The organism is Nonomuraea coxensis DSM 45129 (assembly GCF_019397265.1).
Lineage (GTDB): Bacteria > Actinomycetota > Actinomycetes > Streptosporangiales > Streptosporangiaceae > Nonomuraea > Nonomuraea coxensis.
In genome coordinates this window covers 4,667,455-5,111,794 of record NZ_CP068985.1, presented here as the reverse complement: position 1 = coordinate 5,111,794, position 444,340 = coordinate 4,667,455, and the positions used below count along the sequence as shown (strand labels likewise).

Here is a 444,340-nt window from a genome sequence, read left to right as displayed (position 1 = left end):
CTGACCGGCGGAGAGCGTGGCGGAGCAGCCGCCGCCCCCGCCGCCACCGCCACCGCCGCCGCCCCCGCCTCCGGAGGTGCTGCCGAGCGTGATGTTGGAGTTGCCGCTGCTCTGGTAGCCCTCGGTCGCGAGGATCTGGTAGTCGTGGCTGCCGAGGCTCATGCCGTTGCGGGCCCAGGCGTCGAAGTGGTTGCCCGCGGTGATGGTCCCGCCGGTCCGCTTCGACTGCCGGACGCTCCAGTACTGGTTGAAGGTCCGGGTGCCCTCGATGGAGGGGGCGTTGTAGCGGGTGGTCTGGTAGATGTCGTACGTGCCGCCGTCGCTGGTCACGGTGCCCTTGTACGTCCCGGTGGGCCGGTAGGTGCCCCAGTTGTCGACGATGTAGTACTCGATGAGCGGGTTTCGCGTCCACCCGTACAGGGTCAGGTAGGCGTTGCCGGACGGGTTGAAGCTGCCGGAGTAGGTCACGGTCCTGCGGCCGCCGGTGCTCCAGCCCTTGCCGGCGACGAAGTTGCCGGTGTTGCTCCAGGACGTGCTGTAGTTGCCGCCGGAGCCGAGGTTCATGGAGACGGTGCCCTGACTGTCCGTCCAGAACGAGTAGAAGTAGCCGTTGTTGGTGCCCGTCTGGTTCGAGGTGACGGTCGTGTCGGCGCCGGCGGTGCCGGGGAGGACCAGCGCGGACAGGATCAGCGCGAGGGCTGAGGCGCCGCCGAGGAGCAGCCGGAGGCGGCCACCGCGGCGGGCTCTGTGACGGGTCGGTACGTCGTTCATCGGATCTCCTCCACCGATGTCGCCATCGAAAATATCGGCGATGTGGCGAAAGTATCGGACCGGTCAAGAAGCTTGTCAATGCCTTACTTCATGACGACGAAACCGCCGGAGTGCCCGGTGTATATAGAGCCCCAGATAACGCCTCCTTCTGTGTCTCCATCGTTCCCTGAAAGTTTCGGAGAGTTTCCGAACAAGAAAGAAGGCCGCGCCCACTCCGGGGACGCGGCCTCGATCGAGGGTCAGGCCTTGCCGGCGACCTCCTGCTCGGCGGCCTCGCCGGCCGGCTCGGGCAGGTCCAGGCTGTCGCGCAGCGTGGCGGGCCGCAGGAACGCCGCGGCGATCAGGCCGACCACGCCGATGCCCGCCGAGACGAGGAAGATGTGCCCGGTGGCGTCGCCGTAGGCGGCCCGGACGATCCCCTTGATCGGCTCCGGCAGCGCGGCGATGTTGAGGCTGCGGCCCGCCTGGCTCCCCGTGACCGGGATGCCCGCCTTGGCGAGGCCCTCGCTGATGCTGGTCGCCACCCGGTTGGCCAGGATCGCGCCGAGCACCGACACGCCGACCGTGCCGCCGAGCGAGCGGAAGAAGGTGATCGCGCCGCTGGCCGCGCCGATCTCGCGCAGCGGGACGGTGTTCTGGATGACCAGCACCAGGTTCTGCATCGACATGCCGACGCCGACGCCGACGGCCAGCATGTACAGCGACACCAGCACCAGCGACGTCTGGTGGTCGATGGTCGACAACCCGGCGAAGCCGGCCAGCAGCACGACCAGCCCGACCAGGATGTACGGCTTCGTCTGCCCGCTCCTGGACACCATCCGGCCGCTGATCGTCGAGGAGAACAGCACGCCGACCATCATCGGGATGGTCAGCAGGCCCGCGGCGGTGGGTCCGTAGCCGCGGCCGATCTGGAAGTACTGGCCGAGGAACACCGCGCCGCCGAACATCGCCATGCCGACCGCGAGGCTCGCCAGGATGGCGAGGGCCGGGTCGCGGCGGCGGACGACGTGCAGCGGCACGACCGGCTCGCGCACCCGGGACTCCACCAATGCGGCCAGGGCGAGCAGCACCACGCCGCCGCCGACCATGGCGGCGGTCTGCCAGGACAGCCAGTCGAAGGAGTTGCCCACGAAGGTCACCCAGATGAGCAGGACGCTGACGCCCGCCGCGATGAGGGCGGCGCCCCAGTAGTCGATGCTCACGTCCGTGCGGCGCACGGTGGGCAGGTGCAGGGTCTTGGCCAGCAGCGCGAACGCGGCCACGGTGAACGGCACCGCGATGAAGAAGCACCAGCGCCAGCCGAGCCACGAGGTGTCGGCGATGAAGCCGCCGAGCAGCGGGCCGCCGACGGTGGCCACGGCCATGACCGCGCCGAGGTAGCCGTTGTAGCGGCCGCGCTCCTTCGGGCTGATCATGGCGGCGATGACGACCTGGGCGAGGATCTGCAGCGCGCCCATGCCGAGGCCCTGGAGCGCGCGGAAGGCGATGAGCTGCCCGGTGTTCTGGGCGAAACCGCAGGCCAGCGAGGACACCATGAAGATCACGATGGCGATCTGGAGCAGCAGCTTCTTGTTGAACAGGTCCGCGAGCTTGCCCCAGATCGGGGTCGAGGCGGTCGAGGCCAGCAGGGACGCGGTGACGACCCAGGTGTACTGCGACTGGCTGCCGTTCAGCGCGCCGATGATCTGCGGGAGCGCCACCGAGACGACGGTGCCGCTGATCATCGCGACGAACAGCACGAGAAGCAGGCCACTCAATGCTTCGAGGATCTGCCTTTGGGTCATCGGCTCCGCCGCGGACGGCGCTGCCGGCTGTGCGCTCACGCGCAACCTCCTGAAGGGGAAAGAACGTCGGGGGAAGGTCCCGGATGGCGGGACCCGGATACCTTACATGCACATCGGGAAACTTTGCGCACTGGGCATATATTTCCACCGGGTAGACTTGTTCCCATCATGAGCAGCACGCCAGGGCTGCGCGAGCGCAAGAAGGCCGAGACCCGCCAGGCGGTTCACGAGGCCGCGCTCCGGCTCACCCTCGAACACGGCCTCGACCACGTCACCGTCGAGGCCATCGCCGACGCCGCCAACATCTCCCGCCGCACGTTCAGCAACTACTTCGCCGGCAAGGAGGACGCCCTCCTGTACGGCGACGAGCAGCGCCTCGGCACGCTCGTGCGCCGCGTACGCGACCAGCCGCCCGAGCTGACCGCCTGGCAGGCGCTGCGCAGCGCGCTGGAGACCCTCTACGAGGACGTCGGCGGCGGCGACCGCGACCTGCTCATCCGCACCCGCCTCGCCATGCGCCACCCCTCCCTGCTGGCCCGGCAGCTCACCGTCCGGGTCCGTTTGGAGAACGAGCTCAGCGAGGCGGTGACGGGCCGCGCCCTGCCCGACGGCGTACGACCCGAGGTGATCACCGCCGCGTTCCTGGCCGCCCTGCGCGTCGCCACCCAGTGGTGGTGCGCGGGCAACGACGACCGCGACTTCCGCGAGCTCATCGACCGGGCGCTCGGCCAGGTCGCGAGCCCGTTCCGGTGACCCCGGCCCGCCGGTCTACGCTGGTCGCGTGCTGATCCGCCCGAGAACCCCCGGAGACCTGGAGGCGTGCGTCAGGGCACTCGCCGAGGTGCAGCCCGTCGACCGCTACCCCGTGGACTGGCCGGACGACCCCGGCGGGTGGCTGACGCCACGCGGCCTGGAGCGGGCGTGGGTGGCCGCCGAGGACGGGGCGGTGCTCGGGCACGTGGGCCTGACCGCGGACCTGGCGGTCACCCGGCTGTTCGTCGTCCCGGCCGCGCGGGGGCGGGGGCTCGCCGGGCTGCTCCTCGACGCCGCCCGCGCCGCCGCGGGCGGGCGGCCGGTCACCCTGGAGGTGTCCTCCGAGGGGGAGGCGGCCATCGCCCGCTACGAGCGCTCCGGCTGGCGCCGGACCGGCAGCAGCCGCGCCACCTGGCTGAACGCGGCCGGCGAGCCCGCCCTCCTGCACCACTACGTGAGCCCCCCTCCCCGCTGACCCGCCCCGCCCCCTGCCCCCGCCCGCCGGGTTCCCGGCCGCGCAAAGACCTGGCAAGGTTCGCGTCCTCCGGGTCGGGCCGCCCCGCCGGACGGGGTAGACGTCCCCGGGAAGCGGGACGAAGGCGGAGGCGAAGATGAAGCTCACCGTGGCGGGACCGGTGCCCGCCCCCCGCACGCCCGCGTCCGCCTGATGCCCGGCAGCCCGGCGGGACCGGCCCCGCCGCCCGGGGACGACCACCCGGCAGGAGACGCCGCCCGTCAGCGCGACCCGCGGGCCGGGGGACCCGCCCCTCACGAGGGCGCGCCGGCCGATGGCGGGGGCTGGCTGACCGGGCTGGCCGTCACGCTCACCGTCGGCACCGGGACGCTGGACGTGGCCAGCTTCGCCCGGCTCGGCGGCGTGTTCAGCAGCGTCATGACCGGCAACCTGGTGGTGTCCGGGTTCGCGATCGGCACCGCCGCCTTCGCGCAGCTCCTCACGTCGGTCACGGCCATCGCCGGTTACGTGGCGGGCGTGCTCACCGGCACCCGGCTCGCGAGCCGCTTCCGCACCGGGCGGGAGGCGGCGGGCGGGGCCGGGTGGAGGTGCCCGCTAGGGGTGATCGCGGCGCTGGCGGCGGAGCTGGTGGTGCTCGCCGTGTTCGCCGCCGGCTGGTCGGCCACCGGCGCCAGGCCGGCCGCCGGCCCGCTGCACGGGCTGCTCGCCCTGGCGGCCGGGGCGATGGGCCTGCAGAGCTCGGCGATGCGCGCGCTCGGCGCGGGCCGCGCGGTGTCGACGACGTACCTGACGGGGACGCTCACCGGCGTCGTCGCCGCGCTCATCACGGTCGGCCGCCCGGAGGGGGCGCGGCTGCGCGACCTGACGGTCCTGACCGCGGTCCCGGTCGGCGCCGCCGGGGGAGCGCTGGTCATCGCGCACGCGCCCGCCGTCCTTCCCGTCATCCCCTTGGTGACGGTACTGACCGCCGTGACGGTGGCGGCCGTCCTGCGCCGCCGCCCCGTCCCGGCGGCCCGCTGACCCCGGCCGGATCATGGACCGCGGGCCCATTGTGCTCTACTAAAGGTAGTACTACTTACTGTAGAGGGATGGGTCATGCGCATCGTCATCGTGGGGGCCGGCATCGCCGGGCTGGCGGCGGCCAGAGGGTTACGGACGGCAGGACACGAGGTCACCGTCCTCGAACGCGCGCCGGCCCCGCGCGTGGGCGGCTACGCGATCGTCCTGTGGAGCAACGGCACCACCGTCCTGCGCGACCTCGGCGTCCCCCTGGACGGCCTGGGCAGGCGGCTCGACGCCCTGGAGGTGCGCAGCGCCCGCGGCCGGCCGGTGATGACCGTGGACACCGCCCGGCTGGAACGCGACCTCGGCGCGCCGACGATGGTCATCCCCCGCCGCACCCTGATCGCCCGGCTCGCCGAGGGCCTGCCGGAGGGCACCGTACGGTACGGCGCCCGCGTCACCCGTCTCCACGACGACGGCAGGACCGTACGCGCCGAGACCGAGGACGGCACGGAGCACACCGGCGACCTGCTGGTCGGCGCCGACGGCGTCAACAGCCCGGTACGCGCCGCCCTCTTCGGCGCCGCACCCGGGACCGGCGCCCGCCCGACCGGCGCGGCCACCTGGCAGGGCCTCATCCCCGCCCCCTTCGACCTCGGCTCCCGCTCACAGCTCTTCCTCGGCCGCCACGGCCTCGTCGGCCTGCACCCCGCGGGCGACGGCATGCTCCAATGGCTCATCGACCTGCGGTGGCGTCCCGGCGACCGGACCAGCCCCGAGCGCGCCCTGGCCGCCCTGCGCGAGCGGTACGCCACCTACGGCCCGCCCGTCCCCGACCTGCTGGCGGCGCTGTCGGAGAAGGACCTCGACGTCTTCCCGCACACGCGGCGCCGCGCCACCCTCCCCTGGCGGCGCGGGCGGAGCGTGCTCATCGGGGACGCCGCGCACGCCATGCCGCCCATCCTGGCCCAGGGCGCGGGCCAGGCGCTGGAGGACGTCGCGGCGCTCGCCCGCGCCCTCGCCGGAGCCACCGGCCACGACGCCGCCGCGGCGCTGCCCGCCTACGAGCGCGCCCGCAGGCGGCGGGCCGCCCTGGCCTCGGCGGCCGCCACCAGGGGCGTCGCTACCGCCGGGCCGCGTACGGCGTTCCAGGGCGACGCCGCGCTGCGCGGCGCCGCCGCCCTGCCCGACCGGCTGGCCACCTGGCTGTTCGGCCGGCTCGTCACAGGCGTCAGCACCCGCCTCGGCCGCTGACCCGCGTCCCGGACCGCAAGGATCTTCAAGACCGGGCGGGCCGGTACGCCCGACAGTGAGGGAATGACCACTCTCGTTCCCCCGCGCGGCGCGGCGCTCCGGCCGGGCCGGATGCTGGCCGTGCTGCTCACCGGGCAGGCCATGGCGTCCATGGACGGCTCGATCGTGTCCGTGGCGGCGCAGACCATCCGCGCCGAGCTGCACGCGGACGGCGCCGCGATCCAGCTCGTCGTTTCGGGCTACCTGCTGACCACCGGCGTGCTCCTGGTCACCTGCGCCAGGATCGGCGACCTCATCGGCCACCGGCGGGCGTTCCTGCTCGGGCTCGCCTGGTTCACGGCGGCGTCGCTGCTGTGCGGGCTCGCGCCGGGCCCGGCCGCGCTGGTCGCCGCCCGGGTCGCCCAGGGGATGGGGGCGGCGCTGCTCACGCCGCAGATCTTCTCCCTCATCCAGCTCCACCACGAGGGCGCGGCCCGCCGCCGGGCGATCGGCCTCTACAGCATGGTGCTGGCCCTCGGGGTCGCGCTGGGCCAGGTCGTGGGCGGGCTGGTCGCGGGCGCCGACCTGTTCGGGCTGTCCTGGCGGCCGGTCTTCCTCATCAACGTGCCCGTCGGCGTCGCCGTGCTGCTGGCGGGGCCGCGCGTGCTGCCGCGTACGCGCACCGCCGGCGGAGCCCGCCTCGACCCGGCCGGCGTCGCGGTCCTGACCGTCGCGATGACCGCGCTCACCGTCCCGCTCATCTTCGGCAGGGAGCAGGGCTGGCCCGCCTGGGCGTGGCTCTCGCTCGCCGGCGGGGCGGCACTGCTGGCGGCCTTCGCCCGGTACGAGAGCCGGGCCAGGAACCCGCTGCTGGACCCGGCGGCGCTGCGCCCTGCCGGGGTCAAGCCGGGCCTCGCGGCCTGCTGGATCGTCATGGGCTGCTACACGGTGTTCCTGCTCACGCTGACCCTGCACCTGCAGTCCGCGCTGGGGTACTCGCCGCTGCTCGCCGGGCTGGCGTTCGTCCCGTACGCCGTCGGCTTCGGCACGCTCAGCCTCACCTGGAGCCGCTACCCGCGCCGGCTCCAGGCCGCCCTGCCGGTCGCCGGGCCGGTCGCGTTCGCCGCCGGAGCGGTCCTGCTGGCGCTGCTCCTCCGCGACCGGTGGGAGCCGGTCACGGCCGTCCCGCTGCTGCTCCTCGCCGGAGCCGGGCACGCCGCCGGGTACAGCCCGCTCATCGCCAGGATCACCACGCTGGTCGAGCCGCGGCTCGCGTCCGCCGTCTCCGCGCTGAACGCCACCGGGCCCGTGCTCGCCGGGGTGACCGCCGTCGCCGGGCTCGGCAGCGTCTACTTCGCGGCGCCCGCCTCGGCCGACGGCCTCCTGCGGGTGGTGGCCGCCGTCGCCGCCCTCCTCGCGGTCGGCGCGTCGTGCGCCGCCCGGGTCGCCGTGGCCGCCCGCGCCCGGCGCGCACTTGCGGACGACTGAAGCGCCCGCTTGAGTCCGCCACAAGCGGGCCGTGCCGCAGACCGGGTCCCGGGAGGACGACGATGTCCCCGTACGACCTGATCGCGGACGCCTGGACGCCGCCACGGAGGAGCAGCGGGTGCTCTACCGGCTGCTGATCAGCGTTTCGCCCAGCGCCGCCCCTGCGGCAGGAACAGCGTCACCAGGGCGGCGACGACGGCGAGGGCGAGAGCGAGCAGAAGACGACGCATGGCTTCTCCTATGGGCAAAAGTGGCTGACAGTCCACGAATACCCACAGTAGTCGCCCCATTACACCTGTCGTTCAATGCCGGTCCTGCCGGGGCAGCGTCACCTCGTGCAGGACGAGCTGGATCGCCGCCGCGATCGGGATGGCCAGCAGCGCGCCCACGACCCCGAGCAGCGCCCCGCCGATCAGGGCCGCGATGATGGTGACCGCGGCCGGCACGTCCACGGACGACATCATGACCCGGGGCGCGATCAGGTAGTTCTCGATCTGCTGGTAGACGATGAAGAAGATCAGGCAGGCGATGCCCGTCGGCAGCGACACGAACAACCCGACGAGCGTCCCGATGGCCGCCCCGATCGTGGCGCCGACCAGGGGTATCAGGTCGGTGATGGCCACGATGAGGGAGAGCGCGAGCGCGTAAGGCACGCGGGCGATCGACAGGAAGACGAACGTCGTGACGCCCGCGATCAGCGAGATCAGCAGGTTGCCCGCGACGTAGCCGCCGATCCGCTTGATGACCTCGTCGCCCAGCAGCCGGACGCGCTCGCGGCGGCTGGCGGGCACCAGCCGGTAGCCGAGCGAGGTGATCGAACGCAGCGACGCCAGCAGGTACAACGTCAGGATGAGCACGGTCAGCGCCGAGAACACGGCGCTGACCACCACCCCGGCCGCGCCCAGCAGCCCGCCGAAGATCTGCCGCCCGAGATCGCCGCTGAGCAGGTACTGCTGCAGCCGGTCGAGCAGCTGGTACTGCTGGTCGAGCGCGCGGACCTGGGGATGGTTCCGCAGCTCGCCGATGTAGGTGGGGAGCTGGGTGACGAAGTCGCCGGTCTGGGTCGCCAGCGGGGGCACCACGGCCACGCCGAAGCCGACGAAGAAGACGATCACGCCGGTGAAGACGGCCGTGATGGCCCACTGGCGCGACAGCCCGCGCTCCTCCAGGCGGCGTACGGCGGGGTTGAGCCCGATGGCCAGGAACAGCGAGACCACGATGAGGATCAGCACCGACGCGGACGCGGCCAGCGCCTGCACCAGCAGCCAGGCGCTCAGCACCCCGAGCGCGGCGGTGAAGCCGAACGCGAACGGGTGGCCGGTCAGGGCGCGCCCGGGGCGGCCGAAGTAGGTCTCGGCCTCGCCGCGCCGCGCCCGCGAGGCGGCGGGCTCGCCCCGCACGTCGTCCGCGAGCGAACGGTACGCCTCACCGCCGGCCACGCCGCCGGGCGCGGCACTCAGAGCGCCGCCAGGCGCGGTTCCAGGGTCGCCGGCCTGGCTGTCGGCGGGGCTGGGGTGATCGGCGCCGGGGCCGGTCGGGGGGTGCGGGCGCGTCATCAGGAACCTCCGGGGAGACCCTCGCCTGCGGCCTCCTCTGCGGGGCCCAGCCGGGGGAGAACGGCATGGCTACTTCCCGGCCGCCGCCGGATATTCACCCCGTGATGGAATCGTTGCCGGACGGTCAGGCCACCCCCTGCGGCCCGCTGTCACGTGGCACACTGCGGACATGACCCACATCCACGACGAGGACCCGGCCTGCGAGGTCGCCCACGGCGACGCCCCCGCCGAGGAGACCGCAGGGGAGGCCGGGCGCACCCTGGTCGCCGTCTTCGCCTCCCCGGTGGCCGGCTGCCTGCTGCGCCTCGGCGCCGAGCTGGGCTTCCGGCCGGTCCTGCTGGAGCCCGACCCGGCGCGCGGCCTCGACGGCTTCCCCGCCGTACGCGAGATCGGCGGGCACGTGGACGCCACGGCCGACGTCGTGCTCACCGACCACCACCGCGACGAGATCGGCCCCGTCCTGCGGGACCTGCTCACGTCGCCGGCCCGCTGGATCGGCATCATGGGCAGCCCCCGCCACACGGGCCCGCACGTGCGGGCGCTGGCCGACCTCGGCGTGCCGCCGGAGGAGGTGGCCCGCGTCCGCCGGCCGATCGGGCTCAACATCGGCTCCCGCACCCCGCCGGAGATCGCCGTCGCCACCCTGGCCGGCCTGATCGCCGACCGCAACGGCCGTCCCGGCGGGTTCGCCTTCTGACGGCGGCGCCGGGTGCCTCTCGTTTCCAAGCCGTCCGCAAGCCGGCCCCGGTACCTCTGGGACGTGTGAAGAGACCTCTGCTCATCCGCGCCCTGACCGCCACCGCCACCGCCGCCGTCGCGCTGACCGTGTCCGCGCAGCCCGCCGTCGCCGCCGCGCCCACGAGCTGGAAGTGGGGCGCCATCCACTCCACCGACGGCATGGCCACCGCCTGGGGCAAGGGCGGCCTGCGGACGGTGTGGACGCAGGGCGGCTGACGGTCAGCGGCCGGGGCTCGCGTCCTCCCTCGCGAGCTGCTCGTGCAGGCGGCGGGCCGCGCGGACGAGCCCGCTCGACCCGCCACGCGCGGCGATGCCCGCGACCTCGGGGATCACGCCACGCGCCCCGGCCCAGCCGGCCACGTCGGCGGCGAACTCCAGCATCCGGGTGTGGGCGGAGGTGGCCCGCTCTCCCCGCTCCGGCAGGTGGACCGGCAGCAGGCCGCTCATGATCTGCCAGACCTCCCGGTGGGCGCCGCGCCGCGCGCACTCGTCGAGGGCCCGCACCACGACGGCGGGCCGCACGCGGTCGAGCAGGCGCAGGCAGCGCGCCAGTTGCCGGCCGCACTCGGCGGCGGGCAGGGACCCCGTGGCGACCGCGCGCAGCAGCGGCTCCCTGCAGCGTTCGGCGTCCCAGCCGTCCTCGCCCAGCAGGACGCCCAGCAGCAGCGCCATCCCCTCGCCCGCCGGCCCCTCCTGGTGGCAGAGCCGGGAGATCTCCGGCCGGAGACTGCCGGGCCCCCGCCAGTCGTCGTACAGGTAGGGGATGAAGTGCATGGCCGCGACCTCCCGGTCGGAGGGCAGCACCAGCCACCACATCGACATGTTGTAGCTCATCCAGTGGCGGGGCGGCGGATCGCGGAACAGGGCGTCAACGAACGCGATCCCGGTCGGCTCCCGCCGGACGCGCGGCCGGGGGCCCGGGCCGGGGACGGCGGGCCACTCGACGCCCGTCACGGGCTCGGGCCGGTCGGTCAGCCAGCGCGTCAGCGTGACGCCCGCCTCGGAGGTCAGCCGGCCGGCGCGCGCCACCACGCCGGGGTCCACCGAGCGCGGCAGCCGCAGCAGCGCCTGCCCCAGGTCGTCGGGCAGCGCCCGGACGCCGTCGCGCTCGTACCCTTCGAGCCTGGCCACCAGCTCGGCCGGGTCGACGTGGCCCGAGGTGTGGGTGGGCGTGGCCAGCAGGTACGGCGGCAGCGCCCCCTTCACCAGCGCGGCGTGGACCTCGGCGCAGCGCCGCAGCATCGCCCCGTAGAGCGGCGAGACCCGCCCCGGGCCGGGCAGCCGCCCTTCGGCGGTGAGCGCGACGGCCTCCCCGGCGGCGGCGCGGAGCAGCGCCTCCGTCCACTGCTCCAGAAGCGGCCAGTTGCCCGTCCGGCGCAGCTCCGTCGGCTCGTCCGGCGCCCTCCTGGCGTGCGGGTGCCGGACGAAGCCGTCGAGCCAGCGTTCGAAGGCGAACTCGTGGTGGAGCTGGTTGTAGGTGCGGGCCAGCGTCTCCATCGCGGGGCGGACGGGACGGCGGGCGGGCGCGTCGAACACGGGCGGCTCGCCCGGCTCGAAGACGTCGGCCGGCACGGCCTCCGCCTCGACCGCGCCGTAAGCGGGGGCCAGGCGGGCGGCGAGGTCGGGCGGCAGGACGGCCGCCGCCTCCCGCACCGCCTCCGCACCCACGGCCGTCATGCGCCCCGCGTGCTTGACGGCCCAGCGGACCGCGCGCTCCCGCACCTCGTACGACTCGCACAGGAACGCCGAGGCGAGCGCGGGCGCCAGCTCGTCGAGGTCGCCGGAGGCGTCGCGGGCGGCCCGGTCGAGCAGCGTCAGCCCCGCCCGGACGAGCTTGCTCTCGGGACGGAACAGCAGCGCCGTCACCGCCTCGCCGACCTCCTCGCCGCTCAGCGTGACGCCGGGCCCGCGCAGCATCCGCAGGGCCAGCTCGGCGACCGGGCCGGGGGCGGCCGGCAGCAGCCGCAGGTAGTCACGGACCCGTTCCTGGTCGGGGGCCGGATCGAGCAGGTCGTGCAGCCGTACGAAGAAACGCAGGTCGACGGCCGTGCCGCCGCGCAGGAACCGGCTCAGGCAGCCCTCGACGAGCCGCTCGCGGCCGACCGGAGCCGTCTCCGCGAGCGCGCGCAGCCAGGAGCGGCCCGAAGGGGCGTCGGCCCGGTCGTCGCGCAGCGCCCGGCCCACGCCCTCGGCCTCGAACAGCCGGGGGATCAGGTGCGGGGCGAGCGGGTCGGCGGCGAGGTCGGGCTCGGTGGACACCCAGGCGACGACCAGCGGCTCGTGCTCGGGCGGTGCGCCGCCGGCGCGGCGCAGCAGCTCCAGCGTCAGGCCGGCGGCGCCGTTGTCGAGCTGGGCGCGGGTGCCGCGCAGCCGGGCGGCCAGGCGGGCGGCGAGGTCGGCCCGCCACTCCGCGGGCCGGGCCGCGACGACCCTCAGCAGCGGCTCGATCGGCATCGTCTCGCGCCACTCGGCGAAGTCGCGCCGGAGGAGCCAGTCGGTGACCGCGGCCGGGCCGCCCAGGGTGCCCGCTCCCGCGACGCGGAGGGGCGCGATCCAGGCGTTGCGCATGTTCCAGTCGACGTGGTGCTGGTGCTCCTGGTAGGGCCCCTGCCACCACCAGCTCTGCGCGACCTCCGTGGCCATGCCCTGCGCCACCTGTTCACGGACGAACTCCCGCATGGCCCGCTGCTCCGCCTCCTGCGCCCGCTGCCGGGCCGCGTCGAACCGGGCGTGGGCGGCCGCGCGCGCCTCGCCCACGTACGCGCGCAGCCGTCCGGCGATCTCGCGGCGCTCCTCCGCGCCGAGCCGCAGCACCACGTCGGCCGCCGCCGCCGCGTCACCGGCGGCGACGGCGCGCCGGAGACCGTGCCATCCGCTCGCGCTCGCGGGAATCTCGTCGGGGGGTGGGCAGGCGCGCCCGGGCGCCCGCTGAGCAGTCGTCATGGAGCAGAACACTAGAGATCATCACCGACAGACCGCGCGCGCCGGGACGGCGGAAGGGCATGCGGGAGGTGGGAGCGGGTAGGAACCCGCGCGCCCGGCCTTCCGCCCCGCGTCGGACGGCGGCTGGGACGCATGCCGGACGGACGCCGGGTGGGGAGGGCAGGGGTGGCGCACGAGTTCCGGGTGTGGGCGCCCGAACGCGAACGGGTGGAGCTGGTCCTGGGGGAGCGCAGGCTCCCCATGCGGCCGGCCGCCGGCGGCTGGTGGGAGCGCGCGGTGGAGGAGGCGGGGCCGGGCACCGACTACGCGTACGCGCTGGACGGCGGCCCGCCGTGGCCCGATCCGCGCTCGCCGTACCAGCCGCACGGTCCGCACGGGCCCTCCCGGCTGGTCGGCCACGCCGCCTTCCCCTGGACCGACGCCGCCTGGCGGGGCACCCCGCTGCCCGGCGCGGTCCTGTACGAGCTGCACGTCGGCACCTTCTCGCCCGAGGGCACCTTCGACGGCGTGATCGAGCGCCTGCCGCACCTGGCCGAGCTGGGCGTGGACGCGATCGAGCTGATGCCGGTCGCCGAGTTCTCCGGCCGCCGCGGCTGGGGCTACGACGGCGTCTCGCTGTACGCCCCCCACCACGCCTACGGCGGCCCCGACGGGCTCAAACGCCTGGTGGACGCCTGCCACGCGCACGGCCTCGGCGTCGTCATGGACGTCGTCTACAACCACCTCGGCCCCTCCGGCAACTACCTGCCGCGGTTCGGCCCCTACTTCACCGGCCGCCACAGCACCAACTGGGGCGACGGGGTCAACTTCGACGGCCCCGGCAGCGGCGAGGTACGCGCGTTCGTCATCGACAACGCCCTCATGTGGCTGCGCGACTACCACTGCGACGGCCTGCGCCTCGACGCCGTGCACGCCATCGCCGACGACTCGGCCGCGCACATCCTGGAGCGGCTCGCCGAGGAGGTCGCGGAGCTGGCGGCGCACGTGCGCCGCCCGCTGTTCCTCATCGCCGAGAGCGACCTCAACGACCCCCGCTTCGTCCGCTCCCGCGAGAGCGGCGGCTACGGGCTCGACGCGGCCTGGGCCGACGAGTGGCACCACGCCCTGCACGCGGTGCTGACCGGCGAGCGCGACGGCTACTACGCGGACTTCGGCCCGCTCGGCCTGCTCGTCAAGGCCCTGCGCCAGGCGTGGGTGTACGACGGCACGTGGTCGCCGCACCGCGGCCGGACCCACGGGAGGTCCCCGGCGGGGCTGCCCGGCCACCGGTTCGTCGTGTGCGCGCAGAACCACGACCAGGTCGGCAACCGGGCGCGGGGCGAGCGGTCCGGCGCGCTGATGAGCGAGGGCCGGCTGCGGGTCGCCGCCGCGCTGCTGCTCACCGCCCCCTTCACGCCGATGGTGTTCCAGGGCGAGGAGTGGGGGGCGAGCACCCCGTTCCAGTACTTCACCGACCACGAGGACCCCGAGCTGGGCCGCGCGGTCAGCGAGGGCCGCCGCCGGGAGTTCGCAGCCTTCGGATGGGAGCCCGGACAGGTGCCGGACCCGCAGGACCCGGCCACGTTCGAACGCTCCCGCCTGGACTGGAGCGAGCCCGGCAAGGAGCCGCACGCCCGGCTGCTGGCCTGGCACCGCGAGCTGATCGCGCTGCGGCGGCGGCTGCCGGCGCTCACCGACGGCCGGCTCGGCCGGGTCCGCGCCGGCGGCGACGAGGCGGCCGGGCTGGTGTCCGTCGAGCGGGGGCCGGTCCTGGTCGCGGCCAACCTCGGGGGAGAGGCGCGGGTCGTGCCCGCCCGGGGCCGCACCCGCCTGCTGGCCGCCTCGGACCCCGGGATCACGCTGTCCGGGGACGACCTGACCCTGCCGCCCGACACCGTGGCGATCCTGGGAGGCTGAGCCGATGACCGACGCGTGGGGCATCGACCAGGAGTACGAGGACGCCGCCGGCCGCCGCCGCCGGGTGCCGCCGGAGACCGTCGCCACCCTGCGCGCCGTCATCGGCCTCCCGCCGGAGCCGGAGACCCTGGTGGTGCGGCGCGGCGACCGGGTCGGGGCCGCCGACCTCGTCCTGGAGGACGGCGCCGAGCTGCGCGTCGACGGCGCCCTTCCGCCCGACCTGCCGTACGGCTACCACACGCTGCGCCGCCCCGGCGAGGACACCGTGCACCGGCTCATCGTCAGCCCCGGCCGCTGCCGGCTGCCCGCCCGCCGGGCCTGGGGATGGGCCGTGCAGCTCTACGCGGCGCGCTCCCGTACGAGCTGGGGCGTCGGCGACCTGGCCGACCTGCGCCGGCTCGCGAGCTGGGCGGCACGGCGCGGCGCCGGGTTCCTTCTGGTCAACCCGCTGAACGCGACCGCGCCGGTCGTCCCCGTCCAGCCGAGCCCGTACTATCCGGCCAGCCGCCGCTTCCACAGCCCGCTCTACCTGCGGATCGAGGACGTCCCCGGCGCGGCGGCGGTCCTGGACGAGGAGACCGTGGCCCGGGGGCGCGCGCTCAACGACCGGCCCGAGCTCGACCGCGACGCCTCCTGGCGGCTCAAGCTCGCCGCGCTGGAGAGCGTCCACGCCGCCGCCCCGCCCGGCGCCGAGTTCGAGCGGTGGCGGGCCGCCCGGGGCCGGGCGCTGGAGGAGTTCGCCACGTGGTGCGCCCTCGCCGAGCGGCACGGGCCGAGCCGGCGGGCCTGGCCGGCCGAGTACCGCCGCCCGGACGGCCCCGCCGTGGCCCGCTTCGCCCGCGACCACGCGGACCGGGTCCGCTTCCACGCCTGGCTGCAGTGGCTCACCGAGCGGCAGCTCGCCGCGGCCGCCGCCGAGCTGCCGATCATGCAGGACCTGCCCGTCGGCGTGGACCCGGACGGTGCCGACGCCTGGTCCTGGCAGGACCTGCTCGCCGAGGGCGTCAGCGTCGGCGCGCCCGCCGACGAGTTCAACGCCGCCGGACAGGACTGGGGCCTGCCGCCTTTCGTGCCCTGGAAACTGCGGCGGGCCGGGTACGCGCCGTTCGCGGAGAGCGTCCGCGCCGCCATCGCCGCCTCCGGCGGGCTGCGCATCGACCACGTGATGGGCCTGTTCCGCCAGTGGTGGATCCCGTCCGGCGCGGGCGCGGGCCAGGGCGCCTACGTCCGTTACCCGGCCGGCGACCTGCTCGACATCGTCGCCCTGGAGAGCCACCGCGCCGGCGCGCCCGTGATCGGCGAGGACCTCGGGACGGTCGAGCCCGGCGTGCGCGAGACGCTCGCCGGGCGCGACCTGCTCTCCTACCGCCTGCTCTGGTTCGAGGAGGACGACCCCGCCGCCTGGCCGGAGCGGGCGATGGCCGCCGTCACCACGCACGACCTGCCCACGGTCGCGGGCCTGTGGGACGGCGGCGACCTGGCCGAGCAGCGCCGTCTCGGCCTCGAACCCAACGAGGAGGGCTCGCGCGCCCTGCGCGACGCGCTCGCCGCCCACGGCGGCCTCGAACCCGGCGCCGGCGCCGCCCAGGCCGTCCTCGCCGCCTACCGGCGGCTGGCCGGGGCGCCGTCGCTGCTGCTGACGGCGACTCTCGACGACGCCCTCGCGATGCCGGGCCGCCCCAACATCCCGGGCGCCGACGGCCTGCGCCCCAACTGGCGGCTGCCGCTGCCGGTGCCGCTGGAGGAGCTGGAGCGGCTGCCCCTGCCCCGGGAGCTGGGCGAACTGCTGTCCGCCGCGGTCCACGGCAGCGCGAAAGGGGCTTCCGGGCGGTGAGCGCCCCCGGCGGGCCGGTGGCGCAGCACGGACGGTCACGCTCCGCCACCACGTCGTCGCCGACGGAATATGGTGACGTTCCAAAATGAGGGTTTTGCGCAAAACCGCCGAACGCGGTTCGATCTTGCTCCATCCTGGCCCCTGACAAACGGCAGACGCAGAAGGAGTTCCATGATCAACCGATATCGGGCGCTGCTCTCGGCGGTGACCGCCCTGGTCACGCTGGGGACCGTCGCCGTCGCCCCGGCGGGGGCGTCCGCGGCGGCCGCGCCCGTCAGCGTGACCTTCGCCGCCACGGAGGACGTCTTCGTCAGCCAGGCCGAGCCCGCCAAGAGCTTCGCCACCGCCACCTGGCTCAGCGTGTGCGGCTCCGGCTGCGGCAGCACCACCGCCGGTCAGCGCCTGGGCCTGACCCGCTTCAAGGTCACCGGCATCCCGGCGGACGCCGAGGACGTCAAGGTCACCCTGGACGTCGTCTCCGCCAGGACGACCGCCACCACCGTCTCCGTGCGCGAGGTGACCGGCTCGTGGACCGAGGCCGCCACGACGTGGAACACCCGCCCCGCCGTCGGCACGGGCGTGGTCGGCTCGCACACCGGGTTCACCGCGGGGGCGACGGCCAGGCTGGACGTCTCCTCGGCCGTGGACGGCGACGGCACCTACGACTTCGCGCTCACCGGGACGTCCGACACCACGACCGTGCTGATGTCCTCCCGCGAGACCGGGGACCGCGGGCCGAAGCTCACGGTCACCTACACGCCGGGCTCCGGGGACGAGCAGACCGCCGGGCCGCTGCCGTTCACGCTGCCGGGCACGGCGGCGCTGCGGGCCTCGGGCAAGAAGGTCTTCGCGCACTATTTCACGCCCTACCCGCTCTCGCTTGACAATGCCGCTCCGGAAAACGATTACTACGCGCGCAACTACCTCAAGCCCGAAGGGGAGAGCGGCAAGCACGCCGCCTACGGCGGGCTGCTGCGCGACCGGCCGACCGGCCGCGACCCGATCAGCGGCGACTACGCCCTGGCGGACCTCAAGACCGAGGTCAGGCAGGCCGTCGCGGCCGGCCTGGACGGCTTCACCGTGGACATCCTGTCGGTGACCAGCGCGCACTGGACGCGAGTGCAGAACCTGATCAAGGCCGCCGAGGCCGTCGACCCCGGCTTCAAGATCGTGCTCATGCCCGACACGAACGGCCTGGCCTCGGTCGACAGCGCCACGCTCGCCTCGGCCATGGCCAAGCTGGCCGCCTCGAAGTCGGTCCTCAGGCTCGCCGACAACCGCCTGGTCGTGGCGCCGTTCAAGGCCGAGGGCCGGACCGCCGCATGGTGGGCCGACTGGATGAAGACCATGGAGAGCGCGCACGGCATCAAGGTCGCCCTCGTGCCCTGCTTCCTCGACTTCGGCAAGAACCGCGACGCCTTCGCCCCCATCAGCTACGGCTTCTCCAACTGGGGCGGCCGCAACCCCGCGGCGAACGCCAACCTGACCGCCAACATCACCACCGCCCACGGACTGGGCAAGATCTGGATGCAGCCGGTGTCCGTCCAGGACGAGCGGCCCAACCAGGGCGTCTTCGACGAGGCGGGCAACACCGAGAACCTGCGGGCCACGTGGAAGGGCGCGATCGACGGCAAGGCCGACTGGGTGCAGCTCACCACCTGGAACGACTACTCGGAGAACACGCAGTTCGCGCCCTCCAGGAACGCGGGGTGGACCTACCTGGACATCAACGCCTACTACCTGACCTGCTACAAGCTCGGCTGCCCGAAGATCACCAACGACGTGGCCTACCTCACCCACCGCGTCCAGCCGGTCGCGGCGGCGCCGTCGTACGCGCAGACGAAGCTGATGAAGCTGCGCGGCGGCAGCACCGCGGCCCGTGACACGGTCGAGGTGCTGAGCATGCTCACCGCCGCGGCCAGGGTGTCGGTCACGGTCGGCGGCACGACGCAGACCTACGACGCTCCCGCCGGGGTGTCGGCCAAGACGTTCCCGCTCAGGACGGGCGCCGCCTCGGCGACCGTCTCCAGGAACGCGGCGACGGTGGCGAAGGTCGTCTCGCCGTACGCGATCAGCGCGACGCCGTACGTGCAGGACCTGCACTACCGCGCGGTGTCCAGCGACCGCTGACCGTACCTGATCTACAATGTAAAGGCGGCGCGCTCTGCCGCGGATGACGCCGATCGGCCTGGACGAGGCGCCCGCGGCGCTGGAGGCCATGGGCGCCGGCTCCGGCGGGGGCCGCCGGGTGATCACCTTCGCCTGACGGCCGCCGGACCCGGCGGTGGGCTCGGGGCGACGTCGCCCTCCAGCAGGGCCGTCCCGAGCGGGGTGCGGGTGTGCAGGACGGCCGTGCCGTCGCGGCGGGTGTCGATCAGCCCGGCCTCGCGCAGGACGGTGGCGTGCCTGCTGGCGGTGGCGGGGGAGACGCGCAGCAGGCGGGCGAGCTGGGTCGTGGTGACGTCGCGGTCGAGCGCGTGCAGCACGGCGGAGCGGTTGGCGCCCATGAGCGCGCTCAGGTCGGCGCCGCCGGTCCGCCGGGCGGCCGGCCGCCACCGGTGCCGCTGAGGAATCGGGTAGATCAGCACGGGCGGCAGCCCGGGGTCGGCCATCGACAGCGGCGTGCGCTGGCAGAAGTACGACGGCACCAGCCGCAGCCCGCGCCCGCCCAGCGCCAGGTCCTGGTCCACGACGTAGTCGACCTCCAGGACGGGTGGCGTCCAGCGGATCGGCGGCCCGAGCCCGGCGAGCAGCGCCTCGACGCCGCCGCCGAGCACGACGCCGGCGCGGCTGTCGCGGTCGGCGGCGAAGGCGGCGTCGACGGACGCCTGGAACGGGGCGACGGCGGCGGCGTGGTAGTCGCGCAGGGCGTCGGCGAGCCTGTCGAGCGCGCGGGCGTCGCCCTCGGCGAGTGGCCGGGCCCAGCGGGGCAGCGGCCGGTGCCGGGCGAGCCGGCCCAGCTCGGCGGCCAGCCGCCGCCTGGGGGTGCGGCGCAGCGCCTCCAGCCCGTGGCCGAGGCCGCGGCCCGCCTCGTACGGGGTGAGGAAGTCGGGGAAGTACGGCCCGGCCGGGGCGAGCGCGTCCAGCAGGAGCGCGCCGGGCCGCATGCGGGCGGTCCGCGCCGGTTCGGCGTGCAGGGCCGCGAACCAGTGGCGGAAGGCCAGCGGGCGCAGCCGGTCGCGGAGCCGGAAGCGGGTGAAGACGACCTCCCAGAGGGGGTCGGGCTGGTCGGCGAGGGTGACGCGGGTCAGGTCGTCGGCGGTGAAGTGGATCCTCAGGGTCCCCATGCAGTCCCTCATGCCTTGACTGCGCCTGTCATCCCGTACGACACCACGGAGGCAACGAGCCGTCAACCCGAAAAGCGGCATTTGTCGTGTTTGCGGCCAGGTGTAAAGGCTCTACCGCCCAGCCCCGCCCGCCGGACACCATCGATCGCGTCGAAAGGAGGCGACATCCCTGTGAGGATCCCGCGTTCCGCCCGCCGACTCACGGCCGCCGTGGCCGCCGTGTGCGGGCTCGTCCTGGCCCTGGCTCCCCCGGCGGCCGCCGAGCCCGCCCCCGTCACGGTCGAACCCCTGCCCGTCACCGCCGTCGCGCCGATGGGCGCCAAGGCCGCCGCGCTGACCGCCCGGGCCCGCTCCGGCCGGGCCCGCTCCGCCGCCCCCGCCGGCGCGGCGCGGGGAGAGCCCGCCGGGACGCTGGCCGCCCGCCGCTTCCACGAGCTCCAGCTCAACCTCTGCAACAGCGGGCACGCCGGCTGCTACGCCGACGGCCTGGCGGTCTACGAGGGCGGCGACCTGATCTACTACCTGGCGCCCGACCTGGTGACGCTCAACGAGATCTGCGCCGGTGACCTGCCGGCCTACCTGCAGCCGTCGCTCGCCGAGGCCTGGCCGGACGACTGGACGTACTCGGTCTTCTACCCGGCGCTGAACAAGCAGACCGGCGCCCCGATCACCTGCACGAACGGCGACAGCTTCGGCAACGCCGTCCTCGGCCGGGTCCCCGTCGCGCTGTGGCAGGGCGTCAACGGCTGGGCCGGCGAGTACACCACGCAGGACAGCGGCAACGAGAAGCGCACGTTCGCCTGCGCGTACGCGATCGGCGACCACCTGTCGTGCGCCACCCACCTCAGCGCGGCCAGCGAGCCGATCGCGCTGGCGCAGTGCCAGGCGCTGATGTTCAGCGCGGTGCCGGCGATCCGGTCGGCGGAGGGGATCTCGGGCAAGACCGTCGTCGGCGGCGACTTCAACCTCGAGTACGACACCTCCGACCCGGAGAACGCCCAGAACTGCGTGCCGGGCGGCAACACCCGCAAGGGCGACGGCGACGTACAGCACGTGATCTTCAGCAACGACCTGACGTTCGGGAGCACCAGCAAGTACGGCCTGACCTACACCGACCACGACGGCTTCCTGGTCCGGCTGACGAAGCCCTGACTCGGGGGGCGGGCGTGAGCCCGGGGCGCGCTGCGGGAGCGCGGCCCCGGGCTCCGCTCACGTGCCGCTCTCGGCCAGGGGAACGGCCGGGACCGCGGCCACAGGGGTGGCCGCCGGTACGGGGGCCGGCGCGGGCACGGGGGCCGGCCGGCCGGTGAGCACGGGGTGGAGGGCCCGCCGCTCGGGGCGGCGCGGGCGCGGGATCTGCGGGCGGTGCGCCGGGTGGCGCGGGCGGCGGCGCCGGGCGTGCGGAGCGCTCGCGGGGGAGCCGGGGCGTCCGACGTCCGCGGAAGCCGGGGAGCCGGTTCCGGGGGAGACGCCTTCGGGGGTACGGGGGCCGGATGCCGGGGCGGAGGAGTCCAGCAGTGTCTCCTCCAGCACCTGCATGAGCATCAGGCCGATCAGGGCCAGGATCGGGATGGCCAGTGCCACGACGAGGATGATGTTCACCTCCCACGGGACGTCGCGTCTTCGCCCGCCCTGCCGGCCGGGCGTCGTGCGGCCACTACCTCGGATAATTCCAAATAAACCGGACATCTTGCGGGAATGAGGAGGGCCCGGTCCCGACACACCGGAAGGGGAGCCGACATGGCCGAGCAGCGTGACGTCATCGCGGTGCTGACGCACGACCACCGCGAGGTCGAGCAGATCTTCTCCGAGCTCGAAAGCATGCGGGGCGCGATCGGCGAGCGGCCCAAGCTGCTGGCCGAGAACGCCGTCATCGAGCTCGTCCGCCACTCCGTGGCCGAGGAGCAGTTCCTCTACCCGGCCGTGCGCCGGCACGTGCCGAACGGCGACGAGATCGCCGACGACGAGATCGCCGAGCACGCCGCCGCCGAGCGGACCATGCAGGACCTCGAACACCTGGAGCCCGGCGACGACCGGTTCTGGCCCACGCTGGACCAGCTCATGGCCGAGGTCCGCCACCACCTCAGGGAGGAGGAGGACGAGCTGTTCCCCCGGCTGCGCGCGGCGTGCGGCCAGGAGCGGCTCGAAGAGCTGGGCGCCAAGGTCGAGCGGGCCAAGAAGACGGCCCCGACGCGCCCCCACCCCTCCGCGCCCGACACCCCGCCGGGCAACCGGCTGCTGATGCCCGGGGCCGGGCTGGTGGACCGCATCCGCGACGCCCTGACCGGCCGCGGCCGCGGCCGCTCCTGACCACCGGAGCCGATCAGCGGAGGCTCTCGCTCACCAGCCGCCCGCAGGGGGACCGGTGATCGGCTCCGAAGGGCGGCCGTCCACGCCGACCGGGACCTCGCCGTGCAGCATGACCCGGTGCATGACGCGCGGCTGCCCGAGCCGCCGCGTGTCGGAGGGCGCGAGGTGCATGGTGGCGCGGTTGTCCCAGAAGGCCACGTCGCCGGGCTCCCACCGGAAGCGCACGGTGTACTCCGGGCGGGTCGCCTGCCCCAGCAGCAGCTCCAGCAGCGGCCCGCTCTCCAGCCTGGAGACCTCCGCGACGCGCTCCAGGTAGTAGCCGTTGACGAACAGCACCCGTTCGCCCGTCTCCGGATGCACCCGCACCAGCGGGTGCAGGGTCGCGACCTGGTGGGAGAGCAGGTGCCGGACGTAGGCGTCGCCGTCCGCGCGCGGCTGGTAGCCGACGCCGAGGCGGTGCTCGGCGCGCAGGCCGTCCACGAAGCGGCGCACCGGCTCCGACAGCCCTTCGTACGCGGCCACCAGGTTCGCCCACGTCGTGTCGCCCCCGTACGCGGGCACGCTCTCGGCCCGCAGGATCGTCGCGGCCGGCGGATCGATCCGCGCGCCGTGGTCGCAGTGCCAGCCCCGCAGGTGCGAGTGCCGCCGCCGCTCCAGCCACTCCTCGTGCTCCATGCCGTACCGGCCGGCCAGCTCCAGCCGGTCGGCGGTGGTCTCCACCTCGGGGAACCCCTCGGGCGAGGCCGAACCGCGCCGGCCCGGCACGACCGGCTCGCCGAAGCGGCGGGCCAGGGCGACGTGCCCGGCGTGGTCGAGCCGCTGGCCGCGGAAGAAGACCACCTTCCACCGGTGCAGCGCCTCCCTGATCAGCGCCACGGCCGCGTCGTCCGGCCCGGCCGCCAGGTCGATCCCGTCGATCTCCGCGCCGATGTGCCCCGCCACCGGCCTGACCCGCACGCCCGTCTCCGCCGTCACGCGGCATCTATACCCCGCCGCTTTGCCGGAACATGCACCCGTACGGGCGGGTCGATGGTTTTCCGCCGATCCGCGCCCGGGAACGGGACGATCTGCGACCCACGGACGAGGCGGAGGCGGTGACATGCCGAGCAAGGAGCAGGTGCTGCGGCTGCTGGCCCAGGGACACACCTACGGCGAGATCGCGCGGCGGCTGGACGTCCCCGCCGGGCAGGCGTACCTCGTCGCGACCGGCATCCCGGCCGACGGCGGCGGCACCGTCACCCGCGCCCAGCGGCAGCGGCCCGGGATGCTCCGCGCCCACGCGCAGCGCCTGGTCAACCCGCGCCAGGTCAACCCGGTCGTCCGGGAGGACGTGCACGCCTGGGTCCGCAGGCGGGCCTGGAGCGAGCGGGCCGCGGAAGAGAGCTGAGGATCATGAACCTACCTGGCGGCCTGAGCTCCTGGCCGGTCCTGCGGCAGCTCACCGGGCCCGACCGGTCCGGGCGCGGCGCGGCGGTCCGGTCGGCGCGCACCGACCACCTCACGGCGCGTACGGCCGCCGCCGACCGCGTGGTCAAGTCGGTGTGCCCGTACTGCGCGGTGGGCTGCGCGCAGAACGTCTACGTCAAGGACGAGCGGGTCGTGCACGTCGAAGGCGACCCCGACTCCCCGGTCAGCCGGGGCCGGCTGTGCCCCAAGGGCGCGGCCACGCTCCAGCTCACCACCGGGCAGAGCCGCCTGCACCAGGCGCTCTACCGGCCGCCGGGCGCCGCCGACTGGCAGGAGATCGACCTCGGCACCGCCCTCGACATGATCGCCGACCGGGTGATCGCCACCCGGCGGGAGACCTGGGAGTGGGAGCAGGACGGCAAGCGCACCGCCCGCACGATGGGCATCGCCAGCCTGGGCGGCGCCACGCTGGACAACGAGGAGAACTACCTCATCAAGAAGCTGCTCACGGCGCTCGGCGTGGTGCAGATCGAGAACCAGGCCCGGGTGTGCCACAGCTCCAGCGTCGTCGGGCTCGGCACGTCGTTCGGGCGCGGCGGCGCGACCACGTTCCTCCAGGACCTCCAGCACTCCGACTGCGTGGTCATCCAGGGCTCGAACTTCGCCGAGGCGCACCCGGTCGGCTTCCAGTGGGTGATGGAGGCCAAGGCGCGCGGCGCGGTCGTCATCCACGTGGACCCGCGCTTCACCCGTACCAGCGCGCTGGCCGACCTGCACGTGCCCATCCGGGCCGGCTCCGACGTGGCCTTCCTCGGCGGGATCATCAACCACGTCCTGCAGAACGAGCTGTACTTCCGCGAGTACGTCGTCGCCTACACCAACGCGGCCACGATCCTGCGCGAGGACTACCGCGACACCGAGGACCTCGGCGGCGTCTTCTCCGGCTTCGACCCGGACGGCCGCCACTACTCCAGCGAGAGCTGGCAGTACGAGGGCATGTCCACCGTGGCCGCCTCCGGTCAGCGGGACCAGGCCTACGACAGCGACTACGCCGAGCACGTGGCCGGTGGCTCCGAGACGCGCGGCGCGATCGGCCACTCGATGGAGGGCAGCCCGCGCCGCGACGAGACCCTGACCGACCCGCGCTGCGTCCTCCAGGTGCTGAAGCGCCACTTCGCCCGCTACACGCCGGACATGGTCGAGCGCACCTGCGGGATCTCGCCGGAGCTGTTCGCGAAGGTGTGCCGCCACCTGACGGAGAACTCAGGGCCCGAGCGCACCGCCGAGTTCGTCTACGCGGTCGGCTGGACCCAGCACAGCGACGGCTCCCAGTTCATCCGCGCCGCCTCCATCCTGCAGCTCCTGCTCGGCAACATGGGCCGGCCCGGCGGCGGCATCCAGGCGCTGCGCGGGCACGCCAGCATCCAGGGCTCCAGCGACATCCCGACCCTGTTCAACCTGCTGCCGGGCTACATCCCGATGCCGCACGCCCACCGGCACGAGACGATGAACGCCTTCCTCATGGCCGACGCCCCGCACAAGGGCTACTGGGCCGACATGCCGAACTACCTGGTCAGCCTGCTCAAGGCGTGGTGGGGCCCGGCGGCCCGCGAGGACAACGACTTCCGCTTCGACTGGCTGCCCAGGCTCACCGGCAGCCACAGCACGTACGACACCGTGATGGCCCAGCTCGACGGCTCCTGCAAGGGCTACTTCCTGCTCGGCGAGAACCCCGCCGTCGGCTCGGCCAACGCGAGGATGCAGCGCCTCGGCATGGCCAACCTGGACTGGCTGGTGGTGCGCGACTTCAACCTCATCGAGTCGGCCACCTGGTGGAAGGACGGCCCCGAGATCGAGACCGGCGAGCTGCGCACCGAGGACATCGGCACCGAGGTGTTCTTCCTGCCCGCCGCCGCCCACACCGAGAAGAGCGGCAGCTTCACCAACACCAACCGCATGCTGCAGTGGCACCACCAGGCCGTCGAACCGGCCGGCGACGCCCGCAGCGAGCTGTGGTTCATGTACCACCTGGGCCGCGTCATCCGGGACAAGCTGGCCGGCTCCACCGACCCGATGGACGCGCCGGTGCTCGCCCTCACCTGGGACTACCCGGTCGAGGGCAGCCAGGCCGAGCCGATCGCCGAGGCCGTGCTCGCCGAGATCAACGGCTGGGACGAGCACGGCGAGCCGCTGCCCGGATACGCCGCGCTCAAGGCGGACGGCTCCACCTCGTGCGGCTGCTGGATCTACTGCGGGGTCTACAAGGACGGCGTCAACCAGGCCGCCCGCCGCAAGCCCGCCGAGGAGCAGGACTGGATCGCCGCGGAATGGGCCTGGGCCTGGCCGGACAACCGGCGGCTGCTGTACAACCGGGCCTCGGCCCGCCCCGACGGCAGCCCCTGGAGCGAGCGCAAGAAGCTCGTCTGGTGGGACGCCGGCCAGGGCCGCTGGACCGGCTACGACGTGCCCGACATCGACGCCACCAAGCCGCCCGGCTACCGGCCCGCCCCGGACGCCACCGGCACCGACGCGCTGTCCGGCATCGACCCGTTCATCATGCAGGCCGACGGCAAGGGCTGGCTGTTCGCCCCCGCCGGGGTGGTGGACGGCCCGCTGCCCGTCCACTACGAGCCGCAGGACTCGCCGGTGCGCAACCCGCTCCACCCGGACCAGCAGCGCAACCCGGCCCGCATGATCTTCCCGCACGAGCACAACCGCGCCAACCCCAGCGGCGACGAGCCCGGCGCCGAGCTCTACCCGTACGTCGTCACCACCTACCGGCTGACCGAGCACTTCACCTCCGGCGCGATGAGCCGCACCGTGCCCTACCTGGCCGAGCTGCAGCCGGAGATGTTCTGCGAGGTCTCGCCCGAGCTGGCCGCCGAGCGCGGCCTCGTGCACGGCGACTGGGCCACGATCGTGACCGCCCGCAACGCCATCGAGGCCCGGGTGCTGGTCACCCGCAGGATGCCCGCGCTGCACCTGGACGGCCAGGTCGTGCACCAGATCGGGCTGCCGTTCCACTTCGGGCCCAACGGCCTGGTCACGGGCGACGCCGCCAACGAGCTGTCGGCGATCACCCTCGACCCGAACTCCCACATCCAGGAGGTCAAGGCGTTCTCGGCCGACATCCGGCCGGGCCGCCGCCCGCGTGGCCCCGGGGTGAACGACCTCGTCCGCGACCAGCAGCGGCGTGCGGGCGTCACCGACCGAACCGGCATGGAGGTCTGATGAGCGCCGACCCGGCGACCGCGAGCGGCTACACCGGCCACCCCCGGCGGATGGGCTTCTTCACCGACACCAGCGTCTGCATCGGCTGCAAGGCGTGCGAGGTGGCCTGCAAGGAATGGAACGCCGTCCCGGACGACGGGATGACCTTCACCGGCATGTCCTACGACAACACGATGAGCCTGAGCGCCGACACCTGGCGGCACGTCGCGTTCGTCGAGCAGCCCCGGCCGCTCGGCCACCAGGAGCCCGGATTCGGCGAGATGGACTTCCGCTGGCTCATGGCCTCCGACGTGTGCAAGCACTGCACGCACGCGGCCTGCCTGGACGTCTGCCCCACCGGCTCGCTGTTTCGCACCGAGTTCGGCACCGTCGTCGTCCAGGAGGACGTCTGCAACGGGTGCGGCTACTGCGTGCCCGCCTGCCCGTACGGGGTGATCGGCAAGCGGGAGAGCACCGGCGTCGCCGCCAAGTGCACGCTCTGCTACGACCGGCTCGGCGTCGGCCAGGAGCCGGCCTGCGCCAAGAGCTGCCCCACCGACTCCATCCAGTTCGGCGAGCTGGACGAGCTGCGCGAGCGCGCCGCGCGCCGGCTGGAGCAGGTGCGCGCCGCGGGGGTGGACTCCGCCCGCCTGTACGGCCACGACCCGGACGACGGCGTCGGCGGCACGGGCGCGTTCTTCCTGCTGCTGGACGAGCCCGAGGTGTACGGGCTGCCGCCGGACCCGGTGGTGACGACGAGGGACCTGCCGTCGATGTGGCGGCAGGCGGGCATCGCCGCGGCCGTGCTGCTGGCCGGCATCGCCGCGGTCACATGGGGGAGCCGCAGGTGAGCGAGGACCGATCGCCGGACCAGACCGACGTCCGCATGGACGACGACCCCGCGCTGCGGCCCGAGCGCGAGGCCACCGTGGGCTCGGCGGGCGGGCGCCGCCCGCGCGGCGAGGGGCTGCACGGGGAAGGGCGGGCCGGGGAAGGGCCGCGCGGCGAGGGGCCGCGCGGCGAGGGAGCGCGCGGCGAGGGAGCGCGCGGCGAGGGAGCGCGCGGTCAGCGGCGGCGTGGCGACCGGCGCCGTGGCGACCGCTCGATGGTGCCGGAGGCCGACTTCCGCTCCTACTACGGGCTGCCGGTGCTCAACGAGCCGACGTGGCACGCCCACGACATCGCCGGCTACCTGTTCCTCGGCGGCCTGGCGGGGGCCTCCTCGATCCTGGCGGCGGCGGCCGAGCTGACCGGCCGGCCACGGCTGGCGCGGGCCGGCAAGGTGGGGGCGCTCGGCGCGATCGGCGGCTCGTTCTACGCCCTCATCCACGACCTCGGCAGGCCGGCCAGGTTCGTCAACATGCTGCGGGTGTTCAAGGTGACCTCGCCGATGAGCGTCGGCACCTGGATCCTCAGCGCGTACGGCCCGCAGGCCGGGCTCGCCGCCGTCACCGCCGTCACCGGCCGCTTCCCGCGCCTCGGCCTGGCCGCGAGCGCCGGGGCCGGGCTGACCGGGGCGGCGGTCGCCACGTACACGGCGGTGCTGATCTCCGACACCGCCGTCCCGCTCTGGCACGACGGGCACCGCGAGATGCCGCTGCTGTTCGCCGGGTCGGCCATGGCCGCCGCCGGCGGGCTCGGACTGCTCGCCGCGCCGGCCGAGGAGGCGGGCCCGGCCCGCGCCACGGCCCTGCTCGGCACCGCCTTGGAGGCCGCCGCCGCCCTGCGCATGGAACGCCGCCTCGGCCCGGTCGCCGAGCCGCTCCGGCGGGGCAAGGGCCGCCTGGCCAGGCTCGGGGAGGGGCTGTCGGCGGCGGGGGCGCTGCTCGGCGCGACCGCGGGCCGCCGCAGCCGGGCCGCCGCCGTGGTCGCCGGCGCGGCGCTGCTGGCCGGCTCCGCCTGCACCCGGTTCGGCGTCTTCCACGCCGGGGTCGCCTCCGCCAACGACCCGGCGTACACGGTGGAGCCGCAGCGCGCCCGGCTGGCCGCGCGGGAGCGGCAGGGGAGCGGCGGGCCTGAGTAGGCGTTCCGGGGGCAGGATGCCTCACCATGGACCCCCTCAGCATCCTCGCCCTCGTCGCCCTGTTCGCCGGCGTCCTGGTGGCGCTCTCGCAGAAGGTGTGGCCGGTCGCGCTCCTGTGCTCCGGCCTCTTCCTTGCCGTGCTCTCCGACGCCGGGATCATCGCCGGCTGACCCGCCCGCCGCCCGGCGTCACGGGCGGCGGCGCTCCCGCCGGGCGAACGCGCGCCGCAGGAGGTTGACGACGATCACGCCCAGCAGGAACCGCTCCATGAGCGTGCCGAGCAGCCGCCACGGCCCGCCGGGCGGCGCGTCCGCGTCCCGGCGGGCGGCGCGGCGGGCGGCCCGCTCGTTCGTGTCCCCGGCGTTGTCCATCAGGTCCCCGTTCCCCCTCGTGGCGGACCCCGCCACGTCCTTCCCCCGTCCGGTAGCCTGCCCCGCCGGACCGGCCGCCATGCCCGCCGCCAGGGCGAGTCACCCCGGGGCCCGCCACGCCAGCGTTCTGCGGAAACTTGTCCCTGCTTGCCCGAGACGCGATCATGGAACTGCTTCCCCCGCAGAAAACCGCCCACGGGAGGAAGCCGTGCCTGCGAGCCGAATCGAGCGAACATGACCGCCGCGCTCGGCACCGCCGCCCTCTGGTGCGGGCTGGCGGCCTCGCTGGTCTCCGCCCTCGCCTGGCCGCGCGCCCGTCCCGCCGCCCTCGGCGCACGGGCCGGACGGGTCGCGCTCGGGTGCGCCGTGCTGGCCGTGGCGCTCCAGGCGGCCGGGCTGGTCGGGCACGCCGGGCACTGGGGGCACGGCGTGCCCTTCTCCTACACGGTGACGACCCTGTGGTCCGCGCTCGAGGCGTCGCTGCTGCTCTGGCTGCTCGCCCTCACCGGCGTGGCGGCCGCCGCGGGCCGGCGGCGCCGGCCCGGCGACCGGCTCCAGCCTCTCGCCATGACGGCCGTCATGCTGGTGTGCGCCGCGTTCTTCGCCGTCGGCGCCCTCGCCGGGCCGCCCGCCGTCCCCGCCGCCGCGGACGGGCCGGGCCCCGGCGCGCTGCTGCACCTCGGCTCCGCCGCGCTCGCCGTGCCGTTCGGCCACGGCGTGGCCTGCCTGGTCACCGGCCGCACCGAGACGGGGACCATCCGGCGCTGGACGCTGGCCGCCTGGGTGCCGCTGACCGCCGGGATCGTGCTCGGCGCGTGGTGGTCGTACCGGGTGCTGGGGTGGGGCGGCTCCTGGGAGTGGGACCCGGACGAGAACGGCGCCCTGATGCCGTGGCTGCTGACCACCGCGCTGCTGCACGCCGCGCCGTCGCGGGCGATGCGGCCCTGGGTGGTGCCGCTGGCGCTGGCCGCGTTCCCGCTGGTGCCGCTCGGGATGTTCCTGGCCGCGAGCGTGGGCGCGCTGCCCGTCACCGTGCTGCCGGTGACCGCGCTCGCGGGGGCCGCCCTGCTGGGGGTGCTGGTGGCGGCGCTCGCGGGGGCCCGCGCGCTGCTCGCCCGGCGGGAGCCCCGCCGCCCGGCGCGGCCGGATCCGCTGCTGCTGCTCGGCTGCGCGCTGCTCGCCGTGCTGGCCGGGACGGTGCTGCTCGGCCTCCTGCTCCCGCCGGCCGTGGAACTGCTCCGGGGCGAGCGGGCGGCGGCCGGACCGCCGTACTTCGAGCGGACCCTCGTCCCCGGCCTGCTGGCCCTGCTCGCGCTGACGGGCGCGGCCGCCCGCGTCCGTCACCCGCGCGGCGGGACGGCCACCGGCGTGTGGCGCGGGCTCGCCTGGCCGCTCGCCGTGGGAGCGGGCACCGTGGCCGCTCTGGCGCTGACGGGGCCGCCGCCGGTCATGGCGCTGGCCGCGTTCGGGCTGGCGGCGTTCGTGCTGGCCGCGGTCGCCGGACGGCTGCTCGCCAGGACCGGAGGCGAGCCGATCGGGCTCCGGCGCACGGGGGGCCTCGTGGCGCACGCCGGGATCGCGCTGGCCGCCGTCGCCGTCGCCGCCTCCTCGGGCTACGCCGAGGAGGCCACGGCCCGGGTGTGGACCGGCGGGTCGGTGCCGGCGGGCGGCTACACCGTACGGCTCGAAGCCGTCGAACGCGACGCCCACGCCGCCGCGACGACGACCACCGCCGTGGTCAGCGCCGCCCGCGAGGGCACGATCGTGGACGTCCTGCGCCCGTCGCTGACCTCCTACCCCGCGATCGGCGGCCCGCCGGTCGCCCGCCCGGCCGTCCGCAGCGCGCTCCTCCACGACCTGTACGTCTCCGTGACGGACGTCGGCCAGGACGGGCGGACGGCGGTGCTGCGCGTCGCGGTCAACCCGTTCATGAGCCTGCTCTGGGCGAGCGGCGCGATCATCGCGCTGGGCGGCCTCCTGGCGCTGCTCGGCGGCCGGGGCCGTCCGCGCACGCCGCCTCCGGGCCCGGCCTCGGTGCCGCGCCCGCGGCGGGCGGCGGCGATGTGAGGGAGCGCCGTCAGACGCAGGGGGTCCTGGCCTGGCCCGAGCTGGTCAGCAGCGACGCGGCGGCGGTGGCGACGTCGTCGGCGGTGTGGAAGTGCCTGTCCAGCCCGGTCACGAGCAGGAGCCGCGACAGCCGGGGACGCAGCCCGCTGAGGACCAGCCGGCCGCCCGCCGCCTCCACCGCGTTCGAGGCCCGGATCAGCGCGTTGAGCCCCGAGGAGTCGCAGAACTCCACCGCTGCCATGTCGGCCACGACCAGCGGCGGCGCGGCCTGCGCGATCGCCTCCGACAGCCCGTGCTGGAACTCGTCGGCCGAGGCCAGGTCCAGATCCCCTGTCGCGCTCAGCACGGCGACGCCGTCCTGTTGGGTGACGAACCAGGAGAAACCGGATTCGTCCGCGTCCGTGTGCCTCATGACGCTCCTCCGTCTCTCACCGTTGCCGGCCCGCCGCGCCGGTGCGCGGCGGCCGTCCTCCATCTTTGCACAGTGCAATAAGGTCATCGGGGACGAACGCGAGCGCGTCGCCCCGTCACGGTCTCGCCCTCGCCAGCTCGGCGAGGGCCTGCTCCAGCGTGGCCCGCGTCTCCGCGCCGTCCGGGGGCCGGGCGGCGGCGGGCCAGCCGGCGACGATGAGCCGGCCGCCGCACTCGCGGGCGTGCCGGCCGGCGCCGGCGACGATGAGCGGGACGTCGGGATCGAGCTCGCCCGCCCTGGCGGCGTCGAGGACGACGAACGGGACACTGCGCCGGGCCAGGGCCGTCGTCAGCTCCCGCCGCAGCACCAGCACGTCCGGCCCGGTGACGGGACCGACCAGGTCGAGGACCACGACCGCGCCGCACATCCACGGGCGCACCCGGGAAGGAGTGCCTCTGCCGTGGACGGGATCGGGTGTCATCGTGAGCTTTCTCTGCGGGCACGGCGAAACTACGCCGACCAGACTTCCCGGCTCACCCAAGGCCACCGTAGCAGAGCATTGCCTGGTGCAAGGGTGCGCGACCCCCTGATGATCGTCGCGGTGTTTCCGCTGGTGCCGGTGGGGCAGTCGGAGACCGTGCAGGACGACGTGGTGACGGTGACGCCGTGCGAGGACGGGCCGCTGCTGGTCCGGGGCGCGTTCGTGCTGGTGACTCAGGACGGGGAGCGCATCGACCCGGGGCGGGCCACGGTGGCGCTGTGCCGCTGCGGGGGCTCCTCGACCAAGCCGTTCTGCGACGGCACGCACAAGGCGATCGGCTTCCGCGCCCCGAGCGAGCCCGACCCGCCCCCGGCCGCCTGACGGCGCAGCCGCCGCAGCGGGTGGGCGGCCACCCTGAGCCTGCGCCCGGCGTACGGGACCCCGCCGCGCAGCGCGGCGGCGACGGCGAGCCAGCTGCACGTGCCGCGCTCCAGGATCCACACCGGGGCGAACAGGGACGCCTCCCACGGGAACACCCGCCGGCCGCCCGCGCGCCGCCGCCCCGCCTCGGCCAGCGCGACCGCGACGGCGGCCCCGGCGGCCGGCAGCCCCGGCCGGCGCCGCAGGAACGCGGCGGCGCACACGGGCAGCACCGACAGGGACAGCGCCAGCCGGGCCGGCTGCGCCAGGTCGTCGTACGCCTGGCGGACCCGCTGCCCCCAGAAGCGGGACGCGGCGGGCGGCAGGCGGCGCACGTACAGGCCGGGTGGCGCTGCCTCGACCCCGCCGTGGGCGCGGACGGTCCTGATCAGCTCCAGGTTCTCGAACAGCACGTCGCCGTCGTAGCCGCCCATCCGCTCGAAGAAGGAGCGGCGCACGCCGAACGTCCCCGGGTAGTCCGCGCCCACGGCCCGGTTGAGCAGCGTCCTGGCGGTGTCCCAGCGGGCGTGCCAGGGCAGCGGGGAGAAGTAGTTCTGCGGCCGTACCAGGTCGGCGCGGCCCAGCAGGCGGCGGACCGCGGCGAGCCCGTCCGGGTCGTAGCGGATGTCGTCGTCGGCGATCACCACGTGCTCGGCGCGGGCCAGCCGCATGCCCGTGAGCACCCCGGCGACCTTGCCGTTGGCGCAGGTCAGGCCGGGATCGGGCGGCACGTGGACGGCGAGCCCGCGCCAGCGGCGGGCGTGCCGGGCGAACAGCGCGGGCGGGCTGCCGTCCACGACGACGATCGCGGCGTGCCAGGACAGGCGGCGCAGGTACGCGGTCAGCTCGTCCAGGCCGGCGTCGTCGTCCCAGCGCAGCGGCAGGACGTAGGCGAGGTCGGGCGGGCGGCGGAAGGGCATCGGGCGGCTCCAGGCGGTCGGGTGCGTACGGCGCCGGGCCGCCCCGGGGGGCCGGCGACGCTCCCGCCGTCTGGCGATACGGGCTGCCCCGGCAGGAAACCCCCAAACGGCTATGATCTTCACCATGATCACCCTGCGCCCCCTGGAGGACGCCGACGCCGCCGTGGTCGCCTCCTGGATCGACGACGGCGAGGCGCTCGTCATGTGGTCAGGGAAGGCCGGCTTCACCTGGCCGTTCGACGGCGGGCAGCTGCTCGGCTTCCGCGCCGCCGACCCCGCCCGCCGGCTCCTCGTCGCCCCCGGGCCCGGCGGGCGGCCGGTCGGCCACGTCATGCTCCGCCCCGGCGGCGCGCCCCGTTCGCTCCGCCTCGGCCTGGTCCTCGTCGCCCCCGAGGCGAGGGGCCGCGGCCACGGCGAGGCCCTCGTCCGCGCCGCCCTCGCCGCCGCCTTCTCCGACCCGGACGTCGAGCGCGTCACCCTCGGCGTCTACGCCCACAACCACGGCGCCAGGCGGCTCTACGAGCGGCTCGGCTTCCGCGAGGAGGCGGCCCATCCCGGCTCCGTCCAGGTGGGGGAGACCTGGTGGACGTCCGTCACCATGGCCCTGCCCCGGCCGCCCGCGCTCAGGGGGTGAGCACCTCGAGGTCGCCGGAGTCGCTGGAGACCTTGATCGAGCGCCGCGCCGACGCGTCGGCGGCGGCGGTGATCCGCTTGTCGCCGGAGTCCGTCTCGGCCTCCACCCGGTAGGGCCCCGCCGGCACGCGCACCACCGTACGGCCCGAGTCGTTCTCGGTCGTCACCTGGTCCGGCTGGGCGGTGAAGGCGAGCGTCACGTCCCCCGAGTCGGACGTCGCCGTGACCCGGCCGCCCGCCAGGCCCTCGGCCCGGATCGTCCCCGAGTCCGAGCTGACCCGCACCTCGCCGGACAGCCCCGACAGCGTCAGGTCCCCCGAGTCGGAGCCGACCTCGGCCCGCACGCCCTTCGGCACCTCCACCCGGTAGCTCACCTCGCACTCGCCGCCGATCGCGCCCAGCCCGAACGTGGCCGGGCACCCGTGGACCAGGTCCAGCGTGCCGCCCCGCACCTCGTGGCTGGTCTCCGGCTTGTGCTTGCGCCAGGTCAGCCGCTCGGTCACCCGCACGCCGCGCCGGTCGGCGCCGACCAGCTCCACGGTGCCCGAGTCGACCTCCACCCGCAGGCCCGTCACGTCGCCCGGCACCTCGTAGGAGGACGTGGCCTGCGCGGCGGGGCCCGCGATCCCGCATCCCGCCGCCGTCGCGGCCAGCGCCAGCACGCCTGCGATCAGGGTCGTCCTCTTCATGGTCATGACGCTCGCTTCTGGCTCGACGGACCGTACGTCCACGACTCTAGGGACGGGCCGCCGGGCCCGGCACTGCCGCCGCCACCCCGATGGAAGGTAGGGCCAGCCCTACCACGGGCGCGGCTGGGCGCGCAGCCGGCGCAGCATGCGCGCGTCCTGGAAGCCGACCGCGCGGGCGGCCGCCTCGACCGTGGCGCCCTGGCCGATCAGGTGCTCGGCCCGCTCGCGCCGCAGGAGCTGCTGGTAGGCCAGCGGCGTCAGCCCGGTCGCCCGCGTGAACAGCCGGGTGACCGTGCGCGGGCTGCATCCGGCGGCGGCGGCGAGGCCCGACAGCGGCAGCGGCTCGGTGAAGCGGGCGTCGATGAGGTCCTGGACGCGGTGCACGGCGTCGCTGAGGTGGGCGCGGTGCCTGAGCATGGCGCTGGCCTGCCGCTCGTCGCCGTTGCGGCGGGCGTAGACCACCATGTTCCTGGCCACCCGGGCGGCGGCGCCGGGGCCGTGCCGGGTGGCGACGAGGTGCAGGGCGAGGTCGATGCCGCTGGCGATGCCCGCCGAGGTGACGACCCGGTCGTCCACGACGTAGAGGACGTCGCGGACGACCGACGCCTTCGGGTAGCGGGCGGCCAGCTCGTCCTGCAGCTCGTGGTGGGTGGTGCAGCGCCGCCCGTCGAGCAGCCCGGCGCGGCCCAGCGCGTCGGCCCCCGCGCACACGCTGGCCACCGTGCCCCCGGCCGCGTGGTGCCGGCGCAGGGCGTCCAGCGCGCCCTGGCCGAGCTCGCCCCGGCCGGCCAGGGTGGGCGCCCGCCAGCCCGGCACGACGACCAGGTCGTCGGCGGTCAGCCCGGGCCAGGTCGTCCCCGCCGTCAGCGTGACCCCCTGCGCGGTGGGGACGGACTCGTGCTCGGCGACGTACGCCAGCGCGTAGCCGAGGCCGAGGTCGCCGGCCGTGGAGAAGACCTGGGCGGGACCGGCGAGGTCGAGCAGGTGCAGGCCGGGCACGAGGACGAAGACGACACGGGTCACGATCCGGTCAGTGTACCGGGCTCGGCGCCCCGGCCAGCTCCGCGACCGTCCTGATCGTGGCGAAGCGGCCGGCGAGCGCGTACTCGGTGCGCTCGGCGATCGCCTCCACGCCGAGCGTGCGAGGGTCGGCGAGGATCTCCTCCACCGACGCCCCGGGCGGCGCGTCGCGGTGCGGGATCGGCGTCGTCGCGGTCGCGTCCGTGACGAAGGAGACGCCGAAGCCCAGGTCGGAGCCGATCCTGGCGGTCGTCTCACAGCACTGCTCGGTGCGGATCCCGCACACGACCAGCTCGCCGACGCCGCGCTGGGTGAGGATCTGCTGCAGGTTGGTGGTGGTGAAGCAGTTGTGCGAGGTCTTGGTGATCCGTTCCTCGCCGGGCAGCGGGGTCAGGCCGTCCATGAGCTTGACGTGCCCGAGTGCCGGGTCGAAGACGTCGCCGGTGCCCGGCTCGCTGTGCAGCACCCAGACGACCAGGTCGTCCTCGGCGCGGGCCACGTCCACCAGCCGGGAGACGGGCTCGGTGATGCCGGGGTTGGAGGCGGCCCGCCAGATCGGCCGCCGCAGGAAGGACTGTTGCACGTCGATGACGAGAAGTGCTCTGTTCACGCCCCCAGTCTCGGCCGCTCCGCCCGCCCGCCGTAAGGCAGGATCGGGCCCCGATGCGGACGGATCCGGTCACGGGTGCGAGGCTGTGCGAGGATCATGGACGACCAGGAAGGAGCCCCTTGCCATGCCGACACCCTGGGCCACGCATCTCGACGGCCGACCGGCGACCGCCGAGGACCTCGCCCCGCTCGCCTTCGCCGGCGACGCCCACTTCACCGCCATGCAGGTCCGCGACGGCCGCGTACGCGGCCTCGACCTGCACCTGGCCCGGCTGCGCAGGGCCTCCGCCGAGCTGTTCGGCCGCGACCTGCCCGGCGAACGGGTGACCGCCTGCCTGCGCGCGGCCGTCACGGCCGGCCCGCCCGACCTGTCGCTGCGCGCCACCGTGTACGCCGCCGGCTCCGGCCTGCGGATCCTGGTCCGCACCGGGCCGCCCGCGACCCCTCCTGAGGGCCCGCTCGCGCTCGCGGTCGCCGAGCACGAACGTTTCCTGCCGGCCGTCAAGCAGACCGGCGAGACGGCCAAGGCGTTCCTCCAGCGCCGCGCCGTGGCCGACGGCTACGACGACGCCGCCTTCGTCGACCGCCGGGGCCGCCTCAGCGAGGCCACCATCTGGAACCTCGCGTTCTGGGACGGCTCCGCCGTGGTCTGGCCGGTGGCCGGCCGGCTGGAGGGCGTCACCATGGCGATCCTGCACCGCCGGCTCGCCGCACTCGGCGTCCCACAGGCCGACCGCGAGGTCACCCTCGCCGACCTGCCCGGGCTGTCCGGGGCCGTGGTCATGAACTCCTGGACGCCCGGCGTCCCCGTGCGCCGCGTCGGCGGGACGGACCTGCCCGGGGCGGGGGCGTTCGTGAAGCTGCTGCACCAGGCGTACCTGGAAGAGCCGGCCGTGGGGCTGAAAAGGTGACGTTCCCCCGATGAGTTTTTCTGTCGGTCCTGGTCCATAGGGTGAGAGCGTTCTTAGAGGAGGCAACGATGCGAGACTTCAAGACCCACACCCTCGACGTGCCAGGAGCGGTTCTGCACTACGAGGTGCGCGACGCCGTCGAGCCGTCGGGCGAGCCCGTGCTGCTGCTGGTCGGCTCGCCCATGGGGGCCGAGGGGTTCGCCGCGCTGGCCGAGCGGCTGCCGGAGCGCACGATCGTCACCTACGACCCGCGCGGGGTCGGCGAGAGCCGCAAGACCGGCGAGCCCGGCACGTCCACCCCGGAGCAGCACGCCGACGACCTGCACCGGATCATCGACGCGATCGGCGGCGGGCCGGTCGACCTCTTCGCCAGCAGCGGCGGCGCGGTCAACGCGCTGGAGCTGGTGGCCCGGCACCCCGGGCAGGTGCGCACGCTCGTCGCGCACGAGCCGCCCGCCGTCCAGGTCCTGCCCGACCGCGAGGCCGCGCTGGCCGCCATCAAGGGCATCAGCAGGACCTACGAGCGTCAGGGGTTCGGCCCGGCGATGGCGCAGTTCATCACGATCGTCGGGCTGAAGGGCGAGATCCCGGCCGACTTCGCCGACCAGCCCGCGCCCGACCCGGCCATGTTCGGGCTGCCCGCCGAGGACGACGGCAGCCGCGACGACGCGCTGGTCGGGCAGAACCTCATCTCCTGCACCCACCACGAGCACGACTTCGCCGCGCTGCGGGCCGCCTCCACCCGCATCGTGATCGCCGTCGGCGCCGAGTCGGAGGGGGAGATGGCCTACCGCGGGGGCATCGGGGTCGCCGAGCGCATCGGCGTCGAGCCGGTCACCTTCCCCAGCAACCACGGCGGCTTCCTCGACGACACGTTCGGGATGCCGGGCGACCCCGACGGCTTCGCGGTGAAGCTGCGCGAGGTGCTGGCCGGCTGACGGCCTACCGTCCGGGCCGGAGGACCTTCCGGCCCGGACAGGTCGCGATCACCCGTGGACAGGTGGGCCGGAGCGCCCAGGTTCTCTAGGGTGGGCGTGTTCCGACCATGTACCCCTCTCCAAGGAGACGTTCGCGTGAAGAACAAGCTCTTAGCCCCGCGGACCGGCCTCGTCGCCGCCTTCGCCATGACCGCCGCCCTCGTCACGGCCACCCCGGCCGGTGCCGCCACGGCCGGTGCCGCCACGACGGGCGCCACGGCGAGCGCCGGCGTCGTCACCGTCTCGCAGCAGGCGGCGGCTACGACGACCGCCGCCGCGCGCCCGCGCAACGGCGCCATCCTGTTCGACCGCATCAGCGGCGGCCGGGGCGTGCTCAAGATCAAGAACGGCCTGCGTACCGACGGCGTCGTCATCCTGGTCAGAGGCAAGACCAAGGCCATCAGCATCTACGTCCGCGCCAAGTCGACGGCGAGCATCAAGGACGTGCGCGACGGCACCTACCGGCTCTACTTCACCACCGGCTACGCCTACAGCAAGTCCCGGCACCGCTTCACCCGCTCGGCCAGCTACCAGCGCTTCAACGACCGGCTGCGCTACACCACGACGGCCACGTCCTCGCGCATCTACACGCTGACCCTGCACCCGGTGCGGGGCGGCAACGCCGGCACGAGGCACGTGAACCCGAAGGACTTCCCGGCCTGATAGTACATTTCCCCCATGCTGACCCATGAGCGGGAGATCACCGAGCCCGTGGACCTCTGCCTGCCCGACGGCCGCCTCAACCCGGCGGCCGTCGGCTGGACCCGGCGCCCCCTGCACCGGGCCGACCTGCGCGGGTGGGGCCGCCGCAAGCGCTGGGAATACTGGGGGATCGTGACGCCGGCCCACATCATCGGGCTGGTGGCGTCGTCACTCGACTACGCCGGCGTCCACGGCGTCTACGTGCTCGACCGCGCCTCCCGCGTGGAGGTGAGCCATGACGCCGTGGTGCCGCTGGCCCGCGGCGCGGTGTTCCCGCGGGTCAGCGGGGAGGGATCGGCCAGGGTGGCGGGCGGCGGCGTTCGCGTCGAGATCGACCAGGAGCCCGGCGGCACCCGGCTGCGGGCGTACGCGCCCGAGCTCACGCTCGACCTGGAGATCCCGCTGCCCGAGGGCCACGAGTCGCTGGGCGTCGTGGTCCCGTGGGGGCCGCGGCGCTTCCAGTACACCGTCAAGGACGTCGGCCGGCCGGTGCACGGCCGGCTCGTGCTGGGCGGCGTCGAGCACGAGGTGGGCGAGGGCGCCTTCGCCGTGCTGGACCACGGGCGCGGCAAGTGGCCGTACTCCGTGGTCTGGAACTGGGCGGCGGGTCACGCCCCCGGCCTGTCGGTGCAGCTCGGCGGCAAGTGGACGGACGGCACCGGGTCGACCGAGAACGCGTTGTTCGTCGACGGGCGGCTGCACAAGATCGGCGCGGAGCTGGAGTGGGTCTACGACCGCTCCGACTGGCTCAAGCCGTGGCGCATCGCGGGAGACGGCGTCGAGGTCGAGTTCACCCCGTTCCACGAGAAGATCTCGCGTACGGAGCTGGGCGTCGTCGGCTCCGAGACGCACCAGTGCTTCGGCCACTTCGGCGGCCGGGTCCGGGACGGCGACGGATCCTGGGTGACGCTCGACGGGCTCACCGGCTGGGCGGAGGAGGCCCGCAACCGCTGGTGACCCGCGGGCCGTATGCTCGCGCCAGGGAGCGGCGGGCGTCCGGCCGCGCCCGAGGCAAGCCCGAGGGAAGAAGGAGCGCCGTGACCGACATGCTCGCCGCCCGGCTGCACGTGCCCACCCACGAGCTGCGCATGGAGCGCGTTCCGGTCCCGGAGCCAGGCCCCGGGCAGGTGCGGATCGCGGTGCGCGCCGCCGGGGTCTGCCTGTCCGACGTGCACCTGCTGGACGGCACCCTGCGGCCCGCGTGGCTCGCCGGCGACACGGTCACCCTCGGGCACGAGGTGGCGGGCGTGATCGATGCCCTCGGCGCGGGCGTGGACGCCTGGACGGCCGGGCAGCGGGTGCTGCTCCAGGCCGGCGAGCTGGACCTGCGCGGGACCGTGCTCACCCGTGGCGTCGACTACGACGGCGGCTACGCCGAGTACGCCCTGGCGAGCGCGACCACCGTGGTGCCGATCCCCGACGGGCTGCCGTTCGAGCAGGCGTGCGTCATCCCCGACGCCGTCTCCACGCCGTGGGCCGCCGTGACCACGACCGCGGCCACCCGGCCGGGCGACGCCGCCGCCGTGTGGGGCGCGGGCGGCCTCGGCGCGCACGCCGTGCAGCTCCTGCGCCTGGTCGGCGCCGCCCCGGTGATCGCGATCGACCCGCTGCCCGCCGCCCGCGACCGGGCGCTCGCGCTCGGCGCCGACGCCGTGCTCGACCCGGCCGACCCGAAGTTCCGCGACGCCGTCATGGACCTGACGGACGGGTTCGGGCTGGACGTCGCCCTCGACCTCGCGGGCGTCCCGGCCGTGCGCGAGCAGGCGCTGACGGTGCTCGGCCCGGCCGGCCGGCTCGTCGTCGTGGGCCTCGCCGGGCAGCCCCTCACCATCCCGAACGACGTCGGCCTGGCCTACTTCCGCCAGTCGGTGCGCGGCCACTACGGCTCCGCGCCGCAGGACGTCCAGCGTCTGGTCACGCTGGCCGGACGGGGACGGCTGGACCTCAGCCGGTCCGTCAGCGGCGTGCTGCCGCTGGCCGAGGCCCCGGCCGCGCTCGACCGGCTGGCCCGCAAGGAGGGCGACCCCGTCCGGCTCGTGCTCGTCCCCTGACGCTGCCCGCGGTCAGCCGGCGAGGGCGCGGACGAGCAGGCTCTCCACGTCGAGCAGCATGCCCCGCGCCGTCTCCCGCCCCAGGTACGCCGTGTCCACGATGAGGCTGAGCTGCCCGGTGTCCGGGGCGGTGCCGACGGTGAAGAACGCCTTGAAACGCACGCCCGGCCAGGCGTCGCGCACGTACGTGCGGGACGGCGGCGCCACGGCCGGCAGGTTCGGCCAGCCGCCGGAGCCGCGCCGGTCGTTGAAGAAGGCGTCCAGGTCCGGCTCCCGGCCACGGCGGCGGCCGACCTCCTCCCGCATGTCCCGCATGGCGAACGGGTCGTAGCAGGCGTTGCGGTAGGCGGTCAGCGCGCCGCGGTGGGCGGCTCGGCACAGGGCCGCGAAGTCCGGCTCGCGCAGGTCCAGCACGAACAGCGCGTCCTGGCCCACCGTGGCCACCAGGGAGCGGGTGCGCGGGTCGCGGCGGTTGCTGTGGACGAGCTGCATGACCGCCCGCTCCCTGCCGCTCACCGTCGCGAGGACCGACGCGCAGGCGGCCAGCAGCACGCTCGCGGTGCTGACCGTCCAGCGGCCGGCCAGCTCGGCCGCCGCGGCGGCGAGCGTCACGGACTCCATCCCGACCTCGACGAACCGCGGGTCCTCCGGCTCGCCGGGGGCGTGGTCGAACACCTCCAGCGGCGCCTCCTCCAGCACCCCCCGCCAGTACGCGATCGAGCGCTCCGAGCGGGCCAGGAACGCCGGCGAGCGCTCCAGCTCCACCTGGTCGGCCGGCTGCCAGGCGGGCGGCGGCAGCTTCTCGCCCCGCAGCAGCGCCTTCCACTCGGCGGCGAGCAGGGACAGCGCCTGGTAGTCCACGGCCAGGTGGGAGAAGGCGAGCGCGAGCGCCTTCGGCCGGCCGTCGTTCCGCACGACCGCGCAGCGCAGCGGCAGCTCCCCGGCGGGGTCGAACGGGACGCGGGCGAGGTCGGCGGCGACGCGCTCGGCCGCCTGGAGCGCCCGCTCGCCCGGCTCCGGGCCGGTCAGGGCGACCGCCAGCTCGCCGGTCGCCGCCACCCGCTGCACCGGCCCGTCCGCCGCCTGCGCGAAGGTGGTGCGCAGGCTCTCGTGCCGTTCGAGCAGCACGCGCAGCGCGTCCAGGACGGCGGCGAGGTCGCGCCGGCCGTAGACGGGCAGCACCCACGGGCAGTTGAGGAAGGACCGGCTCTCGCCCATCAGGGACGAGGCCCGCCACATCAGCCGCTGCCCCCACGTCAACGGCCCCTCGCCCACCCGCGGCGGATCGGCCGCGAACGCGACCCGTGCCTCGGCGGCCGGCACGGTCACGGGGCGCGCTCCAGGAGGCGGGCCACGACGGCGGCGAGGTCGGCGACCCGCTCGGCGGTGGCCAGATCCGTGGCCGGGTCGGCAGCCGGGCCGGTGGCCGGGCCAGTGGCCGGGCCGGTGGTCAGACCGGTGGTCAGGCCGGTGTCCGGGGCGGTGTCACTGCCGGGGTCCGGGTCGGCGGCCAGGTCCACGGACACGCCGAAGACGTCCTCGACGGCGTCCACCAGCCGGATGCGGGCCAGCGACGTGAGCCCCAGCGCCGACAGGCTGTGCTCGCCCGCCAGGGCCTCCTCGGCGCCGACCGCGCCCTCGGACACCTCGGCGACCAGCTCCGCCAGCCTGCGCTCCAGCCCGGCGCTCACCGGGCACCGCCCGCCCTGGACGGGACGTTCATGTCGTTTCCTCCGGAGGTCGCGGAGGCGCCGAGCGCGCGCAGGCCGACGAGGTCGTCGGCGACCGCGTCCGGCACCTCCTGGTCGAAGCGGGCCAGCGCGGGCACCCGCGTGGCGGCCAGCGCGAGCACCACGATGGCGAGGCCGGCCAGCACGTACATGAGGCCGATGCCGCGTCCAGGCCCGGTGCCGATGAGCGCGCCCACGGTCGGGGCCAGCGGCCCGCCGTCCAGCAGCAGCGGGTCGAGGACGGCAGCCGCGTACGGGGCGACCAGGCCGTACCCGATCGGCAGCGTGGACCAGGCGATGAGCGTGTTCATCGCGAAGACCCGCCCGTGGAAGCGCTGCGGCACCTTGACCTGCACGATCGTCGTGTAGATGCCGTTGAGCAGGGTCACCCAGGCGGTCATCCCGCACGCCCCGGCCGCGACCACCGCCAGGTCGGCGCGCAGCCCGGTGAACGCGCAGCAGCAGCCGAGCGCCAGCGCGCACAGCAGCACCCCGCGCAGCCGCAGCTTGCGCGGCCCGCCCCACACCGTCATGACCAGCGCCCCGGCCAGCGTCCCCGCCCCCGCGAGGAACGCGACCCGCCCCACCTCGGCCAGCCCGGCGAAGGACAGCACCAGCGGCCCGAACATCAGCAGCAGCGGCGCGAGGAAGACGTTCAGCACGACGAAGAACAGCAGCATGCCGACGAACCCGCGATGCCCGAGCGAGTAGCGCAGCCCGCCCAGGATCTCGTCCTTGACCGGTTCGCGCCGCCGCCACGGCAGCGTACGAGGGAAGCGCACGACCAGCAGCACGGCGATCGCGACCGCGTAGCTGACGACGTCGAGGACGAGGATGCCGCCCAGCCCGATCCCGGCCAGCAGCCCGACGGCGAACAGCGGCACCAGGAGCTGGGCGGTGCCGGTGCTGAGCTGCAGGACCCCGTTGGCGTGCCCGAGGTAGAGCTTGGGCACGAGCTGCGGCACGGCAGAGAAGTACGCGATCCGCTGGAACGTCAGCGCCACCGACAGGCAGCCGAGCAGCGGGTAGATGAGGCCGGGTGACAGGTTCCCCGTCCACAGCAGCACGCCGAACGCGAGCTGGACCGCGAACGCCGCCACGTCGCCGGCCAGCATCACCAGCCGCCGGTCCGCGCGGTCCACGACGGCCCCGGCGATCGGCGCGGCCAGCAGGCCGGGCAGCAGCCCGGCGACGGCCATCAGCGCGAACCGCAGCACCGACCCGGTCTCGGTGTAGACCCACAGCGGCACCGCGAACTCGGTGAGCGCCGACCCGGTGACCGACACGAGCTGGCTCGCGGCCACGGTCAGGAACCGGGCGAGGCCGGGCTTCGGCCCCTCGGGCGCGGGGGCCGTGTCGCCGGCGCGGGACACCTCGTGCAGCCACCAGGTGGCGCCGGGCCGCCGCCCCGTCACGGGGGCGTCGAGCGTGCGGTGGACGGTGGTGACGATCTCCGCCAGCTCCTCCGCCCGATATTTCAGGAAGAAGTGCCCGGCCTCGGCGAGCACGGCCACGGCGGACACCGGGGCCAGGAAGTGCCACTCGCGGTACCGCTCCTGGTAGAAGTCCGTGGCCGGGTCCTCGGTGCCGACGACGCTGATCACGGGGGCGCGCAGCCGCTCCGCGCCGGAGTCGAGCAGCCGCGTGTAGTACTCCTCGGCCTCGCGCGAGTCGCGGCGCATGTTGCCGACGATGCGGCGCGCCTGAGCGGGGTCCAGCTCGCCCATGTCGAGGCCCATGGAGATGAGCCAGTTGACGTACCGCTGGTCGCCGCGCAGCCGCTCGCCGTCCGCCAGCCGGGCCAGGCGTGACAGCAGCGGGCCGCGCGGCCGGGCGAACGGGAAGATCCCGCCGATGCAGAGGGCCGTCAGCTCGCGTCCCGCGGCCTCCAGGCGGCGGGCCAGCTCGACGGCCAGGGCCGAGCCGACGCCGCAGTGCCCGTAGAGCGCGATCGGACCGGCCACCTTCTCCAGGATCTCGGCGGCGCACGCGGCGGCCAGCTCGTCGAACGGCAGCCGCTCCTCCTCCACGCCCACGTCGTGGCCGGGGATCGCCACCGACCACAGCGCGTGGTCCGCCGGCAGGGCGTCGGCGAGCGGCTGGTAGACGACGGCGCTGCCGCCGCCGTAGGGGACGCACACGTACGTGAGCGCCGGCGCGGCGGCGGGAGCCGGGGTGAGCCGGTGCAGCAGGGCGCGCGGCCCGCGCAGTCCCGCCGGGGTGTCGGCGAGCCGTGCCAGCTCGCGGACCGTCCGGTGCTTGAAGACGTCCATGACGCCCACCGCCGCGCCGGTCCGCGCCCGAAGGAGCGCGACCACCCGGGTGGCGAGCAGCGAGTGGCCGCCGAGGTCGAAGAAGTCGTCGTGCGCACCCACCTCGTCCAGGCCCAGCAGCTCGCCCCAGATGCCGGCCAGCGCCCGCTCGGTCGGCGTGGCGGGGGCGACCAGCGCCACCCCGGCGTCGCGGGCGGCCACCGGGGCGGGCAGCCGGCGGCGGTCCAGCTTGCCGCTCGGGCCGAGCGGCAGGGCGTCCAGCGTGACGTAGGCGCCCGGCACCATGTGGTCCGGCAGCGTCCTCTTCAGCCCGGCCCGCAGCCCGGCGTGGTCCGGCGGGCCGTCCCCGCCTGGGGTGACGTAGGCGACCAGGCGGTCCTCGCGGACGACCACCGCCGCGTCGCGGACGGCGGGCAGGGCGCGCAGGGCGGCCTCGATCTCGCCCGGCTCGATGCGCAGGCCCCGCAGCTTGACCTGGTCGTCGAGGCGGCCGAGGAACTCCAGCGTCCCGTCGGGACGCCACCGGGCCAGGTCTCCTGTCCGGTACAGCCGCGAGCCCGGCGGCCCGTACGGGTCGGGCACGAACCGCTCGGCGGTCAGCGCGGGCCGGTTCAAATAGCCGACGGCGAGCCCCGCGCCGCCGATGTGCAGCTCGCCGGGCACCCCGACGGGAGCGGGGGCCAGGGCGGCGTCGAGGACGTACAGGCGGGTGTTGGCGATGGGGCCGCCGATCGGCACCCGGGCCAGGCCGGCGAGCGCGTCCGGGCGGCAGTGCCAGGCGGAGACGTCCACCGCGGCCTCCGTCGGCCCGTACAGGTTGTGCAGCTCGGCGGCGGGCAGCGTGGCCACGCAGCGGCGGGCCAGGTCGGCGGGCAGCTCCTCGCCGGAGCAGATCACCCGCCGCAGCCCCCGGCAGCCCGCCGCCCCCTCCTCCGCCAGGAAGACCGCCAGCATGGACGGAACGAAGTGCGCGGTGGTGACGCCCTCGGCGGCGATCAGGCCGCGCAGGTAGGCGGCGTCCCGGTGGCCGCCCGGCGCGGCCAGCGTCAGGCGGGCTCCGCAGCGCAGGGGCCAGAACAGCTCCCACACCGACACGTCGAAGCTGAGCGGCGTCTTCTGCAGCACGACGTCGCCCGCGTCCAGCCCGAAGCGCTCCTGCATCCAGTCCAGGCGGTTGGCGATGGCGCCGTGCGTGTTCGGCACGCCTTTCGGGCGGCCGGTCGAGCCTGAGGTGTAGATGACGTAGGCGACGTCGCCGGGACGAACCTCAGGCAGCGGGCCGCCGTCCCCGCCCGGCCAGGCGGCCGGATCGTCCAGGTCGAGCACGAGCGCGGCGGACGCGGGCAGCGCCGCGCGCAGCCCGCGCTGGGTGAGCAGCGCCGCGGGAGCAGCGTCGGCCAGCATGAACGCCACCCGCTCCGCCGGGTACTCGGGATCCACCGGCAGGTACGCGGCCCCCGCCTTCAGCACCCCCAGCAGGCCGGGCAGCAGGTCGAGCGAGCGTTCCGCGCACACCGCGACCACCGACCCCGCGCCCACCCCGTGACCGCGCAGCGTGCGGGCGATCCGGTCCGCGGCGGCGTCCAGCTCCGCGTACGTCAGCGAACGCCCCTCGAACCGCACCGCCACGGCGTCCGGCGTGCGCGCGGCCTGGTCCTCGACGCGGCCGTGCAGGGTGGCCGGCCCCGGGAAGGCGGCGGCCGTGTCGTTCCACGTCTCCAGGACCAGGCGGCGCTCCTCGCCGCTCATGAGGCCGATCCGCGACAGCGGCAGGTCCGGCCGGGCGGCGACCCGCTCCAGCAGCGCGCACAGGTGCCCGGTCAGCCGCTCGGCCGTCTCCCTGTCGAACAGGTCCGTGTTGTGGACGAGCAGGCCGCCCCCGCCGTCGCCGGCGTACAGCTCCAGGTCGTAGCGGGTGGCCCAGGACCGTACGGGGAAGTCGGCGGCGCTCAGCCCGGCGGGCGGGTCCAGGGCCGCGCCCCGGTAGTTCTGCATGGCCAGGATCACCCCGAACAGCGGCGGCCTCGACACCTCGCGCGGCAGGTCCAGCTCCGCGACGAGCTGCTCGAACGGCAGGTCCTGGTGGGCGAAGGCGTCCACGGCGAGCGCCCGCACCCGCTCCAGCAGCTCCGCGAACGACGGGTCGCCGGACAGGTCCACCCGCATGGTCAGCATGTTCACGAAGCAGCCGACCACCCCGTCCAGCTCGGGCGACGGGCGGCCGGCCACGGGGGAGCCGATGGCGACGTCGGTCGTGCCGGCGTACCGGCCGAGCAGGGCGGCGAACGCGGCCAGCAGCACCATGTACGGCGTCGCCCGGTGCTCGCGGCCCAGCCGGGCCAGGCCCGCCGCCGTCTCGTCCGGCAGCGCGAAGGAGCAGGCCGCGCCCGCGTAGGTGGGCTCGGGCGGCCGGGGCCGGTCCGCCGGCAGGTCCAGGGGCTCCAGGCCGGCCAGCCGGTCGCGCCAGAACTCCAGGTCACCGGCGGCCGGGGGGCGGGCGCGCTGCCAGGCCGCGTAGTCGGCGTAGGTCACCTCGGGAGGCGGCGGGACGGCCCCGTCGTAGCGGGCGTACACCTCGCGCAGCAGCAGGTCCACCGACCAGCCGTCGGCCGCGATGTGGTGCACCGCGAGCGCCAGCACGTGGTCGCCGGGGTCCAGGCGCACCAGCAGCGCCCGGGCCGGCGGGCCCGCCGCCAGGTCGAACGGGACCGCCAGGAACTCCTCCACCAGGGCGCGGGCGGCCTCCTCGCCGGGCGCGTCGCGCACCGTCAGCGGCAGCTCGCCGTCCTCTGCCACCGTCACGCACGGCCTGCCGTCGCCGGTGGCGGGGAAACGCATGCGCAGGGCGTCGTGGGCGGCGGCGGTCGCGGTGAGCGCGGCGGCCAGCCGGTCGGCGTCGAGGGGGCCGCGCAGCCGGACCCGGACGGGGACGGTGAGCTGCGCGGTGCCCGGCGCGAACTGCTCCAGGAACCACAGCCGCTCCTGGGCGTGCGACAGCGGCGGCGGCTCCCCGCCGGGCCGCGCCGGGATCCCGCGCCGCCCCCCGGCCGGCTCCGTAGCCGCCGCCGCGCCCTGCCGCAGCCGCCGGGCCAGCAGCTCCCGCTTCACCTCCGACAACCCGCCGGCCACGGGCCGGCTTCCCGAGGGGGCGTCGGCGCGGTCGCTCATCGGCGGGGCTCCGCGTCCAGCAGTCGGGCGGCCTCGTCGTCCGACAGGTCCGACAGGTCCTCCATCAGCAGCTCCTCCACCGCCTCCGCGAGGCCCGCCACGGTCGGCCGGTCGAAGACGGCGCGGACGGGCACCTCCACCTCGATCGCGTTCCCCAGCAGCGCCGCCACCCGGGTCGCCAGCAGCGAGTGCCCGCCGAGCGCGAAGAAGTCGTCCAGCGCCCCGACCCGCCCGCCGTCCAGCCCGAGCACCCGCGTCCACACCCCGGCCACCAGCGCCTCGGCGTCCGTCCTGGGAGGTACGTGCTCCGCCGCCCGCTCGGCCCCGGGCGGCGGCAGCGCGGCGGCGTCCACCTTGCCGGCCGTCGTCAGCGGCAGCGCGTCCAGCCGCACCCACGCCGACGGCACCAGATGCGCCGGCAGCGCCGCGGCCAGGGCGCGGCGCAGCTCCTCCGTCGCGGCCTCCCCGGCGACGTAGGCCACGAGGCGCTCCCCGTACGCCGTGACCACCGCCTGCCGCACCCCTGGGCAGGCCAGCAGCGCCGCCTCCACCTCGCCCGGCTCCACCCGGAATCCGCGCACCTTGAGCTGGCCGTCCAGCCGGCCCAGGAACTCCAGCGTCCCGTCGGGACGCCACCGCACCCGGTCCCCTGTCCGGTACAGCCGCGCGCCCGGCGGCCCGTACGGGTCCGGCACGAACCGCTCGGCGGTCAGCGCGGGCCGGTTCAGGTAGCCGTGCGCCAGCCCCGCCCCGCCCAGGCACAGCTCGCCGGGGAACCCGGGCGGCACCGCCTCCCCGCGGGGGCCGAGGACGTACGCCGTCGTGCCCGCGACCGGCCGCCCGATCGGCGGGCGGCGCACCGCGTCGGACGCGCCGAGCGTCGCCGCCGTGGCGATGATCGTGGCCTCGGTCGGCCCGTAGGTGTTGACCAGCCGCACCCGGTCACCGAACCGGTCCCGCCACCGCGCGACCGCCGCCGCGTGCGCCTGCTCGCCGCCGAGGATCACCAGCCGCAGCCGCTCCGGCCAGCGCACGTCGCCGGGCGACTCGGTCAGCCGGTGCCAGTACGCGGTGGGCAGGTCCAGCACGGTGACCTCCCGGCCGGCGGGCGTGCGCAGGACGTCCGGCAGGGTGGCCGCGCCGCCGGGCAGCAGCAGCACCGACGCGCCGGCCGCCAGCGCCGGGTACAGCTCCTCGGCGTGCGCGTCGAAGCCGAGCGAGGCGAACTGCGCCACCCGGTCGCCGGGGCCCAGCCCGTAGGCCGACCGCATCCACGCCACCCGCGCCGCCAGCGCCCCGTGCCCGACCAGCACCCCCTTCGGCCGGCCGGTGGAGCCGGAGGTGTAGATCACGTACGCGGGGTCCTCGGGGCCGGGCGCCGCCCATCCGCCGAGCCACCGGTCGTCGCCGCTGCCCGACCGGTCCGACGGCACCAGCACGGGCGTGCCCGGCGGCAGCCGCAGGGCCGGCTCCGCGTCCGTCACCACCAGCCGGGCGCCGCTGTCGGCGATGAGGAACGCCAGCCGCTCGTCCGGGTGCTCCGGGTCCAGCGGCAGGTACGCGCCCCCCGCCCGCCACACCGCGAGCAGCGCCACGATCGCCTCCACCGACCGGCCCAGGCACACGCCCACGACCGAGCCCTCGGCGACGCCGCGCCGCCTGAGCGCCGCCGCCAGCACCGCCACCCGCCGGTCCAGCTCGCCGTAGCCGATCCGCTCCGCGCCGCACACCAGCGCCGTGGCCGCCGGATCGGCGGCGACGGCCCGCGCGAACAACACCGGCACCGGCTCCGGCTCCATCTCCGGTCCCGGCCCCGTGGCGGCCGTGGGCGTGGCCTCGCCCCAGGTCAGGGCGGCCTCGTCGGCCTCGGTGAGCATCGGCAGCCGCGAGAGCGGCCGGTCCGGGTCGGCCGCCACGCCCTCCAGCAGCACCGCGAACCGCGCCGCCAGCCCCTCGGCGGTGGCCGCCGCGTACCGGGCGGCGTCGTAGCCGAGCACCGCCCGCAGCCCGTGCTCGTCACGCCAGGTCTCCAGCGCCAGGTCGAACTTGGCCTGCCGGTAGTCCGCCTCGAACAGCCGCACCCGCAGCTCGCCCATCCGCTCGGGCGGGGTGCCGTCGCCGGCCTGGCTGTGCAGGATGACCATGGTGGACAGCAGCGGGTTGCGGCGCAGGTCGCGCGGCACGCCCAGCTCGCCGATCAGCCGCTCGAACGGCACCGTACGGTGCGCGTGCGCCTCCAGCACCGACCGCCGGGTGGCGGCGAGCAGGTCGCGGAAGGCGGGGTCGCCGCCCAGGTCGCCGCGCAGCACCAGCGTGTCCGTCAGGTAGCCGATCACCGGCTCCAGCTCGACCCGGTCGCGGGCCGCCCACGGCGTGCCGACCAGCACGTCCCGCTGCCCGGTGTGCCGGGCCAGCAGCACCTGGTACGCCGCCGCCAGCACCATGAACAGCGACGCGCCCTGCTCCTGCGCCAGCCGCTCCAGCCGGGTCACGACCCGCTCGGGGACGCGGAAGGCGTGGAACGCCCCCTCGGCGCGGCCCCCGCCCGGCAGGTCGGGGGGCAGCTCCAGCGCGGGCGGGTCCGCCAGGCGCCGCCGCCAGTACGCCAGCGACTCCTCGGCCTCGGCGCCCGTGTCCCGCTCGCGCTGCCACAGGGCGACGTCGCCGTACTGGACCGGCAGCGGCGGCAGCGCCGCCTCCCGCCCCGCCACCCGCGCCAGGTAGAGGGCGAACAGGTCGTCGAACAGGACGCCGAGCGAGGCCCCGTCGGCGATCACGTGGTGCAGCACGAAGCACAGCACGTGCGTGCCGGGACCGAGGCCGAGCAGGCTGATCCGCAGCGGCGGCGCCTCGGCCAGGTCGAACGGCCTGTTGACCCGCTCGGCCACCAGCCGCCTGGCCTCCTCCTCCGGGTCAGGCACGGAGCCGGCGTCCAGCCGCTCGACCACCACCGGCCCCGGCGGACGGACGACCGCGACCGGCTCGCCGTCCACGTCCCCGAACGACGTGCGCAGGCTCTCGTGCCGCGCCACCACCGCCTCGAGCGCCCCCAGCAGGGCGGCGACGTCGAGCGGCCCGTCCAGGCGCAGCACCAGGTACATGTTGTAGGAGGCGTCGTCCGGGTCGAGCCGCTGCAGGAACCACAGGCGCTCCTGCGCGAACGACAGCGGCGGCGCCGTCCCGGCCGGCCGGGGCCGCGGGCCCTCGCCGGGCTCCTCGCGCGGCGCGTCGCGCAGCCGGGCGATCTCCGCGGCCACGCCCTCGACGGTCGGATCGTCGAAGAAGGCGTCCAGGGTGACCTCGACGCCGAGACGCTCCCTGATCCGCGCGGTGATCTGGGCGATGGTGAGGGAGTGGCCGCCGAGGTCGAACAGGTCCTCGTCCGGGCCGATCTCGTCCTCCTCGTCCAGCTCCAGCACCTCCCGCCAGATCCCGCGCACCTCCTCGGCCAGTCCGGCGGCGGGCACGGGGGCGGGCACGGGAGCCGGCCGGGGCGCGCGCGGGGCGTCGGGGAGGGCGGCGCGGTCGAGCTTGCCGACGGGGTTCAGCGGCAGGGCGTCCACGGTGACGTACGCGGCCGGCACCATCGGCGCGGGCAGCGTACCCGCCAGATGCGCGCTCAGCTCGGCCGGATCCGGCTCCGCCCCCGGGGCCGGGACGACCCAGGCGACGAGACGCCCGCCCCGCAGCGCGACGGCGGCACCGGCCACGCCGGGGTGCTCCGTCAGCCGGGCCTCGATCTCGGCCGGCTCCACGCGGTGCCCGAGCAGCTTGAGCTGGCCGTCCTCGCGGCCCAGGAACTCGAGCGCGCCGTCCGGCCGGTGGCGGGCCAGGTCGCCGGTGCGGTACAGCCGCGACCCCGGCGGCCCGAACGGGTCCGCGACGAACCGCCCGGCCGTCAGCCCGGGAGCGCCCCGGTAGCCGCGCGCCACGCCCGCGCCCCCGACGCACAGCTCGCCCGCCACCCCCTGCGGGACCGGGCGCAGCCGCTCGTCGAGCAGGTGGATCCGGGTGTTGGCGAGCGGCCGGCCGATGGTGACCTCCTCGTCAGCGCCCACCTCCGCGTACGTGCTCCAGATCGTCGTCTCGGTGGGCCCGTACACGTTGACGACCCGCGGGCACCGCCCGCGCAGCTCGGCCGCGAGCGCGGGCGGCAGCGCCTCGCCCCCGGCCAGCGCGGTCACCCCGCCGATGCCGCCGGGCAGCAGCAGCCGCCACACCGACGGCGTGGCCTGGACGTGCGTCACCCCTTCCGCGACGGCGAGCGCGGCGAGCGCGGCGGGCGCGCGCACCGCCCCGGGCGGAGCCACGACCACCCGGCCCCCGAAGGCCAGCGGGAGGTAGAGCTCCAGGGCGGAGATGTCGAACGCGGGCGAGGTCAGCGCCAGCCACACGTCCGCCGGGCCGGCGTCGAGGCGGTCGCGCATGGCCAGCAGCAGGTTCGCCAGGTTGCGGTGCTCCACCTCGACGCCCTTCGGCCGCCCGGTGGAGCCGGAGGTGTAGATGACGTACGCGAGGTCGCCGGGCCGCGGCCCCTCGCCAGGAGGAGGCTCGGGCGCGGCCTCACCGCCGTCCACCGGCACCACAGGAACGGTCAGCCCCTGGGGCAGCACGTCCTCGGACAGCACCAGCCGGGGCCGCGCGTCCTCGGTGATCATGGCGAGCCGTCCGGCCGGATGGTCCGGATCGAGCGGCAGGTACGCGGCCCCCGCCTTGAGCACCGCCAGCAGGCAGACCGGCAGCCGGGTCGAGCGGCGCAGATGCACGGCCACCAGGTCGCCGCGCCCCACACCCGCCGCGCGCAGCCGGCCCGCCAGCCGGTCGGAGGCGGCGTCCAGCTCGGCGTAGGTGAGCGAGCGGCCCTCGCCGGTCACGGCGACCGCGTCCGGCCGGGCGGCCACCTGGGCGGCGAAGAGCGCGGGCAGCGTCGCCTCCGGCGGGTAGGCCGCCGCCGTGTCGTTCCACGCGGTCAGCAGGCGGTGCCGTTCGGCCGGGCCCAGCACGTCCAGGTCGGCGAGGCGGACGCCGGGGTCGCGGGCGGCGTGCCGCAGCAGGGCGCGCAGCCCGCCGGCGAAGCGCTCCACGGCGCCGGCGTCCAGCGCCGCCGGGTCGTGGCGAAGGCACAGGGCGAGCCCGTCCCGGCCGTCCACGAACTGAAGGTGCAGCGGGTTGCGCACGCCGCCGCCGAACATCATCCGGTCCACCGTGACGTCCAGCCCCGGCCAGTACGGCTCAGGACCGTCCGCCCGCCTGCGGTAGCTGACGGTCACGGGCAGGGCGGCGCCGCGCGGCAGGCCGAGCGCCCGCGCGGGCGGCACCTCCCGGAACCGGTACAGCTCCCGCAGCTCGGCCCGTACCTCCCTGACCAGCTCGGCGAACGCCTGCCCGGCCGCCGGGCGCGCGAGGACGGGCAGCTCGTTGACGAACGGGCCGACGTGGTCACGGGTGGCCGCGTCGCGCGTGGTCACGTCGATCCCCACGACGGTCCCCTCCGCCGCCGCCGGGTTCGCGTAACGGGACAGCAGCGCGTGCACAGCCGCGAGCAGCACCTCGAACGTCGTCGCGCCGGCCGCCCGCGCCACCGCGGCCGCGTTCTCGCCCAGCTCCGCCTCGACGCCGCCGCCCGACTGCACGCCGGGTCCGTAGCGGTGGGCGGTCCGCCGCTGGCCGGGCAGCACCAGCTCGGCCGGCTCCGGCCGGCGCCCGGCCCAGAACGCCCGCGCCGCCGGCAGCGCGGCCTCGGCCCGCGCGCGTTCCGCGGCGGCGGCCGGGGCGAACGGCAGCGGCGCGACCGGGCCGCGCGCGCCGGTCGCGTAGAAGCGGGCGAGGTCGCGTACCAGGATGTCCTTGGACATGCCGTCGAAGACCAGGTGGTGGGCGACGAACAGCAGCAGGTGCCGCCCCGGCCCCGCCGGCGCCAGCGTGAACCGGGCCGCCGGCCCGCCGTCCAGGTCGAAGGGCCGGGCCACCTCGTCGCGTACCAGCTTCTCCAGGGCGCCGGGCCCGGACGGGCGCGCGAGCGTCACCGGCGGCTCCTCGGCCGGGGTCAGCCGCGCCCCGCCGCCGTCCCCGGTCACGGTGGTGGCGAGCACCGGATGCCGGGCCACCACGGCCGCGCACGCCGACAGCAGCGCGTCCACGTCGAGGTCGCCGTCGAACCACAGGGCCAGCGGCAGGTGGTAGGCCGTCCCCGCGCCCATGCGCGCGGCGACCCACATCCCCTCCTGGGCGGGCGACGGCGTGAGCGGGGGAGCGGCGCGGTGCCGGAGGTGTCGCGTCACGGGCGTTCTTCCTGGGTGAGCAGGTCGAGCAGGCGGGGTTTGACCACCTTCCCGAGATGGTTGCGCGGCAGCTCCCCGACGAACAACAGCCGGCCGGGCAGCTCGTGCAGGGCCAGCCGGTCCAGCAGGAACTCCCGCAGGTCGGCGGCGCTGAGCGGGCCCCTGGCGACGACGGCGGCCGCGGGCACCCGGCCGAGCACCGGGTGCGGCAGGCCGACCACGGCGGCCTCGGCGACCGCCGGGTGCTCGTACAGGGCGGCCTCCACCTGGAGCGTGGACACCTTGAACGCGCCGGACTTGATCACGTCGTCCTCCCGGTCCGCCAGGTAGAGGTAGCCGTCGCGGTCGAGGTGGCCGACGTCTCCCATGCGCACCCAGCCGTCGCGGAACACCTCGCCGGTCAGCCGGCGGTCGCCGTAGTAGGCGCGCGGTCCGGCGGGGGAGCGGAGCCAGATCTCGCCCTGCTCGCCCGGCGCGGCCGGCGAGCCGTCGGGGCGGACGACCTTGAGCTCGCCCCCGGACGCGGGCCGCCCCACGGAGGCGGGCCGGGCCGGGTCCACGATCATCACGGTCTGCGCCGGGGCGGCCTCGGTCGAGGTGTAGTAGTTGACGATCGCCGCCTTCGGGAACGCCTCGGCCAGGCCCGCGGCCACGGCGGGCGGCAGCCCGGCGGCGGTCGAGCCGAGCAGCCGGACGCAGGTCAGGTCGTGGCGTTCGTGCACGCGGGCGTTGAGCAGCTCGATCGCCATGGCGGGCACCACGAACACGGTCCCCGCCCGGTACGACTCGATGAGCCGGGCGAAGCGGCCCGGCGTGAAGCGGGGGAGGGTGAGCGCGGCCGGGCGGGCGTCGAGGGCGTTGACGAGCATCGTCTGCCCGGCGTTGCTGCCGATCGGGAAGGCGTGCAGGAAGTGCCGCGAATGGGCGAGCTTGCGGCGGCGCGGGCCGGGGTCCACGCCGTGGGCCAGGTTGGCGTGGGTCGCGCCGACGCCCTTGGCCCGCCCGGTCGTGCCGGAGGTGTAGATGATCTGGGCCAGCTCCCCGGGGAGCACCCTGCGCGCCTCACCCGCGACGCCGGGACCGGTGTCCTCCAGGTCGGCGGGTGTGGCCCGCCAGCCGCCCACGTCGGGCGGCTCCAGGCCGGGCGCGTGCACGACGGCCGCGACCGCGCAGTCGGTGAAGGCGTGCCGCACCTCGGCGGGCGCCAGCCGGTCCGACAGCGGCACCGCCACGCAGCCGGAGCGCAGGACGCCGGCCCAGGCCACGGCGTAGCCGATCCAGTCCCGCTCGCCGAACAGCAGCCCGACCCGTTCGCCCGGCGCGACGCCCCGCCGGACCAGCGCCCCCGCGATCCGGCCGGCCCGCTCGTCCCATTCGCCGAACGTGATCGCGCCCACCCCCGCCACCTCGATGGCGGTCCGCCCGGCGTCCTGCCGCGCGCGGAGCGCGAGCAGGCCGGGCAGCGTCAGCGGGACGCTGCCCGTCACCACTGAACGTAACCGAAATGTTTCGACGGCATTGCTCACCTCACCGGCCGCTGCGGGCGTTTGGTGGGAGAAGAATAAGCAATCATGGCGGCTGTGCACCAGAGAAAATTTAAACAAGTGAGCCGAAAGTTTCGGCCCGACACGGCTCAGGAGGCGTCGCCGTCCGCCCGCGTCAGCAGGTCCTGCTCCAGCACCGCGTCGAGCTGGAGCTCGCGGTAGCCCGCCTCCTCGAACAGGACCGTCAGCCGGTCCTCGCCGCGCTGGATCACCTGACCCGGACCCCACGTACGGTGCTGCACCCGCGCGTGCAGCGGGAACGGGCCGCCGCCCGGCCCGGCGGGCCGCGCCGCCGTCCCCGCCCGGCAGGTGTCGCAGTTGCCGCACGGCTCGGGCAGGTGCTCGCCGAAGTAGCCGAGCAGGAAACGGCGGCGGCAGTCCTCGGTCTCGGTGTAGCGGCGCATCATCTCCAGCCGGGTGCGCTCCACCTCGCGCCGCCGCTCGGCCAGCGCCCTGGCCAGCGCCGCCGCCTCCTCCGGCTCCGGCCCGCCGGGGACGGGGTCCGCGCGGCGGGTGCCGAGCCGTACCGCGCCCACCCGTTCCAGCAGGTCGAGCAGGCCCGTCAGGCGGCGCGGGGACAGGCCCGTACGCTCGCGCAGCTCCTTGCGCCCGGCGCCCGGCCCGGCCGCCACGACCGCCGCGGCCACCTCGGCGTGGAAGACGAACCGCACGTCCGGCTTGTCGATGCCCATCCCGAACGCGTTCGTCGCGACCACCACCTCCAGGCCGCCGTCCATGAACCGGTCGTGCCGATCTCCGGCGCCGGGTCGTCCAGCATCCTGCGGACCTCCAGCGAGATGTTCGGCCGGTCGAAGCCCTGCACGAGCTCCACCGGGTCGCGCATGCCCAGCCGTTCGACGATCTCCGCCCGCACCGGCGGGGCGGCGGTCGCGGTGAGCGCCGCGATCACCGGCCGGCCCAGGGCCTCGGCTCGGGCGCGCAGAACAGGAACTCCGTCTCGCGCGCCCGCAGCGCCTCGAACGTGGCCGTACGACAGCGCGGGCACCTGGTAGATCGCCGACTTGCCGCTGCCGGTCGGCATCACCGCGAGCGTGTCGCGGCCCTCCGCCAGCGCCGTCATGGCGGCGAGCCGGCCGGGACGCAGCTCCTCCAGCCCGAGCGCCTCCCGCGCCACCCGCTCGCACTCCGCCGCCGCCTCGCCCATGTGCCGCCACCTCGGATGTTCGCTCGCCCGTCCCTCACCCCTGCCCGCCGCCCGCGCCTCCAGCCCTCCCCGGCGGCCCAGGACGGGAGGCGAGCACGGAGCGGCAGGCGAGGTGCAGCATGAGCCGGTCCATCGTGGCCAGCGGGCCGCCGAGCAGCCGCTCCACCGCGGCGACGCGCTGCGTGACGGTGTTGCGGTGCACGTTCATCCGGCGGGCCGTGTCCGTCGGCGACGAACTGCACGTGAGGTACCCCTCCAGCGTCGCCAGCAGCGTCGAGCCGTCCGGGGCGGCGAGGACCGGCGCGAGCACCCGCCGCGCGTACTCCAGGAACGCCGGCTCGGCGAACCACGCCGCGAGCAGCCGCTCCGGGCCCATGCCGTCGATCCACTCGACCGCGCCCGGCCCGGTCCTGGCGGCGGCCGCCGCCGCCTGCTGGGCCTGCGCCAGTGTGGCGGCGATCGCCCCCGGCCCGGCGGCGGGCCGGCCCACGCCCGCGACCAGCGGCAGGTGGTGGGCGTGGCCCGCGCCCGCCGCGTTGTGGCGGGCCAGCCCGTCGCGCAGCCGGCCCATGGACCGCTCGATGTCGCTCCGCGGCGGCCGGGCGTGGCTCGTCGTCCACAACGACCAGCCGCCCGCCCGGTCGAAGATCGGCACCTCGAAGCCCTCACGGGCGAGGGCCGCCCGCAGGCTCGCGGTGGTCTCCGCGTAGGCGCCCGCCCCGCCGGGGTGCGTGTCGGGCCAGGTGACGTGGATGCCGAGGTGCCAGCCGTCCAGGCTGACGCCCGCGCGGGCGGCCCGCGCGACGACGTGCCCGGGGACCCGGCCGGACGCCTGGTCCACCTGCAGCAGCTCGGCGAGCAGGCCGGCGAGCCTGGCCCGGTCCCGTTCGGCCGCCAGCAGCTCTCTCGCGCTCCACGCCGCGACCGCCGGCGCGGCCACCATGAGGATCGTGCGGGCCGCGTCCTGCCAGGCCGGGCCGCCGTGCTCCGCCTCGCACGCCAGCCACACCTGAGGGTCGGCGCCGCTGACCGGGCACGCGGCCAGCACGTGGCCGGCGTGCCGCTCGGCCACGACGCTCGGGTGGCGTACCACCGTGGCGGGCCGCGCCCTGCCGAGGCCGCCGGCGACGATCCGGCCGTCGGCGCCCACCAGCGCCGCCCGGCCGTTGAGCGTGGCGCCGACGACGGACAGGATCCTGCCGATCGTGTCCGCCGTGGCCAGCCGGGGCGCGGCGGCGGCCAGCGCCCGCGCGTACAGCAGGTCCGGGGTGTGGACGAGCGCGAGGACGCGCGCCGCGACGGCCAGCGCGGAGCCGGGCACCGTGGCGGGCTCGACGGCGACGACGGGCATCGCGAACCGGTCGGCGAGCCGGACGGCGGACATGCTGACGGCTCCGAGCCGCCCGACGACGACGAGCATGCGGCCGCCCCGTCCCTGGAGCCGCCGGCAGAACACCTCCACGAGGTGCTGGCTGCTGACCCCGGCGTGGCCGCCGACGTCGAGGACCGCGACGGCGCCCGCGGGGACGCGGCCGAGGTCCTCGCCGGTGTGGACGAGAGCCGCCCCGCGCACCACCTGGTCGAGCCCCGCCGCGCCGCCGAGGACGGTGTGCCCGGCGAAGACCGGATCGTTCAGCAGGTCGCGGACGGTGATCACGCTCATGCTGGAGGATAAGCCAGGAGCGCGTCGTGGCCGGGGCCGGGCACGCGGAGGCCGAACGCGTCCGGCGTGACGAGCCGCCGGGCGGCTGGGCGCGACCAGGCGGCGGGCGCCGGGAAGCGCACCACGTCCACGTGCCGGCCGGCGGTGACGTGCTCGGCCGCGACAGGCCGCCACGACCGGCCGTCCAGCAGGGCGATGATGTCCGGCACCTGCGCGGTGATCTCGCCGTCGTCGATCGCGAGGAGATACTCGTCGGCGAACTCGACACGGAGCGTGCGGCGCGGGTCGGCGTGGTGCTCGACGGTGAGCGCTCCTCCCGTCCGCGGCCGGGGATGGCCGAGCACTTCCACGATCGTGCCCGTGAACAGCAGCCCGGCCCCGTGGTCGGCGAGCATCCCGGCGCGGGCCCCCGGGTCGCCCTGCGCCTCGCGCAGGCGCCGGCCCAGGGCGACCGCTCCGCTGATCGAGCCGGCGATGCCGCAGCGCGCGGCGTCGGCGGCCCGCATCGGGTAGATCGCGGTCGCGGCCCAGCCGCCCAGCGCGGGCAGCGCGGCGCGCAGCATGCGCTCGGCGTCGGCGTTGTCCCGGGCGCCGCTGATGATCAGCTCGTTGCCCGACGGGTCCGCCAGCGCGGCCGGCGTGGCGCTGAGGCCGCCCGCGTTGAACGTCACCTGGTCGACGCGCGGGTAGGCGCGGCCCATCCCGTCGGCGTCGACCAGCGGCAGCCCGGTCCACACGGCCGCGGCCACGGCGAACAGCGCGTTGGCGCCGCCGCACTCGAAGCCGTGCACGGCCGTCACCGGCCGTCCGACGTGCCGGCCGAGCGACCGGACGGCGTTCACGAACTCCTCGCCCGACGGCAGCCGCTCGATCATGACGGTGATGCCGCCGGTCGCCGCCACCGGCACGACGAGCGCGCCGGGCGGGAGCCCGGCGGCGTCGACCAGCCGGACGGGGCCACTCGCGGCGAGCGCGTGCCGCAGCACGGCCGCCACCATCGCGGTGTCGCCCCCGCCGCCGGAGCCCAGCAGGGTCGCCCCGGCGGCGAGGTCGTCGACGTCGTCCTCCGCGAGGTCCACGACGGTCAGCCCGGCCCGGAGGTCAGCCGCTCGACCGGCACGTACGGCTCGCCCAGCCCGAACGCCTCCGGCCCGAAGCACGCCAGCGCCTCCGGCGTGCGCATGATGCCCGGGGTCGAGATCGCGTACACCGTCAGCCGCTGACCGTAGGCGAGCGCCTCCGTGGTGACGGGCCGCCCGGTCTCGCTGCCGAGGGTGCAGATCAGGTCGGGCACGATCGCGGCGACCCGCCCGCCCCTGCGGGCGACCAGATGCTCGTTCTGGAACGTGATCGTCATCTCGTCGGCCGGGTCGTCGTTCGCCGCCAGGGTCACCGTGCCGCGGGCGAACCCGCCGACCGTGCGCCGGTCGACGTCGATCACCTTCCCGGCGAACAGCACGATGCCGTGGCTGTAGATGGTGCCGGCGAGCGCCTCCGTCAGCCGCTCGAACGGGTCGGCGTGCTCGGCGCGGGCCGCGCGCAGCGCGGCGCCGAGCCGCATCGCCAGCGCGAGGGTGCCCGGGATCGCCGTCCTGCGCACCGTCGCCGCGTCCATCGGGTAGTCGCAGATGTAGGCGGCGCCGCCCATCTCCACCGTCATGGCCCGCGCCAGCCGCTCCATGCGCCGGTTGTCCACGGCCTCGATGATGCCGTGGTCGCCGTGGTCGGAGGCGATCGACATCGGCGAGCCCGGCACCCCGTACACCGCGAACGTCTCCATCTGCAGCTCGGGGAAGGCCCGGCCCATGCCGTCCGCGTCCACCACGGGCAGCCCGGTCTGGGCGCCCAGCAGCAGCGGCATCATGCTGTTGATCCCGCCGCACTCGATCGGCATCGTGGCCGCCGCCGTACGGCCCAGATGGCGTTCCAGCGCCCGCAGCGCCGCCACGTTGCCCGTCCCCGACGGGGCCTTCTCCACGAACACCGTGGGGGCGCCCATCATCGCGCTCGGCAGCACCAGCGCGTCGTCGGGCAGCTCGTCCACGCCGATGACGCGCACCGCGCGGCCGGCCTCGATCTGCCGCTCCACCAGCAACCGGCCGATGTACGGATCGCCGCCGCCGCCCGTGCCCAGCACGGCCGCGCCCTCGGCGAGGTCGCGCAGTCCCTGCCTGGTCAGCTCGTAGCCCACTGCTGCTCCTGTTCGTCGTCGACGGACGCCGCGGACGGCAGGACGAGGTCGCCCACCGCCTTGACCCGCACCCGGACGGCGTTGCCCGGCAGATAGGGCACGTGCACCTCGTTGACGTCCACGATCCGCACGCTGCCGGGCGCGGCCCCGGCCGAGACGGCCCGCTCGATCGCCTCCGCCCGGGCCTGCTCCAGCACCTCCTCGCGGGTCACGGCGGCCGTGATCGCGAACAGCCGGTCGACGTCGCCGCCGACCTGCCCGATCGCCGCGCCGATGGCGTTGGCCACGGCGTGGTGCTCGGGCCGGTGCGTCGAAGGGACACCGGGCAGGTCGGACGGCATCAGCACGCTGCCGCCGCCCACGATGACCACCGGCAGCGGCGCGGCGCTGATCCGCATGCGCTCGACCAGGTCGGCGACCGCGGTCGCCATCCAGGCGACGCCGCGCCGGACCAGGTCACGGTCGAGGCCCCGCACCAGCGACGGGTCGCCGATGTCGGCCAATCCGGCGGCGACGGCCAGGTCGGTCGCGGTCAGCACGTCCCCGCCGAACACCAGCGACTGCTCGGTGAGCTGGAAGCCGACGCTGTCCGGGCCGACCCGCGGCGCGGGCCCGCGGGTGACCCGGCTGCCGCCGCCGAGCCCGATGGACAGCACGTCGGGCATGCGGAAGTTCGTCCGCACGCCGCCGATGTCCACCTCGCCGCTCGCCTGCCGGGGATAGCCGCCGGTGAGCACGCCGACGTCGGTGGTGGTGCCGCCGATGTCCACCACGGCGCAGTCGCTCAGCTCCGACAGGAACGCCGCGCCGCGCATGCTGTTGGTGGGCCCCGAGGCGAACGTCCGTACGGGATAGCGGCGGGTGTGCTCGGAGTCCATGAGCGTGCCGTCGTTCTGCGACAGGAAGAGGGGCGCGTTGACCCCGACCGTCGCCAGCGCCTGGGCGAAGGCGTCCACGATCTCGTCGGCCAGCTCCCGCAGGCAGGCGTTGACGATGGTGGCGTTCTCGCGCTCCAGCAGCCCGATCCGGCCGATCTGGTGGGAGAGGCTGATGTGCAGATGCGGCAGCTCGGCGAGCAGGATGTCCGCCGCCGCCTCCTCCAGCTCGGCGTTGACGGGGGAGAACACCGAGCTGATGGCGACGGTGCCGATCTCCTTCCCGGCCAGGGCGGCGGCCACGCGCTTGAGCTCGTCCGGTCTCAGCGGGGAGATCGGGCGGCCGTCGAACTCGTGGCCGCCGTGGCACAGGAAGGCGCTCGGGCGGATCGCGTCGATGAGCCGGTCCGGCCAGTCCACCAGCGGCGGCAGGGCGGCCGTCGCCGGCAGAGCCAGCCGCACCACCCCGGTGGGCGCCAGCCGGCGGCCGGTCACCAGGGCGTTGGTGAAGTGCGTCGTGCCGATCATGACGGCGTCGATGCTGCGCCGGTCGACAGCGGGCCGGTCGACAGCGGGCCGGTCGACAGCGGGCCGGTCGACGGCGGGCCGGTCGACGGCGCCGGCGAGCAGCCGACGCAGCGCGGCGACGATGCCCCCGGTCACGTCGGCCGTGGTCGGGGCCTTGACCTCGGCCAGCACCGTGGAGCCGGCCATGAGAACGGCATCGGTGTGGGTGCCCCCCACGTCGATCCCAACACGCACGAGATCCTCCCGTCTCCGGTCAGGCAGGGGTGGCGGTGCGGGCGGCCGGGCCGGTGAGCCGCAGCCTGCCCGCGACGGCGTACAGGACGAACGCGACGAGGAGCGCGTTGAGCGCGGGGATGCCCCACGCCAGGAAGTGGCCCACCAGGGAGGACGCGAGCCAGATCACCAGGGCGGCAGGGACCCAGCCGGGCGCGGACGCGGGCAGCTCACCGGCGGCGCGGGAGGCGTCGAGCTCGGCGCGCCAGCGGCGCACCACGTAGTACTCGGCGACCATGATCCCGGCGATCGGGGGGATGGCGACGCCCAGCAGCGTGAAGAAGCCGATGAGGTGGTCGAGGATGCCGGCGGCGGCCAGGCCGGTGCCGACGACGCCGAGCGCGACCGTGACGAGGGCGCGATTGGTCCGCATCCCGAACGCGGTGTGCAAGGCGTTGGTCGTGCCGAGGCTGGCGGCGTACAGGTTCCAGTCGTTGATCTTCAGCGTGGCGGTGACGAGCACGATCGTGCCGGCGACGCCGGAGGTGGTGGTCACGATGGCGATCACGTCGCCGGTGCGCAGCGCGTGCGCCAGCAGCACGCCGACCAGGGCGATCACGTACTCGCCGAGCGTGATGCCGAGGACGGTCTGCTTGACGACGTCGGCGGCGCTGCGGTTCCACCGGGTCATGTCCGGCGAGATGACCGCGCCGACGATGAACCCGCCCGCCACGATGGTCGTCGCCTGAGCGAGGCTCAGGGCCGGGCCGGGCGGCGCGGAGGCCACCAGGGCGCCCAGGTCCTGCCTGCCCAGCTCGACCGCGATGGCCCAGCCGGCCAGGGCGAGGAAGGCGGGAACGGTGATCCACGCGGTCCAGGCCATGCCGGCGAAGCCGTGCACCACGATCGCGGTGATGGCGAGCCCGGCGAGGATCGCCCACGCCCATAACGGGGGGCCGCCGAGGAGCGAGGCGAGCCCCTGCGCGAGGACGGCGGACTGCACGCCGAACCAACCGAGCAGGCACACCGCGATCACCACGCCGATGAGCCCGGAGCCGTAGCGGCCGAATCCCGCCCAGCGGGCGAGGACGGTGGTGGACAGGCCCTCGCGCATGCCGGCGACGCCGATGGCGATGGCCACCACCTCCAGGATGACCGCGCCGAGGGTGATGGCGAGCACGGCGTCCCAGAAGCGCATGCCCATGCCCAGGGTGGCGCCGAGCAGGAACTGCGACAGCGCCGACAACATGCCGAACCGCTGGACCGCCACGGTGAGCCAGCCGTAGCGGGCCTGTTGCGGGACCCGTCCCAGGGCGTAGTCGTCGCGCGCCAGCCCGTCGTCGGACGGCGCGCCGTCTCGCGTCGCCGTACCCGTCATGTCGGTCATCTCCTCCCCTTTCCGTCTGCCTGGTACGGGAGAAGACGCTAAATTCCCTCGACCGTCACGGGAATAGGCGGAACGCCTGATGATCCCGGCGCTTCAGTGCGATCCGCACGGTCCCGTCCGCGGGGACGCGCCCGGCGCGGCGGGGCGGATGCGAGGATCGTGGGGTGCGCGTTTCGGAGGTGCGGTGATGCCCGGTTGGCTGGAGGCGGGACTCTGGGGTGCCCTCGCCGGAGGCGCGCTGCTCATCGGGGCCGCGATCGCCTGGTTCCGCCGCATCCCGCCGCGCGCGATCGCCACGATCATGGCCTTCGGCGCCGGCGTGCTCATCGCCGCGCTGTCGTTCGAGCTGCTGGACGAGGCCGAGCGCACCGGCGGGCTCCTGCCGACCGCGGCCGGCTTCCTCGGCGGCGCGTGCGCGTACGTCGCCGCCAACGCGCTGCTCGCCCGGCACGGCGCCCGCCACCGCAAACGCTCCGGCGGGCAGCAGCCGAGCGAGGCCGACGTCCAGGGCAGCGGCGCGGCGATCGCCGTCGGCGCCCTGCTCGACGGGGTGCCCGAGTCCGTGGTGCTCGGGCTGTCGCTGCTCGGCGGCGGTGACGTCGGTCTCGCCGTGGTCGCCGCCGTCTTCATCTCGAACATCCCGGAGGGCCTGTCCAGCGCCGCCGGCATGAAGCGGGCCGGCCGCGGCCCCGGCTACGTCTTCGGCATCTGGGGCGGTATCGCCCTCGCCGGCGGCCTGGCCGCGCTGCTCGGCAACCTCGCGCTGGAGTCGGCCTCCCCGGCCGCCGTCGCCGTCATCATGGGCGTGGCGGCCGGGGCCATCCTCGCGATGGTCGCCGACACGATGATCCCCGAGGCGTTCGAGGACGCTCATCTCCTGACCGGCCTCATCACCACCGTGGGGTTCCTCACGGCCTTCGCCGTCGAACGGCTGGCCGCCTGACCCCCGTCAGGGGGACATGAACATCGGGTTGTCGTGGCAGGTCCCGTCCGGGCGGCGGCGCACGGACGAGATGGTGTCGCCGAACTGCCACTGCTGCTCGTGCAGGTCGTAGAGACTCTGGCCGGGCAGGATGCAGTACGCCCTGCCGCGGTAGGTGTCGTGTTGGTACACGACCCACGCGTTGACGTCCTGGTTGACGATGGCGCTCACCCGGTCGCCCCCGGCGCCCGAGATGTTGCCGTTGGTCGCCGTGAACGACCAGGACGTGCCGCCGAAGCCGCTGTCCTGGAACAGCACGAGCGGCCCGGCCGCCTGAGCCGGGACGCTCGCCGCCGAGACGGCGACCAGCGCCGCCGCCGAGATCGCCGCGGCGATGCGGATGTTCCTGTGCATGGTGGTGCCCCCGTCGCGTAGTGGTTCCTCTCGCTACTCAACGGGGGCGTTCCAGCGTGTTCCATCCCGTTCCAGGACGGGCGAGGGGTCAGCGGACCGCTGCGGTACGCGGGCTGTCCATTGGGGGGTCCTTCGATGCGGAAAGGACCCCTGCGCCTGCCCCGCCCGGCCAGGCCCACTCGCCCGCGCGGAACCTGCTATGATCTCCGAAGACGTCAAGCCTTTCCGGCCGGAGCCAAATCCGCAGCCCGGGGAGGCTTTTTTCATGTCCACTCCACTGAACACCGCCGGAAGATGGCGGCTCGGCGGCGAGCTGCCCGTCAACCGGATCGGGTTCGGCGCGATGCGCCTGACCGGCCGCGCCGCCTTCGGCCCCGACGCGAGCACGACGGCGGCGGCCCGCCGCGAACGCTCGATCGCCGTGCTGCGCCGCGCGGTCGAGCTCGGCGTCGACCACCTCGACACCGCCGCCTTCTACTTCTCGCCCCTCCTCTCGGCCAACGAGCTGATCAACCGGGCGCTCGCCCCCTACCCGGACGGCCTGGTGATCGCCACAAAGGTCTGGCCGGGCCGCGACCCGTCCGGCGAGTGGTGGTGGGCCCGGCCCGAGCAGCTCCGCGGCCAGGTCGAGGAGAACCTGCGCCAGCTCGGCCGCGACCACCTCGACCTGGTGAACCTGCGCGTCCCGCCGAGCCGGAGGGACGCGCCGCTCGCCGAGCACTTCGGCGCGCTCGCCGAGCTGCGCGAGGCCGGGCTCGTCCGGCACCTCGGGCTCTCCAACGCCACCGCGGCGCACCTGGCCGAGGCCCGCGCCGTCGCGCCCGTCGCCTGCGTCCAGAACGCCTTCGGCATCGGCGCCCCGGCCGCCGAGCGGGAGCTGCTGCGCGCGTGCGGCGAGCAGGGCGTCGCGTACGTGCCGTTCTTCGCCATCGCGGGCGAGGGCCGGGAGGAGGGCGCGCGGGCGGCCGAGGACGAGCGGGTGCTCGCCGTCGCCCGGACCCACGGGGCGACGCCGGCGCAGGTCCGGCTCGCCTGGACGCTCGCGCAGGGCCCGCACGTCCTCGCCATCCCGGGCACCGGCGACCCCGGCCACCTCGCCGAGAACGTCGCCGCCGGAGCGCTCCGGCTGTCCGCCGAGGAGCTCGCCTTCCTCGGCTGAACCCGGCGCCGCCCGCTCACCGGACGCCGAACGTCTCCTCCAGGTAGGCCATCGCGCCGACCGGCTCCTCGGCGAAGAACATCAGCTCGGTGAGCGGGCGCGGCAGGAAGCCCTCGTCCTCCATGCGCTGGAACTGCAGCTTCAGCCCGTCGTAGAAGCCGGCCGTGTTCAGCAGCACGACCGGCTTGTCGGTGTGGCCGTGCTTCTTCAGCTCCAGGATCTCGGTCGCCTCGTCCAGCGTCCCGGTGCCGCCCACGCCCGGCGTCCGGCCCGTCAGGGGCTGGGAGCGCGGGTCAGGGGCCGTCCTCGATGCGGGTGCCGGTGACCAGCTCGGGATGGATCCGGACGACCACGCCGATCTCCTCGCCCGGCCACGGCCGCAGCAGGCGCAGGGCGCGGGCGATCTCCTCGTCGTTCTCCACCAGCCCGGCGCGGCCGGTCAGCACGATGCTCCACCCGTGGCGGGTCGCCGTGTCCAGCACGTCCGCCTCGTAGACGACCGGCGTGACCTGGGAGAGCAGCGAGACGACCGCGCAGTCCTCAGGGAGGCCGACGAGCACGTCCTCGCCGTCCATGACGTGGCTGACCAGCCGGATGCCCGGCAGGGCCCGGCTGATGAACACGATCCTGCCGAAGGTCACGTTGCCGAGCAGGCGCAGGCCCTCCGGCCGGGACAGTGGGCGGCTGACAGGTCTGGGCTGGGTGGATCGGTACGGCACACCGTCACCTTGCTGCAGCCGCCCCCGCCGCCGGTAGGGACCAAAGTCCCTTGTTGGCGCGTCCCCGCACGGCCCGCCTGGCCGGCGCCGGGCCGGCCGCGCCCGGCTACCGCGCCGCGCTCGCCGCCGGCCGGCCATCGGGAGCGTTCCCCTCCGCCGCCTCCGCCGGGGCGGGGCGGCGCAGGACGGTCACCGCCACCGCCAGGCCCGCCACCAGCAGCCCGGCCGCGATGCCGAACGCGAGCCGGTAGCCGCCGGTCAACGCCGCCGCCTGCGAGGCCCCGGAGGCCAGCAGTTCGCCGGTGCGCCCGGCCGCCATCGTGGACAGCACCGCGACGCCGGCCGCCATGCCCACCTGCTGCGTGGTGTTGAACAGCCCGGAGGCGAGCCCCGCGTCGCTCTCGCGCGCCCCGGACATGCCGAGCGTGGCCAGCGCGGGCAGCACCAGCCCGCCGCCCGAGACCAGCAGCATGGGCGGCAGCAGGTGGACGGCGTACGTGGCGTCCACCGGCGTCCTGGACAGCAGCGCCATGGCCGCCACCAGCATCGCCAGCCCGGTCACCAGGACGGCGCGGGCCCCGAACCTGGCGGCCAGCCGGGCCGAGGCGAACAGCGAGATCGAGCCGATGCCGACCGCGGCCGGCAGCATCGCCAGCCCGGTCTCCAGCGCCCCGTAGCCGAGCACCCGCTGCATGTAGAGGGCGACGAGGACCTGGAAGGCGAACATCCCGGACAGGGCCAGCATCTGCGTCAGGTTGGCGCCGACGACGTTGCGCGAGCGCAGGATCCGCAGCGGCATGAGCGGCGTGCGGGCCGTGGCCTGCCGCGCCGTGAACGCGCCGAGCAGGCCCAGCGAGAGCGCGCCGAGGCCGAGCGTGTGGGCCGACAGCCAGCCGTGCTCCTCCACCTTGACCACCGCGTAGATGCCCAGCATCAGGCCGCTGGTGACCAGCGCCGCGCCGAGGACGTCCGCGCCGGCCCGCAGCCCCGCCCCCCGGTCGGCGGGCAGGGCGCGCAGCGCGAGCGCCATGGTGGCCACGCCGATCGGCACGTTGACGAGGAAGATCCAAGGCCAGCTCAGGCCGTCGGTGAGCACCCCGCCCAGGACCTGCCCGATGGACGCGCCGGCCGCCCCGGTGAAGCTGAAGATCGCGATCGCCTTGCCCCGTTCGGCCGGCGCGGCGAACAACGTCACCAGGATGCCCAGCACCACGGCGCTCGCCAGCGCGCTGCCCACGCCCTGCAGGAAGCGGGCGGCGATGAGCATGCCGGGGCCGGTGGCCAGGCCCGCCAGCAGGGAGGCGGCGGTGAAGATCGCGTTCCCGGCCAGGAACATCGCCCGCCGCCCGATCAGGTCGCCGAGCCGCCCGGCCAGCAGCAGCAGCCCTCCGAAGGGGATCAGGTAGGCGTTGACCATCCAGCTCAGACCGGCGGGCGAGAAGCCCAGGTCCTGCTGGATGGCCGGCATCGCGACCGTCACGATGCTGCCGTCAAGGATGGTCATCAGTCCCGTCGCGGACAGCACTCCGAGGGCTGTCCAGCGCGAGTCGCGTACATGCGGCACAGGTCTCTCCCGTCTCGTCGACAGGTGAGACCGTAGCAGATAGTTTTGTTGTAGACGATCCTCTTCGGACCTACTTTGCGCGCTCCCGTGCCCTGCGGGTCTGCCCCGGGCCCTCGACGGGCGTGGCCAGATGGCCGGTTACCAGGCGGTTCAGGGCGCGGACCAGCACCTCGCGCTCGTCGTCCGGCAGCGTCCGCAGGGCGTCGCGGTGCACGTCGTCCACGACCTCCTGGCTGCGCCGGGCGACGGCCTCGCCCTTCTCGGTGACCGCGATGATGCGCGCCCGCCGGTCGGTGCTCGACGGGCGGCGCTCGGCGTACCCGGCCTTCTCCAGCGCGTCCACGGTCACCACCATCGTGGTCTTGTCCATGTCGCCCAGCTCGGCGAGCTGGATCTGGGTGCGCTCCTTCTCCAGCGCGTGCACCAGCACGCAGTGCATGCGCGGCGTCAGGCCGATCTCGGCCAGCGCCGCCGCCATCCGGGAGCGCAGCACGTGGCTGGTGTGGTCGAGCAGGAACGACAGGTCGGTCTCCGTACGGGCCGGCGCCATGGCGGTCATGCCCCCAGGGTACCGAAGCCGTCCCGCTGCGGATTATCCGTGACCGGACGATGCGCTGGTGGAGACGCCGGTCGCGGGGGAGCGGAGGGCGGCCTCGGCGATGCGCAGCGCCTCCTCCGCGCCGAGGCCGAGGGCGGCGACCGTGGCCGCGTAGTCGGCGGCGGCCCGGCGGGCGCGTTCCCGCGTCTCCTCGCCGGCCGCCGTCACGAAGGACCCGGCCCGCCCCCGGGTCTCGATCAGCCCCGCCTCCTCCAGCTCCCGGTAGGCCCGGCCGACCGTGTTCACGGCCAGCCCCAGGTCGGCCGCGAGCCGCCGGATGGTCGGCAGCCGCGCCCCCACGGCCAGCGTCCGGTCGTGGATCTGCCCGGCGAGCTGGGCCCGCAGCTGCTCGAACGGCGGCACCGGCGAGCCCGCGTCGATGACGATCATCCGAGGCTCACGATCCGCCGGGCCATCGCCGCGCTGCCGGGCGTACGGGCCTGGACCGCGACGAGGGCGGCCAGCCCCAGGAGCACCAGGCCCAGCGCGGCGGCGCTCCACCAGACGGGCGCCGTGCCGAACAGCATCACCATCGGCAGCGCCCAGACCGTGCCCGGCGCGGTGCTCTCGCGCGCGTCCTCGATCCGCATGATCACGTCGGCGGTCAGCGAGGCCTCGTCCTCGGCCACGACGGGCCGCGCCAGCAGGTCGCGTACCTGCAGGACGGCGATCGCGCCGACGCCGGCCAGGGCGACCAGCAGGACGAGCGCCGCGTTCCGGACGGCGGCGTCGTCGACCGTGAGCGCGCCGCAGGCCAGCGCCAGCGCCGCCACGTGGGTGGCCGCGGCGCAGACCGCGTACGGGCGGCCGAGCAGCGCCCGCCAGCCGGGCTGCACCGGATGGGCGGCCCGCCGGGCCAGGGCCGCCCCGGCCCGCCGGTCGACGCGGCGTACCCATGCCTCCAGCAGGGTCCGCGCCGCCAGCCGCGCGGCGAGCAGCGGCGTCGGTGGCGTCCCGCCCAGGCCGTGCCGGGCCAGCCAGTCCCCGGCCTGGCGCACGTCCGCCGGCCGTACGCGCACCCCTTGCCCGTCCGTTCGCTCGTCCGTCATGACCCGCTCCTTTTGTCGCACCCTTTGTCTCAATATAGTGAGACAAAGGGTGCGACAAAGTCAACCGTGGGAGAAGGGTCCGCCATGCGAAGATCATCGCTAGATTGCGGGGATGGCGTTCCCCCTCCGGCGTTCCGGCGCGACGATCCTCGCCGCCGCCTCCGCCGTCACGCTCACCGCGACCACCCCCGCCCTCGCCTCCGTGCCCGCCTCCGCCGCTGCCGACCGGGTCCTGCGGGTCTACAACGACAACATCGAGAACCTCGTGCGCAACAACGCCGACGGCACCTGCACCCGCGTCTCAGGCCCCGACCACCTCACCTCGATGCTGGTCGACGACGACGGAAGGACCGGCACCGGCGGCGTCCGTCCGCCCGACCTGCTGATCGTCCAGCAGGTACGCGGCACCGGCCAGGCCACCGCCTACGCCGACCAGCTCTCGGCCAAGTTCGGCTACCCCGCGGGCACGTACAAGGCGATCGTGGCCTGGGACGACCCCGAGCCGTGGGGCGGCAGCCACAAGTGCAGCGTCCAGGCGCTCGGCGACCTGAAGAAGAAGCAGACCAACGGCATCCTCTACAACACCCGCACGCTCAGCCTCGCCGCCGGAGACGTGTCGAAGTACTGGAGCGCGGGCTGGCTGAAGCCGGGCACCGCCTACGACGGCGGCGCCGGCTGCACGCTCTACAAGCCGCCGAGCAACGACGACGGCAGCGCCTACACCCACAAGTGGAAGCGCACCAGCGCCATCGCGGCCCGCTTCACGATCAGGGCGACGGGGACGGCGGTCTTCGCCGCCACCATGCACCTGCCGGAGCAGAACGGCGCGAACGCCTGCGCGGGCCCCGGCTCCACCGGCATCGGCGGCACCGGCATCCACGTCGGCGCGGACGCCACGAGCCTGATGAACGCCTCGGCCGTCCGCGTGCTCGGCGTCGACGCCAACCGCACCGGCATCGCCCGCACCGCCCTGTCCGGCCTCGGCATGACCGGCTACGGCGCGAAGCCGACCATGGGGTCCAGGAAGATCGACTACCTGTTCGTCAAGGGCGCCGTGCGGCCGTCCGGCGTCGACCACACCGTGAGCGGCACCAAGTCGAACCACCTGGCCCTGTACGCGTTCATCGACTACTGATCACGTGCCCGTCGGCGCTCCCGAGACCGGCCGCCAGCAGGGCGGCGGGTCCTCGCCGGTCACCCCGTCCACCGCCTCGCGCAGCAGGTCGGCGTGGCCGGTGTGCCGCCCGTACTCCTCGATCAGGTCGCAGATCAGCCGGCGCAGGCTGAGCCGGCGCCCGTCCGGCCAGGCGAGGTGGACGAGCAGGCCGGGCCCGCCGGCGGCCAGCGCCTCGCCGACCCGCGCCCGCGAGCGCTCGACGGCGGCGTCGTAGAGCGCGTACAGATCCTCGGGGCGGTCGGCGGCGGCCGAGGTGAAGTCCCAGCCGGGGTCGGCCGCCCAGTCGGCGGCGTCCCAGGGCGGGCCCAGCGTCGCGCCGCTCAGCCGGGGGCCGGACATGTGGTCCTCGACGAACGCGAGATGCTTGAGCAGGCCGCCCAGCGTCAGGGACGAGGCGCCGGCGCGGGCTCGCAGCCCGGCGGCGTCGAGGCCGTCGGCCTTCCACCGGAAGGTCGCGCGCAGGCGGTCGAGCGCGCCGACGAGGTGTTCGGCCTCGGTGCCGGCGACCGGCGGCTCCCACCAGGGGTCGTCGTGAGTCATGCCGTCACCGTAGAGGCCGTTCCCGACATTCCGCTCCCGGTAAAAGTCGTGTCGCCGACACACCTCGAAACTTGAACTACTCCAGTTTAGGGGGCTATGTTGTGCGCATGGCGTCCGACTTCGAGGCACAGCTCCGAGCGGCCTCGCTGCGCGTGACCCGGCCGCGGCTGGCAGTGCTCGGGGCGCTGCGCGACCATGCTCACGTCGACACCGACACGGTGATCTCCCTGGTGCGGGCCGAGCTCCCCAGGGTCTCCCACCAGGCGGTCTACGACGTGCTCCGCGCACTCACCACGGCCGGCCTGGTGCGGCGCATCGAACCCGCCGGCGCGGCGGCCCGCTACGAGCTGCGGGTGGGGGACAACCACCACCACCTCGTGTGCCGCTCCTGCGGCATGATCGCGGACGTCGACTGCGCCGTCGGCGAGGCCCCTTGTCTCACCGCCTCGGACGACCAGGGCTTCGTGATCGACGAGGCGGAGGTCGTCTACTGGGGCACCTGCCCCGACTGTACGAACCAACGCAGTGCCCAGTGATTTGGCAGTTCGGAAGGAAATAGATGAGCGACACGCAGGACAACAGGCCATCGAGCGCGCAGGGCGTGGACCGCAAGGAAGCGGCCGGCTGCCCGGTGGCGCACGACTCGGTGACCTCGCACGGCAGCGAGAGCGAGAACCCGGCGATCGACTCGCCGGACGCGAAGCGGCACGGCCGGCCGCGCACGAACCGCGACTGGTGGCCCAACCAGCTCGACCTCTCGGTGCTGCGCGCGCACTCGTCCAAGAGCAACCCTCTGGGGCAGGACTTCGACTACGCCAAGGAGTTCGAGAAGCTCGACGTCGAGGCGCTCAAGCGCGACATCGCCGAGACGCTCACCACCTCGCAGGACTGGTGGCCGGCCGACTTCGGCCACTACGGCGGTCTGATGATCCGCATGAGCTGGCACGCCGCGGGCACCTACCGCATCCACGACGGCCGCGGCGGCGCCGGTGACGGCGGGCAGCGCTTCGCCCCGCTCAACAGCTGGCCCGACAACGCCAACCTCGACAAGGCCCGCCGCCTGCTGTGGCCGGTCAAGAAGAAGTACGGCCAGAAGATCTCGTGGGCCGACCTGCTCGTGCTCGCCGGCAACGTCGCCCTGGAGTCGATGGGCTTCAAGACCTTCGGCTTCGGCTTCGGCCGCAAGGACGTCTGGGAGCCCGAGGAGATCTTCTGGGGTCCCGAGGACGCCTGGCTCGGCGACGAGCGCTACGTCTCCGAGAGCGAGATGCTGCCGGAGGTCGGGGCCACCGAGATGGGCCTCATCTACGTCAACCCGGAGGGCCCGCGCGGCAACGCCGACCCGGCCGCCGCGGCGCACTTCATCCGCGAGACCTTCGGCCGGATGGCGATGAACGACGAGGAGACCGTCGCCCTCATCGCCGGCGGCCACACCTTCGGCAAGACCCACGGCGCCGGCGTCGCCGACGACCACGTGGGCCCCGAGCCGGAGGGCGCGCCGCTGGAGGCGCAGGGCCTCGGCTGGCTGAGCACGCACGGCAGCGGCAAGGGCGCCGACACGATCACCAGTGGCCTGGAGGTCACCTGGACCGACGTGCCGACCCAGTGGAGCAACCGCTTCTTCGAGATCCTCTTCGGCTACGAGTGGGAGCTCACCACGAGCCCCGGCGGGGCCAAGCAGTGGGTCGCCAAGGACGCCGAGGAGATCATCCCCGACCCCTTCGACCCGGCGAAGAAGCACAAGCCGACGATGCTGACGACCGACCTGTCGCTGCGCGTCGACCCGATCTACCGCGAGATCTCGCTCCGCTTCCTCAACAACCCGGACGAGTTCCAGCTCGCCTTCGCCAAGGCCTGGTACAAGCTGCTGCACCGCGACATGGGCCCGGTCAGCCGCTACCTCGGGCCGTGGGTCGCCGAGCCCCAGCTGTGGCAGGACCCGGTGCCGGCCGTCGACCACGAGCTCGTCAGCGACGCCGACGTGGCCGCGCTCAAGGAGCAGATCCTGGGGTCCGGCCTCACGGTCGCCCAGCTCGTCACCACCGCCTGGGCCTCGGCCGCGAGCTTCCGCTCCACCGACAAGCGCGGCGGCGCCAACGGCGCCCGCATCCGCCTGGAGCCGCAGCGCAACTGGGAGGTCAACCAGCCCGAGCAGCTCGCGACGGTCCTGCCCGTCCTCGAGAACATCCAGCGCAAGTTCAACGAGGCCGGCGGCGCGAAGATCTCGCTGGCCGACCTGATCGTGCTGGGCGGCTCGGCCGCGGTCGAGAAGGCGGCCCAGGACGCCGGCGTGGCCGTGACGGTGCCGTTCCACCCGGGCCGCACCGACGCCTCCCAGGAGCAGACGGACGTCGAGTCCTTCAGCGTCCTGGAGCCGCGCGCCGACGGGTTCCGCAACTACGTGCGGGCCGGCGAGAAGACGCAGCCCGAGGTGCTGCTCGTCGACCGGGCGTACATGCTGGACCTGACCCCGCCGGAGATGACCGTCCTCGTCGGCGGCCTGCGCTCCCTCGGGGCCAACCACGGCGGCGCCCCGCACGGCGTCTTCACCGACCGGCCCGGCGTGCTCACCAACGACTTCTTCGCCAACCTGCTCTCCCCGGGCACCCGGTGGAAGGCGTCGGAGTCGGAGGAGAACGTCTACGAGATCCGCGACGCGGCCACGGACGAGCTGAAGTGGACCGCCACCCCGGTCGACCTCGTCTTCGGCTCCAACTCGCAGCTGCGCGCCCTCGCCGAGGTCTACGCGAGCGACGACGCCCGCGAGAAGTTCGTGACGGACTTCGTCGCGGCCTGGACCAAGGTCATGGAGCTCGACCGCTTCGACCTGGCCTGATCCACACCCACCGGCGAGCCCGGCCGATCACGCTGATCGGCCGGGCTCGGCGCTTCCCAGGGGACGGCCGGGGCGGTCACGCGGCGGTGGGTACGGACGAACGTCACCGAGGGCGACGGCGTAGATCCTGACCGCGCGCCGCTCGTGCGGGGCGAGTTCACCGGTGGGGTCGATGACCGGCGAGGCTGGCCTCCTGAACGGGGCGGCCGCCCTGGCGAGCAGATACCGGGCATAGCGGAGACCGTCGCCGAACAGGTCCTTGCACCGCAGCAGGTCGCGGAGCACGAAGTAGAGGTCGGTCCGCATGGAGATCTGAGCCCGGAGCCGCAGGCACAGCAGCGTGGTCAGCGTGAAGGCCCGGAGCAGCGCCTCGACCGGGCCGGACAGCGGCAGGTACGCGACCGCGAGCGTCATCGTCGCGATGAGGAGGACGTCGGAGGCCATCCCGGCCAGATAGACCCGGTACCGGTGCCGCCGCGGAACCCCCCAGATGGCGGTGACGTCGGTCCGCACGACGAGGTAGTGCAGCCTGGTGCCGAACCCGATCCTGGCCGGCGCGCCGAGCGAACGCGCCGCCGTCAGGTGCATCAGCTCGTCCACGCTCGCGACGACGGAGAAGAAGGCCGTGTTGACCAGCACGAAGAGCCGGGTGTACCCGCTCCAGAAGAAGTCCTCGTCCGGCTCGGTGCTGGTCACGCTGCGCGGTCACGCGCACACCGCCTACAGGAGCGGTGCGCGCTGCGTCAACGAGGCGGTGGACGCGTACCTGCTGGAGGGGCGCCTGCCCGCCGCTGACGTGGAGTGCGGGACGGCGGACGACGGCGGGAGCTAGCGCATCGCCCGCCCGCGCGCCTGCTCCGGCGGCATGCGTCAGACCTCGTGGCGGAGTGGGCTGAGCCAGATCGGTGTCCAGCTGAGCGCCATGATCGCCGCGCCCGCCCACATCGCCGTCCCGATGCCCCAGACCTCGCCGAGAAGGCCCGCCAGCAGACCGCCGACGCCGACCGCGCCCATGAGGATCAGGCGCATGGTGGCGTTCATCCTGCCGAGCATCGGGTCGGGCGTGACCTTCTGCCTGAAGCTGACGAGCAGCACGTTGTTCACCCCCGTCCGGAAGCACACGACGCTCCACGCGGCCGCCGAGATCCAGACGCTCCAGCCGGCGAACGGCACCAGAAGCGCGAACGGCGCGGTGGCCAGGCCGGCGATCCACACGGCACGCCCGTGGCCGAACCGGCGGCCGATCAGGTGAGCCGTCGAGGAACCGGCCAGCACACCGAGCCCGCCGGCGGCGAGGTAGGCCCCGAGCACCCAGGCGGGATGCCCGAGCTCGTCGACGAGCAGCACGGGCAGCAGCGCCGAGCAGAGCGGGAAGGCGAGGTTCGTCATGCCGCCTTGCGCCGCGATGGCGGTGAGGACCCGGTTGCCGAAGAGGAACCGCACCCCCTCGCCGATCCGCCGCCCGAGCCGCTCGCCGGGTACGGGGGCGGGCGCGGGTTCCGGCTTGCTGATCCGGCACAGCCACACGGCCGACCACAGGTAGGTGAGCGCGTCGAGCAGGATCGCCACCGGCGCACCCGCGAGAGCCACCAGCACTCCGGCGGAGCTTCTGCCGCCCACGTCCATCGCCGCGTTCGTGCCGACGAGCACCGAGTTCGCGGCGGTGAGCCGGTCCCGGCCGACCAGGTGCGGGACCGTGCTCTGCGAGGCGACGTCGAAGAAGAGCGTGCCGGCTCCGGTCGCGACGGCGACGCCGTACAGCTGGGTCATCGTGAGAGCGTCCAGCCACCACGTGACCGTCACCGACGCCAGAAGCGCGGCGCGGACCAGGTCCGCCGCGACCATCACCGGGCGGCGCCTGACCCGGTCCACCCATGCTCCGGCGGGCAGGCCCAGCACGAGCACGGTGATGGTGGTGAGGGCGCTGAGCAGTCCCACTTCACCGGGCCCCGCGTCGAGGGCGAGCACCGCGAGCAGGGGCATCGCCACGTAGCCGACCTGGGTACCGAACTGGCTGACCGCCGACGCCAGGTAGAGGTTTCTGAAGGACGGGTCACGCAGGAGCGGGGGCTGGGCAGCGGTTGTCATGCCACCTAGATGATGGAAGCGTCGGCCTGGCCGCTATTGATTAAGCAGAGGACGAATCGGATGGGCCTTGAGCTGACGTTCACCGCACAGGACGCGGCCAATGTCCGTTTCGCGGTTTCTCCTCTGTGGGAGGTCGTCGCCAGCGTGCGGGTGGTGAAGAACCCGGCCGCGCACGCCGTGCTCAAGCCCTGGGCCGAACGCGTGCGGCGGCGGCTCGCCGACGCCGACTGGCGGTTGCTGTCCGACCTGGTGCCGGTGCCGACGACCTCCATCGTCGGCTTCGTCTGTCCGCCGCCCTCGACCTCCGTGCCCGACCTGGAGGTCGAGCTGGCCGGAATGGCGGCGATGGCACCCCTGGTTCAGGAGGGTTTCGACGTCTGGGACGGTCCGCGCACCCGGGCGCTCCAAGAGCTGTACGCCGACCCCGTGGGCGGCCTCGAACGGCTGGCCGAGGAGATCCGCGGCTACTGGGAAGCGGCCATCGCGCCCTACTGGCCGCGCGTACGGGCCCTGCTCGAAGGCGATGTGCTCTACCGCGCCAGGTTGCTGGCCGAGGGCGGCCTGCGGCGCATGCTCAGCGACCTCGACCCCGCCGTGACATGGGAGGGAGAGACGCTGCGCCTGCCCAAGACGGTCTGCGAAGGGGTGCGCCCGCTGGGCGGCCTGGGACTGTTGCTCGTGCCGTCGGTGTTCACCTGGCCGCGCGTCTTCTCCATCACGGCCCCGCCCTGGCAGCCCACGATCCGTTACCCCCCGCGCGGCGTCGCGACGCTCTGGGAGCGCCGCGAGAGCGACCCGCCACAGGCGCTGGCCGCCGTGCTCGGCCGGACCCGTACCCGGCTGCTGGCCGAACTCGACCAGCCCGCCTCGACCAAGGAACTGGCCGCCCGCCTCGACCTGTCGGAACCGGGCGCGAACCAGCACCTCACCGCTCTCCGCAGAGCCGGGCTGGCCAGCGCGCACCGCACGGGGAGATACGTGCTCTACGCCCGTACGGCCGTCGCCGAGACGCTGCTCGCCGGCGAGTAAGGACGTGTGTCTGGATGCGGCGGCCCAGGTCTCAGCCGCCGGGGCCTCTGCGCTGGACGGGGGCGCCGTCACCGTTCCTGGGCATGTCGCCGCGCTTGACCGGGCCGGGCGGTGGCGAAGGGGGCGGCGGCGAAGAGGGCGACGGCGGAGCGGGCGGCCTGCGGCCGACCGCCGGCCTGGCGCCCTCCGCCGCCTTCTTCAGCACGGCCCGGTCCACCTGCCCGGCCGGACAGATCAGCCGGACGTGATGCTCAGCGCGCACCGCGACGTACTCCTGACGGCCCTCGTGCTCGGCATACCAGCCGTCGCCGTCCGGCTCGAACGCGCCGGCACCCGTGTAGGCCCCCCGATCGACCCGCATCTCCACCTGCCTGCCGCCCCGCGCGAAGTAGCAGGCACCGAACCCTTCGTCGTTGATCACGCCCACCGACTGCTCGGCCGGCCGGTATCCGGGCAGGTTCACCACGTAGATCAACTCAGGAGCCGTGCCCTGCCGGACGGCGCGGTCGATCACGGCCTGGCTCAACCTTCTGGCGGAGCGGCGGCGGGACCACGCCATCAGCGCCGTCAGCGCGAGCAGGGCCAGGAACACGAGCAGCGCGATCAGCAGAGGTAACGGCATCCACCCAGTCTCGCTCTCGCAGGCGTCGTCCGGGTCACGGACGGGGATTCAGCCGGCTTGAGCCGGAGAACGTCACCACCGATGGGACGCGGCTGAGACCGCCATCGTCAGGAAGCCGGGCACCCCCTGCGCCGTACTGGCATCGGCAAGCGCGTCAGGCGACGGGCGGGACTTAAGGGGGTTACCTCTTGACGCAACAAATGAACGCTCTTTTAATTCGCACATGGGTCGTATCGCCGGCGTGAGCGCCGCGGAAACCCGCGAGAGGCTGCTGCTCGCCGCCGCGGAGGTGTTCGCCGAGCGCGGTTACGACGGCACGCGGGTCGCCGACATCGCCGCCGCCGCGGGCGTCAGCAACGGGGCCTTGTACGCCCACTTCGGCTCGAAGGCCGAGCTGATCGTGGCGGCGCTGCGCACCCACGGGCGGCAGACGCTGGCCAGGCTGGTCGCCGCCGACCCCGACCGTACGGCCACCGAACTGCTGCTGGTCCTCGGCCGCAACCTGCCGCGCCGCCGGGACGCGCCCGGTTACCTCATCGTGGAGGCCCTCACCGCCGCCCGCCGCGACGAGGACATGGCCAGCCCGATGCGCGACTACGTCGGCGAGCGCGCCGAATGGCTCGCCGGGCTGGTCCGAGCCGCCCAGGACGACGGCGAGCTCGACCCCGCCCTGCCGGCGGGCGCGCTGGCCCACTTCTGCCTGCTCCTGGCCATGGGCAGCGCGCTGATCACCCCCGACCTGCACGCCGTCGACGACGAGGAGTGGACGGCGCTGCTCACCCGTGTCGTCCGGGCGTTCGCCCCCGGCGGCACCCCATCAGAGAGCGGAGCACCCGAGTGAAAGTCAAGATCGACCCGGAACGCTGCCAGGGGCACGGCCGCTGCTACGACCTGGCTCCCGCGCTGTTCGCCGAGGACGACGAGGGCTACGGCCAGGTCGTCGGCGACGGCGCCGTGCCGGACGGCGAGGAGCGCACCGCGCGCCTGGCGGTGGCCAACTGCCCCGAGCGGGCGATCGAGATCCTCTAGGAGGGCGTGGCATGACCGTTGACGACCGCTTCACCCAAGGCTTCCGTGAGACGCGCGAGGACGAGCCGCTCGGCACGCGCAACGAGGTCATCACCGGCCCCGTCTCCGACTGGGCGACCGATTTCTCCCACTTGGAGCCGGAGTGGGTCGAGGACCCGTACCCGATCCAGGACGACCTGCGCCGGCGCTGCCCCATCGCGCACACGGAACGGTTCGGCGGCGGCTGGCTGCCCACCCGCTACGAGGACGTCGCGGCCATCGCCTACGACACCGAGCGTTTCTCGTCCCGGTCGATCATCATGAGCAACTTCCGCCCGCCACGGGAGCTGGCCCCGGTGGGCGGCACGCCGCCGATCTCCTCCGACCCGCCCTTCCACCACGACGCCCGCAAGCTGCTGCTGCCCGCCTTCACCAAGACCGCCGTCTCCCGGCGCGAGGAGCCCACCCGGGCCTTCTGCCACCAGCTCATCGACGCCTTCGAGGGCCGCGACGTCGTGGACGCCGCCCGCGACTACGCCCAGCACATCCCGGTCCGCGTCATCGCCGACATGCTCGGCTTCCCGCAGGAGGACGGGCCCCGCTTCCGCGAGTTCATCGAGAGCTCGCTCGAAGGCGTCAACCTGCCGCCGGAGGAGCGGATCGAGCGGATGGACGAGCTGTTCGACTACCTGCTCGCCCAGATCCGCGACCACCTCGACCATCCGCGCGACGACCTGACGACGTACCTCATCGAGGCCGAGCTGTACGGCCGCAAGCTCGACCCGTCCCACGTGGCCGGCACCATGGCGCTGCTGCTCATCGCGGGCATCGACACGACCTGGAGCGCGATCGGCGCGTCGCTGTGGCACCTGGCGAAGACGCCCGCCGACCGCGAGCGGCTGGTCGCCGAGCCCGGTCTGCTGCCGACCGCGATGGAGGAGTTCCTGCGGGTGTACGCCCCGGTGACGATGGCCCGGCTGGTCAAGGAGGACATGCACTGGAACGGCGTGGACATGAAGGCCGACGACTGGGTGCTGCTGTCGTTCCCCGCGGCCAACCGTGACCCCGATCAGTTCGAGCAGGCGGGCGAGGTCGTCCTCGACCGCAAGGTCAACCGGCACGTGGCCTTCGGCCTCGGCATCCACCGGTGCGTGGGCTCCCACCTGGCCAGGATGGAGCTGCGGGTGGCGCTGGAGGTGTGGCTGGAGCGGATGCCGGTGTTCGAGCTCGCCGACCCGGCCGGGGTGACGTGGGCCGCCGGCCAGGTACGCGGCCCGCGCAGCCTGCCCCTCCGCCTCGGCCGGTCGTAGGACGCCGCGTCAGGCGGGCGCGGGAAGGAGGAGACAAGACCGGGGCGGGCCGGCCGGATGGCGTGGAACGCGGGTGACGGGGCACATCACAGCGGGGCCGTCCGGTTCCCCGGGATCGACCAGCGGTGAGGTGAGGCAAGGACATGCCGTCCGTCGTACTGATCGGCACCCTCGACACCAAGGGCGAGGAGTACGCGTGGCTGCGCAACCGGCTCGTCGAGCTGGGCAGCGACGTCGTCGTCATCGACGTGGGCGTGGGGGAGCACGGCGAAGCCCTGCTCGCCGACGTCCTCGCCGCCCGGGTCGCCGAGGCGGCGGGCGCCGACCTGCGGGCGCTGCGGGAGGCCGGCGACCGGGGCGCGGCCGTCGCCGCGATGGGGGAGGGCGCGGCCGCGGTCCTCGACGAGCTGCAGGCCGACGGCCGCGTGGACGCCGTGCTGGCGGTGGGCGGCAGCGGCGGCTCGTCGATCGCCGCGCGGGCGGTCCGCGACCTGCCGATCGGGCTGCCCAAGCTCATCGTCTCGACGATGGCGGCCGGGGACGTCTCGCCGTACGTCGGGGCGAAGGACGTCACGATGATGTACAGCGTCGTCGACATCGCCGGGATCAACCGGCTCTCGCGGGCCATCCTCGGCAACGCGGCCGCCGCCGCCTCCGGCATGGCACGGGCCCGCCAGCTCGCCAAGGCCGTGCAGACCGCCGGGCTGCCGGACCGGCCGCTGGTGGGGGCGTCGATGTTCGGGGTCACCACCCCGGCCGTGGACGCCGCCCGCGATCGGCTCGCCGAGCTCGGCTACGAGGTGCTGGTCTTCCACGCCACCGGCGCCGGCGGCCGGGCGCTGGAGGGCCTGGCCGCGAGCGGCATGCTGGCCGGGGTGCTCGACCTGACCACCACCGAGCTGGCCGACGACCTGGTGGGCGGCGTGCTGTCGGCCGGGCCCGACCGGCTGACCGCCGCCGGACGGCACGGCGTGCCGCAGGTGGTCGCCCCCGGCGCGCTCGACATGGTGAACTTCGGCCCGCGCGACAGCGTGCCCCCCGAGTTCGCCGGCCGCCTGCTGTACGCGCACAACCCGGCCGTGACGCTGATGCGCACCACGCCCGAGGAGATGCGCGAACTCGGCCGCCGCGTGGCCGCCAAGCTGCGCCGGGCGCGCGGCCCCGCCGCGCTGTTCCTGCCCCGGCGCGGGGTGTCCGCGCTCGACGCGCCCGGCGGCGCGTTCGCCGGCCCCGAGGCCGACGCGGCCTGCTTCGAGGCCCTTGAGGAGGGCCTGCGCGGCTCCGCCGTCGCCGTCGAGGACCTGGACCTGCACGTCAACGACCCCGCCTTCGGCCGCGCCATGGCCGACCGGCTGCACGAGCTGATCACCGGAGGTGCCTCATGAACCGGCAGGACGTCCTCGGCCGGCTGCGCGCGACGGCCGCCGCCGGCCGCGCCGTGATCGGCGCGGGCGCCGGCACCGGGCTGTCGGCCAAGTGCGCCGAGGCCGGCGGCGTCGACCTGATCATCATCTACAACTCCGGCCGCTACCGCATGGCGGGGCGGGGCTCGCTGGCCGGGCTGCTGCCGTACGGCGACGCGAACCAGATCGTCGTGGAGATGGCCGCCGAGGTGCTGCCGGTGGTCCGGGACACGCCGGTGCTGGCCGGGGTGTGCGGAACCGACCCGTTCCGGGTCATGCCGTACTTCCTCGACCAGCTCAAGGCCATGGGCTTCACCGGCGTGCAGAACTTCCCGACCGTCGGCCTGTACGACGGCACCTTCCGGCAGAACCTGGAGGAGACCGGCATGGGCTTCGGCCTGGAGGTCGAGCTGATCCGGCTGGCCCGCGAGCGCGACCTGCTCACCGCCCCCTACGTCTTCGACGAGGAGCAGGCGCGGGCCATGACCGAGGCCGGGGCCGACGTGCTGGTGCCGCACGTCGGGCTGACCACCAAGGGCAGCATCGGCGCCGGCACCGCGCTGAGCCTGGACGAGGCCGCCGAGCGGGTGCAGGCCATGCGGGACGCCGCCGTCGCGGTCCGCCCCGACGTGCTGGTGCTCTGCCACGGCGGGCCCATCGCCGAGCCGGAGGACGCCGCGTACGTGCTGGCGCGTACCGAGGGGGTGGCCGGCTTCTTCGGGGCCTCGTCGGTGGAGCGGCTGCCGACCGAGCGCGCCATCACCGAGCAGGTCCGCGCCTTCACGTCGCTGCGCCCGGGAGGCTGAGGAGAGAGCCTGCTCCTCCAGCATGGAACGGGATGGAACGCCCTCCCCCCGGAAGATCTCGCACCACACCGGGAAGGAAACTTATGGGGACGACACCGCACCCGACCGCCGGCAACGCACTGGCCGAAGTGAAGGAACGCCAGCGGCTCGCCTGGGAGTCCGGCGACTACGCCCGCGTCGGCGTGACCCTGCAGCCGATGGCCGAACGGCTCGTGGAGGCGGCGGGCGTACGCGCCGGGCAGCGCGTGCTCGACGTGGCCTGCGGGCAGGGCAACGCCGCCCTCGCCGGAGCCCGGCGCTTCGCCGAGGCGACCGGCGTGGACTACGTGCCCGCCCTGCTGGAGCAGGGGCGCAAGCGGGCCGCGGCCGAGCGGCTGGAGGTGGTGTTCGCCGAAGGGGACGCCGAGGCGCTGCCGTTCCCCGACGCCGCCTTCGACGTCTCGCTCAGCACCGTAGGCGTGATGTTCGCGCCCGACCAGGAGCGGGCCGCCGCCGAGCTGCTGCGCGTGACCCGTCCTGGCGGCACGGTCGCGCTGGCGTCCTGGACGCCCGACGGGCTGGTGGGCGAGATGTTCCGGACGATCGGCAAGTACGCCCCGCCCCCGCCGCAGGTCCGCTCGCCCATGCTGTGGGGCACGCCGGAGCGGCTGCGTGAGCTGTTCGGCGGCGGGATCGAATGGACCGCGCTCACCGTCCGCACGTTCGAGTTCGCCTTCCACTCGCCCGAGCACTTCGCCGACTGGTTCATCGCCTACTACGGGCCGATCCACCGGATGGCGGGCACGCTCGACGAGGACACCCGGCGCAGTTTCGCCGCCGAGCTGGCCGGGGTGCCGGTCGCCTTCAACCGGTCCGGCGACGGGACGCTGCTGGCGGCCGGCGACTACCTGGAGGCCGTCGGCGTCCGCCGCTGACCCCGGCGCCCGGCGGCGGCGCTCCGTCAGCCCGCCGCCGGGGCTCCGGCGCGGAGCCGGCTGCGCAGCTCCACGGCACGGTGCAGGTAGTGGGCGGCCAGCATGGGCCGGCCGGCCGCCCGGTACAGCTCGCCGAGCGCCTGGAAGGCGTCCGCCTCGCCGCTGCGGTCGCCGAGCTGCTGGAAGATCTCCAGCGAGCGTTGCAGCTCGGCCGTGCCGTGCGAGCGGTCGCCGCGCGCCGCGTGCAGCCCGCCGAGGCCGCGCAGCGCGTACGCGCCGCAGTGCCGGTCGCCCAGCGTCTCGAAGATGTCCAGCGCCCGCCCCTGGAACCGCATCGCCTCGTCGGGTTCGGCGGTGAGCGTGTGCAGGCGGCCGAGCTGCACGGACACGCACCCCTCACGATGGTCGTCGCCCAGCTCGCCGGCCAGCCGCAGCGCCTCGCCGAGCCAGCGGGACGCCTGCCCGAGGTCCTGCAGCGACAGGTGGACCCGGCCGATCGCCTGCCGCGCGTACGCCTCCCCGTCCGCGTCGCCCTCGGCCAGGAACATGGCCAGCGCGTGCCGGAACCAGCCGAGCGCCCGCCGGTGCCGGCCGGAGAACTCGTCGGCGGCGCCGAGCCCGCAGATCGAGATCGCCTCGCCGCGGGCGTCGCCCAGCTCGCGGAAGATCACCCGGGCGCGGCGCAGCATGCCGGCCGCCTCGGCGTAGCGGTCCTGGTAGAGGCTGACCTGGGCGAGGCCGCGCAGCATCGCGGCCTCGCCGCGCCGGTCTCCCGCGGCGGCGGCGCTGTCCAGCGCGATCCGGTGGGTGAGCCGCCACTCCTCCAGCCGGCAGTGCAGGTCGAAGTAGGGGACGAGGGTCGCGGCCAGCCCCCACGCGGCCTGCGCGTGGCCGTGGGCCGCGGCCAGGCGTACGGCCTCGACCAGCGCCTCCCGCTCGGCGTCGAACCAGGTCAGCGGGTCGGCGGTGAGGCGGCCCAGCAGCTCGTCGTCCGGCCGCCACCGGGGAGCGGCTCCGGCAGGCACGCTGAACAGGGTGGTCGGCAGGCGGGCCGCGGCGTGCTCGGCGGCGCTCGTCCAGCCGCCCAGCACCCGCGTCAGGGCCTGGCGCTCGGCCTCGCCGTCCGCGCGCTCCCTGGCGGTGCAGCGCACCAGGTCGGGCAGCCGGTAGCGGGGCTGGCCCAGGGGATCGGTGCCGGCCAGGCGGAGCAGGCTGACGTCCACGAGCGTGTCCACGACGGCGTCGCCGCCGTGCCGGCCGAGCACGGCGCCGGCCACCCAGCCCGGCACGGTCCCCGGCCCGAGCAGGCCGAGCGCCCGCAGCGCCAGGGCGGCCTCGCCGGGCAGGCGGCGGTAGCTGAGCTCGACGCAGGCGCGTACCTCCAGGTCGCCGGCGCGCAGCTCGTCCAGCCGGGTGCTCTCGTCGTCGAGCCGCCGCCGCAGCTCCCGCAGCGGCCGGCCGGGACGGGCGGCCAGCCGCGCCCCGGCGACGCGGAGCGCCAGCGGCAGCCCGCCGCAGGCGGCGACGATCGCCCGCGCCTCCTCCGGCTCGGCCGCCACCCGGCCGGCCCCGGCGATCCTGGCCAGCAGCTCGCCGCCCTCGGCGGGGGTGAGCGCGTCCAGCTCCAGCAGGACGGCGCCGGGCAGCTCGGTGATGCGGCGGCGGCTGGTCACCAGCACGGCGCAGCCGCTGCCGGGTAACAGGGGGCGCACCTGGGCCGCGTCGGCGGCGTCGTCCAGGAGGACCAGTACGGGGCGGCCGGCGAGCAGGGAACGGTAGAGCGTGGCCCGCTCGTGCGCGGAGGCGGGCAGCGCGCTCTCCGCCACGCCCAGCGAGCGCAGCGCCTCGGCCAGCAGGTCGGCGGGGGCGGCCGGGGTCTCGGCCGTGCCGCCCAGCGACAGGTGGAGCCGGCCCTCGGGGTAGGCGTCGCGGACGGCGTGCGCGCAGTGCACGGCGAGCGCCGTCTTGCCGACCCCCGGCGGCCCGGTGACCACAGCCACCACCGGCGGCCGATCCCCGCCCGGCCGGGCCGGGGGGCCGGTGAGGAGACGGGTCAGGGTGGTGGCGTCGGCGCCGCGGCCGGTGAAGTCGGGCACGTCGGCGGGGAGCTGCTGCGGCACGGGCGGCCGGTAGCCGAGCCGGCCCGGCCTCTCGTCGGCGAGCACGGCGGCGTGGGCGGCGCGCAGGTCCGGCCCCGGCTCGATGCCGAGGTCGTCCACGAGCTGCCGCCGGATCTCGGCGTAGGCGTGCAGCGCCTCGGCCCGCCGCCCGCCGCGGTGCAGCGCGACGATGAGCCGCTGCCACAGATCCTCCCGGTACGGATGCTCGCCGATCAGCTCCCGCAGGTCGTCCACGGCCGCCGCGTACTCCTCGCGGGCCAGTTTCGCCTCCGCCAGCTCCTCGACGGCGGCGAGCCGGGCCTGCGCCAGGGCGCGCAGCCGCCCGTCCCACACCGGGCTGGCGGGCAGGTCGGACAGCGGCGCGCCGCGCCACAGCGCCAGCGCGTCGCGCAGGTGCCCGGCCGCCTCCCCGGCGTGCCCGGCCGCCCGCGCCCGCCCGGCGAGCTCCTCGAACAGCAGCATGTCGAGCTGCCCGGCGGCCGGCTCCACCGCGTACCCGGAGGGGTGGGTGACGATCCGGCCGCCGGCCGCGGCGACGGGGCCGCGCAGGGCGCTGACGTACGTCCGCAGGTTCGCCACCGCCGACGACGGCGCCCGCGCCGGCCACAGCACCTCGATGAGCGCGTCCGAGCCGACGATCTGGTTGGCCTCCAGCAGCAGCGAGGCCAGCAGCAGCCGGGGCTTGCGACCCGCGACGCGCAGCGGCTGGTCCCCGCTGCGGACCAGCAGGGGCCCCAGGACGCCGAAGTTCGGCTGGTCAACCACTACGAACGCACCTGCTCCTCCGGTGGCGCCGGAGCGCCTGTACGTCGGGTCGTCGTTCATGCCGGTTCGGTCTTTATACCGATTTTGGAGGTTCTCTGTATGCCGGACCCGCAATCTTGGTCGCCAGCAGAAGCGCAGCACCAGCTGATCCAGAAAGGATCCGTATGAGACCCACGCGGGTACTTACGGTGGGCTTTGTCCTGCTTGCCGGGCTCATCGGCGGCCAGACCGCCTCGGCCGCGCCGACCCCGGCGGCGAGCACGAGCCCCTCCGCGACCCCCTCCAAGGCCCCGGACCCGAACGACCCGCCCAACCAGGTGAAGGTCCCCGAGGTGTCCACCCTGGCCGCGCCGAGCTTCCAGCTTCCGTTCCCCTGCGGCCAGACGTGGACCGGCAACTCCAGCAACAGCAGCGCCCACCGCTCGTACGAGATCGACTTCAACCGCGGCGGCACCGCGGACGCCGACCTCGGCGACACCGTCGTGGCCGCCGCCGCGGGCACCGTCGTGATCTCGGCCCACCAGGGCTCCACCAACGGCTACGGCAACCTGGTCAAGATCGACCACGGCGGTGGCTGGACGACGTACTACGCCCACCTGAACGTGCGCTCGGTCAGCGCCGGCGCGCAGGTGAAGCAGGGCCAGAAGGTCGGCACGGTGGGCAACACCAGCAAGCCGGGCAACAACATCAGCCCCCACCTCCACTACGAGGTCCGCGAGGGCGAGGGCTACCCCGGCAACATCCGCAAGGCCGTCTTCGGCGGGACCACCTTCGGCTACCCGACCGCGACCGTGACCTCCAAGAACGGTTGCTCCAGCAGCAACCCGCACACCCCCGAGGAGGTCTGCGGCGCCGGTTACAAGGTGATCGACTCGGCGGCGCTCGGCACGGCGGGCACCGTCCATCTGCTCTACAACTCGGGCAACGGTTACAACTGCGTGGCCACGCTGAAGAAGACCTCGCTCGGCACCGCGACCGCGACCAGCGCCTACCTGGAGGTGCAGGGCAAGACGCGGGTGACCGACAGCGGCGACTTCGCCTACTACGCCGGCCCGGTCCGGGCCGCCGCGGCGGGCAAGTGCGTCAAGTGGGGCGGCAAGGCCGGCTCGTCCGCCTACGACAGCCCGTTCGAGCACTGCGGCTGAGCACCGGCCCGGGCGGGGTCACGCCAGTCGTCCGTTGATCGCCTCGCTCACCATGGTCACGGCCTCCGCGCTGCCGGGCAGCACGTTGACCAGGGTGAAGAAGGCGTGCATCTGACCCTCGAAGCGCCGCGACTCCACCGGCACCCCGGCCGCCCGCAGCCGCTCGGCGTACGCCTCGCCCTCGTCGCGCAGCACGTCGTGCTCGGCGGTCAGCACGACCGCGGGCGGCAGCCCGGACAGGTCGGCGGCGCGCAGCGGCGAGGCGTCCGGGTTGACGCGGTCGGCGGGGTCGGGCGCGTAGTGGTCCCAGAACCACACCATCGAGTCACGGCTCAGCATGAGCTGGTTGGCCGGGTCGGTGTAGGAGGCGTTGTCCAGGTCGCAGTCCGTCACCGGGTAGACCAGCACCTGCAGCAGGATCTCCGGCCCGCCCTCGTCGCGGGCGCGCCGGGCGGCCACCGCGGCGAGGTTGCCGCCCGCGCTGTCGCCCGCCACCATGATCGGCAGACCGGGGTACGTGGCGGCGGTCCAGGTCAGGGCGGCGTAGGCGTCGCGGGCGGCCGTGGGGTAGCGGTGCTCGGGGGCGAGCCGGTAGTCCACCAGCGCGACGGTGCAGCCGGTGCGGGCGGCGAGCTGCCGGCCCAGGGTGTCGAACTCGTCGAGGCCGCCGATCACCCAGCCGCCGCCGTGGTAGTAGACGAGCACGCCGCGCGGCGTCGCCGACGGGACCAGGACGCGCGCGCCGAACGAGCCGCCGTCCTCGCCGCCTATCACGGCCTCCTCGACGCGCAGCATCTCCGGGCCGGGCCCGTAGAGGTCGCGGAGCGCGGCGAACGTCAGCCGTGCCTCGCCGGGCGTCATCTCGTGGAGCGGCTTGACGCCGGTGTCGCCCATCTGCAGAAGGAACTGGGTCGTCGCCTCGTCAAGGGCCATGGACGCACCTCACTGCGGGAGCCGGGAGGGGTGGGAGATCAACCGTGGTGCCTCCTCAACGTAAGGTCCGGGCCCCACCGCGTCAACGGACGGTGCCCGTCCGATTTCTTGGCCTCCGGGGTCGGGATCCGGACGGCAAGTTGTCACGGAGCCGACCGGTCGCTGTTTCCGGAAACTTTCCGGCAAATTGCCGTCATCGGCGATCCCTATTGGCGCTGTGACCCGCGTGAACGCCAACAACTCGGGCCGCAACCCGGTAGCCCTCCGCCCTCTTGACACACGTCAAACCGGCCCCCTAAGTTGCCGCAATATTAACGGATCACCGCGAAAGTTTCGGTTGATTGAAGGATGGCATGAGGGGTCAGGAACCATTCGACGACACCGGGCCGTCTCCGGTGCTGGTCCAGAAGCCTGGGACCGGCTTTCCCGACCCCGTTGGGAAAACGCTTCCCAAAGATCGGGAAACCCGCCCCGGGCCCGGCCCCTGGCGGCGCGCCCTGGGCCGTGACTGGCAGCTCTACACGCTGGCGCTGCTGCCCCTGGCCTTCTTCGTGATCTTCCGGTACGTGCCGATGCTCGGCAACGTCATCGCCTTCCGCAAGTACGAGCCCGGCGGCAGCCTGTTCGGCGAGACCTGGGTGGGCCTCCGCTACGTGAAGATGTTCCTCGCCGACCCCTCGTTCTGGAACGTCTTCACCAACACCCTCATCCTCGGCGCGCTCACCCTGCTGTTCTGCTTCCCGCTGCCGATCGTGCTGGCGCTGCTGCTCAACGAGGTGCGCAACCGCAGGATCAAGCGCTTCCTGCAGTCGGTGTCGTACCTGCCGCACTTCCTGTCCGTGGTGATCGTGGCCGGCCTGGTCATGCAGCTCGTCGCCGTGGACGGGCCGGTCAACCAGCTCGTCAAGGCCCTCGGCGGCGAGCCGACCGCGTTCATCCAGAAACCGGAGTGGTTCCGCACGATCTTCGTCTCGTCGGAGGTCTGGCAGACGGTCGGCTGGGGGACCATCCTCTACCTGGCCGCGCTGACCACCATCGACGAGCAGCTCTACGAGGCCGCCCGCATGGACGGCGCCGGCCGGTGGCGGCAGATCTGGCACGTCACCCTGCCCGGCATCCGGCCCACGGCCGTCACGCTGCTGATCCTCAACATCGGCACCTTCATGACCATCGGCTTCGAGAAGGTGCTGCTGCTGTACAACCCGCTGACGTACCCGACGGCCGACGTCATCACCACGTTCCTGTACCGGATGGGCGTGGAGTCCAGCAACCTCAGCTACGCCGCGGCGATCGGCCTGTTCGAGGCGCTGGTCGGCGTGGTGCTGATCGTGTCGGCGAACCTGATCTCCCGCCGAGCAGTAGGGACGAGCCTGTGGTGACCATGGACCGCACCCGCGGCTACCGCGTCTTCCAGGGGATCAACGCCGTCATCCTGACCGGCGTGGTGATCGTGACGCTGTACCCGTTCGTCAACATCGTGGCGCGCTCGTTCAGCGAGGAGCGCTACATCGTCGGGGGCCAGGTCAACCTCGTCCCGCGCGGGTTCAACATCGAGACGTACAAGCTGGTCGTGTCGGACCCGATGTTCTGGACGAACTACCGCAACACGGTGGTCTACACGGTCGTGGCGACCGCGATCGCGATGGTCCTCACGACCTGCTACGCGTACGTGCTGTCGAAGAAGCACCTGAAGGGCCGCACCTTCCTCATCTGGGTCGCGGTCTTCACCATGATCTTCTCCGGCGGTCTGATCCCGAACTACGTGCTGGTCAACAGTCTCGGCCTGACCGACACGATCTGGTCCGTCGTCCTGCCGAACGCCATCAGCGTCTTCAACCTCCTGGTCATGAAGACGTTCTTCGAGGGCCTGCCACGGGACCTGGAGGAGGCCGCCGCCATCGACGGCCTCAACACCTACGGCGTCCTGTGGCGGATCGTGCTGCCGCTGTCCAAGGCGGTCATCGCGACCATGGTGCTGTTCTACGCGGTCTCGTTCTGGAACTCCTGGTTCACGGCGTTCCTCTACCTGAACGACGGCGACCTGTTCCCGGTGACCATCTACCTGCGCAACCTCATCGCCGGCGCGACCGGCGCGGAGGCCGCGGGCGCGGGGATCGCCGAGGCGTCGGCCGCCGCCGCCAACATCCAGGCCGTGACGATCATGCTCACCGTGCTGCCGATCCTGGCGGTCTACCCCTTCGTCCAGAGGTACTTCGTCTCCGGCGTCATGCTCGGCGCCGTCAAGGGCTGAGCTCCTCCGTAACGTCCCTCCGTCACCAAAGGAATCTCCCCCCATGCGCGACATCTCACGGCGTCAGGCGATCATCGGACTGGGCGCGTTCACGCTCGTGCTCGCCGGCTGCGGCGAGGACGAGGCACCGAAGAAGGCCGCCGACGTGTCAGGCAACAGGGCCGCCGCGATGGCCAACTACGGCGTGAACCAGCAGTTCAAGGCGACCGAGCCGATCTCGTTCGACGTGCTCTACAACAACCACTCGTTCTACCCGAACAAGAACGACTGGCTGCTCTGGCAGGAGCTCACCAAGCGCACGAACGTGACGCTGAAGCCGGTGGAGGTGCCGCTCAGCGACTACGAGAAGAAGCGCGGCCTGCTCGTGGGCTCCGGCCAGGCCCCGCTCATCATCCCGAAGACCTACCACCCGCAGGAGGAGGCGTTCGTCGCCTCGGGCGCGATCCTGCCGGTCAGCGACTACTTCGATCTCATGCCCAACCTCAAGGACAAGATCGCCAAGTGGAACATGGCCCCCGACCTGGACACCCTGCGCCAGGCCGACGGCCGCATCTACCTGCTGCCGGGCCTGCACGAGGAGGTCTGGGTCGACTACACGCTGGCCGTCAGGACCGACATCCTGGAGAAGCTGAAGCTGGAGGTCCCCAAGACCTGGGACGACCTCTACACCGTGCTGAAGGCGATGAAGGCGGAGTATCCCGACCTCTATCCGATGACCGACCGCTGGGGCGTGCCGACGCCGGGCGGCAACCTGCTCAAGCTCGTCGCCCAGGCGTACGGCACCAAGGGCGGCTGGGAGTACCAGCACGCGACCTTCGACACCGCGAGCGGCAAGTTCGTCTACACCGGCGCGATGCCGCAGTACAAGCAGATGATCGAGTACCTCGCCAAGCTGGTGAAGGAGAAGCTGCTCGACCCGGAGAGCTTCACCCAGCAGGACGAGCAGGCCAAGCAGAAGTTCAACTCCGGCAAGTCGTTCGTCATCAGCGCCAACGCCCAGACGATCATCAACGACCACCGGCCGACGCTGACCAAGCTCGTCCCCGAGGCCAAGATGGCCAAGATTCCGGTCCCGATGGGCCCCGTCGGCGAGTACAAGATCGGCACCCGCCTGGAGAACGGCGTGATGATCTCCAAGAAGGCGCTGGAGAACAAGAACTTCGTCGCCATGATGCAGTTCGTCGACTGGCTCTGGTACTCCGACCAGGGCCAGGAGTTCGCCAAGTGGGGCGTCGAGGGCGTCACCTACACGAAGGACGGCTCCGGCGCGTACCAGCTCGCCAAGGACGTCGACTTCGTCGGGCTCAACGCCGGCGCGCCCAAGCACCTGCAGAAGGACTTCGGCTTCTCCAACGGCGTGTTCGCCTACGGCGGCACCACGGCGCTGCTCAACTCCACCTTCTCGGCGGAGGAGCTGGAGTTCCAGAAGGTGATGAACGCCCGCAAGGCGTGGCCCATCGAGCCGCCGCACCCGTTCAACGAGGAGGAGCGCGAGCAGGCGACGCTCTGGGAGACCCCGCTGAAGGACTACGTCACCCAGCAGACGCTCAAGTTCATCCTCGGCGAGCGCGACCTCGGCGAGTGGGACGCCTACGTCAAGGAGCTGGAGGGCAAGAACATGACCTCCTACGTGAACCTGGTCAACACCGCCTACGACCGGTTCAAGAAGGAGCACGGCTGAGCGCCATGAGCACCCGGCCGGGCGGAGCGGCGGCCGGATCGCGCTTCGGAGAGGGGCCGCTCTCCCGCGCCGCCGCGCTCATCTACACCCTGATGGTCGTCGAGGCCATGTTCCTGCTCGCCGTCGCGCCGGGCCTGGCCGCGCTGACCCTGCTCGGCGGCGACGCCGGAAACGTGCCGCTGGCGGCGCTCTGCGCGCTGCCGCTCGGCCCCGCGCTGTCGGCCGCCCTGTACGCGCTGCGCCGGCGCGGCCGGGACCTCGCCGACCTGCGCCCGGCGGCGGCGTTCTGGCGCGGCTACCGGGCCAACGCCGCCGGGGCGCTCAAGATCTGGGCGCCCTGGCTGGCCGGCCTGGCGGTCGTCGGCACCACCCTGGCCAACTTCGCCGCCGCCGGGGTGCCCCGCTGGTGGGCGGGACTGCTGGTGCTCGTCGCACTCGGCGGCCTGCTCTGGGCCGGCAACGCGCTGGTGATCACCTCGCTGTTCGCCTTCCGCGCGGTGGACGTGGCCCGCCTCGCCTCCTACTTCCTGCTGCGCCATCCCAAGGCGGCGCTCGCGAACACGTCCCTGCTGGTCGTGGCCGCCGGCGTCACCATGGTCGGCACCGAGCTGCTGACGGCGCTGCTGGCCTCGGCGTTCGCCGCCGCGCTGCTCAGGAACAGCCGGCCGGTGACCGCCGAGGTCGAGGAGCGGTTCACCGCCTGAACCTCAGTGGATGCGCCGGCCGTGCGCGTCCGGCACGCCCGACTTGCGGAAGAAGTAGGTGTTGACCTGGTCGCGCCACTCCTCGGCGGAGCGCTGCTGCTCGGCCAGCAGCTCCGCGACGCGGGCGTGGTACGCCGGGTCCACCAGGCCCGAGCCGTCCAGCTTGTCCCAGTGCGCCCGCATCGCCGACACCTCCTCGACCCCCGCGAAGTGCGTGTCGTAGATGTGCTGGATCACCGTCGAGCCGCCACGCAGCACGTGCCCGTACGGGACGCGGTGGAAGAAGAGCAGCAGCTCGTCCGGGCACCGCTCCAGTGACTCGTAGACGTCGGCCCACGGCCGCGGGTACTGGCCGGTGAAGCCGGTGCCCGTGGCCCGCGTGCGGTCCACGCCGACGCCGTCGCGGTCGGCGAAGTGGTAGGTGCCCCACGGGGTGTACTCGTAGCCGTCCACGTCCGGGCCGTAGTGGTGGCCGGGGCGGACCATGAAGCCGACGCCCAGCGGGGCCGTGTACCGCTCGTACGTCCGCCACGACCCGTCCATGATCGCGTGCAGCGTGCCGCGCAGCCCTGCCGCCGTCCCGGGGAACGTCAGGTCCGCCCACTCGTCGAGGATCGCCGCCGGGTCCAGGCGGGGGTCCCAGGCGAGCCGGCCGAAGGCGTACAGGTTGGCCTGGGCCAGGGGATGGCCGGTCCAGTAGGGGTCACCGCCCGCGTTCGAGACGGCGACCAGCCCGCCCCCGCCGGCCGCCACGTCGGCGACGGTCCGCCCTCCGTCACCCCAGGGGCGGAAGGCCAGCAGCTCGCTCCACATCGGCGCCAGGTAGCACACGTGCCGCTGCTGGCCGGTGTACTCCTGCGTCACCTGGAGCTCCACCGCCAGCTTCGTGGCCGGCATGGCGGCGATCACCGGCGACACCGGTTCGCGCGGCTGGAAGTCCATCGGGCCGTGCTTCACCTGGAGGATCACGTTCTGCGCGAACCGCCCGTCGAGCGGGGCGAAGTGGTCGCAGGCGGCGCGGGCGCGGTCGGTGGAGCGGTCACGCCAGTCCTGACGGTGGTCGTAGACGAACGCCCGCCAGTGCACCACCCCGCCGTACGGGGCCAGCGCGGCGGCGAGGACGCCCGCGCCGTCGGCGTGGCTGCGCCCGTACGCGAACGGCCCCGGCTGCCCCTCGGAGTCCGCCTTGACCACGAACCCGCCGAAGTCCGGCACCGCCGCGTACACCCGCCCGGCGGCGGCCGCCCACCAGCGGCGCACCTCCTCGTCCAGCGGGTCGGCGGTGGGCAGGCCGCCGAGGACGACGGGAGAGGCGAAGCTCACCGACACGTGCGCCCGGATCCCGTACGGGCGCAGCTCGGCGGCGACGGCGGCCACCTCGCCGAGGCGGTCGGTGAGCAGGCGGGCCTCGGTGGCGTGCACGTTGACGTTGTTGATCGCGACGGCGTTGATCCCGGCGGCGGCCAGCAGCCGGGCGTAGGCCCGCACCCGCGTCAGGTCCTCGCGCAGCTCCCCGTCCCGCCAGAAGAGCGAGCCGCCCGCGTACCCGCGCTCGACCTGGCCCATCACGGGGTGCACGGCGATGTTGTCCCAGTGGTCGAGCATGCGCCGGGCCGCGGCGGGCGCGTGCCGCTCGACCGGCCGCTCCCCGGCCGCGAAGGCCGCCTCGCCCAGGCGCACCAGGTGGAACAGCCCGTACAACAGCCCGGCGGGGGCGTCGGCGACGACGACGGTGACACCGTCGCGGCGGGCCAGGGCATACCCCTCCGCGCCGGTGGACCCGGCCTCGGCCGCGACCGCCCGCGCCACCTCCGGCAGGCCCTCCGCACCGGCCAGGGCGAGCACACAGCCGACCCGCCCGCCGCCGTGGCGGGCCTGGGCCGCCGCGACCTCCTCGCGGACCGTGTCCACCAGCGCGCCCTCGCCCAGCACGAGGACCTGCCGAGAGCCGATCGCCAGGAACGCCTCCGGCGGCAGCCACGCCGGATGCACGCCGGTCAGCTGAGGAACGGTCACGGGATCCCTCCGGATGACGAACACGTTGATCGGTTCGAACCTACCGAAAGGGGATCATCATGGCACCAGCCGGCCGGCCCGGACGACGGGCGACGGCGGGGGAGGGCCAGGCGGATCGGGCCCGCCGCCGTCCGCCCGCGCGCTCGCCGGGACCGAGGCCACCCGCGGACCAAGGGGGGCCGGGCTTGAGGGTCACCGTCATCGGCGGCGGCGGGTTCCCCGGCGGCGAGCTCGTCCGGCAGGCCGCGGCTGCCGGTCACCAGGTGGCCGCCACCTGCTTCAGCCGTCCCGGCGAGGGGGCCCGCCTGGTCCACGTGTCGAGCGACGCCGTCTTCTCGGGCCGCGCGGTCACCTACGCCGAGGACGCCGAGCCCGACCCGATCTCCCCGTACGGCGCGGCCAAGGCGGCGGCCGAGGTGGCCGTGCGGGCCATCCACCCGGCGGCGGCGGTCGTCCGCACGTCCCTGATCATCGGCGACGGCGGCTCGCCCCAGGAGGCCCTGGTGCACGCGCTGGCCACGGGCCGGGCGGCCGGGGTGCTGTTCACCGACGACGTACGCTGCCCCGTGCACGTCCGCGACCTCGCCGCGGCCCTGCTGGAGCTGGCCGCGTCCACCCTCGCCGGCGTCCACCACGTGGCCGGCGCCGACGCGGTGAGCCGCCACGAGCTGGGCCGCCTGATCGCCCGGCGCGACGGGCTCGACCCGGCCCGGCTGCCGGCCGGCCTGCGCGCCGGGTCGACCGAGCCGGACCGCCGGAGGGCTCAGCCGGTGACGAGCGCGTTCACGACCAGGGTCTCCTCGCCCGCCGCGCCGTTGACCCGCAGCGACACCTCCCACGTGCCGCTCATCAGGAACAGCTCGCCCTCGGCGACGAAGCGGCCCGGCGCCGTCGCGCGGGCGGGCAGCTCCGACGTGGCGTGACCCATGCCGGTCATGACCGCCGACACCGCCACCGTGTAGGCGTCGCCGGAGGTCACCCCGATCTCGACGGTGATCGGGCCGGTCGTGGGCCGGTCGATGACGACGGCGGCGGCGTAGCGGTCGCCGGCGACCGACGCGCGCAGCGGCTCGGCCGCCATGCCGCGGCCCACGACGAAGATCGCCACGGCGGCCACGACGAGGACGGCGGCGATCAGGGCCCGCCGCCTCATCGCGCGTTCTCCTGCGCGGTCACCTCGACCGTGAACGGCACGGTCACGATGCGGCCGGCCAGCGCGTACTGGACCCAGGCCAGGTAGCTCCCCGCGGCCGGGAAGCTGAAGGTGAAACGCAGCCGGGAGTCCGGGGAGCCCATCTCGTGCACGTGGCCGAGGAAGCCGCCGTCGCGGTCGCGGACGATCAGGTGCCCGGCCATCCCCAGCCACGGCCGCACCGGCCCGGCCGCGTCCATCTCGATCGTCGCCGGCCGCCCGGCGACCGGCACGACGGGCGTCAGCACCGGCCCGGCCACGCCCGTCCTCACCCCGCCGCCCGTGCCGTCGCCCGTGCCGCCCGTGCCGTCGCCCGTGCCGCCTGTGCCGTCGCCCGTGCTGGCGTTCGCGTCGCTGCCCGTGCCGTCGCCGGCGTCGTCCGCGTCGCCGGTGGCGCGCTGGGGGCCGGGGGCGTGCACGGCGAAGGCCGACGTCAGGAGCTGGCCGCCGGAGTCCTCGCGTTCCAGCTCGGTGTGCGCGAGGTAGCGGCCGGAGCGGTCGGCGCGCAGCCGGACCTCCAGCCGCCCGGGACCGGTGCGCAGTGGGTGGACGTGACGGAAATAGCTCCCGTCCTCGCTGGTGACGACCAGGTGGGCGAGCGCCTCGTGGTGGACGGTCAGGTCGTCCACGGGCCGCCCGGTGGAGCCGTCCACCAGATCCACCCGCAAGGTGAACTCCTCTCCCGCGACCGGCCGCGCCGGCTCCGTCGTCACCCGTTCCTGCACGTACGGCCGCCCCCCGCCGGCCAGGGCGGTGACCGACGGCGCGGCCCCGTCGGGCGGCCCCGCCGGCACCATCGGCTCGAACACGACGGCCATCGCCGCCACCGTCACCCCCGCCGCGGCCCCGGCCGCGACCGCCATCGCCGGTCCGGGCCGGGCGAGCGCCCCGAAGAGGAGCCCGCCCACGAGCAGCACCCCGGCCACGAAGAACCCGCCGTAGATCAGCAGCTCCGCCCCCGACCCCCGCTCCACCAGGACCCGGAACGGCACCACGGCGCTCTCCCCGCCCGCGCGCAACGTGAGCACGTGCGGCCCGGTCCGCTCCACCCGCAGCTCCGTGTACCGCGGATCGGCCGACGCCAGAGCCTGGCCCGTCACCGTGCGCCCGTCCTCGGCCGAGCGCACCTCCAGGGCGACCGGCAGGGCGGTGACCGGCTGGTAGGCGGTGATCCCGATCCGCAGCGGGCCGGGCACCCGCGAGGTGCCCTTGACGACGACGGTGAGCTCCGTGCCCGCGATCGTCTGCGCGATCCGCAGGTCCGCCCTGGCCGAGACGTTGTGCGCCGCGGCCGGGGACGCGCCCACCGGCAACAGGACCGGCAGCAGGGCGAGGAGCGCGGCGAGCGCGAGCAGCCGGGCGAGCCTCATGCCTTCTCGACGCCGGCGCCCGCGTCCAGGTCAGGGGAGGGGGCGGTTGCGTTCGGCAGGAACAGCACGCCGAGCGCCAGCCCGATCAGCCCGGCCACGATCGGCGCGCCGGTCCACAGCTCCGGCACGGCCGGGATGCCGCCGCCCGCCGCCGAGGCGGCGCCGATGTACAGCGCCCACGTGGCGAAGCCCGACAGCCCCGCGAACGTCCAGTATTCCCGGCGCCGCGCCGCCGACGGCCGCAGCCACCGGATCAGCAGGTCGCCCGCGAGCCCTCCGCCCACCACGGCCAGCAGGATCGGCAGGTTCGCGAACTCGGTCTGCGCGCCGGACATCAGGACCGCCACCGCGTACATGAGGGTCATCGCGCCGAAGGGCAGCTCCCAGCGGCGCAGGAGCAGCAGCACCGGAGCCAGCAGGATGACGTTGCTGATGACCATCGCGGTCGCGAGCCGCTCGGCCCCGCCGTCGTCCATGACGGAGAACGCCTCGACGATGCGCATCGGCCGCCACTGCATGGCGTCGCCGTACGACAGGAACAGCGACACCAGCGTGGTCGCGAACGCGAGCCCGACCAGCGCGGGCAGCAGCCGCCCGAGGGACGGGCGCGGGCCCACGTCGGGGGCGTTCCAGGCGGAGCGGAGCGGCGTGGTGATGATGAGCAGCATCGTCGTGATCAGCCCCAGGTGCGACGGGCTGAACAGGATGTCCACGGTCGTCTCGATGCCGAGCAGCGTGTGCCACATCATGTCGGCGAAGCCGAACGCGGCGAATGCCGGAATCGCCACCAGCCCCGCCAGATATCCGCGCGGCACCGCGGCGAGGCCCTGCCGGCCCGCGCGGACGTTGCGCCACGCCTGCCAGATCATCCACCCCGACACCGCCGCGAATCCCGAATAGAAAACGGCGTGCCAAGGGGTGAAGAACGTCTCCAGCTCGCCGGAGAGATTGGTGTGCGCCCAGGCGTCGATCATCAGTCCTATGCCGAACCACACGCCCAGCAGCGCCGTGACGAGATCCGTCCGTGGCGTCACCCAGTCCCGGGGCTCGCCCGTGTCCACGAGCAGGCGTCGTAAGCCGACATTCACCAATGCCATCTCGAAATTCTCCCTTCGCCTGCGTTCGATCCTTCCAGACGCGGCCGAAAGCCGGGCGGTCTGATTTCACGGCACGAGTGACATCGCGTCATCCCGGAATTGCTTTGCGTGGAATTGACGCGATGTGTTTTCGGCGGATGACGGAATGTCGATTTCCGGACCGTTCCCACCGTGACGGATGTGACGCATGTCACCTCGGCGGACGGTCACGTCCGCGCGTCCCTGGTCGTCCAACCGGTGGCTCCCGACGGGGGGCGAGCTGAAGGAGTGATGAGGAATGACGCACACCGAGTTGCGCGCGGTCGCCGAGGGCCGGGTTCTGCTGCCCGGCGACGACGGGTTCGAGCAGGCGTCCAGGCCGTGGAACCTGTCGGTGGAGCAGCGGGTGGCCGCCGTGGTCGAGGCGGCGGGCGCGGCCGACGTGGCCGCGACGGTCGCGTACGCGCGCCGCGCGGGGATCGCCGTGGCCGCCCAGCCGAGCGGCCACGGCGCCTCCGGCGCCGCTGACGGCGTGATCCTGCTGCGCACCGGCGCGCTGGACGAGGTCAGCGTGGACCCGGAGGCGCGCACCGCCCGTGTGGGCGCGGGCGCGAAATGGGGTCAGGTGCTGGCGGCGGCCGGCCCGCACGGCCTCACCGGCCTGGCCGGCAGCAGCCCCGTGGTCAGCGTGACCGGCTACACCCTCGGCGGCGGCCTGAGCTGGTTCGGCCGCCGGCACGGCTTCGCGGCCGACAGCGTGCGCGCCTTCGACGTGGTCACGGCGGACGGCGAGCGGGCCCGGGTCACCGCGGCCTCCGACCCCGACCTGTTCTGGGCGCTGCGCGGCGGCGGCGGCGACTTCGCGCTGGTCACGGCCGTCGAGTTCGAGCTGTACCCGGCGCCCGCCCTGTACGGCGGCCGCATGATGTGGCCGGGCCACCGCGCCCGCGAGGTGTTCGACGCCTTCCTGGAGATCACCGCCGGGGCGCCGGACGAGCTGTCCGTCTGGTTCGGCCGGGTGAGCTTCCCGCAGGCCCCGCCCATGGTCGGGATCGACACCGCCTTCCTCGGCGAGGAAGGCGAGGGACGCGGGCTGCTGGCCCGCCTCGACCGGATCGGCGACCTGGTCGTGGACAGGCGGGGGCCGGTCGCGGTGGCCGATCTGGGCGGCATCGCCGAGGACCCCACCGACCCCTCGCCCGGCCGCTCGCGCACCGAGCTGCTCACCAGCGTGGACGAGGTGACCGCCAAGGTGCTGGCCGAGGAGCCGGTCGAGCCGATGTTCGGGCTGCAGGTCAGGCACCTCGGGGGCGCGCTGGCCGCCGGGCGTCCCGGCGCGGGGCCGAGCGGGCCGGTCATGGAGCCGTACCTGGTCTACATGTTCGGGCCGGCGGCCGAGCCGGGGCAGGCGGCGGCGGTCGGCGACCGGCAGGCCGCGTTCGCCGAGGAGCTGGGCGAGGCGGTCAGCGGGCGCAAGCCGTACACGATGCTGGCCCGCGGCGAGCGGGCCGGGCAGGCGTTCCCCGAGGCGACGCTCGCCCGGCTGCGGGAGATCAAGCGCGCCCGCGACCCGCACGGCGTGCTGCGCGCGAACTACCCCGTCCTCGGGTAGCGGGCGAAACCCGTCCGCGGGGTCAGACCGCCGATCCCTCGATCTCGGCGCTCGACACCCCGCGGACGCCCTCGACCTCGACCAGCTCCGCGATGAGCGGGCCGATCGGCGCCGAGCCCTGAACGACCAGCCAGATCGAGATCAGGTGCGGGTCCCGGCCCTCGCGGTGGCGTTCCAGGCTCAGCTTCGCGATGACGAACCCCCGCTCGGTGCAGATGGACAGCACCTGCCGCAGCGCGCCCCGCTGGTCCAGGTACGTCACGCGCAGCCGTGCCCGGCTGTACCGCGAGCGCGCCATCCGGGCCTCCAGCGGCCGGAAGCCGAACGTCACGAGGAAGTGGCCGGCGGTCACCACGACGGCCAGCAGCCACAGGCCGGCTCCGGCGGCCATGCCCACCGCGCAGGTCAGCCAGACCACCGCGGCCGTGGTCAGCCCCCGCACCGCGTCCCGCCGGACGAAGATCAGGCCGCCGCCGATGAACCCGATCCCGGACACGATCTGGGCGGCCACCCGCGAGGGGTCCAGCGCGACGTTCTCGCCGAGGACGTCGGAGAAGCCGTACTTGGACACGATCACGATCAGCGCGGAGGCGAAGCCGACCAGCGTGTGCGTCCGCAGCCCGGCGCTCTTCTGCCGCGACTCCCGCTCCAGCCCGATCAGCGCGGACAGCAGCAGGGCCAGGGCCAGCTCGCCCAGTTGGACCCAGCCCTGCCCGGCGAACCATTCCGCGGCGCCGGCCGCCCCCATGCCGACCACTCCCATCCGGGCAGATCTCCCCGCGACACGCCCCGCTCACACACCCGGCGGGCACCCGCCGGGCGCGGCGCTGCGCAGGAGCAGCAGAGCGCTGTCGTCCGTGCGCCGGTCCTCCTCGCCGGCCGCCGCGATGAGGTCGTCCGCCAGGTCGTCCAGGGGCCGGCCGGGGGCGGGCGTGAACCGGGCGGCGAGGGCGGCGATCCCGTCGCTCAGGTCACCGCCGGGCTTCTCCACGAGGCCGTCGGTGTAGAGGGCGAGGGTCGCGCCCGGCGGCACGTTCACGGTCGTGGTGACGTACTCGGCGTCCGGGTCGATGCCGAGCAGCAGGCCGGAGGAGGGGTCGATGACCTCGGCCGGCGCGCCGAGCAGGCCGAGCACCGGCGGCAGATGCCCGGCGCTGGCCAGGAGCGCGACGCGGCGGCGCAGGTCGAAGGCGACGTACAGGCAGCTCGTGAAGCGGTCGGGCGTCTGCGCGGTGAGCAGCTGGTTGGTGCGCGACAGCACCTCTCCCGGGCTCGCCCCGGCGGCGGCGTGGGCGCGGATGGCGGTGCGGGCCTGGCCCATCAGCGCGGCGGCCGTCATGTCGTGGCCCTGGACGTCGCCGATGACCGCCGCCGCCAGGCAGTCGTCGAGCCGGATCAGGTCGTAGAAGTCGCCGCCGATGTCCATGCCGGGGGTCAGCGGGACGTAGCGGGCCGCCACCTCCAGGCCGGGGAACTCGGGGAGGTCCTTCGGCAGCAGGCTCGACTGCAGGGACTGGGCGAGCTGGTGCTTGTGGTCGTACAGCCAGGCCCGCTCGAACGCCTGGGTGACCAGCCCGCCGATCGCGCTCAGCATGGCGCGCTGCCCCTCGCCGAACTCGTGCGGGCGGTCCCACGCCAGCAGGCACGTGCCGATCGAGCGGCCGAGCGCCACGAGGGGCAGCATCGTCCAGGCGTTCATGCCGCCGGTGGGCCCGGTGTCGGGGTAGGCCGCGCGGAGCTCGTCCGGGCTCCCGTAGAAGGCGGGCGTGCCCTCGTCGCCGTCGTGCCCCTCGTCCGTCGCCTGGCCGATCGGCCGCCCGTGGAACGACTCCAGCGCCTCCGCGCCGTAGCCGCGCGCGGCCACCACCCGGATCCGGCCGCTGTCCCAGGTGAGGATGGCCATCGCCTGCGCCTCGCAGGCCGGCAGGACCCGGTCGGCCACCAGGTCGGCCACGTCCCGCGCGGTGGTCGCCCGGGCGAGGGCGGTGGCGAGGTGCAGCACGTCGTGCAGGCCGGTCACGCCGGCCCGGCCGCCCGCGTCCTCGCCGGCGGTTCCGGGGGCGTCGGCGGGCGTGATCCGCAGGGTGACGCCGGGCACGCTGGGATAGCAGCGGAACGACAGCAGCCGCCCGTCGGGCCGGCGGGCGGTGAACGCCGTGGGCCGATGGCTGAGGACGGCCGCCCGGTACCGGTCCTCGTGAACGGGGTCGTCCAGCCAGGGCAGAGCCCTGCTGAAGCGCTTGCCGACCAGCTCCGACGGCCGGCAGGCGAGCAGCTCGGCCGCCGCCGCCGTCACGAGCGTCACCTGGCCGCGCCCGTCCAGGTGGCAGTAGCCCTCCGGCAGGCTGCTGAGGCAGCTCAGCGCGGTCAGCCCGGCGTACGGTCCGGGCGCATGTGCCCGGACCGGGTTCAGCAGGCGGGGCAGCGGATGCGGGACGACCGGCTGGCCACGCGCGTGCGCCTGCCTGAGCAGGCGTCCCATCCTGGCGCCGACGTCGTCCATCACGTCGAGCGGACGCCGGGGGAGCTCGCTCTCGCCGCCGGTGGGCCAGCCCAGGACGAGAGCGCCCCAGACGGCCCCGCCGGCGCACAGCGGGACGGCGGCCACGCCGAAGTGGTACGGCAGCGCCAGCGCCGCCGCCGGAAAGGCGCGCGCCATGGCGACCCGGTCGCCGAGCCAGACCAGCCGCCGCTCCCGCACGGCGAGCGTGACGGGCGCGGGGTCGCTCAGCCGGAGCCTCGCCCAGACCCTGGCGGTGTCGGCCGGGGCCCCGATCGAGACCTCCATGGCCAGCAGCTCGTCGCCGGGATCCAGGACGTAGACGGCGCCCAGGTGGGCGCCGACGCTGAACACGGCCTCGATCAGCAGGTCGTCCAGGCGGGACGACGCGATCGCCGCGCCCGGTATCGAACCGCTGTCACCCGGCCGCGCCACGGCTCGTCCGGCTCCATGTCATAAGGCCAGCTTACGAGGGTCCGGGTATCCGGCTCGTCAAGCCCGCCCCAGGCCCGCTCCGGCGGGACGTCACCTGGCGGGAGCGGCCGTGCTCTCGCGGACGACCAGCTCGGTGGCGAGCTCGATGCGGCTCTGCGGCAGCGGCTCGCCCTGCGCGAGCGTCAGCAGCATGGTGGTGGCCGCCGCGGCCATGCCGGCGAGCGGCTGGCGGATCGTGGTGAGCGGCGGAAGGGCCCAGCGCACGGACGGCAGGTCGTCGAAGCCGACCACGCTCAGGTCGTCGGGGACGCGCAGGCCGAGCCGGTGGGCCGCGTGGTAGACGCCGATCGCCTGGCCGTCGTTGGTGGCGAAGATGGCCGTGGGCGGATCGGGCAGCCGCAGCAGCCGCTGCGCCGCCGCCAGGCCGCCCTCGATGAGGAAGCTGCCGCAGGCGACGAGGTCGGGATCGACGGGGACGCCCGCCATGTCCAGGGCGGTGCGGTAGCCGTCCAGCCGGGCCCGGCCGGACAGCGCGTAGCCGGGGCCGGTGATGACGCCGATCCGGCGGTGCCCCAGCTCCAGCAGGTGGCGGGTGGCCGCCAGCCCGCCGTTCCAGTTGCCCGCGCTCACCGACGGGATCCCCCTGCCGGGGTCGTCGGCGGGATCGAGCAGGACGAGGGGGATCTCGCGCCGGGCGAGCCGCTCCCGCTGCGTCTCGTCGAGGCTGGAGAACACCGCGATCACGCCGACCCCGGTCGGGCGGCGGCGTAACACGCCCTCCAGCCAGCCCTGCTCCGCGGGGTCGCGGCGGTGCAGCTCCGACACCGCCACCGTGAGCTGGTGCTCGCGCGCCACCTGCTCGACGCCCTTGATGATCTCGACGGGGTAGTCGCCCTCCAGCGCGTGGAAGACCACCTCGACCACGGCGGCCGGCGCGGGCCGCCGGCGCTGCCTGCGGTAGCCGTGCCGCCGGATGAGCGCCTCGACGGCGGCCCGCGTCTCCGGCGAGACCTCGGCGCGGCCGTTGACGACCTTGGAGACCGTGGCGGTCGAGACCCCCGCCAGCTCGGCGAGCTGCGCGAGGGTGAGGGGGGTCGACTCTGCGGTCATGACCGCAGTTTAGTCGCGGGGTCGCGGCGCGGGACGTCATCCGCCAGGCCATGGGCAGGCGCCCTGACGCTCACCGCGTCCGCGGGCGCCGGCCCCGGACCGGCCGCGACGTCACTCGCTCAGGGGTTCTTCCCCATCGCCTGCCGGATGACGTCGCGGACCCGGTCCATCATGGCGGCCGGAGTTCCCATGAGGAGGTTCTTCGTCGCCGACTCCACGCCGGGGTGCGGATGGGTGGGCGCCATCGCCTCGGCGGCCTTGACGCCCGCGGCCATGGCGCGCCGCTCGGCCTTGGTGGTGTGGGCGTACAGCTTGGTGAACTCGTAGCGCTCCTCGCTGCGCGCGTGCGCCTCGACCGCCGCGCGCAGCATGATCAGGTTCGGCATGAAGTCGGGCGCGTCCGCCCCGGCCTCGTCCATCCGCTGCAGCAGCTCCTTGGCCTCGCGCTCCTCGGCGAGCCGGTCGTCCACGATGCCGTCGCCGCCCTCGAACGCGTGCCGCGCGCGCGGGTGCACGATCTCCTCCTCGGCCGTCTCGTGCACGGCCAGCAGCCGCACGAGCCGGGTGAACGCCTCCGGCCGCCGCTCCGCGGACGCCTGCTCGACCTCGTCGAACAGGTCCCTGATCATGCCGTGCTGGGCCTGCAGCAGGTCGATGACGTCCCCCTCGGACATCCTCTCCGGCGCGGTCTGCTGTGCTGTCACGATCGTCCTCCCTCGGTCACGATCCGTGACTACCCCTGCCTCCGGCTGCCACGCGGGGCATTACCGATTCCATCCCAGCGGCAAAAGGTGGCATCGGTGGCGTTACCGTCGTGCTCTGACGGGCAACCGCCATGCATGCTGCGCAACGTGATGAAGGGCGCCCTGGGCGGCACGGCCGCCACCGCCACGATGAGTGTGGTCATGCTCGCGGGGAGCCGCCTGGGACTCATGCCGGACCAGCCACCCAAGCGCATCGCCCGGGCGATGCTGCCGGGCCACCGGCACCGGCCCAAGCCGGGGGAGGGCGTGGCGGGGGCGCTGGCCCACCTTGGTTTCGGCGCCGCCGCCGGCTCCCTGTACGGGCTGCTGACCCGGGGCCGGCACACGCCCGCGCCGCTCGGCGCCGGCTACGCGCTGGCGATCTGGCTCTCCAGCTACCAGGGCTGGGTCCCGCGGCTCGGCATCCTGCCACCGGCCGTCCGCGACCGGCGTGGCCGCCAGGCGGTCATGGTCGCCGGACACCTGGTGTACGGCACGACGCTGGCGCTCACGCTCAACCGGCTCAACGCCCGCACCCCCGGCTCCGGGCAGTCCTGACCGTACGTCAGCCCAAGGACTGGACGCGGTACACCGCGTGCCCTCGGGCGCCGCTCGGATCCTCCACGGCGGTGACCAGGCCGAGCGGGCCCATGAGCTCGTCGAGGGCGCGTGAGGCGCGTTCCCGGTCGAGCCCCGCCCGGCGGGCGATCTCCTCCAGGTCGCCCGGCCCGGCGGGGCCGCTCTCCAGGTAGGAGACGGCCTGGAAGACGGCGGCCTGGTCGCCGTTCAGATCGGCGATGCCGTGATCGAGCTCGCTCATGGCTCTCTCCCTTCGCGTGCAGGCGCCGACGCTGCGCCCCTGCCCGGCGGCCCGGGACTGAACCCTCCGCACCCCTCCGCCCGCCCGGCGGGAGTTTTGGCAGGGTTTGCCGGCACATTGAGGTAGGGCGTGGAGGCACCGGGCAGGCACCCGGGGTGCGCGGAGCCCGTGGCGCGGCGGGAGTCCAGGATCCCGGCGCGCGGCTTCCGGAGAAAGGATCCCGCGATGACCACTGTGACGGCCGACGCTTCCGGCCGCTTCGAGATCGACGGCGCCCTCGGCGTCAACCGCCTCGGCTACGGGACGATGCAGCTCACCGGCCGGGGCGTGTGGGGGCCGCCGGCCGACCCGGACAACGCCGTACGGGTCCTGCGCAGGGCGGCGGAGCTCGGCGTGACCCTCTTCGACACCGCCGACTCCTACGGCCCGATGGTCGCCGAGCCGCTGCTGCGCCGCGCCCTCGCCCCGTACGACGAGGACATCGTCATCGCCACCAAGGCGGGGCTCACCCGGCAGGGCCCGGACCAGTGGACACCCGTCGGCAGGCCGGCCTACCTGCGCCAGCAGTGCGAGATGAGCCTGCGCATCCTCGGCGTCGAACGCATCGCGCTGCTCCAGCTCCACCGCGTCGACCCCCAGGTGCCCCTTGAGGATCAGGTCGGCGAGCTGAAAGCGCTCAAGGACGAAGGGAAGGTCGCGCACATCGGCCTGTCGGAGGTGACCGTCCACCAGATCGAGCAGGCCCGCGCCATCACCCCGATCGCCTCCGTCCAGAACCTGTACAACCTGGCCAACCGCTCCGCCGAGGACGTGCTCGACCACTGCGAACGCCACCGGATCGCCTTCATCCCCTGGTTCCCGCTGGCCACCGGCAGCCTGGCGAAGGCGGGCGGGCCGCTCGCGGACCTCGCCTCCCGGATGTCGGCCACGCCCTCGCAGCTCGCGCTCGCCTGGCTGCTCCGCCGCTCGCCCGTCATGCTGCCCATCCCCGGCACGTCGTCGGTCGAGCACCTGGAGCAGAACGTCGCCGCCGCGGGCCTCCGGCTCAGCGATGACGACGTCGCCGAGCTGACCTCGGCCGTCGCCTAGCCCGCCGGCTGGCCCGCCGGCTGGCCCGCCGGCTGGCCCGCCGTCCGGCCCGCCGCCCTGCCCGGCTCAGGGGACGCGCAGCGCCAGCATGGCCACGTCGTCGTCGTTGTCGGCCGGCCGCACGTCGTCGAGCAGCAGGTCGCAGAGGGCGTCCAGCGGGAGGCCGGCCAGGCCGGCGGCGCGCCGGCACAGCCGGCCCAGGCCCTCGTCGAGGTTGTGCGCCCGGGACTCGACGAGCCCGTCGGTGTAGAGCAGCAGGGCCGAGCCGGGCGGCAGCTCGATCACGGCGTCGGCGCGGGCGGGACGCAGCCCGGTGCCCAGCAGCGGGCCGTGCCCCGCCTCCAGGAACCGGGCCCGCCCGTCCTGCTCGACGAGGAGCGGCGGGGGATGGCCGGCGTTGGCCCAGCGCAGCAGCCAGCCCTCGTCGCCCGCGCGCTCCAGGTGGGCGAGGACGACGGTGGCCATCGTGGTCTGCGCCATCCGGGTCACCGCCAGGTCCAGCCGGTCCAGGACCGTGCGGGGCGACTCCCGCTGCGCTCCGGCGTAGGCGCGCAGCATGTTGCAGATCTGCGCCATGCCGGCGGCGGCGTCGAGGTCGTGGCCGACCACGTCGCCGATCACCAGCGCGGTGCCGCCGCCCGGCAGGTGGAAGGCGTCGTACCAGTCGCCGCCGACCTGCGAGGCGCGGGGCGCGGGAACGTACCGGGCGCTCATCCGCACGCCCGGCACGACCGGCAGTTGCGGCAGCAGGTGGCGCTGCATGGTCTCGGCCACGCGGCGCTGCCGCTCGTACAGGCGGGCGTTGTCCAGGGCCAGCCCGGCGCGGCGGGCGATGTCCTCGACCAGGAGCAGGTCGGTCGTGGTGAACGCGCCCGGCTGGTCGGCCCGCCCGAGGGTCAGCGCCCCCACCACCTCGCGCACCCCGCGGATGGGGACGATGCACGCCGAGTGCATGCCCGTGGCCTGGAACAGCTTCCGCTGGGCGACCGCGATGTGCGAGTCGGGCGTCCCCCGGTAGGTCTCGGGGCCGGCCAGCGTCGCGGTGACGCCGCGCAGCGCCCGCGACAGCGGCATCGGCGACTCCTCCGGCACCGGCGGCATCGGCCCCTGGAGGTCCTCCCGGTGGATCACGCCGCCGTTCTCGTGGTGCGCCACCACGGCGCGTGACACGCCGTGGTCCTCGGTGAGCAGGTCCACCACCGCCCAGTCCGCCAGCAGCGGCACCGTGAGCCGGACGAGCTGGCGCAGCGTCTCCGCCACCTCCAGGCTGGCCGTGAGGATCGTGGTCGTCTCCGCGAGCAGGGCCAGCCGGTCGAGCTCCGACATCGAGGCCGAGGCGCTCTCCGGCTCCCGCCGGGCGGGCTCGGCAATCCCGGACTCGTAGAAGATCACCAGCGAGCCGGTGCGCCCTCCGCCGAGGCCGCACGGCGTGAGCAGCCAGGAGACCGGCAGCAGGGTGCCGTCCCCGCGCTCGAACCACTCCAGCTCCCCCTGCCCGCTGCGCCCGGCGATGAGGGGCTGCCGCATCGCGCACCGGCTGCGGGGCAGGCTCTCGCCGTAGCGGCCGCGATGCAGCACGTCGTGGGCGTCCCGCCCGAGCAGCTCGTCGGCCGTGCGCCCGAGCAGGCGCAGCGCCTGGGCGCTGACCTCGATGATCCGGCCGCGGTCGTCCACCAGGTAGGTGCCGGCCTGGCGGAGCTCGCTCAGCTCGGCCGGCGCGGCGGGCCGTCCGGCCGCTGCCGCCCGGCACCGCCGCTCGTCGCCGTCGGGCGCCTCCATGGAAGCCCTTCCTTTCCTGCCGGTCTCGGCCGGTCCCGGCGGGGACGATCAAGCACGGCTCTGTACGCTCGTACACATGATGCCTGATGGGAACCCGGTCCTCCCCGGCACGAACGATTCCCGGACCCGCCGCCGGGCCCGATGACGCCCGAACGGATCCGTCCCGCCGCCCTTCCCTCCGCGCCCGGCCGCCAGGCGCGGCTGGCCCGCGCCGCCGTCGCGGCGCTGTTCCTCACCAACGGCGCCGTGTTCTTCAACGTGGTCCCGCGCTATCCGCAGATCAAGGCCGACCTCGGCGTGAGCAACGCCGTCTTCGGCGGCGCGGTGGCCGCCTTCTCGGTCGGCGCGCTGCTGGCCGGGCTGCTCGCCGGGGTGTTCGTCCGCCGTTTCGGCTCGGCCCGGGTGGCGGTGTCCGGCACCGTCGCCACCACGCTCGCGATCCTGGCGATCCCGTTCGCGCCGAACTGGGTCGCCTTCGGCGGCGTGCTGTTCGTCGTGGGCGCGCTCGACGCCGTGGTGGACGTCGCGCAGAACGCCCACGGCCTGCGCGTGCAACGGCTCTACCAGCGGTCCATACTCAACTCGCTGCACGGGGTGTGGAGCATCGGCGCGGTGCTGGGCGGCCTGATGGGCGCGGCCGCCGCCGGGCTCCGCCTGCCCCTGGCGGTCCATCTGGGGATCTCCGCCGCGCTGATCAGCGCCGTCGCCGTCGCCGCCTACCGGTTCCTGCTGCCCGGCCCGGAGAACGCCGAACGCGCCCCCCGGCCCCCAGCCTCCGCCGACGGCCATCCCGCTCCTGCCACCGCCCATCCCGCCCCTGCCCCGAACGCAGCCCCTCCGGCCCCTGCCCCGAACGCCGCCCGTCCCGCTTCCGGAGACGGCGGAGCGGCCACCGGCGGCGATCCGGCGGCTTCCGGCGGGCGGCCGGGGCGGCGTTCGTCCGGGGGGCCGGCGGTGGGGATGCTCGCCGCGCTCGGCCTGCTGGCCGCGTGCGGCGCGCTCGTCGAGGACGCCGGCGCGTCCTGGGGCGCCCTCTACCTCACCGGCCTGCGCGCCGACGCCGCCACCGCCGGCCTCGCGGTCGTGGCCTTCCAGACCGCCATGACCGTCGGCCGCCTGTCCGGCGACCGCGTCGTGGACCGCTTCGGCCACCGGACGGTGACCAGGGCGGGCGGCCTCCTGGCCGCCGCCGGGATGGGCGCCGCGCTGGCCGTGCCGTCCGTCCCGTCGGCGCTGGCCGGGTTCGTCCTGGCCGGGCTCGGCACGGCCACCCTCGTCCCCGCCGCCATGCACACCGCCGACGAGCTGCCCGGCCTGCCCCCCGGCACCGGGCTGACCGTCGTGAGCTGGCTGCTGCGCGGCGGGTTCCTGCTGTCGCCGCTGCTCGTCGGGTTCGTCGCCGACCTCGTCAGCCTGCGCGCCGGCCTGCTGTCGGTGGTCCTCGCCGGGCTCGTCGCCTTCGTCCTGGCGCGCGTCCTGGTCGACGACGCCGGACGCTAGGACGCGGTCAGTTTGGCGAAGTCGGGGGCGTAGACCGTCATCCAGTGCGGACGCAGCCGGTAGTACACCACCTCGGTGTCCCAGTCGAAGGCGCCGGCGCCGTAGAAGTCCTTGAAGTAGGCGAGCAGGTCCGGCCAGTCAGGGGCCGGCTCGCCGTCCAGGGGATTGAGGATCTCCACGGTGCCGTGCGTGAACACGCCCAGGTCCTCCCCGCGCATGTGGGCGGCGCTGGCGGCGGGACGGGCCGCGAGGTGGCGGGCCTTGGCGGCCTCGCGGGCCGTGCCGAAGTGCCACATGCCGTGCAGGAAGTGCCCGTCCGCGCCGCTGATCCGCGGCTCGCCCTTCGCCGTCACGGTCGACAGGGCGAGGGTGCACATGCCGGTCAGGACCTCGGTGAGCTGCTCCGCCCGGAGGGTGCGCGCGGTGACGATCGAGCGGAGGTGCGCGGTCGAGCGGGAGAGCGAGGCGTCGAGAAGGGACTGGAGCCGCTTCAGCTCTTCTGGTGTCTCGTGCAAGGAAGGTCCTTCGTTCTCAGGTATCCGGAAGGAACCACCTTCCTCCTGAAACCCGACACCTGATGTCATGTTTTCCGCCGGTCGCGTGCGGTGGAGTGATCATCGAAAGGACATTCCGGAAGAAAGGACCATATGGCCGAGCGAGGCCCGGGCGGCACCTTCTTCCGGGCGCGAGATCGGGTCTAGGCGACCTCCCCGTGTGCCATTACGTTCCTTACAGCACCATCGCGGGGGAATTATCTCGTCCCGTCAGATCCCCAGAGGAATGGCATGAGATCACGTCTGCTCGCCGTACTCACCACCGTGACCCTGGCCCTGGCCGGCGCCCTCACCGGCGCGCCGGCGCCGGCCTCGGCGGCGCTCGCCGCGCCCGACATCCCGCTGGCGGCGGTCAAAGCGCACCTGACCCAGTTACAGAGCATCGCCACCGCCAACGGCGGCAACCGCGCCCACGGCCGGCCCGGCTACCTCGCCTCAGCCAACTACGTCAAAGGCCGCCTCGACGCCGCCGGGTACACGACCACCCTGCAGTCGTTCACCTACAACGGCGCCACCGGCTACAACGTGATCGCCGACTGGCCCGGCGGCAACCCCGACGACATCCTCATGATCGGCGCCCACCTCGACAGCGTGACGGCCGGCCCCGGCATCAACGACAACGGCTCCGGCAGCGCCGCGATCCTGGAGACCGCGCTCGAGGTCTCCCGGCAGGCGCTCCAGCCCACCAAGCACCTGCGCTTCGCCTGGTGGGGCGCCGAGGAGCTGGGGCTGCGCGGCTCGCAGTTCTACGTCACCAACCTGGCCGCCGCCGAACGCGCCAAGATCAAGGGGTACCTCAACTTCGACATGGTCGGCTCGCCCAACGCCGGCTACTTCATCTACGACGGCGACAACTCCGACGGGGTCGGCTCCGGCCCCGGCCCCGCCGGCTCCGCCGACCTCGAACGGGTCCTCCAGGACTACTTCGCCTCGATCGGCGTGCCCACGCGCGGCACCGACTTCGACGGCCGCTCGGACTACGGCCCGTTCATCTCCCAGGGCATCCCGGCCGGCGGCACCTTCACCGGCGCCGAGGGCGTCAAGTCCAGCGCCCAGGCGCAGCTGTGGGGCGGCACGGCGGGGCAGGCCTTCGACCCGTGCTACCACCGCTCCTGCGACACGACGGCCAACATCAGCGACACCGCGCTCGACCGCAACGCCGACGCGGTCGCGTACGCGGTCTGGACCATCGGCACCGCCGTGCCGCCCACCGTGGTCTGGGCGGACGACTTCGAGACCGACCGGGGCTGGACGCCCGTGGCCGGCACCGCCACGAGCGGCCTGTGGGAGCGCGGAGACCCCGAGGCCACCACCTCCAGCGGCGCCAAGCAGCTCGGCACCACGGTCAGCGGCGTCAACGACCTGGTCACCGGCCGGTCGGCCGGATCGTCCGCCGGCGCCAACGACGTCGACGGGGGAGTGACCTCGATCCAGTCGCCGCCGATCACGCTGCCCGCCGGGGCGCCGAAGCTGTCGTTCTCCTGGTACCTCGCGCACGGCAGCAACTCCTCCAGCGCCGACTACCTGCGGGTCAAGGTGGCCGGAAGCACGACGAGCACCGTGTTCCAGCAGCTCGGCGCGGCCACCGACCGCGACGGCGCCTGGGCGGTCGCGACGGTCGACGTGTCAGCGTTCGCGGGCCAGAGCGTCCGCGTGGTGGTCGAGGCGGCCGACGCCTCGACCGCGAGCCTGGTGGAGGCCGCCGTGGACGACGTCAAGATCCTGCAGTAGGGAGGCCGGACGCGGCGGTCCGCCGGACGGGCGGACCGCCGCGGGGTTGCGTTACATATAGCCATTCGGCAATATGTATGCCATGAGCGCCTACGCAGCCTTGGCGGAGCCGCACCGCAGGCGGATCCTCGACCTGCTCCGCACCGGTGAGCGGCCCGCCGGTGAGCTGGTGAAACACCTCGACCTCAGCCAGCCCGGCGTGTCCAAGCACCTCAAGGTGCTCCGCGAGGCCGGGCTCGTCGCCGTGCGCACGCACGGCAAGCAGCGCGTCTACTCGCTGCGCCCCGAACCGCTCGCCGAGGTCGCGGAGTGGCTGGAGCCCTACCGGATGCTCTGGTCCCAGCGTCTCGACGCCCTCGAACGACACCTGGAGGACAACCCATGACCGACGGAACCCTGGAGACCATCGACGGCCGCCCGGCGCTGCGCTTCGAACGCGTGCTCGCCTTCCCCGTCGAGCGCGTGTGGCGGGCCGTGAGCGTGCCCGACGAGCTGAGGGCCTGGTTCCCCGCCGCCGTCGACTGGACGCCGGCGGTCGGCGAGATCCTCGACGCCGGCGGCGCGAGCGTCGAGGTGACCGAGGTCGACCCGCCCCGCCGCCTGGCCTGGACGTACGCCGGCCAGCCGTACAGCTTCGACCTGACCCCCGACGGCGACGGCTGCCGGCTCGTCTTCGTGCACGTCATCGACGACCACGGCCTCGCGGCGCAGACCGCCGCCGGGTGGGACGTCTACCTGTCGCGGCTGGAGCCGTACCTGTCCGGCCGGGCCGTCACCGAGGAGGAGGCGCACGAGCACTGGGGGGAGACGCACGAGCGCTACGCCGCGCGCTTCGGGGCCGACCCGGAGCCGGGCCGCCGCTTCGCCGCCGCGCTGCGCGGGAACGGGGACGGGAACGGCGCCGCGTAGTGGGCCTGTGCCCGCGCGCGGGAAGCGGGCATGCTGAAGTGCCGGACGGAGCGTCCGGCACCGACGCGGCACTGGCGGTGGCATGAGCAACTTCCTTCCCGAGCCCGAACTCGGCGACGCGGCCCAGCGGCTCTACGACGAGGACCTGGCCGACCACGGGTACGTGATGAACCTGTCCCGGCTGTGGGCGTACCAGCCGGAGGCGCAGGGCGAGCTGTTCGGCCTGATCGGCGGCGTGGCCGCGGCCGGCGGGCTGACGCTGCGGCAACGCGCCGTGCTGGTCACCGCGTGCGCCTCCACGATCGGCGACTCCTACTGCTCGCTGGCCTGGGGGACCAGGCTCGCGGAGGTCGCAGGGGCCGAGGCGGCGGGCGGGCTGCTGCGCGGCGACGACGCCGGGCTGGAGGAGCCCGAGCGGGCGATGGCCGCGTGGGCGCGGAAGGTGGCCCGCGACCCCAGCGCCACCCGGCCCGAGGACGTGGAGGAGCTGCGGGCGGCGGGGTTCGGCGACGGGCAGATCTTCGCGATGACGGCGTTCGTCGCGTTACGGCTGGCGTTCTCGACCGTGAACGACGCGCTCGGGGCGCGGCCCGACGCCGCCCTGCACGCGGCGGCGCCCGCGCCGGTACGCCGTTCCGTCACCTACGGCAGGCCCGCCGAGACCGCCCAGGAAGTGCCGTAAGGGGGCAGCCCCCGCGGCCACACGGCCGCCACGGACGGGGGCCAGGACTCGCCCGCCCGATGAGTTCGGACGCCGCCGCGGGTCTCCACCGGCATGACGACTTTCGCACTCATCCACGGCGGCGGCGGGAGCGCCTTCGACTGGCACCTGGTCGAGGCGGAGCTGCGTGACCGCGGCCACGACACGGTCGCGGTGGACCTGCCGATGTCCGACCCGCGGTCGGGGCTCTGGGACTACGCCGACGCCGTCGTCCGGGCGGCCGGCGGGCGCCGGCCTCTCGTGGTGGTGGCCCACTCCTGGGGCGGCTTCGTCGCCCCGCTCGTCTGCGCCCGCGCGCCGGCCGCCGCGCTCGTCCTGGTGACCGCCATGATCCCGGCCCCGGGCGAGCCGCCGGACGACTGGTGGGAGCGCAGCGGGCGGCCCCCGTCCGGCATCGACGACGAGCACGAGCTCTACTTCCACGACGTCCCCCGCGACCTGGCCCGGCGGGTGGCGGACCACGACGGCGCGCTCGCCGCGACCGTGAGCGTGGACCGGGCGGGCCGCGAGCCGTGGCCCCTGCCCGCCTGGCCGGACGTGCCGACGAGATACCTGCTCTGCCGCGACGACCGGTTCTTCACCCCCGGCTTCGTCCGCCGGCACGTCGGGGAACGGCTCGGCATCACCCCCGACGAGATGCCCGGCGGCCACATGGTGATGCTGTCGCGACCCGCGGAACTGGCCGCCTACCTGGCGGGAGTCCTGCCGGCCGCCCCCTGATCCCGTGACGGCCGCCGGCGTCAGGGCCGGGCGAAGCGGGACAGGAGCTCGTCCACCGCCGCGAACCCGGCCACCACCTCGGCGGCCGGGCGCTCGTGCCGCACCAGGCCGACCGCCTGCCCGGCGTACACGTACGCGGTGTCGTAGTCGCCGTCCCGCCGGGCGGCCGTCAGCTCGGCGCGCGCCCCCTCGTCCTCGCCCAGCTCCTCCTCCCTGCCGTGCCACCGGTCGAAGAAGGCGTTGCGCAGGGCCCGCCCTCCGTACTCCGGCGGCCAGGCCAGGCGCTGGGCCACGTCGAAGACCCGCCCGTAGGCGGTGCCGGTCTCGCCGGCGGCGAGCAGCCGCGCCCGGGCCGGCCCGGCGAGGGTCGTCTCGGCGCAGCCGAGGAACGCCGTCCCCGCCCATCCGCCCTCGGCCCCGGCCGCCAGCACGGCGGCGAGGCCGCGCGCCGTCGCGACGCCGCCCGCCGCGAGCACCGGGACGTTCACCGCGTCCAGGACGCTCTGCAGCAACGGCAGGGTCGCGACCTCGTCGCGCCCGTGCCCGCCGCCCTCGCCGCCCCGCGCCACGACGACGTCCACGCCTGCGCGTTCGGCGGCCAGCGCCTCCTCCGTGGTGCCCGCCTGGGCGGCGACGGTGATGCCCGCGCCGCGCAGCGGCTCCACGTACGGGGCGAGGTCGCCGTAGCTGACGGAGACGAGGGCGGGCCGGGCGGCGAGCACCGCGTCGAGCTGCCCGGGGCTGTCCGGCAGCGCCCACGCCATCAGCCCGATCCCGTACGGCCGCCCGCTCCCGGCCGCGACGGCGGCCTGCTCGGCCACCCACGAGCCTGGCGCGTTCGCCGGCACGCCGAACATGCCCAGCGCGCCCGCCGCGGACACGGCCGCCGCCAGCCTCCCGTCGCCGACCCCCGCCATCGGCGCCCCCACCAGCGGCACGTCCAGCCCGAACCGATCGGTCAACCAGGTACGCGGCATCGCCCTGCTCCTTCGCCTCACCACCCCGACACCGCTCATGGTGCCAACCCTCGCGGAACCTGTCGTACGCGAGGTCGTCTCCGGCGGCGCCGCGGCGCTACGGCCGGGTCCACGGCACGAGGAGCCCGCTCACGGCCGACAGGATCCCCCGGGTGAACGGCGACACGCTCGCCGGCCCGTGGAACGGCGGCGTCCCGCCCCCGGTCACCCCTTCCAGCGTGCCCAGATCGGCCCCGGGGTGGCAGGCGATGCCGGGCCCGGGCAGGTCGGCCAGCAGGAACTCACCGTCGTCGCAGCGTGCCTGCGCCGGATGCGCGGCCCGCCGCACCCAGCGCGCCCGCCCGTCCCGGCCGAGCCGGTAGACGCCGGAGCCCTGCCCGCCCGCCATCCGGACCGGCGGCCCCTCGGCCAGGCGCAGCCGCACCGCGAACGGCCCGCCCTGCTGGGTGGCGCGCAGCAGCGTGAGCTGGTTGAACTCCGCCGGGTCGCCGAGCCAGCCCACCGGCCGGCCGAGCATCACCGCGAGCTGCCCCAGCACGAACGGCGGCAGCCCCACCGCCTGCTGGTTGACCGCCTCCACCTCGTCGCGCCGCTGCCGCCGCCACCGCAGGGCGGTCAGGCGGACCCGCTCGTCCGGCGTGAGGAGCGCGTCCACGCCGAACATCCCGGCGGCCCCGTACCTCCGCCAGGCCCAGAGCGCCACCCGTTCGGCGCACTCGACGAGCAGCGCGGCGGCGGGCGCGGGCCAGGGCCGCGACCAGTCGGCACCGGCGGCGCTCACGGGGCCGGCGGACGGCTCGGTGACGCCGGTCGTGAGGTGCGCGGGCCGGTCGGCGTACACGTGGACGCCGCCCTTGCCGTCCGGCACGCTGAGCACGGTGATCGCGACCGGCCAGCCGTCCACGTACGCGGCCACCCGGTACGGCCCGAGCAGCCGCGCCGCGCGGCCCATGTCCGCCTCCCCGGACACGATCACCGTGCCGCTCCCGCCGGGCCCGCCCGCCTGCACCACCACGCGCTCGGCCCCGACGGCCCGCCGCAGCTCGGCCGGCGACGGCAGCCGGTCCACGTGCATGCTGCGGACCCGCGCCACGGCGGGCACCCCGGCGGCGCGCAGGAGGTCGTCGAGCAGCGGCTTGGACTCCAGCGTGAACCGTACGCCGGGATCGATCGCGGCGGGCGTGCCGCCGGGGCCGGCCAGCTCGCCGAGCCGGACGTCCGCGCCGCCGGTGACGACGACCGGCGGGCGGTCGAGCTTGAGCAGGTGCCGGGCGGCCTCGTGGCGTACCCGGCGGGGCCAGCCGTGGCGCTCGGCCACGGAGCGGACGCGGGTGCGGTCCTCGGCCGCGACGACCAGGTCCGCCTGGGCGGGGTCCCAGGCGGCGTAGCAGCCGATGGCGAGCGCCGGCCGCAGCGCCCCCACGGCGGACGGGCCGGTGTAGCCGGTGCGCAGCGCGCTCGTGCACCGGTCCACGACGACCAGAGGCCGGCCGGCCAGCACCTCCTCCCGCACGGCCTCGGCGTCCCACCGCGCCGCCCAGGGGTCCCGGGCGCTGGAGGCCCGGTCGCCGGAGGCCCAGGCGCCGGAGCCCCGGTCGCCGGGGGCCCGGTCGTAGGTGGCCCGGTCGCCGGGCGTCCGGTCACTGGCGGCGACCGCGCCGCTGTGGCGGGGCGTTCGTTTCTCCTGCTGTCCGTTCATGTCGCTGCCCCCCGACATAAATCATCCTTCGGAACGCTGTGTCACGGTCCGCACTATTGACGGTGCTCTGCGTGGAGCGCAGAGTCGAGGGCACCAGGATGTGAAGCGATGTGAAGATGCGATGCCGCCCCGCCGCACCCACCCCGTCGCCAACCGGGCCCTGGCCGCGCTGATCGAGCAGGCCGCCTGGACGCACGCCGCCCTCGCCCGCCACGTCAACGCCGCCGCCGCCGCGAACGGCGACCGCCTCCACTACGACCGCTCGGCCGTCGGGCACTGGCTGACCGGCACCGTCCCGCGTCCGGAGGCGGTGGCCGCGGTGGTGGAGGCGTTCCGGCGGCGGCTGGGCCGGACCGACCTGACCGCCGCGCACCTCGGCTGGCCGGACCCGGGGGTCGTGCAGCCCGACGACCCCTGGCGGGGCGACCCCTGGCGCGGCGACCCGGTGGCCCGCCTGGCCACGCTGGGGGAGGACGACCTGCTGAACCGGCGCACGGTGCTCACGGCGGGCACGTTCACGCTGGCCGCGCTCTCGGGCCTGGCGGCCGGCGCGCGCGTCCCGGCCGCCGCGGAGGTCGCGGCGGAGGTCGCTGCGGGGGTCGCCGCGGGGGCCGCCGCGCTGATCGCGTCCGGCGGCCGGGCCCCGGCCAGGGCGGGCGCGGCCGACGTCACCAGGATCCGCGCCGCGACCGCCGGCTTCGCCGACCTCGACGACCAGTACGGCGGCGGCCACGCCCGCGCCGCCGTGGCCGCCTACCTGGCGCGGGAGGTCACGCCGCTGCTGCACGGCACGACCGGCCGCCGCCGCCCCGACCTGTTCGGTGCCGCCGCCGAGCTGAGCTACCTGGCCGCTTACATGGCGATGGACGCCGGCGCGAACGCCCTGGCCCAGCGCTACTACATCAGCGCCGTCCGGCTCGCCGACGAGGCCGGCGACCTCGTCCTGCGCGCGACCGCGCTGCGGAGCATGGCCGTGCAGGCCGCCGAGCTGGGCCACGACGAGGAGGCGCTGGCCCTCGCCGAGGCGGCGGCCTCCGCGCTCGGCGGGCACGGACCGCCGCGTACGCAGGCGTGGGTCACCGGCATGCGCGCCGAGGCGCACGCCGCCGCCGGCACCCGCCACGACGCGCTGAGCCTGCTGCACCGCACCGAGACCCAGCTCGAACGCGCCGACTCCCGCCCCGAGTCGGAGTGGACGGGCAACTACCGGCGCGAGTCACTGGAGCACCAGATCGGGCTGACCCTGACCAGGCTCGGCGACCACGCCGGGGCGGCCCGCCACTTCGCCGCCTCCATGGACGCCCGCCGCCCCGTCGAGCGGCGCACCCGCACGCTCATCGGGCTGCGCGCGGCGCACGCCTTCCTGCGCGCCGGGGACGTCGAGCGGGCCGCGGTGACCGTGCTCGGGCTGAGCGAGGACGTCCGGCTGGTGGCCTCGGCCCGCGTCCGGGGCGAGCTGCGCGAGCTGCGGACGGCCTGGCAGCCGTACCGCGGCGCGGCCCTCGTGGCGGAGGCCGACCGCGCGCTCCGGGGCGCGTGACCGGTCAGATGTCGTGGGTCCAGAGGGTGAGCAGCTCCTCGGCCGCGGCGGTGCGGGGGGTGACGCTCCGCTCCTCGTGGTCCACCTCGATCTCGACCGGACGCAGGTCCGGGACGAGACCGCTGACGAGCGCCTGCTCCTCCGGCAGGTCCTCGTGCGCGCCCGGCCGCCACCAGTAGACCTGCGGGGTGAGCGGGTGCTCGCCCTGCTCGGCATGCGTACGGCTGAGCGACTGCATCGTCTCCATCGCCGCGACCAGGTGCACGTCGCCGATGATGTGCACCAGCACGTACTCGGGGACGGGGAACGACACCAGTGCGCCGAGCCCGGCCTGCCGCAGATGCCGCTTGAGCACGTGCGCGTGGGCGCCGATGTAGCGGTGGGTCTGCCCGATGTGGGTGATCGGCACGCCCCAGAGCTGATGGGTCTCGACGTAGTGCGGCTCCCGGTGGAGGGAGGCGCGCAGCGCGGCGCCGAACACCTCGTTCTCGCCGCGGTGACCGAGATCGGCGCGGTTGAGCGGGACGATGGAGTCGGGCAGATCCATGACCACCGTCTCGACCAGGCCAGGCGCGAGCGGGCGGGTCACCAGCGACTCCAGGAGGCCGGGCGGGTCGGCGAGCGTCTGCTCGGTGTAGAGGCGGATCCGCAGCGACTCCTCGGCCAGCAGCCGGTCGATGTCGACCGCGGACGCCTGGGCGGCCTGGGCCCGGCTGTGGTGGCGGCGGACTCCCTGGACGAATCCGCGGGCGAACTCGGCGGCGAACCCGGGGATCTCGGACGGGGGCAGGAGGTCGGCGTGCTCGGTGTAGACCGTCACGTCGGCGGGGATGTCGCCGATCTCCGGCAGGCTGAGGCTGACGGTCGTCGGGCCGACGAACCTGGCCTCGACGTTCTCGCCCGCGAAGGCGCTGATCAGAGCGTGGACGGCGACGTCCTGGACCATCGTTCGTTCTCCTTGGGCCGGTGGCAGCCCTCCGATCGTAGAGGCGGGCGGCCGTCAGCGGGTCGAGGTTCGCGACCAGGAGGCCACGTCCGCCGCGATGACCAGCGGACGGTCCTCCGGCGTGTGGTGCCCGGCCACCTCGTCGTGCTCGCGGACCTCCAGCGAGGCCATGGTGGCGGCGCACCACTTCACGGTCTCCGGCGTCCACATCGATCCCGGGCCCGGCCGGAAGCCGATCAGCAGCTTCGGCACCTCCGGGCTGTCCGCCGCCCACCGTCCGAACGCCTCCATCCTCGCCACCACGTCCGCGGGCTCGCCGCCGAGCGGCATCGAGCGCGGCCACCGCAGCAGCGGCAGCCGGCTCTCCCTCGTCGGGTACGGCCGCAGGTAGACCTCCAGGTCCTCCTCGGCCAGCGGGGTGGCCATGGTGGCGGGCAGGCCGCGCAGGAAGGCGTTGTCGTCGAGGATCATCGCCTCGCCCACGCCCTCGGTCCTGATCGCCCGGAACAGCTCCCGGCCGCCCTCGGGGAACTCCTCCCAGCTCATGGGCTTGACGACGGCTTCGGTGAAGGCGATGCCGCGCACCCGGCCCGGGTGGCGGGCGGCCCAGTCGAAGGCCAGCGCGCCGCCCCAGTCGTGGCCCACGAGCAGTACGTCGTCGAGCTCCAGGGCGTCGAACCAGGCGTCGAGGTAGCGGGCGTGGTCGGCAAAGGTGTAGTCGACGGGCGGCCTGCCCGACTCGCCCATGCCGATGAGGTCGGGGGCCAGGTGGCGGCCGGGCCCGGCGGCGGGCATGACGTTGCGCCACAGGTGGGAGCTGGTGGGGTTGCCGTGCAGGAAGACGGTGGGCGCGCCGGAGCCCAGCTCGCGGTAGGACATGGTGGAGCCGAGGACGTTCAGTACGGGCATGAGGAGTTCCGTTCAGAGGTTGAGGGTCAGGACGCGGCTCACCGCGATCTCGACGACGACCCGGCCGGGAGGGGCGGGGGGCGGCGAGCCGTAGCGGTGGGTGTAGCGGCGGACGGCCTCCGCCACCCGCCCGCGATCGGCGGACACCGTGGCGGTGCCCTCCAGCGTGGCCCAGCGGAAGCCGTCCACCTGGCAGAGGGCGGCGTGCGGGGCGGCCGCGAGGTTGCGGGTCTTGCGGGCGCCGGCGACGGTCAGCACACGGGCCAGGGACGCGCCGGGATCCCAGGTGAAGCGGACGGCCGTGACGTGCGGGGTGCCGTCGGGGCGCAGCGTGGTCAGGGTGGCGACGTCCGGCCCGGCGAGGAAGCGGAGCAGCGGCCGGGACGCGCGGGGCGAGGTCATCCGCGCGGCCGGCGGGGAAGGCGGCGTCCGCCTTGGTCGTGCGGCAGTGTCATGGTTCCTCCCAGGAGAGTTAGTTAGCTGACTGACTCAGGGCGAGACCATAGCGTGCCGCCGGAGCGGTTGTCTATAGTGAGTGAGGTGACTGACTCAATGAGGGCGGGCAAGCGCGAGCGGCTCGCCGCGGCGGCCGCCCGGGTCCTCCACGAGCAGGGCGTCGAGAAGACCACGCTCGCCGACATCGCCCGCGCCGCCGACGTCCCCGTCGGCAACGTCTACTACTACTTCAAGACCAAGGACCAGCTCATCGGGGCCGCCATCGACACCCACGGCCGCGAGCTGGAAGCCCTGATCCACCGCCTCGACCGGCTTCCCGCCCCGCAGGACCGGCTCAAGGCCCTCGTCGGCGGCTGGGTCGGGCAGAGCGACGTCACCGCCCGCTTCGGCTGCCCCACCGGCACCCTCGCCTCCGAGCTGGACAAGCGCGACGACGGCCTCGACCGGGCCGTCGCCACCGTCATGGGCGCGCTGCTCGACTGGATGGAACGGCAGTTCGCCGCCATGGGACGCGACGACGCGCGGGAGCTCGCGGTCGCCCTGCTGGCCGCGTACCAGGGCGTGTCGCTGCTCACCAACACCTTCCGCGATCCCGCTCTCATGCGGACGGAAGGGCGGCGGCTGGAGCGCTGGATCGACTCCCTCGCCTGAGGGCGGCCGCCGGCGGGGCGCGGCTCAGCCGGTGACCTGGCGGAACACGACGGTCGCGCGGTACTCGCCGCCGTCGTCCACCTTCTCCACGTCGGCGCTGAGCACGGTCACGCCCGCGTGCTCGGCCCGTCCGCCGTAGAAGAGGCGGGCCTCGTCGAGCGCGCGGGCGCGCAGGTCGGCCGGCGTCCGGCCGACGACGGTGACGCGCAGGTCCATGGAGAACGTGCTGTCGTCATCGCCGAACCAGACATGCGTCCCTAAGGGCGGCATGCTCATATGACAGTCCCTTCAATGGGATTCGTCCGGGATGGAAAGTCCCTTCCCGCCGCTCGCCTCGCATAACGTCCCCGTTCCGGCGATCATCGCGACGGCGGCGGCGTACGCGGACGCTTGACAAGATCCTCAAGGGCGCGTGTAATGGCCGTCGCGTCGCGTGACGCCGGCCGGTGTGCACGGCGGCGGCATGGAGGCGCCTGATCAAAGGGGATGACGCCGTGGACACTCACTCGTTCGGTCGTGCCTGACCACCGGATCCCCGCGCGTCACCCCATGCCACGGACGGTGTAGTCGGCCCGTCCCGCTCTCTGACGGCATGCCGTGCGGGTTCACCCATGCCCGCCGACTCCTCACGCATCCCCTCACGGAGTGACGAACACGCATGCCCATGGACTTCAACCAGCAGATCATCGACGAGTTCCGCGCCAACGGCGGCCGGGTCGGCGGCCCCTTCGAGGGCGCCAGGCTGCTCCTGCTGACCACCACCGGCGCCCGTAGCGGCGCGCCGCACACCGTACCGGTCGCGTGCCTGCCCGACGGCGACCGCGTCCTCGTCATCGCCTCGGCGGGCGGCTCGCCCCGCCACCCCGCCTGGTACCACAACCTGCGCGCCGACCCGCGCGTCACCGTCGAGGACGGGACGTTCACCTACCAGGCCGAGGCGGTCGTGCTCACGGGCGAGGAACGCGACCGGCTGTTCGCCCGCGCCGTCGAGCAGAGCCCCGGATGGGCCGACTACGAGACCAGGTCCGGGCGGGTCCTGCCGGTGGTCGCGCTCGTCGCCGCCGATCCCGGGCCGCCCGCCGGCCCCATGGGGGACGCGCTCAAGAGCCTGCACGACGCCTTCCGCCGGGAGCTGGCCCTCATCCGCGCCGAGGTCGCCGCCTCGGGCCCGCGCGTGGCCGCCCAGCTCAAGGTCAACTGCCTGACCCTCTGCCAGGGGCTGCACGTGCACCACGCGCGCGAGGACGACTACATGTTCCCCGCGATGGAGGGACGCCATCCGGAGCTGGGGCCGGCGCTGGAGCGGCTGCGGGCCGAGCACGCCGTCGTGGCGCGGCTGCTGGAGGAGCTGCGTACGCTGCTGGCGGCCGACGACGTGGCCCAGGACACGCTGCTGGCCGAGGTCGAGCGGCTGACGGCGGAGCTGGAGGCGCACCTCGACTACGAGGAGGAGCAGCTCGTCCCGCTGCTCAACGCCGGCTAGCCCCATGGTGCGCCGTGTGTCTCACATCTGGGATATCATCCCGGATGTGAGAAGCGCGGAGGAGCTGGACGTCCGGCTCGCGGAACGGCTGGCGGAGCTGCGCGTCGAGCGCGGATGGCCGCTCGACGAGCTGGCCGCCCGCACCGGCGTCAGCCGTTCCACCCTGTCCCGGCTCGAACGGGCGGAGATCAGCCCCACCGCCGCCCTGCTCAACAAGCTCTGCGCCGTCTACGAGCGGACCCTGTCGCGCCTGCTGGCCGAGGTCGAGTCGGAGCCGCCGCTGCTCGTGCGCGCGGCGGAGCAGCGGGTGTGGCGGGACGAGGAGTCCGGCTTCGCCCGCCGGTCGGTCTCGCCGCCGCATCCCGGCCTGCGCGGGGAGGTCGTGGAGGGAACGCTGCGGCCCGGCGCGGACATCGCCTACGACGTGCCGCCCGTACCCGGCCTGGAACAGCACATCTGGGTGCTGGAGGGCACGGTCGAGATCGCCGCGAACGGCCGCGCGCACACCCTCACCGCCGGTGACTGCCTGCGCTTCGTGCTGTGGGGCGCCTCCCGGTTCCACTGTCCCGGCCCCGGGCCGGCCCGCTACGTCATCCTCGTCGTCCTGCCCTGACCCCCTCTGTAGCGCTCGCTGGAAGGATCCCGCGCATGTACGCCATCGACCCGCTGCCGGCCGAGGAGTTCGACTCCGCGATCAAGGACCTGGCCGCTCTGCTCGTCGACGCCGTGGACGACGGCGCGTCCGTCGGCTTCCTGTCGCCGTTCGGGCTGGAGGAGGCCGCCGCCTGGTGGCGGGCCCAGGCCCCGGCCGTGGCCTCGGGCACCCTCCGGGTCTGGGTGGCCCGTGACGCCTCCGGCGTCGCCGGCACGATCAGCCTCGTCATGGCAGGCAAGCCCAACTCCCGCTACCGCGGCGAGATCATCAAGCTGATGGTGCACCGGGACGCCCGGGGCCGCGGCCTGTCCCGCGCGCTGCTCGCCACCGCCGAGCGGGCCGCGCTCGCCTCCGGCGTCCACCTGCTCATGCTCGACACCGAGACCGACAGCACCGCCGAGCGCGTCTACCTCACCGGCGGCTGGACCCGCTACGGCATCGTGCCCGGCTACGCCGCCTCCCCGGACGGCACCCCGGCCGCCTGCAGCTTCTTCTACAAGGACCTCCGGTGAGGTTATCGGATCGCGATCAACCTTGACCGGGGGCGCCAGGTCCAACCCCGTATGAAGATCCTTCGTGCGGCGCTCGCCGGCTGCGCGGTCGTCCTGGCCGTCCCGGGGAGCGCGAGCGGAGCCGTCTCCACGGGTGGGACGCCCGCGCCGATCCGGTACGTCGCCGTCTCCGACTGTGCCAAGGACCCGCGGAACGCCGCCTGGTGCGGCTCCTGGTGGTACCGGACGACCGGCGGCGAGCGGCATCCGCTGCCCGGGGTGGGCCGGTGGGAGGGCGCGGTCGCGGTCAGCGGCGACGGGCGCCGCCTCGCGTACGTCAGGGCCAAGGACGCCCGGCTCGTCATCCGCGACCTCGGCGGCGGGACGCGGGTGTCGAAGGCCAGGGCGTGGCCCTCCGGGATCGAGCTCGACGGCACCCGGGTGACGATGTCGTACGACGGCTCCCTCGTCGCGGTGTCCTGCTGCTGGGCCGGCAACACCATGAGCCCCGCGCGGGTGTACGACGCCGGCACCGGAGCCCTCCTCGGCAAGGTGCCGGACGTGGCGGTGAGGGACGACGTCGTGAGCTTCAGTGGCGACGGCGACCAGATCCTGGCCAGGTCGTACGACGAGCAGCCCGGCAGGCTCCGCGTCCACGACCTGGACGGCAGGCGCACCGCCGAGGTGGTCCCGCCCCGGCTGGTCGGCGAGAACGGCGCCACCGCCGCGCTCGACGCCGCAGGCCGCACCGTCGCCGTCTACGCCACCGGCCGCAGGCCCGCGATCGCCCTGTACGACCTGGAGACGCGCGAGGTCACCGCCACGATCCCGGTGCCGGCGTCCGGCCAGAAGGTGGGGCGGGACCCCGTCGAGAAGAGGCTCATGGAGGTGGACACGGACGTCAGGCTCGACTGGACGGGCGGCTCCACCCTGCGCATGATCAGGAAGCTCGGCTTCAAGCGGACGCGGGTGCAGGTGTACGCCATCGACACCGGCACCGGGACGGTCCGTCAGGAGCGCGGTTACGCCGTGGACGGGACCGTCCACGAGGCGGTCAGCGGGCTGTGACGCCGGGGCGACGGCACGGGGGACCCGGCGGGCGTGCCGCATGCCCTATCTGGTGAAACTACCTTAAGTAGCCATACCGCTACGTTATGCCATCGTGACCATGGGCACGAATGTCTACACAAAGCCGACGAGGCGGCCGATAGGGCGATTCGCCCTGTCCTGGCGCTGACGCCCGATCGGCGAACCTCCCACCCAGGGACGACCGGTCGAGGCCCTGGCCAGGACCCTGTCCATCGCGAAGGCCGCCCGCAGCGGCGGCACCGTCACCTCCTACCGGATCCGCCTGCGCTACCCGGACGCCGAGGACCTCGTCCCGGACCTCATCACCATGACGATGACGGCGTCCGCCGGGGACGGGCCCGAGGAGCTCGGCTTCGCCGTCCCCAACGAGACGCTGCCCGCCCGCGACGTCGAGGCCAGGGAGTCCAGGATCGACGAGCGGTTCCAGGCCACCGGCTGCCGGAAGGTATCGTCGGATCGCAGATGAACGGCCGGAAAGTTGTGGGAACCCTCCATGACCGGAGCATGCCGTTCTGGTGTGAGATCGACTTCATGAAGAAAGCAGGCAAGTGGCGCCGGTTCCCCACCGGAGACCTCGCGAGGGTGGCGGTGTTCGCCGCGCTCATCGCCGTGCTCGGGCTGCCGGGCTCGGTCAACGTCTTCGGCAACCTGGTCCCGATCACCCTCCAGACCATGGGTGTGATGCTGGCCGGGGTGATCCTCGGCGCGTGGCGGGCCGCGCTGGCCGTCGCCGTGCTGCTGGCGCTGGTGGCGACCGGGCTGCCGCTGCTCGCGGGCGGGCGCGGCGGGCTGGGCGCGTTCATCGGGCCCTCGGCCGGGTTCCTCATCGGCTGGCTGCCCGGCGCGGCCGTGACCGGCTGGCTCACCGAACGAGCCGGCCGCAGCCCGAGCCTGCTCCAGCTCGTCGTGGCCTGCCTGGCCGGCGGCATCGGCGTGATCTACCTGTTCGGCATTCCGGTGCAGGCGCTGGTCACGGGCGCGTCGCTGCCGGCGGCCGCGGCGCTCAGCGCCGCCTTCCTGCCCGGCGACGTGATCAAGGCGGTGCTGGCCTCGGTCGTGGCCCGTGGCGTCCAGCGGGCCTATCCGGACGCGGTGCCCGCCGTGCACCGCGAGCGGCTCCGGTCCGGCTGGGGGCGTTGAGCGGTTCATGCCGGTAGCAGCACACGTCCTGCGGCACGCCGCCGCCCGGCCCGGCGTCGTCGCGCTGCGCGGGCCGCGCCGCGAGCTCACGTACGCCGGGCTCGCCGGCGACGTCCAGGGCGCCGCGCGGCATCTGCTCGGCCGGGGCGCACGGCCGGGCTCGCTCGTCGCGATCGGGCTGGCCGACCCGGTCGCGCTGCTGACCGCCGTGCTGGCGGCCGACCTGGCCGGGGCCACCCCGCTCGTCGGCGACCCCGCCTGGGACCGGCGGCGCTGGGCGCGCATGCTCGCCTCCGCGCCCCCGGACCTGCTGCTCGACGAGCCGCCGCCGGCCGCGCCCGGCCCCGCGATCGTCCCCGCTCCCGCGCCCGGCGACCTCGCCTGGGCCTGCTTCACCTCCGGCAGCACCGGCCGCCCCCGCGCGATCGTCCGCACCCGCGCCTCCTGGACGGGCTCGTTCGGGCACCTCGCGGACCTGGCCGGCATGAGCGCCGGCGACGTGGTGCTGGTGCCGGGACCGCTGTGGTCCTCCCTGTACGCCTTCGCCGCCGTGCACGCCCTGGCGACCGGCGCGACCGCGCTCGTCCCCGGCCGCTGGCCCGCCGGCCGCGGCCCCGAGGGCCTGGCCGCGCACCTCGGCCGGGCCACGGTCGTGCACCTGGTGCCGCACCTGCTGCCCGCCGTGCTCGCCGCCCCCGGGTCGGTGCGCTCCGCCGTGGCGGGCGGGGCCGCGCTCGCCCCCCACGTACGGGCCGCCGCCGGGCGGGCCGGGATCCGGGTGGTGGCCTACTACGGGGCGAGCGAGCTGTCGTTCGTCGCCGCCGACGCCGACGGTGCGGGGCTGCGCCCGTTCCCCGGGACCGAGATCGAGGTCCGGCCGCGCGCGGACGGCCTGGGGGAGGTGTGGGCGCGCTCGCCCTGGCTGGCCGAGGGCTACCTGCGCGGCGCGAGCGGCCCGCTGCGCCGCGACGGCGACGGCTGGATGACCGTCGGCGACGTCGCCCGTCCCTACCGGCCGGGGGAGCCGCTGCGGCTGCGCGGGCGCGGCGACGGCGCGATCCAGACCGGCGGGGCCACCGTCGTGCCCGAGGACGTCGAGGAGGTGCTGCGCAAGGTGCCCGGCGTGGGCGACCTCGTGGTGATCGGCTCGCCGCACCCGTCCCTGGGCTCGGTGGTGACCGCGGTCGTCGAGGGCGACGGCGGCTCGCCGCCGCCCCGGGCGCTGCTGGAGGCGGTGGCGAGGAGCGGGCTGGACGCGGCGCAGCGGCCCCGCCGCTGGTACGCGGTGCCCAGCCTGCCCCGCACCGGCGCGGGCAAGCCGGCCCGCGCGCTCGTCGCGTCCCGGCTGGCCGACGGCGACCCCGGCATCAGGAGGCTGACGTGACCGATCCCGCCGCGCCCGTCGTCGTGGCGGCCCGCCGTACGCCGATCGGCACCGCCGGGCACGCCTACAAGGACCTCACCGTCGAGCTGCTGGCCGCGCCGGTCGTCGCCGCCGTCGCCCGCGACGCGCGGCTCGGCGGGTCTCCCGTCGATGACGTCGTGCTCGGCAACTGCATGGGCCCCGGCGGCAACGTGGCCAGGGTGGCGGCGCTGGCGGCCGGGCTCGGGCACGAGGTGCCCGGCCTCACCGTCGACCGGCAGTGCGGCAGCGGCCTGGCCGCGATCCTGGTGGCGGCGCAGGCCGTACGCGCGGGGGAGGCGGAGCTGGTGATCGCGGGCGGGGCCGAGAGCGCCTCGACCGCGCCGCTGCGCACCCGCAGGGGGGAGAGCGAGCCCTACCGGCGGGCGGCGTTCGCGCCGGCCGGCCATCCGGACCCCGACATGGGGCCCGCCGCCGAGGCGCTGGCCGCCGCCCGCGGCGTCACCCGCGCCCGCCAGGACGCCTACGCCGCCCGCAGCCACGCCGCCGCCCTCGCCGCCCGCGACACGGGCGCGTTCGCCGAGGAGATCGTCCCGATCGGCGGCCGGCACGACGACCAGCGCCCGCGCCCGCTGCGCGTGGCGTCCCTGGCCCGCCTCCCGGCCGCGTTCACCACCCCGCCCACGGCGACGGCCGCACTAGCGACGCCGGTGGCGGCCGGTACAGTGACGGCCGGTAACTCCTCCCCGGTCAGTGACGGCGCGGCGGCCGTGGCCGTGGTGCCGGAACGGCTGCGCGCCGGACGGCCGGGGCTGCGGCTGGTGGCCGGGGGCGTGACCGGCTGCGACCCCGCGCTGCCGGGCTGGGGGCCGGTGGCCGCCGTGCGGCGGGTGCTGGCGCGTGCCGGGGCCGGCATGGACGAGGTGGCGGCGGTGGAGCTCGTGGAGGCGTTCGCCGCCCAGGTGCTGGCCGTCACCGACGCGCTCGGGCTCGACCCGCTCGGCGCCGACGCCGGCCGCGTCTGCTCCGGCGGCGGCGCGCTGGCGCTCGGCCATCCGTGGGGAGCGACCGGCGCGGTCGTGGTGACCCGGCTGTTCACCCGGCTGGTCCGCGGCGGCGCCCCGCCGGGCACGCTCGGCCTGGCCGCGGCGGCCGTCGGCGGTGGCATGGGCGTGGCGGCCCTGTTCGAGGTGGTGTGAGATGAGGCAAGCGTGATCGAGTTCGCGGACGTGCGGGTCCGGCTCGGCGAGCGGGACGTGCTGCGGGGCGTCACCGCGTCGCTCGGCGAGCGGCGGATCGGCGTGGTCGGGGCCAACGGCTCCGGCAAGAGCACGCTCGCGCGCCTGATCAACGGCCTGGCGCTGCCGACGTCCGGCGCCGTCACCGTGCTCGGCCTGGACACCCGCCGCCACGCGGCGCGGATCAGGCGGGCCGTCGGCTTCCTGTTCACCGACCCCGACGCCCAGATCGTCATGCCGACGGTGGCCGAGGACGTCGCGTTCTCGCTGCGCCGCCACCGGCTGCCCCGCGAGGAGGCCGACCGGCGGGTCGCCGAGGTCCTCGCCCGTTACGGCCTGGCCGGGCACGCCGACCATCCGGCCCATCACCTGTCCGGCGGGCAGAAGCAGCTCCTCGCGCTGTGCTCGGTGATGGTGCTGGAGCCGGAGGTGATCGTCATGGACGAGCCCACCACGCTGCTCGACCTGCGCCACTCGCGCCAGGTGGCCGAGCTGCTGCGCGAGCTGCCGCAGCAGGTGGTGGTGGTCACCCACGACCTGCCGCTGCTGGCCGGCTTCGACCGGGTGCTCGTGCTCGACGAGGGGCGCGTGGTCGCCGACGGCACGCCGGAGGAGGCCATCGGCCACTACAGGAAGCTCATGACGTGAACGGCAGGACCGCCGGCGCCTACGTCCCCGGCGCCTCACCGCTGCACCGGCTGCCCGCCGGGGCCAAGCTGGCCGGGCTCGCCGTCGTCTGCACGGCCCTGGTGCTGCTGCGCTCGCCGCTCGCGATGGGGGGCGCGGCGGTGGTCACGGCGGCCCTGTACGCGCTGTCCCGCGTGGGCGTGGCGGCGGCCTGGGCGCAGGTGCGGCCGGTGCGCTGGTTCGCGGTGGCGCTGTTCGCCCTGCAGTGGGCGTTCGTGGGCGTCGAGGGGGCGGCCGTCACGACCCTGCGGGTGGTGCTCGCCGTGGCGCTGGCCGGGCTGGTCACGGTCACCACGCGCACCTCGGAGATGATGGCCGTGCTGGAGCGGCTGATGGCCCCGGCGCGGCTGGTCGGGCTGGACCCGTTCCGGGTGTCGCTGCTGCTGTCGCTGACGATCAGGACGGTGCCGGTGCTGGCGGACCTGGCGGGCCGCGTCCGGGACGCGCAGCGGGCCCGGGGGGTCGAGCGCAGCCTGCGGGCCTTCGCGGTGCCGCTGGTGGTCGGCGCGTTGCGGCACGCGGACGCCCTGGGGGAGGCGCTGAGCGCCCGCGGCCTGGACGACTGACCGACTATCCCAGGATTGACTTATATAAGCATGCCCTGAAATACTCGGGGAGTGCACGCATTCGACGTCCTCGGCGATCCGGTACGACGCCGGATCCTGGAGCTCCTCGCCGGCGGTGAGCGAAGCTCCGGAGAGGTCACCGCCGTCATCCAGCAGGAGTTCGGCATCTCGCAGCCGGCCGTCTCGCAGCACCTGCGGGTGCTGCGAGACAACGGGTTCGCCAGCGTGCGGGCCGAGGGCACCCGGCGGCTCTACGCCGTCGAGGCCGGGCCGCTGCGCGAGGTCGACCTCTGGCTGGAGCGCTTCCGCGGCTTCTGGGACCAGCGCCTCGACGCCCTGGCCACCGAACTGGCTCGCGGCGGGCGCGAACGCCGACAGACAACCGAGAAGAAGGAAACCTCTGATGAACATGGTTGACGAGATCACCCGGGCGCACCGGGAACTGTTCGACGGCGAGCGCAAGGACCTGGTCATCCGCCGCCGCTACGACGCCGAGATCGAGGACGTCTGGGACGCCTGCACCGACGCCGACCGCCTCAAGCGCTGGTTCCTGCCGGTGAGCGGCGAGCTGCGGCTCGGCGGCCGATACCAGTTCGAGGGCAACGCCGGCGGCGAGGTCCTGGAGTGCGAGCCGCCCCGGCGGTTCAAGGTGAGCTGGGTGATGGGGGAGGCCCCTGGCCTGTCGGAGGTCGAGGTCAAGCTGACGGCCGAGGACGGCGCCACCGTTCTCGAGCTGCGGCACGTCGCCGAGGTCCCGCCGGAGATGTGGGAGGGGTTCGGCTGCGGCGGGGTCGGCGTCGGCTGGGACCTCGGGCTGCTCGGCCTGGCCCTGCACCTCTCCGGCGGCGAGAAGGTGGGTGAGGACACCTTCCACCTGACCCCGGAGGGGCGGCAGGTCATCACCGCCTCGGCGCGGGCATGGGGCCAGGCGGAGGAGGCGGCCGGCATCCCGGCCGAGAAGGCGGCCGCCCATGTCGCCGCAGTCACCGCCTTCTACGCGCCGGAGTCCGGCGCGTAGACCGGGCCGGCCGGGCGGGCGGCAGGGCGCGGGCGTAGAGTGGTGAGTAAACGCTCACTAACCCTCCGAGAAAGGGGACGCCTCATGAGGCTGGCCGTCTTCGGAGCGACCGGCGGCATCGGGCTCGAACTGGTCCGCCAGGGCCTCGACCGGGGCCATGAGATCACCGCCGTCGTACGCGCCGCCGCCCGGATGCCCGCCCGGCTCCGCGACCACGTCGAGGTCGTCGAGGCCGACGTGATGGACCCCGCCGCGATCGCCCCCGGCGTCGAGGGCCGCGACGCCGTGCTCAGCGCCATGGGCAGCCGCGAGCGCGGCCCCACCACCGTCCACTCCGGCAGCGTCGCCGCCATCACCGAGGCCATGCGCCGCGCCGGCGTGCGCCGCGTGCTCACCGTCGGCGCGGCCGGCATGGTGGCCGACGCCGGCGACGGCCCGTTCACCCGGTACGTGCTCAAGCCGCTCGTCGTGCAGCCGCTGCTCCGCCACGGCTACGCCGACCTGGCCGCGTCGGAGGAGCTGCTGCGCCGCGCCGGCCTCGACTGGACCGTCGTCCGCCCCGGCCGGCTGCGCGACGCCCCGCCGACCGGCCGCTACCGCACCTCCTGGGACCGCGCGGTCAGGGACGGCCACAGCACCGTCCGCGCCGACACGGCCGACTGCATGCTCTCCCTCCTGGACGACCCGGCGAGCGCCGGCCACGTCGTGTACGTGGCCTCCTGACGGGGGACGCCGGTCAGGAGGCCGGCGGCGCCGGGCGAAAAGCGCTCACCCCCTGAGCGCTTTTCCTGCCAGGATGAACGCATGCGCGCGGACCGCCTGGTCGCCGCCCTCCTCCTGCTCCAGGGGCGCGGCCGCCTGACCGCCTCGGAGCTGGCCACGGAGCTGGAGATCTCCGTCGCCACCGCCCGCCGCGACCTGGAGGCGCTGTCGGCCGCGGGCATCCCCGTCTACCCGCAGCCGGGACGCGGGGGCGGCTGGTCACTGGTCGGCGGGGCGCGTACCGACCTGACCGGGCTCACCGCCGCCGAGGCGCGGGCGCTGTTCCTGCTCCTCGGCCCGGCCACGACCGCCGCGCCGGCGCTCACCACGGCCCTGCGCAAGCTCGTACGGGCGCTGCCCGCCACCTTCCGCGCCGACGCCGAGGCCGCCGCCCGCGCCGTCGTGTCGGACCCGGCCCGCTGGGGCGAGGCGGGGCGGGAGCCGCCCGCCCTGGTCCGGACGCTGCAGGACGCGGTCGTCGCCGGGCGCAAGGTGCGCCTCACCTACGCCGGCAAGGGCGGCGAGCCCGCCGAGCGGCTGGTGGACCCCCTCGGCCTGGTGGACAAGGACGGCCTCTGGTATCTCGTGGCGGGCACGGAGGCGGGGCGGCGGACGTACCGGGTGGACCGCGTCACCGCCGCCGCGCCCACCGGGCTGCCCGCCGAGCGGCCGGACGGCTTCGACCTGGCGGCGGAGTGGGAGCGCGTCGTCGGCGAGGTCGAACGCCGCCGCTCCCTCGTCACGGCGGTGGTGCTCGTCGCCGACCGGCACGCCGGCATCCTGCGCGACCGCTTCGGACGCCACTGCGAGGTGCTCGGGCACGAGCCGGACGGCCGGGCGCGGGTGCGGGTCGCCGCCCCCATGGCCCTGTCGATCGCCGAGCAGCTCGCCGGCTGGGGCGCCCAGGTGGAGGTGGTCGAGCCGGAGGCGGTACGCGCCGAGCTGGCCAGGATCGGCGCCGAACTGGTGGCCCGCTACGCGCCTGAGGCTGCCGTGACCCGCGAGGGGTGAGGTTTACCGCAGGTTTACCCGGGCAGCAGCCTCATTCCGTACTTATTTGATCATTTCTAGCCTTGAGGCTTATGACTGACTGGCTTATCGGACTGATGGAGATGCTCGGGGCCCCGGGGGCGGGCCTCGCGATCGCCTTGGAGAACCTCTTCCCGCCCCTGCCCAGCGAGGTGATCCTGCCCATGGCCGGCTTCACCGCCAGCCAGGGGGAGATGGACCTCCTCGACGTCGTGGTGTGGACCACCCTCGGCTCCGTCGTCGGCGCGCTGGCGCTGTACTGGGTGGGCGCGATGCTGGGGCGCGACCGCGTGCTCGCCCTGGTGGACCGGATGCCCCTGCTGAAGGCGTCCGACGTCGAGAAGACCGAGGCGTTCTTCCAGCGGCACGGCCGCAAGACGGTCTTCTTCGGCCGGATGATCCCCGTCTTCCGCAGCCTCATCTCCATCCCGGCGGGAGTGGAGCGCATGCCGCTGCCCATGTTCCTGCTCCTCACCACCGGGGGCAGCCTGATCTGGAACGTCATCTTCGTGTACGCCGGCTACCTCCTCGGGGAGCAGTGGCATCTCGTGGAGACGTACGTGGGCATCGGCACCAACGTGGTGATCGGGCTCGTCGTGGCCGCCGTCCTGGTGTTCGTCGGCGTACGGGTGGCCGAGCGGCGCAAGGGGAAGCACGCGGCGCGCCGCTGACCCCGGAGGGCCCCGGCGCTCAGGCCGCGCGGCCCGTGGGCGGGCGCCAGTCCGAGCGCCGGGGCCTGATCGCGCCGCGCAGCAGCAGCCCCCGGGCCACCCGGCGGGCGAGGAGGTCGAGCTGGGCGTCCAGGAGGGGGACGGGCGCCGCGGCCAGCTCCGCGCGGACGAGCCGCACGAGGTGGTCGGGCAGCGGCAGCCCCTCCGGGTCGGCGGGCGGCTCGGGCGCGATCTCGTCCCGGTGCAGGCCGGGGCGGCGCGGGTCCGGTTCGCTGCCGCAGACGCGGCACTCCTCGGCGGCGTCCGGATCGGCCGGGTCGGTCCAGGGCACGTAGCGGTGCGGCAGCACGGGTGGCTCGAACATGGGCGAATCACCTCATGTTCAGGGTAAGCTCCGGACCGCTTCCCGTCAGTGGCCGCCGCCGGCCAGGTTGAGGCCGACGACGCCGCACAGGATGAGCCCGATCGAGGCGAGCTTCAGCAGGGACGTGTCCTCGCCCAGCGCGATCATGCCGAGGACGGCGGTGCCGACGGCGCCGATGCCGGTCCACACCGCGTACGCGGTGCCGACCTCCAGGTTCTTCAGCGCCAGCGCGAGCAGCCCGAACGACAGCACCGCGGAGACGCCGAAGACGACGCTCGGCCAGAGCGCGGAGAACCCGTTGCTCAGCTTGAGCGAGTAGGCCATGACGACCTCGAACAGACCAGCCGCGATGATCATCAACCAGGCCATGACGGCTCCTTCCCAGGAGCGTCGTCTTTGCAGGCCGGGTACGGCGCGTCTCGTCCGGGCGGGACCCCGAGCGAGCCCCGCAGCCACGACAACGGCCTGTCCGCCGCTCCTATTCCGGTCTGCCCGATCACAACCGTTCAAGACCGGCGCCCGCTCCCTCCGCTACAACGGAGGCCGCGAACAGGCAGGCGGGAGGTGGGGTGGATGACGGCAGGGTTCGCCGGGCTGGGCCTCATGGGGCAGCCCATGGCGCTCAACCTGGCCAGGGCGGGCACGCCGCTCGTGGTGTGGAACCGGACCCCGTCCAGGACCGAGGCCCTGCGGGCGGCCGGGGCGCGGGTGGCGGCGGACCCCGGCGAGCTGTTCCTGCGGGCGCGGGTGGTGCTGCTCATGCTGGCCGACGAGGCCGCCACGGACGCCGTGCTGGGCCGCGGCACCCCCGCCTTCGAGGCACGCGTGTCCGGGCGGACCGTCGTGCACATGGGGACGACCGCGCCCGCGTACTCCGCGGCGCTGGCCGCCGACGTGCTCGCGGCGGCGGGCCGCTACGTGGAGGCCCCGGTGTCGGGCTCGCGCGGCCCCGCCGAGGCCGGCCGGCTCGTCGCGATGCTGGCGGGCGAGCCGGACGCCGTCGAGGAGGTCCGGCCGCTGCTGGCCCCGATGTGCTCCGGGACGGTCCCGTGCGGGCCGGTCCCCGGCGCGCTGCTGATGAAGCTGGCGGTGAACCTGTTCCTCATCACCATGGTGAGCGGGCTGGCCGAGGCGGCCCACTTCGCCGCCGGGCACGGGCTGGACCTGGAGACCTTCGCGCGGGTGCTCGACACCGGGCCGATGGCCAGCGACGTCTCCCGGGTCAAGGCGCGCAAACTGGTCGGGGGCGACTTCGCCGCCCAGGCGGCCGTCGCCGACGTGCTGAAGAACAACCGGCTCATCGCCGAGGCGGCGCGGGAGCGCGGCGTGGCCGCGCCGCTGCTGGACGTCTGCCACGCGCTGTTCGCCGAGACGCTGCGGCTGGGGCACGGCGGGCTCGACATGGTGGCGGTGGTCCGCGCGATCGAGGCCAGGACGGAGAAGGGACAGGCATGGTGATCATCGTCACGGGGGGCTCCCGGGGGATCGGCGCCGCCGTCGTGGAACGGCTGGCCGCGGACGGCGCGGCGTTGGCAGGGACGGCCGCCGGGCGGAAACGGCATCGTCACGATCTCGTCGGTCGCGGCCCGCACCGGCTCGCCCGGCGAGTACGTCGCCTACGCCGCCACCAAGGCCGCCGTGGAGACCATGACGATCGGACGAGGCGTCGTACGTCACCGGCGCCGTCCTGAGCGTCGCCGGCGGCCTGTGAGCAGCCGCCGGGAGCCAGGCGGAGCCGTCAAGGGCGTAGCGCGGCCAGCCAGCGGCCCGGCGTGAGGCCGTAGGCGCGCTTGAACATGCGCGTCATGTGGGCCTGGTCCGCGAAGCCCGCCTCCAGGGCCGCATCGAGCAGCGGCGTGCCGTGCCGCAGGGCCCGCCGTACGACGTCGAGCCGGCGCATCGTGCGGAACCGGGTCGGGCTGGTGCCGAAGGCGGCGCGGAACTGGCGGGCCAGCGTCCACCGGTCGAGCCCCGACACCCGTTCCAGCTCCGCCACCGTCCGCCGCGCGGCCGGGTCGGCGGCGATCAGCTCGCGCACCCGCGTCAGCGCCGCCACCGCCAGGGGCCCGGGCCCGTCCGGCGTGGGGCCGCCCGCGTGCCGCCGCAGCGCGTCGGCCACCAGCAGCGCCACGTCCAGCCGGGCGAGCTCGCCCAGAGGCTCGTCCATCCGGCGCAGGCAGGCCAGCAGTGACGGGTCCATCCCGGACGGCGGCACGATCGGATCGGTCACGAACGGCAGCGGCCCGCCGCCCAGCGCCTCCCGCACCAGGAACGGGTCCACGTACAGAATGCGGTAGCCGAACCCCTCGTCGGTGCCGGCCGCGCCGTCGTGCGGCTCGTCGGGATGCAGGACGTGCCACTCGCCCGGCAGGCAGTGCCGCCGCTCGCCCCGGTAGCGGAACGTCTGCACGCCGGACAGCGTCACGCCGATGGCGTAGGTGTCGTGGCGGTGGGTGGCGAACGCCTCGCCGACGAGGCTCGCCTCCAGGCGTTCGATGCCCTCGGCGCCGCGGCCGAAGCGCAGCCGCTGCCCGGGGACCGGCCGTAGCTGCCCGCCCAGGTCGTTCATTCCGGACGGGACTCTAGCACCGGGCGGGCGGGGTAGGGGGAGCGGGAGAGACAGGAGGCGACGTGGCCAGAGCCGTGTACGTCGGCGCCGCCGTCGAGGTGGCGGCGCCGCCCGAGCAGGTGTTCGCGCTGCTCACCGACTGGGCCAGGCAGCGGGAGTGGATGTTCCTGACCAGCACCAGGCAGGTGGCCCCGGACGTCGTCGAGGCGTACTCCGGGGTGCGGCCGGTCGGGTTCCTGGACACGATGACGATCACCCGGTGGGAGCCGCCGGAACTGGTGGTGATGGAGCACACCGGGCGGGTGGTGCGCGGCCGGGGCGCCTTCCGGGTGCGCGCGCTCGGGAGCGGCAGCCGGGTGATCTGGACGGAGGAGCTGCTGGTGCCGTTCGGGGCGCTGGGGCGGGCCGGGTGGCCGCTGGTGCGGCCGGCGGCGAAGGCGGTGTTCCGCCACAGTCTGCGCCGGTTCGCCGCCCTGGCGGAAGGGCGGCGCGGCCGTCCGGCCTAGGCGGGGGCGGAGACTTTCTCCGCGCCGATCCGCCGCATGCGTTCGGCGCCCCAGTCCCCCAGAGGGGCGAGGGCCGCGTTGAGCGAGACGCCGTGCTCGGTCAGGGAGTACTCCACCTTCGGCGGCACCTCGCGGTAGACCTCGCGATGCACGAGCCCATCCTCCTCCATCTCGCGCAGATGCTGGATCAGCATCTTCTCGCTGACGCCCGGCAGGCCGCGGCGCAGCTCGGCGAATCGGCGGGTGCCGTGGTGGTGCAGCTCCCACAGGATCAGTGACTTCCACTTGCCGGTGACGACGTCCATCGCCGCGTCGATGCCGCAGAAATAGGGACCCCGCCGTGCCGATGCCGCCATCCGCTCTCTCCCCGCCGTACTTACTCACAGGTGAGTACCTGACTAATTAGTCCGTACTGGTGCACCTTACCGGTGGTGGACAGGATGGGGCCATGACACACGACGACGACATTCAGGTGAGCGTGCTCGGACTGGGCGAGATGGGCGGCGCGCTCGCGGCCGCCCTGGTGGCGGCGGGGCACCGGGTGACGGTATGGAACCGGTCGCCGGGCAGGGCGGACCGCCTGGTGGCACAGGGAGCGCGGGCCGCCGCCACGGCCGGTGACGCGGTCCGGGCCGGCGGGCCGGTGATCGTCTGCCTGCTGGACCACGCCTCGGTCCGCGAGGTGCTCGATCCGCTCGCGGCCGAGCTGGCCGGACGGACCCTGGTCAACGTCACCACGACGACCCCGGCCCAGGCGCGGGAGACGGCGGCGTGGGCGGCCGGCGCCGGGGCCGCGTACCTGGACGGCGGCATCATGGCCGTGCCGCGGATGATCGGCCGGCCGGGGGCGTCGGTCCTCTACAGCGGGTCGGCGGACGTCTTCCACGAGCACCGGCGCCTGTTCGACCTGTGGGGGACCAGCACCTACTTCGGCGAGGACGCCGGAATGGCGTCCCTGTACGACCTCGCCCTCCTCGCCGGCATGTACGTCATGTTCGCCGGGTTCGCGCACGGCGCCGCCATGGTCGCCCCCGCCGGTGTCACAGCGGGTGAGTTCGCCGCCATGGCCGCCCCGTGGCTGACCGCCATGACCGGCGCCTTCGCCGGGTTCGCCGAGGTGATCGACGGCGGCGACTACACCGTCCCCGGGCAGCAGAGCCTGGAGTTCTCCGACCTCACGTACCTCGTGGCCGCCAGCGCCGACCAGGGCGTCAGCACCGAGGTCGTCGCCATGGTCCAGCGGCTCGTCCGGCGCCAGGTCGACGCGGGCCACGGGAAGGAGGGCTTCGCCAGGATCATCGAGAGCATCAGGCGGCCGGGCTGACGGCGCGGACGGAAAAGCGGTGGCAGCGCGCCGGCCGGCGCGGGTAGCGTCCCGGCCGTGGATGATCCCGAGGACGGTTTCTTCGGCGAGAGCGTCGCCGCCCGCTACGACGACTTCTCCGCCGCCATGTTCGCCCCCGAGGCGGTCGAGCCCGCCGTGGACCTGCTGGCCGAGCTGGCCGGCGAGGGCCGCGCCCTGGAGCTCGGCGTCGGCACCGGCCGCCTCGCGCTGCCGCTCGCCCGCCGCGGCGTGCCCGTGCACGGCATCGACCTGTCGCGGGCGATGGTCGAGCGGCTGCGCGCCAAGCCGGGCGGCGCGGACGTCGAGGTGACGATCGGCGACTTCGCCACCGCCAAGGCGCCGGGGACGTTCACGGTCGCCTACCTCGTCTACAACACGATCAACAACCTCACCACCCAGGACGCCCAGGTCGACTGCTTCCGCAACGCCGCCGCCCACCTGGCGCCCGGCGGCTGCTTCGTCGTCGAGGTCGGCGTCCCCGACCTGCGCCGGCTGCCGCCCGGCCAGACGGTCGTGCCGTTCCACGTCGGCGACGGCTCGTGGGCCTACGACGTCTACGACGTGGCCACCCAGGCCATGAGCTCCAACTACGTCGACGTCGCCGGGGACCGGGGCCGGTTCCGCTCGATCCCGTTCCGCTACGTCTGGCCGGCCGAGCTCGACCTCATGGCCCGGCTCGCCGGGATGCGGCTGCGCGAGCGCTGGGAGAGCTGGACGCGCGAGCCGTTCACCGGCGAGAGCACCCGGCACGTGTCGGTCTGGGAGAAGCCCTGACTCAGGCAGGCAGCTCCGCCGCGCGGCGGGCCACGGCGGCGGCGAACGCCGAGATCACCGGATGCGCCCGGCCGTCCCGTTCGGCCAGCTCCGGCTGGAACAGCGTGGCCAGGAAGAACGGATGGCCGGGCAGCTCGGCCACGCGGGCGGCGCCGTCGTCGGCGGCGTGGCCGGAGAACACCAGCCCGCCCGCGGTCAGGGCGTCCCGGTAGGACTCGTTGAGCCCGTACGAGCAGATGTAGGACTCCAGCGTCTCCCGCGCGGCCACGATCCGGGCGACGAGGGTGCCGGGCGTGAGCCGGACCAGGCTCTCGTGGCCGGCCAGCGAGCAGGCCAGCGGCGTGAGCAGGAAGTCACGGCCGGCCGGGTCGTTCTCGGCGTGCGCCACGTCCAGCCCGCACACGTGGCGGGCGTACTCCAGGAGCATGTGCTGGAAGCCGGCGCAGGTGCCGAGGAACGGCAGGCCGCCCTCCCTGGCCACGCGTACGGCCTCGACCGCGCCCGCCTCGTCCCGGTACGGGCTGCCGGGCAGCAGCCAGACGCCGTCGAAGCCGTCCAGCCCGGCGGCGACGTCCGTGGTGGGGATCCAGTAGGGGTCGAGGGCGATGCCGTCGTGCTCCCGCAGCGCCTCCATGACCCAGGGGACGCGGGTGTGCGAGCGGACACTGGGGGAGCGGTCCCCGACAAGGGCGATTCTCATGCCAACCATCGTGACGGCTCCTACCGGTGAAGCGCCAACGATGATTCCTGCACCTGATATAAGGGTTGCTGATGGACCCTCATCTGCTGACGACGTTCGTGACCGTGGCCCGCTGCGGCTCCTTCTCGGCCGCCGCCGCCGAGCTGGGCTACACCCAGTCGGCGATCTCCCAGCAGGTCGCCGCGCTGGAGGCCGACCTCGGCCTGCCGCTGCTGAGCCGGCGTCCCGTGGAGCCGACCCCGGCGGGGCGGCGGCTGCTGGAGCACGCCGAGCCGCTGCTGCTGCGCCTGCGCGCGGCTCGCGCCGACGTGCTGCGGGCCGCCGCCACGCCCCGCCACCGCATCCGCCTGGCCGCCACCCCGCTCGGCTTCACCTCCGGGCTCGCCGACCGGCTGGCGCGGGCCCGCGCCACGTTCCCCCGGCTGGAGGTGACCGTGGTGACGTGCGGGCCCGAGCGGGTCGCCGCGCTGGTGGCCGAGGGGGACGCGGACCTCGGGCTGGCCGACGGCCTCGCCGCGCCCAGCGACCCGCTCCGGCCGCCCGACGCCGGGCCGATGACGATCGCCGGCGTCGGCGAGGAGGACGTGGTCGTGGCGCTCCCCGCCGGCCATCCCCTGGCCGGGCGGGCGGCGCTGCGGCTGGCCGACCTGGTGGACGCGCGCTGGCTGGCGACGCCGCTCTGCCCGCTGCCCCGGCTGCGCGCCCTCGCCGGCGACGGGTTCCCCGTGGCGCTGGAGCACCGGGGCGACGACGTGCGCACGGTGCTCGCCCTCGTGGCCGCCGGGCACGGCCTGACCCTGCTGCCCGCCTCCGCCCTGCCCGCCCCGCCCCTGCGCGGCGAGGCGGGGGCGGTGGGGGTGCCGGTGGGGGTGCCGGTGGGGGTGCCGGTGTCCGCGCCGCGCCTCGTCCACCGCGTCGAACTCCTGCACGGCGCGCTGCCGCCAGGACCGGCCGCCGACCTGGCCCGCGCCCTCACCGGATGACCCCGCTGTCAGCCTGCGCCGGGGGCTGACAGCGTTCTGTGCGGGAAACGGCAGCGCCGCGCCCCACGATGGCCCCCATGTACGCCTTCGAAGCCGAGGGCCTGGTCAAACGCTTCGGCGAGACCACCGCCCTGAACGGCATCTCCTTGTCCGCCCCGCCCGGCACCGTGCTCGCGGTCCTCGGACCCAACGGCGCCGGCAAGACCACCGCCGTGCGCGTCCTGGCCACGCTCCTGCGCCCCGACGCGGGCCGCGCGGCCGTCGCCGGCGTGGACGTCGTGCGCCACCCCGCCCGCGTCCGCCGCCTCATCGGCCTGACCGGCCAGTACGCCTCCGTCGACGAGGACCTGACCGGCGCCGAGAACCTCGTCCTCATCGGCCGCCTGCTCGACCTCCGCTCCCGCGAGGCCAGGTCCCGCGCCGCCCGCCTGCTGGCGGACTTCGGCCTGGCCGAGGCCGCCGACCGGCGCGCCGGCACCTACTCGGGCGGCATGCGGCGCCGCCTCGACCTGGCCGCGAGCCTCGTCGGCCGGCCCGACGTGATCTTCCTGGACGAGCCGACGACCGGCCTCGACCCGGCCAAGCGCGAGGACGTGTGGGCGATCGTCCGCCGCCTCGTCGCCGACGGCGTCACCGTCCTGCTCACCACCCAGTACCTGGAGGAGGCCGACGCCCTGGCCGACGCGATCTCGGTCGTCGACCACGGCCGGGTGATCGCGCACGGCACCGCCGCCGAGCTGAAGCGCGTCGCCGGCGGCCAGACCGTGCTGGTGCGCCCCGCCGACCCTGACCGCCTGGCCGAGGCGGCGGCCATCGCCGCGGCGGTCGCCGGCCGGCCCGCCGAGTCGCCCGGCCGCGACGTGACGACCGTGCCGGTGGACGACGCCGCCGCGTTCACCGAGATCGTCCGCCGTCTGGACGCGGCCGGCCTCGCCGTCACCGAGCTGTCGCTCCGCCTCCCCAGCCTGGACGAGGTCTTCTTCACCCTCACCGGCCACCGCACCGGCCGGTCCGGCGGACGGGAGAGCGCGGCGTGACCACCACCGAGACCGCGGCCCCTTCGCGGGCCGCCGCCCGCCGCGAGGAGGGGCGGCGCGCGTTCAGGCTCGCCCGGCACAGCCTCGCCCTGGCCGGCCGGAGCGTCCGCAAGACCCTGCGCACCCCCGAGCAACTGCTCGACGTCACCCTGCAGCCGGTCGTGTTCGTCGTCGTCTACGTGTTCCTGCTCGGCGGCGCGGTCGCCGGCTCGACCGGCGATTACCTGCAGTTCCTGCTCCCGGCGATCATGGTGCAGACCGTGCTGTTCGGCGGGATGGCGACCGGCGTCAACCTCACCACCGACATCAAGAAGGGGATCTTCGACCGGTTCCGCAGCCTGCCGATCGGCCGCTCCGCGCCGCTCATCGGCTCGGTGCTGGGCGACCTGATCCGGTACGTGCTCGCGGAGGCGGTGCTGCTCGGCTTCGGCTACGCGCTGGGCTTCCGCGCCCGCACGGGGATCGGGCCCGTGCTGGCGGCGTGCCTGCTCGCGGTGTTCCTGGCGTTCTGCGTGAGCTGGGCGTTCGTGCTGCTCGGGATGGTGATGCGGGAGCCGGGCGGGGTGCAGGGGACGGCGTTCGTCGTGCTGTTCCCGCTGACGTTCGGCACCAGCATGGTCACCCCGGAGGACACGCTGCCGGGCTGGCTGCGGGCCTGGGTCTCGGTCAACCCGGTCAACCACGCCATGGAGGCCGCCCGCGGGCTGATGCTGGGCGGGCCGGTCGCCACCGGCGTGGCGTGGACGCTGGTCACGGGCGTGGTGATGCTGGCGGTGCTCGTCCCGCTCGCCGTCGCCGCCTACCGCCGCCGCGCCTGACCGGGCCCGCCCTCCGGCGGTTCAGCCGCCGTCGCGTGCCTCCGCCGTCGCCGCGCCGACCAGCGCCACGGCCTCGGCGGGGGACAGGGCCAGGCCGCGGGCGTGCGCGGCGGCGTAGCCGGCCGCGCCCAGGCGGGCGCGCAGCAGGGAGACCAGGCGGGCCACGTCGGGCAGCGCCGCGTCCGGAGCGCCGCGGAGCCGTTCCGCCGCGCCGGCGAGGGCCGCCGCCCGCTCGGGCGCGCCCTGCGCGGCCCGCAGCGCGGCGACGGCGACCGCGGACCTCGCCAGCACCGGCATGTCCCGCACCGGCAACGTCAGCTCGACCGCCTCGGCCACGTGGCCGGCCGCCTCCTTCAGCGTCCCGCGCGCCACCGCCAGCTGGGCCTGCCCGACCAGGACCAGCGCCCGCAGCTGCGGCACGGCCGGGACGGACCGCTCCAGCAGCTCCGTGGCCCGCTCGTACGAACGCTCCGCGGCCTCGAACTCACCCTCCACGCGGGCCAGGTCGCCCAGCCCGAGATGCGCGAAGGCGAGATCGTGCTCCGTCGGCTCGCTCCCGTCCGGCTCCAGCATCGCGCGCAGCTCCGCGCGGGCCCGCTCGACGTCGCCCTGCCGGACGCGGATCTGCGCCCGCCAGCCCTGCTGGTGCCGCAGGCCCGCCTCCGGATCGAGCTCCCGCAGCAGCGTCATGGCCTCCGCCATGGCCGCCAGCGCCGCGTCGAACGCGCCGAACACCGCGTGCGTCTCCGCGAGCGAGGTCAGCGCCATCGACAGGCCCCACCGCTCGCCGGACACCCGCAGGTGCTCGCACCCCGACAGCAGGTCCTCCCGCGAGCCGGCCATGTCGCCGTCGTTCTCCTTCAGCGCGGCCCGCGCGACGTACAGCATGCCGCGCGTCCACGGGTCAGGATGGGACAGCCGCCGCCCGATCACCTCCATGCCGAGCGCCGAGTCGTCGGTGAACAGGGCCAGCGCCGGCTCCAGCATCGCCAGCACCGGATGCTCGGGCTCCGGATCCATCTCCCCGACGGCCAGGCGCAGCTCGCGCAGCGCCGGCTCCGCCCGGACGTTCCCGCCGGCCAGCGCGGCGTTGATCAGGCAGACGGCGGAGGCGACGAGGCGGGCCTGCCGCGGGGCGGGTCCGGGCAGCGCGAGCGCGCGTTCGATCCAGGCGGCGGAGTCCGCGCTGAAGCCCCGGATGACCCAGAACATGCCCATCGCCGCCGCCAGCCGCAGCGCCGTGTCGGCGTCGCCGGTGCCGGCCGCGTGGCGGAGCGCGGTCAGGATGTTGTCGTGGTCGGCCAGCAGCCGCCCGATCCAGGCGAGCTGGTCGGGGCCGCGCAGCCGCGGTTCCGCCCGTTCGGCCAGGTCGCGGTAGTGGGCGGCGTGGCGGGCGCGGGCCTCGGCCAGGCGGCCGGCGTCGGCCAGCCGCTCCAGCCCGTACTCCCTGATCGTCTCCAGCATGCGGTGGCGGCCGGGCCCGGCGGCCTGGACGAGGGACTTGTCGACCAGGGCGGCGAGCTGGTCGAGCGTGCCGCCCGCGCCTTCCACGGCGGCCAGGTCGAAGCCGCCCGCGAAGACGGCGAGCCGTTCGGCGAGGCCCCGCTCGCCGTCGTCGAGCAGGTCCCAGCTCCAGGCGACGACGGCCCGCAGCGTCCGGTGGCGGGGCAGCGCGGTACGGCTGCCGCCGGTCAGCAGCAGGAACCGGTCGCCGAGCCGGTCGGCGAGCTCGCGCGGCGTCAGGGCGCGCAGCCGGGCCGCGGCCAGCTCGATGGCGAGTGGCAGCCCGTCCAGCCTGCGGCAGATCTCGCCGGCGACGTCCGCGTCGAGGACGAGCGCGGGGTCGATGGCCGCGGCGCGGTCGGCGAGCAGCCGCACGGCTGGCTCGGGCGGCAGCGGCGGCACGGGGCTGAGGGTCTCGCCCAGGATGCTCAGCGGCTCGCGGCTGGTGGCCAGCACCCGGAGGCGGGGGCAGCGGCCGAGCAGCTCCTCCGCCAGGCGGGCGGCCGCGTCGGCCACGTGCTCGCAGTTGTCCAGCACCAGCAGGACGCGGCCCGGCGACAGCGCCTCGGCCAGGACCTCCACCGTGCCGGTCACGCCGGGATGGCGGCTCGCCTGGTCGCCGAGCACGGACAGCACGGCCCGCGGCACGTCGTCGGGGTCGGTGACGGCGGCCAGCTCCACCAGCCACGTCGCGGTGTGCTCGGCCAGCAGGGCGGCGGCGGCCGTGGTGGCCAGCCGGGTCTTGCCCGCGCCGCCGGGGCCGACCAGCGTGACCAGGCGGCCGGCGCGGAGCTGGTCGCGGACCCGCGCGAGCTCGGCGTCGCGGCCGACGAAACTGGTCAGCGGGGCGCGCAGGTTCGTCCGCCGGGGGCGGGGCGGCTCGGCCCGCAGCACCTCCAGATGGGCCTCGCGCAGCTCGGGCCCAGGGCCGGTGCCCAGCTCGGCGGCCAGGGCGCGGCGGCACTCCTCGTACGCGGCCAGGGCCTCCGCCCGCCGTCCGGCGGCATGCAGGGCCCGGACCCGGAGCGCGTGCAGCCGCTCCCGCAGCGGATGCCGGCCGGCCAGCTCACCCAGCTCCCCGGCCAGCTCCCCCAGGACCTCCGAGGCGAACCCGGCGGCGGAAAGGCCGGCGGCAGGCGGCTCAGAGGCGCGCAGGCCGGGGGCGGGGCGTCCGGGGGGCGGGCGGCCTGCCGTGGTGCCGTGCAGGGCCAGGCGCGCCTCCGCGCGGTCCTCGACGGCGGCCAGGCGCGCCTCCTCCAGCCGTACGGCGTGGCCGGCCGCGAACGGCAGCGCCGCCAGCTCGCCCAGAGCCGGCCCCCGCCACAGCGCCAGCGCCTCGGTCAGCAGCCGGTCCCGCACGGCCGGATCCGCCCGGCGGCGGGCCTCGGCGGCGAGCCGGTCGAACGCCTCTGCGTCGGTCCCGGCGTCCAGCCGGTAGCCGCCGGGCACCGACACCAGCGCCCCGGCCCGGGGCAGCGCCCGCCGCAGGCGGGAGACCAGCGACTGCAGCGCGTTGCCGGGGTCGGCGGGCGGGTCGTCCGGCCACAGGCACCCGGCCAGCTCCTCCGCCGTGACGGCCCGCCCGCCCGCCAGCGCCAGCCGGGCGAGGAGCAGGCGCAGCCGGGCGCCCCCGACGGCGGCCGACTCGACCTCGATCGGCCCCAGAATCCCCACGCGCACATGACCATGCTGCCACCGCCGCCGAGCGGCGACGCGGGGACGCCGGGGAGCGGTCAGGCGTGCCAGCCGGCGACGCCGCCGGGGACCGGCGCGCCCGGGTCGTACGGCTCCCGCGTGAAGACGAACGTGTTGAGGTCGAGGTGGTCAGGGGAGACGCGCAGCGTCTCACCCGCGTAGTAGCCGTCGAGCCCCAGCCACGTCCCGTCGTCCTGCGGCACGAACCGTGACGCGCGCCCGCCGCCGTTGAGCGGCTCCAGGGACAGGCCGCGCCCGGGCAGCAGCCGCAGCGCGTACGGCTTCGGCCCCCAGTGCCACAGCCCCGTCAGGGCCAGCAGGCCGGGGTCGGCGGCGACCGGACGCCACTCGTCGGGCAGCCGCGGCTCGTGCTCGTCGAGGATGTCGAGCAGGTCCGTGAGCAGCCTCCCGCTGAGCCCGGAGGTGGTGTTGGCCATGAACAGCACCCCCACGCCCTCGGCCGGCTCGGCCCACACGGTGGCGAGGAAGCCCGGCATCGAACCGGAGTGGCCCGACAGGCGGCGCCCGCCGGAGCGGGCGAGCTGCAGGCCGAGCCCGAACCCGGCGGTCCAGGCATCGCCGTCGTCGACGCCGATGGGCTCGCGCATCTCGGCCAGCGTGCCGGGGCACAGCACCCCGCCCGTGTCGCCGCCCAGGAACGCCGCCCACCGCGCGAGGTCGTGCGGCGTGGACCAGAGCTGCCCCGCCGGGCCCATCGCGTCGGCGTCGTGCTCGGGCTCCGGCAGCACCACGTCGGCCCAGGGGTGCACGGCGTAGCCGGTGGCGTGCGGGGCGCGGGGGCGCGGCGTGGTGCCGTCCATGCCGAGCGGGGTCAGCACCTCCTCGCGCACCGCGTCCCACCAGGTGCCGCCGCGCAGCCTCCCCACGAGCTCGCCGAGCAGCGCGAACCCGACGTTCGAGTAGTGGAAACGACGGCCGGGCCGGTGCTTGGCCTCACCCGGGCCGAGGCGCTTGAACAGGTCGTCCACCGGGATGCCGGGGGTGCGCTCCCACCAGGCGGTGGGCGGCTCGGCGGTCAGCCCGGAGGTGTGCGAGAGCAACTGGGCGATGGTGAAATGGCCGTGCGGCGCGTCCGGCAGGTGGGCGTCCAGACGGTCGTTGAGCTCCAGCGCGCCCTCGTCGCGCAGCCGCATCACCACCACCGCCACCATCGACTTGGTGATCGAGCCGAGCCGGTACTGCGTGGCGGCGGTAGGCGGCCCGTCGCCCACCCGGCCACGCCCCCCGAACCACGCCGTCCGCCCGTCGCGGACGATCGCCGCCGTCAGCGAAGGAACCCGGCATTCGGCCTGCTCGACGGCGAGCCGGCGCAGCAGGGCGCGGGCCGTCACCTGTCCAACCTGAGTCATGAGCGACAAGGGTAGCCGCCGGCCCTGTCAGTCGGGGGCCTTGACGGTGGCGATGCCGAGCGTGCTGGTCATCGGCAGCAGCCCCGCCTCGAAGACCGGGCCGAGGAGCGGCCCGCAGAGCTGGGCGAGCCGGTCGGCGCGCTCCTGCCCGAGCCGCCGCCACGGCCCGGCGGCCAGCTCGTCGGTCATCCGCTCGACCTGGTCGCGCAGCGCGCGCCCGCGTTCGGTGGCCTGGCCGCCGGCGTCCACCAGGCCGCGGGCGGCCAGCCGCTCGCGGGCCGCCGCCCACTCGGCCGCGCTCCAGCCGCGCCCGGCGAACGCCTCCACCGGCGCGGCCCCGATCGCCGCGAACGACACCAGCGCCTCGCATCCGTCCAGCTCCGCGGCCAGCAACGCCGCCAGGTGGCCGTCGCCGCGGTGCTCGCGCAGCACCGTCGCCGCCTGCCACAGCACCAGGTGCGGCGCGTCGGCCCACGGCAGGTCCAGGTTCGCGGCGGTGAGCGCCCGGCCTTCCGTGCCCGCGCCCTCGGCCGCCCGCCTGGCCAGCTCCGCGGCCTCCCGGAGCTCGGGCCCGGCGAGCAGGTCGCCGCCGAACAGGCTCCGGTACGTACGGTCGACCGCCGTCAGCCGCGCCTCCAGCACGCGCTCCGGTGCGGCGACCGCCCACACGGCGGGCACGTGCTTCGCCACCGTCGCCGGGCTGAAGCTGTAGCAGGCCGCCGTGGCGAGCCGCGCCCCTGCGCGGCCGAGCGGGGCGGTGCGGTAGGCGAAGTAGCCCGGCCAGCGTGACTCCACGTCGTAGCCGAGGGCGGCGGACTCCTCGGCCGCCTCGGGGGAGAAGTAGAGCACGGCGTGCAGCGGTTCGAGCTGGTGCCACATGCGGCGGGCCAGCCGCGCCATCTCATCCATGGCAATTCCTCACTGTCTAGATAAGCTATGCCAGTGACGATAGACGCATGGCGCATCACTGGTCAATCCCAAATAGACAGTTATGTCGGGCGATGGGCGGAGCTGGCCGTCCTCCTGGTGAACGAGCTGGCCGTGACCCGCGTGCGCGGACGCGAGGTCGAGCTCCCGGCCGATCCCGGGCCGGCCCTGGAGGGGGCGCTCGCCCGCGCCGGCTGGAGCCCGTCGCCCGGCGCGGCCGGACCCGTACGGCTGAGCGGCGAGGACGCGGCCCGCCTGGCCGAGGCCGCCGCCGAGCTGCGCCCGATCCTCGGCGGCGGCCCGGACGCGGTGGCCGCGCTCAACCGCGTCCTGATCCGGCACCGCGCGGTCCCCAGCCTCCACGGCGACCCGCCGGTCCTGGCCTTCCACGCCCCGGACGCCACCCTCGCCGACGCCTGGGCCGCGAACGCCGCCACGGCCCTCGCCATGGTCATCGGCGTGGGCCAGGGCGTCCGGCTGCGGAGCTGCGAGGCGGACGGCTGCGAGCTGGTCTTCTTCGACGTCACCAGGAACGCCTCCCGCCGCTTTTGCGGCCTGTCCTGCCAGAACCGCGCCAAGGCCACCGCGTACCGCGCCCGCCGCCGCAACCCCTAGCGTCCGTTTTGTGTGATTTGTCCGCTCTTTGCCCCTGCCCTGGCACGGTGAAGTATGGCCACATCGGGAGAGGACAGGTGGCTGAGCGCGCTGCGCGACCACGCCGCCCGGCTCGCGTTCCCCGACTGGACACCACAACCCGGGGACTGGGCGCACCTCTACACCGGCTTCGACGACGACGGCGCCCCCTACACCGAGGTGGCCGTCTACCGCTGCGTCCGGGACGGCGGCCATGAGCGCATCCGCCACACCCGTTACCGGAGCGGCGAGCTGACCGCCTTCTGGTCGAGGCTGGTCAACGAGATCACCGAATAGGCCGGGCGCCCGGCGCGCGCTCCCTGCCCTGTTACAGGTGAGATCTGCGGTTTTGATGGGTCCTTGGGGTTTGGAGGGATAAAAGAGAACATCCGCATGGGTACGTCTGTTTCCGTCTGAGCGCGCGCCGAAGTGCGAGTGCCGGATTTTCGGAAGACATCTCCACGAAACGGAAACGAGAGCACGTGAATATGAAGACTCGGCAATCGTGGGCGCCGCGCCGTGGGCGCTTCGCGGCGCTGGCTCTGACCGGCGCAGCCGCCAGCATCATGATTCTTCCCGTGGGCCTCGGGGTCGCCTGCGCGAGCGTCGTCGTCCCCACCGTCGAGGCCGGGGGAGCCCCGCCGCAGCCGGTGAAGCACGTGACGAAGACGCGCTACGTCCCGAGGGAGAAGCCGGTGCTGCGCGGGCCGCGCTGGCGTCCCCCGCGGATCGACGTCATCGTCGACAACGACAACTTCTCCCGTAACCACACCCCGCGGCCCAGGCACCACCACGAGGAGTTCAAGCACGACTTCAAGCACGAGGACATCAAGAAGGTCGATCCGGTCAAGGAAGACAAGCCGGAGCGCGAGTACGACGAGAACGACGAGTACGACCAGACCGGGTTCGACTTCGGCAGAGAAAACTGGTGGTGGCCCGGCAACAGGTTCAACAACGGGAACTGACCGTCACCGGGTGTGATCCGGCCGCCAGGACGCGAGGACTCGCGCCGGGCGGCCGGATCGGCGTGCGCGCCCTCAGCGGACGTAGATGTCCGGCCGGGGCGGCGTGGGCATGCGGTCGCCGAGGAAGAAGCCCGTGTGCGGCGGCTGGTTGTAGGCGGTGTTCTGCCAGGCGACCGAGACCCGGTAGAGCGGGTCGTGCATGAGCGTGTAGAGGCGGCGGTCCGTCGGGATCGTGGTGGAGTAGATCCGCAGGGCCCGGTTGTCGGAGGTGGGCCAGACGACCTCCTCTCGCCAGTCGCCGAACAGGTCCGCCGACAGCGACGGCGTGGCCTTGGTGCCGTTGTTGGAGTGGACGCCGGAGGCGGTCAGGAGACGGGTGTCGCCGTCGGTGCCGTACTTGTCGATGCGCGTCTGGTCGAGCAGCTCGCGCACGGGGTCGCCGTCCCACCAGACGAGGAAGTTGGCCGAGGACGGCTTGCGGCCGGCGTTGTTGCCGGTGACGCTGCGCAGGTTGCCGTCCGCGGCGGACCAGAACTCCGAGGCGACCCGGACGGTCGAGATGTCCCCGGCCACCCCCCGGCCGTTGTCGGAGCCGGAGGCCGTCTGCCAGAGGATCTGGCCGGTGCGCGGGTCGATGTAGAGCGAGCCGGGCTGGCTGGTGCTCTCGCTGACCTTGAAGTACTCCAGGCCGGCGCGGGCCGGGTCGAGGTCGCCGAGGTGCTGGGCGTCACCGTGACCGGTGCGGGTGGACCACATGCCGGTGCCGTTGTCGTTGACGGCCATGGCGCCGTAGACGATCTCGTCGCGGCCGTCGGCGTCCACGTCGCCGACGGACAGGCTGTGGCTGCCCTGGCCCGCGTACTGCGAGCCGGCCGAGTTGCTGTCGAACGTCCACCGCTTGGTGAGCGTGCCGTTGCGGAAGTCCCAGGCGGCGATGACGCTGCGGGTGTAGTAGCCGCGGGCCATGATCAGGCTGGGCCGCTCGCCGTCCAGGTACGCCGTCCCGGCGAGGAACCGGTCCACCCGGTTGCCGTAGCTGTCGCCCCAGGAGGAGACGGTGCCGCGCGGCGGGTCGTAGTTCACCGTGGACATGGCGGCGCCGGTCAGGCCGTTGAACATGGTCAGGTACTCGGGGCCGGACAGCACGTAGCCGCTGGAGTTGCGGTGGTCGGCGCCGGAGTTGCCGATGACGGCGCCGGCGCCGTCCCTGGTGCCGTCCGCGGTCTTCATGGCGACCTCGGCGCGGCCGTCGCCGTCGTAGTCGTAGACCTGGAACTGTGTGTAGTGCGCGCCGGCGCGGATGTTGCGGCCGAGGTCGACCCGCCACAGGCGGGCGCCGTTGAGGCGGTAGGCGTCCACGAACACGTTGCCGGTGTAGCCGGACTGGGAGTTGTCCTTGGCGTTGGACGGGTCCCACTTCAGGACGATCTCGTACTGGCCGTCGCCGTCCAGGTCGCCCACGCTCGCGTCGTTGGCGCTGTAGGTGTAGGAGACGCCGTCGGGGGTGGTGCCGCCGGACGGGGGCTGGATCGGCACGTCGAGGTACGCGCCGCCGGTGAAGCGCAGCGAGGCGGGGGAGGGGCCCTGCTCGGTTCCACCGGTCACGGCCCGGACGGTGTAGGAGGCGTCGGCGGCGGCGCCGTTGTCGAGGTAGCTGGTGGCGGCGGTCAGGCCGGAGACGATCCTGGTGGAGCCGCGGTAGAGGTTGAAGGAGACGCCGTCGGGGTCGGTGCCGAGCAGCCGCCAGGAGACGAGGTTGCCCGAGCCGGAGCGTACGCTGATCAGCCCGCGGTCCAGGTCCTCCATCTGCTTGGTCGGCGGGGCGGCCTGGGCGGGGCCGCCGGTCGTCGCGACGGCGCAGGTCGCCGCCGTCGCGAGCGCCGTCGCGAGGGCGAGGGTGGCCTTGCGTAACCGCATCACGGGATCCTTCCTGCAGAGGTAAGCGCTTTCCCGATCTCGGCGTATTAAAGCCCCCGCCCGGCCGGGCGGCAAGCGGGCGTGAAACTTTCGGCTTGCCATGACGCCGGTGTCAGGGTCCTAGCCTGCGACGGTGAAGTTCGGAACCAGCTACAACACCGCCCACTTCGGCCCCGACCCGGAGCACCTCGTGGCGTTCGCCCGCCAGGCCGAGGCGTGCGGGTTCGAGTCCCTGTGCGTGCCGGAGCACGTCGTCCTGTACCGGGGCGCGCGGATCGGGCCGTTCGAACTGCCGCCGTCGCTGCCGTACCTGGACCCGCTCGACTGCCTGGCCTTCGTCGCCGGCGCGACCCGGCGCATCCTGCTCGGCACCGCCGTGCTGCTGATCCCGTACCACCATCCGGTGATCCTCGCCAAGCGGCTGGCCACCGTGGACGTGCTGTCCGGCGGCCGGATGCGGCTGCTCACCGTGGGGATCGGCGCGCTGGCCGGCGAGGCGCGGGCGGCCGGGGTGGACTTCGCGACCCGGGGCCGGCGCGCCGACGAGGCCATCGACGTGCTGCGGCTGCTGTGGGCGGGCGGCGAGGACGGCGTCGGCCACCAGGGGGAGTTCCACGCCTTCGACGGCCTGTGCAGTTACCCCAAGCCCCTCGGCGGAGCCGGCCTGCCGGTGCACGTCGGCGGGTCGAGCCGGGCCGCCGCGCGCCGGGCCGGGCTGCGGGGCGACGGCTACTTCCCCGGCGGGCGGCTCGACGCGCGGGAGCGGGCCGGGCAGTGGGAACTGGCGAGGGCGACGGCGGCCGGGGCGGGACGGGACCCCGGCGCCCTGGAGTACACCCGCTGGGGAGCCGTCGACCTGACCGAGGACGACGTCGAGGCGCTGGCCGCGCAGGGCGTGACGCGGATCGTCGTCAGCCCTGGCGCCGCCGGCCCGGAGGAGCGGCTGGACGAACTGGCGGCGTTCGCGGCACGTTTCGGCCTGTCCTCCTGATCTACTTTGTAAAGGCCACACCTTGGTGTCCCTGCCGTCCGGCCGGCCTGGCTTGTGACCTTGGGCACTGTTCGAGGCGCGCCAAGTCGCCGACAGTGAGGACATGGACCTGCTGAAGGTGGACTTCGACGAGGGCTCGCTGGTACGCGCCCGCCGCGCGGTCCTGGCCTGCGCCCGCGGCCAGGGAGTGACCGGCGAGCGGCTGGGCGATCTGCTGTCGGCGGTCAACGAGTGCCTGGTCAACGCGATCGAGCACGGCGGCGGGCGGGGCCGGCTGCGCCTGTGGCGCGAGACCGGCCCCGGGGGCGGCAGACTGGTCTGCGAGGTCGCCGACGACGGGGACGGCATCCCGGTCGAGGTCCTGAAGCGCGAGTCGCTGCCGGCGGCCTCCGCCCCGGGCGGGCGCGGCATCTGGCTGACGCGCCGCCTGTCCGACGAGGTGGTCTTCCTCACCGGGCCCGCCGGCACCACCGTCCGCCTGGTGCTGGAGCTGGCCGCGCCGGTCAGGGCGGCCCGCGCCCCGGTGACGGGTTCCTGCACGGAGTGATGGGGTACACGTACGATCTCCGTCGATCCCCGTTCGAGCGAAAGGCGTCGGTGCGCGGATGTTCGCAAAGCTGGTGGAGCTGGGCGGTTTCGGGGTGGAGGCGGCGGTCACGCTGACCCGCAACGGGCTGCTGGGGCCGGTGCCGCCCGCCGCGCTCGCCCGCGTGGTGGAGGCGTACCGGCATTTCCACGTCACCCCGGCGGCCGGGGTGGCGATCGCGGCGGCGCGCTGGCCGGACCGCACGGCGGTGGTGGACGAGGCGGGCTCGCTGACGTTCGGCGAGCTGGACGCGCGGGCCGCCGGCCTCGCGGCCGAGCTGCGGCGGCGGTACGCGGTGGGGCCGGGGCGCACGGTCGCGGTCATGTGGCCCAACGACCGGGGCTTCCCGCTGGCGATCGCGGCGGTGTCGCGGCTCGGCGCGGACCTGCTGCTGCTCAACACCGGGCTCGCCGGGCCGCGGCTGCGCGAGCTGCTGACGCGGGAGGGCGTGGACGTGCTCATCGCCGCGCCGGACCTGCCGCCGGTCGACTTCGCCGGGCCGCGGGTGAGCGATCTCGACGCGCTCGCCGCCGCCGGCCTGGCCACCGGCTCCGCCGCCGAGCCGCCGCGCCGGCCGGGGCGGCTGGTGCTGCTGACGTCCGGCACCACCGGAACGCCCAAGGGCGCTCCGCGGCGCCTGTCGCTGGCCGAGCTGGCCGAGCCGTTCGTGTCGATGCTGAGCACGGTGCCGCTGCGCGGCGGCGAGCCGATGCTCATCGCGCCGCCGCTGTTCCACGGCCTCGGGCTGCTCTGGTACGGGGCCGCGCTGGTGCTGGGCTGCCCGGTCGTGCTGCTGCGCCGCTTCGACGCCGACGCCGTGCTGGACGCGCTGGCCGTCGAGCGGGCCGCGGCGCTGGTGGCCGTGCCCGTCATGCTGCGCCGGCTGCTGGACCGGCCGCCGCGCCGCCTGCCGGAGCTGCGGGTGGTGGTCTCGGGCGGCTCGGCGCTGCCGCCCGGCCTGGCCGCCGCGTTCATGGACGCGTACGGCGAGGTCGTCTACAACCTGTACGGCTCCACGGAGGCCGGCTGGGCGGCCCTGGCCACGCCCGCCGAGCTGCGCGCCGCGCCCGGCACCGTGGGCCGCCCGCCGCGGGGCGCGACCGTCCGCGTGGCGGGCCCGGACGGCGCGGAGCAGCCGCCCGGCGAGGTGGGCCGGGTGCTGGTGTCGGGCGGGCTGACGTTCACGGGCGCGGCCGACGGCCTGCTGCCGACCGGCGACCTCGGCCACCGGGGCCCGGACGGGCTGCTGTTCATCGACGGCCGCGACGACGACATGATCGTCTCCGGTGGCGAGAACGTCTTCCCGCAGGAGGTCGAGAACCTGCTGGCCGGACGGCCGGGCGTGGCCGACGTGGCGGTGCTGGGCGTGCCCGACGAGGAGTACGGGCAGCGGCTGGCCGCGTACGTGGTGCCCGACCCGGACGCGCCGCCGACGGCCGACGACCTGCGGAAGGCGGTCAAGACGGAGCTGGCGGCGTACAAGGTGCCGCGCGACGTGGTGTTCGTCGAGGCGCTGCCGCGCAACCAGACGGGCAAGGTCGACCGGACCAGGCTCCTGGAGCAGGTCACGGGCTGAGCGGCCGCGTGCCGGGCTGCCGCAGCGGCTCGTCTCAGCCGCTCGGAATCTACTTTGTAAAGGCGGCGGCTCTGGTGTAACGATCACCCAGACGCGCAAAAGCCTCCCTCAACGACGACGGGCCGACGACCTCGATGTCGGCGTCGAACCGGCCGAGAGCGGCGGCCAGGCCGTGCCACGACCAGGAGCCGAGGACGAGCCGGCAGCGGCCGGCGCCGAGTTCCTCGACGACGCCGTCGTGGAGGTAGGGGGCCACGTCGGCGGCGGGCTGGTGGAGGATGACCTCGCCCTGGCAGGGCCACTCGGCGGTGCCGCCGGCGGGGTCGGAGCCCCGGAAGCGGGCGGCGATGAAGGTGGCCACGTCGCCGGTGGGCGGTTCGCGGGGGGTGAAGCGGGGGCCGGTCGGGATCTTCGGGGTGATGCGGTCGGCGCGGAAGGTGCGCCAGTCGTGGCGGTCGAGGTCCCAGGCGAGGAGGTACCAGCGTCCGCGCCAGGTGAGGAGGTGGTGGGGCTCGGTCCGGCGGGGCGGGGCGTCGTCCTCGTGGCCGGAGGCGTAGTCGAAGCGGAGGATCTCGCGGGCGTGGACGGCCGCGCTGATGGCCATGAGGACGGCGCTGTCCGCTCGCGCGCGGGGCCGGGTGGCGGGGGGTTCGACGGCGGTGACGTGGAGGGCGTCGACGCGGTGGCGCAGGCGGGCGGGCATGACCTGGCGGACGGTGGCGAGGGCGCGGGCGGCGGCTTCGGCGATGTCGGCGCCGGTGGTGGCGGCCTGGTGGAGGGCGATGGCGAGGGCGACGGCCTGGTCGTCGTCGAAGAGGAGCGGGGGCAGGTCGGCGCCGGGGGCGAGGCGGTAGCCGCCGTCGGGTCCTTTGACGGCGGTGATGGGGTAGCCGAGTTCGCGCAGGCGGTCGACGTCGCGGCGGACGGTGCGGGGGCTGACGTCGAGGCGTTCGGCGAGCAGCGCTCCCGGCCAGTCGCGGCGGGTCTGGAGCAGGCTGAGCAGGGAGAGCAGGCGCGCGGACGTCTTCGGCATGGGGTTCATTGTGGGGGGAGTGGCGGTCACTTCCTGTCCGCTTCCCTTGGTCCGCCGGCGGCGGGAGCGGGAGCTGGCCGGGCTGCTGGGGGAGTTGCTGCTCATGTTGGAGGGGCGGCTCGGCGGCGTGCTCGGCTGAGGTCGGCGCGGACGGTGCCCGGACGCGGGCGGTGGCCCGCGTCCGGGCGGTGGTTCAGGCGGTGCCCGTCATGACGGCGTGCAGCCGCAGGTACGGCGCCGCCTCCTGGGGCCGGCTGCGCCGTTCGAGCGTCCGGCCGAGCAGCAGGTACGCGTACGCCTCGGCCGGGTCGCGCTCGATGACCTGCCGCAGCTCGGCCTCGGCCCGCCCGAGCTGGGCGGAGTGGTAGTAGGCGCGGGCCAGCAGCAGCCGGGCGGCGACGTCGCCGGGCGCTTCGGCGACGACGGCGGCGAGGTGGCGGGCGGCTTCGATGTAGTCCTTGAGCTGGAAGAACATGCGCCCGCGGGCGTAGGTGTCGGCGAGCATGGTCACTCCTTCCCTGGGCCGGTGTGGGGGAGGCGGGCGGCGGGGACGACGCCGAGGCGGCCGGCCCGGTAGTCCTCCATGGCCTGGTGGATCTCGGCGCGGGTGTTCATGACGAACGGCCCGTAGTGGACGACGGGTTCGCGGATGGGCTGCCCGCCGAGGAGCAGCACCTCCAGGTTTGGTTCGGCGTGGGGCTGGGTGGGGGCGGCGTCGAGGGTGAGCGAGCCGCCCGCGCCGAAGACGGCCAGTTGTCCCTTGGCGACGGGGCGTCGTCCGGGGCCGGCGGTGCCGTGTCCGGCGAGCACGTACGCCAGGGCGTTGAAGCCGGGGTTCCACGGCAGGTCGAGCCGGGCGCCGGGGCTGAGGGTGGCGTGCACCATCGTGATGGGGGTGAAGGTGACGCCGGGTCCGGGGTGGCCGTCCAGGTCTCCGGCGATGACGCGCAGCAGCGTGCCGCCGTCGGCGGAGGCGAGCAGCGCGGACTGCCGGCCGCGGATGTCCTGGTAGCGGGGTGCGTGGAACTTGTGGGCGCGGGGCAGGTTGACCCAGAGCTGGACGCCGTGGAACAGCCCGCCGGAGACGACCAGGTGCTCGGGCGGCTTCTCGATGTGGAGCAGGCCGCTGCCGGCGGTCATCCATTGGGTGTCGCCGTCGGTGATCGTGCCGCCGCCGCCGGCGGAGTCCTGGTGCTCGAAGACGCCGTCGATGATGTAGGTGACGGTCTCGAAGCCGCGGTGCGGGTGCCAGGGGGTGCCTTTGGGCTCGCCGGGGGCGTACTCGACCTCGCCCATCTGGTCCATGTGGATGAAGGGGTCGAGCAGCGACTGGGGGATTCCGGCGAAGGCGCGCCGGACGGGGAAGCCCTCGCCCTCGTAGCCGCTGGGGGCGGTCGTCACCGAGCGCACGGGGCGCGGCGTGGCGGTGGCCGGGTCGGGGGCTGCGACGCGGGGCAGCGTCAGGGTGTCTGCGGTGACGGCGGGCATGACACACCTTCCAGGTTGAAGTTTCAACTTCTTAGGCCGTGCAACCGCCGGGGGCCCGCCGGCATTCCCGGGCGGCTGGATGTCGGATTCCGCCGCCCGCGGGGCCGCCGATGTCGGATGCCGGCGACGCGGGAGGAGCCGGCTGGCGGCCGGGGTTGTGACCGGGGCAAGGTGACGGGCCGGGCGACCGCGCCGCCCGCCGCGGTGCTGCTGCGCCGCCGTCCCGCCGCCGCTCGGCCGCCGTCCCGCACCGGCGCGCGCGAATCCGGGCGGGCTCCGCGGCGCCGGCCGGCCGGGCGCGTACGACGACCTGACCGCCGCTCCGGCCACCTTCCGCCGCCCGTGCCCGCCCGCCAGGAGAACCGTGGCGCACCAGACGCTCGACCTGCTCGACCTGAAGCTGCTGCAAGCGCTCGAACTCGACGGACGTGCCTCCTTCAGCCGCATCGGGAAGGTGCTGGGCGTCTCCGACCAGACCGTCGCCCGCCGCGTCCGGCGGCTGCGGCACACCGTACGGCTGCGCGTGACCGGCATGAGTGACGACAGCAGGCTGGGGCGTGAGAGCTGGATCGTCCGGCTGGCGTGCACCCCGAACGTGGCCGAGCAACTGGCCGCCGCGCTCGCCCGCCGCCCCGCCACCCGGTACGTCGACCTGCTGTCCGGCGGCACCGAGGTGATGTGCTGGAGGCCGCGACCGGCCAGTCCTCGGCCGCGACCAGGCGGCGGCTGGAGCGGCTGCGGGGGTGGGGGCGGGGGTGCTCTACTCCGCCGTCGAGTACGACCGCGAGCCGCTCGGCCAGGGCGTCGAGGCGATGTGCTGGCTGACCGTCGCCCCGTACGCGCTCGCCGAGGCCGGGCAGGCGGTGGCGGGGCACGGCGAGGTGCGGTTCGCGGCCGCCGTCACGGGCCGGGCCAACCTCGCCGTCCTGGTGCTCTGCCGTGCCACCGCCGACCTCTACGCCTATCTCAGTGACCGGCTCGGCGGGCTGACCGGCGTGCGGAGCGTGGAGACGACCCTCACCCTGCGCCGCGTCCAGGCCCTCACCTACGCCCCCTGACCGGGTCAGGTGGTGAGCATCGCCTCGCTGCGCTCCCACAGCAGCCGCGCCGTCTCCGGGTCGCCGGCCAGGCGGTGGGTGGGCGCGGGCCGGCGTCTGGCGTAGTGGCCGCCGGGCTCCCAGCCCTCGCCGGGCGGCGTGGTGGCCAGCCAGACGAGGGTGTCGGCGCCCTGCTCGGGCGTGAGCATCAGCCGCTTGAGCGGCGTGCGGTAGACGAGCCTGGCCAGGCTGTCGGTGCCGTCGGCGAAGTTCGTCGCGACCGCTCCGGGATGGAAGGAGGCCGCGGCGAGACCGGCGGCGCCGTGGCGGCGCTGCAGCTCGCGGGTGAACAGGATGTTGGCCAGCTTGGAGTTGGAGTAGGCGCGGGTGCCGGAGTAGCGGCGTTCGGCGTCGAGGTCGTCGAGGTCGAGGCGGGCGCCGCGGTTGAGCTCGCTGGAGGTGTTGATCACGGTGGCGCGGCTCTCCGTCAGGCGCGGCAGGAGCAGCGTGGTGAGCAGGAACGGCGCCAGGTGGTTGACCTGGAAGGTGCTCTCGTGGCCGTCGGCCGTCACGCGGCGCGAGCCCATGATGCCGCCGGCGTTGTTGGCCAGCACGTCGATGACCGGGTGGCGCTCCAGCAGCGTCCGCGCCAGCGCCCGCACCTCGTCCAGCCGGGCGAAGTCGGCCACGTGGAAGTCGGCCCCGAGCTCCTTGCCGAGGGCCTCGGTCTTGCCCGGCGAACGCCCGACGAGCACGACCCGCTCGCCGCGCCCGTGCAGGATGCGTGCGGCCGCGCGGCCGATGCCGTCGCTGGCCCCGGTAAGGATCATGGTCCTGGCCGCCATCGCAGCGTCCCTCCGCCGGAGGTCTCCCACCCTAACCCGCCCGTCACCCGGATGCCCGCCGGACGAGCGGCGTGAGCGCGGCCAGGTGGTCGGCGACCGGCCCCAGGGTGAGCAGGCCGCTGCCCGCGCCCGCCAGCTCACCGGCCGCGGGGGCCAGCGCGTCACGGGCCCGCCGCGCCGCCTCCCGGTGGCCTGCCGCGACCGCCGCCCGCGCCACCAGGCACCACATGGCCTCCAGCAGCAGGTCGCGCGGCGGGTCAGGCACCTCGTCCAGCGCCGCCGCGGCCTCCTCCTCCCGGGACTGGGCGGCCAGCGTCAACGGGCGGATCCACGGCTCGTACGGCCCCCAGTGCCCCTCCGCGTCCTGCACCTGTGGGGGCGGCAGGCCGCGGCGGACCCGCGCGCACAGCAGCGCCAGTGCCGGCAGCCCTCGTTCCAGCCCGGGCATCCCTGACCCGTCCAGCAGCCCGGCCGCCTCACGGTAAGCGGCCTCCACGCGGGCGAACGCGCCGGCCGCCGGGGAGCTCGTCCAGTCCAGGCGCAGGGCCCGGTACCAGCCCGTGAACACCTCCACCAGCGGCCGTTCGTGCCGCTCGGCGAGCCGTTCCGCCGCGGCGGCGTGCCCGCCGGCCCCCGCGAAGTCGCCCACGGCGCAGCGTGACTGCAGCCGTACGAGGTGGCCGAGCACCTCGAAGGTGACCAGCCCGTGCCGCTGCGACAGCGTGATCAGCTCGGCCCCGACGGCGTCCCGGCGCCCGGACAGCCCCGCGCGTCCGAAGCTCTGCATGAACACGGCGTTGAGCGCGAAGGCCAGCAGCGCCGGATCGTCCAGGTCGCGGGCCAGCCGCTCGGCCAGCCGGGCCGCCTCCGGGCCGCGCGGCCCGTGCCCGCCGCGCGTCTCCAGCCCGATCGCCGCCAGCAGCCGCGCCCGCGTCGCCTTGCGCGCCCGCGTCCCGTCCGGGGGCAGCGCGGCGAGGGCGCGCTCGGCCGCCGCGACCACCAGCGCTGCCTGGGCAGGGTCGTCGGACCGGGTCCAGATCGCCGGTACGTCGAACGCCCCGATCACCCGCGCCGTCAGCTCGGCGTCGCCCAGTTCCTCGGCCGCCGCGACGGCCGCCACCCGGTGCCGACCGGCCGCCTCCAGCCCCGCGCCGCCCGTGACGGCCAGGTCGCGCATGAGGGTGACCGTCGACTCCAGCCGCGCCCGCGCCCCCGGCGGCGCGCTGCGGTCGTAGGCGGCGGCCGCCCGCGCCCACACCGTGTCCGCCGTGCCGGAGGCGGCGGGGTCGAGATGCGGCGCCTGGCGCAGGATGTCCGACTCCAGCCGGCGCAGTGCCGGCCCCGGATCCACGCCCAGTTCCTTGACCAGCAGCGCCCGCGCCCGCCGCAGCACCGCCAGCGCGTCCCCTTGCCGCCCCGCCCGGTACAGCGCCAGCGCCAGCAGCCGCCAGCCGTCCTCCCGCCACGGGTGCTCGGCCACGTGGGCGTCCAGGTCGGGCACCGCCTCGGCCGCCGGGCGTACGGCGAGGCGCGCCTCGGCCCGCCGTTCGACGGCCTGCAGCCGCAGCTCCGCCAGCCGTGAACGCTCGGCCCGCGCCCAGTCCTGCCCGGCGAACTCGGCGTACGCCGGACCCCGCCACCAGCCCAGCGCCTCCTCCAGCCGGGCGAGCGCCTCCCGGGGCGGGAGCGTGCCGGAGTCCGCCACCGCCCGCTCGAACCGCCAGGCGTCGACCGCGTCGGCCTCGGCGCGCAGCGCGTATCCGGGGCCTTCGGTGACCAGCAGCCGCGGCGCGGCGCGTGGCGGCCGCTCCGGTTCCAGGGCGCGGCGCAGCGCCGCCACGAACGTCCGCACCGCGCCCACCGCGCCGCCCGGCGGGTCGTCCTCCCACAGGTCGGCCACCAGCAGCTCCACGGGGACGACGCGGCGGCGGGCGACGATCAGCCTGGCCAGCACCGCCCGGTGCCGCGGCCCCTTGACGTCGATCGTGTCGCCGGCGTCGTCCCAGGCCGTCACCGGCCCCAGCACCCCGAACCGCACCCCCACCCTGTCGACCGTAGCGTGCTCATCGGATGCTCATCGCCGCCCGGCAGGCTGGGAGCCGACCCCGACGAGAGGAAACCCCATGCGGATCCCAGGCTTCGACTACCGCCGCGTCCCGGTCGCCGGCGGCGTGGTGCTGAACGCGGCCGTCGCCGGCTCCGGCAGCCCCGTCGTGCTGCTGCACGGCTTCCCGCAGACCCATCTGATGTGGCGGCACGTGGCCGCCCGCCTCGCCACCGCCCACACGGTGATCTGCCCCGACCTGCGCGGGTACGGCGCCAGCGACAAACCCGCCGAGACCGGGCCCGGCACCTACAGCAAGCGCACCATGGCCGCCGACGTCGTCGCGCTGGCCCGCGCCCTCGGGCACGAGCGCTTCGCGCTGGCCGGCCACGACCGCGGCGCCCTGGTCGCCTTCCGCGCCGGGCTCGACCGCCCGGCCGCGATCACCCATCTCGCCTGCCTCGACGTCCTGCCCACGCTCGACATGTGGGACGTGATGCGCGGCGCGGACGCGGCCGTCGGCTTCCACCTGTACCTGATGGCGCAGCCGCCCGGTCTGCCCGAGACGATGATCGCGGCGAGCGCGGACGCTTTCTTCGGCCACTTCCTCGACCTGTGGACCGGCGACGCGGGGGCGATCCCGCCCGGCGTCCGGGCCGCCTATCTGGACGCCTGCCGCGCGGCCGTGCCCTCGATCGTGGCCGACTACCGCGCCTCGGCCGGCGTGGACGCCGAGCACGACCGGGCCGACCGGGCGGCGGGCAGGCGCCTCGCCATGCCGGTCACCGTGCTCCAGCAGGACTGGGGCGCGGCGCTCGGCTACGACGCGGCGGCTCTGTGGCGGGCCTGGGCCGGCGATCTGGACCACCGGACCGTCGCTTTCGGCCACTTCATGGCCGAGGAGGCCCCCGCCGAGGTCGCCGAGGCCCTGCGCGACCTGCTCGCCCGGTGAGACGCGGTCAGGCCGCCTCGGTGAGGATCCTCACCAGGTCGTGCGGGGCGTCGCGCATGAGGTTGTGCCCGCCGTCCAGGGCGATCGCCCGCCACGCCGGGTCCTCGCGCAGCCGCTCGTACGTGGTGGTGAAGGGGGAAGGGCCGTCCCAGCCGGTCGCGTACACGTACGTGCGCCGGCGCACCCGCTCCAGCCCGCCGGTCAGGCGCAGCGGCTGGAGCAGCGAGGCGAGCGGGTGCGGCGTGGCGCGCGGGTCGAAGAACGGCAGGGGGCGCGTGGCGCAGCCGTCGGCGGTCACGTCCAGGTACCAGCGCCGTTCGTTCTCCGAGGCCAGGTCCCAGCAGGAGTCGCCGTCGCCAGGGACCATCGCGTCCAGGTACGGGGGCGAGGAACCGGCGGACAGCCGTTGGCGCTGAGAACGATCAAGAAGCATTGAAGGCTGAAACATCCTCACCTGTAACGCGTTAATCACTATGAGTTGATCGCGCCCGATATGGCCCTACCGTGCGGGCTATGCCTGCGGAATTTCTGTCTGCCGAGCAGAGGGCCGCCTACGTCTCGTTCATCGAGGTGCCATCGCTGTCAGACCTGGAGAAGTTCTTCTTCCTGGACAGCTTCGACCGGCATGTGATCGCGCAGTCGAGGGCCGATTCTCACCGGCTGGGCGTTGCCGTTCAGATCGGGACCGTTCGGTACAAGGGGTTGTTCCTGGAGGATCCGCTGGCGGTGCCCTGGCCGGTGGTGGACTACCTGGCCGAGCAGCTGGGGATCGGTGACACGTCGCAGGTCAAGAAGTATGCCGAGCGGCTCAAGACGACGTACGAGCACGCGTGGATGATCCGGGACGCCTACGGTTACCACACCTTTGATGACACCAGCAGCTGGAGCGAGCGGCAGCTGACGCGCCAGTTCCGGACCTTCCTGCATGGCCGGGCGTGGACACACGCCGAGGGGCCGGTGGCGCTGTTCGAGCAGTCGGTGGCGTGGCTGCGGCGGCATCGGGTGCTGCTGCCCGGGGTGACCGTGCTGGAACGCCTGGTGGGCAGCGTGCGGGAACGGGCCGACGTCCGCATGTACACCGTGGTGACCAAACAGGTGCACCGTGCCGATCCGAACCTGCCCGCCGCGTTGTCGGGTCTGCTGGTGGTGCCGGAGGGCTCGCGCATCTCGGAGTTGGAGAAGCTGCGGCAGGCACCCAAGCGCACGTCAGGGACGGAGATGGTGAAGGCGCTGCAGCGGGTGGACAACCTGGCCGGCTTCGGACTGGGCCGGGTGGCGGTGTCGAAGGTGCCGGTGCGGCGGATGAAGACTCTGGCCAAGTACGGGGCGGGCAGCAAAGCGCCGGCCCTGGACCGGCTGGTCGAGCCGCGCCGGACCGCGACGCTGCTGGCGGTCACCCGGAGCCTGGAGGCCGAGGCGATCGACGACGCCCTCGATCTGTTCGCACTGCTGATGGCCACCAGACTGATCAGCCCGGCCCGCCGCAAGTCCGCCGACGAACGGCTGCGGATGCTGCCCCGGCTGGAGCGGGCCTCCAAGCTGGTGGCCAAGGCCGGACGCGTCCTGGTCGACCAGCTCGACCTGATCGACCACGAAGGCGCCGACCTCGACGTGGCAGCGATGTGGACCGCAGTGGCCGAGATCGCCGGCACCAGCAAGGAACAGGTCCGCGCGGCGCTGGACGTGGTGGAGGACCTGGTCCCCGAGGACGACGGCGCGGCCGAGGCGGCGATGCGCGCCGCGCTGGTCGAGAAGTACCACACCGTACGCCCGTTCCTACGGCTGCTGGGCGAGTCGAAGGCGCTGTCGGCTGCACCGGGCGGGCGCCGGGTGCTGGCCGCGGTGCGCCGGCTGCCGGAGCTGTCGCGACGGCAGGTCAGCAAGAAGCCGCTGCTGCCCAAGGAGATCGACGCCGCTTTGGTGACCGCGTCGTGGAAGCGGGCGGTGTATGCCAACCCGGACCTGCCGCAGGGTGCGGTGGATCGGGACGCGTACGTGGTGTGCGTGCTGGAGCACCTGCTGCGGGCTCTGACGATCAGGGATGTGTTCGCCTCGCCGTCGCTGCGCTGGGCCGACCCGCGCGCGCATCTGCTGGCCGGGGCGCAGTGGGAGGCGATCGCCGAGGACGTGCTGGCCTCCCTGTCGCTCACCGACCCGGTCCAGAAGCATCTGAACGACAAGGTCGTGGCACTGGACGCGGCCTGGAAGCAGACGGCCGCCCGGCTGGAGGAGGCGGGCGAGGACGCGCTGGTCTCGGTGGTGACCCCGGCTGGCGGCGGGCGGGCCCGGCTGTCGGTGGAGAAACTCGGCGCGCTCGGCGAGAGCGAGTCGCTGGCCTGGCTACGGGCCGCCTGCCAGGCCATGCTGCCCCGCATCGACCTGCCCGAGCTGCTGCTGGAGGTGCACGCATGGACCGGTTTCCTGGCCGCCTACGTGCACCTGGCCGATGTCTCCACCCGCATGAACGACCTGCCGAGATCGCTGGTAGCACTACTGATCAGCGAGGCGTGCAACGTCGGAATAACGCCGGTGATCAAGGCCGGGGATGAGGCGCTGACCCGTGGCCGGCTTTCGCACGTGGACCAGAACTATGTGCGCGCTGAGACGCACGCCGCGGCCAACGCGATCCTGATTGAGCACCAGGGCCGGGTGCCAATCGTTGCGGAGTGGGGCGGTGGCTTGCTGGCGTCGGTGGACGGGCTGCGGTTCGTTGTCCCGGTTAAGACGATCAATGCCGGGCCCTCACCTAAGTACTACGGTTACAAAAGGGGTCTGACGTGGCTCAACGCAGTCAATGATCAAGTTGCGGGGATCGGGCAGATGGTGGTGCCGGGCACTCCCCGCGATTCCCTGTACATCCTGGACTGCTTGATCAACCTGGATGCCGGGCCAAAACCCGAGGTGGTCACGACGGACCATGCCAGCGACAGTGACATGGTGTTCGGGATCTTCTCCATGCTCGGCTACCGGTTCGCGCCCCGCTTCGCCGACCTGGGGGACCAGCGGTTCTGGCGCACCGAGCTGCCCGACCGCAGCACCGGCGACTACGGAGTGCTGGAGGCGATCGCCCGGAACAAGCTGAACCCCAAGAAGGTGACCACCCAGTGGCCGGACATGCTCCGCGTCGCCGGATCGCTGGTGACCAACCAGGTGCGCGCCTATGACCTGCTGCGCATGTTCGCCCGCCAGGGCAACCCGACTCCGCTGGGGCAGGCCTTCGCCGAGTACGGCCGCATCGACAAGACGATGCACCTGCTCAGCATGCTGGACCCGATGGATTCCAGCTACCGCCGCAGCCTGGGCAAGCAGTTGTCGGTCCAGGAGTCCCGGCACCGCCTGGCCCGCAAGATCTGCCACGGCAACGCCGGCCGGATCCGGCAGGCATATCGGGAAGGCCAGGAGGATCAACTCGCGGCTCTGGGACTTGTTGTCAATGCCGTCGTTTTGTGGAACTCACGGTATCTGTCGGCGATCGTGGACCAGCTGCGCGCCCAGGGTGTGCCGGTCAAGGACGAGGACGTGGCGCGGCTGTCCCCGCTGGGCCACGCCCACCTCAACTGCCTGGGCCGCTACGCGATCGCTTCCTCGGCCCCGGACAAGGGCCTGCGACCGCTCGGCACGGCGGCGCTGCCCGAGGTCAGTGCCGCCAGCACCACTATCGTGGACGATGACGGTGTCTGAACCCCTGACCGATGACCGTCTGAATGACGCCCAGCTCATGGAAGAATGCCACCTATGGCACGGTTTATCGGTTTCGGCAATGTAGTCCTGCCCGTGCGGGATCTGCCCGCCAGCATCGCGGCCTGGACCGCGTTGCTGGGCGGACCACCCGCGTTCCAGAGCGACGATTTCGCGGCGTTCTCCGGTGATGGCGTGGAGATCGGGCTCACCGCGGCGCCCTGGGTGGATCATCCGCTGGTCTTTTGGGCGGTCGAGGATATCGAACAGGAGCATCGCGCACTGGTCGCCGCCGGGGCGACGGCGATGACCGAGATCTCCGACGGATCGCTCGCCGAGGTCGGTACCGCCGAGGCCGCCGCGGGGGACAACATCGACCCGGCAACCGGCATCGTGGACATGCCCGGAGCCCGGCTGGCCGTCCTGAAGGCGGCCGACGGCAACCTGATCGCCATCACTCAAGAGGTACCGATGGACTGGTCGGCCGACCAGTCGTGAGATCGGGCGTACCCGAGCTGTCCCGGAGGGTACTGAACCGGACACTCCTGGAGCGGCAACTGCTGGCCCGGCGCGTTCCTCGTACTCCGCTGGAGGCGATCGAGCACCTCGTGGCGATGCAGGCACAAATGCCCAACGGACCTTATGTGGGGCTGTGGGCGCGGTTGGAGAACTTCCGGCACGATGACCTGACGGCCCTGCTCGAGAGCCGCGACGTGGTGCACGCCACTATGCTGCGCTGTACCCAACACCTGGCCAGCGGCGAGGACTTCCGTTGGCTGTGGCCGACGGTCGCGCCCGCTGTGCGGAAAGCCTTGACCGACGCGTACTACGCCACGCAGATCGAGGGGATGGATCTCGACGAGCTCGCCCGCGTCAGCCGACAGCTACTGACCGGAAAGACGCTCACCCGCCGGGATCTCGGCCAGTTGCTCACCGACCGATTCCCCGGCCGCGCCCCTGGCCGGCTGGCCGAGGCCATCGAGCTGCTGGAGGCGTTGGTGCATCCACCACCCCACTCCACCTGGGGCCGGTGGGGGCATCGGCGTGGGACACCGGTCACCCTGGCTGACGAATGGCTCGGCCGCCCGCTGACCGACGCGCCACAACCGGAGGCGATGGTCCTGCGCTACCTCGCCGCGTTCGGTCCAGCCAGTGTCATGGACATCCAGGCCTGGTCGGGATCGACCCGGCTCCGCAAGGTCGTCGAAGGGTTGCGGCCGAAACTGCGCGCCTTCCGGGACGAGCAGGGAGGCGAACTGCTCGACCTGCCCGACGCACCGCTGGGCGAACCGGACCGACCAGCGCCGGTCCGGTTCCTGCCCGCCTTCGACAACGCCGTCCTCGGGTACCGGGACCGGACCCGCGTGATCAGCGAGGAGAATCGCCGGCGGATCGCGCCCAGGGCCTCCGGGGGCGTGCCATTGTTCCTCGTCGACGGCTTTGCGGAAGGCAGCTGGACGCTCACGAACGGCCACCTGCACATCGCACCGTTCCGGCCACTGTCGGGATCCGAAAAAGCAGCGGTACGAGACGAGGCCGCCCGCCTGCTCGCGTTCGTCGCCCCGGACAACACCGAACCGTCGTTCACACTGGAGTAAGCCCGATCGGGACTCGGGCCAGGGCGAACCGGTCGAGGTTCATCACCTCGCCCCGCGCCGCGACGAAGTCGCGAACGGGCCCGCGAGGAGGATCGGAACGGGATTGTCGTCGACCGACTTGCCCTCCAGGTAGATGACGGTGGCCAGCAACGTGGCCAGCTGACGTGAGGGGCCGTGCCGGCGCAGCGTGGTCGCCGTGGCGGTCATCCCGTACCGGGCCAGGTCCACCATCCGCCGGTGCGGCACCCCCGGCGGCAGCTCCATCGCACCCAGGCCGACGCTGAGGATCTCCCCGGCGCGCTCCAGCGCCTTTCCATGTTCCGGCCCGAGGGCACCGACGGGCCCTTGCACCAGCGCTCCAGATCCGACGATCGCGCCCCTCCTGCACCTCCAGCAACCGGGCCAGGATCGCCTGTTGCCGCGGCGACAAGATCCCGTACAGCGTGTCGTGCAGCCGCTCGGTCGCCTCATCGCGCACCCGGGCGATCAGCCGGGTCAGCGTGGTCCCCCCGGCAGCAGCACCTTGTTGGAGCGCAGCCAGCTCACGCCGTCGATGAAGATGCTCTTCTTGCCGTCCCCGGTGTTCCACGCCCGCGCATCCACCCACGCGGTGAACTCCGCCTCGACCGCGGAGAACTCCCGCAGCCCGTACGCCTTCTTGATCTCGTCCTGGTGGCCGAACTGCGTCTGGCGCCGCTCGGTGTACTGTTTGATTGCGAGACGTCCGCCACGCCGAGCTGGTCGGCCAGGTAGTCGATCACCTCGGCCGGGACCTCCAGCGGGTCCGGCAGGAACCGGCCCACGTACCGGGCCGTGGTGAGTTGCAGGGCGAACCCGAGCCGGTGCTGATCGCCGCGGCGGCGCCCGATCAGCTTCCGGTCCGCGTCGTCGAGGAAGAACATCTTCTCCAGCTCGGCCCGCGTCGGTGCCCCTACGTAGCGGCCGTACGCGGCCGCCTCTTCATCGCTCAAGAACTCAACTGGCATGAGCCCCGAAGGTAGGACTCATCCATCAGCGCGGGCCAGGTGCAAAATCGAACTGTTACGGGGAAACGGCTTCGACGACCCTCTGAGCAGCACGATGGCCTTGCGGTGCGAATCAGCAGGATGGAGATCAATGGTTACGGGATAGCTGTTGTTATCTGGCAAGATGGCCGCTGCGGGCCGGGCCCGAGCTGGGCAACCGTCGTCCGGCGCGGATGCTTCGTTTCCCGGTTATCTGGCAACCTGGGGGATGGTGGAGGTCGGCACGGTGGATCCGGTCATCGCCGAGCAGCTCGGCCGCTCCCACCCGCTCGCCCGGCATCTGGACGACTTCCTCACCGACCTGGCCAACGCCGGGAAGTCGGCGCACACCCGGCGCGCCTACCGCGGCGACCTGATCGCGTTCGCCGCCCACCACGGCGAAGAACTCGCCGAGTTGACCGCCGCGCCGGTCCGCGCGTTCCTGGCCGAGCTCGCCGAGCTGTCGCCGGCCAGCCGCAAGCGCAAGCGCGCCGCCGTCGCCTCCTTCACCAAGTGGGCCGTCCGCCACGACCTCCTGGACGCCAACCCGATGGACCGCATCGACACCGTCAAAGTGCCCAAGAACCTGCCCCGCCCGGCCGCGGCCGCCGACGTGGCCAAGCTGCTGGCGGTGATCTGCTCGCGGCGGCCGCGCAAGGACCTGCCGCTGGACCGGCTACGCGACCGGGTACTGTTCGAGACCGTCTACGTCTGCGGCACCCGAGCCTCGGAAGTCTGCGGTCTCTATGTGGAGGATCTCGATCTGCGCCTAGACGACGAACACGTGCGCATCCACGGCAAGGGCGGCAGCGTCCGCACCGTCCTGCTCGACGACCGCGGCTACGTCACCCTGCTCAAGCTCTACCTCGCCCGCGCCGGCTACAGCGCCGGGCCGCTGTTTCGCGCCTCTATCAACGGCCGCGGCGGACCTCTGTCCTACGACGCCGCCCACCACCGCTGGCAGAACTACTGCCAAGCGGCCGGGGTGGAGATCGACATCCACCAGCTGCGCCACGCCCACGCCACCGAGCTCATCAACGCCGGCGTCTCCATCGAGGCCGTCCGCCGCCGCCTCGGACACGCCTCCACCGAGACGACCCAGTTGTACGCGCTGCTCGACGACAAGGTCGCCGACGCCGAGATCCGCGCCGCCCGCCGCCGCCGGGACCAGGCAACACGTTAGGGAAGCTTCGCAACCAAGAACAGCCTCAGCTCCCTGCAGTCAAGATCGTTCTCAGCGCCAACGGCTGTCCACCGGTTCCTCAACCCCGAGGTAGACCAGGGAGGCCACCCGCTCCGGCGTCCGGTCGGCGGCGCCGGTGACGACCATGCCGCCGTAGCTGTGCCCGGCCAGCACCGCGTCGCGTACGTCCTCGGCGGCCAGCAGGGCGGTCAGGTCCTCGACGTGGGTGTCGAGGTTGACGGTGCCGTGGAGCAGGTGGGCCCGCTCGGCGACGCCGGTGAGGGTGACCGGCAGGACGCGGTGGCCCTGCCGGCGCAGCTCCGCGCCGATGTCGGCGTAGCACCAGCCGCCGTGGCACATGCCGGGGACGAGGACGATGTCGGCCACTGTCGCTCCTGAAGTAGATCGAACTGATCGGTACGGTCCGGCGATCGTAACAGCCATCGCACCGACCGGTACCATCTGAGCCATGCCGGTACCCAAAGGCTCGACCATCGACCCCGCGCGCACCCACGCCGCCATCCTCCAGGCGGCCACCGCCCTGCTGTACGAACGCGGCCTCGACGGCATCGGCGTCGCCGAGCTGTGCACCCGCCTCGGCGTGTCCAAGGAGACCCTCTACCGGCACTTCGGCACCAAGGACGGCCTGGTGGAGGCCGTGCTGGAAGCGCGCAGCGACCGGGTGATCGCCTGGGTGGAGGCGGCCGTCGCGGCGGCCGGCGACGATCCGGCCGCCCAGCTCGCCGCCGTGTTCGACGCCCTGCGGCACTGGTACGAGGAGCCCGCCTTCCGCGGCTGCGCCCTCGTCAACGCCGCCGCCCAGCACCACGTCCCACGCGTGCGCGCCATCACCGCCCGCCACCTGGGCCGCCACCTCGCCCTGCTGACGCGGATCGCCGAACGCGCGGGAGCCACCGAACCCGGCCTCCTGGGCCGCCAGCTCCTCATGCTGGTCGAGGGGGCCACCGTCGTCGCCGCCCACCGCGACGAGCACGACCCCGGCGCCGAGGCCCGCGCCGCCGCCCTCACCCTCCTGTCCGCCGCCTGCGAACGCTGAGTACCGGCCGGGAGCGCGGCACATCGTGAGGTAGGCTAAGGAAACCGAGGACTTTCCGAGCGTCGGCACCCAGGTCGCGTCGCCCCCGGCGAACCACGACTCCAGGCCCGTTCACGGCGGCCTGAACAGGTCAGGCGACCATGACACCGAAGCCCCTCCCTCCCCCCGAGTCGCCGACGACGACCTCCTCACTCCGGCCGGCCAGCCCGCCGATCCGCGCCCCCCACGGGAACGGTCCCGCCCCCGGCCCCGAAGGCGGCCTCCCAGGTAGCGAAGGTGCCCTCCCCGGCGCCGAAGACGGCCTTCCTGGCGCCGGAGGCGACCTCCTCGGACCCTTGACCGTCGGCGCCCGCTTGACCGCCGACGCCCGCTTGACCGCTGGCATCCGCTTGACCGCTGGTGCCCGCTTGACCGCCGACGCTCCCCGGACCTTCGGCGTCCCCCGGAATCTTCGGCGTTCCTCGGATCTTCGGCGTTCCCGTGACCGGCGGCGTTACCCGGACCCGCCTGCCGGCCGGATCGAGCAGCCCAGGAGCCGCCCATGCCGGCGGCCCGGCCGCTCTCCGGCCGGCAGGCTTCCCACATCCCTTTGGCTTCCCCAAGCGAGGAGACTTCCATGACCGTCATAGACACCGCCCCGCTCGGCGCGGGCAGCCGTCCGGCGCCCACCTTCGTACACCTGACCGGTGAGATCGACATCTTCACGACGGCGCGGCTGCGCCAGCGGCTGATCGGCCTCCTCTCCCACAGCCCCGGCCGGCTCGTCCTGGACCTGTCCCAGGTCACCTTCTGCGGCACCGGTGGGCTCGCCGTGCTGCTCGGGGTACAGAAGCGGGCCCGTTCGCTGGGCATCCCGCTGGCGCTGACCGGCGTCCCACCGCGCATCGCCCGCCTGCTGCACGTCACCGGCCTGGAGAACCGCTTCCCACCCCTCTGACCGCCCGATCCCTGCCGACGAGGCTGCCGGAGGCTCTCGGCTGCCCGTCGCCGCCCCTGCGGAGGCTTCTCCCCGGCGGCTCGCTCGCAGGCGTGACGCTTCCACTCCACCTGATCACGGCGTCGAGTCGGGAAGGGCGTCAGCGCGGTCACATACCGGGAGTGGGCTGCGCGATGAGCCCTGGTCCTGTCGGTAGTCCCGGGCATGATGACGGCATGGCGTCATGGCAGGAGTTCGAGCAGCAGGCCCCGGAGCTGGGCAAGGTCGCCCGCAGGCTGGTGGAGGCCTACCGGCACAAGGTGCTGGCCACCTTGCGTAAGGACGGCTCGCCGCGGGTGAGCGGCATCGAGACGACATTGAAGAACGGCGAGCTGTGGATCGGGTCGATGGGAGGCGCGGTCAAGGCCCTCGACCTGCGGCGCGATCCGCGCATGGCCATCCACGTGACCTCACTCGCCCCCGAGGGCGACGACCCGTCGTCCTGGGAGGGCGACGTCAAGCTGGCCGGGCGGGCGGTGGAGACCACCGGCGGCGCGGACGCGCCGGAGACGCCCGAGGACGACGGATCGCACCTGTTCCGGATCGAGCTGACCGAGGTGGTCTGGACCCGGGTCGAGGGCGACGAACTGGTCATCGACTCCTGGAGGGAGGGGTCGGGCCCGCGCCAGGTCCGCCGCCGCTGACCAAGCCACACCACTCAAGGGATCGTGGCAGCCAGCAGTCCGCGCCAATGAGCAGGGCCGGTCCGGTTGGCAGGAGCCCTTCCGTTCGACGATATCCGGGCCGATGGGCAGAATCCGTGCCGCTCGATAGGTGTCCTGTGACAGCGAACGCTGATCATTGTCACCAAAGGTCCGCTTCACCCTCATCCCCACTCACGCCTTCCCTGACGGCGCCGAGTGGAAAGGGCTGATCGCCATCCTGGAGCAGACCCTGCTCCTGCACGAACACCGACCAGGCAGCCTCGTCACGCTGGACCGCTATCTCCACACTCGAAGTGGCGGCATGATCGGCGCCTTGTCACATCACATTCGCGGGGCCGGGATCGACGCCATCCTCACCGGCACCGAAAGATCACCAAGAAGAGCCTCGACGCCGTGCCTCTGGACTACGCAGCACACAAGACAGCGCGTATCTGATGGACGCCGATGGCCTGTTTCCTTACGGCTTTGTCGCGCTTCCTATCCCCGTCCGCCCTGAGAACCGCTGAGCCACCACCCAGCCAAGTGATCCGCCGCCGCCCCTCCTCAGGCCATCAAGCCCTTCAGCGCGTTGGTCGCCCCCATGCTCGCATCTTCGTCCACATGATGGCGTTGATCAACTACGCCACTGCCTACGGACTTCGCCGTGATCGACGATCAGCCATCGCAGTGCGGGGAGCGTGATCCCGTCCTCTGCGACGATCGCTGCGAGGACCTCGGCAAGCAGTGTGGCTGTGAGCGATAGTCGGCGGAGCCGACGACGCCAGGCAGCCCGCAACCTGAGCCCGCCGGCGCGGCTGACAGAATCGTGACCCGTGATCGACGATCTCGCGAAAGACAACCTGCACGAGAGACTGCGGCGGGACCGTAAGACGCTGCTCTGGAAACTCGACGGCTTGTCTGAATACGACGCCCGCCGACCTTTGACAGCGACCGGGACCAACCTCCTCGGCCTGGTCAAACACGTGGCCATCGTCGAGGCCAGGTACTTCGGCGAGGTCTTCGGCCGCCCTTCCCCGGAACCGCTGCCCCGATGGCAGGACTCCAGCAGCAGCGATCTGTGGGCGACCGAGGACGAGACCCGCGATCAGATCATCGGGTTCTACCGGCGCACGTGGGAACACTCGGACGCGACGATCAACGAGCTTCCTCTGGACGCCCCCGGCCACGTGCCGTGGTGGCCAGAGTCAACGCCTGCCTGGCACACGAACCTGTTCGCCATCATGGTCCATGTCCTCGGCGAGTCCACCCGGCATGCCGGGCACGCCGATATCCTGCGCGAGGGCCTCGACGGCCGAACCGGGTTGCGCGCCGAACACGAGAAGCAGATCGACGAGGAAGCCCGTGCAGCCTACTGCGCGAAGATCGAACAGGCCGCCAGGGCGGCCCGCACCGATTAAGGCTTAACCACAATCGCGCCACCGTGGCCGCGCCCTTGGTGGGGGCCACGGTTCACCTCCGCACCCACCAGCAAGATCACTCCAAACGCCACATGTCGGAGTGCTGCCACGCGCCCTTGACGACATCGAGGCGCTCTCCGCACGCTCGGCTCTTCTTGGGTCCGGGCTCTGCTGGAAGGATCCTCCAACCCAGATAACGATGACACTTGCTCCCGTGAGCTGATCCGCCTGCTGCTGTCTCGCTCGCTTCGTCACTCAAACGTCGATGGCACCCGCTCAACCTTCGCTGTCACAGGACAATAGGACCCGCGCCGTTCACCGGGCCGCGCCACGTTCCCGCAGGATGCGTGCCGAGGTCTCGTCGGCGGGCAGGAACGCCTCCAGCCGCAGCTCGGCCAGCGTCACGTCCACAGCCGTCGCGAACGACGTCAGCGTGGTGATGAGCCGCAGCTCCCCCTCCGGCACGCGCAACCGCAGCGGCACGGCGAAGCCGAGGTGCTCGGCGGGCGCCTCGAACCCCGGGAGATAACCGTCCAGTTCGGCGACGAACGCCTCCAGCTCCGGATCAGGGCCGCGGCCGAGTTGATCACGCAGGCTGCCGGTGATGTGCCGGCCCCACTCGGCCAGGTTCGCCACCCGGCCTGCCATCCCGTCGGGGTGCAACGCCAGACGCAGTACGTTGACCGGAGGCTTCAGCAGCTCTGGCGCCGCGCCCTCGCACAGCACCCCGAAGGCCGCGTTGGCGGCGACCAGGAGGCCGTGCGGCCGGACGACGACCGCGGGACAGGGCAGGTGGCCGTCGAGGATGCGGTCCAGCGCCTCGCGCACCGGGCCGAGCTGGGGTGCGTCCAGCGACGACTCGGCGTAAACAGGCGCGTACCCGGCGGCCAGCAGGAACGCGTTCCGCTCCCGCAGCGACAACCCGAGCGACTCGGCCAGCCGCACCACCATGGCCCGCCCCGGCCGCGAACGCCCCTGCTCAAGAAAGCTCAGGTGGCGCTGCGTCGTGTCCGCCCTGATGGCCAGGTCGAGCTGGCTGACACGGCGATGCGTACGCCAGCGGCGCAGCTCACGGGCGAAGTGATTGGGCTCAGCCGACACCGTCATGAACCCATTCATACTGGACGGCGTGCGCCGCGCCATTCCCTGCGGGGAATCGCGACCCCGCACCCGTCCGGCGCACACTTCCGGTCATGAGCAACACCAATGAGATCAAGGAATGGGCCGCCCGCTACGTCGCCCAGTGGAACGAACCCGACCCGGACCGGCGCGCCGCCCTCATCCGGGAGTTGTGGGCGCCCGACGGCGTCCAGGTGCTGGTCGATCCACCGCAGGCGGTGCGCGAGGAGGCAGCGAGACTGGCGTTCCCGGTGCCGCCGCTGGAGGCACATGGCCACGACGGCCTGGACGCCAGGGTACGGCGGGCCTACGAGATGTTCGTCGCGCCGGGGGAGCACGTCTTCGAGGCGGACGGGGAGCCGTTCGCGCTGCTGCCCGGCCTGATCGCCGTGCGCTGGTCGATGGTGTCGGTCAGCACCGGCGAGGCCGTCGGCGACGGCCTCGACCTCCTGGCCCTGGACGACGAGGGCCGCATCCGTACCGACCACCAGTTCATCGGCAGGAGCTGACAGCGCCGCCGCCGCACCCCTGCCGGGCGGATGAGAAGGTACGGCGGCGTCGCGCGCCTGCGCCGCCGAGAGGGCAAGCCCGGCCTCGCCCCGGCGCCGCACCCCGCGACCACCTCTGGGCCCGCTGTGTACCCGCTCCCATCCGGCGGCGAAAAGCGTTAGAAACTTAATTAAGTTCCTCATACACTTCTCCTGTGCCGTCCCCATCGCAGCCCGGCGAGCTCGACGTCGCCCACCTGACCTCCGTGCTGGAGGAGTTCACCCGGATGTTCATCCGCCTGCCCGCCGTGCAGCGGCTGAGCTTCACCACGCTGTCGGTGCTCCACACGCTGGCCGGTCAGGGCCCCAAACGCCTCACCGAGCTGGCCACGAGCGAGCAGGTCACCCAGTCCGCCATCACCCAGATGGTCACCAAGCTGGAACGCGACGGCCTGGTGGAGCGTCGGCCGGACCCGTCGGACCGCCGCGCCGTGCTCGTCGATGTCACCGCGGCCGGTGCCGCGATCGTGCACGGGCGGCGCGCCGATCGCATCGCGCATCTCGCCGAGCTCACCGGCGAGCTCACTCCCGCCGAGCGGGCGACCGTCGCGGCCGCCTTGCCCGCCCTCGCCCGTATGAGCGAGGTGAACCGGCGGCTCGCCGGAGAGCCTGGCGCGCCGCACAGGAGGAGATGACCCATGACCACGACGGAACCTACCGCGAACGGGAACGTCTCCTTCCCCCTGGAACCCACGCCGATCCACGTGCCCGACGATGTCCTGAACGACCTGCGTCGCCGGCTGGAGCTCACCCGCTGGCCCTCCGACGTCGGCAACGAGGACTGGTACTACGGCGTCAACGCCGCCTACCTGCGCGAGCTTGTCGATCACTGGCGCACCGGCTACGACTGGCGCAAGGCCGAGGCCGCGATCAACGCCTACGAGCACTACCGGGTGACCGTCGACGGCGTGCCGGTGCACTTCATGCGCCGCCCCGGCGTGGGCCCCGACCCGACGCCGCTGATCCTCACCCACGGCTGGCCCTGGACGTTCTGGCACTGGTCCAAGGTCGTGGACCCGCTCGCCGACCCAGCCGCACACGGCGGCGACCCGGCCGAGGCGTTCGACGTGATCGTGCCCTCCTTCCCCGGCTTCGGCTTCTCCGGCCCGCTGACCAGCCGGCCGGACATGAACTTCTGGAAGGTCGCCGACCTCTGGCACACGCTCATGACCGCCGTCCTCGGCCACGACCGGTACGCCGCCGCCGGCTGCGACGTCGGCGCGCTGGTGTGCGGGCAGCTCGGTCACAAGTACGCCGCCGAGCTGCACGGGATCCACATCGGTTCTGGCCAGATGCTGACGCTGTTCAACGGCGACCGGGCCTGGGACTTCAGCGGCGGCCGGCCCATCCCTGAAGGACTGCCGGCCGACGTCCACGCCCAGGTGATGGCGCTGGACAGGCGCTTCGCCGTGCACCTGGCCGCGCACATGCTGGCCCCGAGCACGCTGGCGTACGGGCTGTCGGACTCGCCCGCCGGGCTGCTCGCCTGGATTCTCGAACGCTGGATCAAGTGGAGCGACAACGGCGGCGACGTCGAGACCGTCTTCACCAAGGACGACCTCCTCACCCATGCCATGATCTACTGGGTCACGAACTCGATCGGGACGTCCATCCGCACGTACGCCAACAACAACCGTTACCCGTGGACCCCGTCCCACGACCGCCGGCCGCCCGTGGAGGCACCGACCGGCATCATGTTCGTCGGTCATGAGAACCCGCCCGGCGTCACGACCGACGAACGCGTCCAGCACTTCCTCGACAGCGAACGGGGCGCCTGGTACAACCACGTCAACCTCACCGTCCATGATCACGGTGGCCACTTCATCCCCTGGGAAATCCCGGAGGAGTGGGTGGACGACCTGCGCCGGACCTTCCGTGGCCGCCGCTGACCACACGCCTCTTCTCGCGCGGCCCTGGCTGCTCGTTCGCGCGTCTGCAGGTCTGGCTCTCCTGCCTTGCCGCCTGGCCCTGAGCCTGCCTTACCTCTGGTGGCCTGACGTCTGATGGCTTTACGTCTGATGGCTTTACGTCTGGCTGCTTTACGTCTGGCTGCTTTACGTCTGGCTGCTTTACGTCTGGTGGTGGCCTGACGTCTGGCCTCATGTCCGGCGTGATGAGTTCGAGCCGTGGTGACGCGTCCCGGACTCTGACCTCTGGGGCCGGTGCTTGGTTCCCCGGCCTGGGGTAGTGCCCTCACGACTGGGCTTGGGCTTCCTCCGCCTGGACCCGAGGTGCAGGCGGCCGAACCCGTTCGTAGGCATGGAACGCGCCCCAGCACACTGCCAACGCCAGCGCGAACGCCGGTAACCAAGCCAGTCTGGCCAGCACCCAGGACGGTTCGTCGGGCACGGTGTGCAGGCCGATCAACGGGCGGTCGGCGAGCAGCCCGAGCGTGGTGACCGCGATCATCGCCGTCTGATGCCAGAGGAAGATCGTCATGGCGGACAGGTTCGCCAGCGCCACGAACGCCCACACGGTGGGCCGCGCCAGCACGCGCCGCAGCGGATCCCGCAGCAGGAGCGCGGCTCCGCACTGGGCCAGCCCGAACACGGCGGCCACGAGCGTGGGCGGCGACTGGTTCGAGATGTGGGCACCCGGCACCCCCACCATGGAAGCCGGATAACCCGCCCACATGATCAGCAAGGCCGCGACGCCCGCACCGCAGGTCAGCAGCGCCCACCCGGTCGTCCGCTCATTCAACCGGTCACGGGCCCAGGCCGCCCCCAGGCAGTAGGGCACCAGCCACCCCGCCGCCAGATTCACCCATCCCACCCACTCAGGCCCACCCCATCCGAAACGCACCAGGTCAACGAGAGCGACCACGGCGAGCGGCCACGCCGGATGCAACCGCGCGACCAACGGCGTCACCGCCGTCAGCCCCGCATAGACCAGCAGGAACCACAGCGGAGACCACACCAGCTTGGCCAGCGCCTGCACACTCTTGAGATCGGCGCCCAGCGCGAGCATCACCACGGCCACCGCGCTCCACACCGCCACCACGGCCGTGACCGGCCGCAGCAGCCGGGCCATGCGCACCCGCAGCCACCGCACGTAGCCGACGCCGCAGGCGCGCGCGGATGCGTGGCTCCTGGCGGTCACCTGGCCGCCCACCAGGAAGAAGAGCGCCATGGTCTGCAGGACCCACGACACCGGGGCGAGGTACGGCATGTCACGCAGCGGGCTGGCGACGCGGACGCTGCCGCTCTCGACGACCAGCGCGCTCACCAGCCAGTGGCCGAGCACCACACCGCCGATGGCCAGGGCACGCAGGGCATCCACGGCCCGGTCACGCCCGGCCGGCGTCGTCCCTTCGACCTTCCGCACGAGATCACGCACGTCCGCCCACTTCCAGCGGCCTCGATGCGCTTCCGCCCACCTTGGGCAACGGCCTTATGGCATCCACGGCCGGTCCCGGCGTCCCCGCGGAGTGAGCTATCTGTCCCGGCGTCCCCGCGGAGTGAAGGGCTGGTCCCGGCGTGCTTGCGCGGTTGATGCCCGATCCCAGCGTTTCCGCCGGGTGGACGGCCCGTGTCAGCGGCTTCTGGCCGTTCACCGTGGATTCCGTGGCACTCGGGTGCGTCCGCCCTGGGGCGCTGATGGCCTGGCCACCTCTGCCCGGATGCGTCCGCTCGCGCCTGCTGTCGTCCGGTGATTGCGGGACGGGGGCCGGCCTCATCAGGGTCGGTCCCCGGCCTGCCTGAGAGGTCGCGGTGTCTGGTCGGGAGCGGCCGGGGTCGGCCTGGAGGGGATCCTGGCCTGTGATGATTCGTGCGATGTTGTGTAGGGCGAGGGACCCCTCCGTCAGGTAGTCGCTGTGGCCGCCGTCGCCCGCCGCGAAGACGCGCGCGCCGAAGTCAGGAGAGACCGGGTCGGCGCCCAGGCCGAGGGTGACGAAGAACAGGTGGAGACGGGTGTGCGGCACCAGACTGATCCAGTCGTGACTGGCCCGACCCGCCCAGACAGTCGCAGAGGTCCGTAAGGCGCGGGCGTTGTCCGCGCCGACGCCTGGGCTGCCGGTCAGCAGGATGCGGGCGACGTCCAGACCAGGTGCGGCTCGTGCGCACACCACCCCGCCGTACGAATGGCACAGCAGTGACACCCCGCCGCCGCCCTTCGCTGCCGCCAATCGCCGGACGAAGTCGCGCAGTCCGGCGGCGCCCTCGTCCGCCAGGTCCGACGTGAGTGTGTCCAGACTCAGCGTCGCCGGCGTCCGGTAGCCGAGCCAGGCGACGACCGCGTAGCCGTCACCGAGTGTCTGGTGCAGCCGCAGCGCGCCGCCGTGCAGCAGGCCGTACTTCTCGAGGTGGGTGTCGGCGCCGGGGACCAGGACGGCGACGTGCTCCGCCGCCGCCAGATCGCCGAAGATCTCCACGACCCTCCCGCCCTCCCGGCCGTCGAAGGACAGGAACCGGCGGCCAGGAGCGGCCATTGCTCGCAGTGCCGCGGCCCGCCGCAGATCGCCGTGCCGGGCTGCCGCGTCCTCGGCGGCCAGGACGTCGCTCCGGCTGGTGGCGTATCTGTCTGTCAGAGCCCGCGCGGTCAGCTCTGACAGAGGAGCCGCGCTCGCGGGGACGGGCGCGGGCACCGCCGCGGGGCGCGCCGCGCCGATCACCGGCGCCGCCACCGAGGTGGCGACGGACAGGGACAGCAGGGCACGGCGTAGCCGGAGGAGGTTCGACTGGATCACGCGTTCGAGAGTGCCGCAACGGGCCGCCGCGCCGCATCGGACCGTCGTCTGCTCTTTTCGCCGTTGAAGCAGACCACGGTTGTACGACCTGGGTCCGATGTGCGGCCGGGTCGATTACGCATACGATCCGGGCATGCACGTTCCGTATCAGGAGTGGGAAACCCACAACCCGCTTGTGGTTCAGCCTCGGCCCTCGACGCCGGGCAGCAGGTCGAGCACGCGCCACAGCGCCGGATTGGCCGACCCAGGGTTCCAGATGGCATGCAGTTCTACGGGGTGCTCGCCGCCGCCCTCGTCGTTCTCGGCCATGAGTTCGTCGCCGTCGTCCCCGGTGAGGGGATTGCCGCTGCGGTCTTTGGACATGGGAGTGCCGCCTCCGTGGAGGAGGTCCCTGAACACCACGCCCTCGATGCCGAGCGAGCGGGCACTGGCGGGCACGAGTGCCACTCCCCGCCCCGCTGCTACGAGCAGCACCGCGGTGAGGATCTGGTGCACCTGCTGTTCGGCCCTGGGCCGCACGGTGGACAGGAAGCGGACGGTCAGCTCATGGAAGTAGCGCGACTGCACGGGGTGGTAGCTGACCATGGGCAGGCCGGCGAAGTCGTCGGGAGCGAGCGGCCGGTCGAGCGTGGCCAGCATGTGGCCGTCCGGCACCACCGCGCACAGCGGCTCGCGGAAGATCACTCGCGAGTCGATCCCGGTCAGACGGGATGTCGGCTGGGCGAGAGTCATGTCGATCGGTGGGCGGGTCGCTACCGATTCGGACGCTGGGCGGGCCTGGTCAAAGGGTTGGGGGCCCTGGTCGGGAAGTGGGCGGGCTCCGCCAAGGGCTGGGCGGCCCAGGTCGGAGGGAAGACGGCCCAAGTCAGAGGGTGGGCGGGCTCGGCCGAAGGCTGGGCGGCCCTCGTTGGAGGGAAGACGGCCCAAGCCAAAGGGTGGGCGGCCCTGGTCGGGCCGAAGGCGGCCCAGGTCAGAGGATGCGCGAACCTGGTCGAAGGGTGGGCGGGCCAGGCCCAGGTCGAGTTCCCCGCGCAGGATGCCGTCCATCTGCGTGGCGGTCACCCGTTCGTGCAGGATGACGTCGACCTCCGGCAGTCGCTCGGCCAGCAGACGCAGGAGGCTGCCGAGCACGCTGATCGCCGAGACGGCGGTGAAGCCGAGCCGCAACGTGCCGCTGGCGCCGTCGGCGATCCGGCGGGCGCGGTCGCCGGCGGTCTCGACCAGCGTGAGCATGCGGCGGGCGTCCTCGAGGAAGCCGCGCCCGGCCTCGGTGAGGATCACCCGCCGGTTGTCGCGTTCCAGGAGGGTCACGCCGATCGTGCGTTCGAGCTTCTGGATGTGGCGGCTCAGCGGCGGCTGTGTCATACGGAGTCGTTCGGCGGCCCGGCCGAAGTGCAGCTCCTCCGCGACCGCCACGAACGCGCGGATCTGGTCAAGTGTCAGCATCGTCCAGCCTCACCGTTCGGCCCGCAGCTCGGCGGCGACCGCCCGCTCGCGCAACTGCGCCGCCTCCGCCCGAGCCGCCTCCAGTTCCGCCCGAAGCTCCTCGATCCGCGCCCGTTCCATCCGCAACTCGATCCGCGCCTGGTCGAGCTCCTTGGTGACCGTCTCCGCCCGGGTCTTCGCCTCGGCCGCCACTGCCTTGGCCGCGTGGACGGCGGCAAGGTCCCGGCCGGCCTCGTTGGCTGTCCGCTCGGCCACCAGGGCCCGTTCCAGGGCTCGTTCCCGTTCCTGAGCGGCGGCTTCCTCTCGCGCGCGGGCCGCGATCAGCTCGCGTTCGGCCCGATCCTGCTCATGGAGCGCGGCTTTCGCCGCCTCACGGGCCCGGTCTCGTTCCGCCCGGTCCTGTTCGGCTTCTTTCCTGACGCGCTCGATCTCGGCCCTCGCCTCCTCCTGGACGCGGGTCACCTCGGCTCGTGCCTCCTCGACCCGCCGTTCGGCAAGCTCAGCCTGCCGCGCCGCCTCCTTGGCCCGCCGTTCGGCGAGTTCGGCCCGGCGCCCCGCCTTCTCGGCGGTCTGCAGCGCCTGCCGTTCGGTGCTGGATGCCTCACGCAACGCGGCGAGCGCCTGCTCGCGCGCCCGCTCGGCGTCGTTGAGCGCGGTCTCCTTCTCGCTCTCCGCCTCCTCAAGGCGCACGCGCATCTCGGCCGTCTGCCGGCGGGCGTGCTCGGCAGCCTCCCTCGCCAGGCGTACCTGCTCGAACGCCTGCTCCCGCTCCGTACGCGCGATCGCCACCCGCGCGTGGGCCTCGGCCTGCACCGTGCTCAGCTTCGCCTCCACACCGGCGGGGCTCAGCTCCTCGGCCAACGCCCGTGCGAGGGGCTCGATGGCCGCAGCCAGGCCGCTCTCCATCCGGTCGTACAACTGCTCGGCCCTGGCCAGGGCGCCCTCCAGCCCGGGGGTCGCCCGGCGCAGCTCCCGCTCCCTTTTGGCTGCCGCCTGGCAGCCCTTCTCCGGGCAGTACTCCTTCGGCCGGCCTCGGCCTCGACGCTGCTCGATCGGTGCTCCGCAGTGCTTGCAAGGTGTCACGACAGCCGTCTCCGAAGCCACCCGCCGACCTTAGCATTTTTATTTTCCAGAAATTTAAATCCAAAAAAACTGAGGTGGAGGGTGATTGACGTGTTGGTGGGCGGGAGGAGGGCGTGGTGGTGCAGCCTCCGTACGAGGGGTTGCGGCTCTGATGTGATTGATCGGGTGCGGCTGCTTGAGAGGGGCTGGCTCTCTGGTCGCGTGGACTGAGGGGGCGCGTACAACGAGGGGCTGCTCGTTGTACGGCTCGGGGCTGTGGAGTTCGGTCTACATGTCGATCAGTCGGGTGTGGCTGGTCATCGGCTCTGGGACTGAGCTGATGGTGTTGCAGGAGTCCGGTGGTGCGGCGACACGGCGGAGGAGGAACCGCTGAGGGCACGGCGAGAGTGGCCGGCGAGGGTGGCTGGCGAGGGCGGTGGCGACGGGTCGCTGTTGACGAGGTCGTTGGCGACGGCGACCTCGTCGTTGGTGAGTGATCGTTGATGGGGACAGTGACGGTCCGGGGGTTGGCAGGCGCCAAGATCTGGTCATGTCAGGGTGTGTCGGTCGCGGAGGATTTTGACGCCGTCGCCGTCGAGTTCGTCGCAGTATGCCGCGCGGCCGGTCATCGCCATGATCAGGGCCACGGTGCTGCCGGACACCAGCGGTCCTGAGCCGGTGGTGAAAGGGCCGTCGTCTGCGACGAGTCGCAGGCCGACGATGCGTTTCTTGGCGGCGACGACGAGGTCGGAGCCCTGGTAGTACTCGGCTGTGCGGGTGAGGGTTTCGATCGGGTAGTTGTGCCGGATGCCCAGCGGTCGCCGGATGTCCTCGGCGTGCACGATCGTCTCGCCCAGCATGGCCACCACCGGGAGAGGCGGTTTGGTGGTGCTCGTGATGACGCGGCGGAACCTGGCGTGCGTCTCGGCGGCGGTCGCGCCCAACTGCTCGGCCAGCCGCATGGCGACCTGCTTGTCGAAGTCGAACCTGCATCGGATCACGCCCGCCATCCAACGCACGCTGTTGAGGCTCGCCCCTGCGGTGAGGTGGGCCAGCACCTCGCGTACGGTCAAGCCGGCGCACAGCGATGGCGTGGCCCACTGCTCCTCGGTGAGGGCCGCGAGGTCGGCAGCCAGAGCGGCTCGTTCGGCGTGCACCAGCGGCCAGAGGTCGGCCGGGCTGCTGTTCCTTTCGTTCGGCTGCGGATTCGGCATGCCGGATGGCTTCTCGTGGCTGGTCACAGTGGTCCTTATGTCTGTCGGGGTCGGTAAGGGTGATCGAAGGTGAAGACTCCTGCCGCAGGGGGAAGTCGTCGCTCGGTGGAGGAGTTCTGGTGGCGGCTCGTCAACTCGTCGGCGCGGTGGCGTCATGCGGCGGCTTCGTGCGGCGGCTTCGTGCGGCGGCTTCGTGCGGCGGCTGTGAGCGTGCGCGTTGGCGAGGTTGTGCGTGCTGTGTGGGCGGCGCATTGGTGGGTGGCCCAGAGTTGTATGTCCGTCCCTGCGGCCGGCTGTTCCTGGTGATTGAACGTGCGGGGCACGGCAAGCCCATTGTCGGGGAGTGGGATGAACAGGCTTGTCGGAGTGCGGGGGAGAGGTGGCCGAGGGGGTGGGCCGCTCCCGTACGTGATCGTGGACTTCCGAGATGTATGCGTTTCGCATAGAGTTTGGGGGTGGAGTCGGTACTTGAGGCAGCGATCAGCGAGTGGCATGCGAGTGTGAATGACGCCGACCTGCGGCGTGCGGCGCGCGCGGTCGGTGATCCCATCGTCGTCCTGGGCCCGAAGGGCGCGGGGCCGATCACGCCGGAGCAGTTCGCGGAGTGGGTGGAGCGCTCGGGGATCACCCTGCGCCCCCGGTCGTGGCATCCCGTCAGCGAACGGCTCATGGTCGTGGAGGAGGACGCCACCTGGCCCGGAAGCGAAAGCGCGACTCGCGTGGCGACGGTGTTCCGGGTGGCGGACGGGAAGGTGACGGCGGCGCTGCGGCTGCCGGATCTCCGGCAGGCGTTGGAGCTGGCCTACATCTGCCGCGAGATGGCGGCCACCGAGTGAGTACGCCGGGGCCGGGGCAGGTCCTGTTCGGGTTCGTCCGGTACTGGTCGCGCAGGTCGCAGGTGGGCGACCCCGAGGTGGCTGAGCAGGGGCGGCTGGTGCTCGTCGTCGAGGCCGTCCACGCGCTGGCCGGGCGTGGGGTTCCGGCCACGGTCAACGCCGTCGCCCACGAGATCGGCATCGACCAGAGCGGGGCGTCACGGCTGGTCAGGAGCGCGAAAGAGGCCGGCTATCTGGTCATGCGGGCCTCGGAGGCGGATGGGCGCCAGCGTCGGGCGGCGCTCACCCCGTCGGGGCTGGCCCTGCTGGATCATGCCCATGACTGGCAGGAGCAGGTCTTTGACCGGCTGACCGAGGGCTGGAGTGAGCGACGCCGCCGTGACTTCCAGCAGGCGATGACGGAGCTTGTCGAGCGGTCCTGTGTGCTGGACGAGTGATCCCGCGCCTATGGCCGCGGCTCAGGCCGATGGTCTTGGCGGGCTGCCCGGACACGCGGGGCGCCGCTCAGACCGGGAGGCCGGGAACTCGGGCGCAGTTCAGGTCAGGTACTCGGGCGCAGTTCAGGTTGGGCGCTTGGGCGGCGCTCAGGTCGGGAGGCCCGGCACTCGGGTGTGTGTTCAGGCGGGGCACTCGGGTGGAGTTTTGCGTACGGAGAACTCCAGGCGTAGTGAGCCGTCGGCGGGCAGGACCACCGCGCGCGCCCACGGGTCGGTCGCCCAGCAGGCGGGCAGGAGGAAGTACCGCTGGTTGGAGTGGATCAGCAGGCGCAGGCCGGTGTAGCGGTAGCGGTACTCCGCGGTGGTGTCGGGCAAGGGCGTCTCGACGATTCCGCGGCCCTCCAGGTAGAGCCGGCGGGCCGCGTACACCACCGTGCTGGGCATCGCGGCCGGGTCCATCCGGTAGCGGAGGGCGGCCTCGGCGCCGCGTTGCTGCGCGTACAGGGTGACCGCCCACAGCAGCAGGACCAGCAGGAGCGCCACGCAGACCGTGCGCCGCAGGATCTGGTCGGTGGGGGAGCTGGCCGGCCGCGGGTGGATCCGCTGGTGGAGGGAGATGCCGTAGACGAGGACGAAGACGCCGAGCCCCAGGCAGCAGGGCACGACGTAGAACGGCATTCTCCGCCAGCCGGCCATGGCCACGATCCCCACCGCGACGCTCACCGCCCCGAGCACGGCCATGACCGCGATCACCCGCGTCATGGCCTTGGGGTGGCTGGTCGCGGACCGCAGCAGCCACCCGTGCAACGGGGGCGCGATGAGGGCCACCACCAAAAGCAGGATCAGCGGCTCGATCGTCAGGGCGACGCTGCGCAGCACGTAGTCCTGGAACGACAGGCCCAGCATGCTCTGATCGACGCCGAGGCGGGCGTACATGGTGTTCGCGCGGACGGCCCCGATGTACATCATGATGGCCGCGACGAACGTGGTGGGCGTCACGACGTGGGTGATGACGGTCCAGACGCGCGTGAGGTCCTGGCCCGGCGCGGGACCGTCGCCCGCAGGGGTTTCCGCGGGCGGTGGTCCGCTCACGACTCGTCCGGCGCCGGGCCGTCGTCGTGGTCCGGCTCGGCGGGGCCGCCGTCGGGAGGCTCGACGGGTTCCTGGGGGGACGGTTCGGAGGGCCCGCCGGTGCCGGGCCCGGCCGGCTCTTCCGGCCCGCTCGACGACGAGGACGACGGTGAGGACGACGACGAGGACGACGACGAGGACGGTGAGGAGTCGGTACGGGCTGGCGGAAGGGTCGCGCATTCCGGGAGGGCGGCGGGGTCGGCGGCCACCGAGCACGCGTCCCTGAGGAAGTCCGGCGGGAGCCCGCCGAGCCGTTCGAGCGCGGCGCGGGCCCGCCGCAGGGTCTCGAGGTCGCCCTCGGCGGCGGCGGCGACCAGCAGCGTGTGGTTGAGCATCCGCAGGCTCGGCCGGCGCATCGAGGAAGGAAGGGCGGAGCTGAGCCGCTCCGCCTCGTGACCGTCGTCGAGCGCCTCGCCCATCAGCCCCTGGTTCGCCTTCGCGGCCGCCTCGCAGACCTTCGCGACCGCTTTCGTCTCGGGTGAGCTGTCGCTGGAGGACGCCGCGCGGCCCATCCGTTCCGCCGTGCCCCGGAAGTCGTGACTTTTCGACATCTGCTGGCAGTCGAAGCCGACCTGGGCGGTGGCTTCGGGGAGGTCGCCGCTGTCCTCGTCCGGGACGAAGTCCTCGTCGGGGGTGATGACGGGCCGGGCCTGCCGGGGGGCGTCCGGTCCGGCCTCTCCCGAGCCGCCCGTCCCGGTTCCGCCGCCGCAGCCGCCCGTCAGCGCCAGGGCGGTCGCGAACACCGCCACCACGGCCGGCAAGGTCCTCCGCACCGTTCCCCCCGATAGCTCGCCGGTGTCAGGACCAGGTCGTACCGCGCGGGAGCGGGCGCCACTCCGGGCAGGGCGTACCGATCACCGTATGCTGGCGATTCCTTGCCGCTGGTCAGGGGCCCGGCTTCAGGGGCCCGGCTCGACCAGGCGGGTGAGCAGGTCGATCAGGTGTTCGCGGTCGGCGGGGGGCAGCGGGGCGAGGAACTCCTGCTGGGCGGCGGCGATCAGCCGGTCGAGCTCGGCGAGCTGCGTGCGGCCCGCCGGGGTGATGGTGACGACGTTGCGCCGGCGGTCCTCGGGATCGGGCGCGCGGCTGAGGAAGTCCCGTTCGGCGAGGTCGTTGACGACCGCCACCATGTCGCTGCGGTCGATGCCGGTGCGGCGGACGAGGCCGGCCTGGCTGGCCGGTCCATACTCCTCCAGCGTGGCGAGCAGGGCGTAGTGGTAGCGCCGGACGCCGGCCTGGGCGAGCGCCTGGTCCACGATCCGGTTGGCCGTCAGCGCCGCCTGGTTGGCCAGCCGGCTCGGCAGGCCGCGCAACCGCCGCGGCGGCGCCTCCTCGGGGATGTTCACGAGCGCAAATCTAGCAATCGTTGGACGGACCCACGATTATCTGTATTGTTGGCCCAGCCAATGTTGGACCGACCAATGGATTGATGAGGGATCATGAATGACACCCCCACAGGGACGACCCCGACCGGCCGCCCGAGTGACGGCGGCAGAACCACGGTCCGGGCCGCCGGCGCCCTGGCCGTACGGGGCCGCGCGCTCCACCCCGGTGACGAGGGCTTCGAGGCGGCCTGCTCGGGCTGGCTGCTGACCGTGCGGCACCGGCCCGACGTGATCGTGGAGGCCGCCGACGCCGATGACGTGGCCGCGGCCGTCCGGTACGCCGCCGACACCGGGCGGCCGGTCGCCGTCCAGTCGACCGGGCACGGCGTGTCCGTTCCCGCCGACGGGGCCGTGTTCATCGCCACCGGGCGGCTGCGCGAGCTGTCGGTGGACCCGGGCGCCGGCACCGCGCGGACCGGCGCCGGCCTGCGGTGGGGCGAGGTGCTCGCCGCGACGGCCGAGCACGGTCTCGTGCCGCTGTGCGGCTCCTCCGAGCAGGTCGGGGTGATGGGCTACCTGACCGGCGGCGGGCTCCCGCTGGCCTGCCGCACGTACGGCTTCGCCGCCGGCCACGTCCGCTCGCTCGACGTCGTCACCGCCGACGGCCGGCTCCGCACCGTCTCGCCGGAGAGCGAGCCCGACCTGTTCTGGGCGGTGCGGGGCGGCAAGAGCAACTTCGGCGTCGTGGTCGCCGCCGAGATCGAGCTGCTGCCGCTGCGCACGATCTACGCCGGCGACCTCCGCTTCCCTGTCGAGGACGCGGGGCAGGCCGCCCACGTGCTCCGCTCCTACCTGGCGTGGGCCAAGGAGCAGCCGGAGGAGATGTCGTCCTCGGTGACGCTGATGCGCTTCCCCGACGCGCCGCAGCTGCCCGAGGAGTTCCGGGGCCGTTCGCTCGTGCTGGTCCGGGTGGTCTGCATGGGGGACGAGGAGCGGGGCGCGCGGCTGGTGGAGCCGCTGCGCGCGCTCGGGCCCGGCGGCGACACCTGCCGCGCGATGCCGTACACGGAGATCACCGGCGTCTACCAGGACCCCAGGAACCCGGTGATGGTGCACCTGCGCAGCGCTCTGACGTACGAGCTGGACGAGGAGGCCGTGGCGGAGCTGGTGTCGTTCATCGACCCGGCGGCGCCCGGCGGGCCGTTCCCCGGCATCGAGCTCCGCCACCTGGGCGGGGCGCTCGACCGGCCGCCCGTCCGGCCGCACCCGGTCAGCACCCAGGGCGCGGCCTTCCATCTGTGGCTGCGGATCCCCGCCCCGCCCGACAAGGCCGACGAGGCGCGCAGGACCGCCGACGAGGTGCTGCGGCGGCTGCGGCGCTGGGACACCGGCGCCCAGCTCCCGGGGTTCCTGTTCGACCACGACGCGGCCCCGGGCAGGGTCGGCCGCGCCTATACCGAGGAGAACCACCGGCGGCTGACCGCGCTGAAGGCGGCCTACGACCCGGACCACCTCTTCCGGATCAACCACACCATCCCGCCGCGATGATTGCCCGACGCCCAGGGGGTAGCTGCCGACCCGTGGGCGCCGATCCCCGGCGCCGCACCGCGCGACGATTCGGGAGCACCCATGGGACAGCCATTGACCTCACTCACGAGGTCGGGACTGGCCGCGGCCTTCGGCGCGGCGGCCCGCCTGCGGCACGGGCGGCCGCTCCACCCGTCCGGGCTCGTGCTCGACGCGCACCTGCGCCTGCACGGCACGCCGGAGCCGTGGGGGGTGCCCTTCCTCGACCGGCGGATGGACCTGCGGGGCATCGCCCGCCTGTCCCGCTCCGTCGGCGTGCCGCCGCCGCTTCCCGACATCCTCGGACTCGCGCTCCGCTGGCGGCAGGACGACACCACCGCCGACCTGCTGCTGGCCACCACCGGGCGCACCCCGCTCGGCCGGCGGCTGCTGCGGCCGGCGACCCGGTGGACGGGGCTCTACAGCTCGCTGTTCCCGTACGGGGCGGGCGAGCGGCGGGTGCTGCTGGGCGCGTTGCTGCACACGCCGGTGCGGCTGCCCGCCACGGTCGACGCGCTCGCCCAGGTCGTCGAGCACGGCCCCCTCGTCGTGGCGCTCCTCGCGGCCGCGCCGTCGGGGCCGTGGCGGCCGTTCGGTCAGGTGCGCCTGTCCGCGCCGGCGTCGACGGACGCGGAGCACCCGACGCGCTTCAACCCCCTCCGCCACCCGATCCCGGGGCTGCCCCCGGCGAGCTGGCTCAACGAGGTCCGCGACGCGGCCTACGTCTCCGCGCAGCAGGTGCCCGACCACCCCGAGAGGGCTCGCGACCTGAGCGGGGTCGGCTAGCCAGGGCCGGGGGACGATCGCGGCGCTCCTTATGCTCGGCTGACATCCGAATCTCTATAGTGCTAGCAAGCTAGATAAATGGAGATTAGGGTGATCGAGTTCCATCTGGACAGCAGGTCGGGTGTCTCTCCGTACCTGCAGCTCGTCCAGCAAGTACGGCACGCGCTCCGGCTCGGCGTGCTCCGCGAGGGTGACCAGATGCCGACCGTCAAGGAGGTCGTGGCGCAGCTGGCGATCAACGCCAACACCGTCCTGAAGGCCTACCGGGAGCTTGAGCACGAGGGCCTGGTCGCCGCCCGGCCGGGGGTGGGGACGTTCGTGACGGCGACGCTCACCGACGCCTCGCTGGCCGCGCACGGCCCGCTGCGGCTCGAACTGCGGCGCTGGCTGGACAAGGCCCGCCGGGCCGGCCTCGACGACGAGAGCATCGAGGCCCTCTTCATGACCACCTTTCGTACCACCGCTCAGGAGGACATAGCGCGAACGCCGTCCTGCACGCCCAGGGACTGGGCAGGAGATACGGCAGGCGCTGGGCGCTGCGCGAGTGCACCGTCGGCATCCCCGCCGGCCACGTCGTGGGGCTGGTCGGTCCCAACGGCGCCGGCAAGACGACGCTGCTGAAGCTGGCCAGCGGCCAGCTGGAGCCGACGGAGGGCGCCATCACCGTGCTGGGCGGCCGTCCCGCGGCCGGCCCCGCGCAGCTCGCCAGGGTCGGGTTCGTCGCCCAGGACACCCCCGTCTACGCCGGGCTGAGCGTCGCCGACCACCTGCGATTAGGCGAACGGCTCAACCCCCGCTGGGACGCCGCCCTGGCGCGTGACCGGATCGCGCGGCTCGGCCTCGACCCCGCCCACCGGGCGGGCAGGCTGTCGGGCGGCCAGCGGGCCCAGCTCGCCCTCACCCTGGGCCTCGCCAAGCGGCCCGAGCTGCTGATCCTCGACGAACCGGTCGCCTCGCTCGACCCGCTGGCCCGCCGCGAGTTCCTGCAGGGACTGATGGAGGCCACGGTCGAGCACGAGTTCAGCGTCGTGCTCTCCTCCCACCTGGTCTCCGACCTGGAACGGGTGTGCGACTTCCTCATCGTGCTCGTCGACTCCCGCGTCCAGGTCGCCGGGGAGGTCGAGCGGCTGCTGGCCACGCACCACCGGCTCACCGGCCCGCGCCGCGAGCCCGATCGGCTCCCCGGCGACCAGCACGTGGTCAGCGCCCGCCACACCGCGCGGCAGAGCACGTACGTGGTCCGCACCGACGGCCCGATCCACGACCCCGCCTGGACGGTCACCCCGCTCGCCCTGGAGGACCTCGTCCTCGCCTACATGGACAAGCGCACCGAGGACCGGCGGGTCGCCCTGGAGGTGCGGCGATGATCTGGCTGACCTGGCGCCAGTTCCGCGGCTCGGCCGGCATGACGGCCGCCCTGCTCGTCGTCCTCGCCGTCGTCCTGGCCCTGACCGGCCCCGGCCTGGCCTCCGACTACGCCGCCGGGATCGCGGCCTGCACCCAGGACGACTCCTGCGACCGCTTCTACGACCGCTTCTTCGGCGGCCACGAGACCTCCTTCATGGCCCTGACCCTCGTCGTGCTGCTCCTGCCCGCCCTCGTTGGGCTGTTCTGGGGAGCGCCGCTGGTCGCCCGCGAGCTGGAGGCGGGCACGCACCTGATGGTGTGGAACCAGGGCATCACCCGGGGCCGCTGGCTGGCGGTCAAGCTCGGGCTCATGGGCGTGGCCGCCGTGGCCGTCGCCGGGTTGTGCGGCCTCATGGTGACCTGGTGGTCCGGCCCGCTGGACAGGTCAGCCTCCGAGAACCTGGCCCTGATGGCTCCCCTGGTGTTCGGGGCGCGCGGCATCACCCCGATGGGGTACGCGGCCTTCACCTTCGTCCTCGGCGTGACCGTGGGCATGCTGGTGCGCCGCACGCTGCCCGCCATGGCCCTCACGCTGGCCGTCTTCGCCGCGTTCCAGCTCGCCATGCCGCTGCTGGTCCGGCCCCACCTGATGCCCCCGGTCACCGCGGCCTTCGAGCTCGGCCAGACGAACGTGGACGGCATCGGCGTCAACCGGGACCGGGGCGGATACGTGGAGATCCGCCTGAAGTCGGCCGTCCCCGGTCACGCGGGCGCCTGGGTCCTGTCCGCCGACCTGGTCGACGCGGCCGGACGCACGGTCGGCGCCGGCGGCGAAGGCGCCGTCCAGATCTCCACCACGTCGGGCCCCTGCGCGCCGTCGGCGGGCGGAGGGGACGGCTGCATCGCCGAAATCAACCGGCTCGGCTACCGGCAGCAGGCCACCTACCAGCCCCTGGAGCGGTTCTGGCCCTTCCAGTGGATGGAGACCGGGATCTACGCCCTGCTCACCCTCGGCCTGTCGTGGCTCTGCTTCTGGTGGATCCGCAGGCGCCTGTCATGACCCTCGTGAGGACCGCGGCCGCCGTACTCGCCCTCTTCGCGGCGGCGGCCTGCACGGCCCCGGCGCCGCCGCGCGGGGAGGCGAGCACGGCGGATGCCACGGTCTGCGCGGCGCCCCGGGGCGCTCCCGGCGCGGAGACGGCGGCCACGATCGACGTGATCGAGCAGGCCTACTTCTGCGTCCTCGGCAACTACTACAGCGGCGCCACGCTGGACGCCCGCTCGCTGCTGAGCGCGGGATTCGCCGCGCTGACCCAGGAGCTCAACCGCAACGGCCGCGACGTGCCCGAGGCGGGCATGCCGGCGCTGACCGGCGACCGCAGGGCCGACTGGGCCGCCTTCGAGGCCGCCTACCGCAGGACCACCGGCCAGGTGCCCGACCTGCGCGACAAGCTGGCCTCCGTCACCCTCGAAGCCGTCGTGGCCGCGCTCGGCGACAACCACGCCCGCTGGACGCACGGCGTCGGCCGCCCGCCCGGCTTCTACGACGGCGACGGCTACGGCCTGGGCCTTCTGGCGAACGTCAACGGCCCGCAGGTGGACGGCAACCCCGGCGCCGCACTCCCGCCGCTGTTCGTCACCGCCGTGCAGGGCGGCGCGGCGCGGGCGGCCGGGCTGCGGCCCGGCGACGTCATCGAGTCGGTCAACGGATCGGCGCCCTTCATCGACGGGAAGGCCACCGCCGCGATCGCCGCCCTCTACCCGGCCTACCCGGAGGCGCGCCCGGTCCGGTTGCGGCTCCTGCGGCAGAGCACCGGCCGCCGCTGGAGCGTGACGCTCAGGCCCGGACTCCACGAACGGGATCCGGCCACGCTGCGGGTGGTGACCTCGAAGCTGCTGGACGACGACATCGCCTACGTGCGGCTGCGCGGGTTCGCGCCCGACTCCGCGGACCGGGTGCTCAGGGCGATCGCCAGGCTGCGCGCCGGCCGGGCCCTGTCCGGCGTCGTGCTGGACCTGCGCGGCAACGGCGGCGGCAGCCCGGCGGAGGCGACGCGGCTGGTGAGCGCGTTCGGCCACGGCAGGGTCACCGCCTACCAGTGCACCGTGGACGCCGTTTGCGCGGCCATGCGGACCGACGACACCGTCGAGCTGCTCGGCCTGCCGCTGGTGGCGCTCACCGACCGCGGCTGCGCCTCGGCGTGCGAGCACTTCAGCTCCGCGGTCAAGGACCTGCGCCTCGGGGTGCTGGTCGGCACCAGGACCGCCGGCGTGATCTCGGGGCCGGCGCAGCCGTACCTGCTGGCGAACAACACCCTCCTCAGCTTCCCCTCGAAGCACCACCTGGGGCCGGACCGCGAGGTGATCGACCGGGTCGGCGTGCCGCCCGACCACCACGTGCCCCTGACCCCGCGGGACGCGGCCGCCGGCCGCGACCCCGCCCTGGACAAAGCGCTGACCTTGCTGCACGAGTGAAACGGACCTCCCGATGAGACGGATCCTGGCAGCCGCCGCGGGACTGGTCGTCCTGGCCGCGTCCGCCTGCTCCCCGCCGGCGCCGCCCCGGGCCGAGGCCGCGCCGGCCACGCCGGCCGGCCCCGCCACCCTGCCCGCCCCCACCGGCCCCCATCCGGTCGGCACGACCGCCCTGTACCTGAAGGACACCTCCCGCCCCGACCCCTGGAACCTCGACGCCGAGGCCAGGGAGCTCAAGGTCACCCTGTGGTACCCGGCCGCGCGGCGCGGCGGGCAGCGGGCGCCGTACATGACGCCGAAGGAGTCGGAGCTCATGCTGCGGCACCTGGGGGTCGCGGGCGTGCCGGACGACATGCTCAGCAGGACGCGCACCAACGCGGTCAAGGACGCCTCGCCCGCGGGCCGCAACCTGCCGCTGGTGGTGCTCTCGCCGGGCTTCACCAAGCCGGTGAGCACGCTGACCTCCCTGGCCGAGGACCTGGCCAGCCGGGGGTACGTGGTGGCCGGGATCGACCACACCTACGAGAACCACGCCACGACCCTCCCCGGCGGGCGGGTCGCCGAATGCCTCGCCTGCGACAGCGACACCGACCCGGGCTTCGGCACGGGGGTGGTCGCGGGACGGGCGGCCGACGTCTCCTTCGTGCTCGACGAGCTGCCGGCGCGATGGGAGGGCGCCGCCCTGATCGACCGCTCCAGGATCGCGATGGCGGGCCAGTCGATCGGCGGGGCGAGCGCCGTCGCGACCATGGTGAAGGACCCCCGCGTGCGCGCCGGCGTCGACCTGGACGGCACCACCTACGCCCGCATCCCCAAGGGCGGGTTCTCCCGGCCGGTCCTGTTCATCGGCTCGCCCCAGCACGTCCCCGGCGGTCGCGACACCTCGTGGGAACGCGACTGGAAGCTGCTGACCGGGTGGAAACGCTGGCTGGTGCTGTCGGGCGCGGAGCACCAGTCCTTCACCGACGGGCCGCTGCTGGCAGGGGCGCTCGGGATCAGGCCCGCCCCCGGGGTTCTGTCCGCGGCGCGCGCCGCCGAGCTCACCCGGACCTACGTGGCCGCCTTCCTGGACGAGCACCTGAAGTCCGAGCGGCGGGCCCTCCTGGACAAGCCGTCCTCCCGCTACCCCGAGGTCACGTTCTGCCCCGCGGCCTGCTGACGGCGCAGGCGCGGATTGTCGGAGATCATCTCTAGGGTCTCCACCATGACGTGCCCCCCTTCCTGCGCGCGGGTCCGCGACCGCGTGCTCGCCCGCGACGCCCGCGGCCTGGCCGACCTCGTGATCGCCCTGTCCGACGCCGAGCGGGCCGAGGCCGCCCGGCACCTGCCCGGTCTCCGCGACGAGCTGCGCGCCGCCGCCGCGCCGTGGCACTTCGATCCCGACGAGGGCGAGCACGAGGGCGGCGGCGCGGGCAGCTACGGGGAGGTGCTGCGGATCGCGGGAGCGGGGCTGCTGTCCGGCCCCGCCGCCACGGCCGCCTGGCTGACCCGCCGCGAGTTCGCCGACCAGTGGCCGAGGATCGAGGAGGTGACCCGGGTGCTCGCCGCCCGCCCGGCCCGCTGGCACGCCGACGTCGCCGTCCGGCTCGCCAGGAAGATCCGCACCCCCGGCGACCGCGACGCCCCGCTGGCGCTGGCCGCGCTGCGGGCCACCGGGGCCACCCCGCCCGAGCACGACCCGCTCGTGACCGCCTGGCTCCGCACCCGCCCGGCCGACGACGACCCGCTGCTCGGCCCGCTGTTGCCGCGCGTCTTCGAGGCGGAGGGCGCGGGCCGCGAGCTGCGCGAGGAACGCCTCACCCCCGCCCCGACCCCCTGGCTGTCCCTGATCGCGCGGCTGGTGACGGCCGGCCGGGTGCCGCGGGAGGAACTGCTCGACGGCTGCCTGCGCCGCTTCCTGCGCGGCGGCGACGGCGTGAGCCTGCGCTTCTTCGTCCGGCTGCACGAGCTGCTCGACCCGGCGCCGGAGGAGGCCGCCGCCCGCGCCCGTGACTACCTGCGGCTGCTGCCCGTCGCGCCCGGCCTGGTCGCGGAGACGGCCCTCGCCCAGCTCCGCCGCGGCGGCGCGCTGGGTCCCGCCGAGACGGCCGAGGCGGCCGGCGCGCTCACCTTCCGCCCGGAGGCCAAACTGGCCCTCGGCGGTCTGCGCCTCCTCGAACGCGAGATCGGCGGGGCGGCCGGGCACCCGTACGTCGCCGAGCTGGCAGCCGCCCTTGCCACGGCGTTCGGGCACACCTCCTACGAGGTGCAAGGGCGGGCCGCCAGGATCGCGCTCAAGCACGCCGCCGCCCTCGCCCCGGCCGGCCAGGTCCTCACCGACGCCGTGCCGATGCTGCCCGAGGCGCTGGGGGCACGGGTGGCCGGCCGGTTCGGCGGTGAGGTGACGGTGCAGGAGCGGCCGGAGGCGTTCACGCCGCCGCCGCTGCCCGCGCCCGCCGCGCCCGGGCCGTTCCCCGAGCCCACGCTCGACGTGTGGCAGACGGTGTACACGTGGGTGGACGGCGAGCGGTGGCTGGCGGCGTTCGTCCGGCTGGCCGCCCGCGACCGGGAGGGGCTGCGGCGCGCGCTGGCCGGGCAGTCCGGCGGCCTCCACCCGCAGGTCCATCCCCAGGAGCCGTGGGTCGGCGTCAGCGACTGGATCGGCGCCCTGGTCAGGGAGGTGACCGATCCGGAGCAGGCCACGGCCGCCGGTGGCGCGCCGGAGCAGACCATCGGCGGGCTGCTGGAGGCGGCGTGGAACGGGGCCGTCCGGCTGCTCGGCATCCACCCGTCGGCCGTCGTCTGGCCGAGCCCGCCCCCGCAGGCGGGCCGGGCGGCCGTCGTGTGGCCGGACCCCCAGGCCGGGCGGCCGGGCACCCGCACGTCGCCGAGCGTGCCCCCGCCGGACGAGGTCGCGCCGCCCCACCTGTTCCTGCTGCGCCGGCTCGACGAGATCCACCGCGCGCTGCGGGCCGGCACGCTGCCGCCCGTGCTGCTGGCCACCCCGACCCTGACGACCGGCCACCTCGACCCCGCCGTCCTGGTGGAGCGGCTGGGGGAGTGCGCCGCGGCGGGCGCGGAGCCGCTGCCCGCCGACCTCGCGCAGGCGCTGCTGCGGCTGCCCCGCGGGCGCCACCCCGAGGCGGCCGGGCACGCCGCGCGGATCGGCTCGCCGGCCGCCGCGACGGCCGCGCGCTGGCTGGCCGGGGGCGGGCCGCGCGACCCGGAGACGCGCGTGCGGTGGTCCTACCTCGACGGCGCCACCGACCGCTTCTTCGACGAGCACGAGCCGGCGGGCCGGCCCTACCAGATCCGGCTGCGGCCGGAGCTGCGCGCCGAGCCGACCGGCCTCGAAGCCCTCGACGAGCTGCTCGCCCCGCGGGCCCGCTGGAGCTGGTTCCAGTCCCGCGGCGCCATGAACTGGTGGCCGGCGCTCCTGCCCTCGCACCGCGAGATCGTCGCCGCCGACTACCTGCCCGACCTCACCCATCCGGGGGTGGCCGCCCCATGGGTGCGGGAGCTGGCCGACGCCGACGGGCCCGCCGGGGAGGCGATGGCGCTCCTCCTGGCCTTCCAGGTCGCCAGGGCGGATCCGGAGGCGGCGGCGCTGCTGGTGCGCATGGCCGCCAGGGGCGACCTGCCGGCCGAGGACGTGGGCGCGCAGGTGGCGCTGCTGCTCCGGCGCACGCCGCACTACCAGGAGCGGCCGATCGTCGGCGTGCTCGCCGACGCCGCGCGGCAGGGCGCGCACGAAGCCGTCTGGCGGCTGCTCACCCGCCTGCTGCCCGCGCTGCTGCCCGCCCCCGGCGAACGGCCGCGGGTCGCGCACACCGAGGCCGTGACCCTGGCGGCGGACGTGGCCGCCTGGGCGGGAGCCCGCGGCGCGATCCCCGAGGTGTCGGCGTACGTGAAGGCGGGCGGCGGGAGCCGGTTCGCCCGCGCCTGCGCCCGCCTGCACGACCAGCTCGCGGGTGGCGGCGGGCGGCCACGGGAGGACGAGGGAGAATCGGCCGCGTGAACGAGTCACTGCTGCGGGAGCTCGTGCCCGCGGTGATCGGCGTCCTCGTCCGGCGCGGAGCCGACTTCTCCGCGGCCGAGGACGCCGTCCAGGAGGCGTTGATCCGGGCCCTCGACACCTGGCCGGACGACCCGCCCCGCGAGCCGAAGGCGTGGCTCGTCGCGGTGGCCTGGCGCAAGTTCCTCGACGCCGCCCGCGCCGAGGCGTCGCGCCGGGGGCGGGAGCTCGCCTTGGACGCCGAGCCGCCCCCGGCCCCGGCGCCCGCCACCGACGACACGCTGCGGCTCTACTTCCTGTGCGCGCACCCCGTCCTGCCGCAGGGCTCGGCCGTCGCGCTCACGCTGCGCGCGGTCGGCGGCCTGACGACGCGGCAGATCGCGGCGGCGTACCTGGTGCCCGAGGCGACCATGGCGCAGCGCATCAGCCGGGCCAAGCGGCGGCTCGCGGGGCTGCCGCTCGACCGGCCGGGCGATCTCGCGACCGTTCTCCGCGTGCTCTACCTCGTCTTCAACGAGGGGTACGGCGGCGACGTCGACCTGGCGGCCGAGGCGATCCGGCTCACCCGCCAGCTCGCCGCCCTGACCGCCGAGCCCGAGGTGGCGGGGCTGCTCGCGCTCATGCTGCTGCACCACGCGCGGCGGGCGTCCCGCACCGGTCCCGGAGGGCGGCTGGTGCCGCTCGCCGCGCAGGACCGCTCGCTCTGGGACACCCGGCTCATCGCCGAAGGGGTGACGATCCTGCGGGCGGCGCTGGCCCGCGACCAGCTGGGCGAGTACCAGGCGCAGGCCGCGATCGCCGCCCTGCACGCCGACGCCCCCAGCACCGCCGAGACGGACTGGCCGCAGATCGTGGAGTGGTACGACGAGCTGCTGCGCCTGACGGGCAGCCCGGTGGTGCGGCTCAACCGCGCGGTCGCGGTCGGGGAGGCCTACGGGCCGCGGGCCGGGCTGGCGGCGCTCGCCGAGGTGCCCGCCGAGCTGCCCCGTCACACCGCTGCGGCGGCGTACCTGCACGAGCGGGCCGGCGACCTGGAGCGCGCCGCCGACCTGTACGCCGAGGCCGCCCGCGTCGCCACCAGCGTGCCGGAGCGCGACCACCTCACCAGGGAGGCCGCCCGCGTACGCCACCTGCCGCGCCCATGATCCCCGGCCCCCGGCAAACGCGTTGCCCCGGGACGGACGGCTCCGCCATACTCGGGCGGAAGCCGAGCGCCTGCCGGAGGGAGGGTGAGACCGTGACGACGACTGTTCGCGTGCCGTTTTCCGCGTCCCCACACCTTCCCGCCGGGCGTCCGCCGCTGACCTGAACCGATCGGCACCCCGGTGGGCCTCACCTCTGGAGCATTCCCACCGTGCCGAAGCACTCGCAACACCGCCGCCGTGGCAAGCACGCCCTCGACGCCGACGACATCGCCTGGCTGGAGAGCACGCCCGAGACGGCGTCCGACGACGGCCCTCCCGAGGGCGACCGCTGGTCCACCTGGGACCAGAGCACGCCCACGGAGAAGGGCCCGCGCCCGTACCCCGGCTGGCTGGTCACCGAGCTGGCCGCCGTCGACACCGAGCACGGCGTGCTCAAGACCGGCAAGGAGGCCGACGTCCACCTGATCTCGCGGGGCGTGCCCGGCACCGACCGGGTCTGCCTGCTCGCGGCCAAACGCTACCGTTCTGCCGACCACCGGCTGTTCCACCGCGACTCCGGCTACCTGGAGGGCCGCGCGACCCGCGAGAGCCGCACGAACCGCGCCATGGCCAACCGCACCGCCTTCGGCAAGCAGATGATCGCGACGCAGTGGGCGGTGGCGGAGTTCGGGGCGCTGTGCCGGCTGTGGGAGCTGGGGGTGCCGGTGCCGTACCCGGTGCAGATCCTCGGTACGGAGATCCTCCAGGAGTTCGTCGGGACGCCCGGCGGCTACGCGGCGCCGCGCCTGGCCCAGGTCTCCGACGGCCTCGAGGACCTGTGGAAACAGCTCGTCGAGGCGATGGTGACGCTGGCGGGGGAGGGGCTGGCGCACGGCGACCTGTCCCCGTACAACGTGCTGGTCCGCGACGGCAGGCTGGTGATCATCGACCTGCCCCAGATCGTGGACGTGGTCGCGCATCCGGCCGGGCCGTCGTTCCTGGACCGCGACGCGCGCAACATGGCCACCTGGTTCGCCGCCAAGGGCGTCGCAGGGGCCGACCCGGAGGCGCTGGCGGCGCTGCTGCGCCGCGAGGCCCGCATGTGACTCCCATTTGCCCAGGTCCTTCCCCGAATAGGGGTTTCGCGGTGGAAGACTGGAGCTGACGGAAGGAGGCGTCGTGATCGAGGTCAAGAGCATCGAGAAGCCGGACGAGCGCCGTGACTTCCCGAAGGGGCATCTGGAAGTGTGCAACCTGTCCGGGCTGAGCTTCGGCGTTGCCACGTTCGAGCCGGGCTGGCGCTGGTCGGAGTCGGTCAAGCCGATCGCGGGGACCAGCTCCTGCCAGGTCCGGCACCACGGGTTCGTGGTGTCGGGGCGGCTGCGCATGCGCATGGACGACGGGGCGGAGGCCGAGGCCGGGCCGGGCGAGGTCTTCGTCTGCTCGCCCGGGCATGACGCCTGGGTGGTGGGCGACGACCCGGTCGTCATGTACGACTTCGCCGGAGGAGCGGCCGACTACGCCCGCGCGGCCGGCGACTGCTGAGAGGAACGGCTGAGCGGAGGTCAGCCGCGTGATCTGCGGCCCAGGGCGCGGCGCATGCGTCTCGACAGGATGGCGCGCATGCCGCGCTGCTGGGCCCGCTGCCGGTCCCGCTGTGCCGCGTGCAGCTCGCGGCGCAGCGTGCTGATCTCCCTGCGCAGCTCGACGGTGCTCCTGCGCCAGCGCGCCGCTTCGTCACGCCACTTGGCGACCTGGGCGCGCAGCCGTCCGGCCTCGCCGGCCAGCCGGGCCGCCTCCGCCTCGGCCCGCACCCTGGCCTGGTACGCCGCCCGCCGCCCCAGCGGCTCGGCCGGTCCCTCGCCGAACCCGTACGCCTCGCCCGCCACCTGGCGCACGCCGGAGACGTCCGCCACGGCGTCGTCCAGGTCCTCGCCTGGCCGCGCCACGAGCCGGGCGCGGGCGAAGGCGGACACCCGTTCCAGCCGGGCCGTGACGGCGCCCTCGGGCGAGTCCCGCAGCAGCACCCTGACCAGGCCGAGTCCCTCGGCGCGGGCCAGGTCGAGCAGCCGCGCCACGCCGTCCTCGCCCGGCGCCCATCCGGCGGGCAGGCGCAGCACGAACGGGACGGACGGGTCGACCTCCCCGGCGGTCGCCAGGCGTACCCGTGGCTCGTGCTCGTAGTGGCCGTGCACCAGGACCAGGTCCAGGGCGGGGTCCTTGAGCGGGGCGCGGCGGTCGCGGCCGAGGGTGTCCCAGGGGCCGGCCAGCACCACCGACAGGTCCGCGACCGTGGAGGCGAGCAGGGCGTCCACGGTCGTCCGGACGGCCTCGTAACCGGCCGTGCCGTCCAGCACGGCGGTCACGTAGGGAACCTTCCACCGCCGCGCCGGATGCGTGCGCAGCCACTGGTAGGCGGGGATGCGGTCGGCGACGAAGGCGTGGCTGACCCGGTCGACGCGCCGCTGCTCGCGCATGCGCATGGTCGGGCCGAGGTGGTAGGCGCGGGCCCGCGGCTCGGGCACGAACACCGCCCCCGCCTGCGCCAGGCGGTAGCCCATCTCGGTGTCCTGGCCGACGACGAGGTCCTCGTCCATCGGGCCGGCCGCCTCGACCAGGCGGGCGCTGACCGACGTGGCGCCGCCCACGTGCAGGCTGAACGGCCGAGCCGGGTTGGCGGTGAGGCCGTCGGTGCGCTCGACCAGCCCGACGAGCCAGGCGTGCGGCAGGGCGGGCTCGAACGCCGCCTCCAGGTCCTCCGGCAGCGTGTCGGGCAGCGGCGCGGAGGTGAAGCGGATGTACCCGGTCACGGAGAGGTAGGGGGCGGCGTGGTGCCAGCGCATGTGCGCCTCGATCGCGCCCGGGGTGAGCACCACGTCGGAGTCGAGCCAGTGGATGACGTCGCCCTCGGCCTCGGCGAGGCCGGCGTTGCGGGCGGCGGCCCGGCCCGGACGGTCGCAGCCGATCAGCCGGGCGGCCGAGCCCTCGGGCAGGCGCAGCGGCGGCGAGCTGCCGTTGTCCACGACGATGATCTCCGTCAGCTCCGCCGGGTACGTCTGCCGCGCCAGCCCCTGCAGCACCAGGTCCAGCTTGTGCTGCGCGCCGTAGGCGGGGACGATCACGCTCACCCGCAGCTCGGGCACGAAGTCGCCGGGCGGCCGGAGCACCCGGTAGTCGTTGCCGCGCACCCGTCGCACGTCGTCGCCGACAGTGGTTCCGAGAGAAGAGACGGACATGCGCGTGGGTGCTCCTTGGTCGCCGGACGGGACCGGCCTCACCCTAGGACGCCTACCTGGGAGAGAACCCGGCCGTCCGGTCGGTGCCCGGCACGTCTTCGCAGGTCGAAGCTGCCAGGATGCGCACAGCAAACGCGCAGGTCGCCGCTTCACGACCGGAGTGCCGCGACGACCGCCAGCGTGGTGAAGCCCGTGGTGAAGCCGCCTCCGGCCGCGTCCACGGCGGCTCCGACGGCCTCCAGCACCTCGGCCAGCTCGTCCGGCCGGAGCCGGGTGAGGCCGCCGGTGGTGGGCAGCAGGTCGAGCCATTCCGCCCGGGTGTAGTGGCGTTCCTCGTCGAAGCGCCACTGCTCCGGCTCGCCGAACGCGCCCGACCGCCTGATGCCGTCGGCGAACGTCTCGAACATCTGCCGGTAGACGTCCTGGGCGGGCTCCGGCGGGGCGGCGAGGACCGGCGAGCCGGGCAGCACGCGGCGCAGCGCGCCGGCGAACGCCTCGGCGATCGGCGGCGGAGCGTCGTACACGTGGGCGAACGCGGCGAGCAGCCCTCCGGGGCGCAGCACCCGGGCCGCCTTGGCCGGGCCCGCGACGGGGTCCACCCAGTGCCAGGACTGGCCGGCCACGACCGCGTCGAACGTCCGCCCCGCGGCGTCCCAGTCCTCGAACGTCGCCACCTCGACCTCGACGCCGGTGCGGCGGGCGAAGGCGGCCATCCGCGCGTCCGGCTCGACGCCGAGCACCGTGCCGCCGGCCGCGAGGAACTGCCGGGCCTCGATGCCGGTGCCGCAGCCGACGTCGAGGACGCCGGGGCCGGGGCTCGCGGCTATGATCCGCTGGATCAGGGCATCCGGATAGGCGGGGCGGGCGCGGTCGTAGCGTTCGGCGTCCACGCCGAACGACTCGGCCATCCGCCGGGCCCTGTGGGGTGGAGTGGGCATACGCCCACCATAGTGGGCACGTGCCCACTTGCCAAGCGTGCGAGAGGGAGAACAGGCGATGCCGACGGGAGTGGCGCTCCGCGATGTGCGGCAGCAGTTGTTCGACGCCGCGGAGCGGGTCCTGATCAGGGCCGGCGCGACCGGGCTGACCAGCCGCGCCGTCACGGACGAGGCCGGCGTCGCCAAGGGCGTCCTGCACCGGCACTTCGCCGACTTCGACGACTTCCTCGCCGGCCTGGTGCGCGAGCGCGTGCGCCGGGTCGCCGCCGAGGCCGGCGACCTGAGGGCGTCCGCCGGGCACGGCGCCGTCGCGGGCAACCTCGCCGCCGCGCTGATCCACCTGTTCGACCCGGTCGCGGTGTCCATCGTCGGCCTCGTCGTCTTCCGCGACGAGCTGCGCGCCCGCCTGCGCCAGGACCGCCCTGGGGCCGGGATCCCGGTCCTCGCCGAGGCCGCCGCCATGATCGGCGGCTACCTCGGCGAGGAGCGCGCCATGGGGCGGATCGCCGCCGACGCCGACGTGGACGCGCTCGCGCTCTCCCTCGTCGGCGCGGGGCACCTGCTCTTCGCCGACCGCGACAGCGCCCCGCCGGACGCGGAGGCCGTCGAGAAGGTCGTACGGGCCGTCGTCGCCGACGTCGTCCAGCGCCGCCTGCTGTGACGCCGGCCTGGAGGCCCCGGCCGGACGGTCAGCTCGCCTGCCGGGCCTCCAGGTTGGCGGCCATCCGCCGGAGCGCGCGCACCGTGCCGGTGTACTCCTCCTCGGTGAGGCCGGTGAGGAACGCCGACCGGATGCCGTGCACCTTCTCCCGCGCGGCGGCGTGCCCGGCCAGGCCCTCGGGGGTGAGGGTGTGGCGGCCCTCGGCGTCCTCCGTCAGCCAGCCGCGCCGGGCCAGCTCGCCGGTGACGTCCTCCAGCGTGATCGCGCCGGGCTGCCAGAAGGGCCCCAGCGTCTCGCCGAGGCCGTTCGCGGTCCGCGGGGCCTGGTGCAGCGTGTTCAGCACCTGCCAGTGCCGGCGCGTGAGGCCCTCCTCGGCGAGGACCCGCTCGGCCTCGGCCTCGATGAGCCGGTCGAGGTGCTTGAGCCAGTAACCGATGGGACGTTCCATGGCGTATGCCTTCCCGCATATACATGTCTTGTTACAAGTATATGCGGGAGGTGATCAAGGAGTCAGCTGGGCGACGGGGCGGCGGCGAGCCGGCGGGCGGCGGCGATCACCGCCTCGCGGCGGCGGGCCAGCGCGGCCTGGTCGCTCTCCTCGTCCAGCACCAGCCGGCACATCCCGGGCACCGCGAAGTTCCAGGCGATGAGCCCCATGATGGTGAAGAGCAGGTCCTGGGCGGCCCGTACGCGCGCCTGCTCGGGCAGGCCGGGGGCGACGTTGGCGGCGAGGAGGCAGGCCTTCGCCCTGAACCCGGCGCGGCGCTCCTCCTCGCCCTCGCCGGGCCCGTCGCCGCACGTCTCCAGCGCCTCCCACAGCAGCAGCCGGATCAGCTCCGGGTGCTGCTGGTGCCAGTCGAAGATCTGCCCGACGGACTCGGCCAGCGCCTCGGGGTCGAGGGAGATCGCGACGTGGATCTCCTCCAGCTTCGCCCGCAGGACGGCGGCGAAGAGCTTCTCCTTGCCGCCGTAGTAGAGGTAGATGGCCTGCTTGTTGGCCTTGGCGGCGGCGGCGATCCGGTCGACCCTGGCCCCGGCCAGTCCGTGCTCGGCGAACTCGGCGGTGGCGGCCGTGAAGATGCGCCGCTTGGTGTCCTCCGCGTCATAGGCCATGAAGAAATTAAACCATCCGGTTGACTCGCTCCCGTGCGAGCGGCAGTATCGGAGCCGGAAATAAAACAACCAGATGGTTTATTCTCGCCTCGGAAGGCATCCCATGACCACTGCTTCCACGCCCGTCCCCGTGCGCTCCCCGCTGCCCACCGGCCTCGCCGGCGCGACCGCCGTCCTCATCGGCGCCAGCTCCGGCATCGGGCTGGCGGCGGGCGTCCTGCTGCGTTCCGTCGGCGCACGCGTCGTCCTGGTCGGACGCGACCCCGGCCGGCTGGAGGCCGCCGTCGCCCGGGTACGCGAGGCGGGCCAGGAGGACGACCCCGGCGACGCCGTGGTGGGCGTCTCCGGCGACGGCGGCGACCAGCGCACCCTCGACGAGGCGTTCGACCGGGCCGGGCACACCGACCACGTCCTCGTCACCGCGGGCAGCATCTCCGGCGCCGGCCCCGTGAGCGAGGTGTCGCGCGACGGCCTCGGCGCGCTCCTCGGCGACCGCCTCTGGCCCGCCTTCGCCGCCGCCCGCGCGGCGGCGGCCCGCCTGCCCGCTGGAGGCTCGCTCACGTTCAGCTCGGGAACGCTCGTGGTCCGCCCCGTCCCCGGGATGAGCGCCCCGCTGTCGCTCGGCGGCGCCGTCGAGACCCTCACCAGGGCCCTCGCCGTCGAGCTCGCCCCGGCCCGGCAGCGCGTGAACGCCGTACGCTACGGCATGATCGACACGCCGCTCCTGCGCTCGCTGCCGGGCGTCGACTCCGACGAGGGAGTCGCCGCGGCCGGGGCGAACGCGCCGCTCGGCCGCGTCGGCACCGCCGAGGAGGCCGCCGCCTCGGCCCTGTTCCTCATGGCGAACAGCTACGTCACCGGACAGGTCATCACCGTCGACGGCGGCGCCACCCTCACCGGCTGACCGGGACCTCCCGCTCGACGCGCGACAGCTTCTCGGGGTTGCGCACGGCGTAGAGGCCGGTGACGAGGCCGTCGTCGATCCGTACCGTGAGGACGGTGCTGATCGCGCCGCCGGCCCGGAAGATCAGCGCCGGATGGCCGTTGATCTGCGCCGGCTCCAGCGTCGCCGGCGCCTCGGCCGCGCGTATCCTGGCCACCAGCGCGGCCACCTCGCCGGCGCCGACCATGGGCGTCAGCACCGCCTTGACGACCCCGCCGCCGTCGCCGAGCGCGACCACGTCCGGGGCGAGGATGTCGAGCAGCCGCCGCAGGTCGCCGGTCTCGATCGCCCGCCGGAACGCCTCCAGGGCATCCCTGATCTCGCCGGGGGAGGCGCTGCCGCGCGGCCGGCGGGCGGCGACGTGGGCCCGGGCCCGGTGCGCGATCTGGCGCACCGCGACCGGGCTCTTGCCGACGGCCTCGGCGATCTCGTCGTAGTCCAGGGCGAACACCTCGCGCAGCACGAACACCGCCCGCTCGGTCGGCTGCAGCGTCTCCAGCACCAGCAGCATCGCCGTCGAGACGCTGTCGGCCAGCTCGACGTCCTCGGCGACGTCCGGCGAGGTCAGCAGCGGCTCGGGCAGCCAGGGGCCGATGTAGGACTCTCTGCGCCGGCCGAGCGTGCGCAGCCGGCCGAGCGCCTGCCGGGTGGTGATCCGCACCAGGTAGGCGCGCCGGTCCCGTACGGCGCCGAGGTCCACGCCCGCCCACCGCATCCAGGTCTCCTGCAGGACGTCCTCGGCGTCGGCCGCCGAGCCGAGCAGCTCGTAGGCCACGGTGAACAGCAGGTTCCGGTGCGTGACGAACGCCTCCGTCGCCGGGTCCAGCCCGTGCCCGCCGTCCGTGCCGCGTTCGCTCATGGTCGCTCCTGCCCGCTCGCCGTCGAAGTGCCACGCATGTGACACCGCCCGAGGCCCCCGTGTGACATCACGGCGCTGTGACGCCCGTCACCCTCCGCGCCGCCGCGCCCTGGATCACCGGGCAGGTCCTCACCGTGGACGGCGGCCTGGAGCTGACCTGACGACGCGGGCTCAGGGGCTGGTCAGGACGGCGAGGCGCTGGGTCGCCCTGGTCATCGCGACGTAGCGGTCCACCGCCCCTTCGACGCCCCCGCCGAACCGCTCAGGATCGACGAGGACGACCAGGTCGAACTCCAGCCCCTTGGCGAGCTGCGGCGTCAGCGACCGGACGCGGGGCCGCGGCTCGAAGTCCGGGGCGCCGATGACGCAGGCGACCCCCTCGGGGTGCCCGGCGAGCCAGCCGTCCACGATCGCGTCCAGCTCCGCCACCTGCCCGCGCCGCACGGGGACGCCGCCGGCGCGGATGGACACCGGCACGTTGGCGTCGGGGAGCGCGGCCCGGATGACCGGCTCGGCCTCCGCCATGATCTCCTCCGGCGTCCGGTAGTTGACGGTGAGGGAGGCGAGGGTGATCCGGTCCAGCCCGACCCGTTCCAGCCGCTCCCGCCACGACTCGGTGAACCCGTGCCTGGCCTGGGCGCGGTCCCCGACCACGGTGAAGCTCCGCGACGGGCAGCGCAGCAGCAGCATCTGCCACTCCGCGTCGGTCAGCTCCTGGGCCTCGTCCACCACGATGTGCGCGAAGGGACCGGCCAGCCGGTCGGGTTCGGCGGCGGGCAGCGCGCCCTCGTCCACCAGGGCGTCCCTGAGGTCCGCGCCGCGCAGCATCGTCACCGCGCCCTCGCCGTCGTCGTCGGCCTGGAGCAGGTTGTCGACCACGCCCGCCATGCGCTCGCGCTCCGCCGCGGCGGCGGCCTCCTGCCTGCGCCTGCGCCGCGAGGACTCCGGGTCGCCGAGCCGCTGCCTGGCCGCGTCCAGCAGCGGCAGGTCCGACACCGTCCACGCCTGCGGGTCGGCGCGCCGCAGCCGCCGGACCTCCTCCTCGCCGAGCCAGGGAGCGCACAGCCGCAGGTACGCGGGCACCGACCACAGGTCGCCGACGAGGTCGGACGCCTCGATCACCGGCCAGGCGCGGTTGAGGACCGTCAGCAGCTCCCGGTTGCGCAGCAGCGACCTGCGGACCAGGCCGGCGGGGACGTCCTCGTGCCTGCCGGCGATGATCGTGACCAGTTCCTCCCAGATGCGGTCGCGCGCCTCGTTGTGCGGGATCCCGGGCTCCGCCGCCGCGAACGCCTCCTCCCAGTCGTCGGGGCCGAGCCGGACGTCGGCCCATTCCGTGGTGACCGTCATGGCCTGGGTCGGCGGGTTCTCGTAGAACCTGACGGCCGGCTCGATCGCCTTCACCATGTCCGCGGACGCCTTCAGCCGGGCCACTTCGGGATCGCTCTCGGCCGCCGCCGTCGCGCCCTCGGCCACGAGGTCGCGCAGGGTGCAGGTCTGCACGCCCTCCTCGCCGAGGCTGGGCAGGACGTCGGCGACGTACGCCAGGTACGGCTGGTGCGGCCCGACGAACAGCACGCCGCCCCGCTCGTGGCCGAGCCGCGGATCGGCGTAGAGCAGGTACGCCGAGCGGTGCAGCGCGACCACGGTCTTGCCGGTGCCCGGCCCGCCGTCCACGACCAGGGCGCCGCGCGAGCCCGCCCGGATGACGGCGTCCTGGTCGGCCTGGATGGTGGCGAGCACGTCACGCATGCGCGGCGAGCGGCTGCCGCCCAGACTGGCGATGAAGGCCGACTGGTCGTCCAGCGCGGCGTGCCCGTCGAGCCCGTCCGCGGTGAACACCTCGTCCCAGTAGTCGCTGATCCGGCCGCGCGTCCACCGGTAGCGGCGGCGGCTGGACAGGCCCATCGGGTTGGCGTGGGTGGCGCCGAAGAACGGCTCGGCCGCCGGGGACCGCCAGTCCAGCAGCAGCCGGCGGCCCTCCCGGTCGGTCAGCCCCAGCCGCCCGACGTAGACGGGCTCGGCCCCGCCGGCGCTGTCCGCGCCGACCATGCGGCCGAGACACAGGTCGAGGCCGAAGCGGCGCAGCGCGCGCAGGCGGGCGCTCAGCCGGTGGACCTCCAGGTCCCGGTCCAGCGCCGCCCGGCCCGCGCCGCCCGGCGCCCTGCGCGTGGCGTCGAGGCGGTCCGACAGCTCGGTGACCGTCCGCGCCAGGGCCTCGGCGACGGCCGCGAAGTGCCGTTCGTCGCGGGCGATCAGCGCCGGGTCCGTCTTGGCGGAGAGCCGCTCGGGCAGGTCGAACACGCTGGTGGTCGATGGGTGATTCACGTGGTGCGCTCCGGCGTTTTCGCAGGTTCTCGGCCTCGGCCGCCGATTGTCCTGCACGACCGGGGTCTTGCCGCAAGTCCCCGGGTGCGCTATAGGTTGAAAGTGGAAAGGAGCGGATTCTCCCCTTTCCTGTCCTCGACCCCCGTTCCAGCGCGCCTGCTCCTGCGCGCCTCGCGCCCGGCCGGGCGAGACTGATCCGCAAGGCCGCTGGCGTACGGGGAAGAGGGGGTCCCATGGCTGCGACGGATCTGACCATGGGAGTCGAGGAGGGGTTCATGCTTCTGGACCCGGCCACCGCGACGGTGATGCCGGTCGCCGGCGACGTACGCGAGCGCGCCGGCGGCTCCGCCAGGGACCAGGTGACGACGGGGACGACGGCATCCCAGATCGAGACCCGCAGCGGCCCGCACACCGAGCTTGCCGGGCTGCGGGAGGAACTGCTGCGCCTGCGCGCCGCCGTGGTGTCCGCCGCGGACCGGGCGGGCGCCGGGGTGGCGGCGACGGGCACCGCGCTGAGGGGCGGCCTGCCGGGTGAGGCGGGCTGTCACGTGTGGCTCGGCGTGGACGACCGTGAGGAGGCCGTCCAGGTGGTCAACCACCTGCGGCCCTGGCTGCCCGTGCTGCAGGCGCTGACCGTGAACTCGCCGATCGGCGGCGGCACGGACACCGGCTGGGCGAGCGGGCGCGCCAGGGCCAGGGCCAGCCGGCCCGCCGCAGGCCCGCCGCCCTGGTTCCGGTCGGCCGAGCACCACGACTGGCTGGCCGAAGGGCTGCACGGCACCGGTGCGGTCCCCGAGTGGCAGGCCCGGCTCTCCTCCGGCGGGCCGGCGATCGAGGTACGGGTCGCCGACACCTGCCAGACCGTGGCCGAGGTGGTGCTCCTCGCGGGGCTGGTCAGGGCGCTGGCCGCGACGGCCCTCGGCGACGTGCGCGCGGGCCGGCCCGCGCCGGACGTGGACCACACCCTGCTCGCCGCCGCGAGCTGGCGGGCCGCCCGCGACGGGCTGGAGGGGGAGAACGTCGACCAGCTCACCGGCCGCAGGCTGCCCGTCTGGCGGCTGGTGGACACGCTGATCGACCGCGTCGGCCCCGCGCTGCGCGCCCTCGGCGACCTGCCCCTGATGGACGAGGGGCTGGACGTGCTGCACCGGCACGGGTCCGGCGCGGCGCGGCAGCGGGCCGCGTACCGGCGGAGGGGGCTGGTGGCCGACGTGGCCCGCCTGCTGGCCGACCGGTCCCGGCAGGACCTGCCGCGCCTGGCGGGCTGAGCCGGTCAGTTCGTCTCGATCCGCCCCAGCGGGCCGGGCTCCGCCGCGAGCGCCGCGCACGCGGCCGGCCAGGCGGGGTCGGCGGGGTCGAGGGCGCTGCGGAGGTAGGCGGTGGTGAGCCGCTGGATCAGGGCGACGCGGGCCGGGCTCTCGTCCGTGGTCTCCGCGGCGCCGGGGCCGACGATCCCGCCCAGCGAGTGCTCCGCCCCGAACAGGGTGAGCAGGCTCTTGCCGGCCGGGCTCAGGCGGTACGGGTCGGTGAACCAGTCCGGGCCCCGTACCGACAGCGCGGACCGGTCATGGTCGCCCGCGACCACGAGCGCGGGCGTGGTCATCCACGCGAAGCCGGGGTTCATGAAGGGGAAGTGCTCGGCCGCGAACGGCGTCAGGTCGGCCCCGCCCGAGCCGGGCGTCGCGAGCAGCACGCCCGCCTTGACCCGCGGGTCGGTCAGGTCCTCTCCCGGCCGGCCCGCGGCGTCGAGGACGCGCGCGCCGAGCAGCATGCTCGCCGTCTGCCCGCCCCAGGAGTGCCCGGCCACGGCGATCCGGTCGCGGTCGAGGCGTCCGGCGAGGCCGGGAACGGCGGCCTCCACGGCGTCCAGCCGGTCCAGGACGCGCGTCAGGTCCGTCACCCGGAACCGCCAGATGAGCGGGGTACGGGGATCGTCAGGTGGCAGGGCGAGCGTCCGCGAGTCGAGGTGGGTGGGCTGGACGACCACGAACCTGTGCGCCGCCCAGTGGTCGGCCAGCGGCCCGTAGCCGTCCATCGACCAGCCGAAGCCGTGGGAGAGGACGACGACCGGCAGGTCCCGCCCGGTCGCGGGGGCGGACACCCGCACCCGCAGGTCCTCGCCGCGTTCGGGGGCGGGCAGCACCACCGGCTTCACCGAGACGATCGCGGCGGCGGTGTCCCTGGTCGTCGTGTCCGTCATGCTCATGAGAAACGGTCTTCCTTCAGTGGGTGGGGATGAGCTCGTCGGCGACCCACCGGGCGACGCCGGCGGGGTAGGGGGCGGGCAGCCCGAGCACGATGTGCCGGAAGCCGGCCTCGACCGCCGCGCCGATCGCGTCCCTCGTGGGGCCGGGACGGTCGTAGGAGACGGGCAGGCCGATCGAGCGGGTGATCGCGGCCGGGTCGCGGCCGATCTCCGCGCAGTAGCGGTCCAGCAGGGCGCTACGCCCGGCGAGCTCGGCGATGTCGCCGCCGCCGGGGATGTTCCACAGGTCGGCGTGCTCGGCGGCCACGCGCAGCGTCGCCGACGAACGGCCGCCGACGAGGATGGGCGGATGGGGGCGCTGCACCGGCTTGGGGTTGCCGAACGCGCCGGTCAGCCGGTGGTGGACGCCGTCGAAGTCGAACGGCTCGTCCTCCGTCCAGAGGCGGCGGATCACCGTGCACGCCTCGGCCAGGCTGCCCACGGCGTCGGCGGTGTCGTGGAAGGGCAGGCCGTGGGCCTCGTACTCGCGCCGGGCCAGGGGGTGGCCGGGGCGTGAGCCGACGCCGATGCCGAAGTCGAGGCGTCCGCCGGAGACGACGTCGACGGTCGTGGCGATCTTGGCCAGCAGCGCGGGCGGCCGGAACCTGTTGCTGGTCACCAGCAGGCCGAGCCGCAGCCGCCGGGTCTGCGCGGCGAGGGCGGCGAGCAGGGTCCAGCCCTCGTGCACGGGGCCGGTCAGCTCGCCGGCGATGGGCAGGAGGTGGTCGAACAGCCAGGCGTGCTCGATCGCCGGGATCGTGTCCGCCTCGCGCCAGACCTGGAGGACGTCGTGGTAGGCGACCTGCATCGGCGCGGTCATGATCCCGAAGCTGGGCGGGGAGTCGTGGGGCATGAAGGTGCTCCCGGGGTTCGCGGGAATGACGCGAGCGCGCACGTCCGGCGCGCGCTCTGGCATCATGGAAGGGAAAACGGGACGGTGTCCCGGTTCGAAACATACGGGACAGTGTCCCGTTTAGCAAGCCGGGCGGTGCCGGCGGAAGGGAGCGGCGCGGTGAGCGACAGCGAGGAAGGCGCGGGGCGCGAAAGCGAGGAGGGCGCGGGGCGCGCCGCCCCGCGCAAGCGGGCCGACGCGAGGCGCAACGAGAAGACCCTGCTCGACGCCGCCGCCGCGGTCTTCGTCGCCTCGGGCGTCGAGGCGCCCATCCGCGACATCGCGGCCGAGGCCGGCGTCGGCACGGCCACGATCTACCGCCACTTCCCGACCCGGGCCGACCTCATCATCGCCGTCTACCGGCACCAGATCGAGGCCCTGGCCGAGGCCGGGCCGGCCCTGCTGGCGGCCGGCCCGGCCCCCTACGCCGCCCTGGGCGAATGGATCAACCTGTTCATCGACTTCCTGGTCACCAAGCACGGGCTGGCCGGCGTGCTGCGGTCCGACGAGGCCGGGTTCGAGGCGCTGCACACGTACTTCCTCGACCGGCTCGTGCCGGTGTGCGGGAGGCTGCTCGACGCCGCGGCCGCCGCCGGGGAGATCCGCTCCGACATCGCCGCCCTGCAGCTCATGCGCGGCGTCGGCAACCTCTGCATCGGCGCGGAGAACGACCCGCGCTACGACCCCCGCCCCCTGGTCGCGCTGCTCGTCGCGGGACTGCGCCGGACGTGACCGGGGTCAGCGGGGACGGATGTTGTGGTTGCGGGCGAACAGGTTCTCCGGGTCGTAGCGGCGCTTGACCGCGGCGAGCCGGTCGTAGGTCGGCCCCGGGTAGACGGCGGCGACGTCCTCCTCCGCGGCCGAGGACAGGAAGTTGGCGTAGGCGCCGTCCACGTGCGGCGCGAGGTCGCGCCAGAGGGTGTCCAGCGCCGGGCGGGCCGCCGCGAGGATCGCCTCGGGGCCCGCGCTCGTCGTCGCGATCATCAGCGCGGCGTCGCGGTGCGCGTACGCGGTGGCGTCGGCGGGCACGCGGGCCACCGCGCCGCCGACGGCGCGTACGGAGACGAACGGCGCCCCCTCGGCCGCCCCCGCCGCGACGAGCACCCGCAGCACCTCGGGCATCGCCCCCGCCCCGGCGAACCCGCTCCGCGTGACGAGCCGGACGCCGGGCGGCGGGACCATGCCCTCCACCAGCGTGTCCGCGTACGGCTTCAGCGTGACGCCGTCGCCGGTCACCGTGCCGAGCCTGCGGAGCGGGTCGATCGCCCGGGCCGCGAGCCGCGCGTCGTCCCCGTCGAAGGCGACGTGGACCTGCACCGGAGCCCGCGGGCCGCCGGCGAACGGGTTGGCGAAGTCGGCGACGGAGGTCAGCTCCTCGGGCGCGGCGCGCAGGTGCTCCGCCCACCCTTGGAGCACCGTGGCCGCCTCCGCCGCGGGGAAGCTGATCGTGCCGTGGAAGACGTCCGTCGTCGGGTGGGCCGCGAACACGAACGCGGTCACCACCCCGAAGTTGCCGCCGCCGCCGCGCAGCGCCCAGAACAGCTCCGGGTGCTCTTCGGCGCTCGCCGTCACGACCTGCCCGCCGGCGGTGACCACCTCGGCGGCGACCAGGTTGTCGAGGGTCAGTCCGTGCTTGCGCACCTTCCAGCCGATGCCGCCGCCCAGCGTCAGCCCGCCGACGCCGACGCTCCTGGTGTCGCCCGAGGAGATCGCCAGGCCGCGCGGGGCGAGGGCGTCGGCGACCTGGCCCCAGGTGGCGCCGCCGCCGGCCCGTACGAGGTGACGCCGCTCGTCCACGATCTCGACCTGCGCCAGATGGGCCAGGTCGAGCACCACGCCGCCGTCGTTCGTGGCGAAGCCGGCGAACCCGTGCCCGCCGCCGCGCACGGACAGCGGCAGCCCGGTGGCGGCCGCGAAGCGCACGCCCGCCCGCGCGTCGGCGACGGTCTTGGGCCGCAGGACGAGGGCGGGACTGCCCGGCACCAGCAGCGATCCACTGGCGGCGGCGTAGCCGGCGTCGTCCGGGCCGATGACGTCGCCGCCGAAGTCACGGCGCAGGGTTTCCAGCGCTGCGTTCATGATGGTTCCTCCCCATTGCTCGTCGGTCGGACACGAGATGCCGCCCGCCCCGGGCGTGTGACAGGAGGGAGAGGTGACCTGCGCCACACCGGCCCAGGCCCCTGGCTCACATCAGCTCGGCGAGCTCGGCCGCCCGGCCGAGCAGGTAACGCTGTTCGGGCAGGCTCGTGGTGCGGCGGGCCGCCGTGTCCTCGGCCCGCGGCGCCTGGACGTGCAGCGCCGCGATCGCCGCCTGGAGCTGGTACGGGCCGAGCGGCGACCCGGCCATGGCGCCGCCCACCAGCGCCACGCCCTCCTCCACGAGGGCGGCGTCCCCAGCGGGCGCGGTTCTGGTCGGCCAGCGGCACGAGGCCGCCGTCCTGGCCGGTGCGGGCGGCCCGGCGGGCGTCGGTCAGCAGCATCAGCGCCAGCAGCCCGGCCCCGCCCGCTTGCCGACCAGCTCTCCCGACGCGCGCGCGGTGTCCATGAACGGGCCGTGGCCGCTCATCACCTCCTGACGCTCCTCGTCGGTCAGCGCGTCCCAGACCTGCGGGTTGTTGTGCATGATGAGCAGGAACTTCATGGGGTCTCCTCCGGTTGCCGTTCGACGGGGAGCCGGAGCCGGGAACCCATTCTTGCGCCGCTGCCGCCGCGCGACGGGTCAGGAATCGAGAAGCGCCGGGCGCCGCGCTCCGGCTAGCGTGACCGGGCGCCCCGGGGCCGCGCCGCGGTAGATATGGTGCACTGACCCCGAGCCGGGCGATTTTCCCAACGGAGACACGATGAGCATGGACCCCCGAACGGAAACGCAGTCGCCTGCGTCCCACCTCGCCGACAGCCACGACCTGATCCGGGTGCACGGCGCCCGCGAGAACAACCTCAAGGACGTGAGCGTCGCGATCCCGAAGCGCCGGCTGACGGTGTTCACCGGCGTCTCGGGATCGGGCAAGAGCTCCCTGGTCTTCGACACGATCGCGGCGGAGTCGCAGCGGCTGATCAACGAGACCTACAGCGCCTTCGTGCAGGGCTTCATGCCGACCCTGGCCAGGCCCGAGGTGGACGTGCTCGACGGGCTGACCACCGCCATCATCGTCGACCAGCAGCGCATGGGCGCCGATCCGCGCTCCACCGTCGGCACCGCCACCGACGCGAACGCGATGCTGCGCATCCTGTTCAGCCGGCTCGGCCAGCCGCACGTCGGCTCGCCGCAGGCGTTCTCCTTCAACGTCCCGTCCGTACGGGCCAGCGGCGCGATCACCGTCGAACGCGGCGGCGGCAAGACCGTGAAGCAGAGCTTCACCCTCACCGGCGGCATGTGCCCCCGCTGCGAGGGCCGGGGCACGGTCTCCGACATCGACCTCAGCCAGCTCTACGACGACTCCAAGTCGCTCGCCGAGGGCGCGTTCACCATCCCCGGCTGGAAGTCCGACAGCTTCTTCACCGTGCGGGTCTACGCCGAGTCGGGCCTGCTCGACCCGGACAAGCCGATCCGCGAGTACACCGAGCGGGAGATGCGGGACTTCCTCTACCGCGAGCCGACCAAGGTCAAGGTCGAGGGCGTCAACCTCACCTTCGAGGGCCTGATCCCGAAGATCCAGAAGTCGTTCCTGTCCAAGGACCGCGAGGCGATGCAGCCGCACATCCGGGCGTTCGTGGACCGGGCGGTCACCTTCACCACCTGCCCGGAGTGCGACGGCAGCCGGCTGAGCGAGGCCGCCCGCTCCTCGAAGATCCGTGGCGTGAACATCGCCGACGCCTGCGCCATGCAGATCACCGACCTCGCCGCGTGGGTGAGCGGCCTGGACGAGCCGTCCGTCGCGCCGCTGCTGGCCGCGCTGCGGCACACGCTGGACTCGTTCGTGGAGATCGGGCTCGGCTACCTCAGCCTGGACCGCCCCTCGGGCACGCTGTCCGGCGGCGAGGCGCAGCGCACCAAGATGATCAGGCATCTCGGCTCGTCGCTCACCGACGTCACCTACGTCTTCGACGAGCCGTCGATCGGCCTGCACCCGCACGACATCGAGCGCATGAACACGCTGCTGCGGCGGCTGCGCGACAAGGGCAACACCGTGCTGGTCGTCGAGCACAAGCCCGAGATGATCGCCATCGCCGACCACGTCGTCGACCTCGGCCCCGGCGCGGGCACCGCCGGCGGCGAGGTGGTGTACGAGGGCAGCGTCGAAGGGCTGCGCGCCGCCGGCACGCTCACCGGCCGCCACCTGGACGACCGGGCCAAGCTGAAGGCGTCGGTGCGCGAGCCGTCGGGAGCGCTGCAGGTGCGCGGCGCCGGCCTGCACAACCTGCGGGACGTGGACGTCGACATCCCCCTCGGCGTGCTGGTCGTGGTGACCGGCGTCGCCGGGTCGGGCAAGAGCTCGCTCATCCACGGCTCGGTCGCGCCCCTGGACGGCGTGGTGGCGGTCGACCAGACGCCGATCCGCGGCTCGCGGCGGAGCAACCCGGCCACCTACACCGGGCTGCTGGAGCCGATCCGCAAGGCGTTCGCGAAGGCCAACGGCGTGAAGCCGGCGCTGTTCAGCGCCAACTCCGAGGGCGCCTGCCCCGCCTGCAACGGCGCCGGCGTCGTCTACACCGACCTCGGGATGATGGCCGGCGTCAGCACCACGTGCGAGGAGTGCGACGGCAAGCGCTTCCAGGCCGCGGTGCTGGAGCACCGCCTCGGCGGCCGGGACATCAGCGAGGTGCTGGCCATGCCGGTGAACGAGGCCGAGGAGTTCTTCGCGGCGGGCGAGACCCGCCTCCCGGCCGCGCACGCCATCCTGCGCCGCCTCGCCGACGTCGGGCTCGGCTACCTCAGCCTCGGCCAGCCGCTCACCACGCTGTCCGGCGGCGAGCGGCAGCGGCTCAAGCTGGCCACCCACATGGGGGAGAAGGGCGGCGTCTACGTCCTCGACGAGCCCACCACGGGCCTGCACCTCGCCGACGTCGAGCACCTGCTCGGCCTGCTCGACCGGCTCGTCGACAGCGGCAAGTCGGTCATCGTCATCGAGCACCACCAGGCGGTGATGGCGCACGCCGACTGGATCATCGACCTCGGCCCCGGCGCCGGCCACGACGGCGGCCGGATCGTGTTCGAGGGCACGCCGGCCGACCTCGTCGCCGCCCGCCCGACCCTCACCGGCCGGCACCTGGCGGCCTACGTCGGCGCCTGATCACACCCCGTCCGCCGGGGGCAGGTGGACGGGCCGGAGAACGGCTGGGGAGGATGGCATCGTGCAACCGAACCGTTCCGCGCCCGAGGACGCCGCGCGGCAGCAGCGGCTGCGCATGCTCGCGCTGCTGCGCCGCGTCCGCGACCGCATCGACCGCGAGTACGCCCAGCCGCTGGACGTCGACGCGCTCGCCCGCGGCGTGAACATGTCGTCCGGGCACCTCAGCCGCGAGTTCCGGCGCGCCTACGGGGAGTCCCCCTACTCGTACCTGATGACGCGGCGCATCGAGCGCGCGATGGCGCTGCTGCGCCGCGGCGACCTCACCGTCACCGAGGTCTGCTTCGAGGTCGGCTGCTCCTCGCTCGGCACCTTCAGCACCCGCTTCGCCGAGCTGGTCGGCGTGCCGCCCAGCACCTACCGGCGGCTGGCGGCGGAGGCGACGGAGGGCATGCCGTCGTGCGTGGCCAAGCAGGTCACCAGGCCGGTCAGGAATCGAGAAGCACCGGACGCGGGGCCGCCGTTAGCGTGACGGCCATGGACGTCATCATCAACGCGAGTTTCCTGCCGCACGACGACGCCGAGGCCACCCTCGCCTTCTACCGGGACGCCCTCGGCTTCGAGGTCCGCAAGGACGTCGGCCACGGAGGTATGCGCTGGATCACCGTCGGCCCGCCCGCCCAGCCCGAGACCTCGATCGTGCTCTTCCCGCCCGGCGCCGACCCCGGCGTCACCGAGGAGGAGCAGCGCGTCATCACCGAGATGATGGCCAAGGGGACCTACGGCGGCATCCTGCTGGCCACCGACGACGTGGACGCCACCTTCGACCGGCTGCAGGCCACCGGCGCCGAGGTGATGCAGGAGCCGACCGACCAGCCGTACGGGGTGCGCGACTGCGCCTTCCGCGACCCCTCGGGGAACATGGTCCGCATCAGCCGTCGCGAGTGATCCCGGAGGGCGGCCTCGGGCTACGATGTCGCAGGTGACCGCCTACGACGATCTCGACGCGTTCGAGCACCTGAACGCCGCGGCCCTGCCGCCGCGCCAGCAGCGGATCCTCGTGGCGATCCGCGACTGGGTGGTCCGGCACGGCTATCCGCCGAGCACCCGCGAGCTCGGCAGGGCGGTCGGGCTGCGTTCGCCGTCGTCGGTGTCGAAGCATCTGAGGAGCCTGGAGGAGAAGGGGTTCCTCCGCCGGGCCGGCACGATGACCCGCCCGATCGACGTGCGCCTGTTCCTGCGCGAGCCCGCGCGGGAGACGGCGGGCGACCTGGTGAGCGTGCCCGTGGTCGGCGACATCGCCGCGGGCACGCCCATCCTCGCCGACCAGCACGTGGACGACACGCTCACGCTGCCGCGCGACCTGACGGGCCGGGGCACCGTGTTCGCCCTGCGGGTGCGGGGCGACTCGATGATCGACGCCGCGATCTGCGACGGCGACCTCGTCGTGGTCCGCCGCCAGCCCGAGGCGCACTCCGGCCAGATCGTCGCCGCCATGATCGACGGCGAGGCCACCGTCAAGGTGCTCCGCCGCCGCGGCGGCCACGTCCTGCTCGAACCCCGCAACCCGGCCTACGACGTCATCGACGGCGACGAGGCCGTGGTGCTGGGCGTCGTGGTGTCGGTCCTGCGCAACGTGTAGGTCACCGGGCCGCTGACGATCATGCTCGGCGCGGGCGGTAGTTTGGGCGGGAAGCCTTGCCCGCCTGAACGCCTGGGAGACGCGATGAGCAGCGCCGACACGGCCATCGCCGCACTGCGGACCGGACACGACGAGCTGGCCGGGCTGGTGTCCGGACTCACCGACGACGATCTGGCCAGGCCGTCGGCGGCGGCCGAATGGGACGTCTCGCAGGTCCTCAGCCATCTGGGCAGCGGCGCGGAGATCGGGCGGACCGTCCTGGAGGCCGCGATCGACAAGGCTCCCGGCCCCGGCCACGACTTCAACCAGAGCGTCTGGGACCGATGGAACGCCATGACCCGGCGCGAGCGCGCCGACGGCTTCCTCCGGTCCGACGAGGCCCTGACCGCGCTCTACGAGTCCCTGGACGACGCCACCCGCGACGCCCTCCGCGTCGACCTGGGCTTCCTGCCGGCCCCGGTCGACATCGCCACCCTGAGCCGGATGCGGCTCAGCGAGCTCGCCCTGCATTCCTGGGACGTGCGCGTCGCCTTCGACGAGCACGCCACGCTCGCCCCCGACGCGACGGCCGCCCTGCTGCACCAGGGGCCCGACCTGTTCGCCTGGATCGGCAAGGTCGACCGGCTCGACGGCCGCACCCTGGACATCGAGGTCACCACGACCGCCCCCGGCTCCGTCTTCGCGCTGCGGCTGAAGCCGCCGATCAGCGTCGGCTTCGACGTCCCCGAGCAGCCGGACGGCACCCTCGCCCTGCCCGCCGAGTCATGGCTGCGGCTGATCTCCGGCCGCCTCGCGCCGCGCCACACACCGGACGGCGTGACCACGACGGGCGCCGCCGACCTCGACCTGCTCCGCCGGGTGTTCCCCGGCTACTGACCGGAGCCTGCCCGACGTTAATCGTTTGAACGGACCCGCCGGGCGCTGCCACCATCCACAGATGGACGATGAGGAGCTCCGGCAGATCCAGCGGAACGTCGATCTCGCGATCGAGCAGCTCGGCCCGATCAGCGGCCTGGACTTCGGCCTCGACGAGGAGTCCGTCGCGTGGGTGGAGGGCTTCATCGAGCGCCGGCGGGCCCAGCCCGGCTTCGACCCCGACCAGGCGGAGGGCCTGGTGAGCGTGCTCGGGTCCTACCTCGGAGCGTGCGTCGCGGCGGGCGCGGGCGGGCACTGGCAGTGGCACGACGACGGCGGGTGGGGCGTGGCCCTGCCCGACGGCAGCACGGCCTTCCCGTTCACCAAGGTGCGCAAGCAGCTCAGGGACGGCCTGGAAGGCGGCGAGTCGATCGCGAGCTTCTACCGGGTCGCCGTCGAGTTCATCGCCACCGGCAGGATGCGCGAGGCCCGCGACGGCGGATGAGCCGGGGGCTCAGCCGCGGCCGGCGACGTACGAAGTCCTCGGCCGGCGTGGATCACTGATCACGGAAGCAGACGAGGTGGAAGGAGCGCGCTGACGGGGTCCCGTCCGGGGCGAAGGTGCGCACCTCCATCTTGTTCGGGTCGGAGTTCAGCCCGACCGTGACCAGGCCGGGCTCGACGGGCTCCTGCATGGTGCTGCCGATGGTGGCGGCGAAATTGGTCTTGGCCTCGCCCTGCAGCGGCACCTTCCATTTGACGATGTAGGTGTTCGTGCCGTCGAATTCGCAGCTGTCAATCAGATAACCGCGAACGACCGACCCCTTGGCATCGATGACACAGGCCAATCTCTTTTCGAACTCCATCGTCATTCATCCTCTCGCACCGGATTTCCCGGCGGGCATGTACCCGGCGAAAGCGCCGCCGACACGGGCCCAGGTGCAATGGTTCTTTCCCTTTCCTTGCGGGCCACTTGGTCTTTCCGCACGACGGGGTGGGGAGGGTTACCGTCGGACGGAAGACAAGCACCCGAGCCGGAGAAGGGGGAGCTACCCATGTCGAAGGTTCGCTACGAGTCGGTGATGACGGCCGACCGGAATCTGGTCCCCGCGGAACACGAGGAATTCGATTCGCCGTACACGATCCCCAACGATCGCTATGCGGCTCTCACCACCATTCTTCACGACGTCGGCGGCGAGCCCGACTACCCGCAGGCCCTGTACGGGAAGGGTGAGGAGGAGTGGGAGATGAACACCTACCTCACCTGCGAATGCCTCGCCTGGCGCGGGGCGTGGAACGCCGAGATGCGGCGTCGCGCCGAGAACGACCTCGGCAAGACCCAGTACTACGGCTTCCCGTACTACGGCCGCTGGATCACAGGGGCGGCCCGGGTGCTGGTCCACAAAGGGTTGATCACGACGGACGAACTCGGCGACAAGATCGATGAAATCAGAGCCCGGCTGGAGAAGAAGTAATGGCCAAACCGAAGTTCCAGGTCGGCGACACGGTCAGGGTCAAGGACCGTACGACGCTCTTCCACACACGCACCCAGAAGTTCATCCGCAAGCGGGTCGGCACCGTCGTGGCGCACCGCCCGGAATGGGTGATCCCGGAGGACGAGGCATGGGACCGCATGGAGACCGGCCGCAAGGAGCCGTTCTACGTCATCCGGTTCAAGCAGACCGAGCTCTGGCCGGACTACACGGGCCTCGCGCACGACACCTTGGAGACCGAGGCCTCCGAGAGCTGGCTCGAATCGGTAAAGGGTTGAGGGGGGTAAATGGCTAAGCACCACGGTGACGGTCATCACGATGGACACAACGCCTTCGAGGTCTCCTCGAAGGTGAGCGAGTTCGAGATCCTCGAGCTCGCGGTCCGCGAACTGGCCATCGAGAAGGGCATCTTCTCGGCCGAGGACCACCGCAGGTTCGCCGAGTGGGCCGAGGGCGTGGGCCCGCACGGCGGCTCGAAGCTCGTCGCGAAGGCGTGGTCGGACCCGGCCTTCAAACAGCGCCTGCTGGAGAACGGCACCGAGGCGTGCAAGGAGGTAGGGATCGACTGGCTGCAGCCCACGGGGGTGGGCACGCCGAGCGACTACACCTTCTTCTACGTCCTCGAAAACACCCCGCAGGTGCACAACGTGATCGTCTGCACGCTGTGCTCCTGCTACCCGCGGCCCGTTCTGGGCATGTCCCCCGACTGGTACCGCACGCCGAGCTACCGGCGCCGCATGGTCCGCCGCCCGCGCGAGGTGCTCGCCGAGTTCGGCCTGCACCTGCCGGCGGACGTCGAGGTGCGGGTGCACGACTCGAACCAGAAGTCACGGTTCATGGTCATGCCGATGCGCCCCGAGGGCACCGAGGGGTGGAGCGAGGAGCAGCTCGCCCGGATCGTCACCAGGGACACCATGATCGGGGTCGCCCTGCCCAGGGCCGACCGCACCTCGGACGCCGGTTCGCTCGCGGAACAGGTGAGGTGACCGCCGGATGAGCGAGCAGGCCCGTCCGTACGCGGTCCTCATGGAGACGCTGGACGACATCGGCGAGCGGACCGACACCACTCTGCGCTGCATCGAGCACGAGCCGGAGGTCTGGGAGTCCCGGATGCAGACCACCTGCGAGTGCCTGTCGAAGGCAGGCGTGCTCGACAACCTGGAGCGGCGCCACGCGGAGGACCGGCTGGGAGAGTCCATCTACCGGCGCTTTCCCGTCCAGACCAGGTCGGTGCTGACCGTCGCCCACACGTTGATGGACCGCGGCCTGTTCACCGAGCAGGCGTTGCGCGAGAAGATGGGCAGTGTGCGAACGCGCCTCGAAGAGGAGTGATCGGCGATCTGACCACAGCCCCGGGCCGGCCGGCGTCGAGCCGGCCGGCCCGGGGCTGTTCTCGGGTGGTCGCTTCGCTCCCGGCGTGTACGGGCAGTGACCTCACGGAGCGACCTCCGTGAGCTGTGTCTAACCTCCCGTTCCATTGACAGCGCCAGAAAATCCCTTTTACTTTTTGTATGTAACATACGAAGGAGGGTAAGTCATGGCGCAGGCCCCGCCCGTTCGTTCCGCTTCACTACCCGTTCAAATACCGCTGCGGGAGATCTTGCCGTGGGCGGTGTTCGCACTCGTCATCGGCATGCTCCTGTTCTATTTCGTGGGCGTCGAACAGGGGGCGACCTCCCTCTTCGGGGGCAGTTTCATCCACGAGTTCACGCACGACGGCCGTCACCTGCTCGGATTCCCCTGCCATTGACGGAGGATGCCGTAGATGATGCGCGTCCTGCTGATCCGGGGCATGCTCGTCGGACTGGCCTCGGCCGTATTCGCGTACGTGTGCGCCTGGTTTCTCGGCGAGGGCCCGCTCGGGGACGCGATCGCCTTTGAGGACCAGCGATCTCACGCCGCCGGCGGGATACACGAGCACGCAGCCGAGGTCGTTTCGAGGCTGGCCCAGCAGACCGCCGGCCTCGCGGTCGCCCTGGCCGCCGTCGGCGTCGCCGTCGGCGGACTGTTCGCCATCGCGTTCGCGCTCGCCCATCACAGAATCGGACGAATGACCGTCCGTACGACCTCGATGATGGTGGCTTCCGCTGGCTTCGTCGTCATTTCACTGGTCCCTTTCCTGAAATATCCGCCCAATCCACCTGCCGTAGGTGATCCCGACACGATTCAGCAGCGAAGCCTGCTGTATTTCCTGACCATCGTCATCGGGATATTCGCCGCCGTCACCGCCGTCCAGACCGGCCGGCGCCTGACTCCGCGACACGGCGGATGGAACGCCTCCCTGCTCGGCGGCGGGGTGTTCGTCGCCCTGGTGGGCATCGCCTACGTGGTTCTGCCGGGAGGAACCGTCACAGAACCCGGTTTCCCGCCCGATGTCCTGTGGGACTTCAGGATCGCCTCGCTCGCCACCCAGGCCGTCATATGGCTCACCCTGGGGCTCGGGTTCGGAGCGCTCACCGAACGGGACGTCGCCGGGGCCCGGCGAGAACGCGCTCCGGAGATTCATGCGAAGCCCTCGGACGCCTGAGCGCAACGAAAAGGGAGGGCAGACCGGGAAAAGGTCTGCCCTCCCTTTTCGTTCGCCTCGGATTCAGCCGGGCTGCGGAGCCGGATTCTCCTTCGACTCGACCGGTTCGGAGACGATGTCGGTCTCGGATGCTTCGACAGGGACCGCCGCGTGTTTGCAGTCAGGTGTGTGGCACATGTCGTCCATCCTTCTTCTCGATGATTCGACATCGCGATGGTAACAAGATTTTGACGTATTGTAAAGCGTCTTCCGGGCATTAAAGACTGGTGATCGACCAACGGCCTTCCGGTCAAATAGCGGCACGCGCAGAAGAACGATGCACAGTGATTCTCTGTAAAGGATGCTGCTGCGGCAGCCCGGGAAAGCATCCTGATGTCTCCCAGCAGGATCAGCTGGGACGCCTGCGGCTGATCGAAGAAGTCAAGGTGCGCATCAGTGACGATTGTCTGGGCGTGTGCTCATATTCCAACGTGGTCGTCGTCCGGCCCCGCCCCTCGGCTCGGCGCAGAGGGGCGAGACCCGCCTGGCTGGGTTTCGTCCTGGACGACACGGTCGTCGACGCCATCGGCCACTGGGCGTCCCAGGGAGGTCCGGGAACCGCGCCGGTACCGGAAATCCTCACCCTGTACGAGATCCAGCCACCGCGACGCCCTCGCCCGGCGGGCGGGCGCCGCGGCTGAAGGGACCAAATCCGGCGCCTGGGAGGCCCGAGTCCGGTGACCGAGAGACTTGTCCTCATCGCGCACGCGCCCACCTCCGCCACCCATGGGGCGGGTTTCGCCGCCGACGAGTCGCTGACGCCTTCCGGACGCTCATCCGCGGAGGCCGCCCGCGGGAGGCTGCGCCGGATCCGGCAGGCGTTACGCGGCCCGGAGACCCGGTGCGAGGAGACCTGCGCCGCGCTGGGATTGACGGCCGGCGCCGGCGAGGAACTGCGCGACCTGGACGTCGGGAGCTGGCGGGGCAGAAGCCTGGAACAGGTCCAGGCCGAGGATCCCGCGGGCCTTCTGGCCTGGCTGACCGACCCGGGGGCGTCCCCGCACGGCGGCGAGACGATCAACGGGATGCTGGAACGGGTCGCCGGATGGATGGACGCATGGCCGCACGAGCCCGGCAGGGTCGCGGTGATCACTCATCCCGCGGTGATCAGGGCGGTGGTGCTGCGCGTCCTCTGCGCGCCGGCGACGGCCTTCTGGAACCTCGACGTCCCGCCGCTGTCGCAAACCTGGTTGTCGTGGAACGGCGGGAAATGGCGGCTGCGGGAGACGGGCCATCCTCTCGCCGGGGAGGGCGCGGACCTGGCCGATCGGTAGATCTTTACCTGATCTGTCAGCATTTCCCGAACATTGGCCCCGGGCGCACATGCCGCAGAACGTCGGGAGTCGTCCCGCACGACAAACTGAATGTCTCCTTGGATATTCATCGCGCACACAAGGCCCGCGTCACGAAACGGCTTCGCCCCGGGCGGTGAAGGACAGGTTTCGCGAACACATCGAATGCGCATCTCCAAGGTACGCCAAACGACACGGAGGTGCGGAAATGCCGCATGGCCTGAACACCGGCGATTCCGCATGGATGCTCGTCAGTTTCGCCATGGTCCTGCTCATGACGCCCGGACTCGCATTCTTCTATGGCGGCATGGCGCGGGCCAAGAATCTGATCAGCGTCCTCTACATGAGCATCGTCTCCATTCCCGTGGTGAGCATTGTCTGGTTCGTCTACGGCTACGGGGTGGCCTTCGGCCCCGACCTCGGCGGGGTGGGTCTGCTCGGATGGGGCGACTGGCAGTTCTTCGGCGCCATCGCCAGGCTGCTGCACGGGCAGATCCCGCTCTTCGTCTACTCGCTCTTCCAGCTCACCTTCGCCATCATCACGGTCGCGCTGATCAGCGGAGCCGTCGCCAACCGCGTGCGGATCGGGCCGTGGATGGTCTTCGGCGTGGCATGGGTGACCCTGGTCTACCTGCCGATCGCGCACTGGGTCTTCTCCGACGGCGGCTGGATCAAGAGGTGGGGAGTCCTCGACTTCGCTGGCGGCCTGGTCGTCGAGATCAACAGCGGCATCGCGGGCCTGGCCCTCGCGATCGCGCTCGGACCCAGCCTCGGCTTCCGCAAGGAGGGGCCACCGGAGCCGAAGAACGTACCGTTCGTGCTGCTCGGACTCGGGCTGCTGTGGTTCGGCTGGTTCGGGTTCAACGGCGGCTCGGCGCTGACCGACGGCCTGCTCGCGGCGAATGCCGTGGCCAACACCATGATGTGCGGCTGCGCGGCCATGCTCACCTGGATGATCGTCGAGCGGCTGCGCTACGGACGCTTCTCCCGCCTGGGCGGGGCGACCGGCGCCGTCGCCGGCCTGGTCGCCATCACCCCGTCGTGCGGGTTCGTCAACCTGTTCGGCGCCCTGGTCATCGGCGTCGTCGTCGCCATCGCCTGCACCTACGCGGTGGAGATCAAGACGGTCGCCGGCTACGACGACACTCTCGACGTGGTCGGCATCCACGCCGTGGGCGGCATGGTCGGGATCGCCGCCCTGGGATTCTTCGCCACCGGCCGGTTCGGCAGCTCGACCGCCGGCCTGTTCTACGGAGGCTCGGGCGCGCTGCTCGGCAAGCAGATCGTCGCGATCATCGCGGTCTCCTGCTACTGCTTCGTGGTCACCTTCATCCTCGGGAAGATCGTCGACAGGCTGTTGAAGATGCGACCGGCCGCCGCAGGGGAAGTCGCGGGCCTCGACACGGAACTGCGCATCGATTGAGCCGGACGGAACCGCGGGATCGGGGCCGATCCGAGGGACCGCCGGCGAGGATGCTGCTGCTGATCACTGTCAGCAGCGGCATGCTCGGCAGCGTCAGCTACTTCGACCTCGGCAACGTCTTCGTCGCCGCCATGATGGGAAACCTGATCTTCCTGGGGCTCGGCGTGACAGGACTGGGCGAGCTGCTGCCCGCCGCGCTGTCGCTTGTCGAGCTACGCGGTGGGGGCGATCTTCGGCGGACGGCTGGCCTTCTCCCGGATCACGCACCGCGGTCTGCTGCTCCTGGGCACCGCCATCCATGCCGTCATGGTGGGGGTGACGTCACGACCACGCTCACCAGGTTGTTCGGCCGGCCGTCCGGGCGTGACGCGCAGACACGACGGGCGCTCATGATCGCCATGCTGCTGTGCGGCGTCCTGCTCGCCGGCCTGCTGCGGCGGCTGTTCGGTCCGCTGGTCCCGCTGTGGGCGGCAGGGGCCGTTCTCACGATGTGCTCATTGATCATCTACCTCGCCCTCGGACGGCCCGGCGCTCAGGAATGGCATTGCGGCCCATGCGCGCGTAGGGCTGGCCCTACCTGAGGAAGGGGTGACAGCCTGGGTCCGCGCACCCCCTGGTTCTCGCGATGCTGGCAAGCGATCATCATCAGAACGACTTCGCCGGCATCGGAGGCTGACGTGAGTGTTGTGGATCTCGACCGACCGCAGCGGGGCAGTGACTTCGCCCGGCTGTCGCGCCAGATCGCCGAGGCAGGCTTACTGGAGCGGCGGCCCGGCTACTACGCCCTCCGGATCGGGCTGGTCGCGGCCCTGTTCGCGGGAAGCTGGGCGGTGTTCGCCGTCGTCGGCGACTCCTGGTGGCAGATCCCGGTGGCGGTGCTGCTCGCCGTGGCCTTCGCCCAGGTCACGCTGCTGGCCCACGACCTCGCGCACGGGCAGATCTCGCGTTCGCGGCGCACCGGCAGGATCGCGGGGCTGCTGGTCGGCAACCTGGCCGTCGGGCTGAGCTACGGCTGGTGGATGGACAAGCACACCCGCCACCACGCCAACCCCAACCACGAGGACCACGACCCCGACGTCGCGCCCGACGTCCTCATCTGGTCGCGCGGGCAGGCCGAGACGGCGCGCGGCCTGGCCCGGTTTGTCGGGCGGTGGCAGGCGTGGCTGTTCTTCCCGCTGCTCACCCTCGAAGGCATCAACCTGAAGGTGTCCAGCTTCCGCGCGCTGCGCCGTCCCTCGCTGAAGAACCGGGCGGCGGAGGGGCTGCTGCTGGTGGCGCACGTCCTGGTCTACGCGGGCGCGCTGTTCCTGGTCCTGCCGCCCGGCAAGGCGCTGGTGTTCCTGCTCGTCCACCAGGCGTGCTACGGCGTCTACCTGGGGTGCACGTTCGCCCCCAACCACAAGGGCATGCCGGTGCTGACCGCGGAGGACGAGCTGGACTTCCTCCGCCGCCAGGTCCTGACCTCCAGGAACGTCACCGGCGGCCTGCTCCTGGACGTCGCGCTCGGCGGACTGAACCACCAGATCGAGCACCACCTCTTCCCCGGCATGCCGTCGGTGAACCTGCGGCGGGCCCGGCCCATCGTCCGCGACTACTGCCGCTCGCTGGGCGTCGAGTACGCCGAGTGCGGCCTGTTCGCCTCCTGGAGCCAGGCCCTGCGCCACCTCCACGACGTCGGCCGCCCCCTCCGCCGGGCATGATGAGGGCATGGCCCGCTTCGTAGACCCGGACTCCGGGTTCCGTACGTCGTTCCTGGCCGCCATCGCCGAGTTCCGTGCCGACCCCGACTACCCCGTGCCGTGGTTCGTGCAGGACGTGGACGCGGCGGCGCTGGTGGAGCCTGCCGCGTTCGAGGCGTACGTCGGCCGCGTGCTCGGCGAACGGACCCCGGCGGGGGTGCGGGAAGGCTTCGTGCCGATGACCACGCTGTGGTGGGTGGACGGCGACCGCTTCCTCGGCCGGCTCGCCGTCCGCCACCGGCTGACGCCCGCGCTGTCGGAGCTCGGCGGCCACATCGGCTACGACGTACGGCCCGCCGCCCGCCGGCGGGGGCACGCGACGGCGATGCTGCGCGCGGCGCTGCCGATCGCGCGGGCGCTCGGCATCGGCGAGGCGCTGGTGATGTGCGACCTGTCGAACGTCGCCTCACGGCGGGTCATCGAGGCCAACGGCGGGCGGCTGATCGACGTGACCGAGCGGAAGCGGCGCTACCGGGTGCCGACCGCCCCCTCCTGACCGGCCGCGCCACCGATCCGCGCCCCCGGGGGCAGCTTCGTCCTGCCGTCGATCCTGACCCCGGTCAGGTCGGCCCCGGTCAGGTCGGCCCCGGTCAGGTCGGCCCCGGTCAGGTCCGCACTGCTCAGGTCCGCACCGGAAAGGTCCGCGTCCGTCAGGTCCGCGTCCTTGAGGTTCGCCCTCTTCAGGTCCGCGCCGCGCAGGATTGCCGTACGCAGGTCCGCCGCGCGAACGTCGGCCCCGCTCAGGCTCGCCCCGGTGAGGTCCGCGCCGCGCAGGTCGGCGCCGCGCAGGTCCGCGTCGAACAGGTCCACCCCTCGCAGGTCCGCCCGGCGCAGGGCGGCCTTGCCCAGGTCCGTCTGGAACAGGTCCGCGCCGCGCAGGTCGGCGCCGCGCAGGTCCGCCCCGCCGAGGTCCGCCATGAACAGCACCGCGTACGGCAGATCCGCCCCGTCCAGCAGCGCCCCCCGCAGGTCGGCGCGGGTCAGGTCGGCGTGGTCCAGGTTCGTCCCGCTCAGCCGGGCCCCGCGCAGGTCGGCCTGGGCCAGGACGGCGACGCCCAGGTTCAGGCCGCTCAGCTCCGCGCCAGGCACCCGGACGCGCGCCAGGTCGCAGCCGCACACCCAGTCGTGCCCGGCGTCCGGGACGTCGTAGACGCTGCCGAGCACCGTCAGGGCCGTCTGCACGTCGGCGGCCGGCCGCCCGTCCCGCCCCGGCGGGGCCGCGGAGCCGTGCTCACGCACGTACGCGGCCATGACGTCGGCGGTCGTCACCCGGTCCCGCTCCGACTCATGCGCCAGGCGCCGCAGCGTGTGGATCGCGGCCAGGCGGACCTCGGCCTTCTCCGACCCGAGCCGCCGTACGGCCTCGGCGTAGCCGCCGCCGCTCCGCCGCTCCGGCGCGGCCTCGATGGACCGGGCGTCGGCGTAGACCAGGCTGCCGGAGGCCAGCAGCAGCCCGAGGACGACGCCCCCGGTGCTCACCCGCCGCAGCAGCGTCTCGCGTCCGGCGTCGAGGGATTCCTCAGGCCCGGGCGACCGCAGGCCGCCACGGCGGAGCAGCCGGCAGCCGGCGGCGGCCAGGAGGCCGGCCGCCGCGAGGACGGTCATCGCCAGCGGCGGCAGGTCCTCCGCCGGGTAGGGCGGCACCAGGTGGGCCGGCAGCCGCTCCAGCACCGGCCGCCACTCGGCGGGACCGGCCGTCCAGGCGAGCCCGACCACGGCGAACAGGGCCACGGCGAGCACGGCGGCGGCGAGCAGAACCAGGACGAGCAGGGCCGGGTCCCGCCGGAGACGCGCTCGCCATGAGGTCACCTCACCATTCGACCCGAAACCGGACCCGGAAGGTAGCCCTGCCGGAGGATCCGTCACCGGTCCGCGTGGAGGGCGGCGGCGGTGGCCGTGCCCTTGAGCCCGGCCACCGGCCCCTGGTAGAGGACGCGGCCGCCGTGCCGGCCAGGACCGGGACCGAGGTCGATGACCCAGTCGGCGTGCCGGACGACGTCCAGGTTGTGTTCGATCACCACCACCGTGTGCCCCTCGCCGACGAGCTGGTCGAGGACGCCGAGCAGGGTGGCGATGTCCCGCAGGTGCAGGCCCGTGGTGGGCTCGTCCAGGACGTAGAGCGCCGGCTCGGCTGCCTCGCGCAGTTCCCGCGCGATCTTCACCCGCTGGCACTCGCCGCCGGACAGCGTGGTCAGCGGCTGGCCGAGGCGCAGGTAGCCGAGGCCGGCCCGGTCGAGGTGGCGCAGCCCGTCGCGGATGCGCCGGTCGGGCAGCCGGTCGAGCGCGTCGGCGATGGTCAGGTCGTCGAGGTCGGCGATGGACAGGCCGTTCACCCGGTGGCGGAGCACCTCCTCGGTGAAGCGCCGGCCGTGGCAGGTCTCGCAGACGCTTTCCTGGCCGTCCATGAAGGCGAGGTCCGTGTAGATCACGCCGAGCCCCTTGCAGTCGGGGCAGGCGCCGTCGGAGTTGGCGCTGAACATCCCGGCCGGCAGGCCGCTGTGCCGGGCGAACAGTTTCCGCACGGCCCCGGCGATGCCGGTGTAGGTGACGGGGGTGGAGCGGCGGTTGACGCTGACCGGCCGCTGGTCGATGACGATCGCCGAGTGCTGGGCGCCCAGCTCGGCGGCGAGGCTGGACTTGCCCGAGCCGGCGACCCCGGTCAGCGCGGTGAGCACCCCGGCCGGCACGTCCACGGTCAGGTTCCTGAGGTTGTTGCGGGTGGCGCCGGCCACCGTGATCACGCCCTGGGGCGGGCGCGGCGCCGTGGTGAGCGGCGTGCGGGCGGCCAGGGCCGCCGAGGTGGCGGTGCCGGCCGACCGGAGCCCGTCGAAGGAGCCCTGGAACACCAGCCGCCCGCCGCCGGCGCCCGCGTCCGGGCCGATCTCGACGATCTCGTCGGCGATCGCCATGACGGCGGGGTCGTGCTCGACGACCAGCACGGTGTTGCCCTTGTCGCGCAGCCGCCGCAGCAGGGCCGTCATGGAGGCGACGTCGTGCGGGTGCAGCCCGACGGTGGGCTCGTCGAAGACGTACAGCATCTCGACCAGGCTGCTGCCCAGGTGCTTGACGGTCTTGACGCGCTGCGACTCCCCGCCGGACAGCGTGGGGGTGGCGCGGCCGAGGTGCAGGTAGCCGAGCCCGATGGTGATCATGGCGCGCAGCTTGTCGCCGAGGGCCGCCACGACGGGCGCGACGGCCGGGTCCCGCACCTCGTCCACCAGGCCGGCGAGCTCGGTGATCTCCATGCGGGCCAGCTCGCCGATCGTGCGGCCGAGGACGGTGACGGCGCGGGCGGCCTCGTTGAGGCGGTCGCCATGGCAGTCGGGGCAGGTCTGCGACCGGGTGAAACGCTCGATGGTCTCCCGCTTGCGGTCGGACAGGTCGTCGGAGGTGTGCAGGTAGATGCGTTCGAAGCGCTCCACCACGCCCTCGTAGTCCTTCGGCGGCCGGGTGCCGAGCCGGGCGGCGTGCTCGCCGCCGTACAGCAGGGCCGCGCGCTCGTCGGGCGTCCAGTCGCGGAGCGGGGTGCCGGGGTCGAAGGCGCCGATGTCGGCGTACTGGGAGTACCAGTAGCCGCCGTTGCCGAACCCCGGCAGCAGGATCGCCCCTTCGGCGAGGGACCTGTCCAGGTCCAGGAACCGTTCGACGGCGCTCACGACGATCTCGCCGAGCCCGGAGCAGGACGGGCACATGCCGGCGGGGTCGTTGAAGGAGAACCGGTTGGACTCGCCCACGTGCGGAGTGCCGGCCCGGGAGAACAGCAGCCGCAGGTACGTCCAGGTGTCGGTGATGGTGCCGACCGTGGAGCGGGCGTTCCCGCCGATCCTGCGCTGGTCGATCAGCACGACAGGGGAGAGCCCGCCGATCTCGTCGGTCTCGGGACGGGTCCACCGGGGCAGCCGGTTGCGGGTGAACGGCGGGAACGTCTCGTTGAGCTGGTGTCCCGCCTCCGCGGCGATCGTGTCGAACACCAGCGACGACTTGCCCGACCCCGACACCCCGACGAACACGGTCAGCCGGCCGCGCTGGATGTCCACGTCCAGGCTCTTCAGGTTGTTGGTCCGGGCGCCCCGGATGCGGATGAACTTCGGCATGCGGACGACGCTACGAACAGATGTGGCCACATCCTGACCGCGTCCCGGGGAAGACTGGGGGACATGGCGGACGTCACCCAGCGCATCCTCGCCCTGCTGGCCACGTTGCAGACCGGAAGGGCGTTCACCGCCGACGAGCTCGTCGCCCGGCTCGACGTCAGCCCCCGCACCCTGCGCCGCGACGTCGACCGCCTGCGCGCCTACGGCTACCCGGTGCGGACCCGCCCCGGCCCCGGCGGCCACTACCGGCTCGTCGCGGGCGGCGCGCTGCCGCCGCTCGTGCTCGACGACGACGAGGCGATCGCCACCCTCCTCGGGCTCGCCACCCTCGCCGCGACGGGCCGCGCCGCCGGGGGCAGCGTGGACGAGGCCGCCACCCGCGCCTACGGCAAGGTCGACCAGTACCTGCCGAAGCGGCTGCGGCACCGGGCCTCCCACCTGCGGGCGAGCCTCGAGACGAGCGCCACGCGGGCTCCGAGCGTCAGCGCCGACGTCCTGGCCGAGCTGGCCGAGGCGATCCAGCGCCGGCTCGTCGTCGCCTTCGACTACACCGGCAAGGACGGCGCGGTCACCTCCCGCCGGGCGGAGCCCTACCGGCACGTGCACCACAACCTGCGCTGGTACCTGCTCGCGTGGGACACCGCCAAGGACGACTGGCGGGTCTTCCGCCTCGACCGCGTCACCGGCCTGCGCGTCTCCACCAGCACGTACGAGCCCCGCCCCCTGCCCGCCGGCACCGCGCTCGACTACCTGCGCCAGGGCCTCGGCAAGGACCGCGAGCGCGTCGTCCTCACCGTCGAGGCGCCCCTGGCCGACGTCGCCGACGCGTTCGCCTACCAGGACGCCGACCTGGAGGCACTGGGGGAGCGGCGGACCAGGGCCGTGCTGGCGCTCGACACCTGGCAGTGGCTGCTGCTCAGCCTCGCGTTCCTGGACGCCCCCTTCACCGTCGAGGAGCCGGCCCGTTTCCGCGCCGCGCTCCGGTCCTTCGGCGCGCGGCTGACCGGCGGGGGCGGCCCCCCGCAGCCGGGCGCGTAGAACGACAAATCGGCCACGGCGTTCCGCGAGCGGTTCAAGGCCGTGGCCGGCGTCACGCCGCAGTCCTACCGCGCCTCGTTCCGGACGCCTTCCGGACGGGCGCGCGCTGACCGGGGGTCACGCGGCCACCTTGTCCAGGAAGGCGTCCAGGTTTCGCCGGGTGCGGGCGAGCTTGTCGTCCAGGGTGAGGGACTCGTCCACGACGCCGCCGCCCGCGGCCTCCTTCCGGCCGCGCAGGTAGAGGGAGCAGGCGAGGTCGGCGTGACGGTCTCGGCGCTCGCCCGCCGCTTCGGGGTCAAGCCCGCCGCGCTGTACTCCCACGTCAGGGACGTCCAGGAGCTGCGCGTACGGGTGGCCGTCCTGGGGCTGGCCGAGCTCGCCGAGCGGGCCGCCGCCGCCCTCGCCGGCCGCGCCGGCAAGGACGCCCTGGTGGCCTTCGCCGACGCCTACCGCGGCTACGCCAAGGAACACCCCGGCAGGTACGCCGCCGCGCAGATCCAACTCGACGACGAGACCGCCCACGCCAGCGCCGCCCGCAGGCACGCCGAGATGACCCGGGCCATCCTGCGCGGCTACGACCTGCCCGAGCCCGCCCAGACCGACGCCGTGCGCATGCTGCACAGCACCTTCCACGGCTTCGTCAGCCTGGAGACGCAGGGCGGCTTCAGCCGCACCGCGCGCGAGGCGGACGTGTCCTGGGCGAGAACCCTCGACGCCCTCGACTCCGTGCTGCGCAACTGGCCGCCCGAGGAGTGAGCCCGAGGATCGAGGAGGGTCAGGCGGCGTAGTTCGGGTAGCCGTAGCCGGCGACCTGCGAGGTCGGGCGGACCCGCTCCTCGACCTTGCCATTGCCCGTGTTGCCCTCGATCGTGGAGATCGTGCCGTCGCCGTTGTCCTTGACGACGAAACCGACGTGGTCGATGGCGCTCAGGCTCTTGCTGCCGCTCCAGGAGAAGAACACGACGGCGCCGGGCCTGGCCTCGCTGCCCCAGCGGTCGTTGGCGGCGAACCACTTGGCGTGGGCGACGGTGTAGGCGTCCCAGCCGACCTGCGAGCGGGCGCCGCTCTCCTCGCCGACCCAGGAGACGAACATCGAGCACCAGGGGGCGTTCAGGTAGGCGTTCCTGTTGCCGCCGTCGCGCACGACGGTCTCGCCGGCGCGGGCCGAGTCGGCGTACCAGCGCTGGAACTTGGTGCCGCCGCCGGCGGTGTTCTCGGACGTGCCCACCTGGGCGCGGGCGAGGTCAAGGACCTGCTGGGCGGTGACGTTCACGCGCGCGTCGCGGTTGCTGACGCCCTGCTGGGCGGCGGCGGCGGCCGCGGGCCGCGCGGGAGCACTGTCGGCGGCCGCGGTCACGGCGGCGGTGGCGCCCAGGGCGGAGACGGCGAGGGCGCCGCTCAGCGCCAGCTTGGCGGCGTTCAGCTTCGGGGCACGGATGAAACGGCTGATGGCCATGAAGGGACTGCTCCTTTGCGCTTCCATGCCGCTTACCGGGTTAGCTGACGGGTTCGGGCGTGCGGAAGCTGCCCTACGGCACGCGGACGTGCCGATTCACCCCGGTGGAGAACGGGTCCCCGGTTCCGCCAGTGGCGGATTCAGCGGCCACGGGCATCGGACGCCCGCGGTGGGAGTGGGATCGAACGCGGCGCCCGCGATGCGGACGCAGGTGAGCGCGGCCCTCTGGTCACTCGCTCCAAGGCTGAGGTCTGGGCCTGCCCACGGAACTGTACAACACCCCTCTGACCTGCGTAATTCCCCGGTCACGAAATCCTCATGACGGGCGGCGAAGGTAACGTGCCGGTGTGCTCTCAGCCGCGTTCCGGTCCGAGCGCGGCGGCCACGGCCCGCCCGCATCGTGCCGATGGCGAGATGGGCCAGAGCCGGCGCATCAGCGTGACCTGCTCCTCGATCCGCCTGCCGAGCGCCTTGGGCAGGTGAGAACATCGTTCATGACCAAGCCCCTCACCCAGATGAGCGAGCGCGAGTACTTCGCCACCATCAGACGCCGCCTAGGGATGTTCGTCATCGGCGGTCGACTGGCAGGCCTGGAGGCATTCCTTGAAGGCTATGACCAGCACGCCAAGCGCCACGGCGGCCCTGGCCTGCGGGGGTGGACGGAATGGCTCATCGCCCGTCGCGGCGAGACCTGCAGTCACCACTGGTCAGGACAGGTACGCCACATCGCTCTCGCCACCTGGGACCACTGGGAGCTCTCCGCCGATCAGGAAGAACTCGTCATCGACACCCTGTTCACCCTCCTCGACGAGTACCTCGCCGAACGCGAAGCGGCTTCCACTCCCTGATCGCAATCCCAGCCGGGGGCAGGCCACATGTCAGGTGATCGGAGATTCCACCAGCTGCGACAGCGACTGGTTGGAGGCCGAGTGCACTGATCAGCGGTAGCCCGCCGATCGCGAACCGCAGGCGGCGTCGGGCTCAATCGCCTGATCGACCGCCGAGATCCGCGGACAGTGCCGCGTAGATGTACTCGCTGCCCCAGCGATCCCCGTCGAGGTCGTTCTCGACCAGGTGCGCCTCCCGGCGCATCCCGAGGCGTTCGCAGACCCGCACGGACCCGGTGTTCTCCACATCCAGCCGTGCGTAGAGCCGGTGCACGCCCAGCTTGTCGAAGGCGAGCCTGGCCAGCGCCGCGGCTGCCTCGGTCGCGTAGCCGTGCCCCTGGTGACGTGGGTCGAGAGTCCAGCCGATCTCGGCCTGGGCGGCGCGGGCATCGGCCAGTTTGAGACTCACTTCGCCAAGGAGGCCGGGCTCACCGGGCCGGCAGACGGCAAGCGCGAACTTGTCCCCGTCGGCGCGCCAGGCCGTCTGCGCCGCACGCTCTGCGGCAACCTCCTCGCTGCGCTCGCGCGTGTGCGGCGGCCGGTACAGGTAGCGTGCCACGCTCGGAAGGCTTTGGTAGGCGTACAGGTCGTCGGCGTCGCCGGGAGTGAACAGACGCAGCGACAGCCGGGGCGTGGTTATCGGCAGCAGCGAGGCGATGTCCATGTGGACCTCCGGAGACGCGCATGTGGATCAAGTCGCGCGACTGATGATCGCATCAGGACTGCTGGGCAGCCACTCCTTTTCCAAGCGGCGCTCGACACGGCCATATGAGAGATAAGGCGTGGGTTGAGCCTGTCCGTCGTGCGAGATCGATCTTCCCTCCCATCGTCCGGGCCGGCAGCGCCTGGCCCGGGATCGCCGCGCCGGTCGGGGCTCGCGGTTTGGGCCTCAGGGCCCCGGGCAGCAGGAGTCGTGATTCATGGGGATCACCAGGGGGTGCGGTGCCGACGTCGTCCGAGCTTGTCATCCGTCGCGGGGGAGGAGCCTGATGCGCCTGCCCGCCGCCCGCGGCCCCGTCACCGGGGAGCTCTTCGAGCGCCTCGCCGGGCCGCCGGGCGACCTGGAGCCGCCGCTGGTGACGCCGCGGCCCTGCGCCGCGGCCCTGGAGGACGGCGACCTGCAGCTCGCCCTGTTCGCCTGCTACGAGCTGCACTACCGCGGCTTCGACGACGTGGACGACCGCTGGGAGTGGCAGCCGTCGCTCCTGGGGTTCCGGCGCGAGCTCGAACGCTGCCTGGAGGGCGCGCTCGCGGACGCCGTCCCGAGGCCCGCGCCGCCGCCGCCCCAGCACGTCCGCCGGGCGCTGAAGGAACTGGTCGCCCACGACGAGCAGCAGGGGCCGGGCCTGGCGGCGTATCTGCAGCGCGAGGCCGGGCTCGACCGGTTCAGGGAGTTCGTCGTCCACCGCTCGATCTACCACCTGAAAGAGGCCGACCCGCACACCTGGGGCATCCCGCGCCTGCACGGCGGGCCCAAGGCCGCGCTGGTCGAGGTCCAGATCGACGAGTACGGCGGCGGCAGCGCCGGGCGCATGCACGCCGAGCTGTTCAGCACCACCATGACCGCCCTGGGCCTGGACGCCTCCTACGGCGCCTACCTGGGGCGGGTGCCGGGGATCACGCTGGCGATCTCCAACGTCATGTCGCTGTTCGGGCTGCACCGACGGTTGCGCGGCGCGCTGGCCGGGCACCTCGCCGCGCTGGAGATGACCTCGTCGCTGCCCAACCGCCGCTACGCCACGGCCCTGCGTCGCCTCGGCGGGGACGCCGAGGCGACGCGTTTCTACGACGAGCACGTCCAGGCCGACGCCGTGCACGAGCAGATCGCCGCGCACGACCTGTGCACCGGCCTCGCCACGCAGGAGCCGTCGCTGACCGGCGACATCCTGTACGGCGCGGCGTGCGCGCTGGCCGTCGAGCGGCTGTGGGCGGAGCACGTGCTGGGCCGCTGGCGGCAGGGCGCGACCTCGCTGGAGGACGAGACGGTCGCCGCCTGACGTCCCGTACGCCGGTGGCCGGCTTCGCCCTCCGGGGCCGGAGAAGGCCGCGGAGGGCTGTTTCTCCGGCTCAGCGCGGCGCGATTCTGGTGCGTACGCCCGAGAACTCGAAGTCGTAGACCACGCGGTTGACCTGAAGCCCGTCGACGGCACCGACGAAGGCGGTGTCCCGGCCCTTGCTGATGCCGAGGCTGTAGCTGATCACCGCATTGGGCATCCGGGCCTTCAGCTCCTGGAACGTGCAGGGAGTGGCCTGGGTGCAGCCGATCGTGGTGCCGGTGGACCCGGTGGCCCACCACCGGTTTCCGGCAGCGGTGGCATCGTAGCGCTGCCACACGTTGGCCGTCGGCGTGGCCGGAGCCGACGGGCTGGTGGACTGGTCGGGCTGGTAGACCAGACTCGTGTAGTTCGACGTCCCGACGTTGGGGTCGGCCTCGATGGTGATGTTCGGCAGGACCACCGACGAGATGTTGTCGGTGCCCGCGAACACCCAGTAACGAAGGATGTCGATGGAGGAGAGCCGCTGCCCGGCGAAGTTCGTCTCGTTGCCGAAGGCGATTTTCTCGCCGGTGTCGACGATGAGGCCCAGGCTGCCGTCACCGTAGGGCGGTGACTGGGTGGCGGGGAAGGTGGCGGAGGTTCGCCCCCAAGGGCCGTCGCGGAAAACCGCGTTCGGGCTGCCGTAGGTATTGCGGCCGATAATTCCCCATTTGTCGCTGGAGAGATTGACCAGCGGGACCCGATTGACGCGCGTGGTCCCCGGGGTGACGGTCTCCTGCGGCGCCGGCTCCGCCGACCTCGGCTGTGCCGGCTCCTGTGCGACGGCCGGTTGTGCGACACCCGCGATCAGGGCCGCCGCGGCCGCGAGAACAAGGCCGGAAATCGGCCACACTGACTTTTCTGACTTTTTCACTTTCACCTCAAGGAAGGAGAATCTGCCGCCTGGCCCTGCTCTTCGCGACGAAAGAGCGATAAGGGGCGAGGGTCGTTTCTCGTCGCCACTGACACAGGCTGCCCCAGTTATAGCCAGCCGTCGCTTCCGCCACTCTCTGCTCATCCGCTTTTTGCGGGGACTTTGCCCGGGATGGGATTGTTCGGATGGTCCGCAGCCGCGCTCGCCCCCGCCGGCCGGTCGTGAGGCCCGTGTGATCAGCTGGGGAGGGTTCCGTCCCGCGCAGCCCGCCACCAGTACGACGGCCGCCGCAACGTGCCCTCGACCCGCTCGTCGCTCTTGAGCAGGTCCAGCAGCGCCTGGCTGAACTCCGGGCGGACGGCGCACGTGCAGCCGCGCCCGGCGAGGACCGCCGCCGCCAGGTCGCGCGTGCGCAGCTCCCGGCCGTCGGCGAGCGCGGCGAGCACCTCCGGCATCGCCGCCGCGGCCGGCGTGCCGCCCTCACCGCAGTCGTGCGCGCCCGGCTGTTCCGACAGGTACGCGTCCAGGCGGGTCAGGAACTCGGAGGAGGAGGACGTCACGTCCTCCGCGCCCGTCCTCGGCGAGGTTCGCGCCTGCTCGTGCTGGTCGAGCCGCCTGCGCTGACGTCTGATGCGGTTACCCTTTCCCATGATCAAGGGACAGTAGCCGCTCGCCGCCGGCCGGAGCGCGGGGCAACGCCCGGCGCGATCGGCAAGATTGCGTCAAACGCCGGCCCGGACCTCACGCGGCCGGACGGCGGCTCGCCTCGTGCGTGTCGCGGGTCAGGTCGACGAGCACGTCCACGTCGGCGACGATCACGACGGCGTAGGCGATGGCGGGGGACAGGACGGCGGGACCGGCCAGCTCCTCCAGCGACAGCGCGCGGTGGCGCTGGGCGGGCACGACCGTCCGGTACGGGCCGAGCGGCGGCCGGCCCTCGGCGCAGAAGGTGAGTTCGACGCCGGCGGTGCGCGGCCCGACGTTGAACAGGTGAAGGCGGTCCCCGGGCGCCCAGCCCTCGGTGACCGCCATCCGCTCGGCTCCGACCAACGTCCTCATGCGCGACTCCCGTGGTCCTGGTGAACTCCGCGATGCCGCTACCCAGACAAGCCCGTCTCTATCAGGCGTCCTTGCTGGGCAGGTGACAGACATGGAGACCGAACCGGGACGGGGGCGCGACAGCGGAGGCTCCCCGCTCGGCCGCATCGTGCGGAGCGGGGCGGCGGCGATCGCCAACATCCACCGGCAGGGCCTCGGACGCTGGCTGCAGATGGAGCGCGAGGACCTCATCCAGACGATCAAGGTGACGGTGGCGTGCGTGTTCGGCTGGTGGCTGGCCGCGTACGTGCTGAAGGTCGACCTGGCGGTGCTCGTGCCCATCGGCGTGCTGCTGACGGTCTCCGCCACCGCGTACGACACCGTGGTCCGGGGCGTTCAGCAGGTCGGCGCGGTCTTCGTCGGCATGGCGGCGGCGATGACGCTGATCTGGCTGATGGGCGTCAACGGCCTGACCCTGGGCGTGCTCGTGCTGGCGGGCCTGGTGCTGACCCGCCTGCTCAACCTGCCCGAACGCAACGTGCAGATCCCGATCACGGCGCTGCTGGTGCTCGCGCTGGGCAAGACCTACGGCTTCGCCCGCCTGGGCGACGTGCTGCTGGGCGCGGTCATCGGCATCGCCGCGAACCTGCTGATCCTGCCGCCGCGCTTCGTCGACACCGCGTTGCGTGAACTGAGCGACCTGTCCGGCGAGCTGTCGGAGCTGGCCCACGACATCTCCCGCGGCCTGCGCTCCGAATGGGACAAGGACATGGCCGAGGACTGGCTGGGCCGGGCCAGGGACCTGTCGCGGCGCCTGGAGCAGACCAAGGAGACGAGTGACCAGGCGGAGGAGTCGGTACGCCTGTCGCTGCGCCGCCGCCGCTACGACCGCCGCCTGCGTCAGGTGGCCGAGGCCGCGACCTGCCTGGACCACGCCTGCCACCAGTTGAGGGGCGTCGCCAGGGGCCTGGCGGACCTCGTGTCGGGGGTGCGCGGGCTGCCGGCGCAGGAGGCGGCCGAGATTCCCCGCCCGCTGTCGGAGGAGGTGGACGCGCTGTCGCGGCTGTTCGGCGCGTTCGGGCGGCTGCAGCTCGGCCGCGGACGCGAGGAGGCCATGCGGGAGCTGCGCGAGGCCCTGCGCGACGGCGAGCGCCAGCAGCACGTCTCCCAGTCGATGTTCGGCCGGACGCGCGACGACCGGCTGCGGACGCTGCAGGGGGCGCTGCTGGAGGACTGCGCGCGCATCCGGCACGAGTTCGACCCCGACCACGGGCCGCACCGCGACGCCTTCCCCCGGCCGGCGGCCAGGAACTCCCGGGAGGAGTCAGCCTAGGTCGGGGTGGGGGACGTACCGGTCGGGGCGCAGACGGGTGAGCGCGGTCTCGTCGGCCATGAACGTGTCCTGGTCGGCGATGCGCCAGCCCGCACCCAGCAGCAGGGGCACGAGGGGGTGCGGGCCGGGGACGGCGATCCGCCCGCTCCCCGCGCCGGTGGCGGCCAGGGCGCCGAGCACCGCGTCGGCGCAGTCGCGCGGCGTGACGCCGCCCGCCGGCTGGCGAAGGTGACCTTCGGCCCGTCGCCGGCCAGCAGCTCGGCCAGCAGGCTCCGCCCGACGCCACCGGACTGCCGCTCGGGCAGCACGAACAGGTCACCGAGGTGCGTGAGGTCCGCACGCCGCAGCGTCCCCCCGAACCCGGCGGCGGCCCCGTCGCCCTGGGCGATCAGGAGGGTGCCGAACGCGCGCTCGGCGTCCAGGAAGTCGGCACCCTGCGGCCAGCCGGACAGCAGCCCGAACCGGCGGGCGATGCGCCGCACGGCGGGCATGTCCGCGTCCGTGGCGGCGCGCACCGCCGGCCGTGGTTCCGCGCTCACCGGCGGGGAGCGGGGGAGAGGGCCACGTCCTCGGAGCTCGTGACGGGCCCGGCGGGCACGTCGTCGCGCACCTGCGCGGCGGTGATGGCGACGGTGGTGACGATGTCGGCGACCGTCGCGCCCCTGGACAGGTCGTTGACCGGCTTGCGCAGGTTCTGCAGCACCGGCCCCACCGCGACGGCGCCGGCGCTGCGCTGCACCGCCTTGTAGAGGTTGTTGCCGGTGTTGAGGTCGGGCACCACGAAGACGGTGGCGCGGCCGGCCACCTCGCTGCCCGGCATCTTGGCGTGGGCGACGGCGGGGTCGATGGCGGCGTCGTACTGGATGGGGCCCTCCACCGGCAGGTCGGGGCGGCTCCGGCGCACCAGCTCGGTCGCCTCCCGCACCTTGTCGACGTCCGCGCCCGCGCCGGAGGCCCCCGTCGAGTACGACAACATCGCGATCCGCGGCTCCACGCCGAACAGCGCGGCCGTGCGGGCCGAGGCGATCGCGATGTCGGCGAGCTGGGCGGCGTCCGGGTCGGGGTTGACGGCGCAGTCGCCGTACACCAGGACCCGGTCGGCCAGGCACATGAAGAACACGCTGGAGACCAGCCCGAGGCGCAGCAGCTCGAACGCGGGCCTGATGGTGTGCGCGGTGGTGTGCGCGGCCCCCGACACCATGCCGTCGGCCAGGCCGAGGTGCACCATGAGCGTGCCGAAGTAGGACACGTCGGTGACGGCGTCGCGGGCCAGCTCGACGGTGACGCCCTTGTGGGCGCGGAGGGAGGCGTACTCGCGGGCGAAGCGCTCGCGCAGCTCGGGGTCGAACGGGCTGATCACGGAGGCCCCGTCGAGGTCCAGGCCGAGCTGGGCCGCCTGCGCCGCGATGCGCTCGCGGTCGCCGAGCAGGGTCAGCTCGGCGACGCCGCGGCGCAGCAGCACCTCGGCGGCGCGCAGGATGCGCGGCTCGTCGCCCTCGGGCAGCACGATGTGGCGGCGGTGGGCCCGTGCCCGGTCCAGCAGCTCGTACTCGAACATCAGCGGCGTGACGACGTCGGTCCTGGCGATGGCCAGCCGGTCCAGCAGCACCTGGCCGTCGACGTGCTCGGCGAACAGCCGCAGCGCCGTGTCGATCTTCCCCTCGGCGGCGGGCGTGAAGCGGCCCTGCACGGCCGACAGGCGGGTCGCCGTGTCGAAGGTGTCGCGGTCGGTGGCGATCACCGGCAGGGGGATGACCATGCCGCGCAGCAGGCGCTCGACCGGGGAGGGCAGCTCCGTGCCGCCGGTCATGATCACCGCGGACAGGGAGGGGAAGCCCGGCGCGGTGTGGGCGGCGATCAGGCCGGGCAGCAGCGCGGCGGCCCGGTCGGACGGGATGATGAGCGCGGTGCCCTCGGTGTAGCGGTCGAGGATGTTGGGCAGCGACATGGCGCCCACCATCAGGCCGCTCGCCTCGCGGCCGAGCCCCTCGCGCTCGCCCAGGAAGAACGCGCCGTCGCAGGCCTGCAGCAGGTCGGCGACGGTGGGGGCGCGCAGGGACGCCGCCTCGGGCAGCACGAACACGGGTGTCGGGTGCTTCAGCGCGGCGGGCAGCCCGGCCGGCGCCTCCGCGCGGGTGACGACGACGGCGAGCTCGCGGGCGTGGTGGTGGGCGAGCTGCCGCGACGACAGCTCCACGGCGGCGGCCACCTCGTCGGTGGTGCGGCCCCGGGCGCTGACCACGTTGAGCACGGGCGTGCCCAGGTCGGCGGCGAGCCGGGCGTTGAACTCGAACTCGGTCGGCGCGCCCACGTCGGTGTAGTCGGTGCCGACGACGACCACGGCCGCGCAGCGCCCGGCCAGCTCCCGGTAGCGGGCCACGATGTCGCCCGCGGCGCGGTCGGCGTCGGCGTGCACCTCGTCGTAGGTGACCCCGGCGCAGGCGTCGTAGGGGAGGCCGAGCTGGAAGCGGCTGCGGATGGTGTTGATGAGGTTGTCCTCGCGGCCGGCCCGCACCACGGGCCGGAACACGCCCACCGTGCCCACCTGCCGGGACAGCAGCTCCACCATGCCGAGGGCGACCGTGCCCTTGTTGCTCTCCGCCTCGCCCGCCGCGACGTACACCGCACGTGTCATGCGCCCCATTCTGGCCCGTCGCCGGAGGTGGATCGTACGTTTATCCGGTGGCGGCCGGTTCCGCGCGGTGTCTAGGGTCGCGTCATGGCAGAGGAGTTCGAGGACCCGCGGCTGGCCGCCGTGTACGACCCGCTCGACCCCGACCGCTCCGACCTCCTCGTCTACGCGGCGATCGCGGCCGAGCTGGGCGCGCGCAGCGTGCTGGACGTCGGCTGCGGCACCGGGACGTTCGCGCTGATGCTGGCCGCGCGCGGCCTGGAGGTGACCGGCGTCGACCCCGCGGAGGCGTCGCTGGCCGTCGCCCGCGCCAAGCCGGGCGCCGAGCGGGTGCGCTGGATCCACGGCGACGCCCGCGCGCTGCCGCCGATGGCCGTGGACCTGGCCACGATGACCGCGAACGTCGCCCAGGCGATCGCCGAGCCGGACGACTGGTCGGCCACCCTGGACGAGGTGCGCCGGGCGCTGCGGCCGGGCGGGCGCCTGGTGTTCGAGACGCGGGTGCCGGCCCGCCGGGCGTGGCTGGCGTGGAACCGCGCGGACTCGTACCGGGTGGCCGACGTCGAGGGCGTGGGCCGGATCGAGCAGTGGTTCGACCTGCTCGACGTCAGCGGCCCGCTGGTCACCTCCCGCGGGACGTGGGTGTTCGCGGCCGACGGTGCGGTGCTGACATCACAGTTGACGCTGCGCTTCCGCGAGCGGGAGGAGGTCGAGCGGGACCTCGACGCGCACGGATACGCCCTGGACGAGGTCCGCGACGCCCCGGACCGGCCGGGCCGCGAGTACGTGTTCCTGGCCCGCGTCCGGTGACGCTATGTGACGGCGGAGGTGACAGAACCCTGCCTTGACGTCACTCTGCGTGACGAGCGAGAGTGAGAGACGTCAACGCCCACCCACAAGGGGGCCGGCCGGTCTTCTTCCCTGGTCCACACCGGCCGGCCCCTCCCTCCTGGGAGCCGGCGTCAGCTCGCCTGGCCGGTCGGCATGAGGGTGACCTGCTGCAGGTTCGCCCGGGGCGGCAGGCTCGCGAGGAAGCCGATCGTGCGGGCGACGTCCTGCGGCGCCAGCCACTCCATCGCCTGCCTGGCCCCCTCCAGCCAGGCCCGCGCCCCTTCGTCGGTGACGTGGTCCTGCAGCTCGGTCGCGACGATGCCGGGCTCGATCGCCGACACCCGGACGTTCTTCGCCCCCAGCTCGGTCCGCAGGTGCCGGGACAGGTGGGTGACGTACGCCTTGGTCGCGGCGTAGACGGCGAAGTTCGGGAAGATGTTCTGCGCCGCGATGGACGAGGTGTTGACCAGGTCGGCCACGCCGCGCTCGGCGGCCGTCTTGACCAGCTGGGGGACGAACGCCCCGATGACGTTCATCAGCCCCGTGATGTTGAGGTCGATCTGGTGCCGCCACTGGTCGGTGGCCAGCTCCTCCACGGGCGCGGGCAGCATGACGCCGGCGTTGTTGAACAGCAGGTCGGCGCCGCCCAGTTCGTTCGCGACGCGGTCGGCGGCGGCGCGCACCGACGCCTCGTCGGTCACGTCGGCGGCGAGGGCCAGAGCCTGCCCGCCGGCCCGCGTGACGCGGTCGGCCAGGGCGTCGAGGCGCTCGGCGCGCCGGGCCAGGACGACGACGTGCGCGCCCAGCTCGGCCAGGTGCTCGGCGGTGGCCTCGCCGATGCCGCTGGAGGCGCCGGTGACGACCGCGACGCGGCCGGCGAGGGGACGGGCGAAGGTGTGGATGGTCATGAGAGGTGAGCCCTTTCGGTGTCCTGTGCGGGGTTCCGCCTCTTCAGCACACCAGCCGGCGACCCCCTGCGGAGGGGCCCGGAGCTGCCCTGACCAGGCAGGTTCCCTGGAGGCAGGTACTGGCAGGGCCACCTTCGACGGGAGCCGCGGCGTCCGGTCCGGCCACAATGGGAGGCATGGACCGTAGCCGCGAGTCGCTGCAGCCGCCGGGGGATCCGGACCAGACGTTGTGCGTCTACAACGTGGAGTCGGGCTCCGCGACCGAGCAGGCCCTGCGCCTGCTCGCCGGCTGGACGGCGCCGTCGCTGCCCGGCCATGAGCTCAGTTATGAATCTACAATGTAAAGGCGCCGGGTTCGCGCATCCCTCCCAAGATCAACATCGGAACGGGCTTCGCCCGTACGCCAGCCGCGAACCCCGCTGAGCGGGCCGGGTTCCGCTCCTACGATGTCGGCCATGGTGATGATCGACGGTCTGGCGTGTGAGGAGATCGGCGAGGGGTCCGCGGTGGTGCTGGTCCACGCGGGCATCGCCGACCGGCGCATGTGGAGGCGTCAGCGTGAGGTGTTGTCCGCTCGTCATCGGGTGATCAGTTATGACTGGCGGGGGTACGGCGAGTCGGCTGATCCGGTGGGTGAGGTCGTGCATCACCGGGACCTGTTGCGGGTGATGGACGGGCTCGGTGTGGAGCGGGCGGTGCTGGTGGGCGGTTCGATGGGCGGCTCCCACGCGGTGGAGGCGGCGTTGGTGGCGCCGGACCGGGTGGCGGGGCTGGTGTTGATCGCTTCGGGGTTGTCGGGTCATGTGTGGCCGGAGGACATGCTGGCGCAGGCGCGGGAGCGGGTGCACAGTACGGTTCCCGCTGATCGGCTGGCTCTTTACAGGAGCGGCACGGCGGAGCGGGTGCTTGCCGAGGATGTCGGGGCGTTCGCTCGTGCGCATGTGTTGTGGCAGGTGGCGGGGCCGGATCGGGGGGTGGACGACCTGGATCCGGAGGTGTGGGAGCTGGCGGTGGCGATGATGTGCGGGGTGTTCGAGCGGTCGTGGAGTTGTCCGCCGGTGTCTGAGCGGCATCTGTCGGCGGAGGGCCGGCTGGGTGAGGTCGGTTGTCCTGCTCTGGTGGTGAACGGGTTGGCGGATGTGCCGGGGATTCAGGAGGTGTCGGGGTTGCTGGTGGAGGGGATCAGGGGTGCGCGGCGGCTTGATCTGGCGGGGACGGGGCATTTGCCGCCGTTGGAGCGGCCGGCGGAGGTGAATGCGGCGTTGGTCGGGTTTTTGGCGGGTTTGGGGTGGTGAGTGGTGGGTCAGGATGCGCTGACGACGGTTCTGCTGGACGGGCTCAGGTGAGGACGCAGCGGGTGCCGGTGTAGATCGTCGGCATGCACTTGTTGCAGTGGACGCACAGGGAGCGGGTGGCCGGGTCGGTCCTGAGGCGGTTGACGAGGTCGGGTTCGCGCAGGAGGGCGCGGGCCATGGCGACGAAGGCGAAGCCCTCGTCCATGGCGAGGTCCATGGTGGCGCGCTGGCTGATGCCGCCGAGCAGGATCAGGGGTGTCTTGAGGGTGGCGCGGAAGCGGCGGGCGGAGTCGAGCAGGTACGCCTCCTGGTAGGGGTAGGCGCGGATGAAGCGTTCGCCGGCGAGTTTGATGCCGAGGCGGGCGGGTTGTTTGAAGTTGGCGGCGAATTCGTGGATGGGGGCGTCGCCGCGGAAGAGGTACATGGGGTTGAGCAGGGAACTGCCGGCGGTGAGTTCGAGGGCGTCGAGGCTGCCGTCGTGTTCGAGCCATTGGGCGACCTGGAGGCTTTCCTCGATGGTGAGGCCGCCGCGTACGCCGTCGTCCATGTTGAGTTTGGCGAGGATGGCGATGCGGTCGCCGACGGCGTCGCGGACGGCGCGGGCGGCGGCGAGGGCGACTTTGGCGCGGTTGGGGAGGGGGCCGCCGTATTCGTCGTCGCGTTTGTTGAGGCGTGGGGAGAGGAAGGCGCTGGCGAAGTAGTTGTGGCCGAGGTGGATCTCGACGGCGTCGAAGCCGGCTTCGGCGGCGAGGCGGGCGGCGGTGGCGTGGGCGGCGGTGATGCGTTGGATGTCGGCGGTGGTGGCGCGCCGGGTCATGGCGAGGGCCTGGGGGTTGAACGCGGCTGAGGGGGCGAGGGCGGGCAGGCGGTTGGACTTGCTGTTGGCGACGGGGCCGGCGTGGCCGATCTGGGCGGAGGCGGCGGCGCCTTCGGCGTGTACGGCGTCGGTGAGGCGGCGCAGGCCGGGCAGGGCGTCGGGGCGCATCCAGATCTGGCGGCGTTCGGTGCGGCCTTCGGGGGCGACGGCGCAGTAGGCGACGGTGGTCATGGCGGCGCCGCCGGCGGCGTGGGCGCGGTGGAAGGCGATGAGGTCGTCGCTGACGAGGGCGTTTCTGGTCATGCCTTCGAAGGTGGCGGCCTTGATGATGCGGTTGCGCAGGGTGAGGGGGCCGAGCTTGGCGGGTTCGAACACGTCCATGTCGGGTCTCCGGGCGTCGGGGCCGCTTTCAGTGAATCACTGATGGGTGCGCGGTTGGAGAGCGACGGGGGCATTCTGCCGGTTGTCAGGGGTGTCCTTCGAGGTGGCCGCCGAGCCGGGTGTGGAGGGTGGTCAGGAGGTGGGGGTCGGCGACGATGGTCCATCGGTCGCCGGTGAGGTAGGTCCCGCCGTAGGGCTGGGCTTCGTCGAGCCAGGCGCGGGTGCCGTCCTGGGTGGCGAAGGTGAGGATGGTGTAGCGGCCGGTGGGGGTGTGGCAGGTGATCTGGCGGAGTTCGGTGGCGTCGACCTGGGTTTTCGGGTCTGTGCAGGCGACGGCTCGCAGGAGTTGTGCGGTGTCGGCCTGGGGGAGGGGTTCGTCGCCGGAGGGGTGCTGGTGGTGGCGTGTGGGGTGGGCGGTTTCGGTGAGGGCCGGGTCGGGGGTGAGGAAGGTGGTGGCGGCCAGGGTGAGGCCGATGAGGATCAGGCAGGTGGCCGTGATGGTGCGGAGGCGTTGCAGCGGGGGCATGTGGCCAGGTACGCGGGGCGCGGCCCTTTGGTTCAGCGAGTGCGTGAGTTGTCGCTGTGGCGGATGGCGGTGCGTACGGCGGTGTAGATGATGACCCACAGCAGGACGGCGGGGATGAGGAGGGTGAGGATGATCTCGGGTAAGCCGATGTTGACCATGTGAGGACTGTAGGGCGCCGGGGTTGAGGAATGTTTGACGTTTGGTGAAACGGGTGCGCCCGGCCGGTGGAGGGTCGGCCGGGCGCGGTGGGGGTGGGTCGGGTCAGGTGGTGGTGCGGGGGGAGGCTGCCCAGGTGTTGCAGGCGCCGGGTGAGCCGCTGTTGTAGCCGCGGGTCATCCAGGCGGCCTGGGTGGGTCCGCGGCCGTGGTCGTTCTGCGGCCAGGCCTTGGCGCCGTTCTGGCGGAACCATTCCACGGTGCCGTCCCACTCCTGTTCGGTGAAGAGGGATCCGCCGCGCTGGGTGGACATGAAGACGGCGGAGAAGCACTCGGCCTGGAGTTCGGAGTTGCGGGAGAGCTGGAGGCGTTGGGCCTTGCCGGCTCTGGCGTTGGCCGCGGCGTAGTAGTTCCAGATCTTGGAGATGTTCTGGACGTGGTGGCCGTACTCGTGGGCCATGAGGCGGGCGATTCCGAGGGGGAACGGCTGGCGTAGTTCCCGCTTGGTGATGAGCATGTACATGGTGCGGTCGCCGGAGCAGTAGAAGCCGGCGGCGCCGGTGGCCCAGCCGCCGCAGGCGTTGCCGACCTTGCGGGTGATGATGCGCAGGCGTGGCTTGGAGAAGGGCATGCCGGCCTTGCGGAACTGGGTGGCCCATGCCCTGTTGAGGCAGTCGGTGACGCGGGTCAGGAAGCGCCGGTAGGCGCTGGTGCTGCCGGTCGGGAGGGAGCCGGGGTTGCAGTTGACCTGGGCCAGGCGGCCGGTCCGGTAGATCCGGTTGTTGGTGGCGAGTCCCTTGTTCAGGGCGGTGGTGTTCGTGGTGGCGGTCTGCTGGGCCTGCGTCACCGAGGTGGTTCGGGAGCTGGCCGATGCGTTCGCGACGCCGGGGAAGGTGAACACCTGGGAGGTCGCGGCGACCGCGAGTGCCAGAGCGGCAGTTTTGAGCTTGGTGTGGTGGTTGTGATCCATAGGATCACAAAGACTAGGCCAAATGATGACCAAGGGGTGCGCACTTCGTAAAAGAGAAAGTGAGGGCACTTGGGGCACTCTGCCGGGGGCGTGCGGGGGGTCGAGGGGGCCGGGCACCGGGACCGGTCAGTGCGCGGACGGGTCCCGGTGGGCGGGCGGTCAGGCGTCGCTCGGCCTGTCCTGGTCGCCCGGCGTGTGGAGGGCGCTGCCCGCCTGCCATTCCGCCCATGACTTGGCCCACGGGTTGGGCCCGTTGCCGAACTGGAGCTTGTGCGAGGTGCCGACGACCTTGATGATGTCGCCGCGCTGGGTGAAGTTGTAGAACCAGCGGGCGTGGCCGGTGCTGGCGTTGACGCATCCGTGGCTGACGTTGCGGTGGCCCTGGTCGCCGACGGACCAGGGGGCGGCGTGGAAGAACATGCCGCTGTAGGTCATGCGGACGTTCCACCTGGTGCGTGAGCGGTACAGGCCCGGCTGGCCGATGGTGGCGGAGTCCATGATCATGTCGGGCACCTTCTCCTGGGCGATCATGGTGCCGGACCAGCTCTCGTAGCCGGGTTTGCCCAGGCTGACGGGGATGGTCCGGACGACCTTGCCGTTCTTGCGGACCACGGCGCGGTGGGCGCCGTTGCGGATCCTGGTGATGTGCTGGGGGCCGACGGTGAAGGTCACGCGGCGGTCCTTGGCGCCCCACACGCCGCGTCCGACGCGCAGCCCGGCCAGGTGGGCGACCACCGTGACCTCCTCGCCGGACGGCCAGTACGCGCGCGGCCGGTACTGCACCTCGCGGTCGCTCACCCAGCTCCAGGAGCCCTCGACGGGCTTGGACATCTCCACCGTCAGGGCGCGCTCGACCGCGGCGCGCTCCTCGCGTCCGGTGACCGGTCTCGACAGCTGGAGCTGGATCGGCATTCCGACGCCGACGCGCTCCCCGTCCAGCGGTGACATGCCGCCGTCCAGCACCCGTGCCGGTTTGAGGGTGGTGAACGTGGCCCGCTCGGTGACCTGCTTGCCGTCGGTGCCGACGGCCTGCACGCGCACGGTGTAGGCCGTGGACGGCTTCAGCGGCCACTGGGGCCGCCAGGTCCCGTCGGTGCCGGTGGTGCCGCTGATCTGGCGGCCGCCGGGGTCGGTGACGATGACGCCGGTGACCTGGCCGTCGGTGACCTTGACGTTGATGCCGGTGTCGGGGGCCACCTTCCGTGTGCCGTCGCCGGGCGTGATCAGCAGCCGGGCGGGGACGCCCCGCCGCTGCTGCTGGGGCGGTGGGGCGTCGGGGGCGCACGCGGCGGTCAGGAGCAGCACCGCCGTGCAGGCGCTGAGGAGTAGGGTGCCGCCGGTCCGCATCGTGAGTGCCTCCAGTTCCCGCAAAGTAGGCATAAGTGGGGCTAGGTGGCCCCTTATTGATACGGATAGCGCCATTCCCACTACTGACAGTAATCATGCGAAGATGTCGCGAACGGCGGCAGATGATCACAAGTCGGCCCGGCGGCCCTTCTAGCGGACGCGGTCGTAGACCAGGGCGATCTCGCCGAGTTCTCCGCACTCCTGGTGGGTGAGTCTCCACGTGGAGGCCGGCAGGCCGTCGTCGAACAGCCGCTGCCCGCCTCCGGCGATCTCCGGGAAGATCATGAGGTAGAGCCGGTCGAGCAGGTCGGCCGCCAGGAGCGGCTTGATGACGCTGGCGCTGCTGTTGACGAGGATGTCGCCCGCGCCGGCGGCCTTCAGTTCGGTGACGACGTCGGCCGCGGGGGCGTTGACCACGCGGGTGCGCTCCCACGGCGCCTCGGTCAGGGTGGTCGACAGGACCACCTTCTCCGTGCCGACCAGCCAGGTAGCGTATCCGCGATCACGCGGTTCGGCGTCGTCGTCCTCGGCGACCGAGGACCAGTAGCCCATGAACCCCTCGGCGTTGACCCGGCCGAGCAGTGCCGTCGTCGCGTTCTCCCAGATGCGGTTCATGTGGTCGCGCGCGACCTCGCTGGTCACGTAGGGGGCGAAGGCGGCGAAGTCGCCTGGCCCGCCGGGGCCGTGGTAGCGCCCGTCGAGGGTGAGGCTCAGGTTCGCGGTCACCTTGCGGCCGGTCAGGTCGGTCGGGTCGGTCGTTTCGGTCATGTCGTGCTCCTGGGGTTGTCGGCGGTGGTGCGGGGGGTGGCGAGGGTCGCGGCGAGCTTGTCGAGGCTCTGGCCGTAGCCGATCTCGATGCCCGCCACGAAGTCCGCGGACTCGACGGCGCTGTCGGTGATCCGGAAGTGGACGTCGAGGTCCGTGCCGGTGCCGGTGGGCCGGAGGCCGAGGTCGAGGTGGGCGGTGAAGGCGCGGGTGCCGTCGGGGAGCTCGGGGGAGAGCCGGTAGGCCAGGCGCTCGTGCGGCCGTACGTCGTCGACCACTCCGCGCGCCCGCCCGACGACCAGGTCGGAGCCGTCGGCGTCCTCGGCGTCGCGGTACTCGTGGACGATCCGGCCGCCCGGCCGGGCCTCGAAGACGAGCTCGGAGACGCGCAGGTCCTCCGGCGTCCACCAGCGGGCGAGCAGGTCGGCCTCGGTCAGGTGCCGCCAGACCTCCTCCGGCCGCCCGGCCAGGGACCGGTGGAAGGTGAACGAGCGGCCGTCGGCCCAGCCCGGCGCCTGGGCGGCGAGCCGTTCGGCGTGGACGTTGAGCCCGTAGCGGTCGTAGGTCTCGTGGGAGCCGCCGGCCTGGTCCGCGGTGTCGGCCAGCCGGGTGAGGGCGTCCGCCAGCTCCCGTAGCGGCCCGGGGCGCAGCGCGTAGACGCGGCGCTGGCCGGAGCGCTGGGAGGTGACGAGGCCGGCGCGTTCAAGGCTTTGCAGGTGCTTGGTCGTCTGGGGCTGGCGGGCCCCGGCGAGCTGGGCGAGGACTCCGACGGGCCGGGGCCGTTCGGCCAGCAGGCCCACGAGGCGCCAGCGGGCCGGGTCGGCGAGTGCGGTGAGGATCGCGTCCATGCCGAGAATCATTCACCACAGAGAATATTCGTGTCAAGGAATAATCTTGGCTCTGGCGCACCGGGCGTGCTCTGCGATAAGGAGGGATCATGACGTACGAGATCAGGCCGATCGGAGCGGTCGAGTCGCCGCTGGAGGACCGGGCGAGCGCCCCGAAGCAGGGCGTGGAGGGCGCTCCGGACGCCTGGCTGGTGTTCGAGCCCGCGATGGCGGAGGGGATCGCCGATCTGGCGGCCGGTGACGAGGTGTTCGTCCTGACGTGGCTGCACCTCGCCGACCGGACCGTGACGGCTGTGCATCCGCGCGACGACCCGCGCAACCCGCTGACGGGGGTCTTCAGCACCCGCTCCGCCGACCGGCCCAACCCTGTCGGGCTGCACCGGGTGCGGGTGCTCGCGGCCGACGGGCTGCGCGTCCGGGTGGCCGGGCTGGAGGCCGTGGACGGCACGCCGATCGTCGACGTGAAACCGGTCCTGGACGCGGCGCGCTAGGAAGCTGAGGCGAGGAGAGCGGGAAGGCTGGATGATCTTTTCGAAAGAAAGAGAAGGAAGCCCTCCCATGGCCTCGCGATCTTCATCCTATCAGGCGGGGATCAGCTCGTGCAGTGTCGCCGGCGTGTGGACGGTGGCGCCCTGCGGCGCGTCGGCGGGCGCCCGCAGGCCGAGGTAGGTGGTGCGCTCGCCGGTCGAGCCCCTGCGGGCCAGCAGGCCGGTCAGGTAGCGCACCGTCAGGTGGTCGCGCTCGACGATCGAGCGCACCAGCAGGGCCGTGCTCACCCGGTTGCCCTCCACCTGGTTGAAGGCGGGGTGGCCCTTCAGGTAGAGGTGCAGCCACTTGGCCCGCCAGCCGCCGTCGCCGCCGCGCAGGAACACCAGCGGCAGCGCGACGCGTCCCGCGCCGCGCAGGTCGGACTTCATCCGCACCGTACGCGGCTCGAACGGCAGGCCCTGCTGCGCGGCGTCCCTGGTCATGAAGCCGAAGAAGGCCTCGGCGGCCTCGTCGAACGGCTCGCCGGCGTAGATGTTGACCTGGGGGACGATGACCGGGCGGGTGGCCCGGCCGAGGTCGATGTCGATGAACTCGCTCGCGCCGTCGGGCGCGGAGGTGAGGTCTCCGGAGTACGTGGCGAAGTCGTTGGTGTAGTTCGTCCACGAGACGTACTCGGGGTCGCCGTACTCCTCGTCCAGCATGAGCGCCGACAGGTCGTAGTCGGTGCGCCGCCCGGCCTGCCGCCAGTGGACGAAGAAGCGCAGCAGCTCCCCCTCGACCGGCGACAGCGAGCCGCGCGGCAGCATGCCGAGCCCGGGCACGACCGCCTTGGCCGACAGCGGCAGCGCGACGTCGAGCATGGCGGGCTCGACGACGACCCTGCCGAGGTCGGGCAGCCGCCGCGTGATCTCCTCGTCCAGGAGCTCCGCGACCTGCGACAGCACGTCGGGGGCGAGCGGCGGGCGGGTGTCGGCGCTCGTCCAGGCCCGGCCGTGCCGGTTGACGAAGACCCGCCCGGCGGCGGGGGCGAGCCGGTTGTGCAGGTGCTCGCGCAGCGACAGCAGCACCCGGCCGGACGCGGCCCGCGCCGCCGTCGCGGCCGCCGCCAGCACCCGCTCCTGCTCGGTGCCGGTGCGCAGCAGGTGGTCCAGGCGGCGCAGCAGCGCGCCGGGCGAGCCCGACAGCAGCTCGGCCGCCTCCTGCGTGCGCCCGGCCGCGAGCGCCTCCTCCACCCGGCTGCCGAGCCCGCGCGCCCGGAGCTCGCCGCGGGCGACGTCGAAGACGTGCGCCGCGCGCGGCAGGTGCGGGTACTCGTGCGGGTGCAGGCGTTCGCCGAGCCGCTTCCACTGCTCGCGCAGGCGGGGCACCTCGCCCAGCGCGGCCTGCGTGGCGACGGCGTCCAGGGCGCGCAGCAGGGCGCGGCGCTCGGCCCGGCGGAAGGAGCGGAACCTGGTGGCGGTGGCCAGCGTGACGTCGCCGCCGGAGGCGCCGCAGGCCAGGCGGAGCACGTCGGTCACGGTGTCCACGAGCAGCGGCAGGCCCGCGGCCAGGCGTGCCTCGTTGACGACGGCGCGGTTCTCCCGCACCGGCACGGTCTCCGGCGCCTCAGCGGCGGCGAGCTCCGGGCAGTGCCCGGCGCAGTACGCGGCCAGTTCGCGCAGCGCGGTCAGGTCCTCGGCCGGCAGCGGCACCTGTGAGCCCGCGAGCGAGAGGTACAGCTCGCGTGCCTCCGACCGCAGGTCGCCGCCCAGGTCCAGCACGGTGACGCGGTCGCCGGCCAGCGGGATCAGCTCGGCGTGCGCGGCCACCAGGTCGGCGTGGGTGTGCGGGTAGCGGCCGTAGCCGGGCAGGGTGAGCAGGTTCAGGGTCCGCGGCGTGACCGCCTGGGCGGAGGCGTCCGGGTCGGGCAGCGCCCGCCGCAGCAGGCCCGCCCAGAACTCGGCCGTGTCGGGGACGTTGCGGGGGAAGTCGATGAAGTAGGCGTTGTGCCGTACGTGGTCGCCTGCCAGGTGGCGGACGGCGGCCAGGATCCGTGCGCCGAGGTCGATCACGCTCTCCCCGGGCAGCCGCGACAGCCGTTCCAGCAGCGCCGGCGAGCAGGTGAAGCCGGCGCTCAGCAGCGCGGCGTCGAGCCGGCGGGCCGCCGCCTCGCCCCGGCCCGGCCGGGAGGTCCCGGGGGCGGGGTCGAGGGGCACGCGTAACCTGCGGGTGATGACGAGGCTTTCCAGGTTGTCCACCGGCGTACCTTATCGCCGATGATCATCGGTGGCGGCTCGCGGCGTGGTGAACTCCTCGATGAGCACGGGGTACTGCTCACCGCCGTGGCCGGCGGCGATCGCGCGGTCGGCCATCGCCTTGAACAGCCTCGGCAGCCCGGCGTCGACCCCCACCGCCTCGCTCTCCTCGATGAGGTGGCTCATCGCCCGCGCGTCGGTCTCCAGGGCCGACACCTCGGCGGGGAAGGAGCCGCTGTCGATCTGCTCGGCGTACCCGGGCAGCCACTCGGCGACCAGGGCCGCGATCCGCCGGGCGAACGGCGCGTACGTCGCGGCGTCGACGCCGGCCGTCCCGACCAGGGCCGTGCCCTGGAGCCAGCCGTTCAGCACGCTCCACATCATGGCGAGGCCGGCCACGTCGTACAGGGACGCCAGCCCGTGGTCCGCGCCGAGGTGGGTGACGGTGCCGAGCGCGCCGAGCGCCGGCCGGTGCGCCTCGAAGTCCGGCCGTGGCCCGCTGAGCAGGATCTCCGCCTCGGCGGTCCCGATCGCCGGGGGGACGGCCATGATGGCGCCGTCGAGGTAGCGGGCACCGCGCTGCCCGGCCCAGCAGGCGGTGTCCCGGGCCTGGGCGGAGTCGCCGGAGGTGAGGTTGATCAGCGTGGTGCCGTCCAGCGCGTTCTCGTGCGCGCCGAGCAGCTCGCGCACGGCGGGGTAGTCGGTGAGGCAGATGATCGTCAGGGGGCCCGCGCGGAGCGCGTCGCCCGCCGTCGCCGCCGGCCGCGCGCCCTCGGCCACCAGCGGGCCGGCCTTGGAGGGCGTACGGTTCCACACGGTCGTGGGGTGCCCGGCCTTGAGGAACGCCCCGGCGAGTGCCCGGCCCATGAGCCCGAGCCCGACGACGGTCACAGGTGTTTCGGTGGTGCGGTTCATGGCAGCATCGTCGACGTTGACACCGGTATGAAGGTCAAGCGAGGTTCGGGATGCTGATCGGGGAACTGAGCCGCAGGACGGGCGTGCACACCCACCAGTTGCGCTACTACGAGGCGCAGGGCCTGCTGCGGCCCGCACGGGGCGCGAACGGTTACCGCGAGTACGACGAGGACGCCGTGCTGCGAGTGAGGCAGATCCGGCACCTGCTCGGCGCGGGCCTGTCGTCGGAGGACATCGCGTACCTGCTGCCCTGCGCGACCGGAGAGGCCCCGGAACTGATCGGCTGTCCCGAGCTGCTGGCGGCGATGCGGTCACGGCTGCGGCGGCTGGACGATCAGCTCGGCAGGCTGGCCCGATCCCGTGAGGCCCTCGCCGGCTACATCGACGCGGCCGAGCGGGCGGGCGGCGGGAGCTACCCGCCGTTGACCGCGTCGGCCATGGCCCCGTGCCCCGCCTGAGAGGCCCAGCGGCGCGGAACGCGTCCGTCGTCACCCGGAGGCCGGGGCGGGCGCGAGGTGGCGGGAACGCCAGAAGGGGTAGCCGACCGCCGTGAGAACGAAGAAGATCGGGGCCGGGTTGCCGAAGACGAGCAGGGCGAGCGCGAAGTCGGCCACGGGCACCGCGAGGACGACGTACGGGAACCAGGCGGGCGGCGCGGGCGACGGCACGGGCTTGGCGGTCCAGGGGGTGCGTTTCCACGGTTTGGCGATCGAGAGCCACCCTTGGAAGGCGATGGCCGAGGCCATGAGCAGCGTGCCCACGGGCATCGCCGGGGTGGGCGCGGTCCCGCCCTCGGCGAGGGCGGTCAGCGCGGGGCCGAGCAGGAGGATGGCGACGTTGAGCTGGACCAGCGAGATGACGGACTTCAGCAGCACCCACCAGTACTGGAAGTAGCCCCACCGGGTGAGCGCCGAGAGCATGAAGCCGGTGAAGATCGACCCGTTGGCCAGGTGCACCAGCACGTTCTCGTCGAGCAGTTCCGCCATCACGTAGGCGTTGCGGTCGCCCGTGGCCATGCCGTACACGTTCAGGGTGAACAGGGCGAGTGCCTGGCTCATCCAGCCCACCGACGTCAGCACGTGCAGCCATACCAGCAGGTTGCGGTTCGTGCGTCCCATGACCCGTCCTAAGCGTAGGCTGTCTATATATAGGCAGCCTACACAAGGAGGGGGTGGCGCGCCGCCCCTATGAGGGTTCCGCGGCGCCGGTCATCGGGCCGGCGCCTTCCTGCGCAGGCCGAAGGCGCTGACGGCGGCGGCCAGGACCGCGGCGGCGATGGGCACGGCCAGGGCGGCGCGATAGCCGTCGAGCATGCCCGCCGTGCCATCCGCCGCGCCGCCCGCCGTGGTGGCGACGATGACGGCGGTGCTGGCGGCGAGCCCGAGCGCGGCGCCGAACTGGAAGGAGGTGTAGAGCAGCCCGCCGGCCACTCCCTGCTCGCTCTCCGCCACGCCGTCGGTCGCGACGATGGTCAGCGGCCCGTAGGCGAGGGCGAACGCCACCCCGAGGACGATCATGGTGGGGAACATCGCGAGGTAGACGGTGTCCGGGCCGATGGGCAGGAACAGGACGTAGGACAGCACGGCCAGGAGCAGCCCCGCCACGATGACCTTCGCGTTGCCGAAGCGGTTGACCAGCCGGGGCGTGAGGGTCGGGGCGAGGACGGCGTCCGCGCCGACGGCCAGCATGGCCAGGCTGGTCTGCAGCGAGCTCCAGCCCCGCAGCTCCTGCAGGTACAGTACCGCGATGAACTGGAAGCCGAAGAAGGCCCCGGCGAACAGCAGGCCGGCCAGGTTGGCCCGGACCAGCGGCCCGGAGCGCAGGAGGCCCAGCCGCAGGAGCGGAACGGCGGACCTGCGCTCGACCACCACGAACAGGCCGAGAAGGGCGAGCCCCGCCGCGACGGTGACGGCGGTCGAGGCGGCGTCGGCGTGGGCGGCCCGCTCGACGCCGAGGACCAGCAGCATGATGGCGGCGGTGACGGTGACCGCGCCGAGCACGTCCACGCGCCGGTCGCCGGGGCGTTCGGCCGGGGCGGCGGGAATCAGCGGCACGGCCAGCAGGAGGACGATCAGCGCCAGCACGGCGGGCGCGAACAGCACCAGCCGCCAGTCGACGGCGGCCAGCAGGCCCCCGAGGACCAGCCCGAGCGAGAAGCCGCCCGCCGCGGTGCCGGAGTAGACGAGGAGCGCCTGGTTGCGCGGCGGTCCTTCGGCGAAGCTGGTGGTGATGATCGACAGTCCGGCCGGGGTCATGACCGCCGCGGCGACGCCGGCCACGAAGCGGGCGGCGATGAGCTGCCAGCCCTCGCCGGCCATGCCGCCCAGGGCGGAGACGACAAGGAAGATCGCGAGCCAGGCCAGGAACATGCGGCGGCGGCCGAACAGGTCGGCGGCCCTGCCGCCGACCAGCATGAACCCGCCGTAGCCCAGGACGTAGGCGCTGATCACCCACTGCAGCTCGCCGGTGGACAGGCCGAGGTCGGCCCGGATGGCGGGCAGCGCCACGTTGAGCATGGCGACGTTGATGCCCTCCAGGAAGATCGCTCCGCACAGGACGAACAGCGTTCCCCAGGCGCGCGGGGTCATCCTCAGCGAGGCCGACGGGGGTTGAACGGTGGTGGACACAGGAACCTCTCCAATGGTTCTCTTTCGTAACGAAGGAATCTTGCGTCACCATGGAGAGCTATGGAAGAAGGCACTTCAAAGGCACCGGGTTACTGCACGGGAACCGAGGACGACGAGGCCAGGCAGTGGGACGTCCGGGCGGACTGCGACGTGCGGCACATCCTCGACCGCGTGGCGGACAAGTGGTCGCTGCTGGTGATCGCCCTGCTCGACAGGAGGACGATGCGGTTCACCGAGCTGCGCCGCGCCGTGGACGGCGTGAGCCAGCGGATGCTCACCGTCACGCTGCGCCGGCTGGAGCGGGACGGGCTGGTCAGGCGGACCGTCTACCCGGTGGTGCCGCCCCGGGTGGACTACGAGCTGACGCCGCTCGGCATCTCCCTGCACGAGGTGATCAAGTCGCTGGTGGTCTGGACGGAGGAGCACCAGCAGGAGATCTCCGCCGCGCGCTCCGCCTACGACCGGCAGGCCGCGGAGGAGGAGGGCCTGCTCCAGCCCGCGACCGGGTGACACCGGCGCGGCGGCGGAGCCGGCCCCGCCCGGGCAGGCCGGCCGGGCCGCCCGCGACGAACTCCGAGAAGATGACCGGCAGCCGGGTCTCCACGCCCGGCAGGCCGTTCGGCATGGCGCGCACGTCGGAGCGGCGCGACTGCTTCTGCGCCACGTCGTAGCAGCAGTGGTCGCTGCCGATGAGCACGCCGACGGCGCCCGCGACGGCGCCCAGGAGGCGCGCAACGGGCGGGCCTGCCGGGTCGGCGCGCAGCTCGTCATCCGCGACTCCACCGCGCCCCCGGCGACCCGTCGCGACGGCTGAACGCCAGAGCGGCCGCCAGGCAGGCGACCGGGACGACGGGCAGGACATAGCGGTGGTCGAAGTCCAGGACGGCGACCGGGCCGACCAGCAGGCCCACCGCGACCGCCCACGGCAGCAGCGCCACGGCGGGCCGCAGCGCCGCGGCCACCCCGCCGAGCAGCAGGATCGCGCCCAGCAGGGGGCCGCGCAGGTAGGCGACGTACTGGTAGGCGACGAGGAAGTCCGCGTACGGCGACACCGAACGCATGCCGCGCAGGTCCGGGTCGTACTCACGCTGGACCTTGGCGGCCAGCGGCTGCGCGGCCAGCGGCCAGCGGCCGTGGCTGAAGCCGAAGGCGGGCGTGACGCGGGCGGGATGCGCGATCGGGGTCCAGGAGAAGGCGATGGCGGTGTCCCGTACGACCTTGCCCAGATAGTCGAGCGGCTGGGCGGCGATCGCCCGGAGCGCGAACGAGCGGGCGAGCCCGTTGTGGGCGAAACGGTCGCCGGGCAGGAGGTTGAGCGAGGAGCCCGGGGCCCACACGTACTCGGAGGCGGCGTCCAGCTCCGTGCCGTTGGGGCAGAGCCGGGCCTCGGCGGGCGGCGGCTGGACACGGGCGCAGTCGGCGAAGGTCATCGTACGGGCCCACAGCGCGACGCCGTCCGCGCCGCTGAGCGCGAACCGGCCGTGGTGCTGGGCGTACCAGGCGGCGTACGCGGCCAGCGGCAGCGTCCCCGCCAGGCCCAGCGCGGCCAGGCGGCGCCAGCCCGCGCGCCGCACGGCCAGCACGAGCACGACGAGCAGGAGCAGCGGGAGCGCGATCGTCCGGGTCAGCGCGGCCAGCGCGAACAGCAGGCCCGCCACGGTCGCGGCCCGTACGGACAGGCGCGGCGACCACATCAGCACGGCCAGGCCCGCCACGACGAGGAAGATGAATTGGGTGTCGGACAGGACGGCGTGCTCCAGCCGCAGGAACGAGGCGTCGAACAGCGGCGGCACGGTCGCCGCTGCCGCCGCCCAGCCGGGCAGCGACCTGCGGCGCAGCACGGCGTACACCAGCACGGCGACGCCCAGGCCGAGCGCGTGCTGGACGGCCACGACCAGCTCGACGCTGTGGAACGGCAGCAGCGCCCGCAGCAGCAGCGGATAGCCGATCGGGTGGAAGGCCGCCGACGGGGCGAGGTGCGCGGCGGTGTCGAGGTAGGTGTAGGAGTCGTACCAGTAGAGGGTGGCCGGGCGGTAGCCGAGCATCGTCACCACGCGCAGCGCGGCCGCGCAGGCGAGCAGCACGGCGAACGCGCCGTGACCGGCGAGGGGGCCGCGCCGCGAGGGCAGCACGGCGGGAGGAGCGTCGAGGAGCACACGAAATCCGATCGGCGGGGAACACGGGGAGGCCCGCGCACGCGGCAGCGGCACGCGCGGCGGAGGAAGAAACCCGCACGCGCGCGGCAGAGGCACGCGCGGCGATGGAAGAAGCCCGCAGGCGCGCGGCGACGGCACGCGCGGCGGTGAGAGGAGCCGGCGCGGCGGGCTCGGGGGCCGCGCCGGCAGGGGGAGCCCCGTTCGCGGGGCTCCCCGGGGTGGATCAGCAGCGCGGCTCCGAGGTCTGCTCCTCGGCGCGCGGCTCGGGCCCGACCAGCAGGAGCGCCTCGCCGTCTGCGCTCATGACGCCGTCGTGCACGTACCAGCCGGCGGGGGCCGAGGGCTGCGCATGCTGCCAGTCGGCGACGTACGCCGGGGTCACGCCACGCTCGCGCAGCATCGCCGCCACCTCGGCGACGGTCTTGTTGACGTAGGCCACGCAGTGCAGCGGCTCGCCGGGCATGGCGATGCCGGGCGGCATCTTGTACTTCTCGCCGGGCCTGGCCCGCCTGCCGAGCGTGATCCGGGCCTTCTTGTCGAAGTCGGCCGGCACCTTGACGCCGATCGGGCAGCCGCCGGACCGCTCGCAGGAGCCGGGGGCGTCGATCGTGGTGATCGGGCCCTCGGCGGGCACCGCCTGTCCGGCCCGCAGCCGGTCCAGGTCGTGCAGCACGAAGATCTGCCCGGCCTGGCTGGCGGAGGTCGGCACCACGGCGAGCGTGATGTCCAGGCCCCGGGCCTTCAGCTCGCGCTGGTACACCTCGGGCTCGGCCATCAGGTCCTTGACCGTGATCACGTAGTCGCCGTCCACGAGCCGGATGTCGAGCGCCGCGGAGGCGGGCGCCTGGGCGACGCCGAAGGAGAACAGGGTCGCCAGCGTGGCCAGGACCGGCACGGCCGCCCATGCGCGGCGGCGGCGGGGCGCGCGGGCCTGCGCGGTGACCGGGCGCGCGGTGATCTCGTCCATCAGTTCCCTGGCGGTCGGCGTCATGCCGGGGCCGGGATCGGGGGCGAGGCTCGCCACCAGGCGGTCGAGGTCGTGCATCAGATCGCTCCCTTCGACAGTTCCATGGCACGCAGGCCGATGGCAGCGACGTCGATGCCCGCCGCGCGCAACTCCCTGGCCAGGCGTTTACGGGCGCGGTGCAGCCGCAACCGGGCGGCGCCCCGCGAGCACCCCAGGACGGTGGCCACCTCGTCCGAGCCCAGCCCCTCCCAGCCGACCAGCGAGAGGATCTCGCGATCGTCGGGGCTCAGCCGCGCGAACGCCTCCCGTACACCCGGGAGCGCGCCGCCCGGCCGGTCCGGCTCCGCCCACGCGGCCAGCTCCCGGCCGAGCCGCTCCACCAGCTCGCCGCGGCGCGACTCGGCCCGGCGGCCGTTGGCCAGCACGCGGCGGGCCACGCCGAACAGCCACAGCCGCGCGTCCCGCCCCTCGGGGATGTCGTCGAGGCGGCGCCAGGCCGTGGTGAACGTCTCGGCGAGGGCGTCGGCGGCGTCGTCCGGCGACTCCGTACGTCGCCGGACATAGGCGAGGATGTCGGCATAGTTGGCAACGTAGATCACCTCGAAACGCCGCTTGTGGTCAGGGGGAGTCACGCTGCCTTCTCTCGTCCGGGGTCCCGACATCCTGTACCTGTCCGGACCGTCCGGATCGTTTCACCCCGATTTCTGTCGGCGTCGGATGCGAGACTCCGCGCCGTGCATTCCCTGCTTCCAGGCGGGCGAGAAGAGCCGGGCATCGTTCGCGGGGAGCTGCGTGACCAGCGGTTCCAGCTGCCCGCCGGGGTGACCGAGGTGTCGCTGGACGAGGTGGCGGCCGTCGGCGACAACCCCAACGACTTCGACGTGATCGCGGCGGCCGGTTTGGGCGTCGCGGTCGGGGACGGCCATCCCGGCGTCGGCGCGGCCGCCGGCACGGTGGTGCGGGCCTGCGCGGACGGTGCCGTGGCCGATGTCGTGGGCCTGGCGTTCCGGGCCAACGGCTGGTGCGGCGATCCTTGATCCCCTTTCACTCTATAGCAGATCAGCGCCCCTCATGAGAAGTCAGAAAGTGCTCCATACTTGCCCGTTGCGTACCGACCGGACGAACGATGGAGCAACCGAATTGGGCTACGTGCTGGGTTTCGCGCAGATCGACTCGACGAACATCGCGGACGTCGGCGGCAAGGGAGTGGGCCTCGGCGAGCTGTCGCGGATCGACGGCGTCCGCGTGCCGGACGGCTTCTGCGTCACGACGGACGCCTTCCGCCGGGTGGTGGCCGCGGCGCCGTCGTTCGGCGACCGGCTCGACCTGCTGGCGCGCGTCGATCCTGACGACCGCGAGGCGATCCGCGAGGCGAGCGCCGAGGTCCGCCGTGTCGTCGAGGACGTCACGGTGCCCGGCGAGCTCGTGGCGGAGATCGGCGACGCGCTCGACCGGCTCGGCGCGGGAGCCGCGTACGCGGTGCGGTCCAGCGCGACCGCCGAGGACCTGCCGGGCGCGTCGTTCGCCGGCCAGCAGGACTCCTACCTCGACGTCGTGGGCCTGGCGGAGATCGTCCGGCACGTCCGGAGGTGCTGGGCGTCGCTGTTCACCGAGCGGGCGGTCACCTACCGGCGGCGCAACGGCTTCGACGACCGTCAGGTGCGGATGGCCGTGGTCGTCCAGCGGATGGTGGTCCCTGACGCGGCCGGGGTCCTGTTCACCGCGGACCCCGTGACCTCCGACCGGAAGGTCGCCTCGGTGCAGGCCGTGCGGGGCCTCGGCGAGGCGCTCGTGTCCGGCCTGGTCACCGGCGACGTCTACGCGGTGCGCGACGACCGGGTCAGCGCCACGGCGCCGGCCGACGAGGCGCGGCCGGTCCTGACGGACGCCCAGGTCGTGGCCCTGGCCCGGCTGGGCCGCCGGATCGAGGCGCACTTCGGCCGCCCGCAGGACATCGAATGGTGCCTGACCGGCGACGACTTCCACATCGTGCAGAGCCGGCCGATCACCACTCTGTTCCCCGTTCCCGAGAGCGGCGACCAGGAGAACCACGTCTACGTCTCCGTCGGCCACCAGCAGATGATGACCGACGCGATGAAGCCGCTCGGGCTCTCGGTGTGGCAGCTCACGACGCCCCGGCCGATGCACGAGGCCGGCGGGCGGCTGTTCGTCGACGTCGCCGCCGCCCTGGCGACGCCCGCGGGCAGGGACGGCCTGTTCGCGACGCTGGGCAAGGACGACCCGTGGATGCGGGACGCGCTGCGGACCGTCATCGACCGCGGCGACCTCATCCCCTCGCGGCCCGACATCCCCTCGCGGCCCGACGCGGGGGCGCCGGCCGGGGCGCCCGCCGGCCCGCCGCCCGCACCGGCCGAGCCCGACCCGGCCCTCGTCACCGAGCTGATCGAGGCGGACAGGGAGTCCCTCGCCACGCTGCGGAGCACGATCGCGACGCTGTCCGGGCCGGAGCTGATGGAGTTCATCCTGGCCGACCTCGCGGAGCTGAGGCGCGCCCTGTTCAGCCCGCGGAGCTCCCAGGCGATCATGGCGGGCATGGAGGCGTCGTGGTGGCTCAACGACCATCTGGAGACGTGGCTGGGGGAGAAGAACGCCGCCGACGCGCTCACCCAGTCGGTGCCGCACAACGTCACCTCCGAGATGGGGCTGGCGCTCCTCGACGTCGCGGACGCCGTCCGGCCGCACCCCGAGGTCGTGGCGGTCCTGCGCCGCGTCGCCGACGAGGGCCGGGAGGGCGCGGGGTTCCTGGACGAGCTGGCCGGGCTGCCCGGCGGGCCGGGGGCGCGGGCCGCCATCCTGGATTTCCTCGACGAGTACGGCATGCGCTGCGCGGGCGAGATCGACATCACCCGGACCCGCTGGAGCGAGAACCCCGCCCTGCTCGTGCCCACCATCCTCGGCAACGTCAGGAACTTCGAGCCCGGCGCCGGCCGGCGGCACTTCGAGCAGGGACTCCAGGAGTCGCGGCGCAAGGAGCAGGACGTGCTGGCGCGGCTGCGCGCCCTGCCCGGTGGGGAGGCGAAGGCCGAGGAGACCAAGCGGATGATCGACCGTGTCCGCGCCTTCACCGGCTACCGCGAGTACCCCAAGTACGGCATGATCAGCCGCTACTTCGCGTACAAGCAGGCGTTGCTGCGCGAGGCCGACCGCCTCGTCAGCTCCGGCGTCCTGCGCGAGCGGGACGACGTCTTCTTCCTCCGCTTCGAGGAGCTGCGGGAGGCCGTGCGCACCGGCGACGTGGACGCCGGGCTGGTCGCGGAGCGGCGGGCGGCGTTCCGCACGTACGAGACGCTCGTCCCGCCCCGGGTCTTCACCTCGGACGGCGAGGTCATCACCGGCCGCTACCGGCGCGAGGACCTGCCGCCCGGCGCGCTGCCCGGCATCCCGGCCTCGGCCGGGACCGTCGAGGGCCGGGCCAGGGTCGTCACGGACATGGCGCGGGCCGACCTGGAGACGGGCGACATCCTGGTCACCGCCTACACCGACCCGAGCTGGACCCCGCTGTTCGTCGCCGCCGCCGGACTGGTGACGGAGGTGGGCGGCCCCATGACGCACGGGGCGGTGATCGCCAGGGAGTACGGGCTGCCGGCCGTCGTGGGCGTCGAGCGGGCCACCCGGCTGATCCGCGACGGGCAGCGCATCCGCGTCAACGGGACCGACGGCCACGTGGAGGTGCTCGGCTGAGGCCGCCGCGGCTCAGCGCCGCTTCGCCCACCCTGGCACCCACGTCCCGGCGGCGCCGTGACCGTCCGACGCGGCGGCCAGATGGTCGCGGAGCGTGGCCAGCCCGGGGTGCGGGTTGTCGCGGTGCCACAGGAGCGAGTGCGGGTAGACCGGCGTGGGATCGGTCACCGGGATGCGGCGCAGCCCGTGACCGGCGGGCCAGACCAGACGGGTGTGCCCGCCCATGAACGTGGCCAGCGCCGGAGTGTCGGCGATGGTGTCGAGCAGCGCGTCGGAGCCGAAGTTGGGCCCGGTCGCCTCGATGGCGAGGCCGAACTCGGCGACGAGGTCGTCGTAGTAGGCGGCCCACTCGGTGCCGGGGTCGAGGCCGGGCATCCAGATCCGGTGCCCGGCGAGCTGGGCCGGCGTCACCGACCGGGCGGACGCCAGCGCGTGCGCGGGGCCGGTGAGGAGCTGGAGGGGCTCGTCGAGCACCCGTACGGAGGCGATGTCCTCCGGGAGCGGCCGGCCGGGCGCGGTGACGGCGCGGAAGGACGCGTCGATCGTGCCGGACCGGATGGCGGCGACGGCGGCCTCGATGTCGTGCAGCATCACCACGCCGAGCTCGATTCCTGGGTGGGCCTGGTGGAAGGCGCGCATGAGGCCGGACGCCGCGCCGCGTGAGGCGATCACGTCGACGCGCAGCGGCCGGCTGCCGGTCCGTACGGACGCGACCGCGCGCTCGGCGACCCGGAGCAGGTCGCGGGCGTGGGGGAGGAACGCCTGCCCGTCGATGCTGAGCGCGGCGCCGCGCGGCGTGCGGGTGAACAGCCGCACGCCGAGCTCGCGCTCCAGCGCGGCGACGCGCTTGGAGACGGCCTGCTGGGTGATGGCCAGCTCGGCGGCGGCCTCCTGGAACTGCCCGGCGTCGGCGGCGGCGACGAAGGTCCGTACGGTGTCGAGATCCACGCCCACACCCTACGGCTACAACAGCCGGTTGTGGCTGGACGGCTTCGCGTTGTTTGATCCCCTGTTCCGGCGCGCGCTTGGATGCTCATCGATCATCGATCGGTTGTGGCGGGCGAGCGGACAGGAGTGTCGGGCATGCGGAGCGGGCATCGGCTGGGGCGGCCGTTCGGATGGCTGTGGGCAGCGTACGGGACCAGCGCCCTCGGCACGTGGCTGGCGTTCGGCGCGTTCCCGCTGATCGCCGTCCAGGTGCTGCACGGCGGGCCCGCGGAGGTCGCCGTGCTGGCCTCCGCGGGGGCGGCGGTGGGCGCGGCCGTGGCGGTGCCGCTCGGCCCGTGGGTGGAGTTCCGGCACAAACGGCCGGTGCTCGTCGGGACGGACCTGCTGCGGTGCGCGGCGCTGCTGACGATCCCGGCCGCGTACGTGCTCGGCGTGCTGACCTTCGTCCAGCTCCTGCTGGTCTCGGTCGTGACCGCGGCGGCCGACATCACCTTCCGCGCCGCGTCGGGCGCCTACCTGAAGTCGCTCCTGCCGGCCGGGGACCTGCTCGTCGCCAACGCCCGCTTCGAGTCCACGGCCTGGACGACCACGATCATCGGGCCGCCGCTCGGCGGCGCGGCGATCGGGCTGCTCGGACCGGTGGCGACGGTGGTGGCCGACGCGGTCAGCCACCTGCTCTCGGCCCTCGGCATCCGCGCGATCGGCGGGCGGGAGCCGGGGCCCGCGCCCCGGCCGGCCGCGCGCCCGCGGGCCGGGGACCTGCTCGACGGCTGGCGGCACATCCTCGCCGACGCGACGCTGCGCCCGCTGTTCCTCAACACCGCCCTGTTCAACGGCCTGGTGATGGCCATCGACGCGCTGCTGGCCGTCCTGATGCTGGGCGAGCTCGGGTTCGCGCCGTGGCAGTACGGCCTCGCCTTCGCCGTGCCCGCGATCGGCGGGCTGTTCGGCGCGCGGCTGGCCCGTCCGCTCGTCGGCCGGTTCGGGCAGCACCGGGTCCTGGCCGCGGCCGGAACGCTGCGCGCGATCTGGCCCGTCGGCCTGGCCCTGCTGGGGCCGGGCACCGGGGGGCTGCTGCTGGTGATGGGCGTCGAGCTCGGGCTCATCTTCTGCTGCGCCGTCTTCAACCCCGTCCACGCCACCTACCGGCTCGAACGCACCCCGTCCGGCCTGGTCACCCGCACCCTGTCGGCCTGGGCGGTGACGACCAGGGCCACGACCGCCCTCCTGACCGCCGTCTGGGGGGTGCTGGGCGGCCTGCTCGGCCCGCGTACGGCCATCGCCCTGGCCGGCGTGCTCCTGCTGGCGACCCCGCTGCTGCTCCCTCGGCGCGCCGCCGCGCCCCTGCCCGAACCTGTCGCCGACCGTTCCTGACCTTCTGAGGAGAAGACGACGACCGTTTCGCCCCCGCCGCTGGACCCCCGCACGGCCGCCCCGCTCGTCCCGGACCACCAGCCGGCGGCCCGCCGCGCTCCCTGACCCGGCCGGGCCGCTGTCACGGGTGGCCGCCGCCATCGCCGGCCTGCGCGCGCTCCTGCGTGACGGCGGCGACGGCCAGGGGCGCGGGTCACAGGAGCCGGCGGGTCAGCGGCAGCCTGGTCCGGGTGATCAGCGCCGCCGCCGTCGCCAGGACGGGCGGCCCGGCCACCACGGCGAGCACGAACAGCCACGGCACGGCGATCGTGGCGGGATCCCCCGCGCCGTACGTCGTCATCGGCCGGCTCAGCGCCACGCCCGTCACCGCTCCCGCGGCCAGCCCGACCAGCGCGCCGAGCGCGGAGACGTAGAGGGCCTGGCCGGCCACCACCAGCCGCAGCGTCGCCGGCGGCGCGCCGATCGCCAGCATCGTCGCCCGCTCGGGCCGCATGTCGGCCGCCGCCAGCCGGGTCGCGACCAGCGTGCCGCCGGCCGCGAGGACGACGGCGCCCACGAGCCAGCCCCACAGGGCGGGATCGGGCACGTTGCGGTAGCCCTCCTCGGAGGCGACCGTGACCCGCTGGGTGACCTTGGCGAGATCCCGTCCCAGCGTGGAGCCGGCCGGCGGCCGGTGCATCGCGTAGAGCTGGCGCTCCGCCGTGGCGAACCCCGCCTGCTCGACGAGGGCGCGCGGCAGCAGCGCGCCGCCCTGGTGCTCGTCGGCGGGCACGGCGACCACCGCCGGGACGTCCAGCTTGCGCGGGGGACCGGACGTGGAGCCGGCCCGCAGCGCCAGCTTGCCGTCGCGCACCGCGGCCGGGTCGAACACCACGGCCTTGCCCGCCGCCAGCGCCGCGGCCGCCGCCGGGTCGTCGCGCCCTTGCAGGAGCCTGAGCAGGGCCCGGTCGCCGACGGCCACCGTGCGGCGGGCGCGTTTCCCGTTCCACCGCACCGTGTACCGCAGCGCGTAGCGGTGGCCCTTGGCGTCCTGCACCTGGTAGCCGGCGACCAGCGGCACCCCGGGCAACTGCCGGGCCGCCTCCGCGCGGAGCCTGCTCCAGGTGGCGTCGCTCATGGTGCCGCCCCAGATCGCGAGCATGCCGGCCGGGCGGGCCGAGGTGTAGGCGTCGCGCTGGTCCATGTACGCGCTCTGGGCGCCGATGCCCATGGCGACGGCCGTGGCGGTGACCGCCATGACGGCCGCGACGGCGCTCGCCGTACGGGAACGGTGGCGCACCGCGTCGCGGACGGCCACCCGCAGCGGGGGCCTCAGCCGTGTGGCCACCCGTCCGGTGAAGCGGACCAGCCAGGGGGTCAGCACCACCAGACCGATCATGATCAGCACCGCGGCGGCCCACACCCAGACCGACTCCGGCTGGCGGCGCGCCACCACGGTCGCCCCCAGCCCGGCCAGCACCAGCACGACCCCCGCCAGCGGGCGTCCCGGCCCGTCGGCGGCGGCGGGCGGGCGGGCGGCCAGCACGCTCGCGGGGTCCTGCCGGGCCGCCTGCGCGGCGGGCACCTGCGCCGCCGTGATCCCGGACACCAGGCCCAGCGCGGCCACGGCCAGCACCGCCGTCCACGGCACGTCCACCGGCCCCACCGGCGCCGCCGTCCAGCTCGCCACGATCGGGGCGCCCAGCGCTCCGGCCGCGACGCCCAGCGCCGCCGCCACGAGCGTGGCCGCGCCGCCGAGGACCAGCCCGTCGGCCAGTACGATCATCCGCAGGTGCGCGGGCGAGCCGCCCTGCGCCGCGATCTCGGCCAGCTCCCGCCGCCGCCTTCTTAGCCCGACCGCGAAGGCGGGCCCGGCGAGCAGCACGGTCTCCTGCACCACCATGATCACCATGGCGCCGAGCCCGACCGTCCCCTGGACGTTCATGGCGCCGGGACGGGCCGGGGTGCGGGGCGAGTCCAGGATCAGGGCGGGGGCGGTGACGTACAGACCGGCCTTGTTCAGGGCGGGGACGTCGTTCCAGGTCACCGGCCTGGGGGTGTCGGCCAGCCAGCCTGCGCCGTACTCGCCGGGGGACCAGAACCCGTCCAGCGGCGGCAGCGAGACGTCAGGACCCACGACCTGCCGGTACGACGGCCGGTTCGGGTGCTCGACCACGCCCACCACCCTCAGCGGGGCCGCGCCGGGCGGCCGCAGGACGTCGCCTGGCCGCAGGCCGGACGCGGGGGTGACCGCGATCTCCCCGGCGGCGGGCAACCGGCCCTTGGTCAACGTCAGCATCCCCTTGGTGAGAGGGTCACGCAGGTCGATCCGCAGCGCGTCGATCTTTTCCGCGTCGATCTTTTCCGGGCCCGGCAGGAGCACGCCGGTGGCGAAGGGGACCAGCCGGGTGCCCGGTCCGAGCAGGGCCACCACCTCGGACGGGCCGAGCCCCGGCCCGGGCGCTCCGCCGCCGCTCGTGCTCCAGCTCGACCCGTTCGCCTCCTGGTGGAGGTCCGTGCCCGCGGGCACCTGCACGAGGCGGACGTCGGCCGCGCCGAGCTCGGCCGTCAGCCCCTCCCGCCCGGAGACGCTCATGGTCTCGACCAGGGTGAACAGCGCCGTGATCACCAGCACGGGCAGGCCGATCATCACCATGATGAGCGCGCTGCGTCCCCGGGCGCGCCAGGCGGTTCTGCGGGCGATGCGCAGCGCGGCCAGAAGGGCGCTCATCGGGCGCTCGCCGTCGGCGTGTCCGTCGTGTCGGCGATCATCCCGTCGCGCAGGAACACCACCCGATCGGCCCAGCCGGCGTAGCGCGGCTCGTGGGTGACCAGCAGGACCGCCGCGCCCGCGTCGCAGCGGGCCCGTAACGTGCGCATGATCTCGTCGCCGGTGCGCGTGTCGAGCGCTCCGGTCGGTTCGTCGGCCAGCAGCAGGCGCCGCTCGCCGACCAGGGCGCGGGCGATCGCGACGCGCTGCCGCTGCCCGCCGGACAGCTCCTCGGGGAAGCGGTCGGCGAGGTCCTCGCCGTCGACCTCCGCCAGCACGGCCATGGCCTCCTTCCTGGCCCGGCTCGATCGCACGCCGTCGAGCTCGCGCGGCAGCATCACGTTCTCCGCCGCGGTCAGCGAGGTGATCAGGTTGAGGTCCTGGAAGACGTAGCCGACGCTGCGCCGCCGCAGCGCGGCGAGATCGCGTACGGCGGCGAGGTCCTGCTCGCCGACGCGCACCGTCCCCGAGGTGGGCCGGTCGAGCCCGCCCGCGAGGTTGAGCAGGGTCGACTTGCCGGACCCCGACGGGCCCATGACCGCGACCAGCTCTCCCACGTCGACCTCCAGGCTCACGCCCCTCAGCGCGTGCACGGCCGTCGCGCCCTCCCCGTGGACCCTGGCCACCTCGGCCAGCCGTACGAACGTCATCTCTCCTCCTTGAGAACGGCCTCGCAGTGGTCCAGCCACCGTTGCTCGGCCTCGGCCTGGAAGATCATGGAGTCGATCACGAGCCGCTGGGCCGCGCTGTCCGTGGCGGCGCGCTTGGCCATGGTGAGCTGCTGGAGGGCGCGCATGGTCGCCGTCCGCTGCCTGTGGATGACCTCGGCGACGTCCGCCCTGCCGGCGGCGATCGCCATCGCCAGCTTGATGACCAGCTCGTCCCGCGGCCGGTCGGACTGCACGACGGGGGTGCTGAACCACCGCGCCAGTTCCTCCCGGCCGGCCGCGGTGATCGTGTGGACGACCCGGCCCTGCTCGTCCGCCTCGCCCGGCTCGACCAGGCCGTCACGCTCCAGGCGGGACAGCGTCGTGTAGACCTGGCCGATGTTGAGCGGCCAGGTCGCCCCCGTCGACGCCTCGAACTCGACCCGTAGTTGATAGCCGTGGCGTGGCCCCGTGCTGAGGAGAGCGAGCAGCCCGTGTCTGACCGACATGGATACTCAGTATGCATACGCGGTATGCCCCAAGCAACCGGCCCACACCTTCGGCGAACGCATCCTGCAGCTGATACCACAGTCACGTTTCGCGATCTGTTGCACAGATTCTTGTTGTGGCCGCTGCGGGCGCGGGGTTGAGCGGATGAGTGACGGTGCTGGTCAGACGTGCCAGGAGACGGCAGATCCCGGCTGGGGGCGAGACGCTTCCGTGGCGTGGGCGGCGGTGCCGGCGAGGTAGGCGTGGGCGAGCATGGCCAGGGTGATGTGGCGGTGCCAGCCGTCGTAGCGGCGGACCTGGTACTGATCCAGTCCGACTTGGTTCCTGGCGGAGGCGAGGCACTCCTCGATCGCCCAGCGGGAACCAGCGATGCGCACCAGCTCCCGTAGCGGGGTTCCCACAGGTCCGAAGCACAGCCAGAAGGCCGGCCCACGCTCGCCTCGGTCGTCCGGCGCGAGGCCGCGGCGGACCAGGAGCCGCCGCTGAAAGCCCGCGGAGCCGCCGAGATCGTCGTCGGCGTGCGGCGGCAACGTGGCCATTGCCCAGTCGTATGGGCGCGGCCCCTTGGCCCCATCGCCCGCGGGCAGGCGTTTCCACGCCTGCTCAGGGGCATCGGCGGTTACGGCGTCAGCGCGTGAGCCGGTGTCGCCGGTGCCGATCGGCTGACTCCTGGGCACCGTGACCACGTACCCGATCTTGCGTGCCTCCAGGAACGCACGGAACTCGTGGTCCTGGCCGTACGTCTCGTCCGCGGCCACCCACGAGGCGGGCACTCCACCGTCCAGGGCGCGGCCCAGCATCGCGGTCGCCAGCGCCGGTTCGGTGGTGAAGGGCACGCTGTCCGGAATGCCGGCCTGGACGCATCGGGCACGGTCATCGGTCCAGGACTTCGGCAGATACAGCTCGGCATCGAGCAGGGTGCGCCCGCGCGGGGTGGCGTACGCCAGAAACACCCCGAGCTGGCAGTTCTCCACCCGGCCTGCCGCGCCGGCCGCCCGGCGCTGCACTCCGGCCGACCGGGCGCCCTTCTTGACGAACCCGGTATCGCCCACGATCAACACGCCACCCGGTTCGCCCAGCTTGTCGACCACGTAATTCCGCAGGTCGACACGGACTTCCCGGGGATCCCAGCGCACGTTGTTCAGCAGCCGCTGCATCCGATGCGGCCGCGCGTCACCCGCGGCCTCGGCCAGCTGCCAGCCGTTCTTGCGCTCCACCGGCGCCAGGAGCCCGACCAGGTATGCCCGCGCCTGCCGACGCGGCTCCACCCGGCCGAAACGACGGGCCACCCGCGCGAACAGCTCGTCCAGCCCGGCCGTCCACGACTGGAGATCCTCAGACGGCACCACCTCCGACACGAGCCCGACTATAGATCACAAAGCATGACTGTAGTAAGAGAACCTGTCATCCCATGATGGGGCAAGGCTTGCAGGTCGGAGGGGGTGTGCAGGGTCGGCCGGCTCTCCTCACCGTCCCGCTTTTTTCAGGTGAGCCCTTTACCTCCATGACTGTTGACATGCTCATCCGCTCGCTGCCACGATGCATTGACCGATAATTCATCACTGAATAGATATGCATCAGCCGTCTGGCCAGTGGCGACGTGCGCCGCCACTGCCGCTTCACGGTTCAGGTGCACATTCGGCAGGAGAAACAATTCGTGGCTGACGCCAGCATGCCCAAAGGTGTCCCCGCGGTCGCCGCCATCGATCAAGGGACGAGTTCCAGCAAGGCCGTCGTCGTGGGCGCCGACGGCAGAGTCCTCGGCAGGTCCTCGGTCGGCATCGGCCGGGCCGACCCCGCTCCCGGCTGGGTCGAGCAGGACGCGAACGAGATCCGGGAAAGCGTCGTCGCCGCGCTCGTGACCGTTCTGGACTCCGTGGACGTCGAACTCGTCGGCATCGGCCTGTCCAACCAGCGCGAATCCGCCGTCATCTGGAGCCGCAGGACGGGCGAACCTCTCGGCCCGGTCCTCGGCTGGCAGGACCGGCGCACAGCCGATCGGGTACGCCCCCTGGAGGAGTCCGGCTGGGCCGCCAGGATCCGCGCGAAGACCGGTCTTCCGCTGGACCCCATGTTCTCCGCCCTCAAGTACGAATGGCTGCTCGACCAGGTCGATCCCCACCGCGACGCGGCCCGCCGGGGCGAGATCGCGCTCGGCACCATCGACTCCTGGCTGACCTGGACGCTGACCGGCGAGCACCGCATCGAGATCGGTAACGCCGGCCGCACCCAGCTGCTCAACCTGGAGACGCTGACCTGGGACGGCGAACTGCTCGAACTGTTCCGCATCCCGCCCGTCTGCCTGCCGCGCGTGTGCGCGTCGACCGAGGCGACGGCGGCGCTCATCGACGTCCCCGGCGTTCCCCGCGGCACGCGCCTGCACGGAATCCTCGGCGACTCCCACGCCGCCCTCTACGCCCACGGGGTGCGCGCTCCCGGCCAGGTGAAGGCGACCTACGGCAGCGGCAGCTCGATCATGGGCCTCGCCGAGGTCGACGACCGGGCCGGCGCCCGCGTCCTGGACGGGCTGGTCACCACCATCGCGTGGGCCGACCCCGTGCCGGCCTTCGCCTTCGAGGGGACGATCCTGTCGACCGGCGCCACCCTGCTGTGGCTCGCCAAGATCCTCGGGGTCGACCCGGCCCAGCTCAGCGCGCTCGCGCAGTCCGTCCCCGACACCCAGGGCGTCGATCTCGTACCGGCCTTCGCCGGTCTGGGCGCGCCCTGGTGGGACGAGTCGGCGGTGGGGCTGGTCAGCGGCTTCGGGCTGGGCACCGGCCCAGGCCACCTGGCCCGCGCCGCGTTCGAGTCGGTGGCGCTGCAGACGGAGGACCTGTTCTCCGCGGTGGAAGAACGTCTGGGCACCCCGATCGACACGGTGCTCGCCGACGGCGGCCCCAGCCAGAACGACTGGCTCATGCAGGTACAGGCCGACCTGAGCCAGCGGCGCGTGGTGCGCAGCAACATCGCCGAACTCTCCGCCACCGGGGCCGCCCACCTGGCCGGCGTCAGTTGCGGTCTGTGGACGGCGGAGGAGTGCCTTCGCCTTCCCCGGGACCGCTCGCCGTTCGACCCCCTGATGGAGAGATCCGGCGCCGACGCCCGCCGTCAGACGTGGCGATCGGCGATCGAACGCTCCCGATTCCAGCCCGCCATTCCCAGAAAGCAGAGCGAGTCATGAACGAACAGGCCTCGAGCATCTTCGCCGGCCACTTCGCCGGTAAGAAGGTGCTGGTGACCGGCGCCGCCCATGGCATGGGACGGGCGATCTCCCGTGCCTTCGCCGAGGCGGGAGCGGCGGTGCTGCTGGTCGACCGCGACGATCAGGTGCACGAGACGGCGAAGCTGATGCGTGCCGACGGGCTCGACACGCGCGCCTGTACGGCGGACGTCACCGACGACGCGGCCGTCAGGGCGGCCGTCGCGGTGGCGGCCGAGGAGTGGGGAAGCCTCGACGTCCTCGTCAACAACGCGGGCGTGATCAGCGTCGAACGGCTGACAGACCTGACGACCGAGGAGTTCAAGCGCGTCCTCGACGTCAACACGGTCGGCCACTTCATCGTGGCGCGCGAGGCCGTCGCGCTGCTGCGCGCGGCCGGCGGCGGGGTGATCCTCAACGCCGCGAGCGCCCAGGCGAGGGAAGGGTTCATCTTCACCCCCCACTACGCGGCCAGCAAGTTCGGGGTCGTCGGCATGACGCAGTCCCTCGCCAAGGAGCTCGCCAAGGACGGCATCCGGGTGAACGCCTACTGCCCCGGCATCGTGATGACCGACATGTGGGGCTACCTGGACGGCGCCTGGGGGGCCAAGCTCGGCGACTACCAGCCCGGCGAGCTCGTGGCCGAGTGGATCCGTGACATCCCGCTGCAGCGCCCCGCCCGCGAGGCCGACGTGGCCAACCTCCTGCTCTTCCTCGCCTCCGACGCCGCCACCTACATCACCGGTCAGACGATCAACGTCGACGGCGGAATGTCGATGGACTGACATGGACCGTCCGAACACACCCGTACGCCCCCCTTGGAGCCAGAAGTGGCCATGACCCACCATCCCGCGAGCGCCGGCCCGCGCGCCGATGACGGCCCGCGGTCGCCGCGTGGCGCGGCCAAAGGACTGGCGCGGATCTTCGACGGAGTGGGCGGCCCGTTCCTGGGCCTGGTCGCGCTCGTCGTGATCATGGCGATCTTCGCCCCCAACTTCGCCAGACCCGTCAATCTGATCAACATCCTCGACCAGGTGACCGTGCTCGGGATCCTCGCGCTCGGCGCCACCGCGGTCATCATCACCGGCGGCATCGACCTGTCGGTCGGCGCGGTGTTCGCCCTGTCGGTGATGGTCCTCGGCTGGCTCTCCCATGACGGCGGACTGCCGCTGTGGATCGCGATGATCGCCTGTGTGGCGGCCGGCGGCCTCGCCGGGCTGGTCAACGGCCTCGCGGTCACCATCACGCGATTGCCGCCGTTCATCGCGACGCTCGCCATGATGTCGGTCGCCCGGGGTCTCGCCAACATGACCACGGACGGACGTCAGATCACCGGTTACCCCGAGTGGTTCTACTCGCTGGCGTCGACCAGATATGGCGGCTTCCTCTCGATCACGTTGATGGCGCTGATCGTGCTCTACGTCATCGGGTGGGCCATCCTGAGATATCGGGCGAGTGGCCGCTCGGTCTACGCGGTCGGCGGCAACCCCGAGGTCGCCCGCCTGGCCGGCATCAAGGTCAAGGCCGTGACGACCTGGGTCTACGTCGTGGCCGGTCTCATGGCCGGGCTCGCGGCCATCGTGCTCGCCAGCCGGCTCGACTCCTCCCAGCCCAGCGCGGGAGAAGGGCTCGAACTCGACGTCATCGCCGCCGTCGTCATCGGAGGCGCCAGCCTCTCGGGCGGGGTCGGCCGCATCACCGGCACGATCGTCGGCGTGCTCATCGTCGGCGTCATGCACAACGGACTCAACCTTCTCGGCGTGTCGCCGTTTCTTCAGCAAGTCATCATCGGCGTCGTCATCGCCGCCGCCGTGTTCACCGACGTCTTCCGTCGCCGCAAGGAACGAAGCGCATGAGCGCCGGACGGCGAGAGATCTGGAACGTTCCCACAGGAGCCATCGGGAAAGGAACCCCCCACATGTTCGAACCACGCAGGCCCGTCAAGATGTTCGTCGGCCTGATGACCGCAGCCCTGCTGTCCACCACTCTCGGCGCGTGCGCGTCGAGCACCAGCGCCGAAGACAGCGAGATCACGATCGGCCTCGCCGTGCCCAACCAGCAGTCCCCCTTCTACGTGGCGATCCGCAAGTGGGTCGAGGACGAGGCCAAGCGCGAGAACGCGAAGGTCCTGATCGCGGACGCCAAGAACGACGCCGACGACCAGGTCAGCCAGGTCCAGGACTTCATCACCCGAGGGGTCGACGGGCTCATCTACATCCCGGCGGGCGCCGCCGCGGCGACGGTTCCGGTGCGTGCCGCGAAGTCGGCAGGCATTCCCGTGGTCACGGTTGACCGCAACCCCAAGGACGCCCCCGGCGACACGTTCATCGCCACCGACAGCGTCGCCGCGGCGCAGGAGCTCGGCGAGTGGGTCGTGAAGAACGCCGGCGACAGGAGCAACCTCGCGATCATCCAGGGCCAGCTCGGCACCACGCCTGAGGAGGCGCGTGACGAGGGGTTCAAGAAGGGCATCGAGGGCGGCAAGATCAAGGAGGTCGCCCGACAGGCGTCCAAGGCATGGCTGCAGGACGAGGGCTACCAGATCGCCACGGACCTCCTCCAGGCGCATCCGGACATCGACATCATCTTCGGGCGGGCCGACGGGCTCGCGCTCGGCGCCGCCCAGGCCGCGCGCAACGCGGGCAGCAAGGACATGCTCGTCGTCGGATTCGACGGTGACCCGTCGGGCCTTGAGGCGGTGAAGAGCGGCCTGCTCGCCGCGACCGTCACCCAGCAGACGACGGCCATGGGCAAGCTCGCCGTCCAGTCGACGCTCAAGCTGATCAAGAAGGAGCAGGTCCCCGCCGAGCAGTTGCAGAAGGGCATCCTGACGACCAGCGAGAACGTCGACGAGTACCTGGCGAACCACCCGTGACGAGCGAGCCCGCTCCGAGCCCGATACTGACGGTTCGCGGCATCTCGAAGTCGTACCCGGGCACCACCGCGCTGAACGGCATCGACCTGGAGGCGCGGCCGGGTGAGGTGATCGCCCTTCTCGGCGAGAACGGCGCGGGGAAATCCACCTTGTCCGGTATCATCGCCGGTGCGATTCAGCCCACCACGGGCACCATGACCTGGCAGGGCCGACCGCATGCGCCCGCGACGCCACGCGACTCGCTCATGCGCGGCATCGGCATGATCCATCAGGAGATGCGGCTGCTCCCCGACCTGACCGTGGCCGAGAACGTCGCGGTCGGCCGGTGGCCCACCCGGGCCGGGTTCCTCAGCGCGCGGACGATGCTCAGGCAGGCGCGGGAGCAGCTGGACAAGGTCGGGTTCACCGGCCGGACGGATCAGCCGGTCCGCGAGCTGAGCGTCGCGGGCCAGCAGCAGGTGGAGATCGCCAAGGCGCTCATGCTCGACGCCTCGCTGCTCATCCTCGACGAGCCGACCGCCGCGCTCGGCGAGATGGAGACGACCGCGCTGTTCGCGTGCATCCGCTCCCTCAAGGAGCAGGGCGTCTCGTTCATCTACGTGAGCCACCGGCTCGCGGAGATCGCGCAGATCGCCGACCGCATCGTCGTGCTCCGCGACGGGGAGAAGGTCGCGGAGCACGACAGCGGGGACGTCGCCCCTGACGTGCTGGTGCGGGAGATGGTCGGCCGCAGCGTCGACCGGCTCTTCCCCCGATTCGACGCCCCGCGCGAGGCGGTCGTGGTGTCGGTCGAAGGCATCTCCGACCGGGCCGGCCGCTTCGAGGACGTCTCCTTCACCGTGCGTGCCGGAGAGGTCTTCGGCATCGCGGGCATCGTCGGCGCTGGACGCACCGAACTGGTGCGGTCCATCGTCTCTCTGGAGCCGCGCCGCTGCGGCGAGGTCAGGATCGACGGCGTGCCGCTCGCGGCGGACGATCCGCTCGCGGCCAAGGCGGCGGGAGTGGTCCTCATTCCCGAGGACCGCAAACAGCAGGGCGTCATCCTGTCCGACACCATCGAGGACAACATCGCGCTGCCGAATCTCGCCGCCATCACCCGGTGGGGCTTCGTCACTCCTTCGGGCGTCACCCGGTTCGCCCGCAAGGCCGCGCAGCGATTCGGCGTGAAGGGCGGTGTCGGCGACCCGGTGGCGACCCTGTCCGGCGGCAACCAGCAGAAGGTCGTCCTTTCCAAGTGGCTCTCGTCGGATCCGAAGGTCATCATTCTCGACGAGCCGACCCGGGGCATCGACATCGGCGCGCGCGCGTCGATCTACGAGGTCGTCGCCGAGCTCGCGCAGCAGGGCAAGGCGATCATCGTGGTCTCGTCCGACCTGGAGGAGGTGCTCGGTCTCGCGCACCGGGTCATGGTTCTTGCCCAAGGTCGGAATCAGGGGATCATGGAGGCGGCCGAAGCGACCGCCGATCGCGTCATGGCGTACGCCACCCAGTGAACAGGTGCCACCGTGGACCTGAGCGATCAGCGACATCGACGATGCAGAAAGGAGAAGCCACGTGATCGGGAGAACAGGCGCCGAAGGTCGCGACTCCGTGACCATGATCGTGCAGGTCGCGCGGATGTATCACGAGCAGAACATGACGCAGCCGGCGATCGCGGAGCAGCTGCGCATCTCTCAGTCGCGGGTGTCGCGGTGGCTCAAGCAGGCGGTGGAGATGGGGATCGTGCGCACGGTCGTGCTGCCGCCCGAGGGCGTCTATCCGGAGCTGGAGGAGCAGCTCGTACGGAAGTACGGGCTGCGGCAGGCGCTCATCGTGGAGAGCAGCGGCGATGAACGCTCCACCATGTGGGCGCTCGGCGCAGCGGCGGCGACCTACCTTGAGGCGACGCTCACGAACGGCGCGCGGGTCGGGTTCTCCTCCTGGTCGGAGACCCTGCTGGCGACCGTCGACTCGATGGTTCCGCTCAAGCGTCGGCGTGCCGAGTCCATCGTGCAGATCATGGGCGGAGTGGGACAGCCGGCCGCACAGCTCAAGGCGACCGAGCTGACGTTCCGGCTGGCCCGCATCGCGGGCGGCACCCCCATGTTCCTGCCCACGCCGGGCATCGTCGCGACGCCGTCCGCCCGTGAGGCCCTTTTCCAGGACCCGAACGTCGTCGAGACGGCGGCGGCCTGGGAGAACCTCACCGATGTTCTCGTCGGCATCGGCAGCGTCACGCCGTCGCCGCTGCTCCAGGTCTCCGGCAACGCCGTGTCGGAGGCGCAGATGCGGACGTTGCGTGAGCTCGGCGCGGTGGGCGACGTGGCGATGCGCTTCTTCGACGCCGACGGCAGGCCGATCGAGACCGAGTTCAACGACCTGGTGGTGGGCATCGGCGTCGAGGCGCTGTTGAAGACGCCGCGGCGCGTGGGCATCGCCGGTGGCGCGCGCAAGTTCGAGGCCATCCGCGGAGCGCTTCGCGGGGGATGGGTCGACGTCATCGTCACCGATCTGATGAACGCGCAGGCGCTGGTCGCCGACAACTGACCCGGAGAGCCGGCGCAGAACCCGAAAGGTGCGAGCCGGCCCTTCGCCGCTATCATTGAGAATAACCATTCTTGATTGAATATATATGCAAAGGAGGATTCGTGCGGACCGACCTACCCACGTCCACGCTGCTTGAGATGCAGCGGCGGATGACGCGCATCCGCCGCTTCGAGGAGCGCGCGGCCAAGATGGTCAAACGCGGCCTCATCCCTGGCACCGTGCACACGAGCATCGGTCAGGAGGCCCAGGTCGTCGGCTCCTGCATGGCGCTCGACGACGACGACTACATGACGGGCAACCATCGCAGCCACGGCCATCCCATCGGCAAGGGCTCCCCGCTCGGCCCGCTGATGGCCGAACTCGTCGGCAAGGCCACCGGAGTGTGCCGGGGCAAGGGCGGGTCGCTGCACCTGGCCGACTTCTCGGTCGGCAGCCTGGGCGAGTCCGGCATCGTCGGCTCCTCCATCCCGATCGCGACCGGCTCCGCGTTCGCGTCGAAACTCCTCGGCCGCCCGCGCGTCTCCCTCGCCTTCTTCGGCGACGGCGCCGCCAACCAGGGAGTCCTCTACGAGGCCATGAACATGGCGGGCGTCTGGAAGCTGCCGGCCATCTTCCTCTGCGAGAACAACCAGTACGCGCTCAGCACGCCCGCCCACACCGTGACCTCCGGCAACATCTTCGAACGCGCGGCCGGGTTCGGCATCCCCGGAGTCCGAGTGGACGACGGCCAGGACGTGATCGCGGTGTACGACGCGGTGAAGACCGCGGCCGACCGGGCCAGGGCGGGCGAGGGCCCGTGCCTGGTGGAGGTCATGACCTACCGCTTCAACGAGCACTCCGAAGGCCTGCGCATCGACAACTACCGCGACAAGGAGCAGATCGACGAGTGGCTCAGCCGTGATCCGCTGGACCGCCTCGCCGGTCGCCTGCGCGACCGCGGCATCACCGACGAGCAACTCAAGGAGCTCGACGCGGAAGTGATGGAAGAGGTCGACCGCGCCGTGGAGTTCGCGAACGAGAGTCCCTATCCCGAGCCGTCCGTCGCATTCGAGGACCTCTACACCGACGAGGTGACCGCCGTATGAGCATCATGAGCTACCTCGGAGCCATCGGCGCCGCGCAGCGCGAGGCGATGGAGGCCGACGAGCGCGTCGTCATCGTGGGCGAGGACGTCGAGGCCAACGTCTACGGCACGACGGGCGGCGGCAAGTCCCGGAGCAGCGAAGGCGACTTCCTGCAGCTGTTCGGCCGCAACCGCATCAGGAACACCCCCATCTCCGAGGAGGGAATTGTGGGCATCGCGGCCGGAGCCGCGATGACCGGGCTGCGCCCCATCGTCGACCTTTCCTATTCGAGCTTCCTCTACATGGCGATGGACCAGTTCGTGAACCAGGTCGCCAAGAACCGCTACATGTTCGGCGGCCAGGCGTCCATGCCGGTCGTCTTCCGCTCGGCGATGTTCTACGGCCTCAACACGGGCGCGCACCACTCGGACCGGCCGTACCCGATGTTCATGAACGTGCCCGGGCTGAAGATCATCGCTCCCGCGTCACCCGAGGACGCCAAGGGGCTGCTCCGCGCCGCCATCGATTCGGACGACCCGGTGCTGACGTTCGAGGCCGTGAAGCTGTGGGGGCTGAAGGGCGAGGTCGGCGACGACCCCTTCCGCATCCCTCTGGGAGTCGCGCGGACGGTGAGGGAGGGGACCGACGTCACCCTCGTCGCGATCTCCGGTTCCGTGCCCGACGCGTGCGCAGCGGCCGACCGCCTCGCGGAGGAAGGCGTGTCGGTCGAGGTCATCGACCCGCGCACACTCGTGCCCCTGGACACGGCCGCGATCCTCACCTCGGTCGCCAGAACGGGCCGGCTCGTCGTCGTCGAGCCGGCCCACCGTACGTGCGGCGCCGCGGCCGAGATCTCCGCCCTCGTCGCGGAGGAGGTGTTCGACGCGCTGAAGGCCCCCATCGTGCGGCTCACCGCGCCGGACATGCAGATCCCGTTCAGCCCCAGCCTTGAGCAGCAGATGTACCCCACCCGCGACGGCATCGTCGCCGCCCTCCGGCGGGTGACCGGCCTCGCGCCGGCGTAACGAAGAATCGGATGTACAGGAAAGGAGCTGACCATGAGGGTTGAAGTCCTCCTCCCGCAATGGGGAATGGGCATGAGCGAGGGCACGATCTCCACCTGGCTCAAGAAGGTCGGCGAGCGCGTCGTCGAGGACGAGCCGCTCGTCGACGTCGAGGCCGAGAAGGTCGAGGAGACCGTGGAGGCCCCGGCGACCGGCACTCTCACCGAGATCCTGGCGGCCGAGGGAGAGACCGTGGACGTCCGCGCCGTCATCGCCGTCATCGAGACGGACTAGGACGATGACCGTGGACGCGAGCGGCCCCGGCGTTCGTGACGTGGTGCCGCTGACCGGCATCAGGCGGACCGCCGCGCGCAGGATGATCAAGGCGTGGGAAGCGCCGGCCTTCACTCTGACGCTCACCGTGGACATGTCGGCCGCGCTCGCCGTGAAACAGCGTGACGCCCAGGCGACCGTGACCGACAGGCTGATCGAGTGCTGCGCCAGAGCACTCGTGAGGCACCCGCAGCTCAACGCGTGGTACGACGACCTGACCGTCACGCGGTTCGGCCAGGTCAACATCGGTGTGGCGGTCGCGACCGACGCGGGCCTCATGGTCCCCGTCGTCCAGGGCGCCGACCGGCTCGCGCTCCCGGAGATCAGGGCCGCCCGCCGTGACCTCGTCTCCCGGGCGCGGGAGGGCCGGCTCGGCAGGGCCGACGTGACGGGGGGCACCTTCACGATCTCCAACCTCGGCATGCAGGGCGTCGACCGGTTCACCGCGATCCTCAACGTGCCGCAGGTGGCGATCCTGGCGATCGGTGCCACCAGCGAGCGGTACGTCCGCCGTGACGGTGCGGGGGAGTGGGTCCCCCAGGCCGACTTCACGCTCACCTGCGATCACCGGGCGGTCGACGGCGCGACGGGCGCCGCGTTCCTCACCGAGCTGCGCGCCCTGATCGAGACGCCTTGATCCCCGTGCTCCCCGCCGATCGGACCGACCCTCCGGGAGGAGACCCGTTCCAGCATGTAGCGGGTCTCCTGCGGAAACTCTCGCAAGAAGAGCGGGCATCCCCCATCCTCCATGTCCGCCGGTTGCCGCCGGTCGTCGCCTTCAGCCGCCGTGACACGAGGAACCCCGGATTCGCCTCCGCCGTCGTGGCGGTCGTGGAACACGGCTTCGCGGCCCACGTACGCCCGGTCGGGGGATCGGCCGCCCCCCTGCACGGGGGCAGTCTGGTGCTCGATCACTACGGCGTCGACCCGGCCGGCGCCCTGTCCCCGCACCACCGCTTCACCGCGGTGGCGGAGGCACTGCGCGCCGCCCTTGGCTCTCTCGGCGTGGACGCCCGCGTCGGTCCGGTGCCACGGGAATACTGCCCCGGCGACCACAGCGTCAATGCCCGGGGCCGAGTCAAGATCGCCGGCACCGCGCAGCGCATCCGCGGGCGCTCCTGGCTGGTCAGCTCCGTCGTGCAGGTCCACGGCGGCCCCGCCCTTCGCGACGTGGCCCTGGCCTGCTACGACGCGCTTGACCTCGAACTGGACCCTTTAACGATCGGCACGGTCGAGGAGGAGACGGGCGTTCGCGAGCTTCACGCCGTCGTCGCCGCGATCGTCACGGCGTACGTCACGCACGGGCTTGTACGTCCCGACGACATCCTCGACAGCGCCACCCCGGCTCCCGTGGAAGCCGGTCGCCGGCCGACTGGCTGACGTCTCAGCGCCCGCCCCTGCCTTCAAACCGCATCAGGCATGCCTGGACATCCTGCCAGGTGAGATCGTGGCCATCCTGGGCCCCTCGGGCTGCGGGAAGTCCACTCTGCTGCGGCCGGCGGCCGGGCTCGGGTCGGGCACGAGCACCAGACCCGTACGGAACTGATCGCCAACCTCGCCAGGGCGCGGCGGATCATCTCGAGGTGAACGCGGCGGAGGCCCGGTCCCGGAGCCCGCCGATCACGGCGTCGAGCATCCGGTCGAACTCCGCCACGGACCCGAAGCCGGCCTGCAGGGGCGTGAGGGCGGCCAGCGCCGGGTAGGCGGCGGCGTCGATCGCGGGCATGTCGCCGGGCCCGTCGGGCCCGCCGCTGAGGACCGCCAGCAGATATCCGTTGAGGAAGCCGAACAGCATCAGCGGCGCGTCCGCGACCACCTGGTCGGGCAGACCGGCCTGACGCATCGCGGTGACCAGTCGTTCCAGGGCGGCGAGGGCCACCGGCGAGGTCTGGGCGCGGGTCGCCAGCAGCGGGAACACCCGGGGGTGCCGGTAGGCCATCTCCCGGTAGCGGTGCGCCGTCCAGCGGGTGAGCTTCTCCCAGTCGCGGGGCGCGTCGTCCGCGCCGGCCGCCACCTCGGCGAGCACGGCCTCCGACATCGCGTCCAGCAGTGCCGCTTTGCCCTTGATGTAGTGGTAGATCGACATCGGGTCGACCCCGAGCTCCTCCGCGAGCCGCCGTACCCCGAAGCGGTCGAGGCCGTCGCGGTCGACGAGTACGACGGCGGCGGCCGCGATGCGCTCGCGGTCGAGCCCGGCCGGCGTGCCCTGTCTGCGTCTGGCCACGCCATCTCCCTCCGGTTGCCAAACCTACGATGTAGAATTTACCATGCGAGGTGAAACCTACGATGTAGGTTCGAGGGAAAACGCTGAGGAGTGCCCCATGAGACCCCTGGAGATCCTGTTAGCGGTCGGCAACCTGCTGGGGCTCGCGATCATGGCGATCCCCAGGCTGCGCGCGCGTACGCGGCTCGGCCTGGTGGTGCCCGTCGCGCTGCTCCTCGCGGCGGCGCAGGTCCTCGTCGAAGGCCCGCGCTGGCAACTGGCCCCCGGCTACGCGCTGGCCGTGACCCTCTTCCTGGCCTGGCTGACCGGTGTCGTCCGGCCGCGCGCCGGGCACGTCAACCGGCCGGCCGCCCGAACAGCCGCAGCGCTGGGCGCGCTGGCGCTCCTCGCCTCCGTCCTCCTGGCAACGGTGCTGCCCGTGTTCCGCTTCCCCGAGCCGACCGGGCCGTACGCGATCGGCACCACGACCTACCACTGGGTCGACGCGAGCCGCCCGGAGCTGTTCACCGACGCCCCCGGCGATCGCCGGGAGCTCATGGCCCAGGTGTGGTATCCTGCCGAGCCGGAGCCGTCGGCGCCGCGCGCCCCCTACATCCAGGACGCCGAGGCGGTGACGTCGGCGATGGCGCGCCTGACCGGCTTCCCGGAGCCCGTCTTCAGCCAGTTCAGGTACGTGACCACCGACGCCGTCACGTCCGCGCGGATGGCGGCCGACCGACCCCGCTATCCGGTGCTCATCTCCCTCACCGGGCTCGGCGCGTTCCGGGCCGCGAGCACCTTCCAGATCCAGGAACTGGTCTCGCACGGCTACGTGGTCGTCGGGCTGGACCAGCCGGGCGCCGCCGCCACGACTCGCTTCCCCGACGGGCGGGAGATCCCGGGATGGTCCAGGGACAAGATCTATCCGCTGATCAGGCAGAGCTGGACGCCGCAGCCCGTCGCGCCGGTCCTCCAGGGGCAGACGCTTCCCGACGGGATCATCCCGTACTTCGCGCAGGACGTCAGCTTCGCGCTCGACCGGCTCGCGGGACTGAACGAAGCCGACCCTGACGGCCTCCTGACCGGCCGCCTCGACCTCGGGCGCGCCGGCGTCTTCGGGATCTCGTGGGGCGGCGCGACCGGCGCCGAGGCGTGCGCGACCGACCAGCGCATCAAAGCGTGCTTCATCATGGACGTTCAGCTGACGGCCCACGTCGTCCAGGCGGGCCTGCGGCAGCCGGTCATGTTCATGACCCGCGACACCCAGACCTTCCGTCTCGAACGGGAGCGCAGCGGCGGCTGGCTGGAGGAGGAGATCGCCGGCACCGTCGAGACCATGACCGACGTGTACCGGCGGCTGCCGGGCGCCGGCTACTACGTGGAGGTCCCCGGGTTGTTCCACGTCGACTTCACCGACGTCCCGGCCTGGTCACCGGTCACCCCGCAGCTCGGCCTGAACGGGACGATCGACGCCCGGCGGGCACACGCCGTCATCAACGCCTACTCGCTCGCGTTCTTCGACAAGCACCTGATGGGGCAGTCGCCGTCCCTGCTCGACGGGCCGTCGAGCCGCTTCCCTGAAGCGCGGTTCCTGCGTCACCAGGGCGTCGCCGTCCACCTCCCTGAGGGGCCGTGACGGCCTTGGGCGCCCTAGACCGGTGCTCACCGTCATCCCGCCCCTGAGCTGACGCCACCCCCTCCCGCCGATTTCGCGGCGCTCCTCCCGCTGAGGGGCGCCCCGAAGCCGGCCGCCCCCGGGAGAAAGGTGTCCATACCCGGTGGGGGCCGGGGGCCGGAATTCGTACGACCCCGTTCCAGGTCAAGAGGGTCTTTGATATTGCTACCGTCATGGACACCAGCCAGCTGCTGCCCTACGGCGGCGCCCTGCTCGCGTTGTTCGTGGTCCTGTGGCTGCTCGACAAGTTCACCGGCGGCATCGTCGAAGAGCTCGGCAAGCGCGCCCTGGACCACCTCCTGCGCGGGCCGAGGCGGCCGGCGCTCGGACGGCGCGCGCTGGGCCGCTACGCCAAGCTGGTGCGCCACACGTTCGGCACGCACACCATGGGCTTTCGCGCGGGCGACGCCCCCGTGACGGTCGAGGAAGTGTACGTCCCCCTGCACTACGAGTCCGGCGGCTCGCGGCTCGACATGGAGCGGCTGGTCCTGTCACGCGATCGCGTGGTCGTCCTGGGGGAGCCAGGCGCGGGCAAGTCCATGCTGCTCAAACACCTCATGCTCGGCTGGGCGGATGATCCGCGGCGGGACCGTCGCGTGCCCATCCTGATCGACCTTCATCGCTACGGCAGGGCCACGTTGCGCGACCTGCTGGCCGAGACGCTGGGGCACGGCAGAGGGCCGATCGGCGCCGACCGGCTGCACCACGCTCTGACGGGCGGTCGGCTGCGCCTGTTCTTCGACGGGCTGGACGAGGTGGCACGCGACCACCAGTCCACCGTGCTGGGCGAGCTCAGAGAGCTGGCCAGCCGCTACGAGCGCTGCCCCATGGTGGTCACCTGCAGGGAGTCCGTCTACAAGGGCGCGCTCGCCGCGGAGTTCGGCGCCCCCGTCGTGGTGGCCGACCTCGACGACGCGTCGCTGCGGGTGCTCTTACGCCACCTGGTCAAGGACGACGTGCGCGCGCACTGTCTGATCGCCGCGCTGAGCGACACCCGGCCGGTGCTGGAACTGGCGCGCAGCCCCATGCTCCTCACCATGACCTCCTACCTGTTTCTGGAGGGGGTCTTCGGCGAGCAGGCGGAGAGACTGCCCAGGTCCCGGGCCGGGTTCTACGAGCTGGCGATCCGGTATCTGCTCGGCCGCGACACCGCGCGCGGGCTGGACGCGATGACCCGTTTCGAGCCCGACGTCAAGCTCGTCGTCCTGCGGCGGCTGGCGCTGTCGCTGATGAACCAGGACGACGGGCGGACCGTCGGCCACCGCGACCTGGTGGCGCTGATCAGGACGGAGGCCGCTGACCTCCTCCAGGACGCGCAGGCCGAGCGGCTGATCGACGAGCTGGTGGACCGAAGCCGCCTGCTGGTCCGGCTGTGGCAGGGCGGCGGCCGGAGCTACGTCTTCCGCCACCTCACCTTGCAGGAATACCTGGCCGCCGTCGAACTCGCGGGGCGCGGCGAGGAACTGCTCGGCCACTACCGGCGCGCCCCGGCGCTCTGGCAGGAGGTCGTCCGCCTGTGGTGCTCCATCGTCCCCCGCGACTGCACCTGGCTGCTGCGCGAGCTCTACGCCGACCCCCGCTCGCGGGTGCTGGTCCTGCGCTGCCTGGCCGAGGCCGAGCACGTCGAACCGGCCTTCGCCGACGACGTCATCGTCGACTTCGTCGCCCCGGTCTCCTGCGGCATCGAGCTGCCGGGCCCCGCGCTGCGCGCGCTCGGCGCGCTGGCCGCCGTCGGCAACACCCGCGGTGACCAGGTGCTCGCCCAGCTCATGGGCAGTGCGCAGGCCGACTACCCGGCCATCTACCACGTACTGGCTGCTTCCGGTCGGCGCGAGGCGCTGGACCGGCTGCTGGAGGCCGCGGACACCTCCACCCACGCTCGCGGCGCGCTGCGCGCCATGGGAGACCTGGCCGTCCCGGAGCTGAAACGCGTGGAGCGTGCCTGGGCCATCGATGAGCTGGGGCGGATCGGGACGCCGGCCGCGGCCGAGGCGCTGACCGAGCTCACCGATCACATTCGCGCCGTGTGGTGGCTGGCCGCGCTGCTGAACAGCGAGGACGTCCGCACCGCCCTGTCCTTCGGGGAGAGCCCGGGAGGAACGAGCTGGATCAGCCGGCCCTACCGCGGTGACTGGCCGCCCCGGCTGTGCGCGATCATCGAATCCGTGGTCGGCCAGTTGCGCGCGAACGACGAGGCCATACCCCCCGATCTCGACCTGCCGCCCGTCTTCCCGCCCGTCGCGCTCGCCGTCCTGGCCCACGACGACTTGATCGGCTCGGGGAACCAGCCGCTGCCGGTGTCCCAGCAGGAGGAGCAGGCGCTCCACTGGTTCGAGAGAGCCGGGATGCTGCCGCCGGGCCTCCGCAAGCGTTCGATGTCCGAGCAGGTCTACCGAGGGCTGGCCGCCATCACCGCGGACCACGCCGGCAACGCCCGGCTGCACCGCGCCGCCCTGCACCTGGCCGGCTTCGTGGTACGGAACCGCCCCCTACGCCCCGCCACGTCGCAGTGCCTGGCCGCGCTCGACTGGACGGTCCTCGCCGCCGTCGCCGGACGTCTCGACCGGCCCTGGGGCGGCCGGCAGAGGTGGAGCCTGCTGGGGGAGGAACGGCCGGAGCCCCGGTTGCTCCGCCGCCTCCTGACGACGGGCGTGACTCTGGGCGCGCTGTTCACGGCCGGCACGGGAATCTACGGAGCGATGCGGTCCCTGCTGGGCCAGGGGACGTGGGGGCCGGTCTGGCTGGCGATCGTCACGGTGACCGCCGTAGTGGCCACCGTCGTGGGCGTGATCACCATCAGTTCGGGGTTCGGGGCCTGGGTGCTCTTCCCCGGGGTACTGGTGTCCTCGGCCTGTCTCATCGCCTACAGCGGGGCGACGCTCAACGACTGGCTTGCTCCCTACGGCCCCCACGCCGGCTGGACGGCTTACGCCGTGGCGGGCCTCGCTCTGGCCTCGCTGGGTGCCTACTACTTCCGCCTGAAGCGCCGTTGGGCCAACCCCTTCCGCCAGGTACTGGCCCAGTGCTCACCCCACTGCCTTCCGGCATCCTTCCACTGACCTTTCCACGATCTGGCCCTGTGACCGGCCGGGCTCATTCGAGGGTGCGGAGCCCGTCCTCCAGCAGGTGGAGGGCGCGGCGCATCCGCTCACGCAGGGCCTGCGGCGGGTCGCCCCGCTCGATGCCGGCCAGGGCCGCTCCGACCAGCGCGCCGACCAGCGCGCCTGCCGTCGCGCGGGACAGTGTGTCGTCCAGCCGGTCGGGGTAGGCGCGCCGCAGCCGGTCGGCGATCAGGCGCTCCGCCGCGATCAGCCGTTGCAGCGCCTGGGCCTGCAGCTCGGGTTTGGCGAACATGAGGGCGAGCCGGTCGGGGCTGGACAGGTCGTCCGAGGCGGCCAGGACGCGGTCGAGGATCTGGCGCACGGCCTCCAGCGGGGTGTCGGCCTGTACGGCGTCGAACGCCTCCCCGATCGCCCGCAGCCGCTGATCGGTGCCCGCGAACAGCACGTCCTCCTTGGCGCGGAAGTAGCCGAAGAACGTGCGCGTCGAGACGTTCGCGGCGGCGGCGATGTCCGCGACCGTGGTCTTGTCGTACCCCTTCTCGGCGAACAACCGTGCCGCGGCCTCGACCAGCGCGGCCCGCGTCTGTTCCTTCTTCCGCTCTCGCAGCCCCATGGCGACATCCTACACTCTGATGTAAAGTTGCATTGTGATGCAAAAAGAGACCATCCGGGTCGAGGCGCTCCGGGTGCGCTACCGCGCCGCCGCGCGGGACGCGGTGGCCGGCGTCGACCTCACCGTGGGCGCCGGCGAGGTGTTCGGCCTGCTCGGCCCGAACGGCGCCGGCAAGTCCACGACCCAGCGCGTGCTCACCGGCCAGCACCGCCGCTACACCGGCCGCGTCCAGGTGCTCGGCCGGCCCATCGCCGGCTGGGGCCGGCACCTGTACGAGCGGATCGGCGTCGGCTTCGAGCTGCCCGCGTACTTCCCCAAGCTCACCGCCCGGGAGAACCTGGCCGCCTTCGCCGCCCTCTACCGCCGCCCGGTGGACCGGCCGGACCAGGTGCTGGCCACCGTCGGCCTCGCCGACGCCGCCGACCAGCGCGCCGCGACGTTCTCCAAGGGCATGAAGATGCGGCTGAACCTGGCCCGCGCGATCCTGCACCGCCCGGACGTGCTCTTCCTCGACGAGCCGACGTCCGGGCTGGACCCGGCCAACGCCGCCGACGTCCGGGCGATCATCCGCGCGCAGGCGGACGCCGGGCGCACCGTCTTCCTCACCACCCACGACATGCCGGCCGTCGAGGAGCTGTGCACCCGGGTCGCGTTCATGCGCGAGGGCGCCGTCGTGGCCGTCGACACCCCGCGCAACCTCCGGCTCGCCCACGGCCGCCGCTCGGTGATCGTGGAGTTCGCCGAAGCCGGTGAGCTGCGGCAGGCCGAGTTCCCGTCCGCCGACGATCCCGGGCTGCTGGACCTGCTCGCCACCGGACGGGTACGGACCGTGCACACCCGCGAGGCCGCGCTCGCCGACGTCTTCATCGCGGTCACCGGGACCGCCTCCGCCGCGAGCGCGGCGTCATGACGCGGCGACCGGCCGCGCTGCTCGCGCTCGAACTGCGCGTCCAGTGGCGCAACGGCGTCCCGGCGGCGGTGCTCGGGCTCGCCGCGTTCTGGTCCGCCCTGCTCGTCCTGCTGCCGGTGCGGGCCGCGTGGGTCGCGACGCCGTACCTGCTGTTCGTGGAGGTCATGACGGTGGGCACCCTGTTCGCGGGCGCTCTGACCGTCACCGACCGCTCCACCGGGGCCGCCGCCGCGCTCGCCGTGAGCCCGGCGCGGCCCTGGGAGCAGATCGCGGCGAGATCGGCCCCGCTGGCCGGGCTCGCGACGCTCGGCGCGGTCCCGGTCCTGATCGCCGGGGGGCGTGCCGGCCAGATCGGTGCGGGGCTGCCCGCGATCGCCCTGTCCGGCCTGCTCCTGGTCGCCGTCGCGGCCGGCGTCGCCGCCCGCAAGGACGAGTTCGTCGGGTTCATGGTGGCGCTGGCGGGCCCGATGGCGCTGCTGCTCGCGGTGCCGCTGGCGGTGTCCGCCGGGCTGCTGAGCGGGATGCTGTGGTACGTCACGCCCACGACCGGCGCGCTCATGCTGCTGCGCGGTGACGCGCCGTACCCGGCGGGCGGGCTGCTCGGCTATCTGGCGTTGTGGGCGGCGGCGGCCGTGGGGTACGCCACCTGGCGGCTGCGCGCCGGTCAGGACGCGGCGCCCGGCCGGGCCGTCGTCCATGTCCGGGCGCTCCCCGGCCGGCCGCGCCTGCTGGTGTTCCCCCGCGCCGACCTGCGCAACATCACCCGGGACACGATGCTGGCCGCGGTGGCGCTCAGCCCGCTGCTGCTCGCGCTCGCGCTCCGCTTCGGCTACCCGCCGCTGGCCGGATGGCTCCAGCGCACCGGCGGCCCCGGCCCGGCCTCCTACGAGCCGGTGCTGGCGATGCTCGCAGTCGCCGTGCACGTGCCGGTCTCTTTCGGCATGACGGGCGCGCTGCTCGTGCTCGACGACCTGGAGGACGGCGCGCTCGCCGTCGTGCGCACCTCGCCGCTCGGGGTGCCGCGCTACCTCGCCTACCGGCTGGCGGCGGTCACGCTGCTCAGCGCCGCCGGTCTCGCGGTCGCGGCGCCGTTGTCCGGCCTGGTGCCCGCCTCGGCGGCCGGCGCGCTCGTGCTCGCCGTACCGCTCGGGCCGTTGATGACGCTCGCGACGCTGGCGGTCGCCCGCAGCAGGGTGCAGGGCGCCACCGCGGACAAGGTGCTGGCGCTGCCCGCGTACCTGCCGGTGGCGGCGTGGTGGCTCAGCGGGCCGGCGGGCTGGGCGCTGGCGCCGTTGCCGACGTACTGGATCGTCCGATCCTGGACGGAGGCCGACCCGCTGCACCTGCTCGGCGGGCTGGCCTGCCTCGCCGCGTGGCTGATCCCGCTCGCCCGCCGGGTGATCCGCGCGCTCAGGTAGACGCCATGGCGCCTGCGGGTTAAATTGTTTACGATACCGTTCCGTAAACAAAGCGAGGTGTGCCGTGGAACCTGATGTCCTCGTCATCGGAGCCGGGCCGGTCGGCCTGACCCTGGCGTGCGCGCTGCTCCAGCACGGCGTCTCGGTACGGGTGCTCGACAAGGCCCCTGGCCCGGCCACCACGTCGCGGGCGAACTTCGTGCACGCGCGCGGCTCCGAGGTGCTCGACCGCCTCGACGCGCTCAGCGGCCTGCCCGAGCAGTCCGTACGGGCCATGACGATCACCACGTACGCGGGCGACCGCCCGATGACGCGCATCCGCTTCGGCGATCCCGGCCTGAACACCGCCGCCGCCCCGATGGTCATCTCCCAGGCCCGGGTCGAGGCGCGGCTGCGCGACCGCCTGGCCGAGCTGGGCGTCAGGCCGGAATGGGGCTCCGCGCTGGTGGGCGTCGACCGGGACGCCGACGGCGTCACCGCGGCGCTGGGCGACGGCCGCACCGTGCGGGCGCGCTGGCTCGCCGGCTGCGACGGGACCGGCAGCACCGTACGCAAGCTCGCCGGCATCGGCTTCCCCGGCGTCCGGGTCAGCGAACGCTTCCTCCTGGTCGACGCCCACCTCGACACCACCCTCGACCGCTCGGGCACCAGCGGCTGGGTGCACCCGGAGGGCATGCTGGGCGCCATGCCCATGCCCGGCGGCGAGTGGCGGCTGCTCGCCTACGACCCCGCCTTCTCCGGCGACAAGCCGACCGAGGAACAGATCGTCGAGCGCATGCGCCGCATCCTGCCCGAACGCACCGGCCTGGCCGGCATCCGGCTGCTGGACGCCTCCTGGGCGTCGTTGTTCAGCGTGCACCGCCGCCTGGCGGACACCTACCGGCAGGGCCGGATCCTGCTGGCCGGGGACGCCGCCCACGCGCACGCCCCGTTCGGCGGGCAGGGCATGCTCACGGGAATCGGCGACGCCGAGAACCTCGCCTGGAAGCTGGCCCTCGTGATCCGGGGTGTGGCGGGCGACCGGCTGCTCGACACCTACGAGGCCGAGCGCCGCCCGCTGGCCACGCAGGTCCTGCGCGGCAGCACCGCCGCCACCAGGGTGAACATCGCCGCCGGGCCCGTCGGCCGCTTCCTGCGCGACCGCGTCATGATGCCGGTGTTCAACCTGGCCGTCCTGCAGCGCTGGGCCACGTACACCACCTCCCAGCTCTGGGTCGGCTACCGGCGCGGCCCGCTCGGCGGGCGCGGTCGCCGGCCCAGGCCCGGCGACCGCGTCCCCGACGTGGCCTGCGAGCGTACTGACGGCACCCGTACCCGGCTGCACGCCGAACTGCGCGGACGCTGGGCCGCCCTCGGTGGCGACGACCTGTACGAGGCCGCCCGCGGGCGGCTCGGGGAGCGCGTCGTCCACCTCCGTCCGGTGGACCCGCTGCCCGCTATGCTCGTACGCCCGGACGCCCACCTGGCCTGCACGGGCGATCCCAACCGCTGGCTGGACGGAGCACTCGCTTGACCTCCACCCGAGGACGCGGACGCCCCCGCGACCCCGAGACCGACGCCTCGATCCTGCGTGCCGCGCTGGAGCTGTTCATCGAGCGCGGCGTCGAGGGCACCAGCATGGAGCAGATCGCCCGACGGGCCGGCGTCGGCAAGCTCACCGTCTACCGCCGCTGGAGCACCAAGGAGGACCTGATCGCCCAGGCCGTCGAGCAGACCGTCAGCGCCGACCTGGTCCCGTCGGCTGACGACATCGAGGCGCTGGAGCCCCAGCAGATCATCGAAGGCGTCATCGAGGCGGCGGCGCGGATGACCGCGAGCCCGGATTTCCGGGCGCTGACCGCGCGGATGATGGGCTCGGCCGTCAGCCACCCCGAGCTGATGGCCGTCTACTGGAAGCACCACGTCCTGCCGCGCCGCGAGCTGGCCGCCGCCCTGCTGCGGCGCGCCCAGAAGGACGGCACCGTGGCCGCCGACGCCGACCTCGACGTGCTGATCGACATGATGGCCGGGGCGGTGACCTGGCGGGTGCTCCAGCCGGACCCGCCGGACGCCGCCGGCATGCTCGACTTCCTCAAGGAGGTCTACCGGCAGGCGGGGCTCTACCGGCCGTCCGCGGGATCCTGATCGAGCCCGGACCGGCCGGCCGGGTCCGGCCGGCGGCGGATCCTGCGGGCCACGGTCCCGTACCAGACCGGCACCTCGCGCTCGTCGTCGAACCAGCGGGCCACCACGATGTCGGTGGAGGAGTGCAGCAGGATCGACAGCACGATGGTGACCGCGACGAGCTGGAACACCGGGACGGCGGCGGCGATGCCGGAGCCGAGCACCAGCAGCCCGTAGACGACGGAGGCGAAGCCCTTGGGCCCGAACCACGCCACCGCGGCCTGCTCACGCACGCTCAGCCCCGAACGCAGGAACGACACCCAGATCGCGACCGGCCGGGCCACGAACAGCGCGAGCACCGCGAACAGCCACCCCTGCCAGCCGACCGAGCCGAGCAGGGCCGGGGTGATGAGCGCGCCGAAGACCAGCAGCGCGGCGAGCTTGAACACCTCGGCGATGAGCTCGCCGAAGTGCTCGAACGACTCGCGCTGGCGCGGGCCGAACGTGGCCACGGTGATGCCGGCCGAGAACGCGGCCAGGAACAGGTTGCCGTGCGTGGCCTTGCCGGCGGCGAGCACGAGCAGGCCGATGGCCAGGGCGTTGAGCGGCTCATATTGGGTGGAGGCGGCGAACCAGCGGGTCTGCTCCAGCTTGATCGCCACCCAGGGGACGGCGACGCCGATGACGACGCCGAGCCCGAGTTCCAGGCCCAGCTCGCCCAGGTGCAGGTCCTCGGATCCGGCCGCGACGGCGAGGAAGACGATGACGAACGGCAGCGCCAGGCCGTCGTTGACGCCGGACTCGACGTTGAGCAGTTGCCGCAGCCGGGGCGGCACCTTGTCGTTGCCGACCAGGGCGGCGGCGAACACCGGGTCGGTGGGCGCCAGGATGGCGCCGATCAGCAGCGCCTCGATCCAGCCCAGCCCGAGCAGGTAGTGCGCGCCGACCGCGGTGATGAGCAGGGTCAGCGGCAGGCCCCAGCCGAGCGCCCGGCCGGGCAGCCGCCAGGCGCCGCGCAGCTCGGTCCAGCCCACCCGCATGCCGTCGGTGAACAGCACGGTGAACAGCGCCAGCTCGGCGAGCGTGGCGACCAGGTCGTCGCCGGGTTCGAGGGAGATGACGCCGAGCACGCCGTCGCCGAGCACGAACCCGGCCACCAGGAACAGCGCGGCGGTGGACAGGATCGTGCGGTGCGCCAGGCTGGACAGCAGGACGGCGAGCAGCAGCACGCAGGCGAACGCGGTCAGCAGCACGCCCATCACCGGCACCAGGTGGGGAAGAGCATGGAACGCCTCCGGTCGGGATCAGCGGACGATCTTTGCCGACCAGACTTCCCGGCGCACCGCGATCACCCTAACAGCGGGCGCATGAAAGCGAGAAGTGGCGGAATATCGGCAATTTAGCGAAATGTCAGAAATTTCTGATGGCTGAAAGGGCTCCGCTATCCTGCCTCCAGGAGGTGACCAGGTGGGCGACCAGGAACGATGGCAGGCCGCCGAACGGCTGGCGCTGGTGCTGACCGAGGCCGGCCTGCAACGCATGTCGGCACGGACGTTGGCGGTGTTCCTGTTCACCGATGCCGAGACGGTCACCATGGGCGACATCGCCGACCGGCTCGGCGTCAGCGCGGGCTCGGTGTCCGGCGCGCTCAAGGCCCTGCTGTCGACCGGGCTGATCGAGCGCCTGCCCGCGCCCGGCAGCCGCCGCGAGCACTATCGGCTGCGCGAGGACGCCTGGCCCACCCTGTTCTCCACCCAGAACACCGTCGTCCACGTCATGCTGCAGGCCGCGGAGACCGGCATCGCCACCACCGCGGCCGGCGACCCGGCCCACGCCCGGCTGGCGCGGATGCGTGACTTCTACGAGTTCCTGCTGGGCGAGCTGCCCGGCCTGCTCCGCCGCTGGGAACAGGAACACGCGCCCCGCTGACTCAGCTCGTGGCGCCCCAGGTGAGGGAGAGGCCGGTGGCGGCGCGCTCGGCGCGGATCTCCATCATGCTGCCGAGGATGGTGGCATGGTCCGACACCACGGGCGTGGCGTCCAGCGTGTACGTGATCCGCGTGCTGACCAGCACCGGGCCGCCCTGCGGCTCGTGGAGGTGGCGGGCGGCGGCGGCATCGAGCAGCCCGGGCCGCACCACCTCGGACGCGCGGGCGACCGTCACCCCCGCGTCGGCGAGGGCCATGTAGAGGGAGACGGCGGTGAAGTCGCGCTCACGGATCCGGTCGGCCACCGGCCGGCGGACCCAGGACACCTGGTGGACGGCGGGACGCCCGGCGAACTCGCGGACCCGCTCCAGCCGCAGGGCGCTGTCGCCGGGACGCAGCCGCAGCTCGGCGGCGATCGGCGCGGGGGCTCGGCGCACCGCCCGCCCGACCACGGCGGTGCGCACGTCGTGGCCCTGCTGACGCAGGTCGTCGACCAGGCTGCGGAGCGAGTCGAGCTGGTAGGCCAGGTGGGGCGGGGCGACGAAGGTGCCCTTGCCGGGCCGCTGCACGATCAGCCGCTCGTCGCTCAGCTCGCGCAGCGCGTGCCGCAGCGTCATGAGAGTCACCCCGTAGGAGGCGCTCAGCTCCCGTTGCGGCGGCAGCGCCTCGCCAGGGGCGTACTGTCCCGACCGGATCTTCGCGGCGAGGTCGGCGGCGATGGCGCGGTATCTCGCCTCGTGCCCGGCGTCGGGGGTCATCGTGGTCGGTCACACTCCTGGTCGAGGGCTTGCCGCAGGGTCATGAGGAAGGACTTCAGGTCGTCGGGTCCTGCCCCGTCCAGCACCCGCCGCATGACCGCGGCGCCGACCACCACGCCGTCGGCGTGCCGGCGGGCCTCGCGTGCCTGGTCCGGGGTGGAGATGCCGAATCCTAGCAAGACCGGCCGGTCGGTGACGCGCCTGATCCGCCCGGTGAGCTCCGCCGCCGAGGCGGCGAGCGCGGTCCGCTCGCCGGTGGTGCCCATGACCGACACGGCGTAGACGAAGCCGCGGCTGTGGTGGGCGATCTCCGCCAGCCGCGCCTGCGGCGTGGACGGCGACGCCAGCAGGGCCGGCTCGATCCCGGCCGCCTCGGCGACGCCGGTCAGCTCGCCCGCCTCGTGCACCGGCAGGTCGGGCACGATCAGGCCGCCGACGCCGGCCCGGCGCAGCGCCTCGCAGAACTCCCGGGGCCCGTCGTGCAGCACCAGGTTGTAGTAGGTGCTGACGACCAGCGGCACGCCCAGGTCCGGCAGGCCGGACAGGTCGGCGAGGACGCGGCGGGTGCTCGCTCCCCGGTCCAGCGCCGCCTGGCCGGCCTGCTGGATGGTGACGCCGTCCAGCGTGGGGTCGGAGAAGGGCAGGCCGACCTCGATCGCGTCCGCCCCGGCGGCGGCGAACGCCCTCAGGTAGTCCGTCCAGCCGGGCGTGATCCCGGCGGTGACATACGGCATGAGCAGGCCGCGGCCGGCGTCCCGGCGGGCGCGCAGGTGGCGTTCGACCGCTCCCGCGGCCAGGGTGGGGTTCGTCACAGCAGCTCCTTCAACGTCGAGAGGTCCTTGTCGCCCCGGCCGGACAACGTCATCAGCACCGTCGAACCCGCGGCCAGGTCGCCGTCGCCGGCCGCGCGGATCACCCAGGCGAGGGCGTGCGCCGATTCGAGCGCGGGGACGATGCCCTCGGTGCGCGCCAGCCGCACGGCCGCGGCGATCGCCTCGTCGTCGGTCACGGTGACGTAGCGGGCCCGGCCCAGGTCGCGCAGGTGGGCGTGCTCCGGGCCGACGCCCGGGTAGTCGAGCCCGGCGGCCACGGAGTGCGCCTCGACGATCTGCCCGTCGTCGTCCTGCAGGAAGAGCGAGCGGCAGCCGTGCAGGACGCCGAGCCGGCCGCGGGCCGCCCCCGCGCCGCCCTCCGCCTCGACGCCGACCAGGCGCGCGGGGGTGTCGGCGAACCCGGCGAACGTGCCGGCCGCGTTGGAGCCGCCGCCGACGCACGCGACCACGTGGTCCGGCACGCCGGTCCGCAGCTCGGCGGCGCACTGCGCGCGCGCCTCGTCGCCGATGACCCGCTGGAACTCCCTGACCAGCCACGGGTACGGATCCGGCCCGATGACCGAGCCGATGCAGTAGTAGGCGTCGCCGGTCGTGCCCACCCAGTGCCGCATGGCCTCGCTGGTGGCGTCCTTGAGCGTGCGGCTGCCCGTGGTCACCGGGACGACCTCGGCGCCCAGCATGCGCATGCGGAAGACGTTCAGCGCCTGCCGCTCGATGTCGCGCTCGCCCATGAACACCGTGGCCTCCAGCCCGAGCAGCGCGGCGGCGGTCGCGGTGGCCACGCCGTGCTGGCCGGCCCCGGTCTCCGCGATCAGCCTGCGCCGTCCCATGCGGGTGGCGAGCAGGGCCTGGCCCAGCACATTGTTGATCTTGTGGGACCCGGTGTGGGTGAGGTCCTCGCGCTTGAGGTACAGCTCCACGCCCAGCGCCTCCGACAGGCGGCGGGCCGGCGTGAGCGGGGTCGGGCGCCCGGCGTGCACGGCGAGCAGCCGCGCCAGCGCGCCGCGGAACCCCGGGTCCGCCCACGCCTCCCGGAACGCCTCGTCCACCTCGCGGCACGCCTCCACCAGGGACTCGGGGGCGTACCGTCCGCCGTACTCGCCGAACCGGCCCCGCGCCAGGGGCTCGCCCATCGTCCCCGCCGGCGGGGCCGGCTCCCGCCAGGTCAGCACGTCTCGCATGCCACGCTCCGATCGTTCTATAACTCTGTCGAGAGTTCTATAACAGTGAGTGTGACATGAACGCCGTGGACGCTCAACCGGCGGGCGTACGGGGGGCCGGCTTGGCCTTCGTGCCGACGCCGCCGAACAGGGCGAGGCCGCTGACGACGACCCGCGGTGCCCCCGGCCTGCTGCGGACCGCGCTCCTGTCGAACGCGCCGAACAGGGCCAGGCCCTTCACCTCGACGTCCACGTCGTCGGGCACGACGACCTCCGTGTACCCCCACAGGGCGATGGAGCGCACCCGGATCTCCCGGCTCGCGAAGCGGGCGTCACGCAGGTCGATCTCGCCGCCGCCGAACACCGACAACGACGTGAACGCCCGCGGGGCGACCCAGCGGCCCTTGCGGCTGAACCAGCCGAACACGCTGAAGGCGAAACGGGAGCCGGGCTCGTCCGCCACCACCAGCGAGTCCGTCCGGGCCGGCTCGGGCAGGCCGCGGCCCGCGTGCGCGAGCTCGCCCCGGGTGCGGGCCCCGTAGATCTCGCTCAGCCGCTGGTCCAGCTCGGCCAGCTCGATCCGGCCCGCGGCGGCGGCGTCCTGGAGCCGCCGGGCCGCCCGCTCACGCTCCTCGTCGGAGGGGCGGGTCTGACGGTCGGGGATGAGGTCGGGGTGCTCGGCCATGCGTGCGGTCCTGTCCACTGGATCAACGGGGCAGGGCCATCTTATTCTCCAAGTGGAGAACAAGTCAGCCGGCCGCCTCCGGCCCGGACTCCTCCACCATGTGGGCGCCCATCATCCGCGCGAGCTGGACGCGGAACTCCGCCGCGTGCGCCGGGTCATCGGGATCATGGCCCAGGCCGGCCAGCCACGACCGGCCGCCGATGGCGAAGCCGTACGCGGCCGAGAGCCCGACCAGCACCACCGCCTCGATCCGCGACCGGCTCGGCGCCGGCCGTCCCGCGAGGGCGTCCCTGATCCCGGCCTCCATCGTGTCGACCAGCTCCACCAGCTCCGGGCGCGTGGCGCCCCGGTAGTCGGCGTGCATCTCCGACCAGACGAACAGGCGCAGATAGCGCTCGTCCGCCAGGGTGTCGAACACCACGTCCATGATCCCCGACGCCAGCGGCACGCCGCCCTCGGCGCGGATGCGCTCGCGTACCCGCGTCTCGATGCGGTCGTTCTCGACGCGCAGCACCTCCCTGACCAGGGCGGCATAGCTGCCGAAATAGTGGGACACGAGCCCGTGGGCGACCCCGGCGGCCTCGGCGATCTGCCGCAGGGTCACGTTGTCCGGGCCCCGCCGCATGATCAGCTCGGCCGCCGCCGCCAGCAACTCGGCCCGTGATTCGGCGGGGTCGCGCCTGCGTCTGGGTGCCATGATCAGCAGCTTATTGGCCGGCGGCCAACGGGCTGCTGCTCATACGCGGGGCGTGAACTGGTTCAGGTCGTAGATGCCGAGCGTCTTCTCGATGTCGGCCACCTGCGCGACGACGCCGGCGAAGCCGGCCGCGCCGAACCGGCGGTGCTCCTCGTCCTCGAAGGTCTCGGCCATCTCGGCGAACTCCTTGGGCGGGATGACCTCGCGCATCGCGGGGAAGACCACCGTGTCCTCGCGGGCCTCGTGGGGCTCGTACATGCGGATGAAGGCGGCCAGGTCGGCGGACAGGTCGCGGCGGGACCGCTGGGGGACAGACTTGGCGGTGACGTTCAGGATGCGGCCCGTCAGCACGCGGCCCCGCTCGTGCTGCCGGACCAGGACGGGGACGGTGCCGGTCAGCTTGCCCGCCTTGACCAGGCGCGGGAAGACGTGACGCTCTTCGAGCTCCTCGTGGTACTCCTCGATGAACGTGCGGATGATGCCGGCCCCGGCGTGCAGCGGCTGGGCGGGCACCCGCTCGCCGGCGTCGATCCGCCGGATGCCCTCCCGGTAGACCAGCAGGATGCGCTTGAGCACCCCGTGCTCGCGCATGAGGTCCTCCGGTGGCGTGACCGGCACCTCCTGCGGCTGTTCCGCGCCGCTGGCCTGCGGGGCGGTCCCGCACGCGGTCAGCGCCGCCGTGCCGCAGGCCGCCAGGGCGACGGGCAGGCCGAGCAGCTCGCGGCGGCGTACGCCCGGTGTCTCACGGTTGTCCCGCGTTCTGTCGCTCATCTCGTCCGCCCCGGTGTCCCCGACTGATCACCTCAGGTGCCTGCCCGAAATGGGGTGATCCGACGCGACGAGGAAGGTAATGCTTCCCCCTATCGGCGGCCGGCGAGCGCGCGGCGCAGAGCGTACGCGGCGGCGCCGGCGGCCAGCACCACGACGCCGGCGATCACCGAGGAGAACGGCAGGGCGAAGGCCAGGACCAGGCAGCCCGCCAGGCCGGCCGCCGGGATCAGCAGCGGCGGGCGGCCCTCGGCCCGGGTGAGGGTCCACGCGCTCGCGTTGGCGATGGCGTAGTAGACGAGCACGCCGAAGGAGGAGAAGCCGATCGCGCCGCGCAGGTCCGCCGTGGCGGCCAGGATCGCCACGATCGCGCCGATGACCAGCTCGGCGCGGTGCGGGACCTTGAAGCGGGGGTGGATAGCGGCCAGCGCGTGCGGCAGGTGCCGGTCGCGGGCCATGGCGAGCGTGGTGCGGGAGACGCCCAGGATCAGCGCCAGCAGCGAGCCGGTCGCGGCCACCGCGGCGCCCACGCCGACCACCGGCGCCAGGGCGGGCAGCCCGGCGGCTCGGACGGCTTCGGTCAGCGGGGCGCTCGCCCGGCCCAGGCCGTCGCCGCCGAGCATGGCCAGGGCCGCCACCGCGACTCCCGCGTAGACCACGAGCGTCAGGCCGAGGGCGAGCGGGACGGCCCGGGGGATGACCCTGGCCGGGTCGCGGACCTCCTCGCCCAGCGTCGCGATGCGGGCATAGCCGGCGAAGGCGAAGAACAGCAGGCCCGCCGCCTGCAGGATCCCCCCGACGGTGGTGTCCGGGGTCAGGCTCAGGCGCGCGGGGTCCGCGGCGCCGGAGGTCAGGCAGGCCACCACGACCGCGGCCAGCACGGCCACCACCACGGCGACGATCCCCCTGGTCAGCCAGACCGTCTTGTGCATCCCGGCGTAGTTGACCGCGGTGAGCGCCACCACGGCGGCCACCGCGACCGCGTGCGCGTGCTCGGGCCACAGGTAGGAGCCCACGGTCAGCGCCATCGCCGCGCACGAGGCGGTCTTCCCGACCACGAACCCCCATCCGGCCAGGTAGCCCCAGAAGTCCCCCAGGCGCTCGCGGCCGTAGACGTACGTGCCGCCGGAGGCGGGGTAGCGGGCGGCCAGCCGGGCCGAGGAGGTGGCGTTGCAGTAGGCGACCGCCGCGGCCAGCGCCAGTCCGAGCAGCAGCCCCGACCCGGCCGCGCGTGCCGCCGGGGCGAAGGCGGCGAAGACACCGGCGCCGATCATGGAGCCCAGCCCGATGACGACGGCGTCGCTCAGGCCCAGGCGCCGCTCCAACCGGCCCTGCGCCACGGCGACCTCCTGTCGAGACGGATTCCGATCACGGTTCACGCTGTCGTCACGGTCCTGTCGGGGCGGCGCTCGCGGCCTGGAACAGCTCGACCAGGTTGCCGGCGGGGTCGGCGAGCAGGATCTGACGCCCGCCGGGGCCGGTGACCACGTCGCTGCGGAACGGCAGGCCCGCCGCCCGCAGCCGCGCGACCTCGGCGTCCAGGTCGTCGACGACGAGGTGAATGCGGTTGCGGCCGACGCCGGCGGCCTCGGCGGGCGTGGCGCGGGCGCCGGAGCTGGCGGGGCCGGACAGCAGCAGCCGCAGCGGTCCGCGTACCACGTCGGCGAAGGCGGGCGCGGCGCTGAAGTTGACCGTGAAGCCCAGGTGGGTGGTGTAGAAGTCGACGGCCGCCCCGACGTCGTCGACGATGTAGCGGACGCTGGCGACCTGGCCGGCTGCTGTCATGGCCGGACCTCCTGTCGAGTGGCGGGAAAAAGGACGGGTTGCAGGTGCCGGACGCGGGTGTCGATCTCGGCGGCGGTGCGGTCGAAGGCGAGACAGTCGTCCTCGCCGGCGGGGTCGGGGATGCTCCAGTGCAGGCGTCGCGGGTGGCCGCCGAAGTCGGGGCAGACCTCGCGGACCTTGTCGCACAGGCTGATCACGTAGTCGAACCGGCGGCCGGTCAGGGTGTCCAGGTGCCGTGGGCGCCGGCCGGAGAGGTCGATGGCGTACCGCCGGCGCAGCACGCCTACGGCGTGGGGGTGCAGGCGGGCCTTGGGGTGGCTGCCGGCGCTGGTCACCTCGGCGCGGCTGCCGACGCGGCGGCGCAGCAGGGCCTCGGCCATGGGTGAGCGGGCACTGTTGCCGGTGCACAGGAACAGCACGGACGGCGCCTTCGACGTCTCCGCGCCGGGGGGCTCGGACGTCCCGGCGGGGGACAGGCGCAGCGCGGGATGCAGCGCGGCGCCGGCGGCGGTCAGCGCGTCCGCGCAGCGCTCCAGGTCCAGGTGGTAGTAGCTGTCGCGGCCGTCGAAGCTGCTGCGGCGGGCGCTGACCAGCCCGGCCGAGCGCAGCAGCCGCAGATGGTAGGAGACCAGGTTCTGCGGCTCGCCCACCAGGGCGACGAGCTCCCGCACGCGCAGGTCGCTGCGGGCCAGCTCGCTGAGCAGCCGCCAGCGCACCTCGTGGGCGGCCAGCCGGACGAACGGCGGCGGCGCGGCCTGGCCGGACGGCTTCATGCCTCGCATATTACATCAAACGGTTTTGATGTAATCGACGGGGCCGGGTCAGGCGGTGCGGCGGGAGCGGGCCAGGGCCAGCCCGCCGAGGATCATGGCGACCGGCCCGACCACGAGGTCCACCCAGCCCCCGACGATCCCGTAGCCGGCGCCGGGCCCGCCCTCGGCCGCGGCCACGACCCACGCGCCGATGACGACGGCGGCCAGCCCCGCCGCCAGGGCCGCGACGGCCCCCCTTCTCCCGAAGCCGCCGGTACGACGGGCGGCGCGAGCCAGCGCCAGCGCGCCGGCCACGATGCCGGCCAGCCCCAGCAGCGCGGCCACCGCGGACCAGAGACGCCCGGAGGTCAGGGCGTAAGCGCCGACGGGTTGGGCCAGAACCTGCGTGGCCAGCAGATGACGGACGGACATCGAGCATCCTTTCGATCGAACGGCAAATGCCGGCGGCGTCAGCCGCTCAGCTCGGTACGGCGGGAGCGGACCAGGGCCAGCCGGCCCAGGACCGCGCCGGCCAGCCCGAGCACCAGGGCCAAGGCCGCCCCGAACACCCCGTTGCCGGTGCCGAGACCGCCGTCGGCGACCGCCAGTTTCACCGCGCCGTTGAGCCCGCCGATCACCCCCGCGACCAGCGCCACGACGGCTCCCGCCCGCCCGCCGCCGCCACGGCGGGCGGAACGCAGCGCCAGCCATCCGACGACCACGCCGCCGATCGCCACCAGCGCGGCCACGCTGGCCCAGACCCGCTCGGGGGTGCCGAGGAAGGTGTCGACACCTTGGCCCGCGCACTCCGACGCCGACGTACAGACCGGCGAGGCAGCGGCGAGCACCAACAGGACGGACATCGAGGATCCCTTCGGTCGGAAGACGGGCGTCTGGCGCCTGGCCTCGATCATCGCGCCGCCGAGCCGGCCACGGCCTCCGGCAGCGGACGGCCGCCGCTACGCAGCCGGGCGTAGCCGGCTCATGCCTCGGTACGCCCGCCGTCGTAGCCGGCTGCGCAACCCGGCGAAGTGTCCTCAAGGCGCGGAAACCCTAGGATCGCGGCATGAAACACCCCGTGATGTCGTGGCGCCCGCCGATGCCGGCGCAGGAGGTGTTGCTCGCGCTCTTCATCACCGTGACGCAGGTTCAGGGCACGATGGTCCGCAACGCGGGCGAGGTGGTGCAGCGTCCTCTCACCGACCTCGGCAACCTCGGATACGTCCTGCTGATCGTGAGCGGCCTGGTCGTCGCCGTCCGCCGCCGGTGGCCGGTGCCGGTGTTCCTCGCCACCGCGCTCGCCAGCCTGGTGTACTACGCCCTCGACTTCCCTGACGGGCCCGGCTGGCTCGGGCTCTTCGTCGCCCTCTACACCCTGGCCGCCTACGGCGACGGGCGCCGCTCGCTGGTGATCGCGGGCGTGGGCGTCTCGGTGCTCACCGTCGTCTGGCTGGTCGCCGCCGCCGATCTGGAGCCGCGCGCGGCCGTCGGCTGGGTGTACTTCCGGATCGGCGCGGCGGTCATGAGCGCGGCCCTCGGCGAGTCCGTCAGGTCCCGGCAGGTCATCGCGGCCGAGGCCCAGGAACGCGCCGAGCTGGCGGAACGCACCCGCGAGGAGGAGGCGCGGGCGCGGGTGAACGCCGAACGGCTCAGGATCGCGCGCGAGGTCCACGACACCGTCGCGCACGCCATAGCGATCATCAACGTCCAGTCAGGCGTCACCTCGCACGTGCTCGACAAACGGCCGGACGTGGCGCGCGAGGCGCTGCGGGCCATCGAGCAGACGAGTTCCCGGGCGCTGCGGGAGATGCGGGCCATCCTCGGGGTGCTCCGTGACGACGACGGCGGTGACGACGACGGGCGGGGGCCGTACCCCGGGCTGGGGCAGATCGACGAGCTGACCGCCAAGGCGCGCGAGGCCGGGCTCGACGTCGAGGTCGAGGAGACCTCGGCCGCCGCGCCGCTGCCCAGCGCGGTGGGAAGCGCCGCCTACCGGATCGTCCAGGAGTCGATCACCAACGTGGTCCGGCACGTCGGACCGACCCGGGTGACGGTGGCGCTGCGCCCCGGGATCGAGGCACTGGAGATCCGCGTGACCGACGAGGGCCGCCGTGCCGTCCCGGGCCATGACGCCGCGGACCCGCGCCTGCCGGGCGAGCCCGGCCGCGGCATCGCCGGCATGCGCGAGCGCTGCCAGCTGCTCGGCGGGGAGCTCGACGCCGGGCCGGTTCCTGGCGGCGGGTTCGAGGTCAGAGCCAGGCTGCCCCTCGCGCCGATCGGGCCGCGCCGGTGAACGCCGCGGCCGGCCCCCCGATCAAGGTGCTGCTCGCCGACGACGAGGGTCTCGTGCGGTCAGGGTTCAAGGTCCTGCTCGACCTGGAGGACGGCATCACGGTGGTCGGGGAGGCCACCGACGGCGCGGAAGCCGTCGAACGGGCCCGCGCCACCCGCCCCGACGTCGTCCTCATGGACATCCGCATGCCCAGGATGGACGGGATCCAGGCCACCGCCGAGATCGCCCGGACACGCGGGCTGGAGCAGGTCCGGGTCCTCATCCTCACCACCTACGACACCGACGAGTACGTCTTCGACGCCCTGCAGGCCGGCGCGAGCGGCTTCCTGCTCAAGGACGCCGGGCCGGCCGAGCTGCTGCACGCCATCCGGGTGATCGCCGCCGGGGACGCGCTGCTCGCGCCGCGGATCACCCGGCGCCTCATCGGCCAGTTCACCGCCCGCCGGACAGCCGCCCGGACCGCCGAGGACCGGCTCGCGGTGCTGACCGAGCGCGAGCGCGAGGTGCTAGCCCTGGTGGGGCAGGGCCTGAGCAACCACGAGATCGGCGCCGAGCTGTTTCTCAGCCCGGCCACCGCCCGTACCCATGTCAGCCGGGCGATGGCGAAGCTGGGCGCGCGCGACCGCGCGCAACTGGTCGTCATCGCCTACCGGACCGGGCTGGTGAGCCCCGGGGCGTGACGACTGCGGCTCAGGAGTTCCTGGCGTCCTCCAGGACGCGGGCGGCCTCCCGTTCGTACGAGCCGCGCGAGGCCAGCACCACCAGGCCGCCGAGGATCATGGGCACGATCAGCGCGTACATGGCCATGAGGAGGGAGCCGGTCGCGTCCGAGGTGATGCCGACGATGAGCGGGCCGAAGGCGGCGCCGATCGTCAGCAGCACCTGCAGGACGGCGAAGCCGACGCCCCGCGAGGAGGCGGCCACGACGTCGGCGATGCACGCCGTGCACGTGGGGATCGCGGTGGAGGAGATCGTGACGGCCAGCAGGACGAGGACCACCAGCGCCACGGTCGAGTCCATGAGCAGGGCGGTGCCGAGGACGGCCGAGCCGACGGTGATGCCCGTGCCGCCGACGAGCAGCCGGCCGCCCTTGACCCGGCCGTGCAGCCGCTTGCCGAGGTGGGTGCCGATCACGGTCCCGGCCAGGACGCCGACGATGGTGACGCCGCCGCTGAGGCTGCCGGCGACGCCGATCTCCATCTCCAGCACGCGGACCATGAGGGAGGGCAGCCAGAAGTAGACGCCGCCGAGGCCGAGGGTCAGGATCATCACGCCGAGGGAGACGAGGACCAGGGTGCGGATGGCCAGGACCTGACGGACCTGCGGCCAGAAGGGCCGTTTCACGGTCGCGCCGGGGGTGGGGGCGGGGTCGGCCTCGGGCGGACCGGCCTGCGGCGGCTCCAGGGCGCCGGGCGGTGGTACGGGCGCGGAGGAGGGCCCGGCGGCGGCCATGATCCTGTCCATCTCGCCGCGCCGCGGCTCGCGCATCCGCCACACGAGGACGGCGGTCAGCGCTCCGGGGATCGCCATCAGCAGGAACGCGGCCCGCCAGCCGTACGCCTGGCCGATGACGCCGCCGAGCAGCGTGCCGACGCCGCCCAGGTACGTGGTCATCCGCGTCCACCCGTACACCTGCATGCGGGTCGCGGCGGGGTAGTAGTCGGCGAGCAGGCTGCCGACGGCGGGGTTGTCGATGTTCTCGGCGGCGGCGAGCAGCACCCGCGTGAAGTAGAAGAAGGCGAAGCCGGTGGCGAGCCCGGAGCCCAGGGTGGCGAGGGCCCAGATGAGGACCACGAAGGCGATGATCTTCGTACGGCTGCGCCGGTCGGCGAGGTAGCCGGCCGGCAGCGCGACGAGCGCGGCGGCCAGCGCCGCCGCGGTCGGGATGGACCCGGCCGCGGTGTCGCTGAAGCCCCATTCCTCCTGGATGAGCGGCAGCACGCCGGACATCAGGTTGGCTTCGATGCGATCGACCATCCCCACGATGAACAGCACCACGAACGGCCCCCACCCGAAGGGGTTGGGATCGGTCGGGGTGATGCCGCCGGGCGGCGGGGATCCGAGTCGGCGACGTTCGCGGGCGACGGCCTTCACCATGTCTTTCTCCTCCGCGCTAGGCGCTCCCGGGTGGTACGGCGGGCACGGGAGCCTAGAACGCTGTTCTAAAACAGAGTTCTAAGAAGAGAGTGTCGTACATCACACCATGTTTCGCCAGTGTTTCCTGAGACGCGAAACGCTCAAGGACGGGTCCAGCCGATCATCTGGCCGCCTCGATCGCCTGCTTCATCTCCCAGGCGCCGTGTTCCATGCGCACGCGGATCTCGGCGGCTCGCGAGTGCGGCAGCACGTTGGTGGTCCAGATCAGCCGGCCCGCCTCGTCGCCCTCCGGGCGGACCTCGAACGAGGCGTGATGGTGATCGAGCGCGGGTCTCGCGCCTTCGACGACGGAATAGGCCAGGCAGCGGCGATCGTCATCGATCGCGACGATCAGCTCGCGGATGACGTGCCCGTCGGGAAAGGTCAGGAACCGCTGGTCGCCCTCCAACCGGGTGCCGGCGACACGGCCCGGCAGCAGGCGCTCGTGCACCGCTCCGACGTCGCGCAGCACCTCCCAGATGTGCTCGGGCGACGCGTCGATCACGATCTCGTGGCGGATGGAGGCCATGACGCCGGGAACTCCTCTCGTGACGGGGCGGCTCCTCGCCGGCGGTGCCCCGGGGTACGTCGTCTCACAGCTCGGTCCGAGCCGTCGTGGTCATGGCGGTCGGCCGGTCTGACGCAGCTGGCCGGCGAGGCGATGCTGATGCCGTGCTCGCTGTCGTGGAGGCGGATCAGCAGGTCGAGCGCGCCCGGCGCCCGCCTCGAACGTGGGCAGCGTCTCGTCGCCGTCGGCGAACCAGGCCATCGCGGACGAGAATAGTACGCACCTCCATATCTGGGGAGCCCGCTAGAGAGCGTCGGTCACGGGACGGCGGCCGCCCAGGTGAGCGGGGACAAAGGTGAGCGCCGCCACCACGAGCGCGGTCGCCGGCACCAGGGCGACGAGCTGCCAGGCCGCGGGCAGCGTGACCTTGCCGGCGTCGCCCCCGGCGATCGCGTTGACGGCCGCGAACAGCAGGAAGCCTCCGGGAAAGACCCCTATGACGGCGCCGAGGCACGCGGGCAGCACCTGCGCCGCCGCCAGGGCGACGGTCACGTCCCGGGGCGTCGCGCCGAGGGCGCGTGCCACCGCCGAGGCGTGCCGGTTGTCGAGCACCGTCGCCCAGGTGATGACGACGGCGTTGACCGCCGCCAGGGAGAGCAGGACGACCGTCCAGACGAGGAGCACGTGCCGCAGCACCGCCACCTGGGCGTCGGTGTACGCGCCGGCCCCCGGCTGGTCGCCGAGGAAGGCGTCGAGCACCATCAGGACGTAGATGCCGCTGACCGTGACCGCGATGCCGGCCACCCCCAGCACCACTCGTCGCGGCCGGCGGGCGGCGACCCGCAGCGCCAGCAGCAGCGGCACGGGCAGCCGCGCCGAGAGGGCGATCAGCCAGCCCGTGCGGCGAGGCGGGCGTGCCGCGTCGGCCAGCGCGCTGACGGTGCTGGAACGGGCCGCGCGCACGGCCGGGACAGCGGTCGCCACCACGGCCACGCCGAGCGCCACCCCGGTCACAAGAGCGACCGTCGGCCAGGTCAGCGGAGCCGTCCCCGCGCCGCCGACGAGGCCCGCGCTCGACTCGATGAGCGACGGTGCGGACAGCGCCCCGATCGCCAGTCCGGCCCCGGCCGCGACCACGGCCGGCAGGAGGTACTCCGCGAGCAGCACGGCGGCGACCAGCCCCGGTGTGCCGCCGACCGCCTTCAGCAGCCCGGCGCGCCTGCTCTGATCGGCCATCCGCCCGCCGGCCAGCACCGACAGACTCGCCACGGCGAGCAGGCCGAGCAGCCAGGCGCCGATCAGCAGCAGGATCTGGGAGTCCCTGGCCAGCTCGGTGGCGTCGGCCTGGACGCTCTGCCAGCTCTGCAGGCGCACGGCTCCGCCGCGACCGCCGCCGTTCCGGTCGGCGAACGCCGGGGCCTCGGCCGGGTCGGCCAGCCTCAGGTTCATCACGTAGGAGAGGGAGCCGCGGTCCGGGGCGAGGCTCAGCGCGTCCGCCCGGGTGAGCCAGACCAGCCCCGGATTGTGCAGCAACCCCGCAGGCAGCTTCCTGTCGCGGGGGATCGCGCCGTTGACGCAGCCGGAGGAGACGACGCAGGACGCTCCGGGGTAGGGCGGCATGGCGGCGGTGACCGCGACCCCGGCGACCCTGAACGACCTGCCGCCCAGGGTGACCCGGTCACCGACGCCTACAGCGAGCCAGTCGGCGAAGGCGGCCTCGACCACCACGCCGCCGTCGCCGACCCAGCCGCCCCGCGTCACCACGGGCTGATCGACCGCCGCGGCAGCGGCGTCGCGCCCCTCGACCTGCACGTCCGACGTCCGGCCGGACGCCGTGAGCTTCCCCGCGACGACCGGGTACGGCCCGCTGTGCCCCGTCACGCCGGAGGCGGCGGCCAGCCTCCCGAGCTCCGCGAGCCCGGCCGAGCCGCCGGCGGCGGCGATCACGTCAGGTCCCTTGGTGGCCGCCCGGGTGCTCTCGTACGGGTCACCGGCCGCGTCGCGCAGGACGAGCCCGAGCGTCAGCGTCGTGGTGGCGGCCAGGACGGCGATCAGCAGCAGCGCGGCCTCGGTGCGGCGACGCCGGAGGTCCCGCAGGGCCAGGCGGACCACGAGGACGACACGTCCCATGCCGATCAGCCCTCCCGCCCCGCGAGCGCGCCGCACTGCCCGGCGGTCCCGCCGGGCGGCCCGGCCTCGTCCACGAACACGCCGTCACGCATCGAGAACCTCCGGTCCGCACCGGCCGCGATCCGGGCGTCGTGGGTGACGACGACCAGCGTCTGCCCGGACTCGCGCAGCTCCGCGAAGAGCTGGAGGACGTCCTGGGTGGCGGCGCTGTCCAGGTTTCCCGTCGGCTCGTCGGCGAGGACGACCAGCGGCTCGTTGCTCAGCGCCCGGGCGACCGCGACCCGCTGCCGCTGGCCCCCGGAGAGCGCGGAGGGCAGGAACCGCGACCGGCCGGCGAGCCCGAGCTGGTCCAGAAGCTCCTCAGCGCGCCGCCGGGCGGCCCGTGGCGAGCGTCCGGCGAGCAGCGCCGCCAGCTCGACGTTCTCCACGGCGGTGAGCTCCTCCATGAGGTGGAAGGACTGGAAGACGTGGCTGACGCCGGTCCGCCGCGTCCTGGCCAGGGCCTTCTCGCTGAGGTCGTCGATGCGCCGGCCGTTCAGCCACACCTCTCCTGCCGAGGGCCGGTCCAGCCCGCCGAGCAGGTGCAGCAGCGTCGACTTCCCGCAGCCGCTCGGCCCCGTGATCGCCACCGTCTCTCCCGCGCCGACGTCGAGATCGACGCCGTTGACAGCGCGCACCAGTCCTTCCCCTCTGCCGTACTCCTTCCGCAGCCCGCGGGCCCTCAGGACGGGCATGTCAGGGATCTGCTCCTTGGTTCTGATCACGGCCGCCAGCGTGGCCCGCAGCGGGTTACGTGGTCGTGAACGGATCCGTTAACGCCGCGGAAACCCCGGTACGGGTATGAAGGTCTGGTGCGCATTCTGGTGGCCGAAGACGAACGCGACCTGGCCGACCTCGTGGCGGTGGGATTACGCCGCCACGCCATGGCGGTCGACGTGGTCTACGACGGGGCCGCCGCGGTGGAGCGGCTGTCGGTGCACGACTACGACGTCCTCGTGCTGGACCGGGACCTGCCCGAGCTGCACGGCGACCTCGTGTGCCGTGAGCTGGTGGCGCGCGGGAGCCGTACGCGGATCCTCATGATGACGGCGGCGTCGTCGGTGCCGGAGCGGGTGGCCGGTCTGGGGATGGGAGCCGACGACTACCTGCCCAAACCGTTCGACTACGCCGAGCTGGTCGCGCGGGTGCGGGCGCTGGGGCGGCGCAGCAGGTCGGCGGTGCCGCCCGTGCTGACGCGGCACGGGATCGTGCTCGACCCCCACCGGCTGCAGGCCGCGCGGGACGGGCGCCACCTGCACCTGTCGCTCAAGGAGTTCGCCGTCCTGGAGGTGCTGATGAGGGCGGACGGCGCCGTGGTCAGCTCCGAACGGCTGCTCGAAGAGGCCTGGGACGAGAACGCCGACCCGTTCACGACGGTGGTGCGGGTCCTGATCAGCCGCCTGCGGGCCAAGCTGGGCGACCCGCCGTGCATCCAGACCGTTCCCGGCGCCGGATACGTGCTGTGACGACGATCCGGGTCCGGCTCACCCTGATCTACTCCGGGCTGTTCCTGCTGACCTCGGTCGTGCTGCTGGTCACGGTCAACCTCCTGCTGCGGCGGGCGCTGCAGGCGCAGATCGCCCGGATGCCCAGGGGAGCGGTGCCACCGGGTGGCCCGCTGCCGCTGCCCGATCTGGTGAACAACGTGACCGGCTACCAGTGGGGGATGACCACCTTCACGGTGGGGATCCTGACGCTGGTCTCGCTGGCCGTCGGGTGGCTGGTCGCCGGGCGGATCCTGCGGCCCGTCCACCGGATCACCGCCACCGCGCGGCGGCTGTCCCTGTCGACGCTGCACGAGCGGATCGCGCTCACCGGCCCGAAGGACGAGCTGAAGGACCTGGCCGACACCTTCGACGCGATGCTCGACCGGCTCGAACGCTCCGTCGAGGGGCAGCGGCGCTTCATCGCCAACGCCTCCCACGAGTTGCGCACCCCGCTGGCCGTCCAGCGGGCGGCGATCGAGATCGGGCTCCCCGAGGACTGCGGCGAGGTCCGCGCCACGCTCCTGCGCCACAACCGTCGCGCGGAGCACCTCATCGGCGCCCTGCTCGTCCTGGCCCAGGCGGACAACGGCCTGAGCGACCGAAGCCCGGTGCCCCTGGACCGGACGGTACGGCTCGCCCTGGCGGAGACCGGCTCGGACGACGTGACCGTGACGGGGCGGACAGAGCCGTTCGTCGTCGACGGGGACCCCGTCCTGCTGCACCGGCTCGTGACCAACCTCCTCGACAACGCGGTCCGCTACAACCATCCCGGCGGAACCGTCGAGGTGACGCTCTCCGGCGGGGTGCTGACGGTCCGCAACACCGGCCCGCACGTGCCCGAGGAACGTCTCGGCGATCTCTTCGAGCCCTTCAGGCGGCTGCACACGACCGCTGGACAGGGCGCGGGGCTCGGCCTGTCGATCGTCGCGGCCATCGCGAAGGCGCACGGGGCCGAGGTGCGGGCGAACCCCCGTCCGGGAGGCGGGCTGGAACTCATCGTGGTCTTCCCCGAATCGCTCAGCCCTGGGCCCCTGCCCGCTCGCGCCGATAGACAGGCATTTAGCTAAATGCCATAATGCCTCAGTGTTGGATGTCGACCTGGTGAAAGCCCTGGCCAACGACAAGCGCCTGCAGATCCTGGAGTGGCTGCGCGAGCCCGAACGGCACTTCCCGCCGCAGCGCGACGGCGACCTCGTCCGTGACGGGGTGTGCTCGTTGTTCATCGCGCAGAAACTCGGAGTGAGCCAGCCGACCTGCGGCGAACATCTGAAGGTGCTGTCGCAGGCCGGGCTGGTGCGCGGCACCAAGATCAAACAGTGGGTGTTCTACCAGCGCGACGAGACCAGGATCGCCCGGGCGAAGGAGTTGCTGAGCGGTGAATGGTGAGCTGGACGAGGCGGTCGCGGAGCCCGGGAGCATGCGGACGGCAGGCCGGTACGAGCGGCTGATAGCCGACCTCGACGCCGCCGGCGCGCGGTACGAGTTGCTCGACCATCTGCCGGAAGGGCGTACCGAGCTGGTCAGCGCCCTCCGGGGGCATCCGGTCGAGCAGGCCGCCAAATGCCTGATCGTGATGGTCAAGATCGGCAAGAAGCGGACCCGTTACGTGCTCGCCGTCGTGCCCGGCGACGCCCGCCTGGATCTGCAGGCGGTCAAGAACCTGCTGGGGGGCACCTACGTGGCCTTCGCGGACCGGGCCAAGGCTGAGGAACTGGCCGGCAGCGCGAGCGGCACCGTGCTGCCCTTCAGCTACGAACCCCGGCTTGAGCTCGTCGTCGACCCGAAGCTGCTGGACTCGCCGCGGCTGTACTTCAACGCCGCCCGGCTGGACCGCTCGATCGCCCTGAACACCGAGGACTACGCGCGCATCGCCAACCCCTGGGTCGCCGCCATCACCGCGTTGTCGTGAAACACCGGAGCCGTCGTGAAAGGGGGCAGACCAAGGACGGGAGAAAGGGGCAGTGGCCTGCCCACCTGAGAGACCTCGCCGTGTGACCGCGGCGGCCCATGACGAGCGGGTCGGCCTGCGTGCCGAGCCGGGTCAGCACTTCGGCGGGCTGGGCCTGGACCTGCGGCTCGGCCGGCTCTCCGGCCAGGAGGCGCTCCCCCAGGCCGCAAGGTCGTCGGCATCGCGAGTGAGCAGTTCGGCACCCAGCGGATCCCAGGGACGGCGTGCACGGCGTGCAGCTCAGCGCCGCGCAGCGCGACCTCCTCGGCCGCCAGCCGCACAGCGAGGCGGGAGGACGGCGAGCCGTCCAGCGCGACGATCACCCGGCCGTATGGGCGGGCGGGTCGCGGCCGCTGTCTGCTCAGGCAGCACCGTCCAGGCCAGGAGGTGGGCGTGGTGGAGGCGAGCCTCACTGAGCGCCCAGCCGAGCGCCGCGGCTGTCCCGTGTGAGCCGTCGAATCCTACGATGATGCGTTTCATGGCCGAAATCGCTCTTCCCGGGTCGGTGATCACATGATCCGGTGGCGTAGCCGCTTGTCGAGGGCGACGACGGCCGCGGCGACCGCAGCGAGCGCGCCGATGCGCAGCCAGGTCCCCACCGGGATCGGCGCGGTCTGGAACACCTGGTTCATGGCGGGCAGGTAAGTGATGGCCAGCTGGGCGAGGATCTGCACGCCCACACCGGCCAGCAGCCACCGGTTGGTGAAGGGCCCGATCCGCCACATCGAGCGGGTCAGCGAGCGGCAGCTGAACAGGTAGACCAGCTCGACCGCGACGAACAAGTTGACCGCCGCCGTGCGCGCCTCGGCCTCGCCGGCCCCGGCCGCCAGCTCCCATTCGAACAGCCACCAGGTGCCGGCGAGCAGCAGCGCGGACACCAGCAGGATCCGGAACATCAGCGCGCCGGTGAGCAGCGGCCGGTGGGGATCGCGGGGCGGGCGGCGCATGATGCCGGCCTCTTTGGGTTCGAAGGTGAGCATGAGGCCGAGCGCGACGGCGGTGGTCATGTTGATCCACAGGATCTGCACCGGCAGGATCGGCAGCGTCAGCCCGAGCAGGATGGCCACCAGGATGACCAGGCCCTCGCCGATGTTGGTGGGCAGGGTCCAGACGATGAACTTGGTGAGATTGTCGAACACGCCGCGGCCCTCTTCGGCAGCGGCCTCGATGGTGGCGAAATCGTCGTCGGTGAGCACCATGTCAGCGGCGTCCTTGGCGACCTCGGTGCCGCCACGGCCCATGGCGATGCCAATGTCGGCGCGGCGCAGCGCGGGGGCGTCGTTGACCCCGTCGCCGGTCATGGCGACCACGTGGTCGCGGGCCTGCAGCGCCTCGACCAGGCGCAGCTTCTGCTCCGGCGACACCCGGGCCAGCACCGTGGCCTTCTCCACCGCCTGCGGATACTCCTCATCCGGCAGCGCGGCCAAGTCGGCGCCGGTCAGCACGCGGCCTCCGGGTTTCCCGCCGCCGGGCTCGCCGTCGGGCAGCAGGCCGATCTGGCGGCCGATGGCGGCGGCGGTGGCGGCGTGGTCCCCAGTGATCATCTTGACCGCGATGCCGGCGTCGTGGCACGCCTGCACGGCACTGGCGGCGGCGGGTCGGGGCGGGTCGAGCATGGCCTGCAACCCGGTCAGCACCAGCGTGCCCGGTAGCGACCCGGGTTCGAAGGCGGCCGGTTCAGCGTGCTGGGCGGGCAGGCGGGCCATGGCGGTGGCCAGGACCCGCAGCCCGCGGCCGGCCAGTTCCTCGGCGGCAGCCAGGACGGCGGCGGGGTCCAGAGGGGCGACCTCGCCGCCGGCCCGCATCTGCCCGGCGCACAGGTCGAGAACGCGCTCCACCGCGCCCTTGGCCAACACCACGTGCCCGCCGTCGGGCAGCCGGTGCAGGGTGGCCATGTAGCGGCGTTCGGAGCTGAAGGGGATCTCCGCCAGGCGCGGATGGGAGGAGGCGGCTTCTGCCGGGTCGAGCCCGGTCTTGACGGCCACGACGGCCATCGCGGCCTCGGTGGGGTCGCCCACCAGCGACCAGTGCTGGGCCTTGCTGGTGAGCACCGTGTCGTTGCAGAGCGCTCCGGCCAGCAGCGTCCAGTACAGCGCCGTGTTGGCGTCCGGAGCAGCCCGGTCACCGGTTGCATCCAGCAGTTCGCCGTCGGGCGTGTAGCCCGAGCCGGTCACCTCCACCGTGCCGGCCGGGGTCCAGATGGCCCGCACCGTCATCTGGTTCTCGGTCAGCGTCCCGGTCTTGTCGGTGCACACCACGGTGGTGCTGCCGAGCGTCTCCACCGCCGGCAGGCGCCGCACCACCGCCCGGCGCCGCGCCATCCGCGCCACCCCGATGGCCAGCGTGATGGTGACCGCGGCCGGCAGTCCCTCGGGGATCGCGCCGACGGCCAGGGCCACCGCGGCGGTGAACATCTCCACCATCGGTTCGCCGCGGGCCGTCCCCACGGCGAAGGTGACCGCGGCCAGTGCCAGGATGCCCACGGTGAGGATCTGGCTGAACCTGGCCAGTTTGCGCGTCAAGGGCGTGGCCAGCGTCTCGGCCGTACCGACGAGCCGGTGGATCTCGCCCAGCTCGGTGGCGGTACCGGTGGCCACGACGACACCCGCCCCCGTTCCGGAGGTAACCATCGTGGCGGAGTAGAGCATGTTGCGGCGGTCGGCCACCGGCGTGTCGTGCGGCAGCACCGTCTCATCCTTGACCACCGGGACCGATTCGCCGGTCAGCGCCGACTCATCGGCCCGCAGCTCGGCCAGCCGCACCAGCCGCAGGTCGGCGGGCACCTTGTCGCCGGCCTCGACCAGCACCAGATCGCCCGGCACGAGCTCTTCTGACGGCACCTGCCGGACCTGCCCGCCGCGCACCGTCCGGGCCTGGGTATGGATCATCGACCGCAGCCCTTCCAGCGCGGCCTCGGCCTTGGATTCCTGCAGAAATCCGATCACGGCGTTGACCACCACCACCGCGAAGATGACGGTGGCGTCCACCCATGCGCCGAGCAGCCCGGTGATGGCACCGGCGGCCAGCAGGATGTAGATGAGCGGGTGGTGGAACTGGCGCAGCCAGCGCATCACCAGCCCGGAACCCTTGGTCTGCGGCAGCATGTTCGGTCCGTACTGCTGTTGCCGCCGCTCGGCCTCCTCCTCGCTCAGACCGTGCCGCGGATCGGACTCCAGGAGCAGCACCACCTCGTGCGGGGCCAGCGTGTGGTGGGCGGTGTCGGCGGAGCCCGAAACGGCGGTCTGCGTCATACGGCCAGTCCACCGCCCGGTACGGCGCCGTCCTAGGGGCCTACGTCCCATGCGGCTGGTCAAAAGGTCGCGTTCGGGGCCGGGCAGCGGTGAAGCGTGCGATCAGCGGCCCGACGACGGCCAGCGCGAAAACGTAGGCCGTCACCAGTGGCGCCAGGACGGGAAGCCGCGCGCCGGCCAGGCCGACGATGACGATGGAGAACTCTCCGCGGGCGATCAGCGCGGCGCCCGCTCGCGCCCGGCCGCGGCGGCCCACCCCGTCGCGGGAGGCCGCGTACCGGCCGGTGAACATCTTGGTCAGCGCGGTCACCGCGGCCAGTGCCAGCGCGGCCGGCAGCACCGGCACCAGCATGACGGGAGCCACTGACAGGCCGATCGCGATGAAGAAGACCGCGGCGAACAGATCACGCAGTGGCGCGATGACCGCACGCGCGCGATCGGCGGTCCGGCCGGTCAAGGTGAGGCCGACCAGGAAGGCGCCCACCGCCGCCGAGGCGTGGACGTACTCGGCCAGCGCCGCCACGATCATCGTCAGGCCGAGCATGCGCAGCATGAGCTGCTCGTTGTCCGGGTGCGCCACGATCCGGCCCAGGTGGTGCCCCCAGCGGGCGGCGAGGGCGAAGGCGGCCAGCACCGCGCCGACCGCGACCAGCGCCCCCACGATGGCCTGCCACCAGGCGCGGCCGGCGGCCAGCACGGCCAGCACCGGCAGGTAGGCCGCCATCGCGAAGTCCTCCAGCACCAGCACCGACAGCACCGACGGCGTCTCCCGGTTGCCCAGCCGCCGCAGGTCGCTCAGCAGCCGGGCGATGATCCCCGAGGAGGAGATGTAGGTGACACCGGCCAGCGCCAGCACGCCGACGCCGTCGAGGCCGAGCAGCCGGCCCGCCACAGCGCCGGGAACGGCGTTGACCAGCAGATCTACACCTGCCGACGGCAGATGATGACGCATGCTCGCGGTGAACTCGGCAAGGGAGAACTCCAGGCCCAGTGCCAGGAGCAGCAGCACGATCCCGATGGAGGCCCCGATCTGCACGAACTGACCGGCCGCCGGGATCGGCAGCACGCCGCCCTCTCCGAGCGACAGACCGGCCAGCAGGTAGAGCGGGATCGGCGACAGAGCCACCCGCCGCGCCAGGGACCCCACGATGCCGAGGACGGCCAGGATGAGACCCAGCTCCAGCAGCAACGCGACCGAGACGTGCACGCTTTCAGCCCCGCAGGATCCGCTTGACGCCGTCGATGCCCTCCCGCGTGCCCACCACCACCAGCACGTCGGCGGCCCGCAACACCTGCTCGGGACCGGGGGAGGCGATCACGTCGGCGCCGCGCACGATCGCCACCACCGAGGCGCCGGTACAGGTGCGCGCCCGCGTGTGCCCCAGCGGGCGATCCGCGTACGGCGAGCCCGGAGCCACCTTCACCGGCTCAGAACTCAGCCCGGGAACCTCCCGGGTGAGGTCGGCGAACCGCTCGGCGATCCGCGGCGCGCCCAGGATCTGGGCCAGCGCCTCGGCCTCCTCCTCATTCAGCCGGAACAGCGGCCTGCCCTCGTCCCGATCGTCGGCGAGATAGCCGACCACCTCGAAGTCGCCCGTACGCTGGGCCACCACCCCGATCCGCTCTCCCGCCTGCGTGGTGAACTCATACCGCAGGCCGACCCCCGGCAACAGCACCTCGTTCACATCCATGCGCCCATCATCCGGGCAGGCAGGAACTCCCCGAGGGAACGTCATCGTCCGGCAACCGTGTCATTAGAGTGAGCGCACTGCGGCCGACCGGCCCGAGAACCGCGAAGGACCAACGGCAGGCACAAGCATGACCAACGCCTCCGTTTGCGGCCGGCCGGCGCAGGCGAGGCTGACGGCGAAGCGAGTGCGGTCGATCCGCTGCGGGCCCGTCCCGGTCCGGCGCTCCCCGATGACGCTGCCAAGGAGGTACATGATGACGATCGACGTGATCGTGGGCTATGACGGATCCCCCGCGTCCGCCGTGGCGATCGACGCCGGTGCGGCGCTGTTCCCGCAAGCCCACGTGTGGATCACCCACCTGTGGACCCCGCCGTTCGCCAGCGAGAGCCTGCGCCGCCGGCTGTGGACAGGCATCGCCGACATCAACTCCTTCATCGAGGCGATCGAACGCGAGGGCGAAGCCGACGCCCGCCGGCTCGCCGAGCGAGGCGCCAGGCTCGCGCGCACCGCCGGATGGAACGCCGAGCCGCTGGTGCGGCGCACCTACGGCGGCGAAGGGCTGTGCTTCGCTCAACTCGCCCAGGACCTGGACGCTGATCTGGTCATCGTCGGCTCTCGGGGCCTCGGCGGCGCCCACGCCGTCCTGGGCAGCGTCTCGGACATGGTCGTGCACTACACGCCCCGCCCCGTCCTGGTCGTGCCGCACCCTCTGCTGACCACCGAGCAGGCGGCGCTGGCCGGCGGACCGGTGCTCATCGGCTGGGACGGCTCACCCGGAGCCGAAGCGGCCCGCGCGGCGGCGACGCGGCTGTTTCCGGGACGGGATCTGATCACCGTATGCGTGGACGGCCCGGAAACCGCATCACCTGCCGACGGCCGGCCACCGGCCCAGGGCGGCACGGTGGAGCGGATGGAGGTCGCCGGCGGGCACGGCCCGCACGGACGCGCCGTGGCCCAGGAACTCGGCGCGTGCGCCCGCAGCCGGAGTGCGGCCGCGCTGGTCGTCGGATCACGAGGACGCTCAGCGGCCCGGGAAATCCTTACCGGCAGCGTCGCGATGGCCACCTTGCACCACGCCCAGCGGCCTGTCATGGTCGTACCCCGGCCTCACGAAGAATCAGTGTGAAGCGATCTGGCCGAGCTGGTCGGCGGTGATCTGCCAGCCCTCGGCGGCCGGCTGCCGCACGATGTCGGAGATGTCGAGGGCGTTGTGGAAGACGACCAGGTTGGCCAGCCGGGGGTTGAACTTGATCGGTTTCTCCTGATCTTCGGGGTCGTTGCCGGCCAGTGGCTCGCCCGGGCCGGCGTCGGCTTCTTCGCCTGCCCGGACAACACCGCCCACATGGCCCTGGAGGTGCCGGGGCCGGACCTCGCCCGATTGGCGCGGCGGCCCTCGGTGATCGCCGCGTAGGCTGGCTCCCTGTTGCCGTGCCGGCAAAGGAGCCGCTGATGATCACTGATCCGACCGTACTCCGGATCGGCCAGGGGGTGGAGCTGCATCACCACCGAGGTCAGCGCGAAGCCGCTCGTGAGCTGTTCGCGCAGGTCTGGGAGGACATCGGCGGCGAGGAGGGCGATCCGCTGCACATCTGCGTCCTGGCCCACGCCATGGCCGACGTGCAGGACGACGTGCACGAGGAGCTCGTGTGGGACCTGCGGGCGCTCGCCGCCGTCGGCCGGATCACGGACGAGCGCCTGGCGGAGGCCGGGGTGGCGCTCTCGGTGGGCGGCCTGTACCCGTCGCTGCACCTCAACCTGAGCGAGTGCTATCGCAAGCTCGGCGATCTCGGACCCGCCCGTGAGCACCTGCGGCAGGCGCGGGCCACGATCGGCGGGCTCGGCGACGACGACTACGGGCGGCTCATCAAGGGCGGGCTGGAGCGGCTGGAAGAGCAGCTGGGCGAGGCCGACGACCGGGCCGCTCCGCCCTGCCCGCCCTGAGCTCCAGGCGGGAGCCGGCGAACCCGGCCCGTATACGCCGGTCGTGGGTGACGATGACGAGCGCGCCCTCGTAGGCGGCCAGAGCGTCCTCCAGGTCGTCCATCAGGTCAGGGGACAGGTGGTTGGTGGGTTCGTCCAGGAGCAGCAGGTCGGCCGGTTCGCTGACCATGCGGGCCAGTTCCAGCCGGCGGCGCAGGCCGGGGGAGAGGGCATCGACCGGCGAGGCGAGCTGGGCGGCGCGGAAGAGCCCCAGCGCGAGCAGCGCGTCGGCGTGTTCGGCCGGATCTCCGGGGCGGCCCGCCGCGAACGCCTCCAGGAGCGTGCCTCCTTCGTACGTCAGGCCGCCGTGCTGACGCAGATGACCGACGCGGGGGACGCCGCGGACCGTGCCGCTGTCGGGGGCGAGCTCGCCGGCGAGAACCCGGAGGAGCGTGGTCTTGCCGGCTCCGTTCGGGCCGGTGACCAGGAGACGCGCTCCTGGCCTCAGGCGCAGTGACTCGAGGTGCAGGCGCTCGCCGACCCGCACGTCCGTCAGCTCCACGAGGAGGTCGCCGGCGCCGGTGGTGGCGAGGGGGGCGCTGAACCGCAAGGGCTGCGGAGGCGGCGGAACAGGGTGCAGGTGGAGCCTGCGCAGCCGTTCCCTGGCGCCGCGGACCCTGCTCATCGCCCCGTGCGCCCGCGATCGGGCGCGGAAGGCGCCCGCGCCGCTGAAGGCGGCCGGCGCCTTGCGCGGGATGGCGGCCAGCCGTCTCGCCTGGGATTCGGCCAGTTCCTCCTGGCGCGTGACCTCGGTGCGCCATTCCTCGTGCTCCCGGGCCCAGCGAGCCCTCGCCGCCGCCTTGGCCGCGAGGAACCCGCGATAGCCGTCGCCGTGACGGCGCACGGTGCGCAGATCGTGGTCCACCTCCACGACGGTGGAGGTGACCCGCTCCAGGAAGAGCCGGTCGTGGGTGACGACGACGAGGGTGCCGCTGAAGGCGCGCAGGTGGTTCTCCAGCCAGGCGACGGCCTGGTCGTCGAGGTCGTTGGTGGGCTCGTCCAGGAGCAGCACCTCGGGCGCGGCGGCCAGGGTCGCGGCGAGCGCGAGCCTGGCCCGCTGCCCGCCCGACAGCAGGTCCAGCGGAAGGTCACGGTCGAGGCCGGGCAGGCCGAGGGCGGCCAGTGCGATCTCGACCCGGGTGTCGGCCCGGTATCCCTCGCGGGCCTCGAACCGCGCGACCAGGGCGGCGTAGTGGGCGAGCTCGGCGGGTGTGGCGTCGCTCAGGCCGAGTTCGGCCCGCCGGATCCGGCGTTCCAGGTCGCGCAGGTCGGCCAGCGCGACGTCGATGGCGTCCCCGGCCAGGGCGGTCGCGGGCAGATCCAGGGTCTGGGCCAGGTAGCCGATGCCGCCGGGCGCCGTGACGGTGACGGAGCCGTTGTCGGGGCGGCGGCGGCCGGAGAGCAGGCGCAGGAGGGTGGACTTGCCGGAGCCGTTGTCACCGATCACGCCGGCCTTCTCGCCGGGCTTGACGGTGAGCGAGACCTCGTTCAGCACCACCTTGTCGTCGTAGCGGGCGGTGACGCCGGACAGGACGAGCTGGGTGCCGGGCGAGGGATGACCGATGCGCATGTGGGCGTCCTCCTGGTGTCGGTGAGGCCGGGGCGTGGCGGGATGCGTCAATCGGCGCTCCCCGGGGCGGGCACGGCGTGCTCGGCGGCACGGCTGACCTGCTCCCAGGCGGCCCAGGTCGCCATCCGGCTCCGGGAGAGGTCGAAGGCCAGGTCGTAGACCATGCTGCCGAGCAGCAGGCGCAGTGGCGGGTCGTCGCTGTCGACCAGCTTCAGCAGCGCCTCGGCGGCCAGGCGCGGCTCGCTGTCGACGGAGTCCTCGGCCCACTGTTTCTCCAGTTCGGCGCGCAGCGGGGCGTACTCCTCCTTGGGCGTGGCCATGGACATGCTGGTGTAGAGGTCGGTCCAGTAGCCGCCGGGCTGGACGATGCTGAGCTTGACGCCGAACGGCGCGGCCTCCATCGCCAGCGCCTCGCTCATGCCCTCCAGCGCGAACTTGCTCGCGCTGTACATGCCGGTGCTGGGGAAGCCGCCCAGCGCGGCGATGCTGGAGATCTGCACGATGTGGCCGGACCGCTGGGCGCGCAGGTGCGGCAGGACGGCCTGGCAGACCCACATCGCGCCGAACAGGTTGACGTCGAGCTGGGCGCGGGCCTCGGCCTCGGTGAACTCCTCGATCATGCCCAAGGACATGCTCCCGGCGTTGTTGACCACGATGTCGAGCCGGCCGAAGTGCTCGGCGGCGGTGTCCACGGCGGCGAACACGGCGGCGCGGTCGGTCACGTCCAGGGGCAGGACGAGCAGCCGGTCCGCGTACCGGTCGTCGAAGTCCTGCCGGGTGATGCCGCGGGAGGCGGCGGCCACCCGGTCGCCGCGCTCCAGCGCGGCGAGGGCGAACGCGCGGCCGAGCCCGCGGCGGGCGCCGGTGATGAACCAGGTGCGGGGTACGGGGGTGTCCGGGGTGCGCATGCGCGGTCTCCGTCCGGTCGTCGGGGCTGGAAGACGAGACGGTCCGTCTCGTTATCGGATACGGCGAACGTACAGCGCATCCTTCGCCAAGTCAAGACGGACCGTCTCGTCTAGCTCGCTTCTGTGGAGCGGGCGGGGGCGTCAGGCCCGGCGCAGGACGCAGAAGTCGTTGCCCTCCGGGTCGGCCAGCACCTTCCACGGCACGTCGCCCTGGCCGACGTCGGCGGGCGTCGCGCCGAGGCTCTCCAGCCGGGCCACCTCCGCCGCCTGGTCGTCGCCCGGGTACGGCAGCACGTCGAGATGGACCCGGGTCCACGCGCTGTCCCCGCCGGGCGTGCGGACGAACTCCAGATAAGGCCCGACGCCCTTCTCCGAGCGCAGCCGCGCGAGATCGTCGTTCACCTCGTGGACGGTCCAGCCGACCGCCTCCTCCCAGAAGCGGGCCATGGCCCGCGGGCCGGCGCAGTTCACGACCACCGCGGCGATCGGCCCCGTGTCCTGGTAGAGCTCACGAGGCTCCAGCACGCAGAACACGTTGCCCTCCGGGTCGGCCAGCACCTCCCACGGCACGTCGCCCTGGCCGACGTCGGCCGGCGTCGCGCCGAGCGCCTTCAGCCGCGCGACCAGTTCCGCCTGATGGGCGGCGGAGGTGGTGGCGAGATCGAGGTGCGCGCGGTACCTCACCGTCTCGGGATCGGGGACGGTGACGACGTCGACACAGACGGCGGTGGGGTCCGGCCAGTCGAAGCCCACGGGTTCGACGTTGGTCACGCCGGGCCCCTCGCTGGAGACGCCCCAGCCGAGGGCCTCCGCCCAGAAGCGGCCGAGCGTCGCGTCGTCCCGGGCCTTGAAGTTCACCTGAACCAGTTGCAGCGCCATGCCGCCAACCCTAGAGCCGAACCCGGGGGGCCCATTGTTGGCAAAGGAGTGCGCCGACCTGACGGGGATCGACCTCGACGGCGCCATCGCCCCGGCCGCGGACCGCGTCGGCCTGCTGCGTTCGATGCTGGAGCCCATCAGGGACATGTACCGCTACTACCCAGGCGAGATCGACCTGGTGGCCGCGCACCTCGAACAGTCCGGGTTCCCGATCGACCGCGACGAGGAACGCTGCCTCGACGCGCTCGACACCCTCGCGGCGGCCGGAGCGTGGAAGCGGATGCAGCGCGCCGTCGACGACGCGCTCGCCGTCCTGCTGGAGGCGACGCCGGGCCTGGAGGTGCCGGACATCACCGTGCTGTTCGAGCTCGGCGACCCGGGTGACGAGCATTTCATGGGGCCCTGCCAGGGAGTGACCGGGTCCGGCGGCATCTCGGGCCAGATCGTGATCACGTTCTGGCCCTTCTCCGAGAACGTCGAGCGAATTGACTTCACCGCCGTTGACCTGGCCGCCTGACGGTGTCGATGCGGCTGGTGGAGTGACCGGCCGACCTGGCCTGGCTCCGTCCGTACACCCCTTGCCCTTGCCCAGGCATACGGTGAGCGTGGTGTCAGGTGGTGCGGCGTGCTCGGGGGTCGCGGGAGGCGACGTGGCTGGCGACGGCGTCGACGCCCGGCCGTGCGTAGCGCTCCAGGGAGCGGACCGAGGCGTGCCGGGAGCGGGGGCCAGCAGGGTGGGGGTGTTGGTGCCGTCCTCGGCCTCGTGGGTCAGCGCGGAATGGCGTAGCTGGTGCAGTGTCCAGCCTCCGCGTAGTTCGAGTTCGGCGGGGTCGGCGACGCCGGGGTGGGCCAGCGGCCGGGTGAGGGTCTCAAACAGTTCCGCGGCGCGCCGATAGGACAGCCGCGCCCGGCCGGTGACCGGGCAGACGTCGAGGGTGGGGGTGTGGGCGGGTGCCCGCCGGTCGGTGAGGAATACCGGGCCGCGGCTGCGGCCCTTGAGCAGCCGGGGCAGCAGCTGGGCGGTGCCGGACTGCCAGTGCACCCAGTCAGTGGCGCCGCCCTTGGAGACGATGCGGGCGCGCTTGTCGGTCAGCAGCAGGTCGCCGATGTCGAGGCCGAGGGTCTCCTCGGCGCGGGCGCACGTCTCATACAGGACCCGCCACAACGTCTTTTCCCGCAGGGGCGCCTTCAGCTCGAACAGCGCGGCGACCTGCCCCCGCGACAGGGCCCGGGTGCGGTCCGGCGGCGCCGGACGGCGTTCGATCCCGGCGATCGGGTTGGTGGCGAGCCATCCACGGGCCCGCCACCAGGCGACGGCGGCCTTCAGCACTGACAGCTCCCGGTTGACGGTGTCGGCGTCGACGAGCCGGGCCCGCACGGCGAAGCTCTCGGCGAGCACACCGGCGGCGGCCGGTCGGTCCAGGGTGCTGAAACCGACGGCGGGCGGGGAGGTGCCGCGGCGGGCCCTGCCCAGAGGCGGCTGCTCGCCGTGCGCGAGCCACGCCCAGGTGATCAGCGAGATCCGGTAGATCCGCTGGGACGAGGCGGCGATCCCGGCGGAACGCAGATAGACCTCGACCGCGTCGGCGTAGATGCCGGGCCGATCATGTCCGAGCGGAATCACGTCGGCGGCGATCAGGCTCACACGTACACCCCCCTCTCTGTCGCAGTAAATGCGTACGCCTCAATCATGATCACCAGCGTGGGTGATCCAGCTCAGGATGGCACGGCGCGGGCGCCTGCCGCAGTAAATCCGGTATTTACTGCGGCGGCCTGCTCGTGTTCATCGAGGGATTTTCGCAACGGAGCCGGTCTTGATCAAGTAGTCGATCTCGATATACGCTCTCTCCGTTTTGCCTGTGTATTTCCTGATAATTACCCGAAAGCGAGGTATGGGTGAGTTTATCTTCACCCCCCGTAGCGCGTCCGTCCACGCCGATGCGCAAGCGCCGGTCCGGGACGCGCTTCACGGTCACCACCGTGGTGACCGCCCTGACGCTGACCACGTCCTTAGCAGCCGAGAACGCCTCGGCCGTAGCTCAGACCTCCCCCACACCGACCGGTGCAGCGACGCCCGCCGTACAGCCGGTATCGGAGCGGCCTGACCGCGTCTCCGCCGCGTTAGCGGCCCGGCTGCAGGGCAGCCGGGTTCTCGTGTCGGGGGAGACGACGGAGACGACGCTCACCTACGCCAATCCCGACGGCACCACCACCCTGGAGGCCTCCAGCGGCCCCGTCAGGGTCAAGCGGGGTGAGAGCTGGGCCCCGATCGACACCTCGCTCGTGGCCGCCGACGGGGTGCTGAAGCCGAAGGCGACGCTGGCCAACGTGACCTTCTCCGCGGGCGGCGGCGGCAAGCCGCTGGCTGTGCTGGAGCGTTCCGACACGCAGTCCTACGTGCTTACCTGGCCCACTCCTCTCCCTGCGCCGAAGGTCGAGGGCAACAAGGCCATCTACAGCGACGCCGCAGGCCCCGGGGCGGACCTGGTTGTGACCGCCCTGCCCACGGGATTCAGCCATGATGTCGTACTGCGTGAGCGCCCAAGCGCACCAGTCGAGTACAAGATCCCGATCCAGACAAAGGGGCTCACCCTCGCCAAGACCAAACAGGGCGGGCTCGAACTCACCGACGCCAAGGGCACGACAGTGGCCGCGGCGCCGGAGCCGGTCATGTACGAGACCTCAACCGCTCCGACAACGGAGCAGCCTGCCCCTCCCGCACCGTCGCGGGGCGAGATTGACGCCCAGGTCGTGACCGATGGCGACCAGCAGCTGCTGGTCCTCAGGCCCGATGCGGAGTTCCTCGCCGACCCGGCTACCAACTATCCGGTGACCGTCGACCCTACAACCACGTTGTCCGTGCTGAGCGACACCACACTCACCTCCCCCACCGCAGGCTCGGTCGGAGACTCGGGGTACGGCAATCCGGGCGGTGAGGAACTGGTCATTGGCCAGGGCGACAGTGCCAGCGGGAGCACCACCAAACGGCACTTCGACAGGTCATTGTTGCGTTTCAACACCTCCTCCTTGGCGGGTAAAGCGATCACCGACGCCAAGCTAGAACTGCACACGGGGGACTACAACTGGGGGTGCGAGTCTGGGTTGAGCATCAAGGCCCAGCGCATCACCAGTTCATGGACGGCTAGCAGTACTGTCTGGTCCAACCAGCCGACGACGACCACCAGCGGCGAGCAGCGCGCCCAGGAACCAGGCCCCTGCACCGATGATTTCGACATCCCCGCGGGAACCTGGACCTGGCAGATCACCGACATCGCCAAGGCCTGGGCACAAGGCTCTCCCGGCTATGGCGTGATGCTGCGTCTCACCGAGGAATGGCCGACCGAGTTCGAGCGCCAGTACACGCGGTCCTTCCACTCCTCGGAAAAGACCGGCGCGGGGGCACAGCCGCCGAAACTGGTCGTCACCTACGGATCGGCACCGTCCCTGGACCAGTTGCGTGCGACGCCCATCGCCTCGGAGGGGGGTGTCATCTACGCATCAACTACCACTCCGGCTCTGCATGCATTTGTCAAGGATCCGGACGGAGGCGTGCTACGCGCCGAATTCGAAGTCGGGCACGACCCTGCCACCACGGGACAAGGCAGTGGCCTGATCTGGTCCGGCGCCGTGGACGGCGTACAAGCCGGAACTTCCGCGAAGATCACAGTCCCATCGGGCAAACTCACCGACGGGTGGAAAGTGCGCTGGCGCGCTCGCGCCTTTGACGGCGCCGAACACTCGGCCTGGTCGGCGTGGCAACTCCTGGCCATCGACGCTAGCCCACCACAGCAGCCGGCCATCCAGTGCCCGGTCCCGGCGAACGGCTGGGTCTCCTACATAAATCCGGACGAGCCTTACACCTGCATCGCTGGCTCCTCATCGGGCGACGTGTCCGGCTACTGGTGGGGACTGGACGATCCGACCACCCCCCACCTGAACACGGGACAGGCCGGGCAGCCGCTGGGACACATCATGATGAACCGTCCGGTCGGCTGGCACACCCTGTATGTAAAGACCCGGGACAAGGCCCACAACACCTCCCAGGCCGCCGCCTACAGCTTCGGCATCGGAGCGGGCGGCTTCCTCAGCCCCAAGGAGGACAGCCGTACCCAGCAGTCGGTGACGCTGGCCACCACCGCACCGCCTGGCCGGACAAGCGTCCGCTACGAGTGGTACGACGTCTGGTGGTATCCGATCCCAGCCAGTGACGTGACCCCGCCCGGCTCCAGCACCCCCATCTCCGGCTGGCCGCAGAGCCGTACCGACACGTCGAAGAACTTCGCCGACCTCATCTGGAACGTGGCCAAGACGGTCCAGGACCAACGAGGTCAGGTCAAAGTCCGGGCCTGCTTCAGCGGAGGCACGGTAGCCGAGGATTGCACAGAACCCATCACGTTCACCCTCGACACCTCCGCCTTCGGCGGCTCCTACGCCACCGCCGACATCGGCCCTGGTACCGTCGCCCTGCAATCCGGCGACTTCTCCCTCACCAGCACGGACGCGAGTCTGTTCGGCATCTCGGTCAACCGCACTCTCACCACCCTCCGACCCACCTCACAATACGAAGCCGGAGTCTTCGGCCCCGGCTGGAAGGACTCCTTCCCCGCCACACCCTCGTGGGTATCCGAATACACCCCCTCCGGCGACGGCGCCTCCGATTCCCTCCAGCTCATCGGCCCCAACGGTGCGTCCTTGACCTACGTCAAGAACGGCAGCAGTTTCGGCGGCGTCGGCGATGCCGCCGACGGCACACGCATCAGTACCAGCGGCGAACAACTCATCGTCACCGACAGCAGCGGGAGCAAGACCACCTACACCAAGGTCCACGATTCCTGGTTGATAGCCCGCACCGAAACCACGGCCGCCGAATCGGCCGTCAACTACTACCGAGACATCAATGGGCGGGTGACCCGTATCCTCGCCCCTGTCCCCACCGGCGTCACTTGCGGGACGACCTTGGTGACCGGCTGTCGAGCGCTTGAAATCTCCTACGCCACCGCCACCACCGCCACAGGGGTCGCCTCCGGCTGGGGCGACTTCAAGGAGCAGGTCAAGACCGTGTCGTTCACCGCGTTCGACCCGGAATCCAACGCGATGAAGACCACCGTGCTCGCCACGTATCTGTATGACTCCACGGGGCATCTGCGGCAGGCCACCGACCCGCGCACGAACTTGGCCACGCTCTACTACTACAACGGTGAGGGCCGACTCTCGCAGATCACTCCGCCTGGGCTGGCCCCATGGCGTATGGAGTACGACACGAAGGGCCGTCTGGCTCATGTGCAACGTGAGGAAGGCGACGTCGATCCTACGCAGGCGGTCGTCTACGACGTGCCGATCACCGGTGCCGGTGCACCGGTGGACCTGAGCGCGCCCCAAACCGCGAAGTGGGGCCAAGCGACTAATCTGCCCGTGACGAGCACCGCGCTGTTCCCGCCCTCGCACCCGCCTGCCAGAGGCAGCGACGGCGCGTACGCGGCCACAACCACCGACTGGGAGTACGCCAGTCTGATCTACACCGACGTCAACGGGCGGCCAGTCAACGATGCCTCGTTTGGCGCTGGTGCATGGCAGGTTAACACCAGCCGCCACGACCACAACGGACGAGTGGTGTGGACGCTGAACGCGGTTAACCGCGCGCACGCGCTCGCCCCGACGGCCGACACCGACCCATATGTGGCCGGCCGGGCTGATTCCGCTGAGCGGGCTCAACTCCTTGCCTATGCCGGCACGTACGACGACGACGGGAATCTTCTCGAAAGCCGGGGTCCGACGCATCCGGTAAAGCTCGCATCGGGTGCCGTGGTGTCGGCTCGGCCGACGAGCAAGAACACCTACGACGAAGGCAAACCGTCAAGCGACATCGTGTACGGGCTCCTCACGCGAACGGTCATGCAGCCGCTCGTCATGGACGGCACCGCCGAGCCAGGTGCGACCGACAAGCGCACGCTGGTGCTCGGATATGATCCTGTCTCTTCCGGAGATCCGTCCGGTTGGACCCTGCGGGCCGCGACGAGCCGCACGGTCGCGATCGACGGCGGCACCGACATCGTCAGTAAGACGCGCTACGACGCCGCCGGCCGGGTCATCGAAGCTCGTATGCCGGAAAGCGGCGGCGCTGATGCCGGGACGATGGTCACGACGTACTACAAGGCGGATGGGTCTGGTCCGGTCGGCTGCCGCAACGCCGCCTGGGCCGGGCTGCCGTGCCAGAACGCGCCCAAAGCGCAGCCGGGCAGCGGAGAGCCGCTGCCAGTGACCCTGGTGGCCCATTACACGTACTGGGGCAAGGACGCGCTCTCCACCGACACGGCGGGCGACGTCGTCCGGACGCTCACCAAGCGGTACGACACGGCGGGACGCCTGCTCGGCGAGCAGGTCTCGGCCACTCCGGCAGCGGAAGCCGGGCGGCCGGTGCCAGAGACGGTTACCACCTATGATCCGGCTACCGGCCTGGTAACCAAGGTCACGGCCGGGAGCGTATCCACGAGCACGAACTACGACACGTTCGGCCGTCTGGCCTCCTATACCGATGCCGACGGCAACACCGCCACCAGGACGTACAACCTCGACGGCCAGGTTGCTACGGCCAGCGACGGCAAGGGCAGCACAACCTACACATACAACGGCACCGACGAGCAGGGACGCAAGGAACGCCGAGGCCTTCCGACCGCAGTCGACACCCCCGGCGTCGGCATCTTCCGCGCCTCCTATGGTGAGAACGGCCAGGTCACCCGGCAGGTCTACCCCAACGGGCTGCTCGCCGAGTACCGCTACGACAGCGTGGGCAACCGCAATCTCCTTGCCTACAGTCGTAACCAGACGTCATGGCTGTCGTTCACGGCCACCGTCGGCCCCTTCAACACTGTCGCGGAGGCCACGAGCCCCCTGAGCCGGCAGGCCTTCGGCTACGACGCGGCGGGCAGGCTCGTCTCGGTGGCGGACACCGTGAGCGGCAGCTGCGCCTCCAGGTTGTACACCTATACCGCCAACTCCAACCGCAGCAGGGTAGATTCCTACGCTCCGGCATCAGATGGCAGTTGCTCCAAGGCGGGCACGCCCAACTCCGTCTCCTACTCCTACGACCAGGCCGACCGGCTGATTGCGCCGGGCTATGTCCACGACGCGCTCGGCCGTGCCACGGCGGTGCCGGCCGCGCACGTGGCGGGCGGCTCGGACCTGACCGTCGGCTACCACGTCAATGACATGGTCGCCTCCCTCACCCAGGCAGGAGTGACGCGCTCGTTCACCCTCGATCCGGAGGGGCGGGTGCGCAGCACCACCCAGAGCGGCGGCGCCAAGCCTGGCACCACGCTCAACCACTATTCCGGGCCTGGTGATAGCCCAGCCTGGATCAGCGAGGCGGACGGCACCTGGACCCGGAACGTCCAAGGGCTGACCGGAGGGCTCGCCGCCATTCAGCACGCCAGCGGCGCGGTGGTCTTCCAGCTCGGCAATCTGCACGGTGACATCGTCGCCACCGTGGATGGCTCGGCTTCGGCATCGGGGGTCACTGCGTACTTCGAGCAGACCGAGTTCGGAGCACAACGGACCGGTAACGGCCACACGCCTGAACGTTACGGGTGGCTTGGATCGGCGCAGCGGGCCAGTGAGGACGTCGGCGGGCTGGTGCTCATGGGCGCACGGCTCTACAACCCGGCAGATGGGCGTTTCCTGCAGACCGATCCGGTCCCAGGCGCGAGCGCCAACGCCTACGACTACTGCAACGCCGACCCAGTCAACTGCCGTGACTTGGATGGCCGGGTCCCCTTCGTCTTACCATTGGTGGCCCTCGGCCTTGAAGCGCTCATCACCGCACTGATCGGCACCGCCGTCGTGCTTGCCGCGACGATCGTCGCATATGAATGCTTCAAGACGAAATGTGTGGCCGAAATGGCCAAGCTCGGTTCGATCACTGTTCCCTTCCCGAACAAGGACTCAGCCACCGCGAAGAGGTATGGGAATACGGCCTATATCGTCTACGAGATTCAAGGAGCTTGGGGGCAGACCTACAAATATGGGATCAGCCGCCAGGCGGGACTCAGGAGGCCCAATAGCCAGCTGACCGCGTGCGACAACTACTACGGTGCCGCCGGCACATGCAGCACAATCGTCCTTCATCGAGTGACGGGATGGTTCGCGGCTCGAACACTTGAGGCATCGCTGATCTGGAATCACGTCCTCATGTATGGCGCCTGCCCTCCGGGTAACAAGCCGCCACGCTGTACCTAAGCAGAACCGGCCGCCCAGGTAGCATCTGACCCTGGAAAGCCAGAAGCCACGGGGCCTCGGAGCGGATTCCCGCGCCGAGGCCCGCGAGCAGTCCCCCGTAAACTCACCCCAAGCAAAGGCAGAAGTAGAGATGGATCCGGGCAGCGGCGACCGCGCTCACACGGAAATGTTGTGGAAGCTCGCCAGGGACAAGCGAATGAAGTCCCGCCTTACCGCGGCGCAGTCCCCTGAGGTCAGCCGGGACATCCTTGAATTTCTGGCTGCCGATGAAGCCCCTGCCGTGCGGCGAACTGTCGCCGCGTGGGACAGCCCACAGGCTACCGACCTGCTCAGAACCCTACGCGGCGACCCCGACCTGAAAACACGCCAAGCCGTCGTTGCCAACCCACACTGCTCGCCTGACATCCTCCGCGAGCTCGTCAACGATCCCCATCCATCCGTCCGCTGGGCGATACCGCCCCACCCTCACGCTGACATCAGCGTGAGAAGGGCGATAATCGCATCCCGAGACAGCACGCTCCGTCGGCTCCTAGCCGAGTCCGCCGAGCTTGAGCCAGAAATCGCCCACGTTCTCATGGACGACGACTCACGTGAGGTCAAGGAGAGCCTAGCGGCCCACACCACCCTTCCCGATGTGCTCACCGCGCTAGCCGCGCACACAGACCCCAAAATCCGCGCCGGCGCGGCGCAGAATCCCAGAACGACGCCCGAGCAACGGCACGCCCTGGCACGTGATCCGGCTGCGCTGGTACGGGCGAATCTCTTGAAGTTCGTGGAACTGGCAGAGGAAGATCTCCGTTTGCTGGCCAACGATCGATCGATCAATGTCAGGTGGTGGCTTGCTACCTGGCCAACCACACCCGTCGGCATTCTGGAGATCCTGGCCCAGGACTCTCATCCGGAAGTAGCGGACCAGGCGGCAGCGGCGTTGGCAAGGCGGTGAAAGCGGAGCAGGAGTCGACTACGCCCTCGGCTAGATGATTGATGCCAAGGGGTCTGGCTACGGTTAGTGGTCGTAGGCGATCAGAGACCGCTTGATCGGCTGGCCGGTCTTGTCGTTGTGCCAGATCACGCTGGTCAGCGCGAGGATGCGGGGTCAGTACGCGGATGATGACGCCGGCGTGGGTGCGGCCGCCGTGGCGTTCCAGGTCCAGCTGGCTCTTGAGGGTCTGGTTGATCGACTCGATGGTCTGGCGCAGTGGCTTGAACAGTGCTGCGCCGGGCCGCTCGGGTTCGCTCTGACGGGCCGGACGCAGCAGCTGCAGCTCACGCTCGGTGAGCTCGGCTTCGAAGACGCGGCCGTAGTAGTGCCGATCAGCGATGATCGTCTGTCCCGGATGAGCGGCCAGGACGTCGGGTGCGGCCTGCAGCATGCCGAGCAGTACCTCGCGCTCATCGGCCTTGGCGCCGCTGAGGGCGTACAGCACCGGCAGTCCGCCCGGCGTGTACAGCAGGTGCAGCCGAAGCCCCAGAAGTACCGGGAGTGGGAGGCGCAGTAGCCGTACTCCGCCCACCCGGCCAGCGCCGAGCGCCGCGCCGTCTCCCGTGAGCGTCCGCATTCGATCGGCGTGGAGTCGGCTACCCAGACGTCGTCACTCCACAGCGAAGTGTCGGCGGCCAGTATCCGGATCATGTGCCTGACCAGGCCGCAGGCGTTGTGCAGCCGCCGGTTGTAGCCCGGCTGGCCAGGCAGATGCGGGAACATCGCGCTCAACTGGGTGCGAGCGTGCCGCAGCCAGCGGCGCTCGGAGGTGAAGCCCAGCAGCGCCGACAGCACCGCCAGGGTCACCAGCTCGGCGTCGCTGAGCGTCGGCGCGATGCCGACCTTCGGCCGCCACGGAGCCAGTTGTGGCTGGGCCTTCAACACATCATCGATCCGCACGTACAGTGCGGTTGCGAGGGTGTCTAACCCTTTCGTCACACATCGAGCTTGGGCACCCTCGCCCTATCTCCGCAGCTACGCCTTGGCATCAACCTCGGCTATTCAACCGGGGCGGTAGCTGTGCTCTAGAACATGAGAAAAGGTGCCCCTGAACTGCAAGGATTCGGGTGTCGAAGCCATATCCGCTGCAGAAGCAGGTGCACCTTTCTGGTGAGTGAGCGTATCGGGTGGGATCGTCGGTTGTCTGTCACAGCCGATGGAAAAGGGCTGGTGGGTCACGCGGGCGCGGTCCTGCTGCACAAGCTCGCTGATCGGGTGGGGCTGACCGCAGCGCTTGGCGGACTGTGGCCGGGCGGGCAAAGCGCGACCTGGCGCGACCGGGCTCATGTCCTGGTCACCCTGGCCGCAGCGATCACGTGCGGCGCCCGGAGCCTGCTGGAGGCCGAACGACTGCAAGCCCACCACGCCGTGTTGTTCGGCGCAGCGCCGTCGGACTCCACCATTCACCGCACACTCGCCGGCCTGGACGAGCCGATGCTCGCCCGCATCGCCAAGATGCGGGCCAGGGTACGCCGGCACGTCTGGCAACTGCTGCACCTGCGCCCGGGCGGCTTCCCCTGGCTCACCGTGGCCGGCAAACGGCTACGCGGCTGGATCGTCATCGACATCGACGCCACCATCATCACCTCCGCCTCCGACAAGATCGGCGCAGCGGTCACGTTCAAGAAAACCTATGGCTTTCACCCGCTGGCCTGCTGGTGCGCCAACACCCAGGAAGCGCTGGCCATACTGCTACGCCCCGGCAACGCCGGCAGCAACACCGTCGCCGACCACCTACGGGTGCTGCGCGACGCGCTGGCCCAGATCCCGAACTCCTGCCAGGCCAAGATCCTGGTACGGGTGGACGGCGCGGGCGCCACCCACGACCTGCTCGCCCACCTGGAGAAACTGAACACCGCCCGCCGCACGGTGCGTTACCTGGTCGGCTGGACCATCACCGACCTCGATGAGCAAGCGATCGCCCGGCTACCCGCCACCGCCTGGACCGACTCTCTCGACCAGAATGGTGACCTTCAACCCGGCTACCACGTCGCCGAACTCACCGGACTCAACCAGCGCACCGGCTGGCCGGACGGCATGCGACTGCTGGTGCGCCGGGTCCGCCCCTCAGCCCGGCACCGCAAGAACCTCACCGCCTTGGAGATGCGGACCGGCTGGAAGTACTCCATCGTCGTCACCAACATCGGCCGCATGTGGGGCATCGCCGGCTCCCACCACCCGCAATGGCTGGACGCCCTGGCCCGCGCCCACGCCGTCGTCGAAGACCGGGTCCGCGCCGGCAAGGCGATGGGCCTGCGTAACCTGCCCAGCAAGAACTGGACCGTCAACGCCGGCTGGGTGCTCGCCGCCAACCTCGGCCAGGACCTGGACTGCTGGCTACGCCTGCTGACCCTGCATGACCAGGACGACCTGGAACATGCCGAACCCAACACCATGCGCTACCGGCTCTACCACCTGCCCGCCCGCCTGGCCGCCCACGCCCGCCGCCGCCACCTGCGCATCGAACGCACCTGGCCCTGGGCCCAAACCTTCGCCCTGGCCTGGCAGCGCCTCATCGACCTACCCGCTCTCACCTGAGAGCCGGACCCCACCGCAACGATCAAGGAAGGAGCCCCCGCCCGGGCACGTGGAACCCGGCGCCCCCGCAGCGTCATGCGACGGCCCGCCCCAACCGCACCGGGGACATTACGGGCAAACTGCGGAGCCGCTCACACAGCACAGCCCACTGAAGAATCGAGGTCAATCATCTAGAGGGCCCAATGTTGAGACCGGTAGAACGGACAGCTGAAGCCTTGCCTGCCGGACTGACTCGGCTTCGGCTCGCCCCTTGTGCGAAGAAACGGGAACCGGCGTTAATCACGTTCGCGACGGTGAGCAAAAAGGGCTCTGCTGACCAGGGGAACGCGTTAACGTCGGGTCCAATCCAAATCTCTCTGGCCGCCGAGGCATGCGAGATACCGGTGACCAGCCCTATTAGCCCGTTCCGGCTTAATTGGTCTGTCCCCCCGGTGGGACTGCCGATGGGCGCCGGGTACGCCGCGGGCAACCGGCTGGCCGACACCTACCTGGCGGCGACCGGGCAGACGGCGGCGCAGGCCCTGCGTGCCGACAGCGCCGAGGTCATCGCCGCCACGCTCCGCCACAGGTGACACTCGAACGGTGGAGTGGACGATCCAGGAACTCGCGGCGCGGGCCGGCGTCACCAGCCGCACCCTGCGCCACTACGACCGCGTCGGGCTCCTGGCCCCGTCCCGGGTCGGCGCGAACGGCCACCGCCACTACGACGCCGCCGCGGTCGTCCGGCTCCAGCGGATCCTGCTCATGCGCCGGCTCGGCATGGGCCTGCCGGCCATCGCCGGCGTCCTTGCCGACGAGACGGACGTCCGCGACGGGCTCCGCGCCCACCTCGCCGCGCTGGAGGAGGAACGTGACCGCGTCGAACGGCAGATCCGGTCGGTGCGCCAGACCCTCGAGGCCCTGCGGGAGGGGGCCGAACCGCGGATGGACGTCCTGCTGGCCGGGTTCAACGACCGCTACCGGGACGAGGTGGTCTCACGCTGGGGCGAGCGGGCGTACCAGGTGAGCAACGACTCCACGTCCGAACACGCCCAGTCGCTGGCCGCCCGGCACGTCCGCTGGCTGAGCAGGATCCCGGGCACCCCCACGGCCGAGGGCGACCGGGAGCGCTCGATCGAGATGGTGGAGTGCCTGGGGGACATGTACGTGGACGACCCCCGCTTCGCCGGCATGTACGACGACGCGGCGGGGGCGAGGCTCGTCCGCGACGCCCTGCGGACGTACGCGCGGACCCGCATGTAGCTCGCGCGGTCACGCCGGTAGCCCGCGGCCCATCTCAGGGGATGATCCTGCGCTCACGCAGGTCCGCGAGGATGTCGAGGAACATCTGCTCGGTGTCGACGAACTCGTGGAAGCCGAAGCGGCGTGCCTTGGAGCCGTCGGCGATCACGTCGTAGTCCCAGGCGAAGACGGCGTCGCCGAACCGCCATGACGACACTTCCGCGTAGGAGTGCGGCTCCAGGCCGTGCTTCTGCGTCATCTCCCGCCAGAGCGGTTCCTTGTCGGCCATGACGACCTCGAGCGACATGGGCAGCGGGTCGGCCACGTCCAGGTCGAAGAAGCGGGCGATCTTCGGCCACATCTCGTTCCAGCGGAAGAGGTCGCCGTTGTTGATGTTGAACGCCTGGTTGGCGCAGCGCGGGTCCGTCGCGGCCCACACGGTGGCCTTGGCCAGCAGGCCCGCGTCGGTCATCTCCAGCAGCCTGTCGTAGGCGCCCGGCTTGCCCGGGAAACGCATGGGCAGGCCGAGTTCCTTGCAGATGGCCCCGTAGACGGCGATCACCATGGCCAGGTTCATCGGGTTGCCGAGTGCGAAGCCGCACACCACCGACGGGCGGAGGGCCGTCCAGGTCCAGCTCGCGCCCTGCTGTCGTCGTTCCAGGAACGCCTGCTGGTCGACGTTGAACTCCGGCGGCATGTGGTGGGGGTCGGACTCGCGGGCCGGTGTCTTGAAGGGCCCGAGGTGGGCTCCGTACACCTTGTAGCCCTGCATGAGGCTGACGTGGGTCAGGCCGGGCGCGACCGGCTCGATCGCGTCGACCACGTTGACCAGCATGGCCAGGTTGGGCGGCACGAGTTCGGCCCAGGTCGGCCGGTCCTGGTAGGCGGCGTAGAAGATGTGGGTGACCTCGGTCAGTTCTCCGAGCTTCTTGGCGCAGTCGTCGCGGTCGAGGAGGTCGACCGAGAGGTGGCGGACTCTGGAGGTGGCCTCCCCGCCGCGGCGTGAGAGCCCGATCACCTCCCAGTCGCCGAGGGCGTCGAGATGTTCGACCAGATTGCGGCCGATCACCCCCTGGGCGCCGACGACAAGGGCGACCTTCTGCTGAGCGGTGCTCATGATTTATTCCGTTTCATCGATCACGGCGCTGCCCGGGGCGGGCAGGCCTCGGTTCCTCCGGGCGAGGTACGCCCGGGTCTCGCGGCCGATCTCCTCGTAGAGCTCCGCGTTGTGGCCGGGAGCCGCTTCCCTGAGGTAGAAGGCATGGGTCTTCCCGGCGTAGCGGGTCAGCTTGACCGGTGTTCCCGCCGCCGCGAGGCGCTGGGCGTAGAGTTCGCCGTCGTCGCGGAGCGGGTCGTGTTCCGCGCTCACCACGAGCGCGGGCGGCAGGCCGCCGAGCTCGGCCCGCAGCGGTGACGCGTAGGGGTGGTCCCCGTCGTCCGGGTGCGCCAGGTACTGCTCCCAGTTCCACCGCATCGTGCGGCGTTCGAGCCCGTACCCCTCGGCGTACCTGTCGTAGGAGGAGGTGGCGCAGGCGGCGTCCGTGGCCGGGTAGATCAGCACCTGGAACCTGATGGCGGGCCCGCCGGTGTCACGTGCCCTCAGGCAGGTCGCGGCGGCCAGGTTGCCGCCGGCGCTGTCGCCGGACACCCCGATCCGGCCGGCGTCTATGTCCAGCTCGGCGGCGTGGGCGGCGATCCAGGACACGGCCGCGTGGCAGTCGTCCAGGGGCGCCGGGAACTTGTGCTCGGGGGCCTTGCGGTAGTCCACGGTGACGACCACGCACCCCGTGGCGTTCGCCAGCCGCCGGGACGGCGCGTCGTAGGTGTCCAGGTCGCCGCTCACCCAGCCGCCGCCGTGGAAGTGGACGAGGCAGGGAAAGGGCGGCTCGCCCGCGGGGTAGTGGAGGCGGGCGGCCGGCGCGGAGGCCGGGCCGGGAAGGTGAAGGTCCCGTACGCGGGCGACCGGGACGACCTCGCCGTGCAGGTCGGCGTAGGCGCGGGTGGCGGCGCGGACGGCGGCCACCGTCGGGCCGCCGGCGAGGAGAGCCCCCGCCTGCGGGTCTGCGGGCATCGTCGGTCCTCAGCGCTCTCGGGGCAGGAGGAGGCCGCCCACCGTGGTGGCGAGCCCGGACAGGCCCATCATCACCATCAGCGGCACCGGCGACCCTCCGTACGCGCCGACCGCGGCCAGCGTGGGAAGGGGCAGGAGGGCTCCGCCGACGAGCGCGCTCGCCGCGATCGCGACCGCGACCCCGAGGTAGCGCACCTCGACCGGGAACATCTGCGACATCATCGCGGGGACGACGCCTCCGAAGATGCCGTACGAGATCGCGCCGATCATCATGGCCAGCCACAGGGCGAGGGGCGCGGCGGTGCCGATCAGCAGGTAGGCGGGCACGGCCCAGCCGATCGTCATGAGCCCCGAGACGATCACGACCCGCCTGCGCCCCCACCCGTCGCCGTGGCGTCCGCTGAGGGCCACCACCGCGACGAGCACCGACGCGGTCAGCACCAGGCCGATCTGGACGTCGGTGGCCGACAGTCCCGGCTGGTACTTGTTGACGTAGGCGAGCAGGCTCGTCAGGAACGCGTAGCCGAAGGTCACCGGACCGATCCAGATCAGCACGCACACCACGAGCGGCCGGCGGGCCACCCTCAGCAGCGTCGCCAGACTCCCCGGGGCGCCGCGCTGCGCCTCGACCCTGGCCGACGCCGCGACGAACTCGGGAGTCTCCGCCAGCCGGGCGCGAAGGACCACGCCGAAGACCACGAGCACCCCGCTGAGCAGGAACGGGATCCGCCAGCCCCACGACAGCCACGTCTGTGTGCCGACCGCCATATTGACCGCGAGCATCGACGCGCCGGCCATGAGGATGCCGATCATGTTGCCGATCTGGGGCAGGGCTCCGTAGAAGGTCGCCAGGTTGCGCGGCGCGTGCTCGACGGCCACGACGACGGCGCCCGGGTACTCACCTCCCACGGCGAGCCCCTGCAGCAGGCGCAGGAGCACCAGGACGACGGGCGCGGCGACGCCGACGGCCGCGTACGTCGGCAGCATCCCGATGCCGACCGTGGCCACCCCCATGAGGACCAGGGAGGCGAGCAGGGTGGGCCGCCGGCCGTACCGGTCGCCCATGCGGCCGAACACGACCGCGCCGAGGGGCCTGACGAAGAACGCCACCGCGTGCCCCGAGAGCGCGGCCAGGGTGCCGAGCCACGGCTCGAAACCGGGGAAGAACAGCGGGCCGAACACGGTGGCCGCGATGAAGGAGTAGAGGATGAAGTCGTAGAGCTCGATCGCGTTGCCGATCATGGCCGCGAACCCGACCTGGCGGGGCGTCAGCGCCCTGCCCGATCGGGTGCGGCCCGGAGTGGCTGTGTCCTTGACCACCATGTCGCCGAACCTTTCCAAGGATCTTCAGACCAGCAGGGGCAGAGGTGGGTTGGCGCTGCGCACCTGCTCGACCGTCACGAACGCCAGCTCCGCGTGGCCGATGTTCTCCAGGTCGTGCAGCAGGTACTCGCCCGCGCCGAAGCGGTACTCGCGGGTCTCGCCGCGCTGGTAGGAGACCTCCCGGGTGGTCCCGTCGTGCGTGTGCTGCCGGCTGTGGCCGTCGGTCAGCGCGGTCCAGAGGTAGTCGAGCACGTGGCGGTGCATGGGCAGCCGCTCGCCGGGGGCGAGCCGGATCTGCCAGACCCGCACCTGGTCCGACTTGTGCAGCAGGAGCCCGCCGACGTGCCCGTTGTAGGCGTTGGCGGCCAGCTCGGCTCGCAACTCCGCGCTCCAGCCGGCGTAGTCCCTCGCCACGATCGTGCCCGCCAGAGGAAGGTCGTCGAGATATGCCACTGCCTGTCACCCCTAGGTGCTCGCTGCCGGCCGATGCCGGCGTGTTCTGCCTCTCGGACAGTTTTGGGGCTCGCGACATCATAAGTCCAACTCATAGCTTTGATGATCGCGATAGATTCTGTGCATGGTCAGCCTGCGGCAGCTCCAGTACGTCATCACCGTCGTCGAGCAGGGCTCCTTCACCCGCGCGGCGGAGATCCTGCACGTCACGCAGCCGGCTCTGTCGCATCAGGTGCAGGCGCTGGAGCGGGCGGTCGGCGCTGTCCTGCTCGAACGGTCACCACGCGGCGTCCACCTGACGCCGGCCGGGCGGGCCATGCTGCCCCACGCGAGAGCGGCCCTGGCGGAGACGGCCGACGTGGTGTCCGCCGTCCGGCGGGCGACCGGCCTGATCGCCGGGGAGCTGCGCCTGGCGACCGTCTACTCCGTCAGCCTCGGCCTGCTCCCCGAGGCGCTGCGGTTGTGGAGCCGCCACCATCCCGGGGTGGACATGCGGCTGTTCGAGCATCGGCATTCCGACGAACTCGCGCAGGCGATGGCGAGCGGGCAGGCCGACCTCGCCATCGGCCCGCGACGGGAGTCCTGGCCGGGGCCCGTACAGCCGCTCGGCGTCGAGGAGTTCGTCATCGCGGTCTCGCGGGACGACCCTCTGGCCGCCCGGCAGGCGACGGAGGTGGACCTGGCCGCGCTCTCCGGCCGCCGCTGGGTGCACTACGCGCCCGGCAACGGACTGGCGGAGGTTCTCGACCGCGCCTGTTCGAACGCCGGTTTCCAGCCGGAGATCGCGGTCCGCACCGAGCAGACGGCCTCCGCGCCCGTTCTGGCCGCCGCGGGCCTCGGGCCCGCCCTCATCCCGGCCAACATCGTGCCGCGATGGTACGAGGGCTACACGCTGCGGCCCGCGCCCCCGATCACCCGGGAGCTCACCGCGTACGCGCGCACCACCCTCGACTCCCTCAGCAACGCCTTCCTCACGATCCTGACCGCCGTCACCAGCGACAGGCTCCTCCGGCCGTCGTGACCCGACACCGTCCGCCCACCGGCCAAGCGGGCCGTCAGGCGGCCACGACAAGCCCGGCGAGGGCAGTCACCCGCTCACACGAGACCGCGCCGGCGGTCATAAGCACGGCGGAACGTGAGCCGCCCGCCGCCCGCGCGGAAGGACGCCGACCCGGTGACCCGGTCGCCGGAGGAGGTCATCCTCAACCCGTACGGGCGGCGCGGGTCGGGGCCGATCGACCGGTCGAGCAGCTCCATCAGCTCGCCGGCCAGCTCCGGCCGGTCGGACGACAGGTCCCTGCGCTCGCCGAGGTCGGTGTGCAGGTCGTACGGCTCGACCCGGCCCAGGTAGGCGAAGTTGCGGTCCAGCGCGGCGGTCGGGCGTTTGCCGGTCTCCTGCAACGGGTGGACGGGAAGTCCAGCGGGATGCCGCCGCCGTCGCGGACGCCGTCCCTGACCCGGTCGGCCAGGGCGAGGTGGTGCCGGTTGCAGGGCACGAGGTCGCTGCCCGTCTGGGCGATGCCGATGATCGGCCGGCCGGACTGCAGCTCCGCCGGAGTCAGGCCGAAGTTGAGATAGCGTTCGAGGTAGAGGGCGGTCATCTCCGGATTGCCGGCGTTGTCCCACCACGCCTGGCTGCGCAGGCCGCCCGTGACGCCTTCCTTCGCATGCATCAGCTCCCCCTCGCCGCGGCGACAGCCGAGTCGTACGGTCGCGGACGCTCGCGCTGACGGACCTACCCGCACCGCCTCGCCAGGTAAACGTCCAGGTCACGGCCGTCAGGAGCGCGCGCCCTCGGGGCTCCGCGCCCGGACGCGCCCGCCGGCGACGACGATCACGGCCATGCCCGCTGTCAGCACGGCCACCAGCGCCACGGGGAAGTGTGACCCGGCCACCGGGAACAGCTGCCACGACAGGTTGACCGACATGTGGAACAGGGTCATGGCCAGAACGCTCCCGCCCATGTGGCCGTACAGCCACGCCATGATCACGCGGATGGCTACGGTGCCCAGCGTCCACCAGGCGATCCAGGACACCGGCCGGCCCACCTGGAGCAACGCCGTCCAGTGCCAGACCGACCAGACCGCCCCCAGGATGAGGCCCGCCCCCAGCGAGCCCCAGCGGGCGCGTAAGGGCTCGGTGGCGTAGCCCGACCAGCCCAGCTCCTCGCACAGCGCGCCCGCGAACAGGGCCGCGGCCAGCAGCGCCGCCGAGGCCACGGAGACGCGGGCGTCCGGCAGGGTGGCGCCGGTCGTCCGCAGCAGCGCGTACGACAGGGCCACCAAGGCCGGATACAGCAGCAGCGCCGGCACGAACCACGCCTTCCTGCGGACCCGGCCGGCGTCGAAGGCCCGCCGGGCGAGCGCCCGCACCCCGGCCGTCCCGCTCGCGTGGAAGGTGAGGGCGAACGCGGCGACGGCCGGGCAGACGACGGCGAGCCCGGTCAACGGCACGCCCGGCACGATCTGCGCGCCGGCCACCCAGCCCGCGACCGCGAACGGGACGGTGAGCAGGAACACCAGCACGACGAACATCCAGACGTGCCGGACAGAACTTGAGATATCATGTCTCATGCCTCAAAGTTACCCGCCGGAGCCCGGCCCGTCGATGCCCGCCGGCCCCGCCCGTCGCCGCCGCCGGCTGACCGACGAGGAGACCGGGCGGCGGATGCTCGACACCGCCCTCGCCATGGTCCACCGCGACGGCCTGACGGTGGGGCTGGACCACCTCGGCTTCGAGGACGTCATCCGCGACGCCGGCGTGTCCAGGGCCGCCGTCTACCGCCGCTGGCCGTACAAGGACCTGTTCTTCGGCGACCTGCTGCGCGAGCTGGCCGGCGGCGCCGCTCCCGCGTCCGCGCCGGCCCTGGAGACCACCCGGGAGGTGCTGGGCTCGGTGCTGGCCGCCCGCGCCGGCGACCTGGCCACCCCGGAGGGCCGCCATGACGTGATCACCGAGCTCCTGCGGGTGACGGCGGTCAGCGACTTCGAGGCGGTGCACGGCTCCGCGGAGTGGCGCACCTACCTGGCCCTGCAGGCCACGTTCCTGAGCCTGTCCGAAGGCGCCCTGCGGGCCGACGTGCAGGCCGCGCTGGCCCGCTCCGAGCAGCGCTTCGTGGAGCGGGTGGCGCACGGCTGGGAGGCGGTCGCGACGGCGCTCGGCTACCGGCCGCGGCCGGGCACGGGCGGCGGCTTCCCACTGATCGCGACGCTGGCCTGCGCGGCGATGCGCGGCCTGGTGCTCATGGCGCTGCCCGAGCCCGGCCTGCTCGACCGGCGCGTGCCCGCCAACCCCACGGGGGCGAGCGCCGCCGCCGACTGGTCGCTGCTCGGCCTCGCCGCCGCCGGCCTCGCGGTCACCTACCTCGAACCCGACCCGGACGTCACCTGGGACGACGCGCGGCTCGCCGCCCTCACCGGCTCCGGGCTCACCCGGGCACGCACAGAACCCGGATCCTGACGGTCAAGCGCGGCACGGCGGCCGGTGATCGGGGGCGGTAATTCGGATGCGCCGCGGGCGCGGCCGGTGTTGCATGGCCCGAATGATCACTGATCCGCTGGAACGACTCCGCGACGCCGCCCGGCGTACCCGCGAGCTGGCCCGGGGCCGGGCCGCCACCGGCCTCGGCCACGAGGACGCCGACGACGACGTGGGCACGATCGGCACCGACGGCGCCCTCGGGTTCGACCCGTTCCCGCTGCTCGAAGCCGTCCACCGGCACGGCGTGCGGGTCGTGGTGATCGGGCAGGTCGCGGGCATCCTGCACGGATCCGCCGAGCTGACCGGCGACCTGGACCTGCTCTGGGACGGCGCCCCGGGCCACGCCCCCGCCCTGGCGGCCGCGTTCGCCTCCGTCGGGGCCCGGTTCGCCGACGAGGCCGGCACGCCGCTGGCCCCCCGCCCGGACTCCCTGCTCCGCCCCAAGGTGCGGTTCACCTCGCCGCAGGCCGGCGGCGACTGCTGCACCCCGGCGCTCCCCTGGGGAGACCTCGACGTCAGGGAGATCTTCGAGCGCGGCGCCGCGGCGGCCGGTCCGGGCGGCCTGAAGGTCCATTACGTCACCAGGGAGGACCTGAACCGGATGCGCCGCGCCCTCGGCCGCCCCAAGGACCTGCGCCGGGCGGCCGAACTGGACGCGACCGCCCCAGGCCGTGGTCGGGATCAGCGATGAGGGGCGTGGGCGAGGCCGCCGCCAGGTCGAGAGCGTGGAAGCCGCCCTGGAAGGCGCCGAAACGGCCGTAGCCCACCCACGTTCGGTCAAGATCAACTGATCTTGACATTCTCTCTTCTCGAACTGGGGTCGGCCATCCGCGACCGATACCGAACCGTGATCAGGCGGCCTTCAGCGGACCTCGACGGCGTAACCGCTGGCCTGGAGGGTGAACAGGCGGGCGTACTCCCCGCCTGAGGCCATGAGCGTGGCGTGGGTGCCCTGCTCGGCGACTCTGCCCTCGGCCAGCACCACGATGAGGTCGGCGTCCTTGACCGCGCTCAGCCGGTGGGAGATCAGCAGGCTGGTACGCCCGGCCCGATACTCGCGCAACCTCTGGTGGATGGCGTGCTCGGCCTCCGCGTCGAGCCCGGCGCTCGGCTCGTCCAGGATGAGCAGGTCACGTTCGCCCCTGATCAGCGCTCTGGCCAGGGCGAGCCGCTGCCACTGGCCGCCGGACAGCACGACGCCGGAGGCCTCGGCAGCGTCGAGGAAGCGTTTGCTCAGCAACGTGTCGTACCCGTACGGCAGGCGCTCCAGCGCCGTGTCCACACCCGCCAGCCGCGCCGCCGCCCTGACCTGCTCGGGCGAGGCCCCCAGCGCGCCGAGCGAGATGTTCTCGGCCGCCGTGAAGTCGTAGGCCACGTAGTCCTGGAAGACCGCGGTCAGCCGGGAGCGCAGTTCGGCGGGGTCGGCGTCACGCAGGTCCGTCCCGTCCCAGCGCACCGCCCCACGCGACGGGTCGTAGAACCGGCACAGCAGTTTGACCAGCGTCGACTTGCCGGCGCCGTTGAGCCCCACGAGCGCGACGCAGGCGCCGTACGGGATGGTGAGATCCACTCCGCGCAACACCCACGGCTGCTCCTCGCCGTAGCGGAACCAGACGTCCCGCAGGTCGATCCCCGAGCGGAGCGCGGGCAGCGGGCGGGGCGGGAGCCGTACGGGAAGGTCCGGGGCGGCGGAGACGACGGCGCGGTAGTGGCCGAAGACCAGCAGCGCCTGGTGCAGCCGGGCGAGCTGGGTGACCCCGCCGGACAACGCGCCCTGCACCCCGGCGACGGCGGCGGTGAAGACGGCCACGTCGCCCACGCCGAGACGGCCGCCGGCGATCCCCCAGATCAGTCCCGCGCCGCCGATCGCCGCGCCGAGCAGGGCCAGCAGCCCGTAGCCCGCCAGCGCCCGCCGTTCCAGGCCCTGCTCCTGGTGGTTGACCGCGCGGATCTCACCGAGGAGACGGTCGCGCAGGAACCCGCCGAGCCCGAACAGCCGCACCTCCTTGGCCGGCTCGACCTCGGTGAGCAGATCGGCGTAGAAGATCTGGCGGCGCATCGCCGGGCTGAGCTCCCAGCCGAGACGCACCTTGCTCCTGCTCAGCGACAGATGCACCCCCAGCGACGGCAGCGCGGACAGCAGGACGATCGCGGTCATGGCCGGGCTCAGCGCCATGAGCGCGGCGACGAACCCGGCCAGCGTGACCAGCCCGCGCACCAGCGCCAGGCTGGGAGACAGGATCTGGCCGGCCGCGCCCGTCCCCGCCTGCTCGGCCAGTCTGAGCCGGTCGCGGAAGCGGGGGTTCTCGAACGGGCCGAGGCCGACGAAGGCGTTGACCGAGGTGAACAGGCGCTCGCGGGTCAGCAGGTCCATGCCGCGGCGCAGCCGCCCGTCGGTGTATTCGGTCAGGTGCGGCAGCAGCGCGGCGACCAGCCCCACCACACCGAGCATGATCGTGGGCATCAGCACGGCACGGCCGCCCGCCAGACCGTCCAGGATCAGCTTCGTGCACCAGGCGGCGGCCACCGGCATCGTGCCACCGGCGACCACGGCGACCGCCGAGCAGACGGTGGCGAGCGGGGCGGCCTGCCAGGCCAGCCCCCACACCGTCACGGCCCTCCCGGCCAGCCGCGGCACGCCGGGCGAGACGTCGTCGGTCATGCGGTGACGGGGGCGCCCAGCCCGGCCACGGTGACCGCGCGCGACCTGACCCGGCCGGAGTCGTCGAGCAGGTAGAAGGCGGGGAAGGCGGCGTTGGGGAAGGCCAGGCAGACCGGCCCGTTGGCGGGCTCGGTGATCACGGTGGCGCTGCCGCGCAGCGTGTCCGCGTAGCCCTCCCCGTTGGGGCCGGACACGACGGCGAGCACCTGCGAGGGCGAGTAGCCCGCGTCGGCGACGAGCTGGAGGAACGGCGGCAGTTGCCCGGGGCAGGCGTGGCACTCGGTGTCGAAGAAGCCGATCACCAGGGGCCGCCCGATCCCGCGGATGTCGGGGACGGTCGAGCCCAGCGGCAGCAGCGGCGGCCCCGCGGGAGCGGCGTGCTGCTCGGTGTGGCGCATCCGGCGGATCACCGCGAGCGTCAGCACCAGGTTGAGCGCGCTCACGACGCCCACGATGACCAGGGCTGCGATGACGTACGGCATCAGAGGTTCCTCTCCAGGAGAAGGTCGGCGAGGTCGTCGAAGAGCACGAGCACGGCGGCGAGCACCGCGGCGGCGACCAGCGCCAGCGCCACCCCGGCGAGTTCGACGCTCCCGCCCGGCGTCGCCCAGCCGATGACCGCGACCGCGACCAGCAGCAGGTTGCGCACGACGTGGGCGCGGCCCAGCGGAGCGGCGGTGACGCCGAAGCACCGGCAGGTGGCGGCGGAGCCGCGGCGCAGGGCCTGCAGGATCGCGGCGGCGAAAGCCGCCGTCATCACGGCGGCCAGTACGAATCCGGCACGCTCGCCGAGGACGAGCAGCGCCACGGCGGCGCTCTCGGCGGCCAGTACGGCCACCGCGACCGGCGCGGCGGGCAGGCCGGGAGCCAGGCCGGGGACGGAGGAGACGAAGGCGCGCCAGCCGGTGGCCTTGCCCGCCAGCGCGGCCAGGAAGACGAAGCAGAGTACGGCCCTGCAGCCCAGCTCTATGTACGGCATGGGGCTCCTTCACAGGTGGGTCCGCCCACGACCCCCTGCGGAGGGGCCGTGGGCGGGGTGTGGAGGATGGTCAGCAGCACTCGTAGCAGGACACGTAGGTCGAGCAGTCCGACCGCGTGCAGGTCCACGCGCTGTGGTCGAGCCAGCGGTGGCACCAGCACTCGCGGGGGCAGCCCGCGGCGTCCGCGGTGGTGGCGGGCAGGAGGGCGCCGAGCATCCGGTCGCCCAATGCCTTCAGTGTGCGAGTCATCCGACCTCCTGGTGGAGAGGGGCTGTTTCGGCCTGATCATCACCACGGGGTCAGGGGAGGGGCAATCCTTTCGGACCGCCACCGAAATGCGACAAATCAGGCACTGTTCTTGAGGAGTTCGTGCCCCAGCGCGGTGAGCACGTGCCGCACCGCCCGGCCCTCGCGGTAGGTGTCCACGAGCCCCGCCAGCCGCAACGCCGTCACGTGCTCGGACACCGTGGAGGCACTCACCGCCAGCGACCTGGCCAGCTCGCCGGTCGCCGATCCGCCGCCGATCGAGCGCAGCACCCTGGCGCGAGCCTGCCCGAGGACCTGGGCCAGGGCGTCCACCGGCACGGGGCGCCGGACGCCCTCGTCGCTGACCGGATAGGCGATGACCGCCCTGTGGTCGCCGCAGGGCGGCGCCAGCGCGAGGAAGCGCCGGCTGGCGCACATCAGCGGCGAGAACGCCACGCCGCCGTCACCGAGCTCCATCGGCGACGGGCTCATGCCCGAGGTGTCGATCTGCAGGGCGCAGCCGTACCAGCTCAGCCTGGGGGTGAGCCTGGGCAGTGTGCGGCCGAAACCCCGCACGCAGATCAGCTCGGAGAAGCGGTTGACGTGCGCGCTCAGGCGGCGGCGTATCGCGTCCCACTCCGGGGCCACGCAGCTCACGTAGAAGGCGCGTAGCGCGTCGGCGACGTCGCCGAAACCGGGCTGGACGTCGAGCTCGTCGCTGAGCGTGTCCACCTCGGGCGGCAGCGGCAGATCGGCCCAGAGGAAGCCGGACAGGCTGTGCGGCGCGTGGTGGACGCGTCGCACGAACGGCATGGCCCGGGCGGGCGTCCGGCACGCCAGGTCCCGCCACGGCGATCCGGGCGCCGCGAAGCCGGGATGATGCAGGCACAGGGCGGCGAACAGGGTGTGGTGCAGGGGGGAGATGGTGAAGGTCGTCGCGGCCAGTCCTGCGGCAGAAAAGACCAGACGCATGCCCCAGCCCCCGTCAGGAAATGTCCGGACATAGTGAGTATGCGACTATTAAGACGTGCTAACAAGGGCACGTAACACGACGCCCGAAACCCGGTCAGCCGGCACCAATCCCCACCATCCCGGGTCTGCGCCCGGCGACGAACACGGTGACCCGGCTAGTCGGCGGAGCGCAGGAGCATCGCCTCCACCTCGGGACCCGCATCGGCCGTGCAGACGTACGTGGGTATTCCGGTCGCCGGATCGACGTAGTACAGGGTCGCGCGCTTGCCGCATCTTGAGCACCGGGAGTCAAGCCCGCCACCGAGCTCGGCCAGGCCGACCTTGATCTCTGGGATCACAAAAGCCATGCGGAAAGCGTAGATTCGGCATGGTCGAGACATCCGTGGTGGCAGCGCGTCTTGCGCATTCCATGCCCGTAGCTTTTTCGACACGGGAGGTGACGGGTTCGCCACCGCCGACGCCTCGAACTCGGCCGGCGAGTCGAAGTCATGGAATGTGCGAGCCGGGACCGGTGCGCTCGCCGGTGGATCTGACCTTGTCGCCGGAGTACCTGCAGGCATGGCGTCTTGTACGGCGCGCTCCACCGCGGCCGGATCGACGTGGCGCAGCTCCGTGAGGTGCTGGCCGGGCTGCCGCTGCCGTCACGGGTGCGGTGCTCCACTCGCTCACCTCATCGCCCCTGTCGACGCGCAGCAGCCGCGCCTGCATGACGTCCGTCAACTGGTCGGCGCCGGGCAGGAACTCCGGGCCGTTGATGAAGTGCATGACGGCTCCGACGACGTCCTGTCTGTCGTCCTCGTCGAGGTCCTCGGCGTCGAACGGCCTCCAGCCCGTCGCGGTGGCCGCCGCGAGAAGGCGAGCCGGGTCGTGGACGTGCACCTCCAGCAGGCTGATCGTGCGTACGACCGGCCCTGGGAAGGCGTCGAGGCGGGCGTCGTGCGGCGTGCGGCTCGCAAGGTCGTCACCGAGGCCGGCCGAGTCGCGGCGGCCCCGCCGCAGGGACTCCCACGTGGCGGCGAGTTCGGGGGTGTCGGCCCAGGTCCCGTTCACGACATCGGCCAGCGCACGGCGGAAGGAGGCGGCGGGTGCGTCGGGCAGAGCCGCTGCGATCCGCTCCGACTCAGCGCGGGTGGCGGGGCCCAGGCCGTTCTCCAGCACCGAGGAGAGAAGGTAGGCGGCGTGCTGAGCGAGGGCGGGATCGGTGCAGGTCAGTACGGCATGCAGGGTCGCGGGCTGGCCGGAGCGCTCGACGAGGGCGTGCACCCTGCTCTTGGCGCGGGTGTGCTCGCAGTGGAAGGCGCGAGGGACGGCAGAGGTCATGATCGGGTTCTCCATCAACGTGAGGTACGTGGAAAACCGCTGGTGGGCGAGGTACGACCATGCCCCCTGACGGAAAAGTCCTGCCCGCTGGTGCTGCTGGTGCGGCCAGCTGCCCGGTTCGGTGTTCGCATCGTACCGCTTGGGTGTTGTTTCGAGTGACTACGCGTTGACTGGACCACCCGGGGTCGAATCGGTCGCGAGGGCGGGCTCGTGCGGGTGAGCGCGTCGCTCAAACGAGTCGAACCACATGACCTCGCAACGGGGAGTTGAGCAGGTCGACCACCCCATGGTGTTGTTCGTTGTCCTCCAGACGAGCGCAACGGTCCGGTGGATGAAGAACAAGGTCAGAGGTTGTCGAGGAACTCCTGGAGGAGGCGGTTGACGTCGTCGGGGCGTTCCTGCTGGATCCAGTGGCCGCAGTCCAGGAGATGGCTGCCGGTCAGATTCGGGAGAGTATGGGGGTAGGCGTCGATGGCGTCGGACAGCCACATGGTGGACGCGTCCCGCTTCCCACCGACGAACAGGGACGGCTGCTTGATCGGGGCCCCGGCGTAGGGAGCCAGGTCTTCCCAGTCGCGGTCCATGTTGCGGTACCGGTTGAGCGCTCCGGTGAGACCGGTCCGCTCGAACTCCGCGGCGTAGAAATCGAGATCCTCCTCCGTCAGCCAGGACGGCAGGGCCCCCGTAGGGAACCGCTCGCGCAGGGTGCCGCCCTCGCGGGTGGCGAAATGCGGGTCGGGAGCGTCGGGTCCGGCCATGGTGTCGCCGGACAGAGCGCGGTAGAACCCGGTGAGCCAGCCCCTCACGTCCGGCTCGATCTCGGACTCGGCCCGGCCGGGCTTCTGGAAGTAGGAGACGTAGAACTCCTCCTCCCCGCCCATCCGGGCGAACGCCTCGCTCGGCCGGGGACCGCCCGGCGGCACGTACGGCACGCTCAAGATGCCGACCGCACGGAACGTTTCCGGTGCGAGCAGCGCGGAGTGCGCGGCGATCGTCGCCCCCCAGTCGTGGCCGATGATCACCGCCGAGGACTCGCCGAGCGCCCGCACCACCGCAACGTTGTCGGCGACCAGGTCGAGCATCCGGTACGCGGCAGGGTCCCGCGGCTTGGACGAGCGCCCGTAGCCCCGCACGTCGAGAGCGACGGCCCGGTAGCCCGCCTGCGCCAGCGCAGGCATCTGCCGCCGCCAGGAGTACCACGACTCGGGGAACCCGTGGACCAGCAGCACCAGCGGCCCGCTGCCCTGCTCCGCCAGGTGAACGCGCCCCGCGCCCGCTTCCAAGATCCGATGCTCGACCGTCATCGAGCCCCTCCTCGACCTGCACTTTCTTGATCACGCCGACCATAGGTGCGCGGCTTCCCGGCGGCCAAGATTCGTTGCCATGTCGGCAAACGCGCGTCCTGGTCAGGATGCGGTGCCGGGCGGCTGATCTGCGGTTTTGTCGGGTAGAAGGGGCGCGACGGTGGGGACGCGGAGTCGTTCGACGGCGTCTCGGGCTTCTTCGTCGGGGCGTACGTCGTAGCCGAGGGTGGTGCTGGGGCTGGCGTGGCCGGCCAGGCGGGCGGTCATGATCGCGTCGGCCTGCGGCAGCAGGTTGGAGATGAAGGTGCGGCGCAGGTCGTGCGGCCGTACCGGCGTGGTGGCGGCCTGCTCGGTGCGTTTGGCGAGGATGTCGCGTACGGCCTGGGGGTTCATCTGCCAGGGGCGGCCGTCGGGGGCGGTGCGTACGGTGCCGCCGCGGGTCAGGCGCGGGAACAGCGGGCCGCGGTGAGTGCCACGGCGGGCGAGCCACGCCTCCAGGCGGCGGGCGGCGAAGGTGTTGACCGGGATGCGGCGTTGTTTGTCGCCCTTGCCGATGACGGTGAGCAGGCGCCGGGCCCGGTCGTAGTCGGCGTACTGCAGGGCGACGAGTTCGGCGCGGCGCAGGCCGCAGGCGTCCAGCACGGCGATGATGGCCGCGTCGCGCAGCCCGGCGCCGGTGACGGCGCCGGCGGATGAGCGGTCGGCGTCGCAGGCGGCGATGAGGGCGCCGATGACGGTGTCGGGGACGTGCTGGCCGGCCGGTTCGCGGTGGCCGGCGAACGGCGCCAGGGCGACGGCCCGCTGGTGGTCGTCGGTGCTGAGCAGGCCGAGCTTCCACGCCTCCTTGAGCACGCCGCGCAACGCGGCCAGGTGCTTGTTCCGGTAGGCGGGGGACCAGTCCATCTGGTCGATCTGCTCGCGGATCCAGGCGGTGTGCTCGTAGCGCAGGTGGTGCCAGGGCTGGCCCTGGCCGGTGACGGTGGCGTCGTCGAGCCGGTCGCCGGTCAGCATGCGGGTGATGTGGTCCAGGCAGATCTGCATGGCGCGGCGGGAGTCGGCGCTGCCGAGGCGCCCCAGGTAGAGCAGGTACGGGTCGCGGGCGGGCGCGACCGCCGCGGCGGTGGCCGGCACCAGTCCGGCGGCGGAGGCGGGGAAGGCGGTTGCGGGGAGCGGGCGGGATCCCGGCCCCAGGGCCGGCTCGGACTCGGGCTCGATCACGGATCCACCCTAGCAGAGATGATCTTTGAGAACTCCACTTCTCAGTGATCATCAATAAAACGCACATGCGATATGTGAATCGGCAAATCTTCTAGCATGTGCTGATGCTAAATTACCTTCGTGGAGGAGATCAGCTTCGACCCCAGCGAACCGAGCGGCACGACCCCGGGCCAGGACGACGCCGGCGCCTTGCCCGTTCCGCCGCCGACCTCGCCTGCCGGATCCGCCGCCGGACGGGAAGAGGTGTCGCCACCGCCGGCAAGCCCGAGCGGGGAGGAGCCGCCCCGCGGCGGCCGGGGACACACCCGCGAGTGTCCGGCCCTGGCCACCGACGACGTCCTGCGCCAATGCGCCCGGCCCGGCTGCGGCCGCGCCAAGCCCGAGCGCGAGCCCGGCAAGGGCGGCCGCCCCAGCAAGTACTGCTGCAAGCTGTGCGGCAACGAGGCCAGCCGCGCCGCCGACAGCGCTCCCGCCGCGGTGGCCACGCACACCGCGGTCAGCGCCTTCACCGCCGAGGCCGTTCAGATCCGCGCCGCTCTGCACCAGCGCGACGCCCAGCTGGCCGCCGAACGCGAGGACCTGCACCGCCTCGACGAGCGTCTGGAGCAGGTGTGGCAGGCAGTCGCCGCCCAGCTGGCCCAGGCCGAGGCGCGCGTGCAGCAGGCCGAAGCCGACGCCGAGCAGGCCCGCACCGCGATGCGCGCCGCCCACGCCGGCCGCCAGACGGCCGAGCAGGAACGCGACGCGGCGCTGAACGCCCAGCAGGAAGCCCTCCACGCCCAGCGCGTGGCCGAGGACCACCGCGACCGCATCCACATCGAGGCCCGCACCCATACCGAACGCCTCGGCGTCCAGATCGGCAACCTCACCACCCGGCTGAACGACGAGCAGCTCGTGACCACCCGCCAGGCCGAGCAGCTCAACCGCCTGGCCGCGGACCTGTCGCGCGCCGAGGCCCTGGCCGAGGAACGCGCCGAGGCCCTGGCCGAACGCGACCGTCAGCTGCACCAGGCCAATGCCGACGTCCGCCGCCTGAACGACAACCTGGAACAGACCGGCGCGCACCTCGCCACCACCCGCCAGCAACTCCAGCAGGCCGGCAGCGCCGCCGAGCAGGCCCGCGCAGAAACCCGCGCGGCACGCGACACCCTAGCCGAGGCCCAGCGCCGCTTCGAGGAGGAACGCGACCGCCTACGGGCCCAGCACGACCAAGCCCGCCTGGACCGGGCCACCGCCGAAACCCGCCTGGAGATGACCGAACGCGAACTGCAGACCCTACGCCGTCAGCTCGCCGCCGCCCAAGCGACCACCGGCCTGATCGTGCCGCCGCTGGCCGACGTCGACGGTCAACCCGGGGTGCGGCTGCCCGGCTGCGCCTTCCACGCCGTCACCCTGCACGACGGCATCGTGATGCTGCACCACAACGACAGTGCCATCGCCCTCGCCGACGCCCAGCAGTCGCCGACACAGGCCCGGACCCTGAGTGCCGCCCTCCAGGCCGTCACCGCCGCAGCCCCCGACTGAGGGCGCGACAACGCCGCGTCTGTCATCGCGGGACCTGTGAGCAGCGCCCGCACGGGGCGGTGAACCCGCCGATGCCGGGCATCGGCGCGGTGACCGGCGTGCCGCCCGCCAGAGGGACTGGGCGCCGTAGCTGATCTCGGCCCGGCGGTTCTTCCCCCGGCCCTTGGACGGGCCATCCTTGACCCCGCCGCCTCGGGGCCATGCCGCGTCAGGCGTCGGCCGCGTCGAGCCGGCTGAGCTGCTCGTCCGTGAGTTTGACGTCGAGCGCCGGGAGCGCGGCCTCGTACTGCTGGAGGGTTCGGGGCCCGATCAGCGGCACGATCGCCGGCGAGCTCTGGTACATCAGCCACGCCAGGACCAGCGCGTTCGGGGTGACGCCGACCTCCGCGGCCACCTCGGCGACCACCGCGAGCCGGGCCTCGGAGTCCGGGCCCTGGTAAGGGTCCATCGCCCCGTGGCCCCGCCGCTTGCCCGGGTCGTCGTAGATGCCCTTGAGGATGGGGGAGTACGCGACCAGGGTCAGGTCGTCGTGCGTCTCCAGGTAGTCGAGCTGCTCGTCGTCCACGATGGACGCGTGCCGTAGCCCGGCCCGGCGCCGCAGGTAGGAGTGCTGCTGCTGGAGCGCGACCGGCGCCGGCCACCCGTGCTGGGCGCACAACTGCCGGATGCGCTCCAGCCGCCACGTCCGTACGTTGGACCAGCCGATGTAGCGGGCCTTGCCGGCTTGGACGATGCCGGCGAGCGCCTCCAGCGTCTCCTCCAGGGGCGTGGCCCGGTCGTCGACGTGCACATAGTAGAGATCTACGTGATCGGTGCCGAGCCTGCGCAGGCTGCCGTCGATCGCCTCGCGCAACGTCTTCGCCCCGGCCCCGACGAAGGTGCGGTAGGCGACGTCCCAGTCCGGACGGCCGCCGGCCCAGACCGCGTCCAGGTCCCGTACGACCGCGCTGCCCTTGGTGGCCAGGAACATCTGGTCGCGCCGGCCGGACCTCGCCAGCCAGCGGCCGATCAGCTCCTCGCTCTCTCCTCCGTGACTGCCCCGGCGCTCCCACCAGGCGTAGCAGTCGGCGGTGTCCAGGAAGGTGCCGCCGGCCTCCGCGTACCGGTCCAGCATCGTGACGGCTTCGTCCTCCGGCGTGACGGTGCCCATGATCATGCAGCCCAGGGCGAGCTGGCTGACCTGTTCGCCGGTACGGCCGAGTTGTACGGTCCTCACGCGAGTTCTCCTGTCGTCGATCCCCGGTGGGACCGAGGCTAGGAATTGGAGCGCGCTCCAGGTCAAGGCGATATGCGGGGACCGTCGGGAACAAGGCGGCGATCGTGAAGGTCGAGTCGGCGCCGGCAGGCTGGTCGCAGGCCGTCCCGGGATGCGACGTCTTCTGCGCGGAGGGCAGTGCGCTGCGGGCCCTGGGCGGCGATTCGAGCAGGATCATCGTCACGCAGGCTTATGTCGTCGAGCGCGCCAACGGGGTTCTGGCGGGGAGGTGCAGAACTTGACCTCGGGGTAGCGGGATGACGGCCCCTCCATGAGGGATTGCGGCTGCGACTTCAGGTGCCGGTCGAGGAAGGCCGCCACGTAGGTGCGGGTGAGCTCGGCAGCGCGGGCCGCGGGCAGGGTACCGGGCAGGGGCTTGATGGCGAGGGCGTCCGCCAGCAGCGGGCTGTCGGTGAAGGACGTGTGTTCGGTGCCCGTCAGGACGATCCAGCGCTTCCATCCTGTCAGCAGGTTCCAGTCGCGGTCCCAGGAGTTGTCGGGGCCGCTGGGGACATGCTGCTTCGTCCCCATGAACAGGAACGGCCGAGACAACCCGCTCTTCGGGATGCGGGCGTAGGTGGTGCCGTCCATGTCGATCCCGGCGCGTATCCGGGGCTCCTTCACCATGGCCGCCAGGGCGGTGGCCCCGCCGAGCGACTGGCCCGCCATCGCGATTCTGGAGCGGTCGATCAGGCTGGAGTCGTCCCACTTCGATGGCAGCTGGTCGAGGACGAAGGAGACGTCGGCCACCCGGCCCTGGACCGTCCCTGTGCCGAAGCCGGGGTCGGTGTCGCTGTCGCAGGCGAGGCATTCCGCGACCCGCCCGTCCGGGAAGGTGGTGGCGTAGCTCTCGTAGGTGTGGTCGATCCCCGCCACGACGTACCCCCGGCTGGCCAGGTCCTCGGCCAGGGACGTCAGTGTGCTCATCGGCTTGGTGAAGCCGGGGGAGACTACCACCAGCGGCAGCTTCTTCCCTGCGGGTTCGGCGTTGAGGATGGCGTTGGTGCGGGTCTTGCTCAGCGTGTCGTACGGCGCGCTCGCGATCCCGGTGCCCTTGAGCAGGAGTTCCGATTCCTTGGGTGTCATGTACGGCGCGTGCTGCCCGTCGCGCTGCTCGGTCGGATACCACAGGGTGACCTTGAGCTCTCTGGCATCGGCGTCGAGATTCCAGGGGTCGGGGCGGGAGATGTCCTTCAGGTACAGGGCTATGGTGCCGACAGGGTGGGGGCCGGTGGGGGCGGGCAGGGTGGCGGGGCCGGCTGGCGTGACCGGCGGGGCGTCGGATCGGGGCGGTGCGGGTGCGGAGCAGGCGGACGCGGCCAGGACGGCCAGTCCCGCGGTGACGGCCAGGATCTGTCTCATGGAGAGGTCCGTTCACTTGTGCAGCAAGGTCAGGGCCTTGGCCAGCGCGGGGTCGCGCCCGGCGGCCGCGTCCTTCGGGGTCAGGGGCACGTAGTGGTCGGGCGGCACGCCGATCCGGTCGATCACCTCGCGGCCGGGCCCCAGGTGGTGCCTGTCAGGGAAAGTCAGGAGGGTGTTGTTGGCGAGCAGGTACGACCGGGCCGGGCCGGAGATCACGCCGGCGGTTCTGGTGCCGACCAGTTGGCCGATGCGCAGGTCTTTGACCGCGGCGCTGGTGTGCTCGCACGCCGAGGCGCAGCCCTGGTCGACGAGCACGACCAGGGGCAGGTGGAGCAGTTGCACGGTGTCGTCGGTCCGGGAGGTCGAGCATTTTCCGTCCACGGCGCACTGGTAGGCGGTGACCTTGCCGTGGACGAACGCGCTCAGCAGCCGGGTCGCCTCCGCGGGGCTGCCGCCGCTGTTGCCGCGCAGGTCCAGCACGACGCCGGACAGGGTCCGGCCGGTGCGCAGCCTGGTGATCGCCTTGAGCACCCTGTTCGCGGAGTCGGGGGCGAATCCGGTCATCCGTACGTAGGCGACGTCGTCGTCCAGCAGCTTCGACCGCACCACCTGCAGCGCGGCCAGATCACGCTCGTAGGGGCCGGGCGTGAGCGTGACCGTCCAGCGGCGGCCGGTGGCCTGCCGAAGGAGCCGCAACTCGACCGGGCGCACCTTTGGATATTCGGGGTAGAGGGCGGCGATCGCCGGGGTGGCCTTCCCGTCGAAGAAGGGCGGCGTCCCGTTGATCGACTCGATGACGTCGCCGGGAAGCAGCCCGGCGGCCTGTGCCGCGCCGCCGAGCACGGTGGTGACGAATAGCGGGGCGAGGGCGACGCGGGGAGTGTCGCCGTCGGCCTGCGAGACGTCCACGTTCGCCTCAAGGCCCAGGCCGTAGCCGTCGCCGTCGTAGTAGTCGAGCGGTCGCTTGACGTCGTGCGTCCAGTTGGCGTGGTTGTCACCGAGGGCGGCCACGATGGCTTCCAAGGTGACGACGGCCAGCTTGTCGCGCAGGTCGGGGACCTGGTCGGTGATCTTCCGGTAGGCGGTCTCGAAGGCGGCCCAGTCGGCTTTCCGGTCACCGGTCAGCGCCGGCATGATCGCATCGGGCACGTCGCGCCCGTCGCGGTTGATCTCCTGCGTCAGGGCGAGGAACCCGACGGTCAGCAGCGATCGGGCGTCCAGCGTGGCGCCGCTGTAGTAGTTGCCGAGGATGCAGAAGTACGCCTGCTCGATGACGTCGATCGTGGTGGCCGTCTCCGGTTCCCGCGGGCCGTGGGGCGGCGTGCAGGCCGTTGCGCCCGCCGTGCCCGCCTGGATGCGCGGCGGCGTCGGCGCCGTGCAGGCCGCCGCCAGGAGGACGGCGAGAACGGCGGCCGCGGTCCTGAGGACGGTCATGACAGGCGCCTTCGGAGCCACCAGAACGAGAACCACGTGAGCCCGAGCGTGAGCAGGGCGTAGATCCCGGTCTCGATCCACTGGAAGGGCCAGAAGCGCTCCAAAGGCTGGTAGGTCGCCTGCTGCCGGTAGCCGAGGCGGTTGATCTCGAGCCAGCACGCGTCCAGATTCGGTGGTCCGCCTGCCGGTGCGCAGGGCCCTGACGTCGCGGATACGGGGATGGGCGCTTCTTCCCCCATGCCGGCGATCGTGCGTCCGGACGGATCGAGGAGGTCGCTGGACAGGACCCAGGCGCCCAGGTGGCCGGGAACGGCCGGCCGCATGGATATGTACACGGATCCGCCTCCCCGCTCCTTTATGTGGGGCCCCATCCCGTTCACGCGGCTGACCTCGAAGGTCGCGGAGACCGGGGGCATCAGGTGGGGCCGGACCAGCAGCGGCATGGCGATCTGGATCGCGGCGAAGGCGGCCAGGGTGAGAGCCATGGCGGGCAGTGTGCGGCGCACCAGTATGCCCACGGTCACGCCCAAGACGAAGGCGAAGGCCGCATACCCCATCGGGGCGATGCCCCGCGCGCCGAACACCAGGGGCGCCATCAAAGCCAGCTCCGGAACGGCTGACTTGTCCAGGGGATCGGACCACCAGGTCACCACGAGGCCGCACACGCAGGCCGCGGCCATGGCCACCAGGCCGACAAGCCCGAGCTTGACCGCCAGCCAGCGGCCGCGGGTGATGCTCTGGTTCCACACCAGCAGGTGCGTGCCCGCCTCCAGCTCACGGGTGATCAGCGGCGCGCCCCAGAAGAACCCGACCAGAGCGGGCAGGGCCAGCACGACGAAGCTGACGGCCACGAAGAGGAGCTCGTATTCGTCGAAGAACCCGTCGAAGAACTGGTCGCAGGTGTCGTCCGGGGTACAGCCGGCGATCCCGGCAGCGTAGCGGGAGGCCAGGTCCGGGCCGGTCAGGGCCAGCACGACGGTGAGGACGACGAGCACGGCCGCCATCATCACGGCCGACCCGCGGAACTGACGCCAGGTCAGCCAGATCATCGCTGCACCTCCACGGCGGCCCGCCGGTTCCCTGCGGCGTGCTTGTCCATGTAGGCGAGGACGAGGTCTTCCAGGCTGAGCCGGCTGACCGTCCAGGCGGGGTCGAGGATCGCGGCGTCGCCACGGACGACGACGGTGCTCTGCCGGTCGGTCTCTCCGGCGGAGACCACGTGCTGGTCGGAGGGGAGCCGATCGAGGGTACGGCGCGGGCCGGTGAGCCGGTAGTGGGTGGCCAGCAGCCCGTCGACCTCACCGGTCACCTGGACGCGGGAGTCGACGAGCACGATCACGTAATCGCAGATCCGTTCCAGGTCGGAGATCAGGTGGGAGGAGAGCACCACGCTGAACTCGTGCTCGACCGTGGCCTCCACCAGCCTCTGCATGAACTCCCGGCGCGCCAGCGGGTCGAGCGAGGCGACCGGCTCGTCGAGGATCAGCAGCTCCGGTCGCTTGGCCAGGCCCAGGGTGAGGGCGAGCTGGGCGCGCTCGCCGCCCGACAGCCTGCCCGCCCGACGCGAGGGCGCGAGACCGAGCCGCGCGATCCGCTCGCGCGCCATGTCGGCGTCCCAGCGGGGGTTGAGCCGGGCGCCTAATCGCAGGTGTTCGGCGATGGTCAGCCCGGCGTAGAGGGGGGTGTCCTGGGCGACGAACCCGACCCTGGCCAGTTGCCCGGGCGTGCCCCCGGGCCGCCCGCCGAGCACCGAGATGTCGCCCGCCGTCGGTTCGAGCTGACCGCTCGCCAGCTTCAGCAACGTGGTCTTCCCTGCTCCGTTGGGGCCCACCAGCCCCACGACGTGGCCTGCCGGGATGTCGATGGAGCAGTCGCTCAGTGCCCAGCGCTTGCCGTACTTCTTGCCCAGTGCCTGGGCCTGCAGGACAAAAGTCACGCTATGTCTTCCTGAGAGGTGGTCCGAAAGGTGGTCATGAACAGCGCCTCGACGCTTTCGTCGAGCTCGAGGTCGAGGTAACGGCTCCAGAGCGGCGTGATGGTGGGAACGAAACTAGGCACTGCCCGTGCCGGTGCGCGTCGGCCGTCATACCGAGATCGCGTACTGCCTGAGAACGAAGGGCCGCCAGGTCATCCCTGCGATGTACTCCCGAAGACCGCGAGTCCCGTCACAACGGCCGATGCCTGACGGGCAGGCAGGTGTGACAATGTGCCGGTGGAAACCGGTGAACGACTACCATGGTGGCGATATGTGCTCGGCCTGGGCAGCCGGTTGGACGAGGACTACCCGGACCGGCGTGGCATGCAGGGCACGCCGGGGCTGAGCGGCGACGGACCCCCGAGGCCGTCTCGCAGAGCACTCGCGGCCGACGCGGTGGTCGCGATCGTCCTGACGGTCATCGCGGTGACCTTATCGGTGAAATATCCAGTGATCGGCCCTGTCGCGGATCAGCCCGAAGTGATCGAGTACTTGCGGCTCCGACCTGCCCCCTCGCCCCGACCGCCGGTTCCTGATCTCCCGCCGACTCCTGATCTTCAGCCAGCTCCTGATTCCACGACCGGCTACTCACCACCCCCTGGCGCCCTGTCCAACGACCCACTCCCACCCTCTGGCGACCCGCCCGGCAACGCTCCTGCTCAGCCTCAGCCCTACGACCCGCCCGCGTTCCTCGTGGCGCTGACGGCGTTGCCGCTGGCGGCGCGGCGCCGGTACCCGCTCATCACCTTCTGGGTGGTGCTGGCCGCGGCGCTGGCCACCCACGCGGGTGCGACCTGGATCACCGTACTGACCTGCGCTGTCGCCGCGTACGGTGCCGTCGTCCACAGCCGTAACAGGTTCCTGGCGATGGGTGGCCTTGTGCTCGCGGCCGGGCTCGCCGGTGGCGCCTTCCGGGACGTCGCGCCTGGGCTGCCGAATTGGATGGGACCGTTCGTCGTCCTGCTGAGCGTCGGCGTCTTCGGGAGCTTCGTCCGTTTCTGGCGGCGACAGCAGGGAGCCAGCCGGCATCGGCTCGCCGAGCTGCAGCGGGCGCAGGCCGACGCCATGCGCAGGGCTGTCGCGGAGGAGCGCTCCCGGATCGCCGCCGAGCTCCACGATGTGGTGACCCACAATGTCAGCGTGATGGTGATCCAGGCCGGCGCGGCCCGCAAGGTCATGGACGTGGAGCCGGAGCAGTCGAAGCAGGCTCTGATCGCGATCGAGTCCGGCGGCCGGGCCGCCATGGCCGAACTGCGCCACGTCATGGGCCTGCTCGCCGGCCCGGGTGGTGAGCGTCTCGACGGGCCTTCCGACGGGCTCGAACCCCAACCCGGGCTCGACCAGCTCGAAGCCCTGGTGGAACGGGTCCGCGCGGCCGGCGTGCCGGTGAGCGTCGAGGTGTCGCCTCCTGGGCCGCTGCCTCCCGGGATCGACCTCACCGCCTACCGCGTCGTGCAGGAGGCCCTCACCAACACGATCAAGCACGCAGCCGGGGCCGCCGCGTGCGTGACGATCGGTCATGACGGCGACTGGCTGGAGATCGAGGTCACTGACACAGGCGGGGCACGGAGCGCCGGGCCGCGGACCGGCGACGGCAGGGGGCTGATCGGGTTGCGCGAGCGGCTCCGTGCCTACGGCGGGACCCTGGACGCCGGACGGACTGCCGGGGGCGGATTCCGGATCAAGGCCCGCGTCTCATGGAGGACAACATGACCGAGCGGCTGCGCGCTGTCATCGTCGACGACCAGGCACTGGTTCGCACGGGATTCCGCATGATCCTCGCCGCCGACGGCATCGAAGTGGCTGCCGAGGCCGCCAACGGGGACGAAGCCGTCGCCGCGGTCCGCCGTACCAGGCCCGACGTCGTGCTCATGGACATCCGGATGCCGCAGATGGACGGCCTCGAAGCCACCCGGCGGATCCTCGTGGGCGGCGCCGAGGACACCCGCGTGCTGATCCTGACCACCTACGACCTCGACCACTACGTGTACGCCGCGCTCGCCGCGGGGGCGAGCGGGTTCCTGCTCAAGGACGTCACACCCGAACACCTGGTGGCCGCGGTACGCCTGGTGCGCTCCGGCGACGCCCTGCTCGCGCCCACCATCACCCGTCGCCTGGTCGAACGTTTCGCCCGCCGCGACAACGTGACGCCCACCCTCCACCGCAATCTGTCCCAGCTGACGCCTCGGGAACTGGACGTGCTGCGCCTGCTCGCCACCGGCCTGAGCAACGCCGAACTCGCCGACCAGCTGACCCTCAGCGTGGCCACGGTGAAGACCCACGTCGCGCGCATCCTGTCCAAGCTCGGCCTGCGTGACCGCGTCCAAGCCGTGGTGGTCGCCTACGAGACCGGCCTGATCTCCCCCGGCGGCACCGGCTGACACACGACCGGGCAACCCCGGCGCCACGCACACCGCCCAGGAACCGGCATGACGAGCACGACCGTGCAGATCGCCGCCATGACGGCCGGGCACGCCGCCCAGGTGCTGGCCATCCACCAGCTCGGCATCGCCGCCGTACTCGACGAAGCCCAGCATGAGGTCGGCCGACTCGGCGGCGAACCCCCCTTGCGCCTTCATCAGCTCACTGGCGCGCTCGCGTCACGGCGCTGAGGTCTGCGCTGACCTGTCTGGCGCGTGAGCGTCAGGACGACTGCCTCAGCGACATCACGCCCCAGGGGGCGAGCTCGACATCGAGGTCCAGAACGCCGGTGCCGGACACGGTCAGCGTGAACCTGAGGAGCGAGTCCCCGACCCTGCGCAGGTGCTCGCTCTCGGCGGGGGACGGGTTGAGGGGGGAGCCGAGCCGGTACCAGGCCTCGGCCGCGTTCCCGTGTTCCCAGTCCATGATCTCGACGAGGAAGGTGGTGCCGGGCTCCAAGCCGCCGATCGCGTGGCGGATCCTGCGGCTCGGCCCCACTTCGGCCAGCGCGCGGGTCGCGGCGTAGGAGCCCTGCGAGCTGAGACCTCTCAAGGCCATGTCCTCGGGGTAGTTGAAGAACACCGCCGACACGGCCGACGTCCGGCTGTCCCGGGTCACGACACCGTCGGGCGTGGCGAGGAGCAGCCGGTCGCCGAGCCGTCCCAGCATCGTGAACGCGTGGAAGGCCGGTTTGTGGATGCCGGCCTCGTTCACCAGGCCGAACCCGCCGTGGAACGGGCCGATCCCGGCGCCGCCCTCCTCGAAGACGTCGGTGAAGGCCCAGTAGGAGATCGAGTCGGCGAGGGTGGCGCACTTCAGGTACGACCGGGTGATGTAGGTCGCCGCGAACAGCGTGTCGTGGATGAAGTCGCGGCCCGACGGCGACGTCGACCACTCGGTGACGTGGATTTCCGCATCGGGATACGGGCTGTCCTTCACGAGTTCGCCGAGCAGGGTCAGGTCGTCGAAGGTCGCGTCGGCGTACCTGGTGATCTGCACCGCCTCGCCGTCGGCGCCGAAGGCGTAGTCCGTGGGGTAGGTGTGGGTCGAGATGAAGTCGATCGGCAGCTCGCGCTCCGCGCACCAGGAGATGAAGTCCTCGATCCACACCGGGCGCCAGTCGAGCGCGTCCACGTCGGCGGCGGTGGCCGTCGCGAGCATCGCGGAGCGGTCCTCGGTCTCGCCCTTGTAGCGGTCGTCGGGAACGAAGACACTCGTCGCGGGCCCGCCCACCCGCAACGCGGGATCGATCGTCTTGATCGCCCGGACGGTCTGCTCGTAGAGCTCGAAGTACTCGGTCTTCGTCCCGGTCCAGAAGTGCGGGACGAGGTTCGGCTCGTTCCACACCTCGAAGCGCCACTCCCGCACCTCGTCGAGGCCGTACCGGTCGATCCAGTGCTCGATCGACCTCGTCACCAGCTCGACCCAGCGCGCCGCGTCTTTGGGCGGGCTGCAGTGAGCGCCCCACCAGAACAGCGTCTCGGTCACCGTCGCCAGATCGCGTGGCATGAAGCCCAGCTCGACGAACGGGCGGGCCCCGCACTCCAGGATGAAGTCGAACACCTTGTCGACGTAGCTGAACGTGTACACGGGCGAGGCGAGGGGCGCGTCCTCGCCGAAACCGCCGCCGTACCGCTCCCGGTACACGAACATGTCGTCATGAAAGATGCCGTGAAACCGGACGTACCGGAATCCGGCGGCGGCGACCGCTTCAGCGAACTGCCGCTGCCAGTCCGCGCGCAGCGCCTCGTTGGCCCGCCCGGCGCCGACACACCGGCTCCAGACGTGCGGGAGCGCGCTCTCGTCGCGTGCCTCGCCGTCGATGCGGATCGAGGATCTGCAAGCGTCCATGGTCTCAACCCTCGCGTTGAGTTCCGAAAACATTTCGCAACTTGTTCGGTGCTGCGAGGACAGTAGGTGCCGCGTCTGTGCCGTGTCAACGCTTGCAACTGGAGAAAAGGGTTCGTGGTAGGTTCGAAAGAGTTTCGAGCCCCAGGAGGAATCCTCATGCGATCGCGAGGTCGTTCTGAGCGCGTCACCTTGGCGGATGTCGCCCGGATGGCCGGAGTCTCCCTGGCGACCGCTTCGAAAGTGCTCAACGGCCGCAGCGACGTCGGGCCGAGGACGCGCGAGCTCGTCCTGGAGGCCATGGCCGAGATCGGCTACATGCCGACCGCGGCACGGCACGAGCAGACCCGGGGCCGCACCCTCGTCACCGTGCTCGACATCGTGGAGTCCCGTTACGCCGGGACGGTGCTTCAAGGCATCCTCGTGGCCGCGACCTCCGCGCAGGCCGAGCTGCTCCTCCGCCTGCCGTCCGACGGGGCGGCCGCCACGAGCCCCACGGCGGCCCGCGCCTGGATGGAGAGGGAGAAGGCGTCCGGCGTCGTCGGCATCATCGCGCTCGCCGTCGCCGTACCAGGCTCGCTGCTGCTGGCCGCGGAGGAGCTCATGGTCCCCGTCGTGACGATCGACCCGATCGACACCTCCGAGTCGCGCCTCGTCAGCATCGGATCCACGAACTGGGCGGGCGGCCGCTCGGCGACCGAGCACGTCATCACGCTCGGCCACCGCAGGATCGGCTGGATCGGCGGCCCGCTCGGCTCCGCCCCCTCGCTGGAGCGCTTCCACGGGTACCAGGCCGCGCTCAGCTCGGCCGGCATCGCGCCGGACGGCGCGCTGATCCGCCATGAGGCCTTCTCCGTCGAGGCGGGGCATCGGCACGGGCGCGACCTCCTCGCGCTCGACGAGCGTCCGACCGCGATCGTCGCGGGCAACGACGAGATAGCCCTCGGGGTCCTCGCCGCGGCGAAGGACTTCGGCATCTCCGTGCCGGGGGAGCTGTCGGTCACCGGTTTCGACGACACGCCGCAGACCGAGTGGACCACGCCCAGGCTCACCTCCGTCCGGCAGCCTCTGGTCGGCATGGGCCGGATGGCCGTCGAGACCGTCCTCGGCATGGCCGACGGCGTCCAGCCTGCCTCCAGGCACCTCCAGCTGGCGACCACCCTCAGCGTCCGCGACTCGACGGGCCCCGTCCCGCGGTCCTGACCCGGGTTCGGGTCCTCGGCCTTCGCACGTTACGGCGTACTTTCACGGAGGTTCTTGACGAATTTCGAGCTTCGCGAATATGGTCCGGCAGCAACGATCGAAACTATTACGAAAAAGTTTCGGGATCGTGTCGCCTGTCCCCTCCCGCCGCTCCCGACCCCCAGAGGGAGATCACCTGTGAAGCTCCGTAGAACCACCCCGGTCGTTCTTGCCGCGGCTCTCGCCCTGACCGCCGCCTGCGGAGGCGGCGGCGGCTCGGCCCAGCCCTCGGGCGACGGCAAATCGTTCGAGTTCTGGTCGTTCAGCGGCATCAACCAGAAGAAGTCCGTCGAGGACTATCAGAAGGCCAATCCGGGCGTGCAGGTGAAGCTCACCGAGGTGGGCGGCTCGACGGAGACCGCGCAGGCGCTCACCACGGCGCTGGCCGGGGGCAAGGTGCCCGACCTGGTGCTCATCCAGGGGGATGACCTGCCCAAGTTCGTCCAGCAGCCGCAGAACTTCCAGGACCTGCGCCAGTATGGCGCCGACAAGATCAAGAGCGACTACCTGGACTGGGTGATCAGCCAGTCCACGGCCAGGTCCGGCGAGATCATCGGCATTCCCACCGACGTCGGCGGCATGGCCGTCGCCTACCGGACCGACCTGTTCAAGCAGGCCGGCCTGCCCACCGACCGGGACGAGGTGAGCAAGCTCTGGCCGACCTGGGACGCCTTCATCGAGACCGGCAAGAAGTACACCGCCGCGACCGGCAAGGCGTTCGTCGACAACGCCGCCACCAGCGTCTTCTACCAGGCCGTCAACCAGGGGCCGCAGAAGTACTACGACCCCTCCGGCAATGTCGTCTACGCCACCAGCCCCCAGGTCAAGACGGCGTTCGACCTGGCGATCAAGACGGCGCAGTCCGGGATCACCGCCAGGCTGAGCTCCTTCGAGGACGGCTGGAGCGCGGCGATGAGCAAGGGCGACTACGCCGTCATCTCCGCGCCGTCGTGGCTGCTCGAACAGATCCGCAACAACGCCCCCGACACCAAGGGCAAGTGGGACGTCGCCAAGATCCCCGGCGGCGCCGGCAACTGGGGCGGCAGCTACCTGGCCATTCCCAAGGGCGCGGCCAACCCCAAGGCGGCCTGGGACTACATCTCCAAGACCCAGTCGCCGCAGGGCCAGCTCGATCATTTCGTCGACTCCGGCGCGTTGCCCACCACCCCGTCCGCCTACCAGGACCCGAAGCTCCTCGGCCGCAAGGACCCGTTCTTCTCCGACGCGCCGACCGGGAAGATCTACACCGAGTCGCTGCTCGGGCTCAAGCCCTTCCTCATCGGCCCGGACAGCGCCGCCATCGGCCAGGAGTTCCTGAACGCGATCACCAACGTCGAACAGGGCAAGGGCGATCCAGCCAAGGCGTGGGACACGGCACTGGCCAACATCAAGACCTCGATCGGCAAGTGACGTGACGACGACGGTCAGCCCGCCGCAGGCACGGCCCGAGTCCGAGACGCAGGTGCGGCAGAACTGGTCCGAGCGGCTGGCGCCGTACGCCTACATCGCCCCGTTCTTCCTCATCTTCGCGATCTTCGGCCTCGTCCCGCTGCTGTTCACGTTCTACGTCGCGCTGTTCGACTGGAACCCCATCGGCGAGCACGTCTTCGTCGGCTTCGACAACTTCACCCGGCTGCTGGGCGACACCCGGTTCTGGAACGCGGCCTGGAACACGATCAGCATCTGGCTGCTGTCCACCGTGCCGCAGCTCCTGGTCGCGCTCCTGCTGGCGCACCTGCTCAACCATGCGCGGCTGCGGCTCGCGCTGTTCTGGCGGATGTCGATGCTGGTGCCGTACATCACCTCGGTGGCGGCCACCACGATCGTCTTCGCCCAGATGTTCGATCGCGACTACGGCCTGCTCAACTGGTTGCTCGGGCTCGTCGGCGTCGGGCCGATCGACTTCCTGCAGTCGGGGTGGGGGAGCCACACCATGATCGCCGTGATGGTGGCCTGGCGCTGGTTCGGCTACACCACCCTGCTCTACCTGGCCTCGCTGCAGGCCGTTCCGCGGACGATCTACGAGGCCGCGGCGGTGGACGGCGCGGGCGCCTGGAAACAGTTCCGGCACATCTCCATCCCGTCGCTGCGCCCGGTCATCGTGTTCACGATCGTCACCTCCACCATCGGCGGCCTGCAGATATTCACCGAGCCGCTGCTCGTCACCACCACCTCGCCGCTGACCTGCGGGCCCGTCCGGCAGTGCCAGACGCTCACGCTCTTCCTGTACGAGCAGGGCTTCGGCCAGTTCCAGTTCGGCTACGGCTCCGCCATCGGCGTGGCCCTGTTCGTACTGATCATCGCCATCGCGTCGCTCAACTATGTCCTGTCCACGCGAATCCGCCCGGAGCGAGGATGAAGAAGGCCGACAGAGTCCGCTGGTGGACCTATCTGCTGCTCGCGGTGGCCACGCTGGCCTGCGTGTTCCCGCTGTACTGGATGTTCGTGGTGGCCACGACGGACACCGCGGCCGCCACCCGGATGCCGCCGGAGATCATCCCCGGCGGGAACTTCTTCCACCTGGCCGGGCTGGTGTTCTCGACCGTGCCGTTCGTCCGCTCGATCATCAACAGCGTCATCGTGGCCGGCTCGATCGGCGTGGGGCACGCCGTGCTGTGCTCGCTGGCCGGGTTCGCCTTCGCCAAGCTGCGCTTCCGCGGCCGGAACGCGCTGTTCCTCGTCGTCGTGCTGACCATGACCGTGCCGACCCAGCTCGCTGTCATCCCGCAATACATGATCATCTCGTCGCTGGGATGGGTGGACACGTTGCAGGCGCTCATCGTGCCGGGGCTGGCCAGCGCGTTCGGCATCTTCTGGATGCGTCAGCACCTGTCCACCACCATCAGTGACGAGATCCTCCAGGCCGCGCGCATCGACGGGGCGACCACCTGGCAGATCTTCTGGCGGATCGCGTTCCCGCTGGTGCGGCCGGCCGCGTTCGTGCTGGGGCTGCTCGGGTTCGTCACCGCCTGGAACGACTTCTTGTGGCCGTTCATCGTCCTGAAGTCACCCGAGATGTACACCGCCCAGATCGCGATCAAGGCGCTGCAGAACAACTATGTGGTCGACCTGGGCCTGGCCATGTCGGGCTCGTTCCTGGCCACGCTGCCGCTGCTCGTGCTGTTCGTCTTCGTCGGCAGGCGCATGGTTGCCGGGATCATGGACGGTGCCTTCAAGGGCTGAAGGATCGGCGACTGCCGGCACTTCGGTGCCGGCTCCGCCGATGAGAGGTTCATGCGTGCCCTGCGGGCGGCGCGCCCTATCGCCGCTGTTCTGGGCGGGTGTGTCCAGGGGTGAAAACCCTGGACACACCCGCCCTGCACTGCGCTGCAGGGAGGAGGCTATTCGGGACGTCGGCCGCGCAGCGTCGTGCTCGTGTCGGCCATCATTCCGGGCTGGGCGCTCCCCCCTCCCCGGTATCCTCCGCGTCCTCCAGGTCGAGGAGCAGTGGTTCGGCGGCCGGGATCAGCAGCACGGCGTTGTGCGGGACTGAGCCGTACATCTGATGAATGGCCACCAGCGTGTCACTGACCTGACGTAGCGACCGGTGCCAGGCGTCCAGCGACTTCATAACCGCCGGCCGCCCGCCCCCAAAGGCCACCTATCGTTCACAGATAGCCGGTTGTCCTCATGCCGGCCTTGACACTGTGCCGAGGGGGCGAGACTGCGCTCTAGGGTGTGGGGGACGCGCGGGCGAAGCCATCGCCCCGCCGATGCCGACGGCACACACCTCCCGACCATCCGAGGAATGGCCCTCATGCCCCTCGCCGGGGTGTGCCGGCGGCCGGTGCCCAGGGCGGCGGCCGAGCCGCTGCACAGTGTCGTGAGGTTGGCGTCGATGGTGTTGCGCTGGATCTGCCAGGCGCCGACGTCGGTGACAGTAGGCGTTCAGGCCGGCGGCGCGGACGAAGTGGTCGGCGGGGTTCGAGAAGTTGACGTTGGTCGCCCAGACGTGGACCGTGCCGGTGGTCAGGCCGCCGGTGAGGGCAGGTTGAGCTGCTGGGCCGCGGCGGCGTCCATCGTATCGACGACGACGCTGTAGTCCGAGGTGGAGGGGGAGCGCAGCGCGACGTAGCTGCCGTCGGCGCGGTCGCCGCCGACGCCGGCAGGCGGGGGCCGCCTTGCGGCTCAGTGTGAAAACCACCACGAACGCTGTCAAGCCATCAGTGAATCGGTTCGACGACCGGCCGCCGCGGCGTGAACGTTTCATCGAACGCCGCCGCGCGCCCGTAACCGGTTCATGCCTGGTGAGGGCGTCCCGGCGGGCCGGCAGGGCCGTCACAGGTGGGGGCGGGCGCTTGACGGATGCCGCCGCGAGGTATTTGCTCCGCCACACACCACCGCCCCAGCAGCCCTCACGTAAGGAGCGCCGCATTGGGCGGCGAAATGTTAACGCTAACAACACGTCGGGAGGTTCCCTTGACCCCAATCGATTCGGCCCCTGCCCGGACGGCGGGCCCGCGCGCCTGGAGACGCCGCTGCGCCGCCGCGCTCACGGCACTGGCACTCGTCGTGGCCGCCATGGCGACGGGGACGGGGACCGCCGCCGCCGAGTCCAACGGCGGGACGCGGGTCATGCCGCTCGGCGACTCCATCACCGAGGGCACCCAGGTGCCGGGCGGGTACCGGATCGGGCTGTGGCAGCGCCTGCTCGGCGGCCGGTACACGGTCGACTTCGTCGGCTCGCAGTTCAACGGGCCCGCCGGCCTCGGCGACCACGACCACGAGGGCCATCCGGGCTGGCGGATCGACCAGATCGACGCGAACATCTCCGGCTGGCTGCGCTCGTACACGCCGCGCACGGTGCTGCTGCATCTCGGCACCAACGACGTCCTGCAGAACTACAACCTGGCCGGCGCGCCGCAACGGCTGTCCACGCTGATCGACCGCATCACCGCGGGCGTGCCGAACGCGGACGTCTTCGTCGCGACGATCATCCCGCTGTCCAACGCCGGCCAGGAGTCGGCCGCCCGCGCCTTCAACGCGGCGATCCCCGGCATCGTCCAGAGCAAGGTGAGCGCCGGCAAGCGCGTCCACCTGGTCGACATGCACAGCAAGCTCACCACCGCCGACCTGATCGACGGCGTCCACCCCACCGCCGGCGGCTACGACAAGATGGCCGCCGCCTGGTACGCCGCGCTGCAGTCGGCGCCCGGCAGCATCGGCGAGCCCGGAGACCCCGGCTCCACGGCCGGCGCGATCAGGGGCGTGGGGTCGGGCCGCTGCCTCGACGTGTCCGGCGCCTCGCAGACGAACGGCACGCCGGTGCAGATCTACGACTGCAACGGCCAGGCCAACCAGCGCTGGGAGGCCACCGGCGCGGCCGAGCTGCGGGTCTTCGGCGGCAAGTGCCTGGACGTGTCCGGCCGCGGCACCGCCGACGGCACCCAGGTGCTGATCTGGGACTGCAACGGCCAGAACAACCAGCAGTGGCGCTTCAACGCCGACGGCAGCATCACCGCGATCGGCGCGAACAAATGCCTGGACGTGCCCAACTACTCCACGGCCAACGGCGTCAGGCTCCAGATCTGGTCCTGCAGCGGCGCCGCCAACCAGCGCTGGACCCGCATCTGACCGCTTGACGTAACCGGACCGTGGTCCATATAGTTCTCGCAACTAACCGGACCACGGTCCGATACTGTCGAGGAAGAGGTGCTCCCATGCCGAAGCTCCTGCACATCTCCGCCTCCCCGCGCGGCGAGAACTCCGATTCGCTGCGCATCGCCCGCACGTTCACGGACGCCTACCGCGACGCCCACGAGAGCGACGAGATCGAGCACTGGGACCTGTGGGACGGCTCCGTGCCCGACTTCGCCGCCGGCGCGCGCGCCAAGATGACCGTCTTCGGCGGCGGCGAGCCGCAGGGCGAGGAGGCCGCGGCGTGGGCCGCCGCCCGGCGCGCGTTCGAGCGCTTCGCCTCCGCCGAGCGGCTGCTGTTCAGCGTCCCGATGTGGAACGGGTCGGTGCCGTACGTGCTCAAGCAGCTCATCGACGTCGTCAGCCAGCCCGGCTGGATCTTCGGCGTCGACCCGGAGAAGGGCTACAGCCACCTGCTGGAGGGGCGCGGCACCCGCGTCGCCGTCGTCTACACCAGCGCCGTGTGGGGGCCGGGGCTCGGCCCGGAGTTCGGCAGCGACTTCCAGTCCACGTACTTCACCGACTGGCTGCGCTGGACCGGCCTGACCGACATCAGCGAGATCCGCTTCCACCCCATGCTCACCGGGGACCGCGACGAGACGCGCCGGCAGGCCGAGGCGCACGCCCGAGAGCTGGCCAAGAACTTCTGACGGCTCTCGGCGACGAGGGTTGCGGCTGCGGTCCCGCCGCGTCGCCGGTCGCGGCAGGCGCCGTCCAGAGCTCAAGCGCGCGGCCCCGTGAGCGGCGGGCTCGTGCCCGAGCGGGTGGCGGTGGGGGTGCTCACCACCAACTGCCGGATTCCGCACATGCGCGGCGACCACGCGCGCCGGCTGCTGGACCTGCCGGGGACGGGCCGCGTCCACCCCGGACACGGCCCTGGCACGACGGTCGCGGAGGAACGCCCTCACCTGGAATCGTGGGCCACCCGCGGCTGGTGAGAGACCGACTCCACCAGGCAGGTGACGGCGGCGGCGGCGCGGCCGGCGCCGTACTCGGCCCGCAGGACCCCCGCCACCTCCGCGCTCACGGCCGCCAGGAGGGCGTGGGACAGCGGCTCGGCGTCGGCGTCCGGACGGGCCTCGGCCAGCAGAATGGCGACGTGGCGATGCCAGAACCGGTAGGCGCCGATGCGGAACCTGGCGCCGGGGCTGGCGGTCTCGGACATCCTGACCAGGTCCAGGTGCCCGAGCACGTACTCCAGGTAGGCGGCGAAGAAGGCGGCCAGCCGGTCGCGGGCGGGCGCTCCCGGTCCCAGCGGCGGCGGGCCGGACAGGATGCGTTGCTGCAGGTCGCGTTCACGCTCGTCGAGCAGCGCCGCCGCGAGGCCCGACTTGTCGCCGAAGCGGCGGAAGAGCGTGCCCTTGCCCACCCCGGCCGCCGCGGCGACCGCGTCCATGGAGACCGACTCCACGCCCTTCTCGGCGAACAGACTGGCCGCGGCGGCCAGCACCTTACGCCGGTTACGGGCCGCGTCCGCGCGCTCCTTGGGCGGCCGCGCGCCCAGCATCTCCAGCTCCTCCATGTAAGCGGACTGTAGTCCTATTTTCTGGTGGCGCGCAACAATCCGAAAAGGGTGGCAGCCGCTCTGCGTGCGCTCCGTGGCGTCGGCGGGCATGCCGCTGCCGACCGGCTCACCGCATCTCGAGGCCGGGAAAGGAGCGCTGATGGAGGACCTGAGCGCCATCGACGGCGCGGCACCGGCGGCGGGCTGGAGGTCAGGATCCTTGCGAAGAAGGCGTCCGACCGCGGCGGCCAGGAGGTCCTCCTCAACCTGCAAGAGCGCGCGTTCGACGCACTGATCCAGGCCGCGCGAGTGACAGCCGGCGCGCCGGTGTCCCGGGGGCGTTGACAGGGAAACCAACCAAGCGCATGCTCGCCTTCGGCGGGTGGGCCGACCGGCTCGCCCCTGTCCGAAGGGATCACCGATGCGACCTGCCGTACCGGCCTCCGACGACCTCACCCCTCGCGGACGCAGCCGCCGTTCCCTGCTCATCGCGGGCGGGATCATGGTCACCGGCACGGCCCTCGGCCAGAACCTGGCCTACGCCGACGCCGACTACGACGTGGTGGTGGTCGGCTCGGGAGCCGCCGGGATGACCGCGGCCCTGACCGCCGCCAAGCGCGGACTGAGCACGGTCGTGCTGGAGAAGGCGCCGACGTTCGGCGGGTCGGCGGCCCGGTCGGGAGCGGGCATCTGGATCCCGTGCAACGAGGTGATCCTCGACGCCGGCGTGCCGGACACCCCGGCCAAGGCCGCCGCCTACCTCGCCCGCGTGGTGGGCGGCGCCGTCCCGGTGGAGCGGCAGCAGGCGTTCCTCGCCGCGGGACCGGAGATGATCTCGTTCGTGATGCGCAACAGCCCGCTGCGCTTCCGGTTCATGGACGGTTACTCCGACTACTATCCGGAGTTCCCCGGCGGCATGCCGGGCGGGCGTTCCATCGAGCCCGACCAGTTCGACGGCAACCTCCTCGGGCCGGAGCTGGCCCGGCTCAACCCGCCGTACATCCCGACCCCGGCGGGCATGGTCGTCTTCAGCGCCGACTACAAATGGCTGACGCTCGCCCTGGTCAACCCGCAAGGGGCGGCGGTGTCGGCCGCGTGCCTGCTGCGCGGCACGCAGGCCGCGCTGCGCGGCGAGAAGCCGCTCACCATGGGCCAGGCGCTGGCCGGGGGACTGCGGGCCGGACTGCTGGCGGCCGGGGTCCCCGTGTGGCTGAACACCCCGCTGCTCGATCTGCACGTCGAGAACGGCCGGGTCGCGGGCGTGGTCACCTCGGCCGGGCTGGTCAGGGCCAGGCGCGGGGTGATCGTCGGGTCGGGCGGGTTCGAGCACAGCGCCGCCATGCGCGCCGAGTTCCAGCGCCAGCCCATCGGGACGAGCTGGACCGTCGGCGCCAAGGAGAACACCGGCGACGGCATCGAGGCCGGTGAGCGGGCCGGGGCTGCCCTGGACCTGATGGACGACGCCTGGTGGGGGCCGGTGATCCCGCTGCCCGGCGAGCCGTACTTCTGCCTGGCCGAACGTACGCTGCCGGGCTGCGTCATCGTCAACGGCAGCGGCCGCCGCTTCGTCAACGAGGCCGCCCCCTACAGCGACGTCGTGCACGTCATGTACGACCGCAACACCCCGTCCGACCCGCACATCCCCGCCTGGCTGATCATCGACCAGCAGTACCGCAACAAGTACCTGTTCAAGGACCTCGCCCCGCTGCTGCCCTTCCCCGACTCCTGGTACGACAGCGGCGCCCTGTTCAGGGCCCCGACGATCGAGCAGCTCGCCCGGAAGATCGGCGTGCCCGAGGCGGCCCTGCGCGCCACGGTCACCCGCTTCAACGGGTTCGCCCTGACCGGACGGGACCCCGACTTCCACCGCGGCGACAGCGCCTACGACCACTACTACGCCGACCCGTACGTGCGGCCCAACCCGTGCCTGGCGCCGCTCTGGCTGCCGCCCTTCTACGCCTTCAAGATCGTCCCCGGTGATCTGGGCACGAAGGGCGGCCTGCGCACCGACGCCCGCGCCCGCGTCCTGCGGGCGGACGGCTCGGCGGTCCCCGGCCTGTACGCGGCCGGCAACGCCAGCGGCGCGGTCATGGGCCACAGCTACGCCGGCTCCGGCTCGACGATCGGCCCGGCCATGACGTTCGGCTACATCGCCGCCAACGACCTCGCCGGGACGCGACCGTGAGATCCCCCGCCGGGGCCTCCATGCGGTCGTCTGTCGCCCTCGACGAGGCCCATGCCGTCCGGGACGATCAGAAGCGCGCGTCGGTCATCGTGTACCACGTCGGGGCGCAGGCCAGCAGGGCCAGTGCGCCGAGGACCGCGAACGACGCGAGTGCGCGTGAGGTGGTCAGGGTCGCGGGTGCGACGGGTCTCGTCTTCCACCGTCCGGCCGCGATGAACGCGGAGACGCCTCCCAGCAGGAGGTTCGCGGGCACCAGCTCGTACTCGCCGCGCACGATGTGAAAACCGGCCGCGAGGATCATCGTCAGCGTCAGGCCGGCGGCGGCGAGCGGCGTCAGCATCGGTCTGACCCTCGTCATCGCCGGCAGGATCAGGCCGACGCCGCCCAGCACCTCACAGATCCCGATGAAGACGATCAGGGGCTGCGACACCGCGGCGTACCAAGCCACAGCCTGGGGCGCTGCCGCGTACAGGACTTCGTCGTACAGCAGCACCTTGCCGAAGCCGCTGCCGACGAAGAAGAAGCCGGACAACGCTTGGAGCGACCAGAGCACGCCGTTGAGCGTGAACCTGATTCCGCGCTTCCTGGTCTGCAGCTTCATGTCCTTGACGCCGAGCGGGTCGTCGCTGACGTGCACGTTCATGTTCTGTCACTGCCTTTCTCAGAGGTCTGGTCGAGCTGGGGCGCGGGGCCGGGCACGGCCACGTGCACAGCCTTCCTCCCGGCCTGGCCCGGCCGCATCCGTGGCGGCCACGGAACGCGGCCACTGATCGACGGCACTGATCGACGGCACGGATGGGATAAGGCGGGAATGCGGCAGACTGGCGCGGTGGGGACAGCGGCGGAGATCTCACCTCGGGAAGCCGAGGTGCTGGAACTGGTCGGAGCCCATCTCAGCAACGCCGAGATCGCGGCCCGCCTGCTCATCTCGGTACGTACCGTGGAGAGTCATGTCTCCTCGCTGCTGCGCAAGCTGGAGGTGCCGGACCGGCGTGCACTGGCTCGGCGTGCCCCCGAGCCGGCCGGCGCGGGAACGTCTCGTCCCGCGCCGGTGCTGCCGGCCACGCTGACCTCGTTCGTCGGCCGGGTGAGCGAGCGGGCCGAGCTGGCCGGCAGGATCAGGGCACACCGGCAGGTGACCGCGACCGGCCCCGGCGGGGTGGGTAAGACCCGGCTCGCGCTGGCCGTCGCCGCGCAGGCGGCCGGCGAGTACGCCGATGGGGTGTGGTTCGTCGACCTGGTCCCGGTCACCGATCCCGACCTGGTCGCGACCGCCGTCGCCGGAGCGCTCGGCCTCGGCGAACGGCCCGGCCGCGACATGACCGCGTCCGTGGTCGCCGCGCTGGCCGACCGTCACGTCCTGCTGGTGCTGGACAACTGTGAGCACGTGGTGGACGGGGTGGCGCTGTTCCTTGAGCGGCTGCTGACGGCCTGCCCCGCCGTGACGGTGCTGGCGACCAGCCGGGCGCGGCTGATGGTGCCGTTCGAGCGGGTGTACCCGGTCCCGCCGCTGTCGCTGGCCGCCGACGGCGACTCGGACGCGGTCGCGCTGTTCATGGAGCGGGCGGCGGCGGCCGGCCGGCCGCTCGATTCTCCGCTGCGCGAGCAGGTCGCTGCGATCTGTGAGCGGCTGGACGGTATGGCGCTGGCGATCGAGCTGGCCGCCGCCCGGTATCCCATGCTCGGGCTGGACGGCATCACCGCCGCTCTGTCCCACCCGCTGCGGATGCTCACCGGCGGCTCCCGCGCCGACGAGCGGCACCGGTCGGTGCGGGCGGCGCTGGACTGGAGCCATGCCCTGCTGGAACCGGCCGACCGGGCGCTGCTGCGCCGGGTGTCGGTCTTCGCGGCGCCGTTCACCGCCGCCGCGGCGGCGGAGGTGACCGGGACGGAGGAAAATCTGGTCGTCGACCTCCTGGCCCGGCTCGCCGAACAGAGCCTGCTGGTGGTGACGACCACCCCACGCGGTACGGAGTACCGGGCGCTGGAGACCATCCGCCAGTACGGGACCGAACGGCTCGCCGAGGCCGGTGAGCTGGCCGAGGCCCGGTCCAGGCACCTCCGCTGGTGCCTGGCCAAGGCCGCCGCCCTGGCATCGCCGCAACCGGACTGGCGCGCCCGGTTCGACCTGGTGGCCGACGACCTCCGCGCGGCCCTGGCGTGGGCGGCCGGCCGGCCGGAGCTGCGCAAGGACGCCTACGAGCTGGCCCGGCACCTGGCGGAGCTGACCTTCACCCGTCATCTGGTCGGGGAGTCGCAGCGGCACTACGAGCAGGCGGCCGAACTCGCGATCGACCCCGCCGACAGCGCGCCGATGCTCCGGCAGGCCGCGGCGGTCGCCGGCTGCCGGACGGTCGGTGATGACATGTACCGCCTTCATCGCGCGGCAGCGGAGGCCGCCCGCGGGTCCGGCGACACCGCCGGCGCCGCCGCCGACCTGGCGACCGCCGCCACCGCCGCGTTCCGGTTCTCGCCCAGGTTCGTGCGCCACCCTTCAGGGGAGGAGGCGCTCGCGCTCATCATGGAGGCGCGGAGACTGGCGGGCGACGATCCGGCGGCGCGGGCCGCGGTCGCCCTGGCCGAGGCCGCGGTGCTCGCCGACGCGTTCGGCGCCGTGCAGGGGCCGCCCGGCAATGCCGTGCCGGAGACGATGGCCTACGCCGGGCGGGCGGTCGAGCTGGCCCGCCGGACCGGCGACCCGCTCGCCGAGTCGGCCGCACTCGACGCGCTCGCCTCCGCTCAGAGCTGGGCCGGCGAGACGTTCGCCGCCGCGGCCACCGCCAGGCGCCGGATCACGCTCCTGTCGCCGGTGCCCGACTCGCCGACCGGCACCCTGGAGCTGATCGACGCGCTCGGCATGGTCACCGAGGCCGAACTCGGCGTGGGGGACCTGCCGGGCGCCCGCCGCTGGGCCCGCCGGCTCGCCGAGCATCCGTCGCTGGCGGAGGTCGGTCACCGCGCTCCGCTGATGGTCGACGCGCTGGCGGGCGACGCCGGTGAGGTGCTCACCGGCAGCATCCGGCTCCTCAGCGCGTGGCGGGGGGCGGGCAGCCCCGCCCGGTCGGGGCTCGGCCCTGCGGTGGCCGGGGTGGCGATGATCCACGGCCTTCGCGGCGACGATGAGGCCCGGCGCGAGTGGCAGCAGGTCCTGAACCAGCTCGGCGCCCCGCCGGAGTATTTCCACGGCTACGGTGCGGTCTTCGACGCGATGCTCCTCCTGCACCGCGGGCAGGCGCGGGAGGCCCTGCGGCGGATGGGCCCCGAGCCGGGGCAGGTGTGGAAATGGGTGACCTGGATCTGGCACCACTGGTATGTCGCGTTGCGCGCCGAGGCCGCCGTGCTCGACGGGAGCCCCGGCGCTCGCGACCGAGTGGCCGAGGCCGGGGCCGTCGTGGTCGGCAACCCGGTCTGCGCCGCCATCGTGGAGCGAGCCGAAGCCCTGCTGAACGGCGACCAGGAGGCGCTGCTCGCCACCGCGAAGGCGTTCGACGCCGCCGGCTGCCGCTACCAGTCCGCACGGACCATGGTGCTCGCCGGCGGGGAGCATGCCGAGCGCGGCGCGGAGGCGCTCGCCGGCCTCGGCCTCGCCCCGATGGCTCCGGCACCGACGATCGTTCTTCCGCATGACAACGGCCACCCCGGACGCGGAACCGGCCGGCGCGCCGATCAGGTCCGAGAGCCGCCGTAGCGGCGGAGCTGCTGCCGGCCGTGCGCGAGCTGGGCATCGGCTTCGTGCCCTGTTCGCCCAGCCGCCGGCGCGGACCACAACGAGCAGGAGAGGCAGATGATCGAACGCTGACACTCCCCGCCATCCACCGTAGGGAGCCGGCCGGTGCTGCGGGAGAAGTGCCGCACCGCACCACACATGCGCGGACGGACCTGGCAGGCATGGAGTTTGCTGCAGGACATCACCGTCGGCTTCTGGCTGGCACAGCCCTCTTCTCCTGCGCGACGTGCGGGCGTGTGCCCGGTCCAGGCCGACGAGTACCCGGCCTGGACCCCTTCATGTACTGCCTGGACCTACTGGTGCCGTTGATCAGCCTGGGCCACGACACCACCTGGGACCCCCTGGTACTGATCGTGGCCGGGCGGGTCTTCATGACCACCGTGGCGCGTCACCGCCAGGGTGCGCAGGACGCAGAACTCGTTGCCCTCGGGGTCGGCCATGACCACCCAGCTTCGGTCTGGGCCTTGGCCCACGTCTCTCTTGGTGGCGCCGAGGCCCAGCAGCCTGGTCACCTCGTCGTCGGTGCTGCCGTCAATGGGGCTGATGTCGAGGTGGAGCCGGTTCTTCACGGTCTTGTCCTCGGGCACCTGAATGAACACCAGGGTGGGCGGCATCTGACGGGCCCGGACTTCCTCGATGGTCGGCTCCCAGGAGCCTATCTCGACCTTGCCCTCGTTCCGGTCGATCACCTTGAAGTCCAGGACCGCGCACCAGAAGGCCGCGAGTCTCTCCGGATCGTGGCAGTCGACGGCCAACTCGGTGAATCTACTGGTCATGTCTCAATTCCCTCTGTTTCACGGCGTTCCGAACCATGCGGAGAGTGCCTCGCGCAGCGGGGGCACGGCGCTGTCCGTGGATTCGTCGAGGCCGGCGGCCCAGGCGACGTGGCCGTCCGGGCGGATCAGCAGCGCGTCAGCCGGCCGATCGTCGGTCTTGGCGGTGTGGACGTCGAGGAGATGCCGCCAGTCCCGGGCGATCTGGCGGAGCTCTGGGCGGCCGGCCAGGTCGAGGAGGACGGGCCGGGCGGTGTGCAGGAGGTCGGCGACGCTGGTGACGCCCTGGTCGGTGTGCAGGGTGAGGTCGGGGGCGAAGGTGCCGGTCAGCGGGTGGTGGTGGGAGCCGGGCATCGGGTAGCGGATGTCGGTTCCGGCGACGAGGGCTCCCATCCGGCGTAGCGGCTGCTCGTCGGTGAGCAGTTCGGTGAAGACGTCGCGGAGTGCTTCGGCGGCCGCGTCGTGCCCCCGCCGCAGTGCTACCTGTGCTCGGGTATGCAGCAGGGTACGGGCGCCGGCCAGGTGACGTTCGGTGTGGTAGGTGTCCAGCAGGCCGGCCGGGGCCGTGCCGTGGAGGTCGGCGGCCAGCTTCCAGGCCAGGTTGACCGCGTCCAGCATGCCGGCGTTGAGCGCCACTCCGGTGGCGGGGAACAGGTGTGCCGCGTCGCCGGCGAGCAGGATGCGACCGGCACGGTATCGCTCGGCCTGGTGGGCTTTGAAGGTGAACCGGGACAGCCGGGTCGATCCGGCCAGGGGCAGGTGTGCGCCGAGCACGCGGTGGACGCTGTCCTGCAATTCGGCCAGGGTCATGGGGACGTCGTCGTCGTATTCGGTGGTCTCGTCCTCGACGGTGTAGAGGGAGACGGACTGGGTGCCGGGTGAGGAGCCGACGCCGAGCAGGCCATGGTTCGTGCGGGTGAAACCGGCGCGGATCGTGCCGAAGCCGGGGATGTCGAGATCGCCGTTGCCCAGAACGGTGACCGTGTGGGGCAGGGTGACCTGGGCCAGGCGGTTGACCTCGGGATAGGTGGTGCCGGGGAACGGAATGCCGGCCCAGCCACGGATGTGGCTGCGCGCGCCGTCGCACCCCACGAGGTACCGCGTGCTCGTCCGGTAAGGGCCGTCCGGGCCGCGCACGTCCACGGTGACCGCGTCGTCGTCCTGGCTTACCGCGGTCACCTCGTGTCCTCGGCGGAGGTCGACGCCGAGTTCTCCTGCTCGTTCGCCGAGCAGCCGCTCGAGCAGTTGCTGCGGCAGCGGCAGGGCGTGCATCGGGGGATCCGGCAGCTGGGTGAAATCCAGGTGTACGCCGCCGAACGGGAACCGGGGAGCCGGCGCAGGGCCGGTGCAGGCCGCTTCGAAACGTTCCAGCAAGCCCCGGTAGCGCAGCAGCTCCAGGATCTGCCCGCCCAGGCCCCCGGCTTTGGGGGTGTCGCGGGGGCGGGGCTGTCGTTCCAGCACCAGCGGCCGCACTCCGGCCAGGCACAGCTCGGCGGCCAGCATCAAACCCGTCGGACCGGCCCCCACGACGATCACGTCGGCGTCCCCCGCCGGCCGCTCTTCTCGCAGGTCTTCTTCCGCGGGCCGGGCGGCATCGTGGTGCTTCATCATCTATGACCTTTCGATCGTGTCGTTCGTCGCGTCGGAACGCGCGAATCGGGACGGAGTTGTCAGCCGGGTGCCAGGCGGCTGAGGTGTTCCCAGGCGCGGTACTCTTCGGCCCTGGCCTGGTTCATCTGCTGAACCAGATCGAAGGACCGGCTGCCGACGATCAGCCGCAGGGGCGGGTCGGGCAGGTCCACGAGCCGCATGACGACCGGCGCGGCCGTGCTCGGGTCGGGACCCGCTTCGTCGCCCCACATCTCGGTCAGCTTCGCCCGCAGCGGGTCGTACGCCGGGTCGGGCGTGGTGGCCGTCGTGCCGATCGTGAACAGACCAGTGTCGTAGCCGCCCGGCTGGACGATGGTGACCTTGACGCCGAAGGGTTCGACCTCCATGGCCAGCGCCTGGCCGAGGGAGTCGATGGCCGACTTGCCGGCCGCGTACAGGCCGGCCGAGGCCATCCCGCCGCCCGTGCCCATCGTCGTCACCAGGAGGATGTGGCCCGAGCCCTGGGCGCGCAGGTGGGGCAGCACGGCCTGGGTGACCCAGATCGGCCCGAGGACGTTGACGTCGAAGTGGGCTCGGATCTGGGTCTCCGTGGCCTCTTCGACCATGCCGTACAACATCGCGCCGGCGTTGTTGACCACGATGTCGAGCCTGCCGAACGCGGCCACCGCCCGATCCACACCCTCGTGCACCGCGGCGCGGTTGGAGACGTCGAGCGGAACGCACGCCAGGGTGTCGGGATGGCGGGCCCGCAGGCCCTCCAGCGGCGCCATGTCGCGGGCCGCGGCCACGACGCGATCTCCCCTGCTCAGCGCAGCCTCCGCGAACGCCCTGCCCAGCCCTCTGGACGCGCCCGTGATGAACCAGACACGCATGACACTCACTCCTTGCATCAGTCTTCGATGGCCTGGTAGACGGTGGTCCAGAAGTCGCTCATCAGGTGGGCCGGGTCCGGCACGGTGTAGCCGAGCTGGCAGAGCAGGATGCCGGTGAGCTGGTTGGCCGGGTCGGCGTAGGCGGAGGTGCCGCTGCCGCCATCCCAGCCGAACTGGCCGACGGGCGCGTAGTCGCCGCGGTAGGTGCGCACCGCCATGCCCAGGCCCCAGCCGCCCTGCTGGCCCTGGCCGAAGGAGATGTGCACGGCGTTGCGGGCCAGCGCGGTGCGGGCGGCGTTCTGCTCCGGGGTGAGCCGGTTGGTGGTCATCAGCTCCACCGCCGGCCGCGACAGGATCCGCCGGCCCTCGTGAACCCCGCCGTTGAGCAGCATCCGGAAGTAGGCGTGATAGTCGTCGGCGGTGGAGACCAGGCCGCCACCGCCGCCCTGGAACGCCGGCGGCTTGCTCCACCGGCCGCCGGCGGGCTCGTCCCACACGAGGAACTCACCCGTGGCCGGGTCGGGGGCATACAGGGCAGGCAGCCGGTCGATCCGGTCGGCGGGCACGTGGAAGCCGGTGTCGGCCATGCCCAGAGGCTCGAAGATGCGCTCACGCAGGAACTCCCCGAAGCTCTGGCCGGTCACCCGGGACACCAGCACGCCGGCCAGGTCGCTGCTGATCTGGTACTGCCACTGCTCGCCGGGCTGGTGCATCAGCGGCAGCTCGCCCAGGCGGCGCATCCACTCGTCCTGCTCGGGCACCTCGGCCGGCAGGTTCGGCGTCAGCCCCCGCTCGAAGACGGCGTTCAGGATCGGGGTGCCCAGCGCGGTCATGTCCATACCCAGGCCGAACGTGGAGGTCAGCACGTCCCGCACGGTGATCGGGCGGCGGGCCGGCACCGTGTCGTCCAGCCCGGCGTCGATGCTCCTGAGCACCTGCCGGCCCGACAGCTCCGGCAGCCACGGGTCGACCACGTCGTCCAGCCGCAGCCGGCACTCATCCAGCAGCACCATCGCCGCCGCGATCGACACCGGCTTGGACGTGGACGCCATCCGGAAGATCGTGTCCCGGCGCATCGGCGCGCCACCGTCATGCCGCATCGTGCCCAGCGCCTCCACGTGCGTCTGGCCGCCCCGGCTGACCAGGGCCACCAGCCCGGGGATCTTCCCCGAATCGACATGCCGGGCCAGCACCTCACGCAGCCTGCGCAGCCCCTGCTCAGAGAAGCCGTTTCCGCCGATTGCCATGATCCTTGTCTCCTTGTCGTCATGATTGGTCCGCCGGTTCCGTTCCGATCCGGCGTTCGTGCATTCACCCTCGCGAATGGGCCCGACATCGGGCCGTCGCCGCCCTGACGCCGCCGCTGACACGGCAGCGCCAGGTCAGCGGGCGGCCCAGCCGGGTGAAGGCCGCTCCGCGGCGAAGCCGGGAACATAGTCCTTGAGCCGCATCAGGCGCGGGCGGGCCGCCGTCGTGCGATCGAGCCCCTTCTGCGGAGGCGTGCCCAGGAAGAACTGGTCGGCGCCCCAGGATGTAGGCGCCGATCAACGCCTGGGAGGCGCCGCGACCCGAGGCCGGCGCCGCACAGTACCCGGCGTCCCCGAGCAGCACCACCCGGCCCGAGAACCAGCGGTGCTGCCCGGCGTCATCGCGGTCGTAGGCCAGCGGCCCGGAGGCGAAGTGCAGCGCAGCCCGGGCTCGGGCGCCGCCGCGAGTGCCGAGCGCCGCGGCCGGCCCCGGTCGAAGGTGACCCGCACGTCGCCGACCGTCTGCTCCAGTGTGGCGATCGAGTCGCCGAAGACATACTCGACCTCCCGGCGGGTGGCCTGGTACAGCAGGCCGGCCAGGTCGTCCCTGAGGATCTCCAGGTCGCCCGCACGGACCGCCACGGGCCGCGCGGCGTACTCGTCCGCCATCGCCGCATCACCCAGCCGCAGGTCCAGCGCCTCGCCGCGCAGGCCCGCCGCACACCCGCCCGCGCGCGCCCGCGGGGCGCGCTCCACCACGGTCGGGGTGAGCCCGTGGTGGCGCAGCCAGTACGCCAGTGCGGCCCCGGCGACGCCGGCACCGCAAACCAGGACGTCCATCCACGTGCTCCCTCGACCAGGCGAAATCGTACGCATCGAGGATCAAGTACGGTGAACACCCGAAACAACGACGAACACCGAAAGATCACCTTCAGTGGGAGTGAACGGAGCAGGTCAGGCGTGGAACTGCGGGACATCGAGATCTTCCTGACCCTGGCCGAGGAACTGCACTTCGGCCGCACCGCCACCCGGCTGTGCCTGTCACCCGCTCGGGTCACCCAGGCGATCCAGAAGCAGGAACGGCAGGTCGGTGCTCCGCTGTTCGAGCGCAACAACCGCACGGTCCGGCTGACACAGGTCGGGCGGCAGCTCCGGGACGACCTCCGGCCGCTGTATGCCGGGCTGAAGGACAGCATGGAACGCGCCCAGCTCGCCGGCCAGGGCATCACCGGCGTCCTGCGGGTCGGCATGCTCCCGCTCAACGCCCATGACCTTCGCCCCTACTGGGACGTCTTCCGCCTGCGCCACCCGCTGTGGAAGCTGCGCGTCCACAAAGCACAGGTGGGGGAAGCCTTTCCCGCGCTGCGGCGCGGAGACATCGACGTCCTGGTGAGCTGGCTCCCCGTCGACGAACCCGACCTCACCGTGGGGCCGGTCGTGTTCGCCGAGCAGCGCGTGCTGGCCGTCGCCACCGACCACCAGCTCGCCCAGCGCGCGTCGGTCTCGCTGGAGATGGCCTCCGACTACCAGCACCCGCACGCCGACACCGGGCCCGGCTACTGGTACGACGCCTACGCCCCGCGCCTTACCCGGCGAGGCCGTCAGATCGAGCGCGGTCCCGTGGTGCGGGACGCGGAAGAGGCCATGACCCTCGCCAGCATGGACGGGTTTGTCGTGTTCTTCCCCGCCCACGTCACCCGCTACTGGGTACGGCCGGACATCGCCTACCTGCCGGTCACCGATATGGAGCCGCTGTCGTACGCGCTGGTGTGGCGGAGCGAGGCTGAGAGCGAGCTCATCCGGGCCCTGGCCGGGGTCATCCGCGATCTGGGCCCCCTTCCGTCGGTCCCCGCCCCTTGAGGTGGCCTCGGCGCCACAGCGACCGCGATCGCCGTCGCCATCGGGATAATCACGGCAGCGGATAAATACGCCACCGTGACCATGATGACCAGACGGCTGACCAGGAAAAACACGCCACGGTGGGACAGCCACCCGAAGTCGAACCGCCTCCGCCGCGCAAACCCTGGACCAGGCGTACGTCGTCACGGCCTGCCGGCGGCGGCATGACCGGGCAGCCCGGTTCTGGTCGCCGCGAGCCTGCGCTCACCGTCCAGCAGGCGCATCTCCTCAGCGCGGATCTCGCCGTGGATCCTGACCTTCACTCATGGCATCTCCACCTAAGCTGAAACCTCACCTCTTGTGAGACCAGGCCAACTGAACAAGGTCACCGACGACCGTGAAGATCGCCGTTCGAGAACACCCGCTCAGCGTCAGCACACCTCGGCTAGGATCCGCCGCCAGTGGTCAACTTTCCCTCTGTGAGAGCCGGCTACGCCCGCTGCTCCGCCCGCACCCAGGAACTGCAGTCGCAACTGGACGCACTCGCCGAGCAGGGCATTCCGCGCGAGACGATCTTCTCCGAGAAGATCTTCTCTCGGGTCAAGGTGCGCCCGCAGTTCGAGGCGGCGCTCGCCCTGGCCCGGCAGATCAAGGCGCACGCCCCGCACTGCCGGGCGCCCGCACTCGGTTCCGCGCTCGCGTAACCTGCCGGGCGGCGAGGGCCATGTGGCACGTTTCGCTCGTATTCCGGCCTTACCCCTACCTGGTCGGCTTCCTCACGTACGCCTCCGGCACCGCCCCGCCTCTCTGCCCTGTCAGCTGAGAGGGCGGCCCGGACCGCCCAGCCCGTCCAGCGGCACCGTGGGATCGGCCAGCGTGCCCCGGTCCACGGGGGAGCCGGACAGGACGAGGGCCTTGAGCTGGTCGCCCTGGTCCCAGATGTTGACGTTCATCGCCGCGGCCACGGTGTCATCGTCGCGCAGCCAGAAGGCGAGGAACTCCCGACCAGCCACATCGCCGCGGATGACGACATCATGGGCAACGCCGGGCGGGACGTGGCCGAGGTACTCCATGCCCAGGTCGTACTGGTCGGTGAAGAAGTAGGGCGGCTCGTCGTAGGCGGCCTTTCGGCCGAGCATGGCGCGGGCGGCGACGGCGGGCTGGTTGAGCGCGTTGGCCCAGTGCTCGACGCGGACGTGCCGGCCCAGGCGGGGGTGGTAGGCGTTGGCGACGTCGCCGGCGGCGAAGATGTCGGGGTCGCTGGTGCGCAGGTCGGCGGTGGTCTTGACGCCGTTGTCGATCGTCAGGCCCGCGGCGGCGGCCAGTTCGGTGTCGGGGACGGCGCCGATGCCGGCCACCACGGCGTCCGCGTCGATGGGGGTGCCGTCGGCCAGGCGTACGCCGGCCCCGGTGATCTCGGCAAGGCGGGCGCCGAGCCGCAGGTCGACCCCGTGCTCGCGGTGCAGGTCCGCGAAGACGGCGCCGATCTCGGGGCCGAGGGCGCCGAGCAGCGGCTGCCGCTCCTGCTCGATCACGGTGACCTCGACCCCGGCCGCGCGGGCGGCGGCGGCGGTCTCCAGGCCGATCCAGCCCGCGCCGATGACGGCGATGCGGCCGGCGGCGGACAGGGTGGCGCGCAGCCGCTCGCAGTCGTCCACGGTACGCAGGTACAGCACGTTGTCGCGGTCGTGGCCGGGGACGGTCAGGCGGCGCGGGCCGGCGCCGGTGGCCAGCAGGAGCTTGTCGTAGCGGAGGCGTTCGCCGTCGGAGAGCGTCACGTGGTGCGTGGCCGGGTCGATGCCCGTGACCGACACTCCGGTGCGCAGGTCCACGGCGTGGTCGCGGTACCAGTCCGCGTCGTGCACGAAGATCTTCTGCCGTTCGTCGCTGCCCTGCAGGTAGCCCTTCGACAGCGGGGGCCGCTCATAGGGCAGGTGCGGCTCGCGTCCCGCGAGAATGATCGCGCCGTCGAAGCCTTCGGCGCGGAGGGCCTCGGCGGCCTTGGCCGCGGCGAGTCCGCCTCCGGCGATCACAAAAGTGGCGGGCATCGTCGATCTCCTGTCTGTTCGTCGGCAACGCGTCGGTGTGAGGGAGGCTGGACGTACCTGCCTCAGTGGACCCCGGACAGCGCGAAGAACTCCTGCCGGGAGCGCGGGTCCTCGCGCAGCAGCCCCTGCAGGGCGGAGGTCACCGTGCGGGACCCACGCACGCGTACGCCGCGCATCGACATGCACAGATGCTCGGCCTCGATCACCACGCCGACCCCTTTGGGCTCCAGGTGCTGCTGCAACCAGTCGGCGACCTGCTTGGTCAGCCGTTCCTGCACCTGCAGGTCGCGGGCGAACAGCTCGACGACGCGGGCCAGCTTCGACAGCCCCAGGATACGGTCGCCGGGCAGGTAGCCCACGTGTGCCACGCCCTGGAACGGCAGCAGGTGGTGCTCGCACAACGAAAGCACCGGGATGTCGCGGGCCAGCACGAGCTCGTCGTACCCCTCCTCGTTGGGGAAGGTCGTCAGGTTGAACTCGCGCGGCGCCAGCAGTTCGGCGTACGCGTGCGCGACCCGCCTGGGTGTGTCGGCCAGGTGCTCGGACTCCGCGTCCCGGCCCAGCGCGGTCAGCAGGTCGGCCACCGCCTGCCGCGCGGCCTCGACGTCCACGCCGCCGCCGCTGCGGACCACTCGCAGGCGCCGGTGCTGCTGGTCGGGGGCGGCGGCCGGAGGCGCGAGGGTCTCGCTCACGCTGCCCGCCCGCGATCGTCGCATGCGTCCCGCATCACGCCATCCCCTTTTTCTATCGACTAGTTTCGTTAACATTAGAAGGTGGCCGGTGATTCAGTCAACAGAAGTGGGTTTTAGAAATGGGCGAGGTCAACGGCGCATGGCAAGCACGCATCTCCGCCGTCGCGGCGCTGGACGAGCCGACCCGGCGCCGCCTGTACGAGTTCGTGGTACGGCAGCCCGCTCCCGTGAGCCGCGACCAGGCCGCCGACGCCCTGCAGACGCCGCGCAACACCGTCTCCTTCCACCTCGACAAACTGGTCGCCGAAGGGCTGCTCGAAGCCGTTTACCAGCGCCGCACCGGCCGCACCGGCCCCGGCGCCGGCCGTCCCTCCAAGCTCTACCGCCGCGCGCCCGGGCAGATCGCCGTCTCCCTGCCGGACCGGCACTACGAGATGGCCGCCCACCTGCTCGCCGACGCCCTCCAGGAGGCCCAGACGTCGGGGGAGCCGCCGCGCGACGTGCTCGACCGCCGCGCCCGCGAGCTGGGCCGCGACCTCGGCCGCGACGCTCCGGCGCGGGGCACCCGTACCGGCCTCGTCCAGGCATTGGAGGCCCTCGGCTTCGAGCCGCGCGCGACCGGCGACGCCATCGCCCTGGTCAACTGCCCCTTCCACAGCCTGGCCCGGCAGCACACCGCGATGGTCTGCGGCATGAACCTGTGCCTGCTGACCGGCCTGCTCGAAGGGCTGGCCGCGACGGACGTCACCGCCCGCCTGGAGCCCGCACCCGAGCACTGCTGCGTCCGCCTCCACCCGACCGGCTGAACCCGCTCAGGAGGAGAACGGCTCCGCGTTGGTCAGGCGTCCGCGGGGGCGGCCTCGGCATCGGAGGCGCGGGTGACGCGGGCGGCGGCGATGGTGGCCCGGCCCGAGGGCAGGCGGGACGCGATCGCGATCACGGCGATGGCGGCCAGCCCCGCGGCGATCAGCAGGATCTGCACGCTGACCACGTCGGCCAGCGGGCCGAACACGGCCATGCCGACCGGAGTGGCCAGCGCCATCACGATGCCGACGTAACTGAACACGCGCCCGTGCATGGCCGGTTCGACGGTCTCCTGGATCAGCGTCATGAACGGGGTCGAGAACGGCGGCACCAGCAGTCCGAACACGAACATGAAGCCGTAGAAGACCCACAGGTTGCCGCTCAGCCCGAGCGCCACGGTCGCGAGCCCGAAGCCGTGGACGGCGACCAGGATCAGCCCTATCCGGCTGCGGTTGGCCAGCACCGTGGACATCAGGACGCCGCCGAGCAACATGCCCAGGCTGAAGGCGATCTCCAGCGCCGCCAGCATCCACTCCTCGGTGCCGAAACTGCGCGCGACCATCAGGGGCGTGACGAACGACGGCGCCACGGTGAGCAGGAAGATGACGGCGTACACGATGAGCAGCCAGCGCACGATGGGGTGGGAACGGACGTATCGCAACCCGTCGACCAGATCCTGCCGGTAGGAGACGCGGGCCTCGGCCACGCGCTCCAGGCTCGGTACGGCGACCAGGGCGAGCAGCCCGATCCCGATCACCGCCGTGACCACGTCCAGGAAGAAGACGGAGACGAGCCCGAAGGAGGCGAAGATCGCGGCAGCGACGGCAGGGGCGAGCAGCGCCATCGCCGAGTGGATGGTCTGGAAGATCCCGTTGACGCGCATCAGCTGCTCGCCCGGCACGATCTGCGGGATCATCGCCTGTACGGCGGGCGTCTGCACCCCGGCTCCCAGCGACCGGACCGCCACGGCCAGCAGAACGATCCACAGGTCGGTCACGCCGTTGGCCATGAGCAGGCCGAGCACCAGCGTCGCCAGGGCGATGGCGCCATCGGCGATCATGACCAGCACCCGGCGGTTCATCCGGTCGGCGAGCACCCCGCCGAAGATCGACACCACGCCCTGGGGCAGGAAGGCGGCCACCGCGTAGAGCGCCACCGCCAGCCCGGATCGGGTCTGCAGGGTCACCCACCACATCACCGCGTACTGCGCGATCATCGAGCCGAACAACGACACGGTCTGGCCGGTCAGGAAGAGGGCGACGTTACGCCGCCAGCGGGTGGTCGTGGTCATCAGATCTTTCTCCGCTTCGGGCTGGACGTGGTCGGTCGCCGGTCGGTCGCGGCCCCGTACAGGAAGAGATCGACGACGTCCTGAGCCAGTTGCCGGCGGGGGGTGGGCGCCGGGCGTTCCTGCGGAGGCAGGGCCACCTCCGGCGGCAGTGGCTGGGCAACGGCGGCCAGTTCCATGAAGGCCAGAGCCAGAAACCCCGGGTCGGCCTGCCGCAGTTCGCCGGCCTCGACCGCCCGTTCCATCAGCTCGGTGACGGGGGCCACCAGAGCCTGCAGGTAGGCGTGCGAGATCTCGGCGCGCGTGGCGTCGTCCACGTGGCGGGTGGCGTCGTAGATGCGGTCACCGAGGACGGAGTCGAAGGCGCCTTGTGCGTAGGCGCCGGCCAGGGCCAGGAGCCGGTCGCGGACGGTGTCGCCCGAGTCCAGCGCCGCCCGCAGGCCGGCGCCGGACTCGCGGATGTAATGGTGGGCGACCGCGGCGAACAGGGCCGCCTTCCCGCCGGGGAAGTGGTGGTAGAGGCTGGCCTTCTTCACCTCCACCAGCGTGGCGACCTCTTCGAGGGAGACTCCGAGGTAACCGCGTTCGGCCAGGAGCCGCGCGAACTCGTCACGGGCGCGGGTGCGGGTGTCGACCTGCTGGGTCACGACCGTTCGTCTCCTGTTCTCGTCCTGAGCCCGAGGTGAGGCTTTTTCCGGGGACGGCGACGCAGCCTACCTACCAATAGGTAGGGGGACAAGCGGATAAGTACCGCCCGCGGGCACTGCCGGGCCGGCCGGCGGGCGCGCGTGACGCAGCGCGGCCTCGACGCGGCGATCGCTGGTCATGGTCGCGGTGACGGCGGTCATGGTGAGCAGGCCGCACGCGGTAGCTGGAACTCCCCTTCGCGAGGCCCATCCGCGCCCGCAGCCCCAGAAGGGGGACGGTCAGAATCGGTAGCGGAGGACGCGGGCCCCCTGCCGCGACAGGACTGTGCTGCGGGCGGTGAGACGGGTGAGCGCGCGGAGCGGTTGAGGGAACCAGGCCACCTCCGGTGCGCGGGCGAGGATCTGCTCCTCGACCAGTTCGAGGCCCGCGTCCCAGGACTCTGGTTCGCGCGGGTCGTCGAAGCCCTGGGCGGCCGTGATGCCGAGTGCCTTGATGGCCGGGTGATACTTCATGGCCCAGGCGGCGAAGCGGGTGTAGCCGTTGAGCGCGAGCTCGCCCGAAGGGAAATGGCCGGTCAGCGCGCGGCTCATCGCCTGGAAGGAGTCGCCGGGCATGAAGGGGAGCAGCCCCTCGGCGACGATCATCGCCGGCCGGTCACCGGGGATGGCGGTGAGCCATTCGGAGCTGGTGAGGTCGGCTTCTACCAGGCGGGAACGGCCGGGCAGACATTCAGCCCGCAGGCGCACCACTTCCGGGAAGTCGATGTCGTACCAGTCGACGCCGGGCGGGGGATCGCAGCGGAGCATCCTGGTGTCCAGGCCGCAGCCCAGGTCGAGCACCACGCATCCGGGGTGAGCGGCGACGTAGGCGCGGACGACACCGTCGAGCTTCTTGGCGCGCAGCGCCGTCGTGAGGACGAGGCTGGGCTTGACCTTCAGCCTGCCGAAGTCGTAATCGATGGCGCCGGCCAGGTCGGCGGAGTGCGTGTCGCCGAGGACCGGGCTGGGCCGCCCCGCGTCCAGGGCTCTGGCGTGCAGAGTGAGCAGCAGCGTTTCCTGGATCAGCCCGAGCTTGGGTTGCCGGCGGTGCATGGGGATTCCTCAACGGCTTGACGCGCTCCCCAGCCTGAAGGCTGAGGATTCAGCCTGTGCCGCGCGTGCGGCACCTCTGTGGCTTCCTGTTTCACCGGGTCCTGCCCTCCGCTAGGCGGCGGGTCTTACGGTCCCTCCGCAGGCGTTTAGCCTCTCCGCCCGTCCGGCGGCGAGGATGTTCACGGCGGCGTTCACGTCCCGGTCGTGGACCGCCCCGCACGAGCAGGCCCACGACCGGACGTTCAACGGCATCTTTTCTTGCAGCGCTCCGCAGGCCGAGCAGAGTTTCGAGCTGGGGAACCAGCGATCCACCTTCACAAAGTGCCGCCCATACCGGGCGGCCTTGTAGGCGAGCATCGCCGTGAACTGCGCCCATCCGGCGTCGTGGACGGACTTCGCCAGACGAGTACGGCCGAGGCCGGACACGGCAAGGTTCTCCACGTAGATCGCTTGGTTGTCGCGAACCAGTTCCGTGGAGAGCTTGTGTGCCCAGTCGCGGCGCGTGTCGGCCACCTCGGCGTGCGCCTTGGCGACCTTGACGACGGCTTTCTTCCGGTTGTTCGACCCTTTCGCCTTCCGGGACAGGGTTTGCTGGGCCTTCTTCAACCGGCGTTCGGCACGGCGCAGCCAGCGCGGGTTGTCGATTTTCCGGCCGTCCGACAGGACCGCGAAGTGCGTCAGCCCGAGATCGATCCCAACCTCCGAAGCGATCTCTGGCAGCGACTCGCCGCCCGCCCCGACCACGAACGACGCGAAGTACCGGCCGGAGGCGTCCTTGATGACCGTCACTGATGACGGCTCTGACGGCAGGTCTCGTGACCACTTCACCTTGAGGTCGCCGATCTTCGGCAGGCGCAGCTTCCCACCCGCCGTGACCGTGAACCGGGCGTTCTTCGTGAAGCGGATCGCCTGCCGATTGTCCTTGCGGGACCGGAACCGGGGCGCGGCGATCTTCGGTCCCTTGCGCTTGCCGGACAGCGAGGCGAAGAAGTTGCGGTAGGCGGTGTTCAAGTCTGCCAGCGCCTGCTGGAGTACGACAGCGGAGACCTCGCCGAGCCAGGAGCGTTCCGGGGTCTGCTTCGCCTGGGTGATGACCCGCTTGGACAGGTCCCCATCCGAGACGTATGGCAGGCCGTTCTCGCGGGCTTCCTGCCTTATGCGCAGCCCGTCGTTGAACACCGTCCGCGCACACCCGAACGCCTTGGCCAGCGCGGCGCGCTGACCCGGCGACGGGTAGAGGCGGAAATTGTACCGGAGTTGCACCCATCAATTGTACATCCATGTACATAAAGATACGTCCACGTACACTGACATGTATGGAGCCGCAAGAGAAGAGCGTCGCCGAAGCCCGCAAACTATTCGCCGACGTCCTCAACGACGCCGCTGTACGTGGACAGATCACGTACATCACCAACCGGGGACGCAGGATCGCCGCCATCGTTCCGGTACCGGTCGCGGAGACCGCTGAACATGCGCACGGCGAGCACCGCTGATACTGGGGGTCAGGGCACACTCGGGCCTCAGCGGCCCTCCCGCGCGGGCCTTCACCCCCGGCCTGAAGGCCGGAGCGCTGGCCCGCACCTCGGTAGCGGATGACGGGCCGCGAGGTCCTGCAGCCACGTCAGGGAGTCGTGGGCGGCCTTGATGCGTTCGGTGCGGCGCCCCTCGCCGCCCGCGATGTCGAGCCCTTCGCCGGCGATCTCGCCGAACGCGCTCAGGCTCGCGAGCTTGCGCTGGATGACCTTCTGCCAGGCGTCGTCCTCGATGCGGTAGTAGGAGACGCGGTCGCCGGGCCTTCTCACCTTCTTGACCAGGCCGATGGCCGTGAGGAACCGCATGTTCGAGGTGAGCGAGGCCCTGCTGGCCTGGATGGCCTCCGCGATCTGCCCGGCGGACTGCTCGGCCGGATCGCAGATCATGAGCCAACCGAGGATGCGTCCGGTGATGGGCGGCAGCCCCCACTCCTCGACGCAGAAGGCGGCCACCCGCTCCACCCAGCGGAGCAGCCGGTCCTGCTGTTCCTCGGTGCTCATGGTCGCAACCTCCTTTTCCAGGGCTTGCTTCGTACGTGCTGGCTAGTTATTTCAAAGATGACTGAAATAACTAGCCATGTCAATCTGAAGCGGGAAGATCACGGAGCTTGACCATGACGTAGCGTCAACGTTTCTAATGACCGCATGAGGATCAGCGAGCTCGCGACGATGGTCGGGGTGTCCACCCGGACCGTACGCCACTACCACCACCTGGGGCTTCTCCCCGAGCCCGAACGGCTGGCCAACGGCTACCGCGAGTACCGGCTGCGCGACGCGGTGGCGCTCGCCCGCGTGCGGCGGCTGGCCGAACTGGGCCTGTCTCTCGACGAGGTCCGCGACGTGCTGGCCGACGACCAGGGCCGGGAACTGCGCGAGATGCTTCTGGAACTGTACGCCGACCTGGCCAGGGAGCAGGCGGCGATCGCCGCCAGAAGGGCCCGGCTGGCGGCGTTGCTGGCGGAGGCGGACCTGCATCCCGACTCCACGGTGTCGCCCGACATGGCGGAGGTGCTGCGCGGCCTTCCCACCGGGAGCTCGGCGTTCGCCCAGCTCGACCGCGAACTGCTGACCCTGGCCGCCACCACGAGCGACCCGGAGGGCGGAGCCGGGTTCGCCGAGCTGTTGCGGCCCCTCACCGAGCCTGAGGCGTACGCGCGAGGGCATGCCCTCATCGCCCGCCTGGACGAGCTCGCCGACGCCGACCCCGGTGATCCGCTCGTCGCCGTGGTCGCGCGTGACCTCGCGGACCACCTTCCCGACGAGATGGTGTCGGTGATGCTCGCGAGCCTTGAGGACGCCCGCAACGGCCAGTGGCTGGAGGAGCTGCTGCGGGAGCTGCCCGCCGCCCAGGGCGAGGTCTTCCGGCTGCTCGTGACACAGCTGAAGGAGCGAGGGTGATGGTGCGGGTCGCGCGTGCCGTGTTGTTCGCCGTGGTCCCCGCGGAGCTGGTGCTCGCGACCCTGCTCGTGTCCGGTGTGCCGCTGCCGCTCCCCGTGGTCGCGGTGGCCGAGATGGTCGTCGTCGCGGTGCTGGTCCTGGAGGCGGTGGCCGCGTACCGGCTGTTCGCGGCCGCGCGGCGGGCCGGCGCGGACCGCTGGACGGCGTTGCGCGCCGCCTACGAGCAGCTGGTTCCCGAGCAGGTGCGGCGGATCGCGGGGTTCGACATGAAGGGCGTGATCAGCCTCGCCCTGTGGGTCGCCCGCCGCCGCCACGGCGTGCCCGAAGGCGCCGCCGCCGTGTCCTACTCCCGCGCCCAGACCCTCACGATGGTGATCTTCCTGGGGGCCATGGTCGTGGAGCTGGTGGGGGCGGAAGTGCTGCTGCGGGCGTTCGGCGCGCCGGCCGGCCTGCGCGCCGTGGTGCTGGTCGCCGACGCCTACACGGTCCTCATCGTGCTCGCGGTCATCGCGGCGTGCGTCACCCGTCCGCACGTCGTCTCGGACGACGAGGTGCGCATCCGCTACGGGGCGTTCTTCGACCTGCGTGTCCCCCGGGAGCGGATCGCCGGGGTGCGGCACGTCCGCAACTACAACGAGAGCGGCACGGTCAAGGTGGACGGTGATCGGCTGGCGGTGGCGGTGGCGTCCCAGACCAACCTGGTCCTGGAGCTGACCGAGCCGGTCACGGCGGTCCGGCCGCTCGGCAGGCGTGCGGAGGTCCGTACGATCCGGTTGTTCGCCGACGATCCCACAGCCGCCCTCACCGTCCTGCGGTCCCGCGCGCCGTACCCGAGGGCGGGAGGTCAGGCCTGCAGGTAGCGCAGGACGGCGAGTACCCGGCGGTGGTCGTTGTCCGAGGGAGACAGGCCGAGCTTGGTGAAGATCTGCGTCACGTGCTTCTCCACCGAGCCGTACGACAGGAACAGCGCGGCGGCGATGGCGTTGTTGGAACGCCCCTCCGCCATCATGGCCAGCACCTCGCGCTCCCTCGGGGTGAGCGTGCCCAGGGTTTCCGTGCGACGGCTCGCGCCCATGATCTGGGTGACGACCTCGGGGTCGAGGACGGTCTGTCCGGCCGCGATCCGGTCGAGCGCGGCCAGGAAGTCCTTGACGTCGGCGACCCGTTCCTTCAGCAGGTATCCCACGCCATGGGCGCCGCCGGCGAGCAACTGGGCCGCGTAACGCGTCTCGATGTACTGGGAGAACACCAGGACGCCCACCTCTGGATGGTCACGGCGGATCCGGATCGCGGCTCGCAGGCCCTCATCGGTGTGGGAGGGCGGCATGCGTACGTCGACCACGGCGATGTCGGGACGGTGGTCCGCCACGGCGGCCAGGAGCGCGTCACCGTCGCCCACGGCGGCCACCACCTCGTGGTCGCGGGAGGTGAGCAGCACGCACAGGCCCTCCCTGAGCATCACGGCGTCCTCGGCGATCACGATCCGCATGCGCTGCTCCGTTCAGATGTGCAGGGGGAGTTCGACGGTGATCACCGTAGGTCCTCCGGCCGGGCTGTGAACGTCGATCACGCCGTCCAACACCTGGACGCGGGCGGCGAGTCCGCGTAACCCTGATCCGGCGCCGATCACCGCGCCGCCGATGCCGTCGTCGCGCACCCGCAGGGTCAGCAGTCCGTGACGGGCCCGTACCTCGACGGTGGCGTGTCCGGCGCCGCTGTGCCTGACCACGTTGGCGAGCAGTTCCGTCGTGCAGAAGTAGGCGATGGCCTCGATGGCCGGAGCCGGTCGCTCGGGCAGGTCGGCCTCGAACCGGGCGGGGATCGGGCTCCGTGCGGCGAGCGTGGCCAGGGCGACCTCCAGCCCTTGGTCGAGTGCCGGCGGGTGGATGCCGCGGATCAGGTCACGCAGCTCGGCCACGGTCTCCTTGGCGCTGCGGTGCGCGCTGTCGACGAGGGCCCGGGCGCGCTGGAGGCGTTCGGGCCGGTCGGCCTGCTCGAGCTCGTCCTGGGCCATGCCCAGGCTCATGGCCAGCGTCACCAGCCGTGCCGCCGTCCCGTCGTGCAGGTCCCGCTCGATCCGGCGGAGCCTCGCGACCGCGTCCTCAGCGGCCAGCGCCCGCGCCTGCTCCAGCCGGCGGATCCGGGTGTCGCCCGGCGCGGGCCCGAGCAGCGTACGGGCGAGCAGGCGCTCGGGGGCCAGGGCGAGGTGGACGCCCCACGGGGCGAGGAGCAGCAGCGCCAGCCCGGCGGCGCTCACCAGCGTCGCGACCGGCAGGCCGGAGGGAGACAGCTGCGGCAAGGCGGAGAACCGCCCCCACAGGGGGCACCCGAGCAGGAACAGGCCGCCTCCCCACAACCCGGCGGCGGCCGTACAGGCGACCACGGCCGCCGGCAGCCGGAGCAGGCCGTGGGCGACGGCGCGCCACCCCGTCACGTCGCCGAGCGCCGCGCCGAGCAGGTTCAGCGGGCCCGGCCCGGCACGGAACGGGCCGGGATCGAGCACCCGCACCCCGGCCCACGCTCGTGCCAGCCCTCGATTGGCCGCGCCGACCCCTCTGGCCGCCATCACGCTCAGGGCCAGCATCGGCACTCCGACGAGATTCGCCGTCAGGATCGCGCTCAGCAGCACGAGACCGAGATGGACCAGGCCGGCTCCCACCATGAACGGCAACATCAGCGCGTAGGCGAGCTCACGCCGCGACCGCTCCCGCACCGGAGCAGTGATCAGCGCCCGCCACCTCTCTGCCTGCACGCCGTCCAGCCTGACGGACACGCCCGCGCGAGAACAGCCGGACAACCCGTGGGGGACATCCCGAACCAGAAGGGAGGACGTCCCGGTGGTGGCCATGCGGCCGGTGCCATCACAGTGACCACCATGACGACGACCAAGCGAGGGCGCGGGCGCGGCAGGACCAGCGCACTGATCATCGGTGCGACGGTGGCGGCGCTGGCGGGAATCACCCCGGAGGCCTCCGCCACTCGGGCCCGGGACGCGCAGCCGGCCTGGCAGGACTGCGCCGGCCAGGACATACCGGCGGGCATGCGGTGCGCCGCGATCGAGGTGCCGGTGGACTGGGCCGAACCGGACGGGCCGAAGGTGAGGCTGGACCTGGCCCGGCTGCCCGCCACCGAGCCCGCGCACCGGATCGGCAGCGTGCTGGGCGTTCCCGGCGGCCCCGGGGCCGACGGGATCGACGACCTGAAGCACGCGGCGAGCGACCTCACCGAGCTGCGGCGCAGGTTCGACCTCGTCGCCTACAAGCCGCGCACCGCCGTGTGGCGCGAACAGATGCCCCCATCCTGCATGCAGCCCGGAACGTCACTGTTCGAGCCGCAGGACAAGCAACAGTACAGAGCATTGGCCGCGGCGATGACCAGGGCCTTCAAAGCCTGTCAGAACGCGGACAAGACCGGACTGTTCGCCCACATGGACTCCCTCTCGGCGGCCAGGGACCTGGACGCCATTCGCGAGGCTCTGGGCGAGAAACGGCTGAGCTTCATGGCCAACTCCTACGGCGGGGTGCCCGCGGCCGCCTATGCCCGGCTGTTCCCGCAGCGCATCCGAGCCATGTACCTCGACGGGACGGTCAACCAGACCGACGGCTGGCCCGACCAGACGCTGCGTGCTCTGCCCGTCCTGGAGAAGGTCTTCACCAGGTTCACCACCTGGTGCGCGGACACCCCTGCCTGCGCGTTGCACGGGCAGGACGCCGGGGCGGTCTGGCGCAAGCTCGTCCGGGACGCCGACCGCCGGCCCATCCCGGTCACGTCGTCCGAGTTCGGCAAGGGCGAGCTGACCGGATGGCATCTGAGGAGTTTCGGCTTCGTCGGCGACCCCGGACCCGACCACGCGCGGTGGCTGGCCTTCGCCGCGGCGGTCGGCAAGGCCCGAGACGGTGATGGGTCCGGTTTCGCCGATTTCGCCCTCGGCAACGCACGGATCTGGGCCACCCCCGGAGCGCTGGCGATGACGTGCGCGGACGACCGTGGCTACAGCGGCTACGCGCAGCTGCGGAAGTTCCGCCGTCAGGCGCAGAAGACCTCGCCGAACTTCGGGGGCGCCTCGTTCGACGCGCTCGGATGCACCGGCTGGCCGCTGCCGGTGGCCAACCCGTCCCTGCCGCTGCCGGCTCGCGGCCTGCCGCCGTTCCTGGGAGCCGGCAGCACGTGGGGCGACTATGCGTGGACCGAGAGCTTCACCCGGATGATCCCGGAATCAGTGACCGTCGGCTACGACGGCCCTGGCCACGTCATGTACCTGTCGGGCAGGAAGTGCCCCATCCAGCACGCCACCACGTACCTGACCGACTTGAGGCTGCCTGAGCCGGGCACCACCTGCCCCGCCGAATGACAGCCATGTCCCGGGCCGGTCGGCGGGCGACGGACCAGAGCTCTCGCGACGGTCGTGAGGATGGCCGCCTGCTGCCCCGCCACTGAAATAGTAGTATTTTTTCTCATTGCCATAGTACTGTGCGGCTGTGCGACGACTCGAGATCCCGAGCCGGATCCCTCCGCCCGTGGAAGGCCATCTGCGGCTGGGCGACGACCCTCGCCGGCCGGACGCGATCACCGTGAACTCCCGGTATCTGAGCCGGAGGGGCGAGCCGTGGTTCCCGATCATGGGGGAGTTCCACTACGGCCGCTACCCGGCGGCCGAATGGCGGGAAGAGCTGCTGAAGGTGCGGGCGGGCGGGGTCACGGTCGTCTCCACGTACGTCTTCTGGAACCTGCACGAGGAGCGGCGCGGCGTCTTCGACTGGAGCGGCGACCGCGACCTGCGCAGGTTCGTGACCACCTGTGCCGAGCTGGGGCTCGATGTGGTGGTACGGATCGGCCCGTGGGGGCACGGCGAGTCGCGCAACGGCGGCTTCCCTGACTGGGTGCTGGAGGCCGACTGTGTGCCACGGACCGACGATCCCCGCTACGTCGAGCTGGTCCGGCCGCTGTTCGAGCAGATCGGAGCCCAGCTCGCCGGCCTGACCCGCGAGCATGGCGGTCCGGTGGTGGCGGTGCAGGTGGAGAACGAGCTGTACGACCAGCCGGGCCATCTCGTCACGCTCAAACGCCTCGCGCGGGCGGCGGGCATCGACGCGCCGCTGTGGACGGCGACCGGCTGGGGGCACGCGCAACTGCCGCCTGACGAGGTGATCCCGTTGTTCGGCGGGTACCCGGAGGCCGCGTGGGACACCGCCCATGACGGCTGGCCGCAGCAGAGCCGGGCCCACTACTTCTTCGGGCCCGGCCGGGACGACGACTCCATCGGCGCGGACCTGCGTACCACCGAGGTGACCGGCTCGGACCAGAGCCGGCTGGCCCGCTACCCGTTCGCCACCTGCGAGCTGGGCGGTGGAATGTACACCTCCTACCACCGCCGGCCGATCGTCGAGGCCGCCGACATCGCCGCGCTGGGACTGGTGAAGCTGGGCAGCGGGTCGGTGTGGCAGGGCTACTACATGTACCACGGGGCGTCCCAGAAGATCGGCGCGCTGTCCACGCTGCAGGAGTCGCACGCCACCGGTTACCCCAACGACTGCCCGGTGGTCAGCTACGACTTCCAGGCGCCGCTCGGCGAGTACGGGCAGTTCCGCGACTCCTTCCACCACCTGCGGCTGCAGCATCTGTGGCTGGCCTGCGACGGACCGGAGCTGGCGACGATGACGCTGGTGATGCCGCCGGACGCCCCGGCCGACCTGGCCGACCGGGAGACGCTGCGCTGGTGCGTACGTTCCGACGGTCGCTCGGGATTCTTGTTCGTCAACAATCACCAGCCGGTCGAGTCCCTGCCCGCCCACGAGGCGGTGCGGTTCGCGGTCGAGCTGGACGGCCGCGAGCTCGTCGTGCCGCGTGAGCCGGTGACGGTGCCGTCCGGGGCGTACTTCGTCTGGCCGCTCGCGCGTCCGGTCGGCGGCAGCCTGCTGCTGAGCGCCACCGCGCAGCCCATGGGGGTGCTGGACGCCGGCGAGCCGGTCCACGTCTTCTGCCAGACCGCCGGCATCCCGGTGGAGCTCGTCTTCGACGCCGTCACCGTAGCCGAGGTCGAGGGTCCCGCGACCGTGGTCCACGAGGCCGGCCGCGTCGTGGTCACTGATCTCGTGCCGGGTCCCGGGTGCCTGGTGCGGGTGCGTGACGCGTCCGGTGCCCGCGCGGCCGTCCTGGTCCTGGACGCCGCCGGCGCCCTGACCGCGGCCCGGGGGCGGCTCTGGGGGGCTGACCGGCTGGTGCTGAGCGAGCGGCCGGTGGTGATCGAGGAAGGCCGCCTGGTGGCCTACGGTCAGGGCTCCTCCGACGTGCGGGTCTTCCCTGTTCCGGACTTCGCGACGCGGAGCGACGGCGTGTTCGGCCTGCTGCCGGTGCCCGCCGCCTCCTGCCAGGCGCCCGAGGTGAAGGTGGAGGAGGTCGGGCAGGCGGGCCCGGCACGGCGGCCGGTGATCGATGCCGCCTCCGGGCGGGCCTCCGCGCCCACCGACGCGGACTTCGAGCAGGCCGCGGTGTACCGCGTCACCGTCCCCGCGGAGGCTTTCACGGGCGAGGAGGAGCTGCTGTTGCGGTTGGACTGGGTCGGCGACGCGGGCCGCGCCCACGTCGGCGGCCGGCTGGTGGCCGACCAGTTCTGGTACGGCCCGGCCTGGGAGATCGGGCTGCGCCGCTTCCGCGAGGAGATCGTGGAGCACGGGATCGAGGTGCGGCTGCTGCCGCTGAGCGAGGACGCCCCGGTGTTCGTCTCGCCCAAGGCGCGGCCCGCCGCCTACCCGGGCGGCTCCGTCCTGGAACTGCGCTCGGTCACCCTCGTCCCGGTGCCCCGCACCGTGATCGGGGAGGCCGGGCGATGACGACACTGGACGAGGCGCTGGCCGCTCTGCCCGTCATCGCCATCATCAGAGCCGCCGGATCCCGCCACCTCAAGACCGTGCTGGAGACCCTCGCCGGCGCCGGCGTCCGCGCTGTGGAGGTCACCATGACGACTCCTGGCGCGGCCGAGGCCATCCGATGGGCGTCCGGGGGCGGGCTGCCGGGGGTGGCGGTCGGGGCGGGCACGGTGCTCGACGTGGCCTCGGCACGCCAGGCCGTGGACGCCGGCGCCGGTTACCTGATCACACCGGCTGTGCTGCCCGAGGTGATCGGGGAAGGGCGGCGGCTCGGCGTCCCCGTCCTGCCGGGGGCGTTCACGCCGACGGAGATCGTACAGGCGTGGTCGCAGGGGGCCGCCATGGTCAAGGTGTTTCCCGCGGGTGCGGCGGGCGGCCCCGGCTACATCAAGGACGTGCGGGCCCCGTTGCCGCGGATCCCGCTGGTGCCGACCGGCGGCATCCGGATCGAGGACGTGCCGGGCTACCTGCGGGCAGGGGCGCACGCCGTGGGGATGGGCTCGCCGCTGCTGGGCGACGCGTGCGCGGACGGCGACACGGCGGCGCTGGCCGCCCGCGCGGAGCGGCTGGTCGAGATCGTCAGGGGCTCGGATGGGTGAGCCGGTCAGCTCGGGCGAGCGTGCACCTTCTTGGCCAGGTCGACGTCCGCGACGGAGCGTTCGACGAGCGCCCGCATCGCGGTCTCGGCAGCCTTCGGCCGCTGCTTGCGTACGGCGAGCAGCACCTCGGCGTGCTTGTCGGTGGATTCGCCGGTGAGCGTCGCGTGCACGAACTGGTCACGCAGCCGCAGCCCCGCCTCGATCGCGGTGGCCATCTGCGCCATCAGTTCGTTGTGGGCGGCGCGCAGCAGGGCGTGGTGGAAGGCCAGGTCGGCCTCCACGTGATCGGCGGCCGGTCTGCCCGCCGCGGCCCGCATGGCGGCCAGCGCGTCCTCCAGGTCGGCGAGGTCGCGATCGGTGCGGCGCTGCGCCGCCATGCGCGCCACGGCCGGCTCGACGGTCAGCCGCACCTCGCCCAGCTCGTCCAGGAAGGTCTCGTCCACGCGGTCGGCGAAGCGCCAGCGCAGCACGTCGGCGTCCAGGAGCGCCCAGTGCTCGCGCGGCGCGACGAAGGTGCCTCGCCTGGGCCGGGCTCCCACCAGGCCCTTGGCGGCCAGCACGCGCAGCGCCTCACGCACGGCGGTCCTGCTCACGGAGAAACGTTCCTGCAGCCCCGCCATGTCGAGGTCGTCGTCAGGGGAGATGTCGCCGTTGACGATGGCCGCGCCCAGGGTGTTGACCACCCGGTCGTGCGCACTGGATCTCCCGATCTCCGTCATGGCGGAATCATGCCACGCCCGTACTCGCCATGGATCGCCGGCGCCACTTGTAAGCATACTAGTGCGAAAAGTAATCACATTTATGGAGGGCCGACCTCTTGTCCGCGTTGACCATCACGCTCTGGGACTTCACCCGGTACGCCAGGACCGGCCCAGGAGAGGCGTTCGAGGACCTGGACCGGGCCTTCACCGAGGCGGTGGCGCTGCCCCTGGTGTTCGGCGAGGGCGGGGTCGGCCGCACCCCGCTGCGCGCCACCTTCGAGCTGTTCGCGGAGCGGCGATGAACGGCCGCTTCGAGGCCAGGACGGCCCTGGTCACCGGCGCCGCCTCGGGCATCGGCGCGGCCACCGCCCGCCGCCTGGCCGCCGAGGGCGCGCGGGTGCTGCTGGCCGACATCGCCGACGAGCGGGGCCGCGAGGCCGCCGCCGCGATCGGGAGGCGGGCCGCCTTCGCGCACCTGGACGTCTCCTCCGCCCGCGACTGGACGGCCGTCCTGGAGGAGGTGCGTGATCGGTTCGGCCGCCTCGACGTGCTCCACGCCAACGGCCCCGGCCGGGTCGTGCCGGCCCGCCCGGCGCACGAGATGCCGGAGCCGGACTGGGACCTGCAGATCGACGTCTCGCTCAAGGCCGCCTACCTGGCGGCGCGCACGTTCTGCCCGCTGCTGGCCGAGACCCGCGGCGCCCTGGTCATCACCTCCTCGGTGCACGCGCAGACCGGCATCCGGGGCTGCGCGCCGTACGCCGCCGCCAAGGGCGGCCTGCAGTCGCTGACCCGGCAGCTCGCCGTCGAGTACGCCCCTCAGGTGCGCGTCAACGCGATCGTCCCCGGCCCGATCATGAGCCCCGCCTGGGACGGCATCGACGAGCAGGGCCGAGCCGCCACCATCGCGGAAACCCCGGCAGGTCGCTTCGGCACCCCCGACGAGGTGGCCGCCGCCGTCGCCTTCCTCGCCGCGCCGGAGGCCTCGTTCATCACCGGAGCCTGCCTCAACGTGGACGGCGGCTGGAGCATCTCCACCACGTCCTCCTAGAACGGAGCCCCATGAAGATCGCGTCCATGGACACCTTCCTCGTCCCGCCGCGCTGGCTGTTCCTGCGCGTCCGCACCGACGAGGGGGTCACCGGCTGGGGCGAACCGGTCGTCGAGGGCCGGGCCGAGACCGTCAGGGCCGCCGTCGCGGAGCTGGCCGACCACCTGATCGGCGCGGACCCGCTCCGCATCGAGGACCACTGGCAGGTCCTCACCAAGGGCGGCTTCTACCGGGGCGGGCCGGTGCTGTCGAGCGCGGTCGCCGGCATCGACCAGGCGCTGTGGGACATCGCCGGCAAAGCCGCCGGGCTGCCCGTGCACCAGCTGCTCGGCGGCCCGGTACGCGAGAAGGTCCGCATGTACGCCTGGATCGGCGGCGACCGCCCCGCCGAGGTGGCCGAGCTCGCCGCCACCCAGATCGAGGCCGGGTTCACCGCCGTCAAGATGAACGGCTCCGCCGAGCTGACCGCCATCGACACCCCGGCCCGCACCATGGAGATCGTCCAGCGCGTCGCCGCCGTGCGCGAGGCCATCGGCGAGCACCACGACCTGGTGGTGGACCTGCACGGCCGGGCCTCCACCGCCATGGCGCGGCGGCTGCTGCCGCTGCTGGAGCCGTACCTGCCGCTGTTCGTGGAGGAGGCGGTGCTGCCCGAGCACTCGCGCAACCTGGCCGCGCTCGCCGTGAGCACCTCGATCCCGCTCGCGACCGGCGAGCGGTTGTTCTCGCGGTGGGACTTCCGCGAGGTCATCGGGCACGGCATCGCCGTGGCCCAACCGGACGTGAGCCACGCCGGCGGAATCTCGGAGGTCCGCCGGATCGCCGCCATGGCCGAGACCTACGACGTGACCATGGCCCCGCACTGCCCGCTCGGCCCCGTCTCCCTGGCCGCCAGCCTGCAACTGGCCTTCGCCATCCCCAACTTCCTCATCCAGGAGCAGAGCGTCGGCATCCACTACAACGAGGGCAACGACGTCCTGGACTATCTCGTCGATCCCGCCCCACTGACCTTCCCCGGCGGGTACGCCACCCGCACCACCCGCCCCGGCCTCGGCATCGAGATCGACGAGGCCGAGGTGGAGCGGATGGCACGGCAGGGTCACCGCTGGCGCAGCCCACTGTGGCGGCACGCCGACGGCTCCTTCGCCGAGTGGTGACGGCGTCGGTCCTGAACGGCAGGTCTCGGCGTCCACGAGCCGGACTTCGCCGTCGTGGCGGACGCGTTCGCCGGAGATCCCCCGCCCGCGCCTGGCTCCAGCTGACGATGCTGCGGATGCTGCCGTTCATGCCCGGCGCCCGCAACGTCATAGCGAAGATCATGCAACCGGTCCGGCAGGCCGCCAACGCCCTCACCCTCAAGCCGTACGCCGGCACTCTCCGAGACCGTCGTCCACCGCGACGTCCTCCGGCTCAAGCTGCAGCCCCGACGCCGTCGCCTGCAGGTCGAGCAGAATGGCGAAGTCCTCGTCCACCCGGCCCGTGCCGACGCTGGCCTGGACGAGCTGGGCGGTGAGGGCGGTGACCGGCATCGGCACGTCCAGCGCGCGGGCGGCGGCGAGCCCCAGGTCGAAGTCCTTGCGCAACAACGGCGGTGTGAACGTCGGCGTGTAGTCCAGGTGCATAAACCGCCTGCTCGTGGCCCTCGACAGGACCTTCGCCGGCCGGCGTCGGGAATGTCGGCGAGATCAGCCGGCGGGCCTGCCGAACCAGCGGGACAGGTGGTCGTCCAGGTCCCGCTGGTCGTCGCCGATCCACGCCACGTGGCCGTCGGGGCGGAGCAGGACGCACGGAGCATCCAGCGCCGCCGTGGCGTCCGCCAGGTGATCGACCCGGTCCGACCAGCCGCCGGCGGTCAGCCGTCCGGTGCGGTCGAGCACCAGACCGCGGCCGCGACGCAGCAGGCCGTAGAGGTGGCCGTCCTTCACGTCGATGTCACCCAGGCGGCGGCCGAGCAGGTCGGGGCCTTCGCCGAAGTCGTAGCGCACGTCGATCGCGGCGATCTTCCCGACCAGACGGCGGTTGACCTCGTCGATGTCCATCAGCTCGGCGACCAGCCTGCGCACGGCCCGCGCGCCCGGCTCGGCGGACGTCAGTTCCGTCTGGGCGCGGGTGTTGTCCAGCACGTCCTCGGCGACCGGACGGCGTTCGGCCTGGTAGGTGTCCAGCAGGGTGTCCGGCGCCCAGCCGCGGATCTGCGCGGCCAGTTTCCAGCCGAGGTTGAAGGCGTCCTGAACGCCAAGGTTGAGGCCCTGTCCGCCGATGGGCGGGTGGATGTGCGCCGCGTCGCCGGCCAGCAGCACCCGCCCGGCCCGATAACGTTCGGCCAGCCGGGTGGCGTCCCCGAAGCGGGACAGCCAGCGGGGGGAGTGGACGCCGAAGTCGGTTCCGGCGAGGGCGCGCAACTGCCGCCGGAACTCCTCGAGGGTGGGCGGTTCCGCGCGGTCGCTGAGGACCTCCTCGGCGGGGACCACGACGCTGTAGACGCCTCCGCCGAAAGGGCGGAGCCAGAAGCGCTGATGGGTCTCGCGCAGCTCGGCCGTCCTGGCGGCGATCTCCTCCTGCGGGACACCCACTTCCATCTCGCCCATCAGCGTGTCGTTGCGCGAGGGCTCACCGGGGAAGCCGACGCCGAGCAGTTTGCGGACCGTGCTGCGCCCGCCGTCACAGCCGACGAGATAGCGCGCGCGCACCCGTTCCCCGCCGGCCAGCTCGACGGTCACGCCTTCGTCGTCCTGGTCGAGACCGGTGACCGCGCGACCGCGCCGGACCTGCGCGCCGAGTTCGGTGGCGCGTTCCTCCAGCAGGCGTTCGACGACCGGCTGCGGCATGCCGAGCAGGTAGGCGTACGCGGAATCCAGGCCCTTGGGCGCGGGTTTGGCGATGCCGGCGAAGACGCCGGCGGCCGGACGCCGTCTCCCGTGCGGGAGAAGGCGGTCCAGCAGCCCGCGCATCGCCATCAGTTCGAGGCTGCGGACGTGCAGGCTGACGATGCGGACGAACGACTTGGGCTCGGTCTCCTTCTCCAGGACGAGGACCCGTACGTCGTGCAGCCGCAGTTCGGCGGCCAGCGTCGCGCCGGTCGGCCCGCACCCGGCGATGATCACGTCGAAGGCGGGGAGCTGCGAAGAGCGCATGTGGTGTTGCCTTTCGGGAGTGCCCTGTCGGCGGCGCTCCCGGCGACACCTACGTCAGTCGCCGGCCGTGACGGAGAAGGGGGAGCACCCACGTCGATGTGTCGTTCATGGGTCTCACCTCCTCGGGCGGTGTCACGGTCGCCTGCAAGCTACAAGCCCGCACATCACCCCGTCCAACCCTTTTCCGGCTGTGACGATCAGGCAGGGCCGATGGCCGCGGCCTCGCCCGCCGGGGACAGCCGTCCGCGCCGGTCCAGCCGTCTGACCGCCCCCGCCGACATCAGCCCCGCGACGGCCAGCAGCAGCCAGGGCAGACCGTCCAGCCGCGAGGCGCGGGCCGCGTCGATGAGGACGCCGGACAGCAGGTTCCCCACCATGATCCCGAGGCCGGACAACAGGTTGTACAGACCGTAGTAGGTGCCGATCAGCCGGTCTCCCGCCATGTCGGCGATGGTGGCCATCTCGAACGGGAAGGCGACCAGCGTGCCCGCCGTGAGCAGGACGGTACAGCCGGCGACGGGAAGCATCGCCCACCCCGCCGGCAGCCGCAGCCCCGCCGTGGCGGCCAGGGGGAGGAACGCGATGCCCATGAGCGCCAGTCCACGGCTGATGGCCTGGCCGCGGCTCCAACGCTTCGAGCACCACGCGGTCAGCCGCACCTGCCCGGCGATGCCGAGCAGCGCCGAGATCACGTACATGGCCGTCACGCCGGCCTCGCCGCCGCCCGAGCGCTGCACCTCCAGCGGCAGAGCCAGATACGTCTGGTACGACAGCGCGCACGAGGCGATCATCGCCGCGGCGAAGGAGACGAAGGCCCGGTCGCCGAACGCCTGCCGCCAGTCCCGCAGCACCGGCTGCCGGTCGGCGGCCGGAGCCCGGCGGGCCGGCAGGCACAGGCCCTGGAGGACCGTCAGGACCGCGAAGATCGCCGCCGCCGACAGGCACACCGCGGTGAACCCGGTGGTGAGCAGGACGACGCCGACGACCGGCCCGAGCAGGATGCCCGCCTGGTAGAACACGTTGAAGACGGCGAACGCCGCCACCTTGCGCTCACCGGCCGCGCCGGCCAGGTAGGCGCGGGCCGCCGGGTTGAACAGCGCGCCGGCGAAGCCGGTCACGACGGCGGCCACGATGAGCAGCGGCAGCGAGGTGGTCAGCCCGAACAGGGCGAACCCGGCGGTACGCAGCGCGCACCCCGCCATGATCACGGGTTTGTGGCCGAGCCGGTCGGCCAGCGTCCCGCCGATCAGGAACATGCCCTGCTGACTCAGGTTCCGCAGCCCCAGGACCAGCCCGATCGTCCAGGCCGCCAGCCCGGCCCCGGCCGAGAGGTACTGGGCGAGGTAGGGCATGAGCATGAAGAAGCCGAGGTTGATGCCCGCCTGGTTGATCTGCAGGAGCTGGATCGGCCGCTCGAAGGAACGGAACTCGCGCAGCGTGCCCCTCATCGGGCGCCCGCCAGCGGGTCGGTCACGGTGGCGCAGCGCGTCCAGCGGTGCACCTCGCGCTCGGACGGCGCCGCCAGTGTGTCCGGCTCGTCGGCGGGGACGGCGGCAAGCAGGCCGTGAGCACGGCAGTAGTCGTCGTCGAAGACGGTGTCCCAGTACCGCCACGGCCCGTCAGGGAAGATCGCGACGATGGTCTCCTCCGGCCTGGTCCGGGCCAGCCAGCGGGCCACCAGGCTGACCGCGCCGGTGCTCCAGCCGCCCGAGACGTAGTGCCGGGCGGCCAGCCGGCGGCAGGCCCACACCGCTTCGGCGGGGCTGACCCAGTGCACCTCGCTGAAGGCGTCGTAGGCGACGTTGCGCGGATGGATGCTGGAGCCGAGGCCGCGCATCAGCCGGGTCCGTGCCGGCTGGCCGAAGATGGTGGAGCCGATCGTGTCGACGCCGACGAGCTTCAGCCGCGGGAAGTGCCGGCGCAGCACGGCGTGGATGCCGGCGCTGTGCCCGCCGGTGCCGACCGAGCACACCAGCGTGTCGATGCGGGGAAGCCGGCCGAGCAGCTCGTGCGCCAGTCCCGCGTAGGCGTCGACGTTGTCGGGGTTGTTGTACTGGTCCGGGCAGTACGAGCCGGGGCTGTCGGCCAGGAGCCGCTGGACCCGCTCCCGGCGGGCCTGCTGCCACCCGCCGGTCGGATGCGGCTCGGTCACGATCTCCAGCCGGGCCCCGTAGGAGGCGAGCAGCCGGCGCATCAGCGGCTCCATGCCGGGGTCGCCCACCAGCACGACCGGATGGCCGAAGACGATGCCGGCCAGCGCCAGGCCGAGCCCCAGAGTCCCGCTGGTCGACTCGACGACGGTGGCCCCCGGCTGGAGGTCTTCCCTGGCCAGGGCCCGGCGCACCATGTGGAGGGCGGGCCGGTCCTTGATGCCGCCCGGGTTGAACCCTTCGAGCTTGGCCCAGAATCCCGCGCCCTCGGCTGCCGGGATGTAGGCCAGCGGCGTGTTGCCGACGGTGAGGGAGAGGGAGGAACAGCCGGCGGGCGGCACCTCGTACGGGCGTGCGAAAGCAGCTGGTGACGACATGAATTTTTTCCCCGAAGTGAATGCGCGTATCTCACGGCATGAAGCGATGGACGACGAGAAAGCGTCGTCCGCCCTACAGGCGCATCACACAGAGGTTTCCCGGAGCGGGAAGGGCCGCACGGCCGCTGCCGCACGGTCCGGACGCCGCCTCGACGAGAGCCCGCGCCGCGGTCACCGGCAGGGCCGCCTGCGGCAGCAGGAGGATGGGCGCGGCGGCCGAGCCGATCGCCGAGCAGTCCTGCTCGGTTCCGTGCTGGTGGCGGGGCGGCAGGTTCCGGTGCAGGCACGGCTGCCGGTAGGCGGTGCCCGCGCTCTCCACCGCTGTGCCGTGGCTGACGCCTTCCGCGCGTTCGACGGCCGCGCACGCGCCCCCGTGGGCGAACACCGTGCCGACGACCGAGACGATCACGAGCAGCACATGCGCCGCCAGCCGGCGGGCGCGGGACGTGGCCGGACGGCGGGAACGGGCTGGTCGGACGGCGTGCATCACCGGTGATGATGCCCATGCGGCGCCGGGGCGCGCCCGGGGAACGGCCAAGGTTCCCGTAAAACTCGCCTGAAGGATTGCGGCCTGGCGCGGTAATGACCGGTGACCGCACACACCAGGAAAGGCCCCCATGAACGAGATCGTCACCACGCCGTCCGACCCCGGCCCGCGACGGCGTGCCAGAGGTTGACGGGCAGCCGAGCACGAACCGGAACCCCTCTGGACACCGATGTCGTTCGCCTCCCCGTTGTTCCTGTGGCTCTTCATGCCGGCCACACTCCTGACCTTCTGGGCGCTCCCGAGCCGTCACCGCAACGCGGTGGTCGCCGCGGCCAGCCTGCTCTTCTACACCTGGGGCGCCGGGCCGCACACCCTGCTCCTGCTGTCGGCCATCGCCGTCAACTACGGGGCCGGCCTGGCGCTGGACTCGGCGCGGCTACGGGGTCGGCCCCGGGCCCGCCGCGGCGTGCTCCTGGCGGCCGCCGGCTGGAACGTCGCGATGCTGGCGGTGTGGAAGTACGCCGGTTTCGCCACCGAGCAGATCGACGCCCTGACGGCCGCGCTGGGTCTGGGCCACAGCCCGATCGTGACCCTGGCGCTGCCGATCGGGATCTCGTTCTTCACCTTCCACCACCTGTCGTACGTGGTGGACGTCTACCGCGGCAGCACGCCGGCCCAGCGAAGCCCCGTCCGGTTCATCACCTACATCGCGATGTTCCCGCAGCTCGTGGCGGGACCGATCGTCCGCTACCACGAGATCGCCGAACAACTCGGCGACACCCGCAGGGACCGCCTCGGCGACCTCGCCGCCGGCTTCCCCCGCTTCGCCCTGGGCCTGGCCAAGAAGGTGATCGTCGCCGACTCGCTCGCCTCCGTCGCGGACGCCGCGTTCGCGCAGGCCGGCGGGGCGGTCAACACGCCGACGGCGTGGCTGGGAGCGTCGGCCTTCGCCCTGCAGATCTACTTCGACTTCTCCGGCTACTCCGACATGGCCGTCGGCCTGGGCCTGATGTTCGGGTTCCGGCTGCCCGAGAACTTCGACCGGCCGTACTCGGCGTACTCCGTCACCGACTTCTGGCGGCGCTGGCACATGTCGCTGTCGCGCTGGTTCCGTGACTACGTCTACATCCCGCTCGGCGGCAACCGGGGCGGCGCGCCGCGGACCTACCGCAACCTGCTGATCATCTTCGTGCTCTGCGGCTTCTGGCACGGGGCCGACTGGACCTTCCTGGTGTGGGGCCTGTACCACGGCGCCCTGCTGGTGGTCGAACGGCTGCTCGGCTGGGATCGTCCGCCGGGCGCCGTCTGGGCCCTGGCGCTGCGCCGCGCCGCGACACTCCTGCTGGTGGTGGTCGGCTGGGTGTTCTTCCGCGCGGAGAGCATGACGCAGGCGTGGGGCATGCTGCGGGCGATGTTCACCTGGCGGCCGGGCGAGCTCGACGAGTTCGTCGCCTGGGCGGCCAACCACCAGCGGACGGCCGTCTTCGCGCTGGCGCTGGCCGTGGTGGCGCTGCCGGCCTCGCGGGCGCTCGGGCCGCTGATCCAGACGGGCCGCGGGACGGCGGCGCGGCTGGCGCGCGCCGCGGTGACGTGGGTGGCCGCCCCCTACGCCGCGGTGCTGGTCGCCGCCGGCACGTTCAGCCCTTTCCTGTACTACCAGTTCTGATGGGGACACCTTCTGATGGGGACACCGATGACCCTCGTACGGAGCCGGGCCCGATCGGCGGCGCTCGCGGCGGCGCTGTTCTTCTGCGGTCCCGCGCTGGCGTTCGCCGCGGGCGAGCGGGCGGTGGAGATCGAGAACCGCAGGCTGCCGGAGTTCCCGGCGCTGTCGCGCGGCTGGGCGGTCGTGCCGGAGGTGGAGGCGTGGGCGTCGGCTCACCTGCCGTTGCGGCAGCACGCCGTCCGCGCCAACGCCGCCCTGTCGGAGCTGCTGTTCAAGGAGGCCCCGTCGTACGGCACGGCGGGGGCCCCGGGCTATCCTCGCGTGATCGAGGGGCGTGACGGCTGGCTCTACTTCGGCGACGACGTGACCGAGGCGTGCCGGCCGCGCTGGTCCATCACCGAGACCTTATGGCGGGTGCGCCGCCTGGCCGAGATCGTACAGAGGTCCGGAAGGCGGTTCCTGTTCACCGTGGCTCCCGACAAGACCACCGTGCATCCTGACCGGCTGCCGGAACGCTTCCCTGGCCAGTCCTGCCTCCGCCGGCGCAAGCAGGAGTTCTGGGCCGCGCTCCGGGCCGCCGATCTGCCCGGGTTCGTCGATCTCCGGGACCGGTTGGAGCGGGCGCAGCGCGAGTCAGGCACGCCCGCGTACTGGCGGACCGACAGCCACTGGACCGAGCACTCCGCCGGCCTCTACGGCGCGGAACTCGCCCGGGCACTCCAGCCGGGCCTGTCCCGGGACACCCGGCTGGTCAGGACCGGGCAGGCGCCGCGGAACGGCGACCTGGGCGGGCTGCTGGGCATCCCCGTCGAGGAGGACATCGACCGGTGGCGGCTGGTCCGCGACGGCGTGCGCCGGGTCCGGCAGGACGATCGCGACCTGCCCGTGTCGTTCCGCACCGTCCACCGGTCGGACCAGGCGCCGCTCTACCAGCCCCGGACGCTGCTCATCGGCGACTCGTTCACGCGCAACTCGCTGCCGTGGGTGCTGCCGTACTTCGCCGACCTCACCTATCTGCGCAGCGACGCGCCGGCCAGGACGGGGCTGGACCAGCTCGTGGAGAAGGTCGCCGAGAGTGACACGGTGGTGTTCGAGATCGTGGAGCGGTATCTCGTCGGCGGGCACGCCGAGATGCTGGACGACGCCGTGCTCGCCGCCCTCGACGAAGCGCTCTCAACACTCCCGTGAAGAATTTCGGCCTGGCGTGGCAATGACCGGGTGACCGCGTACGCCAGGAAAGGTCGCATGCATGACAATCCCTCGCGAAGCTGTCGAGGTCGACGACGCGCGCCTCATCGAGAGGTCGCTCGACGAGCCCGAGATCTTCGCCACGCTGTTCGACCGGCACGCGCCGCTCCTGCATCGCTACGTGACCAGGCGCCTCGGGCCCAGCGAGGCGGAGGACGTCGTGGCCGACACCTTTCTGGCCGCCTTCCAGCACCGCGGACGCTATGACCGGCGGCGCTCCGATGCCCGGCCGTGGCTGTACGGCATCGCCTCCAACCTGATCGGCCGCCGGCGGCGTACCGAGATGAGCCTCTACCGCGCCTACGTCCGCAGCGGCGTGCACCCGGCGGAGCGGTCCGGGTTCCCGGTCGAGGACGGCGCCGACACCCTGGCCGTCAACCGGCCGCTGGCGCTGGCCCTGATGAAGCTCGCCCCGGCCGACCGCGACGTGCTGCTGCTCGTCGCCTGGGCCGAACTGAGCTACCAGGAGGTGGCCGACGCGCTGGCCATCCCGCCGGGGACGGTCGCCTCGCGCCTCAACCGGGCCCGTCTCCGGATCCGTCAAGCCCTGAGCCGACAAGGAGAATGACCGTGACTCCTCCGCCCCCAAAAGAGGGCGGCTTCTTGCTAAGCCGCTGCGGCTTCGCGAAGGGCAAGCCCTGCCCTCAGAATGTTGATCGCCGCGTTGACGTCGGCGTGCGCGGTGTGACCGCACGCCCTACAGGCGAACTCGGCTTGGGTGACGCGGTTGTCTTTCGCCAGGTGCCCGCACCGGGCGCACGTGCGGGAGGTGTTGCGAGGGTCCACGGAGATCAGCTCTCGACCGGCGCTTTCAGCCTTGTGCGCGAGGATGCCCAGGAACACCCCCCAACCCGCGTCCAGGATGCTCTTGTTCAATCCGGCCTTGGCCGCCGCGCGATTGGGCAGGTAGCCGCCTTCCCCGTCCGGTTTCGGGGCTGGGCTCCTGGTCATGTCCGCGATCCGCAGGTCCTCGTGCACGATCACGTCGTAGTCGCGGATCAGCGCGTTCGCGGCCTTGTGCGCGCCGTCGAGCCGTTGACGCCGGACCTTGCCGTGCAGGGCCGCGACGCGGGCGACCGCCTTACGGCGGCGTCTGGACCCGCGCTTGTTACGGGCGAGGTCCCGCTGAGCGGCCGCCAGCTTCCCGGCGGACGCCTCAAGGTGTCGCGGGTTGCCGACCTGCTCGCCGTCCGAGGTGGTCAACAACGACGCCACGCCCATGTCCACGCCGACGACCGCACCCGTGGCGGGCAGGATCTCGGCGGGCACGTCGTCGCACGACAAGACGACGTACCAGCGGGAGCCTTCCCGCTTCACGCTGATCGTCTTCACCCGGCCCCGCACCGGGCGGTGCCGGTGCACGCGGACCTGCCCGACGCCTTGAAGACGGACGAACGTGGCGGAAGGGTGCTCGGGCTGGGAGTCCCACCGGCAGCCGTCGCCGTCCTTGGGCCACTCAACCGTGTCGAACCAGCCCCGGCCCTTGAAACGCGGGAAGCCCGGAGTGCGACCGGCCTTGACGCGGCCGAAGAACGCACCGAACGCCTTGTCCAGGCGGCGCAGGGTGGCCTGCTGGGAGGAGAACGACCAGCGCGCCCGATCGGGGTCGCCGGCGCGGATCTCCTTGAGCTGGGCGGACTGGTCGCCGTACCGGATCGACACCCTGGACCGCCTGTACGCCTCGCGCCGCTCCTCAAGCGCCGCGTTGTACAGGACGCGGTGGTCGTCCAGGCACGCGGTGAGCGCCGCCTGCTGGTGCGCGGTCGGACGCATGAGGAACTTGTAAGACCTACGCACGGCCACCCGCCTTGGGCGCCCGCTCATACCGCGTCCCGACGATGTGACGCCGCACCGTCTTTGCGGACACGGCGCCGGCGGTGGCCACGAAGCAGGACCGCGACCACAGCGTGGGCAACCGGGAACGCAGGTGACCGAACCCGGCACGCAGGTGGTGCGAGGTGAACCCCTTGAACTGGCTCGCCGCACCGGGGGAGGTGCGCACCTGACGAGTCACACGATCATATCCAGCGTCACATATCCAGTACGTGATGAACGGAGATCTCTGATGCCCGAATCTGGCGGGTCACTGCACGCTCGGGCCTTGGCGGCCCTCCCGCTCCCGATTCCCCCGACGGCTGAAACCGCCGGTCCACTCTGGAGGTACTGATGGACGCGCTGAAGGCCATGTGGCAGGACGTCCCCCCGGCCTCCCCGCAGGAACTCGCCGGAGCACGGCAGCGGCTGCTCCGCCGGATGCGTCCCCGGCGACGTGTCGTCACCGGCCCACGGCTGCTGGTCGCGGCCGGTGTCGCGGCGGGACTCGCCGTCACCCCGCTGATCAGCGGCACCGGGACCTCCGCCTACGCGGTGGCCAAGAGCCCGGACGGCACGGTCACGGTCACCGTCAACGAACTGCGCGACCCCTCGGGGCTGGAGGCCAAGCTGGCGGAGGCGGGCGTCAAGGCCGACGTGACCTTCCTGGGCCCGGACGGGCGGTGCGCGGCCCCTCGGTTCGTCAGCGTGGACCGGGCCTACGACGGGGCGCCGGCCGCGGACGCGGCCGAGATGCGTTCACTCGTGAAGGAGTCGCGCTCGTTCAAGGCCACCCAGGTGACGTCCGTCCGGACGATCCAGATCTCCCCGCGGTACATCAAGCCCGGTGAGACGCTGGTGGTGGAGTTCCGCGACAACCGGAACCCGCACGTGCCCTGGCGGCTCGGCGCCTGGCTGGCCCAGGCGGGCACCCCCGTGCAGCCCTGCACACCCGGATGACCCCCGGCCCCGCCGAGACGGCGGGGCTCAGGTGCGGCCGGAGTCGCCGCCCATGCCGCCGGCCTGCGCGCTCCTGGCGGTCTGGTGCTGCCCGCGGCCGATCTGGTCCAGCTCGGCGAGGTCCTCGCCGGAGAGGGAGAGCCCGGCGCCGGCGACGTTCTCGCGCAGGTGCGCCACGGACGAGGTGCCGGGGATGAGCAGGATGTTGGGCGAGCGGTGCAGCAGCCAGGCCAGGGCGACCGACATCGGCGTGCTGTCCAGCCGGGCGGCCACGGCCGTGAGCGCCGAGGACTGCAGGGGGCTGAAGCCGCCGAGGGGGAAGAAGGGCACGTAGGCGATGTCCTGCCGGGCGAGCTCGTCGATCAGCTCGTCGTCCTGGCGGTGGGCGAGGTTGTACATGTTCTGCACGCACACGATCGGCGCGATCGAGCGGGCCTCGGCGACCTGCCCGGCCGTCGCGTTGCTGACACCGAGGTGCCGGACCAGGCCCTGCCGCTGGAGTTCGACGAGCGTCTCGAACGGCTCGGCGAGCGAGCCGGGCCGCGGGCCCCGGGCGTCGCCGAGCCGGAGGTTGACCACGTCCAGCGTGTCGAGGCCGAGAGCTTCGAGGTTGTCGAGGACGGCGCGGCGCACGTCCTCGGGCCGCCGGGCGGGGGGCCAGCCGCCCTGCTCGTCGCGGATCGCGCCGACCTTGGTCACGATGTGCAGCGTCTCGGGGTACGGGTGCAGCGCCTCGCGGATCAGCCGGTTGGTGACGCGCGGCCCGTAGGCGTCGCTGGTGTCGATGTGGGTGATGCCGAGGCCGACGGCCTCGCGCAGGACGGCGAGCGCGCCGTCGTGGTCGGCCGGCGGGCCCATCACCCCGGGGCCGGCGAGCTGCATGGCGCCGTAGCCGAACCGGGTGACGGTCAGGTCGCCCAGGGTCCAGGTGCCGCCGGGAAGCGAGGTGGGGAACGTGCTCATGTCTCTGCCTTCTGGTGTCGAAAGAGGGTGGTGCCTGACGGCTCCTTGCTTCAGCATGGTGGGGTAGCTTCCTGAGAGGAAGCAGGCACTCCGAAGTGCGTAGGTCACCCACGGGTTGGAGGAGCGGGCGATGGCGACGACGACGGCGGCCCAGCAGCGAGCGCAGGCCAAGGCGGAGTACGACGCCTTCCTGGCGGCCTGCCCGAGCCGTCAGCTGCTCGACCGGATCTCCGACAAGTGGGTCGCCCTGATCCTGGCCGCGCTCGGCAGCGGCGGCTCGGCCCGGCCGGACGCGGACTGCGCGGGCGAGCCCCGGGCGATGCGGTACTCGGAGCTGTCCCGGCTGCTGGCCGGCGTCAGCCAGAAGATGCTCACGCAGACGCTGCGCTCCCTGGAGCGGGACGGTCTCCTCACGCGCACGGTGAAGCCGACGGTGCCGGTCACGGTCTCGTACGAGCTGACCGGCCTCGGCCTGTCCCTGCACCACCTGATGCGCGGCCTCAAGTCCTGGGCCGAGACGCACATGGACGACGTGCTCGCCCACCGCGAGACCTACGACCAGCGGGACGCCGGATGATCAGGACGGCGCGGACCTCTCGGCCAGCGCGTCGCGTTGCGCGGGGCTCAGGCGGTCGGGTCTCGGGGCGACGGCGTACGCGCCGCGCCCGTCCCGCTCCACGGCGAGCGGGTCGGAAAGGGACGGACGGCGGCTGATCGCGTCGAGGGCGGCCGCCGCCCGCCGTGCGGGCCAGCCCAGCGCGGCGGCGAGGTCGTCCACGGTGAGCGGCCGGGCGGCGTGCACCAGCGCGGCCACCACGGTGAGCGCGTCGCCCGCGACGGCGTCGGTGAGGCCGCCGCCGTCCATCTGCTCGCTGATCCAGGCGAAGAACCCCGCCATCCGGCCCAGCCGGGCGGCGGCGGGCGTGCCGGGGCCGAGGATGTCGATCCCGCGCCGCGCGGCCGCCGCGACCTCGGCGTGTGCGCCGGTGTCTGCCACGAGGGCCCGGAGCCAGACGTCGTCGTCGACGACGTAACGCTCGCGGCGGCCGGCGTCCTGGCTGCGCCGGACCAGCCCCATCGCCGCGAGGTAGGCGACGGCCTTGGACACCGACGCCGGGCTGACGTGGAGGCCGCGGACGAGATCGGCGGACGTCAGGCTCCCGGATCCGGCGGTGAGCAGGCAGACGAACACGCGGGCGGGCATCCGGGGGAGACCCGTCCCGACCAGCAGCGTCGCGAACTCCTCGACGAAGGCGCGTACGGACTCGGCCGGCCCGTCGTCGCCCGGAGGCTCCGCGGCCGGGACCGGTCCGCGCCGCCGGGCGCGCCGCCCGGCGGTCTGCTGGGCGCGGTCGGCGAGGTAGCCGCCGGGCGAGCTGTTGCGGGCCACTTCGCGGCTGACCGTGGAGGTGGGCCTGCCGAGCCGCCTGGCGATCTCGGCGTAGCCGAGCCCCTCGGCCAGCCAGCTCGCGATCTGACGGCGGTCGTCGTGGGTCAGCCTGCCTCCGGGCATCGGACCGCCCTCCTGTCGGTGCGTTCACCCACAGTACATTGCAACGAGCGTTCGCGGCGAATTGCATTCATCGACAATACTGTTGCAACGATTCGCGCGACATTCCCTTGTAGAAGCCCTTTTTTGACGGCTTTTCGTTGACGCTTCTGGAAACGCAACGTAGCCTTTTCCCGCCCGGAAAAGAATCGACAGAATGAGGCGGCCCTCATGGTGACAGCGTTGGACGTGCCCCGGACGCGGGCGCGCGTCTCCGAACTGCTGGCGGAGTACCGGATCCCGAGCGCCGTGATCGGCGTCCTCAGCGGCGGCCAGGTCACCGACTTCGCGGTCGGCGTCAAGAACGTCTCCACGGGCGAGCCCGCGACGACCGGCACCGTCTACCAGTGCGGCTCGGTGTCCAAGACCTGGACCGCGCTCGCCTTCATGCAACTCGTCGACGAGGGGAAGGTCGCCCTGGACGAGCCGGTGCGGACCTACCTGCCCGGGTTCCGGGTCGCCGACCCCGGCGTCAGCGCCCGGGTGACCTGCCGTCATCTCCTCAACCACACCAGCGGCATCGAGGAGAGCTACGGCGACCCGGGCGAGGACGACGACGTGTACGAGCGCATGGTGGCGAACATCGCCGGCGCCGCCCAGGTCCACCCCCTGGGCCACACCCACGGCTACAGCGCGGCCCTCGGCTACGCGATCCTCGCCCGTGTCATGGAGGTGATCGACGGCAGGCGGTGGGACGACATCATGAGGGATCGCCTGTTCGGCCCCCTGGGGCTGACCTCGACGACCACCCGCCGCGAGCACGTGGACGAGAGCCGCGCCGCGACCGGGCACCTGGTCCGGTCCCTCGACGAAGGGCCGGTCCCGTCGCCGCTGGGTCACCTGCCGCGCGCCTTCGGCCCCGGCGGCAACGTCAACACGACCGCCCGGGAACTGCTCACGCTGGCGTACGTCTTCCTCAACGAGGGAAGGGCCCCGGACGGCACCAGGATCGTCTCGCCCGGCGTGATCCGCGAGATGACGGGGTCGCGGGTGCCGATGCCCGAGCCGTACATGTTCGGGCCGGCGTGGGCGCTCGGCCTCGTCGTGTGCGACTGGCACGGTCAGACCGTCTACGCCCACGACGGCAGCGCGGTCAGCCAGAGCGCCCGCCTGCGGATCCTGCCGGAGCCGGGCCTCGCCGTGACGATGCTGACGAACGCCGGGCCGTGCGACGGCCTCTACCGGAAGGTGTTCGGCGAGATCCTGGCCGGCCTCGGCACGGTCACGGTCCCCGGCCTGCCGGAGCCCGATCCGGCCCTCGTCCTCGACCTGTCCAGGTACGAGGGGGTCTACGAACGCCCCGGCGCCCGCTTCGAGGTGACGTCCGAGGGCGGGACGCTCCACCTCGGATCCACGCTGAACCCCGTGGAGGCGCGGCTGCTCGGCAAGCCGGAACAGCTCGACCACGAGCTGCTGCCGATCAGCGAGACGCATTTCCTGATGCCGCCCGCCGACCCGGCCGAGGATCCCCAGACCGTCGCGATCTACGATTTCGAGCACGGCGCCGCCCGCTATCTCCATCTCAACGCCCGGGTGCATCCGAGAGCCGACGAGGAGGGCGCCACGGTGCACGTCATGGTCGTCTCCAGGATTTCCGACCTCGACGGGTTCTGGGGCTCGCTGAAACAGGCGTACGGCCGGCTTCCCCGGGGCGCCAGGTGGACGATGGCGGTGGCGAGCGCCGACGGGACGCAGGCGGTGAACGTCATCGTCCACGACTCGCTCGACGGCGTCAGGAGCTTCTTCGAGGAGCACGCCGGCCCCTTCGCCACGACGGACTACTTCGAGGCCGACGCGGTCAACGCGGTCGGCCTCCCGGCGACGTAGCCGTACCTCGCCCCGCCGTTCCGTGCCGCAGCAGCCACAGTCCGGTGACGAGGAGCCAGAGGGTCAGGGGATTCGCCGCCACCCGTTCCATGCCGCCGGAGCCGAGCCCGAGGTCGATGCCGACCAGCAGCAGGACCGTCGCCGCCAGCCCGGCCGCCCCGCAGGCCACCGAGAAGCGCGACAGCCAAGGGGCCGAGCGCGTGGTCGCGACGCCGAGCGCGACCATCGCCGCGTTCTGCGCCACGAAGCCGATGAGCGCGGGAACGCTGTGCAGGGCGAGGTCGGCGTTCTCCGGCACCAGGCCGACCACGATCACACCCGCTCCGGACACCGCCAGCAGGACCAGGCCGGCGGTGGCCGACCTCCTCGCCGGCCACGCCCGGCGGGTGAGCACGGCTCCGGCGACGACCAGCAGCCCGTACGCGACGAACGAGCCGTTCATCAGCCAGTGCAGCGGCGAGCACACCTGGAGCGTCGAGCCGTCGATCTGCTCGAACGGCCCGCACGCGGTGTTGCCCAGGTCGCTGATGGCGTTGCGGGCGAAACTGTAGGGGCTCGGCCAGGCGGCCGCCACCAGTAACTCGACGACGAGGTTGTGCAGCGCCGCGATCCAGCAGACGGCGCCGATCCGGACACCCCGCCTTGCGGCTGACTCGTTCATGCTCCTGCTCCGAGAGCTCGCGATCGATGCTCCTGACCCGCTGATCGCTTCCCCCGCCGCGCGGGTCCAACCGCGCGCTCCGGCACATCCCGGTGATCGCCGATTACACTCCGGAACGGCATCCGCCCCGATCAGAGGAAGACGACCTGATCATGTTCCCTGACACGCCCGTGACCTCCGCCGCCCTGTCCGTGGCGACCCGCTTCTGCTCGCCCGCGCTGCTCAACCACTGCGTCCGTTCGTACCTGTGGGGAGTCATGTACGGCGGCGCCCACGGGATCGCGTTCGACGACGAGCTGTTCTGCGTCGCGGCGCTGCTGCACGACATCGGCCTGACGGACGCCTTCGACAGCCACCGGCTGCCGTTCGAGGACGCCGGGGGCCGGCTGGCCTGGGTCTTCGCCGTGGCCGCCGGCTGGCCGCAGGAACGGGCCGCGCGAGCCCACGAGATCATCGTGCTGCACATGCGCGACGACGTCCCGGCGGCCGACGACCCCGAGGCGCATCTGCTGCAGGTCGCGACGAGCTGGGAGGTCGTGGGCCGGCACGCGGAGGAGTTCCCCGCGCGGGCCAGGGCGGACGTGCTCACCCGCTACCCGCGCCTGGGCTTCGGCGCGGAGTTCCTCGGCTGTTTCGAGGACCAGGCCAGGCGCAAGCCGGACAGCGCCGCCGCCGCGTCGGTGCGCAGGAACGTCGCCGGCAAGATCGCCGCCAATCCGCTGGAGACGCACCAGGGCTGACCACGGCGCTCAGGCGGTGTCGCCGCCGTCGGCGAGCAGCGTGCTGCCGGTCATGAACGCCGACAGGTCCGAGGCGCAGAACAGGGCGACGTTCACGCCCGCCGCGGCAGCCATCGCCAGGTTCCCCTCCGTGGGGACGAAGCTCGGCGCCACCCCCCAGCACCCGGATGCCCATCGGGGCCAGTTCGAGAGCCGGCTCGCGGGTGAGGCCGCGGGCGGCGTGCTTGGAGCCGACGTACGCGGCCAGGCCGGGCGCGCTGCCCCGAAACCCCGCCGTGGAGACGATGTTCACGATGACGCCGCCCCTGCGGCCGTCCGGGCGCGGTGCCGCCATGCGCCGCGCGGCCTCGCGCGCGCCGACGAAGACGCCGCGGGCGTTCACGGCGAACACCTGGTCCCACGTCTCCTCGCTCATCTCCAGCAGGGGGACGGCGGGGAAGATGCCGGCGTTGTTCACCCAGATCTCCAGGCCGCCGAGCTCGGTCACGGCGCGGTCGGCCGGTGACGACCGCGCGCCGTCCGCGCAGGGAGACGAGTTCGGCCAGGGATTTGCCGGACACATCGGCAGTGGACATGGGGGTTCTCCTTCGATGATCGAAAGGGGGATGCTCAGCTCCCGTTGGCGCTGACGCGGTAGTGGGCATTCACCAGCGGCCAGATGGCCGCGGCCATCGTCGCCGGGGGCCGGGAGCAGCCCTGCTCCAGCCAGTCGACGGCGACCCCGATGAGCGCGCCCGCGGTGAACGAGGCGGTCACGTCGTGCGGGACCCGTTCCGGCCAGCCGTCGGCGTCGGCGTGCGTCAGGCGGTCGTGGATGACCGCGGCGACGCGGCCGCGGATGTGGCCGGCCACCCGGGCGCTGCCCCGCGGGCCCAGCAGGGCGCGGTACAGCCCCGCGTGCCCGGCCAATCGGTCGAAGAACGCCGTCAGCGACTCGATCGCCTCCCGGGCCAGGTCCGCCGAGTCGAGCGCCGGGCCGGGCAGGGAGTCGATCAGGTCGTCGATCATCGCGGTGCAGGCGTCCTCGGCCAGCTCTTGCACGTCACGGTAGTGGTCGTAGAAGGCCGAGCGGCTCACGCCCGCGCTCCCTGCCACGTCCGAGACGCTGATCCGGGCCAGGTCGCGCTCCTCGGCCAGCTCGATCAGCGCACGGGCCAGGGCCGACCGCGTACGGCGCACGCGCGGGTCGCCGGGCGCGGCTGCGGGGGTGTCTCTGGTGGCCACGGCGCGCCGTCCTCACGAAAAGCTACATCAGATCCCCGCGGCGACCTTGAGGAGGACGACACCGCCGATGATGGCGGCGAACGAGCCCAGCTTGGCGGGCGTGATCTTCTCCTTGTAGATGAGGGCGCCGAGGATGACGGTGCCGATGGAGCCGATGCCCGTCCAGATGGTGTAGCCGACGCCGACGTCCAGCGTCTTGAGCGCCAGGCTGAGGGTGAAGATGCCGCCGGCGGCCGACAGCAGTGTGAAGACCGACGGCCACAGGCGGGTGAAGCCCTGGGTGGCGTTGGTGCCGAGGGCGAAGCCGATCTCGAAGACGATCGCGATGGAGAGGTAGATCCAGGCCATGATGACGGTTCCTTCGCAAAAGGGGGTGATGGTGGTCAGGCGGCGGGGGAGAGACGGTCGGAGAGCTTGAGTCCCAGCACGCCGCCGATGATGAGCACGAAGGCCAGCGCCTTCCAGGGGGTGATCTGCTCGCCGAAGATCACGGCTCCCAGCACGACCGTGCCGACCGAGCCGATGCCGGTCCAGACGGTGTAGCCGACGCCGACGTCCAGCGTCTTCAGCGCCAGGCTCAGGAAGAAGATCCCGCCGGCCGCGGCCGCGGCCGTGAGCAGGGACGGTCCGAGCCGGGTGAACCCTTCGGTGGCGTTGGTCGCCAGGGCGAAGACGACTTCGAAGACGGCGGCGATGAGCAGGTGGATCCAGGCCATCAAGGACTCCTGTTTGTATGTACGTGCAAATGATTGGGTCGGACAGGATGTTGCATGTACATATATGTTTCTGTCAAGCCGGTCTCCTGAACCGAGAGGTCCCATGCCTGCCACCACCACCCCTGCACCCGTCCCCGACGTCACCGCCGCCTGGCAGCGCGTACTCCTGCTGCACGCCCGCGTGGAGAGCAGGCTCGCCACCGCCCTGCAGCGCCGGCACGGCATCGGCCTGTCGGAGTTCCGCGCGCTCGGCCACCTCGCCGCCTCACCCACGAGCGAGCTGCGCATGCAGGAGCTGGCCGACAAGGTCGGGCTCAACCAGAGCTCGGTGACCCGCCTGGTGGCGCGGCTGAACGCGGCCGGCTTCGCCTACCGGGATCTGTGCCCGGACGACCGGCGCGGCGTCTACACGGTCCTCACCGAGACGGGCCGGGCCCGGCACGCCGAGGCCGGCCGTACGTACGAGGAGACGCTGCAGGCCGCCCTGGAGGAGGCCGCGCAGGCGGACCCACGGCTCGCCGCCGCCCTGTCGGCATTGGGCGCCACCCCTTGAGAGCCTGATCCATCTCGAGGCCGGCGCGCACCTGATCGGGGAGCAGGGCCTGGCCGCGCTCACCCTGGAGGCGGTCGCCGCCCGTGCCGGGTGCTCGGTGCACAGCCTGTACGGCGTCTTCGGCGGCCGGGACGAGCTGCTGCGCGCGATCTTCGAGACCTACAGCCCTCTCCTGGACGTGGAGAAGGTGGTCGCGGGCCCGCGCGCCGACCTGGACGAGACGGTCCGCGCGACCTACCGGCTCATGGACGAGACGGTCCGCGCGACCTACCGGCTCATGGCCGAGGCGCTCACGCGCGAGCCTCGGGTGATGCCGGCCATGCTCGCCGAGGCGCTGGCCCGCCCTGACGAGCCCGCCCTGCAGGGACTGCTGCAGCACTTCGCCCCCCGCATGCTCGCCGGGCTCGGCCAGTGGCTCACCGACGAGATGGAGGCGGGACGCATCCGCCGCCTGCCGCTGCCGTTGCTGATCCAGCAGATGATCGCCCCGGCCCTGATGCACTTCGTGTCGCGCCCGGCCGCCGAGACGGTCTTCGAGCTGCCCGGCGTGGAGGAGACCTGCGAGGTCTTCGCCGCGGCCTTCCTGAACGCCGCCGCCGTGCGCCTGCTGCTCGGCGTCATCGACTGGAGTCCCTGCTCGGCCTGGCCGGGCTCGGCGTGGGCGCCGCCGTGATGATGTTCGTCGGCAACCCGCTGTCCGGCATGGCCGGGCCCTACTGGCTGCCCGCCGGCTGGGCCGCCCTCGGCCAGCTCCAGCCCCCGGGCGCCTCGGGCAGCCTGGTGCGCGCGCTCAGCTTCTTCGACGGCACCGGAGCGGGCGCACCCGCCCTCACCCTGGGCCTGTGGGTGCTGGCGGGGCTGCTGCTCATCCTCGTCGCCGACCGCCGCGCCGCGCGCGGCCCGCGCCCGGAGGCCCAGCCGGCCGCGGCCTGACCGCCGCGCCCGGCCGCGCTCAGCCGTTCTCGGGCCGGTCCGCCTGGAGCCGCCGCCACTTGGCCATCGACCGTTCGATCTCCTCGCGCATGAACGCGAAGAACCGGCCGGTCTCCTCCAGGCGCCGCCCGGCGGGGGAGGCGGGGTCCAGGAGCTTGACGCCGTCCTCGGCGCCGGCCTGCACCTGGACCAGCACCGGGACGGACTGGCTGATGAAGTGGCTCCAGGTGTGCTCGTGGATGCGGCAGAAGTCGTGCCGGCTGCCGGGCTCGCGCCCGCGCTCGACCAGGCGCACCTGCACCAGGTATTTGACCGCCCCCGAGATCGCCGACGCGCCGACCCCCAGCTGTCCGGCCAGCTCGGCCGCCGACAGCCTGCCGGAGTCGGTGACCAGCAGCGCGGCGTACACGCGCGCCGCCATCCGTGGCATGCCGGACTCGACCAGGATCTGCGCGAACCGTTCCCTGAAGTCCGCGACGGCGTCCTCGCCCGCTCGCGTCACCGCCGCTCCTTCCGCTCACCGTGGAGATCACAGTCTACGATATTTCGAGAACTTCAAGAATTTCGTGAAATAGGAGTAGCGTCGTTGTCGTGACGGACATCGGACTCCTCGGAGTGCAGAAAACCCTCACTCCCGTCCTCAAGGCCAAAGCACTCGACAACCGGCTGCCGGACCCGATCCTCGGCGACACCTACGCCGAGCGGGTGATGCGCCGCCTCGACCCCGGCTACGACCGGGGCAGGTTCGGCACCAGCCAGCTGGGCCTGGTCGCCGTGGTCCGCTCCCGCGCCCACGACGACTGGGCCCGCGGCTTCCTCGCCGATCACCCCGACGCGGTGGTCCTGCACCTGGGCTGCGGCCTCGACGCCCGCGCCCACCGGCTCGACCCGCCCCCCACCGTCGACTGGTACGACCTGGACCACCCCGCCGTGATCGAGCTGCGCCGGCGGCTCCTGCCGGCGCGTGACCACTGCACGCTGATCGGCTCCGACGTCACCGACCTGACCTGGCTGGAGCGCGTCCCTCGCGGCCGGCCGGTGCTGATGGTCGCCGAGGGGCTGGTGCCGTACCTGCCGGAGGCCGACGTCCGGCGGCTCCTGACGGGCGTCGTCGACGCCTTCCCCGAAGGCCAGATCCAGCTCGACACGGTGCCGGTATGGGCGTGGCGCTTCTCCCGGTGGGACCCCACGCTGCGCAGGTACGACGCCCGGTTCCACTGCGGCTTCGACGTCCCGGCCGCGCTGGCCGCGTGGCACCCGCGGCTGGAGTACGTCGACGAGGCGCCGATGTACGACGCGCCGGTCCTGATGGCCAAGGCCCCCGCCGGGGTCCGCCGCGTGTACCGCCTCCTGAACCTGCTGCCGGGCATGAGACGCTCCACCCGCATCGTGCGCTTCCGCTTCCGCGAGACGCCGGCCTGACCGACAGGCCGCCAGGGAGGAGACCTCGACGGGGGCGCCCATCCAGGCGGCCCCGAACACCGGCATGGCCAGGATCCACGCCGCCGCGATGCCCACGGCGATCTGCACCATGACGGGCGAGGCCGGCGTCACCCGCGGCGCCGGCCCGGACGGGCGCGGAACGCCAGTACTCCGTGCTACTGTATAGCGGTACTCGGTGGTACGAAGTAGCGGGAGCGGCATGCGATGGACGACCTGACGGAGATGCTGAAGGGCACGCTCGAAGGCTGCGTGCTGGAGATCATCGCCAGCGAGGAGACCTACGGCTACGCCATCACCCGCCGCCTGAACGAGCTCGGCTTCACCGACGTCGTCGAGGGGACGGTGTACACCATCCTGCTGCGGCTGGAGAAGAACGGCCTCGTCCACGTGACGAAACGACCGTCCGGGGTGGGCCCCCCGCGCAAGTTCTACGCCCTCAACGACGCAGGACGTAAGGAACTCGCGACGTTCTGGGCGAAATGGGAGTACGTCTCCTCACGCATCGACAAGCTCAAGGAGGGCGGCAGATGAACTTCTGGGAGACCATCACCGGCAGCGATCTCACCAGGCAATTCAAGGCGTTCGAGGCCCGGGCCGAGGCGTTGCCGGCCGACCACCGGGCGGCCTGGGAACAGATCAAGGGCCATCTTTGGCTCTACGGCGACTTCACCGGCCGCAACCTGATGCCGATCCTCGACGGCGCGCTCGGGCTGCTGGAGGAGACGGCGGCCGACGGCCAGGGCATCCACGAGGTGCTGGGCGACGACATCGCGGGCTTCTGCGCGGCGCTGGCCGGCGGGGAAGGCGCCCGCACCTACCGCGACCGCTGGCGCGCGCAGCTGAACAGGAACGTCGCGCGGAAACTGAACCGGCTGGGAGGCTGACGTGAGCATCCGGGACATCATCGAGGGCAAGAAGCAGTGGCGGGCTCACATGGCGCGCGTCAAGGCGCTCCCGCCCGACTACGAGATCGTCTACAAGGAGATCCAGCGCTACTACTTCAAGGTCGGGCCGGTCGGGCTGGTCGAGGGGCCCCTGCTCCCGGGGCTCCTCGACTTCTTCGAGGAGGGCGCCGCGACCGGCAAGGGAGTCCTGGAACTCATCGGCGACGACGTCGCCGCCTTCGCCGACGACCTGATCAAGGACTCGCGCACCTACGCGGACATCTACCAGGAGTCCCGCCCGCCGGCCTGACCTTCCGCCGCGCCGTGTCGTCGTACGGGAAAGACCCATACCCGAGGGACGGGGAGACGATGACCACGCGAGACGAGATCAGCAAGCGCATCGACACGCTGGTGCGAGGGATCGAGGCCAAGGACCTGGGGGCCCTGGAACGGATCTACGCGCCCGGCGTCGTCTCCTTCGACGTCGAACCGCCGCTGCGGCACGTGGGCGTGGAGGCGAAGATGCGGAACTGGGCGAAGGTGTTCGCACTGTTCGAGCGGGTGACGTACGAGCTGCGTGACCTGACGCTCACCGTTGACGAGAACGTCGCGTTCGGGTACGGCCTGGGCCGGCTCAGCGGCACGCTGCGGAGCGGGGCGGCGACGGACGGGATGTGGGTCCGGGCCACCTTCTGCCTGGAGAGGATCGGCGGCGAGTGGCTGATCGCGCACGACCAGGCCTCGGTGCCGTTCGACCTCGCTACCGGCAGGGGAGTGACCGACCTCCAGCCCTGACGGCCGGGCTCAACCCGGCAAACTTAGCCCTTGCGCTAACTGTTGCCGGGCTGCCACACTTAGCCGTGTGGCACAGTATTCGGCTCAGCTGGACGACGTGTTCATCGCCCTCGCCGACCCGACCCGGCGCGCCGTCGTCCGGCGCCTCGGCAGCGGGCCGGCGAGCGTCGGCGACCTCGCCGGCGACTTCCCGATGACCCTCCCGTCGTTCATGAAGCACGTACGGACCCTCGAAGCCAGCGGGCTCATCCGCACCGTGAAAGCGGGCCGGGTGCGTACGTGCACGCTCAACCGCGAACGGCTCGCCCTCCTCGACGACTGGCTCGCCGAGCAGCGCCGCGTCTGGGAGCGACACACCGACCGGCTGGAGCGGCTCGTCACCGACCCCAAGGAGAACCCGTCATGAATCCCGACCTCGACCTCGCCCTGGAGCGCGTCATCCGCGCCCCGCGCGCGACCGTGTGGGCCGCCTGGACCGACCCGGCCGCGCTCGCCCGGTGGTGGGTCCCAGCCCCGGCCCGATGCCGGGTGGACCGGCTCGACCTGCGGCCCGGCGGCGGGTTCGTCACCCGGTTGAGCGACGACGGCGGCGCGTTCGTCCCGCACATGGACGCCTGCTTCCTGGCCGTCGACGACCTCGAACGGATCGCGTTCACCAACGCGATCGACAGCGACTGGCGCCCCGCCGCCCCCGACCCGATCGCGATGACCGCCACGATCACGTTCGGCGAGCACCCCCAAGGCACCGACTACCGGGTGCTCGTCCGGCACGGCGACCCGCAGGCGCGCGAACTGCACGCGAAGATCGGTTTCGCCGACGGCTGGGGTTCGGTGACCGGACAACTGGCGGCCTTCTGCGAGAGGCCGGCGTCCTGATGGAGATCGCCCTCACCGAGTTCGTCACGCTCGACGGGGTCAGCCAGGGCCCCGGCTCGCCGGACGAGGACACCAGCGACGGTTTCACCCGCGGCGGCTGGCTCGTCCCTCACCTGGACGCGACCTTCGTCCAGCGTGCCGGCGCGTGGCTCGACCGCGCCGACGGGCTGCTGCTCGGCCGGCGTACCTATGAGGCGTTCGCCCGCGACTGGCCGAAGATCACCGACCCCGCCGACCCGTTCGCCGGGCGGATGAACACCCTGCCGAAGTACGTCGTGTCCAGCACCCTCACCGAGGGGACCTGGAACCCTGCCACCGTGCTCCGGGGCGACGCGGTCCGCGCGGTCGCCGAGCTGAAGGCGCGGCCAGGACGCGAGCTCCAGATCCATGGCAGCGCCCGGCTGGGCGACGCCCTGCTGGCCGCCGGGCTGGTCGACACGCTGCGGCTGGTGATCGCGCCCACCGTGCTGCGCTCCGGGCGGCGCCTCATGACCGGCCGGGGCGACACGTCCGGCCTGCGCCTGGTCAGCCACGAGGCCACCCAGAACGGCCTGCTCCTGCTGGAGTACCGGACGACAGGCCAGGCGTCCCAGGGCGCCTACGAAGGCGTCGCCGCCTTCGTCTGACCGGCTCGTCCCGCTCAGGGAAGAGCCTCGCGGGCCTCAGCCGAGGCTGCCGAGCGCGGCGGCGGCCCGGCCGCGCTCGTCCTCGTCGCCGGTCTCGACGGCGATCGCCAGCGCCAGCCGGTGCCGCTGCGCGGCCTCGCCGTCGCGGCCCATGGCCCGCAACGTCTCGCCGGTCGCGTTGAGGACGCTCGCCTCGCCGTACCTGTGCCCGGTCGACCGGAAGATCTCGAGCGCCTGCTCCAGGTGCCGCAGGGACTCCTCGAACCTCGCCTGGCCGCACAGGGCGGTGCCGAGGTTGCTCAGCGCGGTCGCCTCCCCGTCACGGTGCTCGATCTCGCGGAACAGGCTCAGCGCCTCGCGCAGTCTCTCGACGGCGAGCGCGTCCTGGCCCAGCGAGCTGTAGATCTGGCCGAGGTTGCACAGGGCGATGGCCTGCCCGGAACGCTCGCCGAGCGTGGCGAAGATGTCGTGCGCGGCCAGCAGGTGCCGCGCCGCCTCGGCGTGCCCGCCGATCGACTCCTCCAGGTTGCCCAGGTTGGTCAGCGCCGCGGCCTGGCCGAAGGCGTCGTCGATCTCGCGGTAGAGCGCGACGGCCTCGCGGTGCCGGGCGGCCGAGGAGGCGAACGCGCCGAGCCGTTCCTCGATGATGCCCAGGTTGGACAGCGAGCGGGCCTGGCCGTGGCGGTTGCCGACGCGCCGGCACAGCTCCAGCGCCTCGCCCAGCTCGTCGACGGCCTCGGCGTAGCGGCCGAGCAGCCGCAGGACGACCCCGGTGTTGGTCCGCAGGTGCGCCTCGCCCTGCGCGTCTCCCATCTGCCGCGCGGCCGCGACGGCGCACTCGTAGATCGACAGGGCCTCGGTGCCGTGCCCCGCCTCCAGGTAGCGGTGCAACGCGGCGGCGAGGGTGACCGCCCGCTCGGGCCGTCCCTGCCGGACCGCGAACTGGCAGATCGTGCCGAACGACGCCAGCTCGCCGTCCAGCCACGCCAGTGCCGCGTCCGGCGAGAGGGTGACGCCGCTGGGCTTGAGCGCGAGCCCGGCGTGCCGCCGGCTCTCGCTCCATCCGGGGTAGAGGGTGTCGCTCGCCTCGACGGCGGTGCCGCAGTAGTGCTCCAGCAGCCGGTCCACGGCCGCCTGCCGCTCGGCCTCGCCGTCCACGGCGAGGCTCATCTCGGCGGCGTACGCGCGCAGCAGGTCGTGGAACCCGTAGCGCCCCAAGGCGTCGCAGCGCAGCAGGTGCGCCGAGGCGAGCCGGTGCAGGAGCCGGGCCGCGCCGATCTCGTCGACGTCCGACAGCGCCGCCACGCAGGCGAGCGTGGAGTGCGGCGCCGGGTTCAGGCTGAGCAGCCGGAACAGGCGCTGCGCCTCCGCGTCGAGCAGCCGGTACGAGCAGCCGAAGACGTGCCGGATCGCCGCTCCGCCGCCCGGGTCGAGCAGATCCAGCGGTCCGGCCCGGTGCAGCCGCGTCACCACGCCGGCCAGCGGCAGGTGCGCCTGCGCCCCGGCGTACTCGGCGGCCAGGCGCAGCGCCAGCGGCAGGCGGGCGCAGATGGTGGCGAGCGAGTCGACGCTGCCGGGATCGGCGCCCGCCCGCTCGCCCAGCAGCCGGCGCAGCAGGTGGACGGCGTCGGCGCGGGGCAGCAGGTCCAGTTCGACGCGGTGCGCGCCGTGCAGGGCGACCAGGGCGGCCAGCCGGTCCCGGCTGGTGATCACCACGAGGGTGTCGTGGGTGCCGGGCAGCAGCGGCCGTACCTGGTCGGCCGAGGCCGCGTTGTCGAGCAGTACGAGCAGCCTGCGGCCGTCGGTCTCGGTGCGCCAGCGCGCGGCCCGTGACTCGGTGTCGGCCGGGATGTCCTGATCGGACACGCCGACGGCGGTCAGCAGCCGGCCCAGCGCCTCGTGCGGGGACAGCGCGTGCTCGGCGTCGTCGCCGCGCAGGTCGAGGTGGATGCGCCCGTCGGGGAACAGTTCGCGGTTGTGGTGACCCCAGTGGACGGCGAGCGCCGTCTTGCCGACGCCCGCGGTGCCGCAGACGATCACGATGCCGGGTGGGCGGCGGGCGTTGGCGGCGTCGAGCAGGGCCAGTTCGCCGGCGCGTCCGGTGAAGTCCGGCACCGGCGCGGGGAGCTGCCGCGGAACTCTCGGCGCGCCGCGGCTTTCCTGTTCGTCGAGCAGGTGCCGGTAGGCGCGCCGGAGCTCCGCGCCCGGCTCCACGCCCAGTTCCTCGGCCAGCACGAGGCGGGTGGCCTCGTACCGCTCGAAGGCGATCGCCCGCTGGCCCGTCGCCTGGTAGGCGCGGATCAGCGTGGCCTGCACCGCCTCGTCGAGCGGGTTCGCCGCGCCCTGCACCGCCAGCGCGGCGACGACCTCGGCGGCGTTGCCCGCCCGCAGCATCAGGTTCCAGTAGGACAGCTGCGCGCGGCGGCGCTCGGCCTTGACGCCCCATACCTTGGGGTGGCCTTCGAGCGCCGGCACGTCGCACAGGGGGTCGTCGTCCTCCCACAGCCGCAGCGCCTCACGGAGGAGCGCGGCCGCCCGCGCCGGGTCGCCGCCGGTCGCGGCCCGCTGCGCGGCCGTCACCGTACGCCGGAAGCGCAGCAGGTCGAGCGCGTCCTCCGGCAGGCGCAGCAGGTAGCCGTCGCCGACGGTGGAGAGCACGCCCTCCTGGTCGCGGGGGCTGCGCCGCGGGTCGAGCAGGCGGCGCAGGTGCTTGGTGTGGGTGTGCAGCACGTTGACCGCGCTCGACGGCGGCCGTTCGCCCCACAGCGACTCGATCAGCTCCCGGCGGGTGGTCAGCCGTCCGGCGTTGAGCGCCAGGACCCCCAGCATCAGACGGCGGGCGGGTGGCCCGGCATCGACCTCGCGATCGTCGTGCCACACCCGCAGGCGGCCGAGCACCTGGACGACCAGCACCGCCACAGTGTTCATCAAACGTCCAGAGCCTGTCCAGAGGCCGGCGTTTCCCTTCGCCCAGCGTCTCTTTTACGAAGGGAGTAACCCGTGGTCAAATGGAAAGCGGGGATCGCGAGCGTCGCCTTAGGGATGTTGTCCCTGCTCGTCCCCGCCACCTCGGCGACGGCGGCACCGGACAAACCCACGCCCCAGCCCGCCGTCACGCAGGAGTGCGGCACCGACCTCAAGCAGGAGGCGGCGGCGCTCGCCGCGGACGGGAAGTCCGGCACCGCCACCTGCGTCCGCAAGCAGCCGAGGAAAGCCGGCGAGGCCAAGAAGACCCCCAAGTCCGAGGCCGGGCTCGCCGCCGCCGACATCTGCGGCGGGAGCTCCACGGTGACCAGGACGGCCCACTGCGTGATCGAGGACGGCATCCTGCTCATCTTCACGGTGCCCAACGGGGTCGTCATCGGCTCGATCCAGTACACCGTCTCCAGCCTGACGACCCTCGACTACAGTTCGCTGCGCTGGACCCAGTCGTGGCACTACCAGGCCAACTCCGTCGCCGGCCCGGCGATCCCCGCGGTGCTCGACAGTTTCGTCTACGCCGAGCCGCAGTGCCTCGCCAGCTGCACGGTGTCCAGCAGCGGGCTGGTCGGCGGGTCAGCGCTTCCCGGCCGGGTCCACTCCACGACCACGTACTTCCACAGTCCGCCAGGCGGCTACACGTGGGGTGCGCACGGGGGGATGAGGTACTGGTTCGCCAACGCGGCGTGGGTCAACCCGACGACGATCGCCTCGATCACGGCGCCGGCGGTGCACCGCTGCGACGACGCGCTGACCGGTTACCCGTCGGGGTGCGTCTACGACTCGGTCCGTCCGGTGCACGACGTCCTGTCGTCCCGCTATCCGTCGTACGCCCGCCACCTCCAGCTCGCCATCAACCATTTCCGGATGCCGAGCATCCTGACCAGGACCCAGAACCAGACCCTGATGGACAACAACTACAACACGGCCTGCCCGCCGGGGTACCCCAAGCCCACGACTCCGGGGACCTGGTCGTGTGACGAGTACCCGTTCAAGTCCACCTACAACGGCGCGTACTCCCAGCCCTACGGCCGCACCATCCTCATCATCAACTGGAACACCGGGGCCGGGTTCAGCTGCAACGCCAACTGGCTGCCCGTCCGCGCCGCCAACGACTCCGGCGGCTACAGCTCCTGCCTGATCCCCTTGGCGGAGAACACCCTCGGCGGAGCCGACCTCGGCGCCTTCTACTACAAGTCGCGGGTGCTGGACGGGGACCAGTTCCAGGTCCGCGTCATCTGACCGGCTGCGGGCGGCCTGCCGGGCAGGTCGCCCGTTCGTACGCGCCGGCCGGTTCGGCGTCCGGCCCTACGGGCAGGCATGACGGTGAGGGGTTGGGAGCACCGCCATGAGCAAGAACATCACGTACCGCAGGATCTACGAGGAAGCCTCGCCCGAGGACGGCAGGCGGGTGCTCGTGGACCGCGTCTGGCCGCGCGGCATGCGCAAGGACGACGCGCACCTGGACGAGTGGCTGCGCGACGTGGCGCCGTCGAGCGAACTGCGGAAGTGGTACGGCCACGAGCCCGGCCGTTTCCCCGAGTTCCGCCGCCGCTACCTGGACGAGCTGCGTGACGACGGACATCAGCCGGCCGCCGATCATCTGCGGGAGCTGGCGTCCCACGACCGGCTCACGCTGCTGACGGCGACCAAGGACGTGGACCACAGCCAGGCCGCCGTCCTCGCCGAGTGGCTGTCGGAGAAGCAGTGACACGGCAGACTCGTCCCATGCAGAAGATGTCCCTTGACGCCAAGGCCCGCGAGCACCTCGAACGCGCGGCCGCCTCTTCCACCGGCCGCAGCGCGGAAACCGTCTACGGCGGTCACGAGCACCTGTTGCGGCAGACCCTCATCACGCTGCGCGCCGGCACCTGTCTGGCCGAGCACGAGAACCCCGGCGAGGCGACGGTGCTCGTGCTGCGCGGCCGGGTGCGGCTGGCCAGCGGCGACGACTCGTGGGAGGGCAGGACCGGGGATCTCCTCGTCGTCCCGTCCGCCCGGCACAGCCTCGAAGCCGTCGAGGACACCGCCGCCCTCCTGACGGTCGTCAAAACGCCCTGACCTGCCGTCACTCGCGCGGCCGTCGGCGGCGAGGGCCCGCGGGGAGCGGACGGCGACGGACAGCTCGCCGCGCTCCTCGCGGAGGACGGGGCCAAGGCGTGCTGGGTCCGGCTATGCGCTGCGTGTATACCTCTGGTGTATAGTCGGCGGCCATGACCGTCCCCTTGGCCCTCCTCGGCCTCCTGGACCGCGAGCCCAGTTACGGCTACGACCTCAAGCGCGCCTACGACACCTACTTCGGCAGGGGCAAGCCGCTCCCCTTCGGGCAGGTCTACTCGACGCTCGCCCGCCTGGCCCGCGACGGCAAGGTCACGGCCGGCCGCAGCGAGCCCGGCGAGGGCCCCGACCGCAAGCGCTACTCCGTCACCCCGCTCGGCAAGCAGGAGGTGGAGGCGTGGCTGACCGAACCGGTGGCGGCGGAGCCGTTCCTGCAGACGGTGCTGTTCACGAAGGTCGTGCTGGCGCTGATGCTGGGCCATGACGCGCAGCGCTACCTCGACCTCCAGCGCGCCACCCACATGCGGCGCATGCGCGAGCTGTCGGAGGTCAAACGCGGCGGCGTCCTGGTGGACACCCTGCTGGCCGACCACGCCCTGTTCCACCTCGAAGCCGACCTGCGCTGGATCGACGTGACCAGCGCCCGGCTGGGCGCGCTGGCGGAAACGGTGCGCGGCGCATGACCATCGACGCCCGTCCCGCGCCGGGCCCGCTGCTGGAGGCCCGCTCGGTCAGCCGTTCCTACGGCCGGACGCCGGCGCTGCGCGAGGCGAGCCTGTCGGTGACGGCGGGGGAGATCCTGGCGATCATGGGGCCGTCCGGCTCCGGCAAGTCCACGCTGCTGCACTGCCTGGCCGGCATCTTCACGCCCGACGCGGGCGAGGTCTGGTTCGACGGCGGCAGGCTGGACACCCTGAGCGACGCCGGCCGGTCGCGGCTGCGCCGCACCGCGTTCGGCTTCGTCTTCCAGTTCGGCCAGCTCGTGCCCGAGCTCACCGCGGCCGACAACGTCGCCCTGCCGCTGCTGCTCGGCAGGACCGGCCGCAGGCAGGCCTACCAGCGGGCGCGCGGCTGGCTGGACCGGCTGGAGCTGGACGGCCTCGGCGGACGACGCACCGGCGAGCTGTCGGGAGGGCAGGCCCAGCGGGTCGCGATCGCCCGCGCGCTCGTCACCCGGCCCAAGGTGATCTTCGCGGACGAGCCCACCGGCGCGCTCGACTCGCTCGCCGGCGAGAAGGTCATGGACCTGCTCGTGGGCCTGGCCCGCCAGGAGGGCGCCACCGTGATCGTGGTGACCCACGACTCCCGCGTCGCCGCCTGCGCCGACCGGGAGGTCATCGTACGCGACGGCAAGGTCACCGACCCCTACGCCGGCGAGGTCCTGCGATGACGTTATGGCTGGGCCTGCGGCTGTCGCTGCGCGGCGGCCGCGAGGCGGCCGTCCGGCTGGCCCTCGTCAGCGCCGCCGTCGCGATGGGGGTGACGGTGCTGCTGTCCACGGTGGCCCTGTTCAACGCCTTCCGGGCCACCGCGGACCGCCCCTGCTGGGAGTGCACGACCGGCTCCGCGCCGGCGGGCTGGGCGCTGGGCGCCACCCCGGGCGCCGTCCTGTGGAACCACCGCGTGGACACCTACGCCGGCCGCCCGATCAAGCGGCTCGACGTCGCCTTCCTCGACCCCGGCGGGCCCGCGCCGACCGTGCCCGGCCTGCCGGCGCTGCCCGAGGCGGGACGGCACTACGTCTCGCCCGCGCTCGCCGAGCTGATGGCCGGCGTGCCGCGCGAGCAGCTCGCCGGCCGTTTCCCCGGCGTCCGCGCCGGCCTCGTCGGGCGGGCGGCGCTGTCCGGCCCCGACGACCTGGTCGCCGTCGTCGGCCGGACCCCCGGCGAGCTGGCCGGCATGGCGGGCACCGTGGCCGTCGACACCGTGGCCACGACCCCGGCCGCGGACGACACCACGGCCCTGTACGAGCACGGGTTCGGCATCGCCGCCGTCGGCCTGCTCGTGCCGCTGCTCGTGCTCATCGGCACCGCGACGCGCCTGGCCGCCGCCCGCCGCGAGGCCCGCTTCGCCGCCGTCAGGCTGGCCGGCGCCACCGCGCGCCAGATCAACGCGATCGCCTCGGTGGACGCGGCGCTCGGCGCGCTGCTGGGCGCGCTCGCCGGCATCGCGCTGTTCCAGGCGGTACGGCCCGCGCTGGCCGGCGTCGCCGTCACCGGCTCGCGCTTCTTCCCCGACGTGATCGCGCCGACCGCGCCGCAGTACGCGGCCGTGGTCGTGCTGGTGCCGCTCGCCGCGGTGGCCGCCGCCCTGTGGTCGCTGCGCCGGGTGCGGATCACCCCGCTCGGCGCGGCCCGCAGGACGCGGGCCTCCGCCCCGGGATGGTGGCGGGCGCTGCCGCTCGCGGCCGGGCTGGCGCTGTTCGCGGGCCCGGCGCTCGCGGGCGGCGGCAGCAAGCCCGACCCGCTGCTCGTCGACGCCGGCCTGGTGCTGATCATGGCCGGTCTGGTGCTGGCCGGGCCGTGGCTGACGATGCTGGCCGCGCGGCTGACCGCCCGCCTCACCCGGGGCGCGGCGACCCTGCTGGCCGCGCGGCGGCTGGCGGCCGACCCGAAGGCGGCCTTCCGTTCGGTCAACGGGATCGTGCTGGCGGTCTTCATCGGCACGGCCGTCGCCGGCATCGTCCCCGCCGTCGTCTCCGGCCAGCGGGCGGCGGGCGGCGGCACGCTGAACGAGGTGATGCGGGCCTCGTTCGGGTACGCCGACGCCGCTCCCGGCCGCCCGCTGCCGCCGGCCGAGGCGGACGCGCTGCTCGCCGAGGTGGGCGCCCATCCGGGCGTCACCGTGCTGCCGATCTACCGCAGGGCCGGGGCGCCGGACCCGCCCGCCGCGCCTCTGCCGTGCGACCCGGCTCCCGGCTGCCGGCTCGACTTCATGCTCGGGCACGTGGTCGCCTGCGACGACCTGGCCCGGTTCCCGGCGCTGGGCGCGTGCGCGGCGGGCGCCCGCGCGGTGAGGGCCGACTTCAACCGGCTGCTGACCAGCGACAACATGCTGTCGGTCGACCGGAACCTGCCGATCGTGGACCCCACCAGCCCGCCCGAGGCCGCCGGCACCGGCTCCGGGCCGCCGGGCCGGCTCTCCCTGGCGGCGGTCCTGATCCGGGCCGGCGACCCGGCCGTCCGTGAGCGGATCCGGACGTCGCTCACCCCGTACCTGGCCGGTGCCGGCAGCTCCGAGACCCCGCTGACGTTCGCCGAGGTCGCCCAGCTCCGCGCGGTGCTGCTGGACCAGGTGGAGCGCGTCGCGCTGGCCATCGTCGCGCTGACCCTGCTGGTGGCGGGCTGCGGCCTGCTGGTGGCGGTCGCCGGGGGCGTGGTGGAGCGCAGGCAGCCGTTCACGCTGCTGCGGCTGTCCGGCACACCGACACGGACCCTGTCCAGGGTGGTGCTGCTGGAGACGGCCGTCCCCGTGCTGCTGGCCGCCCTGGTGGCGGCGGGCGCGGGCTTCGGCGTGGCCGGGCCGCTCATCGACCAGCTCGCGATCAAGAGCGCTCCGGCGGCGCTTCCCGGCGCCGGCTACCTCCTGACCATCGGCGGCGGGCTGGTGGTCGCCCTGCTGATCGTCCTGGCCGGGCTGCCCCTGCTCAAGCGCGTCACCGCGCCCGACAATGCCCGCTTCGAATGAGGACCAGCCGATGATCAGACCAGCTTTACGACGCCCGGCCGCGCTGCTCGCCCCCGTGCTGGCCGCCTCCTTCCTCGTGGCCGCCCCCGCGCGGGCCAGCGCCGCCGAGGGCCGCTACGCCGCCGACATCAGACGCACCGAGTACGGCGTCCCGCACATCTCGGCGAAGGACCACGGCGGTCTCGGCTACGGCTACGGCTACGCCTTCGCCCAGGACAACGTGTGCGTGATGGCCTCATGGGTGCTGACGCTGCGCGGCGAGCGCTCGCGCCACTTCGGCGCCGAGGCGGCCTCCGACGACGTCATGGACCCGATCTCCAACCTGGCCAGCGACGCCTACTACACCTACGTCCGCTCGTCGGACGTGCTGCGCCGCGTGCTCGCCCGCCCCGCCCCGTACGGCCCGAGCGCCGAGCTGCGCGCGCTCGTGGACGGCTACGTCGCCGGCTACAACCGCTACCTGGCCGACACCGGCGTGGCCCGCCTGCCGGACCCGACCTGCCGCGGCAAGGAATGGGTCGGCCCCATCACCGCCTCCGACGTCTGGATGAACCTGCTCGACCTGGGCCGCGTGGCCGGCAGCTCCTCCTTCAAGGAGGCCATCGCCGCCTCCGGGCAGGCCGCGAAGAAGGCGAAGCCGGACGACGGGCAGGACCGGCCAGAGCCGAAGGCGGCCGCCCCCGGCAGCAACGCCTGGGCGCTCGGCCGCGAGGCCACGCGCGCCGGCCACGGCATGCTGCTGGCCGACCCGCACTTCCCCTGGAACGGCAGCCGCCGCTTCTACCAGGTCCACCTGACGATCCCGGGCGTGCTCGACGTGTCGGGCGGCAGCCTGTACGGCACCCCGATGGTGCAGATCGGCCACAACGCGAGCCTGGCCTGGACGCACACCGTCTCCCACGCCCAGCACTTCACCCTGTACCGGCTCACGCTCGCGCCGGGCGGGCGCACCACGTACCTGGTGGACGGCAAGCCCGAGCCGATGGGCCGGCAGGACGTGCAGGTCGTCGTGCGCGAGCCCGGCGGCGTGCCCCGCGAGGTCACCACCGCCGTCCACACCTCCCGCTACGGCCCGGTGCTCGGCATGGACTGGACGGAGACGAACGCGTTCGCGCTGGCCGACGCCAACGCCGCCAACCTGCGTTTCGCCGACGAGTGGCTGGCCCTGGCCGCCGCCCGCGACGTGGCCGCGCTGCGCCGCGCGCAGGCCGCCCACCAGGGCATGCCGTTCGTCTACACGCTGGCCGCCGACGCCGCCGGCCAGGCGTACTTCGCCGACACCTCGGTCGTCCCGCACGTCACCGACGAGCAGGCGAGGCGCTGCCGCGCCGCCGACGACCCCAGGATGCTCGTCCTGGACGGCTCCCGCTCGGCCTGCCTGTGGGGCGCGGACGCCGACGCGGTCGAGCCGGGCATCTTCGGCCCCGCCGCCCAGCCCCGGCTGGCCCGCACCGACTACGTGGCCAACGCCAACGCCGGCCCCTGGCTCACCAACCCCGCAGCCCCGCTCACCGGCTACCCCCGCGTCTACGGCGACACCCGCACCCGGCAGGACCTGCGCACCCGCGTCGGCCTCGACATGATCGCCGAGCGGCTTTCCGGCGGCGACCGGCTCGGCGCCCCCGGCTTCACGCTGGAGACCCTCCAGCGGAGCGCGACCGGCAAACGCAACCTGAGCGCGGAGCTGCTGCGCCCTGAGCTGCTCGCGCTGTGCCGGGCCAAGCCGGTGATGACGGCGAGCGACGGCACGAAGGTCGAGGTACGGCGGGCCTGCGCCACCCTGGCGGCCTGGGACGGGCGGGCCCGCCTCGACAGCCGCGGCGCGATCCTGTGGCGCGAGTTCTTCCTGGGCCTGAACGTCCCCCACCGGCGGCCCGACGGCACACCCGCGCCTCCTGACAGCTGGTGGAAGGTGCCGTTCGACGCCGCGCAGCCGCTCACCACGCCGCGCGGGCTCGACGTCACCCACCCGGCGGTGGAGGGCGCGCTGGCCGACGTCGTACGCAGGTTCACCGCCGCCGGTCTGCCGCTGACGCTCACCCCCGGCCAGGCCCAGCGCTACGGCGCCGTTCCGGTGCCCGGCTGCACCGAGGCGGAGGGCTGCTTCGACCGGATCCGCACCGGCGGCGAACTCGGCGGCCAGGGCCGCTACCCGGACGTCAACACCGGCTCCAGCTTCCTGATGGCGGTGGAGCTGACGCCGGCCGGGCCGCGTACCCGTACGGTGCTGACGTACTCGCTGTCGGCGAATCCGGCCTCGCCGTACCACGCCGACCAGACGGAGCTGTTCTCGCGCGGCGGGTGGGTGACCGAGCGGTTCACCGAGGCCGAGATCGGCGCGTACCCGAAGCTGACGACGACGAGGCTGAGGTCATGAAAAGCGCCGGCGAGCTTGCGGCCGGTCGGCCGCCGGTGGTCCGTGACGCCGCGTTCCGCCGTTCATGATCGATTCTGTTCGCCCCCGCCGAGGCGGGTGGCCAGGAACCGGCCGGCGCGCTCCAGCGCCGCCGCCGCCTCGGCCGATCGGTCGTCGAGCTGGAACACGTGCGGTTGACGCGGGACCACCTCCAGCGTCACGGCGACCTCGTCGGCCCCGGCGCGTCCGGCCAGCCGTACGGCGTCGTCGAGCAGGAGCTCGCTCGAACCGGCCTGGATCAGCAGGGGCGGCAGCCCGGTGAGGTCGGCGAAGACCGGGCTCGCCTCGGGGGCCGCGCCGTCGGCGCCGGCGAGGTACCGCTCGAAGAGCCAGGCGAGGTCGGCCGGAGCGAAGAACGGGTCCACCCCGTCCTTGGAGCGCATGCTCGCGCCGCTGAGGGTCAGATCGACCGCGGGCGAGAACAGGACCGCCGCCGCAGGCATCGGCAGGCCCGCGTCCCTGGCACGGGTCAGGGTGACCACGGCCAGCGCGGCGCCGGCCGAGTCGCCCGCGACCACCAGCCGGCGGGGGTCGACGCCGGAGTCCAGCAGTTCGCGGTAGGCCGCCAGGCAGTCGTCGGGCGCGGCCGGGAACGGGTGCTCGGGCGCGAGCCGGTAGTCGGGCGAGACCGCCCGGCCGTCCAGGTGGCGCAGCAGCGCGGCGGTGACGTGGGCGGTGACCCGCGGTGACCCGACCACGAACCCACCGCCGTGGAGGTACAGCAGGACGTCCTCGCCCGCCGTCCTCCGCAGCTCCAGTGCCGGCCGCCCGCCGAGTGTCGTCGCCGAGGAGTCGACGCCGGCGGGTAAGGGGCGGGTGAACATCGCGGCGAACTGCTCGCGCCGTTCGGCAATACCGGGCATGTCGTCCTCCAGAAAGTAGTCAAGCGGCCTAACAGTCAAGCGACCTTACCATCGCT

434 protein-coding genes, 8 pseudogenes and 2 riboswitches (1 of these 444 cut by a window edge) are annotated in these 444,340 nt (G+C 73.0%); of the genes and pseudogenes, 232 read left to right on the top strand and 210 right to left on the bottom strand.

The annotated features are described in order from the left end of the window. A protein-coding gene (locus Nocox_RS24065) for a glycoside hydrolase family 11 protein (RefSeq protein WP_020540240.1) crosses the window boundary here: on the bottom strand, nucleotides 1-771 show its 5' portion. It extends 234 nt beyond the left edge of the window; the window shows 771 of its 1,005 coding nt (coding positions 1-771); its start codon is at nucleotides 769-771; the stop codon falls past the left edge of the window. A 239-nt stretch (nucleotides 772-1,010) separates the two neighbouring features. After that, nucleotides 1,011-2,555, bottom strand: a complete 1,545-nt coding sequence (locus Nocox_RS24060) for an MDR family MFS transporter (protein WP_084685181.1) — start codon at nucleotides 2,553-2,555, stop codon at nucleotides 1,011-1,013. Nucleotides 2,556-2,723: 168 nt separating this feature from the next. Here Nocox_RS24060 and Nocox_RS24055 point away from each other — a divergent pair, with 168 nt between their 5' ends. The 5 genes from Nocox_RS24055 (at nucleotide 2,724) to Nocox_RS24035 (ending at nucleotide 7,506) form a co-directional block, all read left to right on the top strand. Further along, nucleotides 2,724-3,308, top strand: a complete 585-nt coding sequence (locus Nocox_RS24055) for a TetR/AcrR family transcriptional regulator (RefSeq protein ID WP_020540242.1) — start codon at nucleotides 2,724-2,726, stop codon at nucleotides 3,306-3,308. A 28-nt stretch (nucleotides 3,309-3,336) separates the two neighbouring features. Then, nucleotides 3,337-3,783 (top strand): GNAT family N-acetyltransferase, encoded by a 447-nt coding sequence (locus Nocox_RS24050; RefSeq protein WP_020540243.1) that lies wholly within the window; start codon nucleotides 3,337-3,339, stop codon nucleotides 3,781-3,783. A gap of 192 nt (nucleotides 3,784-3,975) precedes the next feature. Continuing rightward, entirely contained in the window at nucleotides 3,976-4,803 is an 828-nt protein-coding gene (locus tag Nocox_RS24045) for a YoaK family protein (protein ID WP_020540244.1), read from the top strand. A 75-nt stretch (nucleotides 4,804-4,878) separates the two neighbouring features. Continuing rightward, nucleotides 4,879-6,039, top strand: a complete 1,161-nt coding sequence (locus Nocox_RS24040; protein ID WP_020540245.1) for an FAD-dependent oxidoreductase — start codon at nucleotides 4,879-4,881, stop codon at nucleotides 6,037-6,039. Nucleotides 6,040-6,102: 63 nt separating this feature from the next. Further along, on the top strand, nucleotides 6,103-7,506 hold the full coding sequence (locus Nocox_RS24035) for an MFS transporter (protein WP_020540246.1): 1,404 nt from the start codon (nucleotides 6,103-6,105) through the stop codon (nucleotides 7,504-7,506). 302 nt (nucleotides 7,507-7,808) lie between these two features. Here the strand turns inward: Nocox_RS24035 and Nocox_RS24030 are convergent, their stop codons facing one another. Further along, complete coding sequence (locus Nocox_RS24030; protein WP_020540248.1) at nucleotides 7,809-9,062, bottom strand: AI-2E family transporter; 1,254 nt, start codon at nucleotides 9,060-9,062, stop codon at nucleotides 7,809-7,811. A gap of 169 nt (nucleotides 9,063-9,231) precedes the next feature. Between Nocox_RS24030 and Nocox_RS24025 the strand changes: the two genes are divergently transcribed. Both Nocox_RS24025 and Nocox_RS24020 read left to right on the top strand, forming a co-directional pair. Continuing rightward, nucleotides 9,232-9,759: an XdhC family protein gene (locus Nocox_RS24025; RefSeq protein WP_020540249.1), complete on the top strand. Its 528-nt coding sequence runs from the start codon at nucleotides 9,232-9,234 to the stop codon at nucleotides 9,757-9,759. Between the two features lie 65 nt (nucleotides 9,760-9,824). After that, nucleotides 9,825-10,016: a hypothetical protein gene (locus Nocox_RS24020; protein WP_020540250.1), complete on the top strand. Its 192-nt coding sequence runs from the start codon at nucleotides 9,825-9,827 to the stop codon at nucleotides 10,014-10,016. 3 nt (nucleotides 10,017-10,019) lie between these two features. Here Nocox_RS24020 and Nocox_RS24015 read toward each other — a convergent pair whose 3' ends face one another. Next, nucleotides 10,020-12,743, bottom strand: a complete 2,724-nt coding sequence (locus Nocox_RS24015) for a DUF7824 domain-containing protein (protein WP_157382733.1) — start codon at nucleotides 12,741-12,743, stop codon at nucleotides 10,020-10,022. A 165-nt stretch (nucleotides 12,744-12,908) separates the two neighbouring features. On the opposite strand from Nocox_RS24015, the gene treZ reads away from it, so the two are divergent. From treZ to Nocox_RS24000, 3 genes are all read left to right on the top strand, one after another. Next, a complete protein-coding gene (gene treZ, locus Nocox_RS24010) occupies nucleotides 12,909-14,639 on the top strand; it encodes a malto-oligosyltrehalose trehalohydrolase (RefSeq protein WP_020540252.1) in 1,731 nt (576 codons plus the stop codon). Between the two features lie 4 nt (nucleotides 14,640-14,643). Next, nucleotides 14,644-16,473: a 4-alpha-glucanotransferase gene (gene malQ / locus Nocox_RS24005; RefSeq protein ID WP_020540253.1), complete on the top strand. Its 1,830-nt coding sequence runs from the start codon at nucleotides 14,644-14,646 to the stop codon at nucleotides 16,471-16,473. A gap of 171 nt (nucleotides 16,474-16,644) precedes the next feature. Beyond that, complete coding sequence (locus tag Nocox_RS24000; protein ID WP_020540254.1) at nucleotides 16,645-18,603, top strand: glycoside hydrolase family 71 protein; 1,959 nt, start codon at nucleotides 16,645-16,647, stop codon at nucleotides 18,601-18,603. A gap of 122 nt (nucleotides 18,604-18,725) precedes the next feature. Here the strand turns inward: Nocox_RS24000 and Nocox_RS23995 are convergent, their stop codons facing one another. Continuing rightward, a complete protein-coding gene (locus Nocox_RS23995; RefSeq protein WP_020540256.1) occupies nucleotides 18,726-19,760 on the bottom strand; it encodes an ArsR/SmtB family transcription factor in 1,035 nt (344 codons plus the stop codon). Nucleotides 19,761-19,931: 171 nt separating this feature from the next. Between Nocox_RS23995 and Nocox_RS23990 the strand changes: the two genes are divergently transcribed. Next, complete coding sequence (locus Nocox_RS23990; protein ID WP_020540257.1) at nucleotides 19,932-20,912, top strand: endonuclease/exonuclease/phosphatase family protein; 981 nt, start codon at nucleotides 19,932-19,934, stop codon at nucleotides 20,910-20,912. 57 nt (nucleotides 20,913-20,969) lie between these two features. Here the strand turns inward: Nocox_RS23990 and Nocox_RS23985 are convergent, their stop codons facing one another. Then, on the bottom strand, nucleotides 20,970-21,344 hold the full coding sequence (locus tag Nocox_RS23985; RefSeq protein WP_157382735.1) for a hypothetical protein: 375 nt from the start codon (nucleotides 21,342-21,344) through the stop codon (nucleotides 20,970-20,972). A gap of 156 nt (nucleotides 21,345-21,500) precedes the next feature. Between Nocox_RS23985 and Nocox_RS23980 the strand changes: the two genes are divergently transcribed. Beyond that, entirely contained in the window at nucleotides 21,501-22,070 is a 570-nt protein-coding gene (locus Nocox_RS23980) for a hemerythrin domain-containing protein (protein ID WP_020540258.1), read from the top strand. Nucleotides 22,071-22,100: 30 nt separating this feature from the next. Here Nocox_RS23980 and Nocox_RS23975 read toward each other — a convergent pair whose 3' ends face one another. Beyond that, the gene (locus tag Nocox_RS23975) at nucleotides 22,101-23,045 is read right to left on the bottom strand and encodes a TauD/TfdA dioxygenase family protein (RefSeq protein ID WP_020540259.1); all 945 of its coding nucleotides are present in this window, start codon (nucleotides 23,043-23,045) and stop codon (nucleotides 22,101-22,103) included. 124 nt (nucleotides 23,046-23,169) lie between these two features. On the opposite strand from Nocox_RS23975, the gene Nocox_RS23970 reads away from it, so the two are divergent. Genes Nocox_RS23970 through Nocox_RS23950 form a run of 5 tightly spaced genes read left to right on the top strand, consistent with a single transcriptional unit; the run spans nucleotide 23,170 to nucleotide 28,880 of the window. After that, nucleotides 23,170-23,457 (top strand): helix-turn-helix domain-containing protein, encoded by a 288-nt coding sequence (locus Nocox_RS23970; protein WP_020540260.1) that lies wholly within the window; start codon nucleotides 23,170-23,172, stop codon nucleotides 23,455-23,457. A gap of 5 nt (nucleotides 23,458-23,462) precedes the next feature. After that, nucleotides 23,463-26,708 (top strand): formate dehydrogenase, encoded by a 3,246-nt coding sequence (fdh, locus tag Nocox_RS23965; protein WP_020540261.1) that lies wholly within the window; start codon nucleotides 23,463-23,465, stop codon nucleotides 26,706-26,708. Next, nucleotides 26,708-27,538, top strand: coding sequence for a 4Fe-4S dicluster domain-containing protein (locus tag Nocox_RS23960; RefSeq protein ID WP_020540262.1), 831 nt, complete (start codon nucleotides 26,708-26,710; stop codon nucleotides 27,536-27,538). Before fdh ends, Nocox_RS23960 begins: the two co-directional genes overlap by 1 nt. Beyond that, nucleotides 27,535-28,710, top strand: a complete 1,176-nt coding sequence (gene nrfD, locus Nocox_RS23955; RefSeq protein ID WP_020540263.1) for an NrfD/PsrC family molybdoenzyme membrane anchor subunit — start codon at nucleotides 27,535-27,537, stop codon at nucleotides 28,708-28,710. Before Nocox_RS23960 ends, nrfD begins: the two co-directional genes overlap by 4 nt. A gap of 26 nt (nucleotides 28,711-28,736) precedes the next feature. After that, nucleotides 28,737-28,880 (top strand): hypothetical protein, encoded by a 144-nt coding sequence (locus Nocox_RS23950; RefSeq protein WP_020540264.1) that lies wholly within the window; start codon nucleotides 28,737-28,739, stop codon nucleotides 28,878-28,880. Nucleotides 28,881-28,898: 18 nt separating this feature from the next. Here the strand turns inward: Nocox_RS23950 and Nocox_RS23945 are convergent, their stop codons facing one another. Then, nucleotides 28,899-29,081, bottom strand: a complete 183-nt coding sequence (locus Nocox_RS23945; RefSeq protein WP_020540265.1) for a hypothetical protein — start codon at nucleotides 29,079-29,081, stop codon at nucleotides 28,899-28,901. Between the two features lie 234 nt (nucleotides 29,082-29,315). On the opposite strand from Nocox_RS23945, the gene Nocox_RS23940 reads away from it, so the two are divergent. Further along, on the top strand, nucleotides 29,316-31,148 hold the full coding sequence (locus Nocox_RS23940) for a cytochrome c-type biogenesis CcmF C-terminal domain-containing protein (protein ID WP_020540266.1): 1,833 nt from the start codon (nucleotides 29,316-29,318) through the stop codon (nucleotides 31,146-31,148). Between the two features lie 10 nt (nucleotides 31,149-31,158). Here the strand turns inward: Nocox_RS23940 and Nocox_RS23935 are convergent, their stop codons facing one another. Then, nucleotides 31,159-31,560, bottom strand: a complete 402-nt coding sequence (locus Nocox_RS23935; protein ID WP_020540267.1) for an STAS domain-containing protein — start codon at nucleotides 31,558-31,560, stop codon at nucleotides 31,159-31,161. Nucleotides 31,561-31,675: 115 nt separating this feature from the next. After that, nucleotides 31,676-32,041 (bottom strand): hypothetical protein, encoded by a 366-nt coding sequence (locus Nocox_RS23930; protein WP_157382736.1) that lies wholly within the window; start codon nucleotides 32,039-32,041, stop codon nucleotides 31,676-31,678. 108 nt (nucleotides 32,042-32,149) lie between these two features. Between Nocox_RS23930 and Nocox_RS44225 the strand changes: the two are divergent. Further along, nucleotides 32,150-32,311 (top strand): annotated as a pseudogene (locus tag Nocox_RS44225) (hypothetical protein); the annotation flags it as partial. Here the strand turns inward: Nocox_RS44225 and Nocox_RS23925 are convergent. Next, on the bottom strand, nucleotides 32,275-33,381 hold the full coding sequence (locus tag Nocox_RS23925) for a glycosyltransferase family 2 protein (RefSeq protein ID WP_020540269.1): 1,107 nt from the start codon (nucleotides 33,379-33,381) through the stop codon (nucleotides 32,275-32,277). The pseudogene Nocox_RS44225 and the gene Nocox_RS23925 sit on opposite strands and share 37 nt — an antisense overlap. 124 nt (nucleotides 33,382-33,505) lie before the next feature. On the opposite strand from Nocox_RS23925, the gene Nocox_RS23920 reads away from it, so the two are divergent. After that, nucleotides 33,506-34,015, top strand: a complete 510-nt coding sequence (locus tag Nocox_RS23920; protein WP_157382737.1) for a GNAT family N-acetyltransferase — start codon at nucleotides 33,506-33,508, stop codon at nucleotides 34,013-34,015. Here Nocox_RS23920 and Nocox_RS23915 read toward each other — a convergent pair. The 3 genes from Nocox_RS23915 to Nocox_RS23905 form a co-directional block, all read right to left on the bottom strand. Beyond that, nucleotides 34,005-34,703: a DUF4097 family beta strand repeat-containing protein gene (locus Nocox_RS23915; protein WP_026213745.1), complete on the bottom strand. Its 699-nt coding sequence runs from the start codon at nucleotides 34,701-34,703 to the stop codon at nucleotides 34,005-34,007. The two genes, Nocox_RS23920 and Nocox_RS23915, sit on opposite strands and share 11 nt — an antisense overlap. 108 nt (nucleotides 34,704-34,811) lie before the next feature. Continuing rightward, the gene (locus tag Nocox_RS23910; protein WP_020540272.1) at nucleotides 34,812-35,726 is read right to left on the bottom strand and encodes a GlxA family transcriptional regulator; all 915 of its coding nucleotides are present in this window, start codon (nucleotides 35,724-35,726) and stop codon (nucleotides 34,812-34,814) included. A 7-nt stretch (nucleotides 35,727-35,733) separates the two neighbouring features. Next, nucleotides 35,734-36,333: a cysteine hydrolase family protein gene (locus Nocox_RS23905; protein ID WP_026213746.1), complete on the bottom strand. Its 600-nt coding sequence runs from the start codon at nucleotides 36,331-36,333 to the stop codon at nucleotides 35,734-35,736. A gap of 124 nt (nucleotides 36,334-36,457) precedes the next feature. On the opposite strand from Nocox_RS23905, the gene Nocox_RS23900 reads away from it, so the two are divergent. The 5 genes from Nocox_RS23900 to Nocox_RS23880 all read left to right on the top strand — a co-directional run bounded on the left by Nocox_RS23900 (nucleotide 36,458) and on the right by Nocox_RS23880 (nucleotide 40,973). Then, the gene (locus Nocox_RS23900) at nucleotides 36,458-37,243 is read left to right on the top strand and encodes an aminotransferase class IV family protein (RefSeq protein WP_020540274.1); all 786 of its coding nucleotides are present in this window, start codon (nucleotides 36,458-36,460) and stop codon (nucleotides 37,241-37,243) included. Nucleotides 37,244-37,311: 68 nt separating this feature from the next. Continuing rightward, a complete protein-coding gene (locus tag Nocox_RS23895; protein WP_020540275.1) occupies nucleotides 37,312-38,181 on the top strand; it encodes an alpha/beta fold hydrolase in 870 nt (289 codons plus the stop codon). A gap of 135 nt (nucleotides 38,182-38,316) precedes the next feature. Next, nucleotides 38,317-38,883 carry a hypothetical protein gene (locus Nocox_RS23890; RefSeq protein WP_020540276.1) on the top strand — a complete coding sequence of 189 codons (567 nt, stop codon included), beginning with the start codon at nucleotides 38,317-38,319 and terminating at the stop codon, nucleotides 38,881-38,883. 15 nt (nucleotides 38,884-38,898) lie between these two features. Beyond that, nucleotides 38,899-39,879, top strand: a complete 981-nt coding sequence (locus Nocox_RS23885; RefSeq protein WP_020540277.1) for a DUF2804 domain-containing protein — start codon at nucleotides 38,899-38,901, stop codon at nucleotides 39,877-39,879. An 89-nt stretch (nucleotides 39,880-39,968) separates the two neighbouring features. Next, entirely contained in the window at nucleotides 39,969-40,973 is a 1,005-nt protein-coding gene (locus Nocox_RS23880; protein WP_033407816.1) for a zinc-binding dehydrogenase, read from the top strand. Nucleotides 40,974-40,985: 12 nt separating this feature from the next. On the opposite strand, the gene Nocox_RS23875 is transcribed toward Nocox_RS23880, so the two are convergent. From Nocox_RS23875 to Nocox_RS23825, 12 genes are all read right to left on the bottom strand, one after another. Continuing rightward, complete coding sequence (locus tag Nocox_RS23875; RefSeq protein ID WP_020540279.1) at nucleotides 40,986-42,302, bottom strand: condensation domain-containing protein; 1,317 nt, start codon at nucleotides 42,300-42,302, stop codon at nucleotides 40,986-40,988. Further along, nucleotides 42,299-42,664, bottom strand: coding sequence for an acyl carrier protein (locus Nocox_RS23870; RefSeq protein WP_020540280.1), 366 nt, complete (start codon nucleotides 42,662-42,664; stop codon nucleotides 42,299-42,301). The genes Nocox_RS23875 and Nocox_RS23870 overlap by 4 nt, the downstream gene beginning before the upstream one ends. Continuing rightward, nucleotides 42,661-48,144, bottom strand: coding sequence for a non-ribosomal peptide synthetase/MFS transporter (locus tag Nocox_RS23865; protein WP_020540281.1), 5,484 nt, complete (start codon nucleotides 48,142-48,144; stop codon nucleotides 42,661-42,663). Before Nocox_RS23865 ends, Nocox_RS23870 begins: the two co-directional genes overlap by 4 nt. Continuing rightward, nucleotides 48,141-54,425 (bottom strand): non-ribosomal peptide synthetase, encoded by a 6,285-nt coding sequence (locus tag Nocox_RS23860; RefSeq protein ID WP_026213748.1) that lies wholly within the window; start codon nucleotides 54,423-54,425, stop codon nucleotides 48,141-48,143. The genes Nocox_RS23865 and Nocox_RS23860 overlap by 4 nt, the downstream gene beginning before the upstream one ends. Further along, nucleotides 54,422-55,912, bottom strand: a complete 1,491-nt coding sequence (locus tag Nocox_RS23855; protein WP_246649516.1) for a class I adenylate-forming enzyme family protein — start codon at nucleotides 55,910-55,912, stop codon at nucleotides 54,422-54,424. Before Nocox_RS23855 ends, Nocox_RS23860 begins: the two co-directional genes overlap by 4 nt. 146 nt (nucleotides 55,913-56,058) lie before the next feature. Next, entirely contained in the window at nucleotides 56,059-56,373 is a 315-nt protein-coding gene (locus Nocox_RS43215; RefSeq protein ID WP_246649891.1) for a RecQ family zinc-binding domain-containing protein, read from the bottom strand. Nucleotides 56,374-56,531: 158 nt separating this feature from the next. Beyond that, entirely contained in the window at nucleotides 56,532-57,134 is a 603-nt protein-coding gene (locus tag Nocox_RS43210; protein WP_246649515.1) for a DEAD/DEAH box helicase, read from the bottom strand. 34 nt (nucleotides 57,135-57,168) lie between these two features. Continuing rightward, nucleotides 57,169-58,797, bottom strand: coding sequence for a helix-turn-helix domain-containing protein (locus Nocox_RS23845; protein WP_026213749.1), 1,629 nt, complete (start codon nucleotides 58,795-58,797; stop codon nucleotides 57,169-57,171). Continuing rightward, entirely contained in the window at nucleotides 58,794-59,876 is a 1,083-nt protein-coding gene (locus Nocox_RS23840; RefSeq protein ID WP_020540286.1) for a DUF917 domain-containing protein, read from the bottom strand. The genes Nocox_RS23845 and Nocox_RS23840 overlap by 4 nt, the downstream gene beginning before the upstream one ends. A gap of 5 nt (nucleotides 59,877-59,881) precedes the next feature. Continuing rightward, entirely contained in the window at nucleotides 59,882-60,988 is a 1,107-nt protein-coding gene (locus Nocox_RS23835; protein ID WP_020540287.1) for an S-methyl thiohydantoin desulfurase family protein, read from the bottom strand. Then, nucleotides 60,973-62,625, bottom strand: a complete 1,653-nt coding sequence (locus Nocox_RS23830; protein WP_051112392.1) for a hydantoinase/oxoprolinase N-terminal domain-containing protein — start codon at nucleotides 62,623-62,625, stop codon at nucleotides 60,973-60,975. The genes Nocox_RS23835 and Nocox_RS23830 overlap by 16 nt, the downstream gene beginning before the upstream one ends. A 19-nt stretch (nucleotides 62,626-62,644) precedes the next feature. Continuing rightward, nucleotides 62,645-63,991: a purine-cytosine permease family protein gene (locus Nocox_RS23825; protein WP_020540289.1), complete on the bottom strand. Its 1,347-nt coding sequence runs from the start codon at nucleotides 63,989-63,991 to the stop codon at nucleotides 62,645-62,647. Nucleotides 63,992-64,178: 187 nt separating this feature from the next. Between Nocox_RS23825 and Nocox_RS23820 the strand changes: the two genes are divergently transcribed. Continuing rightward, a complete protein-coding gene (locus Nocox_RS23820; RefSeq protein WP_020540290.1) occupies nucleotides 64,179-64,934 on the top strand; it encodes a ZIP family metal transporter in 756 nt (251 codons plus the stop codon). 6 nt (nucleotides 64,935-64,940) lie between these two features. Here Nocox_RS23820 and Nocox_RS23815 read toward each other — a convergent pair whose 3' ends face one another. Further along, entirely contained in the window at nucleotides 64,941-65,327 is a 387-nt protein-coding gene (locus Nocox_RS23815) for a beta/gamma crystallin-related protein (protein ID WP_020540291.1), read from the bottom strand. 265 nt (nucleotides 65,328-65,592) lie between these two features. Between Nocox_RS23815 and Nocox_RS23810 the strand changes: the two genes are divergently transcribed. Continuing rightward, the gene (locus tag Nocox_RS23810) at nucleotides 65,593-66,486 is read left to right on the top strand and encodes an aldo/keto reductase (RefSeq protein WP_020540292.1); all 894 of its coding nucleotides are present in this window, start codon (nucleotides 65,593-65,595) and stop codon (nucleotides 66,484-66,486) included. Between the two features lie 16 nt (nucleotides 66,487-66,502). Here the strand turns inward: Nocox_RS23810 and Nocox_RS23805 are convergent, their stop codons facing one another. The 6 genes from Nocox_RS23805 to Nocox_RS23780 all read right to left on the bottom strand — a co-directional run bounded on the left by Nocox_RS23805 (nucleotide 66,503) and on the right by Nocox_RS23780 (nucleotide 70,416). Beyond that, nucleotides 66,503-66,742: an LOG family protein gene (locus Nocox_RS23805; RefSeq protein ID WP_020540293.1), complete on the bottom strand. Its 240-nt coding sequence runs from the start codon at nucleotides 66,740-66,742 to the stop codon at nucleotides 66,503-66,505. 37 nt (nucleotides 66,743-66,779) lie between these two features. Then, a complete protein-coding gene (locus Nocox_RS23800; RefSeq protein WP_033407725.1) occupies nucleotides 66,780-67,205 on the bottom strand; it encodes a pyridoxamine 5'-phosphate oxidase family protein in 426 nt (141 codons plus the stop codon). A gap of 106 nt (nucleotides 67,206-67,311) precedes the next feature. Beyond that, nucleotides 67,312-68,709 (bottom strand): MFS transporter, encoded by a 1,398-nt coding sequence (locus Nocox_RS23795; RefSeq protein WP_084685209.1) that lies wholly within the window; start codon nucleotides 68,707-68,709, stop codon nucleotides 67,312-67,314. 130 nt (nucleotides 68,710-68,839) lie between these two features. Then, nucleotides 68,840-69,328 carry a MarR family winged helix-turn-helix transcriptional regulator gene (locus Nocox_RS23790; protein ID WP_020540296.1) on the bottom strand — a complete coding sequence of 163 codons (489 nt, stop codon included), beginning with the start codon at nucleotides 69,326-69,328 and terminating at the stop codon, nucleotides 68,840-68,842. Nucleotides 69,329-69,361: 33 nt separating this feature from the next. Beyond that, the gene (locus Nocox_RS23785) at nucleotides 69,362-69,757 is read right to left on the bottom strand and encodes a GntR family transcriptional regulator (protein WP_020540297.1); all 396 of its coding nucleotides are present in this window, start codon (nucleotides 69,755-69,757) and stop codon (nucleotides 69,362-69,364) included. After that, on the bottom strand, nucleotides 69,754-70,416 hold the full coding sequence (locus Nocox_RS23780; protein WP_020540298.1) for a hypothetical protein: 663 nt from the start codon (nucleotides 70,414-70,416) through the stop codon (nucleotides 69,754-69,756). Before Nocox_RS23780 ends, Nocox_RS23785 begins: the two co-directional genes overlap by 4 nt. A gap of 112 nt (nucleotides 70,417-70,528) precedes the next feature. Here Nocox_RS23780 and Nocox_RS23775 point away from each other — a divergent pair, with 112 nt between their 5' ends. Beyond that, nucleotides 70,529-71,551: a hypothetical protein gene (locus Nocox_RS23775; protein ID WP_020540299.1), complete on the top strand. Its 1,023-nt coding sequence runs from the start codon at nucleotides 70,529-70,531 to the stop codon at nucleotides 71,549-71,551. On the opposite strand, the gene Nocox_RS23770 is transcribed toward Nocox_RS23775, so the two are convergent. Continuing rightward, a complete protein-coding gene (locus Nocox_RS23770; protein ID WP_020540300.1) occupies nucleotides 71,552-72,133 on the bottom strand; it encodes a mycothiol transferase in 582 nt (193 codons plus the stop codon). Nucleotides 72,134-72,240: 107 nt separating this feature from the next. Between Nocox_RS23770 and Nocox_RS23765 the strand changes: the two genes are divergently transcribed. Together Nocox_RS23765 and katG are read left to right on the top strand one after the other, a co-directional pair. After that, nucleotides 72,241-72,669, top strand: coding sequence for a Fur family transcriptional regulator (locus Nocox_RS23765; protein ID WP_020540301.1), 429 nt, complete (start codon nucleotides 72,241-72,243; stop codon nucleotides 72,667-72,669). Between the two features lie 23 nt (nucleotides 72,670-72,692). Beyond that, a complete protein-coding gene (gene katG / locus Nocox_RS23760) occupies nucleotides 72,693-74,969 on the top strand; it encodes a catalase/peroxidase HPI (protein ID WP_020540302.1) in 2,277 nt (758 codons plus the stop codon). 27 nt (nucleotides 74,970-74,996) lie between these two features. Here the strand turns inward: katG and Nocox_RS23755 are convergent, their stop codons facing one another. Next, a complete protein-coding gene (locus tag Nocox_RS23755) occupies nucleotides 74,997-75,608 on the bottom strand; it encodes a hypothetical protein (protein ID WP_020540303.1) in 612 nt (203 codons plus the stop codon). On the opposite strand from Nocox_RS23755, the gene Nocox_RS23750 reads away from it, so the two are divergent. Beyond that, the gene (locus tag Nocox_RS23750) at nucleotides 75,598-75,801 is read left to right on the top strand and encodes an alpha/beta hydrolase (protein ID WP_246649514.1); all 204 of its coding nucleotides are present in this window, start codon (nucleotides 75,598-75,600) and stop codon (nucleotides 75,799-75,801) included. The genes Nocox_RS23755 and Nocox_RS23750 overlap by 11 nt on opposite strands. A 38-nt stretch (nucleotides 75,802-75,839) precedes the next feature. Here the strand turns inward: Nocox_RS23750 and Nocox_RS23745 are convergent, their stop codons facing one another. Further along, the gene (locus Nocox_RS23745; RefSeq protein WP_020540305.1) at nucleotides 75,840-77,057 is read right to left on the bottom strand and encodes an MFS transporter; all 1,218 of its coding nucleotides are present in this window, start codon (nucleotides 77,055-77,057) and stop codon (nucleotides 75,840-75,842) included. 60 nt (nucleotides 77,058-77,117) lie between these two features. Here Nocox_RS23745 and Nocox_RS23740 point away from each other — a divergent pair, with 60 nt between their 5' ends. Next, complete coding sequence (locus Nocox_RS23740) at nucleotides 77,118-78,086, top strand: ArsR/SmtB family transcription factor (protein WP_020540306.1); 969 nt, start codon at nucleotides 77,118-77,120, stop codon at nucleotides 78,084-78,086. A 31-nt stretch (nucleotides 78,087-78,117) separates the two neighbouring features. On the opposite strand, the gene Nocox_RS23735 is transcribed toward Nocox_RS23740, so the two are convergent. Further along, nucleotides 78,118-78,708 (bottom strand): hypothetical protein, encoded by a 591-nt coding sequence (locus tag Nocox_RS23735; RefSeq protein WP_020540307.1) that lies wholly within the window; start codon nucleotides 78,706-78,708, stop codon nucleotides 78,118-78,120. A gap of 223 nt (nucleotides 78,709-78,931) precedes the next feature. On the opposite strand from Nocox_RS23735, the gene Nocox_RS23730 reads away from it, so the two are divergent. The 6 genes from Nocox_RS23730 (at nucleotide 78,932) to Nocox_RS23705 (ending at nucleotide 84,149) form a co-directional block, all read left to right on the top strand. Beyond that, nucleotides 78,932-79,549 (top strand): TetR/AcrR family transcriptional regulator, encoded by a 618-nt coding sequence (locus Nocox_RS23730; protein WP_020540308.1) that lies wholly within the window; start codon nucleotides 78,932-78,934, stop codon nucleotides 79,547-79,549. Next, the gene (locus Nocox_RS23725; RefSeq protein ID WP_020540309.1) at nucleotides 79,546-79,737 is read left to right on the top strand and encodes a ferredoxin; all 192 of its coding nucleotides are present in this window, start codon (nucleotides 79,546-79,548) and stop codon (nucleotides 79,735-79,737) included. The genes Nocox_RS23730 and Nocox_RS23725 overlap by 4 nt, the downstream gene beginning before the upstream one ends. An 11-nt stretch (nucleotides 79,738-79,748) precedes the next feature. Then, nucleotides 79,749-81,026, top strand: coding sequence for a cytochrome P450 (locus Nocox_RS23720; RefSeq protein WP_020540310.1), 1,278 nt, complete (start codon nucleotides 79,749-79,751; stop codon nucleotides 81,024-81,026). A gap of 143 nt (nucleotides 81,027-81,169) precedes the next feature. Beyond that, nucleotides 81,170-82,411, top strand: a complete 1,242-nt coding sequence (locus Nocox_RS23715) for a Tm-1-like ATP-binding domain-containing protein (RefSeq protein WP_020540311.1) — start codon at nucleotides 81,170-81,172, stop codon at nucleotides 82,409-82,411. Next, the gene (locus Nocox_RS23710) at nucleotides 82,408-83,235 is read left to right on the top strand and encodes a phosphoenolpyruvate hydrolase family protein (RefSeq protein WP_020540312.1); all 828 of its coding nucleotides are present in this window, start codon (nucleotides 82,408-82,410) and stop codon (nucleotides 83,233-83,235) included. The genes Nocox_RS23715 and Nocox_RS23710 overlap by 4 nt, the downstream gene beginning before the upstream one ends. Nucleotides 83,236-83,318: 83 nt before the next feature. Beyond that, the gene (locus tag Nocox_RS23705) at nucleotides 83,319-84,149 is read left to right on the top strand and encodes a class I SAM-dependent methyltransferase (RefSeq protein ID WP_020540313.1); all 831 of its coding nucleotides are present in this window, start codon (nucleotides 83,319-83,321) and stop codon (nucleotides 84,147-84,149) included. 26 nt (nucleotides 84,150-84,175) lie between these two features. Here Nocox_RS23705 and Nocox_RS23700 read toward each other — a convergent pair whose 3' ends face one another. Beyond that, nucleotides 84,176-87,034, bottom strand: a complete 2,859-nt coding sequence (locus Nocox_RS23700) for an AfsR/SARP family transcriptional regulator (protein WP_020540314.1) — start codon at nucleotides 87,032-87,034, stop codon at nucleotides 84,176-84,178. Between the two features lie 188 nt (nucleotides 87,035-87,222). Here Nocox_RS23700 and Nocox_RS23695 point away from each other — a divergent pair, with 188 nt between their 5' ends. Further along, nucleotides 87,223-88,179, top strand: coding sequence for a M23 family metallopeptidase (locus tag Nocox_RS23695; protein ID WP_020540315.1), 957 nt, complete (start codon nucleotides 87,223-87,225; stop codon nucleotides 88,177-88,179). An 18-nt stretch (nucleotides 88,180-88,197) separates the two neighbouring features. On the opposite strand, the gene Nocox_RS23690 is transcribed toward Nocox_RS23695, so the two are convergent. After that, nucleotides 88,198-89,112 carry an alpha/beta hydrolase gene (locus Nocox_RS23690; RefSeq protein ID WP_020540316.1) on the bottom strand — a complete coding sequence of 305 codons (915 nt, stop codon included), beginning with the start codon at nucleotides 89,110-89,112 and terminating at the stop codon, nucleotides 88,198-88,200. A 353-nt stretch (nucleotides 89,113-89,465) separates the two neighbouring features. Here Nocox_RS23690 and Nocox_RS23685 point away from each other — a divergent pair, with 353 nt between their 5' ends. The 4 genes from Nocox_RS23685 to Nocox_RS23670 are packed head-to-tail and all read left to right on the top strand — an operon-like array spanning nucleotide 89,466 to nucleotide 93,748. Next, complete coding sequence (locus Nocox_RS23685; protein ID WP_084685191.1) at nucleotides 89,466-90,491, top strand: ABC transporter permease; 1,026 nt, start codon at nucleotides 89,466-89,468, stop codon at nucleotides 90,489-90,491. A gap of 2 nt (nucleotides 90,492-90,493) precedes the next feature. Beyond that, nucleotides 90,494-91,363 carry a carbohydrate ABC transporter permease gene (locus Nocox_RS23680; protein WP_033407830.1) on the top strand — a complete coding sequence of 290 codons (870 nt, stop codon included), beginning with the start codon at nucleotides 90,494-90,496 and terminating at the stop codon, nucleotides 91,361-91,363. A 43-nt stretch (nucleotides 91,364-91,406) separates the two neighbouring features. Then, the gene (locus tag Nocox_RS23675; protein WP_020540319.1) at nucleotides 91,407-93,044 is read left to right on the top strand and encodes an ABC transporter substrate-binding protein; all 1,638 of its coding nucleotides are present in this window, start codon (nucleotides 91,407-91,409) and stop codon (nucleotides 93,042-93,044) included. Between the two features lie 5 nt (nucleotides 93,045-93,049). Next, nucleotides 93,050-93,748 (top strand): YesL family protein, encoded by a 699-nt coding sequence (locus tag Nocox_RS23670; protein ID WP_020540320.1) that lies wholly within the window; start codon nucleotides 93,050-93,052, stop codon nucleotides 93,746-93,748. Between the two features lie 3 nt (nucleotides 93,749-93,751). Here the strand turns inward: Nocox_RS23670 and Nocox_RS23665 are convergent, their stop codons facing one another. Next, a complete protein-coding gene (locus tag Nocox_RS23665) occupies nucleotides 93,752-95,764 on the bottom strand; it encodes an alpha-glucuronidase (RefSeq protein ID WP_026213752.1) in 2,013 nt (670 codons plus the stop codon). Nucleotides 95,765-95,949: 185 nt separating this feature from the next. Here Nocox_RS23665 and Nocox_RS23660 point away from each other — a divergent pair, with 185 nt between their 5' ends. After that, nucleotides 95,950-96,687: a sugar nucleotide-binding protein gene (locus tag Nocox_RS23660; protein ID WP_020540322.1), complete on the top strand. Its 738-nt coding sequence runs from the start codon at nucleotides 95,950-95,952 to the stop codon at nucleotides 96,685-96,687. Between the two features lie 226 nt (nucleotides 96,688-96,913). Here Nocox_RS23660 and Nocox_RS23655 read toward each other — a convergent pair whose 3' ends face one another. Next, nucleotides 96,914-98,326 carry a hypothetical protein gene (locus tag Nocox_RS23655; protein WP_020540323.1) on the bottom strand — a complete coding sequence of 471 codons (1,413 nt, stop codon included), beginning with the start codon at nucleotides 98,324-98,326 and terminating at the stop codon, nucleotides 96,914-96,916. Further along, the gene (locus Nocox_RS23650) at nucleotides 98,323-99,423 is read right to left on the bottom strand and encodes a hypothetical protein (protein ID WP_157382738.1); all 1,101 of its coding nucleotides are present in this window, start codon (nucleotides 99,421-99,423) and stop codon (nucleotides 98,323-98,325) included. Before Nocox_RS23650 ends, Nocox_RS23655 begins: the two co-directional genes overlap by 4 nt. Nucleotides 99,424-99,700: 277 nt before the next feature. Here Nocox_RS23650 and Nocox_RS23645 point away from each other — a divergent pair, with 277 nt between their 5' ends. Then, nucleotides 99,701-101,014, top strand: a complete 1,314-nt coding sequence (locus tag Nocox_RS23645; protein WP_020540325.1) for an FAD-binding oxidoreductase — start codon at nucleotides 99,701-99,703, stop codon at nucleotides 101,012-101,014. 22 nt (nucleotides 101,015-101,036) lie between these two features. On the opposite strand, the gene Nocox_RS23640 is transcribed toward Nocox_RS23645, so the two are convergent. From Nocox_RS23640 to Nocox_RS23625, 4 genes are all read right to left on the bottom strand, one after another. Then, nucleotides 101,037-101,777 carry an MgtC/SapB family protein gene (locus tag Nocox_RS23640; protein ID WP_020540326.1) on the bottom strand — a complete coding sequence of 247 codons (741 nt, stop codon included), beginning with the start codon at nucleotides 101,775-101,777 and terminating at the stop codon, nucleotides 101,037-101,039. Between the two features lie 30 nt (nucleotides 101,778-101,807). Beyond that, the gene (locus Nocox_RS23635) at nucleotides 101,808-103,949 is read right to left on the bottom strand and encodes a SpoIIE family protein phosphatase (protein WP_020540327.1); all 2,142 of its coding nucleotides are present in this window, start codon (nucleotides 103,947-103,949) and stop codon (nucleotides 101,808-101,810) included. A gap of 90 nt (nucleotides 103,950-104,039) precedes the next feature. Next, the gene (locus Nocox_RS23630) at nucleotides 104,040-105,059 is read right to left on the bottom strand and encodes a LacI family DNA-binding transcriptional regulator (RefSeq protein WP_020540328.1); all 1,020 of its coding nucleotides are present in this window, start codon (nucleotides 105,057-105,059) and stop codon (nucleotides 104,040-104,042) included. Between the two features lie 119 nt (nucleotides 105,060-105,178). Beyond that, on the bottom strand, nucleotides 105,179-105,763 hold the full coding sequence (locus Nocox_RS23625) for a hemerythrin domain-containing protein (protein ID WP_246649512.1): 585 nt from the start codon (nucleotides 105,761-105,763) through the stop codon (nucleotides 105,179-105,181). Nucleotides 105,764-105,898: 135 nt separating this feature from the next. Between Nocox_RS23625 and Nocox_RS23620 the strand changes: the two genes are divergently transcribed. Continuing rightward, nucleotides 105,899-106,360 carry a DUF6789 family protein gene (locus tag Nocox_RS23620; RefSeq protein WP_020540330.1) on the top strand — a complete coding sequence of 154 codons (462 nt, stop codon included), beginning with the start codon at nucleotides 105,899-105,901 and terminating at the stop codon, nucleotides 106,358-106,360. 7 nt (nucleotides 106,361-106,367) lie between these two features. On the opposite strand, the gene Nocox_RS23615 is transcribed toward Nocox_RS23620, so the two are convergent. Beyond that, the gene (locus Nocox_RS23615) at nucleotides 106,368-106,622 is read right to left on the bottom strand and encodes a MarR family transcriptional regulator (protein ID WP_020540331.1); all 255 of its coding nucleotides are present in this window, start codon (nucleotides 106,620-106,622) and stop codon (nucleotides 106,368-106,370) included. 225 nt (nucleotides 106,623-106,847) lie between these two features. Here Nocox_RS23615 and Nocox_RS23610 point away from each other — a divergent pair, with 225 nt between their 5' ends. Then, nucleotides 106,848-107,711, top strand: a complete 864-nt coding sequence (locus Nocox_RS23610; RefSeq protein WP_020540332.1) for an aldo/keto reductase — start codon at nucleotides 106,848-106,850, stop codon at nucleotides 107,709-107,711. A 66-nt stretch (nucleotides 107,712-107,777) separates the two neighbouring features. On the opposite strand, the gene Nocox_RS23605 is transcribed toward Nocox_RS23610, so the two are convergent. Next, the gene (locus tag Nocox_RS23605; RefSeq protein WP_020540333.1) at nucleotides 107,778-109,490 is read right to left on the bottom strand and encodes a SpoIIE family protein phosphatase; all 1,713 of its coding nucleotides are present in this window, start codon (nucleotides 109,488-109,490) and stop codon (nucleotides 107,778-107,780) included. 141 nt (nucleotides 109,491-109,631) lie between these two features. Here Nocox_RS23605 and Nocox_RS23600 point away from each other — a divergent pair, with 141 nt between their 5' ends. Then, on the top strand, nucleotides 109,632-110,990 hold the full coding sequence (locus tag Nocox_RS23600; RefSeq protein WP_020540334.1) for an MFS transporter: 1,359 nt from the start codon (nucleotides 109,632-109,634) through the stop codon (nucleotides 110,988-110,990). Here the strand turns inward: Nocox_RS23600 and Nocox_RS23595 are convergent. After that, nucleotides 110,987-111,505, bottom strand: coding sequence for a pyridoxamine 5'-phosphate oxidase family protein (locus Nocox_RS23595; protein WP_020540335.1), 519 nt, complete (start codon nucleotides 111,503-111,505; stop codon nucleotides 110,987-110,989). The two genes, Nocox_RS23600 and Nocox_RS23595, sit on opposite strands and share 4 nt — an antisense overlap. Before the next feature lie 270 nt (nucleotides 111,506-111,775). Here Nocox_RS23595 and Nocox_RS23590 point away from each other — a divergent pair, with 270 nt between their 5' ends. The 5 genes from Nocox_RS23590 to Nocox_RS23570 all read left to right on the top strand — a co-directional run bounded on the left by Nocox_RS23590 (nucleotide 111,776) and on the right by Nocox_RS23570 (nucleotide 115,625). Beyond that, the gene (locus Nocox_RS23590) at nucleotides 111,776-113,275 is read left to right on the top strand and encodes a M28 family peptidase (protein WP_020540336.1); all 1,500 of its coding nucleotides are present in this window, start codon (nucleotides 111,776-111,778) and stop codon (nucleotides 113,273-113,275) included. A gap of 82 nt (nucleotides 113,276-113,357) precedes the next feature. Beyond that, nucleotides 113,358-113,660, top strand: a complete 303-nt coding sequence (locus Nocox_RS23585; protein ID WP_026213755.1) for an ArsR/SmtB family transcription factor — start codon at nucleotides 113,358-113,360, stop codon at nucleotides 113,658-113,660. Next, a complete protein-coding gene (locus tag Nocox_RS23580; RefSeq protein ID WP_020540338.1) occupies nucleotides 113,657-114,184 on the top strand; it encodes an SRPBCC domain-containing protein in 528 nt (175 codons plus the stop codon). Before Nocox_RS23585 ends, Nocox_RS23580 begins: the two co-directional genes overlap by 4 nt. A gap of 82 nt (nucleotides 114,185-114,266) precedes the next feature. Beyond that, entirely contained in the window at nucleotides 114,267-114,866 is a 600-nt protein-coding gene (locus Nocox_RS23575; protein WP_020540339.1) for a carboxymuconolactone decarboxylase family protein, read from the top strand. Between the two features lie 93 nt (nucleotides 114,867-114,959). Then, nucleotides 114,960-115,625, top strand: coding sequence for an alpha/beta fold hydrolase (locus Nocox_RS23570; RefSeq protein WP_020540340.1), 666 nt, complete (start codon nucleotides 114,960-114,962; stop codon nucleotides 115,623-115,625). Nucleotides 115,626-115,645: 20 nt separating this feature from the next. Here Nocox_RS23570 and Nocox_RS23565 read toward each other — a convergent pair whose 3' ends face one another. Next, nucleotides 115,646-116,602: an NAD(P)H-dependent flavin oxidoreductase gene (locus Nocox_RS23565; protein WP_020540341.1), complete on the bottom strand. Its 957-nt coding sequence runs from the start codon at nucleotides 116,600-116,602 to the stop codon at nucleotides 115,646-115,648. Nucleotides 116,603-116,699: 97 nt separating this feature from the next. After that, the gene (locus Nocox_RS23560) at nucleotides 116,700-118,301 is read right to left on the bottom strand and encodes a hypothetical protein (protein WP_157382739.1); all 1,602 of its coding nucleotides are present in this window, start codon (nucleotides 118,299-118,301) and stop codon (nucleotides 116,700-116,702) included. Between the two features lie 121 nt (nucleotides 118,302-118,422). On the opposite strand from Nocox_RS23560, the gene Nocox_RS23555 reads away from it, so the two are divergent. Further along, nucleotides 118,423-119,841, top strand: a complete 1,419-nt coding sequence (locus Nocox_RS23555; protein ID WP_020540343.1) for an NsdA family TPR-like regulatory protein — start codon at nucleotides 118,423-118,425, stop codon at nucleotides 119,839-119,841. Between the two features lie 4 nt (nucleotides 119,842-119,845). Here the strand turns inward: Nocox_RS23555 and Nocox_RS23550 are convergent, their stop codons facing one another. From Nocox_RS23550 to Nocox_RS23540, 3 genes are read right to left on the bottom strand one after another with little or no spacing between them, the layout of a single operon-like run. Beyond that, nucleotides 119,846-120,787 (bottom strand): hypothetical protein, encoded by a 942-nt coding sequence (locus tag Nocox_RS23550; RefSeq protein ID WP_020540344.1) that lies wholly within the window; start codon nucleotides 120,785-120,787, stop codon nucleotides 119,846-119,848. A 54-nt stretch (nucleotides 120,788-120,841) separates the two neighbouring features. Further along, nucleotides 120,842-121,696, bottom strand: coding sequence for a haloalkane dehalogenase (locus Nocox_RS23545; RefSeq protein ID WP_020540345.1), 855 nt, complete (start codon nucleotides 121,694-121,696; stop codon nucleotides 120,842-120,844). Nucleotides 121,697-121,708: 12 nt separating this feature from the next. Beyond that, nucleotides 121,709-122,098: a pyridoxamine 5'-phosphate oxidase family protein gene (locus Nocox_RS23540; RefSeq protein WP_020540346.1), complete on the bottom strand. Its 390-nt coding sequence runs from the start codon at nucleotides 122,096-122,098 to the stop codon at nucleotides 121,709-121,711. Between the two features lie 138 nt (nucleotides 122,099-122,236). Here Nocox_RS23540 and Nocox_RS23535 point away from each other — a divergent pair, with 138 nt between their 5' ends. Beyond that, entirely contained in the window at nucleotides 122,237-122,803 is a 567-nt protein-coding gene (locus Nocox_RS23535; protein WP_026213758.1) for a TetR/AcrR family transcriptional regulator, read from the top strand. 24 nt (nucleotides 122,804-122,827) lie between these two features. Here the strand turns inward: Nocox_RS23535 and Nocox_RS23530 are convergent, their stop codons facing one another. Beyond that, nucleotides 122,828-123,079, bottom strand: a complete 252-nt coding sequence (locus tag Nocox_RS23530; protein ID WP_157382740.1) for a hypothetical protein — start codon at nucleotides 123,077-123,079, stop codon at nucleotides 122,828-122,830. A gap of 382 nt (nucleotides 123,080-123,461) precedes the next feature. Between Nocox_RS23530 and Nocox_RS23525 the strand changes: the two genes are divergently transcribed. The 15 genes from Nocox_RS23525 to Nocox_RS23455 all read left to right on the top strand — a co-directional run bounded on the left by Nocox_RS23525 (nucleotide 123,462) and on the right by Nocox_RS23455 (nucleotide 134,995). Next, on the top strand, nucleotides 123,462-124,286 hold the full coding sequence (locus Nocox_RS23525) for a nitroreductase/quinone reductase family protein (RefSeq protein WP_020540349.1): 825 nt from the start codon (nucleotides 123,462-123,464) through the stop codon (nucleotides 124,284-124,286). Between the two features lie 46 nt (nucleotides 124,287-124,332). Further along, complete coding sequence (locus Nocox_RS23520; RefSeq protein ID WP_020540350.1) at nucleotides 124,333-124,899, top strand: helix-turn-helix domain-containing protein; 567 nt, start codon at nucleotides 124,333-124,335, stop codon at nucleotides 124,897-124,899. A 35-nt stretch (nucleotides 124,900-124,934) separates the two neighbouring features. Next, nucleotides 124,935-125,453: a GNAT family N-acetyltransferase gene (locus Nocox_RS23515; protein ID WP_020540351.1), complete on the top strand. Its 519-nt coding sequence runs from the start codon at nucleotides 124,935-124,937 to the stop codon at nucleotides 125,451-125,453. Nucleotides 125,454-125,504: 51 nt separating this feature from the next. Beyond that, nucleotides 125,505-126,500: a WD40 repeat domain-containing protein gene (locus tag Nocox_RS23510; protein WP_020540352.1), complete on the top strand. Its 996-nt coding sequence runs from the start codon at nucleotides 125,505-125,507 to the stop codon at nucleotides 126,498-126,500. Between the two features lie 328 nt (nucleotides 126,501-126,828). Next, nucleotides 126,829-126,987, top strand: coding sequence for a hypothetical protein (locus Nocox_RS23505; protein ID WP_020540353.1), 159 nt, complete (start codon nucleotides 126,829-126,831; stop codon nucleotides 126,985-126,987). A 38-nt stretch (nucleotides 126,988-127,025) separates the two neighbouring features. Continuing rightward, the gene (locus Nocox_RS23500; protein ID WP_020540354.1) at nucleotides 127,026-127,661 is read left to right on the top strand and encodes a biotin transporter BioY; all 636 of its coding nucleotides are present in this window, start codon (nucleotides 127,026-127,028) and stop codon (nucleotides 127,659-127,661) included. A 7-nt stretch (nucleotides 127,662-127,668) separates the two neighbouring features. After that, a complete protein-coding gene (locus Nocox_RS23495; RefSeq protein WP_020540355.1) occupies nucleotides 127,669-129,045 on the top strand; it encodes a class I adenylate-forming enzyme family protein in 1,377 nt (458 codons plus the stop codon). Then, a complete protein-coding gene (locus tag Nocox_RS23490) occupies nucleotides 129,042-130,223 on the top strand; it encodes a thiolase family protein (RefSeq protein ID WP_020540356.1) in 1,182 nt (393 codons plus the stop codon). Before Nocox_RS23495 ends, Nocox_RS23490 begins: the two co-directional genes overlap by 4 nt. A gap of 12 nt (nucleotides 130,224-130,235) precedes the next feature. Further along, entirely contained in the window at nucleotides 130,236-130,910 is a 675-nt protein-coding gene (locus Nocox_RS23485) for an energy-coupling factor ABC transporter ATP-binding protein (RefSeq protein ID WP_020540357.1), read from the top strand. Then, on the top strand, nucleotides 130,907-131,515 hold the full coding sequence (locus Nocox_RS23480) for an energy-coupling factor transporter transmembrane component T family protein (RefSeq protein ID WP_020540358.1): 609 nt from the start codon (nucleotides 130,907-130,909) through the stop codon (nucleotides 131,513-131,515). The genes Nocox_RS23485 and Nocox_RS23480 overlap by 4 nt, the downstream gene beginning before the upstream one ends. Nucleotides 131,516-131,566: 51 nt before the next feature. Beyond that, nucleotides 131,567-131,932 carry an ArsR/SmtB family transcription factor gene (locus tag Nocox_RS23475; protein ID WP_020540359.1) on the top strand — a complete coding sequence of 122 codons (366 nt, stop codon included), beginning with the start codon at nucleotides 131,567-131,569 and terminating at the stop codon, nucleotides 131,930-131,932. Further along, nucleotides 131,919-132,533 carry an SRPBCC family protein gene (locus Nocox_RS23470; protein ID WP_033407729.1) on the top strand — a complete coding sequence of 205 codons (615 nt, stop codon included), beginning with the start codon at nucleotides 131,919-131,921 and terminating at the stop codon, nucleotides 132,531-132,533. The genes Nocox_RS23475 and Nocox_RS23470 overlap by 14 nt, the downstream gene beginning before the upstream one ends. 84 nt (nucleotides 132,534-132,617) lie before the next feature. Then, nucleotides 132,618-133,256 (top strand): NAD(P)-dependent oxidoreductase, encoded by a 639-nt coding sequence (locus Nocox_RS23465; RefSeq protein ID WP_020540361.1) that lies wholly within the window; start codon nucleotides 132,618-132,620, stop codon nucleotides 133,254-133,256. An 81-nt stretch (nucleotides 133,257-133,337) separates the two neighbouring features. Beyond that, nucleotides 133,338-134,306, top strand: a complete 969-nt coding sequence (locus Nocox_RS23460) for a helix-turn-helix transcriptional regulator (protein WP_020540362.1) — start codon at nucleotides 133,338-133,340, stop codon at nucleotides 134,304-134,306. A 71-nt stretch (nucleotides 134,307-134,377) separates the two neighbouring features. Continuing rightward, nucleotides 134,378-134,995, top strand: coding sequence for a DedA family protein (locus tag Nocox_RS23455; protein WP_026213760.1), 618 nt, complete (start codon nucleotides 134,378-134,380; stop codon nucleotides 134,993-134,995). Between the two features lie 19 nt (nucleotides 134,996-135,014). Here Nocox_RS23455 and Nocox_RS23450 read toward each other — a convergent pair whose 3' ends face one another. Further along, nucleotides 135,015-135,359 (bottom strand): hypothetical protein, encoded by a 345-nt coding sequence (locus Nocox_RS23450; RefSeq protein WP_020540364.1) that lies wholly within the window; start codon nucleotides 135,357-135,359, stop codon nucleotides 135,015-135,017. 45 nt (nucleotides 135,360-135,404) lie between these two features. Continuing rightward, nucleotides 135,405-135,728, bottom strand: a complete 324-nt coding sequence (locus Nocox_RS23445) for a DMT family transporter (protein WP_020540365.1) — start codon at nucleotides 135,726-135,728, stop codon at nucleotides 135,405-135,407. 15 nt (nucleotides 135,729-135,743) lie between these two features. Continuing rightward, nucleotides 135,744-135,810, bottom strand: a riboswitch (guanidine-III (ykkC-III) riboswitch). 122 nt (nucleotides 135,811-135,932) lie between these two features. Here Nocox_RS23445 and Nocox_RS23440 point away from each other — a divergent pair. Further along, nucleotides 135,933-136,817, top strand: a complete 885-nt coding sequence (locus Nocox_RS23440) for an NAD(P)-dependent oxidoreductase (protein ID WP_020540366.1) — start codon at nucleotides 135,933-135,935, stop codon at nucleotides 136,815-136,817. 280 nt (nucleotides 136,818-137,097) lie between these two features. Here Nocox_RS23440 and Nocox_RS23435 read toward each other — a convergent pair whose 3' ends face one another. Then, nucleotides 137,098-137,928 carry an AraC family transcriptional regulator gene (locus tag Nocox_RS23435; protein WP_020540367.1) on the bottom strand — a complete coding sequence of 277 codons (831 nt, stop codon included), beginning with the start codon at nucleotides 137,926-137,928 and terminating at the stop codon, nucleotides 137,098-137,100. 62 nt (nucleotides 137,929-137,990) lie between these two features. Here Nocox_RS23435 and Nocox_RS23430 point away from each other — a divergent pair, with 62 nt between their 5' ends. Further along, nucleotides 137,991-138,434: an SRPBCC family protein gene (locus Nocox_RS23430; protein ID WP_020540368.1), complete on the top strand. Its 444-nt coding sequence runs from the start codon at nucleotides 137,991-137,993 to the stop codon at nucleotides 138,432-138,434. On the opposite strand, the gene Nocox_RS23425 is transcribed toward Nocox_RS23430, so the two are convergent. Beyond that, the gene (locus tag Nocox_RS23425; protein ID WP_026213761.1) at nucleotides 138,431-138,790 is read right to left on the bottom strand and encodes a winged helix-turn-helix transcriptional regulator; all 360 of its coding nucleotides are present in this window, start codon (nucleotides 138,788-138,790) and stop codon (nucleotides 138,431-138,433) included. The two genes, Nocox_RS23430 and Nocox_RS23425, sit on opposite strands and share 4 nt — an antisense overlap. A 92-nt stretch (nucleotides 138,791-138,882) precedes the next feature. On the opposite strand from Nocox_RS23425, the gene Nocox_RS23420 reads away from it, so the two are divergent. Next, nucleotides 138,883-139,758, top strand: coding sequence for an NAD(P)-dependent oxidoreductase (locus Nocox_RS23420; protein ID WP_020540370.1), 876 nt, complete (start codon nucleotides 138,883-138,885; stop codon nucleotides 139,756-139,758). 57 nt (nucleotides 139,759-139,815) lie between these two features. Beyond that, nucleotides 139,816-140,553: a class I SAM-dependent DNA methyltransferase gene (locus tag Nocox_RS23415; RefSeq protein ID WP_020540371.1), complete on the top strand. Its 738-nt coding sequence runs from the start codon at nucleotides 139,816-139,818 to the stop codon at nucleotides 140,551-140,553. A gap of 1 nt (nucleotide 140,554) precedes the next feature. Here Nocox_RS23415 and Nocox_RS23410 read toward each other — a convergent pair whose 3' ends face one another. Next, entirely contained in the window at nucleotides 140,555-141,253 is a 699-nt protein-coding gene (locus tag Nocox_RS23410; RefSeq protein WP_246649511.1) for a CTP synthase C-terminal region-related (seleno)protein, read from the bottom strand. 71 nt (nucleotides 141,254-141,324) lie between these two features. Here Nocox_RS23410 and Nocox_RS23405 point away from each other — a divergent pair, with 71 nt between their 5' ends. The 3 genes from Nocox_RS23405 (at nucleotide 141,325) to Nocox_RS23395 (ending at nucleotide 144,091) form a co-directional block, all read left to right on the top strand. Then, on the top strand, nucleotides 141,325-142,236 hold the full coding sequence (locus Nocox_RS23405) for a LysR family transcriptional regulator (RefSeq protein WP_020540373.1): 912 nt from the start codon (nucleotides 141,325-141,327) through the stop codon (nucleotides 142,234-142,236). A 77-nt stretch (nucleotides 142,237-142,313) separates the two neighbouring features. Beyond that, nucleotides 142,314-143,273 carry a daunorubicin resistance protein DrrA family ABC transporter ATP-binding protein gene (locus tag Nocox_RS23400; RefSeq protein WP_020540374.1) on the top strand — a complete coding sequence of 320 codons (960 nt, stop codon included), beginning with the start codon at nucleotides 142,314-142,316 and terminating at the stop codon, nucleotides 143,271-143,273. Then, nucleotides 143,270-144,091, top strand: a complete 822-nt coding sequence (locus Nocox_RS23395) for an ABC transporter permease (protein WP_020540375.1) — start codon at nucleotides 143,270-143,272, stop codon at nucleotides 144,089-144,091. Before Nocox_RS23400 ends, Nocox_RS23395 begins: the two co-directional genes overlap by 4 nt. A gap of 21 nt (nucleotides 144,092-144,112) precedes the next feature. On the opposite strand, the gene Nocox_RS23390 is transcribed toward Nocox_RS23395, so the two are convergent. From Nocox_RS23390 to Nocox_RS23380, 3 genes are read right to left on the bottom strand one after another with little or no spacing between them, the layout of a single operon-like run. Further along, nucleotides 144,113-147,274 (bottom strand): AfsR/SARP family transcriptional regulator, encoded by a 3,162-nt coding sequence (locus Nocox_RS23390; RefSeq protein ID WP_020540376.1) that lies wholly within the window; start codon nucleotides 147,272-147,274, stop codon nucleotides 144,113-144,115. Nucleotides 147,275-147,327: 53 nt separating this feature from the next. Further along, the gene (locus Nocox_RS23385; RefSeq protein ID WP_026213763.1) at nucleotides 147,328-148,659 is read right to left on the bottom strand and encodes a serine hydrolase domain-containing protein; all 1,332 of its coding nucleotides are present in this window, start codon (nucleotides 148,657-148,659) and stop codon (nucleotides 147,328-147,330) included. A 27-nt stretch (nucleotides 148,660-148,686) separates the two neighbouring features. Beyond that, the gene (locus tag Nocox_RS23380; RefSeq protein ID WP_020540378.1) at nucleotides 148,687-149,568 is read right to left on the bottom strand and encodes an SCO6745 family protein; all 882 of its coding nucleotides are present in this window, start codon (nucleotides 149,566-149,568) and stop codon (nucleotides 148,687-148,689) included. 33 nt (nucleotides 149,569-149,601) lie between these two features. Here Nocox_RS23380 and Nocox_RS23375 point away from each other — a divergent pair, with 33 nt between their 5' ends. From Nocox_RS23375 to Nocox_RS23365, 3 genes are all read left to right on the top strand, one after another. Next, nucleotides 149,602-150,201 carry a CGNR zinc finger domain-containing protein gene (locus tag Nocox_RS23375; protein WP_246649510.1) on the top strand — a complete coding sequence of 200 codons (600 nt, stop codon included), beginning with the start codon at nucleotides 149,602-149,604 and terminating at the stop codon, nucleotides 150,199-150,201. Between the two features lie 54 nt (nucleotides 150,202-150,255). Continuing rightward, nucleotides 150,256-150,516, top strand: coding sequence for a hypothetical protein (locus tag Nocox_RS23370; protein WP_020540380.1), 261 nt, complete (start codon nucleotides 150,256-150,258; stop codon nucleotides 150,514-150,516). A gap of 281 nt (nucleotides 150,517-150,797) precedes the next feature. After that, nucleotides 150,798-151,184, top strand: a complete 387-nt coding sequence (locus Nocox_RS23365) for a hypothetical protein (protein ID WP_020540381.1) — start codon at nucleotides 150,798-150,800, stop codon at nucleotides 151,182-151,184. A 72-nt stretch (nucleotides 151,185-151,256) separates the two neighbouring features. Here Nocox_RS23365 and Nocox_RS23360 read toward each other — a convergent pair whose 3' ends face one another. Continuing rightward, nucleotides 151,257-153,101, bottom strand: a complete 1,845-nt coding sequence (locus tag Nocox_RS23360) for a rhamnogalacturonan lyase (protein WP_020540382.1) — start codon at nucleotides 153,099-153,101, stop codon at nucleotides 151,257-151,259. 133 nt (nucleotides 153,102-153,234) lie between these two features. Here Nocox_RS23360 and Nocox_RS23355 point away from each other — a divergent pair, with 133 nt between their 5' ends. The 3 genes from Nocox_RS23355 (at nucleotide 153,235) to Nocox_RS23345 (ending at nucleotide 156,254) form a co-directional block, all read left to right on the top strand. Next, nucleotides 153,235-154,092, top strand: a complete 858-nt coding sequence (locus Nocox_RS23355) for a TIGR03619 family F420-dependent LLM class oxidoreductase (protein WP_020540383.1) — start codon at nucleotides 153,235-153,237, stop codon at nucleotides 154,090-154,092. A gap of 103 nt (nucleotides 154,093-154,195) precedes the next feature. Next, nucleotides 154,196-154,639, top strand: a complete 444-nt coding sequence (locus Nocox_RS23350; protein WP_020540384.1) for an ATP-binding protein — start codon at nucleotides 154,196-154,198, stop codon at nucleotides 154,637-154,639. A gap of 58 nt (nucleotides 154,640-154,697) precedes the next feature. Next, complete coding sequence (locus tag Nocox_RS23345) at nucleotides 154,698-156,254, top strand: AMP-binding protein (protein WP_020540385.1); 1,557 nt, start codon at nucleotides 154,698-154,700, stop codon at nucleotides 156,252-156,254. A 49-nt stretch (nucleotides 156,255-156,303) separates the two neighbouring features. Here Nocox_RS23345 and Nocox_RS23340 read toward each other — a convergent pair whose 3' ends face one another. The 3 genes from Nocox_RS23340 to Nocox_RS23330 all read right to left on the bottom strand — a co-directional run bounded on the left by Nocox_RS23340 (nucleotide 156,304) and on the right by Nocox_RS23330 (nucleotide 158,775). Then, complete coding sequence (locus Nocox_RS23340) at nucleotides 156,304-157,287, bottom strand: helix-turn-helix transcriptional regulator (RefSeq protein WP_020540386.1); 984 nt, start codon at nucleotides 157,285-157,287, stop codon at nucleotides 156,304-156,306. Nucleotides 157,288-157,480: 193 nt separating this feature from the next. Then, nucleotides 157,481-157,792, bottom strand: coding sequence for a tetratricopeptide repeat protein (locus tag Nocox_RS23335; RefSeq protein WP_026213765.1), 312 nt, complete (start codon nucleotides 157,790-157,792; stop codon nucleotides 157,481-157,483). Between the two features lie 2 nt (nucleotides 157,793-157,794). Further along, nucleotides 157,795-158,775 (bottom strand): pirin family protein, encoded by a 981-nt coding sequence (locus Nocox_RS23330; protein WP_020540389.1) that lies wholly within the window; start codon nucleotides 158,773-158,775, stop codon nucleotides 157,795-157,797. A gap of 364 nt (nucleotides 158,776-159,139) precedes the next feature. Between Nocox_RS23330 and Nocox_RS44220 the strand changes: the two are divergent. Both Nocox_RS44220 and Nocox_RS43205 read left to right on the top strand, forming a co-directional pair. Continuing rightward, a pseudogene (locus Nocox_RS44220) lies at nucleotides 159,140-159,220 on the top strand (hypothetical protein); the annotation flags it as partial. A 310-nt stretch (nucleotides 159,221-159,530) separates the two neighbouring features. Continuing rightward, nucleotides 159,531-159,833, top strand: coding sequence for an Lrp/AsnC family transcriptional regulator (locus Nocox_RS43205; protein WP_246649509.1), 303 nt, complete (start codon nucleotides 159,531-159,533; stop codon nucleotides 159,831-159,833). 5 nt (nucleotides 159,834-159,838) lie between these two features. Here the strand turns inward: Nocox_RS43205 and Nocox_RS23320 are convergent, their stop codons facing one another. Together Nocox_RS23320 and Nocox_RS23315 are read right to left on the bottom strand one after the other, a co-directional pair. Then, the gene (locus Nocox_RS23320) at nucleotides 159,839-160,657 is read right to left on the bottom strand and encodes an SDR family NAD(P)-dependent oxidoreductase (RefSeq protein ID WP_020540391.1); all 819 of its coding nucleotides are present in this window, start codon (nucleotides 160,655-160,657) and stop codon (nucleotides 159,839-159,841) included. A 43-nt stretch (nucleotides 160,658-160,700) separates the two neighbouring features. Then, a complete protein-coding gene (locus Nocox_RS23315) occupies nucleotides 160,701-162,701 on the bottom strand; it encodes an AfsR/SARP family transcriptional regulator (protein WP_020540392.1) in 2,001 nt (666 codons plus the stop codon). Between the two features lie 79 nt (nucleotides 162,702-162,780). Here Nocox_RS23315 and Nocox_RS23310 point away from each other — a divergent pair, with 79 nt between their 5' ends. Beyond that, a complete protein-coding gene (locus tag Nocox_RS23310; protein WP_020540393.1) occupies nucleotides 162,781-163,653 on the top strand; it encodes an alpha/beta hydrolase in 873 nt (290 codons plus the stop codon). A gap of 7 nt (nucleotides 163,654-163,660) precedes the next feature. On the opposite strand, the gene Nocox_RS23305 is transcribed toward Nocox_RS23310, so the two are convergent. Then, nucleotides 163,661-164,020 (bottom strand): hypothetical protein, encoded by a 360-nt coding sequence (locus tag Nocox_RS23305; protein ID WP_020540394.1) that lies wholly within the window; start codon nucleotides 164,018-164,020, stop codon nucleotides 163,661-163,663. A 146-nt stretch (nucleotides 164,021-164,166) separates the two neighbouring features. Here Nocox_RS23305 and Nocox_RS23300 point away from each other — a divergent pair, with 146 nt between their 5' ends. From Nocox_RS23300 to Nocox_RS23290, 3 genes are all read left to right on the top strand, one after another. Next, on the top strand, nucleotides 164,167-167,334 hold the full coding sequence (locus Nocox_RS23300) for a Tn3 family transposase (protein WP_020540395.1): 3,168 nt from the start codon (nucleotides 164,167-164,169) through the stop codon (nucleotides 167,332-167,334). A gap of 54 nt (nucleotides 167,335-167,388) precedes the next feature. Further along, nucleotides 167,389-167,829 carry a VOC family protein gene (locus tag Nocox_RS23295; RefSeq protein WP_020540396.1) on the top strand — a complete coding sequence of 147 codons (441 nt, stop codon included), beginning with the start codon at nucleotides 167,389-167,391 and terminating at the stop codon, nucleotides 167,827-167,829. A gap of 116 nt (nucleotides 167,830-167,945) precedes the next feature. Continuing rightward, nucleotides 167,946-168,929, top strand: coding sequence for a winged helix DNA-binding domain-containing protein (locus Nocox_RS23290; RefSeq protein WP_246649889.1), 984 nt, complete (start codon nucleotides 167,946-167,948; stop codon nucleotides 168,927-168,929). A 42-nt stretch (nucleotides 168,930-168,971) separates the two neighbouring features. Here the strand turns inward: Nocox_RS23290 and Nocox_RS23285 are convergent, their stop codons facing one another. Both Nocox_RS23285 and Nocox_RS23280 read right to left on the bottom strand, forming a co-directional pair. After that, nucleotides 168,972-169,280 carry a hypothetical protein gene (locus tag Nocox_RS23285; RefSeq protein ID WP_026213767.1) on the bottom strand — a complete coding sequence of 103 codons (309 nt, stop codon included), beginning with the start codon at nucleotides 169,278-169,280 and terminating at the stop codon, nucleotides 168,972-168,974. A 144-nt stretch (nucleotides 169,281-169,424) separates the two neighbouring features. Continuing rightward, nucleotides 169,425-169,915, bottom strand: a pseudogene (locus Nocox_RS23280) (DUF4158 domain-containing protein). Nucleotides 169,916-170,180: 265 nt separating this feature from the next. Between Nocox_RS23280 and Nocox_RS23275 the strand changes: the two are divergent. Then, complete coding sequence (locus tag Nocox_RS23275; RefSeq protein WP_148031684.1) at nucleotides 170,181-171,116, top strand: tyrosine-type recombinase/integrase; 936 nt, start codon at nucleotides 170,181-170,183, stop codon at nucleotides 171,114-171,116. A 51-nt stretch (nucleotides 171,117-171,167) separates the two neighbouring features. Here the strand turns inward: Nocox_RS23275 and Nocox_RS23270 are convergent, their stop codons facing one another. Beyond that, complete coding sequence (locus Nocox_RS23270) at nucleotides 171,168-171,503, bottom strand: alpha/beta fold hydrolase (protein WP_020540400.1); 336 nt, start codon at nucleotides 171,501-171,503, stop codon at nucleotides 171,168-171,170. An 82-nt stretch (nucleotides 171,504-171,585) separates the two neighbouring features. Between Nocox_RS23270 and Nocox_RS23265 the strand changes: the two genes are divergently transcribed. The 4 genes from Nocox_RS23265 to Nocox_RS23250 all read left to right on the top strand — a co-directional run bounded on the left by Nocox_RS23265 (nucleotide 171,586) and on the right by Nocox_RS23250 (nucleotide 175,211). Next, a complete protein-coding gene (locus Nocox_RS23265) occupies nucleotides 171,586-172,173 on the top strand; it encodes a TetR/AcrR family transcriptional regulator (RefSeq protein ID WP_020540401.1) in 588 nt (195 codons plus the stop codon). A gap of 616 nt (nucleotides 172,174-172,789) precedes the next feature. Next, on the top strand, nucleotides 172,790-173,110 hold the full coding sequence (locus tag Nocox_RS23260) for an STAS domain-containing protein (protein WP_020540402.1): 321 nt from the start codon (nucleotides 172,790-172,792) through the stop codon (nucleotides 173,108-173,110). Between the two features lie 215 nt (nucleotides 173,111-173,325). After that, a complete protein-coding gene (locus tag Nocox_RS23255; protein WP_020540403.1) occupies nucleotides 173,326-173,793 on the top strand; it encodes a pyridoxamine 5'-phosphate oxidase family protein in 468 nt (155 codons plus the stop codon). An 833-nt stretch (nucleotides 173,794-174,626) separates the two neighbouring features. Then, nucleotides 174,627-175,211 (top strand): DinB family protein, encoded by a 585-nt coding sequence (locus Nocox_RS23250; RefSeq protein WP_020540405.1) that lies wholly within the window; start codon nucleotides 174,627-174,629, stop codon nucleotides 175,209-175,211. A gap of 315 nt (nucleotides 175,212-175,526) precedes the next feature. Here Nocox_RS23250 and Nocox_RS23245 read toward each other — a convergent pair whose 3' ends face one another. After that, on the bottom strand, nucleotides 175,527-176,318 hold the full coding sequence (locus tag Nocox_RS23245; RefSeq protein WP_020540406.1) for a helix-turn-helix domain-containing protein: 792 nt from the start codon (nucleotides 176,316-176,318) through the stop codon (nucleotides 175,527-175,529). Between the two features lie 86 nt (nucleotides 176,319-176,404). Here Nocox_RS23245 and Nocox_RS23240 point away from each other — a divergent pair, with 86 nt between their 5' ends. From Nocox_RS23240 to Nocox_RS23230, 3 genes are all read left to right on the top strand, one after another. Then, entirely contained in the window at nucleotides 176,405-176,839 is a 435-nt protein-coding gene (locus Nocox_RS23240) for a hypothetical protein (protein ID WP_020540407.1), read from the top strand. A 194-nt stretch (nucleotides 176,840-177,033) separates the two neighbouring features. Then, nucleotides 177,034-177,513: a MarR family winged helix-turn-helix transcriptional regulator gene (locus tag Nocox_RS23235; protein ID WP_020540408.1), complete on the top strand. Its 480-nt coding sequence runs from the start codon at nucleotides 177,034-177,036 to the stop codon at nucleotides 177,511-177,513. A gap of 3 nt (nucleotides 177,514-177,516) precedes the next feature. Then, nucleotides 177,517-178,767 carry an epoxide hydrolase family protein gene (locus Nocox_RS23230; protein WP_020540409.1) on the top strand — a complete coding sequence of 417 codons (1,251 nt, stop codon included), beginning with the start codon at nucleotides 177,517-177,519 and terminating at the stop codon, nucleotides 178,765-178,767. A 304-nt stretch (nucleotides 178,768-179,071) separates the two neighbouring features. On the opposite strand, the gene Nocox_RS23225 is transcribed toward Nocox_RS23230, so the two are convergent. The 5 genes from Nocox_RS23225 to Nocox_RS23205 form a co-directional block, all read right to left on the bottom strand. Beyond that, complete coding sequence (locus Nocox_RS23225; protein WP_246649506.1) at nucleotides 179,072-180,202, bottom strand: acyltransferase family protein; 1,131 nt, start codon at nucleotides 180,200-180,202, stop codon at nucleotides 179,072-179,074. A 4-nt stretch (nucleotides 180,203-180,206) separates the two neighbouring features. Beyond that, nucleotides 180,207-181,565, bottom strand: coding sequence for an alpha/beta hydrolase (locus Nocox_RS23220; protein ID WP_020540411.1), 1,359 nt, complete (start codon nucleotides 181,563-181,565; stop codon nucleotides 180,207-180,209). Between the two features lie 180 nt (nucleotides 181,566-181,745). Next, a complete protein-coding gene (locus tag Nocox_RS23215) occupies nucleotides 181,746-183,011 on the bottom strand; it encodes a LysR family transcriptional regulator (RefSeq protein ID WP_020540412.1) in 1,266 nt (421 codons plus the stop codon). A gap of 9 nt (nucleotides 183,012-183,020) precedes the next feature. Next, a complete protein-coding gene (locus tag Nocox_RS23210) occupies nucleotides 183,021-184,094 on the bottom strand; it encodes a coiled-coil domain-containing protein (protein ID WP_246649505.1) in 1,074 nt (357 codons plus the stop codon). 527 nt (nucleotides 184,095-184,621) lie between these two features. After that, entirely contained in the window at nucleotides 184,622-185,287 is a 666-nt protein-coding gene (locus Nocox_RS23205) for a maleylpyruvate isomerase family mycothiol-dependent enzyme (RefSeq protein ID WP_020540414.1), read from the bottom strand. Nucleotides 185,288-185,787: 500 nt separating this feature from the next. Between Nocox_RS23205 and Nocox_RS23200 the strand changes: the two genes are divergently transcribed. Further along, on the top strand, nucleotides 185,788-186,123 hold the full coding sequence (locus Nocox_RS23200) for a hypothetical protein (protein ID WP_020540415.1): 336 nt from the start codon (nucleotides 185,788-185,790) through the stop codon (nucleotides 186,121-186,123). Then, complete coding sequence (locus Nocox_RS23195) at nucleotides 186,120-186,560, top strand: MarR family winged helix-turn-helix transcriptional regulator (RefSeq protein WP_020540416.1); 441 nt, start codon at nucleotides 186,120-186,122, stop codon at nucleotides 186,558-186,560. The genes Nocox_RS23200 and Nocox_RS23195 overlap by 4 nt, the downstream gene beginning before the upstream one ends. Nucleotides 186,561-186,740: 180 nt before the next feature. Here Nocox_RS23195 and Nocox_RS23190 read toward each other — a convergent pair whose 3' ends face one another. The 3 genes from Nocox_RS23190 to Nocox_RS23180 form a co-directional block, all read right to left on the bottom strand. Further along, nucleotides 186,741-187,652, bottom strand: coding sequence for a hypothetical protein (locus tag Nocox_RS23190; protein WP_020540417.1), 912 nt, complete (start codon nucleotides 187,650-187,652; stop codon nucleotides 186,741-186,743). Continuing rightward, the gene (locus Nocox_RS23185; RefSeq protein WP_157382741.1) at nucleotides 187,649-188,464 is read right to left on the bottom strand and encodes a hypothetical protein; all 816 of its coding nucleotides are present in this window, start codon (nucleotides 188,462-188,464) and stop codon (nucleotides 187,649-187,651) included. Before Nocox_RS23185 ends, Nocox_RS23190 begins: the two co-directional genes overlap by 4 nt. 126 nt (nucleotides 188,465-188,590) lie before the next feature. Next, on the bottom strand, nucleotides 188,591-189,037 hold the full coding sequence (locus Nocox_RS23180) for a MarR family winged helix-turn-helix transcriptional regulator (RefSeq protein WP_020540419.1): 447 nt from the start codon (nucleotides 189,035-189,037) through the stop codon (nucleotides 188,591-188,593). Between the two features lie 93 nt (nucleotides 189,038-189,130). Here Nocox_RS23180 and Nocox_RS23175 point away from each other — a divergent pair, with 93 nt between their 5' ends. From Nocox_RS23175 to Nocox_RS23125, 11 genes are all read left to right on the top strand, one after another. Beyond that, a complete protein-coding gene (locus Nocox_RS23175) occupies nucleotides 189,131-190,564 on the top strand; it encodes an FAD-binding oxidoreductase (RefSeq protein ID WP_020540420.1) in 1,434 nt (477 codons plus the stop codon). 81 nt (nucleotides 190,565-190,645) lie between these two features. Further along, the gene (locus tag Nocox_RS23170) at nucleotides 190,646-191,368 is read left to right on the top strand and encodes a hypothetical protein (protein ID WP_063711578.1); all 723 of its coding nucleotides are present in this window, start codon (nucleotides 190,646-190,648) and stop codon (nucleotides 191,366-191,368) included. Between the two features lie 90 nt (nucleotides 191,369-191,458). Further along, nucleotides 191,459-191,989, top strand: a complete 531-nt coding sequence (locus Nocox_RS23165; RefSeq protein WP_246649503.1) for a GntR family transcriptional regulator — start codon at nucleotides 191,459-191,461, stop codon at nucleotides 191,987-191,989. After that, nucleotides 191,905-192,735, top strand: coding sequence for an ABC transporter ATP-binding protein (locus Nocox_RS23160; RefSeq protein WP_425517802.1), 831 nt, complete (start codon nucleotides 191,905-191,907; stop codon nucleotides 192,733-192,735). The genes Nocox_RS23165 and Nocox_RS23160 overlap by 85 nt, the downstream gene beginning before the upstream one ends. Beyond that, a complete protein-coding gene (locus tag Nocox_RS23155) occupies nucleotides 192,732-193,775 on the top strand; it encodes an ABC-2 transporter permease (RefSeq protein WP_020540424.1) in 1,044 nt (347 codons plus the stop codon). Before Nocox_RS23160 ends, Nocox_RS23155 begins: the two co-directional genes overlap by 4 nt. Further along, a complete protein-coding gene (locus tag Nocox_RS23150) occupies nucleotides 193,772-195,190 on the top strand; it encodes a S41 family peptidase (protein ID WP_020540425.1) in 1,419 nt (472 codons plus the stop codon). The genes Nocox_RS23155 and Nocox_RS23150 overlap by 4 nt, the downstream gene beginning before the upstream one ends. 13 nt (nucleotides 195,191-195,203) lie before the next feature. Continuing rightward, a complete protein-coding gene (locus tag Nocox_RS23145; RefSeq protein WP_020540426.1) occupies nucleotides 195,204-196,349 on the top strand; it encodes an alpha/beta hydrolase family protein in 1,146 nt (381 codons plus the stop codon). A gap of 45 nt (nucleotides 196,350-196,394) precedes the next feature. Then, a complete protein-coding gene (locus Nocox_RS23140; RefSeq protein ID WP_157382742.1) occupies nucleotides 196,395-199,187 on the top strand; it encodes a DUF7824 domain-containing protein in 2,793 nt (930 codons plus the stop codon). Next, nucleotides 199,184-200,329, top strand: a complete 1,146-nt coding sequence (locus Nocox_RS23135; RefSeq protein ID WP_020540428.1) for an RNA polymerase sigma factor — start codon at nucleotides 199,184-199,186, stop codon at nucleotides 200,327-200,329. The genes Nocox_RS23140 and Nocox_RS23135 overlap by 4 nt, the downstream gene beginning before the upstream one ends. A 209-nt stretch (nucleotides 200,330-200,538) precedes the next feature. Continuing rightward, on the top strand, nucleotides 200,539-201,414 hold the full coding sequence (locus Nocox_RS23130; protein ID WP_020540429.1) for a serine protein kinase RIO: 876 nt from the start codon (nucleotides 200,539-200,541) through the stop codon (nucleotides 201,412-201,414). Between the two features lie 73 nt (nucleotides 201,415-201,487). After that, entirely contained in the window at nucleotides 201,488-201,853 is a 366-nt protein-coding gene (locus Nocox_RS23125) for a cupin domain-containing protein (RefSeq protein ID WP_020540430.1), read from the top strand. 20 nt (nucleotides 201,854-201,873) lie between these two features. On the opposite strand, the gene Nocox_RS23120 is transcribed toward Nocox_RS23125, so the two are convergent. Beyond that, entirely contained in the window at nucleotides 201,874-203,544 is a 1,671-nt protein-coding gene (locus Nocox_RS23120) for a glycosyltransferase family 2 protein (RefSeq protein ID WP_051112395.1), read from the bottom strand. Nucleotides 203,545-203,693: 149 nt separating this feature from the next. Beyond that, complete coding sequence (locus Nocox_RS23115; protein WP_246649501.1) at nucleotides 203,694-204,482, bottom strand: class I SAM-dependent methyltransferase; 789 nt, start codon at nucleotides 204,480-204,482, stop codon at nucleotides 203,694-203,696. A gap of 58 nt (nucleotides 204,483-204,540) precedes the next feature. On the opposite strand from Nocox_RS23115, the gene Nocox_RS23110 reads away from it, so the two are divergent. Continuing rightward, complete coding sequence (locus Nocox_RS23110) at nucleotides 204,541-205,143, top strand: TetR/AcrR family transcriptional regulator (protein ID WP_026213773.1); 603 nt, start codon at nucleotides 204,541-204,543, stop codon at nucleotides 205,141-205,143. Between the two features lie 28 nt (nucleotides 205,144-205,171). Here the strand turns inward: Nocox_RS23110 and Nocox_RS23105 are convergent, their stop codons facing one another. Together Nocox_RS23105 and Nocox_RS23100 are read right to left on the bottom strand one after the other, a co-directional pair. Further along, nucleotides 205,172-205,591: a MarR family winged helix-turn-helix transcriptional regulator gene (locus tag Nocox_RS23105; protein WP_020540434.1), complete on the bottom strand. Its 420-nt coding sequence runs from the start codon at nucleotides 205,589-205,591 to the stop codon at nucleotides 205,172-205,174. 62 nt (nucleotides 205,592-205,653) lie between these two features. Further along, the gene (locus Nocox_RS23100; RefSeq protein WP_020540435.1) at nucleotides 205,654-206,256 is read right to left on the bottom strand and encodes a TetR/AcrR family transcriptional regulator; all 603 of its coding nucleotides are present in this window, start codon (nucleotides 206,254-206,256) and stop codon (nucleotides 205,654-205,656) included. Nucleotides 206,257-206,359: 103 nt separating this feature from the next. On the opposite strand from Nocox_RS23100, the gene Nocox_RS23095 reads away from it, so the two are divergent. Next, on the top strand, nucleotides 206,360-207,160 hold the full coding sequence (locus Nocox_RS23095) for an SDR family oxidoreductase (RefSeq protein WP_026213774.1): 801 nt from the start codon (nucleotides 206,360-206,362) through the stop codon (nucleotides 207,158-207,160). Here the strand turns inward: Nocox_RS23095 and Nocox_RS23090 are convergent. Together Nocox_RS23090 and helR are read right to left on the bottom strand one after the other, a co-directional pair. Next, nucleotides 207,150-208,058, bottom strand: coding sequence for an RNA polymerase sigma-70 factor (locus Nocox_RS23090; RefSeq protein WP_020540437.1), 909 nt, complete (start codon nucleotides 208,056-208,058; stop codon nucleotides 207,150-207,152). The two genes, Nocox_RS23095 and Nocox_RS23090, sit on opposite strands and share 11 nt — an antisense overlap. A 171-nt stretch (nucleotides 208,059-208,229) precedes the next feature. After that, nucleotides 208,230-210,386 (bottom strand): RNA polymerase recycling motor ATPase HelR, encoded by a 2,157-nt coding sequence (helR, locus tag Nocox_RS23085; RefSeq protein ID WP_033407740.1) that lies wholly within the window; start codon nucleotides 210,384-210,386, stop codon nucleotides 208,230-208,232. A 233-nt stretch (nucleotides 210,387-210,619) separates the two neighbouring features. On the opposite strand from helR, the gene Nocox_RS23080 reads away from it, so the two are divergent. Continuing rightward, on the top strand, nucleotides 210,620-211,654 hold the full coding sequence (locus Nocox_RS23080; protein ID WP_033407742.1) for a carboxylate-amine ligase: 1,035 nt from the start codon (nucleotides 210,620-210,622) through the stop codon (nucleotides 211,652-211,654). A gap of 5 nt (nucleotides 211,655-211,659) precedes the next feature. Here the strand turns inward: Nocox_RS23080 and Nocox_RS23075 are convergent, their stop codons facing one another. Next, nucleotides 211,660-212,592 carry an alpha/beta hydrolase family protein gene (locus tag Nocox_RS23075; RefSeq protein ID WP_020540440.1) on the bottom strand — a complete coding sequence of 311 codons (933 nt, stop codon included), beginning with the start codon at nucleotides 212,590-212,592 and terminating at the stop codon, nucleotides 211,660-211,662. 16 nt (nucleotides 212,593-212,608) lie between these two features. After that, the gene (locus Nocox_RS23070) at nucleotides 212,609-213,484 is read right to left on the bottom strand and encodes an LLM class flavin-dependent oxidoreductase (protein WP_020540441.1); all 876 of its coding nucleotides are present in this window, start codon (nucleotides 213,482-213,484) and stop codon (nucleotides 212,609-212,611) included. Between the two features lie 159 nt (nucleotides 213,485-213,643). Here Nocox_RS23070 and Nocox_RS23065 point away from each other — a divergent pair, with 159 nt between their 5' ends. After that, the gene (locus tag Nocox_RS23065) at nucleotides 213,644-214,255 is read left to right on the top strand and encodes a TetR/AcrR family transcriptional regulator (RefSeq protein WP_020540442.1); all 612 of its coding nucleotides are present in this window, start codon (nucleotides 213,644-213,646) and stop codon (nucleotides 214,253-214,255) included. 6 nt (nucleotides 214,256-214,261) lie between these two features. Here Nocox_RS23065 and Nocox_RS23060 read toward each other — a convergent pair whose 3' ends face one another. The 3 genes from Nocox_RS23060 to Nocox_RS23050 form a co-directional block, all read right to left on the bottom strand. Further along, the gene (locus Nocox_RS23060; RefSeq protein WP_020540443.1) at nucleotides 214,262-215,602 is read right to left on the bottom strand and encodes an FAD-binding oxidoreductase; all 1,341 of its coding nucleotides are present in this window, start codon (nucleotides 215,600-215,602) and stop codon (nucleotides 214,262-214,264) included. A gap of 106 nt (nucleotides 215,603-215,708) precedes the next feature. Further along, nucleotides 215,709-215,903, bottom strand: coding sequence for a hypothetical protein (locus Nocox_RS44215; protein WP_020540444.1), 195 nt, complete (start codon nucleotides 215,901-215,903; stop codon nucleotides 215,709-215,711). Between the two features lie 99 nt (nucleotides 215,904-216,002). Then, the gene (locus Nocox_RS23050; protein ID WP_020540445.1) at nucleotides 216,003-216,164 is read right to left on the bottom strand and encodes a YciI family protein; all 162 of its coding nucleotides are present in this window, start codon (nucleotides 216,162-216,164) and stop codon (nucleotides 216,003-216,005) included. A 199-nt stretch (nucleotides 216,165-216,363) separates the two neighbouring features. Between Nocox_RS23050 and Nocox_RS23045 the strand changes: the two genes are divergently transcribed. From Nocox_RS23045 to Nocox_RS23020, 6 genes are all read left to right on the top strand, one after another. Further along, nucleotides 216,364-218,754 carry an ATP-binding cassette domain-containing protein gene (locus Nocox_RS23045; protein ID WP_026213776.1) on the top strand — a complete coding sequence of 797 codons (2,391 nt, stop codon included), beginning with the start codon at nucleotides 216,364-216,366 and terminating at the stop codon, nucleotides 218,752-218,754. 115 nt (nucleotides 218,755-218,869) lie between these two features. Continuing rightward, a complete protein-coding gene (locus Nocox_RS23040) occupies nucleotides 218,870-219,283 on the top strand; it encodes a helix-turn-helix transcriptional regulator (protein WP_051112403.1) in 414 nt (137 codons plus the stop codon). A gap of 5 nt (nucleotides 219,284-219,288) precedes the next feature. After that, on the top strand, nucleotides 219,289-219,699 hold the full coding sequence (locus tag Nocox_RS23035) for a VOC family protein (RefSeq protein ID WP_026213777.1): 411 nt from the start codon (nucleotides 219,289-219,291) through the stop codon (nucleotides 219,697-219,699). A gap of 25 nt (nucleotides 219,700-219,724) precedes the next feature. Continuing rightward, nucleotides 219,725-220,393 (top strand): transcriptional repressor LexA, encoded by a 669-nt coding sequence (gene lexA, locus Nocox_RS23030; RefSeq protein ID WP_020540449.1) that lies wholly within the window; start codon nucleotides 219,725-219,727, stop codon nucleotides 220,391-220,393. 84 nt (nucleotides 220,394-220,477) lie between these two features. Then, complete coding sequence (locus tag Nocox_RS23025) at nucleotides 220,478-221,269, top strand: maleylpyruvate isomerase family mycothiol-dependent enzyme (protein WP_020540450.1); 792 nt, start codon at nucleotides 220,478-220,480, stop codon at nucleotides 221,267-221,269. Nucleotides 221,270-221,330: 61 nt separating this feature from the next. Then, complete coding sequence (locus Nocox_RS23020) at nucleotides 221,331-221,753, top strand: hypothetical protein (protein WP_020540451.1); 423 nt, start codon at nucleotides 221,331-221,333, stop codon at nucleotides 221,751-221,753. A gap of 52 nt (nucleotides 221,754-221,805) precedes the next feature. Here the strand turns inward: Nocox_RS23020 and Nocox_RS23015 are convergent, their stop codons facing one another. Then, nucleotides 221,806-222,114, bottom strand: coding sequence for a hypothetical protein (locus Nocox_RS23015; RefSeq protein WP_020540452.1), 309 nt, complete (start codon nucleotides 222,112-222,114; stop codon nucleotides 221,806-221,808). A gap of 189 nt (nucleotides 222,115-222,303) precedes the next feature. Between Nocox_RS23015 and Nocox_RS43745 the strand changes: the two genes are divergently transcribed. From Nocox_RS43745 to Nocox_RS22960, 11 genes are all read left to right on the top strand, one after another. Beyond that, nucleotides 222,304-222,723 (top strand): SH3-like domain-containing protein, encoded by a 420-nt coding sequence (locus Nocox_RS43745; RefSeq protein WP_020540453.1) that lies wholly within the window; start codon nucleotides 222,304-222,306, stop codon nucleotides 222,721-222,723. Beyond that, nucleotides 222,723-223,019: an SH3-like domain-containing protein gene (locus tag Nocox_RS43740; protein ID WP_020540454.1), complete on the top strand. Its 297-nt coding sequence runs from the start codon at nucleotides 222,723-222,725 to the stop codon at nucleotides 223,017-223,019. Before Nocox_RS43745 ends, Nocox_RS43740 begins: the two co-directional genes overlap by 1 nt. Before the next feature lie 9 nt (nucleotides 223,020-223,028). Further along, the gene (gene scnC / locus Nocox_RS23000; RefSeq protein WP_026213780.1) at nucleotides 223,029-223,727 is read left to right on the top strand and encodes a thiocyanate hydrolase subunit gamma; all 699 of its coding nucleotides are present in this window, start codon (nucleotides 223,029-223,031) and stop codon (nucleotides 223,725-223,727) included. A 7-nt stretch (nucleotides 223,728-223,734) separates the two neighbouring features. After that, nucleotides 223,735-224,073 (top strand): hypothetical protein, encoded by a 339-nt coding sequence (locus tag Nocox_RS22995; RefSeq protein WP_020540456.1) that lies wholly within the window; start codon nucleotides 223,735-223,737, stop codon nucleotides 224,071-224,073. A 205-nt stretch (nucleotides 224,074-224,278) separates the two neighbouring features. Continuing rightward, nucleotides 224,279-224,491, top strand: a complete 213-nt coding sequence (locus tag Nocox_RS22990) for a CbtB domain-containing protein (RefSeq protein ID WP_020540457.1) — start codon at nucleotides 224,279-224,281, stop codon at nucleotides 224,489-224,491. Nucleotides 224,492-224,506: 15 nt separating this feature from the next. Next, nucleotides 224,507-225,268 carry a CbtA family protein gene (locus Nocox_RS22985; RefSeq protein WP_020540458.1) on the top strand — a complete coding sequence of 254 codons (762 nt, stop codon included), beginning with the start codon at nucleotides 224,507-224,509 and terminating at the stop codon, nucleotides 225,266-225,268. Nucleotides 225,269-225,984: 716 nt separating this feature from the next. Next, complete coding sequence (locus Nocox_RS22980) at nucleotides 225,985-226,581, top strand: histidine phosphatase family protein (RefSeq protein ID WP_020540459.1); 597 nt, start codon at nucleotides 225,985-225,987, stop codon at nucleotides 226,579-226,581. Between the two features lie 226 nt (nucleotides 226,582-226,807). Beyond that, nucleotides 226,808-228,022, top strand: a complete 1,215-nt coding sequence (locus Nocox_RS22975) for an ammonium transporter (RefSeq protein ID WP_020540460.1) — start codon at nucleotides 226,808-226,810, stop codon at nucleotides 228,020-228,022. Between the two features lie 50 nt (nucleotides 228,023-228,072). After that, entirely contained in the window at nucleotides 228,073-228,603 is a 531-nt protein-coding gene (locus tag Nocox_RS22970) for a DUF1275 family protein (RefSeq protein WP_026213781.1), read from the top strand. Nucleotides 228,604-228,708: 105 nt separating this feature from the next. Beyond that, nucleotides 228,709-229,722 carry a fatty acid desaturase family protein gene (locus tag Nocox_RS22965; RefSeq protein ID WP_020540461.1) on the top strand — a complete coding sequence of 338 codons (1,014 nt, stop codon included), beginning with the start codon at nucleotides 228,709-228,711 and terminating at the stop codon, nucleotides 229,720-229,722. A gap of 7 nt (nucleotides 229,723-229,729) precedes the next feature. Further along, the gene (locus Nocox_RS22960) at nucleotides 229,730-230,257 is read left to right on the top strand and encodes a GNAT family N-acetyltransferase (protein WP_020540462.1); all 528 of its coding nucleotides are present in this window, start codon (nucleotides 229,730-229,732) and stop codon (nucleotides 230,255-230,257) included. Here Nocox_RS22960 and Nocox_RS22955 read toward each other — a convergent pair. Both Nocox_RS22955 and Nocox_RS22950 read right to left on the bottom strand, forming a co-directional pair. Further along, nucleotides 230,230-231,570, bottom strand: a complete 1,341-nt coding sequence (locus tag Nocox_RS22955; protein WP_020540463.1) for a pentapeptide repeat-containing protein — start codon at nucleotides 231,568-231,570, stop codon at nucleotides 230,230-230,232. The genes Nocox_RS22960 and Nocox_RS22955 overlap by 28 nt on opposite strands. Before the next feature lie 53 nt (nucleotides 231,571-231,623). Beyond that, entirely contained in the window at nucleotides 231,624-233,855 is a 2,232-nt protein-coding gene (locus Nocox_RS22950; protein WP_020540464.1) for an ATP-binding cassette domain-containing protein, read from the bottom strand. 63 nt (nucleotides 233,856-233,918) lie between these two features. Here Nocox_RS22950 and Nocox_RS22945 point away from each other — a divergent pair, with 63 nt between their 5' ends. Then, a complete protein-coding gene (locus Nocox_RS22945) occupies nucleotides 233,919-234,893 on the top strand; it encodes a helix-turn-helix transcriptional regulator (protein WP_020540465.1) in 975 nt (324 codons plus the stop codon). A 117-nt stretch (nucleotides 234,894-235,010) separates the two neighbouring features. Here Nocox_RS22945 and Nocox_RS22940 read toward each other — a convergent pair whose 3' ends face one another. After that, nucleotides 235,011-235,214 (bottom strand): FBP domain-containing protein, encoded by a 204-nt coding sequence (locus Nocox_RS22940; RefSeq protein WP_219495666.1) that lies wholly within the window; start codon nucleotides 235,212-235,214, stop codon nucleotides 235,011-235,013. Between Nocox_RS22940 and Nocox_RS22935 the strand changes: the two genes are divergently transcribed. Continuing rightward, nucleotides 235,155-235,649: a TetR-like C-terminal domain-containing protein gene (locus Nocox_RS22935; RefSeq protein ID WP_020540466.1), complete on the top strand. Its 495-nt coding sequence runs from the start codon at nucleotides 235,155-235,157 to the stop codon at nucleotides 235,647-235,649. The genes Nocox_RS22940 and Nocox_RS22935 overlap by 60 nt on opposite strands. A gap of 19 nt (nucleotides 235,650-235,668) precedes the next feature. Here the strand turns inward: Nocox_RS22935 and Nocox_RS22930 are convergent, their stop codons facing one another. After that, nucleotides 235,669-236,349: a CHAP domain-containing protein gene (locus Nocox_RS22930; RefSeq protein WP_020540467.1), complete on the bottom strand. Its 681-nt coding sequence runs from the start codon at nucleotides 236,347-236,349 to the stop codon at nucleotides 235,669-235,671. A 14-nt stretch (nucleotides 236,350-236,363) separates the two neighbouring features. Then, nucleotides 236,364-236,505, bottom strand: a riboswitch (cyclic di-AMP (ydaO/yuaA leader). Between the two features lie 338 nt (nucleotides 236,506-236,843). On the opposite strand from Nocox_RS22930, the gene Nocox_RS22925 reads away from it, so the two are divergent. Then, entirely contained in the window at nucleotides 236,844-237,197 is a 354-nt protein-coding gene (locus Nocox_RS22925) for a hypothetical protein (RefSeq protein WP_020540468.1), read from the top strand. Nucleotides 237,198-237,330: 133 nt separating this feature from the next. Here Nocox_RS22925 and Nocox_RS22920 read toward each other — a convergent pair whose 3' ends face one another. Beyond that, complete coding sequence (locus Nocox_RS22920; protein WP_020540469.1) at nucleotides 237,331-237,900, bottom strand: GNAT family N-acetyltransferase; 570 nt, start codon at nucleotides 237,898-237,900, stop codon at nucleotides 237,331-237,333. Between the two features lie 325 nt (nucleotides 237,901-238,225). On the opposite strand from Nocox_RS22920, the gene Nocox_RS22915 reads away from it, so the two are divergent. Next, nucleotides 238,226-239,233: an iron-containing redox enzyme family protein gene (locus Nocox_RS22915; protein ID WP_020540470.1), complete on the top strand. Its 1,008-nt coding sequence runs from the start codon at nucleotides 238,226-238,228 to the stop codon at nucleotides 239,231-239,233. Nucleotides 239,234-239,303: 70 nt separating this feature from the next. Here the strand turns inward: Nocox_RS22915 and Nocox_RS22910 are convergent, their stop codons facing one another. From Nocox_RS22910 to Nocox_RS22900, 3 genes are all read right to left on the bottom strand, one after another. Next, entirely contained in the window at nucleotides 239,304-240,152 is an 849-nt protein-coding gene (locus Nocox_RS22910; protein WP_157382743.1) for a hypothetical protein, read from the bottom strand. Between the two features lie 230 nt (nucleotides 240,153-240,382). Continuing rightward, the gene (locus tag Nocox_RS22905; RefSeq protein ID WP_157382744.1) at nucleotides 240,383-240,796 is read right to left on the bottom strand and encodes a hypothetical protein; all 414 of its coding nucleotides are present in this window, start codon (nucleotides 240,794-240,796) and stop codon (nucleotides 240,383-240,385) included. Between the two features lie 91 nt (nucleotides 240,797-240,887). Next, on the bottom strand, nucleotides 240,888-241,205 hold the full coding sequence (locus Nocox_RS22900) for a sensory rhodopsin transducer (protein WP_157382745.1): 318 nt from the start codon (nucleotides 241,203-241,205) through the stop codon (nucleotides 240,888-240,890). 91 nt (nucleotides 241,206-241,296) lie between these two features. Between Nocox_RS22900 and Nocox_RS22895 the strand changes: the two genes are divergently transcribed. Then, nucleotides 241,297-242,517, top strand: a complete 1,221-nt coding sequence (locus tag Nocox_RS22895; RefSeq protein WP_020540474.1) for an FUSC family protein — start codon at nucleotides 241,297-241,299, stop codon at nucleotides 242,515-242,517. On the opposite strand, the gene Nocox_RS22890 is transcribed toward Nocox_RS22895, so the two are convergent. Continuing rightward, a complete protein-coding gene (locus Nocox_RS22890; RefSeq protein ID WP_026213783.1) occupies nucleotides 242,514-243,056 on the bottom strand; it encodes a GNAT family N-acetyltransferase in 543 nt (180 codons plus the stop codon). The genes Nocox_RS22895 and Nocox_RS22890 overlap by 4 nt on opposite strands. Continuing rightward, nucleotides 243,053-245,152 carry a phosphate acetyltransferase gene (gene pta, locus Nocox_RS22885; RefSeq protein ID WP_033407866.1) on the bottom strand — a complete coding sequence of 700 codons (2,100 nt, stop codon included), beginning with the start codon at nucleotides 245,150-245,152 and terminating at the stop codon, nucleotides 243,053-243,055. The genes Nocox_RS22890 and pta overlap by 4 nt, the downstream gene beginning before the upstream one ends. Before the next feature lie 84 nt (nucleotides 245,153-245,236). Between pta and Nocox_RS22880 the strand changes: the two genes are divergently transcribed. After that, entirely contained in the window at nucleotides 245,237-245,959 is a 723-nt protein-coding gene (locus Nocox_RS22880) for a class I SAM-dependent methyltransferase (RefSeq protein WP_020540477.1), read from the top strand. A gap of 152 nt (nucleotides 245,960-246,111) precedes the next feature. On the opposite strand, the gene Nocox_RS22875 is transcribed toward Nocox_RS22880, so the two are convergent. Beyond that, nucleotides 246,112-246,888, bottom strand: coding sequence for an SDR family oxidoreductase (locus tag Nocox_RS22875; RefSeq protein WP_020540478.1), 777 nt, complete (start codon nucleotides 246,886-246,888; stop codon nucleotides 246,112-246,114). A 176-nt stretch (nucleotides 246,889-247,064) separates the two neighbouring features. Between Nocox_RS22875 and Nocox_RS22870 the strand changes: the two genes are divergently transcribed. Then, nucleotides 247,065-247,232 carry a hypothetical protein gene (locus tag Nocox_RS22870; protein ID WP_020540479.1) on the top strand — a complete coding sequence of 56 codons (168 nt, stop codon included), beginning with the start codon at nucleotides 247,065-247,067 and terminating at the stop codon, nucleotides 247,230-247,232. A gap of 111 nt (nucleotides 247,233-247,343) precedes the next feature. Next, entirely contained in the window at nucleotides 247,344-248,183 is an 840-nt protein-coding gene (locus Nocox_RS22865) for an alpha/beta fold hydrolase (protein WP_211212487.1), read from the top strand. Between the two features lie 43 nt (nucleotides 248,184-248,226). Here Nocox_RS22865 and Nocox_RS22860 read toward each other — a convergent pair whose 3' ends face one another. The 7 genes from Nocox_RS22860 to Nocox_RS22835 form a co-directional block, all read right to left on the bottom strand. Beyond that, nucleotides 248,227-249,381, bottom strand: a complete 1,155-nt coding sequence (locus Nocox_RS22860) for an NADH:flavin oxidoreductase (RefSeq protein WP_020540481.1) — start codon at nucleotides 249,379-249,381, stop codon at nucleotides 248,227-248,229. 85 nt (nucleotides 249,382-249,466) lie between these two features. Next, nucleotides 249,467-249,907, bottom strand: coding sequence for a hypothetical protein (locus Nocox_RS22855; RefSeq protein ID WP_020540482.1), 441 nt, complete (start codon nucleotides 249,905-249,907; stop codon nucleotides 249,467-249,469). Between the two features lie 32 nt (nucleotides 249,908-249,939). Beyond that, nucleotides 249,940-250,065, bottom strand: coding sequence for a hypothetical protein (locus Nocox_RS43735; RefSeq protein WP_020540483.1), 126 nt, complete (start codon nucleotides 250,063-250,065; stop codon nucleotides 249,940-249,942). 103 nt (nucleotides 250,066-250,168) lie between these two features. Next, nucleotides 250,169-251,032, bottom strand: a complete 864-nt coding sequence (locus Nocox_RS22850) for a neutral zinc metallopeptidase (protein WP_020540484.1) — start codon at nucleotides 251,030-251,032, stop codon at nucleotides 250,169-250,171. Between the two features lie 159 nt (nucleotides 251,033-251,191). Beyond that, nucleotides 251,192-252,379, bottom strand: a complete 1,188-nt coding sequence (locus tag Nocox_RS22845) for a L,D-transpeptidase (protein ID WP_020540485.1) — start codon at nucleotides 252,377-252,379, stop codon at nucleotides 251,192-251,194. 150 nt (nucleotides 252,380-252,529) lie between these two features. Beyond that, nucleotides 252,530-253,147 carry a dihydrofolate reductase family protein gene (locus Nocox_RS22840; protein WP_020540486.1) on the bottom strand — a complete coding sequence of 206 codons (618 nt, stop codon included), beginning with the start codon at nucleotides 253,145-253,147 and terminating at the stop codon, nucleotides 252,530-252,532. Continuing rightward, nucleotides 253,144-253,992, bottom strand: a complete 849-nt coding sequence (locus Nocox_RS22835; RefSeq protein WP_020540487.1) for a metalloregulator ArsR/SmtB family transcription factor — start codon at nucleotides 253,990-253,992, stop codon at nucleotides 253,144-253,146. The genes Nocox_RS22840 and Nocox_RS22835 overlap by 4 nt, the downstream gene beginning before the upstream one ends. Nucleotides 253,993-254,081: 89 nt before the next feature. Here Nocox_RS22835 and tsaA point away from each other — a divergent pair, with 89 nt between their 5' ends. Further along, complete coding sequence (tsaA, locus tag Nocox_RS22830) at nucleotides 254,082-254,483, top strand: tRNA (N6-threonylcarbamoyladenosine(37)-N6)-methyltransferase TrmO (RefSeq protein WP_020540488.1); 402 nt, start codon at nucleotides 254,082-254,084, stop codon at nucleotides 254,481-254,483. 90 nt (nucleotides 254,484-254,573) lie between these two features. Here the strand turns inward: tsaA and Nocox_RS22825 are convergent, their stop codons facing one another. Beyond that, entirely contained in the window at nucleotides 254,574-256,718 is a 2,145-nt protein-coding gene (locus Nocox_RS22825; protein ID WP_020540489.1) for a TerD family protein, read from the bottom strand. Nucleotides 256,719-256,727: 9 nt separating this feature from the next. Further along, a complete protein-coding gene (locus Nocox_RS22820; protein ID WP_033407750.1) occupies nucleotides 256,728-257,630 on the bottom strand; it encodes an NAD(P)-dependent oxidoreductase in 903 nt (300 codons plus the stop codon). A gap of 50 nt (nucleotides 257,631-257,680) precedes the next feature. Between Nocox_RS22820 and Nocox_RS22815 the strand changes: the two genes are divergently transcribed. Beyond that, complete coding sequence (locus Nocox_RS22815; protein ID WP_020540491.1) at nucleotides 257,681-258,088, top strand: MerR family transcriptional regulator; 408 nt, start codon at nucleotides 257,681-257,683, stop codon at nucleotides 258,086-258,088. A 30-nt stretch (nucleotides 258,089-258,118) separates the two neighbouring features. Here the strand turns inward: Nocox_RS22815 and Nocox_RS22810 are convergent, their stop codons facing one another. Together Nocox_RS22810 and Nocox_RS22805 are read right to left on the bottom strand one after the other, a co-directional pair. Then, nucleotides 258,119-258,748, bottom strand: coding sequence for a hypothetical protein (locus Nocox_RS22810; RefSeq protein ID WP_020540492.1), 630 nt, complete (start codon nucleotides 258,746-258,748; stop codon nucleotides 258,119-258,121). 90 nt (nucleotides 258,749-258,838) lie between these two features. Further along, on the bottom strand, nucleotides 258,839-260,257 hold the full coding sequence (locus tag Nocox_RS22805; RefSeq protein ID WP_246649498.1) for an MFS transporter: 1,419 nt from the start codon (nucleotides 260,255-260,257) through the stop codon (nucleotides 258,839-258,841). Between the two features lie 60 nt (nucleotides 260,258-260,317). Between Nocox_RS22805 and Nocox_RS22800 the strand changes: the two genes are divergently transcribed. After that, entirely contained in the window at nucleotides 260,318-260,767 is a 450-nt protein-coding gene (locus Nocox_RS22800; protein ID WP_020540494.1) for a winged helix-turn-helix transcriptional regulator, read from the top strand. 166 nt (nucleotides 260,768-260,933) lie between these two features. Further along, on the top strand, nucleotides 260,934-261,071 hold the full coding sequence (locus tag Nocox_RS22795; RefSeq protein WP_169576986.1) for a hypothetical protein: 138 nt from the start codon (nucleotides 260,934-260,936) through the stop codon (nucleotides 261,069-261,071). On the opposite strand, the gene Nocox_RS22790 is transcribed toward Nocox_RS22795, so the two are convergent. From Nocox_RS22790 to Nocox_RS22780, 3 genes are all read right to left on the bottom strand, one after another. Continuing rightward, nucleotides 261,025-262,413, bottom strand: coding sequence for a hypothetical protein (locus tag Nocox_RS22790; protein WP_020540496.1), 1,389 nt, complete (start codon nucleotides 262,411-262,413; stop codon nucleotides 261,025-261,027). The two genes, Nocox_RS22795 and Nocox_RS22790, sit on opposite strands and share 47 nt — an antisense overlap. Before the next feature lie 223 nt (nucleotides 262,414-262,636). Then, nucleotides 262,637-263,458, bottom strand: a complete 822-nt coding sequence (locus Nocox_RS22785) for a hypothetical protein (RefSeq protein WP_020540497.1) — start codon at nucleotides 263,456-263,458, stop codon at nucleotides 262,637-262,639. Continuing rightward, nucleotides 263,458-264,012, bottom strand: a complete 555-nt coding sequence (locus Nocox_RS22780) for an RNA polymerase sigma factor (protein ID WP_020540498.1) — start codon at nucleotides 264,010-264,012, stop codon at nucleotides 263,458-263,460. The genes Nocox_RS22785 and Nocox_RS22780 overlap by 1 nt, the downstream gene beginning before the upstream one ends. A gap of 102 nt (nucleotides 264,013-264,114) precedes the next feature. Here Nocox_RS22780 and Nocox_RS22775 point away from each other — a divergent pair, with 102 nt between their 5' ends. Together Nocox_RS22775 and rph are read left to right on the top strand one after the other, a co-directional pair. After that, nucleotides 264,115-264,417 (top strand): HAD family hydrolase, encoded by a 303-nt coding sequence (locus Nocox_RS22775; protein ID WP_211212488.1) that lies wholly within the window; start codon nucleotides 264,115-264,117, stop codon nucleotides 264,415-264,417. Nucleotides 264,418-264,529: 112 nt separating this feature from the next. After that, nucleotides 264,530-267,082 carry a rifamycin-inactivating phosphotransferase gene (gene rph, locus Nocox_RS22770; RefSeq protein ID WP_246649886.1) on the top strand — a complete coding sequence of 851 codons (2,553 nt, stop codon included), beginning with the start codon at nucleotides 264,530-264,532 and terminating at the stop codon, nucleotides 267,080-267,082. A 12-nt stretch (nucleotides 267,083-267,094) separates the two neighbouring features. Here rph and Nocox_RS22765 read toward each other — a convergent pair whose 3' ends face one another. Then, entirely contained in the window at nucleotides 267,095-268,036 is a 942-nt protein-coding gene (locus tag Nocox_RS22765) for a LysR family transcriptional regulator (RefSeq protein ID WP_020540501.1), read from the bottom strand. Nucleotides 268,037-268,165: 129 nt separating this feature from the next. Here Nocox_RS22765 and Nocox_RS22760 point away from each other — a divergent pair, with 129 nt between their 5' ends. Beyond that, on the top strand, nucleotides 268,166-269,404 hold the full coding sequence (locus Nocox_RS22760) for an MFS transporter (RefSeq protein ID WP_020540502.1): 1,239 nt from the start codon (nucleotides 268,166-268,168) through the stop codon (nucleotides 269,402-269,404). Between the two features lie 193 nt (nucleotides 269,405-269,597). On the opposite strand, the gene Nocox_RS22755 is transcribed toward Nocox_RS22760, so the two are convergent. From Nocox_RS22755 to Nocox_RS22740, 4 genes are all read right to left on the bottom strand, one after another. Continuing rightward, the gene (locus Nocox_RS22755; protein WP_020540503.1) at nucleotides 269,598-272,114 is read right to left on the bottom strand and encodes an ABC transporter permease; all 2,517 of its coding nucleotides are present in this window, start codon (nucleotides 272,112-272,114) and stop codon (nucleotides 269,598-269,600) included. Beyond that, nucleotides 272,111-272,803: an ABC transporter ATP-binding protein gene (locus tag Nocox_RS22750; RefSeq protein WP_020540504.1), complete on the bottom strand. Its 693-nt coding sequence runs from the start codon at nucleotides 272,801-272,803 to the stop codon at nucleotides 272,111-272,113. Before Nocox_RS22750 ends, Nocox_RS22755 begins: the two co-directional genes overlap by 4 nt. Beyond that, nucleotides 272,800-273,309 carry a PadR family transcriptional regulator gene (locus Nocox_RS22745; RefSeq protein WP_020540505.1) on the bottom strand — a complete coding sequence of 170 codons (510 nt, stop codon included), beginning with the start codon at nucleotides 273,307-273,309 and terminating at the stop codon, nucleotides 272,800-272,802. Before Nocox_RS22745 ends, Nocox_RS22750 begins: the two co-directional genes overlap by 4 nt. 162 nt (nucleotides 273,310-273,471) lie before the next feature. Next, entirely contained in the window at nucleotides 273,472-274,656 is a 1,185-nt protein-coding gene (locus Nocox_RS22740; protein ID WP_157382757.1) for an IS701 family transposase, read from the bottom strand. A gap of 311 nt (nucleotides 274,657-274,967) precedes the next feature. Between Nocox_RS22740 and Nocox_RS22735 the strand changes: the two genes are divergently transcribed. The 12 genes from Nocox_RS22735 (at nucleotide 274,968) to Nocox_RS44210 (ending at nucleotide 285,857) form a co-directional block, all read left to right on the top strand. Then, on the top strand, nucleotides 274,968-276,491 hold the full coding sequence (locus Nocox_RS22735) for an FGGY family carbohydrate kinase (RefSeq protein ID WP_211212489.1): 1,524 nt from the start codon (nucleotides 274,968-274,970) through the stop codon (nucleotides 276,489-276,491). Then, nucleotides 276,488-277,294, top strand: a complete 807-nt coding sequence (locus Nocox_RS22730; protein WP_020540508.1) for an SDR family NAD(P)-dependent oxidoreductase — start codon at nucleotides 276,488-276,490, stop codon at nucleotides 277,292-277,294. Before Nocox_RS22735 ends, Nocox_RS22730 begins: the two co-directional genes overlap by 4 nt. 51 nt (nucleotides 277,295-277,345) lie before the next feature. Beyond that, nucleotides 277,346-278,365: an ABC transporter permease gene (locus Nocox_RS22725; protein WP_033407873.1), complete on the top strand. Its 1,020-nt coding sequence runs from the start codon at nucleotides 277,346-277,348 to the stop codon at nucleotides 278,363-278,365. Nucleotides 278,366-278,427: 62 nt separating this feature from the next. Beyond that, a complete protein-coding gene (locus Nocox_RS22720; protein WP_020540510.1) occupies nucleotides 278,428-279,384 on the top strand; it encodes a substrate-binding domain-containing protein in 957 nt (318 codons plus the stop codon). Next, nucleotides 279,381-280,877, top strand: coding sequence for a sugar ABC transporter ATP-binding protein (locus tag Nocox_RS22715; protein ID WP_020540511.1), 1,497 nt, complete (start codon nucleotides 279,381-279,383; stop codon nucleotides 280,875-280,877). Before Nocox_RS22720 ends, Nocox_RS22715 begins: the two co-directional genes overlap by 4 nt. A gap of 61 nt (nucleotides 280,878-280,938) precedes the next feature. Further along, nucleotides 280,939-281,910, top strand: a complete 972-nt coding sequence (locus Nocox_RS22710) for a sugar-binding transcriptional regulator (RefSeq protein WP_211212490.1) — start codon at nucleotides 280,939-280,941, stop codon at nucleotides 281,908-281,910. A 101-nt stretch (nucleotides 281,911-282,011) separates the two neighbouring features. Next, nucleotides 282,012-282,995, top strand: coding sequence for a thiamine pyrophosphate-dependent dehydrogenase E1 component subunit alpha (locus Nocox_RS22705; protein ID WP_020540513.1), 984 nt, complete (start codon nucleotides 282,012-282,014; stop codon nucleotides 282,993-282,995). After that, complete coding sequence (locus Nocox_RS22700) at nucleotides 282,992-283,999, top strand: alpha-ketoacid dehydrogenase subunit beta (RefSeq protein ID WP_020540514.1); 1,008 nt, start codon at nucleotides 282,992-282,994, stop codon at nucleotides 283,997-283,999. Before Nocox_RS22705 ends, Nocox_RS22700 begins: the two co-directional genes overlap by 4 nt. A gap of 33 nt (nucleotides 284,000-284,032) precedes the next feature. Continuing rightward, on the top strand, nucleotides 284,033-284,272 hold the full coding sequence (locus Nocox_RS22695) for a biotin/lipoyl-containing protein (RefSeq protein WP_033407754.1): 240 nt from the start codon (nucleotides 284,033-284,035) through the stop codon (nucleotides 284,270-284,272). A 4-nt stretch (nucleotides 284,273-284,276) separates the two neighbouring features. Next, nucleotides 284,277-284,948 (top strand): dihydrolipoamide acetyltransferase family protein, encoded by a 672-nt coding sequence (locus Nocox_RS22690; protein WP_020540516.1) that lies wholly within the window; start codon nucleotides 284,277-284,279, stop codon nucleotides 284,946-284,948. A gap of 122 nt (nucleotides 284,949-285,070) precedes the next feature. Next, on the top strand, nucleotides 285,071-285,691 hold the full coding sequence (locus Nocox_RS22685; RefSeq protein ID WP_020540517.1) for a lipoate--protein ligase family protein: 621 nt from the start codon (nucleotides 285,071-285,073) through the stop codon (nucleotides 285,689-285,691). Nucleotides 285,692-285,758: 67 nt separating this feature from the next. Continuing rightward, nucleotides 285,759-285,857 carry a hypothetical protein gene (locus Nocox_RS44210; RefSeq protein ID WP_425517730.1) on the top strand — a complete coding sequence of 33 codons (99 nt, stop codon included), beginning with the start codon at nucleotides 285,759-285,761 and terminating at the stop codon, nucleotides 285,855-285,857. A 27-nt stretch (nucleotides 285,858-285,884) separates the two neighbouring features. Here Nocox_RS44210 and Nocox_RS22675 read toward each other — a convergent pair whose 3' ends face one another. Further along, nucleotides 285,885-286,535, bottom strand: a complete 651-nt coding sequence (locus Nocox_RS22675) for a TetR/AcrR family transcriptional regulator (protein WP_020540518.1) — start codon at nucleotides 286,533-286,535, stop codon at nucleotides 285,885-285,887. Nucleotides 286,536-286,632: 97 nt separating this feature from the next. On the opposite strand from Nocox_RS22675, the gene Nocox_RS22670 reads away from it, so the two are divergent. Together Nocox_RS22670 and Nocox_RS22665 are read left to right on the top strand one after the other, a co-directional pair. Next, nucleotides 286,633-288,150 (top strand): alpha/beta hydrolase family protein, encoded by a 1,518-nt coding sequence (locus tag Nocox_RS22670; protein ID WP_020540519.1) that lies wholly within the window; start codon nucleotides 286,633-286,635, stop codon nucleotides 288,148-288,150. Nucleotides 288,151-288,362: 212 nt separating this feature from the next. Next, nucleotides 288,363-291,248 (top strand): NACHT domain-containing protein, encoded by a 2,886-nt coding sequence (locus Nocox_RS22665; protein ID WP_020540520.1) that lies wholly within the window; start codon nucleotides 288,363-288,365, stop codon nucleotides 291,246-291,248. 34 nt (nucleotides 291,249-291,282) lie between these two features. Here Nocox_RS22665 and Nocox_RS22660 read toward each other — a convergent pair whose 3' ends face one another. Then, on the bottom strand, nucleotides 291,283-291,864 hold the full coding sequence (locus Nocox_RS22660) for a TetR/AcrR family transcriptional regulator (protein WP_020540521.1): 582 nt from the start codon (nucleotides 291,862-291,864) through the stop codon (nucleotides 291,283-291,285). Nucleotides 291,865-291,901: 37 nt separating this feature from the next. On the opposite strand from Nocox_RS22660, the gene Nocox_RS22655 reads away from it, so the two are divergent. The 4 genes from Nocox_RS22655 (at nucleotide 291,902) to Nocox_RS22640 (ending at nucleotide 296,316) form a co-directional block, all read left to right on the top strand. Continuing rightward, nucleotides 291,902-292,774, top strand: coding sequence for an ABC transporter ATP-binding protein (locus tag Nocox_RS22655; protein WP_020540522.1), 873 nt, complete (start codon nucleotides 291,902-291,904; stop codon nucleotides 292,772-292,774). Continuing rightward, a complete protein-coding gene (locus Nocox_RS22650) occupies nucleotides 292,771-294,192 on the top strand; it encodes a hypothetical protein (RefSeq protein WP_020540523.1) in 1,422 nt (473 codons plus the stop codon). Before Nocox_RS22655 ends, Nocox_RS22650 begins: the two co-directional genes overlap by 4 nt. A 64-nt stretch (nucleotides 294,193-294,256) precedes the next feature. Continuing rightward, a complete protein-coding gene (locus Nocox_RS22645) occupies nucleotides 294,257-295,705 on the top strand; it encodes an FAD-dependent oxidoreductase (protein ID WP_020540524.1) in 1,449 nt (482 codons plus the stop codon). After that, nucleotides 295,702-296,316 (top strand): TetR/AcrR family transcriptional regulator, encoded by a 615-nt coding sequence (locus Nocox_RS22640; RefSeq protein WP_020540525.1) that lies wholly within the window; start codon nucleotides 295,702-295,704, stop codon nucleotides 296,314-296,316. Before Nocox_RS22645 ends, Nocox_RS22640 begins: the two co-directional genes overlap by 4 nt. Here Nocox_RS22640 and Nocox_RS22635 read toward each other — a convergent pair. Beyond that, nucleotides 296,292-297,554, bottom strand: a complete 1,263-nt coding sequence (locus tag Nocox_RS22635) for a cation:proton antiporter (protein ID WP_020540526.1) — start codon at nucleotides 297,552-297,554, stop codon at nucleotides 296,292-296,294. The genes Nocox_RS22640 and Nocox_RS22635 overlap by 25 nt on opposite strands. A gap of 208 nt (nucleotides 297,555-297,762) precedes the next feature. On the opposite strand from Nocox_RS22635, the gene Nocox_RS22630 reads away from it, so the two are divergent. Beyond that, complete coding sequence (locus tag Nocox_RS22630; RefSeq protein WP_020540527.1) at nucleotides 297,763-298,224, top strand: GbsR/MarR family transcriptional regulator; 462 nt, start codon at nucleotides 297,763-297,765, stop codon at nucleotides 298,222-298,224. A 1-nt stretch (nucleotide 298,225) separates the two neighbouring features. Here the strand turns inward: Nocox_RS22630 and Nocox_RS22625 are convergent, their stop codons facing one another. From Nocox_RS22625 to Nocox_RS22575, 11 genes are all read right to left on the bottom strand, one after another. Beyond that, nucleotides 298,226-298,981: a GntR family transcriptional regulator gene (locus Nocox_RS22625; protein WP_020540528.1), complete on the bottom strand. Its 756-nt coding sequence runs from the start codon at nucleotides 298,979-298,981 to the stop codon at nucleotides 298,226-298,228. Beyond that, nucleotides 298,978-299,793 (bottom strand): tryptophan synthase subunit alpha, encoded by an 816-nt coding sequence (gene trpA, locus Nocox_RS22620; protein WP_020540529.1) that lies wholly within the window; start codon nucleotides 299,791-299,793, stop codon nucleotides 298,978-298,980. The genes Nocox_RS22625 and trpA overlap by 4 nt, the downstream gene beginning before the upstream one ends. Beyond that, a complete protein-coding gene (gene trpB / locus Nocox_RS22615; protein ID WP_020540530.1) occupies nucleotides 299,790-300,995 on the bottom strand; it encodes a tryptophan synthase subunit beta in 1,206 nt (401 codons plus the stop codon). Before trpB ends, trpA begins: the two co-directional genes overlap by 4 nt. Before the next feature lie 73 nt (nucleotides 300,996-301,068). Continuing rightward, a complete protein-coding gene (locus tag Nocox_RS22610; protein ID WP_020540531.1) occupies nucleotides 301,069-301,659 on the bottom strand; it encodes a DUF1707 SHOCT-like domain-containing protein in 591 nt (196 codons plus the stop codon). 64 nt (nucleotides 301,660-301,723) lie between these two features. Beyond that, nucleotides 301,724-302,356, bottom strand: a complete 633-nt coding sequence (locus tag Nocox_RS22605) for a TetR/AcrR family transcriptional regulator (protein WP_063711580.1) — start codon at nucleotides 302,354-302,356, stop codon at nucleotides 301,724-301,726. A gap of 39 nt (nucleotides 302,357-302,395) precedes the next feature. Continuing rightward, on the bottom strand, nucleotides 302,396-303,127 hold the full coding sequence (locus tag Nocox_RS22600) for a hemerythrin domain-containing protein (protein WP_020540533.1): 732 nt from the start codon (nucleotides 303,125-303,127) through the stop codon (nucleotides 302,396-302,398). 89 nt (nucleotides 303,128-303,216) lie between these two features. Further along, nucleotides 303,217-304,464 (bottom strand): APC family permease, encoded by a 1,248-nt coding sequence (locus Nocox_RS22595; protein WP_020540534.1) that lies wholly within the window; start codon nucleotides 304,462-304,464, stop codon nucleotides 303,217-303,219. A gap of 46 nt (nucleotides 304,465-304,510) precedes the next feature. Further along, a complete protein-coding gene (locus Nocox_RS22590; protein WP_020540535.1) occupies nucleotides 304,511-304,909 on the bottom strand; it encodes a VOC family protein in 399 nt (132 codons plus the stop codon). After that, nucleotides 304,906-305,682 (bottom strand): arsenate reductase/protein-tyrosine-phosphatase family protein, encoded by a 777-nt coding sequence (locus Nocox_RS22585; RefSeq protein ID WP_020540536.1) that lies wholly within the window; start codon nucleotides 305,680-305,682, stop codon nucleotides 304,906-304,908. Before Nocox_RS22585 ends, Nocox_RS22590 begins: the two co-directional genes overlap by 4 nt. A 48-nt stretch (nucleotides 305,683-305,730) precedes the next feature. Further along, entirely contained in the window at nucleotides 305,731-306,093 is a 363-nt protein-coding gene (locus Nocox_RS22580; protein WP_020540537.1) for a DUF6223 family protein, read from the bottom strand. Between the two features lie 38 nt (nucleotides 306,094-306,131). Then, nucleotides 306,132-306,524, bottom strand: a complete 393-nt coding sequence (locus tag Nocox_RS22575) for a DUF6223 family protein (protein ID WP_020540538.1) — start codon at nucleotides 306,522-306,524, stop codon at nucleotides 306,132-306,134. Between the two features lie 203 nt (nucleotides 306,525-306,727). Between Nocox_RS22575 and Nocox_RS22570 the strand changes: the two genes are divergently transcribed. Beyond that, the gene (locus Nocox_RS22570; protein WP_026213791.1) at nucleotides 306,728-307,954 is read left to right on the top strand and encodes a sensor histidine kinase; all 1,227 of its coding nucleotides are present in this window, start codon (nucleotides 306,728-306,730) and stop codon (nucleotides 307,952-307,954) included. Next, nucleotides 307,951-308,634, top strand: coding sequence for a response regulator transcription factor (locus tag Nocox_RS22565; RefSeq protein ID WP_020540540.1), 684 nt, complete (start codon nucleotides 307,951-307,953; stop codon nucleotides 308,632-308,634). Before Nocox_RS22570 ends, Nocox_RS22565 begins: the two co-directional genes overlap by 4 nt. Before the next feature lie 10 nt (nucleotides 308,635-308,644). On the opposite strand, the gene Nocox_RS22560 is transcribed toward Nocox_RS22565, so the two are convergent. The 4 genes from Nocox_RS22560 to Nocox_RS22545 all read right to left on the bottom strand — a co-directional run bounded on the left by Nocox_RS22560 (nucleotide 308,645) and on the right by Nocox_RS22545 (nucleotide 313,462). Then, the gene (locus Nocox_RS22560; protein ID WP_020540541.1) at nucleotides 308,645-310,051 is read right to left on the bottom strand and encodes an MFS transporter; all 1,407 of its coding nucleotides are present in this window, start codon (nucleotides 310,049-310,051) and stop codon (nucleotides 308,645-308,647) included. Between the two features lie 160 nt (nucleotides 310,052-310,211). Further along, on the bottom strand, nucleotides 310,212-310,619 hold the full coding sequence (locus Nocox_RS22555) for an SRPBCC family protein (protein ID WP_020540542.1): 408 nt from the start codon (nucleotides 310,617-310,619) through the stop codon (nucleotides 310,212-310,214). Between the two features lie 282 nt (nucleotides 310,620-310,901). Further along, nucleotides 310,902-312,728: an FtsX-like permease family protein gene (locus Nocox_RS22550; RefSeq protein ID WP_033407885.1), complete on the bottom strand. Its 1,827-nt coding sequence runs from the start codon at nucleotides 312,726-312,728 to the stop codon at nucleotides 310,902-310,904. A 5-nt stretch (nucleotides 312,729-312,733) separates the two neighbouring features. Next, a complete protein-coding gene (locus tag Nocox_RS22545) occupies nucleotides 312,734-313,462 on the bottom strand; it encodes an ABC transporter ATP-binding protein (RefSeq protein ID WP_020540544.1) in 729 nt (242 codons plus the stop codon). A 117-nt stretch (nucleotides 313,463-313,579) separates the two neighbouring features. On the opposite strand from Nocox_RS22545, the gene Nocox_RS22540 reads away from it, so the two are divergent. Genes Nocox_RS22540 through Nocox_RS22525 form a run of 4 tightly spaced genes read left to right on the top strand, consistent with a single transcriptional unit; the run spans nucleotide 313,580 to nucleotide 316,163 of the window. After that, nucleotides 313,580-314,233: a response regulator transcription factor gene (locus Nocox_RS22540; RefSeq protein WP_020540545.1), complete on the top strand. Its 654-nt coding sequence runs from the start codon at nucleotides 313,580-313,582 to the stop codon at nucleotides 314,231-314,233. Continuing rightward, nucleotides 314,230-315,321: a HAMP domain-containing sensor histidine kinase gene (locus tag Nocox_RS22535; RefSeq protein ID WP_020540546.1), complete on the top strand. Its 1,092-nt coding sequence runs from the start codon at nucleotides 314,230-314,232 to the stop codon at nucleotides 315,319-315,321. The genes Nocox_RS22540 and Nocox_RS22535 overlap by 4 nt, the downstream gene beginning before the upstream one ends. A gap of 16 nt (nucleotides 315,322-315,337) precedes the next feature. Then, nucleotides 315,338-315,640, top strand: a complete 303-nt coding sequence (locus Nocox_RS22530; protein ID WP_026213792.1) for an ArsR/SmtB family transcription factor — start codon at nucleotides 315,338-315,340, stop codon at nucleotides 315,638-315,640. Next, nucleotides 315,630-316,163, top strand: coding sequence for a YbaK/EbsC family protein (locus Nocox_RS22525; RefSeq protein ID WP_020540548.1), 534 nt, complete (start codon nucleotides 315,630-315,632; stop codon nucleotides 316,161-316,163). Before Nocox_RS22530 ends, Nocox_RS22525 begins: the two co-directional genes overlap by 11 nt. Here the strand turns inward: Nocox_RS22525 and Nocox_RS44205 are convergent. Genes Nocox_RS44205 through Nocox_RS22505 form a run of 5 tightly spaced genes read right to left on the bottom strand, consistent with a single transcriptional unit; the run spans nucleotide 316,112 to nucleotide 321,144 of the window. Continuing rightward, complete coding sequence (locus tag Nocox_RS44205; RefSeq protein ID WP_425517801.1) at nucleotides 316,112-316,483, bottom strand: hypothetical protein; 372 nt, start codon at nucleotides 316,481-316,483, stop codon at nucleotides 316,112-316,114. The genes Nocox_RS22525 and Nocox_RS44205 overlap by 52 nt on opposite strands. After that, on the bottom strand, nucleotides 316,443-316,682 hold the full coding sequence (locus tag Nocox_RS44200) for a universal stress protein (RefSeq protein WP_219495496.1): 240 nt from the start codon (nucleotides 316,680-316,682) through the stop codon (nucleotides 316,443-316,445). The genes Nocox_RS44205 and Nocox_RS44200 overlap by 41 nt, the downstream gene beginning before the upstream one ends. 29 nt (nucleotides 316,683-316,711) lie before the next feature. After that, nucleotides 316,712-319,453: an HAD-IC family P-type ATPase gene (locus tag Nocox_RS22515; protein ID WP_020540549.1), complete on the bottom strand. Its 2,742-nt coding sequence runs from the start codon at nucleotides 319,451-319,453 to the stop codon at nucleotides 316,712-316,714. Nucleotides 319,454-319,493: 40 nt separating this feature from the next. After that, nucleotides 319,494-320,660, bottom strand: a complete 1,167-nt coding sequence (locus Nocox_RS22510) for a cation:proton antiporter (protein WP_020540550.1) — start codon at nucleotides 320,658-320,660, stop codon at nucleotides 319,494-319,496. A gap of 4 nt (nucleotides 320,661-320,664) precedes the next feature. Further along, a complete protein-coding gene (locus Nocox_RS22505; protein WP_020540551.1) occupies nucleotides 320,665-321,144 on the bottom strand; it encodes a cation:proton antiporter regulatory subunit in 480 nt (159 codons plus the stop codon). 250 nt (nucleotides 321,145-321,394) lie between these two features. Between Nocox_RS22505 and Nocox_RS22500 the strand changes: the two genes are divergently transcribed. Then, a complete protein-coding gene (locus Nocox_RS22500; protein WP_020540553.1) occupies nucleotides 321,395-322,270 on the top strand; it encodes a universal stress protein in 876 nt (291 codons plus the stop codon). On the opposite strand, the pseudogene Nocox_RS22495 reads toward Nocox_RS22500, so the two are convergent. After that, nucleotides 322,265-322,432 (bottom strand): annotated as a pseudogene (locus Nocox_RS22495) (Tn3 family transposase); the annotation flags it as partial. The gene Nocox_RS22500 and the pseudogene Nocox_RS22495 sit on opposite strands and share 6 nt — an antisense overlap. A 161-nt stretch (nucleotides 322,433-322,593) precedes the next feature. Here Nocox_RS22495 and Nocox_RS22490 point away from each other — a divergent pair. After that, complete coding sequence (locus tag Nocox_RS22490) at nucleotides 322,594-323,085, top strand: hypothetical protein (RefSeq protein WP_020540555.1); 492 nt, start codon at nucleotides 322,594-322,596, stop codon at nucleotides 323,083-323,085. Here Nocox_RS22490 and abc-f read toward each other — a convergent pair. From abc-f to Nocox_RS22470, 4 genes are all read right to left on the bottom strand, one after another. Next, the gene (gene abc-f / locus Nocox_RS22485) at nucleotides 323,009-324,694 is read right to left on the bottom strand and encodes a ribosomal protection-like ABC-F family protein (RefSeq protein WP_020540556.1); all 1,686 of its coding nucleotides are present in this window, start codon (nucleotides 324,692-324,694) and stop codon (nucleotides 323,009-323,011) included. The genes Nocox_RS22490 and abc-f overlap by 77 nt on opposite strands. A 47-nt stretch (nucleotides 324,695-324,741) precedes the next feature. Next, entirely contained in the window at nucleotides 324,742-325,602 is an 861-nt protein-coding gene (locus Nocox_RS22480; protein WP_020540557.1) for an SDR family oxidoreductase, read from the bottom strand. A 141-nt stretch (nucleotides 325,603-325,743) separates the two neighbouring features. Beyond that, complete coding sequence (locus Nocox_RS22475) at nucleotides 325,744-326,481, bottom strand: VOC family protein (protein WP_020540558.1); 738 nt, start codon at nucleotides 326,479-326,481, stop codon at nucleotides 325,744-325,746. A 10-nt stretch (nucleotides 326,482-326,491) separates the two neighbouring features. Then, on the bottom strand, nucleotides 326,492-328,126 hold the full coding sequence (locus Nocox_RS22470; protein WP_211212493.1) for a tyrosine-type recombinase/integrase: 1,635 nt from the start codon (nucleotides 328,124-328,126) through the stop codon (nucleotides 326,492-326,494). A gap of 335 nt (nucleotides 328,127-328,461) precedes the next feature. Between Nocox_RS22470 and Nocox_RS22465 the strand changes: the two genes are divergently transcribed. Together Nocox_RS22465 and Nocox_RS22460 are read left to right on the top strand one after the other, a co-directional pair. Beyond that, a complete protein-coding gene (locus Nocox_RS22465; protein WP_219495494.1) occupies nucleotides 328,462-334,713 on the top strand; it encodes a DNRLRE domain-containing protein in 6,252 nt (2,083 codons plus the stop codon). A 130-nt stretch (nucleotides 334,714-334,843) separates the two neighbouring features. Next, complete coding sequence (locus Nocox_RS22460) at nucleotides 334,844-335,656, top strand: hypothetical protein (protein ID WP_157383327.1); 813 nt, start codon at nucleotides 334,844-334,846, stop codon at nucleotides 335,654-335,656. A 63-nt stretch (nucleotides 335,657-335,719) separates the two neighbouring features. On the opposite strand, the pseudogene Nocox_RS44195 reads toward Nocox_RS22460, so the two are convergent. Continuing rightward, nucleotides 335,720-336,634 (bottom strand): annotated as a pseudogene (locus Nocox_RS44195) (IS982 family transposase). Between the two features lie 231 nt (nucleotides 336,635-336,865). Here Nocox_RS44195 and Nocox_RS22450 point away from each other — a divergent pair. The 3 genes from Nocox_RS22450 (at nucleotide 336,866) to Nocox_RS22440 (ending at nucleotide 339,475) form a co-directional block, all read left to right on the top strand. Next, nucleotides 336,866-338,233, top strand: a complete 1,368-nt coding sequence (locus Nocox_RS22450; protein WP_020545830.1) for an IS1380 family transposase — start codon at nucleotides 336,866-336,868, stop codon at nucleotides 338,231-338,233. Between the two features lie 443 nt (nucleotides 338,234-338,676). Beyond that, nucleotides 338,677-338,805, top strand: a complete 129-nt coding sequence (locus tag Nocox_RS43730) for a hypothetical protein (RefSeq protein WP_020545831.1) — start codon at nucleotides 338,677-338,679, stop codon at nucleotides 338,803-338,805. Nucleotides 338,806-338,815: 10 nt separating this feature from the next. Next, on the top strand, nucleotides 338,816-339,475 hold the full coding sequence (locus tag Nocox_RS22440; protein WP_020545832.1) for a MerR family transcriptional regulator: 660 nt from the start codon (nucleotides 338,816-338,818) through the stop codon (nucleotides 339,473-339,475). Nucleotides 339,476-339,509: 34 nt separating this feature from the next. Here Nocox_RS22440 and Nocox_RS22435 read toward each other — a convergent pair whose 3' ends face one another. Genes Nocox_RS22435 through Nocox_RS22420 form a run of 4 tightly spaced genes read right to left on the bottom strand, consistent with a single transcriptional unit; the run spans nucleotide 339,510 to nucleotide 343,301 of the window. Beyond that, nucleotides 339,510-340,571 (bottom strand): SDR family oxidoreductase, encoded by a 1,062-nt coding sequence (locus tag Nocox_RS22435; protein WP_020545833.1) that lies wholly within the window; start codon nucleotides 340,569-340,571, stop codon nucleotides 339,510-339,512. A gap of 3 nt (nucleotides 340,572-340,574) precedes the next feature. Beyond that, entirely contained in the window at nucleotides 340,575-341,525 is a 951-nt protein-coding gene (locus Nocox_RS22430) for an alpha/beta hydrolase (RefSeq protein ID WP_020545834.1), read from the bottom strand. A 9-nt stretch (nucleotides 341,526-341,534) separates the two neighbouring features. Next, complete coding sequence (locus tag Nocox_RS22425; protein WP_020545835.1) at nucleotides 341,535-342,848, bottom strand: MFS transporter; 1,314 nt, start codon at nucleotides 342,846-342,848, stop codon at nucleotides 341,535-341,537. Between the two features lie 24 nt (nucleotides 342,849-342,872). Further along, nucleotides 342,873-343,301, bottom strand: coding sequence for a cupin domain-containing protein (locus Nocox_RS22420; protein ID WP_020545836.1), 429 nt, complete (start codon nucleotides 343,299-343,301; stop codon nucleotides 342,873-342,875). Between the two features lie 124 nt (nucleotides 343,302-343,425). Here Nocox_RS22420 and Nocox_RS22415 point away from each other — a divergent pair, with 124 nt between their 5' ends. Further along, on the top strand, nucleotides 343,426-344,322 hold the full coding sequence (locus Nocox_RS22415) for a LysR family transcriptional regulator (RefSeq protein WP_020545837.1): 897 nt from the start codon (nucleotides 343,426-343,428) through the stop codon (nucleotides 344,320-344,322). A gap of 74 nt (nucleotides 344,323-344,396) precedes the next feature. On the opposite strand, the gene Nocox_RS43725 is transcribed toward Nocox_RS22415, so the two are convergent. The 3 genes and pseudogenes from Nocox_RS43725 to Nocox_RS22400 form a co-directional block, all read right to left on the bottom strand. Beyond that, nucleotides 344,397-344,702 carry a hypothetical protein gene (locus Nocox_RS43725; protein WP_020545838.1) on the bottom strand — a complete coding sequence of 102 codons (306 nt, stop codon included), beginning with the start codon at nucleotides 344,700-344,702 and terminating at the stop codon, nucleotides 344,397-344,399. A 62-nt stretch (nucleotides 344,703-344,764) separates the two neighbouring features. Then, nucleotides 344,765-344,902 (bottom strand): annotated as a pseudogene (locus Nocox_RS44190) (hypothetical protein); the annotation flags it as partial. A gap of 177 nt (nucleotides 344,903-345,079) precedes the next feature. After that, the gene (locus Nocox_RS22400; RefSeq protein WP_157383328.1) at nucleotides 345,080-345,874 is read right to left on the bottom strand and encodes a CPBP family glutamic-type intramembrane protease; all 795 of its coding nucleotides are present in this window, start codon (nucleotides 345,872-345,874) and stop codon (nucleotides 345,080-345,082) included. Here Nocox_RS22400 and Nocox_RS22395 point away from each other — a divergent pair. Then, on the top strand, nucleotides 345,873-346,760 hold the full coding sequence (locus Nocox_RS22395) for a TetR/AcrR family transcriptional regulator (protein ID WP_157383329.1): 888 nt from the start codon (nucleotides 345,873-345,875) through the stop codon (nucleotides 346,758-346,760). The genes Nocox_RS22400 and Nocox_RS22395 overlap by 2 nt on opposite strands. Before the next feature lie 82 nt (nucleotides 346,761-346,842). Continuing rightward, nucleotides 346,843-347,472 carry a hypothetical protein gene (locus Nocox_RS22390; protein WP_020545841.1) on the top strand — a complete coding sequence of 210 codons (630 nt, stop codon included), beginning with the start codon at nucleotides 346,843-346,845 and terminating at the stop codon, nucleotides 347,470-347,472. 171 nt (nucleotides 347,473-347,643) lie between these two features. On the opposite strand, the gene Nocox_RS22385 is transcribed toward Nocox_RS22390, so the two are convergent. The 9 genes from Nocox_RS22385 to Nocox_RS22345 all read right to left on the bottom strand — a co-directional run bounded on the left by Nocox_RS22385 (nucleotide 347,644) and on the right by Nocox_RS22345 (nucleotide 355,483). Further along, nucleotides 347,644-349,443, bottom strand: coding sequence for an ABC transporter ATP-binding protein (locus Nocox_RS22385; protein WP_020545842.1), 1,800 nt, complete (start codon nucleotides 349,441-349,443; stop codon nucleotides 347,644-347,646). Beyond that, nucleotides 349,440-349,925: a thioredoxin domain-containing protein gene (locus Nocox_RS22380; protein WP_020545843.1), complete on the bottom strand. Its 486-nt coding sequence runs from the start codon at nucleotides 349,923-349,925 to the stop codon at nucleotides 349,440-349,442. The genes Nocox_RS22385 and Nocox_RS22380 overlap by 4 nt, the downstream gene beginning before the upstream one ends. After that, the gene (locus Nocox_RS22375) at nucleotides 349,925-350,422 is read right to left on the bottom strand and encodes a MauE/DoxX family redox-associated membrane protein (RefSeq protein ID WP_020545844.1); all 498 of its coding nucleotides are present in this window, start codon (nucleotides 350,420-350,422) and stop codon (nucleotides 349,925-349,927) included. Before Nocox_RS22375 ends, Nocox_RS22380 begins: the two co-directional genes overlap by 1 nt. 70 nt (nucleotides 350,423-350,492) lie before the next feature. After that, complete coding sequence (locus Nocox_RS22370; RefSeq protein WP_157383330.1) at nucleotides 350,493-350,672, bottom strand: hypothetical protein; 180 nt, start codon at nucleotides 350,670-350,672, stop codon at nucleotides 350,493-350,495. A 96-nt stretch (nucleotides 350,673-350,768) separates the two neighbouring features. Continuing rightward, a complete protein-coding gene (locus Nocox_RS22365) occupies nucleotides 350,769-351,641 on the bottom strand; it encodes an ArsR/SmtB family transcription factor (protein WP_020545846.1) in 873 nt (290 codons plus the stop codon). 155 nt (nucleotides 351,642-351,796) lie between these two features. Further along, on the bottom strand, nucleotides 351,797-351,988 hold the full coding sequence (locus Nocox_RS22360; RefSeq protein WP_020545847.1) for a hypothetical protein: 192 nt from the start codon (nucleotides 351,986-351,988) through the stop codon (nucleotides 351,797-351,799). A gap of 139 nt (nucleotides 351,989-352,127) precedes the next feature. Further along, complete coding sequence (locus Nocox_RS22355) at nucleotides 352,128-352,961, bottom strand: hypothetical protein (RefSeq protein WP_020545848.1); 834 nt, start codon at nucleotides 352,959-352,961, stop codon at nucleotides 352,128-352,130. Between the two features lie 344 nt (nucleotides 352,962-353,305). Further along, nucleotides 353,306-354,265 carry an alpha/beta hydrolase gene (locus Nocox_RS22350; protein ID WP_020545849.1) on the bottom strand — a complete coding sequence of 320 codons (960 nt, stop codon included), beginning with the start codon at nucleotides 354,263-354,265 and terminating at the stop codon, nucleotides 353,306-353,308. A gap of 102 nt (nucleotides 354,266-354,367) precedes the next feature. Beyond that, nucleotides 354,368-355,483 carry a tyrosine-type recombinase/integrase gene (locus Nocox_RS22345; protein WP_020545850.1) on the bottom strand — a complete coding sequence of 372 codons (1,116 nt, stop codon included), beginning with the start codon at nucleotides 355,481-355,483 and terminating at the stop codon, nucleotides 354,368-354,370. 120 nt (nucleotides 355,484-355,603) lie between these two features. Here Nocox_RS22345 and Nocox_RS22340 point away from each other — a divergent pair, with 120 nt between their 5' ends. Continuing rightward, a complete protein-coding gene (locus tag Nocox_RS22340; RefSeq protein WP_026214898.1) occupies nucleotides 355,604-357,007 on the top strand; it encodes a coiled-coil domain-containing protein in 1,404 nt (467 codons plus the stop codon). Between the two features lie 208 nt (nucleotides 357,008-357,215). On the opposite strand, the gene Nocox_RS22335 is transcribed toward Nocox_RS22340, so the two are convergent. From Nocox_RS22335 to Nocox_RS22315, 5 genes are all read right to left on the bottom strand, one after another. Next, complete coding sequence (locus tag Nocox_RS22335; RefSeq protein ID WP_020545851.1) at nucleotides 357,216-358,223, bottom strand: aldo/keto reductase; 1,008 nt, start codon at nucleotides 358,221-358,223, stop codon at nucleotides 357,216-357,218. Between the two features lie 219 nt (nucleotides 358,224-358,442). Next, entirely contained in the window at nucleotides 358,443-359,624 is a 1,182-nt protein-coding gene (locus tag Nocox_RS22330) for an alpha/beta hydrolase family protein (protein ID WP_020545852.1), read from the bottom strand. 12 nt (nucleotides 359,625-359,636) lie between these two features. Continuing rightward, nucleotides 359,637-361,058 carry a S41 family peptidase gene (locus tag Nocox_RS22325; protein WP_020545853.1) on the bottom strand — a complete coding sequence of 474 codons (1,422 nt, stop codon included), beginning with the start codon at nucleotides 361,056-361,058 and terminating at the stop codon, nucleotides 359,637-359,639. Next, complete coding sequence (locus tag Nocox_RS22320) at nucleotides 361,055-362,107, bottom strand: hypothetical protein (RefSeq protein WP_020545854.1); 1,053 nt, start codon at nucleotides 362,105-362,107, stop codon at nucleotides 361,055-361,057. Before Nocox_RS22320 ends, Nocox_RS22325 begins: the two co-directional genes overlap by 4 nt. Next, nucleotides 362,104-362,994 (bottom strand): ABC transporter ATP-binding protein, encoded by an 891-nt coding sequence (locus Nocox_RS22315; protein WP_020545855.1) that lies wholly within the window; start codon nucleotides 362,992-362,994, stop codon nucleotides 362,104-362,106. The genes Nocox_RS22320 and Nocox_RS22315 overlap by 4 nt, the downstream gene beginning before the upstream one ends. 732 nt (nucleotides 362,995-363,726) lie before the next feature. On the opposite strand from Nocox_RS22315, the gene Nocox_RS22310 reads away from it, so the two are divergent. Genes Nocox_RS22310 through Nocox_RS22300 form a run of 3 tightly spaced genes read left to right on the top strand, consistent with a single transcriptional unit; the run spans nucleotide 363,727 to nucleotide 365,645 of the window. Beyond that, on the top strand, nucleotides 363,727-364,746 hold the full coding sequence (locus Nocox_RS22310; protein WP_020545857.1) for a sensor histidine kinase: 1,020 nt from the start codon (nucleotides 363,727-363,729) through the stop codon (nucleotides 364,744-364,746). Next, nucleotides 364,743-365,414 carry a response regulator gene (locus tag Nocox_RS22305; RefSeq protein ID WP_020545858.1) on the top strand — a complete coding sequence of 224 codons (672 nt, stop codon included), beginning with the start codon at nucleotides 364,743-364,745 and terminating at the stop codon, nucleotides 365,412-365,414. Before Nocox_RS22310 ends, Nocox_RS22305 begins: the two co-directional genes overlap by 4 nt. Before the next feature lie 48 nt (nucleotides 365,415-365,462). Beyond that, nucleotides 365,463-365,645, top strand: a complete 183-nt coding sequence (locus Nocox_RS22300) for a hypothetical protein (RefSeq protein ID WP_020545859.1) — start codon at nucleotides 365,463-365,465, stop codon at nucleotides 365,643-365,645. Between the two features lie 31 nt (nucleotides 365,646-365,676). On the opposite strand, the gene Nocox_RS22295 is transcribed toward Nocox_RS22300, so the two are convergent. Next, nucleotides 365,677-367,305 (bottom strand): GH39 family glycosyl hydrolase, encoded by a 1,629-nt coding sequence (locus Nocox_RS22295; RefSeq protein WP_020545860.1) that lies wholly within the window; start codon nucleotides 367,303-367,305, stop codon nucleotides 365,677-365,679. A gap of 207 nt (nucleotides 367,306-367,512) precedes the next feature. Between Nocox_RS22295 and Nocox_RS22290 the strand changes: the two genes are divergently transcribed. The 4 genes from Nocox_RS22290 to Nocox_RS22275 all read left to right on the top strand — a co-directional run bounded on the left by Nocox_RS22290 (nucleotide 367,513) and on the right by Nocox_RS22275 (nucleotide 371,727). Next, nucleotides 367,513-368,505, top strand: a complete 993-nt coding sequence (locus Nocox_RS22290; RefSeq protein WP_211212775.1) for a LacI family DNA-binding transcriptional regulator — start codon at nucleotides 367,513-367,515, stop codon at nucleotides 368,503-368,505. A gap of 177 nt (nucleotides 368,506-368,682) precedes the next feature. Then, entirely contained in the window at nucleotides 368,683-369,954 is a 1,272-nt protein-coding gene (locus Nocox_RS22285) for an ABC transporter substrate-binding protein (protein WP_020545862.1), read from the top strand. Nucleotide 369,955: 1 nt separating this feature from the next. Beyond that, the gene (locus Nocox_RS22280; RefSeq protein ID WP_020545863.1) at nucleotides 369,956-370,903 is read left to right on the top strand and encodes a carbohydrate ABC transporter permease; all 948 of its coding nucleotides are present in this window, start codon (nucleotides 369,956-369,958) and stop codon (nucleotides 370,901-370,903) included. Next, nucleotides 370,900-371,727, top strand: a complete 828-nt coding sequence (locus Nocox_RS22275; RefSeq protein ID WP_020545864.1) for a carbohydrate ABC transporter permease — start codon at nucleotides 370,900-370,902, stop codon at nucleotides 371,725-371,727. The genes Nocox_RS22280 and Nocox_RS22275 overlap by 4 nt, the downstream gene beginning before the upstream one ends. A 202-nt stretch (nucleotides 371,728-371,929) precedes the next feature. On the opposite strand, the gene Nocox_RS22270 is transcribed toward Nocox_RS22275, so the two are convergent. Continuing rightward, nucleotides 371,930-372,115, bottom strand: coding sequence for a hypothetical protein (locus Nocox_RS22270; protein WP_157383331.1), 186 nt, complete (start codon nucleotides 372,113-372,115; stop codon nucleotides 371,930-371,932). An 848-nt stretch (nucleotides 372,116-372,963) separates the two neighbouring features. On the opposite strand from Nocox_RS22270, the gene Nocox_RS43180 reads away from it, so the two are divergent. From Nocox_RS43180 to Nocox_RS22255, 3 genes are all read left to right on the top strand, one after another. Continuing rightward, the gene (locus Nocox_RS43180) at nucleotides 372,964-374,118 is read left to right on the top strand and encodes an SGNH/GDSL hydrolase family protein (protein ID WP_246649493.1); all 1,155 of its coding nucleotides are present in this window, start codon (nucleotides 372,964-372,966) and stop codon (nucleotides 374,116-374,118) included. Between the two features lie 86 nt (nucleotides 374,119-374,204). Further along, the gene (locus Nocox_RS22260; protein WP_020545868.1) at nucleotides 374,205-374,831 is read left to right on the top strand and encodes an FMN-dependent NADH-azoreductase; all 627 of its coding nucleotides are present in this window, start codon (nucleotides 374,205-374,207) and stop codon (nucleotides 374,829-374,831) included. An 87-nt stretch (nucleotides 374,832-374,918) separates the two neighbouring features. After that, nucleotides 374,919-375,119 (top strand): hypothetical protein, encoded by a 201-nt coding sequence (locus Nocox_RS22255; protein ID WP_157383332.1) that lies wholly within the window; start codon nucleotides 374,919-374,921, stop codon nucleotides 375,117-375,119. Here the strand turns inward: Nocox_RS22255 and Nocox_RS22250 are convergent. Further along, nucleotides 375,086-375,703: a TetR/AcrR family transcriptional regulator gene (locus tag Nocox_RS22250; protein WP_020545869.1), complete on the bottom strand. Its 618-nt coding sequence runs from the start codon at nucleotides 375,701-375,703 to the stop codon at nucleotides 375,086-375,088. The genes Nocox_RS22255 and Nocox_RS22250 overlap by 34 nt on opposite strands. A 403-nt stretch (nucleotides 375,704-376,106) precedes the next feature. Here Nocox_RS22250 and kstD point away from each other — a divergent pair, with 403 nt between their 5' ends. Continuing rightward, nucleotides 376,107-377,870, top strand: a complete 1,764-nt coding sequence (gene kstD / locus Nocox_RS22245; protein WP_020545870.1) for a 3-oxosteroid 1-dehydrogenase — start codon at nucleotides 376,107-376,109, stop codon at nucleotides 377,868-377,870. A gap of 67 nt (nucleotides 377,871-377,937) precedes the next feature. Here kstD and Nocox_RS22240 read toward each other — a convergent pair whose 3' ends face one another. Next, on the bottom strand, nucleotides 377,938-378,513 hold the full coding sequence (locus Nocox_RS22240) for a DoxX family protein (RefSeq protein ID WP_020545871.1): 576 nt from the start codon (nucleotides 378,511-378,513) through the stop codon (nucleotides 377,938-377,940). A 186-nt stretch (nucleotides 378,514-378,699) separates the two neighbouring features. Here Nocox_RS22240 and Nocox_RS22235 point away from each other — a divergent pair, with 186 nt between their 5' ends. Continuing rightward, the gene (locus Nocox_RS22235) at nucleotides 378,700-381,558 is read left to right on the top strand and encodes an ATP-binding protein (protein ID WP_246649492.1); all 2,859 of its coding nucleotides are present in this window, start codon (nucleotides 378,700-378,702) and stop codon (nucleotides 381,556-381,558) included. Between the two features lie 332 nt (nucleotides 381,559-381,890). Here Nocox_RS22235 and Nocox_RS22230 read toward each other — a convergent pair whose 3' ends face one another. The 5 genes from Nocox_RS22230 to Nocox_RS22210 all read right to left on the bottom strand — a co-directional run bounded on the left by Nocox_RS22230 (nucleotide 381,891) and on the right by Nocox_RS22210 (nucleotide 386,940). Next, a complete protein-coding gene (locus tag Nocox_RS22230; protein ID WP_020545873.1) occupies nucleotides 381,891-382,373 on the bottom strand; it encodes a VOC family protein in 483 nt (160 codons plus the stop codon). Between the two features lie 18 nt (nucleotides 382,374-382,391). Then, entirely contained in the window at nucleotides 382,392-383,981 is a 1,590-nt protein-coding gene (locus Nocox_RS22225; RefSeq protein ID WP_246649491.1) for an FAD-dependent monooxygenase, read from the bottom strand. 59 nt (nucleotides 383,982-384,040) lie between these two features. Then, a complete protein-coding gene (locus Nocox_RS22220; RefSeq protein WP_020545876.1) occupies nucleotides 384,041-384,853 on the bottom strand; it encodes an SDR family NAD(P)-dependent oxidoreductase in 813 nt (270 codons plus the stop codon). Between the two features lie 17 nt (nucleotides 384,854-384,870). Beyond that, on the bottom strand, nucleotides 384,871-386,100 hold the full coding sequence (locus Nocox_RS22215; protein WP_219495491.1) for a serine hydrolase domain-containing protein: 1,230 nt from the start codon (nucleotides 386,098-386,100) through the stop codon (nucleotides 384,871-384,873). A gap of 297 nt (nucleotides 386,101-386,397) precedes the next feature. Continuing rightward, nucleotides 386,398-386,940 (bottom strand): NAD(P)-binding protein, encoded by a 543-nt coding sequence (locus Nocox_RS22210; RefSeq protein ID WP_026214875.1) that lies wholly within the window; start codon nucleotides 386,938-386,940, stop codon nucleotides 386,398-386,400. Between the two features lie 120 nt (nucleotides 386,941-387,060). Between Nocox_RS22210 and Nocox_RS22205 the strand changes: the two genes are divergently transcribed. Further along, complete coding sequence (locus Nocox_RS22205) at nucleotides 387,061-387,960, top strand: LysR family transcriptional regulator (protein ID WP_020545727.1); 900 nt, start codon at nucleotides 387,061-387,063, stop codon at nucleotides 387,958-387,960. 458 nt (nucleotides 387,961-388,418) lie between these two features. Then, entirely contained in the window at nucleotides 388,419-388,643 is a 225-nt protein-coding gene (locus tag Nocox_RS22200; protein WP_020545725.1) for a recombinase family protein, read from the top strand. Nucleotides 388,644-388,754: 111 nt separating this feature from the next. Here Nocox_RS22200 and Nocox_RS22195 read toward each other — a convergent pair whose 3' ends face one another. Then, the gene (locus Nocox_RS22195) at nucleotides 388,755-389,987 is read right to left on the bottom strand and encodes an NAD(P)/FAD-dependent oxidoreductase (protein ID WP_026214874.1); all 1,233 of its coding nucleotides are present in this window, start codon (nucleotides 389,985-389,987) and stop codon (nucleotides 388,755-388,757) included. Nucleotides 389,988-390,049: 62 nt separating this feature from the next. Beyond that, on the bottom strand, nucleotides 390,050-390,703 hold the full coding sequence (gene folE / locus Nocox_RS22190) for a GTP cyclohydrolase I FolE (protein ID WP_051112692.1): 654 nt from the start codon (nucleotides 390,701-390,703) through the stop codon (nucleotides 390,050-390,052). Between the two features lie 95 nt (nucleotides 390,704-390,798). Here folE and Nocox_RS22185 point away from each other — a divergent pair, with 95 nt between their 5' ends. After that, nucleotides 390,799-391,485, top strand: coding sequence for a helix-turn-helix transcriptional regulator (locus Nocox_RS22185; protein ID WP_020545722.1), 687 nt, complete (start codon nucleotides 390,799-390,801; stop codon nucleotides 391,483-391,485). A gap of 32 nt (nucleotides 391,486-391,517) precedes the next feature. On the opposite strand, the gene Nocox_RS22180 is transcribed toward Nocox_RS22185, so the two are convergent. From Nocox_RS22180 to Nocox_RS22165, 4 genes are all read right to left on the bottom strand, one after another. Then, entirely contained in the window at nucleotides 391,518-392,774 is a 1,257-nt protein-coding gene (locus Nocox_RS22180; protein WP_020545721.1) for an MFS transporter, read from the bottom strand. Next, nucleotides 392,774-393,418, bottom strand: coding sequence for a TetR/AcrR family transcriptional regulator (locus Nocox_RS22175; protein ID WP_020545720.1), 645 nt, complete (start codon nucleotides 393,416-393,418; stop codon nucleotides 392,774-392,776). The genes Nocox_RS22180 and Nocox_RS22175 overlap by 1 nt, the downstream gene beginning before the upstream one ends. 279 nt (nucleotides 393,419-393,697) lie before the next feature. Next, nucleotides 393,698-394,510: a class I SAM-dependent methyltransferase gene (locus Nocox_RS22170; RefSeq protein ID WP_020545719.1), complete on the bottom strand. Its 813-nt coding sequence runs from the start codon at nucleotides 394,508-394,510 to the stop codon at nucleotides 393,698-393,700. 111 nt (nucleotides 394,511-394,621) lie between these two features. Next, nucleotides 394,622-395,773, bottom strand: coding sequence for an RNA-guided endonuclease InsQ/TnpB family protein (locus tag Nocox_RS22165; protein WP_020545718.1), 1,152 nt, complete (start codon nucleotides 395,771-395,773; stop codon nucleotides 394,622-394,624). A gap of 53 nt (nucleotides 395,774-395,826) precedes the next feature. Here Nocox_RS22165 and Nocox_RS22160 point away from each other — a divergent pair, with 53 nt between their 5' ends. After that, the gene (locus tag Nocox_RS22160) at nucleotides 395,827-396,003 is read left to right on the top strand and encodes a type II toxin-antitoxin system prevent-host-death family antitoxin (RefSeq protein ID WP_020545717.1); all 177 of its coding nucleotides are present in this window, start codon (nucleotides 395,827-395,829) and stop codon (nucleotides 396,001-396,003) included. A gap of 51 nt (nucleotides 396,004-396,054) precedes the next feature. On the opposite strand, the gene Nocox_RS22155 is transcribed toward Nocox_RS22160, so the two are convergent. Continuing rightward, a complete protein-coding gene (locus Nocox_RS22155) occupies nucleotides 396,055-396,543 on the bottom strand; it encodes a GbsR/MarR family transcriptional regulator (RefSeq protein ID WP_020545716.1) in 489 nt (162 codons plus the stop codon). 144 nt (nucleotides 396,544-396,687) lie between these two features. On the opposite strand from Nocox_RS22155, the gene Nocox_RS22150 reads away from it, so the two are divergent. Then, nucleotides 396,688-397,440 carry a MerR family transcriptional regulator gene (locus tag Nocox_RS22150; protein ID WP_020545715.1) on the top strand — a complete coding sequence of 251 codons (753 nt, stop codon included), beginning with the start codon at nucleotides 396,688-396,690 and terminating at the stop codon, nucleotides 397,438-397,440. Beyond that, nucleotides 397,440-398,300: a hypothetical protein gene (locus Nocox_RS22145; protein ID WP_020545714.1), complete on the top strand. Its 861-nt coding sequence runs from the start codon at nucleotides 397,440-397,442 to the stop codon at nucleotides 398,298-398,300. The genes Nocox_RS22150 and Nocox_RS22145 overlap by 1 nt, the downstream gene beginning before the upstream one ends. Here the strand turns inward: Nocox_RS22145 and Nocox_RS22140 are convergent. Then, complete coding sequence (locus tag Nocox_RS22140; RefSeq protein ID WP_020545713.1) at nucleotides 398,285-398,929, bottom strand: LuxR C-terminal-related transcriptional regulator; 645 nt, start codon at nucleotides 398,927-398,929, stop codon at nucleotides 398,285-398,287. The genes Nocox_RS22145 and Nocox_RS22140 overlap by 16 nt on opposite strands. 12 nt (nucleotides 398,930-398,941) lie before the next feature. After that, the gene (locus Nocox_RS22135; RefSeq protein WP_169577071.1) at nucleotides 398,942-400,192 is read right to left on the bottom strand and encodes a sensor histidine kinase; all 1,251 of its coding nucleotides are present in this window, start codon (nucleotides 400,190-400,192) and stop codon (nucleotides 398,942-398,944) included. Nucleotides 400,193-400,315: 123 nt separating this feature from the next. On the opposite strand from Nocox_RS22135, the gene Nocox_RS22130 reads away from it, so the two are divergent. The 3 genes from Nocox_RS22130 to Nocox_RS22120 all read left to right on the top strand — a co-directional run bounded on the left by Nocox_RS22130 (nucleotide 400,316) and on the right by Nocox_RS22120 (nucleotide 404,905). Then, nucleotides 400,316-401,791, top strand: coding sequence for an alpha/beta fold hydrolase (locus tag Nocox_RS22130; RefSeq protein WP_020545711.1), 1,476 nt, complete (start codon nucleotides 400,316-400,318; stop codon nucleotides 401,789-401,791). 127 nt (nucleotides 401,792-401,918) lie between these two features. Next, nucleotides 401,919-404,270 (top strand): beta-galactosidase, encoded by a 2,352-nt coding sequence (locus Nocox_RS22125; protein WP_157383313.1) that lies wholly within the window; start codon nucleotides 401,919-401,921, stop codon nucleotides 404,268-404,270. Continuing rightward, nucleotides 404,267-404,905 (top strand): bifunctional 4-hydroxy-2-oxoglutarate aldolase/2-dehydro-3-deoxy-phosphogluconate aldolase, encoded by a 639-nt coding sequence (locus Nocox_RS22120; RefSeq protein WP_020545709.1) that lies wholly within the window; start codon nucleotides 404,267-404,269, stop codon nucleotides 404,903-404,905. Before Nocox_RS22125 ends, Nocox_RS22120 begins: the two co-directional genes overlap by 4 nt. Nucleotides 404,906-404,910: 5 nt before the next feature. Here Nocox_RS22120 and Nocox_RS22115 read toward each other — a convergent pair whose 3' ends face one another. Then, the gene (locus Nocox_RS22115; protein WP_020545708.1) at nucleotides 404,911-405,624 is read right to left on the bottom strand and encodes a FadR/GntR family transcriptional regulator; all 714 of its coding nucleotides are present in this window, start codon (nucleotides 405,622-405,624) and stop codon (nucleotides 404,911-404,913) included. A gap of 98 nt (nucleotides 405,625-405,722) precedes the next feature. Between Nocox_RS22115 and Nocox_RS22110 the strand changes: the two genes are divergently transcribed. From Nocox_RS22110 to dgoD, 3 genes are read left to right on the top strand one after another with little or no spacing between them, the layout of a single operon-like run. Then, nucleotides 405,723-405,908, top strand: coding sequence for a hypothetical protein (locus Nocox_RS22110; protein ID WP_084685823.1), 186 nt, complete (start codon nucleotides 405,723-405,725; stop codon nucleotides 405,906-405,908). Continuing rightward, nucleotides 405,905-406,657 (top strand): SDR family NAD(P)-dependent oxidoreductase, encoded by a 753-nt coding sequence (locus tag Nocox_RS22105; RefSeq protein WP_020545706.1) that lies wholly within the window; start codon nucleotides 405,905-405,907, stop codon nucleotides 406,655-406,657. The genes Nocox_RS22110 and Nocox_RS22105 overlap by 4 nt, the downstream gene beginning before the upstream one ends. A gap of 11 nt (nucleotides 406,658-406,668) precedes the next feature. Beyond that, nucleotides 406,669-407,814 (top strand): galactonate dehydratase, encoded by a 1,146-nt coding sequence (gene dgoD, locus Nocox_RS22100; protein WP_020545705.1) that lies wholly within the window; start codon nucleotides 406,669-406,671, stop codon nucleotides 407,812-407,814. A gap of 198 nt (nucleotides 407,815-408,012) precedes the next feature. Here the strand turns inward: dgoD and Nocox_RS22095 are convergent, their stop codons facing one another. From Nocox_RS22095 to Nocox_RS22075, 5 genes are all read right to left on the bottom strand, one after another. Beyond that, complete coding sequence (locus Nocox_RS22095; RefSeq protein WP_020545704.1) at nucleotides 408,013-408,279, bottom strand: NAD-binding protein; 267 nt, start codon at nucleotides 408,277-408,279, stop codon at nucleotides 408,013-408,015. Between the two features lie 63 nt (nucleotides 408,280-408,342). Next, entirely contained in the window at nucleotides 408,343-409,791 is a 1,449-nt protein-coding gene (gene rox / locus Nocox_RS22090; RefSeq protein ID WP_020545703.1) for a rifampin monooxygenase, read from the bottom strand. Nucleotides 409,792-409,988: 197 nt separating this feature from the next. Then, a complete protein-coding gene (locus tag Nocox_RS22085; protein WP_020545702.1) occupies nucleotides 409,989-411,239 on the bottom strand; it encodes an MDR family MFS transporter in 1,251 nt (416 codons plus the stop codon). Further along, nucleotides 411,236-412,318: a PLP-dependent cysteine synthase family protein gene (locus Nocox_RS22080; protein WP_051112691.1), complete on the bottom strand. Its 1,083-nt coding sequence runs from the start codon at nucleotides 412,316-412,318 to the stop codon at nucleotides 411,236-411,238. The genes Nocox_RS22085 and Nocox_RS22080 overlap by 4 nt, the downstream gene beginning before the upstream one ends. 73 nt (nucleotides 412,319-412,391) lie before the next feature. Next, entirely contained in the window at nucleotides 412,392-412,805 is a 414-nt protein-coding gene (locus Nocox_RS22075; protein WP_157383312.1) for a hypothetical protein, read from the bottom strand. A 265-nt stretch (nucleotides 412,806-413,070) separates the two neighbouring features. Between Nocox_RS22075 and Nocox_RS22070 the strand changes: the two genes are divergently transcribed. The 3 genes from Nocox_RS22070 to Nocox_RS22060 all read left to right on the top strand — a co-directional run bounded on the left by Nocox_RS22070 (nucleotide 413,071) and on the right by Nocox_RS22060 (nucleotide 416,287). Next, on the top strand, nucleotides 413,071-414,471 hold the full coding sequence (locus Nocox_RS22070) for an MBOAT family O-acyltransferase (RefSeq protein ID WP_219495489.1): 1,401 nt from the start codon (nucleotides 413,071-413,073) through the stop codon (nucleotides 414,469-414,471). A gap of 27 nt (nucleotides 414,472-414,498) precedes the next feature. Next, on the top strand, nucleotides 414,499-415,659 hold the full coding sequence (locus tag Nocox_RS22065) for an alginate O-acetyltransferase AlgX-related protein (RefSeq protein ID WP_020545698.1): 1,161 nt from the start codon (nucleotides 414,499-414,501) through the stop codon (nucleotides 415,657-415,659). 61 nt (nucleotides 415,660-415,720) lie between these two features. Then, the gene (locus Nocox_RS22060; RefSeq protein WP_020545697.1) at nucleotides 415,721-416,287 is read left to right on the top strand and encodes an RNA polymerase sigma factor; all 567 of its coding nucleotides are present in this window, start codon (nucleotides 415,721-415,723) and stop codon (nucleotides 416,285-416,287) included. A gap of 38 nt (nucleotides 416,288-416,325) precedes the next feature. Here the strand turns inward: Nocox_RS22060 and Nocox_RS22055 are convergent, their stop codons facing one another. Together Nocox_RS22055 and Nocox_RS22050 are read right to left on the bottom strand one after the other, a co-directional pair. Further along, nucleotides 416,326-417,516, bottom strand: a complete 1,191-nt coding sequence (locus Nocox_RS22055; RefSeq protein WP_026214871.1) for an RNA-guided endonuclease InsQ/TnpB family protein — start codon at nucleotides 417,514-417,516, stop codon at nucleotides 416,326-416,328. Next, nucleotides 417,509-417,721, bottom strand: coding sequence for a transposase (locus Nocox_RS22050; protein ID WP_020545695.1), 213 nt, complete (start codon nucleotides 417,719-417,721; stop codon nucleotides 417,509-417,511). Before Nocox_RS22050 ends, Nocox_RS22055 begins: the two co-directional genes overlap by 8 nt. Nucleotides 417,722-417,885: 164 nt before the next feature. On the opposite strand from Nocox_RS22050, the gene Nocox_RS22045 reads away from it, so the two are divergent. Beyond that, nucleotides 417,886-418,491 carry a hypothetical protein gene (locus Nocox_RS22045; protein WP_020545694.1) on the top strand — a complete coding sequence of 202 codons (606 nt, stop codon included), beginning with the start codon at nucleotides 417,886-417,888 and terminating at the stop codon, nucleotides 418,489-418,491. A gap of 27 nt (nucleotides 418,492-418,518) precedes the next feature. Here Nocox_RS22045 and Nocox_RS22040 read toward each other — a convergent pair whose 3' ends face one another. Next, nucleotides 418,519-419,454 (bottom strand): aldo/keto reductase family oxidoreductase, encoded by a 936-nt coding sequence (locus Nocox_RS22040; protein ID WP_020545693.1) that lies wholly within the window; start codon nucleotides 419,452-419,454, stop codon nucleotides 418,519-418,521. A 130-nt stretch (nucleotides 419,455-419,584) separates the two neighbouring features. Here Nocox_RS22040 and Nocox_RS22035 point away from each other — a divergent pair, with 130 nt between their 5' ends. Next, nucleotides 419,585-420,031 (top strand): winged helix-turn-helix transcriptional regulator, encoded by a 447-nt coding sequence (locus Nocox_RS22035; RefSeq protein ID WP_026214870.1) that lies wholly within the window; start codon nucleotides 419,585-419,587, stop codon nucleotides 420,029-420,031. Here Nocox_RS22035 and Nocox_RS44185 read toward each other — a convergent pair whose 3' ends face one another. Next, entirely contained in the window at nucleotides 420,032-420,967 is a 936-nt protein-coding gene (locus Nocox_RS44185) for a GbsR/MarR family transcriptional regulator (RefSeq protein ID WP_020545691.1), read from the bottom strand. Between the two features lie 207 nt (nucleotides 420,968-421,174). On the opposite strand from Nocox_RS44185, the gene Nocox_RS22025 reads away from it, so the two are divergent. Further along, nucleotides 421,175-422,830 (top strand): serine hydrolase domain-containing protein, encoded by a 1,656-nt coding sequence (locus Nocox_RS22025; RefSeq protein ID WP_026214869.1) that lies wholly within the window; start codon nucleotides 421,175-421,177, stop codon nucleotides 422,828-422,830. On the opposite strand, the gene Nocox_RS22020 is transcribed toward Nocox_RS22025, so the two are convergent. Continuing rightward, nucleotides 422,802-423,491, bottom strand: coding sequence for a DUF998 domain-containing protein (locus Nocox_RS22020; protein ID WP_020545689.1), 690 nt, complete (start codon nucleotides 423,489-423,491; stop codon nucleotides 422,802-422,804). The two genes, Nocox_RS22025 and Nocox_RS22020, sit on opposite strands and share 29 nt — an antisense overlap. A gap of 152 nt (nucleotides 423,492-423,643) precedes the next feature. Between Nocox_RS22020 and Nocox_RS22015 the strand changes: the two genes are divergently transcribed. Beyond that, nucleotides 423,644-424,231, top strand: coding sequence for an HD domain-containing protein (locus tag Nocox_RS22015; protein WP_020545688.1), 588 nt, complete (start codon nucleotides 423,644-423,646; stop codon nucleotides 424,229-424,231). Nucleotides 424,232-424,451: 220 nt separating this feature from the next. Here the strand turns inward: Nocox_RS22015 and Nocox_RS44180 are convergent. The 4 genes and pseudogenes from Nocox_RS44180 to Nocox_RS21995 all read right to left on the bottom strand — a co-directional run. Next, nucleotides 424,452-424,793: pseudogene (locus Nocox_RS44180) on the bottom strand (SDR family NAD(P)-dependent oxidoreductase); the annotation flags it as partial. A 47-nt stretch (nucleotides 424,794-424,840) separates the two neighbouring features. Continuing rightward, on the bottom strand, nucleotides 424,841-425,455 hold the full coding sequence (locus Nocox_RS22005) for a TetR/AcrR family transcriptional regulator (RefSeq protein ID WP_020545685.1): 615 nt from the start codon (nucleotides 425,453-425,455) through the stop codon (nucleotides 424,841-424,843). Nucleotides 425,456-425,482: 27 nt separating this feature from the next. Then, nucleotides 425,483-425,803 carry a DMT family transporter gene (locus Nocox_RS22000; RefSeq protein WP_020545684.1) on the bottom strand — a complete coding sequence of 107 codons (321 nt, stop codon included), beginning with the start codon at nucleotides 425,801-425,803 and terminating at the stop codon, nucleotides 425,483-425,485. 35 nt (nucleotides 425,804-425,838) lie between these two features. Further along, nucleotides 425,839-426,171 (bottom strand): DMT family transporter, encoded by a 333-nt coding sequence (locus Nocox_RS21995; protein ID WP_020545683.1) that lies wholly within the window; start codon nucleotides 426,169-426,171, stop codon nucleotides 425,839-425,841. Between the two features lie 103 nt (nucleotides 426,172-426,274). Between Nocox_RS21995 and Nocox_RS21990 the strand changes: the two genes are divergently transcribed. The 4 genes and pseudogenes from Nocox_RS21990 (at nucleotide 426,275) to Nocox_RS21980 (ending at nucleotide 427,657) form a co-directional block, all read left to right on the top strand. Next, on the top strand, nucleotides 426,275-426,724 hold the full coding sequence (locus tag Nocox_RS21990; protein ID WP_020545682.1) for a MarR family winged helix-turn-helix transcriptional regulator: 450 nt from the start codon (nucleotides 426,275-426,277) through the stop codon (nucleotides 426,722-426,724). Nucleotides 426,725-426,728: 4 nt separating this feature from the next. Beyond that, nucleotides 426,729-426,815, top strand: a pseudogene (locus Nocox_RS43990) (TetR family transcriptional regulator); the annotation flags it as partial. A 6-nt stretch (nucleotides 426,816-426,821) separates the two neighbouring features. Beyond that, a complete protein-coding gene (locus Nocox_RS21985; RefSeq protein ID WP_020545681.1) occupies nucleotides 426,822-427,397 on the top strand; it encodes a hypothetical protein in 576 nt (191 codons plus the stop codon). Continuing rightward, nucleotides 427,394-427,657: a hypothetical protein gene (locus tag Nocox_RS21980; protein WP_211212766.1), complete on the top strand. Its 264-nt coding sequence runs from the start codon at nucleotides 427,394-427,396 to the stop codon at nucleotides 427,655-427,657. The genes Nocox_RS21985 and Nocox_RS21980 overlap by 4 nt, the downstream gene beginning before the upstream one ends. A 19-nt stretch (nucleotides 427,658-427,676) precedes the next feature. Here the strand turns inward: Nocox_RS21980 and Nocox_RS21975 are convergent, their stop codons facing one another. Beyond that, nucleotides 427,677-428,159 (bottom strand): GbsR/MarR family transcriptional regulator, encoded by a 483-nt coding sequence (locus Nocox_RS21975; protein WP_020545679.1) that lies wholly within the window; start codon nucleotides 428,157-428,159, stop codon nucleotides 427,677-427,679. Nucleotides 428,160-428,248: 89 nt separating this feature from the next. On the opposite strand from Nocox_RS21975, the gene Nocox_RS21970 reads away from it, so the two are divergent. From Nocox_RS21970 to Nocox_RS21935, 8 genes are all read left to right on the top strand, one after another. Beyond that, a complete protein-coding gene (locus tag Nocox_RS21970; protein ID WP_020545678.1) occupies nucleotides 428,249-429,079 on the top strand; it encodes a class I SAM-dependent methyltransferase in 831 nt (276 codons plus the stop codon). Between the two features lie 225 nt (nucleotides 429,080-429,304). Next, a complete protein-coding gene (locus Nocox_RS21965) occupies nucleotides 429,305-429,631 on the top strand; it encodes a PadR family transcriptional regulator (RefSeq protein WP_020545677.1) in 327 nt (108 codons plus the stop codon). Continuing rightward, a complete protein-coding gene (locus tag Nocox_RS21960) occupies nucleotides 429,628-429,984 on the top strand; it encodes a DUF1048 domain-containing protein (protein ID WP_020545676.1) in 357 nt (118 codons plus the stop codon). Before Nocox_RS21965 ends, Nocox_RS21960 begins: the two co-directional genes overlap by 4 nt. 1 nt (nucleotide 429,985) lies before the next feature. Beyond that, a complete protein-coding gene (locus tag Nocox_RS21955) occupies nucleotides 429,986-430,294 on the top strand; it encodes a DUF1048 domain-containing protein (RefSeq protein ID WP_020545675.1) in 309 nt (102 codons plus the stop codon). A gap of 59 nt (nucleotides 430,295-430,353) precedes the next feature. Next, nucleotides 430,354-430,779, top strand: coding sequence for a YybH family protein (locus Nocox_RS21950; protein WP_020545674.1), 426 nt, complete (start codon nucleotides 430,354-430,356; stop codon nucleotides 430,777-430,779). 67 nt (nucleotides 430,780-430,846) lie between these two features. Then, the gene (locus Nocox_RS21945; RefSeq protein WP_026214868.1) at nucleotides 430,847-431,185 is read left to right on the top strand and encodes an ArsR/SmtB family transcription factor; all 339 of its coding nucleotides are present in this window, start codon (nucleotides 430,847-430,849) and stop codon (nucleotides 431,183-431,185) included. After that, nucleotides 431,182-431,655, top strand: coding sequence for an SRPBCC domain-containing protein (locus Nocox_RS21940; protein WP_020545672.1), 474 nt, complete (start codon nucleotides 431,182-431,184; stop codon nucleotides 431,653-431,655). The genes Nocox_RS21945 and Nocox_RS21940 overlap by 4 nt, the downstream gene beginning before the upstream one ends. Next, nucleotides 431,655-432,281 (top strand): dihydrofolate reductase family protein, encoded by a 627-nt coding sequence (locus Nocox_RS21935; RefSeq protein ID WP_020545671.1) that lies wholly within the window; start codon nucleotides 431,655-431,657, stop codon nucleotides 432,279-432,281. Before Nocox_RS21940 ends, Nocox_RS21935 begins: the two co-directional genes overlap by 1 nt. Nucleotides 432,282-432,317: 36 nt before the next feature. On the opposite strand, the gene Nocox_RS21930 is transcribed toward Nocox_RS21935, so the two are convergent. Further along, the gene (locus Nocox_RS21930) at nucleotides 432,318-435,209 is read right to left on the bottom strand and encodes an AfsR/SARP family transcriptional regulator (RefSeq protein WP_063711685.1); all 2,892 of its coding nucleotides are present in this window, start codon (nucleotides 435,207-435,209) and stop codon (nucleotides 432,318-432,320) included. A gap of 72 nt (nucleotides 435,210-435,281) precedes the next feature. On the opposite strand from Nocox_RS21930, the gene Nocox_RS21925 reads away from it, so the two are divergent. The 7 genes from Nocox_RS21925 (at nucleotide 435,282) to Nocox_RS21895 (ending at nucleotide 443,382) form a co-directional block, all read left to right on the top strand. After that, nucleotides 435,282-436,502 (top strand): hypothetical protein, encoded by a 1,221-nt coding sequence (locus tag Nocox_RS21925; protein WP_157383311.1) that lies wholly within the window; start codon nucleotides 435,282-435,284, stop codon nucleotides 436,500-436,502. A gap of 106 nt (nucleotides 436,503-436,608) precedes the next feature. Continuing rightward, nucleotides 436,609-436,971: a DUF488 domain-containing protein gene (locus Nocox_RS21920; RefSeq protein WP_020545668.1), complete on the top strand. Its 363-nt coding sequence runs from the start codon at nucleotides 436,609-436,611 to the stop codon at nucleotides 436,969-436,971. Between the two features lie 17 nt (nucleotides 436,972-436,988). Further along, nucleotides 436,989-437,321, top strand: coding sequence for a cupin domain-containing protein (locus Nocox_RS21915; protein ID WP_020545667.1), 333 nt, complete (start codon nucleotides 436,989-436,991; stop codon nucleotides 437,319-437,321). Between the two features lie 152 nt (nucleotides 437,322-437,473). Beyond that, nucleotides 437,474-438,001 (top strand): PadR family transcriptional regulator, encoded by a 528-nt coding sequence (locus tag Nocox_RS21910; RefSeq protein WP_026214866.1) that lies wholly within the window; start codon nucleotides 437,474-437,476, stop codon nucleotides 437,999-438,001. Continuing rightward, the gene (locus tag Nocox_RS21905; protein ID WP_020545665.1) at nucleotides 437,998-438,708 is read left to right on the top strand and encodes an ABC transporter ATP-binding protein; all 711 of its coding nucleotides are present in this window, start codon (nucleotides 437,998-438,000) and stop codon (nucleotides 438,706-438,708) included. Before Nocox_RS21910 ends, Nocox_RS21905 begins: the two co-directional genes overlap by 4 nt. Next, nucleotides 438,705-441,005: an FtsX-like permease family protein gene (locus Nocox_RS21900; protein WP_020545664.1), complete on the top strand. Its 2,301-nt coding sequence runs from the start codon at nucleotides 438,705-438,707 to the stop codon at nucleotides 441,003-441,005. The genes Nocox_RS21905 and Nocox_RS21900 overlap by 4 nt, the downstream gene beginning before the upstream one ends. 10 nt (nucleotides 441,006-441,015) lie before the next feature. Next, nucleotides 441,016-443,382, top strand: coding sequence for a penicillin acylase family protein (locus tag Nocox_RS21895; protein WP_033410454.1), 2,367 nt, complete (start codon nucleotides 441,016-441,018; stop codon nucleotides 443,380-443,382). A gap of 62 nt (nucleotides 443,383-443,444) precedes the next feature. On the opposite strand, the gene Nocox_RS21890 is transcribed toward Nocox_RS21895, so the two are convergent. Beyond that, nucleotides 443,445-444,284 carry an alpha/beta hydrolase gene (locus tag Nocox_RS21890; protein ID WP_020545662.1) on the bottom strand — a complete coding sequence of 280 codons (840 nt, stop codon included), beginning with the start codon at nucleotides 444,282-444,284 and terminating at the stop codon, nucleotides 443,445-443,447. Nucleotides 444,285-444,340: the final 56 nt, after the last annotated feature.

Bases quoted from the DNA above. Each gene is read 5' to 3' on its own strand.
- Nocox_RS44185 (WP_020545691.1), bottom strand. From the start codon at position 420,967: ATGCCCGGAGGCAGGCTGACCCACGACGACCGCCGTCAGATCGCGAGC.
- Nocox_RS23610 (WP_020540332.1), top strand. From the start codon at position 106,848: ATGACCACTGTGACGGCCGACGCTTCCGGCCGCTTCGAGATCGACGGC.
- Nocox_RS22635 (WP_020540526.1), bottom strand. From the start codon at position 297,554: ATGGGCGTGCTGCTGACCGCGTTCGCCTGCGTGCTGCTGCTCGCCGTC.
- Nocox_RS23680 (WP_033407830.1), top strand. From the start codon at position 90,494: ATGGACCGCACCCGCGGCTACCGCGTCTTCCAGGGGATCAACGCCGTC.
- Nocox_RS24030 (WP_020540248.1), bottom strand. From the start codon at position 9,062: ATGACGCGCCCGCACCCCCCGACCGGCCCCGGCGCCGATCACCCCAGC.
- Nocox_RS23295 (WP_020540396.1), top strand. From the start codon at position 167,389: ATGGCACGGTTTATCGGTTTCGGCAATGTAGTCCTGCCCGTGCGGGAT.
- Nocox_RS22930 (WP_020540467.1), bottom strand. From the start codon at position 236,349: ATGGCCATCAGCCGTTTCATCCGTGCCCCGAAGCTGAACGCCGCCAAG.
- Nocox_RS24060 (WP_084685181.1), bottom strand. From the start codon at position 2,555: ATGACCCAAAGGCAGATCCTCGAAGCATTGAGTGGCCTGCTTCTCGTG.
- Nocox_RS22670 (WP_020540519.1), top strand. From the start codon at position 286,633: ATGAGACCCCTGGAGATCCTGTTAGCGGTCGGCAACCTGCTGGGGCTC.
- Nocox_RS22250 (WP_020545869.1), bottom strand. From the start codon at position 375,703: ATGGAGGAGCTGGAGATGCTGGGCGCGCGGCCGCCCAAGGAGCGCGCG.
- Nocox_RS23445 (WP_020540365.1), bottom strand. From the start codon at position 135,728: ATGGCCTGGTTGATGATCATCGCGGCTGGTCTGTTCGAGGTCGTCATG.
- Nocox_RS22085 (WP_020545702.1), bottom strand. From the start codon at position 411,239: ATGAGGGGCACGCTGCGCGAGTTCCGTTCCTTCGAGCGGCCGATCCAG.
- Nocox_RS22605 (WP_063711580.1), bottom strand. From the start codon at position 302,356: ATGGCACCCAGACGCAGGCGCGACCCCGCCGAATCACGGGCCGAGTTG.
- Nocox_RS23650 (WP_157382738.1), bottom strand. From the start codon at position 99,423: ATGGCATTGGTGAATGTCGGCTTACGACGCCTGCTCGTGGACACGGGC.
- Nocox_RS23655 (WP_020540323.1), bottom strand. From the start codon at position 98,326: ATGAGGCTCGCCCGGCTGCTCGCGCTCGCCGCGCTCCTCGCCCTGCTG.
- Nocox_RS23455 (WP_026213760.1), top strand. From the start codon at position 134,378: ATGACTGACTGGCTTATCGGACTGATGGAGATGCTCGGGGCCCCGGGG.
- Nocox_RS23075 (WP_020540440.1), bottom strand. From the start codon at position 212,592: ATGAGCATGACGGACACGACGACCAGGGACACCGCCGCCGCGATCGTC.
- Nocox_RS22065 (WP_020545698.1), top strand. From the start codon at position 414,499: ATGACCCTCGTACGGAGCCGGGCCCGATCGGCGGCGCTCGCGGCGGCG.
- Nocox_RS23370 (WP_020540380.1), top strand. From the start codon at position 150,256: ATGGCCACATCGGGAGAGGACAGGTGGCTGAGCGCGCTGCGCGACCAC.
- Nocox_RS23950 (WP_020540264.1), top strand. From the start codon at position 28,737: ATGGACCCCCTCAGCATCCTCGCCCTCGTCGCCCTGTTCGCCGGCGTC.
- Nocox_RS23780 (WP_020540298.1), bottom strand. From the start codon at position 70,416: ATGACGGACGAGCGAACGGACGGGCAAGGGGTGCGCGTACGGCCGGCG.
- Nocox_RS23845 (WP_026213749.1), bottom strand. From the start codon at position 58,797: ATGAGCGTGATCACCGTCCGCGACCTGCTGAACGATCCGGTCTTCGCC.
- Nocox_RS23470 (WP_033407729.1), top strand. From the start codon at position 131,919: ATGAACATGGTTGACGAGATCACCCGGGCGCACCGGGAACTGTTCGAC.
- Nocox_RS22655 (WP_020540522.1), top strand. From the start codon at position 291,902: ATGCAAAAAGAGACCATCCGGGTCGAGGCGCTCCGGGTGCGCTACCGC.
- Nocox_RS22945 (WP_020540465.1), top strand. From the start codon at position 233,919: ATGGCGGACGTCACCCAGCGCATCCTCGCCCTGCTGGCCACGTTGCAG.
- scnC (WP_026213780.1), top strand. From the start codon at position 223,029: ATGGCTAAGCACCACGGTGACGGTCATCACGATGGACACAACGCCTTC.
- Nocox_RS23980 (WP_020540258.1), top strand. From the start codon at position 21,501: ATGGCCGAGCAGCGTGACGTCATCGCGGTGCTGACGCACGACCACCGC.
- Nocox_RS22545 (WP_020540544.1), bottom strand. From the start codon at position 313,462: ATGCCCGTCCTGAGGGCCCGCGGGCTGCGGAAGGAGTACGGCAGAGGG.
- Nocox_RS22665 (WP_020540520.1), top strand. From the start codon at position 288,363: ATGGACACCAGCCAGCTGCTGCCCTACGGCGGCGCCCTGCTCGCGTTG.
- Nocox_RS23920 (WP_157382737.1), top strand. From the start codon at position 33,506: ATGATCACCCTGCGCCCCCTGGAGGACGCCGACGCCGCCGTGGTCGCC.
- Nocox_RS24000 (WP_020540254.1), top strand. From the start codon at position 16,645: ATGATCAACCGATATCGGGCGCTGCTCTCGGCGGTGACCGCCCTGGTC.
- rox (WP_020545703.1), bottom strand. From the start codon at position 409,791: ATGCGCTCTTCGCAGCTCCCCGCCTTCGACGTGATCATCGCCGGGTGC.
- Nocox_RS21960 (WP_020545676.1), top strand. From the start codon at position 429,628: ATGAACTTCTGGGAGACCATCACCGGCAGCGATCTCACCAGGCAATTC.
- Nocox_RS22855 (WP_020540482.1), bottom strand. From the start codon at position 249,907: ATGCCCCCGCTGCAACGCCTCCGCACCATCACGGCCACCTGCCTGATC.
- Nocox_RS22660 (WP_020540521.1), bottom strand. From the start codon at position 291,864: ATGGGGCTGCGAGAGCGGAAGAAGGAACAGACGCGGGCCGCGCTGGTC.
- Nocox_RS22475 (WP_020540558.1), bottom strand. From the start codon at position 326,481: ATGGCGCTGCAACTGGTTCAGGTGAACTTCAAGGCCCGGGACGACGCG.
- Nocox_RS23935 (WP_020540267.1), bottom strand. From the start codon at position 31,560: ATGAGGCACACGGACGCGGACGAATCCGGTTTCTCCTGGTTCGTCACC.
- Nocox_RS22365 (WP_020545846.1), bottom strand. From the start codon at position 351,641: ATGCGTCTGGTCTTTTCTGCCGCAGGACTGGCCGCGACGACCTTCACC.
- Nocox_RS21935 (WP_020545671.1), top strand. From the start codon at position 431,655: ATGGAGATCGCCCTCACCGAGTTCGTCACGCTCGACGGGGTCAGCCAG.
- Nocox_RS21895 (WP_033410454.1), top strand. From the start codon at position 441,016: ATGATCAGACCAGCTTTACGACGCCCGGCCGCGCTGCTCGCCCCCGTG.
- Nocox_RS23450 (WP_020540364.1), bottom strand. From the start codon at position 135,359: ATGTTCGAGCCACCCGTGCTGCCGCACCGCTACGTGCCCTGGACCGAC.
- Nocox_RS23405 (WP_020540373.1), top strand. From the start codon at position 141,325: ATGGACCCTCATCTGCTGACGACGTTCGTGACCGTGGCCCGCTGCGGC.
- Nocox_RS23425 (WP_026213761.1), bottom strand. From the start codon at position 138,790: ATGGCGGCATCGGCACGGCGGGGTCCCTATTTCTGCGGCATCGACGCG.
- Nocox_RS22560 (WP_020540541.1), bottom strand. From the start codon at position 310,051: ATGGTGAAGGCCGTCGCCCGCGAACGTCGCCGACTCGGATCCCCGCCG.
- Nocox_RS23510 (WP_020540352.1), top strand. From the start codon at position 125,505: ATGAAGATCCTTCGTGCGGCGCTCGCCGGCTGCGCGGTCGTCCTGGCC.
- Nocox_RS23380 (WP_020540378.1), bottom strand. From the start codon at position 149,568: ATGGATGAGATGGCGCGGCTGGCCCGCCGCATGTGGCACCAGCTCGAA.
- Nocox_RS23115 (WP_246649501.1), bottom strand. From the start codon at position 204,482: ATGCCCACTCCACCCCACAGGGCCCGGCGGATGGCCGAGTCGTTCGGC.
- Nocox_RS23265 (WP_020540401.1), top strand. From the start codon at position 171,586: ATGCCGGTACCCAAAGGCTCGACCATCGACCCCGCGCGCACCCACGCC.
- Nocox_RS21965 (WP_020545677.1), top strand. From the start codon at position 429,305: ATGGACGACCTGACGGAGATGCTGAAGGGCACGCTCGAAGGCTGCGTG.
- Nocox_RS22760 (WP_020540502.1), top strand. From the start codon at position 268,166: ATGCGGAGCGGGCATCGGCTGGGGCGGCCGTTCGGATGGCTGTGGGCA.
- Nocox_RS23730 (WP_020540308.1), top strand. From the start codon at position 78,932: ATGGGTCGTATCGCCGGCGTGAGCGCCGCGGAAACCCGCGAGAGGCTG.
- Nocox_RS23330 (WP_020540389.1), bottom strand. From the start codon at position 158,775: ATGCCCGCCGTCACCGCAGACACCCTGACGCTGCCCCGCGTCGCAGCC.
- Nocox_RS22970 (WP_026213781.1), top strand. From the start codon at position 228,073: ATGCTGCTGCTGATCACTGTCAGCAGCGGCATGCTCGGCAGCGTCAGC.
- Nocox_RS23620 (WP_020540330.1), top strand. From the start codon at position 105,899: ATGCTGCGCAACGTGATGAAGGGCGCCCTGGGCGGCACGGCCGCCACC.
- Nocox_RS22915 (WP_020540470.1), top strand. From the start codon at position 238,226: ATGCGCCTGCCCGCCGCCCGCGGCCCCGTCACCGGGGAGCTCTTCGAG.
- Nocox_RS22515 (WP_020540549.1), bottom strand. From the start codon at position 319,453: ATGACGCAGACCGCCGTTTCGGGCTCCGCCGACACCGCCCACCACACG.
- Nocox_RS23400 (WP_020540374.1), top strand. From the start codon at position 142,314: ATGTACGCCTTCGAAGCCGAGGGCCTGGTCAAACGCTTCGGCGAGACC.
- Nocox_RS22840 (WP_020540486.1), bottom strand. From the start codon at position 253,147: ATGACCGAAACGACCGACCCGACCGACCTGACCGGCCGCAAGGTGACC.
- Nocox_RS22425 (WP_020545835.1), bottom strand. From the start codon at position 342,848: ATGGTGGTCAAGGACACAGCCACTCCGGGCCGCACCCGATCGGGCAGG.
- Nocox_RS22195 (WP_026214874.1), bottom strand. From the start codon at position 389,987: ATGCCCGCCACTTTTGTGATCGCCGGAGGCGGACTCGCCGCGGCCAAG.
- Nocox_RS22040 (WP_020545693.1), bottom strand. From the start codon at position 419,454: ATGAGCACGTTCCCCACCTCGCTTCCCGGCGGCACCTGGACCCTGGGC.
- Nocox_RS22870 (WP_020540479.1), top strand. From the start codon at position 247,065: ATGGACCGTAGCCGCGAGTCGCTGCAGCCGCCGGGGGATCCGGACCAG.
- Nocox_RS22800 (WP_020540494.1), top strand. From the start codon at position 260,318: ATGGAAGAAGGCACTTCAAAGGCACCGGGTTACTGCACGGGAACCGAG.
- Nocox_RS22750 (WP_020540504.1), bottom strand. From the start codon at position 272,803: ATGACGTTCGTACGGCTGGCCGAGGTGGCCAGGGTCCACGGGGAGGGC.
- Nocox_RS23335 (WP_026213765.1), bottom strand. From the start codon at position 157,792: ATGCTCGCCGACACCTACGCCCGCGGGCGCATGTTCTTCCAGCTCAAG.
- Nocox_RS23810 (WP_020540292.1), top strand. From the start codon at position 65,593: ATGTCCACTCCACTGAACACCGCCGGAAGATGGCGGCTCGGCGGCGAG.
- tsaA (WP_020540488.1), top strand. From the start codon at position 254,082: ATGACGTACGAGATCAGGCCGATCGGAGCGGTCGAGTCGCCGCTGGAG.
- Nocox_RS23930 (WP_157382736.1), bottom strand. From the start codon at position 32,041: ATGACACCCGATCCCGTCCACGGCAGAGGCACTCCTTCCCGGGTGCGC.
- Nocox_RS23945 (WP_020540265.1), bottom strand. From the start codon at position 29,081: ATGGACAACGCCGGGGACACGAACGAGCGGGCCGCCCGCCGCGCCGCC.
- Nocox_RS22375 (WP_020545844.1), bottom strand. From the start codon at position 350,422: ATGCCGTACATAGAGCTGGGCTGCAGGGCCGTACTCTGCTTCGTCTTC.
- Nocox_RS23580 (WP_020540338.1), top strand. From the start codon at position 113,657: ATGACCGACGGAACCCTGGAGACCATCGACGGCCGCCCGGCGCTGCGC.
- Nocox_RS23290 (WP_246649889.1), top strand. From the start codon at position 167,946: ATGCAGGCACAAATGCCCAACGGACCTTATGTGGGGCTGTGGGCGCGG.
- Nocox_RS22220 (WP_020545876.1), bottom strand. From the start codon at position 384,853: ATGCGTGTCTGGTTCATCACGGGCGCGTCCAGAGGGCTGGGCAGGGCG.
- Nocox_RS23675 (WP_020540319.1), top strand. From the start codon at position 91,407: ATGCGCGACATCTCACGGCGTCAGGCGATCATCGGACTGGGCGCGTTC.
- Nocox_RS23080 (WP_033407742.1), top strand. From the start codon at position 210,620: ATGGCTGCGACGGATCTGACCATGGGAGTCGAGGAGGGGTTCATGCTT.
- Nocox_RS23110 (WP_026213773.1), top strand. From the start codon at position 204,541: ATGCCGACGGGAGTGGCGCTCCGCGATGTGCGGCAGCAGTTGTTCGAC.
- abc-f (WP_020540556.1), bottom strand. From the start codon at position 324,694: ATGCGCATCGGTCATCCCTCGCCCGGCACCCAGCTCGTCCTGTCCGGC.
- Nocox_RS23060 (WP_020540443.1), bottom strand. From the start codon at position 215,602: ATGAACGCAGCGCTGGAAACCCTGCGCCGTGACTTCGGCGGCGACGTC.
- Nocox_RS23460 (WP_020540362.1), top strand. From the start codon at position 133,338: ATGCGCGCGGACCGCCTGGTCGCCGCCCTCCTCCTGCTCCAGGGGCGC.
- Nocox_RS22370 (WP_157383330.1), bottom strand. From the start codon at position 350,672: ATGACTCGCACACTGAAGGCATTGGGCGACCGGATGCTCGGCGCCCTC.
- lexA (WP_020540449.1), top strand. From the start codon at position 219,725: ATGTCGCAGGTGACCGCCTACGACGATCTCGACGCGTTCGAGCACCTG.
- Nocox_RS22995 (WP_020540456.1), top strand. From the start codon at position 223,735: ATGAGCGAGCAGGCCCGTCCGTACGCGGTCCTCATGGAGACGCTGGAC.
- Nocox_RS22820 (WP_033407750.1), bottom strand. From the start codon at position 257,630: ATGAACCGCACCACCGAAACACCTGTGACCGTCGTCGGGCTCGGGCTC.
- Nocox_RS23565 (WP_020540341.1), bottom strand. From the start codon at position 116,602: ATGCCGCGTACCTGGTTGACCGATCGGTTCGGGCTGGACGTGCCGCTG.
- Nocox_RS23690 (WP_020540316.1), bottom strand. From the start codon at position 89,112: ATGGCCCTTGACGAGGCGACGACCCAGTTCCTTCTGCAGATGGGCGAC.
- Nocox_RS23705 (WP_020540313.1), top strand. From the start codon at position 83,319: ATGGGGACGACACCGCACCCGACCGCCGGCAACGCACTGGCCGAAGTG.
- Nocox_RS23795 (WP_084685209.1), bottom strand. From the start codon at position 68,709: ATGACCATCCTTGACGGCAGCATCGTGACGGTCGCGATGCCGGCCATC.
- Nocox_RS22145 (WP_020545714.1), top strand. From the start codon at position 397,440: ATGGTGCGGGTCGCGCGTGCCGTGTTGTTCGCCGTGGTCCCCGCGGAG.
- Nocox_RS23540 (WP_020540346.1), bottom strand. From the start codon at position 122,098: ATGACCTCGCCCCGCGCGTCCCGGCCGCTGCTCCGCTTCCTCGCCGGG.
- Nocox_RS23790 (WP_020540296.1), bottom strand. From the start codon at position 69,328: ATGACCGCCATGGCGCCGGCCCGTACGGAGACCGACCTGTCGTTCCTG.
- Nocox_RS22430 (WP_020545834.1), bottom strand. From the start codon at position 341,525: ATGCCCGCAGACCCGCAGGCGGGGGCTCTCCTCGCCGGCGGCCCGACG.
- Nocox_RS23385 (WP_026213763.1), bottom strand. From the start codon at position 148,659: ATGACTCAGGTTGGACAGGTGACGGCCCGCGCCCTGCTGCGCCGGCTC.
- Nocox_RS23350 (WP_020540384.1), top strand. From the start codon at position 154,196: ATGGACCTGCTGAAGGTGGACTTCGACGAGGGCTCGCTGGTACGCGCC.
- Nocox_RS23590 (WP_020540336.1), top strand. From the start codon at position 111,776: ATGAGATCACGTCTGCTCGCCGTACTCACCACCGTGACCCTGGCCCTG.
- Nocox_RS22950 (WP_020540464.1), bottom strand. From the start codon at position 233,855: ATGCCGAAGTTCATCCGCATCCGGGGCGCCCGGACCAACAACCTGAAG.
- Nocox_RS22385 (WP_020545842.1), bottom strand. From the start codon at position 349,443: ATGACCGACGACGTCTCGCCCGGCGTGCCGCGGCTGGCCGGGAGGGCC.
- Nocox_RS23575 (WP_020540339.1), top strand. From the start codon at position 114,267: ATGAGCAACTTCCTTCCCGAGCCCGAACTCGGCGACGCGGCCCAGCGG.
- Nocox_RS23340 (WP_020540386.1), bottom strand. From the start codon at position 157,287: ATGCCGAAGACGTCCGCGCGCCTGCTCTCCCTGCTCAGCCTGCTCCAG.
- Nocox_RS23825 (WP_020540289.1), bottom strand. From the start codon at position 63,991: ATGACCGACATGACGGGTACGGCGACGCGAGACGGCGCGCCGTCCGAC.
- Nocox_RS23530 (WP_157382740.1), bottom strand. From the start codon at position 123,079: ATGAGCATGCCGCCCTTAGGGACGCATGTCTGGTTCGGCGATGACGAC.
- Nocox_RS23600 (WP_020540334.1), top strand. From the start codon at position 109,632: ATGACGCCCGAACGGATCCGTCCCGCCGCCCTTCCCTCCGCGCCCGGC.
- Nocox_RS22745 (WP_020540505.1), bottom strand. From the start codon at position 273,309: ATGTCGGTCAGACACGGGCTGCTCGCTCTCCTCAGCACGGGGCCACGC.
- Nocox_RS22695 (WP_033407754.1), top strand. From the start codon at position 284,033: ATGAGGGTTGAAGTCCTCCTCCCGCAATGGGGAATGGGCATGAGCGAG.
- Nocox_RS22690 (WP_020540516.1), top strand. From the start codon at position 284,277: ATGACCGTGGACGCGAGCGGCCCCGGCGTTCGTGACGTGGTGCCGCTG.
- Nocox_RS23050 (WP_020540445.1), bottom strand. From the start codon at position 216,164: ATGAAGTTCCTGCTCATCATGCACAACAACCCGCAGGTCTGGGACGCG.
- folE (WP_051112692.1), bottom strand. From the start codon at position 390,703: ATGCGACGATCGCGGGCGGGCAGCGTGAGCGAGACCCTCGCGCCTCCG.
- Nocox_RS23710 (WP_020540312.1), top strand. From the start codon at position 82,408: ATGAACCGGCAGGACGTCCTCGGCCGGCTGCGCGCGACGGCCGCCGCC.
- Nocox_RS23070 (WP_020540441.1), bottom strand. From the start codon at position 213,484: ATGCCCCACGACTCCCCGCCCAGCTTCGGGATCATGACCGCGCCGATG.
- kstD (WP_020545870.1), top strand. From the start codon at position 376,107: ATGCGACCTGCCGTACCGGCCTCCGACGACCTCACCCCTCGCGGACGC.
- Nocox_RS22985 (WP_020540458.1), top strand. From the start codon at position 224,507: ATGATGCGCGTCCTGCTGATCCGGGGCATGCTCGTCGGACTGGCCTCG.
- Nocox_RS22140 (WP_020545713.1), bottom strand. From the start codon at position 398,929: ATGCGGATCGTGATCGCCGAGGACGCCGTGATGCTCAGGGAGGGCCTG.
- Nocox_RS22045 (WP_020545694.1), top strand. From the start codon at position 417,886: ATGGACGCGCTGAAGGCCATGTGGCAGGACGTCCCCCCGGCCTCCCCG.
- Nocox_RS22600 (WP_020540533.1), bottom strand. From the start codon at position 303,127: ATGAGCGACAGAACGCGGGACAACCGTGAGACACCGGGCGTACGCCGC.
- Nocox_RS23545 (WP_020540345.1), bottom strand. From the start codon at position 121,696: ATGCCCGTACTGAACGTCCTCGGCTCCACCATGTCCTACCGCGAGCTG.
- Nocox_RS23895 (WP_020540275.1), top strand. From the start codon at position 37,312: ATGCGAGACTTCAAGACCCACACCCTCGACGTGCCAGGAGCGGTTCTG.
- Nocox_RS21990 (WP_020545682.1), top strand. From the start codon at position 426,275: ATGCCTGCCACCACCACCCCTGCACCCGTCCCCGACGTCACCGCCGCC.
- Nocox_RS23230 (WP_020540409.1), top strand. From the start codon at position 177,517: ATGACCACGACGGAACCTACCGCGAACGGGAACGTCTCCTTCCCCCTG.
- Nocox_RS21930 (WP_063711685.1), bottom strand. From the start codon at position 435,209: ATGAACACTGTGGCGGTGCTGGTCGTCCAGGTGCTCGGCCGCCTGCGG.
- Nocox_RS22225 (WP_246649491.1), bottom strand. From the start codon at position 383,981: ATGATGAAGCACCACGATGCCGCCCGGCCCGCGGAAGAAGACCTGCGA.
- Nocox_RS23505 (WP_020540353.1), top strand. From the start codon at position 126,829: ATGACGATGACGGCGTCCGCCGGGGACGGGCCCGAGGAGCTCGGCTTC.
- Nocox_RS22755 (WP_020540503.1), bottom strand. From the start codon at position 272,114: ATGAGCGCCCTTCTGGCCGCGCTGCGCATCGCCCGCAGAACCGCCTGG.
- Nocox_RS24040 (WP_020540245.1), top strand. From the start codon at position 4,879: ATGCGCATCGTCATCGTGGGGGCCGGCATCGCCGGGCTGGCGGCGGCC.
- katG (WP_020540302.1), top strand. From the start codon at position 72,693: ATGAGCGACACGCAGGACAACAGGCCATCGAGCGCGCAGGGCGTGGAC.
- Nocox_RS23775 (WP_020540299.1), top strand. From the start codon at position 70,529: ATGGCGTTCCCCCTCCGGCGTTCCGGCGCGACGATCCTCGCCGCCGCC.
- Nocox_RS22575 (WP_020540538.1), bottom strand. From the start codon at position 306,524: ATGTCCGTCCTGTTGGTGCTCGCCGCTGCCTCGCCGGTCTGTACGTCG.
- pta (WP_033407866.1), bottom strand. From the start codon at position 245,152: ATGACACGTGCGGTGTACGTCGCGGCGGGCGAGGCGGAGAGCAACAAG.
- Nocox_RS23300 (WP_020540395.1), top strand. From the start codon at position 164,167: ATGCCTGCGGAATTTCTGTCTGCCGAGCAGAGGGCCGCCTACGTCTCG.
- Nocox_RS22395 (WP_157383329.1), top strand. From the start codon at position 345,873: ATGCCTCAAAGTTACCCGCCGGAGCCCGGCCCGTCGATGCCCGCCGGC.
- Nocox_RS22550 (WP_033407885.1), bottom strand. From the start codon at position 312,728: ATGGGACGTGTCGTCCTCGTGGTCCGCCTGGCCCTGCGGGACCTCCGG.
- Nocox_RS23915 (WP_026213745.1), bottom strand. From the start codon at position 34,703: ATGAAGAGGACGACCCTGATCGCAGGCGTGCTGGCGCTGGCCGCGACG.
- Nocox_RS22155 (WP_020545716.1), bottom strand. From the start codon at position 396,543: ATGAGCACCGAGGAACAGCAGGACCGGCTGCTCCGCTGGGTGGAGCGG.
- Nocox_RS21915 (WP_020545667.1), top strand. From the start codon at position 436,989: ATGCAGAAGATGTCCCTTGACGCCAAGGCCCGCGAGCACCTCGAACGC.
- Nocox_RS22160 (WP_020545717.1), top strand. From the start codon at position 395,827: ATGGAGCCGCAAGAGAAGAGCGTCGCCGAAGCCCGCAAACTATTCGCC.
- Nocox_RS23525 (WP_020540349.1), top strand. From the start codon at position 123,462: ATGCCCATGGACTTCAACCAGCAGATCATCGACGAGTTCCGCGCCAAC.
- Nocox_RS21995 (WP_020545683.1), bottom strand. From the start codon at position 426,171: ATGGCCTGGATCCACCTGCTCATCGCCGCCGTCTTCGAAGTCGTCTTC.
- Nocox_RS23310 (WP_020540393.1), top strand. From the start codon at position 162,781: ATGCGGATCCCAGGCTTCGACTACCGCCGCGTCCCGGTCGCCGGCGGC.
- Nocox_RS23815 (WP_020540291.1), bottom strand. From the start codon at position 65,327: ATGCACAGGAACATCCGCATCGCCGCGGCGATCTCGGCGGCGGCGCTG.
- Nocox_RS22865 (WP_211212487.1), top strand. From the start codon at position 247,344: ATGGTGATGATCGACGGTCTGGCGTGTGAGGAGATCGGCGAGGGGTCC.
- Nocox_RS22015 (WP_020545688.1), top strand. From the start codon at position 423,644: ATGTTCCCTGACACGCCCGTGACCTCCGCCGCCCTGTCCGTGGCGACC.
- Nocox_RS21900 (WP_020545664.1), top strand. From the start codon at position 438,705: ATGACGTTATGGCTGGGCCTGCGGCTGTCGCTGCGCGGCGGCCGCGAG.
- Nocox_RS23420 (WP_020540370.1), top strand. From the start codon at position 138,883: ATGACACACGACGACGACATTCAGGTGAGCGTGCTCGGACTGGGCGAG.
- Nocox_RS22170 (WP_020545719.1), bottom strand. From the start codon at position 394,510: ATGCACCGCCGGCAACCCAAGCTCGGGCTGATCCAGGAAACGCTGCTG.
- Nocox_RS23140 (WP_157382742.1), top strand. From the start codon at position 196,395: ATGACGTGCCCCCCTTCCTGCGCGCGGGTCCGCGACCGCGTGCTCGCC.
- Nocox_RS22845 (WP_020540485.1), bottom strand. From the start codon at position 252,379: ATGCGGACCGGCGGCACCCTACTCCTCAGCGCCTGCACGGCGGTGCTG.
- Nocox_RS22810 (WP_020540492.1), bottom strand. From the start codon at position 258,748: ATGGGACGCACGAACCGCAACCTGCTGGTATGGCTGCACGTGCTGACG.
- Nocox_RS23120 (WP_051112395.1), bottom strand. From the start codon at position 203,544: ATGTCCGTCTCTTCTCTCGGAACCACTGTCGGCGACGACGTGCGACGG.
- Nocox_RS23715 (WP_020540311.1), top strand. From the start codon at position 81,170: ATGCCGTCCGTCGTACTGATCGGCACCCTCGACACCAAGGGCGAGGAG.
- Nocox_RS22500 (WP_020540553.1), top strand. From the start codon at position 321,395: ATGATGACGATCGACGTGATCGTGGGCTATGACGGATCCCCCGCGTCC.
- Nocox_RS22060 (WP_020545697.1), top strand. From the start codon at position 415,721: ATGACAATCCCTCGCGAAGCTGTCGAGGTCGACGACGCGCGCCTCATC.
- Nocox_RS22185 (WP_020545722.1), top strand. From the start codon at position 390,799: ATGGGCGAGGTCAACGGCGCATGGCAAGCACGCATCTCCGCCGTCGCG.
- Nocox_RS22215 (WP_219495491.1), bottom strand. From the start codon at position 386,100: ATGGCAATCGGCGGAAACGGCTTCTCTGAGCAGGGGCTGCGCAGGCTG.
- Nocox_RS22180 (WP_020545721.1), bottom strand. From the start codon at position 392,774: ATGACCACGACCACCCGCTGGCGGCGTAACGTCGCCCTCTTCCTGACC.
- Nocox_RS23015 (WP_020540452.1), bottom strand. From the start codon at position 222,114: ATGGAGTTCGAAAAGAGATTGGCCTGTGTCATCGATGCCAAGGGGTCG.
- Nocox_RS23970 (WP_020540260.1), top strand. From the start codon at position 23,170: ATGCCGAGCAAGGAGCAGGTGCTGCGGCTGCTGGCCCAGGGACACACC.
- Nocox_RS23035 (WP_026213777.1), top strand. From the start codon at position 219,289: ATGGACGTCATCATCAACGCGAGTTTCCTGCCGCACGACGACGCCGAG.
- Nocox_RS23720 (WP_020540310.1), top strand. From the start codon at position 79,749: ATGACCGTTGACGACCGCTTCACCCAAGGCTTCCGTGAGACGCGCGAG.
- Nocox_RS22300 (WP_020545859.1), top strand. From the start codon at position 365,463: ATGACGAGCACGACCGTGCAGATCGCCGCCATGACGGCCGGGCACGCC.
- Nocox_RS23345 (WP_020540385.1), top strand. From the start codon at position 154,698: ATGTTCGCAAAGCTGGTGGAGCTGGGCGGTTTCGGGGTGGAGGCGGCG.
- Nocox_RS23175 (WP_020540420.1), top strand. From the start codon at position 189,131: ATGAATGACACCCCCACAGGGACGACCCCGACCGGCCGCCCGAGTGAC.
- Nocox_RS23645 (WP_020540325.1), top strand. From the start codon at position 99,701: ATGACGCACACCGAGTTGCGCGCGGTCGCCGAGGGCCGGGTTCTGCTG.
- Nocox_RS23735 (WP_020540307.1), bottom strand. From the start codon at position 78,708: ATGCCGTTACCTCTGCTGATCGCGCTGCTCGTGTTCCTGGCCCTGCTC.
- Nocox_RS23145 (WP_020540426.1), top strand. From the start codon at position 195,204: ATGAGACGGATCCTGGCAGCCGCCGCGGGACTGGTCGTCCTGGCCGCG.
- Nocox_RS23960 (WP_020540262.1), top strand. From the start codon at position 26,708: ATGAGCGCCGACCCGGCGACCGCGAGCGGCTACACCGGCCACCCCCGG.
- Nocox_RS21940 (WP_020545672.1), top strand. From the start codon at position 431,182: ATGAATCCCGACCTCGACCTCGCCCTGGAGCGCGTCATCCGCGCCCCG.
- Nocox_RS23995 (WP_020540256.1), bottom strand. From the start codon at position 19,760: ATGGGGACCCTGAGGATCCACTTCACCGCCGACGACCTGACCCGCGTC.
- Nocox_RS22580 (WP_020540537.1), bottom strand. From the start codon at position 306,093: ATGTCCGTCCGTCATCTGCTGGCCACGCAGGTTCTGGCCCAACCCGTC.
- Nocox_RS23630 (WP_020540328.1), bottom strand. From the start codon at position 105,059: ATGACCGCAGAGTCGACCCCCCTCACCCTCGCGCAGCTCGCCGAGCTG.
- Nocox_RS22460 (WP_157383327.1), top strand. From the start codon at position 334,844: ATGGATCCGGGCAGCGGCGACCGCGCTCACACGGAAATGTTGTGGAAG.
- Nocox_RS23885 (WP_020540277.1), top strand. From the start codon at position 38,899: ATGCTGACCCATGAGCGGGAGATCACCGAGCCCGTGGACCTCTGCCTG.
- Nocox_RS23560 (WP_157382739.1), bottom strand. From the start codon at position 118,301: ATGAACGGACAGCAGGAGAAACGAACGCCCCGCCACAGCGGCGCGGTC.
- Nocox_RS22880 (WP_020540477.1), top strand. From the start codon at position 245,237: ATGGCAGAGGAGTTCGAGGACCCGCGGCTGGCCGCCGTGTACGACCCG.
- Nocox_RS22570 (WP_026213791.1), top strand. From the start codon at position 306,728: ATGAAACACCCCGTGATGTCGTGGCGCCCGCCGATGCCGGCGCAGGAG.
- Nocox_RS43735 (WP_020540483.1), bottom strand. From the start codon at position 250,065: ATGGTCAACATCGGCTTACCCGAGATCATCCTCACCCTCCTCATCCCC.
- Nocox_RS22210 (WP_026214875.1), bottom strand. From the start codon at position 386,940: ATGGACGTCCTGGTTTGCGGTGCCGGCGTCGCCGGGGCCGCACTGGCG.
- Nocox_RS22650 (WP_020540523.1), top strand. From the start codon at position 292,771: ATGACGCGGCGACCGGCCGCGCTGCTCGCGCTCGAACTGCGCGTCCAG.
- Nocox_RS23900 (WP_020540274.1), top strand. From the start codon at position 36,458: ATGCCGACACCCTGGGCCACGCATCTCGACGGCCGACCGGCGACCGCC.
- Nocox_RS23205 (WP_020540414.1), bottom strand. From the start codon at position 185,287: ATGCCGAATCCGCAGCCGAACGAAAGGAACAGCAGCCCGGCCGACCTC.
- Nocox_RS22925 (WP_020540468.1), top strand. From the start codon at position 236,844: ATGACCAAGCCCCTCACCCAGATGAGCGAGCGCGAGTACTTCGCCACC.
- Nocox_RS22260 (WP_020545868.1), top strand. From the start codon at position 374,205: ATGCCGAAGCTCCTGCACATCTCCGCCTCCCCGCGCGGCGAGAACTCC.
- Nocox_RS23865 (WP_020540281.1), bottom strand. From the start codon at position 48,144: ATGAGCGACCGCGCCGACGCCCCCTCGGGAAGCCGGCCCGTGGCCGGC.
- Nocox_RS23440 (WP_020540366.1), top strand. From the start codon at position 135,933: ATGACGGCAGGGTTCGCCGGGCTGGGCCTCATGGGGCAGCCCATGGCG.
- Nocox_RS23685 (WP_084685191.1), top strand. From the start codon at position 89,466: ATGAGGGGTCAGGAACCATTCGACGACACCGGGCCGTCTCCGGTGCTG.
- Nocox_RS22355 (WP_020545848.1), bottom strand. From the start codon at position 352,961: ATGACCTCTGCCGTCCCTCGCGCCTTCCACTGCGAGCACACCCGCGCC.
- Nocox_RS43745 (WP_020540453.1), top strand. From the start codon at position 222,304: ATGTCGAAGGTTCGCTACGAGTCGGTGATGACGGCCGACCGGAATCTG.
- Nocox_RS22505 (WP_020540551.1), bottom strand. From the start codon at position 321,144: ATGGATGTGAACGAGGTGCTGTTGCCGGGGGTCGGCCTGCGGTATGAG.
- Nocox_RS23435 (WP_020540367.1), bottom strand. From the start codon at position 137,928: ATGAACGACCTGGGCGGGCAGCTACGGCCGGTCCCCGGGCAGCGGCTG.
- Nocox_RS21910 (WP_026214866.1), top strand. From the start codon at position 437,474: ATGACCGTCCCCTTGGCCCTCCTCGGCCTCCTGGACCGCGAGCCCAGT.
- Nocox_RS22000 (WP_020545684.1), bottom strand. From the start codon at position 425,803: ATGGCCTGGATCTACCTCTCCATCGCGATCGTCTTCGAGATCGGCTTC.
- Nocox_RS21920 (WP_020545668.1), top strand. From the start codon at position 436,609: ATGAGCAAGAACATCACGTACCGCAGGATCTACGAGGAAGCCTCGCCC.
- Nocox_RS22490 (WP_020540555.1), top strand. From the start codon at position 322,594: ATGATCACTGATCCGACCGTACTCCGGATCGGCCAGGGGGTGGAGCTG.
- Nocox_RS23925 (WP_020540269.1), bottom strand. From the start codon at position 33,381: ATGCCCTTCCGCCGCCCGCCCGACCTCGCCTACGTCCTGCCGCTGCGC.
- Nocox_RS44200 (WP_219495496.1), bottom strand. From the start codon at position 316,682: ATGAAACGCATCATCGTAGGATTCGACGGCTCACACGGGACAGCCGCG.
- Nocox_RS22320 (WP_020545854.1), bottom strand. From the start codon at position 362,107: ATGATCTGGCTGACCTGGCGTCAGTTCCGCGGGTCGGCCGTGATGATG.
- Nocox_RS22895 (WP_020540474.1), top strand. From the start codon at position 241,297: ATGGAGACCGAACCGGGACGGGGGCGCGACAGCGGAGGCTCCCCGCTC.
- Nocox_RS23155 (WP_020540424.1), top strand. From the start codon at position 192,732: ATGATCTGGCTGACCTGGCGCCAGTTCCGCGGCTCGGCCGGCATGACG.
- Nocox_RS23465 (WP_020540361.1), top strand. From the start codon at position 132,618: ATGAGGCTGGCCGTCTTCGGAGCGACCGGCGGCATCGGGCTCGAACTG.
- Nocox_RS23820 (WP_020540290.1), top strand. From the start codon at position 64,179: ATGCCCGGTTGGCTGGAGGCGGGACTCTGGGGTGCCCTCGCCGGAGGC.
- Nocox_RS22325 (WP_020545853.1), bottom strand. From the start codon at position 361,058: ATGACCGTCCTCAGGACCGCGGCCGCCGTTCTCGCCGTCCTCCTGGCG.
- Nocox_RS21890 (WP_020545662.1), bottom strand. From the start codon at position 444,284: ATGCCCGGTATTGCCGAACGGCGCGAGCAGTTCGCCGCGATGTTCACC.
- Nocox_RS23020 (WP_020540451.1), top strand. From the start codon at position 221,331: ATGGACGATGAGGAGCTCCGGCAGATCCAGCGGAACGTCGATCTCGCG.
- Nocox_RS22095 (WP_020545704.1), bottom strand. From the start codon at position 408,279: ATGCACCTGGACTACACGCCGACGTTCACACCGCCGTTGTTGCGCAAG.
- Nocox_RS23740 (WP_020540306.1), top strand. From the start codon at position 77,118: ATGGGCCTTGAGCTGACGTTCACCGCACAGGACGCGGCCAATGTCCGT.
- Nocox_RS22720 (WP_020540510.1), top strand. From the start codon at position 278,428: ATGTTCGAACCACGCAGGCCCGTCAAGATGTTCGTCGGCCTGATGACC.
- Nocox_RS22240 (WP_020545871.1), bottom strand. From the start codon at position 378,513: ATGAACGTGCACGTCAGCGACGACCCGCTCGGCGTCAAGGACATGAAG.
- Nocox_RS43210 (WP_246649515.1), bottom strand. From the start codon at position 57,134: ATGGGCGAGGCGGCGGCGGAGTGCGAGCGGGTGGCGCGGGAGGCGCTC.
- Nocox_RS22875 (WP_020540478.1), bottom strand. From the start codon at position 246,888: ATGACCATCCACACCTTCGCCCGTCCCCTCGCCGGCCGCGTCGCGGTC.
- Nocox_RS23570 (WP_020540340.1), top strand. From the start codon at position 114,960: ATGACGACTTTCGCACTCATCCACGGCGGCGGCGGGAGCGCCTTCGAC.
- Nocox_RS23045 (WP_026213776.1), top strand. From the start codon at position 216,364: ATGAGCATGGACCCCCGAACGGAAACGCAGTCGCCTGCGTCCCACCTC.
- Nocox_RS23305 (WP_020540394.1), bottom strand. From the start codon at position 164,020: ATGGTCCCTGGCGACGGCGACTCCTGCTGGGACCTGGCCTCGGAGAAC.
- Nocox_RS43730 (WP_020545831.1), top strand. From the start codon at position 338,677: ATGGGCGCCGGGTACGCCGCGGGCAACCGGCTGGCCGACACCTACCTG.
- Nocox_RS22960 (WP_020540462.1), top strand. From the start codon at position 229,730: ATGGCCCGCTTCGTAGACCCGGACTCCGGGTTCCGTACGTCGTTCCTG.
- Nocox_RS22905 (WP_157382744.1), bottom strand. From the start codon at position 240,796: ATGGGAAAGGGTAACCGCATCAGACGTCAGCGCAGGCGGCTCGACCAG.
- Nocox_RS22435 (WP_020545833.1), bottom strand. From the start codon at position 340,571: ATGAGCACCGCTCAGCAGAAGGTCGCCCTTGTCGTCGGCGCCCAGGGG.
- Nocox_RS22785 (WP_020540497.1), bottom strand. From the start codon at position 263,458: ATGCACGACCTCGACCGCCTGGTGGCGAGCCTCGCCCCCGATCCCGGC.
- Nocox_RS22850 (WP_020540484.1), bottom strand. From the start codon at position 251,032: ATGGATCACAACCACCACACCAAGCTCAAAACTGCCGCTCTGGCACTC.
- Nocox_RS23255 (WP_020540403.1), top strand. From the start codon at position 173,326: ATGGCGTCATGGCAGGAGTTCGAGCAGCAGGCCCCGGAGCTGGGCAAG.
- Nocox_RS22275 (WP_020545864.1), top strand. From the start codon at position 370,900: ATGAAGAAGGCCGACAGAGTCCGCTGGTGGACCTATCTGCTGCTCGCG.
- Nocox_RS22330 (WP_020545852.1), bottom strand. From the start codon at position 359,624: ATGAGACAGATCCTGGCCGTCACCGCGGGACTGGCCGTCCTGGCCGCG.
- Nocox_RS23095 (WP_026213774.1), top strand. From the start codon at position 206,360: ATGACCACTGCTTCCACGCCCGTCCCCGTGCGCTCCCCGCTGCCCACC.
- Nocox_RS23555 (WP_020540343.1), top strand. From the start codon at position 118,423: ATGCCGCCCCGCCGCACCCACCCCGTCGCCAACCGGGCCCTGGCCGCG.
- Nocox_RS23090 (WP_020540437.1), bottom strand. From the start codon at position 208,058: ATGAGCGAACGCGGCACGGACGGCGGGCACGGGCTGGACCCGGCGACG.
- Nocox_RS22920 (WP_020540469.1), bottom strand. From the start codon at position 237,900: ATGGACATCGCCTCGCTGCTGCCGATAACCACGCCCCGGCTGTCGCTG.
- Nocox_RS23785 (WP_020540297.1), bottom strand. From the start codon at position 69,757: ATGATCGTCATCGACGCGGGCTCGCCGGTGCCGCCGTTCGAGCAGCTG.
- Nocox_RS23170 (WP_063711578.1), top strand. From the start codon at position 190,646: ATGGGACAGCCATTGACCTCACTCACGAGGTCGGGACTGGCCGCGGCC.
- Nocox_RS23585 (WP_026213755.1), top strand. From the start codon at position 113,358: ATGAGCGCCTACGCAGCCTTGGCGGAGCCGCACCGCAGGCGGATCCTC.
- Nocox_RS24045 (WP_020540244.1), top strand. From the start codon at position 3,976: ATGCCCGGCAGCCCGGCGGGACCGGCCCCGCCGCCCGGGGACGACCAC.
- Nocox_RS23500 (WP_020540354.1), top strand. From the start codon at position 127,026: ATGCCGTTCTGGTGTGAGATCGACTTCATGAAGAAAGCAGGCAAGTGG.
- Nocox_RS22075 (WP_157383312.1), bottom strand. From the start codon at position 412,805: ATGCACGCCGTCCGACCAGCCCGTTCCCGCCGTCCGGCCACGTCCCGC.
- Nocox_RS22400 (WP_157383328.1), bottom strand. From the start codon at position 345,874: ATGAGACATGATATCTCAAGTTCTGTCCGGCACGTCTGGATGTTCGTC.
- Nocox_RS22990 (WP_020540457.1), top strand. From the start codon at position 224,279: ATGGCGCAGGCCCCGCCCGTTCGTTCCGCTTCACTACCCGTTCAAATA.
- Nocox_RS23040 (WP_051112403.1), top strand. From the start codon at position 218,870: ATGCTCGCGCTGCTGCGCCGCGTCCGCGACCGCATCGACCGCGAGTAC.
- Nocox_RS22230 (WP_020545873.1), bottom strand. From the start codon at position 382,373: ATGACCAGTAGATTCACCGAGTTGGCCGTCGACTGCCACGATCCGGAG.
- Nocox_RS22130 (WP_020545711.1), top strand. From the start codon at position 400,316: ATGACGACGACCAAGCGAGGGCGCGGGCGCGGCAGGACCAGCGCACTG.
- Nocox_RS22625 (WP_020540528.1), bottom strand. From the start codon at position 298,981: ATGACCCCCGACGCCGGGCACGAGGCGAGATACCGCGCCATCGCCGCC.
- Nocox_RS22380 (WP_020545843.1), bottom strand. From the start codon at position 349,925: ATGCCGTACGTCATCGCAGCCCTGGTCATCGTGGGCGTCGTGAGCGCG.
- malQ (WP_020540253.1), top strand. From the start codon at position 14,644: ATGACCGACGCGTGGGGCATCGACCAGGAGTACGAGGACGCCGCCGGC.
- Nocox_RS23940 (WP_020540266.1), top strand. From the start codon at position 29,316: ATGACCGCCGCGCTCGGCACCGCCGCCCTCTGGTGCGGGCTGGCGGCC.
- Nocox_RS22700 (WP_020540514.1), top strand. From the start codon at position 282,992: ATGAGCATCATGAGCTACCTCGGAGCCATCGGCGCCGCGCAGCGCGAG.
- Nocox_RS22290 (WP_211212775.1), top strand. From the start codon at position 367,513: ATGGCCGGAGTCTCCCTGGCGACCGCTTCGAAAGTGCTCAACGGCCGC.
- fdh (WP_020540261.1), top strand. From the start codon at position 23,463: ATGAACCTACCTGGCGGCCTGAGCTCCTGGCCGGTCCTGCGGCAGCTC.
- Nocox_RS22415 (WP_020545837.1), top strand. From the start codon at position 343,426: ATGGTCAGCCTGCGGCAGCTCCAGTACGTCATCACCGTCGTCGAGCAG.
- Nocox_RS22150 (WP_020545715.1), top strand. From the start codon at position 396,688: ATGAGGATCAGCGAGCTCGCGACGATGGTCGGGGTGTCCACCCGGACC.
- Nocox_RS21950 (WP_020545674.1), top strand. From the start codon at position 430,354: ATGACCACGCGAGACGAGATCAGCAAGCGCATCGACACGCTGGTGCGA.
- Nocox_RS22305 (WP_020545858.1), top strand. From the start codon at position 364,743: ATGACCGAGCGGCTGCGCGCTGTCATCGTCGACGACCAGGCACTGGTT.
- Nocox_RS24055 (WP_020540242.1), top strand. From the start codon at position 2,724: ATGAGCAGCACGCCAGGGCTGCGCGAGCGCAAGAAGGCCGAGACCCGC.
- Nocox_RS23360 (WP_020540382.1), bottom strand. From the start codon at position 153,101: ATGCGGTTACGCAAGGCCACCCTCGCCCTCGCGACGGCGCTCGCGACG.
- Nocox_RS22555 (WP_020540542.1), bottom strand. From the start codon at position 310,619: ATGGCCTCCATCCGCCACGAGATCGTGATCGACGCGTCGCCCGAGCAC.
- Nocox_RS23150 (WP_020540425.1), top strand. From the start codon at position 193,772: ATGACCCTCGTGAGGACCGCGGCCGCCGTACTCGCCCTCTTCGCGGCG.
- Nocox_RS23105 (WP_020540434.1), bottom strand. From the start codon at position 205,591: ATGGAACGTCCCATCGGTTACTGGCTCAAGCACCTCGACCGGCTCATC.
- Nocox_RS24035 (WP_020540246.1), top strand. From the start codon at position 6,103: ATGACCACTCTCGTTCCCCCGCGCGGCGCGGCGCTCCGGCCGGGCCGG.
- Nocox_RS22115 (WP_020545708.1), bottom strand. From the start codon at position 405,624: ATGACGGAGATCGGGAGATCCAGTGCGCACGACCGGGTGGTCAACACC.
- dgoD (WP_020545705.1), top strand. From the start codon at position 406,669: ATGAAGATCGCGTCCATGGACACCTTCCTCGTCCCGCCGCGCTGGCTG.
- Nocox_RS22035 (WP_026214870.1), top strand. From the start codon at position 419,585: ATGGCGACGACGACGGCGGCCCAGCAGCGAGCGCAGGCCAAGGCGGAG.
- Nocox_RS22020 (WP_020545689.1), bottom strand. From the start codon at position 423,491: ATGAACGAGTCAGCCGCAAGGCGGGGTGTCCGGATCGGCGCCGTCTGC.
- Nocox_RS22080 (WP_051112691.1), bottom strand. From the start codon at position 412,318: ATGTCGTCACCAGCTGCTTTCGCACGCCCGTACGAGGTGCCGCCCGCC.
- Nocox_RS23765 (WP_020540301.1), top strand. From the start codon at position 72,241: ATGGCGTCCGACTTCGAGGCACAGCTCCGAGCGGCCTCGCTGCGCGTG.
- Nocox_RS22350 (WP_020545849.1), bottom strand. From the start codon at position 354,265: ATGACGGTCGAGCATCGGATCTTGGAAGCGGGCGCGGGGCGCGTTCAC.
- Nocox_RS22900 (WP_157382745.1), bottom strand. From the start codon at position 241,205: ATGAGGACGTTGGTCGGAGCCGAGCGGATGGCGGTCACCGAGGGCTGG.
- Nocox_RS22295 (WP_020545860.1), bottom strand. From the start codon at position 367,305: ATGGACGCTTGCAGATCCTCGATCCGCATCGACGGCGAGGCACGCGAC.
- Nocox_RS23495 (WP_020540355.1), top strand. From the start codon at position 127,669: ATGCCGGTAGCAGCACACGTCCTGCGGCACGCCGCCGCCCGGCCCGGC.
- Nocox_RS22730 (WP_020540508.1), top strand. From the start codon at position 276,488: ATGAACGAACAGGCCTCGAGCATCTTCGCCGGCCACTTCGCCGGTAAG.
- Nocox_RS22975 (WP_020540460.1), top strand. From the start codon at position 226,808: ATGCCGCATGGCCTGAACACCGGCGATTCCGCATGGATGCTCGTCAGT.
- Nocox_RS23025 (WP_020540450.1), top strand. From the start codon at position 220,478: ATGAGCAGCGCCGACACGGCCATCGCCGCACTGCGGACCGGACACGAC.
- Nocox_RS24015 (WP_157382733.1), bottom strand. From the start codon at position 12,743: ATGACGACTGCTCAGCGGGCGCCCGGGCGCGCCTGCCCACCCCCCGAC.
- Nocox_RS22835 (WP_020540487.1), bottom strand. From the start codon at position 253,992: ATGGACGCGATCCTCACCGCACTCGCCGACCCGGCCCGCTGGCGCCTC.
- Nocox_RS22025 (WP_026214869.1), top strand. From the start codon at position 421,175: ATGGTGACAGCGTTGGACGTGCCCCGGACGCGGGCGCGCGTCTCCGAA.
- Nocox_RS23880 (WP_033407816.1), top strand. From the start codon at position 39,969: ATGCTCGCCGCCCGGCTGCACGTGCCCACCCACGAGCTGCGCATGGAG.
- Nocox_RS23240 (WP_020540407.1), top strand. From the start codon at position 176,405: ATGAGCAACACCAATGAGATCAAGGAATGGGCCGCCCGCTACGTCGCC.
- Nocox_RS22590 (WP_020540535.1), bottom strand. From the start codon at position 304,909: ATGACAGCAGCCGGCCAGGTCGCCAGCGTCCGCTACATCGTCGACGAC.
- Nocox_RS23670 (WP_020540320.1), top strand. From the start codon at position 93,050: ATGAGCACCCGGCCGGGCGGAGCGGCGGCCGGATCGCGCTTCGGAGAG.
- Nocox_RS22390 (WP_020545841.1), top strand. From the start codon at position 346,843: ATGATCACTGATCCGCTGGAACGACTCCGCGACGCCGCCCGGCGTACC.
- Nocox_RS24025 (WP_020540249.1), top strand. From the start codon at position 9,232: ATGACCCACATCCACGACGAGGACCCGGCCTGCGAGGTCGCCCACGGC.
- Nocox_RS21905 (WP_020545665.1), top strand. From the start codon at position 437,998: ATGACCATCGACGCCCGTCCCGCGCCGGGCCCGCTGCTGGAGGCCCGC.
- Nocox_RS23320 (WP_020540391.1), bottom strand. From the start codon at position 160,657: ATGGCGGCCAGGACCATGATCCTTACCGGGGCCAGCGACGGCATCGGC.
- Nocox_RS22360 (WP_020545847.1), bottom strand. From the start codon at position 351,988: ATGGCTTTTGTGATCCCAGAGATCAAGGTCGGCCTGGCCGAGCTCGGT.
- Nocox_RS23410 (WP_246649511.1), bottom strand. From the start codon at position 141,253: ATGAGAATCGCCCTTGTCGGGGACCGCTCCCCCAGTGTCCGCTCGCAC.
- Nocox_RS22860 (WP_020540481.1), bottom strand. From the start codon at position 249,381: ATGGACGTGTTCGAACCCGCCAAGCTCGGCCCCCTCACCCTGCGCAAC.
- Nocox_RS22270 (WP_157383331.1), bottom strand. From the start codon at position 372,115: ATGAAGTCGCTGGACGCCTGGCACCGGTCGCTACGTCAGGTCAGTGAC.
- Nocox_RS22070 (WP_219495489.1), top strand. From the start codon at position 413,071: ATGCCGGCCACACTCCTGACCTTCTGGGCGCTCCCGAGCCGTCACCGC.
- Nocox_RS23640 (WP_020540326.1), bottom strand. From the start codon at position 101,777: ATGGGAGTGGTCGGCATGGGGGCGGCCGGCGCCGCGGAATGGTTCGCC.
- Nocox_RS23770 (WP_020540300.1), bottom strand. From the start codon at position 72,133: ATGACTCACGACGACCCCTGGTGGGAGCCGCCGGTCGCCGGCACCGAG.
- Nocox_RS22105 (WP_020545706.1), top strand. From the start codon at position 405,905: ATGAACGGCCGCTTCGAGGCCAGGACGGCCCTGGTCACCGGCGCCGCC.
- Nocox_RS23260 (WP_020540402.1), top strand. From the start codon at position 172,790: ATGACCGTCATAGACACCGCCCCGCTCGGCGCGGGCAGCCGTCCGGCG.
- Nocox_RS23745 (WP_020540305.1), bottom strand. From the start codon at position 77,057: ATGACAACCGCTGCCCAGCCCCCGCTCCTGCGTGACCCGTCCTTCAGA.
- Nocox_RS43740 (WP_020540454.1), top strand. From the start codon at position 222,723: ATGGCCAAACCGAAGTTCCAGGTCGGCGACACGGTCAGGGTCAAGGAC.
- Nocox_RS23245 (WP_020540406.1), bottom strand. From the start codon at position 176,318: ATGACGGTGTCGGCTGAGCCCAATCACTTCGCCCGTGAGCTGCGCCGC.
- Nocox_RS23515 (WP_020540351.1), top strand. From the start codon at position 124,935: ATGTACGCCATCGACCCGCTGCCGGCCGAGGAGTTCGACTCCGCGATC.
- trpB (WP_020540530.1), bottom strand. From the start codon at position 300,995: ATGCGAGACGTGCTGACCTGGCGGGAGCCGGCCCCGCCGGCGGGGACG.
- Nocox_RS23615 (WP_020540331.1), bottom strand. From the start codon at position 106,622: ATGAGCGAGCTCGATCACGGCATCGCCGATCTGAACGGCGACCAGGCC.
- Nocox_RS22815 (WP_020540491.1), top strand. From the start codon at position 257,681: ATGCTGATCGGGGAACTGAGCCGCAGGACGGGCGTGCACACCCACCAG.
- Nocox_RS22610 (WP_020540531.1), bottom strand. From the start codon at position 301,659: ATGGCCGAGCACCCCGACCTCATCCCCGACCGTCAGACCCGCCCCTCC.
- Nocox_RS23550 (WP_020540344.1), bottom strand. From the start codon at position 120,787: ATGGTCCAGGACGTCGCCGTCCACGCTCTGATCAGCGCCTTCGCGGGC.
- Nocox_RS22725 (WP_033407873.1), top strand. From the start codon at position 277,346: ATGACCCACCATCCCGCGAGCGCCGGCCCGCGCGCCGATGACGGCCCG.
- Nocox_RS22480 (WP_020540557.1), bottom strand. From the start codon at position 325,602: ATGCGCACCCCGGACACCCCCGTACCCCGCACCTGGTTCATCACCGGC.
- Nocox_RS22585 (WP_020540536.1), bottom strand. From the start codon at position 305,682: ATGAAGCCGTCCGGCCAGGCCGCGCCGCCGCCGTTCGTCCGGCTGGCC.
- Nocox_RS23605 (WP_020540333.1), bottom strand. From the start codon at position 109,490: ATGGAGGCGCCCGACGGCGACGAGCGGCGGTGCCGGGCGGCAGCGGCC.
- Nocox_RS23100 (WP_020540435.1), bottom strand. From the start codon at position 206,256: ATGGCCTATGACGCGGAGGACACCAAGCGGCGCATCTTCACGGCCGCC.
- Nocox_RS22120 (WP_020545709.1), top strand. From the start codon at position 404,267: ATGACGACACTGGACGAGGCGCTGGCCGCTCTGCCCGTCATCGCCATC.
- Nocox_RS23215 (WP_020540412.1), bottom strand. From the start codon at position 183,011: ATGCTGACACTTGACCAGATCCGCGCGTTCGTGGCGGTCGCGGAGGAG.
- Nocox_RS43215 (WP_246649891.1), bottom strand. From the start codon at position 56,373: ATGCGCCGCTACACCGAGACCGAGGACTGCCGCCGCCGTTTCCTGCTC.